A 445,387-nucleotide genomic window follows, 5' to 3' on the forward strand; every position below is an offset into this window, starting at 1 on the left:
AACGCCCCGGCGGTGCCGGACGTGATGCAGCGGCTGCGCGACGTGCTCGGCACGGACGACCCTGCCATGGCGCTCTACGACCTTGCCGGCAAGGTCGGCGCACGGCGTGCGCTCGCGGATATCGGCATGCCTGAAAGTGGCATCGAGCTTGCGACGGACAGGGCGCTGTCCAACCCCTACTGGAACCCGCGCCCCCTTGAGCGCGAAGCGCTGAAGGGGCTGATCGCCCGGGCTTACGCAGGCGAACGGCCGCGCTCCTGACGCGCGGCGACATCTGGAGGAGGACCGATCTTGGGCAAAGCAGAGGCCAGCCATGCGCGGCCGCCGAAATATCCGTATTTCGAGGAGGAGACCTCGGTCGACGTCGTCAACGCGCGCATGGGGCCGGACGTCGATCCGCGCCTGCGCGAGGTGATGAGCGTGCTGGTCAAGCACCTGCACGCCGCCGTCAAGGAGATCGAGCCGACCCATGAGGAATGGCTCAAGGGCATCACCTTCCTGACCGAAGTCGGCCAGATGTGTTCGGAGTGGCGGCAGGAATTCATCCTCCTGTCCGACACGCTCGGCGTCTCGATGCTGGTCGACGCCATCAATCACCGGCGCCCGAATGGCGCCACCGAGAACACGATTCTCGGACCGTTCTACGTGCCGGAGGCGCCGCGCTACGAGCACGGCGCCAACATCTGCCTGGACGGCAAGGGCGAGCCGCTGGTGGTGCGCGGGCGCGTGGTGGATACCGAAGGCAAGCCGGTCGCCGGCGCGCTGATCGACGTCTGGCAGACAAATGACGATGGCTTCTACGACGTCCAGCAGAAGGGGTTGCAGCCGGACTGGAACCTGCGCGGCGTGTTCACCAGCGGCGAAAACGGCGACTATTGGTACCGGGCCGTCAAGCCGCGCTACTATCCGATCCCGGACGACGGACCCGTGGGCAAGATGCTTGCCGCGCTGGGACGCCATCCCAACCGGGCCGCCCATATCCATTTCATCATCAGCGCGCCGGGCTATGACCCGGTCATCACCCATATCTTCACGCCCGATTGCCAGTATCTCGCCGAGGACGCCGTCTTCGGCGTGAAGGATTCGCTGATCGCGGATTTCAAGGAGATCACCGACCCGACAAGCGCGGCGGAGCTTGGATTCACCTCTCCCTATTGGTCGGTGAACTGGGATTTCGTGCTGGCGCGCAAATCGGCGGGCACGGCCTGAGACGACAATCCTCCGACATCGCTATAGTTTTGTCCATTTTGGACTAAATCATAGCGCCGCCCTGTTTGGCGCGACCCAGAGGAGGTCTCATGAACGACCACGAATTCCTGCGCGTCTACGATTTCGTCGACCGGCTGAGGACGCCGTTCCTCGGTGTCGCCGATGTCGAGGACGAGGCGTCGTGGCGCATGGTCCATTACATCATGCGATCGGAGCTCGAAGGCTATCCGGTGACGATGAGCAAGCTCGCGCTCGTCTCCGGCCTCAGCCATGGAACGGCGATCCGGCGCATCCAGGACATGATCGGCAAGGGGCTTGTCGAGCGCCGGCCATCGCCGGACAAGCCGAGGAGCTTCACGCTGCATCCCACGGAGGAGCTGACGACGCTCGCGGTCAACTATGCGGCGGAAACCAAGGCTCTGATCGCAGAAATACTGGGCGGGCGCGGTACGGAGGAACACGAAACCAACTACTATTTCGGCGCGCCTCGGCGCGGCAACCCGGTCATTCCGCCGATCAACCTGCTGAAGAGCCGGGTCACCGAGGGCGTCGAGCTGCAGTTCCTGCTCAACGACGACAATTATTTCGCGGCGATGCGCAACATGTGGTCGGATTTCCGCAACAACCTCGCCAGTGCCAGGAGCTTCAAGCTCGTCCACCAGAACGACCTCTACCGCGAAGGCCTGGCCAACGGCCAGCGCGCGGTGTCGGCCTATGACATCATCGCCATCGACATGCCCTGGCTGGGCGAGTTCGCGGGCAGGGGCCTGATCATGCCGATCGGCGACATGATCCGCGAATCCGGCATCAACCCAATGGATTTCCACCCGTCGATCTGGTCGACGACGACCTGGCAGAGGGTGGAGTACGGGGTGCCGATCTATTGCACCATCGAGGTGCTCGCCTGCCGCAGCGACCTTTTCGACGGTGCCGGGCTCGCGCTGCCCAGGACCTTCGAGGAGGTGATCTCGGCCGGCCGGGTCTTCCACAATCCGTCCGCGGAGCGCTACGGCATTGCCTGGAACGCGGCGCGCATGCCGCTCGCGTCAAGCTTCATGTTCTTCCTCGGCTGCTGCGGCCAGACGGTGCTGTCGATCCGGCGCACGCCGACCGGCTACTCGACGGAAAATCTCGACCGTCAGCACATGCGGCCGCAGATCGACAGCGAGGCCGCACTCACCGTGCTTGACTACATGCACCGGCTACTCGAGATCGCCCAGCCGGGCGCGCTCGATGCGCATTGGGACGATTCCTGCGCGGTGTTCCTGAAGGGCCAGAGCGCCATGGGCTATGTCTGGACCATGCGCGCGGCGCAGTTCGAGGCGGAGGTGCGCTCGGCCGTGAAGCGCCGGGTCTCCTATGTGCCGCAACCGAGCGGGCCGGGCGGCACCAACACGTCGCCGATCGGCGGCTTCCTGCTCTGCATCCCGTCCAACATCGATCCGAAAAGGCTGCCGCTGGCAACGGAGGCGCTTGCCTGGATGGCCTCACGCGAAGCGATGAAGGAGCATGTGAAGAACGGCTTTCCGGTCGCGCCGCGCTTTTCGGTGAGCGCCGATCCCGAAGCCACCGGCCGTTCGCAACTGGTGCGCTTCGTCGGCAACCTCGGCAACCGCAACCTGCTCAGGAACTGGCAGCGGCCGCCGGTTCCCTTCTACACCGACATGGAGCGCATCATCGGCGAGGAAATCCATGACGCATTGTCCGGCGGAAAATCCGACCGGGCGGCTCTGCAGGACGCGCAGAACCGCCTCGACCGGATCATCGACAGCACGATCGGCGTCTGACCATCAAGCTATGGCGCGGACCGAGCCGCCATCCACGCCCCAGACCGAGGACGTGACGAAGGACGCAAGGTCGGAGGCGAGGAAGACGATCACATTGGCGACTTCCTCGGGCTTGCCGAGCCGGCCGAGCGGAAGCTGGCGCAACGACATTTCGTGTTCGACCGCCTTCTGCGGTTCCATGTTGTGGAACTTGCCCATCGTCTCGGCAAACCCGCCCGGCTGCGTCCAGAAAGGTGTCCAGACCGGGCCCGGCGCCACGGCGTTGATGCGGATGTTGTTTGCGCCTTCGCTGCGGGCCAGCCCCTTGGTCAGCGCGAGCACCGCCGCCTTCGAGGCGGAATAGTCGATCGGCACGCCTTCGGGCTGCCGGGCAAGATCGGAAGCGTTGTTGACGATCGCACCCTTGCCCTGCTTGCGCATCACCGGCAGCACGATGCGCGTGGTGCGCACATAGCTCATGAAATTGAGCGAGAAGGTCTTGTCCCATTCGGCATCGGTCAGCTGGTCGAAGGTGCGGACCGCGCCCGAACCGACATTGTTGACCAGGACGTCGAGCCCGCCACCCAGACGGGCGATCGCCGCGCCGACCTTGTCCTCGATATCGCCGGCGGAGGAAAGGTCGGCCTTGAAGGCCGTCGCCTGTCCGCCGGCCGCCGTCACGGCCTCCACCGTTTCGCCGAGGCCAGCGGCATCGATGTCGAGCAGCGCCAGGCGGCACCCTTCGCGTCCGAAGGCGATCGCGGTTTCCCGGCCGATGCCCTTGGCGGCGCCGGTGATCAGCACCGTCTTGCCCTTGAGATTGGTATCCATCCTATCCTCCCTTATGTCCCGGCGAACTGCGCCATGGTGGTTTCGAAAGAACGCCGTGCCGCTTCCTCGAGCGGCAGGACGCGGTGTTTCCTGGAGATCACTTCGACCGAGTAGAAACCGTCGAAGCCGGTACGCTGGATCGCATCGATGAAGGCCGGCGGATCAAGCACGCCTTCGCCGCAAAGCCGCCGCTGATAGATCGTGTCTTCCCAGAGCGTGCCGACGACATCCGCATCGGCGTCGTCGAGTTCGACGGAGACGACATACTGCCGGGGGACCTTGGCCACCGCCTCATAGGGGATGCCGCCACGGCCGATATGCCAGATGTCCAGCAGCAGGCCGCCATTGCGCTGCGCCGCGCCTTCGACAATGGCGCGTGCGGTTTCCAGCGTGCCGACATTGGAGAAGGGCATCACCTCCAGGGCGATGCTGGTTCCGTAGCGTGCCGCATCCTGGCAGATCTCGGCGAAGCTGTCGGTCACATGCGCCAGGTCGATGGTCTTGGCGTCGAATTCCGGTGCGATCTTGACGTCGCGCGCGCCAAGCGCCTCGGCCGCCTCGAACAGCTCCTTGCGCACCTTGTCGGAGGCGAGCTTCAGCTCGCCGCCGGAGAACCAGTGGGTGATGAATTCCAGCTCCACATGCGGCATGCCGTTGGCATCGAGAATGCGGCGCATTTCCTCGAGGCCGATCTGCTCGCGTGTGGCCTGGAGGTCGGCGTGGATGAGACCGACGCCCTTGTAGCCGGCCTTGGCCGCCGCCTCGACGCGTTGGGCGAAAGGGAAGGGGCTGATCTCGTTGGGCGCGAAGGGATAGACATCGCCCGCGATCGTCCAGTAAGCGGCAACGAGTTCCGTGCTCTTGGTCATGGTTCGCCCCCTCAGACCGATGCGCCTTCGGACCCGGTCCGGAAGTCGAAGCTGGTCGTCAGGCCGCCATCGGCGACGATTTCGGCGCCGTTGAGCGCGGTCGAGGCGTCACAGAGCAGGAAAAGCGCCGCGCGGGCGACTTCGCCCGGATCGAGGATGCGGCCCGAAGGCTGGCGATTGGCGCGCGTGGCAAGGAAGCGGTCCGGGTCGCTGGCCGACTTCATATGCCGTTCGAACAGGCCGGCCAGCATGGGGCCGGGGCTCAGCACATTGGCGCGAATGCCCTGGCGGGCGTGGTCCATGGCCACGGTCCGCGTCAGCTGGCGCACGGCCCCCTTGGAGGCGGCGTAGATCGCGAGCTGCTGCTCGGCGAAGGTCGCGTCGATGCTGGCAACGGCGACGATCGGGCCGCCGCCGCGCGCGATCATCAGCGGCAGCAGCGCGCGGAAGGCGAGCGCCGTGCCGATGAAGTTGACGGACATGGTCTTTTCCATCGCCGCCTTGTCGAACTCCAGCACGGTGCCGACGTTCAGCATGGCGGCCGAGGTGACCAGTCCGAGCGTTCCCGGATCGATGGCGGTGACGGAGTGGGCGATGTCGCTCCAGGTCTCCTCGAGCGACACGTCGCCCCGGACATGGGTGTAGAGGTCGCTGGACAGCTCGGAAGGCGCCGGCGCGAGATCGACGCCGATGGTGCGCACGCCGCTCGCGACCAGAAGATGGGCGATCTTGGTGCCCAGACCGGAAGCCGTGCCTGAAACCACGACGAGTTCAGGCAGAACATTGGTAAACAGTGGCTCCTCGGCCATGGGGTACTCCTCGGTTCCTAAATCAGATTGGAAGGCGCGGCGGGAGGCCCGCCGCGCCCGGATGGGATCAGCGCCCGATGGCGCCGTCGCAGTCGGAAATATTGGCCTTGGTGACGATCTCGTGCGGCAGGAAGATCTCCTTCTCGACCTTCTTGCCGTCGAGGAGATCGATCACCGCCTTGGCCGCGTATTTGCCGTCATCGATCGGCGACTGCAGCACGGTCGCGTATTGCGTGCCGTCCTTGATCTGGTTGACGCCTTCGATCGAGCAGTTGGACCCGACGAGCACGAGGCTGGCCGGATCGATGCCAGCGCGCTTGGCGGCCACGATCACGCCCGACATCATGTTGTCGGCCTGGGCGTAGACGCCCTTCACGTCGGGACCGACCTGGGTGAAGAGCGCGGCGGCGGCGTCGGTGGCCTTCGTCTGGTCCCAATTGCCGTTCTGCTTGCCGGCGACGACGATGCCCTTGGCCTTCTCGGCCAGCACCTCCTCGAGGCCCTTGGAACGCGCGATCTGCGGCGGTGTTCCCGGCACGCCCTCGACGATGAAGATCTTGCCTTCCGTGCCGAACTTCTTCTCGGCGAAACCCTTGATCATGGCCTCGCCGGCGGACTGGCCGTTGCCGATATCGGAGGGGCCGGTGAAGACGTTCCAATAGTCCGCGTATTTGTCGTCGGGCTTCGAGTTGGTGATGACCAGCGGAATGCCGGCCTGGTTGATCTTGCGCAGCGAGGGCACGATGGCGCTCGCGTCCGCCGGCCACAGCACGATCGCGGCCGGGTTCTGGGCAAGCGCCTGGTCGACCTGCGATGCCTGCTCGGCGGCATCGAAGTTGGTGATCTTCACGTCGAGATCGATGCCGGCGGCGCTGGCGACTTCCTTGAAGGCGCGCTGGTGGAGGGCGCAGTATTCGCATTCCTCGCTCACCGTCAGCAGGATCACTTTCGATCCCTTGGCGCCGGCGAATGCCATGCCGGGCATGGCCAGTCCCGTGAACACGCTGGCCATCAGCGCGAGTTTGGTCAATTTCGCAGTATTCATGTCGTCGTTCCTCCCGTTTCAGGTTGCACGTCACCCATCCCCGCCGCCCAACACGGCGCAAGCAGAACTGGGTTTCGTCGGTTGCTTCCGCTAGAACATGATGCCGAAAAGTGTGAAGCGGTTTTCGGACGACATCATGCTCTATCTCTTTGATTTAGAAACGGATTCAGATTTCAGATCGATTGATCTGAAATCATCCGACTCTAAGCGGAATGCCTGGCCCGCGATGCCGCGAACCGTTCACTCATCCATGCCCCCAACTGTCCGTCGAGCAGCACGATTCCCATCAGCACGAGCCCGTTCGCGAACAGGATTCCCGTCGCGCCCATGCCCATCAAACTCAGTCCGTTGTTCATCACCGTCAGGATCAGCGAGCCGATCAGCACATGCAGCGGCGAGCCGGCCCCGCCCGACAGGGCCACGCCGCCGACGATGGCCGCCGACACCGCCTGCAGCATGAGATTGTTCCCGGTGGTCGCGGCCGCACTGGCCAGGCTCATCGACAGAAGGCTGCCTGCAAGGGCCGCGCAAAGGGCCGAGACGATGAAGACGATATAAAGCGAAAGCCCGACCTTCGCCCCGCTCGCCGCCGCCACCAGCCGCTTGCTGCCGATGACGCGGATGTCGCGGCCCATCAGCGTGTGGCGCATGAACAGTCCGGCCAGCAGGAAGGCGGCCAGCGTGATCACGCTGCGCCAGGAGAGGACCGTCAGGATCGGATTGTCGAGGGCAAAGCCCAGGTCGAAATTGTCGGTGCTGATCACCTTGCCGCCGGCAAGCCAGAAGGCAAACCCCGAAAGCGCCATCATCGACCCGACGGTGACCACCAGCGAGGATACGTTGAAGCGGTTGACGACGAAGGCGTTGGCCGCGCCGATCACCACCGCGAAGGCCAAGGCGACACCCATGCCATGGACGAGATTGCTCCCGCCCGCGACCAGCGTCAGCAGGCCGCCGACCGCGACCATGGAGCCGACGCTGAGGTCGAATTCACCGGCGATCATGGTGAGCGACAGGCCGAGCGCCACCAGGCCGAGCAGCGCGAATGACTGCGTCAGCGCATAGATGTTGCGCCCGCTGATGAAGGCCGGGTTCCACAGCGCGAAGGCAACGATCAGGGCGATCAGGAGCGCGATGCGCAGCAAGGTGGCCGTGGACATGGGATGTGACTTCCTTGGGGAGGCCATGGTCATCTCCTCCCGCCGAGCGCCAGCGCGCCGAGGATGACCGAGGCGATCACGACCAGGCCCTTCACGATCAGCTGGATTTCCAGCGACAGGCCCTTGAGCAACAGGATGTTGGTGATGATGGCCAGGAAAACCGCGCCGATAGCCGCGTCGAGGATACGGCCCTGGCCGCCCTTGATCGCCACCCCGCCGACGAGCACGGCGGCGATGGCGTCGAAATCCAGGCCGGCACCGAGCTTGAGGTTGCCCTGCGCGGCCTGCGAACCGTAGAGCGCACCGGCAAAGGCGGCGGCCGCCGCCGCCAGCACATAGGCGATCACCAGGGTTCGCCCGACGCGCAGGCCGGTGAAATGCGCGGCCTTCGGATTGAGCCCGATCAGGCGCAATTCGCGGCCGAAGCGGGTCCGCTCGACGATGAAGCTGAAGACGAGCGCCGCAAGCAGGAACAGCGCGATCTGGTTGGGGATGCCGGCCATGCGGCCGATGCCGAGCCAGCTCGCATCGCCTTGCCCGACAATGGTCAGGCCGCCCGAATAGAACGAGCCGGCGCCGGTGATGATCGAAGCCATCGCAATGGTGGTGATGATCGGGTTTGTCTTGAAGACGCCGACGGCAATGCCCTGGGCAAGTCCGAACAAGGCACCGACCAACACCACCACGACGATGCTCGGGAGGAGACCAAGATGAAGAAAGGAGGCAAACACGATCGTCGAAACGGCCGCCGTGGCGCCCATCGAAAGCATGAAGAGGTTGCCCGAGAGGGTGATGAACGCCATGCCGACGGCGGCGATGCCGACCGCCGATGTCGAATACATGATCGCTGAAATGTTGGCGCTCGACGCAAAGCCGGGCACCGCGGCACTGGCCCAGATGGCCAGAAGGATGGTGCCGATCCAGACGGCGGTCGATTGCACACGCTCGGGGCTCAGCAATGCCGCGCCCACCGACTTCATCTCGAGAGCGGCCAAGCCGGAACCTCCGCTTCCTGTCCTCGTTTCCACGCTCATGCCGCCCTCGCCATGCCTGGTCCGCGCAGGACGTCACCCAGGATCGAGTCCATGGCGGTCTCCTCGACCGGCAGATCGTTGACGATCTCGCCGCGGAAAACGGTGATCACGCGCTGCGACAGTTCGCGGATTTCCTCGAGGTCGGTCGAGAAGAACAGGACGACCAGCCCCTGGCGCGCGAGCGACTGGAGCTCGCGGTAGATTTCGGTGCGCGCCCCAACATCGACGCCGCGCGTCGGCTCGTTGAGAACAAGCACTTTCGGCTCTAGCGCGACGGACTTGGCAATGGCGACCTTCTGCTGGTTGCCGCCCGAAAGCGTCGACGCCGCCGCCGGCAGCCGCCGGCCGTCGATCTGGAAACGGCGCGCGAGATCCAATGCCCGCTTGCGGGCCTCGCCCAGGGAAAGCACGCCGGCGCGGTTCAGGCGATCGAGTATGGCCGATGTGAGGTTGACCTCGATCGGCGCGCCGAGGAACAGGCTCTTGCCGCCGCGATCTTCCGGGACATAGGCAATGCCGCAGGCCATCGCCGACGACAGCGAGGTGACGTCGATGGCGGCGCCATTCAGGAACACTGTGCCTTCGTGGCGGCTTTCCAACCCTGCCAGCGTCTCGATCAGTGCATTGGCGCCCGATCCAAGCTGGCCGATGACGCCAACGACTTCGCCGGCGCGGAAATCCAGCGTCACCGGCCGGTATTTTCCGGCCACCGCGAGCGCCTTGAGTTCAAGAACCTTGGCGGCCTGCTGGAGATCGGCCCGGTCACGCACCGAATGGGCGGATTTTATCTCCCGGCCGATCATCTCGGCGACCAATTCCTCGTTGGTCCACTGCGCCGTCGGTTTGGTGAGAACCCGCTGGCCATTGCGGAAAACGGTGACGCGGTCGGTGAGCGCGAAGATCTCGGGCAGGCGATGGCTGATATAGATGACGGCGGTGCCGTTTTCGCGCAGCCAGCGGACCGTCTTGAAGACGCGCTGGATCTCGGCGTCGGAAAGGCTCGCGGTCGGCTCGTCCAGGATCAGGATGCGGGCGCCCCGCATGACGGCACGGCAGATTTCGAGCAGCTGCTGCTCGGCGATTGCCAGGCGGCCGGCCTCGATATCGAGCGGCACTTCGGCCAGGCCGAGCTGGTCGAGGGTCTGGCGCGCGCGGGCGGCATAGCGCTTGCGGATATAGAGCTGACCGACATCGGGATCGCCGAGAAGAACGTTGTCCAGAACAGACAGATGCGGAATGATCGACAGTTCCTGGTAGACGACCGAGACCTGCCTGACGCTGGTCAGTTGGCCCGGCTTGAGCAGATTGCCATCGACGCGGATTTCTCCCTCGTCCGGGCTCATCAGCCCGGCGATCATCCGCACCAGCGTGCTCTTGCCGGCACCGTTCTCGCCACACAGCGCATGGATCTCACCGGCTTCGAGATCGAAGTCGACGCCTTTCAGAGCCTGGACACCTCCAAAAGATTTCCGCAGGCCTCTGACCGTCAGAACGGCTGGCGTCTCCATGATTTCCTCCCACAACCGTTTGAACGGCATGACGGCTACGCTACAGAATGATGATGGGTGCGATGACGGCAATTTGGTCCAGATTGGACTAACGGATTTGCAGCGTCAGCAATGGGCTGGGCTTGGTCCAAGGCGGCAGCGATCGCGCCCACCGGTCCTGCCTGCCGATGCGCGGCCGTCTCACGCGATCAGGTCGGGACCGATCTGGCTGAACGCCGGCGTGCCCGCGAGCTTCAGGCCGTTGGCGATGTCGTCCAGCAGGATGTCGAGCACCCTGGCCACGCCGGCTTCGCCGGCCGCCGCTCCGAACAGGGCGGCTCGGCCGATCGCCGAGGCGGCAGCGCCGCGCGCCCTGGCCTTGATGACGTCCATTCCGGTTCGGATGCCGGAATCGATCAGGATCGGAACCTCGGCGGCCACCGCCTGGCGGATGGCGGGCAGCGCATCGATGCTTGATATGGCGCTATCGAGCTGGCGGCCGCCATGGTTGGAGACCCAGATGCCGTCGGCGCCGGCCGCCACCAGGCCAGCGGCATCGGCGGGGTGCAGGACGCCCTTTACCAGCAGCCGGCCCTTCCACCAGTCGCGGATCCGGCAGAAATCGTCCCAGTCGAAACCGGCGTGGAGATTGCGGCCGACACGCGCGGCGATGGTCAACCCGGCGCTGGTGTCGCCAAGATAACCGCGAACGTTCTCGAACTGAGGCAGCCCGCCGCGCAGCAGGCGCAGCGACCAGCCGGGATGAAGCATGCCTTCCCAGACATGGCGAGGCGAGGGGCGCAGCGGGATCGATATGCCGTTCCTGAGATCCTTTTCGCGTTTTCCCCCGGCCTGCAGGTCGACGGTCACCACCAGCGTCGAATAGCCGAATTCTTCCGCCCGCCGCACAAGCTCGCGGTTGAAGTCGAATTCCCTGAGCACATAGAGCTGGAACCAGAGCGGTCCCTGCACGGCCCTGGCCATGCGCTCGATGCTGGTCGTCGACATGGTGGACAGCGTGTAGGGAATGCCGCGCGCGGTCGCCGCCCTGGCGATGGCGATGTCGGCCTGCGGCCAGACCAGCGCGCATGAACCCATCGGGCTGATCACCAGTGGTGTGGTGAAGGTTTGCGACCACAGCGATGTGGTCAGGTCCGGCCGCGATACGTCGGTCAGCACGCGTGGCAGCAGCCGGATACGCTCGAAATCGGCGCGGTTGGCGCGGAGCGTCAATTCCTGTCCTGCCCCGCCATCGACGAATTCGAAGATCGACTTCGGCAGGCGGCGGCGGGCAAGGGTACGGAAATCGTCGACTGAAACCTTGCGCGCGAGAGCGCCCATCTCAAACTCCGCTTGTTTCGAGCGTCGTGCCGGTCCGCTTGAGGCGGCCGGCAAGGAGGCTGAGCTCGGCATAGGCCTTGCCGGCGTCCGGATGCCATGAGCGCACCGCCGCCTCCTGTTGGGCGACGATCGCGAGATCGCCGCGCGCCGCCGGTCCGGTCAGCGCCGCGGCCGGCCCCAGCCTTCCGACATTCTCGGCCGTGGCGGCAAGCAGGCGCGCGTTCAGTTGCCCGGCGATTTCCTGTGGAACGCCGGCGCGCGCCCAGGCTTCCCGCGCTACCGCCTGCAGCACCACGGTGAAGTTGTTCGAGAACACGGCGGCCGCATGGTAGATCGCCTTGTATTGCGAGCTGAGCAGAAACGGCTGGCCGCCAATGCCGCGTATCAGCGTATCGACAGCCGTGACAGCCTCGGCATCGCCTTCGACGCCGCAAAGTGTCCCTTCGAACTGTCCGACAGCCCTTGCCGGATCGGCGAATGTCAGCACGGGATGGACGCTTGCCAGATGCCAGCCAAGGGCACGCAAGGGCTGCATCTCGGCCGCCGGCAGGAAGCCGCTGCAATGCACGGCGATGGAGGGACTGGCCGGGGCCAGTTCCGCAAGACGGGCCGCCACGTCCGCGATCCGCGTGTCCGACACGGTGAGGAACCAGAGATCGGCCGGTCGCATGTCGGCAAGCCCGGAAACGGCGGTTCCCGCGCCGATGAATTCAACCGCCCGGGAGGCAGTTTCCGCTCCGCGGCCGGCAATGTCCTGAACCTCGTGCCCGCCGGCCAGGACGATCCGGCGCATGAGGGTCTGGCCGACCTTGCCGGGCCCAATCAGATTGATCTTCAGCTTCGTCATTCCAGCCTCATTCGACGTTGGCCGAAGGCTATATGATCGGCTTTGGCAAAACAGGCGGAAACTTGTCCCGGCCAGCGGCTTTGGCGTGACACTTCACGCCGCGGCCGCGAGCCGGTCGCAGACTGAATGGGTTATCTGGCGGGTGGACGCGCTACCTTTCAGGTCGGCGCTGAGCAGGCCGCCGGCAAGGCAGGCTTCCGTCACGCTTCGGATGCGCTCGGCTGCCTGGTTGAGCTTCGCGTCGCCATGCTTGTGGCCGAGCCAGTCGAGCATGGAGGCGGCCGACAGGATGGTGCCATAGGGATTGGCGATGCCTTTGCCGGCAATGTCGGGCGCCGAGCCGTGTGCTGCCTGGAAGAAGCCGTTGGCGTCGCCGATCTCGGCCGAGGGCGCCATGCCCATGCCGCCGACCGTGGCGGCGGCAAGGTCGGACAGGATGTCGCCGAACATGTTCTCGCTGACGATGACATTGAAGTGGCCTGGCTTCAGCACGAGGTGCATGGCCATGGCGTCGACCAGCGCATATTCGGTCGCGATGTCGGGATAGTCCTTCGCTACCTCGTCGAAGACGGAGCGGAAGAAGGCATAGCTGCGCAGCACGTTGGCCTTGTCGCAGCAAGTCACCCGGCGCACGCCGTCGCGCGGCGCGCCGCCCGACTGGCGCGCCAGTTCGAAGGCCTTGCGGACGATACGTTCGATGCCGGTACGGGTCTGCACCAGCGTATCGACCGCGACCTCGCCGCGCAGCAGCGCGCCCGAGCCACGCGCGGCGTAGAGCCCTTCGCTGTTCTCGCGCAGGATGATGTAGTCGATGTCGCCTGCCTTGACGCCGCGCAAGGGGCTCTCAACACCCTCGAAGAGCCTGATCGGGCGGATGTTGGCGTAGAGGTCGAGCTCGAAGCGCAGCTTGAGCGTGAAATCCAGCCCCGCTTCGGTGCCGTCGGGATGGACGACGCCGGGCAGGCCGCCCGCGCCATGCAGGATGGCATCCGCCGCCCGGCAGGCCTGGAAGGTCGGTTCGGGAAAGCTCTGGCCGGTCTTCAGGAAGTGCTCGGCGCCGGCCGGATATTCGCTGAAGCGCAGCGGGCTGTCGGGCCCGAGTGCGGCCTTCACCACCTCGATCGTGGCGGCGCAGACTTCCGGACCGATGCCGTCGCCATGCACCACGGCGATTTCGTAGATATCCTTCATCGCCAAAACCTCACGGGCAACAGTTTTTCAGATGCACTTGCCGCCATCGACGTTGAGGTCGACGCCGGTGATCATGCTGGCCTCGTCCGAGCACAGGAAGGCGGCGGCGTTGCCCATGTCCTGAGGCGTCGACAGACGGCCGATCGGGATGGTGGCGACGACGCGGGCGCGGTTCTCCTCTCCGGAGCCGATGAAGGTCGACAGAAGCGGCGTGTCGCCGGCGACCGGGTTGATGGCGTTGACGCGGATGCCGAAGGGGGCGAGTTCCACCGCCATGGCCCGCGTTGCGGCGATCGCCCAGCCCTTGGAGGCGTTGTACCAGGTGAGGTTCGGGCGCGGCGAGACGCCGCCGGTGGAGGCGACGTTGAGGATCGCGCCCGACTTCATGGATTTGAAATGCGGAACCACGGCGCGGGCGCCGTTGTAGATCGAGCGCATGTTGACGTTGGCGATCCTGTCGAACAGGTTTTCGTCCATCGTCTCCAGCGGCAGAGGCGGCTGGGCGACGCCGGCATTGTTGACCAGTATGTCGAGGCCGCCAAAGGCCGACCGGGCGAGGTCGGCGGCCGCCTCGAAGCTTTGCAGTGTCGAGACGTCACCGGTGATCGGCCGCACCTTTTCGCCGATCTCGCCCGCGACCCTGGCCGCTGCCGCCTCGTCACGGTCCATCAGCACGACCAGCGCGCCCTCGGCGACGAATTTCCTGACGATGCCTTCGCCAAATCCCGAACCGCCACCGGTGACGATGGCGACCTTGCCAGCAAGTCTCATATCTGTTCCTCCGTTGCCGGCACCATCGGGGAAGTCGCTGTGATTGCACAGTCCGATTATCTGAACGCCCTTTTAGCTTTCCTTGTTTGAGGTCGCCGGCAGCGGGAGTAATAGTCGCCACGGAATTCGTGAGGAGGACGCGATGACGCTGAATTTCGACCCGAGGGCGAAGGCCACGACGCTCTACCATGGCGAATTCCGGCCGATGTTCATCGGCGGCAAGTGGGTCGCGGCACAGTCCGGCCAGGAAATGCAGGCGCTCAACCCGGCAACGGGCGAGGTGCTGGCGACGGTGCCGCGCGGCGGCGCGGCCGACATAGATGCCGCGGTCAAGGCGGCACGCGCTGCCTTCGAAGGACCTTGGTCAAAATTCTCGCCCTACGAGCGGCAGTGCGTGCTGTTGCGCATCGCCGATCTGTTCGAGACGCATTGGGAAGAGCTCAGCGTTTCCGACACGCTCGACATGGGCCTGCCGATCACGCGCACGCTGGCCAACCGGCGCCGCGTCATCGGCATGCTGCGCTTCTATGCCGGCATGGCGACGGCGCTGCATGGTGAATCCATCGACAATTCCATTCCCGGTGAGATCGTCTCCTTCACAAGGCGCGAGCCGGTGGGCGTCGTCGGGGCGATCATTCCCTGGAACGCGCCGACCGCCGCCTCGATCTGGAAGATCGCGCCGGCGCTCGCCACCGGCTGCACCATCGTGCTGAAGCCCTCCGAGGATGCGTCGCTGACGCCGCTTTTGATCGCCAGGCTGATGCAGGAAGCCGGCGTGCCCGATGGCGTCGTCAACATCGTCACCGGCACCGGAGCCGAGGCCGGCGCGCGGCTGGCCGAACATCCAGACGTCAACAAGATCGTCTTCACCGGCTCGACGCTGACCGGCCAAGCGATCGCGCGGGCAGGGGTCACCAATCTCAAGCGCGTTTCGCTTGAGCTCGGCGGCAAGTCGCCGATCATCGTCTGCCGCGACGCCGACATCGACAAGGCCGTTCCGGTCGCCGCGATGGCGGTGTTCGTGCATTCGGGCCAGATCTGCATCGCCGGCTCGCGGCTGTTCGTGGCGCGCGAGATCCACGACGAATTCGTGCGCCGGGTGGCCGAGTTCGCCAGCAAATTGCGCATAGGCCACGGCATCGAGGCGGAGACCGAAATCGGGCCGCTCATCAATGCCAGGCAGGCCGGCAAGGTGGAAGGCTACATCAAGGCCGGCAGCGACGAGGGCGCGGAACTGGTCGCGGGCGGATCGCGGCTGACGGGCGAGCTCTACGACGGCGGCAATTTCATCGCGCCGACGGTCTTCGGCGCGGTGTCGGACAAGATGACCATCGCGCGCGAGGAGATTTTCGGGCCGGTCATCTCCGCTATGCCTTTCGACACGCTCGACGAAGCGGTCACGCGCGCCAATGCGACGCCTTACGGGCTGGCCGCCGGTATATTCACCACCCATCTCGGCACCGCGCACAAGCTGGCGCGGCGTATCAAGGCCGGCTCGGTCTGGGTCAACATGTACCACGCCATCGACCCCGCCGTGCCGTTCGGTGGCATGAAGATGTCCGGCTACGGCCGCGAGGGTGGCATCGAGCACCTGCATGAGTATCTGGAGACCAAGGCCGTCTGGATCCAGACCGACTGAGGGTATGCCGATATTCAGGTGAGGCCGGCCTGCGAATCACAAGTGCGCGAAGCCCCCGCCTTCGTCATCCTAGGGCGAAGCAAGGAGCGAAGCGACGCGCGCAGACCCTAGGATCCATTCCGTGACGTCAGTCGAAAAATGCAGCGGTCCAGGATAGAAGGCGGTCGCTTCGACAGCTAACGTCCATCCATGACCGGTTATGTCTACATGACCTCGAGCAAGAAACGCGGCACGATCTATATCGGTGTCACCAATGATCTTGGCCGGCGCATGCCCGAACACAAATCTGGGCAAGGGTCGCAGTTCACCAGCCGCTACGGCGTGCAGCGGCTGGTCTGGTATGAGGAATATTTCGATATCACCGATGCCATTCAGCGAGAGAAATCGCTGAAGCGCTGGCCAAGGCAGTGGAAGATTGACCTCATCGAGAAAGCGAATCCAAATTGGTTCGAGCTTTTTCGCGGAACCGGGTGGTGAGCCTTCTGCACCGTTGCAACGCTTTGACGTCACGGAATGGATCCTAGGGTCTGCGCGCGTCGCTTCGCTCCTTGCTTCGCCCTAGGATGACGAAGCTACAGACGGTGCGGCAATCTCCAGCGTTGATCAATGCGCCAGTTCGCGCAGGTTGGTGCGGATGAGGTTCATCAGCTGCTCCGAGAAGCTATGGTGCACGTAGCCGCGCGCGGTGATGATGCCGACGGAGCGATGGGCGTCGCGGTGGTCGATCGGCACGACGCGCATGCGCTCGTCATTGCGCGAGATGGCGATGCCGGGCACGACGCAGACGCCCAGTCCGGAGGAGGCGAGCGCCACCGCGGTCTGCGCGCTCTCGACCTCGTATTGCGGCTTGAGTTCGATGCCTTCCGCCGCCGTCAGCCGGTCGACGAGACCGCGCACCGCCGTCTTGCGGTTGAGCAGGATCAGCGGGTAGCGCAGCAGGTCGGAGAGCAGCAGCTTCTTTTCGCCGCCGTATATTTCGGTGGGAATGCAGGCCATCAGCGGATCGTCGAGGATGGATTCGAACTGGAAGTCGGTCAGGTTCGGCAGTTCGGGGCCGATGTAGAACTCGACCTCCTGCTGCTGCAACAGGGCAAGGGCCGCCTGAGGCGGGGTCTCGATGACCTCGACGACCGAGCGGGGATAGCGCAGCTTGAAGGTGGCCAATATGTCGCCCAGCCGGCTCGCGGCAAGCGTCGGGGCACAGGCGATCTGCACCTTGCCCTTGCGCCGCGCAGCGATCTCGGTCAGCCGGTCGAGGCTGGTCTGCACCTGCGACATCGCATTGGCGATCTCCTCGAACAGGACCTGGCCTTCCGGCGTCAGGCTGGCGCGCTGCGCGGTGCGGATGAAGAGCGAGATGCCGATCTGCTCCTCGAGGTCGCGGATCTGCATGGAGACCGCCGATGGCGAGCGGTTGCTCTCTTCGGCGGCACGGCGGAAGCTGCCGTTTTCGGCGGCAAGCAGGAACGTCTGCAGAAGTTTGAGGTTGATGCTGGACATGTCCGCTCGGGCAGGTGATCTGACCTCCTGACCTATTCAGACGCGGAACCGATTGCAAGGCAATAGGCCCGGCCAGGCATTGGTCCTGGCTTAGCCAGCAAAGATATTCCCCTGCAACCGGGGCTCAGTGGACCGCGGCGAACATGACGCGTTCCTCGGTCGCTTCCGACAGCATCATCTCCTCGACCACGCGGCCGCGCTTGACGACCAGGATACGGTCGGAAACGGCAAGGATTTCAGGCAGATAGGAAGAGATGACGACGACGGCCATACCCTGGTCGGCGAGATCGCTGATGAGCTGGTGGATCTCGACGATGGCGCCGACGTCGACGCCGCGCGTCGGCTCGTCGAAGATCACCAGTTTCGGCTTCTGGATCAGCGACTTGGCGATCACGACCTTTTGCTGATTGCCGCCGGAGAGTTCGATCATCCGGGCGCGGTCGCTGGTCTGCCGCAGGCTGAGGCGCTCGCCCCATTCGCGGGCAAGCTGCCTGGCGCGCGCCAGCGAGACCATCGAGACCGGGTTGGCGCCCTCGGTGAGTTCGCCCACCTGCAGGTTCTCGCCGGCCGTCATGGTCTCGAAGAAGCCGTCGAGCTTGCGATCCTCGGTGACATAGACGATGCCGTCGCGCACCGCCGGCCTCGGCACGCGGTAGCGCACCAATTTGCCGAGCAGGCGGATTTCGCCGCCATGGAAGATGTTCCGCTTCAACAGGCCGGCAACGACCTTGGCCATTTCGGTGCGGCCGGCGCCGACGAGGCCGAACATGCCGGTGACCTGACCCGAAAAGACCGAGAAGGACGAGTTGCGCACCAGGCCGGCACAGGACAGGTTCTCCACCGACAGCACCTTGTCGCCATAGGGCCGCGCCGCGCGCTTGACCTCGCCGTGCAGCGTTTCGGTCAGGGTGCGGCCGACCATCGCCTGCACGATGGTGGCGCGGGTGAAGCCCTTGGCGTCTCCGGAAGCGACGATCTCGCCGTCGCGCATGACGGTGATGCGGTCGGCGACATCAAGCGCCTCTTCCAGCGCGTGGCTGATGAAGATGATGGCGATGCCTTCCTTGACCAGGCGCTGCAGCAGGTTGAAGAAGTGGCTCTTTTCCTCGGGCGTCAGCGTCGCGGTCGGTTCGTCGAAGATGATGACGCGGGCCTTGTGGTGGACGGCGCGCGCGATCTCCACCATCTGCTTGTGCGCCGCGCCCAGCGTGCTGACCTGCGCGGTCGGGTCGACCTGGAAGCCCATGCCGGCGAGGAACTGGCGCGCCTGGATGTAGAGGCCGCGCAGCCGGTTGAACATCTTCTCTTCGCCGAGATAGAGGTTCTGCGCCACCGTCATGGCCGGCACCAGATTGGTCTCCTGGAACACCATGGCAATGCCGGCGCGCAGCGCTTCGGCGGGCGTGGCGAAGGACACGTCCTTGCCGTCGAAGGTCATCTTGCCCTCGGTCAGCTTGAACACGCCCGCCATCACCTTGGTCAGCGTCGACTTGCCGGCGCCGTTTTCGCCGAGCAGCGCGTGGATCTCGCCCTTGCGCAGGTCGAAATTGACGTTCTTGAAGGCAGGAATGCGCGAGAAGGCCTTGGTGGCGTCCCTGAGCTCGATGATGTTATCCGACATCGCTTAACCCCGCTTGCCGCCGGCGGCGCCGGCCACGCGCACCACCCTCGAGCCGCCGCGCGAGGCGACCAGCAGGTCGTCGCCCGCCTCGCAGGCGCTCACGGTGCCGTGCACCGTGCCGTCGGCGCGCGAATGGAAACTCGACAGCGGCTTCATGTTCTGGTCGCAGTGCACCACCAGCCCGTAGGATCGGGTGACGGCGTAGGGCTTCAGCACATTCATCTGCTTGAGCTGGCTGCCCTGCATCGGTTCGCGGTAGTCGCGCCATGAACTCAGCGACGGCGCCATCCAATAGGCTTCGGGGACCTCCGCCAGCATGCGCTTGCGGTAAGCCTCCTCGCGCAGGATGAACTCCACCAGCTGGTTGCGGACGGAATAGAAGGTCAGCCAGTAGCCGGCATTGAAGGCGGGGGCGATGCGTGCGGGATAGGCCGGAAGGTGTTCCAGAACCGGCATTGTCGCCCTGGTGGCGAGGTCGATGGCCAGCACGCGATGGCGCCAGGCTTCGGTGACGTAGACGCGGTTCGAGCCGGTGGTGGCGATGCCGGCCGGCCAGGCGAGGCCGTCACGGATCAGCTCCAGCCGGCCGCTCTTGAGATCGAGACGCCAGAGCGAACCGGAAGCGTTCTTCTGCATCAGGTCGCGGCGCCAGCCGGTCGCGGGTACCGATGCCGAGCCATTGGCGATCAGCAGGCTGTTGCTGTCGAGGAAGGTGAGGGCGGTGATGCAGGAGAGCCGCCGCGCTTCGTCGCCTGTTGCTTCGCGCCCGTCATGCAGGCCGCCTCGAATGACGACACCCTTGCCGTCGATCGCCAGCGCGGTCATGCCGCGGGCATGGGCAAGTGCCGTGATCTCACCGGGGAATTCCTGCAGCACCTCCGCATGGCCGTCGGTGCCAAAACGCACCAGTGAGGCGGCACTGCTTGCCAGCACGCCCTTGTCGGTGCGCACGAGATTGTCGGCCTCGGCGAGGCTGGCGAAGGTCTCGGCTTCCTCGAGGCCCTGGTTGGGCAGCAAGGGGCCGTCAAGCGTCGGCACCGTCACCGCCCAGTCGCCACGGCCGAGAAAACGGTCGAAAAGCTGGCTCACGGCGCTCATGCCTTCTTGCCCCAGTAGGAATCCGAGCTGAACCAGTTGGGATCGACGCCCTTGAGCGGCAGCGTGCCCATGCGGTTGTTGAAGATGCCGCAGAGATAAAGCACGCCCTTGTGTTCGCGCATCGAGGTGATCATCGGATGCTTCTCGCCGACGCGGTCCCAAAGGCTTTCGAGGATCTGGCCCTTTTCGTCGAAGCGCAGCACGCAGCCGGTGTTGAGGTTGGGCATAAGCCAGGCATCTTCCGAGACGCGCCGCGCCATGCGGCGACGAAAGCCCGGCATTTCCAGCGACAGGTCGAGCGCCGGCGTGCGCATGCCCATCAAGGCCAGCCAGTAGGTGCCGTCCGAGGCGCGGTTGATGTTGTCGGGATAGCCGGGCAGGCCCTCGATGACCCGTTCGACCTTGCCCTTCTTCGGGCCGTCGAAATAGTAGCGGCTGATGCGGCAGGCCCAGCTTTCGGCGAACAGCACGGACTGGCCGTCGAAGGCCGTGCAGATGCCGTTCGGGAAGACCAGGTTCGACAGCAGCGTGCGGGTCGAGCCGGATTTCGGATCGTGGACGATGATGCGCCCATTGCCGCGGCTTTCCAGAGCATCCGCGTACCAGTCGTGCATCTCGAAGCGCACGGTGGCTTCGGAGAAGACGATGCGGCCATCGGGAAGGATGTCGCAATCGTCGGCGAGCTTCATGGTCGAGTCGTCGACGACCGATGTCAGCGAGCGGTTGGTCTCGGCCGTCAGCAGCTTCACATCGCCATTCGGGGCGACCCGGTAAAGGCCCATGCCGGCGACGCAGATGACCAGATTGTCGTCGCGGTCGAAGGCCATGCCGAGCGGCGAGCCGCCAATATGGGCGAACACTTCACTCTCGGTGTAATGCGGCGGCTTGAAGCGCAGGATGTCGCCCTGGCGGGTGCCGGTGTAGAGCCGGTCCTGGCGGTCGAAGATGACATCCTCCGCGCCGTCGAGGACGCCAAGGCCGATGACGCCGACATCCTTCAGCCGGTCGTTGACCGCTATCGGCGTGCCCGGCGCGGTCGAGATCGGCTCGCGCATCTTGGCGAAGGTCGGCGAGATGTAGACGCTGCGCAGGATCTTGTGGCGGTTCTTCACCCAGCGTACGTCGAGCAGGACCGAGAAAAGCAGCACGAGACCGAGGATCAGGTAGTTGACCGGGCCGGACACGGCCAGAGCGAGCAGGCTGTTCGACAGGACGAGCACGAAGATCGTTCCCATCAGCGCCTTGGCCACCGAGCCGCGCCCGCCGCCAAGCGAGATGCCGCCGAGCACCGTCGCGGTCAGCACCTGCAGTTCGAGCCCGGTGCCGATATCGGAAGCGGCACTGCCGATGCGGGCCGAGAAGAAGAAGCCGGAAAGCGCGACCAGCACCGAGCACAGCACGTAGGCGCTGAACAGGGTGAAGCGCACATTGATGCCGGCATTGTAGGCCGAACGGCGCGCGCCGCCGACCGCGAACAGCCGCCAGCCATAGCGGGCGCGCGAAAGCACCAGATGGATCACCAGTGCGATGACCACGAAGACGACGAAGGAGGTCGGTACGCCCCAGATCGTGCCGAAGCCGAGAAAATCATAGATCGGGGAATCCGGCCCGCTGGTGACGATCGGCGTCGAAACCTGCGGGAAGATGACGTCGAAGGTCGAGCGGTAGATGATGAGCGTCACCAGCGTTGTCAGAAAGGCCCGCATGCGCAGGAAGCCGACCAGGAAGCCGTTGATGGCGCCGCAGACGACGCCCAGCCCGAGGCAGGCCAGCAGGCCGGTGCCGAAGCTCCATTGCCCGACATTCATGCCGTAGAGCGTCACCAGGACGGCCAGGGCGAAGGTCGAACCGACCGACAGGTCGATGCCGCCCGAGACCATGACGATGGTCATGCCGAGCACGACCAGGCCGAGCTCAGCGGTCTGGCCGCTGAGATTGGTCAGCGTCGCGACGCTCCAGAAGCCCGGCACGATCGAGCCGAAGATCGCGCACAGAATGACCAGCGCCGTGAAGGGGATGACGCTGTCGATCCACTTCTTGGTCAGGATCTCCCCGACCACGTGGTCGGGGAGCAGGCGGTAGCGCCAGCGCACAAGGCTTTCGGCCATGCTCATCAGGACAGTCCGTTACTTGAGCTCGTCCAGCTTCCAGCAGTTCCTGCCGGTGGCATTGGTCTTGTCGACGCGGGTGATCGGGCCGAAGAAGATGGTCTTCTCGCTGCCCGCCTGCCGCTCGGGATGCTGCAGCAATTCCGAAATCTGCTGCGCGGCGATCTCCGCCTGGATGGGCGAGTTGAAGTTGAAGATCACATCGAGCAGGCCGTTCTTGATGCTCTCGCAGCCAGTGGCGCTGCCCGCGCCATTGGTGACGATGGTCACCTGGTCCTGCTTGCCGGCGGCCGCGACGGCGGCACCGGCGCCGACTTCGGCGTTGTCCCAGATGCCCATGATGCCGCACAGGTCCGGATGCTGCTGGAGGACCGTCTCGGTGATCTGGCGGGCCTTTTCGCTCATGTAGTCGGCCGGCTGGTCGGAGACGAGCTGCAGTTCGGGATTGGCCTTCAGCACCTCATCGATGCCGGTGCGCATGTAGATGTTGGCCGCACCCGTCTGGACGCCGGCAAGCCAGACCACCTTGTGCGAGACGGCATTCGGCCCGGTGCAGTGCTTGGCCAGTTCGCCCATTTCGAGACGGCCCATCTCGATCCAGTCATTGCCGACATAGGAGTCGGTCTGGGTGGCCGACTGCATGTTGACCTGCAGCACCTTGATGCCGGCGGCCTGCGCCTGCTTCAGCAAGCGGGCATAGGTCTGCACGTCGGGGTTCTGCACGATGATCAGGTCCGGCTTCTCGGCGATGGCGCCCTGCATGGCACGGATGCCGGCATTGGTGTCGCCGTTGGGATCGCGCACTTCGATGCTGAAACCGTAGCGGGCGGCATGGCGCTGCCATACCACCACCCAGGACTGGTTGAGGTCCATGCCTTGCGAGATCGGCACGAAGATCACCTTCTTGCCCTTGAGCGATTCCAGATAGGGCGCGCGCCCGACCTGGTCGGTTTCCTGCGCGGTGGTGACGTTCGCGGCGCTGAGCAGCGTGAGCGCCGTCAGGCCCGCGAACAGGCAGTTCTTGAACAACTTCATGGTTTCCTCCCTGATTGATGTTTCGGCTTGATGTTTTTCAGATATCGCCGCTCTGCGAGGTCTGCTCGTCGCGCGGATTGATGATGGCGTCGATCGCCAGCGCACCCAGCAGGATCACGCTCTTGATCAGGTTCTGGCTGGTGTAGCTGAAGTTGAGGATCGTCATGCCGTTGGTCAGGATGCCGACCAGGATGGTGCCGACGATGACGTTGCGCACACCGCCCTGGCCGCCGGAGAGGCCAATGCCGCCCAGCACCACGACCAAAAGCACGTCGTAGATCAGGCTGGAATTGTAGAGGCGCGTGTCGATGCCGGTGACCAGGCCCAGCATGATGATGCCGGCGGTAAAGGCGATAAGCGCGCTCAGCACATATTGCGTCACGATGATCGGGCGCGTCGGCAGGCCGGTGGTGCGGGCCGCGTTCGGATTGTCGCCCGTGGCATAGACCAGCCGTCCGAAGCGGGTCTTGCGCAGGAAGAAGCCCATCAGCGCCGCCACCGCCGCGAAGATGATCACGACCATCGGGATGCCGAGGATGGTGCCGCTGCCGATGAATTTCAGCCAGGCGATGTTTGATGGCGCATAGAGCACGTCGGAGGCAAAGACGATGCGGCCCGAACCGTAGACCGAGGAGGCGATGGCAAGCGTGGCGAAGATCGGCGGGATTTCGGCAATCGCCACCATGATGCCGGTGAACAGGCCGATGGCCGCTGCAAGAAGGGCGCCGCAGACCACGGCCAGCGTGAAGTCCACGCCCCAGGTGGAAATCCAGATCGAGAAGGCGACGCCGACCACCATCACCGCCACCATGGTGAGGTCAATGCCGCGGCCGACGACGATGAAGCCCATGCCGACCGCCAGCGTGCCGAGGATCGAGACGTTCTTGAGGATGGCAATGATGTTGCCCTGGGTCAGGAAATTGTTGAGCGTCGCGGAGAAGGCGAGGAAGAGGATGACCGAGATCGCGACGACGACGAGCTCCTGGGACATCTTGATGCCCATGCGCGCGCCGTCGGATTTGCCCGAACCAGCCAATTTCATTCCTCCCTCGCTGCCAGCGTCAAGTGGCAGCTTGCCCGAGCGGCATTGCCGCTCCGGCGTTTCCTCCACAGCCCTGAGCCGGCTGCCTCCCTGAAGACCATTGCGGCTCGGGGCGGAAGGGGCAATTTCGATTTTCTGATACGCTGTGCAGTTCGCTCCGGCGGACGGCAAATCGCGGGACAGGTAAACCGCTGCCTGGGAACCTTTGTTCGGCTGGTGATTTTGCCTATATAGGAATGCGAATGGCCAGAAGGGTGTTGCCGATGACGACGAAACGCTTTGCGATCTGCGCTCTTGCCCTGGCGATGGCCTGTGGCGTGTCCGCGCCGGCACTTGCCGGAGCCAAGCACCACCACCACCGGCATCACCACACTCAGAGCCAATACTACGGCCAGGCCGGGTCCGAACGCTACGTTCCCGCCGATGACGATCTCATCGGCTTCCTGTTCGGTGGCCCGCGCTATTACGACCAGCAGCTGTTCACGACCGCCGCCGGCGCCTGCTCCTACGACCGGGTGAGCCCGGACGCGAACGCGACGAACAAGATCAACGATCATCACTGCGGGAAATGAAGGCCGGAGAGATTCAGGCTGCTTCCCATCCCGCAAAGCGATCGGGGCGCAGCCATTCCTGGCCTGGATTGCAATCAGCGCGGCACGATGTTGCCGGCCAGTGCCGGTTCCCTGCGGTTTGTCGTGGCGCCTACGAGGCTCGCATCAGTTTGCCGTAACGCTTGATCAGCCGGTCGCGCTTCAGGCGCGTCAGCCTTTGCGTCCAGAAGACCCCGTCCAGTTGATCGATCTCATGCTGGTGGCAAACCGCCAGCAGGCCATCGGCGTCCTCGAACCGCTCGTTGCCATCCAGATCCTGATAGCGGACCCTGATGCGGGCGTGGCGCTCGATATCCTCCGTGACACCGGGCATCGAGACACTGCCTTCCGCATGACGGATCATTTCGGTCGAGGCCTGGATGATCGATGGATTTACGTAGATCCCCGGCTTTGCGGCGGAGGGAAGCTGGATCACGACCAGGCGCCTCAGAATGCCGATATGCGGGCCGGTGATGCCGATGCCCGGCGCCGCGTGCAAGGTGTCAACAAGGTCGCGGGCCAATCCGTGCAGGTCGCCGTCGAACAGCTCTACAGGTTCCGCCACGGCGCGGAGGAGGGGATTGGGGAACCTTATGATCGGCCGAACGGCCATGGACCACCTTCTCAAATCGCCAATCATTGCCTTTCAGCGGGACCGCAGGCGATCGACGGCCCCATGAGACAGGACGCGGGGGCATGAGACAGGACGCGGCCGGTCACCCCCTGTGTATGGCGCCCTTTGGTATTGCTCAAGGCGACGGTGTGTAACCCCGCTGTTTTGTCATTGAAGCACGCGCCGCTCGCATATACTTCAGGGCCATGAAAAAAATCGGTTTCCTGTCGTTCGGGCATTGGACGCCCTCGTCGCAATCGCAGGTGCGCTCGGCTTCCGACGCGCTGCTGCAGTCCATCGATCTCGCCGTCGCCGCCGAACAGCTCGGCGCGGACGGCGCCTATTTCCGCGTGCATCACTTTGCCCGCCAGCTGGCCTCGCCATTCCCGCTGCTGGCGGCTGTCGGCGCCAAGACCAGCCGCATCGAGATCGGCACCGCCGTCATCGACATGCGTTACGAGAACCCGCTCTACATGGCCGAGGATGCGGGTGCCGCCGACATCATCGCCGGCGGTCGGCTGCAGCTTGGCATCAGCCGTGGTTCGCCCGAGCAGGTGATCGATGGCTGGCGTTATTTCGGCTACCAGCCGCAGGAAGGACAGAGCGACGCCGACATGGCGCGGCATCACGCCGAGGTCTTCCTCGACACGCTGCGCGGCGAAGGCTTCGCCCAGCCCAATCCACGGCCGATGTTCCCCAACCCGCCTGGCCTGCTTCGGCTCGAGCCGCATTCGGAGGGCCTGCGCGAGCGCATCTGGTGGGGCGCCGCCACCAACGCCACCTCGGAATGGGCGGCCAAGCTCGGCATGAACCTGCAGAGCTCGACGCTCAAATTCGACGAGACCGGCAAGCCCTTCCACATCCAGCAGGCCGAGCAGATCCGCGTCTATCGCGAGGCCTGGAAGGCGGCCGGCCACAGCCACGAGCCGCGCGTCTCGGTCAGTCGCAGCATCTTCGCGCTGGTCGATGATCGCGACCGCGCCTATTTCGGGCGTGGCAATGAAAGCCGCGACCAGATCGGCTTCATCGAGGAGAATACGAGAGCGATCTTCGGCCGCAGCTATGCCGCCGAGCCTGACGTGCTGATCAAGGAATTGGCGCAGGACGAGGCGATCGCCGAGGCCGACACGCTGCTGCTCACCGTGCCCAACCAGCTCGGCGTCGACTACAACGCCCATGTCATCGAGGCGATCCTGACCCATGTCGCGCCGGCACTGGGCTGGCGCTGACGGCCACGCCGTGTAACCATCTCCCGAGGCGCGGCGCGCGGTTCGGGAGGTTCACGGCATGGCGAAGAAGGCCCTGATTGCCTGGGGCGGCTGGGAAGGCCATACGCCCGAGCGCAGCGCCGAGATTGTCCGCAAACTGCTTGAGCGCAACGGATTCGATGTCACGCTGGGCGAGGGCACGGCGATGTTCGCCGATCCGGAATTGCCTTCCTTCGATCTCATCGTGCCCGTCATCACCATGTCGACGATCGAGAAGGCCGAGCTTCAGAACCTGACGCAGGCCGTTCGCGGCGGAAGCGGGCTCGGCGGCTTCCACGGCACGATGGGCGACAGTTTTCGCAACGAGCCCGACTACCAGTTCATGACCGGCGGCCAGTGGGTCGCGCATCCCGGCAACATCATCGACTATCAGGTGGTCATCACCCGGCCGGACGATCCGATCACCAGCGGCATCGGCGACTTCGCCTACCGGTCGGAGCAGTATTACATGCATGTCGACCCGAGCAACGAGGTGCTCGCGACGACGATTTTCGGCGATGCGCATTTCCCGGGCATTGGCGGGGTTGCCATGCCGGTGGTGTGGAAGCGCAGGTATGGCGCGGGGAAGGTCTTCTACAGTTCGCTTGGGCACACGGCGGATGAGTTCGCGGTGCCGGAGATGGCGCTGATCGTGGAACGCGGTTTGGTGTGGGCTGCGCGGGGGTAACAGTAGCCGTTGGCGCTCTACGGCCCCCCCTTTGTCCTGCCGGACATCTCCCCCACCAGAGGGGAGATCGGCCGTCACCGCGGCCTTCGCGAATTTTCAAAGTTGCAGGAAAGAGCGAGGCGTCAAAGCTGCTAATCTCCCCCCTCGTGGGGGAGATGTCCGGCAGGACAGAGGGGGGCGTGACGGAACTCGACGGTGGGTGTTGGCTTTACCGCTGCTCACCCAATCCCACCCGTGACCACAAAGGCCCCGGCGGTGCGTCCATCTTCTAACCGCGCCACCGCCGTCACGATCGAGCCATACGAAGCGCGCCAGACGCTGTGGGACCTCTGATGCTCGGCGGCGAGAACGAAGGCGCTCCCGTTGAAGCGCGTGCCGCTCCGTTGCATGGCGACGGGCTCTCCGTTGACGTGCACCTTGATGCCGGCGTTCTTCGCCTCGACGGGCAGATCGAGCGTGATGACGATTTCGTCCTGATCGCCCAAGGCGCGCGTCTCGGCGGCAAGTGCGATTGCGAGCGGTGGCGCCTTGCCGCTGCCGGCTTGAGTGGATCGGCCCGAAAACACATCATCGGCCAGCTCAGGCGTGCGTGGCGGGCTCGTCCGGCGCTGGGTCGATTGTTCGAAATCGCCGGCCATGCGCAGCAGCCTTTCGTCGTCATAGGCCTTGCCGGCGAAGGTGAGGCCGACGGGCATGCCGATATCGGCCATTGTGCCCATCGGCACGGTGACGGTCGGGATGCCGAAATGGCGCCAGACCAGATTGCCGTTGGCGACCCAGGTGCCGTTGCGCCAGGCGAGGTCGGCCGACGCCTCGTTGATGTCGGCGTCGGCCGGTCCGACATCGGCGGCGGCCGGCAGCACGACGGCGTCGATGCCGTGTGTGTCCAGCCAGTCCTCGAAATCGACGCGCCTTGTTGTTTCCAGCCCCTTCAGCCCATCTGCAATCGTCGGGATGTCCTCGAAGGGCGTGACGCCGGATTTCGCGCGCTTGACATATTCAGCGACATCGAAGCCGCCTTCATAGCGGTCGGGCAGCGTGCCGGGCGGCTGCGGAAAGATCCTGGGGCCGTCGACCGAGGCGAGATCGGGAAGCGCCGGGTCGGCATTGGCGCGCAGGAAATCGTCCCAGCCCCAGATGCAGAGATCCCAGATCTCGCGTTTGGCGAAATCCGGCGGCACCAGCCCGCGCTCGGCCATGGTGCGCGCGCCGGGGCGGTCGCGTTCGTAATTGGAGACGACGGGAAAATCGACCTCCACCACCTCGGCGCCCAGTCTTTGGAGGTCGGCCGCTGCCCGTTCCCACAGCGCAAGCACCGAGGCGCGGGTTTCGATCGGCCGGTCGGCTCCGCTGTCGCGGCCGATATACATGCGGGGCACGCCGAGCCGTTTGCCCTTCAGTGAACCCGCGAGCGTCAATTCGGTGTAGCGTGGCGGCCGCGCCTCGGAGCTCCTGGGCAGCACGACCCAGGGCTGCGCGCGCCAGAAGTCGCCTCGCGTCTCAGGATCGTCGGCGACGATCACGTCGAGCAGTTCGAGCATGTCGGGCACGCTGCGCGTGTGCGGCACCACGACATCCATGGTCGGCACCAGTGGCCAGTTGCCGCGCACGGAAATCACGCCGCGCGAGGGCGTATAGGCGACCAGCGCGTTGTTGGTGGCCGGCGCCCGCCCGGACGACCAGGTTTCCTCGCCGAGCCCGAAGGCGCAGAAACTGGCCGATGTCGCCGTGCCGGAGCCATTGGACGAGCCCGAGGCGAAGGCGGCGGTCAGGTAATCGGCATTGTAGGGGCTTTCGGCGCGGCCATAGACGCCGCGCTGCATGCCGCCGTTGGCCATTGGCGGCATGTTGGTGAGACCGACCAGCACCGCGCCGCCGGCGCGCAGCCGGGCGATGGTGAAGGCGTCCTCATTGGCGACGAGATGCTCGAAGGCCGGCGAGCCGGCGGCGACCGTCAGGCCTTTGACCTTGTAGCTGTCCTTGGCGGTGTAAGGGATGCCGTCGAGCGGCCCGAGCAAGGCGCCGTCGCGCCGCCGCCGGTCGGAAGCGGCGGCCTCCTCGAACATATAAGGATTGAGCACCGGAACGGCGTTGAGGCTGATGCCGTGACGGTCGAAATGCGCGATGCGCCTGAGATACAACCCGACCAGTTCGACGCTGGTGACGAGGCCCTCGTCGAGCGCACGTCGCAATTGTTCGATGGTGGCTTCGACGATGTGCAGGCTGGCATCGGTCATCTTCTGGTCCCCGGCTCGTTTCCAAGCCATGGATGAGCGAGGCCGCCGGCTTCGGCAAGGGCCAACACGCAGTCTTTGTCGGAACGTGTTGCTCCCGCGGTCGCCAGCCAGGCGATTCTTGCGCGTCCCGCCGCATGACATGGCCCCATGTCGGCGATGCCGCTGGCATATACGTTCCATTGTGATAAAAAAAGCATCACCTGTTGCAACTTCAGGCGAGCGGTTGCGTTGACGGCTCCCGGGGACACGAGGTTTGCATTGGACCGTTTTGAGATCCTGAACGAGCCGACAGGCACGTATTCGATTTTCGACAGATTCACGGAGTTGCCGGCGACGGCGGGAGGCAAGACATTTATCGGGCTCTACCGGCACGAAGTGCCGCTGGCCCTGCTCGCCGTCATGGAGGCTTTCAGGCCTGGAGCCGGGTCACTGCTACCGTCACTCGCGGTGCTGGGCGGCTGGCGTCAACAAAATGACTTGAAAGATCATCAATCGGACGGCTTGCAAGCGTAAGTTGAATCTCGCAGAAGTTGCGCCAAGAGCATATGATTGAAGAAAACACCGCCGCTATCCCAGCATGAGAGGGGAATCATGTCTGACCAGAATGCCCTTATCCGCGCGGCCATTGGACGGCTGCTTTCGGAGAAAACCGGAGCCGCGGTCATTTCCATGAAAGAGAGTGTCGCCGAGCTGCTGGCCATGACGGGCGCGGTGCAGACCGTCGAAACCCTGCAGGACCTGCTGCTGGAAATGGCCGAGGTGCGCGGCATGACGGTCATGCTCGACGTCTAGGGCAAGCCACCGTTTCACGTTTTTCCTGGAGCAGCTTCAGCGCAATTCGAACCCAGCCGGTACCCGTTGCGCCGCGTGGCCAAGGCGTTCCGGTTGCCGCGCCGGTGCCAGCGTGCCGTCGCCGTAGATCATGCGGCCGGCGCGGAAGGTCGCACGGACGCGTGGCACAGGATGGCGGTCGGCCACCACGAGATCGGCCAGGAGGCCGGGCTCGATGGCGCCGCGATCGGTGAGCCCCAGGGCCCCGGCAGGATTGGCGCTTGTCAGCGCCGCCGCCGTCACCAGCCCTTCGCCACGCAGCTCCGCCAGGCCGAGTACGGCCGGCAGGATCGAGGCCGGGTGGTAGTCGCTGGCCAGTATGTCGAGCAGCCCGGCTTCGTAGGCCTGCCGCGCGGAGAGATTGCCGGAGTAGGATTCCCCGCGCAACGCGTTGGGTGCGCCCATGGCCGTGTACATGCCGAGCCTGCGGGCTTCGCGCGCTGCTTCGAGCGTCACCGGGAATTCGCTGAGCGCGGCGCCCAGGCCGTGGACGAGCTCCACCTTCTCCAACGTGTCGTCGTCATGCGAGGCCAGCACGACGCCATGGGCCCGCGCGCGGGCCGACAGGTCCTGCAGCGCGTTCAGCACGTCGCCCTGGCCCTGGCGGCCGGCCATGCGCTTGCCGACGACCTCGGAAGCCGCGGCAACGGACATGCCGCGCTCGTTGGCGACGCGGGCGATGTAGAGTTCGACGTCGCGGTATTGCCCTTGTCCGGGTGTGTGGTCCATCAGCGAGATCAGGTGCAGCCGGCTCGCATCCATCAGCTTCTGCAGCATGGCGATCGCGGGGGTGAAGGTCACCTCGAAGCGGGCATGGATGCGGTGGTCGACCAGCAGGTCGTCCTTCAGTTCGGCGATGGTCTCGATAATCGCCGACGTATGATCTTCCGAGCGCAGCACGCCGCTGGTGACACTGGCGCCGATGAAGGAGAGCGCGGCATAGGCCGTGGTGACGCCACATGAGGCAAGCTTCTTGTCGAGCTCGGCGATGCCGATCCGCATCGGCACGTGGACGCCGGTGCGCGGCTCGACCTCTTTCTCCACCATGTCGCCATGCATGTCGATGAAGCCCGGCAGCAGCAGGCGCCCGCCGCCCTCAATGTCGGCATGCTCGACCGGCGCGTCGCGGATCTCGGCAATCCGGCCGTCTTCGATCCTGACGGCGCCGTTCGGGACGACACGGTCGCGCAGGACGATCTCGAATTCACTCAGCCACATCTGATGTCTCTTGCAAGGAAGCTGTTTCAAGGTGGGTTTCGCGGTCGGCAAGGCCGGCGACATCATCGGGGTGATGCGTCTCGAGGACCTTGCCGAGCCCGGATCGATAGCACGAGGGACGATCAATCAGGCGAAAATTGTATGGTCATGGCAGGGCCTGTAGCTTGGCGTGAACGGGTTGCGGGGCGCGCTGACCCGAGTGGACTGGTCGGTACCTTATGTTGCACGAATCAGCCCGTCGCGCGTGACCATAAGACTGTTCGCTATCGTCTTTGTGACACCGGGGATCGTGTGAAACGAGCGGCATGTGCCGCGGCGCGCGCGCTGCGGCCCTTGCCGCCAAATCGCTCGTCGCCGCCACGTTTCTTCCGGCAGTGCTGACTCTTTTCCGAAAGCTCGAACGTCTTAGCTACAGTGAAGCAATGGAGCAGGGTCAAATGAGCCTCAAGGACAAGAAAATCGTGGTCACCGGTGGCAGCCGGGGACTTGGCCTCGGGCTGGTCGAAGCGCTGGTCGAGCGGGGCGCAGAGGTGACCGTCGTCGCGCGCGGCGCCGAAGCGCTGGAGGCGGTCGGTGCGCGGCTTGGCGTTGCAACGATCCGCGCCGACGTTACGGACGAGGACGCCGCCTATCGCATCCTCGGCGAGGTTCGCCCTGACATAGTGGTGCTGAACGCTGGTGCCGCGCCCCGGATGGGCCGGCTGGATCAGCTGAAGTGGGAGGATTTCTCCGTCGCCTGGGAAACCGACGTCAGGGCCGGCCTCTACTGGCTGCAGGCGGCGCTGAACCTGCCGCTCAAGCCGGGCAGCCGGGTGCTGGTTGGATCGAGTGGTGCCGCCGTTACCGGATCGCAGATGTCGGGCGGCTATGGCGGCTCCAAGCGCATGCTGTGGTTCATGGCCAAATATGCCAATGGCGTGGCGCAGGAGAAGAAGCTCGGCATCCGCTTCCAGGCGATCGTGCCGCGGCAGATGATCCTCGGCACGGGAATCGGGGATGCGGCAGCCGGCGCCTATGCCGGCTCCATGGGCATCACGCCAGAACAATTCGTCAGCCGTTTCGGCGCGCCGATGCCGCCCCGGGCGTTCGGCGACAGGGTGGTTTCCGTGCTGGAAGACCCGCAATATGCCGAGGGCGTCGTCTTCGGCCTCAACGGCGACGCGGGCGTAACGGTCATGGAGGGCACAGCGGCTTGAGCGAGCGGGAACCTGCCGTGGATCGCGACCGACAGGAAGGGCTGCTTGCCCTTGCGACCGCTCTGCGGCCGGAACTGCACCGCTATTGCGCGCGCCTGATGGGGTCGGTCATCGACGGCGAGGACGTGGTGCAGGACACGTTCGCGCGAGCCTTCGTCGCCCTGGACGAACTGTGCGACGTGCCGCAGCTCAGGCCCTGGCTGTTCCGGATCGCCCACAACCGCGCGCTGGACCTGCTGCGCAGTCGCGCGATCCGCGCCTCGGAGCCCATCGAGGCAGCGCTTGAAATTGCCGATGACAGCAAGGTCGATCCGGTGGAGATGCTGATGCACAGGGAGGCGGTAGAGACCGCCGTGTCGCGCTTCGCGGAGCTTCCGCTGCTTCAGCGCAGCGTCGTCATCCTCAAGGATGTGCTCGACGAGCCGCTGGCCGAAATTGCCGCCTTGCTCGGCATTTCGGTCGATGCGGTGAAGGCGCATCTGGCGCGCGGCCGCGCCCGGCTTCGGCAGATCAATGCCCAGGCCGAGCCGCTTCCCGACGCGCGCATCGCGTCGGCCGCCGTGGTGCGCTATGTGACACTGTTTAACCGGCGCGACTGGGACGGCTTGCGCGCGCTGCTTGCCGACGATGTGAGGCTTCAGCAGTCGATGCACCCGCCACGCTCGGGTGCCGCCGATGTCGGTATGTTCTTCACCATCTATGCAAAGAGCGATGGCCTGTGGCTCAAGCCGGCATGGGTCGAGGGCCGTGAGGTGATCGCCGTGTTCGAGCACCGGACCGCGCCGAAGCCAATCCACTTCATGTGGCTGGAATGGCGGGAAGGGCGGATCAGCTTCATCCGCGACTATCGCTATGTCGGCTATGTCACCGACGATGCCGAACTGGTGCTGCCAGGCGACGCCGGATCCTTCGGCCGCGGCACCGGATACTGATGAGCGGCGACCTGGCGCCGATCTCGCTTGGCGACGTTGGGCTACCGGCAGCGATGCGCGAGCATCACCGCCGGGCTGATGGCAAGGTTTAGCGGAGGTTGTTACCCGCGCTTTTCAATCACGGCGTACAGCACGTTGCGGTTCTCGCCGAAGTATACCTGCGCCTCGACGGTGTTGCGGTCGACGCTGGCATTGACGATGTTCCACATGTCGACTTCCGAGCGCAGCAGCAGCACCCAGTCCATGAACGTTTCCCGATAGCCGGCGTCGGGGGTGCCCTCGGCGTAGTTGGCGAACAGGAATGTGCCGTTCGGCTTCAGCATCTGCAGGCAGGTCTTGGTCAGCTTCACGGCGACGTTGTGCTGGAGGTAGTCGTAGAGGCCGGAGGCGTAGATGAGATCGAACTTGCCGAGCTTGTGGCCCCTGGTCAGCACCGTCCGCACCGAGCCGTCGATGGCCTCGACCGCGGTGCCGTGGAAGTCGCGCGCGATCAGCCCGACGCTCTGCGGATCCTGGTCGAGCGCGACCCAACGCTTGAGCCGGCCCTCGGCGAGCGCGACGGAGCGATTGGCTTCGCGCAAATGGCCGGCGGCGATCGCCAGCACCTCGGTTTCTGGTCCGTTCCTGGCTGCGGCCTCGTCGACATAGCGGGTCAGCAGATCGCGCCGTTCCCGCGCCGCGACGCATGACGGAACGTTCTGGGTATGGCTGTAAAGCGCCTTGCCGACCTCCGAGGCGTTGGCCACGCTCTCGGCCACGTGCGGGTCGCAATAGATGTAGTCGAGCAGTTCCGCGTCGCCGGAATACCCCCTGGGCTTGGTGAAGGACCAGTGCGTCAGCGGATCCTGGAGGAAGTAGTTCAGGATCGGGTGGTTCTGCGCCACCGGTATCAGGGCTTGCCAGACGTCGGGATGAACCTTGGCACGCAGCGCATTGAGCAGCGACAGCAGGCGGCGCACGATCTCGGCCGGAAATTTCTGCTGCTCGACCTGTTGCTGTGTCGCGTGGAGGATGAGCGCCAGTTCGGCGCGGGCGGTTTCGAACGCTTCGCCATGATGTTCAAGCGTGCCTTTACGCAGACTGCCGGCGATGATCTCTGCGGTAATCAGGCTTTGCCCATCGAACACGGTTTGCACACCAGGACTCCTTGGTTAACAGTCAGTTAACTTATTACTTAGAATGCTCCATTTGCCAACGGAGGGTCGGGAGCATTTTATTGTTATGATTAATTTCCCGCTAACCATCTCAATTTATTAGCGATCTTGCAGATAAGAATCCGGGTTCGAGTTAACGCAAACTTGTCTGGCGCCACTGCATTTTACCGCGTGGCAATCGTGTCGCGTCCCAAGGAGTCGTCCTGCGTGGGGGCAGAAGCTGGAAAAGAGTTCGGATCGCAAAGCCCCCTTCGAGAGGGGTTTGTGAACGAGCGCGCGTCATCCAGATTGGCCGATACGGTGGATGTGGAGCCGTATGATCCGCGCCACGAACTGGGGGCCGACGAACTCCGCATCCTTTACCGCAGGGAAGCCCAGGCGAAGCGAAGGGCGGAGGCCAGGCCGGGCCTGTGGATCGCCGTCGTCATCTATGTGTTGTTTTCGGTATCGGATCTGCTGCTGATACCTGACGTGGCGGCCTATACGATCACCGCGCGCTTCGCGGTTGGCCTGACCGCACTGCTGGTCCTGGAAGCACAGCTTCGCCGGGGTGCCGCGACGGAATGGCTTGACGTGACTTGCGCCGCGGCCATCATCTTTGGCTATATCGGGTGGTTGTTGCCCGCATCCATGGGCGCAAACAAGGAAAGTGTCGCCTATTACATGGTATTCGGCACGATCTTCATGATGAGTGCCAATCTATTTTTTACGTTCAGGTTCAAGGTGTCGATCATAACGTCGACAATCATATTGTGTATCTTGTATGTGGTAAATTACTTTGTTCCGGCGTCGCTGACGTACAAGATGGTATTTGGTACTTTTTACGTTTCGTGCTTCACGTTCACCTCCTATGTGAACTGGAAGCTGAACGAGGAGCGCTACAACGTCTTCCTGAACGCTCTCGAGGCCAAGATCCAGCACAAGGAGGCCACCGAACGCGGCAAGGCCCTGCTGAGGCTGTCGCGGACGGATCCGCTGACGGGCCTGGAGAACCGGCGCGCCATCGACGAGAAGCTGCGCGATTACTGGAGCGACTGGCAAAAGCTTGGCAGCAAGTTCGCGGCCATCCTCATCGACGTCGACTTCTTCAAGAAATTCAACGACTGCTACGGCCACCAGGAAGGCGACCGCTGCCTGATCCATGTCGCCAATGCGCTGAGCGATCTGATCAAGAACTACAATGGCTCGATCGGGCGCTATGGCGGCGAGGAATTCATTGTGCTCGCCCGCATGGACAAGAAGAGCCAGGTGGCGGAGCTGGCGGAAGCCATCTGCCGCACGGTGGAGAACCTGGCGCTTACCCACGAGCTCAGGCGGGACGGGATCTCGATCGTCACGGCGAGCGTGGGTGCCGCCTTCACCAGGACGCAGGCCGGCGCCAAGCTGGAGAAGATCATCCACGAGGCCGATCGCGCGCTCTATCTGGCAAAGGCCAGCGGCCGCAATTGTGCCCGGCTGTTCGACCCGACCGATCCGCAAAGCAGCGACGAGAGCGAAAACCTCGCGGCCTTGCTGAAGATCGCGATCGGCCAGAGCCTCGTTTCGCTCGTCTATCAACCTATCCAGGATGTCGTATCGGGCCGGGTCGAAGCCGTGGAGGCGCTGATGCGTCTCAAGATGCTGGACGGCACATTGGTTCCGCCGAGCCTGTTCATTCCGGTGGCGGAGCGAACCGGCGCGATCCTGGAACTGGGGCGCTGGGCGATAAGGACGGTCTGCTCCGAGCTCCTGGCGGACGATCACATCCGTCTCGTCAGCGTCAACGTCTCTCCGATCCAGCTCAAGACGCCTGGCTTCGCGGCGTCCGTCGCGACCATTCTGGGCGAGACCGGCGTGACCGGCAACAGGCTGGCCTTCGAAATCACCGAAGGGCTCGAGATGGAGATGCACTCGGACATCCTGCGCTGCATCAGCGACCTGAAGCTGCTGGGCATCAAGATCTGGCTCGATGATTTCGGGACAGGATTCGCCGGCCTTTCATGGCTGCGTCTGATCGATTTCGATACGGTGAAGATCGACCGCTCGTTTCTTCACGATTGCGGCACCCCGAAGGGCATGGCCATGCTCCAGGACATCATTGCCCTGGTCCGCAATCGCGGCCACCAGATCCTGGTCGAAGGGGTGGAAACCGACGAACAGATCGCCCTCATGCGCGAGTTCGGCATCGACAAGATCCAGGGCTTTCGCGTCGGCCGACCCGTTCCCGCCGCGAATTTCCAGGCAAAGAGGGCCATTCACAAACGCCCGTTCCTCAGGTCCGCCTGACAGGCGCGGGCGAACGCGGTTTGCGAGGCCGCGACCGGCTTGCGGCGGCGCGCGAACTCACCCCAGCAGATTGCGTGCCGTGCGCATGAAGATCCTCGAGCCGATCGGGATCAAATCGTCGGGAAAGTCATAGTCCGGATTGTGGAGCGCCGGGTGGCGCTCGCCGGCGCCCAGGAAGAACATCGCCGACCTGGCGCTGTGGCCGAACAGGCCGAAATCCTCCGAGGCGCGCATCGGCAGGGCTTCTTCACCATGCACGACGCCTTCTTCCTGAAGCGCGCGTTGCAGGTGTTCCACCGCATCCGGCGCGTTGACGCTGGCGACGAAGATCTCGTGGTAATCCCAGCGCGCGGAAAGGCGGTGCCTGCCCGCGATCTCCCTTACCAGCGCCTCGGCGGCGGCGCAGAGGTCCGCCATGCGTTCGTCGCGGCGGGTGCGCAGCGTTGCCCAGACCTGCGCATGCGCGGGCGCGATGCCGAACACGGCTTCGCCCATTTCGGCGTGGGTGACGGTGACCATGGAGAAATCGTCGTCGGCGAAGGTAGCGCGGCCGAGCGCGGGCAGCGCCGGCATCAGCTCCGAGATCGCCGGCATGGGCGAAATACCGGTCTCCGGCATGGAGGAATGCGCGGTCTTGCCTTCCAGCACGATGCGCATGCCGCGCGAGGCGCAATTGACCACGCCAGGCTTGAGCCGCACCTCGCCGAACGGCACGCCGGGCAGATTGTGCAGCGAGAAGGCGAAATCCGGCGCGATCTCGCCGTAGCGGGGGTCGGCGACGACGCCGGCCGCGCCATTGCCGGTCTCCTCCGCCGGCTGGAACATCAGCACGACGCGGCCGCTGGCCGGGCGTTCGCGGCCGAGCTGCCGGCCAAGGGCGGCCAGGATCGCGGTGTGACCGTCATGGCCGCACATATGCGACTTGCCCGGCACCTGCGAGGCATGCGGCACGCCCGACAGTTCCTCGATCGGCAGCGCGTCGAGTTCGGAGCGGAACAGCACGGTGGGACCCGCCTTGCCGCTGTCATAGACCGCCGCCACGCCGTGTCCGCCCAATCCGGTCAGCACCTTGTCGGGGCCGGTATCACCGAGGAAGGAGACGACCTCTTGCGCCGTCTTCTCTTCTTCATTGGAGATTTCCGGCTGCCGATGCAGCTTGCGCCGCCACTCGGTGATCTCGACGATATCCCGGTTGGTGAGGGTCACGCTTTTCCTCCGCCGTTTGCCCTGATCGGCGCAGTGTCGCAAACGCCGCTAGCGTACGCGATTGGGGCAGAGCGCTTTGAACTGGTCCAGCGTGACATCGTATGACGAGGCGCCGGAGCCATCGAGTACCACATTGTCATCGATCGATGTGATCAGGTAGTCGGTGGTCACTTCCGTGCCCTTGTTGCGGCCCTGGAACAGCATGTTGGCGCCGTAGAAGGTGGTGAATTTGCCGGTCTTGCAGTTGGCGGTGATCTCGAAATGCAGCGGCGACTTCATTTCCGCGTCAATGCACTCCTTGGAGAAATCATGGCCATATTCGCGGCAGTAGACGCCCGCTTTGCGCCTGTCGTGCTTGGCCAGGATGCTGGCATGCGTGGAGCCGATGCCTGACTTTTTGACGATGGTCAGTTCCATCCCCACCTTGTTGCCGTAGTAGATCGTACCCGCTTGCGCCGCTGTCGCCAGGATCAAGGCGGGCAACACAACCAACAGATGTCGCATGGAACTCCTCCCTTTGACCGGGAAAGGATTCACGCCTGTGATCGTGCGGTCAAGGCCCAATGCACAACCGCCGCCGACGGGCATGTCATCGGCGGCGGCGGCGGGCACTTTCTTGAATGGCCTTATTGATTGATCTCGGGCTCGACGAGCTTGGCCAGGTTTCGCAGCGATTCCTGCCAGCCGAGATAGCAGGCCTCGACCGGGATGACGTCGGGAATGCCGGCCTGGATGATGTCGATTTCGGTGCCGACCGACACTTTTTTCAAGGTGATGGTCACCTGGATCTCGCCGGGCAAATTGGGGTCGTCGAACCGGTCGGTGTAGCGCAGGCGCTCGCCGGGAACGAGTTCGAGATACTCGCCGCCGAAGGCATGGCTGCCGCCTGTGGTGAAGTTGCGGAAGGACATCTTGAACGTGCCGCCAACCTTGGCCTCGAGATGATCGACCGTGCAGGTGAAGCCGTTCGGCGGCAGCCACTTGGCCAGCGCGTCGGCTTCGACGAAGGCGCGATAGACCTTCTCCGGGCTGGTGGTGAGAACGCGGTGCAGACGTACGGTTCCGGGCATATCGTGTCCTTTCATGATGCGTGTTCGATGTCCCAAGGACGAACGGGGCTTGACCGATCCGACACAGGCTCGCAGATTTTTTGAGAACCGGCGTCAATGCGGCCGTGCAGGGTTGGCGTACGGCAATTCCGGTTGATTTGGGACTCGATTTTGCGGCGGCTGGACCAATCGTCGCAAATGACGAACCGGATAGCCATTATGAGGAGAGTGTTTATAACGGTCGCTGAAATCGCGATATCCAAGGGGAGACGATGCGCTACATACGTCCGCTTTCAATCGAAGATGCCGTCGGCCAACTGGCCGGAGCGGCTGGCACGGCCGCCATACTGGCCGGAGGCAGCGACCTTCTGGTGAGGATGAAGGGAGGCTTTGTCGAGCCCGACCTGATCGTCGACATCAAGTCGATCGCGTCCTTGAGCGAAATCCGCGAAACGGCTGACGGTTTCAGCATCGGTGCGGCCGTTCCCTGCGCCGTGCTGGGCGAGAACACCGCCCTGAAGAAGGCATGGCCCGGCGTGGTCGAGGCGGCCAAGCTGATCGGCTCGAAGCAGGTTCAGGGACGCTGCACAATCACGGGCAATCTGTGCAACGCCTCGCCGGCGGCGGACAGCGTGCCCGCGCTGGTGGCGGCGGGTGCGAGGGCAGTGGTTGCCGGGCCTTCGGGCAAGCGCACCATCCCCGTCGAGGCCGTGCCGACCGGGCCGGGCAAGACCTCGCTCGCCAAGGGCGAGATCATCGAGGCGATCCTGCTCGACAGCCAAGCGCCGCGTTCGGGCGATGCCTATCTGCGCTTCATCCCGCGCACCGAGATGGACATCGCCGTGGTCAGCGCCGGGGTGAACCTGACGATCGACGAACACGGCGTCATCACAGCCGCCCGCGTGGCGCTGGGCGCCGCGGCGCCGACCGTGCTGCTGGTCGAGGAGGCCGCCGAGGCGCTTATCGGCAGGAAGCTGGACGAGGCGGCGCTTGAGCGGCTGGCAAAAGTCTGCGCCGGCGCCTGCCGCCCCATCGACGACAAGCGCGGTACCATCGAATTCAGACGGAAGGTTGCGGGTGTGCTGGCCAGACGTGCCGCCACATCAGCCTACGCACGTGCAGGAGGCAAATGATGGCTGGCATAGCAGTCTCGACGACAATCAATGGCGACAATATCGAATATCTCTGCCAGCCTGACGAGCCGTTGCTCGACGTGCTGCGCGACAGGCTCGGCCTGACGGGCGCCAAGGAAGGCTGCGGCACCGGCGATTGCGGCGCCTGCTCGATCATCCTCGACGACCGGCTGGTCTGCTCCTGCCTGGTGCTAGGCGCCGAGGCGGAAGGGCGGCGCATCGAGACCGTCGAAGGCATGGCGCATGGCGACCAGCTGCACACGCTGCAGCAGAAATTCCTCGAGCATGCCGCGCTGCAATGCGGCATCTGCACGCCGGGTTTCCTGATCGCGGCCAAGGACCTGCTGGCGAAAAACCCCGACCCGAGCGAGGAGGAAATCCGCTTCGGCCTCGCCGGCAACCTCTGCCGCTGCACCGGCTATGACAAGATCGTGCGCGCCGTCCAGGACGCGGCACATGTGATGAAGGGAGCCTGAAGATGAATTTCGATCCGCGTTTTTCCGGGCGTAAATTCACATCCGTCGGCACACGCCCCATCCGTCCCGACGGCGTCGACAAGGTGACGGGCCGCGCCCGCTACGGCGCCGACTTCAACATGGCCGGCCAGTTGGTCGGCCGCGTGCTGCGCAGCCCGCACGCGCATGCGGTCATCAGGAAGATCGACACGTCGAAGGCGGAAAAGCTGAACGGCGTGAAGGCGGTCATCACGGCGAAAGACCTGCCGGACCTGACCGATGGCGATGCCGCCATGTACGACATCCTCGACAATTGCATGGCGCGCACCAAGGCGCTCTATGACGGCCATGCGGTGGCCGCTGTCGCCGCCGTCGACGCCCGCACGGCCCGGCAGGCGCTGAAGCTGATCGAGGTCGACTACGAGATCCTGCCGCATGTCACCGATGTCGACGAGGCGATGCAGCACCACGCCCCGCTGATCAACGACACGATCTTCACCGAGGGGCTGGAGGAAAAGCCGGTAAAACCCTCCAACGTCACCAAGCGCAGCCAGTTCGGCCATGGCGACGTCCACCAGGGCTTTGGCCACGCCGACTTCATCGTCGAGCGCTCCTTCAAGACCGAGCAGACGCACCAGGGCTATATCGAGCCGCATGCCTGCGTGGCGAGCGTCTCTTCCGACGGCACCGCTGACCTGTGGGTCTGCACGCAGGGCCATTTCGTCTACCGCCAGCACTGCGCCCAGCTGCTCGGCATGGAAGCCTCGAAACTGCGCGTCACCTCCTCCGAGATCGGCGGCGGCTTCGGCGGCAAGACCCATGTCTGGGCCGAGCCGGTGGCGCTTGCCTTGTCACGCAAGGCCGGACGGCCGGTGAAGCTGGTGATGACCCGCGACGAGGTGTTCCGCGCCTCGGGTCCGACCAGCGCCACCTCGATCGACGTCAAGATCGGCGCCCGCAAGGACGGCACCATCACCGCGGCGGAAGCGACGCTGCGCTATTCCTGCGGCCCCTATGCCGGCGCCTGGGCCGAGATCGGCGCCATGACGGCGTTCGCCTGCTACAAGCTCGATAACGTCAAGACGGTCGGCTACGAAGTGCTGGTCAACCGGCCGAAGACCGCGGCCTATCGCGCGCCGTCGGCGCCGATGGCGGCCTTCGCGGTGGAAAGTGCGGTCGACGAGCTCGCCAAGGAGCTCGGCATGGATCCGGTCGACTTCCGCATCAAGAACGCCGCGCAGGAAGGCACGCGCTCGTCCTACGGTCCGGTCTACGGACCGATCGGCATCGGCCCGACGCTGGAAGCGGTGAAGAACCATCCGCACATGAAGGCGCCGCTGAAGAAGAACCAGGGCAGGGGCATGGCCTGCGGCTTCTGGTTCAATTTCGGCGGACAGACCTGCGTGGACCTCAACATCGGCATGGACGGCTCGGTGTCGCTCGCCGTCGGCACGGTGGACGTGGGCGGCTCGCGCGCCTCGCTGTCGCTGGTGGCGGCGGAAGAGCTCGGCATCGACTACACCCAGCTCAAGGCGATCGTCGCCGATACGTCCTCCCTCGGTTATAACGACATGACCGACGGCAGCCGCGGCACCTTCTCCTCCTCCATGGCGACGATCTCGGCCGCCCGCAACGCTATTCTGATCCTGCGTGAGCGCGCAGCGCAGATGTGGGATATCCCGGTCGACGACGTGATCTGGGAAAAGGGCCATGCCATCGCCAAGGGCGAGAAGTACGGCAACCTCGCGGCGCTCTCGCTGAAGGAGATCGCGGCGCAGTCCGGCAAGACCGGCGGGCCGATCGCCGGCCACAGCGAGCTCGTCGCCGACGGCGCCGGCGTTTCCTTCGCCACCCATATATGCGACATCGAGGTCGACCCGGAGACCGGCTCGACCAGGGTGATCCGCTACACGGTGGTGCAGGATGCCGGCAAGGCGGTGCACCCGACCTATGTCGAGGGCCAGTACCAGGGCGGTGCGGCGCAAGGCATCGGCTGGGCGCTCAACGAGGAGTATATTTACGGCAAGGACGGAAGGCTGCAGAACGCCGGCTTCCTTGACTACCGCATCCCGGTCTGCTCCGACCTGCCGATGATCGACACGCAGATCCTGGAAATCCCCAACCCCAACCACCCCTATGGCGTGCGCGGCGTCGGCGAAACCTCGATCGTGCCGCCGCTGGCGGCGATCGCCAACGCGGTGTCGAACGCGGCGGGCGTGCGCATGACGCATATTCCAATGTCGCCGCCGCGCATCCTGGCGGCGATCGAGGCAGAACGGGGCTAGGGCGGAGTTTCGGGCCAGTGGTCGAAGTCACCCTCTGGGGCGCGCTCGGCCAGCTCGCCGGCGGCAAGAGCAAGGTCGAGGTCGAAGCCAAGGACATCAGGGAACTGTTCAGGAAACTGGCTGAACAGTATCCCGGGTTCGAGCCGTGGATCGATCGTGGGATTGCCGTGGCGATCGATGGGGTGATTTATCGGGATACTTGGGGGAAGGAATTGCCGCCGGGGGCGGAGATTTTTTTGTTGCCGCGGTTGGCTGGGGGGTGAGGGGGGCAGGCGGATCGCGCCGTCATTGATGATCCTGGCTACTGGAGATGACGGGCGCCGTTTCTTGAGAGCTCGCCCGCTGATGTGCAGTGGGTAATTTGTCTAAAGGCTAGATCTAGGGTGAAGAATCTTCGCCTCGAACTGGTCGGTGAACTGGTCTATTACTGCAGTCCCGAAAAAGTATTCGCTGTTGTACCACCGGCGATGTTTTGACACGCCGTCCAGCGCAAACCTATACGCCAGTTGGCGCTCTATGTTCGAAAAGCCGGCAGAGACCATCTCGATTGTAGGCATCCAATCGTAGAGGTAGCGACATTCGTCCAGGATCGTCATGTCCATAAACATGGGCGTATCTTTTGCTTGGTAGCGCCATCGCCGGGTCATTTCGACATTGACATGATAGGGTACTGCGATCTGCCGGAACAACAGCTCTACAATCTGGTGCCCTAGCACAAGGTCGCAGAATTGATAGTAGTCTTGAAAGTTGTGTTCATTGACCACCTTGGCGAGGGGAGCAGTCAGAAAGGCATCGGCATCCATGTGGGCTAGCATTGAAAAGGTTATTTCGCAGGTGTTCCGGATTAGCCCATCCTTTTGCCCGTCCGTCCGAAGTTGTGACAGGAAGAGATCAGCGAAGGATGCGAAATCCGCATCGAGGTTCACCAATTGGGGGTAGTTCTCGTCCTTGGCATTTGTCTTCTTATCCAAAGCGGCAAATGCCCAGAGAACTGGGTACTGGCCGGCGTCCACGACAATGTCGCCACCGCCGCCTTCTTCCGTATCCACGAAGTGAAACGCTGACTCCACGAGCGCGTTGCTTTCTGCCTCCGGCATCTTCCTGAAAAAGTTGGCGTAAATTCTGCTATTTTTGGGGAAGCGGTTATAGGGCGATATGAAACTGGCCTGATCCATCAGCACGCGTGTAACAAACTGGCCGTAGTAATCTTCAAGATCGGCAGACACGATAGCTAGCCAATCGTCGAAATCATGTCCCTGTGCAATTGGACCCTCAGGGGTGGTGCCGGCATCTCCTTCAAGAAATTCCTTGGGGTAGAGATAGCAGGCCACCAATTTTGCCAACAGGGCGCGACCAACGGCGTCACCAGCCTCCGTGGGTAGAGCGACGTTCGTGATCAGCGCCCCAGGCGAATTTAAAGCATGACGAGCCAGTACCCTCGATATCACTAGCAAAGTCTTTTGCTTTTTGTTGCGGCTGGGCAGAGGCCCGCAAAAATCCAGGTAGATGATGTCGAAGCGCATCGGCGAGGCCTCGAGAAACGTATCGATGCCGCCATTTATGATCTTGATGAAAGGGAATTCCGATGCGAGTGCCGAGGCCACTGCCTTGTCGTGAACGTCGGCATCGGATTCAAAGGCCCAAATATTTTCTGGAAGAATGCCAGCGGCGCAGAACACACGAAGATCATTTTCAGGGTTAGGGCCGCACAGGTAGGCCACTTTGAGATTCCTCGCGTCTCTCGCCTGAGTAACGGAGTCGTAGAATGCCTCCCAACGGTCGATCGTCTCGTCACTCAGCTGTGCGGCTGCACTAGCGTCATAGTCACCGCGTGAGACAAGCAAGTCTCGCACTTCGCGAACATAACTTCGGCGACATAATGTGGCGTCAGTACGGTCTTTGGTGAGTGCCGCTATTGCACTGCCGATCACCTGTTGACGAGCCAGTACCTTTTGGGGCTCCGCGTATTCAGCTGTCATACGAAATGACCAGCAGACAATGGGATTTGAAACACGGATTTTCTCCTAGTGCCGCAACCAAGAAGAGGGTCGCTGTCCTCAGATTCGGCATTTCTCGCGACAAATGGCTGGTCTGTATACTAGTGAATGAACGCTTGGTCTTCATCGATTATTATTCGTCAGAATGACTCACGAGGACAACGCGTAGCGACGTTCACGCCTCTGGAAAGCATCCGTTCCGCCTTCGAGGATTCGGCAAGTCTTCTGCCGTATGCCAGAGCCGTCTGCATTGCTGTTCTCAAGAGAGCTGGCCGCATAGCTGATGCGAGGTAGCCCGTTCTCGCCGACAACGGCTGTGGCCACCACAACCTGATCCGAATCGCCGTTCACGACGAGGTTCGGATTGTGCGTAATCAGTATGATCTGACGTCGCTTCTTCGCTGAACGGAAGTAGGTGGTGAGCAGCTCGAAGATTGACTCGTTGTCAAGATTCTCATCGGGTTGGTCTACAATCAGGGGCCTAGTATCCCGCTCGTCCAATCCTAGGTAGAGGATCAACAGCACGATGCCTTTTGTACCGGGAGATAGCTTCTCCATATCAGTTCCGCGATACTTCAGACCGTAATTCAGGCTCACATGCTGAACATCGTAAAGCCAGTTGAGCAGGTCACTGAGGGTCACACCCGTTCTTAGGTAAGCACCAGGCAACAATTGTTGCGACCGAAATGCTTGCATGAAGCTCTCGTGCGCTTCACGAATCTTGCTCGGATCCCCGGAGGCCCAAGCCGGGACAAGGACCTGACGAGCCTTCCTTGCTAACTCAGTCATGGTGCCGTACGGTAAGGTCCGGCGCTGATCCATAAGCTGGCCACCGCGTTCCAGCCATCTTGCCAAATCTACCTCCCACCTAATGGAAAACTTCAAGTCCTGCTCGTGCTCACGATCCGCAAGTTTTTGGTGAACAGGCTTGTAGAGATTTTCGAGAGTCTTTTGCTCTTCTGCGAGATTGCTGAAGTAAGATACGTAGCTATCCAGGCGACGGGTTCGAGATGCGGCTACGTCCGACTGCAGGCTATCTCGCTGCGCAATCTCAGCTTCGAGCCTTGCCATCTCCACAGCGATTGCAGCGAGACGAGTCTGAATAGCCTTGACCCGCTCGTGGCGAGCCTTGTCAGCCGATTCGAGTCTGGAAAGCCGTTCAATCTCAGCGCTCACGTACCGCACTGTATTTGATGCCGGATTAGCTTCCGCTCCATCCAATGCTGAAACCTGTGACGCCAATTGGGCATCGCGCGCCTTGAGCTTACTCTCGTACCGATCATCAAATTTGGGAATGAAGAGCTCATGGTCTGCTTCAGTAATAGAGGCGGCGTCCAGTAACGGCACGATCTCCAGGCGATATCGCTGAATGTCGCGAGCCATACCTTGGACACGCCCGCGCACGTCCACAATCTTCTGCCGCCGCTGCTTGAGAGCGCCAATCTTGTTTTGAAGGTCGCTGAGCAAAGTCCGGGCTTGTTGAAGATTCTTTTGTGTTTGCGCCTCCCCAGCGGTAGTGGGCTGCGGCATCTGCTTCATTAGTCCAACGGCTTCCACCTTCAGTTTGTCGCAGGCCTGAATCTTTTCCGGAATCTTGTTCAAAGCGGCGCGTTGGACGATCTCGTCGCGGATTAACCTGCCAATGTCCTCGCGTAGCCGATCGCCCTGAGCAGTTGTCGTTTCCGTACGGGCGTCACGAAGTTCCTGAAAGGTCGACGCGTTAAGTGTATCTGTCGGGTCAAGCGCGTTGAAGATGACGGCCTCGATTTCACGCACGAGGTCGTCACCCAAGGTATCGTCCGCGCACAACTTCTCTACAAAGCGTTGTGACAGGAACCTGACACGCCCGTTGGAGGGCACAGTGTCGGAGAGTACGACCGTTGTTTCATCTCCGTCGGCCCACTTCAGCGCGATGGACATTCCTGCCAGGTACTGACCGGCGCGACTGATGAAGCTTCCGTCTGTCGGCTCCCAGCTTCCTGCCCCGAAGGCGATCAGTTCGGCAAGCGCGGATTTTCCGGAGCCTTTCTGGCCGATGATCGATACAAGGCCACTGTTCAGCGGGATCGAATTTTTGTCGAACCAACCGCCGGCGCTAGAGAGGGTCACCGTATCGATGACGCGGGCTTGATCATGATAGATTGGTGGCGTCGGACCAATATAGACGCGTTCGCTAGGTTCAAGCAGGATTTGCCGCAACCCATCAAAGTTTGGATCGGCTTTGATCCAGCAGAATCGGTCGTCCTCAGGTTTGAACAGGTCGCTTAGCTTGTGGGCGTCTGAGCCATGGACGCACGGCTTTGGTCCCCCCAGCTTCTGCATAAACTCCACATCTTGCGGACTACCGGTTGATCCGAGCCAAAACTTTGCTTCCTTCGGGCGCCCGGAGAAGATCACGTGACTCAATCGCGTAATCTCCTCACGCATTGCGGCCCACCCACCGTCCAACAGGAAGCCGGAGAGACCATCCTTGTTGCCGGAGACCGCAACCAGCGAATTGGCAACCAGCCACGGTTCACCATTGAACCATTCGCGAAAGCTGCTGAAGTCAATTTTGAATTGCTCGACGCCCTTGGACAGCGCTTCCTTATTCGACGAGATTGTCTCGTCGATTGCTCGTCCGAGCGCCATCAACTGATCCGGCGTACACGAGTAGCGCTGTTTGTTATACTGCCAATGAAGTCGGGCGAGTGCGTTATTGATGTGCTGCTCGTGGGCGGGATCCTCCGGTGACACCAAAAGATGGATATTGACCGCGGTGTCTTTGTCGGTCGGCGGAGCAAGTCGGAACTCGATGTTCGGCAAAAGGTAGTCAACGTTATTCAGGCGACCAGCTTGCTTGTATGCGAGCATCTTTGAGTAATTCGTGAGCAGAAGATAATCCGTCAATCCAATGACGCTGACCTCTGTCTGGCTCTCAATCGCAGTGACGTACTCATCCCAGCTGCCGTACTGGTCGTTCACTGCCGTATCTGGCGTGTGAGCATGTAAATCCCAGCGTCGCCAAAGCGAACCGCGTTCAAGCATAATTGCCCCCAAATTTCGAGTAGTATGACTGCTCAAATACTTTCCGTGAAGCACAATCTAATCGGGCGGCGTACGTGGTCTGGATGCAGCAGGACGGTTTCGGGCGCTTTCCGACGCGTCCTTTTGCATCGTATGATTGGCACCCAAAATTATGAGTTTAGTGCTGCCAGTTTGTCTTCTCGCAGTTGAAGGTTTGACTAGTGATTTCCGCTAGAGAAGCAGAATGGCGGGCCACCCAGACTCGAACGTGGGCACGCTACCAAGCGTTCGTATTTGATGCAGTCACGAGATCCTACGGCACGGACTATGGCTGCCTTCAAGGTGCGACGAAGCTTAGCGCTACAAACGAGATGTGGTGCATTGTCGCTGGTCAGCTATGGGCCTGAAGCAATCGGGCGGTTTCGGCGTTCGCATGGGAACCGAAGTTAGGGTCTACACATGTCCCGTCTGCAGCGCTGCAGTTACGTTCGCTTTCCACCTCACAGCAGAAACGTCTGCCTCTCCCTTAGCGTCGCCGATAGGCGCGATCCCTTCTTCGATCTCGTCTCTGACCGCGAGCATCGCATCCCCGGCACCCCTTCCAGCATCGAGCGCAGCAGTTCCGCCTGGCCAACCAGCACCGCGTCCTTCTCCGCCAGCGTGCCGGCTTCCAGGCGGTAGCGCTGGGCCATGCGGTCGTTTTCAGGCACCGGCTGGTGGCGGATCAGGCCTTCGAGCGCGCCGGCCTCGCGGCCCGCTCGAGTGTCTGGGCGTTCGCGACCATTCCGTTTCCGCCGAAGCCAGCCGTCGAATTGTTGAAGCTTTATCGTCGCCCATAGGTTATCCCCTAACCAACACCATTCGACACGGAGTTACGACCCATTGAGCGTAGCCTTTGCCAAGGAAGAAAGTGCGGAGGCGGCATCGGAAACCGTCCTGCCGGCTCGGCCTATCTCCGATCGGATCAACCTCGTCACAGAGGCGGGCCTCAAGATGCTGCATGATGAATTGGCTCGCGCCCGGCAGGCGCTCGAGGCCGCAAGCGTGCTGGAAGATGTCAACGAGAGGCGGCGACAGTCGGCGGTTCCGGTTCGCGACGTCACCTATTATGCCGAGCGCGTCCGTACGGCTCAGCTTGTGCCTGTGCCGACGTCCAATGACGTGATCGCCTTCGGGCACACCGTTACCTTCGCGCGTGATGATGGCCGCACCCAGACCTTCCGCATCGTCGGCGAGGATGAGGCCAACCCGGCGCAAGCGTCCATCTCGCATGGTTCGCCGGTGGCGATCGCGCTGATTGGCAAGAGCGTTGGCGATGTTGTCCAGCTGGGGCCGCGCGAACTCGAGATCCTGTCCATTTCCTAGCGGACCACCCCCGCAGCCTGCGCCCGCATATACGCCAGCGCCGCAACCGCCAGATCGCCCACGGCCATCCCCCGGAACACAAACGCCGTGGCCTCACCTGCGCTCTGCCGCCCCGCAAAGTCACCGCAGACCAGGCCCGTCAGGTCGCCGGCGACCAGTGCTGCGTCGACCATGGGTTTGGGCATTTTCTTTTCCTGCTCCAGGTCGTCGACGACGATGCGGTCGAAGCGGCGCATGGTTTCGGGCAGCCAGGGCAGTGCGAGGTCGGTGATCGCGGTGAAGCTTCCCGGTTTCAGCCAGTTGGCGTCGAGGAACGGTTCGGGTTCAGGCACCAGGGTCACCGTCGTCACCACCATGTCGGCGCCGTCCACCGCTTCCCTTGCCGTGTCGCAGGGGATTGCTTCCAGGCCGCGCGAGCGCGCCATTTCGCACAGCGCGTCGCGATTGCTTTTGCCGCGACCGAAGGCGCGGATTTCGCGCAGGGGAAAGAGGTCGGCGAAGGCTTCCAAATGGCCGCGCGCTTGCACCCCGCAGCCGATGAAGGCGACGGATGATGAATCGGCCCGGGCCATGCGCCTTGCGGCGACGGCGCTCAGGCCCGCCGTGCGCTTGGCCGTCACCCAATTGCCGTCGACCAGGGCCAGCGGCAGGCCGGTCTCGGCGTCGAGCAGGCTGATCAGCGAATTGATCGTGGCCAGTCCGCGCGCGGCGTTGCGCGGGTTCACCACCAGCGACTTGGTGGCCAGCACGGATGGCACGGAGGCGACGCCGAGCGTGGCCATGAAGTAGCGGTCGTCGCCCGGCCACACGGCGGCCTTGGGCGCGCACCAGACTTCGCCGCGCCTCTGGCCGATGATCTGGCGTTCGATCTCGTCGACCACATCGGGCGTGGAGATCGCCAGGCGGTCGAGAACCGCCGACGACAGATAGGGCAGCGTTTCGGCGGCCGGGGACTGGTTGTTCATCTTGTCATGTTCCCTAGAGCATGATGCCGAAAAGTGTGAAGCGGTTTTCGGACGACATCATGCTCTATCTGTTTGATTTTAGAGACGGATTCAGATTTCAGGTCGATTCGACCTGAAATCATCCGGCTCTAGGAGATCGTCAGATTACACGATGCGCGCGCGGCCGAAAGCCTGCGCCGCGAGCGGCGTGTGCAAGGTCAGGCCGCGCTGCCGCTCTGACGCCTTGCGGCGGGGTCGAAGAGCGCTTCCGCCGCCAGCATCCGGCTGGAATGGGCCGCTTCATAGGCAAGCGCCTCGGGCGCGGGGAGGGCGGGCGAGAACAGGAAGCCTTGCGCGACCAGGCAGTCGAGCGAGCGCAGGATCAGGCGGTCGGCTTCCGTCTCGACCCCCTCGGCCATCACCTCTATGCCCAGCGTGCGGCCGAGATCGATGACCGTCCTGACCAGCGCCTGGTCCTCCACGGACTTGGCCAGGTCGCGCACGAAATGCTTGTCGATCTTGATCTTGCGGATGCGGCTGTCCTTCAGCGCGACCAGGGTCGAAAAGCCGGTGCCGAAATCGTCGAGCACGATCGATATGCCTGCGTCGGCGAGGCGGCCGATCTTCTCGTCGACCCGGTCGCGGTCTACCGGCGCTTCCTCGGTGATCTCGATCTCCAGCATCGCCGCGGGCAGGTTCCTGGCCTTCAGCATGTCCAGGATCATGTCGTCGACATTGCCCGCCTCGAGCTCGCGCGGCGACAGGTTCATCGCGACCCGGACATCGCCGCGGCCGCTCCCCGCCAGTGCCTCGATCATGGCGCAGCAATTGCCGAACACCGTTTCCGTCAGCAGCGGCAGCAGGCCGGTCTCGCGTGCCGCGGTGACGATCTCGGGCGGCGAGATCGCCCCATGGAGCGGGTGCTGCCAGCGCAGCAGCGCCTCGAAGCCGACCACCGCGCTGGTATCCAGACGCACCAGCGGCTGGAACCATGAGCAGAGCGCGCCGGCCTCGATGGCGCCGCGCAGGTCGCGCTCGATGCAGTGCTTGCGCTCCAGCGCCTGGTCGAGCCCGGCATCGAAGATGCAGTATTCGTTCCTGCCCTTGCGCTTGGCCGCATAGAGCGCGAAATCGGCCCGCAGCAGCATTTCCGTCAATCGTGGATTGTCCGAAACGTAGATGCCGACCGAGGCGCCGACGCACACCGAATTCAACGCCGGATCCGGTTGCGCGATCGCCGCGATGAGTGCGCCGGCGAGCGCCCCGGCCGCATGCGCGGATCGCGCGGCGGAAAACAGCAGCACGAACTCGTCGCCGCCGATGCGCGCGATCGTGGCGCCCTGCGGCGCATGGTCTTCGATCCTGCGCGCGACCTTGACCAGCAGGTCGTCGCCGATGTTGTGGCCATAGGTGTCGTTGACGGATTTGAAGCCGTCGAGGTCGATCAGCATGGTCACGAACGGGCCGTCGGAAGGCCCGAGCTGTCGGATTGCCTGCTCGAGCCCGTACCGGTTGAGCAGATTCGTCAGCGGATCGCGCCTGGAATTGCGGTCCATCTCGGCGGCGAATTCCCGCGCCTCGTATTTGAGGCGGCTCGTCTCGCGGAAGCTGGCCTGCCCGATCAGCGCGCTCCTGACCATTCCGCCGAGGAACAGCACGATGGTGAAGGCCAGGACGTAGTTCTCGATACCGCCCCTGGCCAGCACGCATCCGGCGGCGACCAGAAGCGGCAGCGTCATGAAATTGATCGCCGCCGGCGTGTACGAGGCCGAGTAGGTGACGGAACCGGCCGACAGGCCCGCGAGCACGATCAGATAGAGCGGCGCCTGCGCGGTGGTGTATCCGTCCGCCAGCACGGCCAGGAAAGACCAGGCAATGCCGGACGCCAGCGCCAATGCGCCGTAAAGGGAAAGCCGGGCGCTGACCGGCCTCGGGCCGCTCCCGGAAATGTCGGGCTGGGCGGCGGCAAGCGCCAGGCGCGCGCTGTTGATGATGCTGACCGCGGCGAACCACAGCACCACGGCAAGGCCGCCATGCGAAAGCATCTGCACGGCCAGGATCAGCGCCGACAGCACCGTGGCGATCGGCATGGAAATGAAGACCCCTTTCCGCAGATCAGCGAACTGATCGCGGAGGATCCCCGTTGCCACGGCTTCGCTCTGCCCCCGGGGAGAGGGGCCAGCAAACAAGCGCTCGAAATGCCCTGCCATGGCATCGTGGTTAGGGCAGTGGAATGAAAATCGTGTTAAGGATTTCAGCGGTTTACGGCGTATCTCTCAAATAAAGGCAGGCAGCGGGCCGTGGCGGAGCATCGCAGGAAGCGTCCATGACCTCGTGTCCTGCGTGCCCCGGTTTCGAGACAAAAGCCGGAGAAATTTGGCTTCGGCGCAGGTTTGACTGGCGCGCGGATGCCGAGCATCTATACTGGCAGGACCAAGCGAGTGGGGGGTCGCCATGAGCAAAGAGTTCAGTGTCGCCGACGCCTATGGCACGGGCCGCGCCGTCTTCATGGGACTTGAGCTGCTCGTCGCGCCCGGTGCGCTCGTGCCTCGGCCCGAGACGGAGTTGCTCGGCGCGACGGCGCTTGGTGTCTTGCATCAGATGAACCTGCCGGCACCGCGCATCATCGACATGTGCTGCGGCGCCGGCAACCTGGCCTGTGCCATCGCCCACCGCGTGCCAGCCGCACGCGTCTGGGCGAGCGACCTCACCGATGGATGCGTCGAGGCGACACGACGCAACGCCGCCCATCACGGCATGGCCGACCGCGTCTCGGTGCATCAGGGCGATCTGTTCGGCGCCCTCTCGGGCCAGGAACTTGACGGGACGATCGACGTGATCGTCTGCAATCCGCCCTACATTTCGGAAAAGCGGCTCGAGGGCGACCGCGCGCATCTGGTCGAGCTCGAACCGCGTGAAGCGTTCGCGGCCGGCCCTTACGGCCTCAGCATCCATATGCGGGTGGTGAAGGACGCGCCGCGATATTTACGGCCCGGCGGCGTCCTGCTCTTCGAGGTCGGCCTTGGCCAGGACCGGCAGGTGATGGCCCTGCTGGAGCGCAGCAAGGCATATGAGAACATCCGCGCCGTCTCCAATGAAGCCGGCGAGGGGCGGGTGGTGCTGGGGCAAGCCAAAGCGCAGGCGTGAGCCGTGCGGAACGCCCGAGCAATTCCAGAAAAACTCAGTAGCGGTCTGTCGCTCGAAATTGCGTGAAAACAAGGGGATAGAGCGCTTCGCGTTGAAACGGATTCATGCAATGCGCTTCAAGCCCTTGTTTTCATGCATGCCGTTTTCCCAAACCGGGGTCGCTTCCGGGCGACATGCGTCAAGGCCTACGCCGGCAATCAGTTCATCTTGCGCAGGATGTATTGCTCGATGCCCTGAATGGAATCGAGGTTTTCAGGCAAGAGCTCGCTGTCTTCGACGATGATGCCGAAGGTTTCCTCGATGAAGCCGATGATCTCGAGTACCCCCGTCGAGTCGACGATGCCCTGATCGAGCAGGGACGTGTCGTTCACCAATGCCTTCGCGTCGCTCACGTAGAAATTGGAAACCAGGAAACTGCGAATTTGCTCGCTGTATATTCCGTTGCGTTCCTTGGTAGTCAACATGACTTTGCCCTCCGTTGCGGCCTTATAAATCCAGTAACTTCGTCCCCCAAAGCGCCTCGCGTTGAAACGGATTCATGCGACGCTCTTTCCAGGTCCTTGTTTTCATTGCATGTCGTTCTCCCGAGACCGGGGTCACTTTCGAATGGCATGCGGTAGCCCGCCTCATGACAGGGCGGTCTTCTTGAGTTTGCCGGTGTCCGTCATCGGCAGGCTGGCCACGACGACGATGGACTTCGGGACCATGAAGTTCTCCAGTCGCTTCTGGCACTCCATCTGCAACTGCTTTTCGCCGATGGTTTTTCCGTTCTCCATCACGACAAATGCCTTCACCGCCTGCCCCAGAAGTTCGTCCGGAACACCGATGACGGCCGCTTCCCGCACCCCTGGAATATCCATGAGCACGTTCTCGACCTCCTTCGGCGCCACCTTCTCGCCGCGCGATTTGATGATCTCGTCGCCACGGCCGACGAAGTAGAGGTAACCCTCCGCGTCCATCCGGCAGTAGTCGCCGGTGTACAAGACCTGCTCGCCCGGCAGCGGGCCGGGCTTGAGCTTCCTGGCCGTGGCCTCGGGCTTGCCCCAATATCCCTTCATCACCGTTGCGCCGCGAATGACGAGCTGGCCGACGACGCCGGGGCCGACCCGCCTGTCATGTTCGTCGACAATCCACATTTCCGTGTTCGGGATCGCGATCCCGACGCTCAACGGCTTTCGCTCGAGGTCCTCCGGCGGCAGATAGGTGCAACGCTTGCATTCGGTGAGGCCGTACATCGAATAGATGCGTGCGCTCGAAAACAGATCCTGAAGCATGAGAATATGCTTGAGCGGCAAGGCGGCCGCTGTGTTGGTGACGTAGCGAATGCGTGAGAAATCCTGGTCCTTGAGGGACTTGAGCTCGGAGAGCGCCGCAAAGATGGTCGGCACGCCGGGAAAGCCCGTAACCCCCTCTTGCTTGATCAGTTCAAGGACCCGCGCCGGGAAGGCGAACGAGCGTTCGAGCACCAGCCGGGCGCCGGTGCGGAACGCCATGATCATCTGGTACAGGCCGTAGTCGAAAGCCAGGGGCAGGACGTTGAGGATCACCTCGTCTTTGCCAAGCTCGAGATACGAGGCGATGGACGTGCAGGCGGTCATCATGTTTCTGTGCGTCAGCATCACGCCCTTGGGTTCGCCCGTCGAACCGGAGGTGTAGATGATGGCGGCGAGATCGACATCGATGCAGCGTCGCGCCGGCGGTGCGGAGCCGTCGTTGGCGACCGCGGCGTCCCAGCGCACGGCATGCGGCAATCGGGAGAGCTCGGCGTCGTCGATCGACCCGGAAACGATCATGCGCAGAAGTGACGGGCAGCCGCGCGCCGGCTCGCGGAAGATCGCGAGCAGATGCCCGTCCGTGATCAGCGCCGTCGGCTTGCAGTCGTTGAGCAGGTAATCGAGCTTGTCGCTCTTGGTGAGCGGGTTGACGATGCACACCACCGCATTCGCCTTGAGCACCGCCCAGAAGCTCACCACCGTCTCGACGGTGTTGTCGGCGAAGATCATCACGCGGTCGCCGCGCACGACCCCTGACGCGGCCAGATCCCGGGCGATCGCATTGGCGCGCGTTTCAAGCTCGCCATAGGTGACACGCTGCTTGTTGCACACCAGCGCAACCTTGCCGCCGAGCCGGCGGGCGGAGTGGGCGAGGTAGTCGTGCAGCAGGGGTACGGCATCATGCAACATGCAAGCGTTCTTCCCGATGTTCGCGGTCGACGTCGACGCTGAGCGCATATTCGCGAGTTGCACTGGGACAGCTCGCGACAAATTGCCGATGAAGGAGTTGGGTCGACAGCACGCCGACCAGCGCCATGTTGTCGGCATTGGACAGATCGCCGTCGCCGGTCCTGGCCTGGCATTTGCCGAGCAGGCGGGTGACGGCCTTCGGATCGAAGATATTGGCCTCGCGCAGCGCCGTCTCCGAAAGCGCTTCGCGAACGTATTCCGGCGCGTCGGCGGCGACGAAGCAAAGCGCGTTGGGCGCGCGGAACGGCTGCTTCTTGCGGGTCACGATCTCGGAGGGCACGATCGGTTCGGCCACGCGTTTGAGCACGTGCTTCTCGTCGAGGACGCGCAGCTTGTAGGCGGCCGGAAGCGAATTCGCCAGCTTCACAAGCTCATCGTCCAGGAAGGGGAAACGCCCCTCGACGGAGTGGGCCATCAGCATCCTGTCGCCTTGCGAGGAGAGCAGATAGCCAGACATCAGCGTCTGGACCTCGAGATACTGGTCCTGCGCAAGGGGGCTCCAGCGCGGGAACTCCGCGGGCAGGCGGGCGAGCAACTCGGACACGGCGTCGCGGCGCTCGGTTTCAGCGCGCATGTCGGTGGAAAACAAGCGCTTGATGGCGCTGGTGGTATGCCAGCGTGTGTCATGGGCAAAGCCCGGCGCATCATAGGCCTGGATGTTGCGCCCGAAGAACTGGCGCGCCATCGCCTGCTGTTGCACCGGCGAGCGGGTGAGGTAGGGGTAAAGGCGTTCCAGGAGCCGCGAGCGCCGTGTCGATGCCGGCTGGCGGCCCCAGAACCGGCGGACCTTGGCTTCTCGGAACAGGTCGTAGCCGGCGAACATCTCGTCAGCCCCTTCGCCGGTCAGCACGACCTTGATGCCACGCTCGCGCACCAGCCGCGAGAGCAGGAACAGCGGCGCCGGGGCGGTCCGCAGTATCGGGCGCTCGGTGTGGTGGATCACCTCCGGAAAGATGGCGGCGATATCGCCGCGCGAAACCACCACCTCATGGTGCTCGCTGCCGGTCGCCTCGGCAACCAGGCGCTGGAAGCGGGTCTCGTCATATTCGGCGTCGGCGAAACGCAAGGAGAAGGTCTGGAAGCGTTCGCCGGCGAAGCGCCTTCCCAGCGCGGCCACGAGCGAACTGTCCAGTCCTCCGGAGAGATAGCACCCGACAGGTACGTCGGCGCGCACCATCCTGAGCGCCGTCGCGGCCTCAAGCGCGTCACGCACGCGGTCCACCGCGTCATCGCACGACCCGGTGAACTCGCCCTGCCGCGATCCGGAAATCTCGGGGTAGGAGGGCTGCCAAAAGGCCCGCTCGCGAACGGTACCATCCTGGTAGGTGCGGACATGCCCCGGCTCGAGCTCATTGATTCCCTGGAATACCCCTTGCGGCGGAACGACCGTCCAGAGCGTGAAAGTCTGATCGATGCCGGCGGGATCAAAGGCGCGAGGTATGGTTCGATCGGCCGCGAAAATGGCCTTCACCTCGCTGGCGAAATAGAGGCGGCCCGCGTGCTCGCAGAAATGCAGGGGGCAAATGCCGAACCGGTCGCGCGACAATACGAGACGACCCGCCATCGAGTCCCAGATGGCGATGGCCCATTGGCCGTTCATCCGCTCGAAGGCTGCTTCGCCCCACGCACGATAGGCGTGGAGCGCGACCTCGGTGTCGCTGCGGGTGCGAAAGCGGTGGCCGAGCGCAATCAGCTTTTCCCGCAGCTCGACGTAGTTGAAGATCTCGCCGTTGAACACGATCCAGGTCGTATCGCCCGTGTCCGCGAGCGGCTGCTGGCCATTGGAATGATCGACGACGGAAAGCCGCGCATGCGCCAGCCCCGCGCGTCTGTCCCGGTAAAGGCCGTGCTCGTCGGGGCCGCGATGCGCCAGCGCGCCCACCATCCGCATCAGCGCCTCACGCGAGGGAGAAGCCGCCGCGGCGTTCAGCGCCACTATTCCAGCGATGCCGCACATCCCCGGTCAATCCTCGTCAATTCCGGCGGACAGCAAGGGCCGCGCGTGAAGATAGTGGGCGGCCCGCCGTTTCGCGTCGATGTCCTTGAAGACTTTCTGAAGCTGGGGCTCGGTGAGGCCTGCCGCCGCCGCGACCTCATCGCCGGCGATCCCGTGGTTCAGACCATAGAGGCATAGATCCATCAGGTGATAGGGCAGCGCGAAATAGAATTCCTCCTGGCTTTGCGCCATGGAGAATGTGTCGGTGGTGGGTGGCCGCCGCTGGATTTCCTCGTCCACCCCGAGATAGTCCGCGAGTTGGTAAACCTGGGTCTTGTAAAGGTGGACGATCGGCATCACGTCGGCGGTTCCGTCACCCTGCTTGACGAAAAAGCCCTGGTCGTACTCAAGCCGGTTTGGCGTCCCGGCAACCGCGTATTTGAGGCGGTCGGCGTGGTAGTATTCCGTCATCTTGCGCAGGCGCTGCTTGTAGTTGGTCGCGGCGACGATCTGCAGGTAGGCGGCAGGCGACAGGCGCACCGTGTCGACCTTGCCCTCTGGATCCTGGACAGTGAGCCGGGTGATGTTGAGGCCGTTGCTCTCCAGCACCGATGCGAGCACCAGCTTGCATTTCCAGCCGTCTCCATAGTCGGGAACGACGGTCTGGATCGCCTCGATCTGCCGGCGGTAGGCGCCGGTGGCCTCCAGCGCCGGTGCTATGTCTTCCACGACGTTTTCAATGCCAAGCTGTGCCGCGACACGGCGGCCAAGTCTCAGCGAGTCGCCGGAGGAATCCCGCTCCGGCATGAACAGTCCCAGGACCCTGTCCTTGCCGAACGCGCGCGTGCACAAGGACGCGACGACGGAACTGTCGATGCCGCCGGAAAGGCCGACAACCACGCCGCGCCGATGGAGCGTGCCAAGGACCTGCGCGCGCAAGGTGTCAACGATGCGCTCGACCTCCGCGGGAGCATCGAGCAGCAGCACGTCCTTGCTGAAGTGTGAGATCACGTCGATGACAAATCCTCCCTTTTGCGAGACTCTGCCGCGGAGTAGGTCTGCACAACGGCCCTCTCGATGAGGGGACGGTTGGTGGCAAGATGAGGCTCGACGACAAGGTCGATGTGGTTGCCGTCGATCGCAACCACGTCTAGCCGTGCCAGGGCGCTATCCCAGCCCAAGGCCTGAGGCATTCCCTCCCGGCGGCATCGAAACAAGGTGCCGCCGATGGGCAGGGCCGGTTTCGGTGCGTCCAGCCACTGGAAGAAAGACCGCGCCCGCAAGACCTCCTGCAGTTCCAGTTTGGTTCTGAAGCTCGTCGGGTTGAACTCTCCCTTGGCAGAGCGGTCGAGAAACCTGGCAAGATACGCCTCGCAGCCCATTGCAACGGTGATCTTCGCAAGCGCCCGGCAAGCCATTCGGTGGGCGGATATGCGATTTGTCCGAATGCGATGGAATGTGCGGGCCAGTGTCTTCCAAGGGTCGCTCGGCTCGTTCAGAAGGCTCGTGTCGAGGATGCCCAGAAACCTGACCGGTCGACCGGCGGCCAGAAGCCGTGCGGCAACCTCGAACGCTACCGCGCCGCCAAGCGAATGGCCGAGAAGTCGCACTGGGCCGGCAGGCTGGGCGCGGTCTATCTGCTCGAGCGCGGCGGCAGCCATGGCGGAGAGGGAGTTATGTCCATCCAATATCGCGGCGAGGCCAGGATACCTGATGGGGTTGACCCGGGCGACTTTGCCCATGGCGGCCGCGAAGGCGGCCAGGCTCGGACCATAGCCGACGGATCCTGGAAACAGGAAAAGAACCGGAGGGTGATGCTTCTTCTCGCGCCGTGCGCCTGCCTGTGTGGACGCGACCGCCTCAACCATCTCGTTGAAGCTCATTCCGACGGTGAAGGCCTCAAGGCCTATTTCTTGCCCGATGGCGCTCTCGATCGCCATGACGCAATGCAGCAGCTGCAGCGAATCTCCCCCCGCGTCATCCCAGTTGCCCGCGGCAACGCCGGTGTTGAGAACCTGCATCCACGCGTGCTGCACGATTTGCCTGGCATTCAGTTCGCCTCCGGCGGGCGGCGGTCGGGCGGTGGGCGTTTGGGCGGCTGGCGCCGTCTTTCTGTCCGAACGATCCATTTGGGTGAGGCTTGCCAGGTCGACCTTCCCCCCCGGCAGGCGCGGGATTGCCGTGATGGTGTGCAGCCGCGAGGGACGCAGTGGCGCCGGCAATGTCGTTCTGACGAGCTGGCGAAGCTCCTCCGCGAATGCCGCCCCGGCCAAGCGCTTGGGAACCGCGAACGCGATGAGTTCTTTCTCCGGCGTCACGATCGCCACCGCATCCGCTACCGAAGGCGCGCCACGCAGGACCCGTTCGAGCTCGGCGGGTTCGACGCGTCGACCATTGATCTTGATCTGGCGCCCCTTGCGGCCGACGACCCACAACAGCCCATCATCGTCCAGCCGAACGAGGTCGCCCGTCGCAAAAATCCGAACATCGGGATCGTCCGGGTCCGGCCGCGCGGGAACGACGACGCCGTTCTCCCAGTAACCAAGCAGCACATAGGGGCTCCTGATCAGAAGCTCTCCACTCTCGCCTGTCCCGACACTGTGCTCCGCTTCGTCGACAATGGCGAATGCCATCCCGGGAAGCAGCTTGCCAACGGGGACCGACGTGTCTTGCTCCGGCCAGTCCGCCGGCAGGAACCATTGCGAACCGGTGGTCTCGGTCGACGAGTAGCCGATCTGGATCAGGCACTGGTCCGTAACGGCCTTGCGTAGCAACGCGATGTCGGCCCACGACACCTTTTCCCCGCCGATCCGGGCCACTCTGAGTGAGTGGAAAGCGTCGGCCGGGGCCTCGGTCAGGAGCGCCCGAAGCAGAGCCGGCACCAGATAGGCGACCGTTACGCCTTCGGCCTGCAACCGGGCGCGCACCGCGCGCAGGCCGACCGCCTCCACCTCGAGAAGATGCAACGCGGCGCCTGTCAGCAGCGCGGCAAGAATCTCCCGGCAACCGGCAATCGTGGCCGGCCCGGTCAGCGGCAGGAAAACGTCATCCGCGTTTATATGGCACGCGTCGACATATTGCCGGACCCGCCAGAGCAGGCTGCGTTGGCTGTTGACGATCCCCTTGGGACGTCCGGTGCTACCTGAGGTGTAAAGCACCATTGCAGGGGCATCGACGGAAACGGAAGCGGGCGGTGGTTGTTGTGATGCTGTTTGACCGTCCGGCGCGACGCCGGCGGCAATATCGATCCACAGCACGTCCTGTGCCAAATCGACGGGGCGACCATTTCCAGCGCCTATGATGGCGCCGAGCCGCGCGGCATTCACAATCTCAATGATCCGAGAGCCCGGATCTCTCATGTTGAGCGGGACCGAAGGTCGTCCGGCCGCCATGCTCGCCAGCATCGCCACCGGGTACCAGACCGAGTTGGCCTGAAGGATTCCGACCGCCAGTCCTTCGGGGACGACGGCAGCGACACGGTGGGACAGTGTCTCGACAGCCCGGAAAAGCTCGGAGTAAGTCAGGCGGTCGGCGCCGTCGCTGATCGCTAGCTTGTCCGGATATTGCCTTGCGACGTTTGCAAGGTGATCGAAGATGGGAATGTCCGCAAAATCGGCGCCCATCTGCTGATAGTGGCGCCAGACAGGCCCACCCTCGTCAAGAGCATACTCGGGCACGTTTGACCATCCACGGGGCGTCGTTGGCCGACAATCCGCCTGTAGATCTTGATCCACCGCTTCCGATTGCAAATACGCTGGAGACATTCAGAGCCCCACCAAGCTGAATTGTCGACCATCGCTCGCCACCGGAATCTTTTCATCAATCATTCGGATGATGCCTCGATCTTGACCGGACAGCTTTTCTCCGATCCGCCGTTGCCGGAACTACTCTATTCCTCTCCGCAATGGCCGGGCCTGCCCCAAGGCCCCGCGACCGCGAGACGCTTGCCCAGGACCAATGCCGCATGCCTCCGGCGGCAGGAACCCGTGACCCTTCCCAACGGTCCATGGGGCTGACAGTCATTCAAATGAATGTTGGTGTGGTTTGTAATCTGGCTAAGCTTTGAGTTGCAGGTGAGTGACTGCCTGCTCGGAGACGCTGGGCATTTCGGCATGATCATCGAGTTGTTTGGGCCGCCTGGTGCAGGCAAGACCACACTTCTTCGCGGCCTCTGCCAGGGGATGGCGAAGCAAGGCATCAACGTCAAGACAGTGAACGGCTATCGCCTGATTGAATACGGGTCGGCCCAGGAGGACGGCCCGGAGGTACGCCATGGCATTGGCCGTATTGGCAAAAAGATCGCCACCTCCGCTCCTGTCTTGCTATCGACCTTGCCAAAGGACGGGGTAGCGGCGCGGCTTCTGGCGTCAATTCCTCTGCGGAGCCGCACATGGTCATGGCGCATGAAGGTCGACATCGCCCTGCTATGCGAGTCCTGGCGCAAAGCGCAGGAATCCGAGGGTTACTTCATCTTCGAAGAAGGCCTGATCCAGGCTTTGTGTGCGCTGGTTCTGCTGGCGCGAACTCCAAGCATCGACGCGGTTCGTGACAGCCTGGCGTTCCTGCCGCGACCGGATGTCCTTATCCAACTCGATGCGCCGCAGGAAACCTTGCGCCGCCGACTTATGGACCGCCATGCGGGGCAACCGCTCATCGAGGTCCTCCTGTTCGAACTCGGCGTGGACAGGGGGTTGAAGCAAGCCAATATCTCGAGGGAGGTAGGCGAATGCCTGCGCCAGGACGGATGGCCCTTGATACAGGTCAACGGTGCCGACCTTCACGATTTCGACAGGATCATCGCGCGAATTCTCGGAGAGCATGTCAATGAGACCGCCGTGGCGTGACCAAGGCGATGAAAGCTAAGCTGCTGGAATAGCAGCATTTCATGCTCGCCCAGGATTTGAATAGTTGTGTGGTCGAGCCCCGGGAGCGATCCGGCAGGGCTGTATCTCGTACCAATTTACCGGCTGTCGACAGTCTTCGCGCATGGCCGCACGGACTCCCGACCGGGCTGCTCCGGCTGCTCGGGCACCTCAGCGCCCATTCGGGTCGACACATGTCTTGTCGGTCGTCAGCCCGAGCGCCCAACCTCACGACAACAACGTTTGCCTCGCGCAATGCCGCGATGGCGGCGGCGAGTCCGTTCTTGATCTCGCGTCTGCCGGCAGGGACCGCATCGGCCGTGGCGCCTTCGACGATCGATCGCGGCGGGTCTGCCTGGCCGACGAGAACCTCGGGCGGTCGGGTGACCTTGCTTAAAACCTGGTTCTTGGGCTGAATGCCTGGACATTCGCCACGTCGCCGAAACAAGTGAAACAGGGTCCGCCTCCGCGCTTCGGTCTGCCGGGCGCGACAATCATCGAAGGAGAGCATTGTGATGAACGAAGCCAGTCCAAGGCCTCTCGCGGAAATCGCCAGCTATCACGCTCACATCTACTATGACGGGCAAACCGAGCGGCAACATGCCGAATGGCTGCGTCTTCGCATCGGCGAGCGTTTCCGCGTACGCCTGGGCAATTGGCACGACGGGAAAGTCGGCCCGCATGACCAGGCCATGTACCAGGTCTCCTTCGCCAACGAGATTTTCGGCGCGCTCGTTCCCTGGCTGATGCTGAACCATGGCGGCTTAAGCATCCTCATCCACCCGAATACGGAGAACCCCAAGCGCGACCATCTCGTCGATCCGGTCTGGATCGGCCGGCCGCTGGGGGTGCATGGCGACGTGCTTCCGGACGACCATGAGGCGGAAGAGCCGCTGGAGCCGAACACCGAGCCGTCGCTGCCGGCGTAGACCGGCGTCGGTTCCACGCTGCTTCGCAGGGCATTGCGTGATGTCGTTGGGTGCGCTTCTATCCCTGCCGCGCCATGGGGGTCATCATTTGTCTGCCAGGAACCTAACGTCTACCGGTCACGAAGCGAGCGAGGCCGGTTGGCTCGATCTTCATTTCGAATCGTCGCGGCCCGAATACGAGGCGGCCTTGCTCGACGCCGGTATCCGCTCGGGCTGGAGCGTACTCGACGCCGGATGCGGCAGCGGCGGCTTCCTGCCGCTCATCGCCAGAGCGGTCGGCCCATCCGGCTTCATCGCCGCGCTTGACCTCGCGCCTGAAAACATCGGCCGGGTCGAGGCGCTCGCGGGCACGCTGCCCGAGCCGCCGGAAATTGCCACGCGTGTGGGCAGCATCCTGTCGCTGCCATTCGCCGACGCATCGTTCGATTGCGTCTGGTCCGGCAATGTCATGCAGTATCTGACGCCGGTCGAGTTCGAGCTTGCCGTCGCCGAGGCCAGGCGCGTGCTGAAGCCCGGCGGCATCTTCGCCGTCAAGGATTTCGATTCGACTATCCTGCAGATCCTGCCCATGGACCGGGCCCTGCTGGCGCGTTTCATGGCCGCCAGGCTGCAAGGGTTTCGCGATCGGGGCGTGCTCGGCACCGATTGCGGTTCGACGCTTCCGGCGCGTCTGCGGCAGGCGGGCGTGGAGGTCGTCAGTCGCAAGGGCTGGCTGGTCGAGCGCTGGGCGCCCGCGCCTCGCTTCACGCGCGACTATGTTCGCGACCTGCTGGCCTATTTTGCCAGCGTCGCGCCGGGCTACGCTCTGCCTGACGCCGACCAGGCCTATTGGCGGGAGCTGAAGCAGCAGCCGGATCGCCTGCTCGACGATCCCGACTTCTGCTACCGCGAGTTCTTCGTCATGGCGGTATGCCGGATTTAGCGCGTTTCACCGTTTCATGGAAACGGCGAACCGCTCTAACTCTTTGTTTTGACGCAATTCCGGACGGAAAACCGCTCACGCTTTTCCTGGAATTGCTCTAGTGAAGCTGCTCAAGTCGCCGGTGCACCCGCTTTATCTCGGCGGGTAGGGCTAACCTCAGCCGGCGCGCTTCCAGCAGGCGATGAAATGGCCTGCTTCGACTTCCCGGGCGACAGGTTCGGCGGCATGGCAGCCGGCGTCAGCCAGGGGGCAGCGGCCGGCGAAGGCGCATCCGCCCGGGCCGGCCTCGATGGCGGCCTGCGCTTCGGCCATGGTCGCGGCCTCGCCATCGTTGGAGGACGCCGCCAGCAGCATCTGGGTGTAAGGATGGTTGGGCCCGGCAAAGATCTGGTCGGAGGAACCGGTCTCGACCAGGCGGCCGCGATAGAGCACGCCGATGCGGTCGGCCATGTAGCGCACGACCCGCAGATCATGGCTGATGAAGAGGTAGGCCGTGTCCTTCCGCTTCTGCAGGTCGTTGAGCAGGTTGAGCACTGTTGCCTGCACCGAGACGTCGAGGGCCGAGGTTGGCTCGTCCAGCACGACCAGCCTCGGCAGGCCGGCGAAGGCGCGCGCGATGGCCGTGCGCTGGCGCTGGCCGCCCGACAGCGTGCCGGGCTTTTGTTCCGCCGTGGTGGGGGCGAGACGCACCGAGGCCAGGAGGTCGCCGACGCGCTGTGGGACCGCGCGGCGAGGCAGGCCGGCCAGCCGCCGCAGCGGGCGGCCGAGGATGCGGCTGATGCGCTGGCGCGGGTTGAGCGTCCGGTCGGGCGACTGGAACACCATCTGCACATCGCGCCGCTCGCCTAGCTGGCGCCGTTCGACCAGCGGCGCCACGGTCTTGCCGAACAGTTCGACCGTGCCTGCCGTAGGCGGCTGCAGCCCGGTGACGATGCGGGCCAGGGTCGACTTGCCGGAACCGGACTCGCCGATCAGCCCAAAGGTCTCGCCGCTGGCGATGTCGAGGTCGATGCCGTGCAGCACCGGCTGGCCGCCAAAGGATTGTCTTATCCCGCGGCATGAGACGGCGATTTCGCGCCGCGGCGCGGGCAGGGCGCTTCCCGCACGCTCTCCGGCCGGCTCATCCGAAGCCACGTCCACGGGGCTTGCATCCTCGGCCAGCCTGCCGTCGCGCTTGGTGCGGTTGAGCGTGGGAATGGCGGCGACCAGTGCCCTTGTGTAGGCATGGCGCGGGTTGTCGAACACCTCGCCGGCGGCACCGGTCTCGACAATCGAGCCTGCCTGCATCACCGAGACCCGGTCGCAGGAGCGGCGGATCAGATTGATGTCGTGGCTGATCAGAAGGATGCTGGTCCTGTGCTCGCGGCGCAGATCGTCGAGGATGGCGATGATCTCGGACTGGACGCTGGCGTCGAGCGCCGTGGTCGGCTCGTCCATCACCAGCAGCGCCGGGTCGAGCGCAATCGCAATGGCGATGTTGGCGCGCTGCTGCATGCCTCCCGACAGTTCGTGCGGATAAAGCCGCAGCACGCGTTCGGGATTGGCGACGCGGACGCGGCCAAGCAGTTGGGCGGCGCGCCCAAGCGCATCGTCATGGTGCATCGGGCGATGGCGCAGGATCGTCTCGGTAATCTGCCCGCCAATGGTCATGCTCGGGTTCAGCGCCGAGCCCGGATGCTGGTAGACGGCGGCGATGCGGTCGCCGCGCAGCCGGCGCAGCTCGTTGGTCGAGAGGTCGCGGATTTCGCGATTTTCGAAGGCCAGTTGCGCGGCCTCGACCCGGGCGTGCTTGGGCAGGTAGCGCAGCACCGCCAGCGCCACCGAGCTTTTGCCGGAACCGGATTCGCCGACCAGCCCGAGCGCCTCGCCCTGGCCGATCTCGAGCGAAATGTCATCCACCGCGCGGTGGATGCGCCTGGTTCCGCTGTAGGAAACGGAGAGGTGCTCGACATTTAGGACCGAAGACGACGATGAAGAGGACATGCCCGAAACCACTTTCTGTCCGCGCGGCGATCAGGGGCAATCGCTTCCGCTTTCACAGGGAACAATCTCTATAAAATTACTCGAATTAAGCCTGAGCGCAATCTAACTTTCGAGGACAGGAAGATTTTCGGGGCACGGCCAAGGCCGCCGCACCGGCGTTTTTCCGCATCCGCAGGGAAGGGAACCTAGATGTCGCACATGATCCTCAGCGCGTTCTTCTTCAACCCGCAGGGCGACCATCGCATGGCATGGCGCCACCCCCGCGCGCCGGGGCGCGAAGTGCTCGATTTCGACTATTATCGCGAGCTGGTGCAGGCGGCCGAACGGGCGCGCATCGACACCATCTTCGTCGCCGACCACGTGTCGATCTGGGATTCGGTGAAGAGCGGCGTCGCCCACTATGCCAATGCGCGTCTCGAGCCGCTGACGCTGCTGTCGGCGCTGGCCGGCGTGACCAAGCATATCGGCCTGATCACCACGGCGTCGAGCTCCTACAGCGAACCCTATAATGTGGCGCGCCTGTTCGCCTCGCTCGACCATATCAGCAAGGGCAGGGCGTCCTGGAACGTCGTCACCTCGGCGATGGACGAGGAAGCGCGCAATTTCGGCCGTGACGGCAATATCGAGCACGCGTTCCGCTATGAGCGGGCCGGCGAGTTCCTCGATATCGTCAAGGCGCTGTGGGACAGCTGGGAGGACGAAGCGCTCCTCATCGACAAGGAGACGGGCTATTTCGCCGACCCCGACAAGGTTCATCCGATCGACCACAAGGGCAAGCACTTCAAGGTGCGCGGGCCGCTCAACGTGTCGCGGCCGCCGCAGGGTCATCCGCTGATCGTGCAGGCCGGCTCGTCCGAGGACGGCAAGAATTTCGCCACTGCCCAGGCCGATGTGCATTTCGCCATCTACAGCACCAGGGAAGACGGCATCAAGTACCGGCAGGACATCAACGAGCGGCTGGCGCGCCATGGCAGGCGGCCGGAAAGTTTCAAGATCCTGCCCGGCATCCTGCCGATCGTCGCCGCCTCGGAGGCTGAAGGCCGCGACAAGCAGGAGTATCTGCAGACACTGCTTCCCGACCAGGTCGGCATCGATCTTCTGTCGAGCTGGAGCGGCATCGACCTCTCGGCCTATCCGCCGGATGGCCCGCTGCCGCCGCTGCCGGACGAAAGCACCTTCAATGGCGGGCGCACCTCGCTCAACCGCGTCAAGCAATGGTCGAAGCAGAACCTCAGCCTGCGCGATATCGCCCGCAAGCTCGCCAACAGCGGCTCGGTGCCAACGGTCGCCGGCACGCCGAAGCAGATCGCCGACCAGCTCGAGGACTGGTTCGTCTCGGGAGCGGCCGACGGTTTCAACCTGATGTTCCCGCTGCTGCCCGAGGACTGGGTGAATTTCGCCGAGCAAGTGGTGCCGGAACTGCAGCGCCGCGGCCTGGTGCCGACCGAATACGCGCCAGGTACGTTGCGTGACCGCTTCGGGCTTGCGCGACCGGCCAACCGCTTCGCCGAGCAGCGCGCCAATGCGCGCGCCGTATCCTGAAGGGAAGAGCGATGACCGCCGCGCCGAACCTTCAGCCTCGCGAAGCCACCGCTCCGCGTCTCGTCAATGTCCTGCACAGCCCCAAGCGCATCCGCGTCAAATTCGGCGGCCGCACCATCGCCGACAGCCGCAATGTGCTGGTGCTGCGCTCCAACCATTTCCTGCCGATCTATTTCTTCCCGCCGTCCTCGGTCGATCCGTCGGTGCTGAAACCGTCGCTGCATCGCGAGCCGCACGCCGTCGGCGGCGAGACCGCCTATTGGGACATCGACAGCGGCGACAGGCGTGCCGCCAACGCGGCGTGGTCGTTCACAGCACCCCCGGATGAAAACCTGGCGCCGCTCGCCGGCCGCATCGCCTTCACCTGGAAGGCGGTCGACCAGTGGTTCGAGGAGGAAGAGGAAGTCTTCGTCCATGCCCGCGATCCCTATGCCCGCATCGACGTGCTGCACAGCTCCAGCCATGTCCAGGTCTGGTTCGACGGCGAGATCATCGCCGACAGCCAGCGCCCGGTGCTGCTGTTCGAAACTCATCTGCCGACGCGCTTCTACCTTCCCGCGGAGGATGTCCGGCTGGACCGGCTGACGGCGTCCGTTTCCACGACGCGATGTCCCTACAAGGGCATCGCCTCCTACTGGTCGGGTCTCTTGAAGGACGGTTCGGTTCGCCCCGACATTGCCTGGAGCTACCGCGACCCGATCGATGAAGTGCCCAAGATCAAGGGTCTGATCGCCTTCTATCCGCAAGCGGTCGACCGCATCCATCTCGACGGCCAGCCCGCCTGACGGCGGCTTTCCCACCCATTCATGCCCATCATCCAATTCAAGCCCGTCTTCTCATTCAAGAAAGAGAAAAAATGACGAAACGTTCCGACATCGATTTGCTGCGCAACCAGGCTGGACGTGACCACACGGGCGACATCTGGAATGTCGCGGTCGACGAATATGCGCAAGGCTTCCTCAAGCGCCGCGACCTCCTGAAATACGCAGCACTTCTCGGCCTCACCGGCTTTGCCGCCTCGCAGGGGCTGTTCACGCCAGGCGCGGCACGCGCGGCGGGAGCCGGTGGCGGCACGGTCCGCGTCGGTCTCGGCCAGCCGACCAAGGCGATCGATCCGGTCACGGTGACCGATCCGGCCAGCATCGGGGTGATCAGCCAGGTGGGTGAATATCTGATCCTCGACGATCCCAAGGATGGGCTGCAGCCGAAGCTCGCGCTCTCGTGGGAAGCCGACGAAACGGCCAAGCGCTGGACCTTCAAGCTCAGGCCCGGCGTGAAATTCCATGACGGCCGCACCGTCACCGCCAAGGATGTGGTGGCGAGCTTCGAGCGGCTGGTCGATCCGGCCAGCGGCTCGTCCGCCTTGTCGGCCTACAAGGGCATTCTCTCAAAGGGCGGTGCCAAGGTCGTCGACGATGAGACCGTGGCCTTCGATCTCGACCAGTCGAACAGCAACTTCCCGTTCTATGTCTCCTCCGACGTCTACAATGCCGTCATCCTGCCGGCCGACTATGCCGGCGATTTCGAGAAGAACTTCAACGCCACCGGCCCGTTCAAGCTGGACTCCTTCCGTCCCAAGCAAGGTGCCAGCTTCGTGCGCAACCCCGATTATTGGGGCGACAAGGCGCTGCCCGACCGGGTCGAGATCAAGTTCTTCGACGACGAGCAGGCGCAAGTGCTGGCGCTGCAGGCGGGCCAGCTCGACGTCATCCCCTCCACCACGCGGCTGGAACTGGCGATCGAGGGCAATCCCAATTTCAAGCTGCTTAGCGTGCAGGCAAGCTCGCATGACGAAGTGCATCTGCGGACCGACCAGGCGCCGTTCACCGACAAGCGCGTGCGCCGCGCGCTGGCGCTCACCATCGACCGCGAGGCAGTGGTCAAGGGCTTGCTGAAGGGCCGCGCCATCGTCGGCAACGACACCCCGTTCGCGCCGATCTTCCCCTCGGCCGATCCGTCCGTGCCGCAGCGCAAGCAGGACATCGAGGAGGCCAAGCGGCTGCTTGGCGAGGCCGGCGTGCCCAACGGCTTCGAGGTGACGCTGACCACCGAGCGCGCCTACGACATTCCCGACTATGCCGTGCTGATCCAGAACTTTGCCAAGAAGGCCGGCATCGACATCAAGCTCAACGTGCTGCCGCAGGATGCCTATTACGGCTCGGCGACGTTCGGCAGTTCGCCATGGCTGGACTCCAATCTCGGCATCACCGATTTCGGCCATCGCGGCACGCCTGACATCTTCCTCAACGCGACGCTGAAGAGTTCGGGCGCCTGGAACGCCGCGCATTTCAACAATCCGGACTATGATGCGCTGCTGGTCGACTACGGCAAGGCGCGCGACCTGCAGGCCCAGCGCGTGGCCGCCGGAAAGATCCAGACCTTGCTGCTCGACGAGACGCCGCTGATCATCGGCTATTTCTCGCAATACAGCCGCATCGTCTCCTCGAAGGTCGAGGGCGTGCGCTTCACCGCCATCTCGCACCTGCTGCTCGACAAGGTGTCGTTCGTTTGAACGGCATCGCCTCGATGGCGATCGTCCGGCCTCTGGCGGCACGCGCGGGCTCGCTGCTGTTGACGCTGTGGCTGGTCAGCGCGCTGGTCTTCCTCGCCGGGCAGGTGCTGCCCGGCGATGTCGGTCGCGTCATGCTCGGCCCGTTCGCCGATGCGCAGGCGGTCGCCGAACTCAACCGCAAGCTCGGCACCGACCAGCCTATCCTTGCGCAATACTGGCACTGGTTCAGCCGGGCGATTTCGGGCGATTTCGGCGACTCGCTGTCGATGCGCGCGCCGGTGGCGCCGTTCGTTCTTGAAAGCATCAAGAATTCGGCGGCACTGGCCGGTGTCGTGCTGCTGTTCCTGGTGCCGATCGGCATCGGTGCCGGCGTCGTCGCCGGCTTGAGAGCCGGCAGCCTTGTCGACCGTCTGATCGTGCTGACCGGCGTCTCGCTCTCGATCGTGCCCGATTTCGTGTCCGGCCTGCTGTTGCTGATGGTCTTCGGCCTGTGGCTGGCCTGGTTTCCGATCACCGGCGCTGCGCCCGATGGGGCCGGCTTCTGGACGTCCAGCTACTACCTCATCCTGCCGGCGCTGCCGCTGGTGCTGAACCTGATCGGCTATGTCGCGCGCATGACGCGGGCAGGGGTGATCGAGGCGCGCGCGGCGGACTATACGCGCACCGCGATCCTCAAGGGCCTGAGCCCCTCGCAAGTCTTGTTCAAGCATGTGCTGCGCAACGCGCTGGTGCCGACGGTGGCCGTCATCGCCACGCAGAGCGGCTTCCTGCTCGGCGGGCTGGTGGTGATCGAAGCGCTGTTCGGCATTCAGGGCCTCGGCAATCTGGTGCTGAGCGCCGCCAAGGCGCGCGACTTTCCGATGCTCGAGGCCGGCGTGCTGGTGATGGCTGCGATTTTCGTGTCGACGGCGGCGATCGGCGATCTCCTGCAGGCGCTGCTCGATCCGCGCCAGCGCCGCCGGAACGCGCCATGACCGATCTCGCGCAGTCTCCCGTGCGTAGCGACATAGAGCTCTCCTGGATCGGCCGGCTGCGCGGTCTTCTGCCCGATGTGGCGCCGTCGACCCTGATCGGATCGGCGGTGCTTCTGTTCTGGGTCGCCTGCGCGGTGTTCGGTTCGCAATTCGTGCCGTTCGACCCCTATGCCGAGGATTTCCTGTCGATGATGACACCGCCCGACGCGGTGCACTGGTTCGGCACCGACCAGCTCGGCCGCGACGTGCTTTCGCGCATCGTCGTCGGCTCGCGCGACATCCTCCTGGTGGCGCCGCTGGCGACACTGGCGGGCGTCACGGCGGGCAGCATCATCGGGCTGGTGCTCGGCACCCTCGGCGGCCTGGTCGATGCCGTCGGCGCGCGGCTGCTCGACGCCGTCATGTCGCTGCCCTTCATCGTGCTGGTGACGATGGCGCTGGTGGCGATCGGCCCGTCCAACCTCACCGTCATCCTGGTGATCGGCCTTGCCTATGCGCCGCTGGTGGCGCGCACGGTGCGCACCGCCGCGCGCGAGCAGCGCGAGCGCGACTATGTCAGCGCCGCGCGGCTCGCCGGCGAAGGACGGCTGGCCATCATGTTCCTGGAGATCCTGCCCAATGTGCGGGAAACCATCCTGATCGAGCTCATCACCCGGCTCGGCTACGCCTTCTTCTCGATCGCGACGCTGAGCTTCCTCGGCCTCGGCATCCAGCCGCCATCGGCCGACTGGGGGCTGGCGATCGCCGATGGCTACGGCTTCCTGACCGGCGGCAAATGGTGGGTGGTGGTGTTCAATTCAGCCGCCATCATCTCGCTGGTGATGGCCACCAACCTCATCGCGCAAGGCATCGGCGCTTTCGAGAACGGCGACAAGTGAGCCGTAGTGCCTAGTCAAGCAGGCCCTGGATGGTGGCTGCAACCGCCGCGGCCGCATAGGGCTTGGGTAGAAAGACGCCGCCGCTTGGCATCGCGTCCCGCGCCGGCTGTTGCTTGCCCGAGGTGACGATGATCTTGACCGGGGGCCAGCGGTCGCGCACGGCGGCGGACAGGCGCAGCCCGTCCATGGAGCCGGGCATATCGATGTCGGTGAACAGGATGCCGATGTCCCGATGGGCCTCCAGCAGGCTGATCGCCTGGTCCGCATTGCTGGCTTCGAGCACGTCGTACCCTGCCTCGCGCAGTTCGTCGGCGATGGCGAACAGCAGAAAAGCTTCGTCTTCGACGACGAGGACGGTGGCGGGGGTCTGAATGGTCATGGCATGCCCTATGTAGTCAGTATGGTGCTGTCGGCAACTGGGGTGCCGGTGCGTTCAACACGCATTCAACGCCGTCGGGGTGGTAGTCGATCCGCACGGTTCCGCCGAAGTCGGTGCCGAAGACCCGCTCGATCAGGAAGCGGCCGAAGCCGCGCCGGCTGGGCGGCGTTACCGGCGGACCGCCGCTCTCGCGCCAGCGCCAGATCAGCCTGATGTCGCTGGGCTTGTCCTGCGATGGCTGCAGCGACCATTCGATCGCCACCTTGCCGTCCGGTGTCGACAGCGCGCCATATTTCAGCGCGTTGGTGGCGAGTTCGTTGACGGCGAGCGCCAGCGTCAGCGCCATCTTGGGATTGATCGGCAGCGCCGGGCCGGAAATCGACATCTGTTCGAGCGGGAAGGTGGCGACGGTGTTGTCGACCACCTCGCGGATCGAGGCGCTGGTCCAGCGGGTCTTGTTCAGGATGTCATGGGCGTTGGCCAGCGCGCGCAGACGCTCGTTGAAGGTGGCGCTTGCCGTGGCGATGTCGGTGTTGCGCAGCGTCTGCGAGGCGATGGCCGCGACCATCGCCAGGATGTTCTTGATGCGATGTTCGAGCTCATGGGTCAGCAGCTCCTGCCGCGCCTGTGCCTCGCGCCGGTCGGTGACGTCCTGCATGACGCCGAACATCTTGACCGGCTTGCCGGTCTCGTCGTGGACGAAATCGATGTGGCGCGACAGCCAGCGCAATTCGCCGGTGTCGGGCCGCCGGATGCGGTACTCCACCGCCGGCACGGCGGTGCCCTTCTCACGCGTTTCCGGGTTGGAGCGGACGTCCTTGTCGGCGGGAATGACGATGTTTTCCAGCACGGAGATGTGCACGCTGTCGCGCGGCGAAAGCCCCCAGAGACCCCAGAAACCCTCGGAGCCGACCACGGTTCCGCTGGCGATGTCGAGTTCGAGGGCCGCGATGCCGGCTGCGTTCTGCGACAACTGCAAGCGACGCTCGCTCTGCAGCAGGGCCTGGGCCGCCAGCTTCTGGTCGTCGATATCGGTGTTGGTGCCGATCCAGCGCAGGATGGCGCCGTCGGTATCACGTATCGGAACTGCGCGCGCGATGAACCAGCGATAGATGCCGTCATGGCGACGCAGCCGGAACTCGGTCTCGTAGAATGTGCCGGCGGCCGCTGTCTGTTGCCACTTTTCCGAGGCCGCGACGATGTCGTCGGGGTGCACGATATCGGCCCAGCCATTACCGTCAAGCTCGCCCGGTTTGGCACCGGAATAATCGTAGACACGCGGGTTGAACCAGTCGAGCAGTCCCTCCGGCGTGGCTGTCCAGACGTGGTTGGGCATTGCCTCGGCGAAGGTGCGGAACTGCGTCTCGCTCTGGCGCAGCGCCTGTTCGGCAATCAGCCGTTCGGTGACGTCGACACCTTGCACGAAGATGCCGAACACCTCGCCCGCGGGGTTGCGCACGGGCTGGTAGACAAGGTCGATGAAGCGGTCTTCGATCGCCGCGCCCGGGGTGCGCTGCAACTCCGCCTTCAAGGCGTAACCAATGAATGCCTCACCGCTGGTGAAAACCTGGTCGAGCAGTTCGAAGAAGCCCTGGCCCTCTATCTCCGGCAAGGCCTGGCGGATCGGCAGGCCGATAATGTCGCGGTGGCCGACAAGCTGCATATAGGCGGCGTTGGTCAGCTCGACGACATGCTGCGGACCGGACAGCATGGCCATGAAGCCCGGCGCCTGTTCGAACATCTGGCGCTGGCGGTCGCGCTCGCCGGCGCGCCAGCGCTCGGCGGCGACCTTGGCGGTCGTCTCGATGACGATGGCGATGACGCCGGCCGGTTCGCCGCTTTCGTCGAGCACAGGCGAATAGTCGAGATCGAGCCAGACCTGCTCGGGCTTGCCGGTGCGGTTCAGCGTCAGCACCTGTTCGCGATAGGCAAGCGTGCCGCCTTTGCCCAGGCACACCTTCATGATGTTGTCGTTGAAGTCGGCCACCTCGGGCCAGCCTTCCCGCACTTTCGAGCCGAGCAATTGCGGATGGCGGCCGCCGGCGAATTCCGAGTAGCCGTCATTGTAGATCATGACGCCGTCCTCGCCCCACAGCATGACGATCGGCACCCTGGAGCGCAGGATCAGCGAGATCGCTGTCTTCAGGCTCTGCGGCCAGCCCCCGATCGGTCCGATCGACGTCGAGGCCCAGTCGAAGGCGGCGATCAGGCGGCCAAGCTCTCCGCCGCCCGACAGGAAAGCGAGGTGGGGATTGCCTACGGTCGCTGTGCTGGTTTGCGGCATGGAGTCCTGGATCGGTCGGCGTTGCTCGAGGGTCGATTGGTGCTGGCTAACGTGTCAGATTCCGTGGATCGTTCGCTTCGTGTCGGCCCGCACGACATCGCGGCGCGGGCGCGACCGTGGCCATGAAAGATAGCATCTGGCGAGATGTGAACAGGCATTTCCTCCCCGATCGCCACAACCCCGGGACAAGCCATTCGGTTCCCGGTGCCTGTCGATTTTCCTTCGACAGGGTTGTCGGATCGAGGAGGGAAAGCCGGCTATTTGATCTAATTTCTTTGCAGGCCGTTAATTCGGCCATGCTGTTAATAAGTGCATTCTAATGCATGTCCACCGAAACCGCGTGGCGGTTTCGGGATAACGACATGCGCGAAACTGATTGGTTTGGCGCGGGGTACGCAATGACCAAGAATCTCGGCAATGCACGCTATGTGCCGCCCAAGGACACAAAAGCGTCCTTCTTCAGCAAGGCCGCGCCGGCGCTGTTCCCGCTCGTCGTGGCGGCGCTAGGCTACATGATCGGGCGGCAGTTCTTCGGCATATAGGTTCCGGCTCCTCGGCCGAGGTGTATCAGGCGCTGATTTCGGCTGCCGTCTCCTCGGCGTTGGCGTCAGCCCGCTTGACGCGTTCGCTGGCCAGAAGCACGACCGGGCAGGCGACCGCGGCCAGTACCGCTGTCGCTGTGTCGCCGAAGAACAGCTCCTCGCCCGGCCGTTGGGTGACACCCATCACCACCATGGCGGCCCCTTTGGCCACTTCCCTGGCGATCGATCTGTCCGCCGTGGCCCGGGTGCGGATCGCGGTGTCGACGGCGACGCCGTAGCGGTCCGCGAGATCGGCGACATCCTTGAGCACGGCTTCCTCCCGGCGGTGCGAAACAGAGCCGGGCCGGTTGCCCTGCCTGGCTTGCGAGACATAGAGCACCTTGACGCGGGCCCGGTGCGGCCGCGCCAGCGCCAGCGCGAAATCGGCGGCGCGGCGCGCGACCTCGGTGCCGTTGACGGGGACCAGTATCGTCGTTCCGGCGCGCAGTACGGGCATCTTTCCATTGGCTTTGGCGCCGTTCAGCACGAGGCAGAGCGGGCCGTCGAAGCCACTGCTGATGTCCTTCAGCGCGCCGCTGAAGGTACCCTTGTCGCTCAGAGTGTTCTCCAGCCCCACCAGCAGAAGCCCATAGCCCTTGCGAGCTTCCGCCGCGATTGTCTCGGCGCTGGCTTCAAGCTCGGTGCGGGCTGTGAGATGGACCTTGTCGACAGGCGTGTCCTCGGCCTTGCTAACGGCCTTCGCACTCCTGGCGGCACCCTTCTTGACTTCCCTGGACGCGCGCTCCGGACCTTTGTCGCTGACCTGCCGGGCGAGCTTGCCATCCTGGAGATGAAGCAGTGTGGTCGGCATGCCGCTGCCGCCGCCGACCAGGCCTGCGAGGTAAGCCGTGAACTTGCCGGCCGGGCTGTCGTCGACCAGCAGCAGCAGGCGCTCCAGCCTGGAGACGAAGCCGCGCTCGTCGAGCAGTTCGCGCTCGACGCGCTGCTTCTCGGCATCGTTGACGGGCAGGCGGCCGAGCGCCCAGCGCAGCATGGGCGGCATGGCGAGCGTGGTGATGACGGCCATGGTGACGATCATTGTGAACAGATTGTGGGACAGGATATTCATCGACAGGCCGATGCTTGCGACGATCACCTCGGTCGAGCCGCGCGCGTTCATGGCGCTGCCGACGGCGGTGGCTTCCTTCATAGACATGCGGGCCAGCCGGCCGCCGAGGAAGGCGCCGCCGAACTTGCCGACGCTGGCGATCGCCACGAGCGCAAGCGTCAGCAACGCCAGCGTCGGGTCGGTAAGCACTGTGAGGTCGGCTGAGAGGCCGGCCATGCCGAAGAACACGGGCATGAACAGAGCCGTGATGACGCCGCGCAGCTGGCTCTCGATGTGATCGGACAGGATCGGCGATTCCCCGACCAATATGCCGGCGACGAAGGCGCCGAGCACGGTATGGACGCCGATCAGGTTGGTGATCAGCGCCATCACGCCCATGATGATCAGGATGACCGTGATGACGGCGTATTCGCTGCGGAAATAATCATTGCTCCAGCGGATCAGCGTGAACACCAGGCGGCGGCCGATGGTGAAGGAAAACACCATGAACAGCGCCACCTCGGCCACCGTGGTGGCGAGCGGCAGTACCTGCAAGCTGCCATTGGTGGCTATGCCGAAGGTGACGGCGACGATCAGCCAGCCGATCGTGTCCTCGATAATGGCCGAGGAGATGATGACCTGGCCGAGATTGCGCCGCATGAAGTTCATCTCGCGCACCACCATGGCGACGATCTTGACCGAGGAGATCGACAGCGCCGTGCCGATGAACAGCCCGGCGACGACGCGCTGCGTCGGGTCCGGCAAGAGCGAGTCCGGCAGGAACTGCGCCAGCGTGAAGCCGAAGGCGAAGGGTACGACGACGCCCGTGATCGAGATCGAGAAGCAGGCGGCGCCCACCCGGCGCACCAGGCGCAGGTCCGTCTCCATGCCGGTCAGCAGCAGAAGGAGAAGGATGCCGAGCTGGGAGACGGCATCGATCATGCTCTTTTGCGCCGGGTCGTTGGAGAAGATCAGGTGCTGGGCGTCGGGCCATATCCAGCCGAACAGCGATGGCCCGAGCAGGATGCCGCCGATCAACTGCCCCATGATCGCCGGCTGGCCATAGCGCTGGAAGATTTCGCCCAGCCCCCGGCCGACCAGCAGGAGAAGAACGATCTCGGCGACGAACACTCCTTCGGCCGAGCCGCCCATGCCCGACGCATGTCCGGCCGGTTGCGCGGCCAACGCCTGGCTTGCCGGCGCCAGGACGACAAGGGCCGGCAGAAGGGCGGCCACGATGCCGTGTGACCTTGTAGCCGGTTGACGGTTCATGGATCCCTCAAGATGCGCTGCGGCGGGCTGACCCTCACAACGCGCGACCGGTGTTTGCGTTGCAGCCGCGTGGCCTCAGCCATCGAACTCAGACATGGACATCGCCGAACGAGAGTTCGCCGTCGTCGCCCGCCGCGAAAAGCACGATGGCGAGCAGTCCCACATAGAACGCGGCCACGATCGCGACGATGGCGACGCCTGGAATGGGACCGAGGGCGGCGCTGTCGACCGCCTCGCGCAGCGAGCCGACAAAGCCGGTCCTGACGCCGACGGTTTGAAGGCTGGGTGTCGATATTTTCAGCACCCAGGCCAGCAGCAGGATGAGGAACAGGTAGATGTAATTCCGGCGCAGGCGGCGCGCCAGGGCGGCACGCTGCGACAACAGGAACTTCGGCGCACGCAGACCCTCCCCGACAATGAGCAGCCAATCCGAGGCGAAGTCGGGCTGCGGAGAGAATATCTGCGCGAAATAGTGGCGTTCGAACTGGCGCACGCGTGCCCGGTAGAAGTCGAAGAACCGGTAACGGCGCGCCTCGATCCACAACAGCAGCAGGATCAGCAGCATGGCAAACAGCAGCACGCCATGATGGGCGCTCGCCGTCGACAGCGACACCGACAGCATGGCCGCCACGACGGTGATCGCCCAGTTCGTCGTCCTGTCCAGACGATCGCGCCATCCGGCCATGCGCGCGATCTCGGCACGGTGGAAATGCGACAGCGTGTTCACGCGCTCCGTCGATGAAAGGGCGGGGCCAGCAGGCTTTGCCGACGCGTCGTTCATGGCATCCTCCGGCAAGGACTAAAACAGTTTGCCGGCAATATCGTTCCCGGTTTCCGCGGACGGCGCGCCGATCGCCGATTCCCGATCGGCGCGACAAGGGAGCGATTCTGTCCCGGCGACAGCGCCGTGACGGCAATCGTGAGCCGGCGGACGCCCCGATGTCCTGAATTGCCCGCATCTGTCCCTAACTGCCGGTATCGACGATCGGCGCACGCCTCTAGCGTTTCGGAGGGCCACCGGCCGGTGTGCCCGAGGGGATGTGCGCGGGCCGAAGGCCGGTCCGCAGGCGATGGGGCAGGGGCGGAATGGACAATCAACCGATGGCAGGCCGTCGACCGATGGCAGGCCGGCGTGCCTCGCTTGCGCTGGGGCTGGCGGCGCTCCTGTTGTCCAGTTCGTCCCTGGCGCTGGGCGCGTCGCTGACCTGGAACGGATCAAGCTCGGGCAACTGGTTCACATCAGGCAACTGGACGCCGTCCTCGCTGCCGACCGCCAGCGACCAGCTCACCATCAACAGCGCCGGCGTCAACACGGCGACCATCAGCTCCGCCGGAGCGGCCGCCCAGACCGTCACTATCGGCAGCTCGGCCGGCTCGAACGGCGCGCTCGTCGTCACCGGTGCCGGCGCATTATCGGTGGGCGGCAACTACCTCGTCGTCGGTGACTTCGGCACCGGCACGCTGACCGTGTCGGGCGGCGGCAAGATCACCAGCTCCGGCGGTGTCGTTGCCAACAATCCGTCCTCCTCGGGCACGGTCACCATCACCGGCGCCGGTTCGCAATGGACGAACAATTTCCTGTCGATCTCGGCCGATGCCGGCGCTATTGGCCGCGTCCGGGTCGAGGCCGGCGGCAAGCTTTTGTCCACCGGCAATGTCATGATCGGCGAAAGTTCCGCGCTCGCCGACGGCCAGCTGATCGTCACCGGCAGCGGTTCCGATTTCACCATGAACAATGCCGGCGTCGCCCAGTTCATCGTCGGTGTCACCGGCAAGGGCGATTTCCAGCTGCTGGACAACGCCACCGCCACCACCAAGCTTAGCTATGTCGGCGGCAATGCGGGCTCAGTCGGCACCGCCACCGTTTCCGGCGGCGCGACATGGGCCACGGGCAATCTGTTTGTCGGTTCGGTCGGCACCGGTACGCTGACCGTCTCCGGTGGCGGCAAGCTGACAACCACGCACAGCCTGGCCACCAACACCGTCGCCATCACCAACGGCAAGGCGACAGTCACCGGCGCCGGTTCGCAATGGACCATCACCGGCGTCTACAACAATGTGCCGCTGGCGATCGGCTCCACCAGCCAGACGGCGGAACTCAATGTGCTTGCCGGCGGCACGGTGCTGATCGATTCCACCGCGTCCAACTCCATCAGCGGCGACACCAGGCTTGGCTATACGGCCAACAGCAAGGCCGCACTGACCATCGATGGCGCCGGTTCCAGCTTCACCACGCCCTACCGGCTCTATATCGGCAACGGCAACAATTCGACCGTTGCGGTGACGGTGTCGGGCGGTGGCAAGCTGAACACCGGCTATACCAATCTGGCCAGCGCCGCCGACGCCACGACGACCACCGCCGACACCGTCACGGTGACGGGCGCCGGTTCGGTCTGGACCATCAGCAACACGCTCGGGGCCGCATCGAATGAACTGCAAGGCCTGACCATTGGTGGCGCCGGCAAGGGCGTGCTGACCATCGCCGATGGCGGCACCGTCAAGGTCAACACCACGGACGCCACGGTCGGTATCGGCGCGCTGGCCGGGTCCTCGGGCACGCTCAACATTGGCGCGGCTGCCGCCAGCGCGGCCGTGGCGCCGGGCACGCTGGAAGCGGCAAGGGTCATCTTCTCCAGCAGCGCGTCAGCGCCACAGGCGATCAACTTCAACCACACGTCCGGCAATTACGAATTCGCGCCGCAGATCACCGGCAACGGGCCGGGCGCGGTCAACATCATCGCCGGCACCACCATCTTCACCAATGACAACACCTACACCGCGCCGACCACGATCAGCGCCGGTGCCACGCTGCAATTCGGCAATGGCGGCACGACGGGCAGCATCAGCGGCAATGTCACCGACGATGGCACGCTGATCCTCAACCGCTCGAACGATTTTGGCCTCGGCTATGCCGGAATCATCTCCGGCAACGGCAAGCTGATCATGAACGGCGCCGGCACAATGACGTTGACTGGCGTCAACACCTACAGCGGCGGCACCACGATCAATTCGGGCAATCTGCGCATCGGCAATTTCCTGGCCGATGGCGCGCTGACCGGCGACTATGTCAACCATGCCCAGCTGTCTGTGTTCTTCAATGGCACGCCATCCTATTCCGGTGTCATTTCGGGCGAGGGCAGCTTCGAGAAGAGCGGCAACGGCACGCTGACGCTGAACAGCGTGCAGACCTACACCGGCGGTACCAAGCTGACCTTCGGCAGCCTGATCCTGGGCGGCAACGACCGGCTGGCGACGTCAGGCGCGATCCTCGGCAATGGCGGCATCCTCGACCTCAACGGGTTCAACCAGACGGTCGGCGATCTCTCCGGCTTCGGCCGGCTCGAGATCCGCGCGGGCACCCTGACAGCGGGCGCTACGGCCAACACGACCTATCAGGGGCGGATAGAGGGCACCGGCACCTTCACCAAGCAAGGTTCGGGCACCCTGACGGTTACCAGCGGCACCAGCGGCTTTTCGGGAACAACCAACGTCAATGCCGGGACGATGCTCGTCAACGGCTCGATGGTGTCGAGCAACTTTCAGGTGAAATCCGGCGCAGCCCTGGGCGGCACCGGCACGGTCGGCGCCACCACGATCGCCAATGGCGGCACGCTTCTCGGTGTCGCCGGGCAGACGCTGACCATGGCCTCGCTCAGCCTCAACGACACTTCCAACCTCAACGTTTCGCTGGGCGCTGCCAGTACCACGCCGCTGTTCAATGTCACCGGCGCGCTGACGCTGGACGGCAAGCTGTCGGTGAGCGATGCCGGCGGCTTCGGCAACGGCACCTACCGCATCGCCAATTATGGCGGCGCCTTCACCAATAACGGCCTGGTGATCGGCAACGTGCCGCCGGGCTTCAACCCCGGCGACTGGTCGATCCAGAGCGGTGGCGGCGCGGTCAACCTTCTGGTGGCGACCGGCGCCGGCGAACAATACTGGGACGGCGCCAACATGACGCCCGGCGTTGTCGCCAACGGGCGTGGCGGCAGCGGCACCTGGGATTCCTCCAGCACCAACTGGACGAATGCGGCCGGCGACATCAACGCCGCCTGGGCAAGCCAGAAAGCGGTGTTCGCCGGCACGCCGGGCACGGTGACGGTGGTCGGTGCGCAGACCTTCACCGGCCTGCGCTTCGTCTCGCATCCGACAGACTGGACCTACACGCTGGCAGCCGGTGCGGGCGGCGCGCTGGTCACCAATTCGGCGGCCACCGAGATCATCGTCGCCGCCGACCCGGGCGCCAGCGTCAACAACGCCATCGTCAATGTCGGCATCTCCGGCACGGGCAGTATCGTCAAGCTCGGCGACGGCTCACTAACGCTGGGCGTGGCCAACGCCTACCAGGGTGGCTCGACCATCAAGGAGGGCGAACTCGTTGCGGCGGCCAATGGCGCGCTCGGCACCGGCGGGGTTTCGGTGGCCGGCGCGCCGGCGGCAACATTGAAGCCTGTTCTGCGCTTCGCCGGCCCGGTCAGCGCCGGCAGCCTGTCGATCTCGACGCAGAACGGTTCGGTCGTGTTCGACAACCAGTCGAGCGCCGGCACGTCCACGATCACCAACCAGGGTGACGGCAAGACGGTGTTCCTGGCCGGCAGCAGCGGCGGTTCGGCCGTCATCACCAACCAGGGCGGCGGCAGCACGACGTTCCGCGGCGACAATGCGTCCAATGCGGCCAGGATCGTCAACCAGGCCGGCGGCAAGGTCGATCTCTCGACCTTCGACGCGGCGGGCCTGTGCAACTGCGTTTCGCTGGGCTCGGTGTCCGGTGGCGGCGACATCCTTCTCGGTGCGCATACGCTCAAAGTTGGCGCGCTCAATCTCGACGAGACGATTTCGGGCGTGATTTCCGATGGCGGCGCGCTGGCCAAGGGCAGCTTCACCAAGGACGGCACCGGCAAGCTCATCCTGTCCGGTGCCAATACCTATCTCGGCACGACCACGGTCAATGCCGGTATCCTGCAGGTCGACGGCTCGCTGGGCTCGGCCGATCTTGTGGTGGCGAGCGGAGCCACGCTTGGCGGCAACGGCTCGATCGGAGGCGTGGCCGGCGGCACGGTGACCATCCAGGCCGGCGGCCATCATGCGCCCGGCGCCTCGATCGGCACGCAGACCATCAACGGAAATTACAGGCTGGCCGGCACGCTCGACATCGAGGTCGACACGGCCAGTGCCGACAAGGTCGTGGTGAAGGGCACTGTCGACCTGACCGGCGGCACGCTTGCGCTGCATGAGCTGACCGGCACCGGCTGGCAGCCGAGCCAGTCCTACACGATCATCGACAATCAGGGCGCCGGCGCGGTGACCGGACAGTTCGCCGCGATCAGCCATGTCTATGCCTTCCTGACGCCCGACGTGATCTACACCGGCGGCGACGGCAACAACGTCGTGCTGACGCTGACCCGCAACGCGGTCGACTTCTCGTCCGTAGCCGAAACGCCGAACCAGAGCGCGGCGGCCGGCGGCATCGAGGCGCTCGGCGCCGGCAATCCGGTCTACAATGCCGTCGCCCCGCTTTCGGCAGACGGCGCACGCTTTGCCTTCGACCAGCTGTCGGGCGAGGTGCATGCGGCCGTGTCCGGCCTGCTGCTCGACGAAAGCCGGCTGCTGCGCGACGCCGCACTTGCGCGGACGGGGGCTGCAATCGCCAATCCCGGGGCGCGGGGCTTCTGGATGCAGGGCGCCGGTCTCGCGCGCTCGCTCGACAGCGACGGCAATGCCGCCGATGTCGACGCCAGCACCGGTGCCTTCTTTGCCGGTGTCGACGCGACGGTGGCGGATGGGTGGACGCTCGGTTTCCTCGGCGGCATCAGCGTCACCTCGCTCGACGTCGACGACCGCGCCTCCTCGGCCGAAATCACCAGCGTGCATCTGGCCGCCTATGGCGGCGGCATGGTCGACAGCGTGCAGTTGAAGTTCGGCGCCGGCTACAGCCATCACGACATCGACACCACGCGCGATCCGGCCTTCTCCGGCTTCAGCGACCAGCTGAAGGCCAGCTACGGCGCCAGCACCGTGCAGGTGTTCGGCGAGGCATCGCGCGCCTTCGATGTCGGCGCGATGAAGGTCGAGCCTTTCGCGGGCCTGGCCTATGTCCATTTGTCGACCAACGGCTCTGGCGAAGAGGGCGGCGCGGCGGCCCTTGCCTCCGAGGGCATCGCCAACGATGCCACCTTCACCACGCTCGGCGCGCGCCTGTCGCGGACGTTCACGGTCGGCGGCTCGGCGCTCGAAGCGCGTGCATCGCTCGGCTGGCGGCATGCCTTCGCCGACCTGCCGGCGGCGCGGTTGTCCTTCGCCGGCGGGGACGCCTTCACGGTGACCGGCGTGCCGATCGCGAGGGACGCGCTGGCGCTGCAGGCCGGCATCGACGTCGCCATCGGCCAGGCGAGCCGGCTCGGCTTCACCTATGACGGCCAGTTCGCCTCCGGGGCCATGGAGAACGCCTTCAAGGCAAGCTTCTCGACGCGATTCTGAAGAAAGATATTGCCCTGTTATGGCGAGGGGCGCCGTTTGCTTGGGGGAATCTGGAAATTCGTGCCTAAAGGCCGTCCGGGAAAGATTCCATCAGGTTCTATTTCAGTCGTTTTTTCGCTCAAGGAAGTCAAAACGACGATCTTACTGCCTCAACTTGCACGCCGCCCCTGGTTGTTGGATAGTGACGCCAACGAACTGGGGGTTCGAGTGAAAACCAGGCGGATCGCCAGGAGACTTCTGGCCCTGGCTGCCTCATTCCCAGATCCGGCGCGCAGGCGCTGCATGTCCATTGCCCTTCGCAGGACAGGATAAAGGGCGAGCTTTGCGCAGGCTGGATATCAGCGGCGCGGTCGATTGACAGCCTGAAGCCGGCAGCGCGGCGATCGAACAGGAGTAGCACAGCAGTGTAGGTCTTGGAGGGGGCAGGAGATGGGCAGGAACATCGTCGTCTTCGCCGACGGCACCGGCAACAGCGCCGCCAAGGCGTTCAAGACCAATGTCTGGCGCCTCTACCAGGCGCTGGACCTCACCGGGGGCGACCAGATCGCCGTGTTCAGCGACGGCGTCGGCACCTCGCAGTTCAAGCCGTTCGAGATCATCGGCCTGGCGCTCGGCTTCGGCGTCAAGCGCCGCGTGCTGGCGCTCTACAAGTTCCTCTGTCTCAACTATGAGCCGGGCGACAGGATCTTCGCCTTCGGCTTCAGCCGCGGCGCCTTCACCATTCGCGTGCTGGTCGGGATGATTGCCCGCGAAGGGCTGGTCAACTTCAAGTCGGAAGAGGAACTCGACCGCAACGCGCTCGCCACCTATCGGGCATACCGCCCCCAGGCCTTCGGTTCCTCGCTGCCCTGGGTCGTGTTCGCCCGCTTCGTGCGCGACAGGGCGGTCGACCTTTGGAATGAGATCACGGGGAGCCGCCCCTACAGCGAGGTCAAACCCGGGGATGACGATGACCGGTCCGCCGCCAGGATCCGCGTCGCCTTCATTGGTGTGTGGGACACCGTCTCCGCCTATGGCCTGCCGGTCGACGAGTTGACCAAGGCGGTGGACAAATGGGTCTGGCCAATGACATTCGCCAACAGGGACCTTCTCGGTGCCGTCGATTGTGCCCGGCAGGCCTTCAGCATCGACGACGAACGGCGCACATTCTTTCCGATTCCCTGGAATGAACGCGCCGCCGCAATGGCCGATCCACGCCTGCTTCAGGTCTGGTTCGCCGGCTGCCATGCCAATGTCGGCGGCGGCTACCCGGACGACAGGCTTGCCCACATACCCCTGTGCTGGATGATCGGCGAGGCCGCGGAGCAGGGGCTGCAATTCAAGAAGGACCTGGTCGCCGACTATTGGGACTACGCGTCCGAGGCGGGGCGCATCTACGATTCGCGATCCGGCATCAGCGTCTTTTACCGCTACCACCCCCGCGACGCCCAGGATCTGATGGAGCGTGACGGCCAGCGCATCAATCATGGCGTAAAGCCGCTGGTCGATGCGAGCGTCATAATCCGGATGGCCAAGGGATGCGACGACTACGCGCCGATCGCGCTGCCCGAACATATCGACGTTCTGTCGCCGCTCGGCGCACGGATACCTTTTACCGGCCTGCCGGACAATCGCCTGGCGCCGATGAGCGAGGCCGCCCCGATCGACAAATTGCCGCTCCCGGCAGGACGCAAGCGCGATCTGGCCGACATGGAAAACAACTTCCGCGAAGCGCTGGGCAAGCTTCAGGAGAACGACATCGGCGAGGCGTCGGCGTCTGGCGAAAAGACCGCCGGCGGCCACGGTCATTCGCAGGGCCGCCTGGAACGCGCGCAGCTGATGCGCGACACCGTGTGGTGGCGCCGTGGGCTGTACTATGCGCTCTTGTCGATCGGGGTCCTGTTCCTGGCGTTTCCGCTGTTTGCCGGCTACGTCACGCTCGATGTCGGCGGTGAACTCGGGAAGTCCGCCTCCGGCCTCATCGGGCCGATCTTTGGCCTGGTCAGCGGCTTGCTGCCTGGTTTTGCCGCGCCATGGATCGATGCGGTGGTCAATCATCCGCCGGCGGCCGCGATCCTGGCCGCGCTGCTTGGCATTCTCCTGTGGGTCAACGGCGTGTTGCGCACGCGTATCAACGACCGTGCGCGGGCCGCCTGGAATGTCAACGCCGGGCGCAGCGCGACAATGTTGCAATCAAGCAGGAATGATGCGCATCGCCGCACGTCGCTGTTGGGAGCGGTCAGCTTCGGCATCGGTGCCTTGGCCGTGTGGCTTGGCGGAAATTACTACACCGGCTGGGTCTTCGCCGCAGGGGCGCTCGGCTCGTTCGCAACCTATCTCCTGCTGACCCGCAGGGGGCAGCGCCGCGGGGTCGCGCCGACCCCTGTTTCGCTCCGCTTCGCCCGCGCCGTGCGGACGAACCCGCTCGCCCAATGGGTCTACGACAAGCTGAGGGAACTTGTGCTGCCGGCGGTATTTCTTATCCTGTCGATCGGCCTCATCCTGTTTGCCGTCAACAAGGCCACATTCGAGGTCGCCGATTCGATGGGCGCCTTCTGCGCCAAACCCGGGCTTGGCGACCCGCCGGAAGGCGAAAGGCTGACGGGGACACCCTATCTCCTCCACACCGCCGACATGTGCGGCGACACCGGCAACTGGCTACAGGAAGGGGTTCGCTACGAGGTGGAGATTTCCATCATTGCCGGGGACCCATGGATCGACGGAGACGGGGACAAGGACAAAGCCTGTGCCGATACACGTGGCGTCGCCAGCGGCAGCGTCGCGCATTACCTGGGAACACTGATGAAACGCTGGTGGGCGGAGCCCTATTTCAAGCCCATCGCCCGCGTCAGCCGCTTCGGCAATGACGAATATGTCCTCAATGCCGTCGAGCCGGTGATCCCCGGCCAATGCGCGAACATGAAGCTGACCGCCGAGATCAAGCCCAAGGCATCGGGTGAGCTCTATGTCTATGTCAACGATGCCGTGTTCGGTCTGCCTTGGGTCTACGACTTCTTCTATCGTCGCAACCACGGATCGGCCGAGGTGAAGGTCCGCAAGGTGAACGTGTTTCCCTGAGCCGGCTGGCCGTCACTGCGGCCCGCCGATCCAGTCGACCAGAAGGGCGGCAAGGCCGAACGTCGTGCCGATGGCACAGACACAGGGCCACCCGCCCCAGCTCCAGGCTATGCCGGCCAGCAAGGAGCCGATGGCGCCGCCAAGGAAGAAAATGCCGACGAACAGGCCGTTGAGGCGGCCGCGCGCCCTGGGCTGCAACAGGTTGATGGCGCGGCGGCCGAGCGTCTGGTCGCCGGTGACGCCGATATCGAGCATTACGGCGCTGGCGCCCAGCAACGCCAGCGGTTGCCACGACGCTCCGGACCGGGAGGAGCCGGCCCAGGCGGCGAGCGCCATCGCGCCGATCAGCACGAGATGGCAGACGATGGTGGCGGATCGGGTCCAGCCATGGTCGCCGGCGCGACCGAACAGCGGCGTGACAACGGCGCCGCCGGCGCCGACCAATGCGAAGAGCGCGATGCCGCGCTGGCCAAGGCCGAAGGGCGGCTCTGCCAGGCGCAAGGCAACCGCCGTCCAGAACAGGCTGAACGCCGCCATCACCAGCGCCGCCGTCAACGCGCGGCGCCGCAGCATCGGTTCGTCGCGCAGCAGGTCGAACAGTGAGGCGATCAGCGCGCCGTAGGAGGACTTCGCCTCCGGGCGCCGGCGCGGCAAGGTGAAGGCGAGCACGCAGGCGAGCAGGACGAGGGCTACGGCGCTGAGGCCGTAGAAGGCTCGCCAGCCCCAGGCGCCGGCGACAAGGCTGGCCAGCGGCCGCGCCAAGAGGATGCCGATCATCAACCCGCTCATCACATCGCCGATGACCCGGCCGGCCGCGCCGGGCGGCGCCATCGAGGCGGCGATCGGCACCAGGATCTGGATCGCCGAACAGGCGGCGCCGAGGACGAACAGGACGAGCAGCAGCGAGGCGATGGTGGGCGCGAAGGCGGCGACGCCAGCCGCCAGGGCGGCCGCCACGAGCATGCGCAGGATCAGGGCGCGGTTCTCGGCGAGATCGGCCAGCGGCACCAGGAAGAACAGGCCGGCGGCATAGCCGAGCAGGGTGGCCATGGCGACGAGACCGACGCTCGCGGCACTGGCGCCGAGCGACGGGCCGATCAGCCCGACCAGCGTCTGCGGCGCGAACAGATTGGTGACGATGATGCCGGTAGAGGCGGCAAAAAGCAGCGTCTGCGGACCGGTGATGGTGCCGGCGGGCAGCCGCTCGCACAATTGGCCGTCATTGGTGTCGAGCATAAGGTCCTCAATAAGGTTGCATATTGGGCGAGGACTTTATGCCGAAGAATTATCATGCTACAATTCAATCAATTCGATAATGATTATGCGAGATACGCATGAATATCCATGATCTCGAAGCCTTCATCGCCGTCGTTGAAACCGGCTCGATCGTCGGCGCCTCGGCCAGGCTCAACCTCACCCAGCCGGGTGTCACGCGCCGCATCCAGAACCTCGAGGATGGGCTGGCGACGGCGCTGCTCGACCGCCAGTCGAAGCCGCTGAAGCCGACCGCCTCGGGGCGCCAGGCCTATGAGCATGGCCGCCGTGTGCTGCGGTCGCTGGAAGATTTGAAGGCCGGCGTGTCGCCGCAGGGCGAATTGAACGGCGAGTTCCGGCTGGGGATCATGCCCTACCTGTCGGATGCGGCGCTTGCGCTGCCGCTCGACCGGCTGCGCGCGGCGTTTCCGGACCTCACCTTGCGCATTACGTCCGGCTGGTCGCCACGGCTGGTGGAGCAGGCGGTGCGCAGCGAACTCGACGCGGTCGCGGTCTGTCTTCCCGACGGCGTCAAGCCGCCGGACGAGCTGGTCTGTGACGATCTCGGCCTGCAGTCGGTGCTGCTGGTCGCCGCACCTGGTCTCGGCGTGCCGAAGCCCGTCGATCTCGCCACGCTTTCGCGCTTTCCCTGGGTGATGAACGAGAATGGCTGCGGCTTCCGCGCCTTCATCCGCCACACGCTGGAGGCGGCACGGCTGCCTTTCCAGGTCGGGGTCGAGGCGATGAGCGCGGATCTGCGCATGTCGCTGGTCGCGCGCGGCCACGGCATCGGCCTCGTCACCCCGGCGGCCTTCGCCGACAGCCCGTGGCGCGACAAGGTCGAGATCATCGACTGCAACGATTTCAAACCGCGGGTGCGGGCGTGGATGCTGCATCGCCCGCCGGCCGGACGGCTCGGCCGCCCGATCGCGCTGTTTCGCGACGCATTGCTGGAGGGGTTGGAGGCGCCGGTGAAGTTGCTGTCGTGATCGGCGCTGCAAGGGCCGCCTCGGCTGGGCGGGTGACGCGGAAGCGCCAATTCGATCCGGGGCTCGGCGGCGAGGGCTCAATTCGATGAAAACGCCTTGTGCGCTCGCATGGGATCGCGGAGATTTGCCGCGTGGCTTGGGGGCAGCATATGCGGACGGCGGCAGGGCAGGACTTTCTCGAATTTTGCGCAGCGGAAGGCGACGTCGGCAAAGTCATCGAGCGCTTCATCGAGGCGATCGGCATTTTCGGCTTCACCGCCTCGGCGGGAGGCGCCTGGGCGGGTGCTGGAGGTTCGCGATCCTATCGCTTCTATTTCAACAATTGGCCAAAGGACTGGTTCGATTCCTACATGGCGAACGGGTTCATGGAGGTCGACCCCATGATCCTCGAGGCGCGCCGACGCATGACACCGTTCCTGTGGACCGAAATGGTGGATGCACGAAGTTTTACCGTCGAGGGTGCCGCGGTCACCGCCGGGGCGAAAGCCTATGGTTGGGCCGAGGTCATGGGCATACCGATCCACGGGCCTTCCAGCTACCAGGGACTGGTCTCGGTCGCCTCCCTGAAGCCGGTGACGATGAATGCGGCGGAGAGGGCCATCATACGCTCAATGGCGCTCGCGGTGCATGACAAGGCCTATGAAGCCGTGGGGTTTGGTCTCACCAATCGCTCACCGATCCTGCTGACGCCCAGGGAGGCGGATTGCATGCGCTGGGTCGCGGCGGGCAAGACGGATGCGGAAATCGCCATCATCCTGGGCATCGCGCCCGCCACGGTTCACTACCATATCGAGAACGTGAAGAAGAAGGCCGGCACGCGCAGCCGCAGCGAAGCCGTGGCGCTGCTGGTGTTGGCCGGATCCGTTTAACGATACGATTCAAGCCGTTGTTCTAGTTCATTTCTATCCCAGTGCGCGACCTGCCGTGGGTGGCGGTGGCTGCGTTTGCGCGCGACATGCTTTCCACCTCCGCTTTTCAGCTAGGATGCGCCCGCGTCCGAACTGCCTTAGTCATTCCCGCATCAGGACATTAAACCGCAGGGATCCCTGCGTTGGCGGGAAGTGGGGCGGTCGTCGATGGACGGAAGCAGGACTGTTTTTGTCTGTCGCACGCAGCGGCGGGCGGTCGGAGCATGGACGCCAATCCCCATCGCCTCGGCAGCAGCGAGCACGCCAGGATCGCAAACCGCCAGCATGACCATCCGTGACGATGCCGGCGTGCTGGCCATGAAAGCGCGCCACTCCAGGATCCATCCATAACCAACCCTGCACTGGGGGATCCAGTGTTCTTGTCGGGAGCCTTGTAATGAAAATCTTCTATGCCGTGATGATAGCCGCGGTCGCCCTTGTGAGTTCAAACGAAGCGTTCGCCCGCTACACCACCACGCAGGGCCCTTGCGCGGCGGATGCCAATCGCTTCTGCGGTGGCGGCGTGATCACGACGGGCGCCGCGCCCAAGTGCCTGACCGACCACAAGGACGCGCTGTCGGCGTCCTGCAAGGCGCGCCTGTTCAAGCACAAGAAAAAGTAACGGGCGAGGCTGACGGCGGGTAGCGGAATGTGCGCCTCAGGTGAGGGCCGGGCGACTGCTTCATGGACGGTTCGCCCGGCCTCGATACCACCGACGGGCGCATATGGCACCGACCCCGGGCGGGGGTCGGTGCTCTCTTGCCAGCGCGGCGCCTTGACAGATGCAACGCTATTGTGAGCCGGAGGTTACCTTGACTTCGCTTTTGACAAGGTTGTGCTGTCCCGTCACCGCTCTTGCCGGCATGGCCGCGATCGCGATGTCCGTCCCTTGCGCCCTTGCCCAATCCGCGCCGGCACCGGTCGGCATATGGGACAGCGATGCGGGCGAGACGATGGTTGTCGGGCAAACGTGCAAGATAGAGGCCAATGGCATGGTTGGCGCGATCGGATCATGCAGTTGGAACCCATCGTCGGATGGCGGCATCCTGACCATAATGAACGTCAACGCCTACCAGCCGGCACCGGTCTATTTCAGCATCGTGTGGATCGACGAGTCGGCCTTCTCGATCTCAGGAGATGTCTTCCACCGCAGGCAATGAGTCACTACCCGATGCCATTGCACCGAGGCTCCTTCAGTTCATCGATCAGTTCGGATGGGCTGCCGCGGTAGCAAGAGGTCTTTCGAAGGCAGGATCCGAATCCAATCAATCGGTTGGCCGCTATCGTTGAGACCATGATTCAAGCGCAACTCCGCCGCCATCATCCCAGAATGGCATCCGGGCCGGCGCCGCAGACGATGGCGCAAACGCGCTCGCCCTGCTTCAGCCGCACCCGGCTCTCGGCCAGTGCCGCGATGGCGGCGGCGCCGCTGAGGTCGGCGGCGAGGCCCATCTCGAACCACAGGCTTCTCGCGGCGCGCAGCATCTCGTCGTCGTCGACCAGCACGATCTCGTCGACCTTGTCGCGGACAATATCGAAGATGCGGTCGTCGGTCTTGGCGCAGGCCATGGTCGCCACCGAGGTCGTCACCTTGTCCAGCGCCACGTTGCTTCCGGCTTCGAGCGCGCGCAGCAGCACCGGCGAGCCTGTGGCCTCGATGCCGACGACGCGCACATGCGGCGCCAGCGCCTTGATCGCGGTCGCGACGCCGCTGACCAGCCCACCGCCGCCCATGGCGACCAACACTGTCGTCACATCCGGCATCTGGTCGAGGATTTCGAGGCCGACCGTGCCTTGCCCGGCGACCACGGCCGGGTCGGCGAAGGGGTGGAAATAGACAGCGCCGGTTTCGCGGACGAAGGCTTGCGCGGCCTCGTTGGATTCGTGCCAGGCCGAGCCGACGATGTGGGTGGCCGCGCCCCAGGCGCGCAGCTTCTCGATCTTGGCCGGCGAGGCGTTGGTCGGCAGGAAGATTGTTGTCGGCACGCCGGCCATGAAGCCCGCGCGGGCGGTGGCTATGCCATGGTTGCCACCCGACGCGGTGACGATGCCGTGCTCCAGCGCGGCGGGGTCGAGCGAGAGCAGCCTGTTGGTGGCGCCGCGCGCCTTGAACGATCCGGTGACCTGCAGCAGTTCCAGCTTCAGCGTCAGGTCGACGCCGCCGGCCAGCGGCGTCTTGAGGTTGCCGGCGGCGATCATCGGCGTGCGCCTGACATTGCCTTCGATGCGCGTGGCAGCGGTGCGGATGTCTTCCAGCGCGATCACGCCAGCTCTCCTTCATAGCGCGTGGCGACGGTGACGCAGCAATTGCCGACAACGACACGGCCGGGCTGGCGGCGGCCATAGACGATGCCGTCCGAGAGGTAGCGCACGGTCTCGGGCGCGCGGCCGGGGTCGGCCAGATTGTGGATGCGGCCGGCGTCCTCGCCGGCATGCACCTCGGCGCCCAGCGCGTGGAACGGTTCGAACACGCCATTGGTGGTGGCCAGCACATAGCCGTCATGGCCGGGGATGCGCAGGATGTTTTCTGGCCTCGCGGCAGGCGGCCCGCCTGTCGGCGGCAGCACGCCGAGGTGGCTCAGCACATTGCGCACGCCCTTGCGGCAGATGCCGAGCGCGTCGAGCGAGACCGTGCCGGCGCCGGCCATCTCCGTGCCGACCGTGGTCAGCCCGGCCCGCACCGACGTGGCCGTGGAGGTGCGGGGCTCGCCGAGATTGTCGATGACGACGGTGAGCGGAGCGTCGAAGGCGAGCACCGCCTCCATGTTGCGTTTGCGGTGGGCGGCGTCGGGCGCCGGCTCGATGATGGCGCTGGGCAGGATGTTGAGCGAGGAGCCGCCGGAGTGAAGATCGACATAGGCATGCCCAAGCGGCATGACGACGTCGCTGACATAGGCCGAGATCTGCTGGGTGATGGTGCCGGTCGGGTCGCCCGGGAATGTGCGGTTGAGGTTCAGCCCGTCGACGGGCGAGGTGCGGCGGCCGGCCAGCACGGCCGGCAGGTTGATCGCAGGCAGGAAGATGATGCGGCCGCTGACCATGCCCGGGTCGAGATCGCGGATGAGTTCGCCGAGCGTGATCGGCCCCTCATATTCGTCGCCATGGTTGCCGGCCTGCAGAATGACGGTCGGCCCGTTGCCGTTCCGGATCACCGCGAGCGGAATGCGGGTCGCGCCCCAGGCGTCGTCATGCGGCGAATGCGGAATGTCGACGAAACCGATCTGCTTGCCGGAACGGTCGAAATCGATGGTGGTGCGGGCGGTGGACATGCGGGCCATGTTTCTCTTTGAAACTCTGTGGGGATGAGGTGGCGAGAAGAGGCGGCGAGGGCGGAAAGGCCCCCGCCGCCAAAAAAGGTCAGATCGGCGGCAGGGTCGGCAGCGTGGTGCCGATCCACTTCTGCGACAGCGCCGAGAGCGAGCCGTCGAGCATGCCGAGATGGATGTAGGTGTCGAGCCAGCGCAGCAACTCCGGGCTGCCCTGCTGGATGCCGATGTAGCAGGGCGAGAATTGCAGGATGAATTTGGGCTTCAGCTGCACCTTGGCGTCCTTGTCCATCAAATCCTTGGCCACGACATCGGCGGTGGCCAGCAGTTGCGCCTGGCCGGAGGTGAAGGCGGCCGCGGCGGTGGCGTCGTCGTCGAAGCGCACGATCTTGGCGTTGGGCGCGGCCTTGGTAAGTTCGAGGTCCTGCGTCGTGCCGCGCGCCACGGCGATGGTCTCGTCCTTGAGTTCGGCCGGGCTCTTCACCGTGATGCTGTCGGGGCCGAAGACGCCGATCGAGAGCGCCGCATAGGGCGAGGTGAAGGCGATCTGCAGCGCGCGTTCCGGCGTCGCGCCCATGGCGGCGATGACGATGTCGAGGCGGTCGGTGACCAGATAGGGCACCCGGTTGGCGCCGGTGATCTGCTGCAGTTCGAGCTTGACGCCCAGCGCCTCGGCGATCTTCCTGGCCATGTCGACATCGAGGCCGACCGGCTCGTTCTTGGCGTCGACCGAACCGAAGGGCGGCACGTCGATCGGCACGCCGATGCGCACCGTGCCGGCGGACAGGATTTTCTGCAGGTCGGCCGCTCGAGCCGGCATTGCCGAGACGGCGCCGGCCAGGAGCACGGCTGTGACCATCCTGGTGAGATGCTTGAACATGGAACTTCCCCTTTTTCTGGTTGGACTTTCTTTTCTTAGTGAAGGACGGCGCTCAGGAAGCTCCTGAGTTCGGCCGTACGAGGCTCGAGCAAGGTCTCACGCGCTGGCCCATCCTCGTGGATGCGGCCCTCGTGCATGAAGATCACGCGGTCGGCGACGTTCTTGGCAAAGTTCATCTCATGGGTGACGAGCATCATGGTCATGCCTTCGCTGGCGACGCTTTCGAGGACGCGCAGCACTTCGCCGACCAGTTCGGGGTCGAGCGCGGAGGTGATCTCGTCGAACAGCATCAGGGTCGGCTGCATGGCCAGCGAGCGCGCGATGGCGACGCGCTGCTGCTGGCCGCCGGACAACTCGTCGGGATAGGCAAACAGCTTGTCGGCGAGGCCGACCTTGGCGACCACGGCGCGGGCGACTTCGCGGGCAGCCGGCGTGTCGAGCTTGCGCACCAGCTTCAGAGCCAGCGTGACATTGCGCTCGACATTGAGATGCGGGAACAGATTGTAGCTCTGGAACACCATGCCGGCGCGCTGGCGCAGAAGGTTGAGGTCGGCCCTGGGCGCGGTGACGTCGATGCCGTCGACGACGATGCGGCCGGCCTGCACCTTCTCCAGCCCGTTGATGCAGCGAAGCATGGTCGACTTGCCCGAGCCCGAGCGGCCGATGACGGCGACGATCTCGCCTTTTTCCACGTTGAGCGAGATGCCCTTCAGCACCTCGACCGCGCCGAAGCGCTTGCGGATATCGGCGATTTCAACGAGCGACATGAAGTCTCCTTTCCAGCATGCGGGCGAACTGGGAGAGGGAAAAGCAGATAACGAAATAGATGGCGGCGGCGATGAGGTAGACCGGCAGCGGGGCGAAGGTCGCGCCGCTGATGATCTGGCTGGCGCGGGTCAGTTCGACGAAGCCGATCAGCGCGGTGAGCGAGGTGTTCTTCACCAGCTGGACGAGGAAGCCGACGGTCGGCGCGACGGAGATGCGGATCGCCTGCGGCAGCACGACATGGCCGAGGCGCTGCACGTAGGTGAGGCCGAGCGCGGCGCCTGCCTCCCATTGCCGCTGCGACACAGATTGCAGGCTGCCGCGCCAGATCTCGCCGAAGAAGGCCGAAGCGTAGATCGACAGGGAAAGTGCCGCCGCCGTCCAGGCGTCGACCGAGAGGCCGATCAGCGGCAGGCCGAAGAAGAAGACAAAGAGCTGGCCGAGCAGCGGCGTGCCCTGGATCAGGTTGATCCAGGCGATCGCCAGCCAGTTAAGCGGCCTGAACGGGATGACCCGCAGGACGGCGACGACGATGCCGAGCAGCCCGCCGCCCACGGTGGCGGTGAGCGCCAGCAGCAGCGTCCAGCGTGCGGCCTCGATCAGGTAGACGATATCGGTGCCGCCAAATTCGCGGATCATCGGCGCGGCCTCCTGACGAAGACCATCCAGTAGACGCCGGCGAAGAAAGCCCGGAAGCCCAGCGTCAGCACGAGATAGGAAACGGTGATCAGCGTGTAGGTCTCGAAGGAGCGGTAGGTGCGCGAGTCGATGAAGGCGGCCTGGTGGAACAACTCGGTGGCGCCGATGGAGGAAACGACGCTGGTGGTCAGCATGATCAGCACGAACTGGCTGGCCAGCGCCGGGTATATGGTCTTGACCGCCTGGAACAGCACGACATGGCGGAAGGTCTGGCCGGCGGTGAGGCCGAGCGAGCGGCCGGCCTCGACCTGGCTCTGGCGCACCGACTGGAAACCGGCGCGCAGGATTTCCGCGCCATAGGCGCCCATGTTGATCGACAGCGCGATCAGCGCGGCGGTGTTGGCGCCAAGCTTGATGCCGATCGAAGGCAGGCCGAAGAAGACGATGAACAACTGCACCAGCAGCGGCGTGTTGCGCAGCGCCTCGACATAGACGCGGGCGCAGGCGCGCAGCGGCATCAGCGGGCTGATCGAGGCCATGGCGACGATCAAGCCGATGGCAAGGCCGCAGAGCATGGTGACGACCGAGAACTGCAAGGTCAGCAGCACGCCTTGCACGATCTCGGGGATATAGCGCAGCAGGACATCAAATTTGAAATTATAGCTCATGGATGCAGAGCGTCCCCCTATGCAACTCCGGGCAGATCGCTATTTTCCGCTCGGATTTGCTGGACACCACGCTATCGTCGCTTCATATGTGACGTCAAGCGTCATCTATGAAGCGGATGCAAATGACTGACGACAAGCTCAATTACAGCGCGCCGGCCCTCGAAAAGGGGCTGGATATCCTCGAATTGCTGGCCAATGCCGGCCAGCCCATGGGCACGCGCCAGATCGCCGAGGAACTGGGGCGATCGAAGAACGAGATCTTCCGCATGGTCCATGTGCTGCTTGCGCGCGGCTACATCCAGCGCGACGAGGGCGGCGAGGGGTTGATGCTGTCGAACAAGCTGTTCGGGCTGGGCATGCAGACGGCGCGCGCCCGCGACCTGGTCAGCACGGCGGCCCCGATCGTCGAGCGCTTCGCCGAGGAGGTGCACCAGGCGGCGCACCTGGTCGTCGCGCATCGCGGCGAAACCGTTATCATCGCGGCCGCGTCGGGCGGCGCGGACATGAACTTCTCGCTCAAGCTCGGCTATCGCCGGCCGCTGGCGGATGCCCATTCCGGGCTGGTGCTGATGGCGTTCCAGCCCAAGCCGGTGCGTGACCGGATGATCGCCGAATGCCTGATGCTGATGCGCGAGCCGCCGGACCCAACGACGCTCGCCGCCGAACTCGACGCGGTGCGCGAGCGCGGCGCCATCATCCATGAGAGCCGCGACATCATCGGCGTGACCGACGTCGTCTGTCCGATCATCGCCGGCGACGGGCGCGCCGTGGCCTGCGTGACGGTGGCGGCGGTCAGCCGGCGCAGTGCCGCGCCCAATTTCGAGGCCATGCTGGCGCGGCTGAAGCTCGCTTGCGCCGAGATCGCCCATGAGCTTGGAGGGTAAGGACGCTCAGCCCGCGACGATGATGTCGCGCGGCGTGCGGGACAGCACCTGCGCACCGGTCGTGGTGACAAGCACATTGTCGATGATGCGGGCGCCAAGGCCTTCGGCGCCGATATAGACCGGCGGCTCGATGGTGACCACCATGCCGGCCTTCAGCATGTGCGGGCTGTCGCCGATCATGTGCAGCGGCTCGGCCCAGCTCGGCGGAAAGCCCGGCCCCAACGCATAGCCGGATGTATGGACACGGCAGGCTTCGAGCCCGGCCTCGCCGACGACGGCGCGGGCCGCCTGGTGCGGCACGGTTGCCGGCACGCCGTCGCGAATGACAGCGATCATGGCGTCGCTGGCGCGCAGCACGATGTCGTGCAGTTCGGCCATGCGCGGAGTCGGCGTGCCCAGCGCGAAATTGCGGCCAATGGTGGCGGTATAGCGGTTGAAGGTGGCGCCGAATTCGATGTTGCCGAAATCGCCATGTTCAAGCCGGCGCGCGGTCGGCGCGCCGTGGCTGTAGGCGGAGCGCGGGCCGGAGACGAGGTTGATCGGACTGGCGGCGATGCCGCTGCCATTGCGCAGCAAGGTCTCGTGGATGCCGCCGGCCAGCGCCAGTTCCGACAGGCCCGCCGAGAGCTCGCCGGCAAAACGCTCCATGCCAAGGTCGGCAAGGGCCGCCGCGCGCCTGATATAGCCGATCTCGGCCGGCGATTTCACCAGCTTCAGCCCGGCGATCAGCTCGGTCGCCTCGGTGACCAGGGCATCGCCGATGACGGCGCGAAGGCCGAGATAATGATGCGGGTGGAGGTAATAGGCCGGCACTTCGAGACCGACGCGCCTGCCGAGCACGCCGTGGCGCCGCGCCATGCCGGCGAATGCCGCGACCGGATCCTCGTTCTCGCCGCCGCCATAGCCTTGGACCTCGCCGACAAGGGCGTCCGTCTCGAATTCATGCGCCTCGCCCTGGCGTGTCAGCACGACGAGCGGCTGGTTGTGCGCGCCGACCAGCAGGCATTGGAATTCCTGGTAGCTCTTGGCGTCGCTGCCGGTCAGCCAATGGATGGACGCCGGGTGGATGGCAACCAGCCAATCGAGATCGCGTACGGCCATGGCGGCGCGGACACGCGCCAGCCGATCGGCGAACTCGGCGGGGGTGAAGTCGTGTTTCGACATCAGTCTCGCGTCACCGCCATCGCCTCGATCTCGATCAGCAGGTTCTCGAAGGCGAAGCCGGCGACGCGGATCGCGGTCACCGCCGGACCGGGCTCGGGGTAGAATTCGCGCTGCACGCGTGCAATCACCGCGCGCGTCGCCTCGATCCCGGTCCAGCCGCCTTCGGCATGATAGTAGATATAGAGCTTGGCGACATCGCTTTCGTCGAGGCCGCCTTCGGCCAGCGTGCGGCGGATGAACTCGAAGACGTTGCGGGTCTGCGTCTCCATGTCGTCGCCGACGGCCTGCGCCTTGTTGTCGGCCGAGATCTGGCCGCCGATGAAGGCGAGCCCGCCGATCTTCCAGCCTTGCGTGAACTGGGTGTTGGGAATGCTCCAGTCCCAATGGTTGGCCGGCTGCAGGCGCTGCTTGTCGTCGCCGAGCACGCCGATGCCCTCGACCTGGATCAGTTCGTCGGCATTGCCCATGCCCTGGATGCGCAATCCGGCACCGGCCGCCGAAGGCACCGACATGTAGCGGCGGCGCACATTGGTCATCTTCTCCCAGTAGTCGGTGACCTCGCGGCCCTCGCCGAAAAAGCGGAAATAGGTGTTCTGGCGCATCAGGCTGTGGCGGTCGCCGCCGCCCGACCGCAGCATGGTGTCGAGGTTGCGGAAAGCCTCCTCGGTCTGCTCCTCGATATCGCCGAGCCCAAGCACATTGCCTTCGGCATCGAGCGAGCGCTGGCCGCCGACAAACAGCATGTCGCCGACCTTCCAGCCATGGACGAAGGGCAGCTGCTTGCGCCAGCGCCAGTGGCCCGGTGGGTCGAGCAGTTCGCGCTTGCCGCCGATCACCACCCAGGCGTCGACCATCAGCAGCGCGCCCTCGCGGTCGAGGCCACAGCGGATTTCCGTGGTGGTCGGGCCGGGGGCCGCGAAACAGCCGGCGCGAACGGCATCGAGTTCGTCGAGGAAGGCGCCGACGGCATCGGCTTCGCAACTGAAATAGATGTTGTGCTTGACCACATCGGCCATACCGGCGCCGGCCTGGGCGAGAAGGGCCGCCAGCCGGTCGAAGATGGCGCGCGCCTGACCGGTTATGCCGGTTTCGACGATATTGCCGCTGGCATCCGTCGCCATCAGCCCGCCGATGAAGACCAGGTCGCCGGCGCGGACGGCCTGCGGCGCCGATCCTTCGATATCGCTGAATGTCTGCATCCTCACCACGTATCCTCCCCGCTGATTTCAGACTTACTTACCTGCAAGTCAGTGTTCCGTCAAATGCTGGGGATGCCGCAAAGCTTCGGCGTCCAAGGCCAACGCATTTGGCTATGATGGAAGCATGGACGAGACCGACACCAGACAGGCGATCAAGGATACGGCGCTGGAGCTTCTGGTGCGCCATGGCTATCGCGGCACCAGCTTCGGCGATATTTCGGCGGCGCTCGGCACGACGCGCGCCAACATCCACTATCATTTCGGCAACAAACAGGCGCTGGTCGACGAGGTGCTTGGCGACTACATGCAGGCGACGCTGAGCGGCTTGCGCGCGGTGTGGTCGGCGCAGGGATCCAGCCTCTCGGATCAGGTCGAGGCGATGATCGCCTACAGCCGGGCGCGTTTCAGCCATTTCAATCCGACCGGTACCGAGGGGCACGGCTGGAGCCTGATCTCGCGGCTGCGCCAGGATGCCGATCTGCTGGGCGATCGCGGCCGGCAGATGCTCGGCCATTTCGGCGTCGAGCTCTCGGCTCTGTTCGCGGAGGCGCTGTCGTCGGCGGGCCGGCGTGGCGAGCTTGCGCCCAATGTGGTGCCCGCCGACGCCGCGCTGCTGTTCGCGGTGATAGCCGACAATGCCGCGCCGATCACGCTTGCCGAGGGCGGTTTCGAGCGGCTGGAGCGGACCTATCGCAGCTTGCGGCAGATGATCGAGAACCGGCCCTGAACGAATCAAGGTCCGGCTCTGTCCGCTTGTTTATCCCTGGCTAATCTCGTCCGCCTCGAGACGGGAGCGAAATTCCTCCAGCTCGGCATCGGCGATGCCGGCGATCTCGGTCTCGGCCGGGTAGCTGCCGCCGGCGACCTCCCTGCGAAAGCCTGACAGCGCCTCGATGCGGGCATTGCGGACGGCCTTGTGGAGGGCGGCCAGATTGCCCCAGGCGCGGGCGTGGCGGGGCAGGCGGGCGCTTTCGCCTGATATGTCCGAGGTGAACAGGAACATCACATCGGCTGATGGACCGGACCCCAGCGAGACCGTGACCAGCCCGGTGCGGCGGTTGATCTCGGCCATGACCTCGGCCGGAATGATCTCGCATTCGACGGCGAAGGCGCCGGCATCTTCCAGCCGGCGGAAGCGGTCCCACAATTCGAGCGCCTCGGTGGCGGTCTTGCCGACGGCGCGGATGCCGCCGACCCAGGTCGATTTGCGCGGCACGAAGCCGAGGTGGCCCATGACCGGGATCTGCTCGTTGGCGAGCATGCGCACGGTGTCGTGGCCGCGTCCGGTGATGACGGCGTCGGCGCCGGTCGTGATCGCGCTGAAAGCGGTGCGCAGGATCTCGTCCGATGTCACCGCGTCAGCGAAGCCGAGGGCGGCGGTGACGAAGACACGGCGCGAGCCTTCGCGCACGCGCGCCACATTGGCGGCGCGGCAGACGACCATCTCGATGCCGGCGGCCTCCGCCGCCGCGGCCTCGTCCGCGGTCTCGGCCGTCACCTGCGCGACATGCCGGCCGCTGCCCTTCAGCGCCCGCAGGCCGGCGACGGTCGCGCTGCGCTCGACCTCGCGGCCGCCGAAGTCGAAGATGCGGGGCATGTCAGCCCTTCAGCTTCTTGGCGTAGTAGTCGGGTGCGACAACGCCGGGCTTGGAGAACCAGGCCGGCACGTCGACGCCGGAATAGATGAGGATGTTGCCCCAGGGGTCGAAGGCGCCGGTGCGCACGATGACCTTGGCCTTTTTGGCCATCTCGCCGAGGATGGTCTCGTGTGTGGTCGTCTCGAAATCGGCGTCGGGGAACAGGCGCTTGAGCTTCGCCAGCAACGGCGCGTTGTGCACCGGCAGCGTGTCGGCATAGCCGACGCGCTCGGCGATCAGGTTCGCCGCGATCGGGCCGAGCACCGTTTCCAGGTCCGGCACGTCGGGCGAGATGGCGAGGTCGATGCGCCAAGCGCTCGACGGGATCGGAAAGCCGGCGTCGCAGACGATCATCAGATCGCCATGGCCCATCGAGGCGATGGCGTGCGACAGTTCGGCGTTGAGCAGGCGGTTCCGGTTCATCTCTTTTCCTTCCGTGTTATTTCTGGGGCCATGTTGTCTTAAGGGCTTCGGCGAACAGCGCGTCGGCCTGTGCCCGTTCGGGCAAGCCGGGAATGACGCCGAGCCTTGTGCAGGCTATGCCGCCGCAGACGACGCCGAAGCGCACGGCGTCGACAATGTCGCGGCCCTCGGCCAGTGCCACGGCAAAGCCCGAGTTGAAGGCGTCGCCGGCGCCGGTCGTGTCGACCACCTCGACCGGCACGGCCGGCACCATGATGTCGAGTTCGTCGGTGAGGATGAGCGCGCCGCTGCGGCCGAGCGTGACCACGACGTTGCGCACGCCACGGCGGCGCAGTTCGCCGGCCAGTTCGCGTGACGAGCGCGGATCGTCGGCGGGCAGGCCAAGCAGTATGCGCAATTCGCTTTCGTTCGGCGTCAGATAATCGACATTGGCGAAGATCGCGTCGGGAAGCTGGCGCGCGGGTGCTGGATTGAGGATGGTGCGGGCGCCGTGCCTGCGGCCAAGCTCCATGGCGCGGGCGGCGGCCGGTATCGGCACTTCGAGCACGGTCATCACCACATCGCTGTGCGCAATGCGCTGTTCGGCCGTGTCGACGCTAGCGGCGTCCATCAGCTCATTGGCGCCCATGTCGAGGATGATGAAATTCTCGCCCTTGTCGTTGAGGATGATGAAGCCGACGCCCGTGGCGCGTTCCGTCCGTGTCGTCACAAAGCTCGCATCGACGCCCTCGGCGGCATAGAGGTCGGTGGCGATGCCGGCGAGCTTGTCGGTGCCGATGATGGCGACCAGCGAGGAGGCGGCGCCGAGCCTGGAGGTCGCCACCGCCTGGTTCGAGCCCTTGCCGCCGGCGCCCATGTCGAAATCGGTGCCGAGCATGGTTTCGCCGAAGATCGGCAGTTTCGGCGCCCGCATGGTCAGGCCGACAGCGAAGCTGCCGACGATGGTGATCCTTGGTGCGGTCTGGGGTTTGCTCATCAATCGCCTCGTTCAGGACGCCATGGCGCGCGCCAGGATCGCTTCCTCGTTGATGCCGGCTCCGGTCAGTTCACCCGAAACGCGGCCATTGCGCAGCACCAGAACGCGTTCGGCGTTCATGATCAATTCGGGAATCTCCGACGAGATCATCACCACCGCCACGCCTTCGCCGGCGATGCCGCGCAAAATGGCGTAGATCTCGGCCTTGGCGCCGACATCGACGCCGCGCGTCGGCTCGTGCAGCACCAGCACGCGCGGATTGGTGACGAGGCTGCGGCCAAGGATGATCTTCTGCTGGTTGCCGCCGGACAGCGTGGCGAGCTTCTGGCCGAGATGTGAAATGCGCGCATCGAGCCGGGCGACCTGCGCGCGCGCCTCGCGGCGCACGGCACCACGCCGCATGAAGCCGGCCAGCGAAAAGCGCGGCAGCGAGGCCGAGACGACATTGTTGGCGACGCTCATGCTCAGCAGCGCGCCGGCGCCGCGCCGGTCGGCCGGCACCAGCGCCATGCCGTTGCGGATCGAGGCCCGCGGGTCGGCGGCGCGCAATTCCGTGCCGTCGATGGTGACGCGACCGCGCCGGGCGCAGAGGCCGAACAGGGCTTCGCCGAGCATGTCTTTGCCGGAATCGGGCAGGCCGCCAATGCCGAGGATCTCGCCGGCGCGGGCATGGAAGCTCAGCTCGTCCAGGCTCGGTGCGGTCAGCTTTTCGACGGCGAGCACGATCGGCGCCTCATGCGAGCGCGCCTCGGCCTGCAGCGACCACTGTGCCGCCGTGTCGAGTTCGCGGCCGACCATGGCGCGAATCAGCCGGCCCTCCGACAGGCCGTCATTGTCCATGGTCTCGATGGTACGGCCGTCGCGCATCACGGTGATGCGGTCGGCAAGGTCGAGCACTTCCTTCAAATGATGCGAAACGTAGATGATGGTGACGCCTTCGCTGCGCAACTGTTTGACGATCTCGAACAGGCGGTCGCTCTCGCGCTTGGAGAGCGCCGAATTGGGTTCGTCGAGCACCAGCACGCGGGCGCGCTGGCGGATGGCGCCGGCGATCTCGACCAGCTGCATCTCGGCCACCGAAAGGCGCGAGACCCTGGTGTCGGGATCGAGCGTGCCCATGCCGAGCCGGGTGAGCGCGGCGCGCGCCTCGCGCCGCATCTCGTCGCGCGGCACCAGCGACACGACGGAGCGCGTCGCCATGTCCGACATCATGATGTTTTCGGCGATGGTCAGCGTCGGGCAGAGCGCCAGTTCCTGGTAGACCACGGTGATGCCGGCGGCGCGGCTGGCGAGCGGCGAGGCGATAATTGCCGGCTTGCCGTCGATGCGGATCTCGCCGCCTTCGGGCTGCAGGTCGCCGGCCAGCATGTTCATCAGCGTCGATTTGCCGGCGCCGTTCTCGCCGATCACGGCATGCACCTCGCCGGCGCGGAAGGCGACGGAAATACGGTCGAGCGCCAGCACGCCGGGGAACCGCTTGGTCAGGCCGGAGATTTCGACGATCGGGGCAGGGGTCTGTTGTTCTGTCATCGGCTGGCTGGCCAGGCGGATCCGCCGGTCGCGAGGACCGGCGAACCCGCGGGGCTGGCTTGTTACTTCTTGGCCACCTCGGCGATGTTTTCCTTGGTGTAGATGCCGACGCCGGTATCGACATTGTCGATCGGCTCGCCCTTGAGGAACTTGGCCAGAAGGTCGACGGCGGCAAAGCCCTGCTTTTCCGGCGCCTGATCGATCGTGGCGTCGACATTGCCGTCCTGCACGAGCTGCACCGTCTGGTCGAGCAGGTCGAAGCCGACCACCTTGACCTTGTCGGCGGCCTTGTTGCGTTCCACCCAGGTGCCGGCGGCCGGCGTCGAGCAGCATTCCAGCGACAGCACGCCCGAGATCGACGGGTTGGCGAGCATGGCGTTCTCGATCGCCGAATAGATCTTCTGCGGGTCGGTGCCGGTGTTGAGCGTGTTGACAACTTCGATGCCGGGCTCGGCCTTGAGCGCTTCGCGAGCGCCTTTCTCGCGGTCGAGCGACCATTGCGCGGCGGCGTCGATGGTGGTGATCATCACCTTGCCCTTGCCGCCCAGCACCTTGGACATCAGCTTGCCCGCCTCGCGGCCGGACTGGACGAGGTCCTGGCCGGCGAAGGCGAGGCGCTTGCTCTGGGGATTGTCGGTGTTGAAGGTGACGACCGGGATGCCGGCGGCAATGACGCGGTCGATCACCGGCGCCAGCGCGTCGGTCGAGACCGAGGAGATCGCCAGGCCGTCCATCTTGCCCATCAGCGTCTCGATCTCCGAGATCTGGCCGTCGGCATCGGCGCCGACCGGGCCGATGAACTGAGCGCCGACCTTGTCCTCCTTGGCGGCGCGCTCGACGCCCGCCTTCATGAACGGCGCGAATTCGTTGGAGACGTCATGGTAGGAGACGTAGAAGTCGAGCGGCTGGCCGGCATCGATCTTGGCCTTGATGCGAGGCGCAAGCTGGAAATCGGCGAGCTTGGATTCGGCGTGGGCCGAGAGTGGAAGAAGGCCGATCGCTGCCGCGAGAATGACGTGTCTGATGTTCATGGATAGTCCTCCCTTTTTGGTTCTGGTTGCTTCTGTCTTCTGCGATTAACCGGCTCGGCGCGTGCTCCATTTGTCGATGCCGACCGCGATGATGATGACCAGGCCGATCATCAGTTCCTGCACGAAGGGCGACACGCCGAGCAGCACAAGGCCGTTGCGCATGACGCCGATGATGAGCACGCCCAGAATGGTGCCGAGGATCGTGCCTTCGCCGCCCGACAGCGAGGCGCCGCCGACAATGGTGGCGGCGATGACGTCGAGCTCGAGGCCAAGGCCGGTGCGTCCGGCCTGGCTGGAGGGCAGGAAGGCGAGGCCCAGAATGCCGGCGAAGGCGGCAAGCACGCCCATCAGGATGAAGGCTGATATCTTGACCTTGTTGACGGAGATGCCGGAAACGCGCGCCGCCTTGGCGCTGCCGCCGACGGCATAGACGCGGAAGCCGAAATTGGAGAAGGACAGGACAAGCCAGGCCAGCACCGCGACGATGACCAGGAACACCAACTGCATGGGAATGATGGTGAAGAGATAGCCCTGGCCCATGAAGGAGAAGGCCTGCAGCACATCGGGCAGCGCGCCATTGCGGGCGTTGACCGTCACCGGCTGGCCGTTGGTCAGGATCAGCGCCGCACCGCGCACGATCGAGAGCATGCCGAGCGTGGCGATCAGGGAGGGCAGGCGACCATAGGTGGAGAGCACGCCGTTGATGAGGCCGATGACGACGCCGGTGGCGAGGCCGACGCAGATCGCCGGCAGCAGCGCCCAGCCGGCGATGATCAGCATGCCGGTGGCGAGGCCCGAAAACGCATAGGTCGAGCCGACCGACAGGTCGACCTCGCCCGCGATCAGCACGAACGTCATGCCGACCGCCATGATCCCGAGCAAGGAGATCTGGCGCCCGACATTGAGCAGGTTGAGCGATGTCAGGAATCCATCGGTGGCGAAGGACAAGAACAGGCACAGCACGAGCAGGGCGATGAACACACCTGCCTCGCGCGCCCGCAAAAGCCGCGCCAGCGTGAATCGGTCCGTGGCTGGCGCGCGCGCGCCGGTCCTGACCGCATGGGCCATACAGCATCCTCCCTCAGCGTGATCGGCCGGTCCTCACCAGCGTGACCACTCTTCCATTCCATCGACCCGGGCCGAGCTCGTGCGCGGGCCGATGCATTCGTGCCGATCCCAAACTGATTCAGGGTCGGGCTCTATCTCCCTGTTCGGCCATGATCTTTCGGCAAGCCGTGCGCGGCTCCGGGGATCATGGCCAAGGCGTGGGCGTCGCCGTCCATGCCGGTATTCTCCGGCGTCAGGACGCCTGGCGGAACGAACCGGCCGGCACCTTGCGCAGCTCGTCGAAATTCCCGTATTCGCGAACCTTCTTGAACGGCGCGTTCTCGACGGCGTTGTAGGAGCAGATGTAGCCCCAGCGATAGGTGTCGGACCGGTTGGCATCGGAGCGGTGCAGCAGATTGCCGTCGAAGATCAGCGCGTCGCCGGCTTCCATCTCGACATAGATGTGCTCGTAGCGCTTCAGTGCTGCGTCCAGATGTTCCTGCTCGACATTGGTCTGGTCGTTCTCGCGGATATGATTGAGGCGACCGAGCTTGTGCGTACCCTTCAGCACCTGCAGGCAGCCATTCTCGCGGGTCGCCTTGTCGAGCGCGACATAGATGCTCATCATCTCCGGCGCCAGGCAGCCGTAATTGTACCAGTAGCCGAAATCCTGATGCCATTCCCAGGCGCCGCCCTCATTGGGCTGCTTCATCGTCATCTTGTGGCTGTAGAGGTAGATCGGCTTGCCGACGGCGTCTTCCGCCAGGTCGACCATGCGCTCGTCGCGGGCGAGCAGCCCGTATTTGTCGTCCTCGGCCTTGGTCCACATCTTCAGAAGGGTGGTCTTGCCCTCCTTGTCGCCCTTGGCCATCACGGCGCCATTCTTGTTTTCCGCTTCCAGCTGCGCGCGGGCATGGTCGCGAAAATCCTCCACTTCCGCCACGCTGAGCAGCCCCCTGCGGATAATATAGCCATCACGGGCGTAGTCTTCCGCCTCTTTCCTCGTCATCGCCAGCATCGTCTTGCCTCCCTGGACTGTCGGGCCGTCAGCGGCGCAAGGCGCCGGGAAAACCCGTGAAACTGGGGTTCTCGGTAAAAGCCCGCAGAAATCCCCGACCTCATGCGAGCAACCATAGCGACGCTGGGCGGCGAACAAAATGGACAGCAAGGCGCTTGTTTTGTATAAAACGCGCATATGAACAAGACGGATGTTTTCGAGAGTTTCCACTATGTGCCGGCCGCGGGCTGGACGCGCACGGCCTTCAGCGTGCTGCGCGCCGGCAAGGTGGCGGCGGCGCGCGATTACCGCATAGAACGGCCGGTCTACCCCGGGCAGGACATCCTCTACTGCCTGTCGGGGAGGGGCCATGTCGAGACGCTGGGGCAGCGGCTGGACGTGCGCGCCCACCAGCTGGTGTGGATGGCCAATGAGGCTCCGCATGTGCATTGCGCCGATCCGGACGAGCCGTGGACGCTGCTGTGGTTCCGGCTCGACGGTCCGGACCCGGCGATCCTGCGGCGCAAGCTGTTCGGCGAGGGCGTGTTGCGCACCGCCTTCACGGAAGCGACCAGCCCGGCGCCATGGTTCGAGCGGCTGTTTTCGGCGCTGCGCCGACGCGACGCCGGTCTCGACCTGCGGCTGAACCAACTGGTCGCCGAGTTCCTGCTTCTGGTCGACCGCGCGGTGAACGGCGCCGGCAATGACGACCTGCCGAAGCCGCTGGCCTCGGCGCTCGACGCCATGCGCGCCGAACCCGGTTTTGCGTGGGCGGCATCCGACCTTGCCGCCGTCACCGGGCTCGGCGCCTCGCAGGTGCGGCGGCTGTTCCAGAAACATCTGCGCACCAGCCCGCATCAATGGCTGATGCGCGAGCGGCTGATGCAGGCGCAATCGCTGCTGGTGCAGGGTGATCAGCCGCTGGCCGAAGTGGCGGAAGCCTGTGGCTTCTGCGACGTCTATCATTTCGGGCGCGAGTTCAAACGCTCGGTGGGCATTTCGCCGGCCGCCTGGCGGCGCAGCGAACTGAGTGCGGCGCCGGGGCGGTAGGAGGGCATGGAGGGTGGCAGCTTACCTCGGCCGTTAGCGGAAACGCCCGACACTTCGTCATCCACGGGCGGAGCAGGAGCGAAGCTCCGTCGCGAAGACCCGAGGATCCATTCCGTGACCTTGACCGAGGGCGCAGCGGAGCAGAATTCTGCACCGTGGCAGCGCATCGGAGTCCCGGCATGGATCCTCGGGTCTGCGCCGCGTCGCTTCGCTCCTTGCTCCGCCCGTGGATGACGAACGCGAGGAGGCTTTCGGCCAATTCCAATACTGTGCGCTCAGTCTTTTCAAGTGCTTGGGCGCGCCCGCTCAGATTCTGAGTCGGCGCCCGAGAAGCCCTGGCCCTTGAGAATCCCTCTGCCTTCAGCAAGATGACGAACATGAGCAAGCCGATTTCCACCGCCCCACCGCGCAAGGCGCCGATGGCGTTGACCGAAGCGCTGGTGGCGCGCACCATGCGCGTGGTCGAGGATGCCGGGCCGACGCCGGGCATGGTCCATATGACTGACGCCGACTATGCGCGATTTCGCGACGAGATCCTGGCCTCGGCGCCGCCTGGACCGCTGAAGCTGTTTGCCTATGGCTCGCTGCTGTGGAAGCCGGCCGGCGAGGTCGGGGGCGGCGAACGGGCGGTGGCGCGGGGCTGGCACCGGTCGTTCTGCTTCACGGTGCAGCGCTTTCGCGGCACGCTCGAGCAGCCCGGCCTGATGATGGCGCTCGACCGCGGCGGCCAGTGCCAGGGCATGGTGTTCGAGATCGCCGAGCCGGTCGCGGCCAATCTGGAAGCGCTGCTGCGCCGCGAGATGACCATCCTGCCCGCCGTCAACGTGCCGCGCTGGCTGCAGGTCGGTACCGAAGGCGGGGTGAGCCGGGCGCTGGGCTTCGTCGTCGATCCCGCCAATCCGCGCTATGCCGGCAAGCTCGACAAGAAGGCGGTCGCCGCGACTTTGGCGAGGGCCGTCGGCCATTGGGGCTCAGGCGCGCAATATCTGTTCGAGACGATCCGCCATCTCGACACCTGCGGGATCCGCGACCGCAATCTGTGGCAGTTGCAGGAACTGGTGGCGCAGGAGATCGGACGAGTGCATGCCGGGGTCTAGTGGCTTAGCGCGGACCCAGTCGTTCGCGCTGACGGATCGCCTGCGTTGGCGATGGGCGGAAACATCACGGCGTCGTCATCCACGGGCGGAGCAAGGAGCGAAGCGACGCGGCGCAGACCCGAGGATCCATGCCGGGACTCGGAAGCGTCGCGGCGGTGCAGAATTCTGCTCCGCTGCACCTGTCAGGAAGGTCGCGGCATGGATCCTCGGGTCTCCGCGACGCCGCTACGCGGCTGCTCCGCCCGTGGATGACGATGTTGGGAAGGCCTCGGCTAATCACCTCGGTTTCGGCTGCCGCAGGCCGCTAGAAGATCAGAACAACGGTGCAGAGACACTAGTTATCCCTCGGCACCCTGGACGCTACCCGAACCAGGAAATCTCGAAAGCTTTCCGGCGGCTTACCGGTAAGCGTGGTGAAGTCGCTGGAGGTCGTGGCATAGCGCCCCTCGGCGATCGAGGCGCACAGTGTGGCGAACGCCTCTTGCCAAGGGGCGTCGAGGCGTGCCGACGCGGAGGCCAGGTAGTCGTCCAGGGAGCAGGGACGATAGCGCAAGGGCTGTCCTGTCGCCTCACCATAACCTGCGGCGATCTCGTCAAAGTTCAGCGTCTGGTTTCCGGTGATCGTGTAAAGGGCGCGGGCGGCGCCCGGTCTGGCCGCCACAGCGGCGACGGCCGCCGCGACGTTGTCGCGCGAGACAGGCGCAACCAGGCCCTGTCCGGCAGGGAGCACCAGTTCCCCCGAGGCTGACGTCAGCCAGGTGTCGTGGATGAGATCGCTGTAGAGGCCGCAGCGCAGGATGGTCGAGGGCACGCCGCATCTGGCCAGCCGGCGCTCGGCGTCGCGGTAGGCAGGCGTGTAGTAGAAGGGCGACGCCTCGCCGACATCGACGATGCTGGTGAAGGTGATGTGGCGGACCCCAGCCGCCGTTGCCGCCGAGATGGCGTTGGCGTGGTGGCGCATGACGGCACCCGCGTCGCCATCGCTTGAAATCAGCACCAGCCGGTCAATGCCGGCGAAGGCTCTTTTCAGCGCGGCGGCATCCTCGTAATCGCCGACGCGCAGCGCTGTTTCCCGGGGCAGGCGCCCTTGCGCGGCCTCAGGCTTGCGGACAAGTGCTGCGACCTCGAGGCCTGACGACACCAGCCTCGAGACGACGGCGCGTCCGACATGGCCGGTGGCTCCGGTGACGAGGATCATTCCTGCCGCTCCAATCTCGCTCTTGACGAACATATATCTCTCTGGTTATACGTCAACCAATAGCCAACGGGTTATCGATCGACATGCCGGACGCTCATGACATGCTCTTCAGGACGCTCGCCGACCCGACCAGGCGGGCGATCTTCGAACGGCTGTGCCGCCAGGGCGAGCAGACGGTGGGGGCGCTGACGAGCCAGTCCGGCGTGTCGCAGCCGGCGGTGTCGAAACATCTCGGCGTGCTCAAGCAGGCCGGTCTGGTGCGCGACCGCCATGAAGGGCGCCAGACACATTACAGCGCGCAGCTCGGTGCGCTGGCGCCGCTGATGGACTGGACGCGTGAGATGGCCGGGTTCTGGGAAAGCCGGTTCGACGATCTCGAGGATTTGCTCAAAAGGATGGACCAGTGAACGATAGTGCCCAGGAGACCCGCACTGTCGTCGTCGAGCGGCAGATTTCCCATCCGCCGGAAAAGCTCTGGCGCGCGCTGACGCAACCGCATCTGATCGAGGAGTGGCTGATGAAGAACGATTTCAAGCCCGCTGTTGGTCACCGCTTCAACATCAGCGCCGATTGGGGCGGCGTGCTGGACTGCGAGGTGCTGGCCGTCGAACCGAACAAGACGCTGTCCTACAGCTGGAACCTCGTGCACCAGGATCCGGCGTTCGATCTCAGGAGCGTGGTGACCTTCACGCTCACCCCGACATCGACCGGAACGCATCTGCGCATGGAACAATCCGGCTTCCGGCCTGACCAGCGGCGCGCCTATGGCGGCGCAAGAACCGGTTGGCCGCAATTCTTCGAGAAGCTGGAGCAGCTTCTCGACCGGACGGACTGAACTCCACCGGCCGAACGAACCCAACACCTGACTTCACCGGGCGGCTTGGCCGCCAGCAAAACCTATGGAGGAAAACGATGAAGATCAAACTGACCAGCATCTATGTGGATGATCAGGAAAAGGCGCTTGCCTTCTACACCGGCGTGCTCGGCCTGACCAAGAAGGCCGATTTCAGCAATGGGCCGTTCCGCTGGCTGACGGTCGCCTCGCCGGATGAGCCCGAGGGCACCGAGCTGCAGCTGGCGCTCAACAACCAGCCGGCGGCCAAGGCCTACCAGCAGGCGATGTTCGAACAGGGCCAGCCGGCGGTGATGTTCTTCACCGACGACATCAAGGGCGATCATGAGCGCATCACGGCGCGCGGCGGCAATTTCGCCATGGCCCCGACCGAAGTGACCGGCTCGACCATCGCCAAGCTGAACGATGGCTGCGGCAATCTCATCCAGATCACGGAGTTGGCGCGCTGGTAGCAGCGCCCGGCTGGTTTCAAGCGTTTTTCCAAGGAGGTAAAATTGGACTGGAGCAAATGGATCAGGCAGGCGCATCGCTGGCTGTCGATCGTTTTCACGGCAACCGTCGTCGCCAATTTCGTCACCATGGCCTTTGGACAGCCGCCCGCCTGGGTGGTCTATTCGCCACTGCCGCCGCTCTTCCTTATGCTGTTCAGCGGCCTCTATATGTTCGTGCTGCCCTATATCGGGAAAGGACGCGGCGTGCAGCGGGTCAACGGATAGGAGGAAGCGTATGGCCAAGTCGACACCGGCCAAGGCTGAGCCGAAGCTGCTTTCCGGCGGCAATCCGCAGATCGCCAAGGGCTATGGCGATGCCCCGGTGCAGGCCTATATCGCGGCGATGCCGGGCTGGAAGCGCGCGATGGGCGGGCGGCTCGATGCGCTCATCGAGCGGGCCGTGCCCGGCGTGCACAAGGCGGTGAAATGGAATTCGCCGCTTTATGGCGTCGAAGGCCAGGGCTGGTTCCTCGGCCTCCACTGCTTCACCAGATACATCAAGGTGGCTTTCTTTCGCGGCATGTCGCTGGATCCGGTGCCGCCAGGCGAATCCAAGAGCCAGGACACGCGCTACCTCAACATCCACGAGGACGATCCGTTCGACGAGGCGCAATTCAGCGCTTGGGTGAAGCAGGCTAGCCAATTGCCTGGCGAGCGCATGTGAGCGCGCTATTGTTCATTTTTTTGAGGAGAACGACATGACCGGATCGCAGGAGAGCAAATCCCCCTCCGAACTGATCGACGGCAGGATCACGGAGCTGGGCGACTGGCGCGGCGAGATGCTCGGCCGGCTGCGCGCGCTCATCCATCAAGCCGATCCCGATGTGGTCGAGACATGGAAGTGGCGCGGGGTTCCGGTGTGGGAGCATGACGGCATGATCTGTACCGGCGAGACCTACAAGAGCGTCGTCAAGCTGACCTTCGCCAAGGGCGCGGCGCTGCCCGATCCGGCGGGATTGTTCAACTCGAGCCTTGAAGGCAATACGCGGCGGGCTATCGATTTTCAGAAGGGTGAGGAGGTCAACGAAGAAGCCTTCAAGGCGCTGGTGCGGGCTGCCGTGGCGCTGAACAAATCGAAGGGGCGGAAGTAACTGCGTCATGGCCCATTGCGCATAACCGTCGCCGACGCCAGAAGATTGGCAATGACTTTGACGCTGCAAGGCAGCAAGCAAGAGTGGCTCGCCGTCTGCCCCACAAAACCAGCCGCGTTTACGATCTGGGAAGCTTGATGGTGCTAGACATCTCGGAATGATGGCTGGCCACCTTGGCCGGCCCCGGATGGATTTGCCATGAACAGCCCGATGCGCATGCCGTGGGTGGACACGGCCAAAGGCCTCTCGATCATCCTCGTGGTCATGATGTATTCCGCCTACAACACCGGCGAGTACACGGGTGGTGTGGGCTTCCTGCACTATGTCATCGGCTTCGCGACGCCGTTCCGCATGCCGGAATTCTTCCTGATCTCCGGACTGTTCCTGTCGCAGGTGATCGACCGGCCGTGGCGGCGCTATGTCGACCGGCGCGTCGTCCACTATCTCTATTTCTACGTGCTGTGGGCGATCATCTCGATCGGACTGAAGATCGGCATCTTCAGCCGGGATCCGGGCGGCATGCTGCACGACCTCGCAATGGCCGTCGTCCAGCCCTATGGCGTGCTGTGGTTCATCTACATGCTGGCGGTGTTCGGCCTGGTCGCCAAGCTTTTGCGGCAATTCCGCGTGCCGGCCTGGATCGTCATCCCGGTCGCTGCCGGCCTGCAGATGTGGGCTCCGCATCCAGACAGCTACGCGCTTGAACAGTTCGCGGCCTATTTCGTGTTCTTCTATCTCGGCTTCCTCTTGGCGCCGCTGGTGTTCCGGCTCGTCGAATGGACGCAACCCCGCCCCATGCTGGCCGTCGCCGGCCTGCTCTTGTGGGCTGTCGTCAACGGCCTGCTCGTCTATTCGCCGGGTTATGCCATGCAGCCGGTCGGCATGCAGATGGGCCTGGCGGCATGGCCGCCGCTGCATCTCACTCTGGCCGTCGCCGGCGCCGTGGCGCTGTGCGTGCTTGGCGGTTTCCTGTCGGCATTCCCTGTCATGGAGTGGCTGCGCTGGCTCGGCGAGCATTCGCTGGTCGTCTATGTCGCCTTCACCATCCCGATGTCGCTCTTTCGCGGCGCCGCGCTCGCAAGCGGCCTGCTGACCGACACAGGCATGCTCAGCCTGGCGGTGCTGCTGGTCTCGATCATCAGTCCGGTCGTGCTCTACCTCATCATCCAGCGTATCGGCTTCGGCATGTTCCTGTTCGAGCGGCCGGCCTGGGCGCATGTCGACAACAGTGCGCCACAAGCGGCATCTAAGGCGGCGCTGCCCGCCACTGCCGCCCAATCAAGCCGCATATAGTCGAGCAGCGGGAGGCCAGCCTCAGCCGTCCCGCAGCCACACCAGCATCTCACTGGGCCACGGGCGGTCCGCAGCCAGTGGCCCGCTGCGACCTTGTTCCCATAGGCTCCCCGCAGTTTCCGGCTAAGCTAGCGGCCGTCAGCGAAGTTTTAAGGGCTGTGCGCCATGGTGGTCGCCCGCCAGGAGTTTCTCCATGCCCGATACATCATACACCCCGAAAGGCCCGGCCTCGCAGCCCGGCAAGCGGGTGGGGCAGGGCAGCGCAGACGAACAGCGCCGCGATGCCGCAACCATCGCCAGGCTCAAGGAGGAACTCGCCGCGCAGGCCGCGCTGATCGCCACGCAGCAGGTTTCGCTGGCCCACAGCCGCAAGATCTTCGACCGGGCGTCGGTCGCGGCGCGCATCGGCGTTTGGGAATGCAGCCTGCCCGGCGAACGGCTGACCTGGACAGATGTGATCTATGATCTGTTCGATCTGCCGCGCGGCGCCGCGCTCGATCGAAGCGAAATCATCAAGTGCTATCCGCCGGAGTCGCGCAAGGCGCTGGACAGTTTGCGCAGCCAGGCCATTGCCGAACGCAGCGGTTTTACCCTCGACGCCGAGATCACCACTTTCGCGGGACATAGCCGCTGGATCCGTATCACCGCGAGCGTCGAGTGCGAAGCCGGCGTGCCGGTGCGCATCTTCGGCATGAAGCAGGACATCACCGAGGAAAAGATCCTGTCGGACCGGATGCGCTATCTCGCCGAATTCGACGCCATGACCGGGCTTGCCAACCGCGCCCGGTTCCAGGCGCGGCTGGCGCATGCCGACGAAGCACGTCCGCTCGGCGCGCTGCTTTTGATCGACCTCGACGGCTTCAAGGCGGTCAACGACACGTTCGGCCACGTCATTGGCGACGGGTGCCTGAAGGCGGCGGCCGAGCGCCTCGCCGGCGGGTGCGGCGAGGCGGAACTGGTGGCGCGTGTCGGCGGCGACGAATTCGCGGTGCTGCTCGGGTCGCATCTCGACCGCGGTGCGGTCTCCGGCGTGGCGCGCGATATCATCGAGGCGATGAGCAGGCCGGTCGCGATCCGCGGCCAGTCGCTGAGGCTCGGCGCCTCGGTCGGCGTCGCGTTTGCCGGGACAGGCTTGCCTTGCGACCTGTTCGCGCAGGCCGACACCGCGCTCTATGCCGCCAAGGCGGCGGGCCGCAACACGTTCCGCATATTCAAGGCGGTGACCGGCGCGAAAGGCCGCAGTGCCGCTGCGTAACCACTAGGCCTTCCTGGTCTCGAGCCGCTGGATCGTTGCTTCGATCCATGCGACGACCGCTGCGATTCGGGCGAGGTGGCGCAGATCGGGATGGGTCAGCAGCCACAATTCGCGCGCCGGGAATGGGTGGCCGTCCTGCGGCATGCGCGTAAGCCCGGCGATGTGATCGGCGGCAATGCAGGGCAGCAGCGAGCGGCCAAGGCCGGCGAGGATCGCCTGCACCAGCGGTTCGGCATCGTTGACGAAAAGCGGGGCATAGCCATCCTTGCGGGCGACGCCGGCGATCCAGCGCGCCTGCGGCAGATATGCCATGCCGTCCTCGTAGGTCAGCCAGGGCAGGTCGATGCTCTGCCCGGGCAAATCGGGCGCCGAGCGATTGCTCGCCGCGTAGGCGGCATAGGCGAGCGTGCCGATGCGCCTGGCGATGATCCGGCCGCCGGTCTCCGACCCCGGCCGGGCAAGCCGCAGCGCAATGTCCGCCTCGCGACGGGTCAGGCTGACGTCGTGCGGGTCGGCGACCAGTTCCAGCCGCAATCCCGGATGGCGGGCGACAAGGTCGGGAACAGCTGGGATCAGCACCCGGTTGATCAGGATCGGCACGGCGGTGACCCGCACCGTGCCGCTGATCTCGCTGTCGGCGCCCTTGACCGCCAGCGTCAGCCCGCCGATCTCGGCCTCGATGGCTTCGGCCCGGCCGGCCGCGACCTCGCCGGCCTGCGTTGGCCGCATTTCGCCTTCCGCGCCGCGTTCGAACAGGCGCGCGCCGAGCGCCCGCTCTATCGCCCGCAGGCGCCGCGCCACCGTCGTCGGATCCAGCCCGAGCCGGCGACCGGCAGCGGCGAAGGACCCTTCACGGGTCAGCGCCAGCACGTAGCGCAGGTCATTCCAGTCGATATCGTGCATTTTTGCAGCTCAATCAGGCGATCTTTCAGCATGAAGCTGCGAGAATGCTGCGTTAAGGTCGCTGTGTCCATCATCGGAGAGACGACGTGATCCTCGCCTACGACTTCCCGCGCACAATGAAGTACAGAGCCTACGGCTCCGATCGGATATGAGCATGGCCGATCTGTCTGTCGCGGGCCACTCAGGCGGCGCGGTGCTGTTCCTGCTGGCGGTGGCTTTCATCGCCGGCCTGGCGCGCGGCTTTTCCGGCTTCGGCGCGGCGCTGATCTTCATGCCGCTGGCAAGCTCGATTATCGGGCCGAAATTGACGGCGCCGCTGCTCTTGATCATCGACGCGGTCGCCGCCCTTGGCCTGCTGCCGCGCGGCTGGCTGCTGGCGGACCGGCCGAGCGTCGGCACGATGACGCTCGGCGCGCTGGTCGGCGTGCCGCTCGGCACCTATGCGCTGGCGCGGATGGACCCGCTGGCGCTGCGCTGGGGCATCGTGGCCCTGGTGGTGCTGCTGCTCGGCGTGTTGATGTCGGGCTGGCGCTATCATGGCCGTCCTGCGACACCGCTGACGGTCGGCGTCGGCGGGCTCGCCGGCTTCTTCTCCGGTGCTGCCCAGGTCGGCGGCCCGCCGGTCGTGGCCTATTGGCTGGGCGGGGGCGGCAATGGCGAGATCGTGCGCGCCAACATCATCTTGTATTTCGCCCTGTCGAGCGCGCTGACCGCCGCCAGCTATCTCGCCGGAGGGCTGATCACGCTGCCGGTCCTTGCCCTGGCGCTGGTGACAGGCCCGTTCTATGGATTTGGTCTCTATCTCGGCTCGCATCTGTTCGGCCGCACGACCGAGCGCGGCTATCGCTGGGCCTGTTACGGGCTCATCGCCATGGCCTCGATCGTCAGCCTTCCCGTGCTGGATTCCATCCTCGGCCGCTGAGCCGGTCCACTTCCGAAAAGCGGTTCCATGACGACGCGGGGAGGCATTTTTCAACGTGCCGACAGAACGCGCTCGGCGCTTAACTTTTCCGCAAGCATTTGCCGGTTAGGTCGACCGCGATGGCCTCGTGGCGGAGCGGCGACGCTGGAGACTGCAAATCTCTGAAGCCTCGGTTCGATCCCGAGGCGAGGCCTCCAAAAATCATTTGGAAGAGACCCTGCGCCGGCCCCCTGTCGCGGCCGATTTGCGCGTTCCGGCCATGAAGGCGAGGGGCGAGCTTAAAACCATCTATTTGAATTTGGCATGCAGGGCGCTCGCCAAAAGAGTGCTATGGCAAGGGGGTGGGCATGCTTGCTCCGATTTTCCCCCGACATTCGAGGTCATTTTCGTGCGTGAACCGTCGCTGCTGCCCGTCTTTGGAAAACTCGGCACCAAGCCGTCCGTCGCCGTCACGGCGGCGCCGGCCGCTTCGGCGGGCATCGCGTCGCGCCTGCGCGAGGCTGTGGCCACGCATGGCGGCATGGCGCTGAAGCTGTCGGTGATTGCCTGGACGATACTGGTCCTGGGCACGGTGTTTTTCATGATGCAGGGCTGAGCAGCATGGCAAATCGATACGCACTGCGCATGGACTTGCCCCAGAGCTGGGCCATCATCGATGTCTTCACCGGCCAGCCGGTCGAGGTCAGGCAAAGAGTAATGGTCGGCATGAACCCGCGCGACGCCAACGCCATGCTCGATCAGATGAATGTCCGCGACATCAAGCGCCGGGAGAGGGCGGAGCGCAAGCCCTGACCCCTGGCCGTCCCGCGGCCATCCAGACCATTATAGCTTCAGCTGAAGTCGTCGGCCGTCAGCACATACATGCTTTTGCGGGTGCGGTCGTAAGCCTTCGAAGCAACGTTGCGGATAGCGCTGCTCTCGGTGTCGAATGTCGCGAGGTAGCCTGCCTCGTTGGCGGCGGTCGCCGGCTGGATCCGGGTCATCGCATCGGCGGCGACCGAAAAGGAAATCTGGAACATGCCGTCATGGCCGACGAAACGGATGCGCCTGCCGGCTTCGTCGTAGCTGCGGCTGCGATTGGGGAAGGTCAGGCTCATGTCTTGGCCTCCGTCACCTTCTTGGTCGCCCGCTTCTTCTTCGGCGTCGGGTTCAGGGCTTCGGCGACGCGGTCCGCCTCTTCCTTGGCCAGCCGCAATTCCCGCAGCCTTGCCGTCTTGATCTCCCTTGCCCTTGCCTCGGACATGTACTCGGCGGTTGCCTTGTTGCGCTCGGCCGTCTTCTTCTGCTTGTCGACAAAGCGGGCTTCAGCTTTTTCCATGATCGTCTGATTGCCGTCGGCCATCGCATAAATCTCCTTGGTACCTGGAATCGTGAAAATGAACTTGTCCGATAAATAGGCACTCGACCGGCAAAATTCAATTTTTTGAATTATTTGACCGCTTTCGGATATCACGAAACGGATAGGCGAAATAATACTTTTCAATATTTAATTGGTCCCTCGAATAATTTTTGGCACTCCTATCTATCGAGTGCCAAAGCGCCTATAGCAGAGCAGCGGCCGCCTATGCCGGCCCCAGAAAGAAGTTTTCATGAAGTTTCGGCCACTCCACGACCGCGTCGTCATCCGGCGCGCCGAAGGCGATACCAAATCAAAAGGCGGCATCATCATTCCCGACAATGCCAAGGAAAAGCCGCAGGAAGGCGAAGTCATCGCCGTCGGCCCCGGCGCGCGCGACGAAAACGGCGCGCTTGTTCCGCTCGACGTCAAGGCCGGCGACCTGATCCTGTTCGGCAAATGGTCAGGCACCGAGGTCAAGATCGACGGCGAGGACCTGCTGATCATGAAGGAAGCCGACATCATGGGCGTCATCGAAAAGAGCGTCGAAGCCAAGAAGGCCGCCTGACTGGAGCGCCGCGCGTTCCGCGCGGCGACGAATCCACTCCAAATTCGAACGGGATAAAAATATGTCTGCCAAGGAAATCAAATTCGCCACCGACGCGCGCGACCGTATGCTGCGCGGCGTCGAGATCCTCACCAATGCGGTGAAGGTCACGCTCGGCCCCAAGGGCCGCAACGTCATCATCGACAAGGCCTATGGCGCGCCGCGCATCACCAAGGACGGCGTCACCGTCGCCAAGGAGATCGAGCTTGCCGACAAGTTCGAGAACATGGGCGCGCAGATGGTGCGCGAAGTGGCCTCGAAGACCAACGACCTCGCCGGCGACGGCACCACCACCGCCACGGTGCTGGCCGCCTCGATCCTGCGCGAGGGCGCCAAGCTGGTTGCCGCCGGCATGAACCCGATGGACCTCAAGCGCGGCATCGACCAGGCCGTTGCCGCCGTCGTCGGGGAAATCAAGGCCAAGGCCAAGAAGGTCAAGTCGTCGGCCGAGATCGCGCAGGTCGGCACCATCGCCGCCAATGGCGACGCTACCGTGGGCGAGATGATCGCCAAGGCGATGGACAAGGTCGGCAATGACGGCGTCATCACCGTCGAGGAAGCCAAGACCGCCGAAACCGAGCTCGACGTCGTCGAGGGCATGCAGTTCGACCGCGGCTATCTCAGCCCGTATTTCGTCACCAATGCCGACAAGATGCGCGCTGAACTGGAGGAGCCCTACATCCTCATCCACGAGAAGAAGCTCGGCAATCTGCAGGCGATGCTGCCGATCCTCGAAGCGGTGGTGCAGAGCGGCAGGCCGCTGCTGATCATTTCGGAAGACGTCGAGGGCGAGGCGCTCGCCACGCTGGTCGTCAACAAGCTGCGCGGCGGCCTCAAGGTCGCGGCGGTCAAGGCGCCGGGCTTCGGCGATCGCCGCAAGGCCATGCTGGAAGACATCGCCGTGCTCACATCGGGCCAGATGATCTCGGAGGATCTCGGTATCAAGCTCGAGAACGTCACCATCGAGATGCTCGGCCGCGCCAAGCGCGTGCTGATCGAGAAGGACACCACCACGATCATCGACGGCGCCGGCACCAAGGCGACCATCCAGGCGCGTGTCGCCCAGATCAAGGGCCAGATCGAGGAGACCACCTCCGACTACGACAAGGAGAAGCTGCAGGAGCGGCTGGCCAAGCTGTCCGGCGGCGTTGCCGTCATCCGCGTCGGCGGCGTCACCGAGTCGGAAGTCAAGGAAAAGAAGGACCGCATCGACGACGCGCTGAACGCGACGCGCGCCGCGGTCGAGGAAGGCATCGTGCCCGGCGGCGGCGTGGCCCTGCTGCGCGCCCGGTCGGCACTTGCCGGCCTCAACGGCGCCAATGCCGATGTCACCGCCGGTATCTCCATCGTGCTGCGCGCGCTGGAAGCGCCGATCCGCCAGATCGCCGAGAACTCCGGCGTCGAGGGCTCCATCGTCGTCGGCAAGCTCTCCGACAGCAAGGACCACAATCAGGGCTTTGACGCCCAGAACGAGACCTATGTCGACATGATCAAGGCCGGCATCGTCGACCCGGCGAAAGTGGTGCGCACCGCGCTGCAGGATGCCGGCTCGATCGCGGCCTTGCTGATCACCGCCGAAGCCATGATCACCGACATTCCGGCCAAGGATGCGGCGCCGGCAGGTGGCGGCGGCGGCATGGGCGGTTACTAACTATCCAGCCGGCTGCAAGGGCGGCTTCATGGAAGCCGCCTTTCGACCCGACCTGAATCGCGCCAAGTCGGCTCTTCTCTGAGCCGGGGAAGACTACCGCCGGGGGATTCTCTCCCGGCGCACAGGCCTCTAGCCCAGGAGATCGATCCATGATCGTGTTCGCGCAGAAGCCACAGACGGTCGTCACGACCGAAACCACCGAGGAAAGCCGGTTCGACCGCATCCGCAGGATTGCCGCCGACAAGCACAAGAAATCCGATTCCGACACGGCAACGCCACAAAAGGGCGAACCGAAGCGCCCGATGTGAGCGCTGCGCCACGACGCTGCAGGCCGTTCAATTCAAACATCACATCGCGTGCCAGCGGCGCGAGTTCGATCGTCGCGGGCCGAGCGTGATCCAGCCAGACACCTTCCTGTCGGCAGTATCGGCGTATCCGGTATTGTCATTATATTAGCCTAAGCGCATATTTGTCCGGCAGTGGGCCCTTGGCCGCCAACGCGTCCAAGGGCGCCTGCGATTGTTCCGAAAAATAAATCGCTCCGTGACGCTCGAATTGTGGAGCAGCACGAGACATGACATTTGGAGGAAATACCCATGAAAGTGACTATCCTGGCAAACTATGCGCCTCATGCCGCCAAGGGATTGATGCAAGGCTCGGACAGGCAGGCCGCGGTCAAGGCGCTTTTTGAAAGTGTGGGCGGCAAGGTGACCAGCGTGATGTTCACGCGCGGCATCTATGACGTCGTTGTCAATGGCGAGGTGCCGGACCAGTCAGCGGGGATTGGCATGTCCCTTGCGGTGCGAGCGAGCGGCTCGCTGACCGAGATGGTTGTACTGGAAGAACTCGACATGAAGGCAGTGCTCGCGGCCGCCAAAAAGGCTGCCGGCGCTTACAAACCCGCCGGCTGATGGATTTGCCTTCCCGATCAAGGCAGCACGGTTCGATGGACGTGCCGTGCTGCCGAATACCGGACAGGGCATCTTCTTGCCACTTTCGCGGCGACAGGAATTCAAGCTAGTATCATGCGGTGGTCGTTTGGTGCAGAGAGCTTGCGGAAACGGAACCGCGTTCTCAGTTCGGAGACAAGCCATGTTTGCGGCCAAGCCCATCGACACCACGGACAAGGCCGCGTTCTACCGCGACCTCGCCGCTCAACTGAAGGCGCTGCTTGAAGGCGAGAATGACTCGATCGCCAATGCCGCCAACACCGCGGCGCTGATCTTCCAGATGGTGCCCGACCTCAACTGGGCCGGCTTCTATTTCCTGGCCTCGGACGAGGAACTGGTGCTGGGACCATTCCAGGGCAAGCCGGCCTGCGTGCGCATCGCGGTCGGCAAGGGCGTGTGCGGAACGGCGGTCGAACTCGGCACCTCCATGCTGATCAAGGATGTGCACGATTTCCCCGGCCACATTGCCTGTGACGCGGATTCACGCTCGGAACTGGTCGTTCTTCTGGAAGACGAAGAAGGCGTCTTCGGCGTGCTCGATCTCGACAGCCCGCTGCCCGGAAGGTTCGATCAGGCCGACCAGGCGGGTATCGAGAAGCTGGCGGCGATCTATGCGGCTGCGAGTTCGTTCGAGGACTGAGCGGTCGTCTTCAGGATAAGTGTCGGCGTTGAGTTCTACGGCGTCCCTTCTGTCCTGCCGGACATCTCCCCCACGGGTGGGGAGATTGGATGTCATCTCTGCCTTCGCCAATTTTCACCGTTGCAAGAAAAGCGCCGACCAAGCAGGTAGCCGATCTCCCCCCTAGTGGGGGAGATGTCCGGCAGGACAGAGGGGGGCGCCGTAGGGCACTTACCTGGCAAGCCTACCGCCCCGCCTTCAGCGCACCATCGAAAGCCGCCCCGGCCATCTCAATCAGCTGCGCATGGATCGCCTCGCGCGAGCGGCCACCCCCATCATCGCACAGGGGATCACCGATCTCTTCGGACACGATGATCGCGGCCGCGCCAGGCTTGCACGCGCCGAACATGCTGTAGTGGCTGGCATCCTCGATCGTCGCATAGCCTGCATTTGCAATCGCCTTTGCGATGCCGGAGGCGTCGGCGGTTGCAGGGATCTTTCCCGGCCGGCCGAGATTGACGATGGCGGCCGGAATCTTGATGCCGGCGAAGCTCTTGAGGTCAAAGACATCGACTGGAGCCGGATCGATCGCCATGGCGAAGCGGATGCGTTCGTCGCTGTTGTCGCGGCCGGCGGGCTGCAGATCCATGGCGTGGAGATCAACGCTGCTTTGCCTGATCCACTGGCAAAGCGAGGCGTTGAGCGCGTCCGTATCGCAATAGGCCGCCAGCAACTTGGGGTCGACGCGGGCACCGGCTATGGCCAGTGCGGTATTGCCCCCCATGGAAAGGCCGAGAACGCCGACTTTGCCTTGCTCGAGGTGATCGCCGAAGACCTTGCCGATCGCGTCCAGCGTCGCCGTGAGGTCGGCGGGCCGCAGCCAGAGTTTCATCGTCTCGGCGGCGGATCTGTTTTTCCCACCATTTCCTGGGTGCGTCGGTGCGGCAACGACAAAGCCCTGCCTCGCCAAGGGCGTTGCAATCCAGCTCAGCGCCTGCGGGGTCCCCGCCAGCCCGGCGCCATGCGACAGCAGGATCAGCGGAAATTTTCCACCTGACATCGGTGCATCGCGCATGGCCGACGTGCCGACGAAGAGCTCGCTGTCGCCCAGATTGACCGGCTCGCCGCCCGGCTGCGCCGGGTACCAGACCGTGACGTCGAGATCGGTGCCGCGCTCGGCTGAGCGAGCGGGAAAGTGACGAACGCCGACAGCGTCGCCGGCGTTGGCGGCATTCTGCGCCAGCATTGTCGAAACGATGATGGTGCAAAGTGTGATCCAGAACTTCATTGAACGCTCCATTGTCGAGCGCGTGCCATGGCTGGAGGCCAGGACATCGGCTCCCTGTGTCGATGGCGCGATATCGGCCGATTTGCGCGAGGTCGGCGACCTCGATCGCGATCGAGGACTGGCTGGTGGCCAACGAAGCCGAGAGCTTTCAGCCACCCACAGGGGTTGCGAGCGATTGCGCGTTGCGTTCGCGCCAGGCGAGCGGCGTCATATCCGTCACGCGGCGGAATTCGCGGTTGAAGTTCGACTTGGTCTGGAAGCCGGCCGCGAACATGATTTCGGTCACCGATTGGCCGGTCTCAGTCAGCAGCCGGCAGGCCTCGGCGATGCGGTGTTCGTTGACATATTGCGAGACGTTCTTCCCCGTCGCCCGGTTGATAACAGCCGAAATCTGCCGTGCCGGTATGCCGGCGCGCCGGGCCAGGCGGTTGAGGTTCAAATTGGCGTCCCGGTAGAGTTTTTTCTCCTGCAGCACGTCCTCGACCCTGCGAAGCGTGTCGGCGTCTTCGCTGGCGTCGATCGGGGAGGCGGCCTCGGCCTGCTCCGTGGGCGGCACATGGCTCTGGCTGGCGGCGGCCGCCGCCACGCCGACAATGACCAGGATGAAAAGATTGGCGATGCCGATCACCATCGCCGCGCGGTCGCCGCGGCCGGATGCCACCTCGAGGGACACCAGCATGTCGACCATGCCCGACAGGCACAGCGTCAATGCCGAGGCGATGATGGCGCGGTAGGCGGGGACCGCGCCGTCGAAGGGGGCAAGGCGCAGCCCGTCGGCGCCGGAGCGCAGCAGCCAGAGAATGGCGGCGGCGTAGATGCAATCGATTGCGATCAGCGCCGCGTCGACCGCGTCGCGCCAGACGATCACCAGCACGGCGACGATGGCGGCCGGCGCTGCGTGGAGTGCCAGCCGCGCCGGCCATTGGCGGTCGCTGGTGCGGGCAAGCTTCGCGACGCCGGCATAAAGCAGCGCCGGCATGATCGCGGCGGAGACGGGCGCGATATAGCCCACTTCGCTGATGCCATAACCCCAGCGCAGTCCGGTGAGCACCGATTGCAGCGCGGCGAGCAGGATCAGGGCCAGAAAAGGCAAGTTGGGCGCCGCCTCATCCTCGCGTCTGGCGACCACCCAAAGTAGGATTAGCAGCAGCAGCAGCGCGACGACGAAGGGCAGGGGAACAAACGGCATGGATCGGTTGAGGCTCGCGTGCTGACAAGCGGACCCTAGCCGATGTGTCTTGATTCCCAAACTCGCACGACGCCGGCGCCGGGCGTCATCCGTGTTTCCCCTCGAAGGCAGCGGTGAAGAAGCCGACCAGGCCGGACGGTGCGCTGTCGCCGATCAGCAACTCCAGGATCTGGTGCGCGTCCACGGCGGCCGTTTTGCTGCGCGGGAACATCGCCTGTTCGTAGGCGGTGAGGGCCGCCTCGATGTCTCCGGGATGCGCAGCGATCGCCTTGCCGAGTTCGGCGCCGTCGAACATCGCCAGGTTCGCGCCTTCGCCGGCCGGTGGCGCCAGATGTGCCGCATCGCCGAGCAGCGTTACCCCTGGCACGCGGTCCCAGCGATGGCCGGTGGGGAGTGTGTTGATCGTGCGCAGCACCGGCGGGGTTTCGCCATCGGTGATCAGCGCGGTCAGCGCCGGCGCCCAGCCGTCGAACTCGGCCGCGATCCGCGCTTTTGCCGTGGCCGCGTCAGCGAAGTCGATGCCGGCGAACCATTCGGCGGGCCGGCTGAGCGCCACATAGGTGTGAAGTACGGCTCCCGCCTCGCGATGCCCGAAGATGCCTTGGCCAGGGGCCAGCGCGAAAAGCGCGCCGCCACCCATGGCCCCGGCCGCCGCTGGATGCTGCTCGTCGGCATCGTAGAGATAGGTCTCGACAAACGACGTGCCGATATAGGCGGGCATGGCATCCGACAGCAGTGGCCGGACCTTCGACCAGGCGCCGTCTGCACCGACGAGGATGTCTGTGGTCACATCAGACCGGTCCGCGAATGTCAGCTGGTGCCGGCCGGCGCCAAGGACCGCGACGCTTGTGAGCTTCTTTCCCCACTGGATGGTCTGCGCCGGCAAGGAGTCGATGAGAATGCGCCTGAGATCGCCGCGCAACACTTCGGGGCGTCCGCCGGTGCCGTCATCGGGTTCTTCGAACAGCACCGTGCCGTGCTGGTCGAGCACGCGCGACGCCTGGCCGCCTTCATGGATGATGGCGCGGAATGCGTCGGTGAGGCCGGCCTGGGCGAGCGCGAGCTGTCCGCTGTCTGCGTGGATATCGAGTTGCCCGCCTTGCGTGCGCGCCTCTGCCGAGGGCTCCGCCTCATAGATCGTCGCTGCTATGCCATGGACGTAGAGGACGCGGGCGAGGGTGAGGCCCCCCAGGCCCGCACCGATGATGGTGACCGGTGACATTGTCATCTTTCTCTTGAAAATGAGTTGGAACACTGTTCCATTCATTTTATTTGGAACGCCGTTCCATAAATGTCAAGATGATGCCCATGGCAAAAACGACTCAACGGACCGAACGGCGCACGGACGCGCTTTCCAAGGAGCGGATCATCGCGGCCGCGATCGGCATCCTCGATGATGGCGGCGAGGAGGCCCTGACCTTCCGGGCGCTCTCGGCACGCCTGGCAACCGGGGCAGGCGCGATCTACTGGCACGTCGCCGACAAGAACGAGCTGCTCGCGGCGGCGACCGACGATGTCATCACTGGAGCCATGACCGGTGTGGCCAGCGGTGAGGAGCCGCGGCAGGCGATCCGGGCCATTGCTCTGGGCTTGTTCGACGTGATTGAAGCGCACCCCTGGTCGGGCGCGCAGCTTTCACGCGTGCCCTGGCAAGCCTGCGTGGGGGAGATCTTTGAAAGCATCGGCAGCCAGGTCGATGCGCTCGGCGTAGCCGAACAGGCGCAGCTCGATGTCGCTTCCGCTCTGGTGCACTACATACTGGGCTACGCGGGGCAGAACGCGGCGAATGCGAAGAATGCCCAGCTTCTGCCGCCGGATACGGACCGCACGGCGTTCCTGGCGACGATCGTCGTCCGATGGACGCAACGCGATCCTGCCGGGTTTCCGTTCCTGCAGCGGATGGCGACCCGGTTTGCCGAGCATGACGACCGCCAGCAATTCCTGGCCGGCATCGACCTCATCCTGGCCGGCATCGGACTATCCGATAGGAATTAGGCGAACTTCACCAGCATCAGGCTGAATCCGCCGATGAACAGGAAGGCGCAGAAGGCCAGCGCCAGCGGACGCAGGCCGCGCGAGCGCAGTTGCGAGATGTCGGCCTGCAGGCCCATGGCGGCGAGCCCCATGGTCAGCATGATGGTGGTGGCGAGCGCCACCGACGACTTCACGTCGGCGGGCACGGTGACCAGGCTGTTCAGCGCCACGACGGCGACGAAGGCGGCGACGAACCATGGCATGGGCGGGCGCGCCCCGGATTGATCGCCTGACTGGTCGCTGCTCGTCCTGCGGCGCGCCATCAGGCCGAGCGCGATGACCATCGGCGCCAGCATGGCGACGCGGGTGAGCTTGGCCACGGTGGCGATCTCGCCGGACTGGGTGCCGTTCTGGAAGCCGGCGCCGATGACCTGCGCCACCTCGTGGATGGACGCGCCGGCCCACAGGCCGAAAGCGTGCTGGTCGAGGCCGAGCAGCGGCGCCAGCAGCGGGAAGCCGAGCATGGCGACGGTGCCGAACAGCGTGATCGAGGCGACGGCGTAGGTCACGTCCTCATCGCGCGCATCGGTGACGATGTTGGTGGCGACGATGGCCGAGGCGCCGCAGATCGAGGTGCCGGCGGCGATCAGTTGCGCCAGCTTCCGGTCGACGCCGATCAGCCGGCCGAGCGTGACGGTGAAGAGGAAGGTGGCGCCAAGCGTGGCCGCCACGATGCCGACGCCGCCGGCGCCGATCGAGACGACCTGGCCGAGCGTCAGCTGGAAGCCGAGCAGCACGATGGCGAAGCGCAGCAGGCGCTTTTGCGAGAAGGCGATGCCGGCCCTGGCGTGGGCAGGCGTGCCGAGCACGTTAGAATAGACCATGCCGGCGACGACGGCCAGGATCATCGGGCTGAACAGGGCAAAGCCGGAGACATTGTGCGCCGAGAAGGCAACCGCCGTGATCATCGCCACCAGCACGATGCCGGGGATGACGCCGTTCCACATCGAATCGAGGCGCTTGCGGCCGGCGGTCAGCTCGGCCGGTATCAGGCTTTTCGGAATATCGTTCGCGATGCGGGTGGCGGAAGACAATGCAATTCTCCAGGCGGGTATGCTGGAGGAATGCCATTCCTGAACAGATCATTCCAACGAATTGTTTTGGTTAGAATGATCGATTTTTACGAACGGTCGTAGTGAAGGACCAGTCCGGCTACAACAATTCCTGCCACCGACGCGCGCCATGAACTACGCGCACGATCTCGGCACCGTCGTCGATCTGGCGATAGAGAATCAGGTAGTTTCCCGCAGGGAATGTGCGCAAGCCCGCTCGCACGTCCGGCCGGGCAACACCCATTCCCGGCATGTCGGCGATGCGCTGGCAATGGGCATGGATTTCTTCATACCAGCGCAGTGCCGCCGAGGGACTATCCTCGGCGATATAGAGCGCGATGGCTTCGATATCCGCTTCGGCTTCCGGCCGTAGGCGCAGTGTCATCGCGACGTGCGCTCGGCGATCCTGGCATCGAGCTTGCTTTTGATCCGAGCGAAGGCTTCGCCACCGTCGACGGCGTTACCGCTTGCCATGCCTTCATCCCAAAGTCGGCCCAATTCGTCGACAGCCTGATCACGCTGCATCCGGCGAAATTTCCATTCGCGCAGCGCCTCACGCATGACTTCGCTCGCCGAGGCGTATTCGCCCGCCGCAACGACCTCCCGCATCATGCTTGCCATTTCAGGGGTGAGGGCAACGCTCACTTTCTCGACATTGGCCATCTGTGTCTTCTCCTGCGACATAAGGTAGGCAAGTTTACCACCAGCTGCAAGGAGGAGACATTCATCGCACCCGAAATCAAATCTGCGCTTCGATCGCCGCCTTGTCGATGACCGACCACACGTTCCTGATCCGGTCATCCAGATACTCATAAAACACGTTCTCGCTGAACGAGACCTTTTTGCCGTTAATGGGCAAGTCGAAAAAGGTCCCCTTCGGCGTGCAGTTGAACTGAAGGCGGCTGGCGATGAACGGTGGCTCGGCAATCAGCAGCTGGACGTCGAAATAGAGGTCCGGAATTTCCCGGAAATCCCGTTCCAGCATGGCGCGGTAGCCTGACAGGCCGACTCGGTCGCCATTATAGTGCACCTCGTCATGGACGAAGCGATGCAGCCTTTGCCAATCCTGATTGTTGAGGCAGTCGATATAGCCTCGGTAGAGGTCGGTTTGGGTCACGGCATCGGCTCCGGGTTCGTCAGATCCGGCAGGAAGATAGAACGACCGTGGGGACAGTCCAGATGGAGCGGGACTATTCCCTGTACCGCAGCGCATCGACCAGCAGCGAGAAGGCCGGCGTCGCCTGGCGGCGGCTGGGGTAATAAAGGTGGTAGCCGGGGAAGGGCGGGCACCAGTCGGCCAGCGCCCGCACCAGCCGGCCGTCGGCCAATTGCGCCTTCACCTGGTCCTCCGGCAGATAGGCAAGGCCGAGGCCCGCCAGCACGGCATTCATGCGCAGCCCCGCCGTGTTGAAGATCAACTGGCCCTCGACGCGGACTTTCAGCTCGCGCCCGGCCTTTTCGAATTCCCAGGCATAGAGCCCGCCATAGGTCGGCAGGCGCAAATTGATGCAATTGTGGGTGGTCAGGTCCTGCGGCGTGCGCGGCTTGGGCCGCCGGGCGAAATAGGCCGGCGAGCCAACCACGGCCATGCGCATGTCGGGGCCGATGCGAACCGCGATCATGTCGTGCGCCACCTGTTCGCCAAGGCGCACGCCGGCATCATAGCGCTCGGCGACGATGTCGGTCAGGCCGTAGTCGACGATGATCTCGATCCTTATGTCGGGATAGTCGGGCAAAAGCCTTGATATTGCCGGCCACAGCACTGCGTCGGCCGCGTGCTCGCCGGCGGTGATGCGGATGGTGCCGGCGGGCTTTTCGCGCAAGGCGCTCAACGCAGCGAGTTCGGCCTCGATCTCGTCGAGCCTCGGGCCGACGGAGCGCACCAGGCGCTCGCCGGCCTCGGTGGGCGACACGCTGCGCGTGGTGCGGGTGAGCAACCGCACGCCCAGCCGCTCCTCCAGCGCGCGCACAGTGTGGCTGAGCGCCGATTGCGACACGCCAAGCTGTGCCGCCGCCCTGGTGAAGCTTTTTTCGCGCGCAACCGCAAGGAAGGCGGTGAGCTCGTTGAGATTGTCTCGCGGCATTGATGAGCCTGTCTCATAAGTACATGCCGGATATAGCACCTAATCCAGGCCAATCGCAGCCGCTAAATAAGCGCCATCACAATCGGCTGCCCGAGATCGGCGGCCTTGAAGGCCGCTGGCAGCGTCCTGTCCGGCGTCGAAAAGGGAAAAACCATGGATATCAAGCGAAGCGGCTCACAAGCCTCCGGCAAGGGCCCGGGCGATTGGTTCACCGGCACGGTGCGCATCGATCCGCTGTTCGCGGCCATCGCGCCGGCCCGCGCGGCCGGCAACGCCGTTACCTTCGAGCCCGGCGCACGCACCGCGTGGCACACCCATCCGCTCGGGCAGTTGCTGATCGTCACCGCCGGCTGCGGCCGCGTGCAGCGCGAAGGCGGGCCGGTCGAGGAGATCCGGCCCGGCGACGTGGTTCGCTTCGAGCCGGGTGAAAAGCACTGGCACGGCGCGGCGCCCACCACCGCCATGACCCATATCGCCATCCAGGAGGCGCTCGACGGCAAGGCCGTCGACTGGATGGAGCACGTCAGCGACGCGCAGTACCAGGCCTGAACAAAGGAGCAAGACAATGCAAAAGCGCACACTTGGAACAAGCGGCCTCGAAGTCTCGGCCATCGGGCTCGGCTGCATGGGCATCAGCCAATCCTACGGGGCACCGATGGCGACGCCGGATGCCGTTCGCCTGATCCGTTCCGCGGTCGAGCGTGGCATCACCTTCTTCGACACCGCGGAGGTCTATGGACCTTTCGCGAATGAGGAGGTCGTCGGCGAGGCGCTGCAGCCGATCCGCGACCAGGTGGTGATCGCCACCAAATTCGGCATCGACATTGCCGGCACGGCCGGACATCAAGGCATGGACAGCCGGCCGCGGCATATTCGCGACGTCGTCGAGGCCTCGCTCAAGCGGCTGAGGACAGATCGCATCGATCTCCTCTACCAGCACCGCGTCGATCCGGTCGTGCCGATCGAGGAGGTGGCGGGCACGGTCAAGGACCTGATCAGCCAAGGCAAGGTCAAGCATTTCGGCCTCTCCGAGGCGGGTGTGCGCACCATCCGGCGCGCCCATGCGGTGCAGCCGGTCGCGGCCCTGCAAAGCGAGTACTCGCTGTGGTGGCGTGAGCCCGAGGAGGCGATCCTGCCCGTGCTCGAGGAACTGGGCATCGGCTTCGTGCCCTTCAGCCCGCTGGGCAAGGGTTTCCTCACCGGCGCCATCAACGCCAACACGACGTTCGACAGCAGCGACTTCCGCAACACCGTTCCGCGCTTCGCGGAGGAGGCCCGCAAGGCCAACCAGGCGCTGGTCGACGCGATCGTCGCGATCGCGGCGAAGAAGAAGGTGACCCCGGCACAGGTCGCGCTCGCCTGGCTGCTGGCGCAAAAGCCATGGATCGTTCCGATCCCCGGCACGACGAAGCTCAATCGCCTCGAGGAGAACATCGGATCGTGCGACGTTACGCTGACGGCGGACGATCTTGCCGACATCGAGAACGCGGTCTCGGCGATCGCCGTGCAGGGCGAGCGCTATTCGCCGCAACAGGCGGCGAGGATCGATCGCTGACGCGTATCAGAAAGGAAAATCATCATGACTGAGAACATCAAGGGCAAGGTCGTCGTCATCACCGGTGCCAGCAGCGGGCTGGGCGAGGCCGCCGCGCGGCTTTTGGCGAAAGAGGGTGCGAAGCTGGTGCTGGGCGCGCGCCGCCTCGACCGGCTTGAGGCACTGGCCGGCGAGTTGTCGCTCGGCAAGGACGCCGTTCTGGCAACCGACGTGACCGATGTCGGCCAGGTCCGGCGGCTCGTCGACCATGCGGTGAAGATTCACGGCCGCGTCGACGTCATCATCAACAATGCCGGCCTGATGCCGCACTCGCCGCTGGAGCGCGGCAAGGTCGAGGACTGGGACCGGATGATCGACGTCAACATCAAGGGCGTGCTTTACGGCATAGCCGCCGCCTTGCCGCATATGAAGGCGCAGAAGAGTGGCCATATCATCAACGTGTCGTCGGTAGCGGGCCACAAGGTCGGGCCGGGCGGTGCGGTCTATGCCGCCACCAAGCACGCGGTGCGCATCATCTCCGAAGGGCTGCGGCAGGAGGTAAAACCCTACAACATCCGCACCACCATCATCTCGCCCGGTGCCGTGGCGACGGAGCTGCCCGACAGTGTCACCGAGGCGGATGTCGCGGCGGGCGTGCGCGCGCTCTACGATCGGGTGGCCATCCCCGCCGATTCCTTCGCCAGGACGGTGGTGTTCGCCATGAGCCAGCCCGACGAGGTGGATATCAACGAGATCCTGTTTCGGCCGACAGCGCAGGAGTATTGAGACCTCGGTGCGACGTTTGAGGGGGCCGTTTGCTTAGACGTGCCGTATGCCATTGGCGATTGGCTGAAGCGTCCAACACTTCGTCATCCTCGGGTCTTCGCGACGCCGCTGCGCGGCTGCTCCGCCCGTGGATGACGAAGTCGGGGGCTTGGGCCAATCCCCAAACCTTGACGCGCCGCGCTTCCTGCGCCAGCTTGGCGCCATGTTCGCCCTCGCGCCCACCAACACCAACCGACGCCGCCGCCCATCGCGGAGCGGCAAGCTGATTGCGCGACGACGAAGGCCGGCAGGATAGATCCGGTTCGTTCGTTTCCAGCCCCGCCCGCGACAACAGCCGGCGGGGTTTTTCATGCCTGGAGCTTGCCATGACAGACAATTCCATCCGGTTTCGGCCGGCCGGGCCCGCTGACGCCGTTGCGATCCGGGACATCGTTCGATCAGCCTATGCGAAGTGGGTGCCGGTGATCGGCCGCGAGCCGCTGCCCATGCGCGCCGACTACGACAAGGCCGTTGCCGAGCATCCGTTCGATCTTGCAATCGCGGACGGCCGCGTCGTCGGCATGATCGAAACCGTGCTGGCCGACGATCACCTGTGGATCGAGAATGTCTGCGTCGCGCCGGAGGCGCAGGGCAGGGGCATCGGCCGGCTGTTGCTGGAGCGGGCCGAACAGAAGGCGCTCGAAGCCGGTCGCCCGGAGCTGCGCCTGCTGACCAATGGTGCTTTCGCCGACAATGTGTCGTTGTACAAATGGCACGGCTATGTGATCGACCGGGAGGAGCCGTTCATGGGCGGCATGACGGTCTATATGAGCAAGAGGCTCGCGGGCTGATACGGGCGGCTTCGTTAGGGCGTGAACGGCTTCGAAGCAGCGCTCTACGCCAAGGAACTCGACGGCGGATATTCAGCGCTTCGGATAAGTGCTGGCTCAATCACTGGCGTGCTGGCTCAACCACTTCGGGGGTTGCGTTTGACAGCGGCGTTTGCGCATCGTTATCTCTAGCTGGATATCACGGCCGGAACGGCCTACGGCACCCCCAAGGAGAAAACCATGTCACACAATCTGCAGTTCTATATCGATGGCGCGTGGGTCGATCCTGTTGTGCCCAACACGCTCGATGTCATCGATCCCTCGAACGAGGATGCCTTCGCGCAGATCTCGCTCGGCTCCAAGGCCGATGTCGACAAGGCGGTGGCCGCCGCCAAGCGCGCCTTCAATACATTCGGCTTCACCTCGGTCGAAGAGCGGCTCGACATCCTGAACCGCGTCATCGAGGTCTACAAGAAGCGCTCCAAGGACCTGGCGCTCGCCGTATCGCGCGAGATGGGCGCGCCGCGCCAGATGGCGCTTGACAGCCAGGTCGGCATTGGCCTTGCACATCTGCAGAAGATGGCCGAGACGCTGAAGACCTTCCAGTTTCGCCACGTCAAGGGCAGCGCGCTGATCGTCAAGGAGCCGATCGGCGTCGTCGGCCTGATCACGCCGTGGAACTGGCCGCTGAACCAGATCACCTGCAAGGTCGGCCCCGCGCTCGCCGCAGGCTGCACCATGGTGCTGAAGCCTTCCGAAATCGCGCCGCTCGACGCCATCATCTTCGCCGAGATCATCGACGAGGCGGGCGTGCCGAAGGGCGTGTTCAACCTCGTCAACGGCGATGGCCCGGGCGTTGGCCAGGCGCTGTCCAGCCACCCCGACGTGGACATGATGTCGTTCACCGGTTCGACCCGGGCCGGCATATTGGTGGCCAAGGCCGCCGCCGACACGGTCAAGCGCGTGCACCAGGAGCTTGGCGGCAAGTCGGCCAACATCCTGTTCCCGGATGTCGACCTCGCCAGCGCGGTCACCAAGGGCGTCGCCGGCTGCTTCGGCAACTCAGGCCAGTCCTGCAACGCGCCGACCCGCATGTTCGTGCCGCGCGACCGTCATGACGAGGCTGCCGGTTATGCCAAGGCAGCGGCGGAAAAGTTCACCGTTGGCCCGGCCGACGGCGCCAACACCAAGCTTGGCCCTGTCGTCAGCCAGATCCAGTTCGACAAGATCCAGGACCTGATCCAGAGCGGCATCGACGAGGGTGCGACGCTGGTCGCCGGCGGCCCCGGCCGCCCGGCCGAACTGAACCGCGGCTACTATATCAGGCCGACCGTGTTCGCCGACGTCACCCACGACATGCGCATCGCGCGCGAAGAAATCTTCGGGCCGGTGCTGGCGATCCTGCCCTATGACACGGTCGAACAGGCGGTCGAGCAGGCCAACGACACCGTCTACGGCCTCGCCTCCTATATCCAGGCCAAGGACATCCAGAAGGCCCGCGACGTGGCGGCGCGCATGCGCTCCGGCAATGTCTACATCAACTACCCGACCTGGGATGCCGGGCTGCCCTTCGGCGGCTACAAGCAGTCGGGCAACGGCCGCGAATACGCCGAATACGGGCTCGACGATTTCCTCGAGATCAAGGGCATCGCGGGGTACGAAGCGGCTGAGTAATGCCGATACAGCGCGCCGCTCGTGCGGCGCGCTGATCTTGCTACATGGGTGCAGTGGAGCTGATTTCCGAAGTCGGCGCTGTCAATTTAGGTTCTCGTCACGCGTTCGAAACGCAGTGGTCGCGTGGCGCTTCTCTCTCTTATTCTTGCCAATTGGCAAATGCATGCTATATCTCTGCCAATAGCAGGGTGAGCAACATGCAGCTTCAGTCGATCGTCATAACGCCGGCCACGGTCGGCAGCGCCATCTCGGATGAGGAGGCGGGCGCCCTGGCGCGCACCACGGTCAATTTGTTCAAGGCGTGGGGCCTTACCGACCTCGAGGCCTGCATCCTGCTCGGCGGCATGTCGGCACGGACCTGGGCTCGCTGGAAGGAGGGCGGCATCGGGCGGATCGACCGCGACCTGCGCACCCGCATGGCGCATCTGATGGGCATCCACAAGGGCCTGCGCTATCTCTTCACCGAGCCGGCGCGCGGCTATGCCTGGATCCGCAAGCCCAATGCCACGTTCGGCGGCCAGTCGGCGCTCGACCTGATGCTGCGCGGCGAAATCTCCGACCTTGCCGCCATGCGCGAATGGCTCGATGCGGAGCGTGGTGCATGGTGAGTGGGCTTGGCGTCCGGCGCCGCGTCCACTGGCCCCAGACTTTTCGCATCATCCGCTCCATCCATCCGCCGATCGACCTGTTCGAGGACATTGCCGATCCGCGCGACTGGGAAGCGCTGGCTTCCGTCGAGGAGAAGACCAATCCGCGCATCAGGTTTGAGATCGGCGACCTCGGCAAGGTGGCGGCGGCAAGGCGGGTGTCCGGCCCCGGCGCCAGCTTCGTCATGGCGCCCTTCGTGCATTGTTCGACACTGCGGCCCGGGCGCTTCTCGGATGGCAGCTACGGCCTCTATTATGCCGGCGACAGCGAGGATGTGGCGCTGGCCGAAACCATCCACCACCACCAGAATTTCATGCGCGCCACCAAGGAGGATCCGGGCTGGACGGCTGACTTTCGCGTGCTGATCGGCAGCGTCGACCGCGACCTCGACGATGTCAACGCCGTGCCCGGCGTGCTCGACCCAGACGACTACACCGCCTCGCAGGCGGAAGGGCAGGCGCTGCGGGCGCAAGGCAGCGACGGGCTGGTGTGGAACAGCGTGCGCATGCCCGGGGGCCAATGCATCGGCATCTTCTGGCCCGACGTCATCCCTGTCCCGGTGCAAGGCCGGCATTACAGCTACCACTGGGACGGTGCGCGCGTCGACTTCGTGCGCCAGCACGATACCGGCAAGGTGCTGGCGGTCACCTGACCGATGGCGGCGCGTTCGCCGCGGAGGCCGGCGCCCGGCGGGCCATTTCCGGTTTCGTGCCCTGGCCGGAGATCAAGATGCTGTGATTGCCGTAAATAATGGCATGGATTTCCTGCCATATCGCCTCCGCCCGATCTATATATCGGTTGAGATCGATGCGAGGTGAAGATGGACCGCGACATCATATTGAAGGCGCTGGCGCATCCGGTTCGACGCGATGTCCTGGCGTGGCTGAAGGAGCCTGAAAAGCACTTCACCGCGCAGGAGCATCCGCTCGAAATGGGCGTCTGCGCCAGCCAGTTCGAACGTTGCGGCCTGGCGCAGTCCACCGTGTCGGCGCATCTGGCGACGCTTGCGTCGGCCGGCCTCGTTACCACGCGGCGGGTCGGCCAATGGGTGTTCTACAAGCGCAACGAAGAAACCATCGCCGCCTTTCAGGCCGCCTTGTCCGATCTCTGACGATCCTCCCCGCTTCCTCCCCCCGAATGCATGAAAGGCATTTCTCATGGCTACTCTTTTTGATCCCCTGCGGGTCGGCGACCTGGCGCTGGCGAACCGCATCGTCATGGCGCCGCTGACGCGCAATCGCTCGCCCAATGCGGTGCCCGGCGACCTGTCGGTGACCTATTACAGCCAGCGCGCCACGGCCGGGCTGATCGTGACGGAGGCCACCGCCATCAGCCATCAGGGCCAGGGCTACGCCAACGTGCCCGGCCTCTATGGCGCGGATCAGCTGGCCGGCTGGAAGCGCGTCACCGACGCCGTTCACAGGGGCGGCGGCAAGATCGTGGTCCAGCTCTGGCATGTCGGACGCATCTCGCACACCGCGTTGCAGCCCGGCGGCGGCAAGCCGGTGGCGCCGTCCGCGATCAGGGCAAACTCCAAGACTTTCCTGGTCAAGCCCGATGGCATCGGCGAGTTCGTCGAGACCTCCGAGCCGCGCGCGCTCGATGCGGCCGAACTCCCCGGCATCGTCGATGATTTTCGCCGCGCCGCCAAGGCGGCGATCGAGGTGGCGGGTTTCGACGGCGTCGAGATCCATGGCGCCAATGGCTATCTCATCGACCAGTTCCTGCGCTCCGGCACCAACCATCGCACCGATGATTATGGCGGCTCCATCGAGAACCGGACGCGCTTCCTGTTCGAGGTGGTCGACGCGGTAACGGGTGCTGTCGGTGCCGGCAGGACCGGGATCAGGCTGTCGCCGGTGACGCCCGCCAACGACACTTCGGATGCCGATCCGCAGCCGCTTTTCAACCACGCGGTGGCAGGCCTGGGCGGCCGCGGCCTGGCCTATGTCCATATCGTCGAAGGCGCGACCGGCGGCGCTCGCGATTTCAGCCAGGGCGACAAGCCGTTCGACTACGCAGAACTCAAGGCCAGCTATCGCAAGGCCGGCGGCACGGGCGCCTGGCTGGTGAACAATGGCTACGACAAGGAACTGGCCGAAAAGGCTGTCGCCGACGGCTATGCCGACCTTGTCGCGTTCGGCAAGCTGTTCATCGCCAATCCCGACCTCGTCAGCCGGCTGAAGCGCAATGCCGACCTGAACACCCCGGACAAGGCGACGTTCTATGGCGGTGATGCCAAGGGCTATACGGACTATCCGACGGCGGCCTGAGCCGTCGCCTGCCCACAAGAGAAGAGCAGCCCGCTCCCCATGGGGGCGGGCAATCGCATATGAGACTTCCCGAAGGTTTGCCCGGCACGTACCCCCACCCCTAACCCCTCCCCACAAGGGGGAGGGAGACTAGAGCGGTTCAGCGTTTCACGGAATCGCAGAACCGCTCTAACTATTTGTTTTTACGCAATTCCGGACGGAAAACCGTTTCACACTTTTCCTGGAATTGCTCTAGCGCCGGCGCTGAACTCGGCAAACTGTAGAAGTTTCGACGCCAAAGCGTAGCGCGCGGCAGCGTTCCCTCCCCCTTGTGGGGAGGGTTAGGGTGGGGGTCCTCTTCGTGAAAACTCATATGCAATAGCCCTGCCATGGGGCCGGCAGCCTCGCTGATCCGCGGCCGGATTGACATTCGGCCGGGACGACGTACAGACGCGATGCAAGGCAACGCTATTTTCGGATTGATATAACGTCTGCCGGTTCGAGGGCAGAGGTTCGCGAGATGGCGCCAGCAAGAAAACCCGTGGTGATGATCTATGCGGCCGGCAGCCTGCGTCATGTGCTGCCATCACTGGTCTCGGCTTACCAGGCGATGACTGGCGTGACGGCCGAGACGCGGCTTGGCCCGGCCGGCCTGCTGCGCGAGCGTATCGAGGCGGGGGAGCGGCCCGATATCTTTCTCTCGGCAAGCTTTGCCCATCCGGCTCGTCTCGCCGAACTGAAGCTGGCGCGGCCGGCCGTGGTCTTTGCCCGCAACACGATGGCCGCCGCCGTGCGCCGCGATGCCGGCATCACCACCCAGAATCTTGTCGACCGGCTGCTCGATCCGGCGATCGGCATTGCCACCTCGACGCCGCTGAAAGATCCTTCCGGCGACTATGCCTGGGCGATTTTCCACCGCATCGACCAGGCGCGGCCCGGCGGCTTCGCGCTGCTCGACGCCAAGGCGCAGAAGCTCGTTGGCGGCTCTGAAACGGCGAATATTCCCGGGCGCTACGACCCGATCGCGGCAGCACTCGCCGCCGGCACCGCCCATGTCTTCCTCGGCTATCGCACCGGCCTGAAAGGGTTGGCGCAGGAGACCGAGGGCGTCGATATCGTGGACATTCCGGCGGCGGTGAATGTCGTGCCGGAATACGGGCTGGCGACGCTGGAGGGCTGCTCGCCGGCGGGGCAGGCGCTGGCACTGTTTATTCTCTCATCGGTCGGGCAGGGGATCTTGCGGGATTTCGGGTTTCTGCCGGTGGCGCTGCCGCAGGGGCTGTGACGCGGCCTCTCTTCCTTCTCCCCTTGTGGGAGAAGGTGGCCTCGCGAAGCGAGGTCGGATGAGGGGTGCTCCAGGGAACACCAACGCCTCACTCCGCTGGAACACCCCTCAACCGTCTCGGCGCTGCGCGCCGATCCACCTTCTCCCACAAGGGGAGAAGGGAAGGCGCGCGATCGCCAGCCGAGATGAGCTTGCCGCGCTCAGCACCACGCTATATGCATGCGAACACATCGAATGCCCATCGAGAGGTCCCCCATGACTCTGCGCCTTGCCCGCGTGCTGGCCCTTGCCCTGATATCGTCGCTGCTGGCGCTGGCGCCTGCGATGGCCCGCACCATCACCGACCAGCTCAACCGCACGGTGACCGTGCCGGACAAGGTCGAGCGCATCGTCGTGCTGCAGCACCAGACGCTCGACATCCTGGTCGAACTTGGCGCCGCCGACAAAATCGTCGGCGTGCTGCGCACCTGGCCGAAGCTCATTCCCGGGCTCGACAAATACGCACCGCAGCTCACCGGCCTGCCGATGCCCGGCGATCTCTCGACGGCCAATGTCGAGGAAGTGCTGAAGCTGAAGCCCGATGTCGTCTTTGTCACCAATTATGCGCCGCCGGCGATGATCGAGCAGTTGTCGCAGGCCGGGCTGCCGGTGGTGGCGATCTCGCTGTCGAAAGGCGAAGGCGTCGAGGCGCCGAAACTCAATCCGACATTCGCCGATGACGATTTCGCCTATGCGGAAGGCCTGAAGATCGGCGTTCAATTGATCGGTGACATCGTCGGCAAGCGCGAGCGGGCCGATCAGCTGCTCGACTATGCCTTTGCCCAGCGCAAGCAGGTGGAAGACCGCGTCGCCTCGATCCCGGATGCCGAGCGGGTGAAGCTCTACATGGCCAACCCGGACATGAACACCTATGGCTCGGGCAAATACACCGGCGTCATCATGAAGCGCTCCGGCGGCGTCAATGTCGCTTCCGGCGTGCGCGGCGCCACCAAGGTGTCGATGGAGGATGTGCTGGCCTGGAATCCGCAAGTGATCTTCGTGCAGGATCGCTACGCGCCGGTGGCCGACGAGATCAGGGCAGGCGCTGCCTGGCAGCATGTCGACGCGGTCGAGAACAAACGCATCTACATCACGCCCGAATACGTGAAGCCCTGGGGCTATCCGCTGCCCGAAGCACTGGCGCTCGGTGAATTGTGGATGGCGAAGAAGCTTTATCCCGAGCGCTTCGCCGACATCGACATGCAGGAGCGGGCTGACGCGTATTATCAGCAGTTTTATGGGCAGGCTTATAGCGGGCCGAATTGAGAGCGAGTGGCGAGGCCAATCGTGACTGTCGCGCTGCCCCTCATTGCCCTGCCGGGCATTTCTCCCCGTATAGTGACGGGGAGAAAGACGCCCTTGTCCATGGCTTTGCCAATCACTTTCGTTGAAGGAAGGGCGCCGGCGACGGCACAGCTTCTTTCGCCCCGTTTACGGGGAGAAATGCCCGGCAGGGCAATGAGGGGCAGCGCAAACGATACACAAGGGATGCACTCCCGTACTACCAGCGGCGTGAGGCATTAATCCGTGTCCGCGCCCGAACCCCGCAAGCGCGCCCGCGGCCTCGCAGCCATCCTGCTCATCGCGCTGCCCGTCATCCTCTTTCTCCTCTCCTTCCTGCTCGGCCGCTACCCCGTCGAACCCGTCACCGTCATCAAGGTCATATCAGCGCAATTCCTGCCGATCGCGCAGGACTGGCCGCCGGTGGTCGGTTCCGTGGTGCTCGATGTCCGGCTGCCGCGCGTGCTGGCCGCCATGGTCGTCGGCGGCGGGCTGGCGATTGCCGGCGCCTGTTATCAGGGCGTGTTCCGCAACCCGCTGGTGTCACCTTTCACGCTTGGCGTTTCGGCCGGCGCCGGCTTTGGCGCGGCGGTGGCGATCCTGCTTTTCGGCGAGCGCTATGCGACGCAGGCCTGCGCCTTCGCCTTCGGTCTGCTGGCGGTGGCGATGTGCTTTGCCATGAACCGCTTCTTCCGGCTGAACTCGACCATCGCGCTGGTGCTGGGCGGCGTCATTGTCGGCTCGCTGTTCACGGCACTTCTGTCGCTGCTCAAATATGTCGCCGACCCCAACTCCAAACTGCCGGTCATCGAATTCTGGCTGCTCGGCTCGCTGTCTTCCGTGTCGACATCAGATCTCGTGCCGGTGCTGGTCGTGACCATTCCCTGCGTGCTCGGCCTGCTCGCCTTGCGCTGGCGGCTGAACCTGCTGGCAATGGGCGACGAACAGGCCCGCATCATGGGCGTCGAGGTCAACAGGCTGCGGCTGGCGATGATCCTGCTGTCGACGCTGATCGCGGCGTCCGCCGTGTCGATCAGCGGCATCATCGGCTGGGTCGGGCTGGTCATTCCGCATTTCGCCCGCATCCTGGTCGGGCCGGATTTCCGCCGCCTGCTGCCGGCGACCCTGTCGCTCGGCGCCTGCTATCTGCTCATCATCGACGATCTCGCCCGCACGGTGACGGCGGCCGAGGTGCCGCTCGGCATCCTCACCGCGCTGATCGGCGCGCCGGTGTTCATGCTGCTGCTCGGGCGCGGCAGGCTGGGCTGGGCATGATGGGCCAGCCATGATGAGCTTGCCATGATCCTGGCCGCCGACGCTCTCGGCTTCTCCTATCCCGGCCGCGTCAGTCCGGTGTTTTCCGGCATCAGCCTCGATATCGCGGCGGGCGAGGTGGTCTGCGTGCTCGGCCCCAACGGCGTCGGCAAGTCGACGCTGCTGCGCTGCCTGGCTGGGTTGTCCGCCCCGAGCACCGGCTCGGTGCTACTCGAAGGCCAGCCAATCGCATCGCTGTCGCGCGCGGCCATTGCGCGGCTGTTGGCGCTGGTGCCGCAAAGCTATGAGACGGTGTTCGCCTTCTCTGTGCGCACCGTGGTCGAGATGGGACGGGCGCCGCATCTTAGCCTGTTCGACGCGCCGGGCGACGAGGCTGCCCGGATGACACGCGAGGCGCTGACGACGCTCGGCATTGCCCATCTCATCGACGCCGCCTACAGCGAGATCAGCGGCGGCGAGCGCCAGCTGGTGCAGATCGCCCGCGTGCTGGTGCAGGCACCGAAGCTGATGATCCTCGACGAGCCGACCGCGCATCTCGACTTCGCCAACCAGGCGCGCTTCCTGGCGCTGATGCGCCGGCTGGCGGCCAGTGGCCTTGCCGTCATCTTCACCTCTCACGCGCCCGACCACGCCTACGCCCTGGCCGATCGCACGCTGGTGATGTCGCCCAGGCATCCGCCGGTGCTCGGCCCGACAGGGGAGATCCTCACCGAGTCGGTTTTGTCAGGCGCGTATGGTGTGCCGATCCGGCTGATCCGCGCGGGCGGCCACGTCGCCTGCGTGGCCGAGGTGGAGCCGGGTTGAGCGGATTTCTTTGGGCGGTGACTTGCGGCGATCAAGAATTTGCCTGATCAAGTCGGCATCGTGCCCTGTCGCATTTGGCCAAGGAAGCGCGGTTGACCCTTGTGACGAGGAAGGGAGCAATGGCGGACAACCTCGTTGGCGACTGGAAAGTCCGCCGCACCATGATCGATTTCCTGGCCGGCGCGGCCTACCGCTTCGCCGGCGACGCCGTGGTCACGGCCGATGCCTTCACCGAGCATGGAACCATGCGGATCGGATCCCAAGAAATGCCGGCAAGCCGGCGTTACCGGCTCGAGCCGGGCGAGCGCTCGGTGCGCATCCTTCATGCCGACGGCCGCGACTTCATCGAGCTTGGGCCGGAGGCGGCGCAGACCGTCCGCCATCTCTGCGGCGCCGATCTCTATGTCGGGCGATTCTTCTTTCGCGGGCGGGACGAATGGGTAGAGGTCTGGCGGGTCAAAGGACCGCGCAAGAATTATGCGAGCCTCGGGCGGTTCTTTCGCATCGACAACACCGGTCCATAGTCCTCAGGCCAGCGCCGCCGCCAGCAGTTTCGCCTGCGGCGTCAGCTGGTCGAAGCCGCGGGCGCAGAGATTGAGCTGGCGCGTCGCCCAGTCGTCGGTCAGCCGCAGGCTGCGTAGCCGGCGGGCCGAACGGCGCGCCGCGCTTTCCGGCACGATGGCGATGCCGGCGCCTTGCGCGACGAGCCGGCAGACATTGTCGAGGCCGGGCACGCGGATGCGGATGTGCAGGTGGCCGCCAAGACGGGCGGCCTGGCGGGTGATGTGCTCCTGCAGGGCATGACCGAGGCTGAGGCCGACAAAGGATTCGCCCAGGATGTCGGCGAGGTTGACGGCATGCAAGCCGGAGAGCCCCGGCCAGTCGCGCGCGACGATCACCACCAGCCGGTCGATGAAGAACGGTTTCTGTTCGAGATGCGAAAGCCCGGCCCATGTCGCGGCGATGCCGAGATCGGCCGCACCGCTGGCCACCGCCTCGGCGATCTCATGGCTGGGGCGTTCGTCGAGATCGACGTCGATGCCGGGATGCGCCACCAGGAAGGCCGGCAGGATATCGCGCAGCAGCTCGGCCGTGGCGGCGGTGTTGGCCATCAGCCGCACGCGTGCGCGCAGGCCGCCGGCATAAGCGCCGAGGTCGCCGGCCATCGCCTCGATCTGGTTCTGAACGGCGCGCGCATGATGCAGCAGCGCGTGGCCGGCGGCGGTCGGCACCACGCCGCGGCGGCGGCGCTCCAGCAGCGGCGCGCCGAGCCGCTCCTCCATGCCCTTGATGCGGGCACTGGCCGAGGCCAGCGCCAGCCCGGCGAGTTCGGCGCCATGGGTGATGCTGCCGCGCTCGGCAACCAGCAGGAACAGCCGGAGATCGGTGAGGTCGAAGCGCATCTTTTTGTTTCCTGCAGGGCATGAGGCGCCGGTCCTAAGCCTTCGTCCTGGGCGAAGGCTGGCAGCGCAACTTCCACATTGTGCGCGGTCCATGTGTCAGTCAAATCATTCACCATGGAGATGTGCGATGAGTGACAGGACCTTAGGCCGGCAAGGCATCCTTGAAAGCGCGGCGATCGTGCTGGCGGTTGCCGTTGCCTCGCTTGCCGTGGCGCAGGCGCAGTCTGGTTTGCGGGGATGCACGCCATCAGCCGCCAGCCGCGATGCCGCGCCAAGACCCGGTCCTGATGCCGACGCGACGGACATGCTGCTGCATGACTGATCCCGTGGAGAAGGTGCGGTCGTGCTGAGCGCCGGCGTCATCGCGTGGATCGGCGCCGTCTTTCTCGCCGCCGGCTTCGTCAAGGGCGTCGTCGGCATGGGGCTGCCGACCGTGGCTATGGGGCTGCTGGCGGTGACGATGCCGCCGGCCGAGGCCGCCGCCCTGCTGTTGATCCCGTCGCTGGTCACCAATCTCTGGCAGTTGTTCACCGGCCCTTCCTTCGGCGGGCTCATCAGGCGGCTGTGGACGATGATGGCTGGCATCATGCTTGGCACCGTCGCCGGGGCAGGGGTGCTCAGCGGCGCGCATTCGGGCGCGGCCTCGGCAGGGCTTGGCGCGGCCTTGGTGCTCTATGCCCTGCTCGGCCTGTTCAAGTCTGGCGTCACCACGCCGGCGCGCCACGAGGCCTTGATGTCACCGCTGGTCGGCGTGGCGACAGGGCTGGTCACCGGCGCCACCGGCGTCTTCGTCATTCCGGCGGTGCCCTATCTGCAATCGCTGCGGCTGGAGAAGGAAGACCTGATCCAGGCGCTCGGCCTGTCCTTCACCATATCGACGGTTGCGCTGGCCATCGGCCTGCTCCGGACAGGCGCCCTGGCGTCGCCGGCGGCGCAACTGACGGGGTCGGTCCTGACGCTGGCGCCGGCGCTGGCCGGCATGTTCATCGGCCAGGCACTGCGCCGGACAATGAGCGTCGAGACGTTTCGCACGGTGTTCCTGATCGGCCTGCTGGTGCTGGGAGCGTATCTTGCGGGGGAGGCGCTGTGGTGAGCGCTAGCCGGAAATCGCTTGTGCGCCCTCGATGAGTTGGCTGGCGATCTCCGGAACCTTGTCCTGTACGAGGTCGGTGACGGGCACGACGACGACCAGACTGCCCAGGATGCGCTTTTCCGAGTTGAAAATCGGCGCGGCGATGCCGGCGTTTCGGCTGTCGACCTCGCCTGCCGAGAAGGAATAGCCCTGTTGGCGGATGGCCTTCAGTGTCTTGCGGAAACTTGCCCAGTCATTGCCGAGGCCGGCGGCGGCAATCTCGGCCGCATTGGCCAGCATCAGGCTGCGCAGCCGGTGGTCGGGCAAATGCGCCAGGATCGCCTTGCCGGCGGCGCCACGCAACAGTGGCATCGGCCTGCCGCGATCGTAGCTGGTCAGCACGGTGCGGTCGGGCCAGGCCTGGGCGATGCAGACGACGTTCTTGCCATAATAGGCGCAGACCATGAGGTTGCCCTTCAGCCGGGTGATCATCTCGTCCATCACGTCGCCGGCGCGGTGCAGCAGCGGGTCGTTGAGGCGGATCTGGCGGTCGAGCTGGATGATGCGGGCGCCCAGTGTAAAGCCGCGCTGTATATCGGGCGCGATCAGGCCGGCGGAGCTCAGCGTCTTCAGGTAGCGATAGGCGGTCGGCACCGAACAGTTCAGCTCGGCGGCGATTTCCTCCACGGTCAATGCCGTGCGGTCGCCGTCAAACAGGTCGAAAATGGCGACCATGCGCGTAAGGCTGTCCATGCGAAGACCGAACTCCTGTCTGGCAATCGTGACAGTGTATGAAAGCACCGCCGCGAAGCGTCAACCATGCGGGCTAAAGCGCGTCGTGTCGAAACGGATTCATACGCCGCCCTTCAGGTCCTTGTTTTCATGCATGCCGCGATCCCAAAACCGAGGTCACTTTTGGGGGGCATGCATCAGTGGATGTGCATGCCGCCGTTGATGTCGATTGCGCTGCCGGTGATGTAGCCGGACAAAGGCGAGGCGAGAAACAGGCAGACATCGGCGACATCCTGCGGCGCGCCGAAGCGGCCGAGTGGAATACCCTCGATGAAGCGCCGCTGCGTCGGTTCGTCGAATGCTGTGGCGTTCATCTGGGTGATGATGATGCCGGGGTTGACGCAGTTGACCCTGATATTGCGGGGGCCAAGTTCGCGCGCCATGCTCTTGGCCAGCGCCAGAACGCCGCCTTTCGAGGCCGCGTAGTGCGGGCCGCCGAGCAGCCCGCCGCCGCGCTGTGCGGCGATCGACGCCAGGCAGATGATGGCGCCGCCATCCTCCATCGCGGGGATCGCCGCCTGTGCCATGTTCAGCATGCCGCGCAGATTGATGTCGAGCGTCGCCTCCCAATCCTCGTCCGAAATATCGAGCAGCTTGCGCGCCTGGGCGATGCCGGCATTGTTGACGATCATGTCGAGCCGGCCGAACAGGGTCTTGGCCTGGCCGACGATGTCACGCAGCGCCGCCTTGTCGCGAACATCGGCCGCCATGCCGATGGCGCGGGGCAGACCCTTGGCGGGCACCTCGGCGGAGATGGATGCGGCCGCCTGTTCGCAGTCGCCCTGATCGAGGTCGACGATCACGACATGGGCGCCGGAGGCGGCGAATGTCCGTGCCACCGCGAAGCCGATGCCGGCCGGATGCGCCGCGCCGGTGACGATTGCTACTTTTCCGTCGAGCATTTTATCTCCTGTAATTTATCATATTACGATAATTCCTTGAATTATGCGCTGTCAAGCGCGGGCATGCCGGCGTCGTGAAGGTCCGCGAATTGCTGCCAATTTGATTCTGATGAACTAAATAACTCACTGAAATATATAATTTCCTGTGAGCGCCGGTGAGCGCCTGTCCCTCCGGTCGCAAAGGCGAGCATTGGCGGGCTTTCATGGTGCCGCTTGACAATCGAAAAAATTATGAATTATCGTAATGTGAGAATTAATTGAAATTCTTGCAACCGGGAGGAAACCTGATGAGCGACAAGGAACTGAACATGCTTGCGACCCTGCATGCGCTGGAGGACGGCGTGGGGCGCCGCACCTTCATGAAGCTGATGGGGGCCGCCGGCATTTCGCTGGCGATGACGCCGGCGGTGACGCGCATGGCGCAAGCCGCCACCGTCATTCGCGGCAAGATAGCCAACCAGGTGTCCACGCCGTCCAACGACTACTGGTCGGTGTGGACGCGCGCCTTTGGCGCGGCGGCGGAGTCGCTCGGCCTCGAAAAGCAGGAGCTGTTCCACCAGAACGACACCGCCCGCCAGCTGTCGCAGGTACGCAGCCTGCCGGCGAGTTCCGCCAAGATGCTGATCGGCTGCGTCGAGCCGGCCGGCTCGCTGCCGACGGTGGCGAAATTCTGCCAGGACAATTCCATCCACTACGTGCCGAGCTGGGAATCGCCGGCCTGGTTCACGCCGCCCGATATCGGCGATTTCTACGTCTCCTTTGTCACGCCGAACTCGGTCGAGGGCGCCTATGAGGTGGCCAAGGCATTGTTCCAGAGCGTCGGCGGCGAGGGCAAGATCGTCCACATAGCGGGTCTGGCGACGCCGACCGATTCCTACCGCACGGCGGGCCTGATGCAGGCGGCGGCCGAATTTCCCGGCATCAAGATCGTCGGCGGGTTGCATGCCGACTGGGACCGCGAGCAGGCGCGCAAGGTGATGCTGTCCATGGTCACCGCGCATCCCGACATGAAGGGTGTGTTCGCACAGAACGACAATATGGCGCTGGGCGTGCTCTCGGTGCTGCGTGAGCGCAATCTGAAGAACGTCAAGGTGTCGGGCGTCGACGGCCTGCCGGAAGGCCTGCGCGAAGTGGCCAAGGGCGAGCAGATGGTCGCCACCCACACCTCGCTGCCGCCCTATGGCGCGGGCTTCACGGCCGTGCTTGCCTTCGACGCGCTGAATGGCTGGAAGCCGACGCTGGGCGAACGGCTGCTGTTCACCGGCTCGGCCTTGGCCACGGCCGAGAATTCGGGGCGCATCGAGAAGGCGATCTATGGCGAAGGCTCCAAGCCGTTCGACTGGGCGCTGATGAGCCGTACGCTCAACCCCGAGACCTGGGACCCGCAGAACAAGATCACGGCCATCGAGCCCGAGACCTATTGGGGTCCGTTCCCGGACGGCAAGGAGCGCCTCAACGCTGCCTATGCCGGCGCCAGGGACAAGGGCGAGTTCTCCAAGGTCGATGCGCTCTATGCCGCGCATTACAAGACCGGGCCGGTCAAGGCCTGATCGACGCCGAGATTGAAGCCAGTCATGAACACGTTTGTTCCGGCACTCGCGCTGCGCGGTGTCAGCAAGCACTATGGCCAGGTCGCGGCACTGCGCGCCGTCGACCTGACCCTGGCGCGGCACAGCGTGCTGGGGCTGGTCGGCGAGAACGGCGCCGGCAAGTCGACGCTGATCTCGATCATCAACGGAACCGTCCTCCCGACGGACGGCGAACTCAGGGTCAACGGCGCCATCGTTGTCCCGGGTTCGCCGTTGGCCGCCGCGCGTGCGGGCATCGCCACCGTGTTCCAGGAGCAGGGGCTGATCGCCAATCTGCGCGTCTACGAAAACATGCTGCTTGGGCGCGAGCGAGGTTTCGCGCGGGCGGGTGTCCTGGGTAGTGCCGCGATGTCGGCACTTGCCCGGGACGTCCTTGCCGATCTGGGCATCGCCATCGACCCGATGGCGGTGACCGGCGATCTCGCCTTCGGCGAGCGGCAATTGGTGGAGATCGCCAAGGCCTTCGCGCTTGGCCGCATCTATCCGGTGGAGCCGATCGTGCTGCTCGACGAACCGACCAGCGCGCTATCGGAAAAGGAAACGCAGATCCTGTTCAACTCCATCCGGCGTTGGCGCGACAAGGCCTCGATCATCCTGGTGTCGCACCGGCTGTCGGATGTGTTCGCCGTCTGCGACCATGTCACGGCGCTGAAGGACGGTGCGGTGAATGGCCACTGGCGGGTGGCCGAGGCGACGCCCGACATGCTGCATGAGGCGATTGTCGGTCGTCCGCGTTCGGCCGGTTACTACAAGGAGGCCGAGCAGCGTGAGGATCTTGGCGAGATCGTGCTGGATGTCCGCGCGCTCAACGTGTCCGGACAGCTTCACAATGTCTCGTTGTCGGTGCAGGCGGGCGAGATCGTCGGCATCGCCGGCGTGCTCGGCTCCGGCAAGACGGTGCTGGGCAATGCCATCACCGGCGCCATACGGCCGGCGAGCGGCGAGATCACGGTGGGGGCCAAGCGGCTGAGGCCAGGCTCCCGGGCCGATGCGCTATCGGCCGATGTCGGCTTCGTGCCGGCCGAACGCAATGTCGCCGGCGTCATCGGCATGCATTCGATCGAGTGGAACCTGACATTGCCGTCGATCCGCTCGTTCCGCATCGGCAGATGGCCGGTGCTTTCGGGACGCCGCCAGGCCGAAGTCACCGACAGCTGGATCGAAAGGCTCCGCGTGCGCACGCCCGGACGTGCCGTGCAGATCCGCAATCTGTCGGGCGGCAATGCGCAGAAGGTGGTGTTCGCCAAATGGCTGGCGCGCGGCATCAAGGTGTTCGTGCTCGACGATCCCGGCCGCGGCCTCGATGTCGGCGCCAAGGAAGAGATCTATATCCTGCTGCGCGAACTCGCCAAGCAAGGCGTTGCCATCGTGCTGATCTCCGACAATCTGCCGGAGATCATCGGCCTGTCCAACCGCATCATCACGCTGAGATCGGGTTCGATCTCGGCCGAGATCAACGCGCCCGCGCATGACAAGCCGGCCGAGACGGCCGTCGTGCCGCACATGGTGTGAACCAGATGGAAGCCAAAGTGTCCCAACCCACAATAGCGGCAGCACCGCCGGCATGGCGCCAATGGATCGCCAGGAATGCAATCGCGCTCTATCCGGTGCTGGTCATCCTGGCGCTGGTGATCTTCTTTGCCGTGCAGAATCCCAACTTCGCCACTTTCGACAATGCGGTGAATATCGGCCGCCAGTCCTCGGTGCTGCTCCTGGTGGCGCTGGCCGGAACCATGGTGATCATGATCGGCTCGATCGACCTTTCGGTCGGCTCGATCGTGACGCTGTCCGGCATTGTCGCCGCACTCACAATCGACGCCGCAGGCCCGGTGGTGGCGATCGCGGCCGGCATCGGCACCGGCGTTGTCGTCGGGCTGATCAATGGCGTGACGCTGATCTCGCTGAAAGTGCCGTCGTTCCTGGTCACGCTCGGCATGCTGTCGATCCTGTCGGGCATCGCCAACATGATCTGCGGTGGCTCGTCGATCATGTTCATGGACCTCAGCCTTACCGACTTCGTCAATTCGGAGCTCATCCCCGGCCTGCCGACCATCATCCTGGTGGCGCTGTGCAGCGCGGCGGCCCTTGCCTTCATCGCCTTCAAGACGGTGCTCGGGCGCTATCTCTTCGCCATTGGCGGCGGCGAGATGGTGGCCGCCAATTCCGGAGTGCCGGTCAACCGCTACAAGGTCTATGCCTTCATGCTGTCGGGGGCGCTGTGCGGCATGGCGGGCGTGCTGCTCACCGCCCAGGTCGGCGCCGGCACCCCGGCCGCGGGCGCCAACATGCTGCTCGATTCCATCGCGGCAATCGTCATGGGCGGCACCGCGCTGTCGGGCGGCATTGGCGGGCCGCAACGCACCATCCTGGGCGTGCTGGTCATCGCCATCCTGTCCAACGGCATGGATGTCACCGAGGTCAGCAGCTTCACGCAGGAGATCGTCAAGGGCCTCGTCATCATCCTGGCGGTGGCCTCGACCATCGACCGCAAGAAATACCCCTTCATCAAGTGATCCAACGCACCAAGATACAGGAGCAGCCATGAGCGCCAAGCTTGTCCCCGTCGTCACCCGCAAGGACCAGGAGCATGCCGGCACCGGCCAGTCAGACGGCGCGGTGCGCATTTCGGGTGTCAGTCCGCAGCATACGCCGGCGACGAAGATCTGGTTCGGCAAGGTGTCGAACAAGCCGGGCTACCGTTCCGTGCCGCACCATCACGGCGAAGCCGAGACCGGCGGCTATGTGCTGCAGGGCAAGGGCCGCATCTATTTCGGCGACGACTATGCCGAATATCTCGACATGGACGAAGGCGACTTCGTCTTCGTGCCGCCGCACATGCCGCATGTCGAGGTCAATATGAGCACGACCGAGGACCTGGTCTGGCTCACCACGCGCACGCCCGACAATATCGTGGTCAACCTGACCGACGTCGACGACGCCACCCTGGTTGGCTATAGGCGCGCCTGACAAACCCCTCGGGAGGAAATGATGACCGACATCCGTCTCTACATGCTCGATACCGGCATCCTCAAATGCAAGTATCACGACATCTATCTGAACCAGGGCGGCGACGCCGATTTCGAAATCCCGGTGCCGTTCTATTTCATCACCCATCCAAAGGGGAACGTGATCATCGACGGCGGCACGCCGGTGGAATGCGCCACCGACGCCAAGGGCCATTGGGGCAAGGTGGCGGAGTTCTTCACTCCCGTGCTGACGCCCGAGCAGGGCTGCGTGGCGCAGATCGAGAAGCTCGGCTTCTCCGTCGACAGCGTCAAGCATGTCGTGCTTTCGCACCTGCATCTCGACCATGTCGGCGCCGTCGGCCGCTTCCCAAACGCCACCCACGTCGTGCAGCGCATCGAGTATGAATATGCCTTCACGCCGGACTGGTTCGCGGTGCTTGCCTATGTGCGCAAGGATTTCGACAGGCCCGACCTGAAATGGCTGATCCTCGAGGACGCCTGGGGCGATTTCTACGACCTCTATGGCGACGGCTCGATCATCCTGATCCGCTCGCCCGGCCACACGATCGGGCACCAGTCGATCCTGGTGCGGACCTCCAATGGCCAGTCGGTTCTGCTGGCTGTCGATGCCGCCGACACGCTCGACCATTGGGAGGAGCGCGCGCTGCCCGGCGCGTTGCATTCGACCATCGATTCCGTGCGCTCGGTGAAGAAACTGCGCGCCGTGCAGGCCAAGACCGGTGCGCTGGTGGTGGCCGGTCATGACGGGCCGCAATGGGCGACGCTGAAGAAGGCGCCCGACTTCTACTGACAGGCTTTGCAGGGCGGGCCGGACGGCCCGTCCGATATCGAGGACATGACATGAAGCTTCTGCGTTTTGGCCCGGCCGGCCAGGAAAAACCGGCACTGCTCGACGGGCAGGGCCGGTTGCGCGACCTTTCCGGCGTCATCGACGACATTGCCGGCGATGCGCTGGGCGACGATGCGCTGGCACGGCTCGGCGCGATCGAGCCGGCGACGCTGCCTCTGGTGGAGGGTAATCCCCGCATCGGCGCCTGCGTCGGCAAGGTCGGCAAGATGATCTGCGTCGGGCTGAACTATGCCGATCATGCCAGGGAGACCGGCAAGGAACCGCCGGCCGAGCCGATCCTGTTCATGAAGGCGACGACGGCGCTGTGCGGTCCCGATGACGACATCGAGATTCCGAGAGGTTCGCAGAAAACCGACTGGGAAGTCGAACTCGGGGTCGTCATCGGCAAGCGGGCAAAATATGTCGATGAGGCCGAGGCGCTCGGCCATGTCGCCGGCTATTGCGTGGTCAACGATGTGTCAGAGCGCGCCTTCCAGTCGGAACGCGGCGGCCAGTGGACCAAGGGCAAAAGCCACGACACGTTCGGTCCGATCGGCCCGTGGCTGGTGACGCGCGACGAGATCGCCGATCCGCAGGCGATCGATCTGTGGCTGGAGGTGGACGGTATAAGCCGGCAGAACGGCTCGACCAAAACCATGATCTTCGGCGTCGCCCATCTCGTCAGCTATATCAGCCAGTTCATGACGCTGGAGCCCGGCGACATCATCGCCACCGGCACGCCGCCCGGCGTCGGGCTCGGGCAGAAGCCGCCGCTGTTCCTGAAGGTCGGCCAGACCATGCGGCTCGGCGTCGCCGGGCTGGGCATCCAGACGCAGCGCACCATCGCGGCGCGGGCTTGACCCGCGCCATCCCTTTTGACGCAATCCCGGTGGGAAAACCGCCTTACACCTTTCCGGGAACTGCCTCGCCCGACACCAGGAAAACACAGATGAGAAGTCTTGAAGGTCGCGTCGCCATCGTTACCGGCGCCAGCCGTGGGCAAGGGGAAGCGGAGGCGCGGCTGCTGGCGCAAGCCGGCGCCGCCGTGCTGGTCTGTGACGTGCTGCGGGCGGAAGGCGAAGCGCTGGTGCAATCGCTCGAGGCCGATGGTCACGAGGCGCGGTTCCTGGCACTTGACGTGTCCAGCAAGGACGCCTGGGCCGATGCCATCGCGGCGGTGCGCGGCTGGAAGGGCCGGCTCGACGTTCTGATCAACAATGCCGGGATCATCAACCGCAAGTCGCTCAACGACACGCCGCTGGAGGCATGGGAACGGCTGATCGGCATCAATCTCACCGGCACGTTCCTCGGCATCCAGGCGGCGGCACCGCTGATGCGCGAAAGCGGCGGCGGCAGCATCGTCAACATCTCGTCGAACAGCGCCTTCTCGGGCCATTACGACCCGGCCTATACGGCGAGCAAATGGGGCGTACGCGGCCTGACCCGCACGGCGGCGATGGAATATGTCGGCTGGGGCATCCGCGTGAACAGCGTCTGCCCAGGCCTCATCGTCACCGGGCTCAACGCCGACGCGCCGCATCTGAAGCCGATGATCGAGCTGACGCCGATGAAGCGCAGCGGCACGCCGGAAGAGGTGGCAAGGCTGGTGCTGTTCCTGGCCAGCGAGGAGTCCAGCTTCATCACCGGCGAGGATTTTCTCATCGACGGCGGCTTCACCTCGGGCGCCGCCTACAGGCGCGTCGCGGTGGAAAGCGGGCTCTACGAAAGCTGAACCGCGGCGCGCCGGCGGGCTGGTTCATATCCCAGCCGGCAATCGATCGAACGACCGGCGCCCTATCGAACCACCAGCACCGGGATTGCGGTGTAGGACAGCACTTCCGCCGTCTGGCTGCCCAGAAGCAGCTTGCCCAGTCCGCGGCGGCCATGCGAGGCCATCACGATCAGGTCGCAGCCCAGCGCCTGCGACAGTTCCAGGATCGCCTCGGCGGGCCTTTTGTCCTCGACATGGACCACCTCGGCGGACACGCCCGCCGCATCGGCCGAAGCCTTGCACTTGGCCAGAACCTCCTTGCCGTATTTGCGCGATTCTTCCTGGTAGACGGCCAGTTCGTCGCCGGCGGCATAGCCGGCCATGGCGCCGCCCCAGGCGAAGATCGGGAATTGTTCCGAGACGGTGACGAAGGTGACGGCGGCGCCGATGCCCTTGGCCAATGTGAGGCCATGGGCGACGCCCTTGTCCGCCAGTTCCGATCCGTCGGTGGCGATGAGCAGATGTTTGTACATGGTGATCTGACCTGTTGTGCAAGGGCCGATGCCCTTGGGGTGGCGGGAGCCTTGGAGCGGCTTACCCTGATATAGTTGCGCGGTGGGCCTCCTCACAGGGCCAGCTTTATGTGGATCAGGGCCAGGCGAGGAGGGTGGGACCTGAAACCAGCGTCAGGCCGGTCCGATGCAGCCTGCCATTGGCGATGCGGTCGCCTTTTTGCAAACAATGCCGGTCGCAAGCAATTGGCCGCCGGGCATGCCCGGCGGCCAATTGTGAAACCGTATGATCCCGTTCCAGGCTTAGAGCAATTCCAGGAAAAGTGTGTAACGGTTTTCCGTCCGGAATTGCGTAAAAACAAATAGTTAGAGCGGTTCTGCGATTCCGCCAAACGCTGAACCGCTCTAGAACGGCGTCGCCGGCAGCTCCTGGGTGCCTTCGAGCTTCACGGCCTGGAGTTCGTTCGCGTCATAGCCAAGGGCCCGCAGGATGGTGGGCGCCACCTGTGTCGTCTGCACCAGGGCTGGCACCGACCTCGGCTTGAGCGAAGGACCGCTGATGAGGAGCGCCACGTTGCGATCGTTCGCATTGGCGCCACCATGCTCGGCAATCTTCGAACCGGATGTGTAGACCACACCCGGATTGACCGTGGCTATGAAGTCCGGCGTACGGCTGTCGGTCGCCGGGTCCTGATAGGCGAGAGCCAGCGCATTCGGCGGTTGGATCTGGGCGATGCCTTCAGCCTTGCCCGATTTCTCGAGATAATCCTGCGCCGCCGCGAGGTTCTTCACCCTGTCTTGCGGCTTGAGCCAGATCAGCGCGGCGTCGTCGGCGATGTGGAAGGCGTAGCCCGGTGTCTTCGTGTACGGATCATCGTCCAGTGGCTGGAACGTCGCCGGGTCGATAGGCGACTGGCCATGCTTCGAGGCCAGTATGATCAGGGTCGAGTCGGCGAGATGATTGCCCTTGAGTGCGGCCATCAGTTCGCCGAGGGCGCCGTCGACATAGGCGAGCTGCCCCGCAAGACCATTGCCCGGCGCGCCGCTGGCATCCACATAGCCACCGACCAGACCGGCCTCGTCGCCAGGACCGGCCTTGGGAAGCTTCTGTCCCACGCTCACCGCCTGGAAATTCATGCCGAAAAGCGCGGGAACCGCAACATGATGCGCGCCGGTGCTGTCGAGGCCCTTGATTTCGTTGATCACCGCCTGGACCCGCGCTTCGTCGAAGTCACGTTCGGCCTTGAAGCTGCCCGTCGTCTTGACCTTCGTGCCGGGGATCAGGCTGTCCTGTTCCAACGCGTAGAGGTCGTCGACGCCTTTGCCAGAAGGTCCGTTCAGCCATTCGTAGGCCGGGTGCTTGTCGGACCAGGCCGTGCGGCCGCCATGCGCTTTCACGATCTCGAAGACGTTGTTGACCCGCACGAAATCATGCGGATAGACCACCGAGCACTTGCCTTTGATCAGCGTCATCGGCAACTTTGCCGGGTCGATCTGGCTGCGGAAATCGCCCGGCTTGCCGCCACCATCAAGGCGCGTCGAATCGACGTCGATGTTCTCGGCGAAGGCCACCTCGGCACCCGGCTCGCCCTTGCAATCCGAGGCCGGCGCGAAATAGGTGCGGTCGTAGCTGTCGTCGTAGAACACGCCCGTCGATTTGGGCGTGCCGCCGGTCACCTGTGCGACAAAGCCAGGGAACGAGTCTGACGGGGCGCTGGTCAGCGCGTTGGGATAGAAAATCCCCGTATGGGCGAGCGCGGCGAACGAGCTTGCCGGATTTGCGGCGACATAGTTTGACAGGTCGAGCGCATGAAGCCCGTCGACGCTGATAAGCAACACGTGCTTGTAGGGTGCGGCGACGGCGCTGGAAGCAGACAGCGCGCCAGCGAACGCCGCCGTCAGCGTGCCCGCCGCCAGCGCCAGAGATAGCGTTTTCATTGAAGTGTCCCTCGTCTCGCAGCCCCGCGATGGATCAAGGATAGGCGAGTGGATATGACAGGTTCATGAAAACGCGTTGGCAAGGACCTTACGGATTCGTAAGCCAGCGGTGATGGCGCTGAAGGTGCTGCGTCGCCGCCGGGTCTTTCGCTGTGTTGCGCCGACCGCTACAGCTTGGCCGACAGCAACGAAAGGCCGAGCGTATGAGCAACGCATATCCGCAAATCCATCTGGTCCGGCATGGCGAGACGGCGTGGAGCCTTTCGGGGCAGCATACCGGGCGCACCGACATGCCGCTGACGCCGGCGGGTGAAGCCGCCGCGCGGGGGGTGGCGGAGCGGCTCAAGGGCCTGTCGTTCTCGGCGGTGTGGTCGAGCCCCTCGCAGCGCGCCTACAACACCAGCGTGCTTGCCGGCTTTGGCGCGACAAGCGTCAGAAACGACGATCTGCAGGAGTGGGACTACGGCGCCTATGAGGGGCGCACCACCAAGGAGATCCTGGCCGAGCGGCCGGGCTGGACCGTGTTTCGCGACGGCTGTCCGCAAGGCGAGACGGCGGCCGATGTCGGCGCCCGGGCCGACAGGATCATCAGGCAGATTCGTGAAGCCGGCGGCTCGATCCTGATATTTTCCAGCGCGCATTTCCTGCGCGTGCTTGCCGCCCGATGGCTGGGCCTGCCGCCGGAAGGCGGGGCGCTGTTCGTGCTCGACACGGCCAGCATCAGCGTGCTCGGCTACGAGCACGATCTCAGCGAGCCGGTCGTGCGCAGGTGGAACCTGAAGTAGCCGGAAAGCAACGCTGGCTCGGCGGGAAACGCCGTGGCTTCGTCATCCACGGGCGGAGCAAGGAGCGCAGCGACGCGGCGCAGACCCGAGGATCCATGCCGCGACCTCCGAGCACTGCCGCGGTGCAGAATATTGCTCCGCTGCGTTCTCCGACAAATGTCGCGGCATGGATCCCAGGGTCTCCGCGACGGAGCTTCGCTCCTGCTTCGCCCTAGGATGACAAACGCGGGGAGGCTCCGGCTATTCCGAATGTTTGGGGAACAGCGAAACCTGCGCAACCCGCCCCCTACTTCTCGAACTTCCGGATCGCTTCCGCCGTCACGGGCGTGAAGAAGTTCACCAGATTGCCGTCGGGGTCGCGGAACAGCAGCGAGCGGTTGCCCCAGGGCATGGTGGTCGGCTGCTGCACAGTCACGTTCCTGATCAAATCGGACAGCCTGGCGAATTCGGCATCGACGTCGCCGACGCGGAATTCGAGGATGGCTGTGTGGTTGTCGGCGGGGCGGGCAATGTCGCCGCCGAACAGCATCAGGGTGCGCGTGCTGCCGATCGCCAGCGTGCAGGACGGCGTCGCCAGTTCGGCGAAATCCTCGGTGTAGACCGTCACCGGCATGCCGGTGATCTCGCCGTAGAAGCGCACGAGGCGCTGGACATCAGACGTGATGATGCGGACAGAAACGAAATTCATTGCAGGGCTCCTTGATCGTCGAAGCCGCGGCCGGGCTCCCGACCGATCTATAGGCCAGGCCTCCTGCCAGCTTTCTGTCAGGAGAGAGATGCGGGCTTCACGCTTCCGGTTCGGACCAGCTCTCCTGCACCATTGGTGGCAGGCCGAAGGCGGCGAATAGGCCGGCGCCGAGCGGGCCGACATAAACCGTCAGCGAGGCGATGGCGCCATCGGCCGGCTCGATGACGTGCAGCGATTGCGCGCGCCATTCCGGGTCCTGATGGCGCCGCGCGTAGATCGCCACGGCGGGCTGGCCGTTGGCCCGCGTGGCCGCGGCGCGGTAGCCGGCGAAATTGCTCCATACGGTCTTGAAGAAATCGTGGATCGCGGGGCGGCCCTGGTACCAGTCGTGCCATGGCGGCATGTGGTAGGTGGCGTCTTCGCGCAGCAGGTCGATGAAGCTGTCGAGATTGGCGGCCTGCCAGGCCCTGACATAGCGTTCGAGCAGCAGGCCCTCTTCGGGGTTGGGCTGCGATCGCTGCAAGGGGCGACCCTGGGGGTAACGCTGGCCAAGCGTAGCCCGCGCCCGCTGCAGGGCGCTGTTGACCGAGGCGGTCGTGCCGCCCAGCAACTGCGCGGTCTCCAGCGCCGACCAGCCCAATACATCGCACAGCAAAAGGGCCGCGCGTTGCCGGGGCGGCAGCAGCTGGATGGCGGCGACGAAGGCCAGCCGCACCGCTTCGCCGGTCTCGTAGCGCGCGTCCGGGCCGGGCTGCCATCGACAAGGTCCGGCAGCTCGCCGTCGGGGTAGGGCTCCAGCCAGGAAAGCCCGGCTGCCGGCCCGGCGACGGCGGGCCCTTCGGTCGGCGGCCGTGCGGGCTCTTCGAGAATGCGGTGCGCCGACGATCGTGCCTTGATGGCGTTGAGGCAGGCATTGGTGGCGATCGTGTAGAGCCAGCCGCGCGGCGAGCCGCGCCCGTCGAATTGCATGCGGCCGCGCCAGGCCTTGAGGAACGTTTCCTGGACGAGATCGTCGGCCTCGTGCAGCGAGCCCATCATCCGGTAGCAGTGGAGCTTGAGTTCGCGTCGGTGGGCCGTCGCCAGGCGCTCGAAGGCCGGCCGGTCGAGAACCGGCCGACCTGTTCGATCCTGGGACTCGGAAGCACCGGGAGCGTCTGTCATGTCGAGCCCGCCATGCTGGTTGCGGCCGGCATCCTGCGCGCCTCACGCGGCCGCGGCAAGGCCGCTGCCGCTCACGGTGAAGGCGGTGCCCGGCATCTTGCCGCCAGCCATCGCGACCACCGCGCGCCCGACATCGGCGGGTGTCTGCACGTCGCTCATGCTGGCCAGGAAATCCGCCGGGCTGATGCCGAGATAGGCGGAGACGCCCGCTATGCCGCGCTCGCCGACGCCAGTGCCGGCCATGATGCGCATCGGCGCCAGCGCCATGAAGCGCAGGCCAAGGCCAAGCCGGTCGGCTTCCTTCTGGCTGTGGGCGGCAAGGATCATCTGCATGCGCTTGGCGCCGGAATAGCCGCCGGAGTTCGGCGGTCCGCCGCTCAGCGCCGCGCCGCTGGAGATCAGCACCACGCGGCTGCCGGGCTTCAGCCGGCCCCGCAGGGCGGCCCTGCAGAACAGGAACGAGGCCCTGACGTCCGTCTCCCAATTCGCCGAGAAGTCTTCCCAGCTCTGGTCCTGGATGGGGGCCGATGGAGCGAAGGCACCGGCTGACATTACCAGCACATCCGGCTCCAGCACGGCGAACACCCTATCGGGCGCGGTGTCCTGCGTGGCGTCGGCGGCCAGCGTCCTGACTCCGGACGCTTCCCAGGAAAGCTCCTTCAAGGCTTCCGCGCCGCGGGCGACGGCAAGCACGGTTGCGCCTTCGCCGAGTGCAGCTTCCACGATCGAGCGGCCGACACCCCGGCTGCCTCCGACCACGACGACATTTTGACCTTGCAACGATCCCATGGATCACCTCGCTTTTCCGGCCCGGACAATTCCGGCGCCTGTAGTTGAAGACAGCGCGGGCGGGCGGAAATCATCGGTGGGACGAGAATTTTTCCAAGGCGATGCCGAGGTGGGGAGGCTCCGGCCAATCTCTTGCGGTCAGCGGCAGGCCAGGCAAAAAGCGGTCCGCCGTTCAGCTGGCCAGCCTTTGGCGGCAGGCGGTGTCCGATCGCGTGTTATTCGCAGATCTCTGGCGAATATCCGGCACGCAAGTGGCCTCTCCATTGTTTCGCAAGGCGCCCTGTTCTTGGCTCGGATGACCTTTTACGACTCTTTTCAAGCGATCTTGCGACTGTATCTTCCTGTCCCGTGCAGACTGAATATTGAAAGTCGAAGCCACGGGAGCGTGTCTCGATTCTGTGCTGATAACCATGAATTGATGGATGCGACTGCTTCCGTGATTGGCCGCTTTCCTGCGGCTGTCATAAAACCGTCGGTGGGAGAGTTCACGGGTTGGGGGAGCTGGCATGAATTGCCGCGCGACAAGTGTCATTACGGGGCTTGCGCTTCTGGGATTTACGGCCTTTCCGGCCGCTGCCTACACCCGCTCATCCACCTACCAGAAGACTGCGCTTTCGGGCCAGGAGATCTATGTCTTCGGTGGTACGACCCTGAACCCGGACTGTTCCAGCGCCGGCAAGGATGACGTGCGAGTGGTCTCCGGCCCGAGCCATGGAAATGTGAAACTCGTTCACGGCAAGGTGCATCCGACTTATTCCAAATCCAACGAGCGTTCAAAATGCAATGCCCGCATGGTGGATGGCGTCAAGGCGCTTTACCGGTCGAAATCCGGGTTCACGGGTTGGGACCAGGTCACGTTCTCGGTCCACACCTATGAGGGCAATGCCTTCAGATTTGTCGCCAACATCAAGGTCGAGTAGCGGGAAAGCGATGCCGCAATCGCCCGCCTCTCGGCCGGGAGGAGACTTCATGCAGCCAGGAGATCGCTGAAAAATGGTGCATAAAACCGCAGGTTTCGTCGCGGCATTGACGGTTCTGGGATTGGCGGCCTGGCCGGCGGCCGCGGGAACGGAGAGCTATCGAAAGACGGCGCTGTCCGGACAGGAGATCTATATCCTGAGGGATGTAAGCCTCAATGAGGACTGTTCGAGCGCGGGCGCCAACGATGTCAGGGTCATCGCCGGCCCAAGCCACGGCAAGGTCAGGCTTGTGCACGCAAAGCTCTATTCCGGTTTCCCCAAATCGAATGAGCGCTGGAAATGCAACTCGCACAAGGTCAACGGCATCAAGGGCTCTACCGCTCGAATCCCGGGTTCAAGGGACATGACGAGGTCACGTTTTCGACCCATACCTATATGGGAAATGCCCACAAGACGGTCGTGAGCATCGACGTCGACTAGCGCTGCGCGCAAACATCGCCGCTCACCCGCCCACCAGCGCCAGCTCCTCCGCCGTCAAATGCCGCGCCGTGCCCTTGGCGAGGTCGCCGAGCGGCAGCCGGCCGATGGCGGTGCGGATAAGGCGCTTGACCTCGATGCCGTGGGCGGCGAGCAGGCGGCGTATGTGGCGGTTTCGGCCCTCGTCGAGGACGAGATTCTATAGAATTGGTAGGTATGGGATGGCCAAGATGATCTGCCGAGCGACTGGTATCATAGGGATGGTTGCCCTTCTGGGGCTCGCTGTCTGTCCAGCGGCCGCGATGGCGCGCTGGTCAAGCCTTGAAAAGACGGCACCCTCTGGAAAAGAGGTTTCTGTCATCAAGGGCTCAAGTCTGAACCCAGACTGTTCAACTAAGGGTAGACAAGATGTAAGGGCAATCGCTGGGCCGAGTCACGGAAAGATAAGGATCGTATTTGGAAAGGTTTACCCTGTCTATTCCAAGGGGAGTGACTTTTATAAATGTGACTCTCGAAAGGTTGACGGAGTAAGTGGTCTTTACAGGTCGAATCCTGGGTTTAAAGGGCGGGATCAGATAACGTTTTCGATCCATACAATTACGGGAGATTCTTATACGGTTGTCATAAATATTACCGTTAAATGACGGCCTGGCACTCACCAACTCACCAACTCACCAACTCACCCGCCCACCAGCGCCAGCTCCTCCGCCGTCAAATGCCGCGCCGTGCCCTTGGCGAGGTCGCCTAGAGGCAGCCGGCCGATGGCAATGCGGATGAGGCGCTTGACCTCGATGCCGTGGGCGGCGAGCAGGCGGCGGATGTGGCGGTTGCGGCCCTCGTCGAGGACGATCTCCAGCCAGGCGGTGCGGCCGCCGCTGCGCAAAAGCGCGATCGAATTGGCGGTCAGGGTCTCGCCGTCGACGGTGACGCCGGCGCGCAACGTCTCGAGCATCGCTTCATCGGGCACCGCGCCGATCTGCACATGATAGGTCTTGGGCAAATGCGAGGCCGGGTCCATCAGCCGGTTGGCGAAATGTGTGTCGTTGGTCATCAGGAGCAGGCCTTCGCTGGCCTTGTCGAGGCGGCCGACCGGCGAGACGAAGGGCAAATCGAGCCCTTCCAGGCAGGCATAAACGGTGTCGCGCTGCTGCGGGTCGTCGCGGGTGGTGACCAGCCCGCGCGGCTTGTTGAGCATGACATAGACCTTGCGCTCGGCGACCAGCTTTTCGCCATCGACGACGATGCGGTCGCGGTTGAGGTCGACGCGCAGGGCGGCATCGCGCACCACCTTGCCGCCGACGCGCACGCGGCCCGCGGCGATCAGCACCTCGGCCTGCGTGCGCGAGCACAGGCCGAGCTTGGAGAGCGCGCGGTTCAGGCTGACGCCGGCTTTGGCCGGCCTGCCGGTGGGTGGTGGTCTTGATGCCATGCTGATCCGGATATGTCGGTTGCATCAGACAGATGGCACGGGCCGCGATGGCTCCGCAAGCCGCACACCGGCCGCGCCGAAGGGGCCGGTCGCTCAATCGCGCCCGTTGAAAAATGCGGTCAGCACCGGCGCGTGCGCGGCTGACTTCAGCATATGGTTCTGGCCTGCCAGTGTCTGGTGACGGGCATTGGGCAGGGCCTGCGCCAACGCCTTGTTGCCATGGCGCATCCAAAGCGGGCTTTTTCCGCCATCGGTCACCAGTGCCGGCACGCTGAGCGAAGTCCAGCGGGCGGGGTCCAGCGGCTTGCCGAGCTGGTCGCCGGCGACGATGGCGCCGTCATAAGGCAAGGTATGCGCCACCGCCTTGAGCTTGCGCCAGATCGGCGTCAGCTTCATGACCGCGATCAGCAAGCCGGGCATGCCGACCGATTTGAGGAAGGCGCCCACAGCGTCGCCACGCCTGTCATCCGCGATGGCTTGCCTGATCGTTGTCCAGTCGCCCTGCGTGGCCGCGCGGCTGTCGTCGACGATCAGCGGCGCTTCGTAGAGCGCCAGCTTCCTGATGCCGGGCAAGCGGGCCGCCGCCATCAGGGCCAGCATGGCGCCTGAGGACATGCCCCAGACATAGGCTTCACCACCGGCCGCCCGCAGCACGGCCTCGATGTCGTCGACCTCACGCTCGACCGCGTAGGGCAAGGTGTCGCCGCTGTCGCCGCGACCACGGCGGTCGTAGCGGAAAACGGTGAAATCGCCTTCCAGCGCCTTGGCCAGAGGGCCGCTCGGGCCCATGGCGCGGGAGCAGAGCGCGCCATCGACGAGGATGAGCGGATGACCCTGGCCCCGGCGCTCGCAGGCGATCGGCGTTCCATCCCGCGACAAGGCGGCTTGCGTGGTCGGTTTCGCGTTCTCAGCCAGCATGGTTGGTTCCCTTGCCTATCAGCTGTTCCAGCCGGTCGAAGCTCTGCGTCCAGCCGCCGCGCATGCCGAGCGCCAGCAGTCGTTCGCGGTCGGCGACGCTGGCCAAGGTGACTTCGAAATGGACATGGGTGCGCGCGCCGTCCGGTGTGAAGGTGACGGTGTGGCGGCTGTGGCCCGGCGGCTTGCCGGCCCATTCGCGGATTTCAGGATCCGGTTCGTCGCTGTAACTCAGCCTGACGTTCTCGATGACTTCGAGATAGCTGCCCCGGTTGCGGTAGAGCGTCCCGCCGGCGGTGAGCATGTCGATGCGCCAGCGGCCGCCGGCGCGCACGTCGAGCACGCAATGGGGGATGGTGCAGTCGCTGATGCCCCACCATTGCGCCACCAGAAGCGGATCGGTCCATAGCCGGAAGACGCGCTCGACCGGAGCGCTGAAAATCCGCTCGATGGCAAAGCTGCGGTCGGCGGTAGCGGGCGCGCTCATTCCGGCCTGTCCGCGCCGCGCCGCAACAGGTCCTCCATGCGATCGAAACGGTCTTCCCACAGCTTGCGATAGTCGTCGAGCCAGCGGTCGATGTCGCGCAGCGGTTTGAGTTCGATGCGGCTGAGATGTTTTTGGGCCGCCCGGCTGCGGGTAACGAGGCCGGCCTGTTCCAGCACGCCGACATGCTTGGAGACGGCGCGCACGGTGAGCGCGAAGGGTTGCGCCAGTTCGGCGACCGAGGCTTCGCCATCGAGCAGCCGGGCCAGGATCGCCCGGCGCGTCGGATCGGCCAGCGCCGCGAATGTGTCGTCGAGGGAGGATTCAACAGCCATTACGGAACCAATCAGTTCTGGAACTAATTGGTTCTATAAACGGTTCCAGCCGCGCCGTCAACGCGCTTACGGAGTGGTGTGGGCGCTTGTGGAAGCATCCGCCGGGGAGGGCGTTTCCGCCCCGGCTGGACGTTTCAGGCCGCTTGCCCGACCTCGTTCGCGATGCCGTTCAGCACCTCGACCGCGTCGGCCGGCAGCTTCAGTTCCGCCGCCGCCAGGTTTTCCCTGAGATGGCCGACCGACGACGTGCCGGGGATGAGCAGGATGTTGGGCGAGCGCTGCAGCAGCCAGGCGAGCGCCACCTGCATGGGGGTCGCGCCAAGTTTGCGGGCGACATTGGCCAGCGTGTCCGACTGCAGCGGCGTGAAGCCGCCGAGCGGGAAGAAGGGCACATAGGCGATGCCGTCGGCGGCCAGCTCGTCGATCAGCGCGTCATCCTCGCGATGCGCGATGTTGTACTGGTTCTGGACGCAGACGATGTCGGCGATGCCGCGACCCTGAGCGATCTGGGCGCGGGTGACGTTGCTCATGCCGATATGGCGCACCAGGCCCTGGCGCTGCAATTCGGCGAGCGTGTTCAATTGCGGCTCGAGCGATCCTTCCGCGGGGCCGTGGATGCCATGCATGGAGCGCAGGTTCACGACCTCCATCACGTCCAGGCCAAGATTGCGCAGATTGTCATGCACGGCCTGCGTCAGTTCCGGCGGCGACATTGCGGGAAGCCACGATGCGTCGGCGCCGCGCCGGGCACTGATCTTGGTGACGATGGTGAGGCTGGCGGGGTAGGGGTGCAGCGCCTCGCGGATGATCTGGTTGGTGACGTGCGGGCCATAGAAATCCGACGTGTCGATGTGGTCGACGCCGCTGGCGATCGCCTCGCGCAGCACGGCGAGGGCGCCATCATGGTCTTTCGGCGGACCGAAGACGCCCGGCCCCGCCAGTTGCATGGCGCCGTAGCCGAGGCGCTTCACGGTGCGGTCGCCGAGTTTGAAGGTTCCGGCCTTGCTGATGTCGGTCATGGTCTCATCTCCTTTGGATCGGCCCAATGTAGACAAAGCGCGCTTGCACGATAATATGGTGCAATCGGCACACCCTGTGCGGAAAGGCGAACAATGGCGACGGATCTCGGCGACCTCCAGGCGTTCATGGCGGTGGCGCGCGCCGGCGGCTTTCGCGAAGCGGCACGGGTGGGCGGCGTCAGCGCCTCCAGCCTCAGCGAAACGGTGCGGCGGCTGGAGAACGGGCTCGGCGTACGGCTGTTCAACCGCACCACGCGCAGCGTGGCGCCCACCGAGGCCGGGGCCCGGCTGCTCGAGCGGCTCGGCCCCGCGCTCGGCGAGGTCGAGGCGGCGCTCGACGTGGTCAATGGCTTTCGCGGCCGCCCGGCCGGCACGCTGCGGCTCAACGTGCCCGTCGTCGCGGCGAAACTGGTGCTGCCGCGCCTGTTGCCGCCGTTCCTCGCCGCCTATCCCGAGATCCGCATGGAAGTGACCGCCGAGGACAGTTTCGTCGACATACTGGCGAGCGGCTGCGATGCCGGCATCCGCTATGACGAGCGGCTGGAGCAGGACATGATCGCCGTGCCGATCGGTCCGCGCCGGCAGCGCTTCGCCACCGCCGCCGCTCCGGCCTATCTCGACAGGCACGGCAGGCCCGGGCACCCGCGCGACCTGCTCGACCACGCCTGCCTGCGCGGCCGCTTCGCCAGCGGCCTGACGCCGGCCTGGGAATTCGAACGCGACGGCGAGGTGGTGAGCGTCGAACCGACCGGCCCGCTGCTGGTCAGCACCGGCACGGCAATGGCCCTTGCGCTCGAAGTGTCGGTCGCCGGCGGCGGCATCGTCTCGCTGTTCGAGGACTGGCTGCGGCCCTATTTCGACGATGGCCGGCTGGAGCCGGTGCTGGAACCCTGGTGGCAGGAATTTTCCGGGCCGTTCCTCTACTATCCCGGCCGCCGCCTCACGCCGGCACCGCTGCGCGCCTTCATCGATTTTGTCGGCACGATGCGCTGGGGGTGATTTCGGGAAGACATCGCGCCGCCAGCTGTCCTGCCTGTTGCACGATGGTTCGCCGGCCGCATGCGACCCCTTCAACCGAGGCAACCGATGGAGGAAAGCGGGTCTTTCTCATGTTTTCATGTCCGACCTGTCGAACGGACCTTACGAATATTTATTCCAGCGGCAATGTGTGCGAAATTTCAATGGTTCATCGTTTCCGGCGGTAATGGGTCGTTTCAATGAACAGGGTCGCTGAAACCTTTCGAATTGCGTCCGCGCTGGTTTTAGGCGGCACGCTCGCAATCGTCCTGATACCGATCGTTGCGATCGTTTGTTTTTCAATACTCGCGCTTCTTGTGGCCATGCGGGGGCTTCGTCGGCAACATCGTCATGGCGGTGACAATCGAAAAGCCCCGGCCGCACAGTCCCCCGTTCCTCCCACCATTGAGACGACCTATACCGTCGTCCATCCGTCGTAGTGCTGTCGTCGTAATGCCGTAAGTGCCTGGGCAAACGCCGTCATAGACATTGCAGCCGGCGCTGGGGACACAAAAGCAACAAGAACGTTAGGCGAGGAAGCCAGGAAGCGCCCGTTGTGCCATGGGCTCTCGGGATTTGACGGATACGGGGATGGTCTCGCCGTCGAAGGCGGGCCTGGCCAGCAAACTCGTCTGGCCCCCAGCGAGCATCAATCTTGAAACCCTTTATTGGCGTGGGCAGCCGCCAGCTCCGACAAGACCAAGGAACTTTTTGAGCAATATGATTCCGAAGCCTGAATTTCCCAATCCGAGCCACCTGGATCCCATAGCCGATCCGGTGACCACACGCGATGCGCGGCTGCAGATGTTCGGCTTCTGGGGACGCTACCAGCATTTTGCCATGCCAGTCGCGGGCGTGGCCATCGCGGTAATCACCGTGGTGGTGCTGCAGCGATTCCTGAATGACCTTTCGCTCGACCACGTGTTGGAATCGGCGCGCAACATCCCCGGCAGGCACCTTCTGGTCGCGCTTGCACTTACACTTTTGAGTTTTGCCGCCGTCGCCTTCTACGATGTCGTGGCTGTGGAGACGATCGCGCCGGGCCGCGTCCCCAAGCTGTTGTCGGCATGCGTCGGCGCTGCCGGCTACGCCATCTCCAATGCGCTCGGCTTTTCGCTGCTGACAGGCGGGATGCTGCGTTATCGCATCTATGCAGGCGAAGGCATTGCCTTGTCCGATATCGGTCGAATCATCGCCACTTCGTGGCTGTCGATCTGGTTCGCCTTCACCGTGATGATCGCCCTTGCCCTGGTCCTCGACCCGGCTCGTACACCGTTTGTCGACCAGCTTGATCCTCGCCTGGGCTTGACGCTCGGCGTCGCGATGATTGTTTCGGTTGGTTTGCTGGTCGTATGGCTGTCGCGCGGCGAACGTACGCTGACGGTGGGAAGGTTTTCCATCAAATTGCCCGGGTCGCGCGGCGCCCTGACGCAGATCGTGGCCGGCCTGGTCGACGTCTGCGCCGCCGCCGGAACGCTCTACGTCTTGATGCCTGAGACGGTCACAACCAGTCCGGCGGTCTTCGCGCTTGTCTTTGTCGTGGCGACCATCATCGGCATCGCCAGCCACGCTCCCGGCGGTCTCGGCGCCTTCGAGGCATCGATGATCGCCGGCCTTGGCCTGGGCAACAATCCGGATGCCATCGCAGCCCTGCTTGCCTTCCGGATCATCTTTACGCTTTTGCCCTTCCTGGTTGCCGTCATCGGTGTCCTGACATTCGAGATCTACGCACGGCACGCCGAAGTGTCGCAGCGGGTGCTCTATGCAGGCCGCGTCCTGGAGCCCCTTGTCCCACCGATTGCCGCCGGCGCGACCTTCCTGGGCGGGATAATGTTGTTGTTCTCGAGTTCCATTCCAGGTGCTGCCGAACGCCTCGACCTTCTCTCCGACATGCTGCCGCTGCCATTCATAGAGGTCTCGCACCTGGCGGCCGCCTTCGCGGGCATTGCAATGCTGATCCTTGCGCGGGGGCTGGCGCGGCGGCTTCAGCAGGCATGGGCGGCGTCGCTCATCCTGTTCGTCCTGGGAGCCGCCTTTTCGATCGGCAGGGGTCTTGATTGGGAGGACGCGGGCGTCCTCCTGACCCTGTCGACGGTCCTGATAGGCTTCCGCAAGGCTTTCTATCGCCGCCCGATCGAGGGAATCGGAACGCTGTCATGGGGTTGGCTCGCCAGCGTCATCAGCATCGTCGCCATCTCGATCTGGCTTGGATTCTTCAGCTATCGCGACATCGACTATTCCAATCAACTGTTCTGGCAATTTGCCATTGATGGCGACGCGCCACGCTTCCTGCGCGCCAGCATCGTGATCCTGATCGCCACGGCAGCGGCGGCGCTTCACACGGCCATCAATCGAAAGGCCATCGACCGCAAGCAACGCGCCGAAATCCCTCCGGCCGTCAGCGCGATCGTCGCCTCCTCGAACGTGACCCATGCGGCTCTGGCAATGCTCGGCGACAAGCAATTCCTGATGTCGCCGGACGGCCGGGGCTTCATCATGTATGCGCGCTCGGGCGGCAGCCTTATCGCGCTCGGCGGGCCGATCGGGCCTGTCGAGGGCGACAGCAAGCTCGCCTGGGCCTTTCACGACCTGGCCGACCGCTCCGCGGTCCGTACAGCCTTTTACGGCGTGCAACCCGACCAATTGCCCATGTACCTGGACATGGGCCTGGTCGCGCTGAAGCTCGGCGAGGTCGCGCGCGTCGACTTGACGGCCTTCAACCTCGACGGCCCACGCCGGCAGCCGTTGCGCTACGCCGATCGGCGCGCCGAGAAGGATGGTCTGGTTTTCGAGATCGTCGAGGCCGCCAATGTGAGACCGCTTCTAGGCGAATTGCGAGAGGTGTCGGATGCCTGGCTCCAGATGAAGGCGAGCTCCGAGAAAGGGTTTTCGTTGGGCTATTTCGACGATGACTATGTCAGCAGATTCGATATGGCCGTCATGCGTTGGCAGGGCCGCATCATCGCTTTCGCCAATTTGTGGGGGAGCGCCGACAAAAGCGAGCTGACCGTCGACCTGATGCGCCATGGGCCCGACGCGCCCAAGATCGCCATGGACGCGCTGCTGACCAAACTGCTTCTTCATGGCAAGTCGCAAGGTTATCGCTGGTTCAATCTGGGCGCGGCGCCGCTTTCGGGATTGTCCGCGGGCCGGCTGGCTTCCCGGTGGAATCGGTTCGGGTCCTTTCTCTACCGGCGTGGCCAGACCTTCTATCGCTTCGACGGGCTCAAGGCTTTCAAGGACAAGTTCGATCCCGTCTGGACCCCGCATTATTTCATATGCCCGCCCGGACTGGACACCATACGATCCCTGTTCGACGTCACCACCCTGATCGGCGGCGGTCCGCTGGAACTCGTTCGGAAATGATTGCTTCCTTTGCGCGGATGACCAGAAGCCGCGCGACGTTGGTTCTGGCGGCTCTGGTCATCGCTGCCGGCCTTGGCCTCGCGCTGCATTTCAACCGGACGCGGGCCGTCCAACGCGAGATCCGCGTTTCCGCCGAGCGTCTGGTCGATATTCCTGTTCAGCTACCGCAACAGGAACCGGCGGGGCTGGTCATCCTGTTCTCGCAAAAAGGCGGCATCGGTCAGCGCGACCTCGATCTGGCGGCGGCCCTGGTCAGCAAGGGCTTGATCGTGCTGCCGGTCGACCTCGAAAAATATCGCAGCAAGCTCAATGCGGCCGATGGCGCGTGCATGTATCTCGGGTCCGATCTGGAGGCGCTGTCCAAGGCGGCCATCCGCGCTGCCGGCGGCGGCAGCTACTTTCATCCGGTGGTGGCTGGTATCGGCGAAGGAGGCACGCTGGCTTATGCGGCGTTGGCCGATGCACCGGTGACGACATTGGCCGGTGCGGTCGCGCTCGAACCGACGCGCGGCGTGGCGACGCGGCTGCCAACATGCCCGGGCGGCGCAACGCCGACGGTGGATCCGGCGGGCGGCTTCAACTATGCCCTCGACGCGGAATTACCTTCACCCGCAACACTGGTTTCGGCCGCGCCGCTTGCGGGTATTTCCACGCAATCGTCCGACAATGCGATGCGGGCAAAGGCGGTTGTTGTCGACAGCGTGTCCGGCCGCCTCGACGCGGCGGTTGATGCCGTGGTGTCAATCGCCGCGAGCGATGCATCGTCAAATGACCTGCCGACCATCGATATCCCCGCCAGTTCGACGCCAGATTCCCTTGTGCTGTTCTTTTCGGGCGACGGCGGCTGGCGCGACCTCGACAAGGTGATTGGCGATGAGATGAGCAAGCACGGCGTTCATGTGGTGGGCATCGATTCGCTTCGTTACTTCTGGGCGGAACGCACGCCACGGCAAATCGCAAATGACACCGTATCCATCATCGACCGCGCCGATCCGTCGGGCAAAATGCCTGTCGCGGTCTACGGTTATTCATTTGGCGCCGATGTCTTTCCGTTTGCCTGGACCTTGCTGCCGAAGCGGATAAAGGATCGCATCCGGTTTGTCGGACTCCTCGCCACCCAGAAAACGATTACCTTCCAGGTGACCGTCGGTAGCTGGCTCGGTGGTGGAGGCGATCATTTCGTCGCGCCGGCGATTGCCACCATTCCGCGCGAGCGCCTGCTGTGCGTCTATGGCGAGGACGAGGATGACACGGCCTGCACCGATCCCGCGCTGGCGGGAATCCAGACGCTGAAGATGAAGGGCGGACATCACTTCGACGAAGACTACCCCGCGCTCGCCAAGATTCTTCTCGCCCGCATGAAACCGCGAATGTCGTAGCACCGCGATCACGGGAGCGCTGTCAGTGCTTCCGTCGCAAGGCTCGATGCAAGCCGCCGGATTTTGCCCGCCACGGTTCTCTTCGGCCAAACGACCGCCTCCCAGAGAAAGGCGTCAGCCCTGGCTGTCACGGCCCTGTCATGGTCCGCTGCCATTAATCCATAAATCTGGATGAATGGATTGATGGACAAGATTTCGGCATTGCTGGCGCTCGCCGCGCTCGGCCAGGAGACCCGGCTGGAGGTGTTCCGGCTGCTGGTCCGGGCCGGGGCCGAGGGTGTGCCGGCAGGCGAGATCGGCATACGGCTGGGCACGGTGCAGAACACCATGTCGGCGCATTTGAAGATCCTCGGTCGGGCCGGGCTGGTGCGTGCCGAACGCGAGGGCCGCAGCATCCGCTACACGGCCGACATGACCGGGTTTCGCGATCTGCTCGCCTATCTGATGGAGGATTGCTGCAACGGCGCGCCGGAGCTTTGCCAGCCGATCATCCAGGCCGTGACCTGCAAATGTTGAGGCGGGAGTCATGACCGACATTCGACGCCGTCTCGCGGCCGAAGCGCTGGGCACCGCCATGCTGGTTGCCACGGTGGTCGGCTCGGGCATCATGGCCAGCCGGCTGACCGGCGATGTCGCACTTTCGCTGCTCGGCAACACCATTCCGACCGGCGCCATGCTGGTGGTGCTGATCACCACGCTGGGGCCGGTTTCCGGTGCCCATTTCAACCCGGCCGTCACGCTGGTTTTCGGGCTGCGGCGCGAGATCGGCTGGCCGGCGGCGCTGGGCTACATCACTGTCCAGATTGTTGGCGGCCTCGCCGGCACGCTGGTCGCCCATGCCATGTTCGACCTGCCCTTGCTCGAGGTGTCGGCGACGGTACGCAGCGGGCAGGGGCAGTGGCTGGCCGAACTGGTCGCGAGTTTCGGCCTGGTCTTCACCATCCTTGCCGGCTTGCGCTTTCGGAGCGACGCTATTCCGTGGCTGGTCGGGCTCTACATCACATCGGCCTACTGGTTCACGGCCTCGACCTCGTTCGCCAATCCGGCGGTGGCCATTGCCCGCGCCTTCTCGAACACCTTTGCCGGGATCCGGCCTTCCGATGTGCCGGCCTTCATAGCCGCGGAACTGGCGGGCGCGCTGCTGGCGCTGGCGCTTGCCGGCTGGCTGCTGGCCGAACCCCAGACCCTTACCGACAAGACTGCAACCCAGATGAAAGCCGCGCAATGACCATCACCATCTATCACAACCCGGCCTGTGGCACGTCGCGCAACACGCTGGCGATCATCCGCCAGTCCGGCGAGGAACCGGAGGTCATCGAATATCTGAAGACGCCGCCGTCGCGCGAAAAGCTTGTCGAGCTGATCGCGGCAATGGGGATAACGCCGCGCGCGCTGTTGCGCGAGAAGGGCACGCCCTATGCGGAGCTCGGCCTTGGCGACCCCAAATGGAGCGACGACGAGATCCTCGATTTCATGCTGGCGCATCCGATCCTGATCAACCGGCCGATCGTGGTGACCCCGCTCGGCGTCGTGCTGGCCCGGCCGTCAGAAGCGGTGCTCGATTTCCTGCCCAATCCCGACATCGGCCCGTTCACCAAGGAGGACGGCGAGGTCGTCGTCGATGCCGCCGGCAAGCGGGTCGCCTGACTGCTATTTCGATATTCTTCGAAATAGTCCTTGACGAGTCCTGTCGCCGGCCGCATGCTATTTCCATGAAACTCGAACAAGCAGCGAAGCAGCTGGAAGCGCTCGGCAATCCGACGCGGCTGAACCTCTATCGTATCCTGGTGAGGGCCGGCGAGGCGGGCCGGCCAGTCGGCTTCCTGCAGGACAGCCTCGGCATCGCCGCCTCAACGTTGTCGCACCATCTGCACCGCCTGATCCTGACCGGGCTGGTCAGCCAGGAGCGGCAGGCGACGACGCTGATCTGCCGCGCCAACTACCCCATGATGAACGATCTCATCGGCTTCCTGGCCGATGAATGCTGCGCCGATGCGGCTTGCAATCCGGCGGCGGATGACGCGGCCGCCTGATTTTTTGCCTCTTATTTCGATAATGCCGGAAGGATGGAAATTATGGCCACGCGAAACGATCCGCCAATCGCCGTCATCGGCGCCGGTCCGGTTGGGCTGGCGGCCGCCGTTCATCTCATGGCCCGGGGCCTGCCGGTAAAACTCTACGAGGCCGGCAGCGGCGTCGCGGCCAGCCTGCGCGATTGGGGTCATGTCCGGGTGTTCACGCCATGGCGCTACTGCATCGACCAGGCGGCCGGCCGGCTGCTCGAAAGCCAGGGATGGCGGATGCCGGACCCGGAAACCTTTCCCACCGCCGGTGAACTCGTCGCGCACTATCTCGAGCCGCTTGCCAGACTGCCGGAACTTGCGCCGGCGATCGAGACCAATGCGCGTGTCGTGGCCATATCGCGCTGGGGCGCCGACAAGGTGCGCGGCAGCGAGCGCGGGACGCGGCCCTTCATGCTCGTCGTCGAGACAGCCGACGGCATCAGGCGCGACAGCGCGCGGGCCGTCATCGACGCCTCCGGAACATGGCGCACGCCCAATCCTCTCGGCGCCGGCGGCATCGCGGCGGAGGGCGAGGCGGAGTTCGCCGACCGCATCGCCTACGGCATCCCCGATATTCTTGGCCGCGACCGTGCGCGCTATGCCGGCCGCACGACGCTGGTCGCCGGTTCGGGTCACTCGGCCGCCAACGCCTTGCTCGACCTTGCCAGGCTGGCGGATGACGAACCCGGCACGGCTTTCATCTGGGCGGTGCGCGGAACCGACCTCGTGCGCATCTATGGCGGCGGCGACGCCGACCAACTGCCGGCGCGCGGCGAGCTCGGCGCCGATGTGCGCGACCTCGCCGAAAGCGGCCGCGTCCGGCTGGTGACGGGCTTTGCGACGCTTGCGATCCGCGAGCACAACGGCCGGCTGATCGTCGAGGGGCAGGGCGAGGAGGGCCTGATGCAACTGGGGCCTGTCGACCGCATCATCGCCGCGACCGGCCAGCGTCCGGACCTGTCGCTGACCAGGGAGCTCAGGCTCGATCTCGATCCGTGGCTGGAGAGCGTCAAGGCGCTCGGTCCGCTCATCGATCCCAACGAGCATTCCTGCGGCGACGTGCCGCCGCACGGCCACCGCGAGCTCAGCCATCCGGAGCCCGGCTTCTACACGGTCGGCATCAAGAGCTATGGCCGGGCGCCGACCTTCCTGCTGTTGACCGGCTACGAACAGGTTCGCTCGGTCGCGGCGGCGATCGCCGGCGACATGGCGGCGGCCGACGCGGTGCAGCTGGTGCTGCCCGAAACCGGCGTCTGCACGGTGCCGGCGGGCGGGGCCTCGCAGGGCTGTTGCGGCGGACCGGCGCCGGCCGAAGTCGAAGCCTGCTGCGTGGCCGATGCCGACGCCAAGGCCGCCGGCAAAGGCGGCTGCGGCTGCACAGGCACTGGCAAGATGGAAGCCGCCGAGTGAGCGACGGCAAGATCCCCGCTTCCGCCATTTGGGCGCTGGGCGCCACCCAGATCATCGGCTATGGCACGCTCTATTACAGCTACAGCATCCTGGCGCCGGCGGTGGCGGTGGAACTCGCCTGGTCGCAGCAATGGGTGTTCGCCGTGCTGTCGGTGTCGCTGCTGGCGAGCGCCATCCTGGCGCCGTTCGCGGGCAGCCTCGCGGACCGGGTCGGGGCAGGGCGCCTGATGGTGCCGGGATCGCTGGCGGCGGCGGGCGCGTTGCTGTTGTGCGCGCTGGCGCCGGGGCGTGCCGGCTTTGCCCTTGGCGTGCTGGCCATGGAGCTTGCCTCCTGCTTCGTGCTCTACAGCACGGCCTTCGTCGCCGTCGTGCAGCTCGGCGGCGCGCGGCGCGCCATCACCCATCTCACCTTGATCGCCGGCTTCGCCTCGACCCTGTTCTGGCCCTTGACGACGCTGCTGCACCAGCATCTCGGCTGGCGCGAGGTGCTGGTGCTCTTTGCCGCGCTCAACGCCTTTGTCTGCCTGCCGATCCATTGGTGGCTGGCCCGGCTTCCGGGCGGTGCCGGCAAGGCGCGGGAGAGGATCATCCCGGTGACGTCAGGCCTGTCTGGTCCGGCGTCCGACTGGCGATGGTCGCCTCTGTTCATCCTGGTGCTGGCCGGATTTGCCATAGAAGGGTTCGTGCTTTCGGCTGTTCTCGTGCAGATGGTGCCACTGCTCACACTGGTCGGCCTCGGCGGCGCCTCGGTGCTGGTCGCCAGCCTGTTTGGCCCGTCGCAAGTGGCGAGCCGGCTGGTCAACATGCTGTTCGGCCGGGGCCTGTCGCAGACATCGCTGGCGCTCGGCGCGACCGCAGCCCTTGCCGGCGGCCTCGCGGTGCTGCTGGTGGTGGCGCCCTCCGTTCCCGGCGCCATGCTGTTTGCCGTGCTCTTCGGATTCGGCTCGGGCCTGATGAGCATTGTCGGCGGCACGCTGCCGCTCGAATTGTTCGGCCAGGAGCGCTACGGTTCCTATGTCGGCTGGATCACAGCGGCGCGCCAGTTCAGTTCCGCCTTCGCCCCATTCGGCCTGACGCTGATGATATCAGGCCTCGGCGTCCTGCCGGCCTTGTGGCTCAATGTCGTGGTCGGCCTGTTCGGCATCGCGGCCTTCGCCGCCATCGCGCTGATCAGCCGGCAATCGCGCAAGGGTGCGGAGAGCGGCACGGCCGCGGTCGCGCCGTACGCGGCTGGATGATTGTCGCCGGTGCCCCAGCCATCGGAATTTATGCGGGGGCGCTGCCTTTGGTGCCGGGGCCACAAGGACTCGGCCGGATTTCGCTGACCGCCATCAGTTCGAACCGCCGTCGGCAACGGAAGCGTTGCCTTTGGCTGCGTGCCGGTCAAAGCTGCCGCCCATGACTGGAATGTTTCCCGCCACCTCCATGCCTGACCGCGATTGGTGGGCGGCGCTTTGGCCAGACCCGTCGGGCCTCTTGCTGTCGTTGGGCGTCGAGCCAGGCATGACGGCCCTGGACCTGTGCTGCGGCGATGGCTATTTCACCGCTCCGCTTGCGAAAATCGTCGGTGGCCGCGTCTATGCGCTCGATCTCGACCCGGCCATGATCGAGGCGGCCAAGGCCGAGGTGAAGCGGCTCGGCGTTTCGGTCCTGAATTGGATTGTCGCGGATGCCGGCGAAGTCGCGGAACTCATCCCTGAAAAGATCGACTTCGTGCTGATCGCCAACACCTTCCACGGAGTGCCCGACCAGCCGGCTCTCGTCAAATCCGTCGCCCGTACGCTCAAGCCGCGCGGCCTGTTCGCGCTCGTCAATTGGCATCGGCTGCCGCGAGAGAGCACGACCGTGCTTGGTCAGCCGCGCGGCCCCAGGACGGAAATGCGCATGTCACCCGAAGCGGTGGCGGCGGTTCTGGAGGCTGCTGGTTTCCGGCTTCTGCGAATGGTCGATCTGCCGCCGTATCATTACGGGGCGGTGTTCGAACACAAGGCCGCTACCCCAGGGTGAACGCGCCGATGCTCCGGTAGAGGACATAGCCTGCGACGACAAAGATCAGGGCGGCGAAGATGCGGTTGAGCACGTTCTTGTAGGATGCCAGGCGGGTTGCCGCCAACATGCCGATCAAGCCCCCGCCAATACCGCCAACGATGAATTCGCCGGCCAACTGCCAGTCGACCATTCCCGATAGCGCGTAGTTGAAGGCCGTGGCGAGACCGAAGGCCGCGACGGCAAGCAGGGACGTGCCTATCGCATTGATCGTCGGCATTCCGGTGGCCAGGATCAGCCCGGGCACGATGAGGAAGCCGCCACCTATGCCGAAGAAGCCGGAGGCCGCGCCGGCGACGATGGCGACCGCGGCGGTCATCGCGCACATCTTGGCGTCGACGGGCCGGGCCGTGGTCGAGGCGCCGCGCCTGGGAAGGACCATCAAGCCGCCAACCACCAGCATCAGCAGGCCGAACAGGAAAAGCAGATGCGCCCCGTCGATCGACTTTCCAAGCGTCGATCCCGCCAGGGCCCCCACGGAACCCAGTGCGGCGAAGACAAGCGCGCAGCGCCACCAGACGTGACCCTTCAAAGCATGGCTGCCAAAATTCGCGAACGCGTTGGCCGCTACCGCAAGCGCGCCCGTGCCGATGGCGATGTGGGGTTGGGAGACGCCGACGACATAAAGCAGCAGTGGCGTGGCAAGGATCGATCCGCCGCCGCCGACAAGGCCAAGGGTGAAGCCGACCAGGCCGCCGGAGCCGACGGCGGCAAACAATGTACCGGTCATGATGGTCTCCTGGGAAAGAAGCGGTCATGGACAACCATCCCCGCCAGCATGAAGGCCACGAAGACCAGGGTTGGCATCAGCCCAAGCGACAGCGAAGCCAGGGCCGGGCCGGGGCAAAACCCGCCCAGGCCCCAGCCAAGGCCGAAGATCGCCGAGCCGATGACCAGAGGGGCGTCGATCCGCGCGTTCATCGGCCAATGAAAGCGATCCGCCAGCAGCGGTCGCGACATCCGCCGGATCCAGGCCATGCCCGCCATCGCAACCGCGACGGCACCGCCCAGAACGAAGGCCAGGCTCGGATCCCACGCGCCAAAGACGTCGAGAAAGCCCTGGACGCGGACAGGGTCGAGCATGCCCGACAGTGCCAGGCCGAACCCGAAAAGCGTGCCCGCGGCCAAGGCGGCGACAGGCTGCAGTTTGGTGTGTTTCACAAGACTGCTCCGCGCAGAACCGCGACAGCCGCGATGCCGCTCGCAAGGAACGTCACGACCGCGACGATCGAACGTGGCGACAGCCGGGCCAGCCCCATGACGCCATGACCGCTGGTGCAACCCGAGCCCATCCGGGACCCAAAGCCGACCAGCAATCCCGCAAGCATCACCAATGGCAGCGACGCCGTCACGGTCACGGCCGGCCAGTGACGGAAAGCCGTGAAGTACACCACCGGGCCAAGCAGCAATCCGGCGACGAAGGCGGCGTTTGTCCGGATATCGATGCCCTGGACCGCCCTGCCGACAATCCCGCTGACGCCGGCGATCCTGCCGTTCAGCATCAGCAGGATGGCCGATGAAAGACCGATGAGGGCTCCGCCGACAAGTGATACCAGATAGGAGGTCATGGCCGGCCTTCCGAACAGAAGATCGTGTAAAGTGCTGCAACCAGTCGAGCGGCCTTTTCGGCGGTCAGCCGGTAGAAGATCTGTTTGCCGTCTCGCCGCGTTTCCACAATGTTGGCGTCGCGCAACACGGTCAGTTGCTGGGAAAGGTTCGGCTGATGGATGTCGAGCCTTTCTTCCAGCTGGCTGACCGAATACTCGCCTTCGACAAGGGTGCAGACGAGCATCAGCCGCATTGGATGCGCCAGTGTCTTCAGCAAGGCCGCCACTTCGCCGGCGCGCGATTCCATGGCGGCGGGCGACATGTTCACCGTATCGGGCTGGATCTCGCTCACCAGACTGCTCCCGGCAATGCATCAAGGGGAAATTTCAGATAGCGCGTACCGTTTGCTTCCGGCTCCGGCAGACGCCCGGCCTGAACGTTGACCTGCAGGGCATGCAGGATGAGTTTGGGCATCGGAAGCGTCCGGTCACGCGCCATGCGCAACCCGGCAAACGCCTCTTCATTCATGCCCGCCAGGTGCGCATTGGCACGCTTCTGTTCGCCGACCGTGCTTTCCCACTTCGGCTCGCGTCCGCCCGGCTGGTAATCATGGCCTGTGAACAGGCGGGTTTCATCCGGAAGCTCCAGGATCCTCTGGATCGATCTCCACAGGATGCGAGCGTCCCCACCGGGGAAATCGGCACGAGCCGTGCCGCTGTCAGGCATGAAGACGGTGTCGTGGACAAAGGCCGCATTGCCGATCAGATAGGTGATCGACGCGAGGGTGTGACCGGGCGAGAACATCGCGCGCGCCTCGATGGAACCGACCTTGAAAGTGTCGCCGTCCGAGAACAGCCTATCCCACTGCGAACCGTCGATACGAAGTTCCGGCCAGTTGTAGATGCCCCGCCATAGACTCTGGACATCGACCACCCGCGCTCCGATCGCGGTCGGGGCGCCCGTCTTCTGCTTCAGATACTGGGCGGCCGAAAGGTGGTCGGCATGAGGATGGGTGTCGAGAATCCATTCGATGCTCAACCCGTTCTCGGCGACATAGGCAAGCATAGCGTCGGCGTTGCGCGTCGCGGTCGCTCCGGACTTCTCGTCGAAATCAAGAACCGGATCGACAATAGCGCATTTCCGGGTGTCCGGGTCCGAAACCACATATTGCACGCTTCCTGTGCGGGGATCGTAGAACCCTTTCACGTCCGGTCGCAGCCGCCTGTGCGCTTCGAGCCATCGCGACGCCGCCGACAGGTCCAAGCCGAGTTTCGAACCAAGAGCCTCGATATGCCGGGGCGACATGCGGCCATCGAGTGCCTCGCCCAGCACATAGAGGGTCAGGGCACGGGTGCCGGATTTGCAATGAGCAAAGACCGGGCCGCCGGCATCGGCCATGGCCGCCTGGAAGGCCCGCACGTCCGCCTCCGTGATGGTCGGCATGGTGACGGGTATGAAGGTGTAGGAAATATCGGCGTGAGCAGCCGCTTCCCGCTCGGCGGCGTCTCCGGGCTGGGAGGCCTCCTCGCCGTCAGGTCGAGAGTTGATCATTCCCGCAAACCCGTGGCCCGCAAGCGACCGGACTTCGGGAATCGAGGGTTGGGGACCGACGCTCAGCACGTCATTTACACGGATGATGGTCATGTTCGAGCACCTGGTTCGTTCAATATACAATTGCACATAATGTATAATGATGATCGGTGCAAGAGGTCCGCGTGGAAATGTGCGGCGGGTCGCCGAAGGTGGTCCGCAAACGACCTTCAGGGAGGGGGCGGGCGGCGGCCCGCCTCAGAACTTGCGCGGGTCGATGCCCTTGGTGCCCGGGCCGTACGGGCTTGGATAGATCTCGCCGATGGTCATCAGTTCGATCTCGCCGTCGAGCGTCGAACCGATGATCTTCACCTCGGGATCGTCGCAGCAGAACTCCCAGATCACTTGCCGGCATTCGGCGCAGGGCACGCCCGAATAGGGACCGTGGCAGACGATGGCCTCGATCTGGCGCTCGCCCGCCGCCGCCATCTGCATCACGGCGTTGCGCTCGGCATGGACCGATTGCTGGAGGGTGACGACCTCGACATTGCAGGCGGCGAAAAGCCGGCCCGATGCGGTGCGCACGGCCGAGCCGACCTTGTGGTTGGAGTAGGGCGTGTAGGCCTTGTCGCGCGCTTGCGCCGCGGCGGTGACGAGCGCCTGGTCGGCACTCGAAAGCCTGTCGAAAGTGGTCTTCAGCATTGGTTTCTCCGCATCGGGGCTCCATCCCGCACTGATTCAGGATGGAGCCTTATCTTATTGCTTTTCCCGGTCTTTCGCTGGCTCAGGCCGGCTGCCGTTCCGATCGCGTGACAAGTCCCGCGACGAAGGGAACGACCGAGAGGATGAAGCCGACCAGCGAGGCTGGAATGCCGCCCGGCTCGCCCAGCAGCACCAGGATCGCGGTCGAGCCGGAGCCGATGACGATGGTCGCCAGCATCGACCAGGACGGAATGCGCCAGCCGAAGGTGGCCGACAGCACCGGCAGCAGCAGGCCCGGCACATAGACCGAGAAGCCGAGCATCAGGATGGTGACGATGCCGGGCACGCTGAGCGCCACGACCAGGGCGACGAGGCCGAGCACGAGCAGCAGGATGCGGCTGGTCCACAGCCTTTCCCGGTCGCTGGCGTCGGGGCGCAGCCGCGAGATCACGTCGCGCTGCAGCGTGGTGGCTGTCACCAGCAGGGTCGTGCTCGCCGTCGACATCGCCACCGCCAGGAAGGCGGCGACCAGCACGCCGATGACGCCATGCGGCAGAAGCTGCACCATCAGGTCGGGCATGGCGTTGACCGGGTTGGTGTCGGCCGGCAGCAGCGCCTTGGCGGCGACGCCGAGGAAGGTGAGGATGACGCCGAACACGGCCATGATGAGAAAGCCGTTGATCATGCCCCGGCGCGCCGTGTCGGGCGAGTTGGCGGAAAAGACACGCTGGAAGCCGATCGTGTCGATGAAGCCGGCGGGCAGGAGCAGGAACCAGACGAACAGCGTCGCCGGCGGCACGTTGGCGAACAAATTGTAGAAGCCGGGAATGTCCTTGGTCGCTTCATAGATGTGCGGCACGCCAGGCCCGAAGATGACGAACAACGGCGCCACCACGCCGATGACGATGAGGAAGATGACGGCCTGCAGCACGTCGGTCGCCACCACGGCGAGGAAGCCGCCGAGCATGGTGTAGACGATGACGACGAGGAAGGCGACGATGGCGCCGGTCTTCGGATCCATGCCAGAGAAGAGGGTGAACACCATGGAGATGCCGAACACCTGGGCCGCCGCCCAGGCGAGATAGTTCCAGCTCGTCACCAGAGAGGCGGCGACGCGCACTGAATCGGGATATTCCTGGGCGACGATGTCGGGCGTCGTCACATGCATGCGCTGGCGCACGATCTTGGCCAGGAAGATGCCCATCAACAGCAGGCCGATCGGGAAGGTGAACCACCACCAGGTTCCCGATATGCCGTAGCGCACGACCATTTCGGGCGTGCCGAACAGGCCGGCGAGGCCCGTCCAGGAGGCGAAGGCGGAGATGGTCAGCCATAGCGGCCCCATGCGCCGGCCGGCGACGATGTAGTCTTCCTCGGTCTTGATCGAGCGGGCGAAGAACAGCCCGATGCCGGTGACCGCCACGAGATAGATGGCGACGACAGCTATATCCAGATTTCCCATTTCGTACCCCTTCACATGCAAAGCCGATGGCACGCGTACGCCTTGGGGCGCGCCGCGCTGCTGTCCGTTGCCCCTTCTCGTGGGGGCTTGACGACCCTCTACAAGATTTGTCACATGCAAAAAACTTTTTTGCAAGTGCTTAATCTGGATCGTGATCGGAGACTTCGAATGACCCAAGCCCAGGCCAATCCGGCGACCCCCGAACTGGTCGAGCGCGGTGGCGCCCGCATCGCCTGGATCCGTTCGCGCATGGCGTTGCTGGCCGGGCTGCGCGGGGAATTCCGCCGCACGCGGCCTTTTGCTGGCCGGCGCATCGGCGTGTCGCTGCATGTCGAGCCCAAGACGGCGGTGCTGCTCGAGGTGCTGGCCGAAGGCGGCGCCGAGATCGTCGGCACCGGCAATCACGGTTCGACCCAGGATGATGTCGTCGCCTTCCTGCAGAGCCAGGGCATCGGCATTTTCGGCCGCCGCGCCGACTCACTCGCCGACCATCACGCCAATCTGGCGCGGGTGCTGGACGCTGAGCCCGACATGCTGCTCGACAATGGCGCCGACCTTGCCGCCGGCATCGTCGAGCGGGGCAGGGCGGCGTCCATACTGGGCGGCACCGAGGAGACGACCTCGGGCGGCGACCGGCTGCGCGGCGAACTGGCCGGCAAGGTGCCGTTCCCCTCCATCGTCATCAACGACAGCCCGCTGAAGGCGATCGGCGAGAACAAGCACGCGGTCGGCCAGTCGGTGGTGGAAAGCTTCATGCGCATCACCAACCTGATGATCCCCGGCCGGCGCTTCTGCGTCATCGGCTACGGCTGGTGCGGGCGCGGCATCGCGCAATATTTGCGGGCGCTGGGCGGCCGGGTGGCCATCGTCGAAATCGACGAGATCAAGGCGCTGGAGGCGGCACTCGACGGCTACCGCGTGGCGCCGCTCGCCGACCTCGCGCCGTGGGCGGAAGTGTTCGTCACCGCCACCGGCCGCGCTGGCGTGCTGCCGGCGCAAGCGATCGCCGTCATGCAGGATGGCGCGGTGCTGGCCAATTCCGGGCATTTCCCGTGGGAGATCGACACCGAAGGTCTCAACGCCATGACCGTGTCCGCCACCGACCTGGACGGCACGCTTCGGCGCCTCGACCTTGCCAATGGACGCCATGTCATCCTCGTTGCCGAGGGGCGCATGTTCAACCTTGCCGGCGTCGAGCCGAAGGGCAATTCGATCGAATCCATGGATATCGGCTTCATGCTGCAGGCGCTGTCGCTGGAGCGGGTGGCCAGCAGGGGCGAGGGATTGGTGGGGGGCGCGCAGCCCGTGCCCGACGACATCAACAGGCGCATCGCCCGGCTGATGACGGCTACGATGGGGGCCGCCTTGTAACTATAGTAAGCCCTTGATTCTGGTTCTGAAGGATTGTGGGGCATGGCTGGCAAGACCGCGGAAGCGCCGGATTATTCGGTACCGGCCCTGGAAAAGGCGTTCGACATCATCGAACTGCTGGCCGAGCAGAAGGACGGGCTGAACCAGGGCCAGATTTCCGAAGCGGTCGGCCGCTCCATCCACCAGATCTACCGCGTGCTGCAGGCGCTGGAGCGGCGCGGCTACATCTTCCGCGACCGCCCGGCCGGGCTCTATTTCCTGTCGCCGCGCCTCTTCGAACTGGCCCACCGGCACGAGCCGTTGCGTGGCCTCGTCCAGGCGGCGCTGCCGTCGATGCGGCGGCTTTCCGACGCCATCCAGCAATCCTGCAATCTCGGCGTCCACAATGCCGGAAGGGTGCTGATCCTGGCGCAGGTGGAAAGCCCGGCGGCGTTCGGCTTCCGTGTCCGCGTCGGCGCCGAGTTTCCGCTGTTCGGCACCGCGACAGGCCGAACGCTGATGGCGTTCCAGCCGCAGGACAGAGTCAGCCAATGGCTGCAAGCCGCTGGTATTCCTGATGAAAAGGCCGAAATGCGCGATGCGCTTGCCCGCATCCGCGCCGCCGGCCATGAGGAAGTGGCGGACGGGCTGCAGCCGGGCGTCATCGATCTTGCCTTTCCGGTCATCGGGCCGTTCGGCCAGTCGGTCGCCGCACTCACCGTGCCCTATGTGGCGACCACCTACAGCATGCTCGACCTTGCCACCGTGCGCCGCCACGCGGCGGAGGCGGCGCGGGAGATCGCGCTGGTGCTGGCGCCCGAGCCGGCGCAATGACACTGCCGGGGACGTCACCGGCAAGCGGTTCCCTGTCATGCCCAACTGAGGACGATCCAGCCCAGCACCGCGTATCGCGCCGTTTTGCCGATCGTGACCAGAACAAGGAAGCTCCAGAACGGTTCGCGCAACACGCCAGCGACGACCGTGAGCGGGTCGCCGACAATCGGCAGCCAACTGGCCAGCAACGACCATCTGCCGTAGCGATGGTACCATTTAGAGGCGGATTGAAGGGCGGCCGGCGTGACCGGAAACCAGCGGCGACCCGAGAAGCGCAGGATTTCCCGGCCAAGGAACCAGTTGATCACGGCGCCCAGGACATTTCCCGCGCTGGCGACTGCGAGCAGCAGCAGGGCCGAATAGGCCTTGCTGGCCAGCATGACGGCCAGAACGGCCTCCGACTGGGCAGGAAGGATCGTGGCCGCGACCAGGGCGCTCAGGAACAGGCCGGCATAGGCGCAAAACGCAGTCAGCTGTCTACCTGTGCGGATGGGTGCAGGATGGTGCCTCGCTACCCTCCAGGGCCGGATCTTGCAAGTGTGGTCTGCCGGATGATGCGGCGCGCGAACGAGGTCCCTTTGACGGCCGGCCACGCCTGGCGTGGTCCCGGCCGCGCCGCTGCCGCGACCGCGCGGCCCCTGCGCCCGTGAACGGTTCCACCGGCGCCGCGCCGATCGTCAAGGCGATCGCCATCGATGCCGGCCCGGCTGAGGTCTGGCGGGTGCTGACGACGCCCGGGATGATTCCGCAATGGATGTCGGACGAGGACCTGACCGTCAGCCTGGAGGGACATCAAGGCGGTACGATCGTGATACGCGGCGTGCTGCATGGAATGCCGTTCGAAAGCCACGGCACCGTGCGGGTGTTCGAGCCGGAGAGGCGGTTCGCCTACAGCTACTGGAGCACGCTGTCGGCCTCGCGCCTGGCGGACCTGCCTGAGAACCACACGGTTGTCAGCTTCGCCCTGGCGCCGGCGAATGGCGGAACGCTGCTGACGCTGACGCTCAGCGATTTCGCCGAACCGGCGATCCGCCCGCATGCCAATCTCTATTGGGGGCCGACCTTGCAGATCCTGAAGGCGGTCTGCGAAGGGCACTCATGACGACAGTCAGTCAGCCGGGATGAAGCGCAGGGTGCCTGCTCGACGCGTCGGCCTACCGGTGTCGTTCGTATGATTGACGCCATCCATGACAGGCACCTCCGGGAAATCGAATGGGCTTACCCCGTCCAGGCAAGCCACGTTCACGGCATACAGGTTCTGGTTCGAGCGCCGTTGATGGTGTGTGTATATTCCGCAGCGGGAACAGAAGAAGTGCTGCGCCGATCCGGTATGGAAGCGATATGTCGTCAGGGCATCCTCCCCCTGCAGGATCCTGACCCCGCCCATTTCAGCCATGGCGACGACGGCGCCTCGCATCCGGCAGTAAGAACAGGTGCAGCGCCGGATCGAATCGAAGCCGTCGCTGAGCGTCGCCTCGAAACGCACCGCGCCGCAATGGCACTGGCCAGCCCGAAGGTTCGTGTCGCCCACCATGTTGCCTGTGTCTCCTGTTCGGTCACTTCTACGTCGGGTCCTGGCAAGAGGACAAGAACGTCTCGGCGCCGTTAGCCGGCCAGCTGGTCGTTGCCGGCAGTGTCGTCGCCGCGGGTGATTGCCCAACGGCCTTGCACCAGAGCGCGTCGTGTCGCGCAAAATCTCTTGACTGACTGGTCACTCTTTTATAAACCGCGCTGCAAATCCAGGAGAAAACCGTGGCCAGACCGAAAAGCGAGGACAAGCGCAGCGCCATTCTGGCGGCGGCTACGCGTGTCATCGCGTCCCAGGGGCTGAGTGCGCCAACGGCTGTTGTCGCGAAGGAGGCGGGTGTCTCCAATGGCTCGCTGTTCACCTATTTCGAGACCAAGGCCGACCTGCTCAACCAGCTCTATGTCGAGCTGAAGACGGAGATGGCCGCCGCTTCCCTCGATGGACTTCCGACTGAAAGCGACATCCGCACGCAGATGCGCCATGTGTGGTTCGGCTCGCTGCAATGGGCGACATCTTGGCCGCAAAAGCGCCGGACGCTCGCGCATCTGGCGGTCTCGGACGACATCACGCCGCAAAGCCGTGAGATCGGGCACCGGACCATGGCCGGCGTGGCGAAATTGTTGGAGCAGAGCCGCGCGGAAGGCCCCATGCGCGATGTTCCGATCGCTCTTGTCGCCACGCTGATGACAGGGGTGGCCGACGCCGTCGTCGATTTCATCATCCGGGATCCTGCCAATGCGCAGAAGCATTGCGCGGACTCGTTCGACGCGATGTGGCGCATGATCGCCTAAAAAATTTCACCGATTAATGACTGACTAGACAGACAATTATAAAGGAGACGCAGATGACCGGACGACCGGCTTTCGTCATCACAGGCCCGACCTCGGGCATAGGCCGCTTCACGGCACTCGAACTGGCCAAGCACGGCACCGTGGTGCTGGTTGGCCGCGACCAGCGCAAGCTCGACGATGTGCGCAAGATCATCGCGGGACGAAGTCAGCATGCCGTGTCGGTGGTGTGCGACCTGGCCGATCCCCAGAGTGTGAGCAGGGCCGTGGCCGAGATCGTCGCACTGGATCTTCCCATGGCCGGCCTGCTCAACAATGCCGGCATCATGCCACTGGGCGCGCGGCAGAATGCGCTTGGCTGGGATCTGGCGTTCGCCACAAACCATCTCGGTCCGTTCGCGCTGACCGAAGCGCTCGCGCCGCATCTTCCCGACGGCGCCAATGTCGTATTCATCGTCTCGGGGGCCGAAGACCCCGAACGCAGGCCGGCCCGGATTGCCGGTTTTCGCGGCGGCCGCTTCGTCAGCGTGGAAGCCAGCGCGCGCGGGGAGTGGCTGCGGGGCGGCTCGACGATGCCAGGTGCGGATGCCTACGCCACGTCGAAGCTGTGCATTCTCGCATCGGCCATGGCGTTCGCGCGCGAGACGCCGCGTCTGCGCTTCAATGCCGTCGAACCGGGATTCGCACCGGCGACCGGACTCGGACGCGATGCCAATGTGTTGCTGCGCTACCTGCTGCTGCCTGTCCTGTCGCTGGTCGCCCCTTATATCAAATACTGGAGCACGCCAAAGCGCGCGGCCCGCGTCATAACCAAGGCCTTGCTCAATCCATCAGGGGCGACCGGCGTCTATTACGACGAGGTCGGTGAGCCTATGCTCGCCTCGACGCTTGCCCGTGACCCGCAATTCCAGGATCGCGTGGTTGCCGAGACCCGGGATTTTCTTGCCAAGGTAATAGCTTAGGCGATGAAGTTGGAGCTTCAAGCCGCTTTGGGGTGCCGGGCCAGCGCGCGGATGCGGTCCGCGACCTTGCTGTCGATCGGGTTGTAGACGGTCAGGTTCAAATCCGGCCTGCCGTCGACCGCGAAGGACGAGTATTCCAGCTCGATGTCCCCCAGTTCCGGGTGCTTCAGGCGCTTTGTTCCGTCGCCATGGGCGAGCACGTCGTTCTCCCGCCACAGGACGGCGAATTCGGGGCTGCCGTTGCACAGTTCGTCCACCAGCTGGGTTACCTCGGAGACCGCGCCGGCGCGCGCGGCGTCGGCGCGGAAGGCGCCGACCACGAAACGGGCGAGGTTTTGCCAATCGTGCTGCTTGGCGCGGATGTGGGGCGTAAGGAACATGAAGCGCAGGACGTTGCGCCGGCCGGCGGGGATGGTGCTGTAGTCGGTCAGCACGACCTCAGCGGCGCGGTTCCAGGCAACGACGTCCCAGGTCGCGGTCTTGACCAGAGCCGGGCTGGCATCGAGCGTGTCGATGAGGCGTTGCAGCCGGGGGCTGACGCCTTCGTCGCCCCGGTAGCGAACCTCGGGCGGGCGGCCGAGCCCGAGCATGAAGAGATGTTCGCGCTCCGCCTCGGTCAAAAGCAGCCCCTTGGCGATGCGGTTCAGCACATCGGCCGAAGGCGCGCCGCCGCGGCCCTGTTCCAGCCATGTGTACCAGGTCGGGCTGATATTGGCGCGCTGGGCGACCTCTTCGCGGCGCAGCCCCGGCGTGCGCCTGCGGCCGGAAAAGCCGAACGAGGCGGGGTCGAGCCGGGTGCGCCGGTCTTTCAGGAAGGCTGCGAGTGAACCGGGGGAAGGCATTCTGTCAGGCACCCTGTTAAAGATTATACCATGATAAGGTCACTACTTTAATGGAATAATAGACCGTCGATATTACGCAGGCAACCGCAGGAGATTTTGCATGCGTATCTTTTTGACCGGCGCGACCGGCTTCATCGGCTCGGCGATCGTTCCCGAACTCATCAAGGCCGGCCATCAGGTGGTCGGCGTCACCCGCTCCGAGGCAGGCGCCGAGGCACTCGCTGCGGCAGGCGCCGAGGTGCATCGCGGGACCCTTGAAGAGCCGGAGGGCCTGCGCGACGGCGCGGCGAAGGCGGACGCCGTGATCCACACGGCGTTCGACCATGACTTTTCGCGCTTTGCCGAGAATTGCGAAAAGGACAAGCGCGTTATCGCGGCCCTTGGTGCGGCGCTGGCCGGCTCAGACCGGCCGCTGGTGATCACGTCGGGCGTTGGCATGGGCAGCCCGGGACATGGCCAGCTGGCGGTCGAGGATGTCTTCAATCCCAGCCATCCCAACCCGCGCATCGCCTCGGAACTCGCCGGCAATGCCTTGCTGGAGGCCGGTGTCAATGTGTCGGTGGTGCGCCTGCCGCAGGTGCACAATCCGGTCAAGCAGGGGCTCATCTCGCCGCTCATCGAGATCGCGCGGCAGAAAGGCGTTTCGGCCTATGTCGGCGAAGGCCGCAACCGCTTCTCCGCCGGCCATGTCCTGGACGCGGCGCGGCTCTACAGGTTGGCCGTGGAAAAGCGGCAGCCGGGCGCGCGCTATCACGCGGTCGGCGAGGAAGGCGTCGAAGTGCGCGCGATCGCCGAGGCGCTTGGCCGGGGCCTCAACCTGCCGGTCGTCTCGATCGCGCCGGAAAAGGCGGCGGAGCATTTCGGCTGGATGGCGATGTTCGCCCCCATGGACCTGCCTGCCTCCAGCGCGCTGACCCAGGCACGGCTCGGCTGGCACCCGACCGGCCCGACGCTGATCGCCGATCTGGATGCGATGCGGTACTGAGGGGCATAGCACCGTTCGAGGTTGGCGGAAGCCTCCCCGACTTCGTCATCCACGGGCGAAGCAGGAGCGAAGCTCCGTCGCGGAGACCCGAGGATCCATGCCGTGACGTTGAACGAATGTGCAGCGGAGCAGAATTCTGCACCGTGGCGGGGCTCAGGAGTCCCGGCATGGATCCTATGGTCTGCGCTGCGTCGCTTCGCTCCTTGCTCCGCCATAGGATGACGAATGATGGAGGCCTGCGGTTCGTCAATGCAGCACACCCGGCCCATGAGACTTCCGCGCCAGGCAACAGCCTCCAAACTTCGTCATCCCTAGGCGAAGCAGGAGCGAAGCTCCGTCGCGGAGACCCTGGGATCCATGCCGTGACCGTGCTGACGGGTGCAGCGGAGCAGAATTCTGCACCGTGGTGACACGTTGGAGTCCCGGCATGGATCCTCGGGTCTGCGCCGCGTCGCTTCGCTCCTTGCTCCGCCCGTGGATGACGACACGATGGGGGTTGGACGGAAAACCGGTTCCACCTTTTCAGGATCAGCCAGGGCTGACGGCATAGCGCAGATGGATCACCCCATGCGCCAGCGTTTCGCAAGATGTCAGCGACAGCTGCATCTTCCCGGCGAGGCCGCTTTCGCCGAACTCGACAAAGCCCTGGTTTGCCGCCCGCGCATCGAGCGCGGGGGCGACCAGCAGGCTCAACTCATCGACAAGCCCGGCCGCGAAGAAGGAGCCGTTGATGCCGGCGCCGCCTTCGAGTAGCAGCCGGCGGATGCCGAGTTCGCGCCCGAGCACATCGAGCATTGCGGCAAGATCGAGCTCGGCCGTTTCCGACACGATGTAGGACACGCCGTCGCCGGTAAGTTCCGCCAGATGGCTGTCGGAGACGCCGTGCCCGAGCAGCACCACGACATGGTCGCCGCCGACATCCGGCTCGGCGAAGTGCAGTTTGCCGGAGGCATCGAGTGCAACCGCATAGGGTCCCGCATTGCGTTGCGCGAAATGATGCGGCCGCTCGACCTTGCCGGCATGTGCCGGCGGGTGCGCGCCGGCCTTGCTCATCTCGGCCATGGTGACGCGGCCGACGATCCAGGCGTCGCCTTCGAGGTCGCCGTGGATCTGTTCATACAGGCCTGACCACTCGGCCCGGGTCCCGTCCGGGCTGGCGGTGTAGCGGCTGGGGTGAAGGCCGCCGTCGAGCGAGGCGAGCATATGGCAGATGATGTGCGGCTTCATGCGGGTTCTCCGAGTGGTGTCCAAACAAAAAGCCCGCCACCTCCTGGGCAACGGGCTTCCCGCGAAGCGCGATAGTGTCTGGCTACCACCATCAATTGGTGCGGTGAGGCACCCTGTCAACCGGCCACGGGCCGTGTGACGGCGGCCAAAGGAATCGCAATCAATCAATCTGCGGCGGCGGTGAGAGTGGTACCGGCTCGGCGGCAAGCAAACCAAGTTTACCGCGCCTGACTATCCGCGGCGGCTCATAAGTCTTTTTCATGCTGGGAATCCCCGTTGGCCCTCAAACCGCGCTAAACTGCCGGGCCGATGGCGATTGTCAACCCGCCTGACAGAAGTTGCCCGGTTGGTTTGCCTCTGTTGCCCAAACGCAATAGTGCGGTATCCCGGAGCACCGTCAGCCATGCATTTTCATGGCGGATTGCGCTCTGGCCGGTGTGTTCCAGATGATGCAAGGTCGGCCCGCCCTTGCCTGCCGGGAATCCAAAAATCCGACAATTCCGATAATTCGTCGTCCGGCACTGTTATATCGATGTTGCACAAATGGTTGACCCTGGGTTAGCATCCCTTTGCTGATGCCGATGGGAGGCAGTTTTTTGCAACGGCGATCAGCTGGAGCGGCATGCGCCATCGGGCGCAAGGAGGATGCTCCAACACTTTGAACCGACGCATGATCCCTTCCTGAAACCGTCCCGGTTTCCGGGGCCGTGCGTTCTTGTGGAGGAGGATCAACCATGAACAGACGTGAATTCCTGATGACGTCCGTGGCCGCGGGCGCAATGGTGCTGGCCGCACGTTCGGCGTTCGCCGAGGACAAGCTCACCATCCTGGGCTCGGTGCCCAATCTCGGCTTTCCGTTCTTCGTGCACATGCTGAACGAGATCAAGGCGGAAGCGCAGGCGCAGGGCGTCAACCTGACCGAGAGCGACGGCCAGAATTCGGCCACCAAGCAGACAGCGGACATCGAGGCGGCCCTGGTGCAGAAGGTCAACGCCATCGTGATTTCGCCGCTCGACGTCAACGCGCTGGCGCCGGCCATCGAGGAAGCGGTCAAGGCCGGCGTTCCCGTGGTGACGATCGACCGTCGCGTCGACGGTGTCCAGGGCATACTGGCCCATGTCGGCGCCGACAATGTGAAGGGCGGCGAGGCGGAAGCGCAGGCGGTCGTGGCGGCGTTCCCCAATGGCGCCAAGCTGTTCCACCTGCAGGGCCAGCCGGGTGCCGGTCCGGCCATCGATCGCAACAAGGGCGTCCACAATGTGCTCGATCCCCTGAAGGACAAGTACCAGATCATTTTCGAGCAGACCGCCAACTTCGCCCGCGCCGAAGCGCTGTCGGTGACGGAAGCCGGGCTTGCCGCCAACGGCAAGCCGGACGCCATCATCTGCGCCAATGACGACATGGCGCTCGGCGCGCTCGAGGCGTGCGCGGCGCGCAACTTCACCGACGTCAAGATCTACGGCTTCGACGCGCTGCCGGAAGCGCTGGTCGCGGTCCGCGACGGCAAGCTCGCCGGCACGGTCGAACAGTTCCCCGGCCAGCAGTCGCGCACCGCTGTGCAGATCGCGGTCGCCTACGCCAAGAACAAGACCGAGCCGAAGGAGAAGCTGGTGCTGTTGACGCCGATCGTCATCGGCAAGGACAATCTCGACAAGGCCGAGAGGCTGAACGAGACGAAGTAGAACTTGGCGGGGAAAGGCTCATTGGCAAGGTTGGCGGTACAGCGCCCCCCTCTGTCCTGCCGGACATCTCCCCCACTTGGGGGGAGATCGGCAACTTATTCGACCGCGCCTTTCTTGCGACGTTTGAGATTGGCGAAAGCCGGCGTGACATCCAATCTCCCCCCTCGTGGGGGAGATGTCCGGCAGGACAGAGGGGGGCGCTGTCCCGCTGCCTGCTGTAATCCGGGAGCAACCCTTGCCAGCTGAAGCCGCACCTGTCCTGCTTGCCGTCGAAGGGGTCACCAAGCATTTCGCCGGTGTCACCGCGCTGAGCGACGTCTCCCTCGATGTTCGACCCGGCGAAATCCTCGGCCTGCTTGGCGAGAATGGTGCCGGCAAATCGACGCTGCTGAAAATCCTGTCCGGCGTCATGCCGCCATCCAGCGGGCGCATCACTTTCGACGGCGCCGACTATGCGCCTTCCAGCCCGCAGGATGCCAAGCGGCTCGGCATCGTCACCATCTACCAGGAACTCAGCCTGATCCCGACGCTGACGGTGGCGGAGAACATTTTCATCGGCCGCGCGCCGGTCGGGCCGCTCGGGCTGGTGAGCTGGCGCAAGATGGAGGATGACTCTCGCGCGATCATCGCCCGCGTCGGGCTCTCCATCGATCCGATGACGCCGGTCTCGGCGCTGTCGGTGGCCGAGCAGCAGCTGGTCGAGATTGCCCGCGCGCTGTCGCTGAAAAGCCGGCTGATCATCATGGACGAACCGACCTCGGCGCTGACCGAGACCGAGGTGCAGCGGCTTTTGTCGATCATGGACCGGCTGCGCCAGGACAAGGTCGCCATCATGTTCGTCACCCACCGGCTGGAGGAGGCGTCCGCCATCTGCGACCGCATGACGGTGCTGCGCGACGGCCGGCTGGCCGGGCATCTCGACCGCGACCAGGGACGGCCGATCCAGTTGCCGCGGATCATCGAAAAGATGGTCGGCCGCGCGGCTTCCGAACTTTACGCAAGGCCGGCGCAGCGCGCGGTGGCCGGCGATGTCGTGTTGTCTGTGCGCGGCCTGCGCACCGTGCGCGACCCGGAGGCGCCGCATGCCATCGTGCTCGATGGCGTCGACATCGACCTCAAGGCGGGCGAGATCCTCGGCGTCGCCGGGCTTGTCGGTTCCGGCCGCACGGAGCTGGCGCGCGCCATCTTCGGGGCCGATCGCATCGCGGCGGGCACGATCACGCTTGAGGGCAAATCCATCGCACCGGCCTCGCCGGCCGACGCCATTGCGCTCGGCATCGGCCTGGTGCCGGAGGACCGCAAGCACCAAGCGATCTTTGCAGCCCTCGGCATCTTGCCGAATTTCTCCGTCGCCTCGCTCGGCGCATTCAGCAACGGTTTCGGTTTCATGGCCGAGCGGCGCGAGCGCGATGCGCTTTCGGGTTTCAGGAAAATGCTGTCGATCCGCATGGCCTCCGCCGAACAGGCGATCGAGGGCCTGTCGGGCGGCAACCAGCAGAAGGTGATCCTGGCGCGCTGGCTGGCGCGCGATCCCAAAGTGCTGATCGTCGACGAGCCGACACGCGGCGTCGATGTCGGCGCCAAGGCGGAGGTGCACCAGATCCTGGTGCAATTGGCGGCGCGCGGCATCGCGGTGATGATGATCTCGTCCGAACTGCCCGAGGTTCTGGCGGTGTCGGACCGCATCGTCACCATGCGGCGGGGGCGCATCACCGGCGAAATGCCTGGCGTCGAGGCAAACGAGGAAAAACTGATGGAACTGATGGCGCTCGACAGCCAAGATGCGCTGAGCCAGGACGCGCAGGAACAGCCAGCGGAGGGGCAGGCACGATGAGCATCGCCGAAGAGCAGAGCCAGCGCGGCGGCGTGACGATCGCGCGGCTGTTGATGAGTTTCGGGCCGCTGCTGTTCCTCGCGGCGCTGGTCATCGTGTTCACCGTGCTGAAGCCGAGCTTCATCGATCCGATCAACCTGTTCAACATCACCAGGCAGATCTCGATCACCGGGCTGATCGCGCTCGGCATGACCTTCGTCATCCTCACCGCCGGCATCGACCTGTCGGTCGGCTCGCTGCTGGCCTTCTGCGGCATGGTGGCCGCCGTCGTCGCCAAGGGCGGGGCGGCCAACACGCTGTCGCTGTCGACATCAGGCACGCAGGGCTATGGCTGGTTCGCCGCGCTGCTCGCCGCCGTCATCGTCGGTGCCGCCGCCGGCGGCGTGCAGGGGCTTGCCATCACCCGGCTGAAAGTACCGCCTTTCGTCGTCACGCTGGGCGGGCTGACGGTGTTTCGCGGGCTGACGCTGACCATCTCCAATGGCGGCCCGATCTCCGGCTTCGACGCCTCGATGCGCTGGTTCGGTACGGGCCTGATCGGGCCGGTGCCGGTGCCGGCGATCATCTTCGCCATCGCCGCCATCCTGTGCCACATCGTGCTGCGCTACACACGCTATGGCCGCGCCGTCTATGCCGTTGGCGGCAATGCGGAGGCGGCACGCCTGTCCGGCCTGCGCGTCGACCGCATCCTGGTCTCGGTCTATGTCATCGTCGGCTTCTTCGCCGGCCTTGCCGCCTTCGTGCTGTCGGCCAGGCTGAACTCTTCCGAAGCGGTGGCAGGCATCGGCTATGAGCTGACGGTCATCTCCGCCGTCGTCATCGGCGGCACCTCGCTGTTCGGCGGCATCGGCTCGGTGGGCGGCACAGTGGTGGGCGCGGCGTTGATCGGCGTGCTGCAGAACGGGCTGCAGTTCAACAATGTGTCGTCCTACACGCAGAGCATCGTGATCGGGCTGATCCTGATCCTGGCGGTGGCGTTCGACAGGTGGCTGAAATCGAGGGTGAGGCGGTAGGGACGAGAGGTCTGCGCGAGGCGCCCCCCTCTGTCCTGCCGGACATCTCCCCCACCAGGGGGGAGATCGGATGCCATGACGGCCTTCGCCAATTTTCAGCGCTGAAGAAAAAGCGATGCCGACGAAACTGCCAATCTCCCCCCTTGTGGGGGAGATGTCCGGCAGGACAGAGGGGGGCGCCTCGCACCAGCCGAAATCCATTTCACCCCGGCAGCTTCTCCTCGATGATCCGCGCCGACCCCGGGACCAGCTGCCCGGCGTGATCAAAGCGCAACACCACCACCCAGTTGAAGACATCGCCGGGCCATTTGCCGTTCGGCAGCAGCGCCTTGGGGTCGGCGCCGAAGGCCTTGATGAGTTTTCCCAGCTCGCCGTGATGCCAGGCGATCAGGATCGACTTGCCGTGGGTTTCGGTGGCGAGCGCCGCGACGAGGGCTTTGACGTCCTTGTCGGCGAAGCGCTGGTCGATGGGCAGTTTCAAGGCTTCGGAGAGCGGCGTCAGCGTCAGCCGTTCGCGCGCACTGTTTTTGGAATCGGTACTGGCCACCAGCATATTGGGCCGGAACGGCGTGCCGTCGAGCATGAAGGGCTGGAAATAGCCGACATAGGCCTGCGCGCGGGCTTCGCCTTTGGGCGACAGGCCGGTGCCGCCGTCGGGCTTTTCGCCATGGCGCACGATCAGCACGGTGGCGTCGGCAAGCCCTGATGCGCTGTCGCCGCCGGCATGGGCGGACAGGGCAAGCGCCAGCATCCACAGGGCGGCGAGAACAGTGCGTGTCATGGCGGGTCCCTCGGGCGCATTTCGAGGCTACCAATCAGCGCAGCAATCCGACGGAATCAGGGCCGGTGCGGTGCCAAGCCAGCCGGGTGGTCAAGACGCCCGGGCCTCAAGCCGCTTCGAGCGCCCACAGGCGGTGGCCGTAGCGGCGGAAGAAGCGCGCCAGGAGACGCTGCTGTCTGGCCCTGACGAGGTCGGGCAGGCGCCGCTCCTGGCGCCAGCGCGGCATGGCGCGCCAGAAGGAGATGAAGCGGGTGGTGTCCTCGATGGCCTCGTCGGCCGACAGCGCCGGGCCGATCGCGGCCAGGAACAGCGGCTCGGATTGTTTCAGTTCGTCAATAAGGGCTTTGCGCCGGAAATGGTCCTGGCGAGCCTGCGCGATGCCGCTGCGGCGGATCGCCTCGAAGGCTTCGAGCAAAGCAGGGCTGTCGCCGGTGTAACCGCAGGCGCGGGCGAAATCGGCGGCATCCATCGTTGCTCCCGGGTCTGTGCGGCAGGCGACTCACATTTATCTGGATATATAAGCATAACTCAAAAAACTATAGAAGAGAAACTTTTGGCCAAGTGTGAAAACTGCGACTCGACTCCGGGCTCAAAAGGCAGGAATATACGAACAAATCAGGAACAAATGGGGTGGAGAGGCAATGGCATTGCCGGGCAGGAAACCAGTTATCGCGCATGTCGTCTCGATATCGGTCGAGTGCGCCGATTGCGGCCGCAACAGGTGGTGGAAACCCGATGAACTCCGGCGCTTCGGGGTGACGGGCAGCACGCCGCTGGCGGAGCTTTCGGGACGCATCGTCTGCTCGGCCTGCCGCGCCGACGGGCTGCCGGGCACGGCGGTGTCGATCCAGGCGGCGTTCATCGACGAGCGCCAGCGCGTGCGCAGCGAAGCGCAGATGCTGAGCGAGCGCGAGGTGCTGGTGGAGGCGAGGCGGGCTTGAGGGCGGGGCGAGTATCGGACGGAACCGCGCTGGCTGGATTCGTTCTGCTGCGCGGTGCCCTTTGTCCTTGTCGCGGCATGGATCCTAGGGTCTGCGCGACGCCGCTGCGCGGCTGCTTCGCCCTAGGATTGTTTGAGAAGGATCGGGTAGTCTGGCGGCCGGGACTGCGGCCCATCACAACCGGCAGTCCCGGCGGCAGGCGACCGTCCCTGGGATCGGGCAACACCCGACGTCATCATGGTCCCTGCCGTCTTTGTCCGCCATCGCTTGGAGAGTTGATTGGCCGCTGGCTGGCGCCACGCCCGCAAACAATCCGAAGCCTGACAAGGATACCACCAGCATGGCCTTCTTGCACCAACAACCGAAACTGTGCCTCGGCCTCGATATCGCCAAGGACACCATCACCGCCGCCGATGGCACCACCACCCATGTCATCGACAACCAGCGACGCACGATCCGCGCCTTCCTCAAGAGCCACAAGCAGGCAGACCTTGTGGTCTGTGAACCGACCGGTGGCCATGAAGGCCTGCTGCTCGAAGAGTGCCTGCGTGCCGGCATCGCCTGCCATCGCGCCGACACGCTCAAGGTCAAGAGCTTCATCCGCTCCTACGGCACCCACGGTAAGAGCGATGCCATCGATGCCGCGATGTTGAGGGCCTACGGCCGCGAACGCTGGGAAAAGCTGACCCTTTGGCAGGCTCCGGACCCCGACGAGACCCGCTTGCGCGCCTTGGTGCGCCGCCGCCAGGAGCTCATCGCCATCAAGATCGCCGAGAAGAACCGCGCCAAGGCACCTAGTGCTCGAGACCTCGCCGCCTCCTTCGAGGCCGTGATCAAAGTCGTCGAGCGTCAGATCCAGGCGATCGATGCAGCCATGCGCGAGCTGATCGCCAACAGCAGCGCCCTCAAGCATCGAGCCGCCATCTGCACGGCCATGGACAGTCTCGGCCCAATCGTGGCCGCCAAGCTGCTGGCCATCTTGCCCGAACTCGGCACCATGACACGTCGAAAGGCTGCCGCGCTTGCAGGGCTCGCGCCTCATCCAAACGACAGCGGACAAAAGCAAGGCTACCGCAAAATCCGTGGCGGACGACCGGAGATCAGGAGCATGCTCTACATGCCCGCATTGCACGCCGCTGCCGGAAGGGGCGAGTTCGCAACTTTCTACAAACGCCTCATCGCCAACGGCAAAAAGCCAATGGTGGCCATCGCTGCAGTCATGCGAAAGATCGTCGTTACCCTAAACGCCAGGCTCAGAGACGCCACCATTCCTCAGAGTTGATGACGAGGGGAAGGAGGCTTCGGCTAATCTGCGAAGTCGCGCTTTCCATCTGCTGCAGCTCAGTGGGTTGCGCGTTATCGTGGACAGCGGTCTCAGGTCTTTGTGGTTGGCTTCCAGCCTCCCCGATTTCGTCATCCTAGGGCGGAGCAAGGAGCGAAGCGACGCGGCGCAGACCCTAGGATCCATGCCGTGACTCCTGAGAGATTCAGCAGTGCAAAGCCAAGTGCGGATTGGCGCGCCGGACGGTAGGAATCCTCAATACCCCAGCAATTCCTTCAGCGGGATAACCCGCCAGACATGCTTGATCGCGTAGCGGTTGAAGGTGATTGTCTTGGGTGGATTGTACTGCTCGACCACCAGCTCGCCCGCCGTGCGCTTGACCAGCTTCTTGATGAAGGCCTTGCCGTTGCGCTCGTTTTCTTCCGGAAACGTCTCGATCACCACATGATCGCCAGGTACTGCGTCGCGGCCGCCGCAGTAGATGAGGTCGCCGGGCTCGTAGCGCGGCACCATGGAATCGGAGAGCACATGCAGCGCGAAGACCTTCGGCAGGTTGCGCACGCCCGGCGGGCGCTGCACGTAGCCGGCAGGCTCGCCGTTGAAGGTGAAGTCGCCGTCATCGCCGCCAACAGCGGCGCCCAGCACCTCGATATCCATTGATCCGGCGGGCATCGGGCCGGCATCGGTGACGATCTCGGCGTCGGCCACCGGGCCGGCATCGTCGAGGAAGACGACATGCCCCTGGCCCAGCGCGACCGGGTCGACGCGCAGGAAGGCGGCGGTCTTCAACAGGTTCTCGGTCTTGGGCAGGTTGCGCCCGGTTTCCCAATTGCCGACGGCGGCGACATCGGTGTCGTTGTGCTCGGCTATGTGGCGCATGACCAGGCCGCGCTGCTTGCGTGCCTGGCGTATCGCCGCCCCGACCTTGATCGACAGTTCCGTTTTTGCCATGGCGCCCATGTGAGCGATGAAAGCGGCTCTCGTCTATGAAAGAATGGCTTGCATCTATTTTTGAGTTATGCTTATATCTGGCCATGCAAAACCTGTCCAGCTTTCATGGCGCGGTAGCGCCGGCCTCCCGCGAGGCGCATCCGGCGACCGAAGTCGCCAGCCATTCCCTTCCGTCCCGGCCGTCCTCCTCCCCGGCCGGGGCGAAGCCCGAGCGCTTTGATGCCTCGGGTCCGGCCCGCCCGTCACCGGCGGCCGGAACGGCCGGAGCCGCCGCTCCCCTCGGCTCCGGCCCCCCATTCGACCGGCACGCCGCCGGTCCCTATGCGCGCTCCTGCATCCACACGCAGGACGGCACCGTGATCCTGTTCGAGCCGATGACGGGCAGGGCGGTTTCCGCCCCCGACAGAAAGACAGCGGAGGCGCGGCTGACGCGCCTGAGCGCCGGGCACTCGATCCGCTCCGGCTGATTGCGGCCCGCAGGCCGGCTTCCGAACCGAACACCCCTGACCGTGGCCCGAACCGGGCCCGAACCCTGACGCCTGGCCGACGGCGCGCTCCCGAGTGCTGCCGAAGGCGGAGCCTTGGATGGAGCCTGGACATGGCAAGCTACAGCGACGCCGAATTGCAAGAGATCGCCCGCTGGCTGAAGGATGGGCTTTCGGCCTCGCGGATCGCGACGGCATTCAGCGCGCTGCGCGGCAGTCCGGTCTCGCGCAACGCCATCATCGGCATCGTGCACCGCAACGCCATGCTGGGCGCGATCGGCTTTGCCAATGGGCGAGGGATGCCGCCGGGTGCCGAACGGGCAATGCGCAAGCCGGCGGCTGCAAAGCCGGCGAAGGGCAAAGCCGATGGCAAGGCGGCCGCCGGGGCGGTGACCGAGGCGCACGCCGCCAAGGCCGCCGTCGCGCGCAAGAACAAAGTCCGGGCCAGGCACGATTCGTCGCCGGCCTGGCTGCCGCCGCGCCTGTTCGTGCGCGAGGTGGGCGTTCTGATCGCCGATGGCGAAGCTTACCGTTTCAAGGTGCCGGCGCCGCAGCGCGGACCCGTCGGCCGCCAGCCGCATGGGGTGGCGATGCGCTTCATCGACTGCCTGTTCTCCCGCTGCCGGGCGCCGCTCGACCTGACATTGGAGGAGGATCCGCAAAACGATGCGCCGGGCGGACGGCCGGGCGCCGAGATGCTGTGCTGCGGCATGCGCACGAAGGCATTGAAGAGCTATTGCAGCTACCACCAAGCCCGATTTCAGCGCCGGGTCTGCACGTGAGCCTATTTCGGCATCTGGCGGCCCTGTTTGGGCATGCGGCTCTGCACCGTGCGTGCCTCCAGCCTCATGGCCGGGCCGCTGTCGGCAACCAGAATGCCGGTAACGCGGGCGAAGCCGGTGAACACTTTTATCGCGTCGGATTCGGATATCTGCGCCGCGATCGCGGCGCTGCAGGCGTTGAGCGCGCTGCGGTAGACATGGCCGCGCCGCTCGATCGGCCAGCGCTGCAGGAAATCGGCGGCGTCGCTGACGCTGTCGATCTCCTCGACATGTCCGTCCATCGACACTTTAAGCGGCACTCCGGTTTTCATCGTACCCACGGCATTCACCTTCGCTCTGGGCGCGGCTTTCAAGCCTGCGCTTATAAACGCGCGAGACCGTCAGGCGGTTGCATCGCCTTCGTGCCTGCTTCAGGGGTTGGCGGCGGCGTCGAGCCAGTCATGCGCTCGGCTTCGCGGCTTGACCACCAATATGCCTTGTTGCCCGGCGGCGCCGGTGAAGGCTTCGAAGGCGGTGCGCGGGCAGCAGTTGCCCTCGATCGCCTGCCTGACCAGCCGCGCGGCGTCGAGAAAGGCGGGTGCTGTCTTGTCTGGCCACTGGTGCTGCAACGCCGTTTCGGCTTCGGCCACCGACCCCACCAGCATGGTCTTGTTGTCGCAAAAGCGCAGCGTAACCGGTATGAAAGCTGTCATCGGCAAACCTCCCCTTGGCGTGGACGCGTCATAACGTGCGGGCCGGCGGCTGGTTCCATCAGCATGCGTGCAGATATGGGGCCGGCATGAGCGAGCGGCCCTTCATGCAGCTCTATGTCTCCGATTTCGTCGGCGACACGCTGCAGCTCTCCACCGAGCAGATCGGCGCCTACATGCTCATCCTGATGGCGATGTGGAACGCCGGCGGCCGGCTGCCCGATGACGACGCCAAGCTGGCGCGCGTGGCGCGCCTGTCGCTCAGGAGATGGCGCGCCATCAGCGCTGATCTGTTGACCTTCTTCGAGCGCGAGGCGGGCGAGATCGGCCACAAGAGGCTGACGAAGGAGCTGCACAAGGCACTGGTCAAAAGCGAGGCGAGGGCCGCCGCCGGCGCACGCGGCGGGGCCGTTACCGCCTTGAAAACAAAGGCGCACGCGGGACCAAATGCCGGCGCGTTGCCGCGGCATTCTCCAGACTCCAGAAACCAGAATGAAAAAGCTACCGCTTTTTCCCCTGAAAATGCGGAAGCTTTTTCGGCTCGTGGAGAACAGGACGCGGCGGTGTTCTCCCGGGAGAAGGCGGAGCCTTTATCCCGCGCGGGCAAGACAGCTCCCGTTTTTCCGGGGAAGAAACCAGGCTGGCACCGGCCGAAAACCCACACCGACGCCGCCAACGCCATCATCGAGGAGATCCGCAGCCATGACAGCAGCCGAACTGCAGCAGGCGACGAAGGCGCTGGCCGCGATGTTCTCATGCTTCCCGCAATCCGCCCTGACTGATGTCGAGATGCAGATGCGCGGCTATCTCGGCGCGGTGCGCGACGCCGAGCTTGCCGATCTGCAGGCCGCCATCCAGCGCTTCGTGCGCGGTGAGGTGAGGAGCGGCAACGCCCAGTTCTGCCCGTCGAGCGCCCAGCTCTGCATCGAAGTGCGGGAGAGGAAAACGATGCGCGAGCTGATGGCGAGAAGGGCGGTGCAGGCGCCCGTGAAGCAAGTAACGGAATGATCAGGCAGGTCGGCGGGACAGCGCCCCCCCTCTGCCCTGCCGGGCATCTCCCCCACTAGGGGGGAGATCGGCAGCGTCGCCCGCGGCGCTCTCCTTGCAACGCTGGCGATTGGCGAAGGCCGCGACACATCTGATCTCCCCCCTAGTGGGGGAGATGGCCGGCAGGCCAGAGGGGGGCGCTGTCCCGCCAACCTATCCAACCAAAAACACCACACCCCAACCCCAAGGAGCCTCCCCATGCCCAGGAAAACCAAAGCCGCCAAACCGCAGGCGCCGAAACTGCCGAAGGGTGAGGCCGAGCAGGTGCGCATCCGCCGCGAGATCGGCCATGATTTCGCGCTGAGCGACGACGCCTTCGGCCGCAAGCGGCTCGCGGCCGGCACGGCTGAAGCACGGCGCGTCTACGAGGTGTCGAATGACGGTCACACCTCGACCGGCGGCATCGTGCGGGTCCGCACGGTCGATCCGCTCATCGGCATCACCTCGCTGTCGCGCCAGCAGCGCGAGGCCGGCCAGCGCTACCGCGAGGATTTCCAGTGCAGCCAGCAGGCCGGTGTGAAACCGATGCGCTGGAGCGAACGCGTCGACGGCGGCCGCAAGGGCGGCGGCATCGCCGACAGCGTGCTCGACGCCGGCCGTGCGCATGCCGCCGCCACCCGCGCGCTCGGCCATTGGGAGGTGGCCGCCGTGGTGCAAAAAGTCTGCTGCGCGGGGGAGTCGGTGAAAGGCGTGGCGGAGCAGACCGGCGAGGGCCGCGACGTGGTGACGAAGCTGCTGAAGGTCGGGCTCGACCTGCTGGCGGTGCATTACGGGATGATGATGGAGCGGCGCGCGGGCTGAGAGAGCCGCGCGACAATCCGGCCGGCGATGCCGGCCGGATCCGCTTCACCAGGATCGGGTCATCCGCAGACGCGGATTTCCTCGACTATCCGGTGGTGGTGGCGCCAATGGCTGACCAGTTCGAGGTGGCAGCGGTGGTGCCGGTGGAAATAACGCGGCCTGTACCTGTAGCCGTCGTCATAAGGGTCGTAGGGGCCATAGACGTAGCGGCCGCCATAGTCCCCATCGTAATAGTCATTGCCGTAGTCGTTGCCGTAATAATTGTCGTAGCCGCCGATGCCGATAAAGACGTGGCTGCGGGCCTCGGCGGGGGCGATCATCGCCGCGACCGAGGCAATGGCGATAAGCGAGGCAAACAGGAGCTTCTTCATGGCTACCTCCTTTTCAAGGCTTATCTAATATAACCCGCCAGGCGCGACCTCGTTCCATGGATTCGCAAGGCAAACCATGCGGGCGCCGGGGCGCGAGACGCCCGGCTTCACTTTACCGAAGCGGCCGCGTCCTCGATGACCGCGGTGACTTCCGACGGATGCGATATCGGGAGCAAGTGGCCGCCGTGGATCTCCACGACCTTGGCGCCCGAGCGTTTGGACATCCGCCGCTGCAGCTCCGGCGCAATGGTGCGGTCTTCCGTGGCAATGGCCGCCCAGCTTGGCGTATTGTGCCATGCCGCGGCTTCGGCCTTGTAGCCGAAAATCGCCGTGTTCGCCGGCGTCTGGAACATGGCGGTATAGCGTGCCTCGGCCTCGGGCAGGCCGTTCGCCACATCGGCGATCCAGGCGTCGGGCTTTACAAGGTAGAAGCCGTCCTTGAACACGGTAAGCGCGTCCGCCGGCAGCTTGCCGGGGATGGAGGCGTTGAGGAAGCCCAGGCTTTCGCCGATCTCGGGCTGGAACGCAGCCACGTAGACGAGGGCACGCACCTGCGGCTCGGTGCCGGCCTGGCTGATCACCATGCCGCCATAGGAGTGGCCGACCAGCACGACGGGACCATCCTGCACGTCGACCGCGCGGCGGGTGGCGGCGATATCGTCCTGAATGGAGGTCATCGGCAGCTGCACCACGGTGACACGGTACTTGTCGGCTGTCAGGCGGTCGTAGACGCCGCGCCAGGCGCCGCCATCCATGTTCATTCCGTGCACGAGCACGATATTGCCGGCTTTCGCCGCGGCGGGCGCGGGCAGTGTCGCCGTTGCGGCGGCAATCGTAAGCGAGGCGAGAAGGGTGCTGATCCTGTCCATTTTGGAGCTCCGGTTGGTTGGAGCCAGAGACCTAAGGCGAATTGCATTTCGCCATTAGAGTGATTTATATGAATGGGTCTATCACACTGGCTGATAAATGGATCGTCGCGATATTGCCGACCTGCTCGTGTTCCAGGCCATTGTGGAGGCGGGCAGCTTCACACGGGCCGCTTCCGTCATGGGGCGTGCGCAGTCCGGCCTGAGCCAGACCATCAGTGCCTTGGAGGCGCGGCTTGGCGTGCCCTTGCTGGCGCGATCCACCCGCAGCGTACGGCCAACCGAGGCGGGCCGCCGCCTGCTCGATCGGATCACGCCTTCGCTGCGCCAGATCGAAAGCGGGCTGCTGGAGTTGCGGGACAGCCGCGACCAGCCGTCCGGCACGTTGCGGCTGACCGTGATGGAATATCCGGCGCGCGCCATTCTGGTGCCGGCGCTGAGTGAATTCCTGGCCAGCCATCCGGGTGTTCGGGTCGACATCCACGTCAGCGATCGGTTCGTCGACATCGTCCAGGGAGGGTTCGATGCCGGCATACGCTTCGGAGCGCATCTGGAGAAGGACATGGTGGCTGTTCCGGTGGGGCCGGATGTCAGCGCGGCCATTGTCGCGGCGCCGGCGTACTACCTCAGGAGAGGCCGGCCCGTCCGGCTCGAGGATCTTGCGGCGCATGACTGCATCAACTTTCGCACGGCAAGCCATGGCGACGTCTACCGCTGGATGTTCAGGGACGGCGCGCGCACGGTCGACGTGCCGGTCGAGGGCGCCGTCATCGTCAATGATGCGCCCGTGATGATCGAAGCCGCCTTGGCTGGCCTGGGGCTGGCCTACATCTTCGAACCGCACGTTGCCGGGCATCTCGCCTCGGGACGTTTGGAAACGTGTCTGGAAACGTTCTGCCCCGTCTGGTCGGGCTACCATCTCTACTATCCGAGCAGGCACCAGAAATCGGCCGCGCTTGCGGCCCTCGTCGAGCATTTGCGCTACAGGCGGCATGCGTGAACGGTTTTCCCGGGAAAGCGCGGTGCGCTTTGTCGGGCGTCAAAACAAAGAGCTGCAGCGTTTCGCCGTTTCCGTGAAACGGTGAAATGCCCTAGCGCCCCAGCCTCCCCATCCGCAGCGCCAGAAACTCCACGAACAGCCTTGCCCGCACCGGCACCTGCCGTCCGAAGGCATGTACGATGTGCACCGTCTCATGCAGCCGCTAACCACCCCTTCGCGTAAAGCGTCTCGAAGGCAATCCTAACCTGCCGCCGCGAGAAGTGTTTCTTGCGTTCGCTCCAAGCATGGACCTTATCAGCAGCATCCTCGGCGCTTGCTGCTTTTTCGTTCCTCACGACCCAATGAACGGTCGCAAGCAGTTCAAGGCCGAAAGGCGTCTCGAAACCTTCTACAAGGTCTCCGACACGATCGAAGCGGGCGACCGTTTCGCGTTGTTTGGCAAGAAATAACTCGGCGTCCTTCACAGCACCTGGAACCAACTCAATCTGCTTGTCGGGCGCATCGCCGCCATCGGCGTAGCCGGAAACGAGGTGGCCCTCGACCGAACGCAAGACGTGCCGCAGATTCTCGGCGTATGGACCGTAAGGAGCCTTGGTGTACTGCAGGCGCAGGGGTTCGCCTGCTTCCTGCATGAAATACATGAGTTTGTGGACTTCGAGCAACGTCACGAATGGGTCCATCAGCCCGCTCAGATACCTATGCATCAGCACGACGAGCGCAGCGCGACCTGCCGTCATGTTCGGCACCTCACGCGACTTTGTAGTTACGGGCGCGCTGGTTGGCTCATAGACGATTACATTCAGATTGGTGATGCCGCGTAGCGCATCTTCGATGCGCGGCCGCACGTCGCCCCACTTCAACCCGCCGAGGCCGCTGCCGAGTGGTGGGATGGCGATAGAACGGATGCCGCGCTCGCGAATCTCTTTGACAAGCGCCTTGAGGCCGGACTCGATATCCTCCATCCGGCTCTTGCCGCGCCAGTGGCGCTTCGTCGGGAAATTGATGATGAACTTCGGATTGGTCAGGGTTCGGGTTTCGAAGACGAACATCTTGCCTGGCTGCACTTCTTCGCGCACGCAGGCGGCCTCGTAGGCCCTGAAGTTCTCCGGAAAATCATTCTTGAACTGAAGGGCAATACCGCGGCCCATGATACCGACGCAGTTAACCGTATTGACGAGCGCTTCCACGTCCGCCCTCAAGATGTCGCCAGTCCTGAATTCGATCATCGCCATCTCGTTCTCAATAGTACCATTCTCGTTTTACCCTGACCGGCGGACGATGTGTGTTCGCACCGAATGCGGCCATGGCTCGGGCGCCGATCTTTTCCGATTGTACACCGATCCCACGGATCAGTTTCCACGGAAAGCCTTCATGCATGAGAAATTCCGCCATCTTGTGGTCGCGGCAAGACATCCATTGCCTCGTGGTAATCGCATCCCAATTCAATTGATCGAGCCGCGCCAAATCGTCATAGAAGTCAGCAGCTCGATTGGCGGCATTGATATCTGTAAAGGCCCATTTCCTCTCGATCCTCGACGCCCATTCCACCACTTCGCGCATGTCCGCCATCAGGTGCACGACCGGCCCTTGCCCATCGCGGTAAGGAACGTTGGGATTATTACGCTTGGAAATCACATAGAGCATCACCGAACGCGGGCAGAGGTAGAAGGGGACGTAATCGCCAACGCATGTTCCCGGATGGCAGTCCACCGGAAGGTGAAGCCGGTCCATCTTGATTTCATTGTTGCCGATGACAGCCGCGCCTTGCCGTTTCACCATCACCGCGTCTGGCCAGAGAAACCCGTCCTTCACGATCGACGCAAGATTATCGACGTGAACGATGTGATAGATCTTGGGCTGCGTGGGAATGGGCATCGTCAGGTGCCGCCCCCCTTATTCGGAATCCAATTGATGTCGTCGCGACTCATACCAACCGTTCTTTATCGCTTCGCGACAAGCCTAACGCTCAGCATCCATAGATGCAGAGGTCGAATTGCCCGCTTCGTGAAGCCGTTTGTATTCTTCGATGGCCAGCACGACTACGACCGGGCGACCATGCTTTTCAACCACGACTGGTTCCGCCCGCGCGAGATCGATCAATCGCCCGAAACCATACTTGGCTTCCTTGGCGGACATGCTCTGCATGGCTAGCTCTCTATCCGAATCATAGTGCACTTTTGGCCATTTTGGCCTATTTATCAATTGAACCTGCATGAGGTTCGCACAGATGTCGTAAAGGCAGTCTGTCGACATGGAATGGGAACCAGCTTGCGGTCCCCAATTAGTCACCCATCAGGAATTCTTCTCAAAACAGCGCCTTCTCCAGCGGTCCTTCCAGCGTCTCGGCGAAGGCGGTTGCGAGATGGTGCCTGTCGCGAAACGCCAGTTTGCCGCCGATGAAGACGTGGCACTCGGTCGGGCCGCAGAAGCGGTCGGTGAGGTCGACATAGAGCGTGTCGGGTACGCTTTTCACCACGGCGCGCTCTTGCGCCGCGGTGCCGTCATTGGCGGCCTGCGCCCTCGGCGTGTCGCAGCGCGAGGGGGCTTCGCGCCACCACAGTGCGCGGGCCACGCAGGAATCGGCGAAGCTGTCGCCGATCGGCGTGTCGCGGATGACCGCCGTCTCGACACCGGCCTGGCTGAAGGCCTGCAAGGTGGAGCGCAGGCCGGCCTGCCAGCGCGCGGTTTCTTGTTTGCGTCCGGCGGCGGTCATGTCGCGCGTCAGATTGCCGATCGAGAATTCCGAAATCACCACCAGGCGCGGCTTGCGGCGGATGATTTCCGCTATCGCCTGTTCGCGCCAGGCGTCGCATTCGGTGTAGTCGCGCTTCAGCACCGTGTTGAAGGTCGAGAGCCGTGAGGCGCGGCACGAGGATTTGAGATAGGTGACCACCTTGGTGTCGTTGCGGCTCGCCGCCTCGACCAGCGGCGTCGACCAGTGGTCGGCATGCGAGTCGCCGAACAGCACGATGGTGTGGGCGGCGTCGGCCGGCCCGAACGTGCAGGGTTTGGGCTTCACCGTGTGGAAGTCCAGCAGGCAGTTCTTGTCGGTGGCGCGCGCGATGGAGGGCTGTTCGGCGGCCTCTTCGATGCCGCGCTGGGCCGGGTCGATGTTGCGCGTGGCCAGGTGCGCGTTTGCATAGGCCACGGCCACGCCGACGCCGGTCAGCGCCAGCGCGGGGGCCAGCGCCCGAGAGCCTGCCATCAGCCCGCCACCAAGGCGCGCCGGGTTCTCGATCAGGTGGTAGGTCAGGAATGCCAGCACCAGCGCCAGCGCGGCGCAACCGAGGCGCTGGAAGACGGTGAGGTCCGGCACCAGCATGCCGGCATAGACGATGACAGGCCAATGCCAGAGATAGAGCGAATAGGAGAGCGTGCCGATCCATTGCAGGGGCGGCAGCGAAAGCATGGAAGCGGGCGCAAGAACCTGCCAGCCGGTCGGGCTGGCTGCCGCCGCCTCGCGTTCTTCGCCCGCGCCGCTCAGCAGCACCAGCACCGTGCCGGCAACCGGGAGAACCGCGTACCAGCCGGGGAAGGGCAGGTCTTCGCTCAAGGTCAGATAGGCCGCCGCGATCAGCGCCAGGCCGATCCATCCCTGCGCCGCGCGCAGCCACGGCCGGCGCTGCCACAAGGCCGCCGGCGCCAGTGTTGCCAGGCCGCCGGCGGCGAACTCCCAGGCGCGCAATGGCGAGAAGTAGAAGGCCCAGGCCGGTGAGAGGCTGGTGAGCCACAGGCAGGCGGCGAAGGAGGCGAGGCCGACGACGCCGATCACCACCACCGCCATGCGCTTGCCCCCGTGCAGCCAGGCGGCGAAGAGCAGCAGCGCCGGCCAGACGAGATAGAACTGCTCCTCCACCGACAGCGACCAGAAATGGATGAAGGGATTGCCCAGGGCATCGGCGGCGAAATAGTCGAACGACCAGCGCAGCAGCCACAAATTGATGGTGTAGGCCGAGGCGAACATGGCGCCGCGCGAATAGAGCGCCTGCTCCTGCGGCGCGAGGATGAAATAGCCCGCGCCAAGCGTCGCCAGGATGACGAACAGGGCCGCCGGCAGAAGCCGCCGGGCGCGCCGGGCATAAAAGCGCCAGAGGTCGAGCCGGCCGGTCCTGGTGATCTCGCCCATCAGATGCGTCGTGATCAGCCAGCCGGAAATGACGAAGAAGATGTCGACGCCGGCAAAGCCGCCGGGCAGGCCAGAGAGGCCGAAATGATATGCAACGACGCCGCCGACCGCCAGCGCGCGCAACCCCTGTATGTCCGACCGGAACGATGCCGCCACGAGGCCTCCTTCGTGCCCCCCAAGCCCAACAACCCTGCCCAAGCCCAATGCTCGCCAATCGCGGCCGGACAGGCCGCTATCGCAATGCAGCAAGTTTTTCGCAGTGCAACATGGCCAGAACAAGGAGACGGGCGCAGAGACTCAAGGCGCGCGACGGCCGCACGGTCGGCGATCCCGGAACAGTGTCTGGCCATTGCTTGGCAAGGCAGGGCTTCCGAGGCGAAATCCCGGGCAATGGGGCATTCCATGAAGAAGACGTACGAAAGATCGGTGCTCGTGAAACGCGAGAAGCTGGCCAGCATCGTTGCGATCGTGGGGTCGGGTCGATTCTGAACGGGCGCGGCCGGGCATTCCAGCCGGTATGCATTCCAGATGCACCGTGGTGACAATGCAACAGGGCGGCGTTTCCGGTCGCGGCAGTCGGGCTGACATGCTGGTCGGTGCTTGACGCGATGCGGCGGCGATGCGATGTCGGCCCGTCACTTGGGCAAGGGGATATCATGAAGAAGACCTACGAGAAGCCGGTGCTCGTGAAGCGCGAGCAACTTTCCCGCGTCACCGCGATGGCCGTGCCATCGGGAAAGCCCGTCTAAGCCGGCTGGCCCTGCCGATCGCAGGCGGGCGGCGAGGCGGACCGTTGTCGGGCACCTCGACTATTCGGCATGCCGCCATCACAAAACAGCCCCGCGAACGGGGCTGTTTTTCTATGGAGGGCAAGCGCTATCAGCTGCCGCCGTTCAATTTCACGCTGCTGCAGAATTCCGGATGGGAATTGGCGGGAGTGGCGTTCTTGGCCTCGTCCGCACAAGCCGTCTTCATCGACGCCTGATCGTCCGGCGTCAGCGCCTTCCAGGCTTTGACGAAATCGTCATTGCCGCGCAGCGTCTTCATGCTGGAATCCGTGTAGAAAGGCTGCATCTTGGCCGGGTCGTCGAGAGCTGACGTACCGCTGCCGCCGCCCGCGAGGGCAGAGCCGGCGGCCATTGAAAGCGCCATGGCGCCAAGACAGATCATCTTGATATTCATGATAGGATCCTTCCCTGTTGCTTTGTGACCGTCGAAGCAACGATCAAGGTCATAACGGAAGAATTCGGGTAAAAGTTCCGGTTTCCGGCGTGAAATGCGCTTGATTTCCCAAAAATATATCCGAAAAACTTGAAACTTTGCTGGCTTTTTGCCGTATGCAAGCATGAGAGATCTCTGTCTCCATGGCGACCGCGCAACAACACCGCTGCCGACGCGGAGCGCGGGCGGCGCTGGAGAGACCGGACGCAGCAGCATCCGGCCAATTTCAGAATTTCCCGGCCCCGTGATTGTTCCGTGCCGGCCGGGCGGTTCTAGGTGTTTTTGGCAATCTCCACAGTTGGCGCCGCCTCGATCTCCTGGAGATAGAACGTCTTGCTCGGCTGCAGATGGTCGACGCAGAGCTGCGCCAGCACCCAATTGTCCCTGCGCTTCAGCGCCTCGATCATCATCAAGTGGTGTTGCCGGGAGATGTCGAGTTTTTCCCTGTCGGCCAGGGAATTGGCCCGCACCGGCAGGCTGAGGCGCATGTAATGTTCGATCGACGAAACCAGATAGGCATTGCCGCAGGCCGAGAACATTGTGAGGTGGAAGCGGTCATTGGCCTCGTGGATGCCCCTGAGGTAGCCTGCGTCGACATGGCCGCTGTAGATGGCGTGAATCCCGGTCAGTTCGGCAATCAGCGCGTCGCTGGCCGGCAGGGGGATCATCAGTGCCGCCTGGCGCTGCAGCATTTCGCGCACTTCATAGATCTGCCGCACCTCCTCGGGCGAGAGCCGGCGCACCATGGCGCCCTTGTTGCGCTCGCGTGTGACGATACCCAGCCTCTCCAGCTGGTAGAGCGCCTGGCGGATCGAGTGGCGCGAAACCGGAAAGCGGGCCAAGAGCACATCCTCGACCAGGCGCGTGCCGGGCGCCAACCGGCCGAAGATGATGTCCTCCTCCAGCGCGTGCACGGTGTCGGCTTCCTTGCCGCCATAGTCGAAACTGCTGAGCATCGCGAACCCTTGTTGCTCCCGGCCAATTCCATTGACCCGGGACAGCACTCTAGAGCATTTCACCGTTTCGCGGAAACGGCGAACTGCTCTAACTCTTTGTTTTGACGCAATTCCCAAGGGCAAGCGCTACGCGCTTGTCCCGGGAAAACCGCTCATACTTTTCCTGGAATTGCTCTAGCCCTCGCGCACAAGGCTTGCCACAAGCTGGTCGAGGCGCGGGTCGTCGAGGCTGACGACGCCGGACATGCGCAGCGCCTGCCGCAGGCTGATCCTGCGGACCTCCTGGCGCATGATGACCTTTACACAGACCGGTCCAACCGCGGTCAGGATGAAGGCGTTGCCGACCAGAACCGGTTCAGAGTAAGGCGCCCACTGCACGGCCACGATCGATGGTTCGCCGGTCTGGCGGCGGTTGATGCCGGCGAAATAGATCCAGTTCAGCCGCGAGATCGCCACGCCATAGTGCCAGCCCGGCGCCCGCGCTCCGCCCTGGCGGTGGCCTTCGGCCCATCGGGTCACGCGCCTGAAAGTCACGCGCTCGGCCTCGCGCCGCACGAAGGTGACCGACCGCATCACAAGGTCGGGCCGGTCCGGAACCGCGAAGTAGGTGAAATAGATGCCGCCTGCGATGGCGGGGGACGGGCCGCGCACCATGTTCTCGTAAAGCGTCTGGTGGATCGGTGACAGGCCGGCGTCCGCGGGCGCGGGCGCGTCCGGCGCGCGATACAATTCATCCTCGTCGATCCGGAAATAGTCGCAGATCAGCTTGGCCGTCGCCCGGTTGGGCACGCTCTTGCCTTGCAGATAGCGCTCGAACTGCGTGCGGTTCATGTTCAGTCCGCGGCATACGGCGGCCACCGACGCATGGCTGCTCACCAGCCGTCGGAGATTCTCGGCAAGATTCCTGCGGATGGGCACGACACCGCCTCTCGACAGCCGTCCGGACCACTATTCAAGCAATTGCTTATACTTCTTCAATCTCTCACACCACCGCGCCGACGCGAATGGGACCTTTGGCCAATAGGCCGTTTGCACTGTTCGACGGCTGCACCGGCCCGGCCACTGTCCAAAGGCATGGGGCCCGCGTCGTGCCCTCGGGGATCGCGCGCGGCACCTATCTCTTTGACGCCGCCGCCCGTTCGAGGACGGCAATGCGCCTGTCGGTCTCCACCTGCGCGACCTGCATCAGCGTATCGATCTCGATCATGGCTTCGACATGGTGCGCATCGATGACCGCCTTTCGCGCGAGGGTCAGAAATCCCCTGACGATCCGTAGGGTCTCGACAACGCTGGGTTGGTTTGACACGGGCAGCCCTCCTCAGGCTACAACCACCAAGTGCTTGCAACGTTCCCCATGATGAATTGACTCGCCATTACCGTATGGAGGCGTACAGTCGCGCCGGTCGTCCGCCTTTCACGGCATCCGGACGCCTGGAAGCCAACTCAGGTGCTCCTGCCACCAACGCGGAGGCTAAAATGGCTGACGACCATTCAAGCAAGACTATATCCGCCCTGGACTGCGAGATTATTCGCGGCGCCTTCAGGAAATCGGTCGTGGAAAATCGCATTGCCGAACAGCAATGGCGAATGCACGCCGAGGAACTGGCGCTCGAATTGACCGACATTGACGAGCTCGACCAGGACGTTCTGGACTGGATTGTGGCCAAGTAGGCTTTGCCGTCCGCCGAAGAGACCCCCGCACGGCGTCAGTCGTCGTCGATGATTTTTTGTGGAGATTTGCGGGAGCGTTCAATCCGGTTTTTGTCCCGTGGCAGTCGGCCCAAGGGAATTCTCCTTCGATGGCAGCCAGAGTGCGCGCCAGGAGAAAATGTTCCGACGGGGATGGGACGAAAACGAACTCATTGCCCGGAACCGGGGGTCGACGGGGAAGTTGTGGCAAAGCTCCCTCCAACCCTTTCGAAAGCCCCTGCATGGAAAAAACGTTCAACCGCATGGCCGGCGCGGTCGCCCGTGCCACCGGCAGACCTTGGGCCTTCGCCCTGTGCCTGGCGTCGGTTTTGGTTTGGGCGGCGACCGGTCCGGTCTTCCACTACTCCGAAACCTGGCAGCTGATCATCAACACCGGAACCACCATCATCACCTTCCTGATGGTCTTTCTCATTCAGAACACCCAGAACAGGGACGGCGCGGCGATCCAGGTCAAGCTGGATGAACTGATCCGGTCTGGCCTGGGCAAGAACGACTTCATCGGCATAGAGCACCTCACCGAGAGGGAGGTGGAGGAATTCCGCGCCATCTGCGAGAAGGCCAAGCAAGCCAAGGAAGTGGCGAAACCGAAGGCAGCGAAGAAGAGCTAGTGGATTGAGCCGGACGCCTGGATGGAACGCCGGGTCGCCAGGGGCCGCCACTGGCCGAGCATCATGGAGAGCCAGATGTTTCCGGATGGTGCCGGGAGAACTCCCTCACCGACATCAAAACAGGCATCAGACCCCGACCGGAATTCGTCAGTCCGTACTCGACACGCGGCGGCTGCTCGTCGAAATCGTGCCTCGCGACAAGTCCATCATTCTCCAACTCCCTGAGATGCTGCGTCAGCATCTTTTGAGAGATGTCGGGTATATCTCGCATGAACTGTGAAGATCGCATCGAAGTTTCCGCGAACAATCGGAACAGGATCGGCAGCTTCCATCGTCCACTGATCATGCGGAGCACTCTGGTAACGTGCTCGACAGATCCATTCGGGCCGAGGCAAACATCTCTCTGCTCTCGTTTGACAGGCACTTTTAAGTGCGTAATTGCCTCGTTCACCGCCGTGTCCTCTTATGCATTCCCGATATTAACATGGGAATTGCACGATGGATTTGAAACTCGACGGCAAGGTGGCGCTGGTCACAGGCAGCAGCAAGGGCATCGGCGAAGGGGTGGCCAGAGGGCTTGCGCGGGAGGGGGCCATCGTCATCGTCCATGGTCGCAAAAAGACCAAGACCGAGGAAGTCGCTCACGACATCGTCGTTGAGGGCGGGCGGGCCTACGCCGTCATCGGCGACCTGACAAACGACGAACAGGTGCAACGCCTCGTCGAGGATGCGCAGGCTTTCGTCAAACCGTCGAGATTTTGGTAAACAATGCAGGCGGCTCCGGCGAAACGGAAGACTGGTCCACGACACGACCCGAGACATGGGCTGCAAGCTACGACCGGAACGTCCTTGCGGCTGTGAGGGTCACCTCTCGCCTCCTGCCAGCCATGCGCAAGGCGAAATGGGGGAGGATCATCAACATCTCAAGCCTGGCAGCGTTGATGCCACCGTCGAAAAGACCGGACTATGCGGCAGCCAAGGTGGCCATGATCGCGATGACTGCCTCGCTCGCAAAGGCAGTGGCGATCGATGGAATCACTGCAAATACCGTTTCACCTGGAACGATCCACAGCGTCAGCCTCGACGAGGCGTTCCGAAAGGTGGCTTCGAACCAGGGCATCGCGGCCGATGCCTCGTGGACCCAGATCGAGCAGAAAGTACTGCCAATGTTCGCTGATGTTCCCATCGGCCGGGTCGGAACAACCGAGGAGATCGCCGATGCCATCGCATTCCTTGTCAGTCCGCGCGCCAGCTACATAACGGGTGTGAACCTGAGACTTGACGGAGGGATGTGGTCGGGGCTTTAGCCCTTTTGGGGATGTCCGGTCTGCGTATGGCCAGCACGATCCGGGCGCCGCAAAACATGTTTCCGAAGCTTACGATCTGTTGGGCTCGGATGGACGACCACGCCACGTATGCATCAAGTATCAAGCAGACGAGGTACCAATCCGCGTCGCCTCGCGTGAGGGCGCGGCCGAGGCCCGGCTCTCTGTGTTTTTCAGCTCCGCATCGATGGCCGCGGGCGAAGCATGCTCAAGCCCCACCACCTCGTTGCGGGCGGCGTCCAGGGCGACGATTATCTCGTTGAGTTTCGCCTGTATGGCCGAGGTGTCGCGGTAGTTCTGGATCAGGACCACGCCTGTCAGGCACATGGCTGAAATGGAGATGATGTAGGTTCCGAGCGTCGCGCTGGTTAGCAGTGCGCAGACAAGGGCCGCGCCCAGCATCACATAGAAGCCCGGCGGCTTGGAGAAGAACTCGGCGAGGGCATAGAGAGGTCTGTCCACCCAAATCTCCGCCTGAGGATGCAAGCAGCCCGCCATCCCGATGAGGGCGGCGGGCTCCTTCCCGATCGGCATCCATCCGATCGGACTGACTGATGTAATGTCCGAGAAAGAAGCCGGTTCCAGCGGATGGTCGCTAAAGATCGGCTTCAGCCCAGCTTCACCTTCGGTTCGCGCGCCCACAAGCGCAGGTCGCCGAGACTGGTGACGAAGCCGGCGACGTCCTTGGGCGATGCAAGCGGGATCACCGCCTCGTCCTCGGCCACGCCCGCCTTCGCCAGCAGTGGTGCCGCCGCTTCGACGAAACCGATGAACTTGCAGTGCGCGAAGGCGTCGGCGACAAAGTCGCGGGCGGTCGATTCCTTCAGCAGGTCGGCCATTGCGGGCTTTGCCGGCAGGAGCGCGATGGCGTCGTAGAGAACCGACGGTGCGCCTGCGATCATCTGCTGCGCGTCGATCCAGCTGCCGTCGCTCGCCTTGGCGCCGCCGACCTTCGGCGCGATGATCTCGAACTTGGCGCCGGCTTTGGTCAGCGCCTGCTTCAAGGCATTCAGCAAACCGGCATCCGTTCCCTCGGTCACCAGGATGCCGAGCTTGCGGCCTTCGAAACGGCCGGGGCCGTTCTTGAGGATGCTGAGTGCATCCGAGGCGGGAAGATCCCTGCGCGTCGGCACCGCCGCATCGGCGGGCTTCGGCATGGCTTTCAGGCCGAGCGCATCCGCCACCTTGCCGGCCAGCCCGTCATCGATGTTGAGAAGGTGGGAAACGACGCGCTCGCGGATGACAGGCGTCTGCACCTTGCTCAGTTCGAAGGTCAGTGCGGCGGCGATATGGCCTTGCTCCACGGGGTCCTGGCTGATGTAGAACTGGCGCGCCTGGCTGTAATGGTCGGCGAAGGTTTCCGACCGCAGCCGTGCCTTCGGTCCGGCTTCGACCTCGGCAAAGGAACGGAAACCCTTTTGCGGGGATTCGCGCGGGCCTTCGTCCCATGAGTTGGGCTGGTAGTTGGCGCGCCCGACCGGGTTGCGCATCGCCATGTGGCCGTCCTGCTGGAAATTGTGGAAGGGGCATTTCGGCGCGTTGATCGGGATGTGGGTGAAGTTGGTGCTGCCCAGCCGTTTGATCTGGGTGTCGAGATAGGAGAAATTCCGGCCCTGCAGCAGGGGATCGTTGGAGAAGTCGACGCCGGGCGGCACGTTCTGCGTCATGAACGCGACCTGCTCGGTCTCGGCGAAGAAATTGTCGGGCATGCGATCGAGCACCAGGCGGCCGACCGCGATCGGCGGCAGCACCTCCTCGGGGATGAGCTTTGTCGGATCGAGGATGTCGAAGTCGAAACTGTCGGCGAAAGCCTGGTCGAAGAGCTGCAGCTGCAGCTCCCATTCCGGGAAATTGCCGGCATGGATGGCGTCCCACAGGTCGCGGCGATGGAAGTCGGGGTCGGCGCCGTTGATCTTGACCGCCTCGTTCCATGCGACCGACTGGAGGCCGAGCTTCGGCTTCCAGAGGAATTTCACGAAGGTCGATTCATCCTTGGCGTTGAGCAGCCGGAAGGTGTGGACGCCGAACCCTTCCATGAAGCGCAGCGAGCGCGGGATGGCGCGGTCGGACATCGCCCACATGATCATGTGCATGCTTTCGGGCGTGAGCGAGATGAAGTCCCAGAAATTGTCGTGCGCGGTCTGCGCCTGCGGGAAATCGCTGTTGGGCTCTGCCTTCGCGGCATGGATCAGGTCGGGAAACTTGATCGCGTCCTGGATGAAGAACACCGGCATGTTGTTGCCGACAATGTCCCAGTTGCCTTCCCTGGTGTAGAGCTTGACGGCGAAGCCGCGCACGTCGCGGGCAAGGTCGGCCGAACCCTTGTTGCCGGCGACCGTGGAGAAGCGCACGAAAGCCGGTGTCTTCTCGCCGGCGCGCTGGAAGATGTCGGCGCGGGTGTATTTGGCCAGTGATTCATAGGTTTCGAAATAACCGTGGGCGCCATAGCCGCGCGCATGGACGACGCGCTCGGGGATGCGCTCGTGATCGAAATGGAAGATCTTTTCGCGGAAATGGAAGTCTTCGAGCACCGTCGGGCCACGGGCGCCGATCTTGAGCGAGTTCTGGTCGTCCGAGACCGGCCCGCCTTGCGCGGTGGTCAGCACCGGCGTCGCGCCGGACGCGGTCTGGTGCAGTTCGCCGCCTTCGCCACGCTGCAGTTTCTGATCGTGAATGGTCGCCGCCGTTCCGGCCGGCTTGGATGCTTGCTTGGCCATGACTGAAATCCTCGAGGGGTCAATGCGCGGGCTGCGCTGGTCCCTCAATCTCTGGCAGGGCAATGCGTTCCCTGCCGATTTCAAATCCGGACGTGAAGAAGGCCGCCGTTTGGCGCGGCGGCCTTCAAGAGCGAAGAAGCCCTCAGAGGTTCTTGTTGATCGCGGCGGCGGTCTTGTTGGTCGCGTCCTTGACGGCGGACTTGGCGTCGCCGACAGCCTTCTGGACCTTGCCCTTGGCTTCCTGCGCCGCGCCTTCGGCGCGCAGGCGATCATTGCCGACGGCCTTGCCGACGCCTTCCTTGGCCTTGCCTACAGCCTGATTGGCGAGACCCGAGGCCTTGTCACTGGTGCTTCCCATGGAATGTTCCTTTTTTGCGAATTGTCTGCCTGACCGGCGAGGACCAACGTCGCTTTGTCGGGAAGGTTCCGCACGCCATGGAGAGCGCGGCAAACGAAAAGGCCCGCCACCGACGCGACTGGTGACGGGCCTCTGGAGTAGACCGGGCGTCCCACCGCCCGGCCGGTTGCAAAACCTGTCAGCGGGGCGATCGTTCCATCACGACAAGAAGCCTGCGGTTCTTCCGGCCTCGCGGATCATTCCGGGTTTTCCGGCCGCGACGTCGCTGGACCTCGCCCATGTCTCCAGCTTCGGCGCTGCTACGAGCCTTCGATTCACACAGATCGAGGTGCATGTGTCTGTTGTAACCGCCGAGAGTTTCTCACGCTTAAAGCGTCGGCTTGGCGTAGGTTTAGTCCACGCACTGTGAGACCGGACAAGCTTGAGCTGTGACTGAAGATAGCTTCTGGCGCTTCAGAAGCGTCGGCTTCACATAGTTCTTCTTCATTTTATTCCCCCTTGCCTCAACATTGACCAGCACAGGTGACGCGGGGGAAAGGTTGATGTCAAATTTTTCGGTCCCTGAAACCGCTGGCATCAGATGATTTGGGTCATGCTGATGCCAAAACCCCACAAAAGGCGCGAAATGCCGGGCACCAGAAGACGGGGGCCAACAGGGCCTCTTCGCTGCGAACGGCGCAAAAAAAGCCCCGCCGGCCGAAGCCTGGCGGGGTATTGATTGGAGGAGTGGATCGAATGGGAGACGATCCGGATGGGAAACGCAAAAGCCGCGAAAGGGTTCCTCTCTTTCGGGAAAGGGATCACCCCAGTCCCTGGGCTGCGCGCAGGATGGTTGCGCGCGCCTCGCGGCCTTCCGGTGTCGGCAGCCCGGCATAGTTGTGGGGCTGGCCCTTCCGCAGGTGAAGCTCGACGGGCACGCCCGCCGCCCGTGCCTTCGCGGCGAGTTCGATGCTATCGGGGTAGAGCAGGTCGCGAGTGCCGGAGAGAACGAGCATCCGCGCCAGGCCGTGGAAGCCGCCATTCAATGGGCTGACATAGGGATGGGCGGGGTCGAGATCGCCGGCATAGAGACGGGCACCCTCGAGCGTTCCGGGAATATCCAGCAGGGGATCGACGGCGGCGATTGCCTTCCGCTCGGGACTATCCAGCAACGCATTGACGCCGGGCGAGATCAGCACCAGGCCGCTTGGTTGCGGGTATCCCTGATCGCGCAGCCATTGCGCGGCTGCCAGCGCCAGCCCGGCCCCCGCCGAATTGCCGATCACCGTGACCTGTGCAGGCCCGGCCTGTTCCAGAACCTTGCGCAGCAGCGCGCCTGTCGCCGGCACGACGTCGCTCGCCGTGGCGCGTGGCGCCAGCGGATAGATCGGCACCACGCAGCGCACGCCGGCTTCGCGGGTCAGCATGCCAACGATGCGCCAATGGGCGCGGACGATCTCGTTGATATAGCCGCCGCCATGCAGGAAGACGACGATGTTGCCGGTGCTGAATCCAGTGGATGGCGCGGTGTAGTAGACCGGCCATCCCGCCACATGCGTCGATGTCACCGCGACGCCACGGCCGAGCCCTGTCGGTTCATGGGAGGCCGGCCGCAAGGCAAGCCTGCGCGCGTGCCGCCGCACCGAAGCGGCGGACGCCAGCCGCTTCTTGAAGGGCAGAAATCCAAGCAGAGCGTTGATGCAGCGGCTCTGCCAACTCGGTCCGGCATCGTCCGGAGACGCCTGCGGCGGTCTTCCGTCCTCCTGGATGTCGTGCGCCAAAACTATCTTCGCGATGTTCATGTCCATGTCCTGTCCGAATTCGGTTGGTTGCCCTCCCGACGCTCCATGGCGTCTGGCCATTCGCCGGCGCCCGGAGCTATAATACGAGTGATTGCTCGCATTCTCCTACTCGCATTCGGACCGGAGGCCATGGCGCGAAAACCGCTCACCAAACCCAGGAAGACCGCCACTCAGGAGCGCGCGCGCGTGACGGTCGACGCGCTGGTCGAGGCGACCGCTCGCATTCTGGTCAAGGAGGGTTTCGACAAGGCCAGCACCAACCGGATCGCAGAGGAAGCGGGTGTCAGCGTCGGTTCGCTCTACCAATATTATCCGAGCAAGGAGGCGCTCGTGGCAGCCGTCATCGATCGCCACAATCGGGCGATCATGCGGGTGGTGACCGCCGCCTTCGCGGAGGTCGCTTCACTGCCGGTCGACAAGGCTGTCCACCGACTGGTCGCGGTGGCGATCGAGGCACACCAGATCGACCCGAGGCTGCACCGCGTGCTTGCCGAACAGATCCCACGCACTGGACGCCTTGCGGATGTCGAAGCCTTCGGCCGCCAGACCTATGCCTTGTTCAGGGCCTATCTCGAAGCGCATGGCGATGAGCTGCGCACGACCGATCTCGACATGGCCGCCTTCGTGTCGGTGACATCGATCGAGGCACTGGCCCACACGGCGGTCCTGCATGGGCCGCAAAAGCTCAGCGGCGAAACAGTGCGGGCACTGGTCGACGAGGCCACGCGGCTGGTGGCGGGATACCTACGTTAGAGCCGGCAAGACGCCGGAAATCGCGGGGCGTACAAACGCTCTCCGCTCTTCCGTCAGTTCCTGTCCACCGGCTTCGAGCGCATCCTCGACACCGTCTCGCGCTCCGCCCGCTTGGAGCGCAGCGGCGGCAGGCCGCGGTCGATCAGGTCCATGTCCTCCAGCACCATGTCGCCCATGCGCTTGAAGGCGATGTCGAGCGCGCCGGCGCGGTGGGCCGAGCGCAGGAAGCCGGGCAGGGTGCGCACGGGATGGTCCGGCGCCAGCGGTTCTTCCGGAAAGACATCGCTGGCGGCGACGATGTGGCCGCTTCTCACCGCCGCCATCAAAGCGGGGAAATCGACCACGCCGGCGCGGCTGAGCAGGATGAAGGCAGCGCCCTTGCGCATTTTCGCAAAGGCATCGGCACCGAGAAAGCCCTGGTTCTCGGAGGTCACCGAGGCGACGACGAAGACGAAGTCGCTGCGCGACAGCACCTCGTCGAGCGAGGCCGGCTCGACGCCATTGTCGATCAGGATCGATGGCGGCAGCCAGGGGTCGAAGACCCTTGTGTGGGTGCGGAAGCCCGACAGCAGGCGGTTCAGCGCGCGGCCGAGATCGCCGAAGCCGACGATGCCGACATCGGCGCCCGACAAGAGCCGTGCCGTCAAATTGCCGTCGCCGCCCCACAACTCCTTGCCTTGCCGGAAGGCAAGGTCGGCGTCGACGATGCCGCGGGCAAGGTTCAGCGCCATGGCAAGGCCAAGCTCGGCCACCGGCTCGGCGAAGACGAGGCCGGTGGTGACGACATGGATGCCGCGCGCGAACAGCGCCTCGTAAGGCATGTTGTTGAGGAGGTTGCTCTCGACGTTGAAGACGCAGCGCAGCGCCTGCATGGCGTCCAGTGTTTCGGGCGCGATCGGCGGCTGGCCGACGATGTAGCGGGCCTGCGCCAGCACATTGGCCGGCAGGCCGGCGACGCCATCGGCAGTGGTTTCGACGACACGGTATTTCGCCTTGAAGCGCGCCAGCTGCGGCGGCGTGAAGATCAGCTCGAGCGTGCGTGGTTCCGGCGCGCTGATCACCAGCGGCAAATCCTTGTTCGACATGATGATTCCTCCCGGCGCGACCCGCGCTCTCGCGGCAATAATCACCTCGCGTGAACCGATTTACAACTCGGAAAAATCGATTATTCATGTCCCCGGCGGACAAGAAAATTGCCTCTGGCCGCGCCTCGGGAGGAGGAGCCATGGCACATAGGCAGGACCAGCCGCGGCGTCCGTCGATCCACGACGTGGCGAGCCGGGCCGGCGTGTCGGCCGCCACCGTCTCCAAGGTCATGGCCGGCGTCACCACGGTGAAGCGCGAGAATGCGCAACGCGTCTTCGATGCCGTCGAGCAATTGGGCTACCGCGTGGATCCGCTGGCCTCCGACATGCGCCGGGCCAGGCGCCGCATCATCGGCGCCATCATGCCGGAATTCGAAAGCGAGTTCTTCGGCCAGATGCTCACCCAGCTCGAGAGCCTCGCCGAGCAGCGCGGCTACACGCTGGTGGCGGCGTCGAGCCGCGAATCCGAAGCGCGCGAAACGGAGATCCTGGCCCGCATGCATGACTGGCGCGTCGCCGGCGTGGTGCTGGCGCCGGTGCGCAACGAGCATGGCCCGGCGGCCGCATTCATGAAGGCCAACGGCATGACCGGCGTGCTGATCGACCGCGTGCTGTCGGACGATGCCTTCGACACGGTGTCTGCCGACAGTGCCTCGGCCAGCGCCGAAGGGGCGCGCGAGCTGCTCGGCAAGGGCCACCGCCACGTACTGGTGGTCGGCCTCGGCGAGCAGGCGGCGACGGTGCGCGCCCGCCTCGACGGGTTTCGCGCCGCCGCGCTGCGACTGGCGCCGGATGCGCGCATCGACGTCGTGCTTGCCGAAACCGATGTCGAGCCGCTCAGGGCACGGTTGCGCGACTATTTTGCAAAAGGCGAGCGGCCGACGGCGGTCTATTCGCTGTTCCTCAAGGGCACGCTGGTGGCGCTGTCGGAATTCCGCCGGCGCGGCTGGCACTGCCCCGACGACATTTCGCTGGTCGGTTTCGACGACGCCGAATGGATGCAGGCGACATGGCCGGCCATCGCCGCCGTGGTGCAGCCGGTGCGCCAGATCGCCGGCCACGCCATGGACGTCCTGTTTGCCAGGATCGAAGGCAAGCAGGGGCCGCCGACGGCGCGGCTCGAGCCTTGCCGGGTCTTGATGCGGGAATCCGTTGGCTCGCCAGGCAGCGGCCCGCATTCCAGGGAAGGGGACCGGCAATAGTCCGGCATGCGTGGAAGCCGGCGGGCACGCTCGGGAGATGCAGCCGCACGGGATCGTTCAGGCAGGTTGTGAAAGCCTGGCACAATTGACACTGCGTGCCGAAGCGGTTCTTTATGGCGCGGTATCCAACGCGGAGGCCCTACCCGATGAAGAAATACGAGAAGCCAAGCTGGCAGAAGCGTGAGCGGCTTTCGGCCGTCACGGCCCAGGCGGTCCCATCATCAGGTTCGACGCCGCCGCCGCCGCCCTGAGCGGGCCGGAACGACGCTTTCGCCCGATGGGGCGAGGTGCAAGGCGCGGTCGCTCGATCGCGCCTTTTTGCTTTTGGCGGGAAAGGGGAAGTCCCTCACGCTATGCCGGGCGCCCGCCGCGGTCCCAGATGGCGCACCTTGCGGCTGATGATCATCAGCCGGCGCGCCGTGTTGTTGCGCAGGCGCCGCGCGCGCCATTCCAGTCCGGTTTCGGTGGTGATCCGCTTGGCATAGATGCTCGCACGCATGCCGCCCTCGTCGGACGCCACCTTGACCGGGTCGTCATAGAAAGTGCTGATCTTGTCGGCCGCCATGCCCGGTGTTTCCAGCCAGCGCGGAATGTGAACCGAATGGAGCTGGTCGACATCGATCATGACCCGCCCGATGCCGACGCCCGGCGTCGGGCAGGTCGTCCAGAACGCGTCGCCAATGAAGACGACCCCGTCGCGGCGATGGCCCGCCGTGGTCGTCAGGTTGACCTGCCTGACCTCGACCGGGCTCGCCACTTCGAAGTTGCCGCACCGCGCTGAAATTTCGGGCATCAGCTCGCAAAGCATCTTCTGCGGATTGGCGCGAAAGTCCCTCGTCCATTGTTCGGCGACGGTGCGATAGACGAACATGTTCGCCCGCATCTTGTTGCCGATCGGAAAGATGGTGATGTAGGCGACACGGTCCTTGGCGCGCTTGCCGAAGCAGTTGATGGACTGATACGCGAATTCACGCGGCGAAATGGCGAGATCGAATCCCATCGAGAGCGAATGCGCCTTCGACAGCTCGATGCGCTCGACGCCGATGGCGCGCCGCACCGCCTCGCTGTAGCCGGTGGCCACCACCAGCAGGCGGGCATTGATGACGGAGCCGTCGGCCAGCACCAGCCGCTGCCGGTCCGGTCCGGTCGAGACCTCGGTTACCTTGCCGACCGTCAGCGGCACCTGCGGCGGCAAGGCGTCGCGCAGGCCATTGATCAGCGCACCGTAGGAAAATGCGTATTCCCACTTCTTTTCACATGCGAAGAATTGGCCGAGGCGGAAGACGTGAATGTCGGTAAACGGGGTGACGAGAGGCATGAGCATCTTGTCGAGGCCGAGTTTCTTGAACAACTGCATCTGTTGCATGCCGATCTTCTCGGCTCGGAACTCGTCGTGATGAACGCGGTGCGGATCGATCAACGCCACCTTGCGGCCGGCATTTCCCAACAGCGTTGCCAGGGTGGTGCCGGCCATTCCGGCGCCAATGATCGCCACGTCGACTTCGGCCGGGGCAGCCTCGGCGGTGGTCATGTCGTTGCCCTTCTGCTGGTCATCTTCCGTGTCCGCAATCTGTGGTGGAAATATCTTCCGGGCCCATATCAACCTCAAGCAACCAGCGCGGGTGGCTGGTAGTACCCAATGTTCAGGTTAATGGTGGGCGCCTCTCCTGTTTCCAGCGCGGCGCGATCGCCGAGCCATCGATGAATTCCAGGCCGCCCGCCTCGTTGAGCGAGTGCAGCTTGCGCCCATTCCATAGCGCACCAGGGGTTAAAATGGTCTCGACAACCTGCTCCATGCCGTTCACATCAAGGTGAGCGACGCGTGCGATGCCAAGGGCCGCGCCGTAACTCCTGCGGCAATCCTGCACCGGGCGCAGCAGGTCGTTGCCGCGCCTGACCATGCGGCCGGCCGGCCGCGCCGAGGCGATGTCGACCAATACGGGATTCTTGGGGTGCGGCGTCCACGGCCCGCGAAAGTCCGGCGCCGACCACAGGTGCAGCGCATCGGAGAAAGCGCCGCCGCCGTCGCGGACGGTGGCGAACAGCCACCAGAGGCCGCCATGCTCGACCAGCGTGGCGTCGCTGGCGACGATATCGGACAAGAGCGTCGCTTCCTTGACCCAGCCACCGGGGAAGGCGGTGGCGCGGTAGAGGTCGACCGTGCGGTTGGCGCAGCTTTCCGGCACCATCCAGACTTCGCCGTCACGCTCGAAGACGAAGGGGTAGGAGAGGTGGTAGGGCAGGTCGAGTACCGGCTCGGGACGTCCGATCGGCCCCGATGGGCCAAACGGCACGGCGGAGATGATGGCCTTGCCGAGGCGGTGGATATAGTCCTCGACGAACAGGGTTACCTGTCCCTGATGGAGGATCGGAAACGGGTCGGCGTAGAAGCGGCTGCCGTCGTCAGGCAGCACCTGCCAGCCTGTTGCCGGATGGGCGCGCAGGTCGAACAGGTCGCGGCCATTGGTCTGGCGCCAGCCGACCTTCCAGTGCGGGGCATTGTAGCAGAGGTGATAGATCTTCTGGACGACGCGCCGCGCCAGCGCCTTGCCCGCCCTGATGCCAAGCTTGGTGGTGGAGGGCATCTGCGGCGAGGCGCCGGCCTGCGCCGGTTCAGGCAGGATGGGCACGGTGCGCGCCGTGCCGGCCATGGCGGCGACGATCAGGCTTGCCGTGCGCGCCAGCATGTCCTGGAACGAGGCAAGCGCGATGCCGCCATATTCGGTGCCCAGGCGTCCTTCGGCAACAGTGGTGCCGTTCTCCTCGATGCGGGCGATCGGCGTGCGGCCGTCGAGGATCAGCGCCAGCAGGGCCGCTTCGCCGGCAGCGCCGTCATAGGTCACGCGCCAGACCCGCGTTCCTTCCAGGCGAACGTCGCCGCAGAGGTCGATCACCAGATCAGGGGAGGCGGGCTGCTGCGTCCGGTAGGGCGCCAAAGCCGAAAGCGGCAGGCGCTTGGCCAGCCCGTCCGCCGGCAGGCCATGGATGGCCGTCTCAAGCTGAAACAGCGCCGTGGCGCTGCCTGGAATGCCGCCCCCGGCCGGCCTGGCGTCGACGGAAACCTCGACAGGGGCCAGTTCGGCCAGACGCTGCAGGAGCAGCAGGTGAAAAGCACGGACGCGCTCGCTGTCCAGGCGCAGGCTCACCCGCATGTCGCACCCCTAGCATCCTGACGTTCGGCATCTGGCCGGTGTTCGAAAATTGGACACGCCAGAGGCCCGGACGGATGGGTCGAAGTGAAGTGTTGCCCCATTTCCGTCCGTCTCCTGCTCGCCCGCGCCCGCGTCACTACGCTCGTGCCTTTATTAGGCAAACTCCGTGCCAAAAATCAGAAGAGCTCCCAACATAATTAACAGTGTTTTAACAGTTGGAGGAATAGCTAGGCTGAGGCCGCAATTAATCTTTTGGGGCATATGGAGTGTTGTCGGAGCGACCTTTGCAATCATCCCTGCTCTCGTTGCCGCAACAACACGCTCCAGAGGTGATCCAATACGCACCGGAGCCAGCGCCGACGGCATCCTATGCATCCTCGACCGTCGAGCTGGGTGACCTGAAGCGCATATTGGTGCGCCGCCGTTTTCTGATCTTGTTTACCGCCGCGCTGCTGACCCTTGGGGCTCTGCTCTATGGGCTGTTCACGCCGGCGCTCTACAGTTCGGTGGCCGAGATCATCATCGATCCGCAAGACCTGCAGGTGGTCACCAACGACGTCAATCCGAGCCGCGTTCCGCCCGATGGCGGCATCACCATGGTGGAAAGCCAGGTCAGCGTCGTCCAGTCGACGGGCGTTCTGCTCAGGGCCATCGAGGCAACCAACCTGACCGAGGATCCGGAATTCAACGGGCAGGGCGGGTTGGTGAGCCGTCTGCTCGGCGGCTTGCTGGGTTCGGGGTCGGCCGAAACCGACAGGACCGGAAAGACGCTCGATGCGCTGCGCCGGCGGCTGGCGGTGAAGCGGGCCGACAAGGTGCTGGTCCTCGACGTGATCGTCACCGCCAAGAGCCCCGACAAGGCGGCGAAGCTCGCCAATGCCATCGCGCAGGCCTACCTCGCCGACCAGGCGAGCGCGCGCGCGAAGATGGCCACCGATGCTTCCGATTCCATCACCGCGCGGCTGGACGAACAGCGCAAGCGCGTGCAGCAGGCCGAGAACGCGGTGGAGGCCTACAAGTCCGCCCACAACATGGTGATGGCGGCGGGCAATCTGGTCAGCGACCAGGAACTGACCGAGATCAACACGCAGCTTTCCGCCGCGCAGAGCCGCACCGCGACGCTGAAGGCGCAGGTCGACCAGCTGCGCCGGTCCGGCGGCGCGCCGGACGCGACCTCGGAAGCGATGCGCTCGTCGGTGATATCGAGCCTGCGGGCGCAGGAGGCGACGCTTGTCGACCAGGTCTCGCAGCTTGGCACCGAACTCGGGCCGCGCCACCCCTCGATGATCGCCGCGCAGCAGCAGCTGCGCGACACGCGCGCCCTCATCGCGCGCGAACTCGGCCGCATCGGCGCCGCCGCCGAGACCGACTACGAACGGGCGCTGGCCAACCAGCAGGCGCTGGAGGCCAAGGTCGCCGGCATGAAGAGCAAGTCGCTCGACACCGACCAGGCCTCGGTCAAGCTGCGTGAATTGCAGCGCGACCTCGAGGCGGTGCGCTCGGTCTACGCCACCTATCTGCAGCGGGCGCAGGAAACGCGCGAGCAGATCAATGTCGACAGCACCAATGCGCGCATCATCTCGCAGGCCATGCCCGCCTTGAAGAAGAGCTGGCCGCCCCTGCCGCTGCTGCTTTTCGGCGCGCTCTTCGGCGGGCTGGGGCTGGGCACCGCGCTCGCGCTGATCGCGGAATATTCCTCGCCGACCGTGCTTTCCAGCGCGCAGATGCAATCGGCTATCGACGCGCCGGTGTTTGGCGTCCTGCCGGCGAAATCAACGCGCCGCCGCTGGTGGCCTTTCGGCGGCGCGGCCGCCTCGGCCGGGCAGAAGACGGATGCGGTCGCGGGCCTGGCGCTGAGGCGCCTGTTCGCCTCCAGCCGGCGTCCGCCGAACTGGCCGCTGGTGCCGTCCATCCTGCTGACATCGCCGCCCGAGGACGCCGCGCAACGGGGCAGGGTGGCGCGCCTGCTCGCCAATGCGGCGGCGGCCAGGGGCAGCCGTGTCCTGTTCATCGACACCAACAATGCCGGCGGCGGCAAGAAGGAGCCGCAGCCCGGTCTCCTCGACGTGCTGCGCGGCGAATATGCCTTCGAGTCGCTGAGCCAGTACACGGCCGGCAGCAATGTCGCTGTTCTGGGCAGGGGCAGGCAAAAGGCCGTCTTTTCCGAGGCGCAGGGCGTCTACTTCACGCAGCACATGCTGGCGCAGGCGGGCCGCAATTTCGATCTCGTCGTCGTTGACGGCGGCGCGCTGGCCGACAATCTCAACGCCTCGCCGCTGGTCGCCATGGTCGACGAGATCGTGATGGTCGCGACACTGAACTCGACGCCGATGCGCGATGTCACGACGGCCTCGCAGGCCATTTCCGTCATGGGGCGGTTGCCGACCGGCGCCTTGCTGGTCGACGAGGCGGCCTGACATGGTTGCGATCCGGACCGCCAACCCGGCAGCCGGCTGGGCCGGTTCGGGTCAGGCCAGCGCCGGCAGCTCCGTCGATTGGCTGACGAGCTTCGGCCTGGTCACCGTCGTGGCGCTGCTGTTCGCCATCTCCGGCGGCATGCTGTGGCTGGTGGGCTATAATTACGACGGCCTGACCGGCAACCCCGCGACCAAGATCCATCCTTCGACCTATCTGCTGATACTCGTGTTTGCCTGGCGCGCCTGCACCTTCGGCAATCCGGTCGGCTACATGGTTGCCGTCGCCGACCGGCGGCCGGCCAGCACGCTGCTGGCGGTCATGTCGATCGTGCTCCTGGTCGTCGTCATCGCGCGCCAGCGCCCCGGCATGGCCGGCATGATCGACACGTTCGTGGCGCCGGCGCTGCTGGTGATGATGCTGGGCGAGCAGGACGAGAAGACCTTCGCCCGGATGCAGACCGTGGTTCACGCCATCATGACCGTGAACGCACTGCTGGCGCTGTTCGAGTTCGCCACCAAGACGCTGATCTTTCCCTATCGCCTCGACGGCGAAGCGTTCATGACCGACCTGCGCTCGACGGCGCTTCAGGGCCATCCGCTGTCCAACGCCACGGTCACCTCGATCTATGTGCTGGCGCTGCTCTCCGGCTCGAAATCGCTGTCCATGCCGCTGCGGCTCGGGATGATCGGCCTGCAATGCGCGGCGCTCGTCGCCTTCGGCGGCCGGTCCGCGATGGTGCTGACGATCGTGCTCGGCGGTTGCTACCTCCTCATCCTGGGCCTGCGCGGCTTGCGCACGGGGCGCGTCAACCTGCTTGGCGCGGCGCTGGGCCTCATCCTTGCCGCGCTGGTCCCAGTGGTCATCGCGGTGGCGGCGTCCTACGGCTTTTTCGACGCGCTGCTCGAGCGCTTCGTGTCGGACTCCGGCAGCGCCAATGCCCGCGTCGAGATGTTCGACCTGTTCAATCATCTGGAATTGCGCGACGTGATCGTGGGGCCGGATATCGACCTCATCGAGAGCCTGCGCCGCATCAGCGGCCTCGAGCAGGGCATCGAGAACCCCATCATCCGCATGGTCCTCTACCAGGGCGCCTTCTTCACCTTGCTGCTGTTCGTCGGCTTCGCGCTGTTCATGCACGAAGTGGCGCGCCGCTGCCATGCCGGCATCTGGCTGCTGATGCTGGGCTGGCTGATCCTGCTCAACACTTCCGAAAGCCTGGCGTCGAAGACCACGCTCATGACCAAATTCGTGGTGATCGCGCTGGTGCTGTATCGGCCGGCAAGGGGTGTGGGGCGACGGCCCCAGATGCACCCACGCGTTTCGTGATCCTAGGGCGGAGCAAGGAGCGAAGCGACGCGGCGCAGACCCTAGGATCCATGCCGTGACTTTGGCTGTAGAATGCAGCGGTCCCTGAACCCACCCCGAGCTCAAGTCACGCATGACCGGATATGTTTACATGACTGCAATCCAGAAGCGCGGCACGATCTATATCGGCGTCACCAATGACCTCGGCCGCCGCATGCCTGAGCACAAGTCTGGACAAGGCGCGGGCTTCACCCGTCGCTACGGCGTGCAGCGCCTTGTCTGGTACGAGGAGTATTTCGACATCACTGACGCGATATAGCGCGAGAAGTCGCTGAAGCGCTGGTCGCGCCAATGGAAGATCTACTTGATCGAAAAGACAAATCCGGAGTGGTTCGAACTTTTTCGCGGCACGGGATGGTGAGTTTTTCTGCACCGCTGCGGCGCTTCAAGGTCCCGGCATGGATCCTAGGGTCTGCGCCGCGTCGCTTCGCTCCTTGCTCCGCCCTAGGATGACGAAGAGAGGGAGGCGTTCTGTCAATCGGGACGGTCGGCGCTTACCCCGGCATCCTCAACCCAAGCGCCTCGACCATCGCCGGGTCCAGCGCGCGGGTTTTGTCGTCCATCATGCCCATGCCGTCGAAGAGGTCCCAGAAGGCCCAGGGAAATCCGGCGGCTTCTGCACTCTGCCGGACATCGGCGATGTAGCGGGCGCGGTCGGGGTTCGGGGCGGCGACGTAGCGGGCGTCGGTGCGCAGCGCGCCGAATTCGCCCATGATGACGCGCGCCGGCGCGATGCCGTTTCTGTCGGCCCAGTCGCGCGCCTGGCTGAGATATTTGTCGATGAACCAGCGGTCGGGCCGGGCGTCGAAATAGACTTTCAGCACGCGCTCGGTCTCGGCATAAGCGGCCTTCTTGTCCGCTTCGGAGGTCTCGGTATCCGCGGCCATGCGCGCCCTGACGGAGGCCAGCGTCTTTTCGAGCGAGCCGGCGGAGGCCGGCCACGGCACATTGTTCAGTGCGCGGTAGACGGGCTCGCGCATCCACGGCGCGCCCTGGTGGCTGAACAGATAGGGCTCGTAGAAGTGGAAGGTGAACAGGATCGGCTCGAAGGCCGCCAGCGGCGCCGGATCGAGCGCGGCCAGCCCGCTCACCATCGAGCCGCAGCCGCCGGTGACGACCAGCGGCAAGGCCCGGGATGACGCTCTCGCCGCCGTCAGCAGCGATGCCTGGACCTGCGACCAGACGTTTGAATCGCAGGATTGCGCCGGTTCGTTGACCGGCTCCAGCGCCACCATTCCGGGCGTGAACCGGTCCAGCCTGCCGGCAAGCTCGCCGACCAGCGCCCGATAGGCCGCGAATTCGGGTGCCGCGGTGCTGGAGACCATGCGGTCGGGGTTCCAGTAATGGGTGGCGCCGTTGGCCTGGACGTTGACGATGATGCCGAGACCGGCGTCGATCGTGGCGGCGACGGCCGCGTCCAGCATATCCAGCAACTTGCCGCGCGTGGTGGCGTCGGCGGCCAGGAACGGGCCGGGATCGACGGGCAAGCGGATGAAATCGAGCCCGGTGGCACGTAGCCGGCGGAGGTCGTCGGGGGTTGGCACCGGCCGCTGCGCCTGGAAGGGCGGCCAGTCATAGTCGGTGCGCGGGGCGGGAAATTCGCGTGTCAGTGCAAACCAGGGCCAGGCGTTGACGCCGCGGCGGAAACGCCATTCGCCGCTGGCGGCAAGCGCGGACCGCGCGGGAAGCTGCGCCAGCGCCGCGGGCACCAGCGCCGTCGACAGCGCGGTGCACAGCAACCGCCGCCGCGACCAGCCCGTCATACGGCGCCGGGCGAGGGGCGGTCGATCGCGGCTGTCCGCTCCGATGTCACGCCGAGAAGCCGGTAGGCTTCATCCTCATAGGCAAGCAGCACATCCTCCCAGCGGAAGGCTTCGCGGGCGCGTGTCCTGGCGGCTTCACCGCAGGCCTTGACCAGCGCGTCATCCTCCATCGCCTGCCGCATCCGCTCGGCGCAGCTCTGCGTGTTGGTGAAGTGGACGGCGGCGGCCCCGGCGACCCATCTGTTGTAGGGATTGTCGTGCGCGATCACCATGTTGCCGGCGGCCAGCGCCTCGACCAGCGACGGGTTTGTGCCGCCGACGGTGTGGCCATGCATATAGGCGCGCGCGTGATATCTCAGCGCCTTCACCGCCGCCTGGTCGTAGATGGCGCCCGGCAGGACCACCGAGGCGTTCGCCGCCTTGCGGATGGCGACATGATAGGGATTCTGGTCGGACAGCGTGCCCAGCACCACCAGCTTCATGTCGCGTTTCTGGCTGCAGAAGGCTTCGACGATCGGCAGGATGTTGTTGTCGGGCTCGATGCGCGCGATCGAGATCAGGTATTTTCCAGGTTCGAGCCCGAGCGCGCGTACCGGCGCCTCGGGTGCCGATGTCACCGGGTCGGCGCCATAGGTGATGGTGGCGATGGCGCTGCGCGGCCGCCGCGTCGCCAGGTGATCGGCGATGACCGGATGGTCGGCGACCAGGCGGTGCGAAGCCCAGGCACCGATCCATTCATTGAGCCAGAACCAGGTGCGTGCAGCTGCTCCCCATTTCGGGCGGCGCCACTCGATACCGTCCATATTGGTGATGATCTTGCGCCGCATCAGCCTGAGCCAGGTCAGGAATACCGCGCCATTATAGCCGAGCACCAGGCAGACGCCCGGACGCCGGGCGGCATCGAGCACGCACTGCCAGTCGAATTCCAGCGTCGCGCGCGGGCCTTTCGAGGCGACCTGGATGTGGATCAGGTCGATGCCGCGCCAGCTGTCGAGACGCACCCGCTGGTCGACCCGCTCGACCTCTTCCTGGCAGTAGACGCCGACCTTCCAGCCGCGCGCGACCAGGAAAAGGGCCAGCTTCTCGGCGAAGGTCTCGAAGCCGCCATGGGCCGCGGGAATGCCGCGCGTTCCCAGGATCAGGATGGAAGGCTGTTCCGATTTCATGGCTACTGGTACTTTCAGGTCCGCTCGATCCGTGATGCGAGGCTGTGTCATCTCAGAACCGCAGCCTAGCGATATCCATGCCAGACTCAGTTCCGGCCATCATCGCACTGGGGTTGTAAAATATTTCTTCCAACCGCCGGAGTTGTTTCACTATCGGTCAACTTTCCGCACGTATGTGTACCGAAACGAGGCAATGCCGGGGCCAGTCGGCCCGCAGATGGGTATATTAGCCCGGTATGATCCTTGCTGATGGACTTCTGCGCGCCGGAATCGGCGGAGGGCGTGCAGCATTGGTGTGGTGATCCCCGTTCATGACCACACTCGCAACCAGTGAAGTCCAAAGGGGTGTTTCCGGTCGCCGGTACCGTCAGGCGGCGGGATCGTCACACCACCCCTGACAGAAAGATGCATGTGAAGATGCGGATTGCCTGCATCCACCAGGGCTACGAACTCTACGGCTCCGACCGCAGCTTCGCGGAGAGCGTGGCGGCGCTGCGCGCCGCGTTTCCGTCCGCCGACATCGAAGTGGTGCTGCCGCGCAGCGGGCCGATCCTTGAGATCCTGGAGCCTCATGCCAGCCGGATCGTCTTCGAACCGCTCTGGGTGCTGCGGCGTCAGGCGATGCTGAGGCTGGCGACCATCGAGATGGCGCGGCTGCCGGTCGCGCTGTGGCGGGCATGGCGGCGGCTGCGCGATTGCGACCTCGTCTACGTCAACACCTCGATCGTCGCCGACTATGCGCTGGCCTCGCGCCTGCTGCCGACGAAAGCCCTGCTGCACATCCACGAGATTCCCGAAGGCGTGCTGCGCCGGATCCTGGTCGGGTTGATGCACTGGAGCCGTGCCGATCTCATCTTCAACTCACGCGCCACGCGCGCCGCGTTCGGCGATCCCAAATCCGCGCGCTCATATGTCGTCTACAATGGCGTCGCCGGCCCGGCGGCGGCCGAGGCGATGACCTATGACGGCAAGCGCCCGCTGCGGGTGCTGCTGCTTGGCCGCATCAACCGGATCAAGGGCCAGGAAGTGCTTCTGGAGGCGATCGCCTCGATGCCGGCGGAGCTGAAGTCGAGGATCGAGGTGCGGCTGGTCGGCGGCGCTTTCGAAAGCGTCGAGCGCGAGCGCGCCCTGGCCGAACTCGTCGGCACCATGGGGCTGGCCGACCAGGTCAGCACCTTGCCTTTCATCTCCGACCCTTCCGAGCATTATCGCTGGGCCGATATCGTCACCGTGCCGTCGCGGCGCCCGGAATCGCTCGGCCGCGTCGCCATCGAGGCCATGGCCTATGGCCGGCCGCCGCTGGTGTCGGCGATCGGCGGACTGGTCGAGGTGGTCAGCGACGGCGAGACCGGCTGGCATGTTCCGCCTGACAACGCTGCCGCGCTTGCCGCGAAATTGCAGGAGATCGTGCTTGCCCCTGAAGCCTGGCGCGGGTTCGTCGCCGCCGGGCGCAAGCGCTACGAGACGATGTTCAGCGAGCCGGTCGCGGCCGCGGCGATCGCGGCGATCGCCGCCGACAAGCTGAAGGCGGCCATGGCAAGGCCAGGCAAGGCGGCAACCACCCGCCAGGCGGAGACACAGCCGTGAAGTTCCCCGTCCATCTGGTGCGGCGCCTCGTGCTGATGATCGGCGGCGAGGCAATGCAGAGCGGCTTTCACTTCGCCCTCAACCTCGCGCTGCTGCACATGCTGTCGGCGCAAGGCTACGGCCTCTTCGCCCTCGCCATGGTGATGGGCGGCGTCGGCCTGTCCTACATCAGGTCGCTCACCGCCGTCCCCGCCTCGATCTGGATGAGCAAGAGCAGCAACAGGGCCGGCGTCGATGCCCATGACGTGGCCTTCGGAACGGCGGCGCTGGTCGTGGCGCTGCTGATGGCCGCCGGCACGGCTATTCTGATGCATCTGCTGGGCGACCCAAGCGGCATTGCCGCCGGCTGCTTCGTTGGCGCCTGGTCGCTGCGCAGCCATATGCGCACGGCATTCTTCACGCGCCGCCAGCAGGTGGTCGTCTCCATCAGCGACGCCGCCTTCACGATCGCCGGCATCGTGCTCGCCGGGCTGGCGATCTGGTTCGCCAGGGACATGCTGCAGACCGTGTTCTACGCCCTTGCGGCGGCAAATCTATTTGGCATCTTCGTCCTGGTCCGGCTGGCGGGCCGCAGGGTTCGCGTCAGTTTCCGCATGCCGACGCGCCGGCGCTACACCAAGCTCTGGCGCCAGCTGTGCTGGTCGGCCTTCAGCGCGACCACCACCAACATCCAGGGTCAATGCCTGGCGCTGCTGGTCGCGGGCATTGCCGGACCGGCCGCCTACGCGCCGCTGGCGGCGGTCCTCGTGCTGTTCGCTCCGCTGCGCATCATCAGCCTTGCCTTCGTCAACATGACGCAGCCGGAACTCGCGAAGCTGATGCAGGCCAACGAAACGCGCCGCGTCTGGGCGCAGGCGAAGATCTGGTCGCTCGTCATGGGGCTCGGCGGCCTGGCCTATGGATGCGCCATCATGTTCGTCCTGCCGATGATAAAATCCCAGGCTCTGCAGGATGCCTCGGTCGGGTTCATCGGGCTTTTCGTGATCGCGAATTTCGTGCCGATCATGCTCTACATCATGCCCCGCATCGTGCTCGAGATCTTCGGCGATTTCCGGATCGTCGCGTTCATCACGATGGGTGGCGCGATCGTCGGGCTGGCGCTGATCGCGATCCTGCTGGCCGTCGCGTCGCCGCCATGGGCGCTGCTGGGCTCGGCGGTCTCCGAGACCTTCGTGCTCGTGGCATCATGGTATTTCGCGCATCACCGCATGTGGAACATCGAGCATCCGGACCAGCAGCGGCACAGCCGCCTCGGCTCCTGGCGGCGGGCGGTCACGTTCGCCGCGGCGAAGCGATAGGAGAGAGATGTGGCAGAGCAGGCAGTACAGATTGCCGCGGTGACCGACTTGCCCGACGGGCAGGCCTCTCATTCCGCCATCGTCGCCGCGAACGACGCCTACACGGCGCGATTGCACACCAGCCTCGAAGCGGTCAAGCCGCTCTGGCTGCGCTTCCAGACGGATGGCGTCTGCACCGCCCACCAGCATTTCGCGTGGGTGGAGGGGATCGTGGCGCGGCTGATGCCGGCAGGCGCGGAGCCGCTCATCGTTGAAGTGAACAACGCGGTGACGGGCGCGCCCCTGATGCTGGTGCCGCTGATGCTGCGGCCGGCCTTCCACCATCGGGTGATCGAATGGCTGAGCTGTGGCGTCTGCGACTATTCGGCACCGCTGCTGGCCGATGCGAGCGCGTGGACGGCACAATCCGCGCAGGCCGCGTGGGCGGCGGTGCGCTCCGTGCTGCCGGCGGCGGACCGCGTCAACATCCTGGGAATTCCGCGGCGGATCGACGGCGTCGCCAACCCGCTGGCGCTGCTTCCGGCGACGCGCGATTCCCTCCAGACCACCTTCGGCCTGGCCATCGACGGCGACCCGGAAACCGTCCTCAAGCGCCTGTGCAGGCCATCCTTCGTCAAGGAATTCGGCAAGGACTGGCGCCGGCTTGAACGGCTCGGCGGCGTGGAGCTGGTCGAGGCCGGCACGCAGGCCGAGGTGGAGCAACTCTTCGGCGAACTGATCCGGATGCGGCTCAGCCGTTTTCGCGAGCTTGGCCGCTTCGACCTGCTGACGCAGGAGGCGGTTGTCGATTTCTACCGCAACGCCGCCCTGCAGGGTCTGCCGGACGGATCGGTGCGGCTCTTCGGGCTGCGCGTCGGCGATGCCCTGATCGCCGTCCAATATGCGGTGGTCCATCAAGGGACTGTTCATGCTCTGCTGATAGCTATGGACCAGGGCGTGGTGCCCAATGTCTCACCGGGCCTCTTGATCATGGGCCGGCTGATAGGCTGGGCGCGCGAGCGGCGGTTCGATTATTTCGACCTGTCGGTTGGCGACCAGAGCTACAAGGAACGTATGGGCGCCAAGGCTTCGGTGCTGGCCGAACTACGCCAGGGGTTGACGGTGCGGGGCCGTGTCGCGAGCGCTGCCATCGAGCTCCGCAACCGGACCGAAGCCTTCGTGCGTTCCAACCCCCGGCTGCGCACCGCGGCTCAGGGGATGATGCGAGGTTTGCGGCGTCTTCGTGGGGGATGACGAGGGCGGGCCTGAACGACGGGAGAAGGACGTGGCAGGCCAGGCAATGCGAATAGAAGCGGTAGCGGATGCAGCGGGCCAGCTGGCCTCCCCCGATGTCGCCGGTCTGGGCGCCGTCGCGCACTATACGGCGCGGCTGCACACCAGCTTCGACAGCGTAAGGCCGCTGTGGCAGCGCCTTGAGGCGACCGGCCTATGCACCGGTCATCAGGGCCTTGCCTGGGTGGAAGGGATCGCCAAACGGCTGATGCCCGCAAGTGCCGAGCTGCTGGTCGTCGAGGTCAACGACGCCGTCACGGGCGCGCCGGTCATGCTGCTGCCGCTGATGCGGCGCCGGGCGCTTGGACACCATGTCATCGAATGGCTGAGCTGTGGCGTGTGCGATTATTCGGCGCCGCTGCTGGCCGATGCGAGACCCTGGACCAGGCAAGGTGCCGATGCCGCGTGGGCAGCGGTCCGCGCCGTGCTGCCGCCGGCGGACCGCATCCACATCGCGGGCATTCCGCAACAGATCCATGGCGTCGCCAATCCGCTGGCGCTGCTTTCGGCGACGCGCGATTCCATCCAGATCGCCTCGGGCCTCGCCATGCATGGCGAGCCGGCGACGCTGATCAAGCGCATCTGCAAACCGTCCTTCGCCAAGAACTTCCACAAGCACTGCCGCCGCTTCGAACAGATGGGCAAGCTCGACCTGGCCGAGGCCGAGACACCGGATATGGTGGAAAAGCAGTTCGCGACGCTGCTGGAGCTCAGGCTCAATCGCTTTCGCGAGCTCGGGCGTTTCGACCTCCTGACGCAGGCACCGGTCGTCGAGTTCTATCGCAACGCCGCCCTGCAAGGCCTGTCCGACGGCTCGGTACGGCTGTTCGGGCTGCGTGTCGGGCAAACCTATCTCGCCGTCATCTACGTGCTGATCATGAAGGGCACCTTGCACGCCCTTCTGCTCGGGATCGACCAGGACGCGGTGGCCAACGCCTCGCCGGGCCTGACGACAATCGGCAAGCTGATGATGTGGGGGGTGACGCAAGGGCTCGGCTATTTCGACCTGTCGGTCGGCAGCCAGGGCTACAAGCAGCATATCGGCGCTTCAAGCTCGGTGCTGGCGGAGCTGTGCGAGCCGATCACGCTGCGGGGCAGCGGGGCGACCGCCTATATCAAGCTGCGCGGCAGGATCGAGCTTTTCGTGCGCTCCAGGCCGGAACTGTACAAGACCGTGCAGGGTGTGATGCGCCGGTTGAGGCGATTGAAGAACTGAGGCTGCTCGTCAAGGCGACTTCGTTCTGGGAGGGACGGGTGGATTGACAAGCTCCCGCCAACGTCATCAGGCTCCCGAAAGAGCAATGATTTCGGGAGGCAATGATGGCAAGCCTGGTGGTGATGTACGGCACGCCTGCGGATCCGTCGGCGTTCGATGCCTATTATCGCGAAAAGCACATTCCGCTGGCCAAGACCATCCCGGGATTGCGGCGCTATGAAATCAGCCGCGGCCCGGTGATGACGCCGGCCGGACCAGCGAAGGTCCACCTGGTCGCCACCTTGCGGTTTGACGATCTGGCCGCCATCCAGAATGCATTCGCCAGCGCCGAAGGGCAGGCTGCTGCAGCCGACCTCCAGCTCTTCGCGACCGGCGGCGCCGACATGCTGATCTTCGACGGTGAAGATGTGTGACGGCTCACAGCGGCTCGGTGTCGAAGAGCAGCATCGTCACCAGATCATCATCGCCGGCGAACTTTCGCCGGTCCTCCGCGCAGGCCCGGCCGATCTCGCTGGCAAAGGCCGTGCGAATGGCCTCCGGACTGTCGAAATAGAGGATGGCGACCCTGTAGGGCGTCTCGCCCGGCAGGACATTCATGATCGGCGACCGGCTGATCTCGTAGCGCCGCAGTCCGGGCAATTGCTTTGCCAGCGGCACGTGAATGTCGTGATAATGGCGCTCGAACGCCGCCGGATCGGCGGGGGTTTTGTAGATGACGAGCATCTTGGCCATGGTGGTGCTTCCTTTCGTTTGAGGTGATCGCGCCGCGCCGGCGCCGCATCAATGTCGCTTGCAGGCACCGGATTTCGACATGGGAGCGGAGTTTTTTCGCATGACCAATGCGCGGGCCGGCGCCGCAAAATTGACAGGACTGCTTGTCTCCGTCATCCTTGAGCCCAGTCGCCCGATGTGTCAGGGCGACCGAGGGCAGCGTCATGTTCAGTCCCGTAACCAGCCAGAATGCCAAACGCGCCGCGGTGCGCAAGGCGCTCGACGCCCACAAGGTCTACATCACCGCGCAGAGCTTTTCGGACGGTGCCTACAGGGCACGCGTGCTGGTCGACGGCGAGGCCTACTGGGTGGATGAGTTCCGGCTCGAGCAACTTCGGCAGGGGCTATCGCCGGCCGACCTCGAACTGACGCCGGCCGCCGACGATTGAGAGCGTGACTTCCATCGGCTCCGGAACGCGGCGGTTGCTCCTGCTTCCCAAACGCTTCTGGCGCTGACCCATGCCGGCTCCCTCCAAACTCAAAACCTATCGCGCCCGGCGCGAGTTCTCCAAGACGCCAGAGCCGGCGGGCGGCCTCACTACCGGCGACGGCAACCGCTTTGTCGTCCACAAGCATCATGCCACCGCCGATCATTATGATCTGCGCCTGCAGGTCGGCGATGTGCTGAAGAGTTGGGCGGTGCCACGCGGGCCCTCGCTCAACCCGGCCGACAAGAGGCTGGCGGTCGAGACCGAGGACCATCCGCTCGAATATATCGACTTCGAGGGCGTCATCCCCGAGGGCGAGTATGGCGGCGGGCCGATGATCGTCTGGGACACCGGCACATGGGCGCCGATGGACGACGTCGAAAAGAGCCTGAGGACCGGGGCGTTCAAGTTCCGGCTGGCTGGCGACAAGCTCAATGGCGGCTGGATGCTGACGCGCCTGAAGCCCAAGCCCGGCGAGGACGCGGAAAAGAAAAACTGGCTGCTGTTCAAGGAGCGCGACCTTGCCGCCGACACGACGCTGAACATCCTCGAAACGCGGCCGGAAAGCGTGAAATCGGGATTGCGCATCGAGGAACTGGCGGCAGCGGCGAAGCCGGCCGCGAGATCCGCGCCCAAGCCGGGTTCCCTGAAACCAAGCACGCTGCCTGGCGCCGTCAAGGCACAGGCGCTCAGCCGCATCGAGCCGCAGCTGGCGACGCAGGTGCCGAAGCCGCCGGGCGGCGAAGGCGTTGCCGAGAACACGAACGAGCTCTGGCTGCACGAGATCAAGTTCGACGGCTACCGCACCATGGCGCATGTTTCCGACGGGCAGGTGCGGTTGATCACCCGTGGCGGCATCGACTGGACAAGACGCTATGGCGACCTGCCGCACGCCTTTGCCAAATTGCCATGCCGCGAGGCCATCATCGACGGCGAGATTATGGTGCTCGATGCCAAGGGCATCAGCCGCTTCGCGCTGCTGCAGGACGCGCTGGCCGAGGGCGCCGGCAGCAAGCTGCATTTCTATGCCTTCGATCTGCTGCATCTCGACGGCTGGGACCTGATGAAGGCGCCGCTCATCCGGCGCAAGGCGCTGCTGGCGGAACTGCTCGCCGGCCTCGGCGCCAATTCCGCCATCCAGTTCTCCGACCATGTCGAAGGCTCGGGGCAGGGGCTCTACGACCAGGCGACGGAGCTCGGGCTGGAAGGCGTCGTGTCCAAACGCGCCAACGCCATCTACCAGAGCGGCCGCAGTAAGAGCTGGACCAAGACCAAGGCGCTGCAAAGCGGCGACTTCGTCATTGCCGGATACACTGTCTCCGAGGCGGCGGAAGGACTGGCAGCCCTTGGCATGGGCGAGTTCGTGGACGGCGAGCTGCACTATCGCGGCAAGGTCGGCACCGGCTTCGACCGCGATACGGCGGAGGATCTGCTTGCCCGGCTGGAGCCTCTGACATCAGGCGCGACGCCGCCCGAAGGCGTGCCGCGCGAGATCATGCGCGAGATGCACTGGGTGAAGCCGCTGTTTTCGGCGCGCATCCACTATGCCAACCGAACGGCGGACAATTCGTTGCGCCATGGCGTGTTTCGCGGTCTCAGGGATGTCGGGCTGTCGACACCGGTCTCGGCCAAGCGCAAACGGCTGATATCCGAGGCGGACCTCGCCACCATCTGGGTGACCAATCCGGAGCGGCGGCTGTTTGGCAAGACCGGACCGACCAAGCTCGACATCGCCGTCTATTACGCGCTGGTCGGCGACTTCATGCTGCCGCACATCCTTGGCCGCCCGGTGTCGCTGGTGCGCTGCCCGACCGGCCTGCCCAAGGATTGCTTCTTCCAGCGCCACGCCTTCACCGGCATGCCGCCCTCGGTGGTGACGTTCCAGGCGACCAATTCAGAAGGCGAGACAAAATCCTATCTCTCGGTCGAAGGCGCCAAGGGCTATCTGGCGCTGGCGCAGTTCGGCGTCGTCGAATTCCACACCTGGGGCACACACCGCGCCAGTCTCGACAAGCCCGACCAGATCGTCTTCGACCTCGACCCGGGCGAGGGGATTTCGTGGCGCGAGGTGGTGGAGGCGGCCGTCCACATCAAGGGCGAGTTGGAGGGGCTGGGGCTGGTGCCTTTCGCCAAGACGTCCGGCGGCAGCGGCATCCACATCACCGTGCCGGTTACATCAAGGCAGGACTGGAAGAAGCTGCATCAGGCGACCAGCGCGATCGCCACGCATCTGACGGCAACCGCGCCCGACACCTTCACCACCACCATGGGCAAGGAAAACCGCAAGAAGCGCATCTTCATCGACTATCACCGCAACGCGCGCGGCCACACCTCCGCCGCCCCCTATTCGCTGCGCGCCCGCACCAATCTGCCGGCCTCGACGCCGGTGAGCTGGAGCGACCTGGAAGCGATCGATGCGCCGCAGGATCTGAACTATTCGTCGCTGCCGGGCTTGCTGGAAACGTCGGGCGATCCCTGGGCGGATATCGACGAGTTCGCGCGGGATTTGCCGACCCTTCTTTCGTCATCCTAGCGCGGAGCAAGGAGCGAAGCGACGCGCGCAGACCCTAGGATGGCGAAGCTTAAAGGCATTCGGCCAATCACCAGCCCTTCGCCCGCCATCGACGCTTCATACAATTTGAATTATCCTCCGCCCGCGACCCCTCCGGCGCCCTAAACCATTTCGTCAGGGATTTGCCGGTATCATGCGGGGTCGGTGTAGGATTTCCATGGCGCCAATCGTCCTTCGGACGAAAGCGCTGCAGAGAGCATGATCCCAAAAAGCGGGAACCGGTTTTCGGACAAGACCATGCTCAAGCTAAAATGTCAGTGCATGGCCGCGTAGGAGTATATCATGGCGCCCAGGGCAAGTTGGAAAGGTTACCTCAAGCTCAGCCTCGTCAGCTGTCCGGTGCGGCTATACCCCGCAACGACGACCAGCGAGCGCATCTCGTTCAACCAGCTGCACAAGAAGACCCACAACCGCATCAACATGAAGCCGGTCGATCCCGAACTCGGGCTGGTCGAGCGCTCGGACCTGATCAAGGGTTACGAGTATGAGGACAAGCAGTACATCATCATCGATGATGCCGACCTCGACGCGGTGCGCATCGAATCCAACCATACGATGAACATCGAGGCCTTCGTCGACGAAGGCGAGGTCGATGTCATCTACCAGGACGCGCCCTATTACCTGGCGCCGGATGGGGCGATGGCGGAGGAGACGTTCGCCGTGCTGCGCGAGGCGATGCGCAAATCCGGCAAGCTGGCGATCGCGCGGCTGGTTCTGTCCAGCCGCGAGCGGGTGGTGACGATCGGCGCGCGCGAGAACGGCATGTTCGTGTGCACCTTGAGAAACCCCAACGAAGTGCGCGGCACGGCTGAATATTTCGGCAACATCCCGGCCGGCAAGCCCGACCAGGAAATGCTTGAACTCGCCGAAGCGCTGATCAAGCAGAAGGAAACCACCTTCGATCCGAAGAATTACGAGGACCGCTACGAGATCGCGCTGATGGCGATGATCCGCGAGAAGCTCAAGGGTCACAAGCCGATCATCGCGGCAGCGCCCGAGCGCGGCAATGTCATCAACCTGATGGATGCGCTCAAGGCGAGCCTGTCGCAGTCGAAGCCGCCGGCCAAGTCGAAGAGCAAGGCCGACGAGGTCGCGGCAAAACCCGCCGCCAAGAAGGCGGCAGCGGGTGGGGCTCCTGAAAATCCGCTGAAGGCCAGTCTGCTCAAGGCGGTCGGCAAGAGCAAGAAATGACGGCATCGGCCGTCGCGGGCGCCGTCTTCGGCACCATCGGCGCGCTGGCGGCGTTTCCGCTCAGGCTCGCCGCCCGCGAGGTCGAGCGCCAGCATGGCCAGCTCAGGCGCGGTATCACCCGGCGCACCACGCATGTCGTGTTCGGCCGTACGCTTCTCGCCAAGGCTGGCCTCGCCAAGAACGGCGATGCCGAGATCGAGCGCCGCGTCGCCGCCGAACGTGCGGCAGGGCGCATCCTGATCAGCGAGAACGGCTTTTTGCGCCTGCTCGGCTTGATGAAGGCGCCGGAGGCGTCCTCACTGTCCCGGCAGTCGCTGATCGACCAGTCTCGGCTGCCCGGCGCCGACCTCGATCTGCTGTCGCTCTTCGATGCGTTCGAACATGACGCGGAGCCCTATTCCTTCCGCGACCTGATCCTGGCGCGCAAATATGCGGGGCTGGTGGCGGGCGGCGCCAGTTGGGGCGCGATCGCGCGCTCCGTGCACCGCTCCGGCCCGGTGGCGTCACTCACCGCCAAGTCGCTCGCTGTCGGCTCGCAGCATGGCCGCGCCGACGCGATCTATCTCGAAGGCGGCCAGAGCGAACTCGACGGGCAGTTGCTGTTTGACCTGGGCAGCGCCGCCCAGGGCGACGACACGCTGGAAGACCTGTTCGCCGAGGCCGAAGCGGCGGAGGAGGGCGGCGACCATGACGGTGCCGCCACGCTTTACCAGCGCTGCCTCGCCATCGACCCGACCGACGCCATCGCCGCCTTCAACCGCGCCAACTGCCTGCGCGCCGGCGGCCACGCGGCTGAGGCCGCGCATGACTATGCCAGGGCGATAAAACTAGACCCCGCCTTCGTCGAAGCCTGGTTCAACCTTGCCGGCCTGATGAGCGAGCAAGGCCGCGACGCCTCGGCGCGAAAGCACCTGCAGAAGGCGATCGCGCTCGACAAGGCCTATGCCGACCCGGTGTTCAACCTGGCGCGGCTGGAATTCGACGCCGGCAATCTGCCCGAGGCACGGCGGCTGTGGGTGCGATATCTGGAACTCGACACGGATAGCGAATGGGCCGGGGTGGCGGCCAAAGGGGTGCAGTTCGTGGATATGCAGCTGGCGCGGACGGCGGGGTGAGGGAAAGTCTTCTGTTCGGCGACCTGTTCGACGTTACTGTTGACGGGCAGTCAAAGCTGGCCGCGGTGTCTTGAAATCGTCCCAATGCTCCAGATATGCTGCGCCCGGGTGGGTCGATAGCAGTTTGCGTGGGCAGCAATATGCGTTTGAGGGGTGTTCTGCTGGCGCCGTTTTTGGCGCTGTGCTGGGTGTGTGCGTCGCAGGCTCAAAGCGATGCGATCGAAGATTTTTCGACGCCCTCCGGTTCGGATGTTTTCTACAAGCGTTACCTGGAGGCATTGGATAAGCCGGCTTCCGCCGCCGACGCGATCACGTTGTTCGTGCGCGGTGAGGTCGCTGCCGGAAAATGGATGCCGCCAGACGAGGGCGCACAGCAGGAGCCGGGCGCCGCCAGCCCTGAAGACGTGGATGCGGAACTGGGCTCGGCAGGGCCTTTCGTCACCCATTCCTGGGAGCAGGTCAGCGTCGCCGACATCGCCACTCTCACCCGCGTTGCCACGCTGGCCGGGCGTTATGAGGCAGGGATGCAGGCGTTGCGGCCCGCCCCGCCGGCGTTGCAGGTCGCCGTGGCGGAACGCTTGCTCGAGGGGACGATCGATGGCCGCAATGCCGTCGCTGCAGCCAGCCTTTTCGAAATGGCGGCGGAGGCCGGCAGTCCCCTGGCGCAATCGCGCCTGGCTTTCCTGTATCTGGAGGGCCTCGGTGTCGAGAAGGACAAGGCGGCGGCCAGGCGGTGGGCGCAACGTGCCGCCGATGCCGGCGATGGTTTCGCCATCTACCAGCTGGCGCGCATGGCCGAGACGGACGAGACGCCTGCGGGCGCTTCCATGGCGCTCTCCCTCTATCAGCGGTTCCTGTCCGAGCCCGGGCGGTTTCGTGCCTCCGAGGGACCGACGGCGGCGGCGCTGCTTTTGGCCAACCGGATGATGTCGCCCGGTGCGGCGCTGTCATCGGAGGCGGCGGCCACCGCGATCATGAACGTGGCGGAGGTGGCGCCCGACTTCGCGCTCGCCCTGGCGCGGGTCAATCTGTGCACCGGATGCGGCGGCGTCATAGACGTCAACAAGGCCGCTGAATGGCTTCGCCTGGCGCATGATTTCGGCAATCAGGACGCCGGCTATGAGCTCTACCTCCTGTTGCGTGCCCGGCCCGATCTTGCGCAGCAGCCCAATGAAGGACTGGAGCGCCTGCGCGCGGGTGGGACGGAGCACATCGATTCCTTCGTCGCCGCGGCTCTCGAGGAGGCCCGCCAGAAGGACGGTGAAAAGGCGGTGCCGGTCGCGGCCGCGGCATTGCTCAAGCGTGTCTGCAAGGACGACCCGTATGCCTGCGAAAGCTCCGCGCGGGCCATGGCTTCGGGGCGGCTCGACCTAGCAGCGGTGGCGCCGGGGCTCGCCAAGCTGACCGAGCTCGATTCGATCGAGCTGGTCGACATTCTGGCCGCGTATGGCGACTTCGACGGCGCGCTGGCGCGGGCCCGCCGGATCCAATCGACAAGCTTTGAAATGTCGCAGGTCACCGGTCCCAGCGAGCAGCACGCCCGGACGCCCACCTTCCGGCGCCTCGTCGCTTCCCGCGACGCCACCAACCTGAAGGCGCTGCCGGAAGGCTTCGTACCGCTTCTGACCTTCCTGGCGGACAATGGCGACGAAGAGGCGAGGGGCTTCCTCGAGACGCTGATGCAGCGCGGTTCGGCTGGCAAGCCCGAGCCGACGGCGCCTCCGCTTGACGATGCCCGCGCGGCTTTCGGCCATGTTGCCGCCAGGGGCGGCCTGTCGCGCGCCTTCGTCAACGCCGCACGCGATCTGTCGGGTGCGCTCAAGCAGGCAGAGCAGCCGAAAGAGGCGCTGCGCATGGAACTGACGGCGCTTTCGGCCGAACTTCAGCTCAACGAGATCGCTGGGCTTTCCGAGGGAGCCCTGCAGCGCGGCCTGACGCGCGTCTGCCTGCTCTCCAAGGCCAGTGAACGGACGCTGGCCCTGGGCTCGAATGACGTGGCGATGGTGCTGGCCAAGGACGCCGTCAACACGCTGCAGACGGTGCGCTCGGCGCTGTCGAGCCTGCCCGAACATCTGCAGACATGTTTCAGCGACCTGGTCGCGGACAATTATCGCTGGCTTGCCGACTTCTTCGTGCGCCAGAACCGTCTCGCCGAGGCCGAGTCCGTGCTTGCCATGTTGAAGGATTTCGAGGCCTTCCAGTTCGTCGACCGCGATGCCGATTTCCGGGGCCGTTCCTATGACACGCTGCCGCTGTCCGAGCCGGAGCGCGGGCTGAAGGCGGCGATCGATACGTTGCGTCCGCCGACGACGCAAGATGCAAGGCGCTCCGAGGAACTGATCGTCAAGCGCGGCCAGGGCGGTCTCGACGACGCGGAGACGAAAGAGCTCGATACGCTCCAGGCAAGGCTCGCCGAGGCGGACGCCGCCTATGACAAGGCGCTCGATGCCATCGTGGAAAAGGCCGAGGCGCTGGGACGCGGCGAGGAGGTCGCGCGGATCGACGCGCTCGGATCGCTGCAGGGTTATCTCAGGGATGAACCGGAGCAGCCGGCGGTGCTGCACTATCTCGTTCTTCCCGACAGGCTGAACATCATCCTGACGACCGCCTATGACCGCAAAAGCGTGACGATCGACCAATGGGACGGCCAGCCCTTCTCGGAGGCGCATCTCAATGAAGAAATCCAGAAGCTGCACCTCGCGATGACGTCGCGGTCGCGCGACCCGAAGCCACAGGCGCGCAAGCTCTACGATTTGCTTATCGCCCCCTTCAGGGCCGATCTGGACGCGGTCCAGACCAAGCTTGTGCTGCTGTCGCCGGACCGCCGCCTGCGCTACATCCCCTTCGCCGCGCTCCATGACGGCACGGGCTATGCCGTGGAGCATTTCGAGTTCGCCATGCTGTCCGACGCCGGCTACGAGATCGCCGGCAGGAAGACGACCGGCATTCCGTTCGCCGCGCTCGGAATGACGCGCGCCGCCGACGGGTTCAAGGCGCTGCCGGGCGTCAAGGCCGAGATCGACGGCATCATCAAGGGCAAGGATGGATACGGCCTTTTCGAGGGCCGCGCCGTCTTCGATGCGGCGTTCAACAAGGACGCGCTGACCGATGCGCTGCGTATCGGCGCGCGCTCGCCGGCCGGCCTCGGCGTCGTGCATATCTCCTCGCATTTCAACCTGGCGGGAAGCGATGGGTCGTCTTTCCTGCTGCTCGGCACGGGCGAGAAACTGTCGCTGCGCGATATCAAGAAGGATCGGCGCGCCTTCGATTTCGGCCGCGTCGACCTTTTGACGCTGTCCGCCTGCGAGACCGGCTATGTCGATCCGGGTCTCGACGGGCGCGAGCTCGAAAGCCTTTCCATGCTGACCGGCAGCCGTGGCGCGCGCGCCATCCTGGCCAGCCTGTGGCCGGTCGACGATGCCTCGACGGCACTCAGCATGCAGCGCTTCTACGAGATCCGCGAGCGGGGCAATATGTCGAAGGCCATGGCGCTGGCGCTGACGCAGCGCGAGTTCATCGCCGGCAAGATCGGGTCGACGGATATCGCGGCGGGGCCGAGCATCGTGACCGAGACCGCGGCGCGGGGCGCCATTTCGCTGGTGCCGCCGGATGCGCAGGGCGGGCTTTCGCACCCTTACTACTGGGCTCCCTTCCTGCTCACCGGCAATTGGCGTTGAGAGATGAGCATGACGCGTATCTTTTCCATGATGCTTGCGATGGTCTTGCTGGGATTGGTTCCGGAAATCGCGCGGGCGGCGGACAAGTTCGAGTCCGGGCAATGCATGACGCTGCACAATGACCGCAAGGACGGGCCTGTGAAGGACATGGCCGTGCAGCTGCAAGACGACATCATCAGGATCTCGTTCACCGAGTGGGATGTGCCCAACACCGAGTTCGAGACCAGCGCCAAGTGCTATCTCGTCAAGGGCAAGCTGGAATGCCAGATCGATTGCGACGGGGGCCACGTCACGGTTTCGTCGACGCCTGACGGGGCGTGGGACCTGGACAGCACGCTGCTCTATTCGATGACCGGTTCGGAAAGTCTGTTCACGGTGCAGCCAGGGCCCGACATCGCCTCGCTGGTGGGCAAATTCAGGGTCTCCAGGGATGAGGGAAACAAGCAGTGCAAGGTCTTGCCCGACCATGTGTTCGCGGCGCTCCAGCCCGGCGACATCTCGCCGCGCGTCAAGCGGGCCGAACGGCTGCTCAGCCGGCTGGGGCTGCTGCTCGAATTTCCCGACACGGTCTATGACGAGGTCACGGCCGAGGCCGTTCGCCGCTTCCAGCGGCAATATGGGCTGACGCAGAGCGGGACCATCGACGAGGCGACATCGGCCGCGCTGGTTTCGGCGGGCTTCGTCGGCACGGGCTGCTGAAATTTTGCAAGGGGGAAGTGCTTCATGAAACTGCCGCGACTGTCCGTTCTGCTTGCCATGGTCATGGCGCCTGGTTTGGCCTGGGCCGATCCAATCGAAGGGGAGTGGGTAACGATGGATGGCATATCCATCGCCGCGATCCATGGCTGTAGCGACCGCTTCTGCATCGTCATGAAGACCGGCGATTGGCCGGGCAAGGAGATCGGCCGGCTCAAGGCGTCGGGCAAGGGCATCTATTCCGGCACGGTTACCGATCCGCGCGACGAGCGGGAATATTCGGGTCGTGCGACGCTGAAGGGCAATTCCCTGAAACTCACCGGCTGCGCGCTCAAGATCTTCTGCCAGACGGAAATCTGGTCGCGGCGCTGAAGCGGGAAGGCGCGCGATGCCATCCACCGAGCCAGGGAGACGATTTTTTCGTCATCGCGGCGCAACCGCGGCGGGCAAAAGCGAGGCCATGTGATAGAAAGCCTGTCGAAGCGGATTGTCTCTTCTTTTCCGGGAGTTCGCGCCTGATGCCCACCAGCTTCCTCTTCGACGGCTTCGACACCGCCCCCGTCACCATCCTGCTCGCCCATGGCGCCGGCGCGTCGATGGATTCGCCCTCGATGACCGCCACCGCCAAGGCGCTGGCCGCCGCCGGCTTCCAGGTGGCGCGCTTCGAATTCCACTATATGGCGGCGCGCCGCTACGGCCAGCGCAAGCCGCCGCCACGTGCCGAGACGGTGAACCCGGAATACGTCAAGGCGATCGCCGATCTGCGCGCCAGGGGCGTGACCGGGAAGCTCATCATCGGCGGCAAGTCGATGGGCGGGCGCGTCGCTTCCATGGTCGCGGACGAGATGTTCGCCAATGGTGAAATTGCCGGGTTGGTGTGCCTCGGCTATCCCTTTCATCCGCCCGGCAAGCCTGACCAGTTGCGCACGAAGCATCTGATAGGGCTGAGGACGCCGACGCTGATCTTCCAAGGCACGCGCGACGAGTTCGGCACGCGCGACGAGGTCGCGGGGTATGGGCTGTCCGATGCGATCGAGGTGATCTGGCTCGAGGATGGCGACCATGATTTGAAGCCGCGCAAGAGCATTTCGGGATTTTCGGCGGCCGATCATCTGAAGACGCTGGCGGAAACGGTGAAGGGTTGGGCGGAGCGGATTTAGAGCGCGCGTTGGGTTTTCGCACTTTCTGAAACGTCTGCGCCGCCCCTCATTGTCCTGCCGGACATTTCTCCCCGCATAGTGGCGGGGAGAAAGACGCGGTCATCGCTGCTTTCGCCCATCGCTTATGTAACAGAAATGGCTGCGGCTTTGCCACCCGCTCCCTTCGCCCCGTTTACGGGGAGAAGGTGCCGGCAGGCGGATGAGGGGCAGCGCAGACATTGGCTATTGCCTTGGCGCAGCGCGCCGCATCCTCTCTTGCTCCCCGCTTCGCCTTCCTGCTTTCATGCGCCCCATGAAAATCGCCACCTTCAACATCAACAACATCAACAGCCGGCTGGACAATTTGCTGGCCTGGCTGGCGGCGGCGAAGCCCGATGTCGTCTGCCTGCAGGAACTCAAGGCGCGCGATATGCAGTTTCCGCGCACCGCGCTGGCCGATGCCGGATACGGCGCGGTGTGGAAGGGTGAGCCGACCTGGAATGGTGTCGCCATCCTCGCGCGCGGCGCGGAACCGGTGCTGACCCGTGACGTGCTGCCCGGCGACGATGCCGACCGGCAGAGCCGCTATATCGAGGCGGCGGTCAACGGCATCGTCATCGCTTGCCTCTATGCGCCGAACGGCAACCCGCAGCCGGGGCCGAAATTCCAGTACAAGCTTGCCTGGCACAAGCGGCTGGAAGCGCATGCCGAGCAGCTTCTCGACACCGGCCTGCCTGTCGTGCTGGCCGGCGACTACAACATCGTGCCTGAGCCGCGCGACATCTACGCCACGCGCTCCTATGACGACAATGCGCTGGTGCAGCCGGAAAGCCGCGCCGCCTTCGCGGCCCTCATCGAGCAGGGCTGGGTCGACGCGCTGCGAAAGGTCTATCCGAAGGAGACGCTCTATACTTTCTGGGATTACCGCCGGAACCGCTGGCCGCGCGATGCGGGTTTGCGGCTCGACCACATATTGCTGTCGAAGACGCTCGCCCGCCGGCTGAAGGGGGCAGGCATCGACCGGGACGTGCGCGGGCAGGATGGCGCCAGCGACCATGCGCCGGTCTGGGCGGAGTTGAAGTAGGTCGCGCCTGGACGACTTCGAGCAAGCGGCGACGTCTGCTGGCGGTGGTCATCCAACCCTTGGCGGCGTCCCGGAGTATTCGCGCTTCAGCAGGCCCATGATGTGGGCATCAACAGCTTCGCCATCCCAGATCAAGGCCTCGCGCCGCGTGCCTTCGAGCCGGAAGCCGAGCTTTTCGTAGACCCGTCTGGCGCGCGGGTTGAACGCGTAGACCTCCAGTTCGATGCGGTTCAGCCCCAGCGCCTCGAAGCCGTGATGAAGGAGCAGCGCGGCGGCCTCGGTGCCGTAGCCTTTGTCGCGGACGGCTGCCGCCCAGATGGCGATGCGAAACGATGCTGCCTTGTTTGGCCAATCGATGCCGTTCAGCACGGCTTCGCCGATCAAAGCGCCGCCGGCGATGATGCCATAGTCACAGCGGTCGCTTGCCGTTTCGGCCCTTGCGTAATGGGCCTCCACCTCTGCCAGTGTGTGCTCTGCGTGCGTGCCGGTCAGCCGCTTCGATTCCGGTTCTTCCAGCCCCGCGTGGATCGCCGGTGCGTCGAGCCGGGTCAGCGGCCTCAGCGTTACCCTGCTGCCGGTCAGCACGGGTTTGGTCGCCTGTGTCATGGATGCTCCCCTGATTGACCCGGCCTTCTTTCGCACGAGGCAAGGAATGTCCAGGCCGCGCGGTCCTTTTACGCAGGCGACATCTCGCGCTAGTCTGGCGATGATCAGCATCGGGGGGCGTTTGATGCATTGCATGCCTGACAGCCACGAGCGGCGGCAAACGAAGTTCGCCGACCATGCATGATTTCGGCCCCGTCGAAATCCTGCTCGCGGCCGCTGTCATCCTTGTCGTCGCGGCATGCGTCGTCTGGCTGTCGCGCAAGGCGCGCATCCGGCGCCGCGCCCGACGCCGGACGGATCCGGCCAACGACTATGCCGTTCGCACCGACTGGGAGCACAGCACCGGCACCGTCAACTACTCGTCTTTCGTCTATCTGGATGTCGACCGCGACGGGACATATGGCGTCGGTGACCGGCCGATGGCCGGCATCATGGTGCGGCTGTTCGACGGACAGGGCGGCTTCGTCGCTTCAACCAGGACAAACAATGGCGGCTTTGCCAACTTCGCCATGTCGATGTCTTCGGCCAATGCCATGATCCGCTCGCCGGGCACCTACCGGTTCGCGGTTTCAGTGCCGCCGGGCTGGCGCTCGCCCAGCGCCAATGAGACGCAATCGCAGGATTTCCGCCTGGCCTCCGGCTCGCCGGCGGGGCTGGTGTCGCAGGACCTGCCGCAGCCGGTCGGCCTGGCGCCTGCGCGCAGCCTGGCCGGCCGGATGGCGGCGGATGGCACCGCGACACTGTCGGTGAAGGCAAATGGGCGGGTGCTGGAGAGCCGGGTGCTGGCGCCGGGCTCACCCTTCCGGCTCGACCTCGCCGCCGAGGCCGACATGGTGGCGATCGCCGGCGGCGGACTTGACCGGCAGTTCGCGCTTTCACCCTATCCAACCGATCTCGGACTGCTGTCGCAGCAGGCGCTGCCGAACGAGGCCTCGCTGCGGACGATCGGCTTCGACGACGTCACTGGACGCGGCTTCCGCAAGATCCCGTGCGGCCATGCCGGGTTGCAATGGCGCAACCTCAACGCCATGGCGCAGGACCACACCAAGGGCAGCGAAGGCTATGTCAACGGCAATGTCTCGGGCGATCACGTCGCCTATACCAGCAGCGGCTACCCGGCCGAGTTCAGCCGCGAGACCCCGTTCGGGTTTCACTCGGTGCTGTTGAGCGCGGCGTGGCTGAAGTCTGAAGGGGAGATGGCACTGATCGAGTGCTGGCTGGGCGAGCAACTGGTCGCCAGCGACCAGTTGGCGCTATCGGCGCTGACGCCGCTGCACTACGCGCCGATGCTCAAGGCAATTACCCGTGTCCGTCTTTCGACGAAACACTCTTGGCAAATGGTGCTGGACGACCTGACGCTGACGGGCTGACCTATTGCGGTGTCGGACCCGAGGTCACGATCGGGCCGTTGGTCGCAGCCGTGATCAATTTCAGATTGCCCTTCTTGATCAGCGCGGGCCGCTCATAAATCTTCTTCATAATGCAAGCTCTCCACTATATCCCGTGAGGACAGTGACACAGTGCCGACTGGTGTCAATATTTCGCTGGGGATAGTCCAGCGCGTATCAGTGATGACTGTGGTAAATTAACACCGGTTCTTTTTGCGGCGCCTGATCAAGCCGAAAACACATTTTTTGCGCCGCGACGCAGGCGATCGCGATCAGCTTCGAACTGATTTCTTGATCGAGGTCATTGACCGATCTTCTTCAAGATCTCAGACGCATCCATCCGTCGCGTGCAGGCACCGGATGCGTTTTGCGATAGACGGTTGACGCTGATAGTCTGGCCCGAGAGCCCGGCGAGGGGGGAGCGCGATGAACAGATTGGCTGACAGGTTGGCTGCGCTTGTCCTTGCCGTGGTTGCGCTCGCCTGCCTGGCGCTGATCTTTCCGCTGATCAGCACTGTTGTCTTGCACGGCTTTTCCGGGCCGGGCGCGAATTTGTCCCGGCTGGCGGCTTTCTCCGTGGCGGCACTTGCCTGCCTGGTCGGCGCCTTGCTGTTCTGGGCCGGGCTTTTGCCGGGGCGGCCGGCGCATCTGGCTGGAGCACCACTGTTCGGTCGCGCGGCCGAAGTGCGGGAGACCGGCAGGCCCGGCCTGCGCAAGGTGTTCTTCGCCTTGCCGTTGATCGTGCTGGCGGCGCTGGCCGCCGACCGGTTCGGCCCGTGGCATGATGGCGGCGGCGAGGTTGCCAGCCAGCCGAGCGAACCCAAGCTCAGTGAGCCCAAGGCGGCCGAGCCCAAACCAGATCAACCCAAACTTGCCGAGCCCAAACCCGGTGAACCAAAAGGCCAGGATGTGGCCAGCGCGCCACCGGCCCCCGAACCGGACCCCGCGCCAGCCCCGCAACCAGCTCCGCCGCCGGTAGCCGCCAATCCGCCGCCAGCATCCGCGCCGCCAGCGCCGCCCGTGGCCGAGCCGGCGCCTGCGCCCGTCGCGCCGGCGCCGCCGGAGGTCGCGGTCATTCCGCCGCCCACCGTGGCGCCGTTGCCGCCACCGCCCCCGGCGGCTCCAACGCAGCCCGATGGCCATCGCGACGCGGTCGTGTGGCTTTCGGTGGCGCCCGACGGCCAATCGATCATGAGCGCCAGCACCGACCATGTGATCAAGCTGTGGGACATTGGCGGCAAGCACCTGATCCGCAACCTCGGCGTCCACAAGGACATGGCGCGCACCGCGCTCTACATGCCCGACGGCGTCAGCGCGCTGACCGGGGGCGACGACGGCGAGATCGTGCTGCGCAAACTTGCCGACGGCGCCGTGCTGCATGTCTTCCAGGCCGGCCAGAATGGCGGCGTCAACAAGCTGGCGATCAGCCCGGACGGCAAGCGCGCCGTCAGCGGACACGATACCGGCAACGTCATCGTCTGGGATCTCGTCAGCAATTCGGTGCTGCATGTGCTGACCGGGCACGACTGGTCGATCAGCGCTGTTGCCGTCTCACCCGACGGCAAACAGGCGCTGAGCGGCAGCATCGACGGCACGCTGAAGCTCTGGGACGTCGAAAGCGGCAAGCAACTGCGCAGCTGGCACGGCCACGAGCAAGGCACCTATGGCGCCGTGTTCACCGCCGACGGGCACCATCTGATCACCGGCAGCGGCGACCTGACGATCAAGGTCTGGGATCTTGACAGCGGCCGCGAGGTGAAGCGCTTCGAGGGCCATGAGGGCACGGTCTACACGCTCGCGCTGTCGGCGGACGGCAAGCGCCTGCTGTCGGGATCGCTCGATGGCACGGCGCGGCTGTGGGACATGGAAACCGGCAACCAGATCGCGATGTTCGACAGCCAGACCGGCCCGATCTACGCGGTGGCCTTCGCTCCCGACGGCACGGTGCTGACCGGCGGCTACGACCGCACCATCAGGGATTGGCCGGTGGCTGGCGGCGACGGCGTGGTGCTGTTTGCCGGCGCGCCGCAGTGAGGTAGCCGCAGAGGTCTGCCGTGGCCGACGCGGGCGAGGGGGCGCATTGTTGGGGTGTGCTTGGGCGCCCGCGTCAACCAGGGCGGCTCGTACCGCCGCGACAGTATCATTGCATATCGCGGGGCTCGCCGAAACTTCCGCGAAAGCGGAATAGGCAGGAGCTGCGATGTGATTCCCGGTTCGCCGTGCGTGAAACAGTTTCTCGACTTTGCCGCATTGACCCGCGGCGGGCGGGCGGCGAGGACTGGCGCTTTCAACAGGAATAGCACCGGTGAGAGAACAGACGATTTTCCGCAACGCGAAACTGGCCGATGGGTCGCTGGCGGATCTCTCCGTCACCGACGGCCGCTTCAGTGCCATCGCGCCGGCCGGCAAGGCGCCGCCGGGCGGTCCTGCCGCCACCGATCCCATCATGGTCGACCTTGGCGGCCAGCTTGTCGTGCCGGCCTTCGTCGAGGGACATATCCATCTCGACACATCGTTCCATGGCGACGCCTGGCGGCCGCATATTCCTTGCACCAACGGTTTCGACGTGCGCGAGCGCGTTGCCTTCCAGGCGCAAAACCTTGCCGCCGCCGCGCCGATGGCCGAGCGCGCCAGGAACCAGCTCGAACTCTGTGTCGGCCATGGCAGCCTGGCCATGCGCAGCCATGTCATGGTCGATGGTTCGGTCGGGCTCAGCCATGTCGAGACCGTTCTCGCCGTGCGCGAGACGTATCGCGACCTCATCGACATCCAGCTCGTCGCCTTCCCGCAAAGCGGCATTCTGTCCTCGCCCGGCACGGCGGAGCTTCTGGACGAGGCGCTGAAGCTCGGCTGCGACCTGATCGGCGGGCTCGACCCCGCCAGTTTCGACCGCGATGTGAAGGGGCATCTCGATGTGGTGTTCGGGCTGGCGCAAAAGCATGGCGCCGGCGTCGATATCCATTTGCATGATGGCGGCACGCTCGGCCTGTTCCAGGTCGAGGAGATCGCCGCGCGGACCCAGGCGCTCGGCATGGCAGGCCATGTCGCGGTCAGCCACGCCTATGGTCTTGGCGATATTCCGGCCGACGCGCTGGCGAAGGCCGGCGAGATGCTGGCGGCGGCCGGCGTGGCGATCATGACCAATGCGCCCGGCAACCATGCCTTCCCGCCGGTGGCGGCTCTGCGGCAGGCGGGCGTCACCGTGTTCAGCGGCTCCGACAACATCCGCGATTCCTGGTGGCCCTATGGCGATGGCGACATGCTTTCGCGCGCCAACATGATCGGCTACCGCTCCGGCTTCTATGAGGACCGCGAACTGGCCGACGCCTTCGATGTGGTGACCCATGCCGGCGCCAAGGCGCTCAGGTTGGCGGATTACGGCATCATGGTTGGCGCCAAGGCCGATTTTGTCGCGATGCGGGCGCTGCATGTGCCCGAGGCGGTGGTGGCCGTGCCTAAGGACCGCACGGTCTATCGCCGGGGCAAGGCGGTGGCCAGGGACGGGACGATATTGGCGCGCTAGGCGGCGTCCTTGCCATAAGGCGATGGAATGCTCCGGAGCGCGGATCGATCAATTCGCCGCTCCGCGATCAGCTTGCTGAAACGACCGCGCCGGCACCGAATTCAGGGCGTGTGAGTCCGAAGACGCCTCGCCGAAATAGAGCGCGCCGCCAAGGACGAGGAACACAATCCCCACCGCCACCAGCCCGACCATCAACACGGCGATCGCCGTGCCGGGGCCGTGGCCTGTCCTGGTGATGATGGACCGATGTGACATCGCTTTTCCTCCGAAATGATCCGGTCTGGGGACCTTGCGGCAAACGATGGCAGAGGCGGGATGTTCCCGATGAAGAACCTCATCGGCCCTTTGCGTTTCCTTGCAGGACCAAGGTCTTAGGTGGTTCTGGCAAAGGTCCGGGAGGCCCCGTTCGGTTCCGGCAATGTCCATTGGACGTTCCGATACATTAGCTAAAAGAGATGTATTCAGGCGGCCACCCGGGCGGTCATATTGCCGCCAGATATGCCCGCCTGACGTGGCCGTTGCCTGGTGTCTCGGCTGCCTGGAAGGCCTACCAGCCCATCCATTCGCGCGTGCGCCAGGCAAGGCCGGCAAAGGGCGCCATCAGCGCGATGACGACAAGCATCAGCGTGAAGGGATGCTTGGTCACGGGAGGGCGGGGAGCCATGGCGCGATATCCTTGCTGGGATTTCATCGAATGCGTGCACAACGTCGTCAGGGCGCCATGGTTGCATCGGGGCAGGGACATACGGCCGTGGCTGGAACCGGATGCCGGCGCTGGCGTTTTCCTGATGTGACCGGTGAGGCTGCCACCTCCGCCGGCATCGTCTAGGGCTCGTTCTGCTCCCGGCAGAGCGGGCCTTTTTCGTCGCACTGCGCAACGGCATCCGGAACGACATCGTGCGCTTTACGTTAGCTATCGCTAAGACAGTTGTCGGACATGTTTCCCGGAAGAGGCAACCAGACGCGCCTTTCCGTGGCAGATTTATTTTATATTCTCTCAAAATACCAAGATTGATCACGGATTTTTGAAGCACACTTTGAGTGTTATCGCCCGATTGCAAAAATAATAAAAATTGGCATTTGTTGGGCGCGCCGTATTTATTCCACAAAAGGCGATGGAACCTCATTGTGTCGACCGAGTTTTCCTCCCGGGCGGCAATCGGATACCTAAAATGGAGGTTACCATGAAACATTATCTTTCGAGTGCAGCGGCCGCGATCGTCCTGATGGGCGGCATGGGTGTGGCCATGGCGGACACAATCGTCGTCCAGCCCGAGCAGGAGACGGTCGTTCGTGAATACGTCAAGAAGCAGCCGCTGGCGTCGGTGAATCTGCTCGGCCTCGAGCTCAAGCTCGGCTCTCCGGTGCCCGACAAGGTCGAATTGCGCGAGGTGCCGAACGTCAAGTACCGCGTCGCCGTGATCAACGACCAGACCGTCCTGGTCGATCCCGATACGCGTCAGATCGTCGAGGTGCTGCACTGATCCATGGCTCGGCCATGACAGTGGGTGCGACACCAGTCTAGCCTTGGGAAAAGCCCGCCACGGGTTCGTGGCGGGCTTTCTTGTTAAGTTCGCCTTGCCGCTATCTATTCGGCGGCGAGCTTGTCCTGCGTCTTGGTGTCGAAATCGCCGGCGTCGTGGCGCTCGTGCAGTTGCAGAGCCGGCTCGCCGAAGGCGCGGTTGACCATGCGCCCGCGCTTGACCGCGGGGCGGGCGTCGATCGCCTTCGCCCAGCGCTGTACGTGGCTGTAGTCCTGCACCGACAGGAACTCGCCGGAATCATTGTACATGCGGCCGAGCGCCAGCCCGCCATACCAGGGCCATACCGCCATGTCGGCGATCGAATAATCCTTGCCGCCGAGATATTCCGTTTCGGCGAGCCGGCGGTCGAGCACGTCCATCTGCCGCTTCACCTCCATCGAGAAACGGTCGATGGCATATTCGAATTTCTGCGGCGCATAGGCGTAGAAATGGCCGAAGCCGCCGCCCAGATACGGCGCCGAGCCCATCTGCCAGAACAGCCAGGACAGGACCTCGGCGCGCGCCGGCTGCTCGGTGGGCAGGAATTCGCCGAACTTTTCGGCGAGATAGACCAGGATCGAGCCGGATTCGAAGATGCGTACCGGCGTGGCGCCGCTGCGATCCATCAGAGCCGGGATCTTGGAGTTGGGATTGACCTCGACAAAGCCGCTGCCGAACTGGTCGCCATCGTTGATCCTGATGAGCCAGGCGTCATATTCGGCGCCCTTGTGGCCAAGCGCCAGCAACTCCTCCAGCATCACCGTCACCTTGACGCCGTTCGGCGTCGCCAGCGAGTACAGCTGCAACGGGTGCTTGCCGACCGGCAATTCCTTGTCATGCGTCGGCCCGGCGATCGGCCGGTTGATGCTGGCAAAGGCGCCGCCATTTGCCTTGTTCCAGGTCCATACTTTCGGCGGGGTGTACTCTGTCATGTCGGGCCTCGTGTCGTGGGGGCTTGGGGGAGGATGGGCGGTCGATCTACAACTAGGGCTGTGGTGGCGGAAGTTCAACTTGCATTGAACTATTGTCAATGTCGGCGCTGCCGGGCGATCCACCGCCCGGGGCGAGTCGCGGGCCTCGCCCGCCCTACGGGCCCCACAAGGGGAGAAGGAAGAACCGGCAATTCGCACCTTGCACCATCCCCTCCGAGGCATACCTATAGAAGAAGCCGCCAGGGCATTTGCATCGCAGGACAAAATCATGGCCATCAATCCCAATCCGCGTTCCGTCGTTGCCGTGCGGGCGACCGTTCCGGACGATGCCTTCACGGCCGGCGCGCTGGGCACGCTCAGGGAAGGCAGCGGCGTCGTCATCAGGGATGACGGGCTGGTGCTGACCATCGGCTATCTCATCACCGAGGCCGAGGAGGTCTGGCTGACCGCGCATGACGGCCGTGTCATCCCGGCGCATGCGCTGGCCTATGACCAGGAATCGGGCTTCGGCCTGGTCCAGGCACTGGCGCCGACCGGCCTGCCGGCCGTGGCGCTGGGCGATGCCGGCAAGGCCAGGATCGGCGACGCGGTGGTGCTTGCCGACGGCATCGGCCGGGCGGTCGAGGCCAAGATCGTCACCAAGCAGGAATTCGCCGGCTATTGGGAGTATCTGCTCGACGAGGCGATCTTCATCGCGCCCGCGCACCCCTCCTGGGGCGGTGCGCCGCTGTTTAGCGCCGATGGCACGCTGCTCGGCATCGGCTCGCTTCGCCTGCAGATGAGCCGCGCCGGCGAGGTCGCCGATATCAACATGGTGGTGCCGATCGATCTGTTGCCGCCGATCCTCGACGATCTCCTGACGCGCGGCCAGGTGGCCAGGCCGCCGCGTCCATGGCTTGGCGCCCTGTCGGCCGAGAGCGACGGCAAGGTGGTTGTGATGAGCGTGACCGAAGGCGGCCCGGCGGCAAAAGCCGGCCTGCGTCAAGGCGACGTCATCTCCGAGGTCCGCGACGGCGCGGTCGACGGGCTCGCCGATTTCTATCGCAAGCTCTGGGACAGCGGCTCGGCCGGTGCCGAAATCCCGATGCGCGTGGTGCGCGACGGCCGCGAGACCTGGCTGCGCGTCAAGTCCGCCGACCGCGGCAGTTTTTTGAAGAAGCCGCAGCTGCAGTAGGCGCGCCGGCCGGGCGATGCATCCAAGACTGCTCAAGACCTTTCTCGCGGTGGCGCGCAGCCGCAACATCACGCGCGCGGCCGAGGCGGTCCACCTCGCGCAATCGAGTGTCAGCGACCAGATCCAGACCCTCGAGGCCGAGCTTGGCGCTGCCTTGTTCACGCGCTCGAAGTCGGGCCTGGAGCTGACGCCGGCGGGACTGGCGCTGAAGCCGATGGCCGAGGAGTTGCTGCGGCTCGACGGCGAGGCGCGCGCGGCGGTGCTGCTGGCCGCCGGGCAGACAAGCGGGGCGCTGACCATCGGCGCGCTGGAAACAATCGCCTCGGCCCGGCTGGCGCCCTGGCTGCCGGGCTTCCAGGCCAGCCATCCCGACATCACCGTGCGGATGAAGGTGGCCGACAGCGGCACGCTGCGGCATCTGCTGGAGGATGGCGATATCGATGTCGCCTTCTGCTTCGAGCGGCGCGACGGCGCGGGGGGCGCCGCGGATGAACGCCTTGCCAGCCGCACCATAGGAGCCGAACCGCTGGTGCTGGTCGCGGCTCCCGGGCAGGGCACCGCGCCACGCGCGCTGGAAGACCTTGCCGCGCTGCGTTTCGTGGCGACGGAGCCTGGGTGCATCTACCGTCATATGGTCGACACTGCCTTTGCCGAGGCGGGCATGGCGGCACCGAGGCTTGCCGCCGAAGCCGGCAGCATTGGCGCCATTGTCCGGCTGGTGGCGGCGGGCGCTGGCCTGGGCCTTGTTCCACGCCTTGCCGCCAGCGACGCGCTTGCGCGTGGCGATCTTGTCGAGCTGCCATGGCCCGGCCGAATACGCGCGGCGCCGTTGGCGATGATCTGGCGGCGCCGGCGCGTCCAGCCGCCGGCGCTCAGGCAGTTACTCGCTGCCGCGCGAGACATGCTGGTGCCGGAACGCTCCGGAGATCGTTCAGGTCTTGAATCGGCCGATGGATCCAAGGTCTTGTTTCCAAACAACTCCGCGGGGATGAGCGTCACCAGCTAAACCAGCCGGTGCCCGCCTTCGACATGCAAAGTCGTTCCGGTGGTAAAACCATTGCCGATCAGGAAGGCGATGGCGTCGGCGATGTCCTCTGGTCGGCCGACCCTGCCGACGGGCAGCCGCTCGGCCATCGCGGCAAGCGTCTCGGCCTTGCGGTCGCCGGCGACCTGCGCCCAGATCTCGGTATCGACCCAGCCGGGCGAAACGGCGTTGACGCGGATCGGCGCGAGTTCGACGGCAAGCGCCCGCACCAGCCCTTCGAGCGCGGCATTGACCGCGGCGACGACCGAGCCGCGCGCGGCCGGCCGGTAGGCGGCGATGCCTGAAACGAAGCTCATCGAGCCGGCTCTGGCCAGCCGTGGCGCGCCGTGCTTGGCGAGCAGCAACGGGCCATAGAGCTTGCTCTCGACCACGCGTTGCGCCGCCTTGAGGTCAAGGTCCGGCAGCAGCCTGTAGGCGCCCTCGATGTCGGCCGCCGTGCTGACGATATGGTCGACGCTGCCGATGCGCGCGAACAGGTCCGCGACTTGATCTTCCCGGGCGATGTCGACCACGGCCACCTCCAGGTTCGCTGGATTACCTAGCGCCTCGCGCGCCTGTTGCAGCCTCTGCTCACCACGTCCGGCGATGGTGACCGTCGCACCGGCCTCGACGCAACGCCTGGCCAGCGCCAGCCCCATGCCGGAGCCGCCGCCGACGATCAGGATCTTCTGGTTCGAAATGCTCATTTCGCTCTGCCTTTGTCTGAATGGACACAGGCAAGGGATTGGCAGTTCGGCGCGGGCCAGGGGAAACGGAAGAAACCGATGGCGCCATCGGAAATGCCGATGATGGTGTCCGCCCGGCGGGGCCGCCTCGTTCAACGCACCAGCGGGCTGTCCCAGACAGCGAACAGCAGCGCCTTCAACTGGGCGAAGCGCTCCGGCCCAAGCTCGGTGCGCCACTCCTCCTCGATGTCGCGCAATATGTCGACCATTTTCCAGAAAGCAGCGTGGCCGCGTTCGGTGGAGTGCACCACGCGCGTGCCGCCTTCGCCGTCGGAGCGGACGAGATAGCCATAGCCTTCGAGGCTGCTGAGCAGCTGGTTGATCGCCTGCTTGCTCATGCCGGCACGCTCGGCGATGGTGCCGGGGCGCTCGCCGTCCGGGCCGGGAAACTGCAGCACCGCCATATGCGGCAGGCGCAATTCGTCGAAACCGGCGGCGTTGAGCTCCTTGATCAGCCGGCGCTGGATGGCCTGCGCCGGAACGCGCAGCAGGGCGCCGATCAAAAGGTCCTCGGTCTTGGTCTGCAGAACTTCCGTGGAGGTGGCCATTGACGATCCGGTAAATTGAGTTTACTGATGGTCAGTAAATGTAATTTACCGGAGGGGTTTGCGCAATGTCAGCCATGAATCTTCAGGTCAACCCATCCAATGAGACCATCGGCACCAAGGGGCTGTCGGTCCGCTTCCTCGTATCGGGCGAAAATTCGAACGGCAGTGTCGCCGCTTTCGAGTTGACGGTGCCAGGCGCACAGCGCTTGCCCGCGCCGGCGCACAGCCACGATCACTATGAGGAGACGATCTACGGCATTGAAGGGGTTCTCACCTGGACCGTGAACGGCAAGCCGATCGAGGTTGGGCCGGGGGAGGCACTGTGCATTCCACGCGGCGCCGTCCACCGGTTCGACAACAATGGCACCCAAGATGCGAAGGCGCTGTGCGTCATCACGCCGGCGGCGATCGGTCCGGACTATTTCCGCGAGGCGTGCGGGCGAAATGGCGTCCCGCGCGCGCGGTTCGCCGCTCCTACTCGCGTTCCGCGCTCGCGAACACCACCAGGTTCCCGTCGGGATCGCGCATGCGCATGATCCAGAAATGGTCGGCCTCCTCGATCGGGCCGGGTTGGAGGCCGGCCGCCACCAGCCGCTGCCGTTCGGGTGCCAGGGGCAGGACGCCGAGCGTCAGCGTCGAGGTGCCGGCCTTGTCCTTGTCCTCGAACAGCTGCAACTCGGCGCTCTCGGTGAAGTGCCATTCGGCCAGCCCCGGCATCGGCCGGCGCAGCGGCGGCTTGCCGAAGAGTTTTTCGTACCAGCCGATGCTCGCTTCGAGATCGGAACAGCTGACATGGGCGAAAATGGTCTCTATCGCCATCGGGACCTCCATCGGGCGGTTGCACTGAAGCCGCAACGCAGCGATGGATGGGCCGTTCCCTTGCTTCGCGGCGGAGTGCCCCACTGCTGCCTAAAACTGACAGTGGACTGTGCCATGATGGGGCAATCGCACCATGACGGAGGCAAGATGAAAGCGACGCCAGCGACGATGATACCGAACCGGCGGGCTGGCTGATGGCGCCGGTCAAGGTCGATCCCGCCAAGGTCCGGGAATTCCCCGACGCGGCCAGTTTCCATGCCTGGCTCGGCCAGCACCACGCCACCGAAACCGAGGTGTGGATCAAGGTGCACAAGGTCGGCTCGGGGCTGAAGTCGATCACGCCGAAGGAGGCCATCGATGTCGTGCTGTGCTTCGGCTGGATCGACGCCGTGCGCAAGGGGCTGGACGAGAACAGTTTCCTGCAGCGCTACACGCCGCGCGGCAGGAAGAGCATCTGGAGCAAGATCAACATCGACAATGTCGCGCGGCTGGTCGAGGAGGGCCGCATGACCGCGCATGGGCTGAGCCAGGTTGAGGCCGCCAAGGCCGACGGGCGCTGGGCGCGCGCCTATGGCAGCGGCAAGGACATGAAAATCCCCGATGATCTGCAGGCGGCGATCGATGCCGAGCCGGCGGCGAAGGCGATGCTGGACAAACTCAGCGCGCAGAACCGCTTCTCGCTCGCCTTCCGTACCCACAACATGAAGACCGAGGCCGGACGCAAGAAGAAGATCGAGACCTTCGTGGCGATGCTGAAGCGCGGCGAGACGATTTATCCGCAGGGGAAGAAGTAGGCTCAGGAGCCGGAGTGCCGATCGATTGAGTGCGGATCGATGCTGTAGGGATGGACGGGGTAGCCGGGACCGATGGCATCGCGCACGCGGTGGGTCCATGCCAGGAATGCCCGATGGTCCGCGAGGGTGAAGCCGCAATCCCCGGCGCGGTGGCTGTAGGCATAGACGGCGATGTCGGCGATGGTGAGGTCGTTTCCGGTCAGGAACGGCGTCCCGGCAAGGCTGCGGTTCAGGGCGGCGAGAGTTCGCGCGCCGGCTTCGCGCTTGCCGGCAACCATGGCTTGGTTGCGCTCGAGCCGCCCGCTCAAGGTCCAGAAACGCAGCGAGCCGATGACGGGCTCGACATTGTATTGCTCGAAGAACAGCCACTGCATGATCTTGGCGCGTTGATACCGATCCGCCGGCAGCAAGGGCGTGCCTTCGGCGAGATAGGTGAGGATCGCGTTGGATTCGGCGATGGCGCTGCCGTCCTCGAGCTCGAGCGCGGGAACCGCGCCGGCCGGGTTGAGCGCCAGGAAGGCGTCGGTGTGGCTTTCGCCCTCGAAAATCGAGACGATGCGCGTGTTGTGAGGGATCTTCAGCAGCCCGAGCAGGACCCTGATTTTCCAGCCATTTTGCGATGGCAGATAATCGTGAAGCGTGAGCATGGCCGATCCTCGTGACGGATCGACGATCGCATGGCGCGATGCCGGCCGACACCCGATTCCTGCGGACGGCGTGGCTCTTGCCGTGGCGCCGCTTGTGCCGCGCGGCTTGTTCGCGCCTTCAGCACCGTCATGTGGACGACGCTGCGATCGCAGGCGCATCGCGCCGGCAACAGGATCGGCATTGCGCTCGCCGGTGATGACGCCGGGGCTGTTGCCATCGCGGCGCGGCTGGTGGGCGGTGCCGGCCTCGATCCGGTTGGGGCCGGGCCGCTGTCGCAGGCCCGCCGCTTCGATCCCGGCACTGTCGTCTTTGACAGCGGCATGAGCGGTCCGCAGGTTCGGGCCGCACTCGGCATTGCCTGATGGGGGTTCAACAGGTGAATCGCGAAATTGCGCTAACTGCCTGTTTTTGTTTGAATCGGCGCCGAGTTATCATGTCCCGCTTCCTGGCCGGCGCCAACATCGCGGGTGGACGAAGGGCGGCGTGACGGCTACCTTTTCGAACGCCGCGACGATCGCGCGGCGGAACTGGTTGCGGGAGTCCCTGCCGTTGAGAAGAGTTGCTTCGTGGGCGATGACGTTGTTCCTCGTCGCCGCCGTCGCGTGTGCCGCAACCGGCGCCACCGCGCAGACCGATCAGTCCTCGTCCCTGTCGGCCAAGGAGATAGCGGTCGGGATCAAGGCCGCGCCGCCCTTCGCCTTCAAGCTGCAGGACGGCACCTGGTCGGGGTTGAGCATCGATCTCTGGCAGAAAATAGCCGGGCGGCTCAACCTTCGCTTCCGCTATGTCGAAGTGCCAAGCGTGCAGGACCAGATCGATGGCGTCGTCAGCGGCAAGTTCGATGCGGCGATGGCAGCGATAACGGTCACCGCCGACCGCGAAAAGGTCGTCGACTTCACGCAGCCCTTTTTCTCGACCGGGCTCGGCATCGCAACGCCGCTCAACAGCCAGCCCTCCTGGCGGCCGGTGCTGCGCGCGCTGACCTCGTTCGGATTCCTGCAGGCGGTGCTCGGGCTGATCGTCATATCGGTGGTGGTCGGCGTGCTGATCTGGATGTTCGAACGCCGTCACAATGATGATTTCGGCGGTGGCGTCGCCAAGGGCCTGTTTTCCAGCATGTGGTGGTCGACCATCGCCGCGACACAGGCCAGCACCGGCGATTTCGGGCCGCGGACCGTGCCCGGACGCGTGCTCGCCGCGATCTGGATGATGGGCTCGATCATCGCAATCGCGGTGTTCACCGCCGGCGTCACATCGGTGCTGACGGTGACGCAGATGGAAGGCATGGTGCAGGGCGAAAGCGATCTCGCCAAGGTCAGGGTCGGCGCCGTGCAGAATTCGTCGACCGCGTCCTATCTGGATTCGACCCATACCCGTCATCAGGACTTCGCCACGGTCGAGCAAGGCCTCGACACGCTGCGCGCCGGCAAGATCGACGCGCTGGTCCACGACAAGCCGCTGCTAGGCTGGCTGGTCGGGCAGAACTACGCGACCAGCCTGCAGGTTCTCGACGCGAGCTTCGACCAGCAGCAATACGCCATCGCGCTGCCGCTCGGCAGCCCGCTGCGCAAACCGCTCGATGTCGCCCTGCTGCAGGCGATGGAGAGCGACTGGTGGAAGCAGGCCGTTTTCCAGTATCTGGGCGAGAAATAGCTCGGGCAAAGGGCAGGGCGCGAACCCTGGCACAAGAAAAAGCCGCCCCCGCTTCATGCGCGTGGCGGCCTTTTCCCGGGAGGAAGTCAGAGGGAAGTCAGGGCAGCTCAAGCAGCCTTGGCGTGCTTGTGGCCATGCTTCTTGTGGGTACGGATGTGGTGGTGCTTCCTGGCGACGTGCCGGTGGCCGTGCTTCTTGCCCGCGTGCCGGTGAGCGTGCTTGCGCGCATGCCTGTGGTGCTTCCTGTGGTGGCGGTGACGCTTGTGCGCGGCCGCCTTGACCGGCGTCTTCGCCGCGTCAGCCGCGGCAGGGGCCGCCGGAGCGGTCGCCGGGGCAGTCGTCGTTGCGGGGGCGGTGGTCGTTGCCGGAGCGGTCGTGGTGGTGGTCGTGTCCGCATTGGCGGTGCCGACGAGCGGCATTGCCAGACCGAGAGCGATGGCCAGGCTGAGCGCGGAGAGGAGGGGCTTGTTCATGATAGGCTTTCCTTCACATGTTGTAGGTTGCTGTCACTGGTCGAGGTCGACCGGCGTCACGCCCAAGAGCTTCAAGGCGTTGGCGTAGGTGCGGATGCCTTGCGCCTGCTTGCGCTCGGCACAGAACCGGCTCGCCTTGTCCTGGAGGGCCGTTGCCTCTGCGATCTCGCTCGCACCGGCGCCGGGTTTGGCCTTGGTCTGGATGGCTCCGTCGAGTTGAAGACCGAGCCGGCTGCAGTATTCGCTCCGGGTAACCGCCGCTTCCGCGCCCGACGATGCGACCGCGAGCATGGCGAGCGAAATGCCGGCGAGGGCAGCCATCCATCCGGTCGAACGTCGTTGCATTGTCGGGACCATCCCTTTGCGTTGATGTGGCGGTCTCTGTTCGGCCGCCGCGAGGATGGTTATCGCAGACGATGTTTTCCTCAGTTTTTCCCGGATATTGAATCTTGTTTCTGAAGTGTGTCTGGGGGCCGATCGATGCCGATCGCAGGGCGGCGCCGGGCAGGGCCGGCGCCGCCTCGGACAATGTCGGGGCTGGGCAAAGCGGTGGAGCGAGCAGGATCTCAGGCGGCGGCACTCGGTCGTGCCGAGATGGCGCCATGCCACAGCCGCAAGGCGTCCAATCCCTCGGGGATCGGCGTCTTCATCACTGCGGCGGCGAAATCGAGGGCGACCAGCGCGGTGATGTCGGCGGCCGAAAAATGATCGCCGGCAATGAAAGCCACGCGTTGCAGCCGCATGTCGAGGTCGGCATGGAAATGGGCGATGCGCGCCATGGCGCGGTCGACCAGCGCCGGGATCTGCTCATAGGCGTAGGGGCCGGACAGAGCCCGGCCTTTCAGCCCTTCGGCCTTGTTGCGAATGCCTTCCAGTGCCGGGGCAAGACCGTCCAGTTCGGCGCGCCGCTCCCACATGGCGACCAGGCCCTTGTCGATCGAGTTGGAGCCGAGCAGCGGCACGGCCGGGAATTCCTCCTCCAGGTAGCGAAAGATCGCGGGCACTTCGGCGATGGTGGTGCCGTCCGCGACAAGCGCCGGCACCTGCTGGCGCGGGTTGATGGCCGTGAACCAGTCCGAGAACTGCTCGCGCTTGCCGAGATCGACCGCCACCGACGGGATGGAAATGCCTTTCTCGGCGATGAAAATGCGCACCCTCCTGGCATTGGGCGAGCCGGTGGAATGATAGAGCTTGATGGCGTGCGACATGGTCTTTGCTTTCCGTGAATTGAGTTATGGGGCGGGTCAGGCCGCGCCCTTGCCGCCGTCGACGCCGAGCACCTGGCCGGTGATGAAGGAGGCCTTGCCCGAGGCGAGAAAGAGGATGGCGTTGGCGATCTCCTCCGGCCTGCCGCCGCGCTTCATCGGCACGCCGGCAAGCAATCCTGCCTTGTTTTGCGCATTGCCGGTGAAACGGTTGAGCATCTCGGTCTCGATCGGACCGGGAGCGACGGCGTTGACGCGCACGCCGGCCGCGGCGGCTTCCAGCGCGGCCGATCTGGTCAGCCCTTCCACGGCGTGCTTGCTCGCCGCATAGATGGATGCGTTGGCGCCGCCGCGATGGCCATATGTCGACGAGATATTGACGATGGCGCCATGACCCTGCGGGACCATCACGCGCAGTTCGTGCTTGAGGCCAAGCACCGTGCCCAGCACGTTGGTGTCGAAGGTGGCGGCAAGGCTTGCCGCCGTCTGCGAGGTCAGCGGGCCTGGCTGGCCCTCGGTGCCGGCATTGTTGACGGCGACGTCGAGGCGGCCGAAGCGAGCGACGGTCCGGTCGACGAGGGCCGCGACCTGATCGTCTTCGCGGACATCGGCCTTGATGAATTCGGCCTCGGCGCCAAGGCCGCGCAACTCCTCGACAAGGGCTGCACCGGCTTCCTTGCGGCGGCCGGAAACGACAAGCCGCGCACCGTCCCTGGCAAAGGCCAGCGCGGTGGCGCGGCCAATGCCGGTCAGCGCGCCAGTGATCAAGACAATCTTGGTATCCATCTTCGTTCTCCTTGAAAGGGCGTGCGACCTGCACCGCCAATGGATGCGAAGATGGGGGAGTGATGACTTGGCGACCAAGACTTTGTATGCTTCAGCCATACTTTCAAAGCATGGCTGAAGATCATGGAACTGCGCCATCTCCGCTACTTCATCGCCGTCGCGGAAGAGGGCAGCCTGACGCTCGCGGCCGAAAAGCGGCTGCACACCGCGCAGCCTTCACTGAGCCGGCAGATGCGCGACCTGGAACTGGAGGTCGGCACCAGGCTTCTTGTGCGCGGCGCGCGCGGCATCGAACTGACGGCGGCTGGCAGGACATTCCTCGACCATGCCAGGCTGGCGCTGATGCAGGTGGAGGCGGCAGGCATTGCCGCACGCCGCGCCGCGCAGCCGGCCAAGGCCGCCTTCGCGCTGGGCTTCCTGACCGGACAGGAAGTGACGTGGCTGCCCCAGGCGTTGCGCATCCTGGGCAGCGAACTGCCCAATCTCGACGTGACGGTGTCCAGCCAGTCTTCTCCGGAACTGGCAGGCGGGCTGCTGCGCGGCGCGATCGACGTTGCCTTCCTTCGCCGCGAGGACTGGGTGTCGGGCCTGGCGTTCAAGCTTTTGGCGCGCGAGCCGCTGGTGGCGATCCTGCCGGCGGGCCATCCGCTGGCAACGCTCGATGCCGTGCGCATCGAGGATCTGGCCGCCGAAACCTTCATCATGCCGACAAGGGCAGCACCGGCGCTGAAGATCGTCATCGACGATTATGCGCGGCGGGTCGGCGTCACGCTGCGGGCCGCCCATGAAGCCGGGAACCTGTCGATGGCGATCTCGCTGGTAAGTTCGACCGGTGGCGTCAGCCTGCTGCCGGTCTATGCGGAACATCTTTTGCCGCGCTCGGTGGTGAGCCGGCCGCTGGCCGGGCCGGTGCCGACCATCGACCTCGTGCTCGGCTATGCCAAGTCCAACACCTCGCCGCTGCTGAAGCTGTTCCTGGCGCGGCTGGACGGTCTGGCCGCCGGCACCGGCCTGACGTCCTGAGACGCCTGGCGCCGGACTCGGGACGGCCTTCGACGCGCCGGACAATTTGCGCGCTTCCACCGGAGCGGCCGATCGCGTAAAGGCCCGGGAAATTCCTTCAATTTCCAGGCGTCCCTCGGAACATCATGATCAGACTTGAAAGCATCAGCAAGCAGAACGGCCGTCAGCTTGTCTTCATCGAGGCATCCGCCGCCCTGCAGAAGGGCGAGAAGGTCGGCCTTGTCGGGCCGAACGGCGCCGGCAAGACGACCTTGTTTCGCATGATCACCGGCCAGGAGCAGCCCGACGAGGGGCAGGTGCAGGTCGATCGCGGCGTCACCATCGGCTATTTCAGCCAGGATGTCGGCGACATGTCGGGGCATAGCGCTGTCGCCGAAGTGATGAACGGCGCCGGGCCGGTGAGCGAGGTGGCGGCCGAAATGGCGGAACTCGAGGCCGCCATGGCCGATCCCGACCAGGCCGACCGCATGGACGAGATCATCGAGAAATATGGCGAGGCGCAGCATCGCTTCGAGGAACTCGACGGCTATGCGCTGGACGGCCGGGCGCGCGAGGTGCTCGATGGCCTGGGCTTTTCCCAGGAAATGATGGACGGCGACGTCGGCAAGCTCTCCGGCGGCTGGAAGATGCGCGTGGCGCTGGCGCGCATCCTGTTGATGCGGCCCGACGTCATGCTGCTCGACGAGCCGTCCAACCATCTGGACCTGGAAAGCCTGATCTGGCTGGAGCAGTTCCTGAAAGGCTATGACGGCGCGCTCTTGATGACCTCTCACGACCGCGAGTTCATGAACCGCATCGTCAACAAGATCGTCGAGATCGATGCCGGTTCGCTGACCGCCTATTCCGGCGATTACGAGTTCTACCAGCAGCAGCGGGCGATCGCCGACAAGCAGCAGCAGGCGCAGTTCGAGCGCCAGCAGGCGATGCTGGCCAAGGAGATCGCCTTCATCGAGCGCTTCAAGGCGCGTGCTTCGCATGCGGCGCAGGTGCAGAGCCGGGTGAAGAAGCTCGACAAGATCGACCGCGTCGAGCCGCCCAAGCGCCGCCAGATCGTGAATTTCGAGTTCCAGCCGGCGCCGCGCTGCGGCGAGGATGTCGTGACCTTGAAGAACGTCCACAAGGCCTATGGCAGCCGCACCATCTATGAAGGGCTCGACTTCCAGGTCCGCCGCCGCGAGCGCTGGTGCATCATGGGCGTCAACGGCGCCGGCAAGTCGACGCTGCTCAAGCTGGTGGCCGGCGCTTCCGACCCCGACACCGGGACGGTGGCGCGGGGGCCGAGCGTGAAGATGGGCTATTTCGCCCAGCACGCCATGGAGCTGCTTGAGGGCGAGCGCACCGTGTTCCAGACGCTGGAAGACAATTTCCCGCAGGCCGGCCAGGCGCCGCTTCGCGCGCTTGCCGGCTGCTTCGGCTTTTCCGGCGACGAGATCGAGAAGAAATGCCGGGTGCTGTCAGGCGGCGAGAAGGCGCGGCTGGTGATGGCGTTGATGCTGTTCGATCCGCCCAACCTGCTGGTGCTGGACGAGCCGACCAACCACCTCGATATCACCACCAAGCAGATGCTGATCGAGGCGCTCTCGCAATATGAGGGCACCATGCTGTTCGTCTCGCACGACCGGCATTTTCTGGCAGCGCTCTCCAACCGCGTGCTGGAGCTGACGCCCGAAGGCATCCACACCTATGGCGGCGGCTATACGGAATATGTCGAGAGGACCGGGCAGGAAGCACCGGGCTTGCGGAGCTGACAATAAGGGCGGCTGTCGAGCCGACGCCGCCCTTGGAACCAGCTTGCGTGTGAAAGGGGCGGAACGACCGCCCTTACCGCAGCGAGATGGCCATGCCGCTGAGATCGGCGTTGACCTGCAGCCCGACCTGCTTGCCGGTAAGTTCGAGCTGGGCGCCCTTGTCATTGGTCATGACGATCACCTGGGCACCTTTGCCGAGCGTGCCGCCGCCACCCGCCGCGCCATAGACCCCCGTCACATCGCGCGCGCGCCTGATGTGGCGCACAGTGCCGTGGAAATAGGTCTTGGAAACGCCGAAGGCGAGGCCGCCCGAGACGCCGCCGATCGAGATGGGATAGGTCTTGCCGTGGAAGGTGAACGTGCCTTCGCCGCCGGAGCCGCCGACGAAGAAGGCAGCCTTGTAGACAGCAAAGCGGATCGTGCCGCTGTCGGCATGCGCGGCGCTGGCGAGGCTGACTGCCGCCGTGGCGATGGCTGCAACCGCGATAGACCGAAATCCGGACGAAATCTTCATGATGAAAGCTCCTTAAGATCGCCGCTTGCCCGACCGGCCGGGCGCGTCAGCGCTGTGTCAAAGTTACAACTGAACAGTCTCGCCGGTCATTTGGTTCCAGCCACTTGGCCCGAATCTGGCCGCGGGAAGATCGACATGAAGCGAGGCCTGTGGCAAGCGCTGGGGCGGGACATCGCGGATACGTGATGTCGCGGCCGGAATGTCCGCGGAAAGCGGAACGGCAAACAGCAGAGGCTTCGGGGATGAGACTTGCGATACGCATTGCAATGTCCGCATTGGCCGCGACGATGGCTGGATGCGCGACCTCTCCCGTAGACTATGGCGCGTCGCTTTCGCCGCAAGACCCGAAATGGGCGTCGCCGGGATGCCAGCAGGCCCGCACGGCGGCCGCCGACTATGCGGTTCGCGAAAAACAGCACCCGGGCTGGGAATTCGCGGCGCTTGGCCCGTACGGCCTGGGCATCATCGCGGCAACCAAGGAGGCCGAGCACAAGCAGCGAAAGCTGTTCGCCCGCAACGTGCACCTGCAATGCTCGAGCCTGCCCTTGCCGAAGGAATTGCAGGGCGATCTGAGCCCGGCGGCCGCACCGGCGAAATATCCGTAGCCATGTCCTGCCTGGGCAGGCCGGCGGCTGTTGCCAGCGTCGGGTCCACCCGTTGCGGACATCCGGTCAACCTGCCAGCATATCATCATGGAACAACTTGCCGCGCCCTGGCCTTTGCTGCAAATCGCGATCGAGGCGAAGTCGAGAGCCGATGAGGAGAAGCTGCGTATCGCCTTGTCGAGGCTGGCGGACGAGGATCCTTGGCTCCACATCAAGTGGGATGAGGAATCCGGTCAGACGATCATCGCCTTCATGGACGAGCCTGCACTCGACAGCATCATTGAGCGTCTGCGCCGCGAGTTCATGATCAACGTGAATGTCGGCGCTCCGCAGGTGGCCTATCGCGAGACGATCACCCGGGCTCATCAACAGGACTACACCCACAAGAGGCATTTCGGCGGCACCGGCCAGTTCGCCCGCGTCAAGATTATGTTCGAGCCGAACGCGTACAATCCGGACTTCGTGTTTGCGTCCAGGACCGCTGGAAGTGCAATCCCGGACGAATATGTGACGGAGGTCGAAAATGGGCTGCGCGGCGCCCTGTCGGCGGGGCCGTTCGCGGGCTTTCCGATGATCGGCGTCAAGGCGACGCTGGTGGACGGCGCCTTGCACGAGACCGACTCCTCAGCCCTGGCTTTCGAGGTTGCTGGCCGTGCCTGCTTTCGCGAAGCAGCGCCGCGCCTTGGCGTGCAACTGCTCGAGCCGATCATGAAGGTCGAGGCGATGACGCCGGCGGACTATGTCGGCAGCATCGTCGGTGAGTTGAAGAGCCGCCGTGGCCGTATCGGGGACCAGGAAACCCGCGATGTCGCGGTCGTCATTCATGCCACGGTGCCGCTCGCAACCATGTTCAAACTGGAGGACACACTGAGGTCGCGTTCGAACGGGCAGGCGCGCTTGAGCGTCAGCTATGCCGGATACGAACTCGTGCCGACGCCTGACGACCGCGACCCGCCGCCCGCAGCGGCCATGTTCGCCTGACCTCCGCTCGCCGCCGCTGTGGTCGCACCATAGCAAGCGAAATTGTGTCAGCTGGCTGATGGGGCGTTGACCGCAAATTGCGCGGCGAAGGCCCTGGCATAAGCAGGGCGAGCTTCGCCGCGTGCGACATAGGCAGCCAGGTTCCGATATTCGTCCAGAATGCCGGACATGCGCAGTCGCAGCAGCACCGATACCATCAACAGATCGCCGGCGCTGAATGCACCATCGAGCCATTCGGCGGCGCCCAGATAGGCCGAGAGCCTGTCCAGCACTGCCCGAATCCGGTCTTTCACCAATGGCAGGCGCTCCTCGGCCCAGGGCCTGTCGGCTTCGAAGATCCTTGCCGTCGTCAAGTCGAGGATGGGCGGCTCGACGGTGTTGAGTGCGGCAAACATCCAGGTGATGGCACGGGCGCGGGCATTTCGATCCCCGGGGAGCAGGCCCGCATGCTGCTCGGCAAGATGAAAGACGATCGAGCCGGTCTCGAAGAGGCACAGAGATCCTTCCTCATAGGTGGGGATCTGGCCGAAGGGATGGAGGGCCAGATGGCCAGGCGCCTTCATTCCGGCGAAGGAGACGAGACGAACCTCATAGGGCTGCCCCACCTCTTCGAGCGCCCAGCGAACGCGCGTATCGCGCGCCAGTCCCTTGCCGCCATCGGGCGATCGTTCAAAGGCTGTGATGGTTGGGATCATTGGGAGGCTCCGGTGTTTGGTTCGGTGTCCGGTTCTTGGCGGCACCCAGAGGACGAACGGCCGACGTCATTGCCGACACGCCATCTTGTTTTTCGGCCATTGGATTTCGCGGCCCGAACCGGAGGAGGGCGTCCTCGGTCCTAGCGCAGCAGGCCTTCCGCCTCGAATGTGTCCCAACCTTCCAGCCGTGGAGCATCATCCTTTCCCGAATTCTTGGCACTGCGCGCCTTGCGCTGCCGTTTTCCAGCTCGCGTCAGAGCGGCCTTGCCGGCGCCGCGCCGTCTGTTTTCAGACGCTTCCCGCGCATCTTCCTCCCGCCAGGCGCTCGCCAGGTCACGATCGAGAATGTCCTCGATATGGCGGGGATCGAAAACATGGAAGGTCACCGCCTTGGATCGCCCGCGCATCTTGACGGTGCGGGTGCCGATGCTCTTCAGGCGACCGTCCTTCAGCCATTTATGGCGCTCGCGGGCGGAGATGGTGAGAATGTCCTCTGCCTCGCGCGGCAGCACGGCCAGCGTCTCGATGCCCTCCAGCGTCCTGGAGATGGTTTCAGAGGCGGCCTGGAACGCATCCGCGTCGGTTTTCAACATGCGCAATACGATGCGGCCGGTATCGGCCTTGGCGAACGTCCTCACTGCCCACGGCAGGCGGGCTCGAACTTCGCGTTCGATCCCCTTCAGGCGCAAGGAGGAGCCAAGCGTCGCCGATGGCGGCAGCGGCCATTCGGCGACCACTGACGCCTTGGCGGTGCTCGCGCCTTGCTCGGATGTGCGATCAGGCGCGGCGGTAATCGCCGCGACGATGCCGCTCAGGACCTTCCGCAGGGAGTCGCGCTTCTTGGCTGCCATGCTTCATGTTCGCTCATCAGGGGCCTTCGTGGAACGACAGTTCCCACAGCAGACAACCGAAACCATGCTCAAACGGTTCCTCTATCACATATGGGCAGCTAGTCGCCTTCGCCAAACCATCGTGACGCGGCCTGGGCGGCGTGCTCGAGGTCAGGCCCATCATCGGCAGCCCAGGCGACGAAGCCATCGGGGCGCACGAGCAGGGCGCTCAGGCCCAGCCGCTCCCTGGCATCCTCCGCGACATAGGTGATCCGCCCGTTCCAGCGGCTTGCAAGCGCTTGCAGGGCAGGGTGGGCATCGAAGTCCAGCAGCAGGCCTTGCCCGCTCCTCAGGCGCTCGCCGAGCCTCGTCCCGTCGGCCAGTTCGAAGTCGGGCGCGCCGCGGCCCACCAGCCTGTGGCTGCCGCCGAGATCGTAGCGCAGGGAAACGCCCCAGACGCGCTCGGCGAAGTAGGTCGCGCCGTCGCGCGTGGCGATGAGATCGCGGATGATGGCTTCGAGCGCGCGCGAACTGGGGCTTGGCCGCATCAGCGCGACCTGGGCGCGCGACCAGTCGAGAATTTGCGCGCCGACCGGATGCCGTTCATCGAAATAGCTGTCGAGCAGACCGGCCGGCGCGTCGCCGCGGATGGTGGCGGCGAGCTTCCAGCCGAGGTTCATCGCATCGCCGAGCCCGAGATTGAGCCCCTGGCCACCCAAAGGCGAATGGATGTGCGCGGCATCGCCGGCAAGCAGCACCCGGCCGTTGCGGTAGGTCGTCGCCTGGTAAGCGCGATCGGTCCAGGTCGTGGCGAGGTGCAGATCCGCGACCGTGACGCCCGTGCCGGACACGCGGCGCAACACGGCCTGCACATGCTCCAGCGTGATCGGCTCTGTCCGATGGAAAGCGGCGCCGTCGAACTCGACCATCGCGATCGTGCCGGGCCGTGCGTAAGTGTACATGCCCGTCGCCGTGTAGTGGCGGCCGAGGCTCAGCGTGTCCGGATCGGCCAGCTCGACTTCGACGGAATAGCCGGTGAACTCGGCATCGGTGCCGGTGAAGGCAAAGCCGCCAAGCTTGCGGACCGTGCTGCGGCCGCCATCGCAACCGACGAGCCAGCGGGCGCGAAAAATCTCGCTTCCGGCGCTAATGGTCACGTCCTCGTCCGACTGGCTGAAGCCGTCGACGCCGAGGCCGCGCCTGATCTCGGCGCCCATGGCGCCCGCGCGGGCGGCAAGCACGGTTTCGAGATGCTCCATCTCGACCGCCATGCTGGTGCCGGCCGGGCCGGGCAGGCGATAGGGCCATTGCGAGCTGTCGATGGCATCGAGATAGAACTGGATGCCGGCGAAATGGCCGCCCGGGCGGCGCGGCTGCTGCATCCAATGCGCGGCGGCCGCTTTGCCGCCGGCGGGGCCATCCTTCGCGGGCGACGCAACGTCGTCCAGCAGGCCGCGCCGGTGGAAGGCCTCGATGGTGGGTGCCGACAGGCCGCGCATGCCGAAGGGAAGCCGCTTCAGCGGCGAGTACGGGTCTTCGGCCTGCTCCAGCACCAGTACGGAGAGGCCCGCCAGGCGCAGCTCGCAGGCGAGAAACAGGCCGACCGGACCGGCGCCGGCAATCAAGACATCATATGGCACGACATCATGGGGAATCGGGTTGTGCATGAAACTACTCCTTGGTCGATGTGTTCGACCGGAGCGTTCCTCGAGTTTGAGAGTCACACGGACGAACGATTGGACGCTCAAACAGCGTCCGATGTTCGTCGTGGGGATCTCGTGCACGAAGCCAAAGACCAGAGCTCTCGTTACCGAGAGGAGTTGGGCTTACCAAACCAACCCTGCCTTTTCCGACAGCGGCTATATAAGGGTAGAGCGATTGATCCGCAACGGGGGTGACCGCCATGGTGTTCTGGATAGCGAGCGTGGCCGGACTGGCGATCGCCTATCTCTTCGGTTCGATCCCCACGGGCTATCTGGCGGGGAGACTGCTGGGCGGCATCGACATCCGGGAGCATGGCTCCAGATCCACCGGCGCCACCAACGTGTTGCGGACGCTGGGCAAAGGGCCTGCCTTGGCGGTGCTGCTGGTCGACGTGCTGAAGGGCGTGGCGGCGATCGTGTTTGCCCGCTGGTTTTATGCGCTGCCATTCCTTACGCACCCGACAGGGCTCGATGCGCAAAGTCTCGTGCCCTGGGCCGTCTGCCTCGCCGGACTTGCCGTGCTGCTTGGGCATGGCCGTTCGATCTGGCTGAATTTCACCGGCGGCAAATCCGCGGCGACGGGGCTCGGCGTGCTTCTGGCGCTGTCATGGCCGATCGGCATGGGTGCCGCGGCGGTTTTCTGTGTGGTGCTGGCTCTTTCCCGAATTGTCTCCCTGAGCTCAATGCTGGCGGCGTTGACCGCGATCGCTCTGGCCTGCGCCCTGGAGCAGCCCTTGCCCTCCCGGCTGCTGGTGATCGCCGGCGGGCTCTACGTGGTCGCGCGCCATCGCGCCAACATCCGGCGGCTCTTGGCCGGAACGGAGCCGCGCCTGGGGCAGAGCGGCCCGCATCACGAAATGCGCTGACCATCCTCGTCGAGCAGAACGCAGCCCTCGGGATCGAATCCGAGGTCGATGGCCTCGCCTTCGCGAAGGACCCGGCCACTGATCGTTGCGTTGGCCCGGACGCTGGTCTTGCCGCCGATATCGATCTCGTAGATGGCGCTGCCGCCCAGGTATGACGCCGAGACGACGCGGCCGGACAGATGGTTGGCGCCCGCCGCCGCGCCGACCGTCAGTTTCTGCGGCCGCACCACCACGGTGACCTTGCTGCCGTCGGCAAGCTGCCTTGGACAGGCCACGTTGACCGTCTGGCCGCTGGCAAGCACCACAGCCGTTGCCTTGCCGGATCCGCTCACCGTGCCGGGCAGCATGTTGGCCTTGCCGAGGAAGTCGGCGACGAAGGCGGTGGCGGGCCGCTCGTAGACTTCCTCGGGCGTGCCGATCTGCTCGGCCGATCCCGCGTTCATCACCACGATGCGGTCCGACATGGAGAGCGCTTCTTCCTGGTCGTGGGTGACGAAGATGGCGGTGATGCCGGTTTCCTTCTGGATCTTCTTGATCTCGACACGCATCTCCTCGCGCATATTGGCATCCAGGGCCGATAGCGGCTCGTCGAGCAAAAGCACCTGCGGCTCGAAGACGATGGCGCGGGCGAGCGCGATGCGCTGCTGCTGGCCGCCCGACAATTGCGAGGGCAGTTTCTTCTCGCTGCCCGGCAGCCGCACCATCTCGAGCGCCTTGCCGACCCTGCGCACGATTTCGGGCTTCGGCACGTTGCGGTATTTCAGGCCGAAGGCGACGTTGTCGAACACGGTCTTGTGCGGGAACAGCGCGTAGCTCTGGAAGACAAGGCCGATATTGCGCTTGTAGATCGGCACGTCGTCGACCCGGCGCCCATCGATCATGATCTGGCCGCCCGAAATGTCGACCAGGCCGGCGATCGAGCGCAGGATCGTGGTCTTGCCGCAGCCCGAAGGTCCGAGCAGCGTGACGAAGGAGCCCTTGCGGATCGACAGCGAGAAATCGCGCACGGCGACGAACTTGCCATAAGCGATGTCGATGTTGCGGAACTCGACCGCCGGCTGGCTCGCCTCGGCGCTGTCCGATGCGGCCTTGCCCGCGCCGGACAGCGTCGCCCCGGCCGCTTCCGGCCGGGGCAATTCTGAGAGGTCGTTTCTGTCAGGCACCTTTCGAGATCCTGTTCCACTGCTTGGTCCAGGCGTCCTCATTGGTCGCCCAGTAGACCGGGTCGGCGAAGGTCAGCGACTTCATCGTGCCGGTCTTGTCGAAGGCCGGCAACTTCTCGATCTTCTCGGTGAGCTTGACCTTGGTCGGGTCGAGCGATGGCGGATAGCTCTGGCCCTCGGCCACCGCGATGGAGGTCGCCGGGTCGAGCATGAAGTTGATCAGCTCCTCGCACTCGGCCATCGGCGAGCCCTTCAGGATCAGCATGTCCTCCATCCAGGCGTAGGAGCCGGCCGGATCGAGATAGCCGATCGGATGGCCCTGGTCCTGCAAGGCGGCGACGCGGCCCGACCAGGCGTCGGTCACCACGATCTCGCCCTTGGAAAGCAGGTCCATCAGCTCGGCGCCGGAGCTCCAGAACTTCTTGGCGAGGTCGCGCGTCTCGCGCACCTTGGCCCAGATCGTGTCCATGTCCTTGATGTTGTTGGGGTCCTGCCCGGTGGCGAGCGCGGCGTACCAGACGCGCGTGGTCATGTCGTCATAGCCGCCGACCTTGCCGGCATATTTCTTGTCGAGCAAAAGGGCGGCGCCCTTTTCCTTGGCTTCCTCGGGCGAGATCACCTTGGTGTTGTAGGCGATGCCTGTCGTGCCGTAATCGTAAGGCACGGCCGAGAGTTTCGGCGTCAGCTTGCGGAACGGGTCGATCATCGGCTGCAGCACATTCGCCATGTTGGGAATGTTGGCCTCGTTGATCTCCGAGGTCAGGCCGCCATTGACGTATTTGATGTAGTAGTTGACGCCGGAGGAATGGATGACCTGGTAGTCGCCGGGCTTCGAGGTCTTGATCTTGGTGATGATCTCGTCCTCGTCGCCGAACGTGCCCTGGACGACCTTGATCTTGGTTTTGGTCGTGTAGGGCTGGAAGGCGTATTTGTCGATCGCGTCCTGCACCGTGCCGCCCCAGCCGTCGAAGCGAACCTCCTGGACCGCGGCGAGCGCCTGCCGCATCCAGGGCATGTCGAGACCCGCCGCGGCAGCCGCGGCGGCTGTCAGCGTCAGGAAAGTGCGGCGGCTGAGATCACCGTTGCGATATCTATCATGCAGCCGTTCAAGCCGCTTGCCGTTGGACAGTTTCATCGTGCTTCCTCCTTTGGTTCGCCACGTCTTTTCAATCTGGTCAGGCTTTGCAGGATCAGGCCGCCGAGCAGCGGGATGCCTACGGTCACCAGGATCATCACGGTGCCGAGCGCGTTGATCTCGGGGCTGATCGAGATCTTGAGCATCGAAAGGATCTGGGTGGGCATGGTCTCGACGCCAGCCGGGCGCCAGAACAGGCTGGCCGACGTGTTGTCGAACGAGATGGTGAAGGCGAGCAGCGCGCCGCCGACGACGGCGGGGATGAGCAGCGGCAGCGTGATCTCGCGGAAGGACGAGAAGCGCGAGGCGCCCAGCGAGAGCGCCGCCTCCTCGTAGACGCGGCGGATGCCGACCATGCGCGCCTGCGCGATCAGCACCACATAGGGCACGGCAAGCAGGATATGGCCGAGCACCAGCAGCAGCATGGTCCTTGGCTGGTCGATCGCCTTGATCAGCACCAGAAGGCCGACGCCGAGGATGGTCTCCGGCACCAGCGCCGGCAGGATCACCAGCGTGCTCAGCGCCTGCTTGCCGGGGAATTCGAAGCGCACCAGCGCAAACGCTGTCACCACGCCTATCGCCGTGGTGACGGCGGCGGTGACGAGCGCGATCCACAGCGAGGTGCGGAAGGCGGCCAGCACCTGCTCGTTGGTCATCAGCTTGGCGTACCATTGCAGGGAAAAGCCGGTCATCGGGAAGCCGCCGAACATCGAGGCGTTGAACGACAGGATGACGGTCGCCACGATCGGCGCGAACATGAAGATGTAGACGCAGAGCGTGACGAAGCCGGTCAGCCGCCAGGCCCATCTGCCTTCTTCCTTGCGCCGCGCCTTCATCCGCCCAATCCCGTCATCCGCCCAATCCTTTGACGATCTGCGACATGCCCATGTAGCGGGTGTAGATGGCGGCGAAGAAGCCAAGCACGAGGAACAGCACGATCGAAAGCGTGGCGCCCATCGGCCAGTTCAGCTCGCCCATGATGGTGTCGTAGATCAGATTGCCGAACAGCGCGTCGCGCCCCGAACCCAGAAGCTGCGGCGTCACATAGCTGCCGGCGGCCAGCACGAAGCAGAGCAGCAGGCCCGCCGCGAGGCCCGGCAGGGACAGCGGCAGCGTGACCTCGCGGAACGCCTGCGCGCTGGTGCAGCCCATGGAGCGGGCGGCCGAGATCAGCGTGCGGTCTATGCCCTCGAGGCTGACATAGACGTTGAGGATCATGTAGGGCAGCAGGAAGTGCAGGAGCCCCAGGATCACCGCGCCCTCATTGTAGAGCATTGGCAGCGGATCGCTGATGATCCCCATCCTCAGCAGCGCGACGTTGATGACCCCCTGTTCGCCCAGGATGTTGATCCAGGAGAAGGTGCGGATGGTGAAGGAGATCCAGAACGGCACGATGAGCAAAAGCAGGAGCAGCCATTTGTGCTTGAAGCTGGTGGCCCAGATGAAATAGGCCGGAAAATAGCCGAGCACGCCGCAGAGCAGCGCCGTCATCGCGCCGACGCGCAGCGTCTTCAGGAGGAAGCCGTGATAGTAGCTGTCGGTGAGGAATTCGTGCCAGTTGGCGGTCGTCAGCGCGCTCGTCTCCACACCGGCGGTGACGAAGGTGAAAAAGGTGTAGGCGCCCATCACGGCGATCGGCAGCACCAGGAAGAAGATCAGCAGCAAGAGCACCGGCGCGACCAACATCCAGGCCAGCCGCGGATCATACAATGTCCATCGTCGTTTCATGACCACCCGGTGCGCTTTCTTTGAAGCGCCTGTTTTGTTCCCGGTACCAAGATTGGGTGATTAAAGGCCCGATGTCTACAGTGGGCGATTGAGCCAGTGGATATCAGCACGCCGCCGGCTGCGATCGACGGCGAAACTTGACCGGCGGACGGCATGGCGACAGGGGGCCATGGCCGTTCGACCTGGTTGAACTTTACCCTACGGCAATCGCCTTCTATGCCGGCAACCCTGCTGTTCGCATGGCGTCGCTGACGTCGTCGATGATGTCAGGCGCAAGTCCGACGGCGGCGGACCAACGGCCGATGGTGAAGCGGGGATCAAGCGATAACAGCCGTGCGGCCGAAGCCTTGGCCTCCTCGATCCGGCCGAGCCGGGCAAGGGGAGCGGCCAGCCATCCGTGCAGGATGCTGAAGCCGGGGTTCATCTCCACCGCCCGTCGGCCGGCCGCGATCGCCTGCTCATGCCGGCCGTTGAGAAAATTGCCGAAGCCGATCATGCCTTGCGGCACGCAGTTCATGGCGTCCAGCGGGTTCAGCCGCAACGCCTGCTCGCCCCAGTCGATGGCCCGTGTCGCATCGCCGCCATAGGCGACCGGCACGCAGCCAAAGGCGTAGACGAAGGCACATGAGGCGCTGAGCGCGAGCGCCTGCGAAAACGCCTGGTCGGCGAGCCTGCGGTCATGCTCGACCAGCCCGATGGTGAAGCCGGCCAGAGCCAGCGCCATGGCGTCCCCCGAGCCGTGCTCGATCGCCGCATGGGCATGGCGGGACGCCTTCTGGCTATGCTCCGCCTCCATGCCGCCACGGATAAAAAGGGTTTGGTGCGCCCATGCGGCAAAGCCATGGACGAGCGCATAGGTCGGCTCGATGGCCAGCGCCTGGTCGAGCAGCGGCAGGCCCTTGGCGGCGCCCTGCGGCATGAAGGTATAGACGTCGGGCAACGCGCGCAGAAAAAGATCGTAGGCGTCGAGACTGTCGGGGCGCTGGCGTTTGACGCGTTCGATCTCGGCCCTGCGCAAATTGGGCTCCATGGCCGCGACGACGCTGATGGTGATCTCGTCCTGCAGTGCGAAGACGTCGGTCAGTTCGCGGTCGTAGCGTTCGGCCCACAGATGGCCGCCATCCTCGGCATCGATCAACTGGCCGGTGATGCGCACGCGGCTGCCGACCTTGCGCACGCTGCCTTCCAGCACATAGCGCACGCCGAGTTCGCGCCCGACCTGCTTCACATCGACCGCGCGGCCCTTGTAGGTGAACGAAGAATTCCGCGCGATCACGAACAGCCAGCGGATGCGCGACAGGCCGGCGATGATGTCCTCGACCATGCCGTCGGCAAAATAGTCCTGATCGGCGTCGCCGCTCAGGTTGACGAAGGGCAGCACGGCGATGGAGGGGCGGGCGGGAATGCCAAGGCCGGGCTTCGCCTGCTCGACCGGGGCGATCGCCTCTGCGCCTGCCTCCTCGCGCACGATGCCGACGAACCGAAAGCCCCTGCGCAGGATGGTGCGGACGAGGCGCTGCTGCTCGCCATTGTCCTGAAGGGCGCTGCGGGCGGCGTTGACGCGGCTGGCCAGCGTGGCGTCGGAGACGATGCGCCCCTGCCAGACAGCGTCGACCAGGTCGTCCTTGCTCACCACCCGCTCGCGATTGCGGATCAGGTATTGCAAGAGGTCGAACACTTGCGGCTCGACGGGGACCAGATCATTGCCACGGCGCAGTTCGCGCCGCTCGCCGTCCAGAGCGAAATCCTCGAAGAGATACGGCAAATTGCTGGCTCCGGATGGGGCGGAAATCGCGAGTCTGGACACTGTAGCCATGTCGCGGCCGCAAAATCAAAGCCATCTCAAGGGAAAATCAAGAGGTCCTGAAGGTCGTCTCAAAGCGAGCGCGGCGACCGCGTCGCATAGTCCTCCTGCAACCAACGCAAACAACACTTTGAAAAGGAGAACTCAAATGTCGAACAATGCAGCAAATTCCGTCGTCCTCGTTCATGGCGGCTTCGTCGATGGCTCCGGCTGGGAAGGCGTCTACCACCAGCTCAAGAAGGACGGCTACGACGTCACCATCGTCCAGAACCCGACCACCTCGCTTGCCGACGATGTCGAGGTGACCAAGCGCGCCATCGCTGCCGCCCCGGGCAATGTCATCCTGGTCGGCCACTCCTATGGCGGCGTGGTGGTGTCGGAAGCCGGCACCGATCCCAAGGTGGCTGGTGTCGTCTACATCGCGGCCTTCGCGGCGGATGCCGGCGAGTCGGTCTCGACCCTGATCGCCAACCCGCCTCCCGGCGCTTCGGTGCCGCCGATCCTGCCCCCCGTCGATGGCTTCCTGATGCTCGACAAGGCCAAGTTCGCCGCTGCCTTCGCCGCCGATGTGCGCCCCTCGCTCGCCTCCTTCATGGCGGACTCGCAGGTGCCGTGGGGTATCCCGGCGCTCGAAGGCAAGGTCACCAAGCCGGCCTGGAGAGTGAAGCCGAGCTGGTATCTCGTCGCCACCGACGACCACATGATCCCGCCGCCGGCACAGCGCCAGATGGCGACCCGGGCCGGAGCGACGACGGTGGAAGTGCCCGGCAGCCACGCGGTCTATGTCTCCGATCCGGCGGCTGTCGCCAGCCTCATCAAGCAAGCGGCCGCCAGCGTCGGCAAGAACTGAGCCCGCAAAATCCCTGAAGCAAGGCCCGGGCGTCTGGCGCCCGGGCCTTTTTGTCCATCCCGTGTCCGGCCGACTGTGGGCCTGATATCCGCCTCTTCCCGGGTCGTCGATCTCATCTCCGACATCTAGCGGCCGCTCCTGGGGATCGCGGGGCTTGACGCCTGTGCCAAACAATACGCATCGGTGATAACAGGCTTCAGCACGGGCGAGGGGACGGTTCCGGACACACAATGGCAAGGCGGTTTGCGTTTCTGTTGGTGCGCGACTTCACGCTGTCGCCGCTGTCGCTGTTCATCGACACGCTGCGGCTCGCGGGCGACGAGGGCGACCGCAGCCGCAGGATCGAGTTCGATTGGGAGATCGTCGGCGAACGCGGCCTGCCGATCCGGGCGAGTTGCGGCGTGGAACTGCTGCCGACCAAGGGGATCGGCAATCCGGAGGATTTCGACAATGTCGTGGTGGTCGGCGGCCTGCTCGACACCAACCGCAGCCTCAGCTCGGACAAGGAAACGTTCCTGCTGCGCGCCGCCGAGAAGGGGGTGCCGCTGACGGCGCTCTGCACGGGAAGCTTCGTGCTGGCGCGCTACGGCCTGCTCGATGGCTACGCCGCGGCCGTCAGCTGGTTCCACATCAAGGACTTTCGCAGCCAATTCCCTGACGTCAACGCCCATGCCGACAGTCTGTTTTCCGTCGACCGTGGGCGTTCGACATGCGCCGGCGGCACGGGCGCCGCCGACCTTGCCGGCCATTTCGTGTCCCAGTTCATCGGCCAGAAGGCGGCGGAGAAGGCCGCCAAGATCCTGGTGCTCGACCGGATCAGAAGCAGCCGGGACGTGCAGCCCGTTGGCGACCTGTTTCCAGCGGCATCGAGCCGCGCGGTGAAGCGCGCTCTCCTCCTGATGGAGAGCAACCTTCAGGAGACGCTCTCGGTGGCTGAGATCGCAAGCCGCCTGAACTGCTCGCGGCGCCAGCTCGAGCGGCTTTTCCAGGCCGAGCTCGGTATTGGTCCGATGGCGGCCTACCTGGCGCTCAGGGTGCATCATGCCAAGTCGCTGCTCGAAGGCAGCGACCTGCAGATCGGCGACATCGCCTATCGCTGCGGCTTCACCAATGCCGGCCATTTCAGCCGGGTGTTCCGCCAGCAGACCGGCATCACGCCGACCCATCTCAGGCATCCCAACCGGATGCCGGCCATTGCCGCGGGGCAATGAGGCCCGGCCGCTAAGCGGCGCTGAGACTTTGTTTGGCGCAATTCCTGTAAGAAAAGCGCTGCGCGCTTTTCCCGGGGAAAACCGTCCACACTTTTCCTGGAATTGCTCAGCCCTTCGAGATGCCGCGCGCGAGCAGCCTTGCGAGCCGTTCCGAGAACGCCCTGGCGTCGGCCGGCTTGTCGCCGTCGAGCACGCGCGCCTCGTCGTAGAGGAGGTGGGCGGCATCGTCCTTGAAGGCCTGCTCGTCCTCGCCGAGGCCGGCGAGCGCCAGCACGCGCTCATGCTTCGGGTTGATTTCGAGGATGGGCTTGGCCGCCTTGTCGAGGCGGCCGGCGGCGTTCATCAGCCGCTCGAACTGACGGTCGGGGCCGTGTTCGGGGGCGACAAGGCAGACCGCGCTTTCGGTCAGGCGATCCGATGCCTTCACGTCCGAGACGGCATCGCCAAGGGCGGACTTGACGAAGGCCAGGAAGCCGTCGACCTCCGGCGTCGCCGCTGTCTCGGGCTTCTTGGCGTCGTCGAGCAGCGGGATGTCGGACAGCTCGGCCACGCCCTGCGTGACCGACTTGAACGGCTTGCCGTCGAATTCGGGCGCCATCGTCACCCAGAAACTGTCGACCGGATCGGTGAGCAGCAGCACTTCGATGCCGCGCGCCTTGAACCCTTCGAGCTGCGGCGAGGCTTCGAGCCGGGCGCGGTCGTCGCCGGCCATGAAGAAGATCGCCTTCTGGCCTTCCTTCATGGCGGCGACATAGTCGGCAAGGCCGCGCCAGCCGTCGCCAGAGGCGGTCGAGCGGAAGCGGGCGAGCTTCAGCAATTGCTCGCGCCGCTCATAGTCCTCGTAGAGCCCTTCCTTGAGGACGACGCCGAAATTGTCCCAGATCTTCGCATAGGCGTCGGCCTCGTTTTCGGCCAGCTTGGCAAGGTCGCCGAGCACGCGGTTGGTCAGGCCCTTGCGGATGGAGGCGAGCAGCGGGCTTTCCTGGATCATCTCGCGCGAGACGTTGAGCGGCAGGTCGGCGGAATCGACCAGCCCGCGCACGAAGCGCAGGTAGCGCGGCAGAAGGTCGGCATCGTCGGTGATGAAGACGCGGCGCACATAGAGCTTCATGCGGCCCTTGCGATCCTGGTCGAACAGATCGAACGGACGTGATCCCGGCACGAAGGCGAGCACTGAATATTCCTGCCGGCCCTCGGCGCGGAAATGGATGGTGGCGGCCGGCTCGTCATACTGGCCGGCGACGCCGCGGTAGAAATCAGTGTATTCCTTCGGCGTGATCTCGCTCTTCGGCCTGACCCAGAGTGCCGTGCCGTCGGCGATGTCGCGCGCCTCGGCGCCGGGTTTTTCGATGAGCGTGATCGGCACCGGCACATGGCCCGACTGCGACTTGGCCAGCTGCTCGAGCTGGTAGGATCCGGTATAGGAGACGGCATCGTCCATCAGATGCAGCACGACGCGGGTGCCGCGCTTCGGCGCGGCTTCGAGCGGGGCGGGCGCGATCTCATAGGACCCCTTGCCGTCGGACGACCAGCGCCAGGCTTCCTCGCTTCCCGCCTGGCGGCTGATGACATCGACCCGGTCGGCCACCATGAAGGCGGAATAGAAGCCGACACCGAACTGGCCTATGAGTTGCGTGTCCTCGGTGCCGGAGCCGACGCGCTCGATGAAGGCGCGGGTGCCCGAGCGGGCGATCGTGCCCAGCGCCTCGGCCATGTCGTCGCGGCTCATGCCGATGCCGTTATCCTCGACGGTGATCTGCTTGTTGTCCGCGTCAGCCGAGATCGAGATGCGCGGCTTGGGATCGTCGGCCAGAAGTTCCGGGCGGCTGACGGCCTCGAAGCGCAGCTTCTCGCAGGCGTCAGCCGCGTTGGAAATCAGCTCGCGCAGGAAGACATCCTTATCGGAATAGACCGAATGCACCATCATGTGCAGCAGCCGCGAGACATCCGCCTCGAACGCCCTGGTTTCCGTCGCTTTCGTATCCGTCGTCATTCAGATTTTCCCACGCTGTTCATCCGCCCGCCGCGCCGGGGCGCGTGCGGGACTTCCTTTCAACCATTTTTAGCGGTGCTGGCAACTGAGTTCAGCAAGGCCAGCGCGCCGACGATATGGTGGTGGGGTGCGGGGGCAACAAGAGGGCGCCGGCGGCGAAGCTGCCAATCCCCCCACAGGTGGGGAGATTGGCAGCTTCGCCGTCGCGCCTGGCTTGCGGCCCTACTTCCCCGCCATGTGATCGGCAAGCGCCTGCGCCTGGGCAAGCAGCGCGGGATAGGCCGGGGTGTCAGGCAGGTTCTTGCCCATGCAGGCGCGGAAGTCGTTGTCGCCTTTGGTCCAGGCGGCGTTGGCGGCGTCGGATGTGTTTTCGTCGCTGTCGTCGGTGGCCTGCTTGGCCAGTTTCTGGGCGGCGGCGTCGGCGGCGGTCCAGGCGGCGTCGCAGGCCGCGATCTTCGGGACCGGCGGTGCCGCGGGGGCTTCGGCGATCAGGACGCTGTTGCCCTTGACGACCGTGACGATGACCTCCTGGTCGTAGTTCGGCCCGATATCCTGTGCCCAGCCGCCGAGCCGCGCGATCGCCATGTCGGCGCCCTCAGGCGTCTTCAGCGCGAAGTCGAGCGTGCCGGTGAAGGCGGCGTCGCTGCCGATGGCCTGGGTGTAGAAGGCGTCGAGCTTCAGCGCCGCGTCGAAGCCGGTGGGCAGTTTGAGATCGGCGTCCGTCTCGGCGGCGCGCGACTTGAGCCAACGCTCGACCAGCCCGCGTGTCGAGGCCACGATGCTGGGGCCGTCCTCGGTGCCATGACGCAGGCCGTCGAGCATGCCGAAGCCGACATCGGAGGAAGAGAGGCTTTCAATATTGATGGTGCCGGCAGCCGGGAAATCCTTGACCGTGAAGGGGCCGAGCAGGGCGGTGAGACGCGTCTCGAGATCGGCGCGGGCCTTTTCATTGGCCGCGTCGAGCGTTTCCACGGCTGTGTTCGTGCTCTCCATCGCCGCGATCTCGGCAATCGCCTTGTCGCGCGCGGCGATATAATCGTCCTCGGGCGAGGCGGCGAAGGCAGCACTGCTGGCGAGTGCAAACATGACCGTCCAGACCAACCGCATGACAGAACCTTTCTTCGTGGCGATCAACAGGCCTGGCAGCCATCGGGCAGCTTTGCGGCTATTGCGCGGCAGGAAACGTCGAGGCGAAACATCCTGGTCGGTGCGGGATGGCAAGCGCTGCCATTAACCATCGATTAACTATCCGGTCGCCTTTGAATCAAATCTGACGGATACTGTTTGCGGGCCAGACGAGGCGGCTCGAGGGACCTGGAGAAGACAGCATTATCAGCCTGGCGCGCAGCCTTCGGTCGCGCGGCAGTCTGAAATCAAAAAGAAGCGACGGACCACCGTCGCCTTGCGGGGAGGCGTCAGCATCATTCTTGATGAGGAGCGCCAGAATGAAGATCGAAGATGCAGTGACCGCTGTAACAGCCGAGGCCAACGCGCTGCTGTCGTGCCTCGGGCAGCCCGTGGTCGCCTACCACGTGACGGCTATCATGCGGGAGGCCGACCTGGAGCACGCCAGGCGGATGCAGCTCGCCCTGATGCGACGGAGCATCGAGGCGCTCGTCGATGACGGCCTGGAGGATGTGGCCGCGAAGCACTTTGCCTCGCAGTTCGATGGGCGCGTTGGCTCGACGTGGCGGCTGCTGCACGCTTCGGATGGCGTGGCGCACTGACCGCGGCCAGGCGGACCTCGATCGGACACCTGGCTGATCAGCGTCGTGAGGACGGCGCGCCTTGCCAAAGACCGAACAGGAAGCCTGCCAAAGTTCCATGGCGGGCGTATGAAATCCAGGGAGCAGAAAGGCGGAGAGGACGTCGTTGGCCAGGTCGGTCGCGGTTTTGACGGATCGGGCAGGGAACCGTCCCGACCTGATATCTTCTTTCAGCACCCCGTGGCGATCTGTCCCTGCCATGAAATCGCCGGATCGCATTGCTCTCGGCCGCCTTTGAAACCCTGTCCGCGATATCGTCGGCGATTATGGAATCGTCGCAGAAATGGTATCTCGCGACACAAGACGCCAAAAATAGAGCACGGCCCGTGCGATCTCCGGCCTTTGCGGGTTTCATTCCCATCTCTCACGAAACGGTTTCTGTCGTTCGGATGGCTGCAATTTTCGGTGGGCGGTCATGGTGTCGATCTCGACGATGACGCGAGCGCTGATCTTGACTGTTACCTTGCCCGCCTCGTCATCGACGCGCGTCACGTGGCCCGTTATCGCCACCTTGTCGCCGGGCTTCGCTTTCCGCGGCGGCTCAATGGCAAATGGGAGGCTGTGGCTTGGGATGCTCACGCACGCCCGGCCACTCCGACGCACCATCAAGATAGTCGCCGTCATCGCCACCTCATCGCCGATGTCTATGTTCCGTTCCATACTCAGATTCCGGCGCCGATGATGAGTTGATCAGTCACTTGAACCCTGTTCCGCGTCAGGCGGGCGGGCGTCGAGAAGCGCCGAAGACCATTACGATGGCAGGCGCTATATCCATCTGCTTATGTGAGTGCCCGCCTGCTGGAACTCATGAACGATCTTGCGCTCCACCGCGGCGGTCTTTCGCCCCTCCGGGTTCCTCATGTAGAGGGAATGGAACTCGACATATGTCGCATGGAGATCGCGATGGAGCCCCGAGCGGATTATATCGTCCAGGATCTCGTACTCTGCTCCCTCGACATCGAGTTTGAGAACAACCACTTCGTACAGGCCACGCCTGTCCCGGATCATCTGTGACAGCGAAAACGTTTCGACAAGCTCCGGCGCAAATCGCTGCGGCTGATACAAGCCTCCATTGTGGCCTGGGATTATGGAGCAACCTTCGTAGGTAGGGTCCGACCGCCCCGGGGGACCAAGCAATTCGGCATAGCCATCTTTCGCGCTCGCAGCCTTGGCCACGACCTCAATGGCTACGTTTTCCGAGCGCAAACCATGAAGGTGCTCCAAACAATTCTTGTTGGGCTCTACAAGAACGTAGTCATAGTAATCGGGCGTGTAATATCGGGAAAAGAACCTATACGCCTGGCCGACGTTTGATCCGCAATCGATGAACAATCCGCGAGGTCGCTTTGCCGCCTCGAGCCTGGACAATGCCCGTCGTGCATCGCTGGCGACGCGACGCCGGAGCCTTTGCGACCTGATTGGTTCGCTTAGCGATAGCGTCGACAACTGGAGGAGCCGACCGAGCCCCCTGGTTCTTAGCACATGCGCTATCTGGTTGATCTTCCTGATAGCCTTATGGCCGTCGGGTGCTGTCCGCTCCGACGGCGGACGGGGCAGCCCAAGACGCTTGCGCTGGGTGTCCGCGAAGGCGATCGCATCGCGCTCACGCCTGAATTGATGGAAAATTTCCTGGTCGTTCTCGCATACGCGGACAAACCAGCCACCAAAACCCTCCGACAGATCCACGGAGGTTTTGGGGCAACCACTATCATACTGAGGGTGAACGGGCATGGCGCTTCCTGCATCGCAGCTGAAAACGACTTCCCGCCAAAAGTATCCGTCAACAATGAATGTGCTGTGACAGGGCAACGCTCGGACGGCAGAGAGCCATGAAGCGGGTGGCCACGCGAAGGGCCAAACGGGAGATCTTCACCCCGGGCGAGATTTCAACCTGAGCTGGCTTGTATGTGTCAAAAAGTTGCACGATTGTCGGTTGCTCGATGATGTGGGTATCCGATGAAGCGCAAGGACAAGGCACGGCCTTTCGTGCCAACTGAAATCCACGTCAGCACCGTCGAGGATGAAAGCGGTACGCTCGGTATCCTCTCGATCCAGACGACCGAGGGCATGGTTGAGATCGCGCTTGATCGCGAAGCCGCCGACGCGATCGTGAATGCGATCGGCGCAATCCGGACGAAGCTTGACCAGAGCTGAGAAGGCCAGGCCCGCGTCAGGTCGGGGGGAAGAACATCGTGTCCTTGCCCCCTCATTGGAAATAGATGGGATGGTGTCCTTGGTCGGCGTCCGGGAAATGCTGGGACTAGCCGCCGCGAGGCGCTACCAGAGCGTTTCACTGAAACGGCGAAACGCTCTATCTCTTTGTTTTTGAAGCAATTCCCAAGGGAAAGCGCTACGCGCTTTTCCCGGGAAAACCGCTCAGGCTTTTCCCGGAATTGCTCTAGCGGTGATGGCTACGATCAGATCGGCAACCGCGTTCAAACGGCCCTGGATTTCGCATGCAAGTCGGCGAGGCGGCGTATTGCAAGTTCATATCCGAGCACCCCAAGACCTGCGATGACACCGTCGGCGCGGCGCGACACGTAGGAATGGTGACGAAACTCCTCACGCTTGTGGATGTTTGAAATGTGCACTTCGATGACCTTGCCGTCGAAAGTGTTCAGCGCGTCAAGGATGGCGATCGATGTGTGGGTGAACGCGCCGGGGTTGATCACGATGCCGAACGCCTGTTCCCTCGCTTCGTGGATCCAGTCGATGAGTTCGTACTCACGATTGCTCTGATGGAACCGCAGGTCGTGGCCCAGTTCCCCGCACAGTCTCCGGCATGATTTCTCGACGTCCTCCAGCGTTTCATGACCGTAGATTTCGGGCTGTCGTTTGCCCAAAAGGTTAAGATTGGGGCCGTTCAACAAGACGATCAAACTCATGGTTTCTTCTCCCTGGCGATAGAAGCCTGATGCCCGTCGTCATGGTCCAACGTGGGCTGTTTTCATCCGCGCGGAATTCCGATCGGCTGCAGACGCTTCCGCAGAGCTGCAATACGAAAAATTGCATTCGGAGCGCCATAGCCTTTATATCCGGCGCGTTGCACGATCTCGAAGAAGAAGCCTTCGGCGGAGGTCGGGCTGTATATCTGGAAATACTCTCCGTCGTCATCCCGGTCGTAGAGTATATCGTTTGCTTTCAGCCGTTCCGTCAGCACGGGGTCCAGGCCGAACCTGGCTTCCAGATCCTCATAGTAGTTCGGCGATATGGCCAGGAATGGGAAGCCATTCCGGGAGAGCTGTTCTGCCGTCGAGAATATGTCTTCGGTTTGAAGGGCGATATGTTGGATGCCGGAGCCGAAATTCTCGGCAACGAAGCGGCCTGCAAGGGTATTATGGTTCTCGGCGCCGTTCATTGTTATGCGCAGGGAACCATCGCTGTTTTCGACGACCTGGCTGCGCACGATGCCCGAGGGGTCGACAACGTCGACGACGGGAGATTTATGCGCCTCCACGAGCGACATGTAGAAAAGCAGGCATGTCGGCAGATCCTCGTAGCGCATTGTCTGGGCAACATGGTCCACCTCCGTCAGCCCGGTCGAGGCCGGGGTCGCCTGCTCGTCCACGCAGACAAATTCATCCGCCCAGGCGCGATCAAGTCCCGATTTCTTGTCCAGGAAATACAGAAGGCCGCCACCGGCGCCGTGAACGGCAGGTATGGTGGCCTCATGCGACCCCACAGCTTGCGAAAACGGGTCGGCGCCGAGCGCCACCGCACGCTTCACGACCGCGGCCGCATCATCGACAAGCAGCCCCATGGCGTAGGCGGAGGTGCCATGGACCGCATAGGAGGCGCCAGCGAAGCCCTCTCTGCCGGTATCGATCACGATGTTGATCAGGCCCAGCCGGAAAAGCGCGGCTGACCTGGTCTTGTGTTTTCCGACCTTGTCGAAGCCCAGGCTGGAGAGGAGTTCTTCCAGCCTGGAACCGTTTGCCTCGTCGGCCGCGAACTCGATGAACGCCACGCCCTCGACAGCGCCTCGCGCCGGCATTGGAGGCACGGACAAGACGGTTTTCGGCTCATCGCGTTTGACCTGGTCACCGAGACAGATCAAGGATCTCCAGCCGTCCCTGGCGATCGTGACGGCGGAGCCGCCACGGAACTGATCGTTGAATATCTCCAGCGAGAAATAGCCGTCATAGCCGGTCGACACGACGGCCTGCATGAAATCGGGCACGGGCAGATCGCCTTCGCCCGGCATGTTGCGGAAATGGCGGCTCCAGTAGAGCGGATCCATGTCGAGCAGTGGCGCATCGGCGAGTTGGACGATGAAGATCTTTTCCTTCGGGATGGAACGGATCGAGTTGATCTCGGTCTTTCGCGCCAGCGTGTGAAAACTGTCGAGGATGAGACCGACACTCGGGTGATCGGCGCGGCGCACGATCTCCCATGCGTCGCGATGGTCGCTTATGTGACGGCCCCATGCCAAAGCCTCGTAGCCGACGCGAAGTCCGCGTCTTGCCGCCCTATCGCCGAGTTCGTGAAAGTCGGCAGCCGCTCGCTCCAGGCCGCCGAGTGCCGCCGGGGACACGTTGGAGCACACGAGGACAAGATCGGTGCCGATCTCCTGCATGAGATCGAATTTTCGTTCCGCGCGGTCGAACGTCCGGGACCGCAATATGTCGGGCATACCTTCGAAATCGCGAAACGGCTGGAACAACGTGACCTCCAATCCCAGGTCGCGAGCCATCCTGCCCACCTGACGCGGGCTCTCATCCGAGGTCAGGAAGTCATTCTCGAATATCTCGACGCCATCGAAGCCGGCCTTGGCTATGACCTTGAGTTTCTCGCTCAGGTCACCGCTGATGGACACGGTCGCCATCGACGTTTTCATTCGGACCAACCCCTTTCGCTTCGCAGTCCGTGGAGCCGTTTCGGGTATGCAGAGAGACTGTTCGGGCGCGACTATGTCGCGAACTGCCTGGCTGTTCCCGCGAAGGCCTCGGCGCAGAGCGCCAGGGCGTGTTCGTCATGTCTGGCCGAGACATAATGGCGGCCATAGAGGCTATGCATCGACATCACGCCGTTGCGCCTGAGTTCCACATGGAGCCGCGAGGTGAAGCCGGGATCCGAAATTGCGATGGCCTCGCGATAGTTTGTCGGCTCCTTGTTTCCGCGCCAGACGGTGAAGACCGTTCCGTAGCCGCTGGTGCAAATGGATATGCCCTCGCTGGCGAAGGCGCTTACGGCGCGCTCCCGCAATTGGTTGCCGGCTTGCAGAATGGCTGGATAGTCGACGGTGTCGACGACGCTCATGGCGGCTTTTACGGCGGCACAGGCCAGCGGATTGCCGTTATAGGTTCCGGCCCTGTTGACCCTGTTGTCGTCGAAAGCAGTGGCGAACTCGGGAGAGCAGAGCAGGGCCGCGACGGCAACCCCGTTTCCGATTGCCTTTCCGACGGTTGCCATGTCGGGTTCGACACCGAGCAGGTGGCTCGCCAGTCCAGCGTGGAGCCGAAACCCCATGAGGACCTCGTCCATGATGACCAGCGCCCCGTGCTTTCTGGCAAGCGAGGCCACGTACTGGAGGTAGCCTGCTTCGGCCAGGATACACCCCGCATTCGCCATCATGGGTTCGAGAATGATCGCGGCGATGTCGGTGCATTCGGCGAAGAGGAGATCGGCATCTTCCCTGTCGTTGAAGCGCAGAAGCAGCGTATCGTCCTTCGACGGCCTTTCGTTCGAAGACATGGCGGCCTCGTGTGATCCGGCATTGCCGAATGCCACGTCGTCGAACCAGCCGTCATAGCCGGCCGCCATCTTGACGATCTTGCGGCGCCCCGTAACCGCTCTCGCGGCGCGGCATGCCAGGTGCACGGCCTCGCTGCCCGAGTTCAGAAACACCACCTTGGCGAGATTGCGGGTGTGGGATGCCAGGCTGGCCGCCGCCTCCTCCTCGAGGGCGTGGGCGTAGGCCGGCATGGAGCCCTTGTCGATCGCCTGGTGGATCGCTTGCGCAACCTCCGGATCGGTATGCCCCAGGAACGTTGCCCCGAAGCCCAAGGCCGTATCGACATAGCGTCTGCCCTGGTCGTCCCAGACATAGGGACCCTGTGCCTTAGACACCAGGAAACGTCGCCCATTCAGATCGGGCACTGTTCGCCCGGCGCTCGAAATACCGCCAACCAGATGCTGCATGACCTAAACTCCAAACAGGCGGGGCAGCCACTCGGTCAGCGAAGGGAACGCGACCAACACGGCGACGCAGACAATGCTCGCGATCCAGTACGGCACCAGCCAGACCGAAACGGACCACATGTCGATCTTCGCCACCTTGCAGACAACGAAGATATTGGTTCCGATCGGCGGCGTGAACAGGCCGATGCCCAATGTCATGGTGAACACGATGCCCGTCTGGTAGGGCGTGAGCCCTGCTGCGAGGGCGATCGGCACAAGGATGGGCGCGAGGATGATGAGCGCGGGGCCGAGGTCCAGCCAGAAGCCCACGACCTTCAGCAAGGCCAGGACCAGGATGATGGTGATCAACGGCGAGGTGTGCAGTCCGGTAATCCACGCGGCTGCATTCGCCGGCACTTGCTCCACGGTCAAAATCCACCCGAATGGCGTGGCCAGAGCCATGATCATCATGATCACGCCCGTCGTTGCGACGGCCGCGGCCGCGGCCGAGTAGAGCGAACTGATCGGAAGTTCCCGGTAGACCAGGATGCCGACGAGGAATGAGTAGACGACCGCAAGGGCAGACGCTTCCGTTGCCGTGGCAATGCCGCCGATTATGGACCCCAGAACCAGCACCGGCATCAAAAGCGCCGGCAATGCGCCGATGGCGTCGCGGCCGATTTCTCCCCATGAGGAGGGCGTATCGTTGCGCGGGAAATTGTTGCGCCGCGCGACGATGTAGGAGGTCACCATGAAAGTCGCCGCGATAAAAGCGCCGGGAACCAGTGCGGCGACGAGCAGGCCGCCGATCGAAGTGCCCGTCAGAACGCCATACAGGATCAGGATGACGCTCTGCGGCCCGATGATGCCGAGCGTGCCGGATGCCGCGGTCACCGCCGCTGCGAACGCTTTGGGATAGCCACGTTCAGCCATTGCCGGGATCATGATCGCCCCGACCGCGCCCGTATCGGCGGTGGCCGACCCGCTTATCCCGCCATAGACCAGGGCGGTGGCGACGTTCACCAATCCCAGGCCACCCCTGATGCGCCCGAAAACATGTTCCGCCATCCGCATGATCCGGGCGGTCAATCCGCCGCGGTTCATCAATTCGCCGGCAAACAGGAACAGCGGAATCGCCGCGAGCGTTATCGCATCCGCCCCCCGGATCGTTTGCTGGGCGAACCAGGCGAAAGGCAGGCCAAGATTGCCGAAATAGATCGTCAGCAGGCTGGCTATGCCCATGCACCAAGCGATCGGGACACCGATCAGGAGCAGGAACGAGAAGCTTCCGATGAGGATCGCGATCGTCATTGCGCTTCGCCTTTTCCGGGTGCCGAAAACAGCGATCCAAGGTTCCGTCGAACACGCGAAGCGGCGATGCAAACCGCTGACACGCCCAGGATCAGCACGGTGGCGGTGATCACGCCGGTGGGCATCCGCAGCACCGAAGTCGGCACTGCCCAGGAGCGTTGCCAAACCGCCCAGCCACTGACCATGAAGGCAATGCCGATTGCCAGCAGCGCGATCGTTGCGATGATGTCGAAGACCGCCCTCAGGCGGGCGGGAGCGGCGTGGTTCAGCGCCTCGAATGCGACGTTTTCGCCCCGCAGCTCGGCATTGATCACGCCGATGAAGGTGATCCAGATAAACGCAATGCCAGCGATCTCGAACGACCACTCGACACCGCCAAATTCGAAATAGCGCGCGATGACGCCGAGCAGCGTCGAGCCGAACATGACGACGAACGCGACCACGCCGACGAATTCGAATGCGAGCGCCAGCCACCCCCGCCCAGCCGGCGGGGGAGTCAAGGAATCGGACTCCATCAAGATCACCTCAGTTGGAGGTCGCGGCTTGCCTGACCGCCGAAACCAGATCGGCGCCCCATTCGCTGGAAAACTTGTCGTAAACCGGCTTGACGAGCGCCACGAAGGGCGCCGTATCCACGGTGGTCACCGTGACGCCTTTCTCCTCAAGCTTCTTCTGGGTTTCGGCATATGTTGCCGTCAGTTCGCTGCGGTACCAGGCAACGGTGTCGGAAGCGGATTTTTTCAGCGCGGCCTGTTCGTCTGGCGTCAGGGTCTCGAACTTGTCCTTGTTCATGTACCACCAGTTGGCGGTCCAGATATAGTTCGAGATCGAAAGGTTCTTGACGACCTCATACCATTTGGAGTCGTAGTAATCGCGCATCTCGGGCTCGACGGCCGCAACGACGTGCGACTGCAGCGCGGTATAGACCTGACCGAAAGGGATGGATTCGGCGAGCGCGCCCAGTTCTTTCATCGTGGCCAGAATGACCGGGTTTGGCGGTGTCCTGATCTTGACACCAGCGAGGTCGGCCGGCGTCACGATCGCCTTGCTTGTGGCAAACTGGCGAAAACCTGAATCCAGAACGCCGAGCATGAGGTAGCCGCGATCTTCGCCGAGGCGCTGCACCTTCTGTCCCTGGTCGCTGTCGAGGAATTTGTGGACGTTGTCGGCGTCGCGAAACAGGAACGGCAATGAAAGCACGTTCAAACGCGGGTCGATTGCATCGACCGCTCCGCCAAGGCCGATGTCGATGGAACCGGCGCCGACACCATCGGCGATCGGGCCTTCATCGCCCAGCTGCGCGTTTGGAAAGATCTGAATTTTCACCGATCCCTTCGTGGTATCGGCAACTTCGGCTGCAAACTTCTCGATCGCCTTGTTGATAAGGCTATCTGGAGACGAAGCATGAGCAAGCCGCAAGGTCGTTTCGGCGCTTGCTTCCGTCACCCACAGGCCTAAGCCGCAGATTACGCCGCCGACGAGCGAGGCGAGAATCTGGCGAGGTTTCGTGGTCCTGGTCATTGGTTCCCCTTTGCGATCTTGTTTGTTGCCGCAATTCTAAAATAGCCACACCAGCGGACCTGAAAACCGCAGATTTATTATTGCAGCATAAGCGCCGCTGATACCTGGCGTGCTGCTCATCGGAGTCCTGCAAGGCGCGCATTGCAGCACGGCGCCAAAGGGCCAAAGTCAGATTTAGTGTGCCGCAAGCGTCATCATCTGACATAATCAATCCTCGAAACCTTGGATCCGGATGAATGCGCAATCTCGACAGCGATGCACTGGCAGCCTTTGTTGCGGTCGCGGAAACGGGCAGCTTCACCGCGGCCGCGGAGCGGCTCGGCCGAACCCAGGCCGCTGCCAGCATGGCGGTCGGCAGGTTGGAGGAGCGCCTCGACCTGCGGCTGTTCGATCGAGGTCACCGCCGCGTAACGCTAACGCCGGTTGGTGAGCGGCTCCTGGGCTACGCGCGCAGGATTCGCGCGATTGAAGACGAGGCGCTAGCGACGCTTCTCGAGGGCAGGAATGAAAGCCGGGTGCGGTTGGGCATGCCGGATGACTATCTGACTCTGTTCGGCACCGCTCTTATGCAACGGTTCGTTCCGCAGCACCCGACCGTCAGTCTCGATCTCCAGTACGATTTTTCGCACCGTCTTGAATACATGGTCGACAATCGTGAACTGGATCTGGCGATCATCACACAGAATGCAGGAGACCCAAAAGGCGAGGTCATTCGATTGGAAAAGCAGGTCTGGTGTTCCGCGCCCAACAGACGCCCCGAGGCCGCAAGCTGTGTCCAACTGGCGCTTTTTCCGGATGGCTGCCGGGCTCGACCGCAAATTCTGTCCGCACTGGAACAGGCGGATCGACGCTGGCGCATGGTCTATTCGTCTTCCGATATCGCCGGCATTCAGCTGGCGGTTGCTTCCGGCGATCTCTTGACGGTCCTGCCGGAAGCCGCGGTGCCAGCGGAGTGGCGCAAGCTGGAGCCCGAAGATGGGATGCCGGACCTCCCGCTCTTGCGCCTGGCGATGGTTCTTCCACAACAACCGCGCTTGCCGGTCAGGCAACTCGCGAACTTCCTGAGAACAGAGTTTCAAAGCACGGTGCTCGCACCGTTTTCCGATCGGGTGTCGAAGCTCCAAAGCTTGCCCCACTAGAGTTCATGCTACTCAGAGTTCATCCGGCAGCTCTGCCCGAGCAGGCTGACGCTCGGACAGGACGGCGCCAAGTCGCTCGTTTCAACCAGGTGGTCCGGACAAAAGCTGGCTCACGCCTTCTGCCTCACCAGCCGCTCCAGCGCATCGACGATCAGGTCGCAGAATTTCGGGTGGTCGAGCTTCATCGCCACGGTGTGGCGGAAGTCGGTCTGCTCGCTCGCTGTGCCGCCGAAATGGTGCATGCCGCCCATCTTCTCGAAGTTGCAGACCGTCATGCCCTTGGTCCAGCGGCCGGCGGTTTCGACGCGGATGTCGGCCTTCTCGGTGGTGAAGACGCTTCCGTCGATGATCGCGGCCACGCAGCACGCGTCATGGATGGCGGGATATTCGATCTGCAGCAGGCCGCCATGCGTGGTCGCTATGAACTCCCAGATATCGAGGATGAACTTGGCCATCGGGCCGCCGACGGCGCGCACCCTGTCCTGCAGGTCCGGGGTGGCCAGCGCCTGGTGGGTGAGGTCGAGCCCCACCATGGTGACGTCCCAAGCGGCGCGGAAAACCACGGCGGCGGCCTCCGGGTCGCCATAGACGTTGAACTCCGCCGCGGGCGTGATGTTGCCGCGCGTGTAGCTGCCGCCCATCGCGACGACCCGCTTCACGCGGCTGACGATGCGCGGGTCCTTGCGCACGGCAAGCGCGATGTTGGTGTAGGGGCCGACCGGCACCAGCGTGACCGTCTTCGGCTCATGCGCCATGACGGTGTCGATGATGAAGTCGACGGCATGCCGCTTGTCGAGTTCGAACGAGGCGGGCGGCAGCACGGGGCCGTCGAGCCCGGTATCGCCGTGGATCTCGACGGCCAGCACCTGGTCGATGATCAGCGGACCGGGAGAGCCCTTCGCCACCGGCACCTTGACGCCATAGGCGGTGCATACGGAAAGCGCATTGCGCGTCGTGTTCTCGACATTGTGGTTGCCCGAAACCGTTGTGATGCCGAGGAGATCGATCTTCGGATTGCCGGCCGCCAGCAGGATGGCGATGGCGTCATCATGTCCGGGGTCGCAGTCCAGGATGATCTTTTCCATGGTGGGCACCTCCCTTGCCGTCCGCGTTGGGACAAGAGACTGCCGTGCCTGCGCAGTCAAGGCTCCGATGCGCGACCGATCTGGCCCGCGTAAGTCTGGTCGTGTGCCGGCCGCGCATGCTCGGCATGGCTGATCCGAACAGAGCCGTCTCAGGGGAAAAGTTTCGTTCGTTCGAATGACAACAAGCGGGGAAATAGAAGATAGCGTCGAGGTGACACGGCATCCAGCGCCGTGGCTCGAAATAAGTGGAGAATACGATCGCGGTGAGGGTCGCGCCAGGTGAGGTCAAGTGATGAATCATTTGCAAGGTACCAGGTCCAAATATCCGCTCTTTGACTTCACCCTTATTAAGCGACGCGCTTTTGTTCTACTTCACAGGATACGTGGCAGCGGATCCGGCGCCATGCTGTCCTTTGTTTCGTCCATCCTCATCCTGCTGTCGGCGTCCGCGGCAAACAGTCAGCTGGCACCCGATGCGTCCGCGACGGCTGAGCTCAATGGCCGTTCGTCGGTCGCGGTTGCGGACCATACGGATATCGCGAAAGAACCGGACACCGTGCGATCCGGCGCGGCCGGAACCGATATATTCGATCCGGCGCCCGGCGAAGCGGAAGCTCTCGCACAAACGCCGCCCGGCGAGGAGGCCTTGCGCCGCGAATTGGCCGCTGCACGGGCTGAGCTGGCCAAGCAAGCTCTGGCCCTGAAAGAGCAGCAGCAAACGGACGAAGCGCTCACGGCCAATCTGGAGACCGCGCTGCGTGCCATCGAAGATTTCAGGACGGAAGCCAGTCTCTGGGACAGCAAGAAAGGCGCGATGCCTGAAACGCATCCCTCCACGGATGCTTCCCGGGCCGCCGCGAACCAGGCGCTTGATGAGGAGCGCCATAAGGCCGAGCTCCTGGAACAGGAACTCGCCACGGCTCGTCAAACGATCGAAGCTCTCAAGACAGGCGCAAACCTGGCCGCGGCCGAGCAGGCCAAGGCCGCGACGAAGGACCGGCAAGTGGCCGATGCCGCCGCGACGCAGGCGCTGGATGAGGAGCGCCACAAGGTCGAGCTTCTGGAACAGGAACTCGCCACGGCTCGTCAAACAATCGATGCTCTCAAGACGGGCGCAAACCTGGCCGCGGCGGAGCAGGCCAAGGCCGTGAAGGACCGGCAGGTAGCCGTTGCCGCCTCAAACCATGCTGTAGAAGCGCTCGAACTGGAACGTCAACGGGCAGATTCAGCCATGCGTGACCTCGACAGTGCCCGCAAGGAACGGGACGCCCTGAAGCAGAGCTCGACAGGCTTGAGCGCGGCGCTGGACCAGGAGCGTGAAAGGGCCAACGGCTTGGCCCGCAGCCTCAGTGCCGCGCGGGCGGAAATCGACGCCATCAAGGACAAGCGTCGGCCCGCGGCCGAGATGCGCGCGCCCAAGGCAGGTACCTCCAAGAGCGCGCTCGCAGGTTCACCGTCGCGTTCGCTCGCAGCCCGTAAACCGGACCTGCCGAAAAAACGGAAAGTGAAGGGCCCAAAGTCGCCGCAACCTGTCCTGCTGGCAACCATCGCTCTTCCTCCCGCATTGCTCCCGGTGCGACCACCTGTGCAGTGAAGGACAGGTGAGCGAAATGCATGGCGCAGGGAGGATGACAATGAAGAGATACTTCGCGGCTGCGTTGGCGATGGGTATCGCAATCGGGCCTGCCTCGGCTCTCGAAGCAGGTATAGGCGGCAAGGCCGGCGGGGTCGGCGTCGGTGCCGGCGTGAGCGCCGGTTCGCAAGGCGGATCCGTGGGGGTGGGCGCGAGCGTCGGTGGCGTTGGCGGTGCAAACGTCGGAGCTTCGGTCGGCGCAGGCAGCGGGTCGGTCAGTGCCAGCGGCAATGTCGGCAATGCAGGCGTCAGTGCCAGCGGCAACGTCGGCACCTCAGGCGCAGGCGTGTCGACCAGCGTCGGCCTGGGCGCCGATTCGTCCGCCCAAAACGGATCGGCGGCCGCTCCTGGTGGTCAGGCCGCCGCCACCACCGGCTCTGCCCCGACAGCCACGGCCACTGCCACGACAGCGACAACCTTTGCCAAGGCCGCAAGGCAATCGATCGTCCTGCCATCCGTCCTCAGGCCTTCCAAAGCCGGTCAGGGCGGCCTCACCGTGGGATATCCCTTCGGACCCCTGGAGGCCCTGACAGCGAAACCCGGTACGCCGGCCGCGGTCGTACAGGCCTGCCGCGCGGCGATCATGTCCGCTGCCAAGCCGCTTGGCGCTGTCCGTGTCCGTGCGGTCAGCGCGGGTGCCTTGCGTCAATTCGGGGGTGCGCGCACGGCGCCGATCAAGGTGCGAATAGACTATGCCAGACGAGGCGGCATCGAAGTCCGGCAAGCGCAAGTCGGCTGTCGCCTCGACAAGGCAGGCAGGGTCCGTGCGGTAATCTAGAACCAATCTGCAAGAGGGGAGGCGGTGCTCCGCCGCCGTCGCTCGAGTTGGTCGAGGCGGCAATATTTTTCGGAGAACGGAGGTTCCAATCTCATGTGAGCTGCTTCAAGCTCGGTCCCGGATCGCGGCAGGGGACGTGAGATGACGGATCATGATCGGATCGACGGGCTGATCGCGGCGGTGCCCGCAGCCCTGGCGCTTCGCGCCGGGCTGGACCTTGGCATCTTCACCCGGCTCGGTGGCGATGTGGCGACCGCCGACAGCCTTGGGGCCGCGCTCAACGTCCCGCCCGATCGTCTGTCGCGGCTCCTCTATGCGCTCGCCAGCATCGGTCTCCTCGAAGTCAGGGATGGCCGCTTTCGCAACGGAGCCGAAGCGTCGGCCTTCCTCGACGCGTCCAAGCCGACCTATCGCGGCGGCGATCATGCGCTGCTGCGCGAGCTCTGGGGAGCCGACCTTTTGACCGCGGACTCGCTGCGGCAGAACCGGCCGGCCGCGCTGCACGACTTTTCCGAAGCGGACCCCGAAGCCGCGGCGGCCTTCAGCCGCATGCTCGCACCGGGCGGGGTGATTTTCGGCAGAAACCTGGCCCGTGAGTTGGACCTCTCGGCGATCCGTTCGGTGATCGATATCGGCGGCGGTGCCGGGACCATTCTGGTCGGACTTCGCGAGCGGTGGCCACGGATCGCGGCGACGCTGATGGAACTCCCGACGGTCGCGGCGGTCGCGCCTTCTATCCTGTCCGAATACGGTGCCCACGACGTGACTGTCGAAGAGGGGGACATAACCGTCGCGCCATCGATCGGCCGGCACGATCTGGCGATCCTGAAGGCCGTCGTCCAGGTTCTTCCGCCGGACCAGGCGCGCAGTGCGATCCTGAACGCGGCGCGTTGCCTCACGCAAGGCGGCGAGATCGCAATCGCGGGCTGGGGTGTCTTCGATGACGACCGCCTCGGTCCGCCCGAGGGCGTCTTTCTCAATCTCACCTTCCTGAACCTCTATCGCCACGGCGAATCCTACACGGAAGGCCAGTACCGCGCGTGGATGACCGAGGCTGGATTGCGCGATATCTCCAGGTCGCGCCTGGCGGACGGCTCCACCTTGTTTCGTGCGCGCCTCGGCTGAAGATCGGATTGGAGTTCGTGGCCTGATCGCGGAGAAAGCTGAAAGTTTGGCTTCTAGTCCGGCCGGCCTGCTTCCACCCATTCGCGCATCGCGGCAACGACCTGAACTGTAGGATAGGCTTTGATGTCGTCGTCTGAAGCACCGCGCGCTGTCTCGCGTTCCCAATACCACTCTTGAAAGGTCAGATAGTCACCTTGGATCTTGGCAGGACCGACTGGGTCGGCGCCTGCCTGGCGGATGAGCCAGCTTGAGACGATTCGGACCACCTTGATGTAGTCTGCGTCGTGGGGATAGATGTCCCATCCCGAAATGTCTGAGAGGCCTTTCTGGTAGTCGTAGCGAGTCTCTTCGAGAATCAGGATGGTCTTCTCGCTCATCTGACCGCTACCAAATCGTGCGCAGCCGTGATCGAGTCCCAGTTCGAAGGGCATGTTTAGCCGCGCGTATTCTGCGACTGCGGTCGACTTGCACCGACTTAGGTCGTGTATGCCGTACTTCGATCCGCGAATCAGTTCGAGAATGCGGTCAAGCCGATTAGCGGCATTGTCCGCATTCTCAGGGGCCAGCCGGGGGAAAAAATCAAGGTCGGTGATACAAAAAGCGATCGCCTGGAGAATTGGGGCGAAGGCCTCGTCAAAAGGACAGTTGACGAAAACCGACCGCTCGAATGGCGGCGCGATCATCCCTTTGGGGGATGGGAATCGTTGCCATAGGAATTGCGCTCACGGATGCGTCCGTCGCGCCCGTGAATGTAAAGCTCAGTCCGCTGGTTGCGGGCAATCTGCGTTGCCGCGGCGATAGCCTCCTGCTGAGTGGCGTGGGTGCTCGATGCGCGCGATGCACCAGCTTTCTTAACACTCCATCCGCTCGCAGCCGGAACGACGTGCTGACCTTTTCTGGACATCCTCAACCCCTCGCTTCGACCCCAATATATGTGCTTGAGGGCAATTCGGCTAGAGCAGTGTGTTTGGGATTCAGCCTAATATTCTGTTTTCGTTCCAATCCAAACGTTGGCCTAACGTCGCCCGCGTCTTGGCAGCCAACGCCTGAGTTATTCCGAGGCTTGGACGATGACTTGCCGTCTTCGGCGCAAAGCGAAGTTTCTGCCTTGTGACCCTCTCACCCCTTCCGCTTCTCCACCTCCGCCTTCCGCAGCAGGAACCGCTGGATCTTGCCGCTTGGCGTCTTCGGCAGTTCGGCGACGAAGTCGATCTCGCGCGGATAGGCGTGCGCGGAGAGGCGCTTGCGGACGTGCTGGGCGAGTTCCTCGGCCAGTTCCGGGCTGCCTTGATAGGCTGGCGCCAGGATGACGAAGGCCTTGACGATTTCGGTGCGCTGCGGGTCGGGCACGCCGACCACGGCCGCCTCATTGACGGCGGGATGTTCGATGAGCGCGCTCTCGACATCGAAGGGGCCGATGCGGTAGCCCGACGAGGTGATGACATCGTCGGCGCGGCCGATGAAGGAGACCGAGCCGTCCGGTTCGTATTCCACCGTGTCGCCGGTGCGGTAATAGCCGCCCGCGACCGCCGGCGTCTCGGCCTGGTGATAGCCGTCGAACCAGCGCAGCGGCGAGTTGGCGATGTCGACGGCGAGAATGCCGGGCTGGTTGGGGCCAAGCTCGTTGCCGGCCTCGTCCAGCACCACCATGCGATAGCCCGGCATGGCGAAGCCGGCCGAGCCCGCGCGAACCGTATGCGCAAGGCCGTGGTGGTTGTTGACCATCATGCCGTTCTCGGTCTGGCCGTAATGGTCGTGGATGGGGGCGGCGAGGTGGGTGTCGAACCAGCGGATCACTTCCGGGTTGAGCGGCTCGCCGGCACTGCTCACGACACGCAAATGGCCCTTGATGCCGGCGGCGGCCTCCGGCCCTTCGGCAAGCAGCAGGCGAAAGGCGGTGGGCGAGCCGGCGAGGCTGGTCACACCGAGCCGCTCGATGATTTCGTAGGTACTCCTGGCCGTGAAGGCGCCCTCGTTGAAGGTGGTGGCGATGCCGAGCAGCAGCGGGCCTGTGATGGCGTAATAGAGGCCGTAGGCCCAGCCCGGATCGGCGATGTTCCAGAAGACGTCGTCGGGGCGCAGCCCGATCGCGTCGCGCGTATACGCGCCGAAGGCGAGCAGGGCGCTGAGCGGCACCGGCACGCCCTTGGGCAGGCCCGTCGTGCCTGATGTCGACATCATCATGAACAGATCGTCGCCCTTGCGCATGACGGGTTCGCAATCGGGGGAGGCGGCGGCAAGCGCGGCGCGGAAATCGATGTCGCCTTGGGGCAAGGCATCACCGGGGCCAAGAATGGTGGCGATCGGCGGGCGGTTCTCGATCTCGTCGAGCTTGCCGCGATTGGCCGGATTGGTCACCACCAGTTTCGCGCCGCTGTAGCCCAGGCGATGCTCGATCGCCTTCGGTCCGAAAGCGGTGAACAGCGGCTGGTAGACGGCGCCGATGCGCCATGTGCCGAGGATGAGCGCCACCAGTTCGGGAATGCGCGGCAGCATGCCGGCCACGACATCGCCCGGGCCGACGCCCTGTTCCTTGAGCAAATTGGCGACGCGGCCCGACATATCAGCGAGGTCATCGAAGCTGAACAGCCGGAGTTCGCCGGCGGCGGAGATCGCGCGCAGCGCCAGCCGGTTCCGCCCGGTATGGCGGCCGCAGCATTCGACATAGGCATTGAGGCCGGTCGCCGGATCGCCGTCGAGCCCGGCGATCTCATCCTCGATGCGAAAGCGCGAAACGGCATCCTCGTAGCGCGGCAAGCCGGCTTGTGTGCTGGTCATGTCAGTCCTCCCTGGCGGCGCCCCATCTCCCCATGGCGCGCTGTCGGGTCAACAATGCCATCGGATGCGGCCAAAGGGCAACGGCGGAGCCGCTGCTACAAGTTCGCCTCGGCGAAGATGCGGGCCGCCCAGTCGAGGAAGACGCGCAGGCGCGGCGAGAGCTGCCGGTTTTGCGGGTAGAGCGCGGAGAGCGGCGTCGGCGAGGGCGGGTAGCCGGCCAGCACCTCGACCAGCGTGCCGTCGGCAAGATCCTTCTCGAAGCGATAGCGCGGCGCCTGGATGAGGCCGAGACCAAGCCGCGCCAGATCGGCGGCGGTGTCGGAATTGTTGGCGGCGACGCGCCCCGGCAGCCGGACCTCGCGGGTCCTGCCGCCGACGGTGAACTCGAAGGGCAGCACCTCGCCGGTGCGCGACGAGACGAAGCCCACCGCCTGGTGGCCGTCGAGCGCATCGGGGGTAGCTGGTGTGCCGTGGCGAGAGAGATAGGCGGGACTGGCGCAGGTCATCTCGCGGATCATCCCCAGCCGTCGCATGATCATGCCGCTGTCGGGCGGCTCGCCGACGCGGATGACGCAATCGACGCCCTCGCGCACGAGATCGACCAGCCGGTCGCTCTGGCCGATCTGCAGGTCGATCCTGACATAACGGGCGAGGAATTCGGGCAGGCGCGGCAACAGGAAGGTGCGGGTGAGCAGCGTGCTGGCGTCGATGCGCAGCAGGCCGAACGGCTCGGCCTTGCGGAAGGCGGCCTCGGCATCCTCGATCTCGGCCAGGATCGACAGGCAACGTTGATAGTAGGCCTCGCCGTCCTGCGTGGCGTTCACTTGCCGTGTCGTCCGCTCCAGCAGGCGCGCGCCGAGATGTTCCTCGAGCCGCCGGATCGCTTCCGTCGCGGTTGACCTGGGAAGGCCGAGATCGGCGGCGGCAGCGGTGAAGCTGCGCCTCTCCAGCACGCGAACGAAGAGCCGCATCGTGTCCAGCCGATCCATCGCCTTTGTTCGCAGTTTCCGAATAGTGATGTCAAGTGTCGGCTGATTATCCGGAAGTTGGCCCGGTCTATATCCGTGTCACCAACAAACGGAGAGACTTCCATGACAAATCCAACCAGAACCGCGATCGTGACCGGCGCCTCTAAGGGCATTGGTGCGGCGATCGCGCAGCGGCTCGCCCGCGACGGCGTTGCCGTCGTCGTCAACTACGCACGAGGCCGCGCCGAGGCCGAAGCGCTTGTCGGCGCGATCGAGGCCGATGGCGGCAAGGCGATCGCCGTGCAGGCCGACATCGCCGACCCGGTCGGCATCGCAACACTTTTCGATGCCGGCGAGAAGGCCTTCGGCGGCGTCGATATCCTCGTCAACAATGCCGGCATCATGAAGCTGTCGCCGATCGCTACGACCGACGATGCCTCGTTCGACACGCAGGTCGCGATCAATCTCGGCGGTGTGTTCCGCGGCATGCGCGAAGGCGCGAAACGCCTGAGGGATGGCGGCCGCATCGTCAATTTTTCGAGCAGCGTCGTTGGCCTCTACCAACCGGGCTACGGCGTCTACGCCGCTACCAAGGCGGCCGTCGAGGCGATGACGCATATCCTCGCCAAGGAGCTTGGCGCGCGCCGCGTCACCGTCAACGCGGTGGCGCCCGGACCGGTCGAGACGGCGCTGTTCACGGACGGCAAGAGCGCGGCGCAGATCGAGGCCATTGGCAAGATGATCCCGCTCGGCCGGCTCGGCCAGCCCGACGACATTGCCGGCGTGGTCGCGTTCCTCGCCGGGTCGGACAGCGGCTGGGTCAACGGGCAAATCATCCGCGCCAATGGCGGCGTGATCTGAGGAGGCGATGATGCAAAAGATAATCCTGATCACCGGCGCCTCCAGCGGCTTCGGCGCGATGACGGCGAGGGCGCTCGCAAGAGCCGGTCACACGGTCTATGCCTCGATGCGCGACCCCTCGGCGCGTGTAGCTGCGGTCGCCGAGATGGAAAACTTCGCTCGTGACGAGGGCGTGGCGCTGAAGACCATCGCGCTCGACGTCACCTCCGATACCTCGGCGCAAGCGGCGATCCGGCAGATCGTCGGTGAGGCCGGCCGGCTCGACGTGCTGATCCACAATGCCGGGCATATGGGGTTCGGGCCGGCCGAGGCGTTCTCGCCCGAACAGCTGGCGCAGCTCTATGACGTCAACGTCGTCGGCACGCAGCGCGTCAACCGTGCGGCCCTGCCGCATATGCGGTCTCTCGGTCGGGGCCAGATGATCTGGGTCGGCTCGAGCAGCACGCGCGGCGGCACGCCGCCGTTCCTGGCGCCCTATTTCGCGGCCAAGGCCGGCATGGACGCGCTGGCGCAGAGCTATGCGCTGGAGCTCGCCCGCTTCGGCATCGAAACGACGATCGTGGTGCCGGGCGCCTTTACCAAGGGCACGGAGCATTTCCACCATGCCGCGGCACCCGCCGACACCGAGCGCGCCGGCCTCTATTGGTCCGGTCCCTATGCCGATGTCGACCAGAAGGTGTTGAAGGGGCTGGCGGCGCTGGAGCCGGCGGATGCCGACCCGACCGAGGTCGCGACGGCAATCGTTGATCTCGTGGCGATGTCGCACGGCAGCCGCCCGCTGCGCGTGCATATCGACCCTTCCGATGATGGCGCGGCAATCGTCAACGGTGTTGCCGACCGCGTGCGCGCGCAACTCATGGAACGGATCGGCCTTGCCGACCTGCTCCATCCCAAAGCCTGAAACCCAACCTCAAGAAGCTAAGGAAACGATCATGCCATTCGCTAACATCAAGGTGCCGCAGGCCGCACTCTCCAGGGCACAGAAGGAAGACCTCATCCACCGGACCACAGCCATGTTCGTCGACTTTTTCGGCGAAGTCGCCAGGCCGACCACGATGGTGCTGGTGGAAGAGGTCGCCGACGGCGGCTATGGCCGGGCCGACGAAGTGTTCGTCGTGCCGGAAGCCTATCGCGCCAAGGAGTAGCGGGAGCGGCCCTTGCCGCGCTCGACAGTCGTCATATGACGACTGGTCGCCGCGGACGCCAGCGTCCACTCTGTCGGCGGGGCCTGCATGTCGGTTCCCTGAAAACCGATGCCCCCTTTGGGGCGACATGCACCAGGCGGGGGCCAGGTGGACAGCCCCGAGCTGTCCACCTGTCTCGCTCGCTCTTGTTTCAGAGAAATCAGAACTCCCGCGGCCAAGTCGCGTTCAGGGTTACTCGGGCGCCTGGGAGTCGTTCGAATTGGTCGTCTGTGCCGTTACGGCCGAGAGTTTCTGGTGCTTTGTCAGCTCCGGCCTGACGTAGGTTTTTTTCATCGAAGGTCCCCGCCTGAAATGCGGGGATATTGGCATGCGAATCCGCGCCGGAGTCAACAGCTTGGCTCAATTCGTGCCCGCGTTGTCCTGTGCTTCGTTTCGATCTTTCCCGGTCATCCCAACCCAGTCCGCCGCCACTTCGGCGAGCAGCCAGTCGCGGCCATGTCGCCCAGTCGATGCGAAAAGCGTAAGCAATCGCTGCGGCATTTGAGCAACACGTGCGGGCAAATGCCGCCGCGCCATGGCGCGGCAGGGCAAGGCTGCGCCGTCGCCCAAAAAGCGCTATCACCGTGAAAAACATGATTAAAATAGTCATCTATTTAGCCGTGGCCGTGTCCTGATTCGAAAAATCATTCTAACCTGTTGCCATTGCAGGAGAATTTCAGAAGCCGTAGGGATGGCGATCAACGGCTTGCTTGGGTGACAGGATGCGAGCCAACTCACAGTTGTTGTATTCGTCCAATGGCTACTGATCGTCATTTCCATAGCCGCTCGCGGCTCTCGTGCAGACGCAAGCGATCATTGTTGACCGACGCGTCGGGGCCGCCTCGGTTCGCGGAGGCCGCGTGAGGTGGGATCTGCACGGGCTGTTCGTCAGGCATGCGCGCGAGATCGACCGGTTCCTGCGCCGTCGTGGCCATACGCCTGAGACCGCCGCCGACCTGACGCAGGACACGTTCGTGCGGGTGATGACGGCGACGCCGAACGGCGAGGGCGAAAACCCGCGCGCGTATCTGTGGCGCGTCGCCCGCAACCTTTCGATCGACCTCAAGCGGCGCGAACGCGTCGTCGAGCATGTGCATCTGGCCGATGACGACTTTCAGCGCATCGCCGACAGCGCGCCATCGGCCGAGACCGTCGTCTATGACCGGCAGCGGCTGGCGATCGTCGAGAAGGCGCTGCTGGAACTGCCGCAGCGGACACGCATGGCCTTCGAGATGCACCGCCTGGGCGAGAAGACGATGAGCGAAGTCGCCGTCGAGCTCGGGCTTTCGACGTCGCGGACCTGGACGCTGATCCGCCGCGCCTACCAGCATCTGCGCGCGCGCCTCAACGAGGATGTGCCGCGATGAATGCGAGTAGCATGTCGCGGCAGGAAATTGCCGCCGTTCATTCGTTTCAATGGCTGGAGGGTGGATTTGGCCTTCGGAAGCAGGGCGCCGGCGGGTTTGCAGAGGCATGATTGAGGACATCAGCGACGACGACAGGCTTTTCGAGGAGGCGGCCGACCTCGTCATCCGCCTGCAGAACGAGCCGGCCAATCCGGTCGCGCGCGAGCTGATCCAGAACTGGCGCGCCCGCGGCCCGGCGCATGAGGCGGCCTGGGCGGAGGTTGCCGAAATCCACGGCATGGCAGGCAAGGTGTTCGAGGACCGCCGCAAGGCCGCGAGCATCGGGGAAGGCGTGTCGCGGCGCAAGGTCATCCTGACGGGTCTTGCCGGGCTGGCCGCGCTCGGCAGCGGCGCGCTCTTCGGGCCGGACCTGTTGATCCGCCTCAAGGCCGACCAGATCACGTCGACGGCGGAGCTGCGCCGCGTCACCCTGTCCGACGGCAGCGTCGTCACGCTCGGCCCCGACAGCGCCATGCGCAGCGCCTTCATGCCCGATCTGAGGCGGGTCGAGCTGCTGGCCGGCATGGCCTTCTTCGAGGTCGCGGCCGATGCCGCCAGGCCCTTCCAGGTGCAGGTGGAGACGCTGACGTCGACCGCGCTCGGCACCGCCTTCGATGTCAGCCGTGATGCCGGGCTGCTGACGGTGTCGGTGGCGCATGGGCTGGTCGAGGTGGCGATGCCCGCTTCGCCCCTGGCGCAGGCGCAAAGGCTTTCCGGCGGCGAATGGCTGGCGCTCGACGACAGCACGCTCGCCGTCGAGCGTGGAACCCGTGACGCCGGCCAGATTGCGGCCTGGCGCGACGGGCTGATCGTCGCCGAACGCGAGACGGTGGCTTCGGTCGTGGCCAGGATCGCACGCTGGCAGGCCGGCCGCGTGGTGATTGCCGATTCCGGGCTTGGCGCGGGGCGCATCAGCGGCGTGTTCGACCTCGGCAATCCACTCGCCGCGCTGGAAGCGGTCGTGCAGCCGCATAACGGCAAGGTACGGCGGATATCGCCGTGGCTGACCGTTATTTCATCGATCTGAAAAAAATCGAGCCGAGGGGAGAAAATCCGAAACCCCCGTTCGTTTGATCTCACAGGGGTTGCCGTCAGCCGCTGCCAAACAGGCCTCCCTTCCACAAAATGAAAATGGAGCGGCTGGGCCATGGGGCTGGGGCAGAAGACTGATGCGACAAGAGGATTTGGACGAAGGCTGCTGATCGCGGCGCTGCTGTCATCGACGGTGGGCGCGGCAATGGTTGCCGTGCAAGGGGAGGCGCATGGGCAATCCGCGCAGCAGGCGACCTTCAACATTCCGCCCGGCTCGCTTTCGGGCGCGCTGGCGGCGTTCGGCAGGCAGGCCAGGCTGCAGGTCACCTATCTGCCCGAGATCGCCGCGGGCAAGCGGTCGCCCGGCGTCTCCGGGGCGGCGGCACCCGGCGCGGCGCTGGCGCGGATCCTGCAGGGCACGGGCCTGACCCATGCCTTCACCGGCGCCAACACGGTGACGATCAGCGACAGGGTCGCCGCCGCGCACGCGCCGTCGGCGGGCGCGGCGGACGGTTTGACGCTCGACCCGATAACCGTCGTCGCCGGCGGCGGCAGTCCGGGCGAGGAGCCGTACAGAACAGCGGCTCCCACCGCCTACATTTCAGGCGAAACCATCGAACGGTTCCGCGGCTCGAGCCCGGCCGAAATTTTTCGCGGCACGCCGGGTGTTATGTCGGGCGAGGCGCGCAACGGCGCCGGTTCCATCGACGTCAACGTGCGCGGCATGCAAGGCATGGGCCGCGTCAACGTCACCGTCGATGGGGCGGAAAACTCGCTGCAGGTCTATCAGGGCTACCAGGGCATCTCGAACCGCACCTTTGTCGATCCGGACCTTCTGGGCGGTGTCGACATCACCAAGGGCTCCGACGTCGCGTCCTACGGCATTGCCGGGACCGTCGCCATGAGGACGTTGAACCCGTCCGACATCGTCGAGGACGGCAAGACATTCGGGGTGCGGCTGAAGGGCGGCTTTGGCTCGAACACGAGCACGCCCCAGCCTGGCGACAAGGCCGGCTATCTCATCAGCAACCCCCTTGGCTCCACGAATGATCCGAATTCGGGTTATGGCGTGATCACACCCTCCGGAACCGGACTGGATCGGCCAGGCTTGCTGAAGCCCACGCAGGGCTCGGTCAGCATCGTCGCGGCGGTCAAGCAGGAGGACTTCGACTTTCTCGTCGGCTATGCCTATCGTGACCAGGGCAACTACCACGCCGGCAAGTACGGCCCCCACGCCAATCCCGTCAGAACAGGTCCCCAGCCTTACTGTTATGCGAGCGGTGAATGCCCATCCTATCTTCTCTACAGGGACTATGTCGTAAACACCGGCATCGCCAATTATCGCCCCGGCGAGGAAGTGCTCAACACGCAGCTTGAATCCCAGTCCTGGATCACCAAGGGCACCTGGCGTTTCGGTGACGGACAGAGCCTGCAATTTGGCTATACCGGCTTCCGCAGCGAGGCCGGCGACCGGCTGGCTTCAGCGCTCGGCAACGCTACCGGACAGGCGGTCCAGCAGACACAGACAACCGGCACCAAGGTCGACACCGGCACGCTGCGCTATCGCCTCAATCCGGAAGGCAACGACCTGCTCGATCTCACCGCCAATCTGTGGATGACCAATCTCGAGCTGCGCAACCCGCCGCGCAACGCCTATGGCCAGCGGCCCCCGGGTGTGCCGGCGGACTACCGCACGGGCTCCGATACAGTCATGTGGGGCGGCGAGGTCTCCAACAAGTCCAAATTCGTCACCGACTATGGCGCGCTCGATTTCACCTACGGCCTGACCTACCGCAACGAGGACACCAAGCCGAGCGGATTGACCGACACGATCGAAGGCTGGCTCAACCTGCGCGACGCCGAGCGGCAGGAGGCGGCGGGCTATGCCAAGCTGGCCTACAAGCCGGTGGACTGGCTGACGCTGAATGCCGGCCTGCGCTATTCGCAGTTCTGGTCGCATGACCGGCGCACGCAGGCCAACTCACCTGATCAGTTGAATGCCAAGCCCGACCGCAGCGACGGCGGCTTCAGCCCGTCGGTCGGCGTGACGGTCGAGCCGTTCGACGGCACGCAGTTCTATGTCAACTATTCCAATGCCTTGCGCTTCCCCAGCCTGTTCGAGTCGGTCTCGGCCTTCACCATCATCCCCAATCCGAACCTCGGCCCGGAGCGCTCCAGCAATTGGGAGCTTGGCATGAATGTCCACAGGAATGGCCTGTTCACCGATACCGATACCGGCATGCTCAAGCTCGGCTACTTCAACTGGAACGTGAAGGATTATATCGCGCGCTCGTTCCGGTCGTTCCCGGGCGACGGCTACACCTGGTACGGCATGCAGGTCTACAATATCGACCGTGCCAGATTCTCCGGCGTGGAATTGTCCGGCCGCTACGAGATCGGCGACTTCGCGGCGGATTTCGCGGCCAACTACTATCTCAATGTCGAGTTCTGTCAGCTGAACGGCGCCTGCGACACAAAGACGATGTATGGCGACTACGCCACCAACCAGGTGCCGCCAAAATATTCGCTCGACCTGACGCTGACGCAGAAATTCTTCGAGGACAGGCTGACGCTGGGCGGCAGGGCTTCCTATGTCGGGCCGCGCGCCATCGGCCACGGCCAGGTGACCAGCCAGGGGCTCAGCCAGTTCATTTCGCTGGTCAAATGGGATCCCTACACGCTGGTCGATGTCTTTGCCGAATACAAGCTGACGGAGAACCTGACGGCGACAGCGCGGATCGAGAACCTGTTCGACAGATACTATGTCGATCCGCTTGGGCTGGTGACCGAGCCGGGACCGGGGCGGACGTTTTATGGGTCGTTGACGGCGAAGTTCTGAGGGCATCGCACAAAGGTCGCGGAGTGGGGCGGGCGTCGTTGGCTTCCGTGGCGGTTGACCGCGCCGCCCATCCGGCCGATAGGTCCGCGCGAACAGCCGAGACCTGCAATGACCGACCTCAAAGATGCGACCCGCGAACCGGACGCCGCCTGGCAGGACGATGTCCGCCAGGGTGTGCGCCATGTGCGCGACCTTGCCTCCCTGCCGCTTTCGCCCGCCGAGCGCCAAGCCGCGCAGGAGGCCGCCGGCCGGCACAAGGTGCGTGCGCCGAAAGCCTATCTCGACCTGATCGACTGGAACGACCCGGCCGACCCGGTCCGCGCGCAGGTCATCCCGTCACCGGGCGAACTGGTGGAAACGGAGGGCGAGCTTGGCGATCCGATCGCCGACCATGATTTCAGCCCGGTGCCCAGGCTGACGCATCGCCATGCCGACCGGGTGCTGTTGTTCCCGACCTATCAGTGCGCGGTCTATTGCCGATTCTGCTTCCGCAAGGAATCGCTGACCTCGATCGGCCGCGGCTACACGCGCGAGGCGCTGGAGCCGGCGCTGGCCTATATCGCCGAGCATCCAGAAATCCGCGAAGTGATCCTGACCGGCGGCGATCCGCTGTCGCTGCCGGACAAGGCGCTGGCCGAAATCCGCGCCCGCATCGAGGCCATTCCGCATGTGCGGCTGCTGCGCGTCCACACACGCGTGCCGGTGGCGCTGCCGGCGCGCATCACAGCGGGGCTGGTCGAGGCGCTGCAGGGCCGGCTGATGGTCACCGTCGTCACCCATTTCAACCACGCGCGGGAGATAACCGACGCCACCGAGGCGGCCTGCCGGACGATGCGGCAGGCAGGCTTCGTGCTGCTCAACCAGAGTGTTCTCTTGAAAGGCGTCAATGACAGCGTCGAGGTGCTGGAAGAGCTCTGCCGCGAGCTGATGTACCGGCTCGGGGTAAAACCCTATTACCTCCATCATGGCGATCTCGCGCGCGGGATGGCCCACCGCCGCACCACGATCGCGCAGGGCCAGGCGCTGGTGGAAGCGCTCAGGGCGCGCCTGTCCGGCATCTGCAATCCCATCTATGTGCTCGACCTGCCGGAAGGCGGCGGCAAGGTGCCGCTCGGGCCGTGCCCTGTCGAGGGCCGCGACGGGGAGAGCTGGCGCATACGCGGGCTGGATGGGAAGGTGAGAGACTATCGGGAGATTGTCGCTAAGTAGCTGTGCAGGGTCTTAGTGGCAGACATTGTACTGGATGCCCGGGTCGCATTTGCGGCCTTCATAGTACCCGAAAGTATCTTCGCGCGGCCTGAACCACAACAGCTCCAGCGGCTTGCTCTGCCGCTCGCTTCCATCGGCGAATTTCGCCCTGATACGGAATTTGTGGATGGACGAACGGTCGGCGTGAAACTTGAACCGGGCGATGAGGCGCGCGACGTTGCGATTGCCACGCATGGGCACGCCGATGCTGTAGTTCTTCCGGTTGAGCGGCAGGTAGACGTCCTGATACCGCGTCGCTTCGGGCGAACTGTCCATGCCGGAGCCACATTCGGCGACGGATTCGGGCACCTCCAGCGCGGCAAGAGATATGGGAACAGTGAAAGGCTGTTCCTCGGTGTGAATCCTGTCTGCTGGGTCCCTCCACTTGTATTTCATCTTGCCGACCAGATTCGTCAGCATCACGCCTTCGTTCCTATAGATCGACCTTCCGATCACGCCGAGTTCGGTGGCGGCAAGGAACTGCCGCGAGCACGCTTCCAACTCCTCGATCGACCCGCATTTGAAATGCCGCTTCGCGAGGGCATCCACGTCAGCGCCGGCCTGCCGGATTGAGTTCAGCACGTCGATATTCCCCGACGAATCGAAACCATCGATGCCCTGTATGTCGAACGGTGTGGAGGCGTGGCTCTGATCGTCGGAGAAGACGAAATGGAATTCCGGCTCCAATACCTTGCCCCAACCCTCGTTTGTGATAGCGAATTGTGGACTGAACCCAACGCACCCCACATCGGGGTAGAGGGAGAGCATCGGCTTGTTGAAGGCTTGGCTCTCGGAAAAATCCAGCGACATGCTGGCAACCTTACCTTTCTGGTTGTTTGCCGAAGACAGTTCCACCTTGAGGAAAGCAAAGACCTGGTCCCACGCCACCATGCTCAAGGCGTGGTCCTGGACGTCGATCCGGGTTTCGCTGTTCCAGAATTTCATCAAGTAATCTGATCTGGGATAGAGCTCTATTTTGTCGCCCGACGCTGCTGTTTCATATTGAAGCAATGGACCGGATTCCAGATTGATGCGCTCGTCGATCGCCGCCGATATGGAAAATCCGGCTGCCTGGCCCGACTTGCTACCGGCTTTCAGCAGTCCGCCCATTCGTGCGTCGGCGAAAAGATCCGGCCGTTTCGCGCCCACTTCGCGGCCATCCTGCCAGACGGATTGATAGGTCGTCCCGCCTGGGAGTTGCGTCGTTCCTGTCCCGTCGCGGACACCGTTGCGGAAAGTGCCTGTGAAGATTTCGCCGTTCGTCGAGATATAGCGTGCCGGCCCATCGGCAACACCATGCCGCATGCGGCCCTGATAGCGGTTGCCGGCTTCATCCACCCACAGCACCGTCCCGTCGGGGGCGCCATCGAGCCAGTCGCCGTCGAGATATTCGCCAGAGCGCAGCTCCAGCCGGCCATGCCCGGACGGCTTGCCTTGGGATAAAGACCCGACATAGGTGCTGAAGACGGCGGACGGATCGTAGGAAGGCGAGGCGCCCACTCGCCATTGCAACCGCCCCTGTCCGGAAGGAATGCCTTCAGGCGACAGCCCGCCGACGGGGAGCTTCGGATCGGGGTCCCAGACGAAGTCCAGCCCTTTTTCGGGGCTTGGATCCCACACGCGCACCGTCTTTCGCGAAACCGACCTGGTCTTGGCGTCATAGATGGCTTGAACGCGCGCATCCCAGTCCGGATGTGGCGATGGATGAAGGTAGTCGCCGCAAACCGCCTTTACTGTTGCGAACATCACAACAAGCGCGGCCAACAGACCTGTCCTGGCAACCATCCGCTATTCTCCCCACCCGACGATGATTGCTAAGGCAACATTGTGCCAAGTCAATAGAGAAGTCCGGCGTCAACGATATGGTCGAAGTATTGGGGAGATTATGCCGCGAGCCGATTTATTGGCCGTGCTCCATCGAGGGCCGTGACGGGGAGAGCTGGCGCATAAGCGGGCTGGACGGGAAGGTGAGGGACTATCGGGAGATCGTGGGCGAATAGGGCCGCTTGCTATTCCCTAACAAACGCCAACACGGCTACACGCGGGGCGACGCAATATGCGAGGCCGACCCCGCGGCCGGTCTTCGTCGTCGCGCGGCCTGCGTCGAGATCCACCGCGATATCCTCGTAGCCCAGCACCTCGCGATCGAGCGGATAGGCTGCCTTGTAGACCGCTTCCTTGGCGGCAAAGAGGATGCGGCCGGCAAGCCGCGGGTCGGTCGCGCCTGTCCGGTCCGCGGCGGTTACAACGATTCCGAAAATATCATCGGGCAGGGGCAGCGCGGGCTCGACGTCGATACCGAGCGAGAGGATCCGGCCGACCGTCGCGACCGTCGCGACCGCCGCGACGGCCATGTCGTCGTCATGGGCGAGCGAACCAATTATCCCGTCCGGCCAGGCGGGTGCGCCGGATGGCGCACGCGGGAGAGCGACGTCGTCGAAGCCGATATCCGCCAGCAGCCGGTGCGCGATCCAGCGGGCCGCACCGCTCGCCCGCCGCATGGCCGGCTGGCGCGCCGGAATGGAGCGCGCCTCCTCGGGCAAAAGATGGGTCTCGTCGCCTTCGCGTATGAGCCGGCATCCGGTGCGGACCCCATACGGGGCGAGGGCGGCCAGCGCTTGGGCCAAGGAGGTTTCCTCGGGCAGATCCGGAGGCGAAGGATTTGCGGCAGGCGTCATCGATCGCCCATCGATGCCGGCAAGGCGAGGTCGGCGATCATTTCGCCATCCTCGTCGAGCCCTTCTTCCACGAAACCGGCGGCGCGGTAGAGCTGGCGTGCCGCCTCATTCTCCGGCTCGTAGCAGATGGAAACGTGCCTGATGTGATCGAGCCCGCCGATTTCGCGCAGCACCTCGCGCAGCGCGGCCTTGCCGTAGCCTTTGCCCTGGCTGGCGCGGTCGATCATGAACCGGTAGATGCGCGCCTCGTCATCATCGCGCGGCGCCTCGTACATCAGGAACCCGACAACACGATCCCCGGCCATGATCGCGCGCGGCCGCGCGTCGTGATCGGACCTGGCTTCGCGCAGCGAGGCCGCGTTGCCCGCGACGAAATCCATCTGCTCCGGCGCCAGCCGCAGTGCTGTCACAAGCGCGCGATTGGCCGGGGTAACCGGCGCGATCCGGATGTCCGGCGTGCTTCCGGATCGCTCTGTCACGTGACCTCCGATGCTATCGGGATCGAGCGTCAGGATGACGCCGTGGAGCCGTCATCCATGATCGGCTCGACGAAACGATGCAGCTTGGCCGGGTTGCCGCGCCAGATCGAGTTGGGCTCCAGCACCTCGCCCTTCATCACGAAGGAGTCCGCATCGACCATCGATCCCTTGCCCATGACGACGCCGTAATGGACAAAGGCGGACGGTCCGAGCGTGCAACCGTCACCGATGCGGATGAAGTCCGACTTGAACGCACCTTCTTCCAGCGAATGGGCCTGGATGACGCAGCCCTCGTTGAGCGTGACGTCATCGCCGATCTCCACCAGGGAACGCTCGGTCAGGTTGCTGCCGCCGTCATAGACCCGCTTGCCGACCTTGACGCCCAGCATGCGCAGGATGATCGGCCGGAACGGCGTGCCGCCGAACAGGCGCACGATCGGTGTATCGGCAAGCTTCCAATGGCGTTCGTGGCGCCAGAAGTCGACATCGTAGATCGTCGTCATCCGCGGCTTCAGCCGCCCAAAGCCAAGGCTTGCCCGCTCGACAAAAATGTAGAACGGAATGGTGATCGCCGATGTCAGGAGCACGGCGACGAAGAGGGCGACCTCGTTCCATTCGGTGTAGTAGTTCAGCGCGCGGTCCCAGATCGCCAGCGTGGCGAACAGCATGACCCATTGCGTTGCCATGAACAGAAGGATCGTCACCAGATTGTGGCGGTTCTTGAACGGGATGCGCTGGCGCCGGTCGGCCTCGTCGACGCCGGCGATGAGTTCCTTGTCGCGGTTCACCATGCGCGGGATTTCAAAGGCAGGCGAACCCAGGAGCCCGACATTCTCGCGCACCGGGCCATCGATGGGGATCATCACCTTGGTGCCGAGCAGGACGTTGTCGCCCGTGCGGCCATCCGGCGGATAGTAGATGTTGTTGCCGAGATAGTTGCGCTCGCCAATGCGTGTCGGCTCGAGCCGGAAAGCCGAGGCGGATTTGTGCACATTGATCATGAACAGCCCGTCGGACACCATGGTCTCGGTGCCGATCTCGCACAGAAGCGGGTTTTCGTGCTGCTGGTTGGAGCCGAAATTGGAGCCGGTCTGCACCACCTTGTTGAGGTTCCAGCCGATGGCGCTCATATAGTGGACGATGGCCGAGCTGTCGCCGAACAGCAGCCCCAGCACGCGCGAGTTGCTCGAGAATTCGGAGACGGTCTGCAGCCAGTAGCGGAAGCCGTAGAGCGTGTAGGTGCGGCCCGGCTTCAGGATCAGGCTGAAAACGCGCGGCACCACCGTGGCGGCGAGAAAGGCCACGGCGATATAGCCGAACAGCGTGACCGTGGTGCCGATCGCGACAAGGCCGATCGTCTCCTGATAGTCGTCGCCGACATATTCCCAATAGCTGTGGAACAGGAGCGGCAGCGGGGTGATGACAGCGAACAGCAGCACCAGCTGAACGGCTTCATAGAGGAAACGCCGAACCTCGTAAGGGTTGGCATTGCGCACCTTGCAATAGTCCGCCGTGGTCGGCACGGCCGGCGATCCGTGCCAGTGCTCGCCGTCGGGAATGCTTTGCCCGCTCTGCAGCGAGGACGAATGGCCGAGCTGGCCGCCATCGCCGATCGAGGTGTCGATGTCGAGCGTGGAGCCGACGCCGACGAAGGCGTCGCGACCGATGGTCAGCGGACCGGTATGGATATAGCCGGACTGGGCGCGATAGCCGAGGATCATCGATTCCTTGCGCAGGATCGTGTTGGCGCCGATCGAGATCAGGTCCGTGCAGACCGGCACGGATTTGGATTCGATGACGGCGTTGTGGCCGAGCTTGGTGCCGAGAAGCCTGAGATAGATGCTGTAGAGCGGGCTGCCGCGGAACAGCACGACGGGCGCCGTGCGGATCAGCGTCTTGACGACCCAGAAGCGATAGTAGCGCAGGCCCCAGATGGGAAACGCTTCCGCCTTCCAGCGGCCGACGAGCAGCCATTTCGCGGCAACGGCAAAGCCGGACATGCCGAAGAACACGCCGGCGGAGAGCGCCACGCACCTGATGTAAAGCTGCAGCGGCTCGTCGAGCGCGTCATAGACCCAGTCGAGGCCGTGGTCGAGAACCCACAGCGCGGCATAGCTGTAGACAAGGTAGAACATGAGCTGCGCCATTCCGCAGGTCCAATAGACAAGGTTTGATGCCTGGCGGGTGAGGACAGGCTCATTGGTGGCCGTTGTCATCTCTTCCGCTACGCTCAGATGCTTGGCCAGGCGCGCCACGGTCGGATAGAGATAGATGTCGCGCATGGACGTCGTCGCCCATTCCTTGCGGGTGCGAACGCGGGCGCAGAAATGCGCCATCAGCAGCGAGTTGGCGCCGAGGTCGTCGAAGAAATTGTCCTCGACCGAGACCGCGTCGAATTTCAGCACGGCGGCCAGCGCGTCCGCCAGGAAGCGCTCGTCGTCATTGCCGGGCGCGACCATCTCGCGGTCGGCGGAAAGCCGCACGCTGGTCGGCTTCGGCAACTGGCGAAGATCCACCTTGTTGGAGACGGTCATCGGGATCGCCGGCAGTTCCTCCAGATAGGAGGGCACCATGTAGTCCGGCAGGCGCCGCTTCATCGTCTGGGCGAGATCGGCGCGCGAGATCGCCGGCGCACCGGCCTTGGGCGCGTAGTAGGCGACGAGCTCGACACGGCCGGGCTCGATCTCCCAGGTGGTGACGGCGGCCTGCGCGATGGCGGGCTGGTCCAGCAGCACCGCCTCGATCTCGCCGAGCTCGATGCGATAGCCGCGGATCTTCACCTGGGTGTCGATGCGCCCAGCATACTCGATCTCGCCATCGCCGTTGATCCGGCCAAGGTCGCCCGTGCGGTAGATGCGCTTCGACGGGTTGTTCGGCAGGCCGACGAAATCGGGGATGAACTTCTGTTCGGTGAGGTCTTGCCTGTTGAGATAACCGACCGCGAGCCCGATGCCGGCGATGCCGATCTCGCCCAGTTCACCAGGCTCGGCGAGTTCCGGCAGCGAAGGGTCGAGAATGACGATGGAGTAGGTGGGCAGCGGCGCGCCGATGGTGACGGGCTTGTCCGGCGTCAGTGCGCCCATGGTTGCCGTGACGGTCGCCTCTGTCGGGCCGTAGGTGTTGAGGATCTGCCGCCCGGGCTTCGACCAGCGCACCACCAGATTGTGCGGGCAGGCCTCGCCGCCGACCAGCAGCGTGCGCAGGCTGGGCACGTCGCTCGCCATGGACGACAGCAAGGTCGGGCTGCAGGCCATGCAGGTGATGTCGTGATGGCGCAGGAAATCGGCGAGTTCCTCGCCGACGAGCGGCATCTGGCCGGGGGCAGGCACCACGGTCGCACCGGCGACGAACGGCACCCAGATCTCCTCGGAGGAGAAGTCGAAGGCGATGGTCATGCCCTGGTAGACGCGGTCGCCCGGCCGGTAGCCATAGGATGCGGCGGCGACCCGGATGAAGTTGACGAAGCTCTGGTGCCGGACGGCCACGCCCTTCGGCCTGCCTGTCGTGCCCGAAGTGTAGAGGATGTAGCAGATGTCTTCGACCGCGACGGAGGCCGGCGCCTTGTGCAGCTTCAGCGGCGCGTCGGACTGTTTGGAGATCTCGGCGGCGGCGCTGTCGATCAGCACGTGGGGAACCGGCAACTGGTCGGCGCGCGACGCATAGGTGGCGATGGTGACGATCAGGCTGACGCTGGCGTCGTCGATGATCAGCGCCATGCGCTCTTGCGGGAACGCGGTGGCCAGCGGCACGAAGGCGGCACCCGCCTTCACCACGGCGAGCACCGCGACATAGGTCTCCGCCGACCGGTCGAGGATAAGCCCGACCCGGTCGCCCGGCCGCACGCCGCGCTTGACCAGCAGGCGGGCGAACTGGTTGGCGCGCTTGTCGAGCTCCTGATATGTCCAGACACGTCCCTCGGAGATCACCGCCGGCAGCGTGGCGAATGTCTCGGCGAGCTGCTCGAAAACCGTATCCAGCCGCTCATCGGGCCTGCCTGCCCGGGCGAAGTCCGCGCCGGTCAGAACCTGGCCGTGCGCGGCCGCGGACCGCTGGGCAACTCTTATGAGTGCATCGAAGCTTGCGACGCTGGTTTCGGGCTCTCCGTCCCGTCTTGCCGTGTCCCTGTCGAGTGCGGCGATATCGACACCGTGATCCATTTCCAAACTTTCTCGTCCTGGCCGCGCATTCGCCCGGCTGTTCATGCCGCTGTTCGAGCCGGCATTTTCGGCTGTGCCGCCGCTGCGATTTGACCCTTGTTGATGGCGGACCCGAAGCTTCCGAAAAGGAATCCCGGCAGTCCCCCGCGGGATGGTTATGGCATCCGATCTTTTCGCCAGTTTTTCTGAACTGTTGAAACTTGTTTCTGAATTGTGTCTGAGCCGGACATCAAACAGGGGAAGGGCCGGAGAAGCCGGCCTGCACTTGCCCTGCAATCCCGGTGTTGTCGCGGCCCGCCATCCATGCCTATGCTGGGTGGTTCGCGGCTTTCAGGATCGTGGCGGATGACAGTGGGAGGTAACGGTCAGGACGTGGTGCCGGGAAGTGCCCCCGTGGGTCGCGGGGTGCCGCGTTCGGTGCTGGACACGGCCGGCCTGGCGCCCAGGGACGCGGTCGCGCTCTGGCAGGAGAACATGGGTTTCTTCTATGACGTTCGGCTGCGCAATGGCGGTGACGACCGGTTCCATGTCCGTGCCGAAGCGTTTCATTTCGGCGAGATCGCGCTCAGTTCGTACCGATGTGTCGCGCAGAATTTCGACCGCTCGCGCGCCCGCATCGGACGCGACGGTCTCGATCAGATCACCGTGCAGGTCTGCCTGCGGGGCAGCCACGGCCGCCGCGATGGCGGGCCGGATGAAAAGGCCTGCCCGGGCGACCTGATCGTCTCCGACCTGGCGCAGGTCCAGTCGACGGGGACGTCCGGCATCGACAGCCTCAACCTGACCATGCCGCGCCGCCTGCTGGCGCCGCTTCTGAAGGCGCCGGACGAGCACAATCTGCGCGTCATCCCGGGCAATGCCCCTTTGACGGCGCTGTTGCGCGGCCATCTCCTCGGCCTCTACGAGGCAGCACCCGCCATGAGCGGCCAGGACGCCGAGGCGGTGACCAGGCCGACGCTGGACCTCGCCGCCGCGGCTATCAATTCGGCAGTGACGGTGGCAAACGCCGCTTCGGTGCAATTGGCGCTGGCCGGCGAAATCCGCCGCCACATCGACAGGCATGTCGGCAGTCGGGATCTCGCTGCCGCAACGATAGCCGCGCTGTTCGGCATTTCGACACGCAAGCTCTATTACCTGTTCGAGCCGTATGGCGGCCTTTCCAGATATATCCAGGAGGAAAGGCTGCGCCGCTGCCGCGCCGAGCTCGTCGATCCCGCCCGCCGGCACGAAGCCATCGGCGAGATCGCCGACCGCTACGGCTTCGGCCACCGCAAGAGTTTTGTCCGTGCCTTCCGGCGTTGCTTCGACATGACGCCACGCGAGATGCGGGCGCTCGCCGCGCAGGGGCGCGGCCTGCCAGCCGGACATGGCCCGGACCGCACCCTGTGGCGCTGGATCCGCGACCTCCGCTAGGGCCATTCTTGAGGCCGCGCCAGCCAGCGATCCGATGCCAGTTTTTGCGCCCACGGCCACATTCCTTGCGCCTGCCGCCACATTTGCGCGGAGCGTTCACACAGGCCTTGAATTGCCGCCGCCGCCCGCACGAAAACCAATTGGAAGAACGGGGGGGCGGACGCAGGTGGCCAGCCAGGACAATGTCATCGTCCTGTCCACGGACGAGATCGCGGACCGCGAGCGCGAAGCGGCCGTGCGCGAATTCTACGGCCGCATCTGCATGCGGCTGGACCTTGCTCCGCTCGATCGCGGCGCGCTGCATCTGAGCGCCTCCACCCTCCTATTGCCCGGCGTGAGCGTGGCCGAGGGCAAGGTTTCGCCGATGGCCTGGGAACGCACGGCGGCCTTGCGGCAGGACGCCAATGACGATCTCGTCGTGTCCTGGATCGCGGGCGGCTGGGGCTTCGACACGCCAGGCCAGGGAACCGTCGAGACGCCGGCCGGCGCGCCCTGCATCATGCCGATGGACGGACGCTGGCGCGCCAGGGCGCCAGGCGGGGACTGGACCATCTGCGCCCGCTTCGACAGGTCGACGCTCGAGCCGCTGGTGCGCCATGTCGGCGATCTCAGGCCCGACGCGATCAACCCCGGCACGCCGGAGGCGCGCCTTCTCCTGGCCTATGTCACGGCGGTGGCGCGCGGCGGGATGAGCCCCAAGCTGGCGCCTCTGGCCGCCCAGCACATTGCCGATCTGTTCGCCGCGGCGGTCGGAACCAGCCGCGAGGTGGGCGAGGTGATCGCCGGGCGCGGCGTCCGCGCCGCGCGCATCGAGGCGATCAAGCGCTATATCGAGGACAACTTGCACAGAGCTCGGCTGTCGGCGGAGATGGCGGGAAGGGGCCTCGGGCTCAGCCCACGCTACATCAGGCGTCTTTTCGCCGAGGAAGGGCAGGGCTTTTCCGACTATGTCATGCAAAGGCGGCTGGAGCGGATCCACCGGCAGCTCGCCAGCCCGCTTTTCGCCGCAAGGCCGATCGCCGATCTCGCCTTCGAGGCGGGGCTGGTCGAGCCGTCGACCTTCTACCGGCAGTTCCGGTCGCGTTATCGCATGACGCCTTCCGAGGTGCGCGCCGGCCTGGCGCAGTGAGGCGGCTGTTCCGTCGGTGCCATCCACCTGTGCCATCCCTGCGATACGCCCATGGCCTCACATCAGCATAGTCGCACCCGCGGACGCGGTGCCGGAGGCACGCGCGGGAACGGAGGCTGGGCGGCCGGGCCTCCGCGACATCAGGAAAACTGGCCACAGGAGGCAACAATGCGTGCGGCGAAAAGGTGGATTCTCGGCATCTCGGTTTTCTGCGCCCTTCTTCCAACCGAGGTCTTCGCGGCCTACAAATGCATGAACCCGGCGATCTGCAGGGCTGTCTGCGGCAGCGAGACATGCGGCAAGATCAGCGCCAGCAATCGCGACATGAAGGCGCTGGACCTCGGCGCGTCCGGACAACTCGCCGCCTCCAGCGGCGGTGCTTCATCGGGCACCAGTTCCAAGAAGACCTACACCTGCTCCAACGAGGCGATCTGCATCGCGGTCTGCGGCAAGAAGACCTGCCCGTAAGCGGCGCTGATCTGCGCATTATCGGAGGCGTCGGCGCGCTGCGCCGGCGCCTTTGTGCGTCCATGCGATGGTCCTGGCGGAAAGTGCCTAGCTTGGCCGCGTCCCCCTGAAATCATCTCTTTCAAAAAAATCTCACCGCCTCCGGGAATAAAGCGCCGCCCCGCCGGGTCTTCACTACAGCGGGGCCAATACGGCCCGCGACCCGAAGAAACGAAACAAGGATTTTTGGAAATGACCAAGCTCGCTCTCAGCGTGGCTGCGATGTTGCTTGCCTCGAGTGCTGCCTTTGCCGGCAGCGACCATTTCGAAGGCGGCAACCAGCCTTCCGTCGACACCACCGTCACGGCCTCGATCTCCTACACGGCACCCCAGAACGGCGCCGATGCACAGCTCAGGACCGGACAGGACCGGACCTCGGTTCAGGACATCGTCGCCCAGCACGATCGCGACAGCCTCTGGGGCCGCTAGGCGCACCGCCGGCCTTCAACCCGTCTCTCAACAAACAGGTATCATCGACATGAAAAACCTCGCTCTTACCGCCGTGGCCATTCTGTTGGCCACCACCAGCGCCTTTGCCGGCAGCGACCATTTCAACGCCGACACGGCAAACCAGCCGCTTGCCGCCGTCGACAGCAACGCCACCGCGTCAATCCCCTACAAGGCGCGCCAGAACAAGGTCGACACCAAGGTGACGACCGGTCCCAGCCAGACCGCTCCCCAGACTGATGCGGGCGAATTCGTCGGCCCGCCTGTGCCGGGCAACTGAGTTCGGGGGCGGGACCCCTCCTCGAGGTCCCGACCCGGTCCGCACTCAGGACGGAGGGCCATGTGGCGTGGCCCTCCGTCACACCTTCCGCGATTTCTTGCCGCCACTGCAACCCACAGGAGACCACAATGTTCAGCATGACACGCCGCACAGTGCTTCAATCCGCCGCCGCCGCTGCCGCTTTCGGCCTTGCCGGCAAGCTCGAGTTCACGCGTCCCGCTTTCGCGGAGCTGCTGGTCGAGCCGACCATCGGCTTCTACAAATACACGGTCGGCGATATCGAGGTGACCGCCATCTATGACGGCATCTGGAAGAAGCCGCACGACCCGGCCTTCATCAAGGATGTCTCGGTCGACGAGACCAAGGCAGCGCTCGCCAAGGCGGGGCTGACCACCGACTTCATGCCCATCCCGCTCACCGTCGTCGTGCTCAAGATGGGCGGCAAGCTCATCATGATGGATGCCGGCTCAGGCGTCGGCCAGTGGCAGGCCAATGCCACGCATCTGCCGGCCAACATGGCCGCCGCCGGCATCGACTACAAGGCGATCGACACCATCATGATCTCGCATTTCCACCCCGACCATGTCTGGGGCCTGATGGAGAAGGGCACCAACACGCCGGTGTTCCCCAATGCCGAGCTGATCGTCAACGCCACCGAATACAATTGGTGGACCGATCCGAGCCGGCTGGCCAAGCTGCCCGAGGGCCGCAAGCCGGCGGGCAAGCGCATCGCCGAAAATTTTCCGAAATGGAAGAACTGGAAGCTGGTTCAGGACGGCGCGGAAGTGGCGCCCGGCATCCAGATCATCGCCGCACCCGGCCATACGCCCGGACATTCCGTCTACCTCGCCAATTCCGGCAAGGAACAGCTGATGATCTCGGCCGACACCATGTATGTGCCCGCCCTTCTGGCGCCGCATCCGGAATGGCAGGGCAGCTACGACCAGGACGGGCCCACCGCCATCACCACGCGCCACAAGATCATCGACCGGGTGATCGCGGACAACATCCGCATTTCCGGTTCGCACTTCCCGTTCCCGGGCACCGGCGTCTTCGTGAAAGACGGCAATGCCTATGGCTTCACACCGGTTCAGATTTGAGCACGGCAACTCAAACCAAGCGAGAAAGACAATGAAACAATCCTACCTGGGCAAGCACGCCCTCTACGGCCTGCTCGGCGCCATTGCCGTGCTGACCGTGGTTCCCGTCGCGACGATCATGCCGGCCTATGCGGTGGACGATATCGAGGGCGCCGACGCGCCCGACCTCACCGCCGTCCAGGCCAAGATCGCCGCCAAGGACTACAAGGGCGCGCTGGCCGATCTGCGCGACCTCGCGCAGGACAACCAGCAGGCCGACGTCTACAACCTGCTCGGCTTTACGTTGCGCAAGACCGGCGACTTCACCACCGCGCTGACCTATTACAACAAGGCGCTGGAGCTGAAGCCCGACCACAAGGCCGCCCGCGAATATCTGGGCGAGCTCTATGTCGAGACCGGCGACATGGCCAAGGCCAAGGAGCAGCTGGCCTCGCTGCAGAAACTCTGCCCCGCCGGCTGCGACGAGCTTTCCGACCTGCAAAAGGCCATCGACACCAAGGTGACGCAGTAAAACCGCGACCCATTTCCTTTCCCTCCGCGGGGGCGGGGGAGAGGTGGCCGCGAAGCGGCCGGCGTGGGGGACTGGGACTGACCGCTCCAGTCCCCCACCACAAGTTCGGGCGCTCGTGGCTGGCGCCCATTGCCGGAGCCGGCGCCTCTCCCTCGAGCCGGCTCCGGCCTTTTCGAACATCACATCCGGCAGGCGCCGCTTTTCGCGCGTCCCACGGCGGGGCGGCGCTTGCCTGTGTCCAAAAATTGGAGGCTGACCATGACACCCAATGACATCGCCGCGAAGCTCACCGGCCTCGCCACGAAATACCACATCAGGGACGTGACCCTGCTCGCCGGCCGCCTGCTCATGTCCTTCATCTTCCTGCATGAGGGCGTGACGCTGGCCACCCATTTCGACGGCGCCGCCAAGGCGATGGCCGCGCAAGGCGTCGGGCTGCCGCTGTTCGTCGCCACCATCGCGCTGCAACTGGGGGCAGGGCTCTCGGTGGCGACAGGCCTGCTGACGCGGCTGGGCGGCATCGGGCTCGGCCTGTTCTGCCTGTCCACGGCCTTGCTGTTCCACGTCAATTTCGCCAGCCAGAACGAGCTGCTGCATTTCGAAAAGGACCTGGCCATATCGGGCGGCATGTTCGTGCTGGCCGCCGTCGGCGCCGGCACGCTGTCGCTGGACTGGCTGCTGGCCCGCTATCTGCAAAAGCGCCGGCGCGACAAGGAAATGGTCAACGCGTTGCTGGCCGTGGAGAACCAGTTCTCGTTGGAGGTGCGGCTGCCGGTTTGAGCCATGCGGGGAGGATTGCGGCCCGGGCGCGCGGCACTCGCGGCCGCATTCCACGCAAAATTCCACTGTGGCGGCGGGTTTTACCACGCCGCCTACCACGCCCGCACAAACACCAGGCCCTTATTGAAGCGGCCAACAGCGCAACAACGAACCGACACGGTCGTGCGCTGACAGCCGGACATCGCAAGACCCAGTGAGGGTCGCGGTTGGCCGGTTTCGCCTGAAGAGCAGCAAACACGGTCCCATGAAACGCGGGCGGGCGGCGCGTCGGGGCCAGATGTCAACTTCAAGAAGATGGAAAACTGAAATGAAGAAGATCGTATTGACCATTGCCTCACTGCTGTTTGCCTCCGGCATGGCCTTTGCCGGCAGCGACCACTTCGGCTCGGACTTCGTCCCTGCCGCCGGCGGCTATCCGGCCACCCATGCGATGATGTCCGGCGCCAAGGCGGTCGACCCGCGCGTCACCCACAGCATCACCGACAGCGCGGCGGCAGGACAGTCGCACCTCGACATGCCGGCCGATTCCGGCCAGGGCATCTGGGGCCACTGACACCAAGGCCGTCCACAACGGCCGGCATCCAGGCGGCGGGCTTGCCCCGCCGCCTGGATCATTTTTGCGCTAAGGCTCCGCCCGGCGCCTCGCTTCATCCCAGCCGTCCAGCAATTTCCACCCGGCCAGCGATCACGCAAAATTTTTGGATCATTCGTGCGGGCGCGGCGTTCATCCCGAACACCAAGGGAGAACGACGATGACCGACGACCGCAGCGACAAGATCCGAGACCGCGCCTACGCCATCTGGCAACGCGAAGGCGGCGCCCATGGCGACCATGAGCGGCACTGGCACCAGGCCGAAATGGAGATCGACAGGGAAGCAGCCCTGCCGCTGACAGCCGATGATGCCCTGCCGCAAACCCGCGAAATCGCCAGCACCGACGTGCTGGAGGTCGAGCAACTGGCCGTGCGCACCGGCATATCGGGCGACGAGGCGCAGGCCCTGATCGACCGCCTGGGCACCGACCGCGCCGCGATCGAGCAGGCAGCGCTCGGCCTGAAGGCCAAAAGGAGATCCTGATCGATCCTAGCGAGGGAGAGCGAGATGATCCGCAAACTCAAGGACGGCAAATACCGGCTTTATTCCCGCAAGAAGGACGAGAAGACGGGGAAGAGGCGGAATCTGGGGACGTTCGAGACGCGGGAAGCGGCGGAGAAGCATGAGAAGGAGGTGCAGTATTTCAAACGCCATTGAGGCTTGCCTCTGCAGTGCCGCAACTCATCCCTCGGTCGGCTCTTCGTAGATGCCGATGATGAGCAGCCATGCGCCTGAAATCAGGAAGGCGAATAGGACGATGGTTCCAAGGGCCGCGATGTAAAGGCCCACGCCGCGCCCGAGAATAAGGAAGATCGCGCCTGCAACCTCGGCCAGGTAACAGATCGTGCCCCCCGCCAGCCGGGGCCCGGTCAACCCAATCGAACTCATCCCCGCCATGATGGCGACGACATACCCTCTGACGAATATGAATGTTGCTACGCCCCAAAGAAAAAGCCATTCGAAGCCGAGCGCCGGAAGGTATTGACCTCCGAGAAGCGCAAGGCTGCATGCCATGAAAATCGCGCTGAAGCCCGACAGCATGTTGATTGCCCGGTTCTTGTGCGTCGTGTTGCGGACAATGCGTTCGGGATTGATCGAGATCGCGACGAAGATCAACCCGGCAAGCCCCGCCGCGCCGCCGCCCACCATGACGAAGAAATCAGTCCATTGATCCAACATGACTTGCCCCTCAGGTCCGAGCTTCAGACGGCTCGATGGACGTGCACGCTAGCATGGCTGCGTTCTCGAACTCCACGGGGCGAGACAGCCGATCGGCAGGGCGTCGTTTGGGCGACGGTATTGAGCTACTGCGCCGGGCCCGGTTCCATTTGGATATCCGAAGGCGTGACGCCAAACCTCCGTTTGAATGACCTGTGAAAGTACGACAGGTCGTTGAAGCCGACCGTAAAGGCGATATCGCTGATCTTGCGATGACGAGCGGACTCACGAAGCAGTAACTGGCGAGCAAACAGCAGCCGCTGCTCGAGAACAAATTCCGTGAACGTGGTGCCCGAGGACGCGAACATGCGCTGCGCTTGTCGCGGGCTGAGGCTGTTCGCCTTGGCGACGGTCTCGATGGTCAGATGACTCTTGTCCAGACTTTTGAGAACGTCGGCTTTCATCAGGTTCAACCGTGCGATCGAACCATCGCGTTGCCCGGCCAGGTTCTTCCGCTCGGCACTTGTCCCGATGAAGTGACCGACCAGATCCGCCAGGTGGTGCGCCGCCGCCTTCTGGCCGGACGGATCGAGCTCTCCACCGATTTCGCTACAGAGCGCTGAATAACGGTCGATCATGGCGCCCAAGGCCCGATCATGTCCAAGCGTCCGCGCCAGTTGCGTCTCCGCCGACGGCGCGACCTGCAAAAGCAGACGTCTCGGGAACCTTGTGGTTGTAAATCCGCCGGTCTGTTTCAGGTCCACGGCGCCGTCAATGTTCATTTCGGTCAGGCACATTTGTCCCGCCGTCAGATCGATGGTGTTGCTTCCCTGGGTCACGCTTACCTTGCCGCGCGTGGCGGAGATCAGTACCAGATCGTCGCAGCCATCAACCAGCAGGTCGCGTGTCCGTGCAAAACGCGCCGATCGGCCTTTCGGCGTGGCGATGGCGATCGCGTCGAGCAACACGAACTCATTGTGGCAATCGATGTAGTCGTCTTCGGCGGGTCCGACGTCGAGCCGGCAAAACCCGCGGCAAATGCCTTCACGCCACGCTTCGTAGGCTGATCCCTTGGCGAGGCCGTGGTGAAAGATCGAAAGGCGATTTGGCGGCTGCGCTTGGCGCATGACCCGTACCGTGAAAGGTGAATTATCCGAGTTTTAAACGAGCGCCAATCGTCTTTTCTCAGGCAGGCGCATGTCACCCCAGTCCACACGCTTGGCGCGATAGTCCACGACTGCGGTCGGGCCGCTTGTTACCACTCCGCCGGTTTCAGGTAAAGCTATCCGCGAGACGATACGCTATGACGACCCATGACAGGACTGGCCATGACAAGGCTGGCGAAGAGCGCGCGCGCCGGTTTCGAGACGCAACCCTGCCTTGCCTCGATGATGCCTACAGGCTTGCTTATTTCCTGCTTAGAAATCGCGCGGACGCGGAGGATGTTGTGCAGGAATGCTATCGGTGTGCTCTGCATCACTTCGAAAGCCGGCCTGGCGGCGCCATCAGGCCGTGGTTGCTCTCCATTCTCAGGAACCTTTGCTATTCTGAATTCGCCCGGCGTGGTCCACAAGAGACGCCGGTTGATCCGGCCGATGGCGAACACGCGAGCGCACCCCACTTTTGGCAAAAGCCGCCACCGCAGCCAGACTCCCCCCAGGTGCTCGACCGACAGGAAGACGCGGCCATCCGGCAGCTTGTCTATTCGTTACCCGCGCCTTTGCGTGAAGCCATGGTGATGCGCGAGCTTATCGGTATGTCCTACCGTGAAATCGCGGAAGTGGTTGGAGTACCACTCGGCACCGTGATGTCGCGTCTCGTGCGGGCCCGCGAACTGCTCTTGACCCGGTGGCAACCGAGCGACAAAGCCGCATAAAAGTGCCCTGAATTCCTTGACGCGATACCCCCGAAGGTTTCGGCCAAGGCCGAAGAAATCGCAAGCGTGGGACGATCTCATCTGTGGCGCCAACGGTTGCTGTCCGCTCGTAACGGGCATCGCCAGATATTGCCCTGGCTCTCGAGTGGCGCTTGCCGATCCGGCCGACAAGGAAGCCGCCCTGCCGCCGACGGCGGACGACGCGCCGACGGCGACAAGCGGGTCATGCTGGACATCGCATAGATAGCCTCAGGTCCTGAGGCCGATCGAGTAACATGTCAGTCCGCCTTGTCGCCGGAAGGCATCGCGGAAACGTCCATCCACATCGCGCCCACGGCATGGCCATCGGGATCAGCGAGGTCGCGGGTATACATGAACCCATGATCTTCGATCGGATTGATGTCGGCGACGCCACCGTTCGCGGCAGCAGCCGTGGCCATCGCATCGACCGCCTCGCGGCTGTCCAGGGACAGCGCCAGCATAACCTCGCCGGACGTCGATGGCGGGATGGGGCGAGTGGTCATGGTCTGCCATTTTTCACGGCTGAGCAGCATGAAATTGATGTCGTCGCTCCACACCATCCCCGCGGCCGTCTCACTGGTAAAGCTGGGATTGTTCTTGAACCCGAGAGCTTCATAGAACGCCATGGATGCCCTTACGTTGGTCACCGGCAGGCTCACGAAAATCTTCTTGCTCATCGATCATTCCTTTGGTTGTCGAGATGTCAGTCCAGGCGCCTGCTGTAAGACGGTTGACCACCCGCTGATCCGACACCGCATTTCAATTTTTTTCACCAGCGCAGCGGCACGGATGCCGAGGCACGCGTTCACTTTGGTGTCGGGTGCCCGCTTCTCGCGAGGGCCACTGGGCCGCGATGGAGATCGACCGGGAAGCAGCACTTCCGCTGACGGCCGACGACGCGCTGCCGCAAACCCGCGAAATCGCCAGCACCGGCGTGCTGGAGTTCGAGGAATTGGCCGTGCGCACCGGCCTGTCAGGCGATGAGGCGCAGGCGCTGATCGATCGCCCGGGCACCCGCGCGGATATCGAGCAAGCCGCCCGCAGCCTTAAGGCCAAGCGCGCCTAATCCTAACTGGGGAGAGCGAGATGATCCGCAAACTCAAGGACGGAAAATACCGGCTCTATTCCCGCATGAAGGATGAGAAGACCGGGAAACGGCGGAATTTGGGGACGTTCGAGATGCGGGAGGCGGCGGAGAAGCATGAGCGGGAGGTGCAGTATTTCAAGCGGCGGTGAGGGGGCATTATAGCAGTCTGACATTCCCAAACCGCTGCTCAAGTAGCCCGACCGACTGGGCTACTCTATTTGAGTTGACCCAATTTGTATGCGACCCTAATCTCATACTGGGCCGGGTCAGTTGATTGTGTCAAAGTTAGTTTCATTCGTTTCCATCTGTCTGAGCGTGTTGCTGTCATCTGCCGCAAACGCTCGAGCAGATAGCGAACAAGATTTCTATAACCGCTTGTCGAAAGAAGAGATCGGCCTCATCGCATCCGATGCCACTTCCGGCAACGTTGACGCAAAATATCTTTACGCAAACTACTTGGCCAGCATGAACCCAAAGGGTAACGCCGAGGCCGAAGCCATGAGGGCAGAGGCTGCAGCGGCAGGTCATCCGTCAGCCGAATTTGACATGTGCGTGACCGAGTCTCTCACCCAAGACAAACCGCCGTCGATGTCATCATGCCTCCGTGCTGCACTCGACGGAAATCCGAACGCCCAAACTTGGATGGGTCTTGCGCTTTCGGCTGGAATGTTTGGCCTCAAGGAGGATGCCTCGGCCGCTCTCGGCTGGTACAGGATGGCCGCATTCCAGGGTGACACTCTCGCTCTGTCGACAGTTGGGGACCAGTACTCGTCAGGAACTGGGGTGCAGAAGGATGATGCCCTGGCGATCCATTATTGGGAGAGAGCGGCATCTCAGGACAATGCGCTCGCGCTGCGGCAGCTTGGTCGAGCCTACGCTCTCGGGTGGGGTGTCCCGGTCGATTTGGAGAAGTCCAAGTTCTACTTCACGAGAGCGTCTGATTTCGGCGATGGCCCTTCACAATATTATCTAGGATTGCTCTACCGCGTGACCGGGAACTTCCAAAGCGCTTATGTCATGCAAACGCTTGCCCTCAAGACGGTCGAAGCCGGCGAGATACGTGACGGAGTTGTGAAGCAAAGGATTGAACTTCAGGCGATGCTTTTGCCGGAGCAGGTGCGGAAATCGGTAAAAATCGCGAAGAGTTGGCGGAAGAAAACGCCCAAGCCGACGCCGTTTATTGGAGGTACAGACTTTATAAAACGTCTCCAGAGAGAACTTAACAAACGTGGCTTCAGTGCTGGCGATGAGGATGGCATCGCGGGCGGCACGACCGTTAAGGCCTATCGTCAGTACTCGGACGTACTTCACATTCCAAACGCGCCGTTCGACCGACCGGCAATCTATTACATAGCCTATCGTTTGAATCTTTATGGCAAAGCCCAGCCCTCACAGCCGGGGGGGGCGGCCCCAGTTGTGGCGTCTCAGGAAGTGCCGAGCCAGCCGGCCCCAGATGTATCCGACAAGCAGGCGCCGAAGTCGGATGTAGTTTCCACAGGCTCCGGGTTTGTGGTCGATCACAAGGGGCATGTGGTCACGAACGCCCATGTCGCGAAGGGGTGCAGCTCAATTGGGATCATAGACCAGCAAGGGAACAAGATCGCGGCCAAGACCATCAAGGTGTCCGAGTTCAGCGATCTTGCGTTGCTTCAATCGGATGGCCTCAAAGATAGCGCGTCGGTCGCGTTCAGAGGCGGTGATCCTGTCAAACTGGGCGAAAGCGTCGTGGTGTTTGGCTTTCCGCTCACCGGCACGCTTTCGGACCATGGAAACCTTACAGTTGGTAATCTGGCTGCTTTGTCTGGGCTTCGAGATGATCCCGGCATGCTGCAAATTTCCGCCCCGGTCCAACCGGGCAATAGCGGTGGCCCCGTCTTGGACAGCCATGGTCGGCTTATGGGTGTCGTTGTCGCAAAGCTGAATGCCATAGCCGTGGCCAACGTAACCGACGACATTCCTCAGAATGTGAATTTCGCTATCAAATCGTCGGTTTTGGAGAACTTCCTACAGGCTAGCGCTATTGAGTACGAGGCAAATGGCCAAGCAACGAAGGAACTGCCGATTACGGACTTGGCCAGTTTGGCTCAGCATGTAACGGTTCGGATCGAGTGCCGTGGGTCATCTTAGATTGAGGACGCATTGCCAAATCTGTCTATGAAGTATAGTGTCTAGTTTGTACTTAAGGAAGATTTGTTAATATTAATTGAGATGAATGAGTTGTGTTGAAAGAATATTATCTTCAATAATATCATTGAAGTAGAGGAAAAATATGGCGACGATTCAGATCGATACGTTTGAGGTCCAGCTTGGAGCCGCTATGCTCCTACAATTCAGCACGTCTGATGGAATCGTAAGAGTGCTTGCAGACGCTGGGGTCAGCAAGCAAGCTCGGGGCTATACTCAGGATCACGTGTACAAGAAGCTACTTGGTCTTATGGATGGCTGGCAAGAGCGGCGCATCGATCTGATTATCGGCACACACTATGACGAAGATCACCTGCGTGGCCTAGTCCCAATCATTGATGACTCTTCAATTGCTATAGGCGAAATCTGGCTGCCTCCAGTGGCTAATGACAAGTTGCGATATGCCGTGGACACGTCGATAGATCCGAACTCACTGCTCGCACACCAGTTCAAAGGGGATGGCGGCAAGAACGCGTTGCGTCAGTATCTTGATGCAAAGCGATCTGACGTTGAATTGCTCGCCGACCTCGAAAGACGGCTCCTAGGATATGGCGAATCATCACCGCTCGACAACCGGATCTGGGTTGATCCGAATGAACGCGAACAGTTCTTTCGCGAACAATTGCCAGAGAACGGACATGACGATTCTCATGACCACGGACTCGAAGGCGAAATCGAGCCAGATGCCCGAGTCGAGAAGATGCTCTCAGACCTATCGAGCGGTCATCCTTCTTGGTGGTGGTGGGATGAATTGTCGACTGACAACCTAGTAGACACCACGCTACGTCCGAGATCCACCGCCGTGGTGGAGGCACAAGCAGCTTCGCTCGGGAATCTGCGGATTCGAACCGCCAAAGAAGCTATCAATGGAAGCTCACTCTTTGAAGTCGTCCAGGCCGTTAGCCGACGAGCCGGGTCTTTGCCCATTCGTACTGAGATAATTGATGATGGCATGCCGCGCCATTACCGATGGAACAACAGCAGCAAGCGTTTTGTGCTCAGTCCACCCGGCACCGATGGATTGCGGTTTGCTCTTTTGGGCCCGTCAAAATCCCTTGTGCGCAAGCACCGCGACCGGCTTCCTGTCATCGAATTAGCCAAGATCGCCCTCACCTTCACCGGCGAGATCAGGTCCATTACCCCCAGCAACCAACTGAGCTATATCGGTCGATTTGCTTATGCAAAGCAGGGAATATTGGTATCTGGAGATGCAGGCTGTGTCGATTTTAAGAGTGAGCGAAGCTCTACATACTATCAACCGCTGATTGAGGCGCTTTTGCCTTTGCATGTCATTCAAGTCGCTCACCATGCAGGCAGCAACGCGCATTTTTATCGTGTGCTCGCGGATGCTAAGTATCCTGAGCAGACTGCCCCATCCTTTCTTCTGCTCTCGCATGCGTATCATGATAGGACGCGGCCATCAGACGTGTTTCATGATTTTTTGCTGGCCACGGTAGGCCTGGGCGACGATGTTAGTTTACTTTTCACAAGTGAACCAACTCGGGACAAGGTGGAGGATTACCTATCGTCTATCAGTCCCCGCATAGGCGGGCCGAAATCCGACGTTGGAGATATTCAGTTGGAATTCGAAAAGGGTCGTTGGGACGTCCGCAGACATTTGATCGAGATCAAGTAGTTTGCCTCCAGCAGCAGGCTTAGCGGCAGGTGCTCTCGGGTGCGTTGAAATGCGCTAGCGCCAACCCCACCCCTCGTTAACCATTCGTTAACCATTATCTCGCTAGCGTTTACCTCTCAGTAAGGATTCGCCAGCCGTGACCTTTGCCGCTCCCCTCGAGGCCAAATCCATTCGCTTTCGTGCCCGTTCTTTCGTCGCTTTCACATTGACGCCCGAGGCGCCGCTTTCGGAATGGTTGCAGGGGCTGGATCACTGGATCGGCAATTCGCCGGGCTATTTTGCCGGGCGGCCGGTGCTGCTCGATCTGAACACGCTGAAGCCCGAGGCGGGCGAGATCGCGGCACTTGTGGCGGAGCTGGGGACGCGCGGCATCCGCATCTATGCCATCGAGCTTGAAGGGGCTTCGCTCGGGCCTGACCTGCCACCCTTGCTGGTCGGCGCCAAGGAGGCGACGACGGATGGGCTGCTGCCTGGCCGCAAGGGCGCCGACAAGGCGAGGGCGGAGGTTTCCGACAAGGCCGAGCAGCCCGAAGGCAGCGCCGGCAAGGGCAAGGCGGACAACGGCAAGGCCGACAGCGGCAAGATTGGCGAGGGCAAGGCTGGCGCAAGCAAGGCGGGCGAGAGCGAGCCGCAGGTTTCGCATTATGATTCGGGCACGCTGATGATCAAGGCGCCGATCCGGTCCGGCCAGGCGATCATGCATCCGCATGGCGATGTCATCGTGCTCGGCTCGGTCGCGTCCGGTTCGGAGATCGTCGCCGCCGGCTCGATCCATGTCTACGGCACGCTGCGCGGGCGCGCTTCGGCGGGTGCGCTGGGCAACACGAGCGCGCGCATCTTCTGCCGCCGCAACGAGGCCGAGCTTCTGTCCGTCGACGGCTGGTACATCACCGCCGAGGAGATGGAAGGGGTTTCGCGCGGCAAGCCGGTGCAGGCCTTCCTCGACGGCGACAAGCTGCGGGTCGAGACGCTGAGTTGAGAACGGCCGTCAGGGCGGTCGACTGAGAAAACAGGCCGGTACGGCCGACGACAGGCCGGCACGCCGGCCCGGAAATAAACGAATAACAACGGAGGCATTTTTCATGGGCAAGGTAGTGGTGGTCACTTCGGGCAAGGGGGGCGTCGGCAAGACCACCTCGACGGCGGCGCTCGGTGCCGCCGTGGCCAAGACCGGCAAGAAGGTGGCCCTGGTCGATTTCGACGTCGGCCTGCGGAATCTCGACCTGATCATGGGCGCCGAACGCCGCGTCGTGTTCGACCTCGTCAACGTCATCCAGGGCACGGCAAAGCTGTCGCAGGCGCTGATCCGCGACAAGCGGGTCGAGACGCTGTTCCTGCTGCCGGCCTCGCAGACGCGCGACAAGGACGCGCTGACGGAAGAGGGCGTCGGCGAAGTCATCGACAAGCTGCGCTCGGTGTTCGACTACGTGTTCTGCGACAGCCCGGCCGGCATCGAGCGCGGCGCGCAACTCGCCATGCGCTTTGCCGACGAGGCGGTCATCGTCACCAATCCGGAAGTGTCGTCGGTGCGCGATTCCGACCGCATCATCGGCCTGCTCGACGCCCGCACCATGCGCGCCGAACAGGGCGAGCAGATCGCCAAGCACGTGCTGGTCACCCGCTATGACGCGGCGCGGGCCGCGCGGGGTGAAATGCTCAGCATCGACGATGTGCTCGAAATCCTGTCGGTGCCGCTGCTCGGCATCATCCCCGAGAGCCAGGATGTGCTGCGCGCCTCCAACCTCGGCGCGCCGGTAACGCTGTCGGAGCCGCTCAACACCGCGGCCAAGGCTTATCTCGACGCCGCAAGGCGGCTGGAAGGCGAGGACCTGCCGGTCGTCGTTCCCTTCGAGCGCAAAGGCTTCCTCGACCGGCTGTTGGGAAGGAGGGCGGCATGAACGTGTTCGACCTTTTCCGTCGGCGCTCCAGCGCGCCGGTGGCGCGCGAGCGGCTGCAGGTGCTGCTCGCCTATGAGCGCCGCAACCGCAGCCAGCCCGACCTGGTCTCCATCCTGCGCGAGGAGATCATGGCCGTCATCGCCAAGCACGTGCAGATCGACCAGGATTACCTGCAGGTCTCGATGGATCGCGGCGAGACCATGTCGACGCTGGAGATCGATATCCAGATCCCCAACAAGAGCGCTGTGCCGATGGCGATCGCGGGATGACTTTTCACCCTCCCCCTTGGGGGCAGGGCAATCGCACATGAAATTTCCCGAAGGTTTGCCCGGCACGTACCCCCACCCCTAACCCCTCCCCACAAGGGGGAGGGAGACTCGCGCCGGCGCTGAACTCGGCAAACTTTAGAAGTTTCGACGCCAGAGCGTAGCGCGCGGCAGCGTTCCCTCCCCCTTGTGGGGAGGGTTAGGGTGGGGGTCCTCTTCGTAAAAACTCATATGCGATTGCCCTGCCCTTGGGGGAGGTCGATCCGCAAGGCGGATCGGGTGGGGGGCTGCGCCGCACCCCTCACACAGCCTTGAACACCACCGTCTGCGCCAGCCCGCCGCCCTCGCGGTTCTCCAGCGTCACCGTCCCGCCGTAGCGCTCGATGATTTCCTTGGCGATGGCCAGGCCCAGCCCCGCGCCCGGAATGAATTGCTGGCGGCCGGGGTCGACGCGGAAGAAGGGCTCGAAGGCCTTGTTGATGAGGTCCGGTGGAATGCCCGGGCCGTTGTCGGAAATGGTCAGCACCGCACGCCTGTCGGCGAGCGCGAGGTCGATGCCGCAGGCCTTGCCGTGCGTGGCGGCGTTGACGATCAGGTTGCGCAGCGCCCGGCGCAGGCCGAGCGCGCCGGCGCGCACCGAAACCTTGTCCAGATGGCCGATCGAGACGTGATGGCCGAGCGTGACCATTTCGGCCGAGATGTCGCGCACCATCCTTTCCAGGTCGAGCGGCTCGACGGCATCCTGGTTCACCTCCTCGCGCACCAGGCGGATGGCGCTGTCGGCGATGCGGTCGAGCTCGTCGAGGTCGTGAAGCCATTTGTCGCGTTCCTCGTCGAGGAATTCGGCGCGCAGCCGCATGCGCGTCATCGGCGTGCGCAGGTCGTGGCCGGCGGCGGCGACGAGGCGCATGCGGCTTTCCATGGCCACTCTCAGCCGCGACGACAGCTGGTTCAGCGCATGGGCCGTCGCCTTGACCTCGGCCGAACCCACTTCCGGCACCGCTGCCAGCACACCATCGCTGCCGATCTTGGAAACGGCGGCTTCCAGCATTTCCAGCGGCCGGATCAGCACCGAGGTGAAATAGACCGAGACGGCGGTGGCGCCGGCGACGATCAGCGAGATCCAGCCGGCGAGCACCAGCCATTCGCGCCCTGGCGGCTTGAGGTGCGGCACGTCCATGATCGCCCAGCGCCTGTCGGGCAGTTGCACCGAGGCGGTCTGGCCGGGTTCACCGGGCTTTTCGCTGATGATCGCCAGGAGGTCGAGGCCGCGGCGTTGCAGGATGTCGTTGAGCATCTCCGTTTCCGCGCGGGCGACCTTGCCGGCGGCCGGATGGTCTGAGAATTGCACCCGCAGCACATCCGGTATCGGCCCCGGCAGCAGCCGCGCCACGAGTTCCATCTGCTGGGCGATCCAGGGCACGGTCAGCTCCGGCGGCGGCCCGCCGCCGCGCACGCTGATGACGGCGGCGGTCGCCAGGCCGACGACGCCGACGATCGAAATGACCAAAAGCAGGATGAGGCGGCGGCGCAGCGAGTTCACGCCTGCGCCTCCACCGTCTCGACACGGGCGGTGAGCTGATAGCCGCCGTTGCGCACGGTCTTGAACAGCGGCCCTTCGCCGGTGTCGGAGAATTTGCGGCGCAGCCGGCTCATCAGCACGTCGACCGAGCGTTCGAGCGGGTCGCGCTCGCGACCCTGCGTGAGATCAAGCAGCTGGTCGCGCGACAGAAGCCGGCCGGGGCGGTCGAGGAACACCTGCAACAGGTCGAACTCGGCGCCGGTGAGATCGATGTTCGCGCCTTGCGTGTCCGTCACCTTGCGGGTGTCGGGTTCCAGCCGGTAGCTGGCGAAGCGGTAGACGCGGGCGCGGGGAGCGGGCGCTTCCTCCGGTGCGGCGCGCCGCAGCACGGCGCGGATGCGGGCGGTGAGCTCGCGCGGGTTGAAGGGCTTGCCGAGATAGTCGTCGGCGCCGAGTTCCAGTCCGATGATGCGGTCGACATCCTCCTTCAGCGCCGTCAGCAGGATGACCGGGACGTGGGGCTTGCGGTCCCGCAAGCCCCGGCAGATGTCGAGGCCCGAGCCGTCCGGCAGCATGACGTCGAGCACGACGAGGTCGAACTGGCCGGAGGCCAGCTTCTGCTCGCATTCGCGCCGGTCGGCGGCCACCGAGACGCGAAAGCCCTGGCCGTCGAGGTAGCGGCCGAGAAGCGTCCTGATCTCGCGGTCGTCGTCCACGACGAGGATATGGGGTTGTGACTGCATGATGCGTGCCCTCGCCCGTGATTATTGGGGCTCGAGGCTGATTATAGGGAGCGCGCGCGCCGGCGGCATGGAAAATTGCAACGCAATGTTTCTGGCCGGGGGCGGGAAACATTGGGAAACAAATCGCCGCTTTGCGGAAACCTTCGGCAACATGCCGACGCGAAGCGGACAAACAGGCTTCCTATCCTCATGGCCGTCCGATGCATGAGAGAAAGGAACACAATCATGCGAAGCAGACTTCTTGCGCTCGGCCTGTTTTCCGTCGCCGCGATTCATCCCGCGCTGGCGGCGCAGCCCGATGTCGGCCCCGCTCCCGGCGAGCCGCCGCCCGCCATGGCCATGCAGGACGGCCCGATGCCCGGACCGCAGGGCTTTGGCCCGCATGGCCCGGTGCGGCACGGTCCGCCAGGCTGGGGTCCGCAAGGCTGGGGCCCGCAGGGTTGGGGTCCGCATGGCCCTGAAGGCTTTGGTCCCCGCCGCATGGGACCGCCGCCGGAATTCATGCTGGCCACCCGGCTGGCGGCGCTTGAGACGCGCGTCGGCATCCGCAGCGAGCAGCTCGACGCCTGGCGCGACTATACCAGTGCGCTGCAGGCGGTGCTTTCGCCACCCCGGCCTGATCGCGGCCCCGGCGAAGCCGAGGCGAAGGGACCCGATGCGGCTCCGGGCGGCAAGCCCGATGCCTTCGCCTTCCAGGAAAGGCTGGCCGACGACATCACGGCGCGCGCGGCTTCGGCCGCCAAGCTCAAGGATGCGATCGCCGCGCTGCGCGCCAAGCTTACGCCCGAACAGCTCGAAATCCTCGCTTCGGCGGAACGCCCCCACGGACCACCCCCCGGCCCCTGGGGCGGCCCGCCGAATGATGCAGCCGCACCTGGAGGTCCGCCCGACCAGGGCGGGCAGCTTCCGCCACCCCAGCCCGGGAACGGCTGATCACTCCAGCCGGCTGCGCCGGCCGGCCCGGCGCCCAACCCGTTCTCGGGCCGGCCGGTCCCGTGGGATGGCTGGCAGATCCAGCCATCCCACCCTTCAAATCACGCACAACGGAAGCACGGCAATGTGGGAAGCCTTGATGATGCTGCGGCTGATCGCGTCGGTCAGGCCGATCGGCGCGCTCGGCCAGCGCGCCGGCCATGCCGCCACGCCGGCGGTGCCGCCGCTCGACACGCCGCAGGGCGCGATCCGTTTGCATTTTGCCGCCTGGCGCCTGTCGCTGCCGGTTTCGCGGCAGCCCGATGGCCACCGAAATCATGACCGCAAGATCGCGTAAGACATATCTCGTCCTGGCGGCCGTGCTGACCGTCCTGGTAGCTATGGCGGCGCTCAGGGCCTATGGGCGCGCGACCGTGGAACCCGCCGCGCCGGCGGCGGCCGCGCCGCGGGCCAGCCTCACGGTTGCGGTCGAGAAGGTGCGTTCCGAGGCGATCGCGTCTTCGATCAGTGCCACTGGCACCGTTGCCGCCTGGCAGGAAGCGAGTGTCGGCGCCGAGGCCTCCGGCCTCAAATTGACAGAAGTGTTTGTCTGCGAAGGCGATCATGTGCGGGCCGGCGACGTCGTGGCCCGGCTCGACGCCTCGGTGCTCAAGGCGCAGCTGGCGGAGCAGAAGGCCGCGGTCGACCAGGCCCAGGCAACGCTGGACACGGCTATCTCCGCCGCCGGCCGCGCCGACAGGCTGCTGGCCAGCAAGGCGATCAGCGCCGAGACGGCGGAAGACAAGGCGACCGCCGTCAAGACCGGCCGGGCGCAGCTCGAGCAGGCGCGGGCCGCCGCCGAGAGGCTGCAGGCGGAGCTCGACCAGGCAACCATCCGCGCCCCCTTCGACGGCATAGTCTCCAGCCGACCGGCGGTTGCCGGCTCGATCGTCCAGGCCGGCACCGAACTGATGAAGATCATCCGCGACGGCAGGCTGGAGGTCGGCGTGCTTGTCCCCGAAAAGGACCTTCCTTCGGTCTCGGTCGGGCAGGCGGCGACTATCGTCGATGCTTCCGGCCGGACCTTCACCGGCAGCGTGTCATCGATCGCCGAGACCGTCAGTTCGACGACGCGGCTGGCCACAGTCTATGTCGCGCTCGGCGAGGGCTCGGGCCTGAAGCCCGGCATGTTCGCCCGCGTGTCGATCGCCGGAGCCGCCTCGCAAAGTCTCAGCGTCGCCGAGACCGCCCTTGTATGGAAGGACGGCAAGCCCATGGTCTTCCTGGTCGACGCCGCCGGCAAGGCCGCCGCGCGCACCGTCACCAACGGCGCGCACAAGAACGGCCGCGTCGCCATAGAGAGCGGGCTGTCGGAAGAAGAGAGCGTCGTTGTCGCCGGCGCAGGCTTCCTCAGCGACGGCAATCTGGTGCGTGTCGCCGATGCGCAAGCGGGCGCGAACGTTGCCGGAAATACGACGGAGGCGGCGCGATGAACGCCATTTCCTCCTGGTCGATCCGCAATCCGGTGCCGACCATCGTGCTGTTCCTGTCGCTGACCATTGCCGGCCTCTATGGCTTCATGCAGCTGCGCACCAACAACATGCCCGACATCGACCTGCCGACGGTCACCGTCACCGTCTCGCAGTCGGGCGCGGCACCGAGCGAAATGGAAGTGCAGGTGGCCCGCGTGATCGAGAACGCCGTGGCGACGCTCGAAGGCGTCGACGACGTCTCGACCTCGATCAGCGAGGGCTCCTCCGTCACCACGGTCGAGTTCACGCTGGGCACCGATCCCGAGACCGCAGCCAACGACGTCCGCAACGCGGTGTCGGAGGTGCAGTCGAGCCTGCCGGCGGCGGCGCAGTCGCCGGTCGTGGCCAAGATCAACGCGACCGGCAATTCGGTGCTGACCTATGTCGTCGAGGCGCCGTCAATGTCGCCGGATGCGCTGAGCTGGTACATCGACAATGATGTGGCCAAGGCGCTACTCGGCGTCGACGGCGTCTCCAAGATCACCCGTTCGGGCGGCGTCGACCGCGTCATCCGTGTCGAACTCGATCCGGACCGGCTTGCCGCACTCGGCATCAGCGCCGGCGATGTCAGCCAGACGCTTGCCTCCAACAACGTCAACCAGCCGGGCGGCCGCACCAGCGTCGGCGGCCAGGAGCAGTCGGTGCGCACGCTGGCCAGTGCGGGCACCGTCGAGGCGCTGGCCGACACGCGCATCGCGCTCAATGGCGCCGGCGGCGTCAAGCTCTCCGATCTCGGCAGCGTGGTCGACAGCTGGGAAAAGCCGCGCCAGGCCGCCTATCTCGACGGCAGGCAGGTCGTCGCCTTCAATGTCTACCGCTCGGTCGGATCGAGCGAGATCGACGTGGTCAAGTCTGCGCGCGCCGCGATCGCAGGCATCGCGTCGAAGACCGACATTGCGAAATTCACCGAAGTCACCTCGTCCTCCGGCTTCGTGCAGGAGAGCTATGATGCCGCGTTCGAGGCGCTGTGGCTCGGCGCGCTGCTCGCCATCGGCGTCGTCTGGCTGTTCCTGCGCGACATCAGGGCGACACTGGTCTCGGCGGTCGCCATGCCGCTGTCGCTGATCCCGACCTTCGCTGTCATGGCGGTGTTCGACATCTCGCTCAACAACATCACCTTGCTCGCCTTGTCGCTGGTGGTCGGGATCCTCGTCGACGACGCCATCGTCGAGATCGAGAACATCGTGCGCCATATGCGCCAGACCGGGGCCAGCGCCTATCAGGCGGCAATCGAGGCCGCCGACGAGATCGGACTTGCCGTGGTGGCGACCACGGCGACCATCGTGGCGGTCTTCCTGCCGGTTGCCTTCATGCCCGGTATTCCGGGAAAGTTCTTCTTCTCCTTCGCCGTCGCCGTCTGCGTGTCGGTGCTGTTCTCGCTGCTGGTCGCGCGCATGCTGACGCCGCTGATGGGCGCCTATCTGGTGCGCGCCGGAGGCCATAGCGAGGACGACATGCCGGGCTGGGTGCCGACCTATCTCTGGCTGCTGCGCAAGGCGCTCGACCATCGCTGGATCACGCTTGTCGCCGGCATCGCCTTCTTCGCCGGCTCGATCGGGCTGGCAACGAAACTGCCGACCGAATTCATGGCGGCGACCGATCGCGGCCGCTCCATGATCTCCGTCGAGCTGCAGCCGGGCTCGACGATCGAGCAGACGACGAATGTCGTCCAGGACATCACAAGGCGGCTCAAGGACGAGCCGGCCGTCGACAGCATCTTTGCCACCATCGGCACCGCGGCCACCTCGGGCGGCGGTCCGAACCGCGGATCGACTTCCGCCGAGGTGCGCAGCGCCAACGTCACCGTCAACCTGAAGCCGCGCGGCGAGCGCAGCGTGAGCCAGCAGCAATTTGAGGCCGAGGCGTCACCGAAGCTCAACGATATTCCCGGCGCGCGCATCCAGTTCGGCGCCGACGGCTTTGCCGGTGCCAAGGTGGCGATCACGCTGGTCGGCGACGATGGCGAGGCGCTTCAGAAGGCCAGCGATGCGCTGATCGAGGGCATGAAGCCGGTGCCCGGCCTCATCAATCCGACCTCGACGGCGGCAACGACCAAGCCCGAGCTGATCGTGCGTCCAGACAGCGCCAGGGCGGCAGAACTTGGCGTCACGCCGACCGAGATCGCGGCGACGGTGAAGATTGCCACCATCGGCGACACCGACACCAGCCTGGCCAAATTCAATCTCGGCGACCGCCAGGTGGCGATCGTCGTGACCTTGCCCGACGGCGCCATCGACGACCCTGCGAAACTGGCGGTCCTGCCGCTGATCGGCAGCAAGGGCACGGTGCCGCTCGGCGCGGTCGTCGATATCGGCTTCAATGCCGGGCCAAACAGCATCACCCGGGTGGGGCGCAGCCGCAGCGCAACGATAGAGGCTGACCTCTCCGGCCTGACGCTCGGCCAGGCGACAACGGCCATCCACGCCTTGCCAGCGATGCGCAACCTGCCCGCCGGCGTCCAGGAACTGGCGCGCGGCGATGCGGCGCGCATGCAGGAGCTGTTTTCGGGCTTCACCACCGCGATCGCCGCCGGCATCCTGCTGATGTACCTGACGCTGGTCCTGCTGTTCCGAGGCTTCGTGCAGCCGGTGACCATCCTGGTCGCGCTGCCGCTGTCGATCGGCGGCGCGCTCGGTTTCATACTGATCACCGGCAAGGCGCTTGGCATATCGCCGCTGATAGGGATATTGATGCTGATGGGCATCGCGGCCAAGAACTCGATCCTGCTTGTCGAATACGCCCTGGTCGCGGAGAAGGAGCGTGGTATGAGCCGCTTCGACGCGCTGCTCGACGCCGCCCGCAAGCGGGCACGGCCCATCGTCATGACATCGATCGCCATGGGCGCGGGCATGATGCCGATCGCGCTCGGCATCGGCGCCGACGCCGAGACGCGGGCGCCGATGGCGATCGCCGTGATCGGCGGGCTTATCTCCTCGACCGTGCTCAGCCTCGTCTATGTCCCGGTCGTCTATACCTTCATGGACGACATCCAGCGCTTTCTCGGCCGGCATCTCGCCCGGCTTCTGGTGGAACGATCCGATTCCGACAGCCAGACGGCGACCGCAACTCCAGCGAAAGATCATTCAAGCCATGTCTATCCAGTCTAGACAGTCTTCCTTGTCGGCCCGCCGGCTCGCGCCGTGGACGGCGGCGCTCGCTGCCGCCCTTCTGCTGGCTGCCTGTTCGCAGGAGCAGAGCAAGACCCCGGCCGGCATGGGCGGGGTCGCAAAACCGGAAGTCGGCGTCGTCACGCTGCATCCGCAGTCGGTGGCGATAACAGCCGAACTGCCGGGACGCACTTCAGCCTCGCTCACCGCCGATGTGCGCCCGCAGGTCAACGGCATCATCCAGGCGCGCCTTTTCAAGGAGGGCAGCGAGGTGGTGGTCGGGCAACCGCTCTACCTCATCGATCCGGCGAGCTACCAGGCCGCCTATGACAGCGCGCAGGCGGCCCAACAGAAGGCCGAGGCGGCGGTGCCGACGGCGCAGGCCAAGTTCGACCGTTATGCCGGCTTGCTCAAGCAGAACGTTGTTTCCAAACAGGATTATGACGATGCCGCCGCAACGCTGGCCCAGGCCAATGCGGATGTCGCGTCCGCCAAGGCCAGTGTCGAAACCGCGCGCATCAATCTCGACTACACCAAGATCACCGCGCCGATCGCCGGCCGCATCGACAAGTCGTCGCTGACGCCGGGCGCCCTGGTCACCGCCAATCAGGACACCTTGCTCACCACCATCCGTTCACTCGATCCGATCAATGTCGACGTCACGCAGTCGAGCACCAATCTGCTCAACCTGCGCCAGGCCATCAATGAGGGCCGGCTGAAGTTCAGCGGTCCCAATGTCAGCGTCAAGCTGAAGCTCGAGAACGGCACCATCTACAACCAGACCGGCAAGCTGGAATTCGCCGGCGCCAATGTCGACCAGACCACCGGCACCTTTGCGCTGCGGGCCGAGTTCCCCAATCCCGACCGCCTGCTTCTGCCGGGCATGTATGTGCGCGCGCTGGTCGAAGAGGGCGTCGCCCAGAACAGTTTCCTGGTGCCGCAGCGCGGCGTCACCCGCAACACCAAGGGCGAGGCCACCGCCATGGTCATCAACGCGCAGGGCAAGGTCGAGACGCGCGTGCTCGCCGTGCGCAACAGCGTCGGCAACAACTGGCTGGTGGATTCGGGCGTCGGCGATGGCGATCGTGTCATCGTCGAGGGCCTGCAGCTGGTGCGCCCCGGCGGCGACGCGACGGGCGTCGAGGTGACGATCGACGAGACGACCGGCGAGGTGAAGGACCGGGCGCAGACCTCTTCGGCCGCACCTTCCACGTCCAAGATGGCCGATAGCAGCCAGTCGACCGGGAACTGAGGCGATGTCAGCATTCTTCATCAACCGGCCGATCTTCGCCTGGGTGATCGCCATCGTGATCATGCTGGGCGGCCTGCTCGCGCTCACCACGCTGCCGATCTCGCAATATCCGCAGATCGCGCCGACCACGGTCAACATCAGCGCCAACTATCCGGGCGCCGACGCGCAAACGGTCGAGAACTCGGTGACCAAGGTCATCGAGCAAGGCATGACCGGCATCGACAATCTCGACTACATGACGGCGACCTCGACCTCGACCGGCCAGGCCACGATAACGCTGACCTTCACCAGCGCGGCCGATCCCGACACCGCCCAGGTGCAGACGCAGAACAAGCTGCAGCTGGTGCAGTCGCAGCTGCCGCAGGTGGTGCAGAGCAACGGCATCACCGTCTCCAAATCCTCGACCGGCTTCCTGATGGTCATCGGCTTCGTCTCCAGCGATGGCAAGATGAACTCGACCGATCTTGCCGACTATGTCGACTCGACCATCAACGACACGCTGAAGCGCGTCGAAGGCGTCGGCTCGACGCAGCTGTTCGGCTCCAGCTATGCCATGCGCATCTGGCTCGATCCCGACAAGCTCGCCAAATACACGCTGATGCCGAGCGACGTGGCCTCGGCGATCCAGGCGCAGAACACGCAGGTCTCGGCCGGCCAGCTCGGCGGCATGCCGCAACGCAAGGGCCAGCAGCTCAACGCCACGGTGACGGCCAAGAGCCGGCTGCAGACAGCCGAACAGTTCCGCAACATCATCCTGAAGAGCCAGACCGACGGTTCGCTCGTTCGCCTCAACGACGTCGCCACCGTCGAGCTCGGCGCCGAGAGCTATACGACGCAAGCCAGATACAATGGCCAGCCGGCGGCCGGCGTCGCCGTCAACCTCGCAACCGGCGCCAACGCCATCAGCACGGCGGAAGCGGTGCGCACGACGATCAACCGGCTGAGCTCGACCTTCCCGCAAGGCGTCGAGGTCGTCTACCCCTACGACACCTCGCCCTTCGTGCGGCTGTCGATCGAGGAGGTGGTCAAGACGCTGGCCGAGGCGATCGTGCTGGTGTTCCTGGTGATGTTCATCTTCCTGCAGAATCTGCGGGCGACGATCATCCCGACCATCGCCGTGCCGGTGGTGCTGCTCGGCACGTTCGGCGTGCTGTCGCTGTTCGGGTATTCGGTCAACACGCTGACCATGTTCGCCATGGTGCTGGCCATCGGCCTGCTGGTCGACGACGCCATCGTCGTGGTCGAGAATGTCGAACGCGTCATGGCGGAGGAAGATCTGTCGCCGAAAGAGGCGACGCGAAAATCGATGAACGAGATCACCGGCGCGCTGGTCGGCATCGCCACCGTGCTGTCGGCAGTGTTCGTGCCGATGGCCTTCTTCGGTGGCTCGACCGGCATCATCTACCGGCAGTTCTCGGTGACCATCGTCTCGGCCATGGTGCTGTCGGTGCTGGTCGCGCTGGTGCTGACGCCAGCGCTCTGCGCCACGATCCTGAAGCGGCCCAAGGACCATGCGACGCAGACCGGCCCGTTCGGCTGGTTCAACCGCGTCTTCGATCGCGGCACGACAGCCTATCGCGACGGCTCGCACGGCATCATCAAGCGGTCCTGGCGCTTCCTGGCCGTGTTCCTTGCCATTGTCGTGGCCATGGGCTGGATGTTTGCCCGGCTGCCGAGCTCGTTCCTGCCGGAAGAGGATCAGGGCATCCTGATCACCAGCGTGTCGCTGCCGGTCGGTGCGACGCAGGACCGGACCGAGCGTGTCCTGGCTGAGGTGACCGACCACTATCTCAAGCAGGAAAAGGACGCTGTCCAGGGCGTCTTTACGGCCTCCGGCTTCGGCTTCGGCGGCGCCGGGCAGAATGTCGGCATCGCTTTCGTGCCGATGAAGGATTTCAGCCTGCGCAAATCGCCGGCCTTGTCGGCGCAAGCGGTTGCCGGTCGGGCCATGGGCGCCTTCTCCAAGATCCGGGATGCGCAGGTTTTCGCGCTTGCCCCGCCCGCCATCCAGGGTTTCGGCAACACCAACGGCTTCGATTTCTACCTGCAGGACGTCAACGGCGCCGGCCATGACGCGCTGATCCAGACGCGCAACCAGCTGCTGGGTCTTGCCGCGCAGAGCAAGCTGCTCGCCAACACGCGGCCCAATGGCCAGGAGGACCAGCCGCAATTCTCGATCGATATCGACCAGGAGAAGGCCAGCGCGCTCGGCGTCAGCCTCGCTGACATCAACAACACGCTGTCGAGCGCCTGGGGCAGCGACTACGTCAACGACTTCATCGACCGCGGGCGGGTGAAGCCGGTCTATATGCAGTCGGACGCGAACTTCCGCATGCAGCCGGAAGACCTGGACAAATGGCAGGTGCGCAATGCCAGCGGCGCCATGGTGCCGTTCTCGGCCTTTGCCTCCAGCCACTGGACATTCGGTTCGCCGCGGCTGGAACGCTACAATGGCTCGGCGGCGGTCGAGATCCAGGGCGCGGCGGCAGCCGGCGTGAGCTCCGGTGCGGCGATGGACGAGATCGACAGGCTGGTGGCGCAGCTGCCGCCCGGATATTCCCACGAATGGACCGGGCTGTCGCATCAGGAACGGCTTTCCGGCAACCAGGCGCTGTCGCTCTATGCGATTTCGGCGCTGGTCGTGTTCCTTTGCCTTGCCGCGCTTTATGAGAGCTGGTCGATCCCGTTCGCGGTCATGCTGTCGGTGCCGATCGGCATTTTTGGCGCGCTCGCGGCGGCAACGCTTTTCGGCCAGACCAACGACGTCTATTTCAAGGTCGGCCTGCTGACCACGATAGGCCTGGCCGCCAAGAACGCCATCCTGATCGTCGAGTTCGCCATCGAGCGGCAGGCGGCCGGCATGGGGCTGGTCGAAGCGACGCTGGAAGCGGCGCGACAACGATTGCGGCCGATCCTGATGACGTCGCTGGCCTTCATCCTCGGCGTCACGCCGCTCGCGATCGCCAGCGGTGCGGGCTCGGGCGCGCAGAACTCGGTCGGCATCGGCGTGATGGGCGGCATGATCGCTGCGACGGTGATCGGCGTGTTCCTGGTGCCGCTGCTGTTCGTCACGGTGCGACGCATCTTCAAGGGCAGGGTGGCCAAACAGGATACCGGGCCGGATCTCGGGCAAGGCACGGACGAGAAGCCGGCGACGGCCAACCAGCAGTAAGGAACTTCCCATGACAGGTTTGGAACGTGGCCCGGTGGCCGCGGGGCGGCTCATTGCGCCCATGATCACGGCTGTTCTGCTTGCCGGATGCGTCGTCGGCCCGGACTACCGGACGCCGATCCTGCCGATGCCGGCGAACTGGAGCGGTGAGAAGCCGACGAAATCCGCCCAGCCGGCGCAGCTGTCGCAATGGTGGCAGCGCCTGCGCGATCCGCAGCTCAACACGCTCGTCGCGGAAGCCGTCGCCGGCAATCTCGACGTCGCCACCGCCAAGGCCAAGATCCGCGAGGCGCGCGCCAGCTATCGCCAGAGCGCGGGAACGCTGCTGCCGTCCGTGGACGGCTCCGGCTCGGTGACGCGCAACAAGTCGTCCGCGACCACGGCGGGGACCAATTCGATCTACAGCGAATACCAGGCCGGTTTCGACGCCAGCTGGGAGCTCGACCTGTTCGGCGCCAACCGCAGGGGCGTCGAGGCCGCGCGCTACGGCGTGGACGCGGCGCAAGAGGAATTGCGCTCGACGCTGCTGACGCTGGTCGGCGATGTCGCGTCCTATTACACCCAGGCGCGCGGCTACCAGGCCCGCATCGCGCTCGCCCGGCGTTCGGCGGTGTCGCAGAGGCAGACCGCCGAACTCACCCGCACCATGGCGTTGGCGGGGTCGGCGACGGCCGCCGACGTCGCCAAGGCGATGGGGCAGGCGGCCAGCACGGAGGCCGAGGTGCCGACGCTGGAAGCAAGCTATGCCGAGGCGGTGCATCGCCTGTCGGTGCTCACCGGCCGGCCGCCGGCCGCGCTCAGCGAGCGGCTGAAGCGCGGCAAGCCGATCCCGTCGCCGCGCCTGCCGATGCCCACCGGCATTCCCGCCGACATCCTTTTGTCGCGCCCGGACGTGCGCATGGCGGAGCGGCAATACGCGCAATACACCGCCAAGGTCGGCCAGGCCGAGGCGGCGCGTTATCCCTCGGTCAGCCTGACGGGAAACATCAGCACGGCGGCCCTCAATCTCGGCGATCTCGGCAAGAATTCGTCGATCGGCTGGTCGTTCGGGCCTTCGCTCAGCGTGCCGCTGTTCAACGCCGGCCAGTTGCAGGCCGCGGCCGACGTCGCCCGGGCGCAGCGCGACCAGTATTTCATCGCCTATCGCGCCTCGGTGCTGACCGCGCTCGAGGATGTCGAGAACGCGCTGGTGCTGATGGCGCAGGAGCGCATCCGGATCGGCAAGCTTGCCTCGTCGGCGAAATCCTATGGTGAAGCGGCAAATCTCGAAGGCACGCTCTACAAGGCCGGCGAGACCAGCCTGCTCGATGTGCTCGACGCGCAGCGCTCGCTCTACACGGCCGAGGATTCCCTGCTGCAAAGCCGCGTGCTGCTGGCGACCAACTACATCGCCCTCAACAAGGCGCTCGGCGGCGGCTGGGACGGCGCGGTCGACAGCGCGAAGCCCGAGATCATCGACGTCAAGGCCGGGCCAAGGCTGGCGTCGACGATGACGGCGCAGTGAACAAGATGTGTAAACAAAACCGGGGGCCATCCGTTTATAATCGCGTGGAGGCAATGCGATGTCCCGTACCTACGATCTTGCATCCGATGTGATCCGGCGTGTCTATGAAAGGCGGATAGAGGCGCCGGCGATCCTCGATACCGATACCGAATTTCCCAACGCGGCGAAATTCATCGACGCCTGGCGTGAAATCCGCGACGAAGCGTTGGGCGTACATCTGGGCAAGGTTCCGCGTTTCCACGACATCATGCCCGAGCAGGCCGATATCTCGGCCAATGACGGCCTCGACTGGCGCATGTTCGTGCTCAAGGCCTATGACATGGCGGTTCCGGAGAACCTTGCGCGCATGCCGGTTCTCAGCCGCTTGCTTGCCGAATGCGCGGAAGTCAAATCGGCGGCTATCTCGTTCCTCGCACCGCGCAAGCACATTCCCAGCCATCGCGGACCCTTTCGCGGCATCATGCGGTTCCACCTCGGCCTGGTCATCCCGCGGCAAGTCGATGGCCGCCCGGCGACCGTCATGATGATCGACCATCAGGAGAAACGGATCACCGACGGCGAAGGCATGCTGTGGGACGATACCTATCCGCACGAGGTGATGAACAATGCCGATGAAACCCGCATAGCCCTGCTCCTGGATGTCTGGCGTCCGGGCATGCCCTGGGACATGGAGGTCCTGTCCAGACTGATCGTGCGCGGCGTGCAGGCGGGAATGCGCCGCAGAGGCGTGTCGTTCGGCGGCTGAACCGGCGGCGGCGACAGCGCGCCTGACGCGAACGGCATTGCCGATCACGTCAGCGGGGCGTTTCTCGCCTAGGTCCGGGGCATTCTTACCTCGGCAACAGATAGCGGATTGTGAGCGATGCACCCTTACCCTTTAAAGGGGCACAAACGACCTCATCCGCATCGCGTTTCTCAAAATACATAGCGTCGCAGCACAGTGGCATTCTGTGTCCCGTGCCGGGGTAGCCTCCAACTTTACGATGCAGTTCGCCGGAATTGATTTCAACATGAGGTGCGCCATGCTTCTGAGCGCGCTTAATTTGGGCGCATAGCTCATCATGGAAATCGCGAGCAGTAGCGGCTAACGACTTCCTTGTCACCCATTGATCGGACAAATCTCGGTATTGAAGGCTCATGGCAACTCCCATGCTTTGCGCTAAGCATATGGGAGTTCGGCTCGGTTCGCGACAGGCGCGGCATCAGATTTCAAACTGAGACATTACCTCTGGGGGCGGTTGCTTGCGTTGACGAGTTGCATACGCCGCAGCTTCTCCAACGTCGTCATCAACTCTGAGGAATGGTGGCGTCTCTGAGCCTGGCGTTTAGGGTAACGACGATCTTTCGCATGACTGCAGCGATGGCCACCATTGGCTTTTTGCCGTTGGCGATGAGGCGTTTGTAGAAAGTTGCGAACTCGCCCCTTCCGGCAGCGGCGTGCAATGCGGGCATGTAGAGCATGCTCCTGATCTCCGGTCGTCCGCCACGGATTTTGCGGTAGCCTTGCTTTTGTCCGCTGTCGTTTGGATGAGGCGCGAGCCCTGCAAGCGCGGCAGCCTTTCGACGTGTCATGGTGCCGAGTTCGGGCAAGATGGCCAGCAGCTTGGCGGCCACGATTGGGCCGAGACTGTCCATGGCCGTGCAGATGGCGGCTCGATGCTTGAGGGCGCTGCTGTTGGCGATCAGCTCGCGCATGGCTGCATCGATCGCCTGGATCTGACGCTCGACGACTTTGATCACGGCCTCGAAGGAGGCGGCGAGGTCTCGAGCACCAGGTGCCTTGGCGCGGTTCTTCTCGGCGATCTTGATGGCGATGAGCTCCTGGCGGCGGCGCACCAGGGCGCGCAAGCGGGTCTCGTGGGGGTCCGGAGCCTGCCAAAGGGTCAGCTTTTCCCAGCGTTCGCGGCCGTAGGCCCTCAACATCGCGGCATCGATGGCATCGCTCTTACCGTGGGTGCCGTAGGAGCGGATGAAGCTCTTGACCTTGAGCGTGTCGGCGCGATGGCAGGCGATGCCGGCACGCAGGCACTCTTCGAGCAGCAGGCCTTCATGGCCACCGGTCGGTTCACAGACCACAAGGTCTGCCTGCTTGTGGCTCTTGAGGAAGGCGCGGATCGTGCGTCGCTGGTTGTCGATGACATGGGTGGTGGTGCCATCGGCGGCGGTGATGGTGTCCTTGGCGATATCGAGGCCGAGGCACAGTTTCGGTTGTTGGTGCAAGAAGGCCATGCTGGTGGTATCCTTGTCAGGCTTCGGATTGTTTGCGGGCGTGGCGCCAGCCAGCGGCCAATCAACTCTCCAAGCGATGGCGGACAAAGACGGCAGGGACCATGATGACGTCGGGTGTTGCCCGATCCCAGGGACGGTCGCCTGCCGCCGGGACTGCCGGTTGTGATGGGCCGCAGTCCCGGCCGCCAGACTACCCGATCCTTCTCAAACAATCCTAGGGCGGAGCAGGAGCGAAGAGACGTCGCGGAGACCCTGGGATCCATTCCGTGACCTTAGACGTGTAGTGCAGCGGTGCAGAATTCTGGACCGTAGTGACGCTTTGGAGTCCCGGCATGGATCCTCGGGTCTGCGCCGCGTCGCTGCGCTCCTTGCTCCGCCCGTGGATGACGAAGTGATTGATCTCTCTGCCAAACGTCAACGCATTTGGCCCGTCAACGCGCGCGATCCGCCGACAAATCAATTTCTAAGCGCTTGCCCCATCAAGACGCCGCTGCTGTCTCACGACAAGCCCGCCGGGTCGGCCTATTTCCATGCCGCTAGGCGATTTGTGCCCCGGAAGGATGAAACCAAAGTGACATCGATGCCGGTTGCCAGTCGCGAAGCGGCGCCCTTGCCCGTCGCGGCGCTGATGGGCGCGATGGTGTCGATCCAGATCGGCGCCACTTTCGCAAAAACCCTGTTTCCGGTGATCGGCGCGCAAGGCACGACGACGCTGCGGCTGGTCGTCGGCGCGCTGATGCTGATCGCGGTGTTGCGTCCCTGGCAGATGCGGCCGACACGCGCCACCTTGCCCTGGCTCGTCGCCTATGGAGTGACGCTCTGCGCGCTCAATCTGCTGTTTTACGCGGCTCTTGCCAGGATCCCGCTCGGTGTCGCCGTGGCGCTCGAATTTTCCGGGCCGCTGCTGGTCGCGACGCTGACGTCGCGGCGCGCCAGCGACTTTGCCTGGATCGCGCTGGCGGTGGCAGGCATCATCCTTTTGTCGCCCTTCACCCGCTCTCAGCAGCCGCTTGACCCGACCGGGGTGATGCTGGCGCTGGCGGCCGGCGGCTTCTGGGCGCTCTATATCGTGCTCGCCCAGAAAACGGGCGCCGAGCTTGGCACACGCACCACCGCCTATGGCATGGCGATCGCCGCCGTGCTGGTGCTGCCCTTCGGCATCGCCGAGGCCGGAACGGGGCTGCTGGCGCCGTCGATCCTGGTCAGCGCCTTGCTCGTCGGCCTGTTTTACAGCGCGCTGCCGTTCTTCCTGGAGATGGTCGCGCTGACCCGGATGCCGGCCCGCATCTACGGCACGCTGACCTGCCTGGAGCCGGGGCTCGGCGCGCTCGCCGGCTTCCTGTTCCTGCACGAAAGCCTGAGCCTGCCGCAGCTGGCCGGCATCGCCGCTGTCATCGCGGCGGCCGCTGGCACGGCGCTGACCTCGAAGCCACCGGTCCCGTCGCCGGAGTAGGTGCCGCACCGCGCCGTCCTCGCCGGTGCCTTCGTGTCACAGCGGCCGCGTTCGCATCGATCGACTGCGGCTGAATGGTCACACCGATCGGGAAAGCGGCGTCCCGCTTTCCCGGACAATTCCGGTGCGACCCAGCCCAAGACGCAGCCGACGGACAATGCAACACCGGGGCCTCGACCACAGCTGGATCGCCACGGAGTATTTTCGTGGCGAGGACCACAACATATTGGGGCGGCAGACAAACAATGAAAATCATTCTTCTCGCGACGGCCTTCATCCTGGCGCCTGTCGGCATGGCGTGCGCGGCCGACATCAATGAGGTCTCGCCCGTCGCCGGCTACGACTGGTCCGGCCTCTATGCCGGCGTCGACGCCGGCTACGCAGCCGGAAAATCCAATCTCTTCATCGCCGGCGGCGGCTTCGGCGGCGGATCCGACCTCAGCGTGCCGCTTGATCCGGACGGTTTTGTCGGCGGCATCCATATCGGCGCCAACTACCAGATGGCGAACAGCTTCGTGATCGGCGCCGAGGCCGACATCGCCTACAGCAATGCCGACGGACTGACACCTGTCGACACCGGCGGCGGTGGCGTCACCACATTGCTCAAGAGCGAACTCAAATGGCAGGGATCGGCGCGGCTGCGGGCGGGCTATGCGTTCGACCGGACCTTGCCCTACATCACCGCCGGCGTGGCCGCGGCCAAATATGAAGTGACCGCGGTCAGCGCCGGCCCCGGCGGTGAAATACCGTTCCACGACGAGAGCCATGTCGGCTGGACGGTTGGCGCCGGCATCGAGCATGCCTTCACCGACAGATGGATCGCGCGGGCCGAATACCGCTACTCCGATTTCGGCAACCAGGATCTGTCGATAGCAGCCGGCCTACCTACCGAGACGAACGTCGACCTGCAGACGCACGATATCCGGGTCGGGCTCAGCTACAAGTTCTGATCCGCAGACCGAACAATATCCCGCGCCGACCCTTTCGGCGCGGGTCCGCAATCCGTCATCGCTTCGGCCTTCGCCGGTCGCCGACTTCGGCTCCTCTTGGACTCGCCAAAATACAACCCATATTGAGTCCATGGAGCTTTGAGCGTGACCTTCGCGCGGGTGGCCCTTCTTGCCGCGGCCTTCGTCGCCGTGGCTGTTTTTTCTCCCTTCTCTTCAGCCGGGAGCGAGAGGGTCGCGCTGAGCGTCGCCATCGACGGCGCCATCGGGCCGGCAAGCAGCAGGCAGCTCGAGGAAGCGCTCGATGCCGCCGCCAAGCGGGACGCGACGGTCCTCATCCTTCAACTCGACACGCCGGGCGGGCTGGTCACCTCGATGCGCGAGATGATCGCCGCTATCCTGGCTTCGCCGGTGCCCGTCATCGGCTATGTCGCGCCGGCCGGCGGCCATGCGGCGAGTGCCGGCACCTACATCCTCTACGCCACCCATGTCGCGGCGATGGCGCCGGGAACCAATCTCGGCGCCGCGACGCCGGTCGAGATCGGCGGGCTGCCGTCGCTTCCGGGCGGCGAGAAGGACGACCAGAAGGACAAGAGCGACCAGAAGAGCCAGGGCGGGCGGCCGGCAGGCGACGCGATGATGGCCAAGGTGACCAATGACGCGGTCGCCCTGATCCGGTCGCTTGCCGAATTGCGCGGGCGCAATGGCGACTGGGGCGAGAAGGCGGTGCGCGAGGCGGCGAGCCTGTCGGCCAATGCGGCGCTGCAGGAACATGTCATCGACTTTGTCGCCCGCGACACAACCGAACTCCTGCAACTGGCCGACGGGCGCACCGTCGATGTCGCCGGCAAGAAGATGGTGCTGGCGACCAAGGGGCTGCCGGTCGAGACGCTGGAGCCCGGCTGGTTCATCCGGCTGCTCGGCGTCATCACCGATCCGAACGTCGCCGTGATACTAATGCTGGTCGGCGTCTATGGCATCGTCTTCGAGTTCACCAGTCCCGGGGCGGTCGCGCCCGGCGTCATCGGCACGCTCTGCCTCGTGCTCGGCCTCTATGCGCTCGACCTGCTGCCGATCAACTATACCGGCCTTGCCCTGATGCTGCTCGGCCTCGCCTTCCTCGTCATCGAGGCGTTCAATCCCACCGTCGTGCTCGGGCTCGGCGGCGTGGCCGCCTTTCTGTTCGGCGCCGCCATGCTGCTGCGGGTAGAGGGGCCGGGCTTTGCCATGTCGTGGGCCGTCATCGGTCCCGCCGCGGCGCTGACGCTCGGGCTGGCGCTGCTGACCGGCACCTATGTCTGGGCGGCGCGCAAGAACCCGCCGCGTGTCGGCGGCGAGGCCATGCGCGGCCTACCCGTCGAGATCCTCGACTGGCAAGGCGCGGAGGGCCATGTCCTGGCCCTGGGCGAGCGCTGGCGGGCGAAGGCCGACGAGCCGATCGCGGCCGGCGACAGCGTCGAGATCACCGATATCAGCGACCTCGTGCTGACGGTGCGGCGGCGCGACGCGGCAAGGAATGGAGCACCACAATGATGATTGGTTATATCGCCTATCTGGTCGTCGCACTGGTCGTGATCATGTTCCTGTCCTCGGCCATCCGCATCCTCAGGGAATATCAGCGCGGCGTGGTCTTCACGCTCGGCCGCTTCACCGGGGTCAAGGGGCCCGGCCTCATCATCCTCGTTCCCTTCGTGCAGCAGATGGTGAAGGTCGACCTGCGGGTGGTGGTGCAGGACGTGCCGCCGCAGGACGTGATTTCGCGCGACAATGTCTCGGTCAAGGTCAACGCGGTGCTCTATTTCCGCATCGTCGACGCCGAGCGGGCGGTCATCCAGGTCGAGGACTACATGGCCGCCACCAACCAGCTGGCGCAGACCACGCTGCGCTCTGTGCTCGGCAAGCATGAACTGGACGAGATGCTGGCCGAGCGCGACAAGCTCAACAGCGATATCCAGGAGATCCTCGACCAGCGCACCGATGCGTGGGGCATCAAGGTGTCCAATGTCGAGATCAAGCATGTCGACCTCAACGAGAACATGATCCGCGCCATCGCCAAGCAGGCCGAGGCCGAGCGGCTGCGGCGCGCCAAGGTGATCAACGCCGAGGGCGAGCAGCAGGCGGCGGCGAAACTGGTCGAGGCGGGCCGCATGCTGGCGGCCGAGCCGCAGGCCATGCAGCTGCGCTATTTCGAGGCTTTGCACGACATCGCCGGCGAACGCTCGTCGACGGTGGTGTTCCCGCTGCCGGTGGATCTGCTCAGCCAGTTCATGAAGGGGCAGGGGAAGTGATGGTGTGCGCGTAATCTCCCCCTCGAGGGGGGAGATCAGCAACCTCACCGCCGCCAGGGCGGCTCCGGCGCGAAGCGCTTGCCGATCCAGTCGGCGAAGGCGCGGGTCTTGGCGGCTTGGCCCTTGGCCGAGGGCATGACAACATAGACCGCGCCTTCGTCGGCCAGCGTCCACTCCTCCAGCACAGGCACCAGCCGTCCGTCGGCGAGTTCGCGGCCGACCAGCCAGTCGGTGCTCATCATCAGGCCGACGCCTTGCACGGCGGCCTCGACCAGCACCTCGGCATCGTCGCTGACCAGCGGCCCGGAAACCTCGACGCGCGCGCGCCGGCCCTCGCTGTCGGTCATCTCCCAGGCCGGAAAGGTCTGGAAGCCGCTGAAGCCCAGGCAGGAATGTCCGAGCAGCGCCTGCGGTGTCTCCGGGTGGCCCTTTCGGGCGAGGTAGGAGGGGGCCGCGCAGAGCAGCCGGCGTCGCGTCGCCACCTTGCGCGCCACCAGGCGTGAATCCTCCAGCGCGCCGAGCCGCACGGCGACGTCGAAATTCTCCGCGACCAGATCGGCGAAGCGGTTGGAGAATTCGGCCTCGATGCGGACATCGGGAAATTCGGCAAGGAATTGCGGCAGCAGCGGACCGATCCACATGCGCCCGAACGTGCCGGGCAGCGCTAGCCTGAGCAGGCCGCGCGGACCGCCGCCGGCATGCGCCGACGCGGCGGCCTCGGCCTCGTCGACGGAAGCGAGGATGGCGCGCACGCGCACCAGGAATTCGGCGCCCGCCTCTGTCAGCGAGACGCTGCGCGTCGTGCGGGCGAGCAGCCTGACCCCCAGCCGCTCCTCCAGCGATTGCAGGCGCCGCGACAGGATGGTCGCGTCGCGCCCGACGCGCGCCGCCGCCCGGGTGAAGGAGTGCGCCTCGGCAATGGCCGCGAAAGCCGCCATTTCGGCAAGGGCCGCTGGTTCATGGGATTGCTGCATGATTTGCAATACTCAAATGTAGAAGATCGGAATTATCCAGAAATAACGCAGCAACTAGGTTCACTCAACCCATCAATCGTCCCAACGGAGTGAAACCATGAAAGCCATCGAACTCAGCCAACCCAGGCTGGACGCATTCCGCGCCGCCACCGTTGCAACCCCTGAGCCGCAACGCGGCGAGGTGCTGATCCGCCAGCGCGCGGCGAGCCTCAATTTCGTCGATGTCGCGGTGGCGAGCGGCAATTATCCCGGGCCGGTCTTTCCGCTGATCCCCGTCGCCGACGGTGCCGGCGAGATCGTCGCGGTGGGTGAGGACGTCACGAGATTCAGCATCGGCGATCGCGTCGTCGCCCATGCCAAGCCACGCTGGATCGGCGGCCCGCCGCGACCCTACGAGATGAGGCAGATGCGCGGCGTTTCGCTGCCGGGGTCGCTGGCCGAATATGTCGCGCTGCCGGCCAATTCGCTGGTGCCGGTCCCGGCGCATCTTTCCTTCGAGGCGGCATCGACGCTGCCGATCGCCGGCACCACCGCCTGGAACGCCGTCCGTGCCGCCAATGTCGGGCCGGGCTCGGTCGTGGTGCTGCTTGGCACCGGCGGCGTCTCGATCTTCACCCTGCAGCTTGCGAAGGCCGCCGGCGCCACCGTCATCATCACCTCGTCGTCGGACGAGAAGCTGGAGCGGGCGAAGGCACTCGGCGCCGATCATCTCATTAATTACCGTGCGGCGCCTGACTGGGACGGCAAGGTGCTGGAGCTGACCGATGGCCTCGGCGCCGACCTCGTGGTCGAGACCGGCGGCACCGCCACCTTCGCCCGCGCCATCAACGCCACCGCGCCCGGCGGCACGCTGTTCACCATCGGTTTCGTCACCGGCGCCGAGGCCACGGTCAACCTGCTGCCGATCATCATCAAGGCGCTGAAGGTGATCGGCAACAACACAGGATCGGTATCGGATCTTCGCGACGCCGCCCGCGCCATCGGCGCGGCAGGGATCGAGCCGGTCGTCGACAAGGTGTTTTCACCTGGCGATGCGGCCGAAGCCTACGCCCACATGGCCGCCGGCGGCCTGCATTTCGGCAAGCTGGTGTTCGGCCTGGAGTGGTGAGGAGCGTGATCTCCCCCCTTGAGGGCAGGGCAATCGCATATGAAACTTCCCGAAGGTTTGCCCGGCACGTACCCCCACCCCTAACCCCTCCCCACAAGGGGGAGGGAGACTCGCGCCGGCGCTGAACTCGGCAAACTGTAGAAGTTTCGACGCCAAAGCGTAGCGCGCGGCAGCGTTCCCTCCCCCTTGTGGGGAGGGTTAGGGTGGGGGTCCTCTTCGTAAAAACTCATATGCAATTGCCCTGCCCTTGAGGGGGAGATTACGCGCTCAGATCAGCTTCTCCAGCGTAATCGGCAGGTCCCTGATCCTCTTCCCCGTCGCATGGAACACCGCGTTGGCGATCGCCGGCGCGACGCCGACGATGGCGAGCTCTCCGACGCCCTTGCCGCCGAGCACCGAGGAATGCAGGTCGGGGATGCCGACCGAGATCACCTCGATGTCGGGAATGTCGGCATTGGTCGGCACCAGATAGTCGGCGAGGTTGTTGTTGACGATGCGGCCATGGCGGCGGTCGACTATGCCTTCCTCGAGCAGGGCCTGGCCGATGCCCATGATGATGCCGCCCTTCCACTGGCTCTCGGCGAGCTTCGGGTTGTAGAGCCGGCCGGAATCGAGCGCCGACACCACGCGTGATACACGTACCGTGCCGAAATCCTCGTCGACGCGCACCTCGACGAAATGCGCGCACCAGGAGTGGCGGGAATAGTCGCCCTCGGTGTGCGGCAGCGCCATGGCGATGGTGGTGTAGTTCTTGTAGCGGTCCTCGGCGGTCGAGTTGGCCGGCATGGTGTCGCCGGTCGCCTCGATGCGGTCGCGCCCCACGCTCTTGAGCAGGTCGGCGATCGAGACATCGGGGCCGTCGCCGCGCGGCGAGCCGATGCGGCCATTGGCGACGACCAAGGTGTTCGCCTGCAGCGTGTGGAAGGGCGAGCGCGGGTCGCTGATCGCCAAGCCCACCAGCTGGTCGAGCGCCGAGGTGGCCGCCTTGTAGACGGCACCCGTCATCACGCCGGCCAGGCGCGAGCCGCCGGTGACGCCGGCGCGGGGAAAGCGGGAGTCGCCGAGCTTCACCACCACGTCGTCGGCGCTCACGCCGACCGTTTCGGCGGCGGTCTGCGCCAGGATGGTGTAGGTGCCCTGGCCCATGTCGATCGAGGAGCTTTCGACCTCGACCGAACCGTCGGCCAGGATGCGCACGACCGCCTCGCCATAGGCGCGTCGCACCGGATAGGTGCCGGCGGCGACGCCCCAGCCGATCAAATGATTGCCGTCGCGCATCGAGCGCGGCGCCGGCGTGCGCCTGGCCCAGCCGAAGCGCTCGGCACCCGCTGCAAAAGCCTCTCGCAACTGCCTGGTCGACCAGGCTTTTCTGGCGTGCGGGTCCTGTTCGGCATAGTTGCGCAGCCGGATTTCCAGCGGATCGATGCCGACCTCGTGGGCGAGCTCGTCGATGGCGCTCTCGATGCCGAAGGCGCTAGGGTTTTCGCCCGGCGCGCGCATGGCGCCCGGCACCACGGAATTGACCCGCACGACATTCTGCTTCGAGGAGAAATTCGGCGTCGCGTACATGATCGAGGTGACCGATCCCAGCGGCTCGACCCACATGCCGTCGATGGATGTTTCATTGACACCGCGATGCACGATCGACCGGATCACGCCGTCATGGTCGGCGCCGATCGTCACCGTCTGCCGTGTCGCGGCGCGGCCGCCATAGCCGGTAAAAGTCTGCGGCCGTGTCATCACCAGCTTCACCGGCCGGCCCAGCATTTTGGCGGCACTGGCGGCAATCGCGCCGTGGCTGAGCGCCAGTGCCTTGGAGCCGAAGCCGCCGCCGATATAGGGCGAGACCAGCCGCACATTCCCGAACGGCACTTCGAACCATTCGGCATAGGTGCGGGCCATGCCGTCCAGCCATTGGCTGGGCTCCCACACGGTCAGACGATCGCCTTCCCAGCGCGCGATCAGGCCATGCGGCTCCATCGGCGCCTGGTATTCGCGCGGCGTGTTGTAGGCGGCGCAGATCCGCACCGGCGCCGAGGCGAAGGCGGTGGCCGCGTCACCCCATTCCTTGGTCATGGCGTCGATCGGGATACCGTCGCCGGCCTTGCCGTCGCTGAGGTCGACGATGGAAGGCGTCTCGTCATAGCTGACCTTGACCAGCGCCGCCGCGGCGACCGCCTGCTCGAAGGTCTCCGCCACGACGGCGGCGACATGCTGGCCTGAAAAGGTGATGTCGCGCGCCAGCGGGCAGTAAGGCTTGTCCGGCGGCGGCGTGCCGAACCAGTCCGACGCGGTTCTCAGGCTGATGATGGTGTCCGGTGTCAGCACCTTGAGCACGCCCGGCGCTGCCTCCGCCTGCGCGGTGTCGATCGCGCGTACCTTGCCGGAGGCAATCGTGCTTTCGACCAGCACGGCATGGGCGAGGCCTTCGAGCTGCTGCTCGACGGCATATTTGGCGGCACCGGTGATCTTGGCCGGGCCGTCGACGCGCGACAGCCGGCCGCCTACGGCTTCCGCCAGCGCGCCATCCGAGGCGTCGCCATGTCTTGTGTGAACAGTCATGCCGTCTCTCCCAATTTGAGGATGGCCCGCGCGACAACGCGCGGTGCGAGTTCGATCTTGTAGTGGTTGGCGCCATGGTCGACAGCGCCCTCGACGGCAAGCAGGCTGGCCGCGCGGACAGCGTCCGGTTCCAGCACCTTGCCTATCAAGGCGGCCTCCACGGCCCGCGCCCGCCACGGTTTCGTCGCGACGCCGCCGAGCGCCACGCGCAGGTCGCGGATGGTGCGCCCATCGGCTTCCAGCTCGAGCCCTACGGCAGCACTGGCCGCCGCGAATTCGTAGGATTGCCGGTCCCGGATCTTGAGGTAGGTCGAACGGCGGGCAGCAGCGGATGAGGGGATCTCGATGGCGGTGATCATCTCGCCCGGCTCGATCGCGTGTTCCCTGCCGGGCGTGGTGCCGGGCAGCAGGAAGAAGTCGTCGACCAGAAGCCTGCGCTCGCCCAGATGAACGATCGCGTCGAAGGCGACCAAGGCGGTGGCGAGGTCGCCGGGGTACATGGCGATGCAGGCTTCGCTGGTGCCGAGCACGGCGTGGCCCCTGGTGACGCCGCCGATCGCCGAACAGCCGGAGCCTGGCTCACGCTTGTTGCAGGCGGAAAAGTTCGAGGGATCGCGGAAATAGGGGCAGCGCGTGCGCTGCATCAGATTGCCGCCGATGGTCGCCATGTTGCGGATCTGCGCCGAGGCCGCCTGCCACAACGCTTCGGAGATGGCGGGGAAGCGGCTCTTGATGTCGGCATGGTCGGCGACATGGCCCATTCGGGCGAGCGCGCCGATGATGGCGCGGTGTTCGCCCACTTCGATCCGGTCGAGGCCCTTGAGGTGGGTGATGTCGACCAGCGTGTCGGGTTCGGCGACGCCGCATTTGGCGAGGTCGATCAGCGTCGTGCCGCCGGCAAGCAGCATGGCGCCGGGCAGGGCAGCGGCCTGTCGTGCGGCATCAACCGAAGTGGCGCGCAGATAGAAAAAATCCCTCATGATGCGACCTCCAGGGCTGCCTGGCGCACGGCGGCGACGATGTGCGGATAGGCGCCGCAACGGCAGAGATTGCCGGCCATGTATTCACGGATCTCCTCATCCGAGCCGGCATGGCCCTCGCGGATACAGGCGACCGCCGACATGATCTGGCCCGGCGTGCAATAGCCGCACTGGAAAGCGTCCTGCTCGAGGAAGGCAGCCTGCACGGGATGCAGTTCGCCCTCCCGTGCAAGCCCCTCTATGGTGGTGATGGCGCGGCCCTCGGCCTGCGCCGCCAGCGTCAGACAAGCCAGCACGCGCTCGCCGTCGACATGCACGGTGCAGGCGCCGCACTGGCCGTGGTCGCAGCCCTTCTTGGTGCCGGTCAGGCCGAGCCGTTCGCGCAAGGCATCGAGCAGCGTCACGCGCGGCTCCAGCTGCAATTCGTGATGATGGCCGTTGATATCGAGATGGACGGGGATTTTCGTCATGGGCGTCTGGCTCCAGTTGCTTGACGCGAGGTCGGTTGATCATGTTGCGCGGGCGGGGCTGCCGGCGGGTCTAGCTCCAGCGGTCCGGCCCTTGGCTGTCGCTTCGAACGTTCGTCTTTCGGGAAGCCAGGCAATTGGCTTCCCGTCCATTCTGCGGACCACTCCTCACCCCAGCAGGTCCTCGATGCGGATCGGAAAGCGGCGAGGCCGCACGCCTGTTGCATGCCAGACCGCGTTGGCAACCGCGCCGGCGGTGCCGGTGATGCCGATTTCGCCGACGCCCTTGATGCCGAGCGCGTTGACGTGGGGGTCGTCCTCATGGACCAGGATCGCCTCCACCGACGGCACGTCGGCATTCACCGGGACATGGTATTCGGCGAGGTTGGCGTTCTGTATCCGGCCCGAGCGCCGGTCGGTGCTGGCTTCTTCATGCAGCGCGAAGGAGACGCCCCAGATCATGCCGCCATAGTACTGGCTGCGCACCAGCCTGGGGTTGATGACCCGTCCGGCGGCGAAAGCGCCGACCAGCCTGGTGACGCGGATTTGCCCGAAATCCGGATCGACCTTGACCTCGGCGAACACGGCACCGTGGGCATGCTTGGCATAGGTCTCCTGGTACGCCGGGTCCGGGGCGGCCTTGCCACGGCCTTCGATCTCCGTGAGGCCTGCGCGCGTGAGGATCTCGGCATAGCTTTCACCGCGGCTTTCATCGTCGCGCCGGTACAGCCGGCCGCCGCGCGCCAGCACGCCTTCATTGCCGGCGCCGAACAATGGCGAGGCCTCGTTGCCGGTGGCGAGATCGGCGAGCCTGGCGATGACGGCGGCGCCGGCATTGTGGATCGCCATGCCGGCCGTCGCCGTGTGGCCGGAGCCGCCGGCAATGCCCGCATTGGGCAAGTCGGAGCTGCCGGCCCTGAAATCGACCTGGCCGATGTCGAGCCCGAGCCCGTCGGCGGCGATCTGGGCGAAGGCGGTCCAGGCGCCTTGCCCCATGTCCTGCGCGCCGGTCTCCATCAGGCCGCTGCCATCGGCCCTCAGCACCGCACGCGCCTCGGCCTGGAACATCAGGGCCGGGAACGTCGCCGTACCCATGCCCCAGCCGGTGAGGAAACCGTCGGCGTCGCGCATCTGCCGCGGACGAAGCGGGCGGCTCGCCCAGCCGAACGCCCCGGCCGCCTGTGCGTAGCATTCGCGCAGGGCCTTTGAAGAGAACGGCTTGCCGGTCATCGGCTCGACTTCGGCATAGTTCCGCAGCCGGAATTCCAGCGGGTCGATGCCGCAGGCATGAGCCGCCTCGTCGATGGCGCTCTCCAGGGCTATCGAGCCGGTGGCTTCACCGGGTGCGCGCATGAAAAGCGGCGTACCGGTGTCGAGCCGCACCGCCTCGTGCGAGGTGGCGATCGCCGGGCTGGCATAGAGTGTGTGCGAGGCATCCGCCGCCGGTTCGAAGAAATCGTCGAATGTGCTCGACGCGGTCTTGGCGTGATGGTCGATCGCCGTCAGCCGGCCCTCGCCATCCATGCCCATGCGCAAGGTCTGGCGCGTCGGAGCACGGTGGCCGACCGGCCCGTACATCTGCTCGCGCCGCAGCACCAGCTTGACCGGACGGCCGACGAGACGCGCCGCCAGGACGCCCAGCACCTGCGGCCCCGAAATCATGCCCTTCGAACCGAAGCCGCCGCCGAGGAAGGGGCTGCGGATGTGGATGTCCTGCGGCGCGATGCCGAACAGGCCGGCGATACGGCCCTGCGCCATGGCAAGACCCTGGCTCGGCGTGTCGATCGACAGCCTGCCGCCATCCCAGGCGGCGACGATCGCATGCGGTTCCATGGCGTTGTGGTACTGGGCCGGCGTCTCGTAGGTGGCTTCGATCCGCGTCTTCGCCGATTCGAGGCCGGCCTCGACATCGCCCTTGTGCTGCACGGCCGGATTGCCGACGCCGACACCACGCGGCACGAAGCTTTCGGCGCCGTCGAGACCGACGCGCGCCGGCAGCGCCTCATAGCGCGGCGAGAGCAGCGCCGCCCCTTCGGTCGCCGCCTCCAGCGTTTCGGCGATCACCACGGCGATGGTCTGGTTCGGGTAGCGGACCTGATCGTTCTGCAACAGGTCGAGCCGGAACATGAAGGGATTGTCCTTGGCATCCGGATCGATGGCGAGCGCCGGCCGGTTGTCGGGCGTCATCACCTCGACCACGCCCTTGTGCGCCTTGGCCGCTTCGATATCCAGCGCGGCGACGCGACCGCGCGCGATGCTGGAGACGGCGAGCACGGCATAGAGCATGCCGGGCGGATGGTTATCGGCCGCGTAGCGCGCGGCTCCGGTGACTTTCAGAAAGCCGTCGCGGCGGGTCAGCGGCTGGCCGATGCTGGAGCCTTGCCGCGCATGGGCGGGTTGCTGGTTGAGGCTGAGTTCAAGCGTCATGGCGCACTCCGGGAATGGAGGAAAAGGGAGAAGCCGGAAGGGCCGGTATCCGCTCGGGCGTCCCCGCCATGGCCAATATCAGCGCCCTGACCACGATGCGGCGGGCAAGCTCGATCTTGAACGCATTGTCGCCGGAGGGGCTGGCATCGGCCAGGGCCGCGTCCGCCGCGCTGGCGAAGGTCGCCTCGTTGGCATCCGCGCCAAGCAGAATGGCTTCCGCCGAGCGCGCCCGCCACGGTTTGGCCGCGACGCCGCCCAGTGCCAGCCTCGCGGCGCGGATCTTGCCGCTGTCGACGACAAGTGCCGCGGCGGCCGAGACGACGGCGAAGGCGTAGGAGGTGCGTTCGCGCACTTTCAGGTAGCGGGCGTTGGCAGCGAAGGAGGCTGCCTCTGCCGGCAGGCGCACCGCCACGATCAGGTCGCCGGGCTCCAGCACATTCTCCCGCTGCGGCGTATCGCCGGGAAGCCGGTGGAATTCCTCCAGCGTCACGTGGCGCCGGCCCTGCTTGCCTTCGATCTCGACCACGGCGTCGAGCGCCACCAGCGGCACGCAGAAGTCCGACGGATGGGTGGCGATGCAGGCATCGCTCCAGCCGAGCACTGCGTGCAGGCGGTTCTCGCCTCCAATCGCGTCGCAGCCGGTGCCGGGCTCGCGCCTGTTGCAGGCGCTGGCGGTGTCGTAAAAATAGCTGCAGCGCGTGCGCTGCAGGAGATTGCCGCCGACGGTGGCGGCGTTGCGAAGCTGCGCGGAGGCGCCCGACAACAGCGCCTCGGCCACCGCCGGATAGGCCTTGGCGAATGCCGTGTCGTGGGCGAGATCGGCGTTGCGGACCAGCGCGCCGATGCGCAGGCTGCCATCGTCCAGCTGTTCGATGCGGTTGAGCTCCGGCAGCCGCGAGATGTCGACGATGCGCTCGGGGCTGGTGATGCCGCCCTTCATCAGGTCGAGCAGATTGGTGCCGCCGGCGAGATAGGCCGAACCCGGCTGCGCGGCGGCCGCGATGGCGTCCGGGATCGTGGCCGGCCTGACGTAATCGAAGTCCCTCATGCCGCGGTCCTCCGGTCGGCCTTGGCAAGTTGCTCCTGAGCTTCCAGGACGGCCTCGACGATGCCGCCATAGGCCGCGCAGCGGCATATGTTGCCGCTCAGGCCCTCGCGGATGCGTTCGGGATCGTCGCCGGCCTGTCCTTCGGCGATCAGGCCGAGCGTGCTCATGATCTGGCCCGGTGTGCAGAAACCGCACTGGAAACCGTCATGGGCGATGAAGGCGGCCTGCACCGGGTGCAGGTCCTCGCCACGGGCGACGCCCTCAATGGTCAAGACGTTGGCGCCGTCATGGCTGACCGCCAGCGCCAGGCAGGAGTTGATGCGATTGCCGTCGACCAGCACCGTGCAGGCGCCGCACTGGCCGCGATCGCAGCCCTTCTTGGTACCGGTGAGGTCAAGCCGCTCGCGAAGGAGATCGAGCAGGGTTACGCGTGGATCGACTTCCAGTTCGTGTCGGTGTCCGTTGATGGTAAGCGTGATGGGAAGACTGGTCATGGGCGTCTGGCTCCAGTTTGCTTGACGCGGATCGGGAGTGAACTGGTGCCTTGCCGGAGAACGGCAAGGTAACCTTTTGGTCAGGTGTTGGCGGGAGTGACAGCGGATCTCCCGGGAGATGGGCGGGCAGGGGAGATGTCAGCTTGCAGGTTCGAAAGGCGTGACATAAGCGTTCCCCTTCTTATATGATGAAAGCACTCCACTAAAACGGAGGCGCCTCCGTTTATTACGTGGGGGCTGGCCCGGCCGGGTTCAAGCCCCCATATTTCGACCGTGGAGAAAAAATTGGCCGTTGAGCCGTCCGTCATCGCTGAAACGAACACCGCCGCGGAAACCAAGCCGCTGCGCGCGGACGCGCAACGCAACCGCGACCGGCTGGTCGAGGTGGCGGCATCGGTCTTTGCCGAACGCGGCATCGATGCCTCGCTGGAGGATATTGCGCGCCGCGCCGGTGTCGGCATCGGCACGCTCTACCGGCATTTTCCGACCCGCGAGCATCTGGTCGAGGTGGTCTACCGCCGCGAGGTGGAGGCGCTGTGCGCGGCGGCCGGCGAGCTTGCGGCAAAGCATCCGTCCGATGTCGCGCTGGAAGAGTGGATGCGGCGCTTCGTCGACTACATCGCCACCAAGCGCGGCCTGGCAACCAGCCTGCGCATCCTGCTCACCACCAATTCGACGCTGTTTTCCGACACGTCGGGCAGGGTCTCCCAGGCCTTGCGGCAATTGGTCGAGGCAGCGGTGGCCGACGGCACGATCCGGGGCGATGTCGATGCCTCCGACGTGCTGCATGCACTGTCCGGCATCTACTCCGCACCCGATACGCCGGAGTGGCGCGACCGCTCGCGCCGGCTGGTCAAGCTGTTGATGGACGGCTTGCGGTTCGGGGCAAACAGCGCGCGTTGAGGGGCTGGATACCGGCCGCGTGACAACCATGCCTGTCCACGATCTTTGAGGGGGGATCCGATGTATGTAGGCCGTTCCTACAAGCTGATCGACTTCGCGCTCTGGTCGCGGCGCAGCGTCATCTACATGGTGGTGGTGAGCGGACTGGCGGTCGCGGCCTATCGTCTTCCGGGCCTTGCTGGGTTCTCGGTGCCGTGGTCGGTGGTGCTGGTGCTCGGCACCACCGTGTCGCTCGTTGCCGGCTTCAAGAATTCGCAGGTGTTCACCCGCAGCGGTGAGGCGCTGCAGGCGTTCACGCAAATCACCGCCAGCAGCCGGGTGTGGTCGAATTTCTGCCGGGACTTCCTCGATGCGCCGACGGCCAGGCAACTGATCTACCGCCATATCGCCTGGATGACGGCACTGCGCTTTTCGCTGCGGCGGCCGATGCCCTGGGAATCCATGGGGAAGGCCGCCAATATCGAATACCGGCGGCGCTACCGCATCCAGGAGGATACCGGCTCGCTCGCCGGCGACTTGCAGCCGTTGCTGGCCGAACAGGCCGGCAAGGTGCTGGAATCGCCGCAGCCGGCGATCGCCCTGCTCGAAATGCAATCGGTCCAGGTCAATGCACTGCTCAAGGACGCCAAGATCCCCCCGCAGATCTATGGCGAACTGACGAAGCTGATCCGCGATTTCCACGATCAGCAGGCGCGCTGCGACCGCATCAAGAACAATCCCTATCCGCGCCAGTACGCCATCGTCAGTTCCATGTTCGTCATGATCTTCTGCACGCTGTTGCCGTTCGGTGTCGTTCCGGTCTTTGCCGACATGGGCAAACTTGGCGGCGTGCTCGGCACGATCGGCATCTGGCTGACGATCCCGTTCAGCACGCTGCTGGGCTGGGCCTACATGTCTCTCGACCAGGTCGGCGAGAGCAGCGCCAACCCGTTCGAGGGCAACGCCAACGACGTTCCGATCTCGCAGATCTGCCGCGACATCGAGATCGAGTTGCGCGCCGGGCTCGGCGAGACTGACCTCCCCAAGCCATTGCTGCCGGTCAACGATATAGCGACCTGAAGGGCCGGACCTGGCGCGGTTACGCCTTCGCCTCGACCAGGATCACCAGCGATTCCGGCACCACGCCATCGTGCACCATCGCGTCGGCGGCTTTCTGGCTCTTCATCATTTCCGCCAGCGCATCCATGTCAGGAACGTCCATCATCAAAGCCACCCGTTTCGGGTTCTGGGGATCGACGAAGGTGCGGATGTTGGTGATCCCCAGCGAGCCGAAAAGCTCCTTGCGCTTGGGTGAACTGAGCCAGTGCTTGCTGTCTTTCGTGATGTCGTGATGGCCGATTACGGTTGGCATGGCATCCTCCCCAGGGTGACGCCGGCGGTCGAAATCGCCCGCCTGATGCTGCGATCCACCTGTACAAGGCACTGAGCGCCGTTTCCTGCAGGCTGTCAATTAGCTGTTGCTGATGGAATGGATCAAAGCTCCAGGCAAACCTTGCCGAAGTGCTTTCGCGCTCCGTAATGCGTGAAGGCGGCGGCGATGTCGCGCAGCGGAAAGCGGCGGTCGATGACGGGCTTCAGCCTGTTGACCTCTATCGCGCGGATCATGTCCTCCTGGTCCGCCCGGCTGCCGATCGAAATGCCGCTGATGCGGATCTGGTTCGAAAACACGGTCGGGATCGAAACTTCAGCGGCAAAACCGGTCAGGACGCCGATCAGGGCGATGTGGCCGCCTGTCCGGCAAGCGACCAGGGATTGCGCCAGCGTGGCGGGGCCGCCGACCTCGACCACGTGATCGACGCCGCGCCCGTCGGTCAACTCCCGGGCCTTGCGGCCCCAATCCGGAACGGCCCGGTAGTTGATGGTGGCGTCGGCACCGAGGCTTGCGAGCCGTTCCAGCTTTTCCTCGTCGGACGAGGTGGCGATGACCCGGGCGCCGGCGGCCTTGGCGAATTGCAGCGCGAACAGCGACACACTGCCGGTGCCGAGCACCAGCACCGTGTCGCCGGGCTTCACCTTGCCGCACACCACCAGGCCTCGCCAGGCGGTGACGCCGGTGCAGGTGAGCGCCGCCGCCTCCAAATGGCTATGGCCCGCCGGGGCTTTCGTGAAGGCATGCGCCGGCATGCACACATATTCGCTGGCGAAGCCGTCGAAGCTTTCTCCCGGAATGTCGCGCCTGGTGGCGGGCGTCATGTCGCCGTCCAGCCACCAGGGATAGAAAACGCCGACCACGCTGTCGCCCGGCCGGAGCGCATCGACATCGCCGCCGACGGCGATCACTTCACCGGCGCCGTCGGACAGCGGCACGCGGCCGTCGGCGAGCGGTGTCTTGCCCTGCACCGCGAAATCGTCGCGCATGTTCAACGAGCAGGCGCGGATCCTGACCAGCACGTCACCCGGCCCCGGCCGCGGCGGATCTTCCTCGACCAGTTCGAGCCTGTCCAGGCCACCCGGCGCTCTCAGCCTGACCAGCTTCATTGTCTTCTCCGATGTGTGGATGTCTTGATATGGCGACAGCGAACCGGCGCTATCGGATCTGGCGGCCGGAAATCACCCGCAGCCAGGGTGCGAGATGGAAGGCGCTCATCAGCAGGTACATGGCAGCCATGCCGGTCAGCGGCGAGCCGCCCATGCACAGCATGGCCGCGTCGCCACCTTGAAGACACGAGAACAGGGCCATTAGAGCGAAGGTCGGTGCCGCCGCGAGACACAGCCAGTCGGCGACGCCAAGGGGGGCGGTATTTTCGGGGGTCGCGCCGCCGATGCCGGAATGGATGTCGGTCATGGTCCTTTTCCCTAATGATCACGCCAGTGACGAGGCCTGCGCTTGGGTTCCTCGCCCCCAAGGTGGGGCAGGAGGAACCCAAGCGGGATGGCGTCGATCCACCGTCCTATTGTTCGCCCTTGTCGCGGAAGGCGGCTTCGCCGGCGGCGGCCACTTCGGCCCACTTCTTGTCGGCACCGGCTTCGTAATTGTCGTGCCAGTTCCACCAGCTGTAGAGCGGGGTCTGGGGATAGCCTTCGGGCGAGTCCTCCCAGACCTCCTGGCGGCCGAGCGGGGTGGCGTCGAGATAGCTCCAGACCGTGCCCATCGCCTCGTCGCCGCGGCTGTTGATGAAATAGGTGCGGAAGACGCGGTCGCCGTCATGGATGAAGACGTTGTGGCCATGCCATTCGTCGACCCCGAAGTCTTTGTCGAAGCTGTCGGTGATGGTGTACCAGGGCATTTCCCAGCCCATCCGCGTCTTCAGCCGCGCAATATCGGCCTGCGGGGCGCGCGAGGCGTAGGCGAGCGTGGTGTTGCGGGCGTTGAGATGGGCGAGATGGCCGACCTGGTCGGCGCCGAGCGAGCAACCGCGGCAGGCGTGATCGGGCCAGCCATAGACACCGGGCTCGAAGAAGGCGCGGTAGACGATCAGCTGGCGGCGGCCTTCGAACAGGTCGAGCAGGCTTGCCTTGCCGTTGGGGCCCTCGAACACGTAGGCCTTGTCCACTTCCACCCACGGCATGCGCCGGCGTTCGGCGGCGAGCGCGTCCTTGGCGCGTAGCGTCGCCTTCTCCTTCACCAGCATCTTTTCGTGCGCGGCGTCCCATTCCTGCCTCGAAACGATCGGCGGGGTCTTCATCGTCATGTGCTTGGTCATTGGTCTTCTCCTTTGCCAGTCATGGGGCCGTCGCGGCCTGTGGTCGCCCGGGGATCCTGAGCCAGGGTGGGGCGGTGAGGGAGGGGTGTTGCATCATCCGGTCCGGCGCAGCAGGGGTGACGCCGGGCAGGCCCGGTGGCATCGTTCGGTGCGTCGAGAGCAAGGTCGGTTGAGACAGTCATCGCGTTCTCCTTGGTGCGCCGCCCGTTGCCGATGCGGCTTGCTGCTTGGCTGCGGTGACTTAAGTTAGGGCGGTGCTTTTCGAGGTGGGAGTTACAAGTGTGACGGGATTTGAATGGACTCGCTGATCACGGCGGCGGCACTGGCGCTGGCGTCTGGCGATCCGCTCGGCGCGCTCGACCGCGTCGCGCTGCGTGAGGACGCGCCGGCCTTGGCGCTGCGCGGCATTGCCATGGCGCAGCTCGGCGACTTCGACCGCGCCAAGCTGTTGTTGCGGCGCGCGGCCCGCGCGTTCAGCCCGAAAGAGGCCGTCGCGCGCGCCAGATGCGTCGTCGCCGAGGCCGAGATCGCGCTGGTCTCACGCGATCTGGGCTGGCCCGCCAAGGCGCTCGACGCGGCGCGGACCGCGCTGGAAAAGCATGGCGACCGGCTGAACGCGGCGCATGCGGGCCAACTCAAGGTCCGGCGCCTGTTGCTGATCGGCCGCCTCGACGAGGCCGAACATGTGCTGGCTGGGCTCGACCCGACGCCGCTGCCGCCGGCCGCGAGGGCGGCGCACGAGCTCGCTGTCGCCGGCATCGCCATGCGGCGCCTCAGGATCCGTCCGGCGCGCGCGGCGCTGGAATGGGCAAGCAACGCCGCCCGCCAGGCCGGTATTCCCGGCCTCATGGCGGAGGTCGTCAGCGCATCCCTGGCGCTCGAAACACCGGCGGCGCGGCTGATCACGCAAGGTGCGGAGCGGCCGCTGCTGCTCGAAGAGGTCGAGGCGCTGCAGGCATCGCCGGCGCTGGTCATCGACGCCATTCGCTATGTCGTGCGCGCCGGCGACAGCACCGTCTCGTTGGCGAGCCGGCCGGTGCTGTTCGCGCTGGCGCGTGCGCTTGGCCAGGCTTGGCCCGGGGATGTATCACGCGAGGATCTCGTGGCGCGGGCCTTCGGCGGCAAGCACGCCGATGAATCGCACCGCGCGCGCCTGCGCGTCGAGATCGGCCGGCTGCGCGCCGAGCTTGCCGCGCTGACGGATATCAGCGCCACAAAGCGCGGCTTCACGCTGGCGCCGCGCGAGGGGCGCGCGGTGATGGTGCTGGCGCGGCCGATCGAGGAACGGCACGCGGCGGTCCTGGCCTTGCTCGCCGACGGCGAAGCCTGGTCGAGCTCGGCCCTGGCGCTGGCGCTCGGCACTGGCCAGCGCAGCGTACAGCGGGCGCTCGAGCCGCTTGCCGAGGCCGGCAAGGTGCAGTTTTTCGGCCATGGCCGGGCGCGCCGCTGGATGACGCCGCCAGTGGCCGGATTCACGACCACCTTGTTACTCCCGGCGCCGCTGCCGAACGGCTAAGGTGTGGCGATATCCGGATGAGGCCGGCCTGCAAATGGCGGCCTGCCCCGGATTTCGACACCTTGGATGACGACCATGAGGATCAAGACATGAAGCATTCAGCGGCCGAAATCCTGCGCGAATACGGACCCTTTCCGGGGGTGGAGCGGGTGCATGGGGTGAGTTTCGACGGCGAGAACGTCTGGTTCGCCTCGGGTGACAGGCTGAACGCCTTCGATCCGCAAAGCGGGCAGGCGCTGCGTTCGATCGATGTCGCGGCGCATGCAGGCACCGCCTATGACGGCCGGCATTTCTTCCAGCTCGCCAATGATCGCATCCAGAAGATCGATCCCGATACCGGCAAGGTGCTCGCCACGATCCCGGCGCCCGGCGGCGGCCGCGATTCCGGGCTGACCTGGGCCGAAGGCACGCTTTGGGTAGGGCAGTACCGGGAACGCAAGATCCACCAGATCGACCCCGAGACCGGACAAATCCTGCGCACGATCGAATCCAACCGCTTCGTCACCGGGGTGACTTGGGTGGACGGCGAGCTGTGGCACGCCACCTGGGAGGGCGACGAGAGCGACCTGCGCCGCGTCGACCCGCAAACGGGCAAGGTTCTGGAGAGGCTCGACATGCCGGACGGCATCGGCGTTTCGGGGCTGGAATCCGATGGCGGCGACCGCCTTTTCTGCGGCAGTACGTCCTCCGGGGTGGTGCGGGCGGTGCGCCGGCCGAAATGAGACGGTTCTCCTGACAGGGACATCAGGGCTGCCGGTCCGCGTTTGCGAATTTGTCCACCGGTGACTGGCCGTCGCCTTAGTGCGTGCCTAGATAGGCTGCGTTGGGCGACCGCCCGGACATCTCTTCGCAAAGGAACCGACCATGCCCGAACAGATCACGCTGAACGACGGCGCCACCATTCCCCAGCTTGGCCTTGGCGTCTGGCAGGTCGATCACGACATCACCGCTGATGTGGTGGGCTGGGCGATCAAGGCCGGCTACCGGCTGATCGACACTGCGCAGGGCTACCAGAACGAGGAGGGCGTCGGCGAGGCGATCCGTGCCGCCGATGTGCCGAGAAGCGAGCTATTCATCACCTCGAAACTGCGCAACGGCGCGCACCAGCGCGATGCGGCCCTGCGCGCTTTCGACGATACGATGAAGAAGCTCGGCATCGAGCAGCTCGACCTGTTCCTGATCCACTGGCCGGTACCCAGCCAGGACAAATATGTCGAGGCCTGGAAGGCCCTGATCGAGCTGAAGCAGGCCGGCCGCATCAAGTCGATCGGCGTCTCGAATTTCAACAGGGATCACCTAGAGCGCATCATCGGCGAGACCGGCGTGGTCCCGGTGGCCAACCAGATCGAACTGCATCCGCGCTTCCAGCAGCGTGCGCTCAGGGATTTCCATGCCCTGCATAACATCCATACCGAAAGCTGGAGCCCGCTCGGCAGCGGCCGGCTGCTCAGCGACCCGACGATAGCGGGCATCGCCGGCAAGCACGGCAAGTCCGCCGCGCAAACGATCATCCGCTGGCACCTCCAGCAAGGGCTGATCGTCATCCCGAAGTCGATCCATCAGGACCGCATCGCGGCCAATTTCGATGTCTTCGATTTCGAACTGGACGAGCAGGACCTGAAGACGATCGCGGGCATGGATTCGGCCGACGGCCGCGACGGACCGAATCCGGCTACGGCGGCGTTCTTGTTCTGAGGGTTGGACCTGAAGGAGGCGGCGACGAAGCTGCCAATCTCCCCCCAAGTGGGGGAGATGCCCGGCAGGGCAGAGGGGGGCGCTGTCCCGCCGACCACTCGGTCCGCGTCGCCCAACCCCGCAACTATGACAATATGCTGGCAGACATTGCCAATGTCTCGGATGACATGGTCATTCCAGAACCGCAGCACAGTCCAGCCGTCCTCTTCCAAGCGCTTCGTCCTGGCCTGTTCGGCTATCACCAGATTTTCGTCGCCATGCTGAGAGCCATCGACCTCAACGATGAGCTTTTTCTCCGGGCAAGCGAAGTCGACGATGTAGCCGGCGATTGGAAATTGCCTGCGAAAACCCAAGCCCATCAGCCGATGCCCGCGAAGTTCGTTCCAAAGCTTTAACTCGGCGCCCGTCATCACCTTGCGCATCGATTTGGCATTGGCACGTTGTCTTGGCGGCAGGGGCGTGTGGGTCGTTTTCAGAGGTTGGTCGAGGTCGGGATGTCGACGTTTCTACTCTACGGCGCCCCCCTCTGTCCTGCCGGACATCTCCCCCACGAGGGGGGAGATCGGCGGCTTCACCGTCCGCGCTGGTCAAATCCCGGAACCGTCCAGCTGTTGCGCATCGTCGCCTTCCCAGGGAGCGGGCATCGAGCCGCCCCGACTGAGATTGGCCGAGGGCAGGGGCATCCAGCATTTCAGCTCCGGCTCGGCATATTCGACGACGCGGCCGGGCGAGGAGTCCGACGCCCGCCAGCCTTCCCCGGCGAACTGGTCGCCGCGCGACCAATAGGCGAGGTCGACTTCCGCCGGCCCCTGTTCGGAGGGGCGCACCGTGACCAGGATCCGGCTGCCGTCCATGGGCGCTGTCGACATGTGGCGCCACCGTTCGGGCTCGTCCATCGTATTTCCTCCTGCTTTTGGTGCGAGAGGAAGTGTCGCCTCGCCATCGGAGCCGGTCAACCCAAACTTTGTCGGATTGCACCGTCCACTTTCGTCCTTGGTCTGGCGATGTTGGCCAGGACAAGGAGAGGCATTCATGAGTGACAGGGTCGAGCCGGTGCCGGCAGCGGGCGAAATGAAACTGTATTTCAGCCGCAACCCCAATCCGCGCCTGGCGGTCGCGGTGGCGCGTTACCTCGAGGCGGGGGTGACCTTCGAATTCGCGTCGCCCTTCGCGCCGGGGCAAGCGCAACGATTTCGGCCGCTCAATCCCAACCTTTCCCTCCCCATACTGGCCTGGCCGGGCGGCAGCCTGTGGGAGACCGACGCCATAGCCTGCCGGCTGTCGCGCGACATGCGCTCGATTTCTGGCGCTCCGGCGATGACGAACCGGAGATGATCCGCTGGCTGAGCTGGGGCAAGGAGAATTTCGCCAGGGCCTGCGACATGGTGCATTTCGAGCGTGGCACCAAGCAGCGCTATCATCTGGGCCCGATCGATCATCAGCTGGTCGAGGAGGGGTTGGGCCTGTTCCACAAGATGGCGGCGATCCTTCAGGCCGCACTTGCGGGCCGGCAATGGCTGGTCGGGGATAGGGTCTCCTATGCCGACTTCCGCATGGCAACGTTCCTGCCTTTCAACGATGTCGGGAGGCTGCCGCTCGGTGATTATCCCGTGCTTGCCGAGTGGTATCGCCGGCTTGAAGGCATCGAGGCCTGGCGTGATCCGTTCAATGGGCTCGACGCGCCCGAATTGCCGCCGGTGCCGGGGCAAGGCGCGGAAGTGAAAACGTAAAGGTGAAACCGACGGCCGGCGCATACAGAGAGGGAACTTGAAGACGCCGGCCGTCATCTGGGGCGTTGGGTGCATCCCGTTGGGGCGCGATGCAGGGTCAGGCTAGGCGGATGAACGGCATCTTCAATCGGAACGCCTGCCCATGGTGAATGAGGGGTTACTATCCACAGGCCGGCCGGGCGATGACCACTCTTCGCCCGGCCTTCACCGTCTCTCGCAACTGTGTGCAACACCGGGCAGTAGGCCATCAGTGCTCGACGGGCAGCGCCTGGGTTGGTAAGCCCCATGCCGCGCAGGAGACCTTATTGAGTCGAGACATGACCGTTGCGATCGAGATGGGACACACCACGGCGGGCGCCCCAGCTAACCTCGATCTCGAGGAACTGCTGGCGACCCGCCTTCTGGTGCAGGGCAATTCCGGCTCCGGCAAGTCGCATCTCTTGCGCCGCCTCCTGGAACAGAGCGCGCCCTGGGTGCAGCAGACCATCATCGATCCCGAAGGCGACTTCGTCTCGCTCGGCGAGCGCTATGGCCATCTGGTGATCGATGCCGAGGAGCATACCGAGCGCGGCCTGCAGGCGGCCGGCGAGCGGGCGCGCATCCACCGCGTCTCCACCGTGCTGAACCTCGAAGGGCTCGACGCGGAAAACCAGATGCGGCGCGCCGCCGCCTTCCTCGGCGGCTTGTTCGAGGTCGCCCGCGACCACTGGTATCCGATGCTGGTGGTGGTCGACGAGGCACAGCTGTTCGCGCCGGCGGTGGCCGGCGAGGTTTCCGACGAGGCGCGCAAGCTTTCGCTTGGCGCCATGACCAATCTGATGTGCCGCGGCCGCAAACGCGGGCTGGCCGGCATCATCGCCACGCAGCGTCTGGCCAAGCTCGCCAAGAACGTCGCGGCGGAAGCATCTAACTTCCTCATGGGCCGCACCTTCCTCGACATCGACATGGCGCGCGCCGCCGATCTGCTCGGCATGGAGCGGCGCCAGGCGGAAGCCTTTCGCGATCTGGAGCGCGGGCAGTTCATGGCGCTGGGGCCCGCGCTGTCGCGCCGGCCGCTCGGCCTGCGTATCGGGCCGACCGATACCAGCCCGCGCAACGGCACGCCGCGGCTGATGGCGATGCCGGAGGCGACCCTGGAGGATGCCCGCGCGATCATCCTGGCGGCACCGCCGCCCGAGGCGGTACGCGCCCCGCGCCGGGTGGCGTCGCCGGACCTGCTCGACCAACTTATGGCGGCGAAGTCGGCGGCGTTGGAAATCCGCCCCGAACCGGCCGAGCCGCAAATCAGCGCCGAGGACCTGGCCGATCGGCGCGAACGGGTCGACCGCGTGCTGAGCGCCATTCTTGCGCAACCCGACGCGGGTTTCCGCGTCATTGGCGTGCTCTACCAGGAATTCGTGGTGCGCTGCCGCATCGAGGGCCTCGCCTCGGTGGTGCCGGATCTGCCGGAGTTCCGCCGCATGCTGACGCGCGCGCGCGCCGGCCTCGGCTCCGAGACGACGCAGGATGACGCGTGGCGGGACGTTTCCGTCCGCGCCTCGCTGCTGCCCGACGACATGCAGGGCGTGTTCATGATGATCGCGCGTGCGGCGAAGGAGGGCTGGCCGTGCCCGAGCGATGCCGCGATCGCGCGCGCCTATGGTTCGCACTCGCTGCGCCGCGCCCGGCGCCTCCTGACCTATATCGAGGAGCAAGGCCTCATCGTCTGCCAGCTCGACGGCACGGGAAAGCGCACCGTGACGCTGGTCGAACTCGCCTGGGCCACGGCGCCCGGCGATCCCAATGCCGAGGAGGCGGAGCAGGGGAGCCTGGCACTGTGAGACGGCCATGACGCGTTCAGCCCACGATGGATCCCAGACGCAGCATGACGGCAATGCCGCCCGGGTGCGCATCATGGGGACGCCGAGATCCGGCACGAATCTCGCCAAGCACCTTGTCGAAACCCATCTTGGCGTGCCCGTCGTCTTCGACCAGGGCTTTTGGAAGCATGGGATCTTTCCGGCGCTGATGAGCGGGCGCGACCTCGGATATGGCGGCTTGCCCATCATCGTGATGAGCAAGGACCCCATTACCCAGCTTCTGTCATGGTTCCGTTTCACCAGGAACCGCAGCATTTTCAGGCCGGCCAGACATCTCGGTCCGTTCCTGAACGGGCCTTTGGAAATCAGGCAGGATTTTACGCAACCGAAGCAGATGGAGTACAGGTTCCGCACGCCTGCCGACTACTGGAACCAGTTCTATTTCGCCATGGAAGCCCTGCGCCGCACCGGCGCGCCGGTGCATTTCACATGTTATGAGCAGCTCGTTTCCACGCCGGCCCTCTGCCTGAGTTCGATGTCCCGTTTTCTCGATCTGGCCTCGCCTTTCGACGCCGGCGCCTCTGTGACGGTCCCCCGCTACGCGATGGGGGCAAGCAACGACATCGACCGGCCCGCCGATCCGGCCGCCAATCAGGGGCCGTTCGATCCCGCGCGCGCGGATCTGGCATCGGCGCTTGCCAGGATCGGATGGCGCAATGCGCGCCGCATCCTGCGCGACATCGACGATGATGTGCTCGATGCGACGGGCCGGGCCGGATTTCGCAAAACCTGCCGGAAAGCGATTGGTCCCGCGGCGATACTGAGGTCGCTGGTGGGTTTCTGGTGAGAGGTGGCGGACGCCGGCAAGCTTGACGTCACCGGCCCGTCAACCCGCGGAGAGCGCCGCAATGCCGGCGTGATGGCTGCCCAATTGCCAGAAGGGCAGGGGGAAACGCCCGTGCTGCTGCTCGGTGAGGCTGAAGCCGGCGGCGCGGATCAGGCCGAGCGGATCGCGGTTGAGATGGCAGCCGCCGGCGAGGCGGCCCCATAGCCCGTTGAGGCGCTGTTGCCAGCGGCGGCACCACTTTCCCTCGGCCTGGCCGTGCTCGATGAAGATCAGCTGGCCCGTGGGCTTCAGGATGCGCCGGATTTCGCCGAGCGCCGCCTCCGGGTCGGGAATGGTGCAGAAGGCATAGGTGACGACGACCGTGTCGGCGAGGCCATCGGCCAATGGCAGGCTTTCGCCGCTCGCCCGCAGGCACTCGACACGGAATGGCAAGGCACGGCTCCTGGGTCCGGCGAGGCCGAGCATCGTGCCGTCGGGATCGACGCCGATCAGCCACTCCACCTTGGCGGGGTCGTAATAGGGAAGGTTGAGGCCGGACCCGAAGCCGACTTCGACGACAATCCCCTTTGCGCGCGGGATCACACGCCCGCGCATCCGCGCGAAGGCGCCGGCCGAACAGCCGGCGTGGACGAGGTAGGGGGCAACGCAGCGCGCGTACCAGGAGAGGCAGGTCTGGCACATGGCTCAGCCTCCGTGCCCGGTGTTGGCAGGGGCGGCAGGGGCGGCACCGCCGGCAAGCGGTTCCGACATGCGATGGCTTGATGTATTGACCGGTGACATTTCTCGCTCCAAGGGAGTCTCCTGATCGGGCCCCATTGGCCCGACGTCGCGGGGATGGATAGATGGCCGGCGTCCCCTCAACGTCCTCTCTGCATCCTTGCGCGGCCGCGTGCGGATCGATGGAGCTGATACAACTCAGACTGCTGGGGTTTCCGGAGTTCCGGCTCGACGGCCGGCGGGTGGAACTCGCCTTGCGCAAGGCGGCCGCGCTCGTCATCTACCTCGCCGAGACCGGTGGGCCGGTGGCGCGCGACGTCGCCGCCACGCTGCTTTGGCCCGAGGCCGACGCGGAAGCCGCCCGCGCCCGCCTGCGGCGCACGCTCTACAAGATCCGCGTCGCCTTCGGCGAGGAGGTCATCGTCGCCAACGCGGCATCGCTGAGCCTGCGCCCGGCGCTGTCGGTCGAGGCCGATTCCCGGGCCTTCGACCGTGCCTGCGATGCCGGACTGCTCGACGCGGCCGCCGGTCTCTACACCAGCGACTACCTCGCCGGCTTCTCGCTGCCGGATTGCCCCGAATTCGAGGAATGGGTGTTCTTCAGGCGCGAGGCCTTGCGCAGCCGGCTGGTGCAGGCGCTGGAGCGGCTGGTGGAAGCCAAGATCGCCGGCGGCGATGCGCGCGGCGCTGTGCTGCACGCCACGCGGCTTGCCGCGCTCGACCCGCTGAGCGAAAGCGCGCACCGACACCTGATCCGCGCCCATCTGGCGGCCGGCGACAGGGCGGCGGCCGAGCGCCAGGGCGAGACATGCACGCGGCTGCTGCGCGACGAACTCGGTGTGGCGCCGGACCCCGCCACGCTCGCCCTGCTGCGCGCGCCGACGCCCGACCCCGAACTGGAGATGCCCAGGACCCGCTATGTCGAGGTGGACGGCATCCATATCGCCTACCAGACCATCGGCAACGGCCCGGCCGACATCGTGCTGGTGCCGGGCTTCATCTCGCATGTCGAGCGGATCTGGGAAGACAGGAGCTGCCGCGCCTGGCTCGGCGCGGTGTCGCGCCTCGGCCGCCTGATCCTGTTCGACCGGCGCGGCATGGGCCTGTCCGACCGCGTCGGCGCCCGCCCGACCGTCGAGGCGACCGCGCGCGACATTCTGGCGGTGATGAACGCGGCCGGCAGCCGCAAGGCCTTGCTGGTCGGCGCCTCGGAGGGCGGGCCGGGCTGCATCCGCTTTGCCGTCGACCATCCCGACCGGCTGACCGGCCTGGTACTGTGGGGCTCGCTCGCCAAGGGCAGCCACGCGCCCGACTATCCCTTCGCGCTGACATCGGCGCAATACGATCTCTGGCAGCGGCGCCTGCTCGCCGGCTGGGGCGGCCCGGCGGAAATCGAGACCTTCGCGCCGAGTGTCGCCCAGGACCGTCAGGCGCGCGCCTGGTGGGCCGGGCTGCTCAGGGCGGCCTCCAGCCCCGGCGCGGTGGCGGGCCTGCTGCAGGCGCTGCGCGATGCCGATGTGCGGCCGCTGCTGCCAAAGGTCTCGGCCAGGACGCTGGTCCTGCACCGCACCGGCGACCACGCCGTGCGCATCGAGGCCGGGCGATACCTGGCGGCGCGGATCGCCGGGGCCCGGTTTGTCGAGGTGGAGGGGGAGGATCACTGGTTCTGGGTGGGGGAGCAGCGGGCGCTGCTGGAGGCGATCGCGGCAATGGCGGGCGGACGGTGAGGGCAGGCACGCTTCCGCGCGTGTCGGCCATATCAGGCATTGGTCAGGGCCGAGCTTGCGAGACAGGCCGCCGCGACGTCAATTACACGTCGTCGCGGTCCTCAGTGCCTCCGCACGGGAAGGCTGGGGCAAGGCCGCGATGCGCCGAACGGACGCATAGAACCTTGGATAATCGCCGGAGCACAAATCATACAGGCGAAGGAACGCCGGGACCTGCTCGCCATAGACGGACGTCGCGGCGAGCTTTGCGTTGTTGATGGGGCTGTTGAACCAGGCATCGTATCCGCTGTATCCGGCCCAGCGCTTGTCGCGCATCTGCCGGTAGCGCACCCGCAGCCTGTCGATCGTGGCTGTCTTGGCGGCAGCCATCTGTTGCGGGGCGCGGGGACTTCCGTAGACCTGCCGCAACTCTTCACGCGTTTGCGCGATCAGTCCGAGAAAATCCGCGCTGCGCTTGCGGCCGGCCTCGTAGCGGCGCAATCCGGCGCGATCGCCGGTGACCCGGAGCCATTTCCTCACGCCGCTGGTTTCGACGGCGACCGCGAACGCCTCGTTGAACGCGGAGTCGTTGTTCACATAGATTTTCTGATGCGCCAGCTCATGGAAGATGAGGCCCGCAATATAGGCGTCGTCCTGACGCAGCATGGTGCTGAGCAGCGGGTCGCTGAACCAGCCCAGCGTGGAATAGGCGGTGACGCCCGAGACGTAAACGTCCAGCCCCTTCCGCTGCAGGTCGCCAGCGCTTTCAGCCGCTGATTTCTGGGAAAAATAACCCCGGTACGGAACGCAGCCGAAGACCGGAAAGCACCATGTTATGGGTGTGAGCGAGAATTGCGGCGCGGCAAAAACGGCAAAGGTCACATTGTCCCGGCCGATGTCGACATAGCTTCGATAGCTGCTGTTGTCGGGGAGCGACAGTTCGTCCGTGGCAAAGCGACGTATGGCGCTCGCCGACGTCAACTTGGCGCGCAATGCCTCCGGCGTCGAGGGATCGTGGATGAGCCTTCCGACATTTTTGCGCGCCGCCATGATCCGCACATGGCCTTCCAGCGACTGCGCGTAGTAGGAAACGCTGGTGCACCCAGCCACGCAGGACGCCATCACCACAGCGGCAAGCAATCGAAAAAAGCGCTTCACAGCTTGCCCTGCTCATCTCCCCATGGAGCGATTGCCCCATTTGCCCTAGTGTCTCAAACAGGCGCATCGATTTTCGTCAAGAGCTGGCTGGGCCGGCGGCCTTGGTTGCGCCAGGGAATGAACCGGATATAGGCGCCACCTATCCCTTGCTTCCGATCGGTCGCCTTGGCCATGCCGTGAAATAGCTGTACGCAGAAATCAGAAACGGAACAGACCATTCGGAAGCCGGGACGGACGCCAAATGGCGCGAATCAAGATTGTCCATACGACCGAGTACACCTACCGCAATCCGGTCGGTCTTCTGCGTCACCGGCTGATGGTGCGGCCCGACGACAGCCACGATTTGAGACTGCATCAAGCCGATCTCAAGATTGAGCCGGAGCCAGCCTCCATCCACTGGAAGCACGACACATTCGACAATTCCATCTGTTTCGTCGAATGGCCCGAAACGCTCAGGACCAAGCGCCTGAGCATCGTCTCGACGCTGGACTTGACGCATCATCCCGAAGGCCCGCCGCTCCCGCAATACAGCCTTGAGCCCGCGGCCGAAAAATTCCCGCTGTCCTACGACCAGAGCGAAACCGCTGATCTGGGGCGTCTGACCGAACTGCAAATGCCGGACACGGACCGCAAGGTCGAGGCCTGGGCGCGACGCGTGGTCGCCGAGGCCGGCAGCACGGACACGTTGAAGGTATTGGAGGCGATGACCCGCGCCATCCAGCAGCAATTCCGCTACGGCGCCCGCCATGAGGAAGGCACGCAGACAGCCGCCCAGACAATCGAGCTCGGCACCGGTACCTGCCGCGACTTCGCTGTCCTGATGATGGAGGCGCTGCGAAGCTTCGGCCTGGCCACCCGCTTCGTCACCGGGTACCTCTACGACGACACCTCCGGCACGACGCGCGGAGGCGGTAGCACGCACGCCTGGTGCGGTGTCTATCTTCCGGGCGCCGGCTGGGTCGAGTACGACCCGACCAACGGGCTGGTCGCGGGCGCCAACCTGATCCGCGTGGGGGTGACCCGCGAAGCCTCGCAGGCCCTTCCAATCTCGGGAGGCTTTGTCGGCAGCGCCGGAGATCCGACCGGCATGCATGTCGACGTATCGGTCTCCGCGGTTCCGATACGCTGAAGCATCTGCCGTCGAAGGCAGTCTTCCCCTGGTGTCGGTGCATAAGCCTTGCTGGCGGGAATCCCGACTCTCGGATAGCCTTCCACTTGAACGAACGCCTTCCATTCCGCCGCCGACCGCCAACGACGAGCCAAGATACCTTCAATCGAGGACATCGCCCGCGCGGGTTGGCTGCCATTGAACAGGGACGCAAGATGAATGCAGAACTCGGGCTTGTCCTTGCCCTGCTGGTCTCCGCGATTGTCATGTTCGCGGTCAACAAGCCAAGGTTGGACGCCGTCGCGCTTATCATGCTGGTGGCGCTGCCTTTTACCGGCGTGCTGTCGATGGGAGAGGCGCTGGCGGGCTTCAGCGATCCGAACATCGTCCTCATCGCGGCTCTTTTTGTCATCGGCGACGGATTGGTGCGCACAGGTGTCGCTCAGCAGCTCGGCGACTGGCTCATTGCAAGAGCGGGATCAAACGAGCTCCGGCTGACCGTGCTCCTCATGCTGGTCGTCTGCTCGCTGGGGGCGACGATGAGTTCGACGGCGGTAACCGCGATTTTCATTCCCGTCGTACTGCGTATTTCGCAAAGCACCGGCATAGGCCCGGGACGGCTGATGATGCCGCTCAGCTTCGCTGCCCTCATCAGCGGCATGATGACCCTGGTGGCCACCGCGCCCAACCTCGTCGTCAACAGCGAGCTCGAGCGGCACGGCGTGCCGGGCTTTGCCTTCTTCAGTTTCACGCCGTTCGGCCTTCCGGTTCTTGGTCTTGCGGTTCTGTACATGATCTTTGCCCGACGCTGGCTGCCTGGTGAAAACGAGCCGAAAGCGTCCCAGCAGGCGACGTTCGGGGCGTGGGTGGAGGAATACAGGCTTGCTCACCGAGAGCGGCGGGTGAAAATTTCCGACCAGTCTCCCCTGGTCGGAAAGAACCTGGAGCAGTTGGACCTGCCAAGCACATCGGGCGCCAACATCCTGGCGATCGAGCGCAGCCACAAATTCCGCAAGGAAATTCTCAGGCCTACCGTCAACACGGAATTGCAGGCCGGCGACATTCTCCTGATCGACCTGACGGCTCCCGGCGGTCAATTCGACGAGCTCCAGGCGCGGATGGCCCTGGAAGACCTGCCATTGAGCGGCGGCTATTTCGCGGATCGATCGCAAGAGATCGGCATGGCGGAGACCATCGTGCCGCCGACGTCGGAACTCATCGGCAAGACGGTGGTGGAGGCCGATCTGCGGACGCGGTTCGGGTTGACCGCCGTCGGCCTGAACCGCGGCGATGGCCCGCATACGGACAATCTCCTGGCCGAGAGACTTCAGACCGGCGATACGTTGCTGGTGATCGGATCCTGGAAGGAAATCGAGCGGTATCGGACCGATACGAAAGATCTTGTCGTCATCAAATTGCCCGTCGAGATCGAGGAACGGCTTCCAGTCCCCGGAAAATCATTGCACGCGGTGATTTGTCTGCTTTTCGTCATCGGCCTGATGGTCAGCGGCATCGTGCCGAATGTGCAGGCGGCACTCATCGGCTGCCTTCTCATGGGCGTGCTCGGCTGCATCGACTTCGCGAGCGCCTATCGATCGATCGACTGGAAAACGATCATCCTGATCGTCGGCATGTTGCCGTTTTCCGTCGCCCTGGAGCGAACGGGTGGCGTCGACCTGGCGGCGGAAGGCCTGAAGACGCTCACCGCCGGGGCCGGAAACAGCATTGTCCTTGCCATGCTGTTCGCCATCACGGCCGCCCTGGGCATGTTCATCTCGAACACGGCAACGGCGGTGCTGATGGCTCCGGTCGCCCTTGCCGTGGCCCACGAACTGGGTGTGTCCCCCTATCCATTCGCCATGACCGTCGCGCTGGCGGCCTCGACAGCCTTCATGACGCCGGTTTCCTCGCCTGTGAACACGCTGGTGGTTGCGCCGGGACGCTACTCCTTCGGGGATTTCGTCCGCATCGGGGTTCCCTTCTCCTTCATCGTCCTGATCGTGAGCGTGATCCTGGTTCCGCTGCTGCTGCCTTTTTGAGGTGGAGCGGGGCAGGATCTGGAAGCGGGTTCGTTCCGCGGGCCATTGCGGCCAGTCAACTCAGTCACGCCCTACCTTTCCTCCACGATCCGCAAATAGGCCGCCGTCACGAACAGCACGATCCGACCGAACAATATCCGCCGTGCCCCTCCGGCATCTGCAAAATCGTCAGCAGCGTCGTCAGCAGGGTCAGGATGAACGCGCCGAGATGGTGCCGGTGTAGCCGCCGCGGCCGCCGAAGATGGAGGTGCCGCCGAAGACGGCGGCGGCGACCGAGGGTAGTACCAGCGGCTCGGAGAGTGAGAGCTTTCTCACTGCACGATATTTTTCGCGGGCGGTTCAGCCACAGGCGGCATGCCAGTTCCAGTGACGATGTAGCCCGGATCATCGGAGTACGAGAAGACTTTTGTAATGACACCTGATTTCAGTGCTTCAGCGCTTTGGACATTGTAGAGGCCGTAAGGGGTGGCCAGCCCCATCATAGCGAACACATCGTGGCTGCTGACGCCCATGTCTTCCAGGTAGGAGGAAAGCACCTGTTTCAACTCAGGATCGGATTGCGTCGAAATGGCATCGAGGTCTCTTCTCCCAGTCTGCTCGGATCCTCTGTAGCCATTGATCGTTATTTGGTGGAGGCCGATGCGGGCGTTGGCAGCTGCGGCGCGGACCTTGCCACCCATGAAGGCTAACGGGCAAGCCGAGAAGCAGTAGGCGCCTCCTGAATGGACTTCGCCTTGCGACCAACCGTTCTCGACGATTTGTTCTGGACAGCGCGGCACAAGCGTCGGGCAGCCGTTCAACTTCGTTCTTCCTACTGCGGTCTCCAGGCCCGCGGTCCGGATCATGCGTCCAACCGCAAGCGCGGCTCTCACATCCCCGCCTGGAGACTGAAACACTACAGGTAGTTTCTTGCCCTTAAGGCGTTTCAGAAACTTCTTGAACCGCCTGTCGGTGTCGCCTGTTATGGCGCCTTCGGCTGATATCCATTGGACGCAGGTTTGGGTGCAGTCGCCGTTGCGAACCAGAGTGAAATTCATCGGCCACTCGTCGGGCGATTGCTGTTTCTCGGCGGCTGACGCCATCGCAACCAAGGATATAAGAGATGCGGCAATGCTTACGCAAAAGGCCGACAGCAAGGCAATGCGAACCATGATGGCGGCTCAGTTGACCTTCATGGTCATGGTGACTGTGGACTGCCCGTGATTGACTTGGCTTTTGCCGTTGGCGACGAAAACAAAGGTGTCGGTGCCCTTGAAGCCGTTTTCTGCCTGATAGGCGATGGTCGAACGGTTGGGGAGGGTGACCACACCATGCTTAGGGCGGGAAACGATTTTAAGACTGAGGGTACCGCTGGCGTGCATCGGAAATACGCATTTTTGCCCGCCGTGGACCATGGCGCTGCCATTGGCGTCCACGCCGAGCCAGAAACGCAATTGCCATGGACATTCGAGCGCATGGGCGGGCGCTGCAAGGCCCAGGGCGAGAAGGCTCGCGAGGGCAAGGGCTGAAAGTCTGGTGGGAACCATGGAATGGCGCTCTCTTGCTAAAGAAGGGCGGATGCAGCAGCTTTTCGAAATCGCCAGTCTAAATATGGTGGCAGCGTCCGACGAAACTCCTCGGGCTGCGGAATTGTCTTGGCCGTCAAAAAATAGCGCCAGCTTTTTCTCGGAGTTTTCGACATACTAATCAGCCCCCGCTTCTAAATGTGGATTTCTGCATATTGGCGCTATGTCGTGCAATAGATTTATTCAGTATTTGAAATTGGGGTCGTGAATTGGATGCGCTTGACGCTATCTTGTGGGCCTTGTTTGTTGTCTCCACACGCCGCCATCTTGACTCTTCTCGTATTACCGCTCCTCCACAATCCGCAAATAAAACCGCCGTCACGAACAGCACGATCAGTCCGAACAAGATCCGCCGTGCCCCCTCCGGCATCTGCAGCGTCGTCAGCACGGTCAGGATCAGGGCGCCGATGAGGGTGCCGGTGTAGCCGCCGCGGGCGCCGAAGATGGAGGTGCCGCCGATGACGGCGGCGGCCACCGAGGGCAGCATCAGGAAGCAAGCCGCAGGGTCGGACCTGAATAAGTGTGTCGTAGGCCGAGGCGTTGCGCCCACGCCATTCAAGGTCCGCTTAGCGCCTCATTTAGATTGCTGGAGTCGGATTTTGGACGAAGATGATTGTCGCAGACAACCCGGATTTACCTATCCCGTCGCTTTTGGCGCGGCAAAATAAGCTACCACCAGCGTCAGTACGGTCAGAATCCCGGCAACGACGCTGGCCGCTGTAATGCCACCAGCGTAGAGGGCGGCTGTGCCTGCCCAACCCACCGACGAAAACCCTTCGGCGAATGTAGCGATCCGCGAGGAGGTCTGGCGACGATGAAACTGGGCACGCCGCGCCTGCGCGCGGAACCAAAGCTGGATCATCGTCGCCGAGATCGCAGCCAGTGCCGAGCCGGCTGCCAGAACCAGCGCGTGTCGCGTCGAAACCATTGCGAAAGCCAGGACGAATGGCGCGATGACGACTATGATTGCGCGCAAAACCGCCTCGACCTTTGCGCGTATGATGCTTGTCGCGGTGACCGGCGCGGTTGCCACCAGATCGGGTGCATCCTCACCGGAAATGGCAAGCCAGGCAAGGCCGCCGGCCAACTGCCCGGATGCCATCACCAGCACGGGGATGATCAGAACCAGAGCGTCCGTGCCGTGGCCATAACTCTTCCACAGCAATATCGCGGGTGGCAGCATGTAAAGCAGCTGCATCAGGCTTTGCGATATGAGCCAAGGATCGCGAAGCAACAATGTCCATTCCTTTGAACGCAAGGCGTGTCCCGGCGACATCAGACGAAACGACGCCGCCTTGCCTTGGCGGATCAAACCGCTCTCGCCAATGTTGGCGGTGAGCGCCGTGTAGCGCACGAAACGCCATGAGAAAACTGCAATGGCGGCGGCGGCCAAAGCCACCGCACAGCCAAGCACCCAGGCCAGCCTCACGCCGTCGCCAAGCGCGGCCCGCGCCGGCCACCACACCAGGCTGTCCTCGGGCGGCGAAAGCGCGATTACCCACTCGTCCCGCAAGACCGCCAGTTGCGAGAGCGTGTCGGTCGTGAAGATAGCGATGACCTGCAGAGATATGACGAACAGCGCGCCGACGATCGCGGCCACAAACTGGGCGGCAAATCGCGTGCGCCGTGGGCCGACGACGTTGAATAAAAACGCCGTTAGCGTGATGGCCAAAGTAGCTGCAACGCACCCCGTCGCGAACACCACGCCATAGGCGGCCAGCCATTGAGCTCCCTGGCGCCAAGCCAAGACGTTGATGAAAGGCGATGCGATCAGCATCGCCATTGTGGCGATCGAAATCGCGATCATCGTCAGGCGCACGACAAAGACCCGCCGCAGCGCCACCGGGGATGAATGCAGCAATTCCAGATCGGCGCGGGCATACAGCACACGGGTCGCCGCCTCCATCGCCTGCGAGGTCATCAGGAAGAAATAGAGCAGAACACCGCTGGTCAGCAGTAGATAGTTGGCGCGCGAAACGGGAAAATCGGCGGCGGTGAAACGTCCAACCACAAACAGCGCAAAGGCATGCGCGAGCAGCACGCCGACTATCAAGAATATACCTAACTTGCGCGAACGCCCCTTCTTGCCCGCAGTGAAGAGATAAAACCAGTCGCGCCACGAGAGCCGCAATTCATGTGCCGCCAGCCAACCGATCGTTGCGGGACGGGCGATCGTTGCGGGATGGGCGCTCATGCCGCTTCGGCCACCAGAGCCAGGAAGGTATCTTCTAGGGTTCCCACCCCATGGCCGGCCTGCCGCCGCAGTTGCTCGAAAGTGCCCTCGGCGATCAGCCTACCCTTGGCAATGACTCCGATGCGCTCGGCCATGCGTTCGGCCACTTCCAGAATGTGCGTCGTCATTATGACCGTTGCGCCGGCATCGACGCGTTCGCGCAACACCCGCTTGACCTGACGCGCCGAGCCGGCATCAAGGCCGGTCAGCGGCTCGTCGAGGATGATGATTTCCGGGTCATGGACCAATGCTCCGGCCAACGCCACCTTCTGTCGCATGCCCTTCGAAAAGCCGCTGCAATGCGTGTGTGCATACGGTGTCAGGTCCAGCAGATCGAACAGCTGCCTTGCCCGTTCCTGTGCCGTGCTTGCCTTGACGCTCCACAGACCGGCGACGAATTCGAGATATTCGAATGGCGTGAGCTTGTCGTAGATCATCGGTTCGTCCGATATCCAGGCAATGATGCGTTTGGCTTCGATGGGGCTTCGGAGCGCGTCGCGACCTGCAATGGTGATCGTTCCCGCATCCGGTTGCAGCAGCCCTGCTACCATGCGCAGCGTCGTTGTCTTTCCGGCGCCATTTGGGCCAAGAAGGCCGTAAAACTCGCCCGCCCTGACGGTCAGGTCGAGGCCAGCCACCGCAGGCTTGTCGAAGCTTTTGTAGAGCCCACGAATTTCGAGCGCGTTCGCAGTCGTCGTCTCAGCGGCCATGGCAATCTCCAATGGATGGAGTTGGTAGCCCGGCAACGGTTTCCCAGGGGTGAAGGCCGCACCTGCGCGTGAGCCACCGTGTCCCATTGGTTAACGAATGGTAATCGGATCCTGTGCACGCCAGGGGCGGTCACAGAGCCAGTGCCGCGGCGACCCGTTCCTGGAAATACTGCACTCCCCGCTCATGCCGCCCCGAAAGCGGGCCGGAGCTATAGGCCCCTGCGGCATAGTTGCGATGCGTATCGGCGCAGATGGTGTAGTCCTCGCGTACCACGGCCAGGGTGCCTTGCACGGATTTCGCCCTGCTCTCGGATGCTTCCGCGGAGGTGTCGGCAAAGAAGAAATGGTAGTGCTGGTCTGTGTGATGCGGTGAGGTCGGGTTGATCCGGCTGACGTTCATGCCGCCGTCGAAAAGCGACAGCGTCCAGTTCGGCCACATCCAAAGCCATTTGCCGCGATAGAACAGACCGTCTTTCGGCGGTGCGGTCATCCGGACATAACCGGGATGGGCGGTGGTCTGGAAAGCTTCGAAGTCGATGGCAGCGTAGAACGAGGGATGCGTGCCAGGGATGTGGTAGCCTTCGACGAAATTGTCGGTGTAGATCTTCCAGTTCGCCGCAAAGCTGACGGTGGCCTGATCGGTGGCGGCATAGGTTTCCAACGGCTCGTCCGCCAGTTCGGCGGGCAGAGAGCCAAGTTGATCCAGAAGACTTTCCTTCGGGTCGAGTGCCGCGAAGAGCAGCCCGCGCCATTCGGACAACTGCACCGTCTCCAGCGGCCAGTCCTCGGCGATGATCGCGGGATCCTTGCCATACCATGGGGCCTGCACCAGCCGTCCGGTGTCGGCAAAGGACCATTTGTGATAGGGACAAACGATCAGCCCACATTTGCCCGCGCCATCGGCCAGAAGTTTCGCCCCCCGGTGGCGGCAGACGTTCTTAAATCCGCGCAAGGTCCCGTCCCGGCCCCGGATGGCGAAGACCGGCGTGCCGGCGATGTCGATCGCAAGGTATTGACCTGATGTCGCGACCGAGGCGACAGGCCCCATGAACTGCCAGGTGCGCGCGAAGATGTCGCGCCGTTCCTGCTGCCAGATATCATCGCGGACATAAAGCGACGGGTCCAGGTTCAGGTATTGCACGGGCGGAGTGTCTGATGGCGTGTGGTCGAGTCGCAAGGTGTCTGGCGTCATAGGCTAACCTCCAGTTGCGGCAATCCTGTCGTAAGCGGGGTGACATCGCAAGGGACCTGGCTCTGCTGCGCACAGCCTGTAAGCCGGCGTGCAATTTTGCTTTGGCGCGGATTTGCTGGAGTTGCGGTTCATTTCCAATTCGCCGACCTGGTTGTCGACCGCGATCATCAGGTCGGATGCCTTAACCGCGGCACAGGTTCCAGGCCGACTTCGAGCCCAGTTCGTTGTCCGCCTGATGAACGGCGGGTATCAGAATGGTGCGGTTCGCTCGCGAACGACAAGGATGGGTCGGTTGCCGGATGGCAGCTATCCGCCGAGCGCGACCGAAACCCGACAGTCAGCAGCCGGCCCAGCTGCGGCCATTAACTCATCCTCCCTACCGCTCCTCCACAATCCGCAGATACGCCGCCGTCACGAACAGCACGATCAGCCCGAACAAGATCCGCCGTGCCCCCTCAGGCATCTGCAAAATCGTGAGCAGCGTCGTCAGCACGGTCAGGATCAGGGCGCCGATGATGGTGCCGGTGTAGCCGCCGCGGCCGCCGAAGATGGAGGTGCCGCCGATGACGGCGGCGGCGACCGAGGGCAGCACCAGGGGTTCGGCGAGCGAGAGCGATGGGGCCTTGATCAGGCCGATATAGAGCAGGCCGGTGATGCCGGCGAGCACGCTGGACGTGATGTAGAGCGCGGTGATGACCTGCCAGTATTGCACGCCCGAGAGACGGGTTGCGCGCTCATTGTCGCCGACGGCGTAGAGCAGGCGGCCGAAACCGGTGCGGGCCAGCGTGAAGACGATCAGCGCTGCCAGCGGCACGTAGAGCAGCAGCGCGTTGGGGAAGCTGAAACCGATGCCTGCGTCGGTCAGCCACTGGCGCGCCGCCTCCGATGGCACCCATGCATCCGGCAGGCGGGTGACGCCGGTGCCGAGCCAGGCCAGGAAGTCGGGGATCTTGGCGCCCGACGCGATCACCGTGCGCTGGTAGACCTGCAGGCAGCCGGTGCCGATCAGGCTGGTGCCCAGCGTCATGATCAGCGGGTGGACGCGGAAGACGCCGACGCCGATGCCGTTGACGAGGCCGATCAGTACCGCTGGCATCATCGCCAGCAGGAAGGCGATGGCCGGATCCTGGTTGACGATCTGCGTCGCCATGATGAAGGCGCTCATCGTCGCCACCGTGCCGACCGACAGGTCGATGCCGCCGGTGAGCATGGTCATGGTCTGGCAGCCGGCCAGGATCGCCAGCGGGATGGCGAACTTGATGGTGTTGGCGATCCAGCGCTCGTTGACGATGCCGGGGCGCAGGATCTGCAGGATCACCACCAGGATGACGAGCAGGATGATCAGCGGCACCAGCGGCCGGTCGGCCATGAAGCGTTTTATCCGGCGGCCGAAGGGGACGGGGGTGATCGCGGTGGTGCTCATGGGATTTGCCCGATGTTCTGGGAGGGTAGCGCTCTACGCTCTATATTTCTCTCTCCCATCACTGCCGCCCCCGCATGGTGATGAACGCGCCGAACATCACGACGGCGACCATGATCAGGCCCTCGATGATGGCGGTGACGTTGGGGTCGATGGCGAGCAGCGTGAGATCGGTGCGCACCAGGCGCAGCACGAAGACGGCGATGATCGGGCCAAGCAGGCCGCCCTTGCCGCCGCCGAGCGCCACGCCTCCCAACACCACCGCCGCGACGCTGGCCAGGAGATAGGGGCCGGGGATGGGCGCGCCGATGCCGGTGCTCATGGTCAGCGCCAGCCCGCCGAAGGCGGCGAACAGGCCCGACAGCGCATAGGCGATGATGCGGGTGCGCTTGACCGGCACGCCTGAGCGGAACGCGGCCAGTTCGCTGGAGCCGATGGCGTAGATGGAGAGGCCGAGGCGCGAGCGCCGCAGCGGTATCCAGATGATGGCGAGGCAGACGACGAGCACCAGCAGCGCCTTGGGCAGCCAGGCGTCGATGGCGTCGGGCAGGCCGGGGATCGGCACGGTGCCGGAGATCAACGCCTTCAGCCATTCGGCCGCGGCACCGCCCGGCGCGTCGAGCACCAGAAGGGCCGCGCCCTGCAGTACGAACAGCATGGCGAGCGTGACGACGATGTCGGGCACGCGGGTGACGACGATCAACAGGCCGTTGAGCGCGCCCAGCACGAAACCCATGGCGAGCACGAAGGGCACGACGAAAAGCGCGTATTCTTCCGACGCGCCCGCCATCATCGAGGCGGCGGTGACGCTGGTCAGCGCCATCATGGCGGCGACCGACAGGTCGATGCCGCCGGCGATGACCACCACCGTCTGCGCGGCGACGGCGAAAGCGTAGGGCAGCACGGCCCGCGCCAGCGAGCCGAAATCGCCGCTGCCATAGCCGGGCTGGATAAGCTTGGTGGCGATGAACAGGACGACGAGGAGAGCGAACAGGCCGATGACCCAGCCCTGGCGGCGCAGGAAATGGTTCATGGCGCCGTCCCCGAAGACGGGGACTGGGGATCCGCCAGGATGCCGACATCGGCTTTGGCGCCGCGCGGCAGGCCGTAGGCGGCCCGCATCAGCGCCGGCTCGTCGGCCTCCTCGACCGGGAAGATGTCGACCAGGCGGCCGCCGAAGATGACAATCACGCGGTCGCAGACGCGCTGCACCTCTTCCAGTTCCGAGGTGTAGAACAGCACTGACTTGCCGTGGCCGGCGAGCTCGCGCAGCAGCTTGTAGATCTCCTGCTTGGTGCCGACATCGATGCCGCGCGTCGGGTCGAAGCACAGGATGGTGCGGGCGTCGGCCGCTATCCAGCGGGCAATGGTCACCTTCTGCTGGTTGCCGCCGGACAGGCGCTGCACCTCGCCTTGCGCGCGGGTGTCGATCTGCAGCCGCTCGATGGCGCTGAGCACCTTGGCGCGCTCGCGGCGCATGGGAATTGGCCCCCAGTTGCGCAGCGCGGCGCTGAAGGGCAGGGCGATGTTCTCACGCACCGAGCGCTGCATGGCGAGCGCCTCGGACCGGTCGCCCGGCACATAGGCGATGCCCGATCGGATGGCGTCGATCGGATGCGAGAATTTCACCTGTTGGCCATCGACCTCGATCGTGCCGCCGGAGGGCCGGATCGAGCCGGCAAGGGCGGAAAACAGTTCGTCCTGGCCCTGGCCTTCCAGCGCCACCACGCCGGCGACCTCGCCATCCCGGAGTTCGAAGGACACGTCGTTGAGCTTGGTGCCGACGCGCAGGTTTTTCACGGCGATGCGCGGCCGGGCAGGGGCGGGCGCGGCCTTCTCGGCGGCACTGCGGGCGGCGACATGGGTCTTGACGATGCGGGTGCCGAGCATCAGCTCGACGATCTTTTCCTCGACGCCGGGCACGATGTCGACGACGCCGACGGTCTCGCCGTCGCGCAGCACCGTGGCGCGGTCGCAGAGCGCCGATATCTCGACGAAGCGGTGCGAGATGAAGATCACGGCGCGGCCGGCGTCGCCCTGGCGGCGCACCACTTCGAGCACCTTTTCGGCGAGGTTGGCCGGGAGTGCGGCCGTCATCTCGTCGAGCAGCAGCACATCGGGCTCGACGGCCAGCGCGCGGGCAAGGTCAAGCACGCGCAGCACGGCCAGCGGAATGTCGCGCGCGGTGTCGCGCAAATCGAGGTCAGCTATGCCGAGCTCGCGCACCCAGGCGCGGAACGGCTCGACCGGCGTGCCGGTGAGCCGCAGATTGGACAGAACGTCGAGATCGGGGATCAGCGACGGCTCCTGGTAGACCGGCAGCAGCCCGGCGCGGCGGGCGGCGGCGGGCGAGCGTATGTCGCGCGCCTCGCCCCGGATCAGGATGCGCCCGGCATTGGCCGAGATCGCCCCGGTCAGGATCTTCACCAGCGTCGACTTGCCGGCGCCATTGGCGCCCATCAGCGCATGCACCTCGCCCGGCAGCACGGAGAGCGACGCGTTGCGCAGTGCCGCGACCGCGCCGTAATTCTTGGCGACGCCTGACGCGTCGAGGAGGGGGCTGGTGGTCAAATGGTTTGGGTCTCGATTTATGTGGTCTGTTCAATGCACCAGTACGCCAGGCTTGTGCGCGGCGTACTGCTGAAAAGCTCCTCCTTCTCCCCTTGTGGGAGAAGGTGTCGCCGAAGGCGACGGATGAGGGGTGTTCCAGCGGAGTGAGGCGTCGGCGTTCCCTGGAACACCCCTCATCCGTCTCGGCGCTAGCGCGCCGATCCACCTTCTCCCACAAGGGGAGAAGGCAGAGGCGCAGCGCTTACTCCCCCGGGCCCTTGCAGGCCACGATCTGGTCCTTCGTATACGTCGTCCAGTCCGGGATCGAGATCGAGACCGGCCATTCGGGGCTGAGCGACGGGTCGGCGGCGGCCTTCAGCTTGGCCTTGCCTTCCTCGGTGGCGTTTTCCCACAGCTGCGGGTCGACCAGCACGGTCTGCTGTGCCGGCTTCTTGCCGTCGAGGATCTGCAGGGCCAGCGTCACGCCCGCGCCGCCGATCGAACCGGGGTTGGTGACGGCCGCGCCGACGAGGCCCTTGACCGAGCTCAACTGGCCGACGAAGCCGGCATTGTCGGCGCCGACCACCGGCACCAAAGGCGCCTGCGATTCAACCAGCGCGTCGACGATGACGTTGTCGATGCCCGACGTCCAGACGCCGTTGAACGGCGTGCCGGTGGCGAGGAACGACAGCATCTGCTGCTTGGCCTGGTCCTGCTGCCAGCCGGTGAAGACTTCCTGCGCGACCTTCACATCGGGGAATTCGGCCAGCGCCTTCTTGAAGCCTTTGTCACGATCGCTGTCGGCGGAAGCGCCGGCGGCGCCGCGCATGTAGAACACCTCGCCCTTGCCGCCCATCTGCTGGAACAGCCACTTGGCGCCGAGATAGGCATACTGCTCCTGGTTGTTGGAGATGATGTAGGCCGACGGTTCGGTGACCGCCTGGTCGACGGCGACGACGACGATGCCGGCCTTGGTGGCTTCTTCCAGGCCTGCCTTGATGCCGGCCGGATCGGCGGGGTTGACGACGATGGCGTCGACCTTGGCGCTGATCAGGTTGCGGATGTCTTCCAACTGGCCGGCGGCATCGGTGTTGCGGTGGGCGATGTTGAGCTTGGTGACTTCGCCCGAAGCCAGCGCCTGAGCCTTCATGGCGCAGACCATCTCCTCGCGCCAGCCATTGCCCTGCACGGTGTTGGAAATGCCGATCGTGTATTTGCCGGCGGCCGACGAGACGCCCACCGAGGCCAGCAAGGCCGCGCCCGCAAGCAGCGGGACCATGGTCAGGATTTTCTTCATTTCAGTACTCCTCCACATTGTTTTTCAGTTTCAGTTCAACCTGTTAAAACGCGCCGCTGACAAAGTGAGTCATGCGGCGCGCGCTCATTCATTTGACGAAGGGACGCAGCACGTCGCGGGCGAGCAGGAAACCGCGCTTCACCTGGTCGTCGCTGCCTTCAAATCGCCTGTCCTCGTGTTCGATGATGACGGATCCATCATAGCCGGCGCGGTAAAGGCCGGAGAAGAAGCCGCTCCAGTCGACATCGCCCAGCCCCGGCATGCGCGGCACCTGCCAGCCTATGCCAGCCGAAAGGATTCCGCGCTCGTACAAACCATCATGATCAATCATCAGGTCCTTGGCGTGGACATGCAGCATGTAGGGACCGAACTCCCTGATGAAGCGGGCTTGGTCGATCATCTGCCAGACGAGGTGCGAGGGATCGAAATTCATGCCGACATCGCCGCCCCAGGTCTCCAGGATGCGGCGCCAGACCTGCGGCGAATAGGCGATGTTGTGCCCGCCCGGCCACTCGTCATGGCTGAAGATCATCGGGCAGTTCTCGAAAGCGAGTTTCACCCCGTGCCCACGCGCATAGGCGACGATCTCGGGCCAGATCTTCAGCGCGTCCTGCCAGTTGACGTCGACGGTCTTGGACGCATCGCCGCCGCAGAAGGTGTTGACGACCGGCACGCCCATATTGGCGGCCAGCACGATCACCTTCTTCAGATGGCCGATGACGGCCTCGCGGTGCGCGGCATCCGGGTGCAGCGGGTTGGGATAGTAGCCGAGGCCTGAGACAGCGAGGTTCTTCTGCGCCAGCGAGGCAACGATTTCCTTGGCCTGCGCGGGGGAGGTGCCATCCGCATCGATATGGCTGGTGCCGGCATAGCGGCGGGTCGCGCCAGATGTTTTCGGCCAGCAGGCGATTTCCAACGCCTCGAAGCCGACGGAACTCGCCCAGCCGGCAACCTCGCCAAGCGGCGTCTGCGCGAACGGTGCCGTAAGCACACCAAGTTTCATCATGCCTCCCTAAAGCCAGTGCCTATAATGCCGATTGTTTGGATCGCTTCAACCTCGCGACCTCATCTTGTTCAAGACTGTGCCTGACAGCCGCCATCGGGTCGTCCGAGAGCAGCTCGCCAAGCGCCGCGGTCACGGCCTCGCGGAACATGGCGTTCGCGGCCAGGCCAGGGTCGAAAATCGTGTCGATCGCGAGAATGGCGGAGGCCAGCGCCGGCGCATCGCGCCCGGTCATGTCCGCGATCTCGGCGACCTTGCCGGCATAGGGGTCCGACACCGGCCAGCGTTTGCCGAAGCGGGCCGAGGCCTGGATGAGGTAAGCCATCCATCCGGCGACCGGCACCGACAGAAGGCCGATGCCCTGGCCCTGCCGCAAGCGGTCGCGGATCGGGTTGAGCAGGCGCTGCACGATCTTCTGCGAGCCGTCGGTGGCGATCTGGTGGTTGCGGTGGCGGATGGCCGTGTTCTTCAGCCGGCCAAGGCTTTGCTCGACGTAAGCCAGCGGCTCCATGCCGGGCACCGGCATCAGCGTCGGCAGCGTTTCCTCGACGAGCATGCGGTGCACGAACACCGACAGCAGCGGGTCGGCGATGGCATCGAATGTGTGTTCAAGTCCGGCCAGCACGCCGAGGGTCGCGAGCGTCGTCTGGGCGCCGTTCAACACCCGCATCTTGAGATGCTCGAACGGCGTCACGTCTTCGACGAAGGTCGCGCCGGCCAGATCCCAGCGCGGCATGCGGCCGGCGAATTTCTTCTCGATCACCCATTGCCGGAACGGTTCGCCGACGGCAACGGCCGCATCGCGGTAGCCGAACCATTGTTCGACGCTGTCGAGATCGTCCTGCGTCACCGCCGGTGCGATGCGGTCGACCATGGCCGAAGGGAAGGCGGCATTGGCCGCGATCCAGTCGGCCAGGCCATCGCCGCGCCGTTCGGCAAACGTCCGCACGACATTTTCGAGGATGATGCCGTTGGTCGGGATGTTGTCGCAGGAGAGCAGCGTCAGCGCCCGGCCATGCGTGGCCCGGCGCAATTCCAGCGCCCGTGTCAACAGGCCGGGCACGCTGCGCGGTGCTTGCGGGTTGGCGAGGTCGTGGACGATGTCAGGATGGCCGAGATCCAGCGCGCCGCTGGACGGGATGTGGCAATAGCCTTTTTCCGTCACCGTCATCGTCACCAGTTCGATGTCGGGCGAGGCGAGCACGCCGAGCGCCGGCGCCGCACTTTCCTGGCTGTCGACCACTTCGACGATGCTGCCGATGACACGTGCCTCGACATGGCTGTTCTCGCGGATCAGCCGCGTATAGAGCCCGCCCTGACGGCCGAGCGTGTCGGCAAGGCGAGGCGGGCGGATGTTGATGCCGACAATGCCCCAGCGGTCGAACTGGAGCGAGAGCAGATCATCCGTGTATTCGGCCTGGTGGCAACGGTGGAAGGCACCGACGCCGAGATGCGCCATGCCGGGGGCCAACGCCGCGCGGTCATAGGACGGTGTCTGGACAGCGGAAGGAAGCCGGTCAAGCAAGGCCGGCCCGAGTGTTTCCGCCGATTTGGGAGCAGCGTTCACCGGTTCGCCCCGATCACCGACTGCTCCTGATCGATGACGGCACCGGTCATCGGCCCGGCCGCGGCGGAAAGCAGGAAGACGGCAAGGCTGGCGATATCGCCTGGCTCGAGCAGCCTGCCGAAAGGCTGTGCGGCGTTGGCTGCGTCGAGCCAGCCGGGGCCATGGCCGAGCGTTTCGGACTGCATGGTGCGTTCGGCCGGTGTGTCGGTCCAGCCGACATTGATGCCGTTGACGCGGATGCGGTCGAAACGATGGGCGTTGGCGGCGTTCTTGGTCAGCGTCGCCAGAGCGCCCTTGGTTGCGGAATAGACGGCAAGCTCTGGCGAGCCGCAATGGGCGTTGATCGACAGGATGTTGACGATGGCGCCGCGCTCGCCGCGCTTCTTCATGTCGGCGATGGCCGCCTGCATCAGGAAGAAGGGCGCGCGCGCGTTGACGGCGAACAGCGAGGCCCAATCGTCGAGGCTGGCATCGAGGAAGGAGGCGCGGTCGGTCAGCCCCGCCGCGTTGACCAGGCCGTCGATGCGGCCGAATCGCTCGATGCAGGCCTGCGCCAAAAGGGCGGGAGTTGCCGGGTCTCCGAGATCGGCTGCGACGAAGATGGTCGGTGTACCGATGGCGGAAAGCTCCGCCGCCACCGCATCGCCACGCGTCTTCTCGCGGCCGGTGACCAGCAGCCCGGCCGCGCCGGAGCGCGCCAGCGTCTCGGCGATGGCACGGCCGATGCCTTGCGTCGACCCGGTGACCAATATCACCTTGCCGTCGAGCCTGATCTCCATTCCTCCTCCCGGAACAAAGTTTCTATTTTTCAAAATATGGAACGATAATTCCCGATAGTCAATTGTGCCAGCATCACCTCATGTGCCGCGCTTCGCCGCGACGCCTTGGACCAGGGCCATGCCGACCGCCAGCGACGCAGCCAGCGAGCGGAAGCCGCCGAAGTCGGATTCCACCACCTCCAGCCAGCTGTCCGACAGCCGGATCAGCGGGCTGAAGGTGCTGTCGGTGATGGTGACGATGCGGGCCTTGCGCTCATGCGCCACCGCGACGAGGTCGGGCGTGATCGAATTGTAAGGGCTGAAGGACACCGCCAGCACGGCATCTCGGCCGCCGATGCAGCCGACCTGGTCGAGCGCGGTGGAGCCGACATTGTCGACCAGCACGTTGCGCACGCCCTGCTGGGAGAGCGTCAGCGACAGATAGGTGGTGACCGGGAAGGCGCGCTTGGAGCCGATGACATAGATCAGGTCGGCGGCCGCCAGCACCTCCACCATCTTCTCGAAACTCCCGACGTCGAAGCCCGCCTCGATGCGGCCAAGCGAGGCTTGCGAGGCGCCGACCATGCCATGCAGGAAATGCAGGAGGGCATTGGGTTCGGCCTCGGTCCGCTGCTCGCCGCGCCCGTCCGGCCACGACCCCTTGATGTGCTCCTTGAACAGGCCCTGGAAATCGGAAAAACCGGAATAGCCGAAGATCTGCGCGAAGCGCACCAGGGTCGAGGGCTGCACGCCGGCCTGTGCCGCCACCTGGGCGATGGTGCCGAGCGCGACATCGCTCGGATGCTGCCACAGGAAGATCGCCACCTGGCGCAGGCGCTTGGGGAAATGCACGGTGCCCGACGACAGCACGGCGCGCAGTTCCTCATAGGTCTGCGGCTGGATATAGCCCAATGCCGCCAGCGAGCGACCGCGCTTGCGTGTCGCCGCCTCGTCGCTGAGAGACCGTCCCGATGATTTGCCCGCCCCACTCATGATGGTCAGGCTAGCGCGGCACAATCGTATTACAATAAGGAAATTGGAAATTATGTTCGAAAGTGGTAGGGGCTCACTGTCGTCATCCCAGGACGAAGCAGGAGCGAAGCTCCGTCGCGGAGCCCCTCGGATCCATGCCCATGACGGTTGTCGAAGAATGCGGCGGAAGGAAAAATCCTGCACCGTTGCAACGCTTTGAAGTCGCGGCATGGATCTTGGGGTCTGCGCCGCGTCGCTGCGCTCCTTGCTCCGCCCCAGGATGACAAAGTGATCGGTGGAGGAGGAGAAAACATGGTCTACGCAACATCGGATGGGTCGGCGGGCAAGCGCCTGAGGGTCGGCATGGTCGGCGGCGGCCGCAATGCCTTTATCGGTGCGGTGCACCGGTTGGCGATGCGCCTCGACGACCAGATCGCGCTGGTGGCCGGCGCGCTGTCGTCCGACCCGGAGAACGCCGCCGCTTCGGCCGCCGAGATCGGCATCGCGCCGGAACGCAGCTACGCCGACTACCATGCCATGGCCAAGGCCGAAGCCGCGCGGCCTGATGGCATCGAGGCGGTGGTCATCGTCACGCCCAACCATCTGCACGCGCCGATCGCCACCGCCTTCCTCGAGGCCGGCATCGACGTCATCTGCGACAAGCCGCTGTCGACGACACTCGATGATGCCGAAGCACTGGTGGCGCTGGCACGAGCAAGAAAACGCCGCTTCGTCGTCACGCTCAACAACACAGGCTACGCCATGGTGCGCCAGGCGCGCGAAATGGTGATGGCGGGCGAGCTCGGACGGATCGTATCGGTGCATGGCGCCTATATCCAGGACTGGCTGACCAAGCCGATCGACGCCGAGGGCCAGAAGCAGGCGGAGTGGCGCACCGATCCGGCAAGGGCAGGGCAGTCGGCTGTCCTGGCCGATATCGGCGTGCATGCCTTCAACCTGGCGAGCTTCATCTCCGGCCGCGAGGCCGAGGCGGTCTCGGCCGACCTGTTCACCGCCGTGCCCGGGCGCCGGCTCGACGACAACGCGCATGTGCTGGTGCGCTGGACGGAGGGCGCGCGCGGCACGATCCTGGCCAGCCAGACCTCGCCTGGCCACTACAATGATCTCTCCGTGCGCATCTATGGCGACAAAGCCGGGCTCGAATGGTCGGGTGGGCGGCCGGAGGAACTGCGCTTTTCGCCCTATGGCGAGGAAACCCGCACGCTGGTGCGCGGCGGCCACGGATCGACGGCCGAGGCGCGGCGCGTGTCGCGCATGCCGGCGGCGCACCCGGAAGGCTATATCGAGGCCTTCGCCAATTTCTATCGTGATGCCGCGGATATTATTCGTGCGCATCGCTCGGGCGGGGTGGTCGATCCGGCGCGCGCGGCGCAGGTGCCGGATGTGGTGGATGGTGCGCGCGGCGTGAAGTTTGTCGCCGCGGCGGTGGAGTCGAATGCGGCGGGCGGGGCTTGGACGGCGGCGCGGTTTGGAGGATGACAGCGGATCTCTCGACAGGCGGGGAGATCACTCAGCCCCCAGTTGCTTCGCCAGATCAGCCAGCATCGGGCGCTGCCCGACAAGGATTTTCACCTCGGCCTCGGGCAGGCTGAACCAAGCGGCTCTGTCGACCTCGGGAAATTCCTTCATCGACCCGGATCGCGGCGGCCATTCCATGGTGAAGGTGTTGCTGCTGATGGCGGCGACATCGATCTCGGTTGTGGTCTCGACGGACCAGGCGATGACGATCTTGCCGCCCGGCTGCCTGTAGTCGCCGAGGCGCGCGAAAGGGCCGCCGACCTTGATGCCGAGCTCTTCGGCGGTCTCGCGTTGCGCCGCGGCGAGTTCGTCCTCGTCCTCGCCGACGAGCCCCTTCGGGATCGACCAGGCGCCATCGTCCTTCTTCGCCCAGAACGGGCCGCCGGGATGAACCAGAAGCACCCTGACATCGCCACCGCTTCGCCGATAAATCAGCAGGCCTGCACTGCGTTTTGCCATTTTTGTATGTCCGTTTGCGGCGCCGGTGCGAAGTCGGCGGTCACCTGATTGCGCGTGGATCATGGGCGCCGGTCTTGCGCCGGGACATTGCGACGTTATGTCAGGTGCATCCGCATTGCACCCCATTGCGGGGGCCTGCAATCTGACAGCATCGTTTGGGTTGCGTCGAAGTCAGGTGGGACGTCCGAAATGCAACTGGGTCTGATCGGCTACTACAGCGATTTCGTGGTCTATCCGCTGGTGATCGCCGTACTGGGGATCGCCGGGCTGATCGAGGCAGGCGAAGAGAGCGCCCCGGACTGGCTCGGCACAATGCTTGTCTGTCTGGGCCTGTGGACGCTGATCGAATACGTCCTGCACCGCTTCGTCCTTCATCACATTCCCTACATCAGGGATCTGCACGATCGTCATCATGTCGAGGAGCGCAGTTCGGTGGGCACGCCGACCTGGCTCAGTCTCGGCGTGCATGCGTTGATCGTACTGCCCGTTTGGATGCTCTCGGATTTCGCGACCGCCAGCGCGGTCGGTTGCGGGCTGATGCTGGGCTATCTCTGGTACATCAGCGTTCATCACATGATCCATCACTGGCACCCCTCGCATCCCAGCTACCTCTACACGCTCAAGCGCCGCCATGCTGTGCACCACCATGTCGACGACACCGCCAATTTCGGTGTGACGTCGATTTTCTGGGACAGGGTTTTCGGCACGGCCCGGCTTTGAGACAAGCGGCGCCAAGCACCTTGACAAGCCATGCTTGCCGGGTGTTGTTTTGCCGCCAACCTCTTGGACGTTGGGGATTGCCGTGAAGAAGACCTATCAAAAGCCTGTGCTGGTGAAGCGCGAATTGCTGTCCGTCGTGACCGCGGCGCCTGTTACTTCCGGGCGTTGATCCGGAAGCCTGAGCGCGAGGGCTCTCGCGCTTACAGCTCCTTTTCCGCCAGTTCCCTGAATTCGTCGGGCACGGAGCGCGCCGCTTCGAGCGCTACCGTGCCGTAGCCTACGGCCTGTTTGCCGAAGCGTTCGCGGATCTTGTCGATGGCGCGGTCGGCGCCGAATCGGGCCAGGCCTTTTTGACTGCCGGGGCGGCGCTTCTCGTCGGCGAGGCCAAGCGGCAGGTCGAGCTGCAGTTCGGCACTTTCCTCGAGATGCGAGACCGAAATCGCCAGCAGCGAGATCGTTTTCTCCTGGCGATGGTCGGCGAGCACGCCGCGCACCAGGTCGCCGGCGATCTCGGCCAGCATGGTGGTCGCGGAGATGGGCTGATCCAGCGTGATCGAGCGCGTGACGGCGCTGAGATCGGCAAAGCGCACGCGCACCGTCACCGTGCGGCCGGGCCGCGCCTTGGCGCGTAGGCGGCTGGCGACCCGGTCGGCCAGGTGCAGCAGCGCGGGCACGATCACCCGCGCCACGGCCGGCTTCAGGCCAAGCGCCGATTGCGCGCCTGCCGAGTGCGCCCGGCGCTTGGTTTCCAGTTTCCTCGGGTCGCGGTTCCACGACAGGGCGGCAAGCTTTTCGCCGGCGGCGGGGCCGAGCAGTCGCGTCAGCGCGCCGCTATGCGTTCGGGCGAGCTCGCCGATGGTCTCGACGCCGATCTCGGCCAACCGCGCCTTTGTCGCCGGGCCGACGCCCCACATCAGCGAGACCGGCAAATCGTGCAGGAAGGCGAGCTCGGTGCCGGGATCGACCACCACCAGCCCGTCGGGCTTGGCGACCTGCGAGGCGATCTTGGCCAGATGCTTGGTGCGGGCCACGCCGATCGAGATCGGCAGGCCAAGTTCCGTGCGCACGCGGCGCCGGATCGCCGTGGCGATCTCTGCCGGTTGCCCGAACAGATGCGTGCAGCCGGCGACATCGGCGAAGGCCTCGTCGATGGAAATGCGCTCGACCACCGGCGTGAAATCGTCGAGGACCTTGATCGCCGCGTCGCCCAGCCGCTGGTAGTGGCTGAAATTGCCGCCGACGAAGATCAGCTGCGGGCAAAGCTCGCGCGCCTTGCGCCCCGGCATGCCGCCGCGCACGCCGAAGGCGCGCGCTTCATAGGAGGCGGCGAGCACCACACCGCCGCCCACCGCGATCGGCTTGCCGCGCAGCGACGGATCGAGCAGCTGCTCGACCGAGGCGTAGAACGCGTCGAGATCGGCATGCAGGATGGTGGCTGTCGTTTCCATCCGGCTGCATATCCGAGGTTGCTGATGGACTTGAACAAATAGAGAACAAAAGGTGATAATTGTCAAGCCGGGCGTGGAAGCGCCGTCTTTTCAAACAACATGCTCCGCCCGCAGCGCGGCCTTCATCCGTTCCAGCGCCGGCTCGCCGCCGGCCGCCAGTTCGTCGGCAATCCGGGCCAGGTGATCGTCGGCCTTGCGATGCTTGCTGCCCCAGGCGCCGAGCGTGGCCAGCACCGGCAAAAGGTCGATGCCGGCCTCTGTCAGCCGGTAGATCGCCTTCAGCCCATGGCTCGGGTCGTCGCTGCGGGTGAGGATGCCTTGGTCCTGCAGCGTCTGCAGCCGCTCCGCCAGCGTGCGTGAGGAGATGCCTTCATCGGACTGCAGGAACTCGCGAAAATGCTTTTTCCCGGCGAAGACCAGGTCGCGGATGATGAGCAGCGTCCAGCGGTCGCCCAGCAGTTCCAGCGACAGGCTGATCGGACAGCCGGATCTTTCACGCGTCGACATTTCTATGCTTCCATTTTTAAATCACTTTACTATTGACATCATTTTTGGCTTTCGTCAATGGTTCCAAAAGTAAAGCAATTGCCTTTTGATCCCGCAGGGAGACGACGATGAAGAAGCTCATCCTTCAGATGCAGATGTCGGTCGACGGTTTCGTCGGCGCCTATGAGGATCATGGCTGGCAGCTCTGGGAGTGGGGCGACGACAACGCCTGGGACGAGGAGCTGAAGCGGGACTTCAACGCCGTTTTCGCCGGCATCGACACAATCCTGCTCAGCCGCAAGATGGCCGAGGAGGGGTATCTGACTCATTGGGGCAATGCGGCGAAGAGGTTTCCGGCCGATCCGTTCTACGCCTTCGCCCAGCGCATCGTGGAGGCACGGAAGGTGGTGCCGAGCGGCAGACTGAAAGCCTCGCGCTGGGAGCGCACGACGGTGGTCAGCGGCGACCTGCCGCGCGAAGTCGAGGCGCTGAAGGCGGGCGAGGGCGGCGACATGGCCGTCTTCGGTGGCGCCGGCTTTGCGTCGGCGCTGATCGCGGCCGGGCTGGTCGACGAGTTCCAGCTGTTCATCAACCCGGCGGTGCTGGGCGCGGGACGCCGTATCTTCGAGCAGGGCGGTTTCCAGGACCTGCTTCTGCTCGGCTCGAAGGCCTATGCCTGCGGCATGGTGGTCAATCGCTACGCGCCGGCGCGGTGAGGAGAGAAAAATCCGGGTCCGACGTATCTTTTCCACCCGCCCGTCCGTCCTTGGCTTTGGAAGGTCGCGCAGCCCGCGATCCGCAACCCTGGGAGATTATCATGGCGAGCACTGAGAGTGAGGCAAACAGGAACCACTATGCGGCGATCGTCGCCAATGCCGGCACGTTCAACAGCCCACAGGCGATGATCGATTTCAACGACACCAACTGGACCGCGCTGACCGGCGAACCCGGCGGCGTCGACTTTATAGAGGTCGATGCCGGCGGCGTGCCGGCGCTATGGATCGTGCCGAAGGGCGCCGACGAGCGGCGCGTGCTGTTCTACGCCCATGGCGGCGGCTTCCTCGGCGGTTCGATCTATACGCACCGCAAGCTGGTCGGCCATCTGGCCAAGGCCGTCGGCTGCCGGGCCTTGCTCTATGACTATCCGCTGGCGCATCAGGCCAAGCATCCGGCCCAGATCGAGGCGGCGATGGCCGCCTGGAACTGGCTCATCGACCAGGGCGTCGACACCAGGCATGTCGCGCTTGCCGGCGATTCCTGCGGCGCGGTGCTGACCTATGGCGTTCTGCAGCGGCTGCGTGCCCAGGGGCGGCCTCTGCCCGCCGCCACGCTGATCATCTCCGGCTGGTTCGACATGGCGCTGACCGGCGCCAGCTACGCGACCAACCGCGAGAAGGATCCGGCCTTCGCCAGGGAGTCCGTCGACTGGCTGGTGACCAATTTCATCGGCGACCGCGACCGGCTCGATCCGGAGGTCAGCGCGCTCTACGCCGACCTCTCCGGCTTTCCGCCTGTGTTCCTGCAGGCCGGCGCCGACGAGGCGCTGGTCGACGAAAGCCGCATGTTCGCCGAGCGGGCGCGGCAGGCGGGCGTCGAGACGCGTCTCGATGTCTTCGACGGCATGCTGCACTCCTTCCAGATGATGGCCGGCCGGGCGCCGGAGGCCGATGACGCGATCGGCCGCTTCGCCGCCTGGGTGCGGCCGAGGCTCGGCCTGCCGGATGCCGTCAGCGAGAAGATCGCCAGCGGCAAGGCGGCATAAGCATGGGCGGGCCGATCGGGTCGCACTTCGTGCTTGTGGATGCACGGCGCCTGCGCGATGCTGCCGTGACGTTAGAGCAATTCACCGTTTCACGGAAACGGCGAACTGCTCTAACTCTTTGTTTTGACGCAATTCCGAACGGAAAACCGCTACACACTTTTCCTGGAATTGCTCCAAGCGACGTGCCGCGATGAACCAGCAGATCCGCACATCCCGTGAAACGAGGCAAGGCATCGAGCCGCGCCTCGATCCCGAAGGCCTGTTCGACCTGCGCTACAGGGCATTCCTGGAGACGGTCTCGCATTTGCGTGTCCGTCTGCACCGCTACTGCGCGCGCATGACCGGCTCGGCTCTCGACGGCGAGGACATCATGCAGGAGGCGCTGTTCGAGGCCTACCGCAAGATCGCGCTGCTCGACGATGCACAGGCATTGCGGCCATGGCTGTTCCGTATCGCCCATAACAGGTGCATCGACTTCATCCGCAACCGCCGCACGCGGCTCAAGGCCGAAGCCTCCTATGCCAGCGATGAGATCGTGCTGCCTGTCGAGCCCGCCGGCGCGGGCGCCGGCCGCGCCATCGAGCGGCTGGTGGTGCACCTGCCGCCGAAGGAGCGCGCCTGCGTGCTGCTCAAGGATGTCCTCGACCACTCGCTCGAAGAGATCGCCGACCTGGTCGGCTCGACATCGGGCGGCGTCAAGTCGGCGCTCAATCGTGGCCGCGCCAAGCTCGCCGCTCTTCCGGCGCAACCGGTCGCGGCACCCGCGCACGACCCCGAACTGGAGCGGCTGCTCGGCCGCTATGTCGAGCTCTTCAATGCCAGGGACTGGGACGGGGTGCGGGCGCTGACCAGCGCCGATGCCCGGCTGCGGGTTTCGGACTGCTACAATGGCCTGCTCTCCCGCTCGCCCTATTTCGTCGAATACGAGCGCGGCGAGCCCTGGCGCATGCGGCAAGATGCGATCGAAGGGGAGGCCGTGCTGGTCGTCGACAGGCTGCAGGGCGAGGCGTGGCGGCCGGCCTATCTGGTGCGCATCCATGCCGATGGCGGCGTCATCGATCGCATCGCCGACTATTATGCCTGCCCCTGGATCCTGGAGATGGTCTTCGCGGACGAGTGACGGGCCGATCCGGCCCGCGTCCTATTTCACCGAGTCGGCGGCAGCCAGAATGACATCGGCCACCTCGCGCGGTTTGGACAGCATAGGAACGTGGCTGGTCGCAAGCTCGGTCACCTTGGCGCCGATCGCCTTGGCCATCGCGGCTTCAGCCGCTGGCGGTATCATGCCGTCGTGGCTGGCGACAATGTAGAAGCTCGGCTTGGTCTCGTAGGCGGCGGCCGTGAGCTTCTCATCGAAGATACCGGCAAAGGGCGGACCTTGCGTGGCTGCGATCAGGCTGATTTCCTGCGGCGGTAGGTCCTGCGCGAAATGTTTGGCGACGCCTTCAGCGCTTAGCCTGACATAGCCGCCGCTGTCGGCTTCCAGCGCGCTTGCCCAGGGCAGCGGCGGCTGCCCCTTGCCAAGATCGTTCACCGACACGCCCTTTGGCGGTGCGAAGGCGGCGACATAGACCAGCGCCTTGACCTTGTCGTTCACGCCCGCCTGACTGATGACGACACCGCCCCAGGAATGGCCGACCAGGATGACCGGCCCCGGCTGGGCATCGATGACCCGCCTGGTTGCGTCGACATCGGCGGCCAGCGAGCTCAACGGATTCTGCACCGCCACCACATTGAGCCCCCTGGCCTCCAGCAAGGGGATGACCTTGCTCCAGCTCGAGCCGTCGGCAAAGGCACCATGCACCAGCACGACCGTTTTCTTCGGCGCGCCGGCGGCCGAAGCCGGCGCGGCCATCGCCATGAGGACGGCGGTTCCCGACAAGAGAAGATGCGACAACGACATCGAATGGCTCCATTTTTGTCGTGACGGGCCGCCTTGCGGGCGACAACCCATCGGCTTCGTTTCACAAGATCGATTTCAGCAAGCCCGAAGCAGTCGCGTCGAGCGGTTGTTACCTGGCGAGGAAATCGGTGATCAGCTTGACCGTGGCATCCGGGTTTTCTTCCATGATCCAATGGCCGGATGCGGGCACGATGGCGCCCGTCACGTCCGACGCGACGAACCGCAGGATGTCGGCCTGTGACGTGCCCGCCGATTTCTCCGCGCCGGCCGCGAGCACCGGCATGGGCAGCTTGCCGCCGGCGGAAAGCATCGCCTGGTTGTCGACGGCGTCCTGGTCGAATGCCTTGAACTGCTCGAAGGCGTCATGCATGGCATGCGGCCGCGCATAGAGTTTTGCGTAGTGGGCGCGCGTCGCCTCATCGATCTTCTTCGGGTCGGCCGACAGTTCGTTGTAGAAGCGGTCGAGGTAGATGCGCTCGCGGCCCGCCACCAGCCGCTCCATGTCGGGGCCGCGGAAGTTGAAGTGCCATAGCAGCGGGCTTTGCTTGATCTTGTCCCAGTCACCTATGCCCGGCAGTGGTGCGTCGATGACAACCCATTTCGTGATGCGCTTCGGATATTGCGCGGCCAGTGCATAGCCGACCATGTTGCCGATGTCGTGCGTCACCAGGTCGGCCTTGTCGATCTTCAGCGCATCCATCACACCGGCGATGTCGACCGCCTGGTTCTTCTTGGCGTAGCCGCTGTCCGGATGCGCCGAAAGGCCCATGCCGCGCAGGTCCGGCACGATCACCGTGTGATCCTTCATCAGCTTTATCGCCGCCGGTGCCCACATGTCGCCTGTATCGCCGAAGCCGTGCAGCAGAATGACCGCAGGCCCTTGTCCGCCGACGCGCACATGCAGGCTGGTGCCGTTGGTCTCGATCGACTGGGTCTTGAAGCCCGCCGGAAACGGGATCACGCGCGCCGAGGCCGGAGCGGCGAGTGACAGCAGGCCAAGCACGATAACCAAAGGACGAAACATGATGCATTACCCCGAGCTTTTGTGGCCGCCGTATCGCGGTCCTTCCAACTATGGCACCATGCCCTTGATTTCGTTAGGCGTCGGTCGCCTGATTGTGAATTCGGGAACGCCGAACAATGCTAAAGCTTGAAGCCGCCGCCGCGTTTGTCGCCGTCGCGGAATCCGGTTCGATCAGCGAGGCGGCCAGGCGCATGAGCCTGTCCAAGTCCGTCATCAGCGAGCGGCTGTCGGAGCTCGAGCGCAGCCTCGGCACAAAGCTTCTGGACCGCACCACCCGCAAACTCTCGATCACCGAAGCGGGGCGAGGTTTTTACGAACGCGCCAAGCGCATCATGCAAGAGGTGGCCGATGCCAGCGCCGAAATCGCCGAACATCGCGGCGAACTGGCCGGGCCGCTCAGGATATCGGCGCCGACCAGTTTCGGCATCCTCCATCTCGGCCCGGCGCTGTATGGCTTCCTGGCCAGGCACCCGGGGATCGAACTGACGCTCGATCTCGACGATCGTTTCGTCAGCATGGTGGCCGATGGCTACGATGCCATCGTGCGTCACGGACCGGTCGTCGATGACGGACCTGTCATCGTCAAGAAGCTGGCTTCCAGCGAGCGCTTCCTGGTGGCCTCGCCGGACTATATCAAGCGGTTCGGACGGCCCGCGGCCACCGACGACCTGAAACGCCATAAGGGCATCATCTATTCCATCCGGGGCGCCGCCGACTGGCGGTTCAAGATTTCGCGGCGGCTGGTGACGATCCGCCCGCAAACGGCGCTGCGCGTCAACAACGGAATCCTGATGCGCGACGCCGCTCTTGCCGGCCTCGGCCTGGCATTACTCCCCGCCTACTTCATCCAGACCGAGATCGCCGACAAGCGATTGACGGTCGTCGATGTCGGCGCCGAGCCCCAGGGAGCCACGATCTATATCGCCTATCCCGAGGATAGGCGCGGATCCGCCAAACTGCGCGCGCTCACCACATGGCTGCGCGATGCCTTTGGCGATCCGCCCTATTGGGAGGCTTGAGCGGCGCTCACTTGGCATCATGAAAAATGATGCCGGCCGTGTGGCGCATGCCCGAGCGCAGCCGGCTGACGCCGTGGCGCAGGTTGACGCGGTAGTTGCCCTTGGTCCCCTGCACCGGCCGGTTGTGGACGGCGAAGGCCACCGCATCGCCCTGGCGCAACGGCACCACTTCGACCCGGCTCTGCATGCGCGGCCGCTGCTCGGTCAGCGCGAATTCGCCGCCGGTGAAATCCTCGCCCGGTTCGGAGAGCAGGATCGCCACCTGCAGAGGGAAGGCGAGGTCGCCATAGAGGTCCTGATGCAGGCAGTTGAAGTCGCCGGGCACATATTGCAGCAGAAGCGGCGTCGGCCGCTCCTGGCCGGCGGCATGGCACTGGTCCAGAAACTCGGCATGCGTGCGGGGATAGCGCAGGGCGATCCCCATGCGTTCGTTCCACCGGTTGGCGACCTCGGCCAGCCTTGGATAGAGTGCGCTGCGCAGGCCGCCGATGAGGTCGGGCAAGGGATAGCGGAAGTAGCGGTATTCGCCCTTGCCGAAACCGTGCCTGGCCATGTGGACATGGCTGCGGAAATGCTGCTCCTGGGGGTAGAGGCCGGCGATCCCCCGGCACTCCTCGGGTGAGAGCAGCTTTTGCATCACCGCGCAGCCGAAGCCGTCGAGTTCGGCGGCAAGGGCCGGCCAGTCGTAGCCGGTGATGCGGGTCTCCGCTGCTTCGACCACGGATGTGGCAACCTTGGCATGGGCGTTCATATCGCGGCCTCCTTGTCCAGCAGCGCGCGCTTGCGCTCGATGCCCCAGCGGTAGCCCGACGGCGTGCCGTCGGCTCTGACAACACGATGGCAGGGAATGCCGAGCGCGATCGCGTTGGCGGCACAGGCGATCGCCACGGCGCGCGCGCCGTTCGGCTGGCCAAGGCGCCGGGCAAGCGCGGTGTAGGTGATGGTGGCGCCGCACGGTATGGTGCGCAGCACTTCCCACACCCGTTGCTGGAACGGCGTGCCGTGGCGCATGTCGAGCGGCAGGTCGAGACCGGCGGCGGGCGTTTCGATGAAGCGCGCTATCGCCGCAAGATCGTCACGCAAGGCGGCCTCGCCCTCGGCCAAGGCCGTGCCGGGGAAGTAGCTGGCGAGATCCTGCTTCAATGCATCGGCGTCGGAGCCGATCAGGATGGCGCAGACGCCGAAGGGGCTGCGGGCGGCCAGGATATGGCCGATCGCGGATTGGCCGGTGGCATAGGTTATGGTGTCGTGCGCCGTCGATGCGGTCACTTGAGTTTGCATGGGGTTCATTGCCTTCACTCCTTTGTCTATGGCCGAACCCTAGCCAGGTGCCTTGCGTTCCTCACTCCGATGCTTGCTTTCAAATTCAAATCTTGGCGTTTGAGTGTGCCTATGCCACACGCGTGACGGACACCTCGCCCAGCACGAACACTTCGCCTGATGACAGGCGCAGCTCGATCTCACCTGTCGCGGTGCTGCTCAATTCGGCCTTGCCGGCATCGACCAGGCCGCCGATGGCGGCCAACACCCGTGACTTCGCGTCGATGGCTGCGCCGTTGGCGATCTGGCTGTTCGCGCCGGTGGTGGAAGACCTGGCCATCGCGCGCATCGCCGATCCTCGTCAGGTCCGCGAAGGCCGGTCGGCGGCGGTCGCCGTCCCGTCCGCCTCGCGGTCGAGAAGCGCGCGCCGGCGCTCGGCACCCCAGGCATAGCCTGAGAGGGCGCCGTCCTTGCGGATCACGCGGTGGCAGGGAATCGCGACCGCATGGGCGTTTGCGGCGCAGGCGCCGGCGACGGCGCGGGTTGCCCTGGGCGAGCCGATGCGTTCGGCGATCTCGGCGTAGGAAACCGTGCTGCCGACCGGGATATCCCGCAAGGCCCGCCAGACGCGCTGCTGGAACGCGGTGCCGCGCACGTCGAGCGGCAGGTCGAGACCGAACCGTGGGGCCTCGACGAAGCCAACGACGCGGGCGACCAGCGCCTCGTAGTCGCGGTCGCCGCCGATCAGCCGCGCCCTGGGGAAACGGTCCTGCAGGTCGCGCACCAGTGCATCCGGATCGTCGCCGAGCAGGATCGAGGCGACGCCCTTGCGGCTCGACGCCACCAGTATGGTGCCGAGCGAGGTCTCGCCGACGGCGAAGCGGATATCCTCGTTGGCGCCGCCGGCGCGGTAGCGCGTCGGCGTCATGCCGAGCATGCCGGTTGATTTTTCGTAGAAGCGGCCGCTCGAATTGAAACCGGCGTCGTAGATCGCGGCCGTCACGCTGGCGCCGTCCTCCAGACCCTGGCGGACCCGGGCGGCGCGGTGCGCGGCGGCATAGTCCTTCGGCGTCAGCCCGGTGGTCGCCTTGAAGACGCGGTGGAAATAGCCGGCGCTGCGGCCGGCGGCGTCGGCCAGTTCAGCAAGCGATGGTTCTTCCTCGCCCTGTTCGATCCTGCGGCAGGCGTCGGCGACCATCGCGGCATTGCCGGCGTCGAGCGAGGGACCATCCGGGTTGCAGCGCCGGCAGGCGCGAAAGCCGGTCGCCTTCGCCTGGGCCAGCGTGTCGTGCAGTTGCACATTGGCAGGGTTGGCCTGCCGCGACGGGCAGGAGGGCCGGCAATAGACGCCGGTCGTCGCCACCGAATACCAGAATTCTCCGTCCGCCGATTTGTCACGCGCGACGATGCGCGCCCAGCGCGGATCGTCGCTGACCGGCAGCGGTGTGGATTTGAGGTCTCTTTGGAGCGTAACGAACATGGCAGCATTGAAGCCGCCGAAAGCCGCCGCCGCCACCCGTTTCCTGACAAATGTCAGGATGGCGCAAGCGTATGCGAGGGGTGAGGTTCTCTTACGCCGCGCGTTTGGGCTCCACCGCGAACGGGCTGAGTCCCAGCCAGGTCTGCATCTTCCTGCCGATGGCCTGGTCGCCGGTCAGGGAAACCTTGGCGCCGGCCTTCTCGACGGTCAGCAACCCCATCCAGATCGCCGTCATCGTGTGCAGGTCGGTCGAGACGTAGAGATCGACATCGAAGCCCGGATCGTACCAGCAAAGGTCGACCTCGCCGTGCTTTTCGACGATCAGCCACCACGAGCGTTTGGATGCCGGCAGATCCTGATACAGGAATTGTATCACCGTGCGCCCTTCAGGGAGCGGCGATGGGTTCAGATTGCGCCGCATGTCCCACATTAGCAGCGACGGATCGAGGTTCTTGAGCGACAGCCGCGACTCGACCCATTTCTGCCCCCAGAAGCCCATCGCCTCGACGACCGGGCGCAGATCGCGGCCAGCCTCGGTCAGCCGGTAATCGAAGATCCCTTTCTCGCCCTGGACCTCCCTGCGCTCGACGATCCCCGCCAGCTCGAGCTCTTTCAGCCGTTGCGACAGAAGGGTCGGCGACATTTTTGGGACGCCGCGGCGCAGGTCGTTGAAGCGGGTCGAACCGGCCACCAATTCGCGCATCAGCACCATCGTCCAGCGGGTGCACAGCACCTCGGCGGCCATCGATAGCGGGCAGAACTGCTTGTATCCGTGCTGGGCCATGATTGGTGTCCTTCCCTCGAAGCAAGGCCGAACATTAGTCCTTCATGATTGAGGCGGCGAGTACAGAAACTGTACCGGCCCGGTACAGATCGCGGACTGGTTGGCGAGGGCCCCGCCATGCGAGCCCTTTGGCCGGTGACACGGGATACCCCTGTGCGCCGCAACCAGGAGACGACCATGACTGCTTATCTTATCGCGGACATCAAGATGAAAGACCCGAAATGGGTGCCGGACTATGCCGCCTCGGTGCACGACCTCGTCCACAAGCATGGCGGCAAGTATCTGTCGCGCAGCGGCAATGTGAAGACGCTCGAAGGCAAGCCGCTCGACACCACGCTGATCGCCCTGATGGCGTTCCCGTCGGAGGCGGCGGCGCGCGCCTTTACCAACGATCCGGCCTACGCGCCTTTCGTTTCGGCCCGTCAAGGCGGCAGCGACAGCCGTTTCCAGCTTATCGACGACACCGATCTGGCCGGAACGATCCCGTATCTGCCGAAGGGATGACCGGCATTCGCCGCATCGTTTTCGGGATCTCCAAGCAACAACAGCCACGGCGCTTGCCTGTCGCGCCGCCGTATTTCCGGCGGCCGGCCAGCCGTGCTTTTTCAAGAAGAATGGAATAGACATGATATCAGATTTCCACAACAGGCTTGTCATGGCGGGGGCCATGCTGGCCGTCTGCACCACCTTGGCGCAGGCGCATCAGGAAGCGGTTGAAGCCGCGTCCGGCCCCAATCCGCTGGCCGACAAGGTGCGGGCCGCCAACAGCCGGTTTCTCGACGTGAAAGCGGCGACGGCCGAGGGCTATGCGCCCATTCCCTGCGCCAGCGGCATCACCGGCGGCGCCATGGGCATCCACTACGTCAACGGCCAGTACCTGAAGGACGACAAGATCGACATTGCCCGTCCCGAGGCCGTCATGTACGAGCCGATGGCCGACGGCACGTTGAAGCTGGTGGCGGTCGAATACATCACCTCGAAGGGGCCGGCGTCGCTGGACGGACAGCTGTTCAACTTCAACAGCGCGCCCAACCGCTATGGCCTTGGTGAATTCTACGAGCTGCATGTCTGGGCCTGGAAGGGCAACCCGACCGGCACCTTCGCCGACATGAACCCGAAAGTGTCTTGCGAACACACGATGGCGCCGAGCCAGTAGCGGGCAAGGCCAGGCGGCGCCAAGGCCGCCTGGCCGAAAAGGCAAAGGGGTGGTTTGCCGGCCTCAGCCGGGCCCGGTCATTGCGACACCGGTTCGGGCAGCGGCAGATCCGTCCCGACGGTATCCCGGCTCGCTTGCGGCAGGACGAAACGCCCCGTCAGATACCAGATCGCGGACACGACAAGGATCGAAAGGTAGCCGTCCACGGCATAGTGCCAGCCGGTATAGACCGAGCCGAACAGGATGAGTGCTGCAAAAGACCAGCCGGCAACGGCCCAGCGGCGGCCGAAACCGGTGAGGAAGAAAGCGTTGAGCGTGACGAAGGCGACATGCATGCTTGGCATGGCGGATATGCCGCCACCCAGTTCAGGGCGGCCGCTTGTATAGGCTGTGAGCAGATAGCTGGCATACATATGGACCGGCGCGGCGTAGCTGTTCCGCGCCAGCGCGGTCTGCAAGGCGGCAAACCGGTCGCCGCCATAGAACTGGTCATGAAATATCGGGCCGGTGGAGGACAGCGCCATGGCCAGAACGGTGCCACACAGGATCGTGGTCAGCGCGAGCGCCCACAGATAACGCAAACGCGCTGCCGGGTTGTTCCAGAAGGCGACGAACAGCAAGGTGCCGAACCATTGCAGGTGCCAGCCATATCCGTAGCCGATGAAGATGACAGCCGAAATGCGTTCGGGAACGACGCGGTGCGCCCATGTCCAGGGATCGGCGCCATGCAGTCCAAGATCAAGCTCCGCCAGCATGCGGTCGGCATAGAATGGCACGATCTCCGGGATGGCGATCTTAAAGGTGGTGAAGGCGGTAATGCAGAGAAAGGACAGGAGGATCACCGGTGCCGCGCCTAGCCAGCGCTGCCTGAGCATGTCGAGCATGAACCGCGTCGGGCTATGCCTGGCAAATGTCAGCGCCATCACGCCGAGGCCGGCGGCAAGAAGCGTAGGCAGGAAGAAGACGAATGGCTCTGTGTAGGATTGCGCCAGATGCAGATAGCGGTCCGGCTGCAGGCTAAGCGCGGTAAGGGCATAGGCCAGGCACAGGGCGGTCAGCAGCCAACCGCTCCTGGTCACCGCGATGTCCAGGTCGATAACGGCAAGAGACCGGCGATCGCGGTCCCGCTGCCCGGTGTGCGCATTCATTGAAGGACGTCCCGCCAGCTGCCCAAAGCATTATTGATGGGTATTTTTGCATATTGTGTATTACTATTCAGTTACACTTGGAAAAGGATAAAAATTGAAAATATTAGACGTCTATAATTATTCTTTTTTCATCAAGGAATCGTTGACGAAGATGTCGTCGTGAAATGTACAAGTATTGACGATTTCGCGGGCCGCTTCCGAACGCCCCGAACGGCTGCCGGCTTCGACCAAGGGGCCGCCGCCTGGAGCAGTTCACCATTTCACGGAAACGGCGAACTGCTCTAACTGTTTGTTTTTACGCAATTCCTGTGGGAAAACCGTTTCACATTTTTCCTGGAATTGCCCTGGCGGCGATGGCTCTGCCGATCAGGCGGCCTTGATCAGGCCGAGCTGGGTCAGCGCCGCGACGCCGTCGTCGAGACCGATCTCCTCGACGATCCTGCCGTCGATCACCTTCAGCACCGTGGTGCCGGTGAAGCGCATGGCGCGGCCGGTGGCGGCGGGCAGCGAACCGGCGAGGAAATCGCCGAAGGCCGGCCCGGTATGCGTGCCGCCGCCCTCCCACTGGCCGACGACGTAGTCGCCCTCGGCGATGAGATCGGCGGTGGCCCAGAAGTTGAGATCCGGGAAGGCGGCGCGGAAATCGGTCATGAAGGCCTTGATGTCGTCGCGGCCCCGGCGCGGCTCATGCAAGGAATATTTGAGCAGCATGTCGGGCGCGGCGATGTCGTCGACGACGCTGAGATCGCAGGTTTCACCCCAGAAATCGGTGAACCATCTGACGACGACGGCCTTGTTGTCTTCCTGTTTGGTCATGGGAGGGTCCTCTTTGTTGTCGTGCATGCCGTTTTCCCCAAGGCGTGGGCGCATTCGACCCGATGGCTGCTGGGCGGCTGCTTCTCTCGAGATCGCCGGGATGGGCGGCCTCGTGCGATCACTAGGACCATTGGCCGGCGGCAAAACTCCGCTTCTTGTCGGCCAATCGAAAGACCGGGAGGCGTCGGTATTTGGGACCTGGACAGGGCCGCCCAGGCCAAACTCTGTTCCGCCGGGCCCAGGCCTGGCCCCGGATGGACTTGAGCGGCGAAAGGGCACTGGAGAAGGAACTGGCGATGACGAAGACCTACGAAGAGCCGAGGCTCGAAAAGCGCGAAAAGCTATCCAGCGTGACGGCGGCCAGCGGCGTGTCAACGGTCGAGGAAAGTTGACGGGCGCCCCTTGCGGCAAGCAGCGTGGGCGCCTTGATGGGCCGCTGACCTTCCAGACATGGCATTCCGCCGCTCCGGTAACTGTTTCTTCTCTGGTCTTGCCGCAGATTGCCCGTCGGTGGGGCAAGCGAAACAGACTATGGCGCGTCAGGGCAAGAAAAGTCGCAATGGAGCGTTCTGGGCCAAGGCCCTGGAACGCGCCCATCTTGGCGTCTGGGACTGGGATCTTCGCAGCGGCGACTGCTTCTATTCGGCGACCTGGGCACGAATGCTGGGTTACGGGGAAGATGAACTCGCCAACGCCAGCGACCTATGGCTGCGACTCACCCATCCCGAAGATCGCGAGCGGGCGCTGGCCAGTGGCGACCGCCACATCGCCGGGCTGACCGATACCATCGAGACCGAACTCAGGCTGAAGCACAAGCAGGGGCACTGGGTGTGGGTGCTCGATCGCGGCGGTATCGTCGAGCGAGGCACGGACGGGCGGCCGGTGCGGCTGATGGGCGTGCAGACCGACATCTCGAAGCAGAAGGCTGCCGAAGCCGCGCTCGAACAGGTCACCATGCGCTTCCGCATGGCGCTCGCCGCCAGCGGCACCGGCATCTGGCACTACGACATCGCCACCCACAAGAGCTATTGGGACGCCCGCACCAGGGCCATATTCGGTGTCGCCGCCGACGCCGACGAGGTGCCCGCCGATCTCTGGCACAGCTATCTGCACCCCGACGACAAGGAAGCCACCGAGCGCGCGCACCAGCCGGCACCCGGCTCGGACGGCGTCACCGCCTCGCAATACCGCATCATCAAGCGCGACGGCGAGATCCGCCATATCGAATCGCTGGTGCGTTTCGTCGCCGCCGCGGGCGCTGCCGGCCAGGTCCTCGGCACGGTGCGCGACATCACCGAGGACAAGCTGCGCGAGCAGGAGCTTGCCTTCGCCGCGCGTCACGATGCGCTGACCGGCCTGTGGAACCGCGCCGCCTTCGACAGGCTGCTTGCCGACCATATCGCCACGGGCATGCCGCTGGCGGTGTTCTATGTCGATCTCGACTACTTCAAGGCGCTCAACGACTTCGCCGGCCACGCCGCCGGCGATCTCGCGCTGAAGAGCGTGGCGGCGGGCATCGGCCGCTGCCTGCCGCCATCGGCGCATGCGGCGCGGCTGGGCGGCGACGAGTTCGCCCTGCTGGTGCCCCATTGCGACGCCGCACAGGCCGAGCGGCTGGCCGGCGCGATCCTGGCGGCCGTGCGCGGCGCCGATCTCGGCCTCGCCGTGACCTCGCGCCGGCTCGCGGCGAGTATCGGCATCGCGATCGTCGATGACCGAGCCACCACGGTTGCCGACGCGCTGGCCTGCGCCGACGATGCCTGCTACGCGGCCAAGGCCGCCGGGCGCGACCGTTTCGCGGTGTTTTCGGCCGAGGCCGCTTCGGGCGGCCTCAACGCGGCACGGCTCGCCGCCGATACGGTCGACGCCATGGAGGACGGCCGGCTGAAACTGTTCGGCCAGGAGATCCACCGGTTGGGCCGGCCCTGGCAGGAAAGCCGCCATGTCGAGGTGCTGGCGCGGCTTGCCGGGCGCGCCGGCAAGCTGATCCCCCCCAGCGAATTCATACCGGCGGCCGAGCGCTTCGGCATTGCCGCCAGGCTCGATCGCTGGATCATCCGCACCGCGCTCTCGCAGCACGGCGCGGCCATGAAGTCCGGCGCGATCACGCTCGGCTTCAACCTGTCGGCGCAGACGCTGAGCGATCCGGGGCTGTGGGACTTCGTCGACAGCATCATCGAGCAAACCGGAGCGCCGCATTCCGGCATCGGATTCGAGATCACCGAAACCGCCGCCGTCACCAATTTCGACGCCGCCGAGGCGTTCGTGCGCAAGGCGCGCGAGCGCCGCTGCAAGGTCAGCCTCGACGATTTCGGCGCCGGCATGAGTTCGTTCGAATATCTCAGGCGTTTTCCGGTCGATGCCATCAAGATCGATGGGTCCTTCATCGAGCACATCGCCGAGAGCCGCTTCGACCGCGAGATCGTCTCGGCCATATCAGGCATTGCCCGCAGCGTCGGCTGCGCCGTCGTGGCCGAGAAGATCGAGCAGGCCGAGACGCTCGGCATCCTGCAGGCAATGGGCGTCGATTTCGGCCAGGGCTTCCTGCTGCACCGGCCCGAACCGCTGGAGCAGATCGTGGCACGTGCGGCCGGGCCGGCAAGCGGAGCCCGCAAGGCGTCCTGATGCCTGTCGCTTACATCAGCTGGGGTGCCGCATCGTCGCCTGAGGAAAGTCCAGCACTCCGGTCTCGGGCCGCCTGTGCTGGGCTTCCGCCACCGTCTCGATGAGGAGGTCGAGGGCCTCGCATGTCGAGCGGCTCGTCTCGTCATTGCCGCGCAGATAGTGATAGGCGCGTTCGAGATGGATGCGGGCGGCTGAAAAATCGCTGGTCAATGGTCCCTCCATGATCCCGCCCTAATTTATCTTGGCTTGCCCGCCGGAACGCTGGGTAAATATCCACAGGCGTTTTTTATTCAAATGCCGCCGGACCTTGCCGCGCTGTCAGGAGAGACACCGCGCAACTCTTTGCCCTGCCTGCCCGCACGGCTAGACTGAGACTTCTTTTCCCGAGGTGACATTCATGATCGTCCAGGCCTGCATCAACGGCGCGCGTCGGCTCGATTTCCATCCGAAGCTGCCGCTGACCGTCGAGACGATGGCAAGCGATGCCGCAGCCTGCGTCGCCGTCGGCGCCGGCGAACTGCACATCCATCCGCGCGGCGCCGACGGGCGCGAAAGCCTGGCCGCCGTCGATGCGACGGTGCTGGCGGTGCGCCGGGCTTGCCCGGGCACGCTTGTCGGCGTGTCGACCGGCGCCTGGATCGAAAACGATGTCGGTCGGACCCGGGCGGCGATCGCCGGCTGGCGCGAGCTGCCCGACTATGCCTCTGTCAATCTGTCGGAGGCCGACGCGCCCGCCGTGATGGAGCTGTTGCGCCAGCGCGGCGTCGGCATCGAGGCCGGGCTTGCCACGACAGAGGATGCCGAGCGCTTCGTGGCGCTTGCCGACCGTAGCCGGGTGCTGCGCATCCTGATCGAGATCGACATACAGGACCTGGCGGCAGCGCTCGACGAGGCTCGAGGCATCGGCGCCGTGCTCGAACGCGCCGAGATGCGGCGGCCGATCCTGCTGCATGGCGTCGACGCCACGGTCTGGCCGTTCGTGAAATTGGCGCGCCAAAGGCGCTGGTCGACGCGGGTCGGGCTGGAAGACGGCAAGACGCTGGCCGACGGAACGGTGGCGAAGGACAATCCCGAAATCGTTGCGGCGGCGGTGGCGATCTTCTCGTCGCGGGGCTGATCTACTGCCTCGTCTCGTCCGGCGCCGCGACCCGCAGCACCAGCGCGGCCAGCGCGATCACCGGCGGGATGACGAAGCACCAGACGTTGACGAAGGCGAAGCCGAGTGCGGCTGCCGCGCAGCCGGCGGCGAACACGGCGACCGCCGCCGCCATGCGCCGCAGGCGGGCAACAAGCGCCGGGCGGGCCTCCGGCGCCAGCCCGCCGATGAGGTCGGCGAGGTCGATCATGATCTGGGTGGTGGTGCCGGTCATCAGCGTCGAGGGCGGGGCTGCCGCCAGATGGACCCGGTGCACCGCGTTCTGGATCGCCATGGCGGCGACCAGCACCATGCCGGTGAGGATCGCGGCCGCGCTGTCGCCGCTGGCGAAGGGGCCAAAGCGGATCGCCAGGGCGGCGCCGATGACAAGCAGCGCCAGTTTGGTTCCCAATAGCGGCCCGAGCGCCGGCCGGCCATGCCGGCGCAGATGTTCGCCGGCCAGCCGGGTCAGGATGACGACGATGCAGAACACCGGCAGCGCCAGGAGCTTTGCCAGCACACCAGAAATGCCCAGCACCAGCGAGGCGCCCAGGGTGACGAAGTTCCCCGTCACATGCGCGGTGAACAGGCCCTGCAGCGCCAGGAAGCCCGCCGTGTCGACATAACCGCCATTGAGGCTCAACAGCAGCGGCAGAGTGGGCTTCATGGCGGCATCTCGCGTCCGGGGATCAGGCAGCGTCTCATATCCCCGCGCGCGGCAATCCATCATTTCGGCACGCCGCGTAGCGCAAAGTTTCTGAAACAGGGTCGAGTGTTATTTCAGAAACATACACTGAAAATGAAACAGCTGTTGGAAGTTGGTCGAATCTGACATATGGATTCTCTTATTGCAGAAATCGAGGATGTTTCTGAAATATGGATTTGTCAGCCTACAAAGCGGGACGCTACGAAAAGCGGCTGGAATATCGTAGTTTCGCGCCGACCCCGGTCAATCATCCCTGGATCATCTCCGACCCCGAAGTCATCGACGTACTTGGTCGCGCCGACCGCGCATTGGGCGAATTGAATGCATTCGCACAACTCGTCCCCGACATCGATTTCTTCATTAGCATGTATGTCGCGAAGGAAGCCACGCAGTCGAGCCGTATTGAGGGCACCCAGACCAATATCGAAGACGCCTTCAAACAGATCGAAGACCTATCTCCCGAAGCGCGCGACGACTGGGGAGAGGTACAGAACTACATCCAGGCGATCAATAGCGCCATTGCCAGCTTGGAGCGGCTGCCTTTCTCCAACAGATTGCTGAAGGAAACACACGCCATCCTCATGCAGGGCGTACGTGGCGAAACTAAGCAACCCGGCGAATTTCGAACCAGTCAGAACTGGATTGGCGTTAGTCTAAGAAACGCGGTGTTCGTGCCCCCGCATCATGAGCATGTGTCCGAGCTCATGAGCGATATGGAAAAGTTCATCCATGACGACAGCCTGCGCGTGCCGCCGCTCATCCGAATTGCGATCGCCCACTATCAATTCGAAACCATCCATCCGTTCCTGGATGGCAATGGGCGGTTGGGTCGCCTTATGATCTCGCTTTACCTCGCCTCGCAGGGCCTTCTTATCAAACCCGCGCTCTACCTGTCCGACTATTTCGAGCGCAACAAGACCGCCTACATCGATCACCTTATGGCCGTGCGCGAGGGCAACCATATGCGCGACTGGTTGATCTTCTTTCTCCACGGAGTTGAGGAAACAGCGCGCGCGTCCGCCGACGTGTTCCGCAAGATTCTGGTGCTCAAAGAGCGGATAGAGCGCGAGACGCTGCCGCGCTTCAGCCATCGCCGTCAAGGAAACGCACAACAGCTTGTAAGACATCTTTACAGGCGACCATTGGTCGATGTGAAAGGCGTCACCATTCTGCTGAACACGACGACGAATACGGCCACGTCGTTGATTGCCGATCTCATAAGCCACGGGCTTCTAGTCGAAGTGACCGGTCAAAGGCGCAATCGGCTTTTCGTGTTCGAACGATACCTCCAGCTCTTCGAAAGGCGCAGAGGTGGCTGACGTCCGCGCGCCGCGTTGCGTGAGACCTCCGAAGGTCGCGGTTCGGTGTCCGGTCCCTTTCCGAAGATTATAGCCCCAGGATTGTCCGGACCGCCTGATCGACCACCGGATGCAGGCCGCTGGCCTGGAAGGAGAGGCGGTTGCCGGAGCCGACATTGCTGGTCATGGCGATGGTGAGATCCGTTTCCGGGTCATGCAGCATGACGGCGACATAGCCAGGAATGCTGCCCTGGTGGCCGTAGAAGGCGCGGTCGGCATAGGTGCTCTGGAACATGCCGGCGCCGGTTTCGCGCATTCGTGTGCCGGGGAAGCTCGCCGGCACGCGGTGTTCGAACATCTCTGCGAAGAAGGGCGGCGACAGCAGCCCGCCGGAAAACAGGCCGCGCATGAAGCCCACCATGTCGGATGGGGTCGACACCATGTCGCCGCAGCCATAGGCGGCGCCGAAGGGGAAGGAATCGGAGGAATCCTGCAAGGCGTCGGAATAGGGCAGCACGCCGTCCATGCGCCACATCTCGCCGCCCGAGGCGATGTCGGTGGGCGCGTTCGGCGCCGGCGGCGGCCGGTGGTAATAGCCGCGCACCATCGATTTTTCCGGAAAGGCTTCGGTCGCCGGCGACCAGGTGTTTTTCAGGCCGAGCGGCTGCAGGATCGCGCTTCTGACATAGGCGCCCAGCGACTGGCCGGTGACGGCCTCGATCACCATGCCGGCCAGCACATAGCCGGTGTTGTTGTAGACGGCCGGACCGCCCGGGGCCTTCTGCTTGTCGGAGGCGAAGGCGATGTCGACCAGCTGCTGCGGCGTCCACCGCCGGCTCGGGTCCATCGGAATGTAGTATTCGAATTCCGGCAGCCCGTTGCGATGGTTGATCAGCTGGCGCACCGAAATATCCCGGGCGCCTGGCAGGTCCGGAAACCAGGCGGAGATCGGCGCGCCGAGATCGAGCTTGCCGGTCTCGGCGAGCTTGACCAGTGCCGCCGCGACGAAGGTCTTGGTGCAACTGCCGATCTTGAACAGTTGGTCTGGGGTGACTGGGGTGCCGTGCTTGCGGTCGGCGAGGCCAGCGGTGAGGGCGGTTGGCGTGGCGCCTGTCGAGTAAGCGAGCGAGGCGCCGACCGCACCGTCGGCGAGGTAGGTGGCGAGGAGGGAGGTCAGATCTTTTGTCATGATGGTCTCGCTTTCTTTTTCCCTTCTCCCCTTGTGGGAGAAGGTGGATCGGCGGTTAGCGCCGAGACGGATGAGGGGTGTTCCAGCGGAGTGAGACGTTGGCGTTCCCTGGAGCCCCCCTCATCCGTCGCCTTCGCGACACCTTCTCCCACAAGGGGAGAAGGGAAGCAGAGCCGGGCCTCACTCCGCTATGTCGACCGCGGCAAAATTCTGCCGGCCGAAGGGGTCGAGCACGTAGTTGAGCACGCTCTTGCGGATCGGGATCGCGACCATGGAATGGGCGATCGGGGCCACCGGCACTTCCGCCTTCAGGATGGCCTGCGCCTTGCCGTAGATCGCGGCGCGTTCCTTCGGATCGGCGGCGACGCGGCCTTCGTTCAGCAGCTTCTCGAAATCCTTGTCGCACCAGCGCGAGCGGTTGGAGCCGCCCTTCACGCCGTCACAGGACAGGAGATAGCTCAGCATGTTGTCGGGATCGCCATTGTCGCTGCTGCCGCCGAGCAGGAAGGTGTCCTGCTCGCCCGCCGCGGTGCGCTTGAGGTATTCGCCCCATTCGAAGCTGACGATCTCCGACTGGACACCCACCTTGGCCCAGTCGGCCTGGATCATCTCGGCCATGCGCTTGGCGTTGGGATTGTAGGGGCGCGACACCGGCATCGCCCACAGGCTGATCTTCAGCCCGTTTTCGTGGCCGGCTTCCTTCAGCAGCTTCTTGGCGCCATCGGGATCATAGTCGATGCCCGCATCGGTGACGGCACCGAGCTGCGCCGGCGGCACGACGCTGCCGGCCACCGTGCCCGCGCCGGCATAGACGGCCTCGACGATCGCCTTGCGGTCGATGGCCTTGGCCAGCGCGGTGCGCACGCGCACATCGCCCAGCGGCTGGTGTTCGACATTGAAGCCGAGGATGCCGATGTTCTGGCCCTTGAGGTCGAGCACCGTGATGTCGGGATCGGTGCGCAGGTCGGCCACCGCGCTTGGCGGCGGCGGGGCGGCGACCTGGCATTCATTGGCCTTGATGCGCTCGACGCGGGTGGTCGGCTCGGGCGTGATGGCGAAGACCAGCGTGTCGATCTTCGGCGCGCCGCGCCAGTAATCCTTGTTGGCGGTGTAGCGGACCTGGCTGTCGGGCACATAGGCCTCGAGCATGAACGGGCCGGTGCCGACCGGCTGGCTGTCGATCAACTCCGGCGTGCCGGCCGCCACCATCTTTTCGGTCTGCTCCAGTGACAGGATCGAGAGATAGTCGAGCGCCAGCCCGGCCAGGAAGGTGACGTTGGCAGCAGTCAGCGTGAAGCGCACGGTGTAGTCGTCGACCTTGTCGATCTTGTCGATGAGCGTGCCCATGCCGAGCGCATTGAAGTACTCGTAAGTGCCGCCGCCGAGCTTGTGGTAGGGATTGTTGGCATCGCGCTGGCGGTTGAAGGTGTAGAGCACGTCGTCGGCGTCGAAATCACGCGTCGGGGTGAAATGCTCGTTCGACTGGAATTTCACGCCGTGGCGCAGGTGGAAGGTGTAGGTCTTGCCGTCCGGTGAGACATCCCAGCTTTCGGCCAGCGCCGGCCCGACCTCCGTCGTGCCCGGCTTGAATTCGACCAGCCGGTTGAAGATCGTCTTGGCGGCGGCGTCCATGGTGGAATCGGCGATGCCGATCGCCGGGTTGAAGGTCTCCGGATTGGCTTCGGAACAATAGACCAGCGTCTTGGCGTAGGCCTGCCCGCCGAGAAGGACGGACGAGGCCAGAAGGGTCGAGGCAAGCACTGCGCGCAGAACGGGGGATTTCATCGCAAACGCTCCTGATGACACTTTCGGGGTTGGGGGAAGGGCATGAACTTCATGGCGTTGCCGCCGGGACGAGGAAACGGTCGGGCGCCAGCGCCGCGGCGGTGACGCCGAGTGCGGTGACATCCGCAGGCAGGGGCTCGCCGCGCATTAGCGCCGAGCTCAGCCTGGCCAGCGTCAGCGACACCTGGAAGCCGTAGCCGCCCTGGCCGCCGAGCCAGAAGAAGCCGGGCAGGCGCGGATCGAAGCCGGCGACCGGGGTGCGGTCGGGCGCGAAGGTGCGCAGGCCCGCCCACGGCGTCGAGGGCCGGCCGATGCGCATCGACGTCGCCTGCTCGATGCGGTCGACAGCGATGGCGACATCGATGTCTTCGGGCCAGGCGTCACAAGGCGCGGAGTCCGTTTCGTCGGCGAGCGAGCCGATCAGCCTGCCGGCATCGGGCTTGAAGTAGAATTGTTCGTGCAAATCGACCACCAGCGGCCAGCCGGCAATGTCGGTGCCCGCGGGAGGGTCGAACAGGAAGGCGGTGCGCCGTTTCGGCTGGAAGCCAAGCCCGGAGAGCCCGGCAAGGCCGGCGACGACATCGACCCAGGCGCCGGCGGCATTGACGACGATGTCGGCCCGATGCTCGCCGGCACTGGTGATGATATGGAAACCGTCTCCGGCATGGCCGATCTCGCGGACTTCCTCGCCGGTGCGGATGATACCGCCGCCGGCCTTCAGCGCCGAGGCGCTTGACCCCAGCATGTTGCCCGTGTCGACATCCACCGCGTCCGGCTCATAGACGCCGCCGCAGGTGGCCTCCGTGGCAATGACCGGAACCAGGGCGTGGAGTTCGGCCGCGGAGAGGCGGCGCACGCTCGGCACCAGCGCCTGCAATTCTCCGGCCAGCCGGTCTATCGCCGCGTCGTCGCCGCGCCAGCCGACATGCAGGGCCCCACGCCGGTGGGCGACGAACCCGCCCTCGACGATGGCCTGTCGGCTGGCCAGCGTCAGCCCGCGCACCAACCGGTTGCCATAGGTCTCGGTGAACAGAGCGGCGGAGCGGCCGCTGGCGTGGTAGCCCAGGTGTGGCTCACGCTCGATGACGATGACTTCAGCCCAGTCCCGCACGGCCGCGGCCAGCGACAGGCCGGCAATGCCACCACCGATGACGACGATTTTTTTGGGAGACTTCGACTGCATCCACCAGTCGTAAAAATGTTTTCGTATCCAGTCAATATTTAGCGTATAAGAAAATTGTTGGTGTTGTTGATGGCGACCGGGAGTTCGACTACCTAGAGCAAACGGGCGACGGATGGCCGCGCCATGGAGCTGACAATGTCGGAGCAACCGAACCTCGGTGATTGTCTGCGGGCGCTGAGAAAGACGCATGGCTGGACCTTGCAGGAGGTCAGCACGCTCACCGGCGTCGCGGTGTCGACGCTGTCCAAGGTCGAGAACGACCAGATGTCGCTGAGCTACGACAAGCTCTTGCAGATCTGCGAGGGGCTCGGCATCCATGTGACGGAGCTGCTCAGCGGCGACCGCAAGCAGCCGGCGTCGCGCACGCGCCGCTCGGTGACCTCGCCGGCCAACACGCTGCGCCAACTGACCCGCAACTACGACTACCGGTATCTGGCCACCGACCTGGTGCGCAAACGCATGGTGCCGATCCGCGCCTATGCGCGCGCCCGCACGCCGGAGGAGTTCGGCCCGCTGACCCGGCATGCCGGCGAGGAATTCCTGATCGTGCTCAAGGGCGAGATCGAACTCCACACCGACCAGTACGCGCCGGTGCGGCTCAAGGAGGGCGACAGCGTCTACATCGATTCCACCATGGGCCACGCCTACCTCTCGGTGGGCGAGGGTGACGCCGAGATGCTGTGCGTGTGTTCCGGCGACGAGCCCGATATGGAAGGCACTCTGCTGAGCGTACTGGAGACTGTGGAGGGGTAGGGGGGCTGCTGCGCACGTTCCAATGCGGAGCCCAACGCCCTTGTTGATCTACACGGGCGGCCTTTCCCCCGCATCCAGCAGCCATTGCCGGACGGCCTGCGTCGGTTCGGGATGGCGCTGTTTTCTTGGCATCACGACATAAAAATCCTGCGTGCCGCGCATCTCGCCACGCACCGGCTGGATCAGCCGGCCGGCGGCGAGGTCGGCGGCGACGAGGAAGCGGCTGGCCAGCGCTATGCCCTGGCCGGCGAGGGCCGCGTCGATGGCGAGCCCGGTCTGGTTGAAGCGCATGCGTTTCAACTCGGTCGTCATCTTCAGGCCGACCGCCTTTTCCATGAATTCCGGCCACAGATTGTGCGCGTCGTGCAGCAGGACGTGATGCTGGATTTCGGTCGCCGCGATTTCGGTTGTGCCGGCCGGCAGCAGGGCCGGACTGCAGACGGCGATGATCTGCTGGGGAAACAACAGGTCGACGATCAGGCCGGGGCCGAAGGGGGCGCGGCCTTGCCGCACTGCGATGTCGACGCCGTCGGCCTGGAAGCTCGACAGGCTTTCGCTGGCCAGCACGCGCAGGTCGACCAGCGGATTGTCGGCCATGAAGTCCTGCAGCCTGGGGATCAGCCATTTGGTGGCGAAGCTCGGGGTCACGCTGATCGTCAGCCGCGCCGGTTCGGGGCGCAACAGCAGGGTCGCCTCCGAGATCAGGTCGAAGGCGCGGCGGATGTTGGGCACATAGGCGCGGCCCTCATCGGTCAGCGCCAGGCCGCGTGGCAACCGCTCGAACAGTTTCGTGCCGAGATCGGCCTCCAGCCCGCGAATGTGCTGGGCGACCGCCCCTTGGGTGACGTTGAGCTCCTCGGCGGCGATGCGGAAGTTGAGATGGCGCGCCGAGGCCTCGAAGGCGCGCAGCGCATTCAGTGGCGGCAGGCTCAGGAAGGCTTCGGGCATGCAGCAGTTTTTCTACTGGTTGATTTCAGGCATTCTGGTTCGAACCGAGCGGAAAAACCAGCTATATCGGCGCTCGGATCCCGAAAACACCGTTTGCGGCTCTCGCCAACCCGAAGAGGAAAATCCAATGAGTGTAGAAAAAGTAGCTGTGGTCGTGGCCGGCGGCAGCGGCATGGGGGCGGCGGCGGCCAAGCGCTTGGCGGCGGACGGGTTCAAGGTCGCCATCCTGTCCTCGTCGGGCAAGGGCGAGGCGCTGGCCAAGGAATTGGGCGGGCTCGGCGTCACCGGCTCCAACCAGTCGAATGACGATCTGCAGCGCCTCGTCGACCTGACGCTGGAGCGTTTTGGCCGCATCGACGTGCTGGTCAACAGCGGCGGCCACGGCCCGCGCGCGCCGATCCTGGAGATCACGGACGAGCAATGGCACACCGGCATGGATGTCTATCTGCTCAACGTGATCAGGCCGGTGCGCATCGTGGCGCCGCAAATGGTCAAGCAGAAGGGCGGCGCCATCATCAACATCTCGACGGCCTGGGTCGCCGAGCCGAATGCGATGTTCCCGACCTCGGCCGTGTTCCGGGCCGGTCTTGCCGCCTACACCAAGATCTTCGCCAACACCTATGCCGCCGACAATGTGCGCATGAACAATGTGCTGCCCGGCTGGATCGACAGCCTGCCGGCCACCGAGGAGCGCCGCGACAACGTGCCGATGCAGCGCTACGGCACATCGGAGGAGATCGCCGCGACCATCGCCTTCCTGGCATCGGAAGGGGCGGGCTATATCACCGGTCAGAACATTCGTGTCGATGGGGGTGTCATCCGGGCGCTGTGAGGCGCCGGCCTGGGGCCAGGCGCCGCCAGTCTCGCGGCCCGTGCGCAGTACTTTCAATCATTTCTTGAAACCGACAGCGATCGTTTCATGGTTTGATGGTGCCGGCCAAGAGGGGAGGCGTCATTGACCGACTTCATCGGACTGCCGAAAGCCGAAGTGCACATCCATATCGAGGGCTGCTTCGAGGCCGACGATGTGGTCAGGAACTGCGAGGAAGCCGGCATTCCGCTGCGCGCGCCGCGCGACAGGCTGTTCGAAGCCCATGACCTCAAGAGTTTTCTCGAGATGCTCGACTGGTTGTGCGGGACTTTTCGCACGCGCGAGCAACTCGCGACCACGGCCTACAAGTTCGCGCAGCGCATGGGTCGAAGCGGCGTGCGCTACGCCGACGTCATCGTCAACCCGACGCACTGGCCGCATTGGCACAAAGACATTCCGGGGATGATCGACGCGTTCGATGCGGGTTTCGCGGCCGCCGAACAGGATGGGCACCCGCCGGTCGGGCTTTGCGTCAGCCTGCTTCGCACCCAGTCGGCGGCGGAAGCGATCGAGCTGGTGGAGCTGCTGAGCGACATCAGGCACGGCCGTGTCGTTGCCTTGTCGATCGACGGAAACGAAGCGGCCGCCGGGCGCACCGGCCCACGCTTCGCCGAGGCGTTTCGCCGTGCCGGCGCGGCCGGTTTGCGGCGCACCGTTCACGCCGGCGAGTCGAGCGGCCCGGAAGGCGTTCGCGACGCAATCGAGCTGCTCGGTGCCGACCGCATCGACCACGGCGTGCGGGCGATCGAGGATCCGGACCTTGTCGACTTGCTGGCACAAAGACGGATTCCGCTCGGCATCTGTCCGGTCTCCAATCTGGCGCTCGGCGTCTATCCCTCGCTGGCGCAACATCCGCTCGACGCCCTGCGCAAGGCCGGTGTCCCGGTCTCGATCAACACCGACGATCCGGCACTGCTCGACACCACGCTTGAGGCATCCTACGCCGCTTGCGCGGAGGCCTTCGCCTGGGACGACGAAACCATCCGCCAGCTCGCCGCGACATCGGTGCAGGCGAGCTACGCCGACCCCGCGCTGAAGGCATGGATCCTGGCCGATCTGGCGGCCTGGCGAAGCTAGCGGGGTTCAGTTCGCAGGCACCGTCCCGGCCTGCTGATCCGCGTCCGTCAGCGTCTGCAGGAACGCGACAATGTCGTCGATCTCGGCGTCGTTGAGCGCCGGCTTGTCGCCGGGCTTTTTGCCGTTGAAGGGCGGGTCCTGATTCAAGTTCGGCCAGTAAGCCTTTGGCAGATCATCATATTGCCGGACCGTACCATCGGCATTTCTGGGGTACCAATGGCCGGGATCGGTATCGCGGCTGGCGTAGAAGGCGACAGCGTCGCGCAGCGTGTGGAAGGTGCCGTTGTGGAAGAAGCTCTTGCGCAGCGCGACGTTGCGCAGGGTCGGTGTCTTGAACAGGCCGCAAAACTCGGCCCGGCCCTTGAAGTCGGTGCGCAGCGGGCCGCAGAGGCCGAGATCGACATAGGCGGGATCGGCATTGGCGGGAATTGCCGCGTTGCGCGGCACGGCGATGGCGATCAGGCCAAAATCGGTGAATTGCGGCGGCTCGCCGTCATTGGCCGGTTCGCTGAGATGGCAGCTGGCGCAATTGCCCTTGGCCTCGTCCTCGAACAGCGCGCGGCCGCGCAATTCCCGCGCCGTCAGCTCGGCCTTGCCGGCAAGGAAGGCGTCGTAGCGGCTGGAATAGGGATAGAAATCAGGCGCACTCTGCTCGAATGTGCCGAGCGCCTCGGCGGCGGCGTCGAAGGCATCGCCCGGGTGGTCGAACACGTCGTCGCCGAAGGCGGCCTTGAACTCACCGGCATAGGCTGATTTGCGCAAGGCCGATGTGACGGCGGCCCCGTCCTTGTTGGCCATCTCGAAGGGCGAGAGCAGGGGGATTTTCGCCTGGTCCTTGCCATGGTCGGCCCGGCCGTCCCAGGTCAGGCCGCCGGTCGGGCCATTGTCGACGCTCTCATCGCCCTCGTCCTCGGAATCGTAGAAATGCTCGGTGAAGGCGGGCGCGGCCTGGAGATAGCGCAGCGACGGCACGGCGCGTACGCCTGGTTGGTCGAGATTCGGACCGCCCATCTCGACCGGCGCGGCCGAGGCCGGGCCGAAGGCACGGTGCGGGTCATGGCAGGACGAACAGGCCTGCTTGCCCGAGGCGGACAGCGCCGGATCGAAGAACATTTTTCGGCCAAGCGCGGTCAGCGCCTGCGCCCGCGCGAAGGCATCGGCGCGCGATAGCGGGCCGGGGTGGACGCTGCCGGATCCGGCATGGACAAGGGTTTGCGGCCAGGCGAGGGCAAGGCCGAACAAGGATGCGGCAGCGGCCGCGATCATCAGGCGTCTGCCTCGTCCCGTCGTCATCGCTTCCCAGTCCATTTCGCTCCGCAGTTAGGGTCGCACTGCAACGGATTGATGACTGCTCCCGTTCTTCACGAAACCGTGTTCGCGGGCGAGGCAAGTGTCACAAAGGTGACAAGGCATCGACGTAGCTCTTTGCGTGCGCGGCCTCCTGCCATGCACGACGCCTCTAGCCATCCCCCTTAGCCATGAGGACTCCTTGATGCGGCCCTTCAGTTCGCTTTTCCTGGCCTCCACCGCCCTGGCATCGTTCGCCAGCGCTGCCAGCGCCGCCCCTCCCGGCTACGACAAGATCGACACTGTCGTCGTCATCTATGCCGAGAACCGCAGCTTCGATAATCTCTATGGCGGCTTCCCCGGCGCCAACGGGCTGGCCAATGTCTCGGCCGACCAGGCGCGCCAGCTCGACCGCGACGGCAAGCCGCTTGCCGAATTGCCGCCGGCCTGGGGCGGGCTGACCGCCAAGGGCGTGACGCCTGTGGTGACCGAGGCGCAGTCGGCGCATCTCGCCAATGCCAGCTTCGCCATCGACGACGCCAGCGGCTTCAACGAGAAGACCTCCGTCGTCACCCGCGACCTCTGGCACCGCTTCTACCAGGAGCAGATGCAGATCGATGGCGGCCGGAACGACAAGTTCGCCGCCTGGGCCGATTCAGGCGGTCTGGTCATGGGCCATTATGACGGCTCCGGCCTGCCGATGTGGGCGGTGGCGAAGAAATACGTGCTGGCCGACAATTTCTTCCAGGGCGCCTTTGGCGGCTCCTTCCTCAACCATTTCCAGCTCGCCTGCGCCTGCGCCCCGGTCTATCCAAACGCCGATACCAGCCCGGTGAAGGGCCAGATCGCCGTCGTCGAGGCCGATGGCAAGACGCTGAAGGTGGCCGACAACTCGCCACCCTCCGCCCTTGGCGGCGTGCCGAAATTCGTCAATGACGGCGCCATCACGCCCGACTTCTATGCCGTCAACACCATGCAGCCGCCTTACCAGCCGAGCGCCAACAAGCCCGTCGAAGGCGGCGACAAGGCGCTGGCCGACCCGGCGCAGCCGACGACGCTGCCGCCGCAGCACGACATCACCATCGGCGACCTGCTGTCGCTGAAGGGGATCGACTGGGCCTGGTATGCCGGCGCCTGGCAGGCAACGCTCGACGGCAAGAACGCGACGCCGGTGCCGAACTTCCAGTACCACCACCAGCCGTTCAACTATTTCGCCGCCTATGCGCCGGGCACCGCCGCGCGCACCGCGCATCTCAGGGATGGCGGTCTCGACGGTTCCGAATTCATCAAGGCGATCGATGACGGCAAGCTGCCTTCTGTCAGCTTCTACAAGCCGCAAGGCAATCTCAACGAACACAGCGGCTATGCCGATGTGACATCGGGCGACCAGCATCTGGCCGACCTCGTCGCGCATCTGGAGAAGAGCCCACAATGGAGCCACATGCTGGTCGTCGTGACCTATGACGAGAATGGCGGCTTCTGGGATCATGTCGCGCCGCCCAAGGCCGACCGCTGGGGCCCGGGCAACCGCGTCCCGGCCTTCATCATCTCGCCCTACGCGAAGATGGGCACGGTCGACCACACGCAATACGACACGACGTCGATCCTGCGCTTCATCACCGCGCGCTACGACCTGCCGGTGCTTTCAGGCATCGTCGCCCGCGACAAGGCGCTGCGCAACAACGACCAGCCGCCGATGGGCGATTTGAGCGCCGCGCTTGATCTGAGCCGGTAGGCAGAGCCAGGTCAAAAATCGGCGGCCGCGTCGTCAAGGCGCTGCGGTTCGTTTCAGGGACCGCTCACCAAGGCTAGCACCAGCTTCTGCAGATTGCCGCCCTGGCCGAACTCGACGCGGTCGAAATCGCGGCTGCCCTGTATCCTCGCCTTCGAGATCGCGTCGAGCCGGCGGACCACCTCGGCCCTGGTCTTGCTGCATTTGGGATCATCAGTGATGGTCAGGCCGTCTGTCGCGGCTTCGATGTCATGGACCATCTGTATCATGCTGGCGCCATGCACCTTCTCATGGGCGCTGACGCCGGCGATGAACACTTCCCAGTTCTTCTGGACGGCCGGCGGCAGCGGCGCGGAAGGGCTTGGCAAGGTGTAGGTGATGACCAGTTTCGGCTTCCCCGCCGTCAGCACGCAGTCCTTGCCCCTGGGCTTGTAGTCCCTGACCCCCCAGGTCAGCTTGAAGTTGGTGTAGGCGATGGCGCGGGTAATGCCGACATTCGGCCCGTTCTCGCCGATCGACCGGTAGAGCTCGATCCCGGACTGGCCCGAAATGGCGTAGGTCTCGACCTTCTCGACCGGCTTCCACTCAGCATGGGCGGTGATCGGCAAGGCCAGCATGGCGGCCAGCAAAACACAAGGACGAACTCTCGACACAAACTCTCTCCAGGCCGGGACCGGGCGGCGGTGCCGAACAGGCGATGCCACCGGGCCACTTTTCCTATATGTTGCTGGTGGGGGCTGCAAATGTCGCGGCTGAGTCATTGGGGGAAATCATGAAAGCGGGATATCTCGTCGTCGCCGGTGCCGTGGCCGCATTGCAGGCCGCGCAGCCGGCTTTTGCCGCGTCTTGCGGCGGCTGGAGTGCCAAGATGGAGGAAGACGAGGGGGGCAGTGTGCTGACCGCCTCGGTCTGCGGCGGGCCGAAAGGCGACGCGCATCTGATGCTGGCCTGTTTCGACACGCCGGTGCTGAGCTATGACCTCGGCACGGCCGGCCAGCAACCGGAATCCGGCGCCAGCGGCGCGTTCGACTTCAAGGCCGACGGCAAAACGGTGACCAGGACGCTGCAGCTGGAGGAAATGTACGGTTATTTCACGGTGGATTTGGCCAAGGTCGATCCGCTGCTCGACCTGCTGCGCGGCAAGGGCGATGTGTCGGTCAGTTCGGCCAAATATGGCGATGTCAGTTTTTCGCTGAAGGGCTCGAGCGGGGCCATCGGCAAGGTGCTGGCGCAGTGCGGGAAGGCGAAGCCTGCCGGTGACGGGGATTGAGGGGCGGTACCCGCGCCTTCGTCATCCTAGGGCGAAGCAAGGAGCGAAGCGACGCGGCGTAGACCCTAGGATCCATGCCGTGAGCTTTGCCGGAAAATGCAACGGAATCAGGATTTTATCCCGACGTATTACTGTTGTTCTGCGTCGAATTACAGTGCTCTATCCTGATCCGCTTTGGCCCATCACAGATGTCGCGGCATGGATCCTAGGGTCTCCGCGACAGAGCTTCGCTCCTGCTTCGCCCTAGGATGACGAAGGGTGGAGGGCTTCGGCTAATCTCCGAGGCTTGCGCTGCTCCAAACCAACACAACAACTACCAATTACGACCCCATCACCGCACCCAGCCGCACCGTCGCTCCCATCAACGCCTCATCCGAAAACCCTGAGAACCCCAGCACCAGCCCTTGCCTCGGCGCCCCGTCGATGAACATCGCCGACAGCGCCCGCGCGCCGACGCCTGCCGCTTTTGCCGCCTCGACGATCGCGGTGTCCGGGCCGGCGCCCCGCAGCATCGCCATCAGATGCAGTCCCTGTTCGGGCACCGTCACATCGAGCGCATCGCCGCAATGTGCCTCGAGGCCAGCCACCAGCACGTCGCGCGCGGCTTGCACCCGGCGGCGCACGCGTCTGAGATGGGCGGCGAAGTGGCCTTCGTTCAAGAGGTCGGTCAGCGCGCCTTCGGCCAGTGTCGAGGGGTAGCGGTCGGAGCGCGCCCTGACCGCCATCACGGCATCGAGCAGCGGCTCCGGCACCACGACATAGCCAATGCGCAGGCCGGGGAAGAGCACTTTGGAGAAGGTGCCGAGATATGCGACGCGGTTGGCGCCATCCATGCCTTGCAGCGAGGTCAGCGGCGGGCCGGCATAGCGGAACTCGCTGTCATAATCGTCCTCGATGATCCAGGCGTCGTTGCGTCGCGCCCAATCGAGCAGGGCAAGGCGGCGGGGCATCGTCATCGTCACGCCGAGCGGATATTGGTGCGAGGGCGTGACATAGGCCGCGCGTGCCTGTGGGCAGAGGCTTTCGCCGATCCCGGGATCGAGCCCTTCGCTGTCCACCGGCACGGCGACAATCCTGGCGCCGCTGCCGGCCAGCACGGCGTGCGCCATGGGATAGCAGGGGTTTTCCAGCCAGACGGCGTCGCCGGGGCGAAGTGCGGCGCGCGCCAGCAGGTCGAGCCCCTGCTGCGTGCCCGAGGTCAGCACGATCTGGCCGGCGTCGCAGCGCACGCCGCGCGCGGTCCTCAGATACGTGGCAATCGCGGTGCGCAGCGCGATGCCGCCGCGCGGATCGCCGTAGCGGAAATGTTCGGGGCCGGGGCGGGCGAGGTGGCGCGACAGCAGGATGCGGAACAGGTCGAGCGTGCGCGGGTCGGACACCGCGACGCCAAGGCCGCAAGGCAACGACGTGGCGGCATCGATCTCGGGCGGACGCGCCTTGGCCAGTGTTGTCGGCAGATACGGTACATCGCGCGCGACGAAAGTGCCGGCGCCGACCTTGGCGACGGCAAAGCCTTCCGAGATCAGCATTTCGAAACAGGCGACCGCCGCCGAGCGCGACAGGCCGAAGCGCCGGGCGAGGTCTCGGGTGGTCGGCAGCTTGGCGCCGGCGGCCAGCGCGCCGGTCTCGATCAGCCGCCTGAGCGCGGCGTAAAGTTCGCGGCTGCGCGGGCCGTCGCCGGGCAGAACCGGGATCAGCGTCGACCAGTCCGGCGGATTGGTCTGAATTTTATTGCCTTGATTGGTTCTTTTGTCGACCAATGCCATGGCGCATGGTTGGCAGACAATAATTGAGGATGCAAGCCGTGAACGATGTCGCCGCCAGCTTTCCGACCACCAGCCGCAACCGGCTCAAGCGCCTGCATGAGCGCGGCAGCTACGACCATGCGGCCGTTTTCGCGGTGCTGGATGCCGGGCTGCTCTGCCATGTCGCCTATACGTTCGACGGCCAGCCCTATTGCACGCCGACCATCCACTGGCGCGAGGGGGACATGCTCTACTGGCACGGTTCGTCGGCCAGCCGCATGCTGCGCCAGCTGCGCGGCGGCACGCCTGCCTGTCTCACCGTGTCGCATCTCGACGGGCTGGTGCTGGCACGCACCGGCTTCAACCATTCCGCCAACTACCGCTCGGCCATGTGCTTCGGCACCGCACGCATCGTCGACGAGCCGGAAGAGAAGATGAAGGCGCTGGCCGGCGTCGTCGACCGCTTCTATCCGGGCCGCAGCGAAACCTTGCGGCCGATCTCGGCGCAGGAGGCCAAGGCGACGATGGTGATCGGCATGCGCATCGAGGAGGCATCGGCCAAGGTGCGCGCCAAGGGTGTCGGCGATGACGAGGAGGATTACGGCCATCCCGTCTGGGCGGGCGTCATCCCGGTGCGGATGGTGATCGGTGCGGCTGAGCCGTGTCCAAGGCTGCTGCCTGGTATCGAGCGGCCGGGGAATCTGGCTGGCTATGCCGAGGGCGAGAGGCTGGACGCGGCGTTGACACAGGCGCAGAGGGTGTATGAGGGCGAGGTGTAGTTAGCACCTCTTCCTTCCCCCCTTTGTGGGGGAAGGTGGATCGGCGCGCAGCGCCGAGACGGATGAGGGGTGTTCCAGCGGAGTGAGACGTTGGCGTTCCCTGGAACACCCCTCATCCGTCGCCTGCGGCGACACCTTCTCCCACAAGGGGAGAAGGGAGAGCTCACTTGCCGCCACCGCCGCCTCGCGCTATCCCGGCGCCATGATCACCTTCCGCAAGGCGCAAGCCTCCGATCTTCCCGCCATCGTCGCCATGCTCGCCGACGATCCGCTGGGCGCTGCCCGTGAGGATGCCTCCTTGCCGTTGGCGCAAGGCTATGTCGATGCCTTCAAGGCCATCGACGCCGACCCCAACCAGTTGCTGGCGGTGGCCGTGGATGGCGGCGAGGTGATCGGCACGTTGCAGATCACCTTTCTTGCCGGACTTTCACGCAAGGGCGCCTGGCGCGGGCAGATCGAGGCGGTGCGGATCGCCGGCCATCGCCGCTCGGGCGGCATCGGCCGGCGGATGTTCGAATGGGCGATCGATCAATGCCGGGCGCGCGGCTGCGGTCTTGTGCAACTGACCACCGACAAGGGGCGGGCGGACGCACACCGTTTCTATGAAGGCCTCGGCTTCACCGGCAGCCATATTGGCTACAAGAAGAGCCTTTAGGGGCAATTGTCCGCTGAGCTGACGAAGCGATTGATGTTTCCGCCCCGGCCGCGACTGGCGTATACCGCAAGAGCTTCAGGCACTATTCAAATTGCCTGGCAAAGCGGATATAGGTCAGTCAAGTTGACCTATATTCGAACGTCCGGGGAGGCGTGACTTGACCCTTTTGAACCTCTTGGCCTCGCGCTCGTCGCGCATGAAGGCCTCCGAAATCCGCGAGCTGCTGAAGCTGCTCGACCAGCCTGATATCATCTCGTTCGCCGGTGGCATTCCCGATCCGGCGCTGTTTCCGGCCGACGCCATCCGCGATGCCTATGCCGAGGTGCTGGGTGGCGCGGAGGCGGGGGCAGCGCTGCAATACCAGGTCTCGGAAGGCTATCTGCCGCTGCGGCGCTGGATCGCCGGGCAGATGGGCAAGCTGGGCGTCGCCTGCGACGAGGCCAATATCTTCATCACCTCCGGCTCGCAGCAGGCGCTGGACTATCTCGGCAAACTGTTCCTGTCGCCCGGCGACACCGCGCTGGTGACATGGCCGACCTATCTCGGCGCGCTGCAGGCCTTCAACGCCTATGAGCCGCGCTATGACCGGCTGCGGCCGGAAGGCGGCAACATGACGCCGGCGGCCTATCACAGTGCGGCGGCTTCAAATGGCGGCAAGGTCAAGTTCGCCTATCTGGTTCCTGATTTCGCCAACCCGACCGGCAACACGCTGGACCGGCAGCAGCGCGAGGCGGTGCTCGACCTTGCCGGCGAACTCGACATCGCCGTCATCGAGGACGCCGCCTATCGCGCGCTGCGCTATGACGGCGAGGGTGTGCCGCCGATCCTAGCGCTCGACTGCGCGCGGTCCGGCGGCATCGACAAGGCGCGCACGCTCTATTGCGGTTCGTTCTCGAAAATCCTGTCGCCCGGCATGCGCGTCGGCTGGGTGTGCGCGCCGCGCCATGTGGTGGAAAAACTGGTGCTGATGAAGCAGGCCTCCGACCTGCACAGCCCCTCGATCAACCAACTCGTCATGCACCGCGTCGCCGAGGCCGTGTTCGACGGCCAGGTCGAAAAACTCATCGGCGCCTATCGCGAGCGCCGCGACGGCTTGCTCGGCGCGCTGGAAGCCAACATGCCCAAGGGCGTGACCTGGAGCCGCCCGGAAGGCGGCATGTTCGTCTGGGCGACGCTGCCGGAGGGGGTCGATGCAACCGAACTGCTGGCGCGGTCGGTGAAGGACGCGCGCGTCGCCTTCGTGCCGGGCAACGCCTTTTATGCCGACGGCACCGGGCGCAACACGCTGCGGCTGTCCTTCACCCTGGCCG

The 445,387-nt window shown here is 64.7% G+C and carries 432 protein-coding genes, 1 tRNA gene and 9 pseudogenes (2 of these 442 only partly in view); 225 read left to right on the forward strand and 217 right to left on the reverse strand.

Translation table 11 applies throughout. The annotated features are described in order from the left end of the window. The 3 genes from AC07UC_RS14440 to AC07UC_RS14450 all read left to right on the forward strand — a co-directional run. Window positions 1-261: the 3' end of a maleylacetate reductase gene (locus AC07UC_RS14440; RefSeq protein WP_494906457.1), read on the forward strand. 801 nt of this gene lie to the left of the window's left edge; only the last 261 of its 1,062 coding nucleotides appear in the window; the start codon falls outside the window, past its left edge; it ends in the stop codon at window positions 259-261. Window positions 262-291: 30 nt separating this feature from the next. After that, entirely contained in the window at window positions 292-1,209 is a 918-nt protein-coding gene (locus AC07UC_RS14445) for an intradiol ring-cleavage dioxygenase (RefSeq protein ID WP_494906458.1), read from the forward strand. An 89-nt stretch (window positions 1,210-1,298) separates the two neighbouring features. Continuing rightward, a complete protein-coding gene (locus AC07UC_RS14450) occupies window positions 1,299-2,996 on the forward strand; it encodes an extracellular solute-binding protein (protein ID WP_494906459.1) in 1,698 nt (565 codons plus the stop codon). Between the two features lie 3 nt (window positions 2,997-2,999). On the opposite strand, the gene AC07UC_RS14455 is transcribed toward AC07UC_RS14450, so the two are convergent. The 11 genes from AC07UC_RS14455 to AC07UC_RS14505 all read right to left on the reverse strand — a co-directional run bounded on the left by AC07UC_RS14455 (window position 3,000) and on the right by AC07UC_RS14505 (window position 14,360). Then, window positions 3,000-3,806 carry an SDR family NAD(P)-dependent oxidoreductase gene (locus AC07UC_RS14455; protein ID WP_494906460.1) on the reverse strand — a complete coding sequence of 269 codons (807 nt, stop codon included), beginning with the start codon at window positions 3,804-3,806 and terminating at the stop codon, window positions 3,000-3,002. 11 nt (window positions 3,807-3,817) lie between these two features. Further along, window positions 3,818-4,675, reverse strand: coding sequence for a sugar phosphate isomerase/epimerase family protein (locus AC07UC_RS14460; protein ID WP_494906462.1), 858 nt, complete (start codon window positions 4,673-4,675; stop codon window positions 3,818-3,820). Between the two features lie 11 nt (window positions 4,676-4,686). Next, on the reverse strand, window positions 4,687-5,484 hold the full coding sequence (locus AC07UC_RS14465) for an SDR family NAD(P)-dependent oxidoreductase (RefSeq protein WP_494906463.1): 798 nt from the start codon (window positions 5,482-5,484) through the stop codon (window positions 4,687-4,689). A gap of 67 nt (window positions 5,485-5,551) precedes the next feature. Next, entirely contained in the window at window positions 5,552-6,529 is a 978-nt protein-coding gene (locus AC07UC_RS14470) for a sugar ABC transporter substrate-binding protein (RefSeq protein ID WP_244735428.1), read from the reverse strand. Window positions 6,530-6,732: 203 nt separating this feature from the next. Beyond that, on the reverse strand, window positions 6,733-7,689 hold the full coding sequence (locus AC07UC_RS14475; protein ID WP_494906464.1) for an ABC transporter permease: 957 nt from the start codon (window positions 7,687-7,689) through the stop codon (window positions 6,733-6,735). Between the two features lie 29 nt (window positions 7,690-7,718). After that, a complete protein-coding gene (locus AC07UC_RS14480) occupies window positions 7,719-8,684 on the reverse strand; it encodes an ABC transporter permease (protein WP_494906466.1) in 966 nt (321 codons plus the stop codon). Between the two features lie 35 nt (window positions 8,685-8,719). Further along, complete coding sequence (locus AC07UC_RS14485) at window positions 8,720-10,231, reverse strand: sugar ABC transporter ATP-binding protein (RefSeq protein ID WP_494906468.1); 1,512 nt, start codon at window positions 10,229-10,231, stop codon at window positions 8,720-8,722. 180 nt (window positions 10,232-10,411) lie between these two features. Then, complete coding sequence (locus AC07UC_RS14490) at window positions 10,412-11,551, reverse strand: alpha-hydroxy acid oxidase (protein WP_494906470.1); 1,140 nt, start codon at window positions 11,549-11,551, stop codon at window positions 10,412-10,414. Window position 11,552: 1 nt separating this feature from the next. Then, entirely contained in the window at window positions 11,553-12,473 is a 921-nt protein-coding gene (locus tag AC07UC_RS14495; RefSeq protein ID WP_494908939.1) for a Rossmann-like and DUF2520 domain-containing protein, read from the reverse strand. Window positions 12,474-12,491: 18 nt separating this feature from the next. Next, window positions 12,492-13,589, reverse strand: a complete 1,098-nt coding sequence (locus AC07UC_RS14500) for an isocitrate/isopropylmalate dehydrogenase family protein (protein ID WP_494906472.1) — start codon at window positions 13,587-13,589, stop codon at window positions 12,492-12,494. 27 nt (window positions 13,590-13,616) lie between these two features. Next, window positions 13,617-14,360: a glucose 1-dehydrogenase gene (locus AC07UC_RS14505; protein ID WP_140774249.1), complete on the reverse strand. Its 744-nt coding sequence runs from the start codon at window positions 14,358-14,360 to the stop codon at window positions 13,617-13,619. 142 nt (window positions 14,361-14,502) lie between these two features. Here AC07UC_RS14505 and AC07UC_RS14510 point away from each other — a divergent pair, with 142 nt between their 5' ends. Both AC07UC_RS14510 and AC07UC_RS14515 read left to right on the forward strand, forming a co-directional pair. Further along, on the forward strand, window positions 14,503-15,999 hold the full coding sequence (locus AC07UC_RS14510; RefSeq protein WP_494906474.1) for an aldehyde dehydrogenase family protein: 1,497 nt from the start codon (window positions 14,503-14,505) through the stop codon (window positions 15,997-15,999). A gap of 189 nt (window positions 16,000-16,188) precedes the next feature. After that, window positions 16,189-16,476 carry a GIY-YIG nuclease family protein gene (locus tag AC07UC_RS14515; protein ID WP_494906476.1) on the forward strand — a complete coding sequence of 96 codons (288 nt, stop codon included), beginning with the start codon at window positions 16,189-16,191 and terminating at the stop codon, window positions 16,474-16,476. Between the two features lie 126 nt (window positions 16,477-16,602). On the opposite strand, the gene AC07UC_RS14520 is transcribed toward AC07UC_RS14515, so the two are convergent. From AC07UC_RS14520 to AC07UC_RS14545, 6 genes are all read right to left on the reverse strand, one after another. Further along, a complete protein-coding gene (locus AC07UC_RS14520) occupies window positions 16,603-17,499 on the reverse strand; it encodes a LysR family transcriptional regulator (protein ID WP_140774246.1) in 897 nt (298 codons plus the stop codon). A 124-nt stretch (window positions 17,500-17,623) separates the two neighbouring features. Next, the gene (locus AC07UC_RS14525; protein ID WP_494906478.1) at window positions 17,624-19,120 is read right to left on the reverse strand and encodes a sugar ABC transporter ATP-binding protein; all 1,497 of its coding nucleotides are present in this window, start codon (window positions 19,118-19,120) and stop codon (window positions 17,624-17,626) included. A 3-nt stretch (window positions 19,121-19,123) separates the two neighbouring features. Further along, window positions 19,124-20,218 carry an NHL repeat-containing protein gene (locus AC07UC_RS14530; RefSeq protein WP_494906480.1) on the reverse strand — a complete coding sequence of 365 codons (1,095 nt, stop codon included), beginning with the start codon at window positions 20,216-20,218 and terminating at the stop codon, window positions 19,124-19,126. Further along, window positions 20,215-22,332: an ABC transporter permease gene (locus AC07UC_RS14535; protein WP_494906482.1), complete on the reverse strand. Its 2,118-nt coding sequence runs from the start codon at window positions 22,330-22,332 to the stop codon at window positions 20,215-20,217. The genes AC07UC_RS14530 and AC07UC_RS14535 overlap by 4 nt, the downstream gene beginning before the upstream one ends. 12 nt (window positions 22,333-22,344) lie before the next feature. After that, window positions 22,345-23,361: a sugar ABC transporter substrate-binding protein gene (locus AC07UC_RS14540; RefSeq protein ID WP_056570822.1), complete on the reverse strand. Its 1,017-nt coding sequence runs from the start codon at window positions 23,359-23,361 to the stop codon at window positions 22,345-22,347. 37 nt (window positions 23,362-23,398) lie between these two features. Beyond that, a complete protein-coding gene (locus AC07UC_RS14545; RefSeq protein ID WP_181180002.1) occupies window positions 23,399-24,403 on the reverse strand; it encodes an ABC transporter permease in 1,005 nt (334 codons plus the stop codon). Between the two features lie 263 nt (window positions 24,404-24,666). Between AC07UC_RS14545 and AC07UC_RS14550 the strand changes: the two genes are divergently transcribed. Further along, window positions 24,667-24,975, forward strand: coding sequence for a hypothetical protein (locus AC07UC_RS14550; protein WP_140774242.1), 309 nt, complete (start codon window positions 24,667-24,669; stop codon window positions 24,973-24,975). A gap of 130 nt (window positions 24,976-25,105) precedes the next feature. On the opposite strand, the gene AC07UC_RS14555 is transcribed toward AC07UC_RS14550, so the two are convergent. After that, on the reverse strand, window positions 25,106-25,606 hold the full coding sequence (locus AC07UC_RS14555; RefSeq protein ID WP_494906485.1) for a peptide deformylase: 501 nt from the start codon (window positions 25,604-25,606) through the stop codon (window positions 25,106-25,108). Window positions 25,607-25,812: 206 nt separating this feature from the next. Here AC07UC_RS14555 and AC07UC_RS14560 point away from each other — a divergent pair, with 206 nt between their 5' ends. Together AC07UC_RS14560 and AC07UC_RS14565 are read left to right on the forward strand one after the other, a co-directional pair. Further along, window positions 25,813-26,835 (forward strand): LLM class flavin-dependent oxidoreductase, encoded by a 1,023-nt coding sequence (locus AC07UC_RS14560; protein ID WP_494906487.1) that lies wholly within the window; start codon window positions 25,813-25,815, stop codon window positions 26,833-26,835. 58 nt (window positions 26,836-26,893) lie between these two features. Then, complete coding sequence (locus AC07UC_RS14565) at window positions 26,894-27,541, forward strand: ThuA domain-containing protein (protein WP_494906489.1); 648 nt, start codon at window positions 26,894-26,896, stop codon at window positions 27,539-27,541. Between the two features lie 218 nt (window positions 27,542-27,759). Here the strand turns inward: AC07UC_RS14565 and AC07UC_RS14570 are convergent, their stop codons facing one another. Continuing rightward, window positions 27,760-29,778: an amidase gene (locus tag AC07UC_RS14570; protein WP_494906491.1), complete on the reverse strand. Its 2,019-nt coding sequence runs from the start codon at window positions 29,776-29,778 to the stop codon at window positions 27,760-27,762. 258 nt (window positions 29,779-30,036) lie between these two features. Between AC07UC_RS14570 and AC07UC_RS14575 the strand changes: the two genes are divergently transcribed. Next, window positions 30,037-30,291 carry a hypothetical protein gene (locus AC07UC_RS14575; RefSeq protein ID WP_140774236.1) on the forward strand — a complete coding sequence of 85 codons (255 nt, stop codon included), beginning with the start codon at window positions 30,037-30,039 and terminating at the stop codon, window positions 30,289-30,291. 78 nt (window positions 30,292-30,369) lie between these two features. Beyond that, window positions 30,370-30,570, forward strand: a complete 201-nt coding sequence (locus AC07UC_RS14580; protein ID WP_202326507.1) for a hypothetical protein — start codon at window positions 30,370-30,372, stop codon at window positions 30,568-30,570. A gap of 36 nt (window positions 30,571-30,606) precedes the next feature. Here AC07UC_RS14580 and AC07UC_RS14585 read toward each other — a convergent pair whose 3' ends face one another. After that, on the reverse strand, window positions 30,607-31,827 hold the full coding sequence (locus AC07UC_RS14585; RefSeq protein ID WP_494906494.1) for an alpha-D-ribose 1-methylphosphonate 5-triphosphate diphosphatase: 1,221 nt from the start codon (window positions 31,825-31,827) through the stop codon (window positions 30,607-30,609). 437 nt (window positions 31,828-32,264) lie between these two features. Between AC07UC_RS14585 and AC07UC_RS14590 the strand changes: the two genes are divergently transcribed. Continuing rightward, complete coding sequence (locus tag AC07UC_RS14590) at window positions 32,265-33,023, forward strand: SDR family NAD(P)-dependent oxidoreductase (RefSeq protein WP_494906496.1); 759 nt, start codon at window positions 32,265-32,267, stop codon at window positions 33,021-33,023. After that, entirely contained in the window at window positions 33,020-33,955 is a 936-nt protein-coding gene (locus tag AC07UC_RS14595) for a sigma-70 family RNA polymerase sigma factor (RefSeq protein ID WP_202326510.1), read from the forward strand. The genes AC07UC_RS14590 and AC07UC_RS14595 overlap by 4 nt, the downstream gene beginning before the upstream one ends. Window positions 33,956-34,056: 101 nt before the next feature. On the opposite strand, the gene AC07UC_RS14600 is transcribed toward AC07UC_RS14595, so the two are convergent. Then, a complete protein-coding gene (locus AC07UC_RS14600; protein WP_202326511.1) occupies window positions 34,057-35,091 on the reverse strand; it encodes a class I SAM-dependent methyltransferase in 1,035 nt (344 codons plus the stop codon). A 282-nt stretch (window positions 35,092-35,373) separates the two neighbouring features. Between AC07UC_RS14600 and AC07UC_RS14605 the strand changes: the two genes are divergently transcribed. Further along, complete coding sequence (locus AC07UC_RS14605) at window positions 35,374-37,374, forward strand: putative bifunctional diguanylate cyclase/phosphodiesterase (protein ID WP_140774230.1); 2,001 nt, start codon at window positions 35,374-35,376, stop codon at window positions 37,372-37,374. Window positions 37,375-37,431: 57 nt separating this feature from the next. On the opposite strand, the gene AC07UC_RS14610 is transcribed toward AC07UC_RS14605, so the two are convergent. The 3 genes from AC07UC_RS14610 to AC07UC_RS14620 all read right to left on the reverse strand — a co-directional run bounded on the left by AC07UC_RS14610 (window position 37,432) and on the right by AC07UC_RS14620 (window position 39,650). After that, entirely contained in the window at window positions 37,432-38,580 is a 1,149-nt protein-coding gene (locus tag AC07UC_RS14610) for an amidohydrolase (protein ID WP_494906499.1), read from the reverse strand. Between the two features lie 48 nt (window positions 38,581-38,628). Beyond that, on the reverse strand, window positions 38,629-39,084 hold the full coding sequence (locus AC07UC_RS14615) for a hypothetical protein (RefSeq protein ID WP_494906500.1): 456 nt from the start codon (window positions 39,082-39,084) through the stop codon (window positions 38,629-38,631). A gap of 122 nt (window positions 39,085-39,206) precedes the next feature. Beyond that, window positions 39,207-39,650, reverse strand: coding sequence for an SRPBCC family protein (locus AC07UC_RS14620; RefSeq protein ID WP_494906501.1), 444 nt, complete (start codon window positions 39,648-39,650; stop codon window positions 39,207-39,209). Window positions 39,651-39,901: 251 nt separating this feature from the next. Here AC07UC_RS14620 and AC07UC_RS14625 point away from each other — a divergent pair, with 251 nt between their 5' ends. The 4 genes from AC07UC_RS14625 to AC07UC_RS14640 are packed head-to-tail and all read left to right on the forward strand — an operon-like array spanning window position 39,902 to window position 43,765. Then, window positions 39,902-40,762: an FAD binding domain-containing protein gene (locus AC07UC_RS14625; protein WP_494906502.1), complete on the forward strand. Its 861-nt coding sequence runs from the start codon at window positions 39,902-39,904 to the stop codon at window positions 40,760-40,762. Further along, complete coding sequence (locus tag AC07UC_RS14630) at window positions 40,762-41,238, forward strand: (2Fe-2S)-binding protein (RefSeq protein ID WP_140774225.1); 477 nt, start codon at window positions 40,762-40,764, stop codon at window positions 41,236-41,238. Before AC07UC_RS14625 ends, AC07UC_RS14630 begins: the two co-directional genes overlap by 1 nt. Before the next feature lie 2 nt (window positions 41,239-41,240). Beyond that, window positions 41,241-43,502, forward strand: a complete 2,262-nt coding sequence (locus tag AC07UC_RS14635) for a xanthine dehydrogenase family protein molybdopterin-binding subunit (protein WP_494906503.1) — start codon at window positions 41,241-41,243, stop codon at window positions 43,500-43,502. A gap of 17 nt (window positions 43,503-43,519) precedes the next feature. Then, a complete protein-coding gene (locus tag AC07UC_RS14640; protein WP_140613542.1) occupies window positions 43,520-43,765 on the forward strand; it encodes a MoaD/ThiS family protein in 246 nt (81 codons plus the stop codon). 102 nt (window positions 43,766-43,867) lie between these two features. Here the strand turns inward: AC07UC_RS14640 and AC07UC_RS14645 are convergent, their stop codons facing one another. From AC07UC_RS14645 to AC07UC_RS14655, 3 genes are all read right to left on the reverse strand, one after another. After that, the gene (locus AC07UC_RS14645; RefSeq protein WP_494906504.1) at window positions 43,868-45,481 is read right to left on the reverse strand and encodes a hypothetical protein; all 1,614 of its coding nucleotides are present in this window, start codon (window positions 45,479-45,481) and stop codon (window positions 43,868-43,870) included. Between the two features lie 168 nt (window positions 45,482-45,649). Continuing rightward, window positions 45,650-48,526 carry a TrlF family AAA-like ATPase gene (locus AC07UC_RS14650; RefSeq protein ID WP_494906505.1) on the reverse strand — a complete coding sequence of 959 codons (2,877 nt, stop codon included), beginning with the start codon at window positions 48,524-48,526 and terminating at the stop codon, window positions 45,650-45,652. A gap of 479 nt (window positions 48,527-49,005) precedes the next feature. Then, window positions 49,006-49,197: a hypothetical protein gene (locus AC07UC_RS14655; RefSeq protein WP_494906506.1), complete on the reverse strand. Its 192-nt coding sequence runs from the start codon at window positions 49,195-49,197 to the stop codon at window positions 49,006-49,008. Between the two features lie 190 nt (window positions 49,198-49,387). Between AC07UC_RS14655 and greA the strand changes: the two genes are divergently transcribed. Beyond that, window positions 49,388-49,870 carry a transcription elongation factor GreA gene (greA, locus tag AC07UC_RS14660; protein ID WP_494906507.1) on the forward strand — a complete coding sequence of 161 codons (483 nt, stop codon included), beginning with the start codon at window positions 49,388-49,390 and terminating at the stop codon, window positions 49,868-49,870. Here greA and AC07UC_RS14665 read toward each other — a convergent pair. Together AC07UC_RS14665 and AC07UC_RS14670 are read right to left on the reverse strand one after the other, a co-directional pair. Beyond that, entirely contained in the window at window positions 49,867-50,835 is a 969-nt protein-coding gene (locus AC07UC_RS14665; RefSeq protein ID WP_494906508.1) for an ornithine cyclodeaminase family protein, read from the reverse strand. The genes greA and AC07UC_RS14665 overlap by 4 nt on opposite strands. A 197-nt stretch (window positions 50,836-51,032) precedes the next feature. Further along, a complete protein-coding gene (locus tag AC07UC_RS14670) occupies window positions 51,033-52,904 on the reverse strand; it encodes a putative bifunctional diguanylate cyclase/phosphodiesterase (RefSeq protein ID WP_494906509.1) in 1,872 nt (623 codons plus the stop codon). A gap of 364 nt (window positions 52,905-53,268) precedes the next feature. Here AC07UC_RS14670 and AC07UC_RS14675 point away from each other — a divergent pair, with 364 nt between their 5' ends. Next, entirely contained in the window at window positions 53,269-53,961 is a 693-nt protein-coding gene (locus tag AC07UC_RS14675; protein WP_494906510.1) for a N5-glutamine methyltransferase family protein, read from the forward strand. 197 nt (window positions 53,962-54,158) lie between these two features. Here AC07UC_RS14675 and AC07UC_RS14680 read toward each other — a convergent pair whose 3' ends face one another. From AC07UC_RS14680 to AC07UC_RS14700, 5 genes are all read right to left on the reverse strand, one after another. Further along, the gene (locus AC07UC_RS14680) at window positions 54,159-54,425 is read right to left on the reverse strand and encodes an acyl carrier protein (RefSeq protein WP_140774214.1); all 267 of its coding nucleotides are present in this window, start codon (window positions 54,423-54,425) and stop codon (window positions 54,159-54,161) included. Window positions 54,426-54,587: 162 nt separating this feature from the next. Then, window positions 54,588-56,144 (reverse strand): class I adenylate-forming enzyme family protein, encoded by a 1,557-nt coding sequence (locus AC07UC_RS14685; RefSeq protein WP_494906511.1) that lies wholly within the window; start codon window positions 56,142-56,144, stop codon window positions 54,588-54,590. Further along, window positions 56,134-58,161: an asparagine synthase (glutamine-hydrolyzing) gene (asnB, locus tag AC07UC_RS14690; protein ID WP_494906512.1), complete on the reverse strand. Its 2,028-nt coding sequence runs from the start codon at window positions 58,159-58,161 to the stop codon at window positions 56,134-56,136. The genes AC07UC_RS14685 and asnB overlap by 11 nt, the downstream gene beginning before the upstream one ends. Window positions 58,162-58,167: 6 nt before the next feature. Then, entirely contained in the window at window positions 58,168-59,151 is a 984-nt protein-coding gene (gene nadE / locus AC07UC_RS14695; protein ID WP_494906513.1) for an NAD(+) synthase, read from the reverse strand. Continuing rightward, window positions 59,148-61,904, reverse strand: a complete 2,757-nt coding sequence (locus AC07UC_RS14700) for an AMP-binding protein (protein WP_494906514.1) — start codon at window positions 61,902-61,904, stop codon at window positions 59,148-59,150. Before AC07UC_RS14700 ends, nadE begins: the two co-directional genes overlap by 4 nt. 348 nt (window positions 61,905-62,252) lie before the next feature. Here AC07UC_RS14700 and AC07UC_RS14705 point away from each other — a divergent pair, with 348 nt between their 5' ends. The 3 genes from AC07UC_RS14705 (at window position 62,253) to AC07UC_RS14715 (ending at window position 64,853) form a co-directional block, all read left to right on the forward strand. After that, window positions 62,253-62,984: an AAA family ATPase gene (locus tag AC07UC_RS14705; RefSeq protein ID WP_494906515.1), complete on the forward strand. Its 732-nt coding sequence runs from the start codon at window positions 62,253-62,255 to the stop codon at window positions 62,982-62,984. 533 nt (window positions 62,985-63,517) lie between these two features. Then, window positions 63,518-63,931, forward strand: a complete 414-nt coding sequence (locus AC07UC_RS14710) for a DOPA 4,5-dioxygenase family protein (protein ID WP_494906516.1) — start codon at window positions 63,518-63,520, stop codon at window positions 63,929-63,931. An 88-nt stretch (window positions 63,932-64,019) separates the two neighbouring features. Then, complete coding sequence (locus tag AC07UC_RS14715; RefSeq protein WP_494906517.1) at window positions 64,020-64,853, forward strand: class I SAM-dependent methyltransferase; 834 nt, start codon at window positions 64,020-64,022, stop codon at window positions 64,851-64,853. Between the two features lie 156 nt (window positions 64,854-65,009). Here AC07UC_RS14715 and AC07UC_RS14720 read toward each other — a convergent pair whose 3' ends face one another. Continuing rightward, the gene (locus tag AC07UC_RS14720; protein ID WP_494906518.1) at window positions 65,010-66,836 is read right to left on the reverse strand and encodes a dipeptide ABC transporter ATP-binding protein; all 1,827 of its coding nucleotides are present in this window, start codon (window positions 66,834-66,836) and stop codon (window positions 65,010-65,012) included. Between the two features lie 189 nt (window positions 66,837-67,025). Here AC07UC_RS14720 and AC07UC_RS14725 point away from each other — a divergent pair, with 189 nt between their 5' ends. From AC07UC_RS14725 to AC07UC_RS14745, 5 genes are all read left to right on the forward strand, one after another. Next, on the forward strand, window positions 67,026-68,378 hold the full coding sequence (locus AC07UC_RS14725; RefSeq protein WP_494906519.1) for an LLM class flavin-dependent oxidoreductase: 1,353 nt from the start codon (window positions 67,026-67,028) through the stop codon (window positions 68,376-68,378). Between the two features lie 11 nt (window positions 68,379-68,389). Further along, window positions 68,390-69,163, forward strand: a complete 774-nt coding sequence (locus tag AC07UC_RS14730) for a DUF427 domain-containing protein (RefSeq protein ID WP_494906520.1) — start codon at window positions 68,390-68,392, stop codon at window positions 69,161-69,163. A 71-nt stretch (window positions 69,164-69,234) separates the two neighbouring features. Further along, the gene (locus AC07UC_RS14735; RefSeq protein WP_494906521.1) at window positions 69,235-70,890 is read left to right on the forward strand and encodes an ABC transporter substrate-binding protein; all 1,656 of its coding nucleotides are present in this window, start codon (window positions 69,235-69,237) and stop codon (window positions 70,888-70,890) included. A 20-nt stretch (window positions 70,891-70,910) separates the two neighbouring features. Continuing rightward, the gene (locus AC07UC_RS14740) at window positions 70,911-71,864 is read left to right on the forward strand and encodes an ABC transporter permease (RefSeq protein WP_494908940.1); all 954 of its coding nucleotides are present in this window, start codon (window positions 70,911-70,913) and stop codon (window positions 71,862-71,864) included. Beyond that, on the forward strand, window positions 71,861-72,742 hold the full coding sequence (locus AC07UC_RS14745; RefSeq protein WP_494906522.1) for an ABC transporter permease: 882 nt from the start codon (window positions 71,861-71,863) through the stop codon (window positions 72,740-72,742). The genes AC07UC_RS14740 and AC07UC_RS14745 overlap by 4 nt, the downstream gene beginning before the upstream one ends. A 10-nt stretch (window positions 72,743-72,752) precedes the next feature. Here the strand turns inward: AC07UC_RS14745 and AC07UC_RS14750 are convergent, their stop codons facing one another. Together AC07UC_RS14750 and AC07UC_RS14755 are read right to left on the reverse strand one after the other, a co-directional pair. Continuing rightward, the gene (locus AC07UC_RS14750; RefSeq protein ID WP_202326535.1) at window positions 72,753-73,121 is read right to left on the reverse strand and encodes a response regulator; all 369 of its coding nucleotides are present in this window, start codon (window positions 73,119-73,121) and stop codon (window positions 72,753-72,755) included. A 16-nt stretch (window positions 73,122-73,137) separates the two neighbouring features. Further along, on the reverse strand, window positions 73,138-75,405 hold the full coding sequence (locus tag AC07UC_RS14755; protein WP_494906523.1) for a PAS domain S-box protein: 2,268 nt from the start codon (window positions 75,403-75,405) through the stop codon (window positions 73,138-73,140). A 398-nt stretch (window positions 75,406-75,803) separates the two neighbouring features. Between AC07UC_RS14755 and AC07UC_RS14760 the strand changes: the two genes are divergently transcribed. Continuing rightward, on the forward strand, window positions 75,804-75,947 hold the full coding sequence (locus AC07UC_RS14760; RefSeq protein WP_140774202.1) for a hypothetical protein: 144 nt from the start codon (window positions 75,804-75,806) through the stop codon (window positions 75,945-75,947). 25 nt (window positions 75,948-75,972) lie between these two features. On the opposite strand, the gene AC07UC_RS14765 is transcribed toward AC07UC_RS14760, so the two are convergent. Continuing rightward, window positions 75,973-78,306: a cation:proton antiporter domain-containing protein gene (locus tag AC07UC_RS14765; RefSeq protein ID WP_494906524.1), complete on the reverse strand. Its 2,334-nt coding sequence runs from the start codon at window positions 78,304-78,306 to the stop codon at window positions 75,973-75,975. 88 nt (window positions 78,307-78,394) lie between these two features. Then, the gene (locus AC07UC_RS14770; protein WP_140774201.1) at window positions 78,395-79,087 is read right to left on the reverse strand and encodes a DUF2270 domain-containing protein; all 693 of its coding nucleotides are present in this window, start codon (window positions 79,085-79,087) and stop codon (window positions 78,395-78,397) included. A 338-nt stretch (window positions 79,088-79,425) separates the two neighbouring features. Between AC07UC_RS14770 and AC07UC_RS14775 the strand changes: the two genes are divergently transcribed. Continuing rightward, the gene (locus AC07UC_RS14775) at window positions 79,426-84,783 is read left to right on the forward strand and encodes an autotransporter domain-containing protein (protein ID WP_494906525.1); all 5,358 of its coding nucleotides are present in this window, start codon (window positions 79,426-79,428) and stop codon (window positions 84,781-84,783) included. Window positions 84,784-85,212: 429 nt separating this feature from the next. After that, window positions 85,213-87,840 (forward strand): T6SS phospholipase effector Tle1-like catalytic domain-containing protein, encoded by a 2,628-nt coding sequence (locus AC07UC_RS14780; protein WP_494906526.1) that lies wholly within the window; start codon window positions 85,213-85,215, stop codon window positions 87,838-87,840. Between the two features lie 12 nt (window positions 87,841-87,852). Here AC07UC_RS14780 and AC07UC_RS14785 read toward each other — a convergent pair whose 3' ends face one another. Next, window positions 87,853-89,076, reverse strand: a complete 1,224-nt coding sequence (locus AC07UC_RS14785) for an MFS transporter (protein WP_494906527.1) — start codon at window positions 89,074-89,076, stop codon at window positions 87,853-87,855. A 98-nt stretch (window positions 89,077-89,174) separates the two neighbouring features. Here AC07UC_RS14785 and AC07UC_RS14790 point away from each other — a divergent pair, with 98 nt between their 5' ends. The 4 genes from AC07UC_RS14790 to AC07UC_RS14805 all read left to right on the forward strand — a co-directional run bounded on the left by AC07UC_RS14790 (window position 89,175) and on the right by AC07UC_RS14805 (window position 92,151). Next, window positions 89,175-90,083, forward strand: coding sequence for a LysR family transcriptional regulator (locus AC07UC_RS14790; protein ID WP_202326540.1), 909 nt, complete (start codon window positions 89,175-89,177; stop codon window positions 90,081-90,083). A gap of 149 nt (window positions 90,084-90,232) precedes the next feature. Beyond that, window positions 90,233-90,952, forward strand: a complete 720-nt coding sequence (locus tag AC07UC_RS14795; protein ID WP_494906528.1) for a helix-turn-helix transcriptional regulator — start codon at window positions 90,233-90,235, stop codon at window positions 90,950-90,952. A 436-nt stretch (window positions 90,953-91,388) separates the two neighbouring features. Further along, window positions 91,389-91,613 (forward strand): hypothetical protein, encoded by a 225-nt coding sequence (locus tag AC07UC_RS14800; RefSeq protein WP_140774195.1) that lies wholly within the window; start codon window positions 91,389-91,391, stop codon window positions 91,611-91,613. 190 nt (window positions 91,614-91,803) lie between these two features. Further along, window positions 91,804-92,151, forward strand: coding sequence for a hypothetical protein (locus AC07UC_RS14805; protein ID WP_494906529.1), 348 nt, complete (start codon window positions 91,804-91,806; stop codon window positions 92,149-92,151). A 160-nt stretch (window positions 92,152-92,311) separates the two neighbouring features. Here AC07UC_RS14805 and AC07UC_RS14810 read toward each other — a convergent pair whose 3' ends face one another. The 6 genes from AC07UC_RS14810 to AC07UC_RS14835 form a co-directional block, all read right to left on the reverse strand. Further along, window positions 92,312-93,256 carry a threonine ammonia-lyase gene (locus tag AC07UC_RS14810; protein ID WP_140774193.1) on the reverse strand — a complete coding sequence of 315 codons (945 nt, stop codon included), beginning with the start codon at window positions 93,254-93,256 and terminating at the stop codon, window positions 92,312-92,314. Beyond that, window positions 93,253-94,269 (reverse strand): succinylglutamate desuccinylase/aspartoacylase family protein, encoded by a 1,017-nt coding sequence (locus tag AC07UC_RS14815; protein ID WP_065005258.1) that lies wholly within the window; start codon window positions 94,267-94,269, stop codon window positions 93,253-93,255. Before AC07UC_RS14815 ends, AC07UC_RS14810 begins: the two co-directional genes overlap by 4 nt. A gap of 79 nt (window positions 94,270-94,348) precedes the next feature. Then, on the reverse strand, window positions 94,349-95,137 hold the full coding sequence (locus tag AC07UC_RS14820; protein ID WP_494906530.1) for a transporter substrate-binding domain-containing protein: 789 nt from the start codon (window positions 95,135-95,137) through the stop codon (window positions 94,349-94,351). Between the two features lie 35 nt (window positions 95,138-95,172). Further along, a complete protein-coding gene (locus AC07UC_RS14825; RefSeq protein WP_494906531.1) occupies window positions 95,173-95,904 on the reverse strand; it encodes an amino acid ABC transporter ATP-binding protein in 732 nt (243 codons plus the stop codon). Next, on the reverse strand, window positions 95,891-96,541 hold the full coding sequence (locus AC07UC_RS14830) for an amino acid ABC transporter permease (protein WP_494906532.1): 651 nt from the start codon (window positions 96,539-96,541) through the stop codon (window positions 95,891-95,893). The genes AC07UC_RS14825 and AC07UC_RS14830 overlap by 14 nt, the downstream gene beginning before the upstream one ends. Beyond that, entirely contained in the window at window positions 96,538-97,209 is a 672-nt protein-coding gene (locus AC07UC_RS14835) for an amino acid ABC transporter permease (protein WP_140774189.1), read from the reverse strand. Before AC07UC_RS14835 ends, AC07UC_RS14830 begins: the two co-directional genes overlap by 4 nt. 122 nt (window positions 97,210-97,331) lie before the next feature. Between AC07UC_RS14835 and AC07UC_RS14840 the strand changes: the two genes are divergently transcribed. Next, window positions 97,332-98,093, forward strand: coding sequence for an IclR family transcriptional regulator (locus tag AC07UC_RS14840; RefSeq protein WP_172349324.1), 762 nt, complete (start codon window positions 97,332-97,334; stop codon window positions 98,091-98,093). A gap of 6 nt (window positions 98,094-98,099) precedes the next feature. On the opposite strand, the gene AC07UC_RS14845 is transcribed toward AC07UC_RS14840, so the two are convergent. After that, window positions 98,100-99,257 carry a M24 family metallopeptidase gene (locus AC07UC_RS14845; RefSeq protein ID WP_494906533.1) on the reverse strand — a complete coding sequence of 386 codons (1,158 nt, stop codon included), beginning with the start codon at window positions 99,255-99,257 and terminating at the stop codon, window positions 98,100-98,102. Then, the gene (locus tag AC07UC_RS14850; RefSeq protein WP_494906534.1) at window positions 99,257-100,456 is read right to left on the reverse strand and encodes a RidA family protein; all 1,200 of its coding nucleotides are present in this window, start codon (window positions 100,454-100,456) and stop codon (window positions 99,257-99,259) included. Before AC07UC_RS14850 ends, AC07UC_RS14845 begins: the two co-directional genes overlap by 1 nt. Window positions 100,457-100,580: 124 nt before the next feature. Here AC07UC_RS14850 and AC07UC_RS14855 point away from each other — a divergent pair, with 124 nt between their 5' ends. Beyond that, window positions 100,581-101,183: a TetR/AcrR family transcriptional regulator gene (locus AC07UC_RS14855; RefSeq protein ID WP_140774186.1), complete on the forward strand. Its 603-nt coding sequence runs from the start codon at window positions 100,581-100,583 to the stop codon at window positions 101,181-101,183. A 30-nt stretch (window positions 101,184-101,213) separates the two neighbouring features. Here the strand turns inward: AC07UC_RS14855 and AC07UC_RS14860 are convergent, their stop codons facing one another. From AC07UC_RS14860 to AC07UC_RS14890, 7 genes are all read right to left on the reverse strand, one after another. Beyond that, window positions 101,214-102,053, reverse strand: a complete 840-nt coding sequence (locus AC07UC_RS14860; RefSeq protein ID WP_494906535.1) for a 3-methyl-2-oxobutanoate hydroxymethyltransferase — start codon at window positions 102,051-102,053, stop codon at window positions 101,214-101,216. A 1-nt stretch (window position 102,054) separates the two neighbouring features. Beyond that, entirely contained in the window at window positions 102,055-102,516 is a 462-nt protein-coding gene (gene rbsD / locus AC07UC_RS14865) for a D-ribose pyranase (RefSeq protein WP_202326552.1), read from the reverse strand. A gap of 16 nt (window positions 102,517-102,532) precedes the next feature. Continuing rightward, window positions 102,533-103,492, reverse strand: coding sequence for a ribokinase (locus tag AC07UC_RS14870; RefSeq protein WP_494906536.1), 960 nt, complete (start codon window positions 103,490-103,492; stop codon window positions 102,533-102,535). Between the two features lie 12 nt (window positions 103,493-103,504). Then, the gene (locus AC07UC_RS14875) at window positions 103,505-105,022 is read right to left on the reverse strand and encodes a sugar ABC transporter ATP-binding protein (RefSeq protein WP_494906537.1); all 1,518 of its coding nucleotides are present in this window, start codon (window positions 105,020-105,022) and stop codon (window positions 103,505-103,507) included. A 62-nt stretch (window positions 105,023-105,084) separates the two neighbouring features. After that, window positions 105,085-106,053, reverse strand: a complete 969-nt coding sequence (locus AC07UC_RS14880; RefSeq protein WP_494906538.1) for a sugar ABC transporter substrate-binding protein — start codon at window positions 106,051-106,053, stop codon at window positions 105,085-105,087. A gap of 45 nt (window positions 106,054-106,098) precedes the next feature. Further along, complete coding sequence (locus AC07UC_RS14885; RefSeq protein WP_172349331.1) at window positions 106,099-107,121, reverse strand: ABC transporter permease; 1,023 nt, start codon at window positions 107,119-107,121, stop codon at window positions 106,099-106,101. 232 nt (window positions 107,122-107,353) lie between these two features. Further along, entirely contained in the window at window positions 107,354-108,118 is a 765-nt protein-coding gene (locus AC07UC_RS14890; RefSeq protein ID WP_140774179.1) for a phytanoyl-CoA dioxygenase family protein, read from the reverse strand. Window positions 108,119-108,295: 177 nt separating this feature from the next. Here AC07UC_RS14890 and AC07UC_RS14895 point away from each other — a divergent pair, with 177 nt between their 5' ends. Further along, on the forward strand, window positions 108,296-109,147 hold the full coding sequence (locus tag AC07UC_RS14895; protein ID WP_494906539.1) for a helix-turn-helix domain-containing protein: 852 nt from the start codon (window positions 108,296-108,298) through the stop codon (window positions 109,145-109,147). A 377-nt stretch (window positions 109,148-109,524) separates the two neighbouring features. Further along, window positions 109,525-110,244 (forward strand): gamma-glutamylcyclotransferase, encoded by a 720-nt coding sequence (locus tag AC07UC_RS14900; RefSeq protein ID WP_494906540.1) that lies wholly within the window; start codon window positions 109,525-109,527, stop codon window positions 110,242-110,244. Between the two features lie 334 nt (window positions 110,245-110,578). On the opposite strand, the gene AC07UC_RS14905 is transcribed toward AC07UC_RS14900, so the two are convergent. Next, on the reverse strand, window positions 110,579-111,442 hold the full coding sequence (locus AC07UC_RS14905) for an NAD(P)H-binding protein (protein WP_494906541.1): 864 nt from the start codon (window positions 111,440-111,442) through the stop codon (window positions 110,579-110,581). An 83-nt stretch (window positions 111,443-111,525) separates the two neighbouring features. Here AC07UC_RS14905 and AC07UC_RS14910 point away from each other — a divergent pair, with 83 nt between their 5' ends. The 8 genes from AC07UC_RS14910 to AC07UC_RS14945 all read left to right on the forward strand — a co-directional run bounded on the left by AC07UC_RS14910 (window position 111,526) and on the right by AC07UC_RS14945 (window position 116,425). Continuing rightward, window positions 111,526-111,849: an ArsR/SmtB family transcription factor gene (locus AC07UC_RS14910; RefSeq protein ID WP_056570925.1), complete on the forward strand. Its 324-nt coding sequence runs from the start codon at window positions 111,526-111,528 to the stop codon at window positions 111,847-111,849. Beyond that, on the forward strand, window positions 111,846-112,277 hold the full coding sequence (locus tag AC07UC_RS14915) for an SRPBCC family protein (RefSeq protein ID WP_494906542.1): 432 nt from the start codon (window positions 111,846-111,848) through the stop codon (window positions 112,275-112,277). Before AC07UC_RS14910 ends, AC07UC_RS14915 begins: the two co-directional genes overlap by 4 nt. Window positions 112,278-112,354: 77 nt before the next feature. After that, window positions 112,355-112,747, forward strand: a complete 393-nt coding sequence (locus AC07UC_RS14920) for a VOC family protein (RefSeq protein WP_140774174.1) — start codon at window positions 112,355-112,357, stop codon at window positions 112,745-112,747. A 42-nt stretch (window positions 112,748-112,789) separates the two neighbouring features. Beyond that, window positions 112,790-113,011 carry a hypothetical protein gene (locus AC07UC_RS14925; RefSeq protein WP_202326558.1) on the forward strand — a complete coding sequence of 74 codons (222 nt, stop codon included), beginning with the start codon at window positions 112,790-112,792 and terminating at the stop codon, window positions 113,009-113,011. A 10-nt stretch (window positions 113,012-113,021) separates the two neighbouring features. Continuing rightward, window positions 113,022-113,450, forward strand: a complete 429-nt coding sequence (locus AC07UC_RS14930) for a DUF1801 domain-containing protein (protein ID WP_140774172.1) — start codon at window positions 113,022-113,024, stop codon at window positions 113,448-113,450. Window positions 113,451-113,484: 34 nt separating this feature from the next. Next, window positions 113,485-113,877: a DUF1801 domain-containing protein gene (locus AC07UC_RS14935; RefSeq protein WP_494906543.1), complete on the forward strand. Its 393-nt coding sequence runs from the start codon at window positions 113,485-113,487 to the stop codon at window positions 113,875-113,877. Window positions 113,878-114,075: 198 nt separating this feature from the next. Continuing rightward, on the forward strand, window positions 114,076-115,170 hold the full coding sequence (locus AC07UC_RS14940; RefSeq protein ID WP_494906544.1) for an acyltransferase family protein: 1,095 nt from the start codon (window positions 114,076-114,078) through the stop codon (window positions 115,168-115,170). 193 nt (window positions 115,171-115,363) lie between these two features. Continuing rightward, a complete protein-coding gene (locus tag AC07UC_RS14945; protein WP_494906545.1) occupies window positions 115,364-116,425 on the forward strand; it encodes a diguanylate cyclase domain-containing protein in 1,062 nt (353 codons plus the stop codon). A 3-nt stretch (window positions 116,426-116,428) separates the two neighbouring features. Here AC07UC_RS14945 and AC07UC_RS14950 read toward each other — a convergent pair whose 3' ends face one another. After that, window positions 116,429-117,328, reverse strand: a complete 900-nt coding sequence (locus tag AC07UC_RS14950; protein WP_494906546.1) for a LysR family transcriptional regulator — start codon at window positions 117,326-117,328, stop codon at window positions 116,429-116,431. A gap of 154 nt (window positions 117,329-117,482) precedes the next feature. On the opposite strand from AC07UC_RS14950, the gene AC07UC_RS14955 reads away from it, so the two are divergent. The 4 genes from AC07UC_RS14955 to AC07UC_RS14970 all read left to right on the forward strand — a co-directional run bounded on the left by AC07UC_RS14955 (window position 117,483) and on the right by AC07UC_RS14970 (window position 119,042). After that, a complete protein-coding gene (locus AC07UC_RS14955; RefSeq protein ID WP_494906547.1) occupies window positions 117,483-118,250 on the forward strand; it encodes a sulfite exporter TauE/SafE family protein in 768 nt (255 codons plus the stop codon). 121 nt (window positions 118,251-118,371) lie between these two features. Beyond that, a tRNA-Cys gene (locus tag AC07UC_RS14960) sits at window positions 118,372-118,447 on the forward strand. Between the two features lie 191 nt (window positions 118,448-118,638). Then, window positions 118,639-118,845, forward strand: coding sequence for a hypothetical protein (locus AC07UC_RS14965; protein ID WP_202326564.1), 207 nt, complete (start codon window positions 118,639-118,641; stop codon window positions 118,843-118,845). A gap of 5 nt (window positions 118,846-118,850) precedes the next feature. Beyond that, window positions 118,851-119,042 carry a hypothetical protein gene (locus AC07UC_RS14970; protein ID WP_202326565.1) on the forward strand — a complete coding sequence of 64 codons (192 nt, stop codon included), beginning with the start codon at window positions 118,851-118,853 and terminating at the stop codon, window positions 119,040-119,042. A 38-nt stretch (window positions 119,043-119,080) separates the two neighbouring features. On the opposite strand, the gene AC07UC_RS14975 is transcribed toward AC07UC_RS14970, so the two are convergent. Further along, complete coding sequence (locus tag AC07UC_RS14975) at window positions 119,081-119,347, reverse strand: DUF1488 family protein (protein WP_140774164.1); 267 nt, start codon at window positions 119,345-119,347, stop codon at window positions 119,081-119,083. After that, window positions 119,344-119,592, reverse strand: coding sequence for a hypothetical protein (locus AC07UC_RS14980; RefSeq protein ID WP_140774163.1), 249 nt, complete (start codon window positions 119,590-119,592; stop codon window positions 119,344-119,346). The genes AC07UC_RS14975 and AC07UC_RS14980 overlap by 4 nt, the downstream gene beginning before the upstream one ends. A gap of 247 nt (window positions 119,593-119,839) precedes the next feature. Between AC07UC_RS14980 and AC07UC_RS14985 the strand changes: the two genes are divergently transcribed. The 5 genes from AC07UC_RS14985 (at window position 119,840) to AC07UC_RS15005 (ending at window position 123,434) form a co-directional block, all read left to right on the forward strand. Next, window positions 119,840-120,154, forward strand: coding sequence for a co-chaperone GroES (locus tag AC07UC_RS14985; protein WP_019859661.1), 315 nt, complete (start codon window positions 119,840-119,842; stop codon window positions 120,152-120,154). Window positions 120,155-120,215: 61 nt separating this feature from the next. Then, window positions 120,216-121,844 carry a chaperonin GroEL gene (groL, locus tag AC07UC_RS14990; protein WP_202326566.1) on the forward strand — a complete coding sequence of 543 codons (1,629 nt, stop codon included), beginning with the start codon at window positions 120,216-120,218 and terminating at the stop codon, window positions 121,842-121,844. Between the two features lie 149 nt (window positions 121,845-121,993). Next, window positions 121,994-122,152 (forward strand): hypothetical protein, encoded by a 159-nt coding sequence (locus AC07UC_RS14995; protein ID WP_019859659.1) that lies wholly within the window; start codon window positions 121,994-121,996, stop codon window positions 122,150-122,152. Between the two features lie 288 nt (window positions 122,153-122,440). Continuing rightward, window positions 122,441-122,755, forward strand: coding sequence for a GYD domain-containing protein (locus tag AC07UC_RS15000; protein WP_056570949.1), 315 nt, complete (start codon window positions 122,441-122,443; stop codon window positions 122,753-122,755). Window positions 122,756-122,936: 181 nt separating this feature from the next. Further along, complete coding sequence (locus tag AC07UC_RS15005) at window positions 122,937-123,434, forward strand: GAF domain-containing protein (RefSeq protein WP_494906548.1); 498 nt, start codon at window positions 122,937-122,939, stop codon at window positions 123,432-123,434. A gap of 223 nt (window positions 123,435-123,657) precedes the next feature. On the opposite strand, the gene AC07UC_RS15010 is transcribed toward AC07UC_RS15005, so the two are convergent. The 3 genes from AC07UC_RS15010 to AC07UC_RS15020 all read right to left on the reverse strand — a co-directional run bounded on the left by AC07UC_RS15010 (window position 123,658) and on the right by AC07UC_RS15020 (window position 127,118). Beyond that, entirely contained in the window at window positions 123,658-124,701 is a 1,044-nt protein-coding gene (locus AC07UC_RS15010; RefSeq protein ID WP_494906549.1) for an alpha/beta hydrolase family protein, read from the reverse strand. A gap of 148 nt (window positions 124,702-124,849) precedes the next feature. Next, window positions 124,850-125,890 (reverse strand): helix-turn-helix domain-containing protein, encoded by a 1,041-nt coding sequence (locus AC07UC_RS15015; protein WP_494906550.1) that lies wholly within the window; start codon window positions 125,888-125,890, stop codon window positions 124,850-124,852. A gap of 85 nt (window positions 125,891-125,975) precedes the next feature. Then, complete coding sequence (locus tag AC07UC_RS15020; protein WP_494906551.1) at window positions 125,976-127,118, reverse strand: FAD-dependent oxidoreductase; 1,143 nt, start codon at window positions 127,116-127,118, stop codon at window positions 125,976-125,978. A 71-nt stretch (window positions 127,119-127,189) separates the two neighbouring features. On the opposite strand from AC07UC_RS15020, the gene AC07UC_RS15025 reads away from it, so the two are divergent. Then, on the forward strand, window positions 127,190-127,885 hold the full coding sequence (locus tag AC07UC_RS15025; protein WP_494906552.1) for a TetR/AcrR family transcriptional regulator: 696 nt from the start codon (window positions 127,190-127,192) through the stop codon (window positions 127,883-127,885). On the opposite strand, the gene AC07UC_RS15030 is transcribed toward AC07UC_RS15025, so the two are convergent. The 5 genes from AC07UC_RS15030 to AC07UC_RS15050 all read right to left on the reverse strand — a co-directional run bounded on the left by AC07UC_RS15030 (window position 127,882) and on the right by AC07UC_RS15050 (window position 131,060). Continuing rightward, on the reverse strand, window positions 127,882-128,958 hold the full coding sequence (locus AC07UC_RS15030) for a YeiH family protein (protein ID WP_494906553.1): 1,077 nt from the start codon (window positions 128,956-128,958) through the stop codon (window positions 127,882-127,884). The genes AC07UC_RS15025 and AC07UC_RS15030 overlap by 4 nt on opposite strands. Window positions 128,959-129,076: 118 nt before the next feature. After that, a complete protein-coding gene (locus AC07UC_RS15035; RefSeq protein ID WP_494906554.1) occupies window positions 129,077-129,361 on the reverse strand; it encodes a type II toxin-antitoxin system RelE/ParE family toxin in 285 nt (94 codons plus the stop codon). Then, on the reverse strand, window positions 129,358-129,639 hold the full coding sequence (locus AC07UC_RS15040) for a type II toxin-antitoxin system ParD family antitoxin (protein ID WP_172349353.1): 282 nt from the start codon (window positions 129,637-129,639) through the stop codon (window positions 129,358-129,360). The genes AC07UC_RS15035 and AC07UC_RS15040 overlap by 4 nt, the downstream gene beginning before the upstream one ends. A gap of 76 nt (window positions 129,640-129,715) precedes the next feature. Beyond that, a complete protein-coding gene (locus tag AC07UC_RS15045; RefSeq protein ID WP_494906555.1) occupies window positions 129,716-130,093 on the reverse strand; it encodes an ester cyclase in 378 nt (125 codons plus the stop codon). Between the two features lie 73 nt (window positions 130,094-130,166). Further along, complete coding sequence (locus AC07UC_RS15050; protein ID WP_202326574.1) at window positions 130,167-131,060, reverse strand: LysR family transcriptional regulator; 894 nt, start codon at window positions 131,058-131,060, stop codon at window positions 130,167-130,169. A gap of 153 nt (window positions 131,061-131,213) precedes the next feature. On the opposite strand from AC07UC_RS15050, the gene AC07UC_RS15055 reads away from it, so the two are divergent. From AC07UC_RS15055 to AC07UC_RS15120, 14 genes are all read left to right on the forward strand, one after another. Further along, the gene (locus AC07UC_RS15055) at window positions 131,214-131,609 is read left to right on the forward strand and encodes a (R)-mandelonitrile lyase (protein WP_115142549.1); all 396 of its coding nucleotides are present in this window, start codon (window positions 131,214-131,216) and stop codon (window positions 131,607-131,609) included. A gap of 16 nt (window positions 131,610-131,625) precedes the next feature. After that, on the forward strand, window positions 131,626-132,615 hold the full coding sequence (locus AC07UC_RS15060) for an aldo/keto reductase (protein WP_494906556.1): 990 nt from the start codon (window positions 131,626-131,628) through the stop codon (window positions 132,613-132,615). 24 nt (window positions 132,616-132,639) lie between these two features. Then, complete coding sequence (locus AC07UC_RS15065; protein WP_494906557.1) at window positions 132,640-133,380, forward strand: SDR family oxidoreductase; 741 nt, start codon at window positions 132,640-132,642, stop codon at window positions 133,378-133,380. A gap of 365 nt (window positions 133,381-133,745) precedes the next feature. Continuing rightward, window positions 133,746-134,210, forward strand: coding sequence for a GNAT family N-acetyltransferase (locus AC07UC_RS15070; RefSeq protein ID WP_494906558.1), 465 nt, complete (start codon window positions 133,746-133,748; stop codon window positions 134,208-134,210). Window positions 134,211-134,429: 219 nt separating this feature from the next. Continuing rightward, entirely contained in the window at window positions 134,430-135,863 is a 1,434-nt protein-coding gene (locus AC07UC_RS15075) for an aldehyde dehydrogenase family protein (RefSeq protein WP_494906559.1), read from the forward strand. Between the two features lie 197 nt (window positions 135,864-136,060). Continuing rightward, a complete protein-coding gene (locus AC07UC_RS15080; protein ID WP_202326579.1) occupies window positions 136,061-136,471 on the forward strand; it encodes an MbcA/ParS/Xre antitoxin family protein in 411 nt (136 codons plus the stop codon). Continuing rightward, window positions 136,465-137,163: an RES family NAD+ phosphorylase gene (locus AC07UC_RS15085; RefSeq protein WP_494906560.1), complete on the forward strand. Its 699-nt coding sequence runs from the start codon at window positions 136,465-136,467 to the stop codon at window positions 137,161-137,163. Before AC07UC_RS15080 ends, AC07UC_RS15085 begins: the two co-directional genes overlap by 7 nt. A gap of 168 nt (window positions 137,164-137,331) precedes the next feature. Beyond that, complete coding sequence (locus AC07UC_RS15090) at window positions 137,332-137,622, forward strand: ArsR/SmtB family transcription factor (protein ID WP_140774151.1); 291 nt, start codon at window positions 137,332-137,334, stop codon at window positions 137,620-137,622. Between the two features lie 46 nt (window positions 137,623-137,668). After that, entirely contained in the window at window positions 137,669-138,784 is a 1,116-nt protein-coding gene (locus AC07UC_RS15095) for an alkene reductase (RefSeq protein ID WP_494906561.1), read from the forward strand. A 499-nt stretch (window positions 138,785-139,283) separates the two neighbouring features. Then, window positions 139,284-140,048, forward strand: coding sequence for a substrate-binding domain-containing protein (locus tag AC07UC_RS15100; RefSeq protein ID WP_494906562.1), 765 nt, complete (start codon window positions 139,284-139,286; stop codon window positions 140,046-140,048). A gap of 255 nt (window positions 140,049-140,303) precedes the next feature. Further along, on the forward strand, window positions 140,304-141,353 hold the full coding sequence (locus tag AC07UC_RS15105) for an ABC transporter substrate-binding protein (protein ID WP_494906563.1): 1,050 nt from the start codon (window positions 140,304-140,306) through the stop codon (window positions 141,351-141,353). Window positions 141,354-141,614: 261 nt separating this feature from the next. Beyond that, window positions 141,615-142,643 (forward strand): FecCD family ABC transporter permease, encoded by a 1,029-nt coding sequence (locus tag AC07UC_RS15110; RefSeq protein ID WP_494906564.1) that lies wholly within the window; start codon window positions 141,615-141,617, stop codon window positions 142,641-142,643. 24 nt (window positions 142,644-142,667) lie between these two features. Beyond that, window positions 142,668-143,447: an ABC transporter ATP-binding protein gene (locus AC07UC_RS15115; RefSeq protein ID WP_494906565.1), complete on the forward strand. Its 780-nt coding sequence runs from the start codon at window positions 142,668-142,670 to the stop codon at window positions 143,445-143,447. Window positions 143,448-143,566: 119 nt separating this feature from the next. After that, window positions 143,567-143,971, forward strand: a complete 405-nt coding sequence (locus AC07UC_RS15120) for a DUF6314 family protein (RefSeq protein WP_140774144.1) — start codon at window positions 143,567-143,569, stop codon at window positions 143,969-143,971. A gap of 3 nt (window positions 143,972-143,974) precedes the next feature. Here AC07UC_RS15120 and AC07UC_RS15125 read toward each other — a convergent pair whose 3' ends face one another. Continuing rightward, window positions 143,975-144,850 (reverse strand): LysR substrate-binding domain-containing protein, encoded by an 876-nt coding sequence (locus tag AC07UC_RS15125; protein WP_494906566.1) that lies wholly within the window; start codon window positions 144,848-144,850, stop codon window positions 143,975-143,977. Between the two features lie 127 nt (window positions 144,851-144,977). Here AC07UC_RS15125 and AC07UC_RS15130 point away from each other — a divergent pair, with 127 nt between their 5' ends. Further along, window positions 144,978-145,172 carry a hypothetical protein gene (locus AC07UC_RS15130; protein WP_494906567.1) on the forward strand — a complete coding sequence of 65 codons (195 nt, stop codon included), beginning with the start codon at window positions 144,978-144,980 and terminating at the stop codon, window positions 145,170-145,172. 21 nt (window positions 145,173-145,193) lie between these two features. Further along, window positions 145,194-145,943, forward strand: a complete 750-nt coding sequence (locus tag AC07UC_RS15135) for a sulfite exporter TauE/SafE family protein (RefSeq protein WP_494906568.1) — start codon at window positions 145,194-145,196, stop codon at window positions 145,941-145,943. A 3-nt stretch (window positions 145,944-145,946) separates the two neighbouring features. Here the strand turns inward: AC07UC_RS15135 and AC07UC_RS15140 are convergent, their stop codons facing one another. Next, on the reverse strand, window positions 145,947-146,675 hold the full coding sequence (locus tag AC07UC_RS15140; protein WP_202326589.1) for an IclR family transcriptional regulator: 729 nt from the start codon (window positions 146,673-146,675) through the stop codon (window positions 145,947-145,949). A 176-nt stretch (window positions 146,676-146,851) separates the two neighbouring features. Then, window positions 146,852-147,616, reverse strand: a complete 765-nt coding sequence (locus tag AC07UC_RS15145; RefSeq protein WP_494906569.1) for an SDR family NAD(P)-dependent oxidoreductase — start codon at window positions 147,614-147,616, stop codon at window positions 146,852-146,854. 287 nt (window positions 147,617-147,903) lie between these two features. On the opposite strand from AC07UC_RS15145, the gene AC07UC_RS15150 reads away from it, so the two are divergent. From AC07UC_RS15150 to AC07UC_RS15180, 7 genes are all read left to right on the forward strand, one after another. Further along, window positions 147,904-149,166 (forward strand): sugar ABC transporter substrate-binding protein, encoded by a 1,263-nt coding sequence (locus AC07UC_RS15150; RefSeq protein ID WP_494906570.1) that lies wholly within the window; start codon window positions 147,904-147,906, stop codon window positions 149,164-149,166. A gap of 24 nt (window positions 149,167-149,190) precedes the next feature. After that, entirely contained in the window at window positions 149,191-150,717 is a 1,527-nt protein-coding gene (locus AC07UC_RS15155) for a sugar ABC transporter ATP-binding protein (RefSeq protein WP_494906571.1), read from the forward strand. 17 nt (window positions 150,718-150,734) lie between these two features. After that, window positions 150,735-151,718, forward strand: coding sequence for an ABC transporter permease (locus AC07UC_RS15160; RefSeq protein ID WP_494906572.1), 984 nt, complete (start codon window positions 150,735-150,737; stop codon window positions 151,716-151,718). 28 nt (window positions 151,719-151,746) lie between these two features. Beyond that, entirely contained in the window at window positions 151,747-152,172 is a 426-nt protein-coding gene (locus AC07UC_RS15165) for a cupin domain-containing protein (RefSeq protein ID WP_494906573.1), read from the forward strand. Between the two features lie 21 nt (window positions 152,173-152,193). After that, entirely contained in the window at window positions 152,194-152,982 is a 789-nt protein-coding gene (gene attM, locus AC07UC_RS15170) for an AttM family quorum-quenching N-acyl homoserine lactonase (RefSeq protein ID WP_494906574.1), read from the forward strand. 50 nt (window positions 152,983-153,032) lie between these two features. Further along, the gene (locus AC07UC_RS15175) at window positions 153,033-153,881 is read left to right on the forward strand and encodes a fumarylacetoacetate hydrolase family protein (RefSeq protein ID WP_202326596.1); all 849 of its coding nucleotides are present in this window, start codon (window positions 153,033-153,035) and stop codon (window positions 153,879-153,881) included. Window positions 153,882-153,970: 89 nt separating this feature from the next. Then, window positions 153,971-154,753: an SDR family NAD(P)-dependent oxidoreductase gene (locus tag AC07UC_RS15180; protein WP_494906575.1), complete on the forward strand. Its 783-nt coding sequence runs from the start codon at window positions 153,971-153,973 to the stop codon at window positions 154,751-154,753. A 62-nt stretch (window positions 154,754-154,815) separates the two neighbouring features. On the opposite strand, the gene AC07UC_RS15185 is transcribed toward AC07UC_RS15180, so the two are convergent. Together AC07UC_RS15185 and AC07UC_RS15190 are read right to left on the reverse strand one after the other, a co-directional pair. Continuing rightward, window positions 154,816-155,265 (reverse strand): universal stress protein, encoded by a 450-nt coding sequence (locus AC07UC_RS15185; protein WP_140774137.1) that lies wholly within the window; start codon window positions 155,263-155,265, stop codon window positions 154,816-154,818. A 384-nt stretch (window positions 155,266-155,649) separates the two neighbouring features. Further along, a complete protein-coding gene (locus AC07UC_RS15190) occupies window positions 155,650-157,182 on the reverse strand; it encodes an alkaline phosphatase family protein (RefSeq protein ID WP_494906576.1) in 1,533 nt (510 codons plus the stop codon). Window positions 157,183-157,385: 203 nt separating this feature from the next. Between AC07UC_RS15190 and AC07UC_RS15195 the strand changes: the two genes are divergently transcribed. Beyond that, a complete protein-coding gene (locus AC07UC_RS15195) occupies window positions 157,386-157,967 on the forward strand; it encodes a histidine phosphatase family protein (RefSeq protein WP_140774135.1) in 582 nt (193 codons plus the stop codon). Window positions 157,968-158,253: 286 nt separating this feature from the next. Here the strand turns inward: AC07UC_RS15195 and AC07UC_RS15200 are convergent, their stop codons facing one another. The 4 genes and pseudogenes from AC07UC_RS15200 to AC07UC_RS15215 all read right to left on the reverse strand — a co-directional run bounded on the left by AC07UC_RS15200 (window position 158,254) and on the right by AC07UC_RS15215 (window position 160,605). After that, window positions 158,254-158,655, reverse strand: coding sequence for a VOC family protein (locus AC07UC_RS15200; protein WP_494906577.1), 402 nt, complete (start codon window positions 158,653-158,655; stop codon window positions 158,254-158,256). A gap of 97 nt (window positions 158,656-158,752) precedes the next feature. Continuing rightward, window positions 158,753-159,370 (reverse strand): sigma factor-like helix-turn-helix DNA-binding protein, encoded by a 618-nt coding sequence (locus AC07UC_RS15205; RefSeq protein WP_494906578.1) that lies wholly within the window; start codon window positions 159,368-159,370, stop codon window positions 158,753-158,755. A gap of 215 nt (window positions 159,371-159,585) precedes the next feature. Then, window positions 159,586-159,816, reverse strand: a pseudogene (locus tag AC07UC_RS15210) (sigma factor); the annotation flags it as partial. 42 nt (window positions 159,817-159,858) lie between these two features. Beyond that, the gene (locus AC07UC_RS15215) at window positions 159,859-160,605 is read right to left on the reverse strand and encodes an SDR family NAD(P)-dependent oxidoreductase (RefSeq protein ID WP_494906579.1); all 747 of its coding nucleotides are present in this window, start codon (window positions 160,603-160,605) and stop codon (window positions 159,859-159,861) included. 506 nt (window positions 160,606-161,111) lie between these two features. Between AC07UC_RS15215 and AC07UC_RS15220 the strand changes: the two genes are divergently transcribed. After that, window positions 161,112-161,525: a hypothetical protein gene (locus AC07UC_RS15220; RefSeq protein ID WP_140774132.1), complete on the forward strand. Its 414-nt coding sequence runs from the start codon at window positions 161,112-161,114 to the stop codon at window positions 161,523-161,525. A gap of 73 nt (window positions 161,526-161,598) precedes the next feature. Beyond that, entirely contained in the window at window positions 161,599-161,988 is a 390-nt protein-coding gene (locus AC07UC_RS15225) for a hypothetical protein (RefSeq protein WP_494906580.1), read from the forward strand. A 39-nt stretch (window positions 161,989-162,027) separates the two neighbouring features. Here AC07UC_RS15225 and AC07UC_RS15230 read toward each other — a convergent pair. Further along, a pseudogene (locus AC07UC_RS15230) lies at window positions 162,028-162,198 on the reverse strand (pseudouridine synthase); the annotation flags it as partial. A gap of 25 nt (window positions 162,199-162,223) precedes the next feature. Between AC07UC_RS15230 and AC07UC_RS15235 the strand changes: the two are divergent. Next, entirely contained in the window at window positions 162,224-162,646 is a 423-nt protein-coding gene (locus tag AC07UC_RS15235; protein WP_494906581.1) for a hypothetical protein, read from the forward strand. A gap of 35 nt (window positions 162,647-162,681) precedes the next feature. Here the strand turns inward: AC07UC_RS15235 and AC07UC_RS15240 are convergent, their stop codons facing one another. The 5 genes from AC07UC_RS15240 to AC07UC_RS15260 all read right to left on the reverse strand — a co-directional run bounded on the left by AC07UC_RS15240 (window position 162,682) and on the right by AC07UC_RS15260 (window position 166,184). Next, a complete protein-coding gene (locus AC07UC_RS15240) occupies window positions 162,682-163,431 on the reverse strand; it encodes a pseudouridine synthase (RefSeq protein ID WP_494906582.1) in 750 nt (249 codons plus the stop codon). 93 nt (window positions 163,432-163,524) lie between these two features. Beyond that, window positions 163,525-164,349: an alpha/beta fold hydrolase gene (locus tag AC07UC_RS15245; protein ID WP_494906583.1), complete on the reverse strand. Its 825-nt coding sequence runs from the start codon at window positions 164,347-164,349 to the stop codon at window positions 163,525-163,527. Further along, on the reverse strand, window positions 164,339-164,833 hold the full coding sequence (locus AC07UC_RS15250) for an SRPBCC family protein (RefSeq protein ID WP_494906584.1): 495 nt from the start codon (window positions 164,831-164,833) through the stop codon (window positions 164,339-164,341). The genes AC07UC_RS15245 and AC07UC_RS15250 overlap by 11 nt, the downstream gene beginning before the upstream one ends. Beyond that, window positions 164,830-165,165, reverse strand: a complete 336-nt coding sequence (locus tag AC07UC_RS15255) for an ArsR/SmtB family transcription factor (protein WP_494906585.1) — start codon at window positions 165,163-165,165, stop codon at window positions 164,830-164,832. The genes AC07UC_RS15250 and AC07UC_RS15255 overlap by 4 nt, the downstream gene beginning before the upstream one ends. A 134-nt stretch (window positions 165,166-165,299) precedes the next feature. Further along, window positions 165,300-166,184: an aldo/keto reductase family oxidoreductase gene (locus AC07UC_RS15260; RefSeq protein ID WP_140774126.1), complete on the reverse strand. Its 885-nt coding sequence runs from the start codon at window positions 166,182-166,184 to the stop codon at window positions 165,300-165,302. 93 nt (window positions 166,185-166,277) lie between these two features. Here AC07UC_RS15260 and AC07UC_RS15265 point away from each other — a divergent pair, with 93 nt between their 5' ends. The 10 genes from AC07UC_RS15265 to AC07UC_RS15310 all read left to right on the forward strand — a co-directional run bounded on the left by AC07UC_RS15265 (window position 166,278) and on the right by AC07UC_RS15310 (window position 177,426). Continuing rightward, window positions 166,278-167,183, forward strand: a complete 906-nt coding sequence (locus tag AC07UC_RS15265; RefSeq protein ID WP_140774125.1) for a LysR family transcriptional regulator — start codon at window positions 166,278-166,280, stop codon at window positions 167,181-167,183. Between the two features lie 822 nt (window positions 167,184-168,005). After that, window positions 168,006-170,567 carry a bifunctional lysylphosphatidylglycerol flippase/synthetase MprF gene (gene mprF / locus AC07UC_RS15270; protein WP_494908941.1) on the forward strand — a complete coding sequence of 854 codons (2,562 nt, stop codon included), beginning with the start codon at window positions 168,006-168,008 and terminating at the stop codon, window positions 170,565-170,567. Continuing rightward, entirely contained in the window at window positions 170,480-171,946 is a 1,467-nt protein-coding gene (locus AC07UC_RS15275) for a virulence factor family protein (protein WP_494906586.1), read from the forward strand. Before mprF ends, AC07UC_RS15275 begins: the two co-directional genes overlap by 88 nt. Window positions 171,947-172,129: 183 nt before the next feature. Further along, complete coding sequence (locus AC07UC_RS15280) at window positions 172,130-172,462, forward strand: ArsR/SmtB family transcription factor (RefSeq protein ID WP_140774123.1); 333 nt, start codon at window positions 172,130-172,132, stop codon at window positions 172,460-172,462. 10 nt (window positions 172,463-172,472) lie between these two features. Next, window positions 172,473-173,174, forward strand: a complete 702-nt coding sequence (locus AC07UC_RS15285; RefSeq protein ID WP_494906587.1) for an aquaporin — start codon at window positions 172,473-172,475, stop codon at window positions 173,172-173,174. Then, a complete protein-coding gene (gene arsC, locus AC07UC_RS15290) occupies window positions 173,171-173,593 on the forward strand; it encodes an arsenate reductase (glutaredoxin) (RefSeq protein ID WP_494906588.1) in 423 nt (140 codons plus the stop codon). Before AC07UC_RS15285 ends, arsC begins: the two co-directional genes overlap by 4 nt. 65 nt (window positions 173,594-173,658) lie before the next feature. Beyond that, window positions 173,659-173,979, forward strand: a complete 321-nt coding sequence (locus AC07UC_RS15295) for an ArsR/SmtB family transcription factor (RefSeq protein WP_494906589.1) — start codon at window positions 173,659-173,661, stop codon at window positions 173,977-173,979. A gap of 42 nt (window positions 173,980-174,021) precedes the next feature. After that, the gene (locus AC07UC_RS15300; protein WP_494906590.1) at window positions 174,022-175,419 is read left to right on the forward strand and encodes an FAD-dependent oxidoreductase; all 1,398 of its coding nucleotides are present in this window, start codon (window positions 174,022-174,024) and stop codon (window positions 175,417-175,419) included. After that, a complete protein-coding gene (arsK, locus tag AC07UC_RS15305; RefSeq protein WP_494906591.1) occupies window positions 175,416-176,657 on the forward strand; it encodes an arsenite efflux MFS transporter ArsK in 1,242 nt (413 codons plus the stop codon). The genes AC07UC_RS15300 and arsK overlap by 4 nt, the downstream gene beginning before the upstream one ends. A gap of 160 nt (window positions 176,658-176,817) precedes the next feature. Next, a complete protein-coding gene (locus AC07UC_RS15310) occupies window positions 176,818-177,426 on the forward strand; it encodes a class I SAM-dependent methyltransferase (protein ID WP_494906592.1) in 609 nt (202 codons plus the stop codon). On the opposite strand, the gene AC07UC_RS15315 is transcribed toward AC07UC_RS15310, so the two are convergent. The 7 genes from AC07UC_RS15315 to AC07UC_RS15345 form a co-directional block, all read right to left on the reverse strand. Next, on the reverse strand, window positions 177,413-178,195 hold the full coding sequence (locus tag AC07UC_RS15315) for a sulfite exporter TauE/SafE family protein (protein WP_494906593.1): 783 nt from the start codon (window positions 178,193-178,195) through the stop codon (window positions 177,413-177,415). The two genes, AC07UC_RS15310 and AC07UC_RS15315, sit on opposite strands and share 14 nt — an antisense overlap. Then, complete coding sequence (locus tag AC07UC_RS15320) at window positions 178,192-178,626, reverse strand: DUF6691 family protein (protein ID WP_494906594.1); 435 nt, start codon at window positions 178,624-178,626, stop codon at window positions 178,192-178,194. The genes AC07UC_RS15315 and AC07UC_RS15320 overlap by 4 nt, the downstream gene beginning before the upstream one ends. Beyond that, a complete protein-coding gene (locus tag AC07UC_RS15325; protein ID WP_494906595.1) occupies window positions 178,623-179,033 on the reverse strand; it encodes a YeeE/YedE family protein in 411 nt (136 codons plus the stop codon). The genes AC07UC_RS15320 and AC07UC_RS15325 overlap by 4 nt, the downstream gene beginning before the upstream one ends. Next, on the reverse strand, window positions 179,030-179,335 hold the full coding sequence (bigR, locus tag AC07UC_RS15330; RefSeq protein WP_494908942.1) for a sulfite-sensing transcriptional repressor BigR: 306 nt from the start codon (window positions 179,333-179,335) through the stop codon (window positions 179,030-179,032). The genes AC07UC_RS15325 and bigR overlap by 4 nt, the downstream gene beginning before the upstream one ends. A 26-nt stretch (window positions 179,336-179,361) precedes the next feature. Then, window positions 179,362-180,657 (reverse strand): bifunctional sulfur transferase/dioxygenase Blh, encoded by a 1,296-nt coding sequence (gene blh / locus AC07UC_RS15335; protein ID WP_494906596.1) that lies wholly within the window; start codon window positions 180,655-180,657, stop codon window positions 179,362-179,364. A gap of 144 nt (window positions 180,658-180,801) precedes the next feature. Next, window positions 180,802-181,245, reverse strand: a complete 444-nt coding sequence (locus tag AC07UC_RS15340; protein ID WP_056571043.1) for a cytidine deaminase — start codon at window positions 181,243-181,245, stop codon at window positions 180,802-180,804. Window positions 181,246-181,327: 82 nt separating this feature from the next. Next, a complete protein-coding gene (locus AC07UC_RS15345) occupies window positions 181,328-182,707 on the reverse strand; it encodes a sodium:solute symporter family protein (protein WP_140774110.1) in 1,380 nt (459 codons plus the stop codon). A 168-nt stretch (window positions 182,708-182,875) separates the two neighbouring features. Here AC07UC_RS15345 and AC07UC_RS15350 point away from each other — a divergent pair, with 168 nt between their 5' ends. Further along, window positions 182,876-184,078, forward strand: coding sequence for an adenosylhomocysteinase (locus tag AC07UC_RS15350; protein WP_494906597.1), 1,203 nt, complete (start codon window positions 182,876-182,878; stop codon window positions 184,076-184,078). Window positions 184,079-184,120: 42 nt separating this feature from the next. Then, window positions 184,121-184,891 (forward strand): IclR family transcriptional regulator, encoded by a 771-nt coding sequence (locus AC07UC_RS15355; RefSeq protein ID WP_202326621.1) that lies wholly within the window; start codon window positions 184,121-184,123, stop codon window positions 184,889-184,891. A gap of 35 nt (window positions 184,892-184,926) precedes the next feature. On the opposite strand, the gene AC07UC_RS15360 is transcribed toward AC07UC_RS15355, so the two are convergent. After that, the gene (locus AC07UC_RS15360) at window positions 184,927-185,364 is read right to left on the reverse strand and encodes a YqaA family protein (RefSeq protein ID WP_494908943.1); all 438 of its coding nucleotides are present in this window, start codon (window positions 185,362-185,364) and stop codon (window positions 184,927-184,929) included. Window positions 185,365-185,537: 173 nt separating this feature from the next. Here AC07UC_RS15360 and AC07UC_RS15365 point away from each other — a divergent pair, with 173 nt between their 5' ends. Next, on the forward strand, window positions 185,538-185,993 hold the full coding sequence (locus AC07UC_RS15365) for an SRPBCC family protein (RefSeq protein ID WP_494906598.1): 456 nt from the start codon (window positions 185,538-185,540) through the stop codon (window positions 185,991-185,993). A gap of 6 nt (window positions 185,994-185,999) precedes the next feature. On the opposite strand, the gene AC07UC_RS15370 is transcribed toward AC07UC_RS15365, so the two are convergent. Continuing rightward, entirely contained in the window at window positions 186,000-186,425 is a 426-nt protein-coding gene (locus tag AC07UC_RS15370; RefSeq protein ID WP_494906599.1) for a GFA family protein, read from the reverse strand. A 218-nt stretch (window positions 186,426-186,643) separates the two neighbouring features. On the opposite strand from AC07UC_RS15370, the gene AC07UC_RS15375 reads away from it, so the two are divergent. Continuing rightward, complete coding sequence (locus AC07UC_RS15375; protein WP_494906600.1) at window positions 186,644-187,210, forward strand: TetR/AcrR family transcriptional regulator; 567 nt, start codon at window positions 186,644-186,646, stop codon at window positions 187,208-187,210. Window positions 187,211-187,263: 53 nt separating this feature from the next. Beyond that, window positions 187,264-188,169, forward strand: a complete 906-nt coding sequence (locus AC07UC_RS15380) for an SDR family NAD(P)-dependent oxidoreductase (RefSeq protein ID WP_494906601.1) — start codon at window positions 187,264-187,266, stop codon at window positions 188,167-188,169. A 17-nt stretch (window positions 188,170-188,186) separates the two neighbouring features. Here AC07UC_RS15380 and AC07UC_RS15385 read toward each other — a convergent pair whose 3' ends face one another. Next, window positions 188,187-189,011 carry a helix-turn-helix transcriptional regulator gene (locus tag AC07UC_RS15385; RefSeq protein WP_494906602.1) on the reverse strand — a complete coding sequence of 275 codons (825 nt, stop codon included), beginning with the start codon at window positions 189,009-189,011 and terminating at the stop codon, window positions 188,187-188,189. Between the two features lie 100 nt (window positions 189,012-189,111). Between AC07UC_RS15385 and AC07UC_RS15390 the strand changes: the two genes are divergently transcribed. Then, window positions 189,112-189,996 carry an SDR family oxidoreductase gene (locus AC07UC_RS15390; RefSeq protein ID WP_140774102.1) on the forward strand — a complete coding sequence of 295 codons (885 nt, stop codon included), beginning with the start codon at window positions 189,112-189,114 and terminating at the stop codon, window positions 189,994-189,996. Between the two features lie 528 nt (window positions 189,997-190,524). Here AC07UC_RS15390 and AC07UC_RS15395 read toward each other — a convergent pair. After that, window positions 190,525-191,223 (reverse strand): RibD family protein, encoded by a 699-nt coding sequence (locus AC07UC_RS15395; protein ID WP_494906603.1) that lies wholly within the window; start codon window positions 191,221-191,223, stop codon window positions 190,525-190,527. Window positions 191,224-191,957: 734 nt separating this feature from the next. Here AC07UC_RS15395 and AC07UC_RS15400 point away from each other — a divergent pair. The 3 genes from AC07UC_RS15400 (at window position 191,958) to AC07UC_RS15410 (ending at window position 195,752) form a co-directional block, all read left to right on the forward strand. Continuing rightward, complete coding sequence (locus tag AC07UC_RS15400) at window positions 191,958-192,905, forward strand: substrate-binding domain-containing protein (protein ID WP_140774100.1); 948 nt, start codon at window positions 191,958-191,960, stop codon at window positions 192,903-192,905. A 235-nt stretch (window positions 192,906-193,140) separates the two neighbouring features. Further along, the gene (locus AC07UC_RS15405) at window positions 193,141-194,739 is read left to right on the forward strand and encodes a sugar ABC transporter ATP-binding protein (protein WP_494906604.1); all 1,599 of its coding nucleotides are present in this window, start codon (window positions 193,141-193,143) and stop codon (window positions 194,737-194,739) included. Next, window positions 194,736-195,752: an ABC transporter permease gene (locus AC07UC_RS15410; RefSeq protein ID WP_140774098.1), complete on the forward strand. Its 1,017-nt coding sequence runs from the start codon at window positions 194,736-194,738 to the stop codon at window positions 195,750-195,752. Before AC07UC_RS15405 ends, AC07UC_RS15410 begins: the two co-directional genes overlap by 4 nt. Before the next feature lie 202 nt (window positions 195,753-195,954). Here AC07UC_RS15410 and AC07UC_RS15415 read toward each other — a convergent pair whose 3' ends face one another. Together AC07UC_RS15415 and AC07UC_RS15420 are read right to left on the reverse strand one after the other, a co-directional pair. Next, the gene (locus AC07UC_RS15415; protein WP_494906605.1) at window positions 195,955-196,533 is read right to left on the reverse strand and encodes a flagellar basal body-associated protein FliL; all 579 of its coding nucleotides are present in this window, start codon (window positions 196,531-196,533) and stop codon (window positions 195,955-195,957) included. Between the two features lie 106 nt (window positions 196,534-196,639). Further along, window positions 196,640-197,002, reverse strand: coding sequence for a hypothetical protein (locus AC07UC_RS15420; RefSeq protein ID WP_494906606.1), 363 nt, complete (start codon window positions 197,000-197,002; stop codon window positions 196,640-196,642). Window positions 197,003-197,174: 172 nt separating this feature from the next. On the opposite strand from AC07UC_RS15420, the gene AC07UC_RS15425 reads away from it, so the two are divergent. Together AC07UC_RS15425 and AC07UC_RS15430 are read left to right on the forward strand one after the other, a co-directional pair. Continuing rightward, complete coding sequence (locus tag AC07UC_RS15425; RefSeq protein WP_140774096.1) at window positions 197,175-197,474, forward strand: hypothetical protein; 300 nt, start codon at window positions 197,175-197,177, stop codon at window positions 197,472-197,474. A 340-nt stretch (window positions 197,475-197,814) separates the two neighbouring features. Beyond that, window positions 197,815-198,756, forward strand: coding sequence for an IS110 family transposase (locus AC07UC_RS15430; RefSeq protein ID WP_494906607.1), 942 nt, complete (start codon window positions 197,815-197,817; stop codon window positions 198,754-198,756). A 255-nt stretch (window positions 198,757-199,011) separates the two neighbouring features. Here the strand turns inward: AC07UC_RS15430 and AC07UC_RS15435 are convergent, their stop codons facing one another. Beyond that, the gene (locus AC07UC_RS15435) at window positions 199,012-199,716 is read right to left on the reverse strand and encodes an XRE family transcriptional regulator (RefSeq protein WP_494906608.1); all 705 of its coding nucleotides are present in this window, start codon (window positions 199,714-199,716) and stop codon (window positions 199,012-199,014) included. Between the two features lie 74 nt (window positions 199,717-199,790). On the opposite strand from AC07UC_RS15435, the gene AC07UC_RS15440 reads away from it, so the two are divergent. Both AC07UC_RS15440 and AC07UC_RS15445 read left to right on the forward strand, forming a co-directional pair. Further along, the gene (locus AC07UC_RS15440; protein WP_202326632.1) at window positions 199,791-200,174 is read left to right on the forward strand and encodes a hypothetical protein; all 384 of its coding nucleotides are present in this window, start codon (window positions 199,791-199,793) and stop codon (window positions 200,172-200,174) included. Between the two features lie 131 nt (window positions 200,175-200,305). Then, window positions 200,306-200,974 (forward strand): GcrA cell cycle regulator, encoded by a 669-nt coding sequence (locus tag AC07UC_RS15445; RefSeq protein ID WP_494906609.1) that lies wholly within the window; start codon window positions 200,306-200,308, stop codon window positions 200,972-200,974. A 2-nt stretch (window positions 200,975-200,976) separates the two neighbouring features. Here AC07UC_RS15445 and AC07UC_RS15450 read toward each other — a convergent pair whose 3' ends face one another. Continuing rightward, the gene (locus AC07UC_RS15450) at window positions 200,977-201,285 is read right to left on the reverse strand and encodes a DUF982 domain-containing protein (protein ID WP_056572073.1); all 309 of its coding nucleotides are present in this window, start codon (window positions 201,283-201,285) and stop codon (window positions 200,977-200,979) included. Between the two features lie 99 nt (window positions 201,286-201,384). Then, window positions 201,385-201,666 (reverse strand): DUF982 domain-containing protein, encoded by a 282-nt coding sequence (locus AC07UC_RS15455; RefSeq protein ID WP_140774091.1) that lies wholly within the window; start codon window positions 201,664-201,666, stop codon window positions 201,385-201,387. Window positions 201,667-201,770: 104 nt separating this feature from the next. On the opposite strand from AC07UC_RS15455, the gene AC07UC_RS15460 reads away from it, so the two are divergent. The 3 genes from AC07UC_RS15460 to AC07UC_RS15470 all read left to right on the forward strand — a co-directional run bounded on the left by AC07UC_RS15460 (window position 201,771) and on the right by AC07UC_RS15470 (window position 203,511). Further along, window positions 201,771-202,445 carry a YdaU family protein gene (locus AC07UC_RS15460; RefSeq protein ID WP_494906610.1) on the forward strand — a complete coding sequence of 225 codons (675 nt, stop codon included), beginning with the start codon at window positions 201,771-201,773 and terminating at the stop codon, window positions 202,443-202,445. A 13-nt stretch (window positions 202,446-202,458) separates the two neighbouring features. Then, entirely contained in the window at window positions 202,459-202,671 is a 213-nt protein-coding gene (locus AC07UC_RS15465; RefSeq protein WP_494906611.1) for a hypothetical protein, read from the forward strand. A 237-nt stretch (window positions 202,672-202,908) separates the two neighbouring features. Continuing rightward, window positions 202,909-203,511 carry a DUF6456 domain-containing protein gene (locus tag AC07UC_RS15470; RefSeq protein WP_494906612.1) on the forward strand — a complete coding sequence of 201 codons (603 nt, stop codon included), beginning with the start codon at window positions 202,909-202,911 and terminating at the stop codon, window positions 203,509-203,511. Window positions 203,512-203,570: 59 nt separating this feature from the next. On the opposite strand, the gene AC07UC_RS15475 is transcribed toward AC07UC_RS15470, so the two are convergent. After that, a complete protein-coding gene (locus tag AC07UC_RS15475; protein WP_494906613.1) occupies window positions 203,571-203,882 on the reverse strand; it encodes a hypothetical protein in 312 nt (103 codons plus the stop codon). A gap of 107 nt (window positions 203,883-203,989) precedes the next feature. Continuing rightward, window positions 203,990-204,751 carry an alpha/beta fold hydrolase gene (locus tag AC07UC_RS15480; RefSeq protein ID WP_494906614.1) on the reverse strand — a complete coding sequence of 254 codons (762 nt, stop codon included), beginning with the start codon at window positions 204,749-204,751 and terminating at the stop codon, window positions 203,990-203,992. A gap of 97 nt (window positions 204,752-204,848) precedes the next feature. Here AC07UC_RS15480 and AC07UC_RS15485 point away from each other — a divergent pair, with 97 nt between their 5' ends. Beyond that, a complete protein-coding gene (locus AC07UC_RS15485; RefSeq protein ID WP_140774085.1) occupies window positions 204,849-205,748 on the forward strand; it encodes a LysR family transcriptional regulator in 900 nt (299 codons plus the stop codon). A 191-nt stretch (window positions 205,749-205,939) separates the two neighbouring features. Here the strand turns inward: AC07UC_RS15485 and darG are convergent, their stop codons facing one another. The 4 genes from darG to AC07UC_RS15505 form a co-directional block, all read right to left on the reverse strand. Next, the gene (gene darG, locus AC07UC_RS15490; protein WP_494906615.1) at window positions 205,940-206,980 is read right to left on the reverse strand and encodes a type II toxin-antitoxin system antitoxin DNA ADP-ribosyl glycohydrolase DarG; all 1,041 of its coding nucleotides are present in this window, start codon (window positions 206,978-206,980) and stop codon (window positions 205,940-205,942) included. A gap of 7 nt (window positions 206,981-206,987) precedes the next feature. Continuing rightward, a complete protein-coding gene (gene darT, locus AC07UC_RS15495) occupies window positions 206,988-207,623 on the reverse strand; it encodes a type II toxin-antitoxin system toxin DNA ADP-ribosyl transferase DarT (protein WP_494906616.1) in 636 nt (211 codons plus the stop codon). Between the two features lie 84 nt (window positions 207,624-207,707). After that, window positions 207,708-207,893: a type II toxin-antitoxin system Phd/YefM family antitoxin gene (locus tag AC07UC_RS15500; RefSeq protein ID WP_494906617.1), complete on the reverse strand. Its 186-nt coding sequence runs from the start codon at window positions 207,891-207,893 to the stop codon at window positions 207,708-207,710. A gap of 160 nt (window positions 207,894-208,053) precedes the next feature. Next, complete coding sequence (locus AC07UC_RS15505) at window positions 208,054-210,030, reverse strand: acyltransferase family protein (protein ID WP_494906618.1); 1,977 nt, start codon at window positions 210,028-210,030, stop codon at window positions 208,054-208,056. Window positions 210,031-210,530: 500 nt separating this feature from the next. Between AC07UC_RS15505 and AC07UC_RS15510 the strand changes: the two genes are divergently transcribed. Further along, window positions 210,531-210,623, forward strand: coding sequence for a putative RiPP precursor (locus AC07UC_RS15510; RefSeq protein ID WP_202326640.1), 93 nt, complete (start codon window positions 210,531-210,533; stop codon window positions 210,621-210,623). A gap of 130 nt (window positions 210,624-210,753) precedes the next feature. Here the strand turns inward: AC07UC_RS15510 and AC07UC_RS15515 are convergent, their stop codons facing one another. The 4 genes from AC07UC_RS15515 to AC07UC_RS15530 all read right to left on the reverse strand — a co-directional run bounded on the left by AC07UC_RS15515 (window position 210,754) and on the right by AC07UC_RS15530 (window position 213,357). Then, window positions 210,754-211,056 (reverse strand): hypothetical protein, encoded by a 303-nt coding sequence (locus AC07UC_RS15515; RefSeq protein ID WP_202326641.1) that lies wholly within the window; start codon window positions 211,054-211,056, stop codon window positions 210,754-210,756. A 311-nt stretch (window positions 211,057-211,367) separates the two neighbouring features. Then, a complete protein-coding gene (locus tag AC07UC_RS15520) occupies window positions 211,368-212,051 on the reverse strand; it encodes a GntR family transcriptional regulator (protein WP_494906619.1) in 684 nt (227 codons plus the stop codon). 174 nt (window positions 212,052-212,225) lie between these two features. Further along, the gene (locus tag AC07UC_RS15525) at window positions 212,226-212,969 is read right to left on the reverse strand and encodes a helix-turn-helix domain-containing protein (protein ID WP_140774076.1); all 744 of its coding nucleotides are present in this window, start codon (window positions 212,967-212,969) and stop codon (window positions 212,226-212,228) included. 196 nt (window positions 212,970-213,165) lie between these two features. After that, window positions 213,166-213,357 (reverse strand): hypothetical protein, encoded by a 192-nt coding sequence (locus AC07UC_RS15530; RefSeq protein ID WP_140774075.1) that lies wholly within the window; start codon window positions 213,355-213,357, stop codon window positions 213,166-213,168. Between the two features lie 170 nt (window positions 213,358-213,527). Here AC07UC_RS15530 and AC07UC_RS15535 point away from each other — a divergent pair, with 170 nt between their 5' ends. Continuing rightward, on the forward strand, window positions 213,528-213,722 hold the full coding sequence (locus AC07UC_RS15535; RefSeq protein WP_494906620.1) for a hypothetical protein: 195 nt from the start codon (window positions 213,528-213,530) through the stop codon (window positions 213,720-213,722). 260 nt (window positions 213,723-213,982) lie between these two features. Then, complete coding sequence (locus AC07UC_RS15540) at window positions 213,983-214,369, forward strand: low affinity iron permease family protein (RefSeq protein WP_140774073.1); 387 nt, start codon at window positions 213,983-213,985, stop codon at window positions 214,367-214,369. Between the two features lie 61 nt (window positions 214,370-214,430). On the opposite strand, the gene AC07UC_RS15545 is transcribed toward AC07UC_RS15540, so the two are convergent. Beyond that, window positions 214,431-214,820 (reverse strand): winged helix-turn-helix transcriptional regulator, encoded by a 390-nt coding sequence (locus AC07UC_RS15545; RefSeq protein ID WP_202326651.1) that lies wholly within the window; start codon window positions 214,818-214,820, stop codon window positions 214,431-214,433. Between the two features lie 47 nt (window positions 214,821-214,867). Between AC07UC_RS15545 and AC07UC_RS15550 the strand changes: the two are divergent. Next, window positions 214,868-215,676, forward strand: a pseudogene (locus AC07UC_RS15550) (SDR family NAD(P)-dependent oxidoreductase). Between the two features lie 120 nt (window positions 215,677-215,796). On the opposite strand, the gene AC07UC_RS15555 reads toward AC07UC_RS15550, so the two are convergent. The 4 genes from AC07UC_RS15555 to AC07UC_RS15570 all read right to left on the reverse strand — a co-directional run bounded on the left by AC07UC_RS15555 (window position 215,797) and on the right by AC07UC_RS15570 (window position 220,550). Then, on the reverse strand, window positions 215,797-216,336 hold the full coding sequence (locus AC07UC_RS15555; protein ID WP_494906621.1) for a low affinity iron permease family protein: 540 nt from the start codon (window positions 216,334-216,336) through the stop codon (window positions 215,797-215,799). Then, complete coding sequence (gene katE, locus AC07UC_RS15560) at window positions 216,303-218,411, reverse strand: catalase (protein WP_494906622.1); 2,109 nt, start codon at window positions 218,409-218,411, stop codon at window positions 216,303-216,305. Before katE ends, AC07UC_RS15555 begins: the two co-directional genes overlap by 34 nt. Window positions 218,412-218,553: 142 nt before the next feature. Then, complete coding sequence (locus AC07UC_RS15565) at window positions 218,554-218,769, reverse strand: CsbD family protein (RefSeq protein ID WP_019859538.1); 216 nt, start codon at window positions 218,767-218,769, stop codon at window positions 218,554-218,556. An 800-nt stretch (window positions 218,770-219,569) separates the two neighbouring features. Continuing rightward, window positions 219,570-220,550 (reverse strand): alpha/beta fold hydrolase, encoded by a 981-nt coding sequence (locus AC07UC_RS15570; RefSeq protein ID WP_494906623.1) that lies wholly within the window; start codon window positions 220,548-220,550, stop codon window positions 219,570-219,572. A gap of 129 nt (window positions 220,551-220,679) precedes the next feature. Here AC07UC_RS15570 and AC07UC_RS15575 point away from each other — a divergent pair, with 129 nt between their 5' ends. Then, window positions 220,680-221,303, forward strand: a complete 624-nt coding sequence (locus AC07UC_RS15575) for a TetR/AcrR family transcriptional regulator (RefSeq protein WP_494906624.1) — start codon at window positions 220,680-220,682, stop codon at window positions 221,301-221,303. Between the two features lie 53 nt (window positions 221,304-221,356). On the opposite strand, the gene AC07UC_RS15580 is transcribed toward AC07UC_RS15575, so the two are convergent. Next, window positions 221,357-222,388, reverse strand: a complete 1,032-nt coding sequence (locus tag AC07UC_RS15580) for a hydroxyacid dehydrogenase (RefSeq protein ID WP_140774066.1) — start codon at window positions 222,386-222,388, stop codon at window positions 221,357-221,359. A gap of 140 nt (window positions 222,389-222,528) precedes the next feature. On the opposite strand from AC07UC_RS15580, the gene AC07UC_RS15585 reads away from it, so the two are divergent. Then, window positions 222,529-223,590, forward strand: coding sequence for a LacI family DNA-binding transcriptional regulator (locus tag AC07UC_RS15585; RefSeq protein ID WP_494906625.1), 1,062 nt, complete (start codon window positions 222,529-222,531; stop codon window positions 223,588-223,590). Between the two features lie 346 nt (window positions 223,591-223,936). On the opposite strand, the gene AC07UC_RS15590 is transcribed toward AC07UC_RS15585, so the two are convergent. Both AC07UC_RS15590 and AC07UC_RS15595 read right to left on the reverse strand, forming a co-directional pair. Further along, window positions 223,937-225,121: an FAD-dependent oxidoreductase gene (locus AC07UC_RS15590; protein ID WP_202326658.1), complete on the reverse strand. Its 1,185-nt coding sequence runs from the start codon at window positions 225,119-225,121 to the stop codon at window positions 223,937-223,939. Window positions 225,122-225,233: 112 nt separating this feature from the next. Continuing rightward, complete coding sequence (locus AC07UC_RS15595; protein ID WP_494906626.1) at window positions 225,234-226,742, reverse strand: glucosamine inositolphosphorylceramide transferase family protein; 1,509 nt, start codon at window positions 226,740-226,742, stop codon at window positions 225,234-225,236. 284 nt (window positions 226,743-227,026) lie between these two features. Between AC07UC_RS15595 and AC07UC_RS15600 the strand changes: the two genes are divergently transcribed. From AC07UC_RS15600 to AC07UC_RS15610, 3 genes and pseudogenes are all read left to right on the forward strand, one after another. Further along, a complete protein-coding gene (locus tag AC07UC_RS15600) occupies window positions 227,027-229,159 on the forward strand; it encodes a GumC family protein (protein ID WP_494906627.1) in 2,133 nt (710 codons plus the stop codon). Window position 229,160: 1 nt separating this feature from the next. Further along, entirely contained in the window at window positions 229,161-230,486 is a 1,326-nt protein-coding gene (locus tag AC07UC_RS15605; protein WP_494906628.1) for a VpsF family polysaccharide biosynthesis protein, read from the forward strand. A gap of 112 nt (window positions 230,487-230,598) precedes the next feature. Further along, a pseudogene (locus AC07UC_RS15610) lies at window positions 230,599-230,886 on the forward strand (GIY-YIG nuclease family protein). A gap of 133 nt (window positions 230,887-231,019) precedes the next feature. Here AC07UC_RS15610 and AC07UC_RS15615 read toward each other — a convergent pair. After that, window positions 231,020-232,288 (reverse strand): glycoside hydrolase family 5 protein, encoded by a 1,269-nt coding sequence (locus AC07UC_RS15615; RefSeq protein ID WP_494906629.1) that lies wholly within the window; start codon window positions 232,286-232,288, stop codon window positions 231,020-231,022. Further along, window positions 232,285-233,454: a DUF1972 domain-containing protein gene (locus tag AC07UC_RS15620; RefSeq protein ID WP_494906630.1), complete on the reverse strand. Its 1,170-nt coding sequence runs from the start codon at window positions 233,452-233,454 to the stop codon at window positions 232,285-232,287. Before AC07UC_RS15620 ends, AC07UC_RS15615 begins: the two co-directional genes overlap by 4 nt. A 417-nt stretch (window positions 233,455-233,871) precedes the next feature. On the opposite strand from AC07UC_RS15620, the gene AC07UC_RS15625 reads away from it, so the two are divergent. The 5 genes from AC07UC_RS15625 (at window position 233,872) to AC07UC_RS15645 (ending at window position 239,240) form a co-directional block, all read left to right on the forward strand. Continuing rightward, window positions 233,872-235,041, forward strand: coding sequence for a glycosyltransferase family 4 protein (locus tag AC07UC_RS15625; RefSeq protein ID WP_140774720.1), 1,170 nt, complete (start codon window positions 233,872-233,874; stop codon window positions 235,039-235,041). Beyond that, on the forward strand, window positions 235,038-236,339 hold the full coding sequence (locus AC07UC_RS15630; protein WP_494906631.1) for an MATE family efflux transporter: 1,302 nt from the start codon (window positions 235,038-235,040) through the stop codon (window positions 236,337-236,339). Before AC07UC_RS15625 ends, AC07UC_RS15630 begins: the two co-directional genes overlap by 4 nt. Before the next feature lie 9 nt (window positions 236,340-236,348). Further along, window positions 236,349-237,572 (forward strand): GNAT family N-acetyltransferase, encoded by a 1,224-nt coding sequence (locus AC07UC_RS15635; RefSeq protein ID WP_494906632.1) that lies wholly within the window; start codon window positions 236,349-236,351, stop codon window positions 237,570-237,572. Window positions 237,573-237,603: 31 nt separating this feature from the next. Next, window positions 237,604-238,827 (forward strand): GNAT family N-acetyltransferase, encoded by a 1,224-nt coding sequence (locus tag AC07UC_RS15640; protein WP_494906633.1) that lies wholly within the window; start codon window positions 237,604-237,606, stop codon window positions 238,825-238,827. Window positions 238,828-238,931: 104 nt separating this feature from the next. Continuing rightward, entirely contained in the window at window positions 238,932-239,240 is a 309-nt protein-coding gene (locus tag AC07UC_RS15645) for an EthD family reductase (protein ID WP_494906634.1), read from the forward strand. A 4-nt stretch (window positions 239,241-239,244) separates the two neighbouring features. Here AC07UC_RS15645 and AC07UC_RS15650 read toward each other — a convergent pair whose 3' ends face one another. Continuing rightward, window positions 239,245-239,559 (reverse strand): EthD family reductase, encoded by a 315-nt coding sequence (locus AC07UC_RS15650; protein ID WP_202326667.1) that lies wholly within the window; start codon window positions 239,557-239,559, stop codon window positions 239,245-239,247. 203 nt (window positions 239,560-239,762) lie between these two features. Between AC07UC_RS15650 and AC07UC_RS15655 the strand changes: the two genes are divergently transcribed. The 9 genes from AC07UC_RS15655 to xth all read left to right on the forward strand — a co-directional run bounded on the left by AC07UC_RS15655 (window position 239,763) and on the right by xth (window position 251,500). Further along, window positions 239,763-239,987 (forward strand): hypothetical protein, encoded by a 225-nt coding sequence (locus tag AC07UC_RS15655; RefSeq protein ID WP_494906635.1) that lies wholly within the window; start codon window positions 239,763-239,765, stop codon window positions 239,985-239,987. A 70-nt stretch (window positions 239,988-240,057) separates the two neighbouring features. Then, window positions 240,058-242,559, forward strand: a complete 2,502-nt coding sequence (gene ligD / locus AC07UC_RS15660; protein WP_494906636.1) for a DNA ligase D — start codon at window positions 240,058-240,060, stop codon at window positions 242,557-242,559. Between the two features lie 321 nt (window positions 242,560-242,880). Beyond that, window positions 242,881-243,789 carry a non-homologous end joining protein Ku gene (gene ku, locus AC07UC_RS15665; RefSeq protein WP_494906637.1) on the forward strand — a complete coding sequence of 303 codons (909 nt, stop codon included), beginning with the start codon at window positions 242,881-242,883 and terminating at the stop codon, window positions 243,787-243,789. Continuing rightward, window positions 243,786-244,904 (forward strand): tetratricopeptide repeat protein, encoded by a 1,119-nt coding sequence (locus tag AC07UC_RS15670; protein WP_494906638.1) that lies wholly within the window; start codon window positions 243,786-243,788, stop codon window positions 244,902-244,904. Before ku ends, AC07UC_RS15670 begins: the two co-directional genes overlap by 4 nt. A gap of 278 nt (window positions 244,905-245,182) precedes the next feature. Next, window positions 245,183-248,581: a CHAT domain-containing protein gene (locus tag AC07UC_RS15675; protein ID WP_494906639.1), complete on the forward strand. Its 3,399-nt coding sequence runs from the start codon at window positions 245,183-245,185 to the stop codon at window positions 248,579-248,581. 9 nt (window positions 248,582-248,590) lie between these two features. Next, window positions 248,591-249,280, forward strand: coding sequence for a peptidoglycan-binding domain-containing protein (locus tag AC07UC_RS15680; RefSeq protein ID WP_494906640.1), 690 nt, complete (start codon window positions 248,591-248,593; stop codon window positions 249,278-249,280). 24 nt (window positions 249,281-249,304) lie between these two features. Continuing rightward, the gene (locus AC07UC_RS15685) at window positions 249,305-249,649 is read left to right on the forward strand and encodes a DUF2147 domain-containing protein (protein ID WP_494906641.1); all 345 of its coding nucleotides are present in this window, start codon (window positions 249,305-249,307) and stop codon (window positions 249,647-249,649) included. Window positions 249,650-249,795: 146 nt separating this feature from the next. Continuing rightward, a complete protein-coding gene (locus AC07UC_RS15690; RefSeq protein WP_494906642.1) occupies window positions 249,796-250,437 on the forward strand; it encodes an alpha/beta hydrolase family protein in 642 nt (213 codons plus the stop codon). Window positions 250,438-250,729: 292 nt separating this feature from the next. Next, window positions 250,730-251,500, forward strand: a complete 771-nt coding sequence (gene xth / locus AC07UC_RS15695) for an exodeoxyribonuclease III (RefSeq protein WP_494906643.1) — start codon at window positions 250,730-250,732, stop codon at window positions 251,498-251,500. A gap of 48 nt (window positions 251,501-251,548) precedes the next feature. Here xth and AC07UC_RS15700 read toward each other — a convergent pair whose 3' ends face one another. Then, on the reverse strand, window positions 251,549-252,106 hold the full coding sequence (locus tag AC07UC_RS15700; RefSeq protein ID WP_494906644.1) for a GNAT family N-acetyltransferase: 558 nt from the start codon (window positions 252,104-252,106) through the stop codon (window positions 251,549-251,551). A 176-nt stretch (window positions 252,107-252,282) separates the two neighbouring features. Between AC07UC_RS15700 and AC07UC_RS15705 the strand changes: the two genes are divergently transcribed. Next, window positions 252,283-253,476: a hypothetical protein gene (locus AC07UC_RS15705; RefSeq protein ID WP_494906645.1), complete on the forward strand. Its 1,194-nt coding sequence runs from the start codon at window positions 252,283-252,285 to the stop codon at window positions 253,474-253,476. Window position 253,477: 1 nt separating this feature from the next. Here AC07UC_RS15705 and AC07UC_RS15710 read toward each other — a convergent pair whose 3' ends face one another. Beyond that, entirely contained in the window at window positions 253,478-253,585 is a 108-nt protein-coding gene (locus tag AC07UC_RS15710; RefSeq protein WP_202326678.1) for a putative RiPP precursor, read from the reverse strand. A gap of 335 nt (window positions 253,586-253,920) precedes the next feature. On the opposite strand from AC07UC_RS15710, the gene AC07UC_RS15715 reads away from it, so the two are divergent. Together AC07UC_RS15715 and AC07UC_RS15720 are read left to right on the forward strand one after the other, a co-directional pair. After that, window positions 253,921-255,528, forward strand: coding sequence for a WD40 repeat domain-containing protein (locus AC07UC_RS15715; RefSeq protein WP_494906646.1), 1,608 nt, complete (start codon window positions 253,921-253,923; stop codon window positions 255,526-255,528). A gap of 271 nt (window positions 255,529-255,799) precedes the next feature. Then, window positions 255,800-257,017, forward strand: coding sequence for an amidohydrolase family protein (locus AC07UC_RS15720; RefSeq protein WP_494906647.1), 1,218 nt, complete (start codon window positions 255,800-255,802; stop codon window positions 257,015-257,017). Between the two features lie 48 nt (window positions 257,018-257,065). Here AC07UC_RS15720 and AC07UC_RS15725 read toward each other — a convergent pair whose 3' ends face one another. Then, on the reverse strand, window positions 257,066-257,272 hold the full coding sequence (locus AC07UC_RS15725) for a hypothetical protein (protein ID WP_202326681.1): 207 nt from the start codon (window positions 257,270-257,272) through the stop codon (window positions 257,066-257,068). 929 nt (window positions 257,273-258,201) lie between these two features. Here AC07UC_RS15725 and AC07UC_RS15730 point away from each other — a divergent pair. Then, the gene (locus AC07UC_RS15730; RefSeq protein ID WP_172349448.1) at window positions 258,202-258,501 is read left to right on the forward strand and encodes a DUF1236 domain-containing protein; all 300 of its coding nucleotides are present in this window, start codon (window positions 258,202-258,204) and stop codon (window positions 258,499-258,501) included. A gap of 104 nt (window positions 258,502-258,605) precedes the next feature. On the opposite strand, the gene yghU is transcribed toward AC07UC_RS15730, so the two are convergent. Beyond that, complete coding sequence (gene yghU / locus AC07UC_RS15735) at window positions 258,606-259,472, reverse strand: glutathione-dependent disulfide-bond oxidoreductase (RefSeq protein WP_056571150.1); 867 nt, start codon at window positions 259,470-259,472, stop codon at window positions 258,606-258,608. A 268-nt stretch (window positions 259,473-259,740) separates the two neighbouring features. Between yghU and AC07UC_RS15740 the strand changes: the two genes are divergently transcribed. Together AC07UC_RS15740 and AC07UC_RS15745 are read left to right on the forward strand one after the other, a co-directional pair. Then, window positions 259,741-260,646, forward strand: coding sequence for a S1C family serine protease (locus AC07UC_RS15740; RefSeq protein ID WP_140774041.1), 906 nt, complete (start codon window positions 259,741-259,743; stop codon window positions 260,644-260,646). A gap of 16 nt (window positions 260,647-260,662) precedes the next feature. Then, window positions 260,663-261,652, forward strand: a complete 990-nt coding sequence (locus AC07UC_RS15745; protein WP_494906648.1) for a LysR family transcriptional regulator — start codon at window positions 260,663-260,665, stop codon at window positions 261,650-261,652. Here AC07UC_RS15745 and AC07UC_RS15750 read toward each other — a convergent pair. Next, window positions 261,649-262,377 carry an SDR family oxidoreductase gene (locus AC07UC_RS15750; RefSeq protein ID WP_494906649.1) on the reverse strand — a complete coding sequence of 243 codons (729 nt, stop codon included), beginning with the start codon at window positions 262,375-262,377 and terminating at the stop codon, window positions 261,649-261,651. The genes AC07UC_RS15745 and AC07UC_RS15750 overlap by 4 nt on opposite strands. A 131-nt stretch (window positions 262,378-262,508) precedes the next feature. Beyond that, the gene (locus AC07UC_RS15755) at window positions 262,509-262,964 is read right to left on the reverse strand and encodes a MarR family winged helix-turn-helix transcriptional regulator (protein ID WP_494906650.1); all 456 of its coding nucleotides are present in this window, start codon (window positions 262,962-262,964) and stop codon (window positions 262,509-262,511) included. A 65-nt stretch (window positions 262,965-263,029) separates the two neighbouring features. On the opposite strand from AC07UC_RS15755, the gene AC07UC_RS15760 reads away from it, so the two are divergent. After that, the gene (locus AC07UC_RS15760) at window positions 263,030-263,500 is read left to right on the forward strand and encodes a cupin domain-containing protein (RefSeq protein WP_494906651.1); all 471 of its coding nucleotides are present in this window, start codon (window positions 263,030-263,032) and stop codon (window positions 263,498-263,500) included. Here the strand turns inward: AC07UC_RS15760 and AC07UC_RS15765 are convergent. After that, window positions 263,439-263,783 (reverse strand): VOC family protein, encoded by a 345-nt coding sequence (locus tag AC07UC_RS15765; protein WP_065005370.1) that lies wholly within the window; start codon window positions 263,781-263,783, stop codon window positions 263,439-263,441. The genes AC07UC_RS15760 and AC07UC_RS15765 overlap by 62 nt on opposite strands. A 194-nt stretch (window positions 263,784-263,977) precedes the next feature. Here AC07UC_RS15765 and AC07UC_RS15770 point away from each other — a divergent pair, with 194 nt between their 5' ends. After that, entirely contained in the window at window positions 263,978-264,577 is a 600-nt protein-coding gene (locus tag AC07UC_RS15770; protein ID WP_494906652.1) for a YdeI/OmpD-associated family protein, read from the forward strand. Window positions 264,578-264,579: 2 nt separating this feature from the next. On the opposite strand, the gene AC07UC_RS15775 is transcribed toward AC07UC_RS15770, so the two are convergent. Next, window positions 264,580-265,224: a glutathione S-transferase family protein gene (locus AC07UC_RS15775; RefSeq protein ID WP_494906653.1), complete on the reverse strand. Its 645-nt coding sequence runs from the start codon at window positions 265,222-265,224 to the stop codon at window positions 264,580-264,582. 129 nt (window positions 265,225-265,353) lie between these two features. On the opposite strand from AC07UC_RS15775, the gene AC07UC_RS15780 reads away from it, so the two are divergent. Further along, window positions 265,354-265,587: an NAD(P)-binding domain-containing protein gene (locus tag AC07UC_RS15780; RefSeq protein WP_494906654.1), complete on the forward strand. Its 234-nt coding sequence runs from the start codon at window positions 265,354-265,356 to the stop codon at window positions 265,585-265,587. A 187-nt stretch (window positions 265,588-265,774) separates the two neighbouring features. Beyond that, complete coding sequence (locus AC07UC_RS15785) at window positions 265,775-266,878, forward strand: transporter substrate-binding domain-containing protein (RefSeq protein WP_494906655.1); 1,104 nt, start codon at window positions 265,775-265,777, stop codon at window positions 266,876-266,878. A gap of 107 nt (window positions 266,879-266,985) precedes the next feature. Here AC07UC_RS15785 and AC07UC_RS15790 read toward each other — a convergent pair whose 3' ends face one another. The 4 genes from AC07UC_RS15790 to AC07UC_RS15805 form a co-directional block, all read right to left on the reverse strand. Then, a complete protein-coding gene (locus tag AC07UC_RS15790) occupies window positions 266,986-267,351 on the reverse strand; it encodes a hypothetical protein (RefSeq protein ID WP_494906656.1) in 366 nt (121 codons plus the stop codon). 33 nt (window positions 267,352-267,384) lie between these two features. Then, window positions 267,385-267,696 carry a hypothetical protein gene (locus tag AC07UC_RS15795; protein WP_494906657.1) on the reverse strand — a complete coding sequence of 104 codons (312 nt, stop codon included), beginning with the start codon at window positions 267,694-267,696 and terminating at the stop codon, window positions 267,385-267,387. 221 nt (window positions 267,697-267,917) lie between these two features. Continuing rightward, window positions 267,918-268,559, reverse strand: coding sequence for a glutathione S-transferase family protein (locus AC07UC_RS15800; protein WP_494906658.1), 642 nt, complete (start codon window positions 268,557-268,559; stop codon window positions 267,918-267,920). A 36-nt stretch (window positions 268,560-268,595) separates the two neighbouring features. Further along, a complete protein-coding gene (locus AC07UC_RS15805; protein ID WP_494906659.1) occupies window positions 268,596-269,342 on the reverse strand; it encodes an SDR family NAD(P)-dependent oxidoreductase in 747 nt (248 codons plus the stop codon). A gap of 123 nt (window positions 269,343-269,465) precedes the next feature. Here AC07UC_RS15805 and AC07UC_RS15810 point away from each other — a divergent pair, with 123 nt between their 5' ends. Both AC07UC_RS15810 and AC07UC_RS15815 read left to right on the forward strand, forming a co-directional pair. Continuing rightward, window positions 269,466-270,365, forward strand: a complete 900-nt coding sequence (locus tag AC07UC_RS15810; protein WP_494906660.1) for a LysR family transcriptional regulator — start codon at window positions 269,466-269,468, stop codon at window positions 270,363-270,365. A gap of 125 nt (window positions 270,366-270,490) precedes the next feature. After that, on the forward strand, window positions 270,491-272,113 hold the full coding sequence (locus AC07UC_RS15815) for an ABC-F family ATP-binding cassette domain-containing protein (RefSeq protein WP_494906661.1): 1,623 nt from the start codon (window positions 270,491-270,493) through the stop codon (window positions 272,111-272,113). 73 nt (window positions 272,114-272,186) lie between these two features. Here AC07UC_RS15815 and AC07UC_RS15820 read toward each other — a convergent pair whose 3' ends face one another. Continuing rightward, on the reverse strand, window positions 272,187-272,627 hold the full coding sequence (locus AC07UC_RS15820) for a hypothetical protein (protein WP_494906662.1): 441 nt from the start codon (window positions 272,625-272,627) through the stop codon (window positions 272,187-272,189). A 242-nt stretch (window positions 272,628-272,869) separates the two neighbouring features. Between AC07UC_RS15820 and AC07UC_RS15825 the strand changes: the two genes are divergently transcribed. Both AC07UC_RS15825 and AC07UC_RS15830 read left to right on the forward strand, forming a co-directional pair. After that, window positions 272,870-273,232 carry a hypothetical protein gene (locus AC07UC_RS15825; protein ID WP_494906663.1) on the forward strand — a complete coding sequence of 121 codons (363 nt, stop codon included), beginning with the start codon at window positions 272,870-272,872 and terminating at the stop codon, window positions 273,230-273,232. An 87-nt stretch (window positions 273,233-273,319) separates the two neighbouring features. Continuing rightward, a complete protein-coding gene (locus AC07UC_RS15830) occupies window positions 273,320-274,213 on the forward strand; it encodes a translation factor GTPase family protein (protein ID WP_494906664.1) in 894 nt (297 codons plus the stop codon). A gap of 47 nt (window positions 274,214-274,260) precedes the next feature. Here the strand turns inward: AC07UC_RS15830 and AC07UC_RS15835 are convergent, their stop codons facing one another. From AC07UC_RS15835 to AC07UC_RS15845, 3 genes are all read right to left on the reverse strand, one after another. Further along, a complete protein-coding gene (locus tag AC07UC_RS15835; RefSeq protein ID WP_494906665.1) occupies window positions 274,261-274,908 on the reverse strand; it encodes a glutathione S-transferase family protein in 648 nt (215 codons plus the stop codon). A gap of 140 nt (window positions 274,909-275,048) precedes the next feature. Then, entirely contained in the window at window positions 275,049-275,759 is a 711-nt protein-coding gene (locus AC07UC_RS15840; protein ID WP_494906666.1) for a hypothetical protein, read from the reverse strand. A gap of 98 nt (window positions 275,760-275,857) precedes the next feature. Continuing rightward, the gene (locus tag AC07UC_RS15845; protein ID WP_494906667.1) at window positions 275,858-277,405 is read right to left on the reverse strand and encodes an FAD-dependent monooxygenase; all 1,548 of its coding nucleotides are present in this window, start codon (window positions 277,403-277,405) and stop codon (window positions 275,858-275,860) included. A gap of 236 nt (window positions 277,406-277,641) precedes the next feature. On the opposite strand from AC07UC_RS15845, the gene plsY reads away from it, so the two are divergent. Continuing rightward, a complete protein-coding gene (gene plsY / locus AC07UC_RS15850; RefSeq protein WP_494906668.1) occupies window positions 277,642-278,307 on the forward strand; it encodes a glycerol-3-phosphate 1-O-acyltransferase PlsY in 666 nt (221 codons plus the stop codon). On the opposite strand, the gene AC07UC_RS15855 is transcribed toward plsY, so the two are convergent. The 5 genes from AC07UC_RS15855 to AC07UC_RS15875 form a co-directional block, all read right to left on the reverse strand. Continuing rightward, window positions 278,292-279,470 (reverse strand): ABC transporter ATP-binding protein, encoded by a 1,179-nt coding sequence (locus AC07UC_RS15855; protein ID WP_494906669.1) that lies wholly within the window; start codon window positions 279,468-279,470, stop codon window positions 278,292-278,294. The two genes, plsY and AC07UC_RS15855, sit on opposite strands and share 16 nt — an antisense overlap. Beyond that, on the reverse strand, window positions 279,463-280,605 hold the full coding sequence (locus tag AC07UC_RS15860; RefSeq protein ID WP_140774020.1) for an ABC transporter substrate-binding protein: 1,143 nt from the start codon (window positions 280,603-280,605) through the stop codon (window positions 279,463-279,465). The genes AC07UC_RS15855 and AC07UC_RS15860 overlap by 8 nt, the downstream gene beginning before the upstream one ends. After that, window positions 280,602-281,441 (reverse strand): ABC transporter permease, encoded by an 840-nt coding sequence (locus AC07UC_RS15865; RefSeq protein WP_140774019.1) that lies wholly within the window; start codon window positions 281,439-281,441, stop codon window positions 280,602-280,604. Before AC07UC_RS15865 ends, AC07UC_RS15860 begins: the two co-directional genes overlap by 4 nt. A gap of 13 nt (window positions 281,442-281,454) precedes the next feature. Further along, window positions 281,455-282,333, reverse strand: coding sequence for an ABC transporter permease (locus AC07UC_RS15870; protein WP_494906670.1), 879 nt, complete (start codon window positions 282,331-282,333; stop codon window positions 281,455-281,457). Between the two features lie 214 nt (window positions 282,334-282,547). Then, window positions 282,548-284,098 (reverse strand): winged helix-turn-helix domain-containing protein, encoded by a 1,551-nt coding sequence (locus AC07UC_RS15875; RefSeq protein ID WP_494906671.1) that lies wholly within the window; start codon window positions 284,096-284,098, stop codon window positions 282,548-282,550. A 187-nt stretch (window positions 284,099-284,285) separates the two neighbouring features. On the opposite strand from AC07UC_RS15875, the gene AC07UC_RS15880 reads away from it, so the two are divergent. Together AC07UC_RS15880 and AC07UC_RS15885 are read left to right on the forward strand one after the other, a co-directional pair. After that, on the forward strand, window positions 284,286-284,987 hold the full coding sequence (locus AC07UC_RS15880; RefSeq protein ID WP_494906672.1) for an alpha/beta hydrolase: 702 nt from the start codon (window positions 284,286-284,288) through the stop codon (window positions 284,985-284,987). A gap of 230 nt (window positions 284,988-285,217) precedes the next feature. Continuing rightward, window positions 285,218-286,198 (forward strand): GlxA family transcriptional regulator, encoded by a 981-nt coding sequence (locus tag AC07UC_RS15885; RefSeq protein ID WP_140774017.1) that lies wholly within the window; start codon window positions 285,218-285,220, stop codon window positions 286,196-286,198. Between the two features lie 106 nt (window positions 286,199-286,304). On the opposite strand, the gene htpG is transcribed toward AC07UC_RS15885, so the two are convergent. Both htpG and AC07UC_RS15895 read right to left on the reverse strand, forming a co-directional pair. After that, window positions 286,305-288,191, reverse strand: coding sequence for a molecular chaperone HtpG (htpG, locus tag AC07UC_RS15890; protein ID WP_494906673.1), 1,887 nt, complete (start codon window positions 288,189-288,191; stop codon window positions 286,305-286,307). A gap of 222 nt (window positions 288,192-288,413) precedes the next feature. Continuing rightward, window positions 288,414-289,298, reverse strand: a complete 885-nt coding sequence (locus AC07UC_RS15895; RefSeq protein ID WP_494906674.1) for a hypothetical protein — start codon at window positions 289,296-289,298, stop codon at window positions 288,414-288,416. A 338-nt stretch (window positions 289,299-289,636) separates the two neighbouring features. On the opposite strand from AC07UC_RS15895, the gene AC07UC_RS15900 reads away from it, so the two are divergent. Beyond that, window positions 289,637-289,918 carry a hypothetical protein gene (locus tag AC07UC_RS15900; RefSeq protein ID WP_244735456.1) on the forward strand — a complete coding sequence of 94 codons (282 nt, stop codon included), beginning with the start codon at window positions 289,637-289,639 and terminating at the stop codon, window positions 289,916-289,918. 390 nt (window positions 289,919-290,308) lie between these two features. Here the strand turns inward: AC07UC_RS15900 and AC07UC_RS15905 are convergent, their stop codons facing one another. After that, the gene (locus AC07UC_RS15905; protein WP_202326704.1) at window positions 290,309-290,617 is read right to left on the reverse strand and encodes a hypothetical protein; all 309 of its coding nucleotides are present in this window, start codon (window positions 290,615-290,617) and stop codon (window positions 290,309-290,311) included. 105 nt (window positions 290,618-290,722) lie between these two features. Further along, the gene (locus AC07UC_RS15910; protein ID WP_494906675.1) at window positions 290,723-291,688 is read right to left on the reverse strand and encodes an FkbM family methyltransferase; all 966 of its coding nucleotides are present in this window, start codon (window positions 291,686-291,688) and stop codon (window positions 290,723-290,725) included. A gap of 225 nt (window positions 291,689-291,913) precedes the next feature. Between AC07UC_RS15910 and AC07UC_RS15915 the strand changes: the two genes are divergently transcribed. Continuing rightward, entirely contained in the window at window positions 291,914-292,111 is a 198-nt protein-coding gene (locus AC07UC_RS15915; RefSeq protein ID WP_202326705.1) for a hypothetical protein, read from the forward strand. A 281-nt stretch (window positions 292,112-292,392) separates the two neighbouring features. On the opposite strand, the gene aroQ is transcribed toward AC07UC_RS15915, so the two are convergent. From aroQ to AC07UC_RS15945, 6 genes are all read right to left on the reverse strand, one after another. Then, the gene (aroQ, locus tag AC07UC_RS15920) at window positions 292,393-292,842 is read right to left on the reverse strand and encodes a type II 3-dehydroquinate dehydratase (RefSeq protein WP_202326706.1); all 450 of its coding nucleotides are present in this window, start codon (window positions 292,840-292,842) and stop codon (window positions 292,393-292,395) included. A 62-nt stretch (window positions 292,843-292,904) separates the two neighbouring features. Beyond that, the gene (locus AC07UC_RS15925) at window positions 292,905-294,794 is read right to left on the reverse strand and encodes a bifunctional sugar phosphate isomerase/epimerase/4-hydroxyphenylpyruvate dioxygenase family protein (protein WP_494906676.1); all 1,890 of its coding nucleotides are present in this window, start codon (window positions 294,792-294,794) and stop codon (window positions 292,905-292,907) included. A 71-nt stretch (window positions 294,795-294,865) separates the two neighbouring features. Further along, the gene (locus AC07UC_RS15930) at window positions 294,866-296,098 is read right to left on the reverse strand and encodes an aminotransferase class III-fold pyridoxal phosphate-dependent enzyme (protein WP_494906677.1); all 1,233 of its coding nucleotides are present in this window, start codon (window positions 296,096-296,098) and stop codon (window positions 294,866-294,868) included. Window positions 296,099-296,101: 3 nt separating this feature from the next. Continuing rightward, window positions 296,102-297,388 (reverse strand): TRAP transporter large permease, encoded by a 1,287-nt coding sequence (locus tag AC07UC_RS15935; protein WP_202326709.1) that lies wholly within the window; start codon window positions 297,386-297,388, stop codon window positions 296,102-296,104. Continuing rightward, entirely contained in the window at window positions 297,385-297,903 is a 519-nt protein-coding gene (locus AC07UC_RS15940) for a TRAP transporter small permease (RefSeq protein ID WP_494906678.1), read from the reverse strand. Before AC07UC_RS15940 ends, AC07UC_RS15935 begins: the two co-directional genes overlap by 4 nt. 10 nt (window positions 297,904-297,913) lie before the next feature. After that, window positions 297,914-298,909 (reverse strand): TRAP transporter substrate-binding protein, encoded by a 996-nt coding sequence (locus AC07UC_RS15945; RefSeq protein ID WP_202326711.1) that lies wholly within the window; start codon window positions 298,907-298,909, stop codon window positions 297,914-297,916. Window positions 298,910-299,145: 236 nt separating this feature from the next. Between AC07UC_RS15945 and AC07UC_RS15950 the strand changes: the two genes are divergently transcribed. Further along, the gene (locus AC07UC_RS15950) at window positions 299,146-300,048 is read left to right on the forward strand and encodes a LysR family transcriptional regulator (protein WP_494906679.1); all 903 of its coding nucleotides are present in this window, start codon (window positions 299,146-299,148) and stop codon (window positions 300,046-300,048) included. Window positions 300,049-300,158: 110 nt separating this feature from the next. Here the strand turns inward: AC07UC_RS15950 and AC07UC_RS15955 are convergent, their stop codons facing one another. Continuing rightward, complete coding sequence (locus tag AC07UC_RS15955) at window positions 300,159-301,133, reverse strand: nucleoside hydrolase (RefSeq protein ID WP_494906680.1); 975 nt, start codon at window positions 301,131-301,133, stop codon at window positions 300,159-300,161. A 403-nt stretch (window positions 301,134-301,536) separates the two neighbouring features. Between AC07UC_RS15955 and AC07UC_RS15960 the strand changes: the two genes are divergently transcribed. From AC07UC_RS15960 to AC07UC_RS15970, 3 genes are all read left to right on the forward strand, one after another. Continuing rightward, window positions 301,537-302,727 (forward strand): hypothetical protein, encoded by a 1,191-nt coding sequence (locus AC07UC_RS15960; protein ID WP_494906681.1) that lies wholly within the window; start codon window positions 301,537-301,539, stop codon window positions 302,725-302,727. 40 nt (window positions 302,728-302,767) lie between these two features. Continuing rightward, the gene (locus tag AC07UC_RS15965; protein WP_494906682.1) at window positions 302,768-303,544 is read left to right on the forward strand and encodes a hypothetical protein; all 777 of its coding nucleotides are present in this window, start codon (window positions 302,768-302,770) and stop codon (window positions 303,542-303,544) included. Window positions 303,545-303,685: 141 nt separating this feature from the next. Continuing rightward, a complete protein-coding gene (locus AC07UC_RS15970; protein ID WP_494906683.1) occupies window positions 303,686-304,669 on the forward strand; it encodes a methyltransferase in 984 nt (327 codons plus the stop codon). Between the two features lie 53 nt (window positions 304,670-304,722). Here AC07UC_RS15970 and AC07UC_RS15975 read toward each other — a convergent pair whose 3' ends face one another. The 4 genes from AC07UC_RS15975 to AC07UC_RS15990 all read right to left on the reverse strand — a co-directional run bounded on the left by AC07UC_RS15975 (window position 304,723) and on the right by AC07UC_RS15990 (window position 308,436). Then, window positions 304,723-305,352 (reverse strand): hypothetical protein, encoded by a 630-nt coding sequence (locus tag AC07UC_RS15975; protein WP_494906684.1) that lies wholly within the window; start codon window positions 305,350-305,352, stop codon window positions 304,723-304,725. Then, complete coding sequence (locus tag AC07UC_RS15980) at window positions 305,349-305,573, reverse strand: DUF2188 domain-containing protein (RefSeq protein ID WP_494906685.1); 225 nt, start codon at window positions 305,571-305,573, stop codon at window positions 305,349-305,351. Before AC07UC_RS15980 ends, AC07UC_RS15975 begins: the two co-directional genes overlap by 4 nt. A gap of 215 nt (window positions 305,574-305,788) precedes the next feature. Next, complete coding sequence (locus tag AC07UC_RS15985) at window positions 305,789-307,447, reverse strand: acyl-CoA synthetase (protein WP_494906686.1); 1,659 nt, start codon at window positions 307,445-307,447, stop codon at window positions 305,789-305,791. A gap of 95 nt (window positions 307,448-307,542) precedes the next feature. Beyond that, window positions 307,543-308,436, reverse strand: a complete 894-nt coding sequence (locus tag AC07UC_RS15990; protein ID WP_494906687.1) for a LysR family transcriptional regulator — start codon at window positions 308,434-308,436, stop codon at window positions 307,543-307,545. A gap of 102 nt (window positions 308,437-308,538) precedes the next feature. On the opposite strand from AC07UC_RS15990, the gene AC07UC_RS15995 reads away from it, so the two are divergent. From AC07UC_RS15995 to AC07UC_RS16005, 3 genes are read left to right on the forward strand one after another with little or no spacing between them, the layout of a single operon-like run. Then, on the forward strand, window positions 308,539-309,276 hold the full coding sequence (locus AC07UC_RS15995; RefSeq protein ID WP_494906688.1) for an SDR family oxidoreductase: 738 nt from the start codon (window positions 308,539-308,541) through the stop codon (window positions 309,274-309,276). Window positions 309,277-309,283: 7 nt separating this feature from the next. After that, the gene (locus AC07UC_RS16000) at window positions 309,284-310,177 is read left to right on the forward strand and encodes an SDR family oxidoreductase (RefSeq protein ID WP_494906689.1); all 894 of its coding nucleotides are present in this window, start codon (window positions 309,284-309,286) and stop codon (window positions 310,175-310,177) included. Window positions 310,178-310,208: 31 nt separating this feature from the next. After that, on the forward strand, window positions 310,209-310,421 hold the full coding sequence (locus AC07UC_RS16005; protein ID WP_056571206.1) for a tautomerase family protein: 213 nt from the start codon (window positions 310,209-310,211) through the stop codon (window positions 310,419-310,421). A 199-nt stretch (window positions 310,422-310,620) separates the two neighbouring features. Here AC07UC_RS16005 and AC07UC_RS16010 read toward each other — a convergent pair whose 3' ends face one another. Then, complete coding sequence (locus tag AC07UC_RS16010) at window positions 310,621-311,070, reverse strand: hypothetical protein (protein ID WP_494906690.1); 450 nt, start codon at window positions 311,068-311,070, stop codon at window positions 310,621-310,623. Between the two features lie 250 nt (window positions 311,071-311,320). Here AC07UC_RS16010 and AC07UC_RS16015 point away from each other — a divergent pair, with 250 nt between their 5' ends. From AC07UC_RS16015 to AC07UC_RS16030, 4 genes are all read left to right on the forward strand, one after another. Then, window positions 311,321-311,827 (forward strand): RNA polymerase sigma factor, encoded by a 507-nt coding sequence (locus AC07UC_RS16015; RefSeq protein ID WP_202326722.1) that lies wholly within the window; start codon window positions 311,321-311,323, stop codon window positions 311,825-311,827. Between the two features lie 106 nt (window positions 311,828-311,933). Next, window positions 311,934-312,893 carry a FecR family protein gene (locus AC07UC_RS16020; RefSeq protein ID WP_494906691.1) on the forward strand — a complete coding sequence of 320 codons (960 nt, stop codon included), beginning with the start codon at window positions 311,934-311,936 and terminating at the stop codon, window positions 312,891-312,893. A 120-nt stretch (window positions 312,894-313,013) separates the two neighbouring features. Beyond that, window positions 313,014-315,737, forward strand: a complete 2,724-nt coding sequence (locus AC07UC_RS16025) for a TonB-dependent receptor (RefSeq protein WP_494906692.1) — start codon at window positions 313,014-313,016, stop codon at window positions 315,735-315,737. 108 nt (window positions 315,738-315,845) lie between these two features. Next, window positions 315,846-316,946 (forward strand): KamA family radical SAM protein, encoded by a 1,101-nt coding sequence (locus AC07UC_RS16030; RefSeq protein ID WP_494906693.1) that lies wholly within the window; start codon window positions 315,846-315,848, stop codon window positions 316,944-316,946. A gap of 12 nt (window positions 316,947-316,958) precedes the next feature. On the opposite strand, the gene AC07UC_RS16035 is transcribed toward AC07UC_RS16030, so the two are convergent. The 4 genes from AC07UC_RS16035 to AC07UC_RS16050 all read right to left on the reverse strand — a co-directional run bounded on the left by AC07UC_RS16035 (window position 316,959) and on the right by AC07UC_RS16050 (window position 324,299). Beyond that, a complete protein-coding gene (locus tag AC07UC_RS16035) occupies window positions 316,959-318,770 on the reverse strand; it encodes an MORN repeat-containing protein (protein WP_494906694.1) in 1,812 nt (603 codons plus the stop codon). A 224-nt stretch (window positions 318,771-318,994) separates the two neighbouring features. Further along, window positions 318,995-319,612: a 4'-phosphopantetheinyl transferase family protein gene (locus AC07UC_RS16040; protein ID WP_494906695.1), complete on the reverse strand. Its 618-nt coding sequence runs from the start codon at window positions 319,610-319,612 to the stop codon at window positions 318,995-318,997. Between the two features lie 47 nt (window positions 319,613-319,659). Then, window positions 319,660-320,142 (reverse strand): GNAT family N-acetyltransferase, encoded by a 483-nt coding sequence (locus tag AC07UC_RS16045; protein WP_140773995.1) that lies wholly within the window; start codon window positions 320,140-320,142, stop codon window positions 319,660-319,662. A gap of 29 nt (window positions 320,143-320,171) precedes the next feature. Further along, on the reverse strand, window positions 320,172-324,299 hold the full coding sequence (locus tag AC07UC_RS16050; protein WP_494906696.1) for a Pls/PosA family non-ribosomal peptide synthetase: 4,128 nt from the start codon (window positions 324,297-324,299) through the stop codon (window positions 320,172-320,174). Between the two features lie 345 nt (window positions 324,300-324,644). Between AC07UC_RS16050 and AC07UC_RS16055 the strand changes: the two genes are divergently transcribed. The 11 genes from AC07UC_RS16055 (at window position 324,645) to AC07UC_RS16105 (ending at window position 331,716) form a co-directional block, all read left to right on the forward strand. Next, complete coding sequence (locus AC07UC_RS16055) at window positions 324,645-325,712, forward strand: helix-turn-helix domain-containing protein (protein WP_494906697.1); 1,068 nt, start codon at window positions 324,645-324,647, stop codon at window positions 325,710-325,712. A gap of 166 nt (window positions 325,713-325,878) precedes the next feature. Next, complete coding sequence (locus AC07UC_RS16060; RefSeq protein ID WP_494906698.1) at window positions 325,879-326,841, forward strand: AraC family transcriptional regulator; 963 nt, start codon at window positions 325,879-325,881, stop codon at window positions 326,839-326,841. 168 nt (window positions 326,842-327,009) lie between these two features. After that, window positions 327,010-327,309, forward strand: a complete 300-nt coding sequence (locus AC07UC_RS16065; protein WP_140773991.1) for a hypothetical protein — start codon at window positions 327,010-327,012, stop codon at window positions 327,307-327,309. Between the two features lie 231 nt (window positions 327,310-327,540). Further along, window positions 327,541-327,777 carry a DUF680 domain-containing protein gene (locus AC07UC_RS16070; protein ID WP_140773990.1) on the forward strand — a complete coding sequence of 79 codons (237 nt, stop codon included), beginning with the start codon at window positions 327,541-327,543 and terminating at the stop codon, window positions 327,775-327,777. 49 nt (window positions 327,778-327,826) lie between these two features. Further along, complete coding sequence (locus AC07UC_RS16075) at window positions 327,827-328,075, forward strand: DUF680 domain-containing protein (protein ID WP_494906699.1); 249 nt, start codon at window positions 327,827-327,829, stop codon at window positions 328,073-328,075. A gap of 128 nt (window positions 328,076-328,203) precedes the next feature. Then, on the forward strand, window positions 328,204-329,175 hold the full coding sequence (locus AC07UC_RS16080; RefSeq protein WP_140773988.1) for an MBL fold metallo-hydrolase: 972 nt from the start codon (window positions 328,204-328,206) through the stop codon (window positions 329,173-329,175). 31 nt (window positions 329,176-329,206) lie between these two features. Then, window positions 329,207-329,686, forward strand: coding sequence for a tetratricopeptide repeat protein (locus tag AC07UC_RS16085; protein ID WP_140773987.1), 480 nt, complete (start codon window positions 329,207-329,209; stop codon window positions 329,684-329,686). A 258-nt stretch (window positions 329,687-329,944) separates the two neighbouring features. Continuing rightward, complete coding sequence (locus tag AC07UC_RS16090) at window positions 329,945-330,466, forward strand: DoxX family protein (RefSeq protein ID WP_140773986.1); 522 nt, start codon at window positions 329,945-329,947, stop codon at window positions 330,464-330,466. Between the two features lie 307 nt (window positions 330,467-330,773). Further along, window positions 330,774-331,019 (forward strand): hypothetical protein, encoded by a 246-nt coding sequence (locus tag AC07UC_RS16095; protein ID WP_494906700.1) that lies wholly within the window; start codon window positions 330,774-330,776, stop codon window positions 331,017-331,019. Window positions 331,020-331,218: 199 nt separating this feature from the next. After that, window positions 331,219-331,542, forward strand: a complete 324-nt coding sequence (locus AC07UC_RS16100; protein ID WP_494906701.1) for a DUF2934 domain-containing protein — start codon at window positions 331,219-331,221, stop codon at window positions 331,540-331,542. Between the two features lie 24 nt (window positions 331,543-331,566). Further along, window positions 331,567-331,716, forward strand: a complete 150-nt coding sequence (locus AC07UC_RS16105; protein WP_140773983.1) for a hypothetical protein — start codon at window positions 331,567-331,569, stop codon at window positions 331,714-331,716. Between the two features lie 24 nt (window positions 331,717-331,740). On the opposite strand, the gene AC07UC_RS16110 is transcribed toward AC07UC_RS16105, so the two are convergent. After that, complete coding sequence (locus tag AC07UC_RS16110; protein ID WP_494906702.1) at window positions 331,741-332,238, reverse strand: hypothetical protein; 498 nt, start codon at window positions 332,236-332,238, stop codon at window positions 331,741-331,743. Between the two features lie 125 nt (window positions 332,239-332,363). Then, on the reverse strand, window positions 332,364-333,344 hold the full coding sequence (locus AC07UC_RS16115) for an AraC family transcriptional regulator (RefSeq protein WP_494906703.1): 981 nt from the start codon (window positions 333,342-333,344) through the stop codon (window positions 332,364-332,366). A 176-nt stretch (window positions 333,345-333,520) separates the two neighbouring features. On the opposite strand from AC07UC_RS16115, the gene AC07UC_RS16120 reads away from it, so the two are divergent. Continuing rightward, the gene (locus tag AC07UC_RS16120) at window positions 333,521-334,093 is read left to right on the forward strand and encodes a sigma-70 family RNA polymerase sigma factor (RefSeq protein WP_494906704.1); all 573 of its coding nucleotides are present in this window, start codon (window positions 333,521-333,523) and stop codon (window positions 334,091-334,093) included. Window positions 334,094-334,371: 278 nt separating this feature from the next. Here the strand turns inward: AC07UC_RS16120 and AC07UC_RS16125 are convergent, their stop codons facing one another. Further along, window positions 334,372-334,791, reverse strand: coding sequence for a VOC family protein (locus AC07UC_RS16125; protein WP_494906705.1), 420 nt, complete (start codon window positions 334,789-334,791; stop codon window positions 334,372-334,374). 158 nt (window positions 334,792-334,949) lie between these two features. Between AC07UC_RS16125 and AC07UC_RS16130 the strand changes: the two are divergent. From AC07UC_RS16130 to minE, 7 genes and pseudogenes are all read left to right on the forward strand, one after another. Then, a pseudogene (locus AC07UC_RS16130) lies at window positions 334,950-335,180 on the forward strand (DUF2934 domain-containing protein); the annotation flags it as partial. A gap of 20 nt (window positions 335,181-335,200) precedes the next feature. Further along, window positions 335,201-335,350, forward strand: a complete 150-nt coding sequence (locus AC07UC_RS16135) for a hypothetical protein (protein WP_494906706.1) — start codon at window positions 335,201-335,203, stop codon at window positions 335,348-335,350. 127 nt (window positions 335,351-335,477) lie between these two features. Then, window positions 335,478-337,328, forward strand: a complete 1,851-nt coding sequence (locus AC07UC_RS16140; protein ID WP_494908944.1) for a trypsin-like peptidase domain-containing protein — start codon at window positions 335,478-335,480, stop codon at window positions 337,326-337,328. A gap of 142 nt (window positions 337,329-337,470) precedes the next feature. Next, window positions 337,471-339,021, forward strand: coding sequence for a hypothetical protein (locus tag AC07UC_RS16145; RefSeq protein ID WP_494906707.1), 1,551 nt, complete (start codon window positions 337,471-337,473; stop codon window positions 339,019-339,021). Between the two features lie 136 nt (window positions 339,022-339,157). Then, entirely contained in the window at window positions 339,158-340,000 is an 843-nt protein-coding gene (minC, locus tag AC07UC_RS16150) for a septum site-determining protein MinC (protein WP_494906708.1), read from the forward strand. A 103-nt stretch (window positions 340,001-340,103) separates the two neighbouring features. Further along, complete coding sequence (minD, locus tag AC07UC_RS16155) at window positions 340,104-340,919, forward strand: septum site-determining protein MinD (RefSeq protein WP_056571258.1); 816 nt, start codon at window positions 340,104-340,106, stop codon at window positions 340,917-340,919. Beyond that, window positions 340,916-341,188 (forward strand): cell division topological specificity factor MinE, encoded by a 273-nt coding sequence (minE, locus tag AC07UC_RS16160; protein ID WP_056571260.1) that lies wholly within the window; start codon window positions 340,916-340,918, stop codon window positions 341,186-341,188. Before minD ends, minE begins: the two co-directional genes overlap by 4 nt. 298 nt (window positions 341,189-341,486) lie before the next feature. On the opposite strand, the gene AC07UC_RS16165 is transcribed toward minE, so the two are convergent. Both AC07UC_RS16165 and AC07UC_RS16170 read right to left on the reverse strand, forming a co-directional pair. Beyond that, a complete protein-coding gene (locus AC07UC_RS16165) occupies window positions 341,487-342,728 on the reverse strand; it encodes an ATP-binding protein (RefSeq protein ID WP_494906709.1) in 1,242 nt (413 codons plus the stop codon). After that, window positions 342,725-343,450: a response regulator gene (locus tag AC07UC_RS16170; protein ID WP_494906710.1), complete on the reverse strand. Its 726-nt coding sequence runs from the start codon at window positions 343,448-343,450 to the stop codon at window positions 342,725-342,727. Before AC07UC_RS16170 ends, AC07UC_RS16165 begins: the two co-directional genes overlap by 4 nt. Before the next feature lie 225 nt (window positions 343,451-343,675). Between AC07UC_RS16170 and AC07UC_RS16175 the strand changes: the two genes are divergently transcribed. The 8 genes from AC07UC_RS16175 to AC07UC_RS16210 all read left to right on the forward strand — a co-directional run bounded on the left by AC07UC_RS16175 (window position 343,676) and on the right by AC07UC_RS16210 (window position 355,674). Next, window positions 343,676-344,383, forward strand: a complete 708-nt coding sequence (locus AC07UC_RS16175; RefSeq protein ID WP_494906711.1) for a hypothetical protein — start codon at window positions 343,676-343,678, stop codon at window positions 344,381-344,383. Window positions 344,384-344,507: 124 nt separating this feature from the next. Next, window positions 344,508-344,720: a hypothetical protein gene (locus AC07UC_RS16180; protein ID WP_494906712.1), complete on the forward strand. Its 213-nt coding sequence runs from the start codon at window positions 344,508-344,510 to the stop codon at window positions 344,718-344,720. After that, entirely contained in the window at window positions 344,701-345,855 is a 1,155-nt protein-coding gene (locus AC07UC_RS16185) for an efflux RND transporter periplasmic adaptor subunit (protein ID WP_494906713.1), read from the forward strand. Before AC07UC_RS16180 ends, AC07UC_RS16185 begins: the two co-directional genes overlap by 20 nt. Then, window positions 345,852-349,001 (forward strand): efflux RND transporter permease subunit, encoded by a 3,150-nt coding sequence (locus AC07UC_RS16190; RefSeq protein ID WP_494906714.1) that lies wholly within the window; start codon window positions 345,852-345,854, stop codon window positions 348,999-349,001. The genes AC07UC_RS16185 and AC07UC_RS16190 overlap by 4 nt, the downstream gene beginning before the upstream one ends. Beyond that, complete coding sequence (locus tag AC07UC_RS16195) at window positions 348,985-350,253, forward strand: efflux RND transporter periplasmic adaptor subunit (RefSeq protein WP_494906715.1); 1,269 nt, start codon at window positions 348,985-348,987, stop codon at window positions 350,251-350,253. Before AC07UC_RS16190 ends, AC07UC_RS16195 begins: the two co-directional genes overlap by 17 nt. A 4-nt stretch (window positions 350,254-350,257) precedes the next feature. Beyond that, entirely contained in the window at window positions 350,258-353,425 is a 3,168-nt protein-coding gene (locus AC07UC_RS16200) for an efflux RND transporter permease subunit (RefSeq protein WP_494906716.1), read from the forward strand. 10 nt (window positions 353,426-353,435) lie between these two features. Continuing rightward, window positions 353,436-354,929, forward strand: a complete 1,494-nt coding sequence (locus AC07UC_RS16205; RefSeq protein ID WP_494906717.1) for an efflux transporter outer membrane subunit — start codon at window positions 353,436-353,438, stop codon at window positions 354,927-354,929. Between the two features lie 58 nt (window positions 354,930-354,987). Further along, complete coding sequence (locus AC07UC_RS16210) at window positions 354,988-355,674, forward strand: aspartyl/asparaginyl beta-hydroxylase domain-containing protein (RefSeq protein ID WP_494906718.1); 687 nt, start codon at window positions 354,988-354,990, stop codon at window positions 355,672-355,674. A 542-nt stretch (window positions 355,675-356,216) separates the two neighbouring features. Here AC07UC_RS16210 and AC07UC_RS16215 read toward each other — a convergent pair. Further along, window positions 356,217-357,158, reverse strand: a complete 942-nt coding sequence (locus tag AC07UC_RS16215) for an IS110 family RNA-guided transposase (RefSeq protein WP_494906719.1) — start codon at window positions 357,156-357,158, stop codon at window positions 356,217-356,219. A 571-nt stretch (window positions 357,159-357,729) separates the two neighbouring features. Between AC07UC_RS16215 and AC07UC_RS16220 the strand changes: the two genes are divergently transcribed. From AC07UC_RS16220 to AC07UC_RS16235, 4 genes are all read left to right on the forward strand, one after another. Further along, entirely contained in the window at window positions 357,730-358,611 is an 882-nt protein-coding gene (locus AC07UC_RS16220) for an EamA family transporter (protein ID WP_494906720.1), read from the forward strand. Between the two features lie 245 nt (window positions 358,612-358,856). Continuing rightward, window positions 358,857-359,561 carry an outer membrane protein gene (locus AC07UC_RS16225; RefSeq protein WP_494906721.1) on the forward strand — a complete coding sequence of 235 codons (705 nt, stop codon included), beginning with the start codon at window positions 358,857-358,859 and terminating at the stop codon, window positions 359,559-359,561. Between the two features lie 144 nt (window positions 359,562-359,705). Then, window positions 359,706-361,091, forward strand: a complete 1,386-nt coding sequence (locus AC07UC_RS16230) for an NfeD family protein (RefSeq protein WP_494906722.1) — start codon at window positions 359,706-359,708, stop codon at window positions 361,089-361,091. Then, complete coding sequence (locus tag AC07UC_RS16235; RefSeq protein ID WP_202326749.1) at window positions 361,088-361,846, forward strand: slipin family protein; 759 nt, start codon at window positions 361,088-361,090, stop codon at window positions 361,844-361,846. Before AC07UC_RS16230 ends, AC07UC_RS16235 begins: the two co-directional genes overlap by 4 nt. Before the next feature lie 44 nt (window positions 361,847-361,890). Here the strand turns inward: AC07UC_RS16235 and AC07UC_RS16240 are convergent, their stop codons facing one another. Continuing rightward, window positions 361,891-362,820, reverse strand: coding sequence for a LysR family transcriptional regulator (locus tag AC07UC_RS16240; protein ID WP_494906723.1), 930 nt, complete (start codon window positions 362,818-362,820; stop codon window positions 361,891-361,893). Between the two features lie 97 nt (window positions 362,821-362,917). On the opposite strand from AC07UC_RS16240, the gene AC07UC_RS16245 reads away from it, so the two are divergent. Next, window positions 362,918-363,928 carry a zinc-dependent alcohol dehydrogenase family protein gene (locus AC07UC_RS16245; protein WP_494906724.1) on the forward strand — a complete coding sequence of 337 codons (1,011 nt, stop codon included), beginning with the start codon at window positions 362,918-362,920 and terminating at the stop codon, window positions 363,926-363,928. Between the two features lie 267 nt (window positions 363,929-364,195). On the opposite strand, the gene AC07UC_RS16250 is transcribed toward AC07UC_RS16245, so the two are convergent. From AC07UC_RS16250 to AC07UC_RS16275, 6 genes are all read right to left on the reverse strand, one after another. After that, window positions 364,196-366,490, reverse strand: coding sequence for a xanthine dehydrogenase family protein molybdopterin-binding subunit (locus AC07UC_RS16250; RefSeq protein WP_494906725.1), 2,295 nt, complete (start codon window positions 366,488-366,490; stop codon window positions 364,196-364,198). After that, window positions 366,487-367,470, reverse strand: coding sequence for an FAD binding domain-containing protein (locus AC07UC_RS16255; protein ID WP_494906726.1), 984 nt, complete (start codon window positions 367,468-367,470; stop codon window positions 366,487-366,489). Before AC07UC_RS16255 ends, AC07UC_RS16250 begins: the two co-directional genes overlap by 4 nt. Beyond that, the gene (locus AC07UC_RS16260; protein WP_140771124.1) at window positions 367,467-367,940 is read right to left on the reverse strand and encodes a (2Fe-2S)-binding protein; all 474 of its coding nucleotides are present in this window, start codon (window positions 367,938-367,940) and stop codon (window positions 367,467-367,469) included. Before AC07UC_RS16260 ends, AC07UC_RS16255 begins: the two co-directional genes overlap by 4 nt. Window positions 367,941-368,105: 165 nt before the next feature. Then, a complete protein-coding gene (locus AC07UC_RS16265) occupies window positions 368,106-370,364 on the reverse strand; it encodes a xanthine dehydrogenase family protein molybdopterin-binding subunit (RefSeq protein WP_494906727.1) in 2,259 nt (752 codons plus the stop codon). Then, entirely contained in the window at window positions 370,354-371,412 is a 1,059-nt protein-coding gene (locus AC07UC_RS16270; RefSeq protein ID WP_494906728.1) for an FAD binding domain-containing protein, read from the reverse strand. Before AC07UC_RS16270 ends, AC07UC_RS16265 begins: the two co-directional genes overlap by 11 nt. Then, window positions 371,409-371,906: a (2Fe-2S)-binding protein gene (locus AC07UC_RS16275; protein ID WP_140771130.1), complete on the reverse strand. Its 498-nt coding sequence runs from the start codon at window positions 371,904-371,906 to the stop codon at window positions 371,409-371,411. The genes AC07UC_RS16270 and AC07UC_RS16275 overlap by 4 nt, the downstream gene beginning before the upstream one ends. A 285-nt stretch (window positions 371,907-372,191) precedes the next feature. Between AC07UC_RS16275 and AC07UC_RS16280 the strand changes: the two genes are divergently transcribed. Both AC07UC_RS16280 and AC07UC_RS16285 read left to right on the forward strand, forming a co-directional pair. Then, window positions 372,192-372,809 (forward strand): TetR/AcrR family transcriptional regulator, encoded by a 618-nt coding sequence (locus AC07UC_RS16280; RefSeq protein WP_202326757.1) that lies wholly within the window; start codon window positions 372,192-372,194, stop codon window positions 372,807-372,809. A gap of 60 nt (window positions 372,810-372,869) precedes the next feature. Next, window positions 372,870-373,868, forward strand: coding sequence for a bestrophin family protein (locus tag AC07UC_RS16285; protein WP_494906729.1), 999 nt, complete (start codon window positions 372,870-372,872; stop codon window positions 373,866-373,868). 19 nt (window positions 373,869-373,887) lie between these two features. Here the strand turns inward: AC07UC_RS16285 and AC07UC_RS16290 are convergent, their stop codons facing one another. The 4 genes from AC07UC_RS16290 to AC07UC_RS16305 form a co-directional block, all read right to left on the reverse strand. After that, window positions 373,888-374,160: a hypothetical protein gene (locus tag AC07UC_RS16290; protein WP_202326759.1), complete on the reverse strand. Its 273-nt coding sequence runs from the start codon at window positions 374,158-374,160 to the stop codon at window positions 373,888-373,890. 122 nt (window positions 374,161-374,282) lie between these two features. After that, a complete protein-coding gene (locus AC07UC_RS16295) occupies window positions 374,283-375,287 on the reverse strand; it encodes a zinc-dependent alcohol dehydrogenase family protein (protein ID WP_494906730.1) in 1,005 nt (334 codons plus the stop codon). Window positions 375,288-375,336: 49 nt separating this feature from the next. Continuing rightward, complete coding sequence (locus tag AC07UC_RS16300; RefSeq protein WP_494906731.1) at window positions 375,337-375,594, reverse strand: hypothetical protein; 258 nt, start codon at window positions 375,592-375,594, stop codon at window positions 375,337-375,339. Between the two features lie 106 nt (window positions 375,595-375,700). Further along, window positions 375,701-376,453 carry a DUF899 domain-containing protein gene (locus tag AC07UC_RS16305; RefSeq protein WP_494906732.1) on the reverse strand — a complete coding sequence of 251 codons (753 nt, stop codon included), beginning with the start codon at window positions 376,451-376,453 and terminating at the stop codon, window positions 375,701-375,703. 295 nt (window positions 376,454-376,748) lie between these two features. Between AC07UC_RS16305 and AC07UC_RS16310 the strand changes: the two genes are divergently transcribed. From AC07UC_RS16310 to AC07UC_RS16320, 3 genes are all read left to right on the forward strand, one after another. Beyond that, window positions 376,749-377,969 (forward strand): helix-turn-helix domain-containing protein, encoded by a 1,221-nt coding sequence (locus AC07UC_RS16310; protein WP_494906733.1) that lies wholly within the window; start codon window positions 376,749-376,751, stop codon window positions 377,967-377,969. Between the two features lie 89 nt (window positions 377,970-378,058). Beyond that, the gene (locus AC07UC_RS16315) at window positions 378,059-378,691 is read left to right on the forward strand and encodes a Vgb family protein (protein WP_202326764.1); all 633 of its coding nucleotides are present in this window, start codon (window positions 378,059-378,061) and stop codon (window positions 378,689-378,691) included. A gap of 142 nt (window positions 378,692-378,833) precedes the next feature. Further along, window positions 378,834-379,664: an aldo/keto reductase gene (locus AC07UC_RS16320; protein ID WP_494906734.1), complete on the forward strand. Its 831-nt coding sequence runs from the start codon at window positions 378,834-378,836 to the stop codon at window positions 379,662-379,664. A 104-nt stretch (window positions 379,665-379,768) separates the two neighbouring features. Here AC07UC_RS16320 and AC07UC_RS16325 read toward each other — a convergent pair. Both AC07UC_RS16325 and AC07UC_RS16330 read right to left on the reverse strand, forming a co-directional pair. Beyond that, a pseudogene (locus AC07UC_RS16325) lies at window positions 379,769-380,086 on the reverse strand (endonuclease domain-containing protein); the annotation flags it as partial. A gap of 165 nt (window positions 380,087-380,251) precedes the next feature. Next, window positions 380,252-380,560 carry a hypothetical protein gene (locus AC07UC_RS16330; RefSeq protein WP_140771158.1) on the reverse strand — a complete coding sequence of 103 codons (309 nt, stop codon included), beginning with the start codon at window positions 380,558-380,560 and terminating at the stop codon, window positions 380,252-380,254. Window positions 380,561-380,735: 175 nt separating this feature from the next. Here AC07UC_RS16330 and AC07UC_RS16335 point away from each other — a divergent pair. The 3 genes and pseudogenes from AC07UC_RS16335 to AC07UC_RS16345 all read left to right on the forward strand — a co-directional run bounded on the left by AC07UC_RS16335 (window position 380,736) and on the right by AC07UC_RS16345 (window position 384,040). Then, window positions 380,736-381,394: pseudogene (locus AC07UC_RS16335) on the forward strand (glutathione S-transferase family protein). 317 nt (window positions 381,395-381,711) lie between these two features. Further along, window positions 381,712-383,214, forward strand: a complete 1,503-nt coding sequence (locus AC07UC_RS16340) for a helicase HerA domain-containing protein (protein WP_202326766.1) — start codon at window positions 381,712-381,714, stop codon at window positions 383,212-383,214. A 7-nt stretch (window positions 383,215-383,221) separates the two neighbouring features. Then, window positions 383,222-384,040 (forward strand): hypothetical protein, encoded by an 819-nt coding sequence (locus AC07UC_RS16345; RefSeq protein WP_494906735.1) that lies wholly within the window; start codon window positions 383,222-383,224, stop codon window positions 384,038-384,040. 39 nt (window positions 384,041-384,079) lie between these two features. Here the strand turns inward: AC07UC_RS16345 and AC07UC_RS16350 are convergent, their stop codons facing one another. Further along, on the reverse strand, window positions 384,080-384,721 hold the full coding sequence (locus AC07UC_RS16350; protein WP_494906736.1) for a class I SAM-dependent methyltransferase: 642 nt from the start codon (window positions 384,719-384,721) through the stop codon (window positions 384,080-384,082). A 218-nt stretch (window positions 384,722-384,939) separates the two neighbouring features. Between AC07UC_RS16350 and AC07UC_RS16355 the strand changes: the two genes are divergently transcribed. Further along, the gene (locus AC07UC_RS16355) at window positions 384,940-386,484 is read left to right on the forward strand and encodes a bifunctional AfsR/SARP family transcriptional regulator/alpha/beta hydrolase (RefSeq protein ID WP_494906737.1); all 1,545 of its coding nucleotides are present in this window, start codon (window positions 384,940-384,942) and stop codon (window positions 386,482-386,484) included. Window positions 386,485-386,562: 78 nt separating this feature from the next. On the opposite strand, the gene AC07UC_RS16360 is transcribed toward AC07UC_RS16355, so the two are convergent. Beyond that, the gene (locus tag AC07UC_RS16360) at window positions 386,563-387,585 is read right to left on the reverse strand and encodes an aminopeptidase (RefSeq protein ID WP_494908945.1); all 1,023 of its coding nucleotides are present in this window, start codon (window positions 387,583-387,585) and stop codon (window positions 386,563-386,565) included. Window positions 387,586-387,862: 277 nt separating this feature from the next. Here AC07UC_RS16360 and AC07UC_RS16365 point away from each other — a divergent pair, with 277 nt between their 5' ends. Together AC07UC_RS16365 and AC07UC_RS16370 are read left to right on the forward strand one after the other, a co-directional pair. After that, on the forward strand, window positions 387,863-388,750 hold the full coding sequence (locus AC07UC_RS16365) for a transglutaminase family protein (RefSeq protein WP_494906738.1): 888 nt from the start codon (window positions 387,863-387,865) through the stop codon (window positions 388,748-388,750). A 194-nt stretch (window positions 388,751-388,944) separates the two neighbouring features. Beyond that, window positions 388,945-390,768 carry an SLC13 family permease gene (locus AC07UC_RS16370; RefSeq protein WP_494906739.1) on the forward strand — a complete coding sequence of 608 codons (1,824 nt, stop codon included), beginning with the start codon at window positions 388,945-388,947 and terminating at the stop codon, window positions 390,766-390,768. A 71-nt stretch (window positions 390,769-390,839) separates the two neighbouring features. Here the strand turns inward: AC07UC_RS16370 and AC07UC_RS16375 are convergent. The 15 genes and pseudogenes from AC07UC_RS16375 to AC07UC_RS16445 all read right to left on the reverse strand — a co-directional run. Continuing rightward, a pseudogene (locus AC07UC_RS16375) lies at window positions 390,840-391,074 on the reverse strand (ABC transporter permease); the annotation flags it as partial. 5 nt (window positions 391,075-391,079) lie between these two features. Beyond that, window positions 391,080-391,919 (reverse strand): COG3904 family protein, encoded by an 840-nt coding sequence (locus tag AC07UC_RS16380; protein ID WP_494906740.1) that lies wholly within the window; start codon window positions 391,917-391,919, stop codon window positions 391,080-391,082. A gap of 9 nt (window positions 391,920-391,928) precedes the next feature. Continuing rightward, entirely contained in the window at window positions 391,929-392,294 is a 366-nt protein-coding gene (locus tag AC07UC_RS16385; RefSeq protein ID WP_202326773.1) for an Ig-like domain-containing protein, read from the reverse strand. 321 nt (window positions 392,295-392,615) lie between these two features. After that, window positions 392,616-392,823 (reverse strand): annotated as a pseudogene (locus AC07UC_RS16390) (ABC transporter permease); the annotation flags it as partial. 147 nt (window positions 392,824-392,970) lie between these two features. Further along, a complete protein-coding gene (locus tag AC07UC_RS16395) occupies window positions 392,971-394,527 on the reverse strand; it encodes a permease (protein ID WP_494906741.1) in 1,557 nt (518 codons plus the stop codon). Beyond that, on the reverse strand, window positions 394,524-395,276 hold the full coding sequence (locus AC07UC_RS16400) for an ABC transporter ATP-binding protein (protein ID WP_172349563.1): 753 nt from the start codon (window positions 395,274-395,276) through the stop codon (window positions 394,524-394,526). Before AC07UC_RS16400 ends, AC07UC_RS16395 begins: the two co-directional genes overlap by 4 nt. A 130-nt stretch (window positions 395,277-395,406) precedes the next feature. Continuing rightward, entirely contained in the window at window positions 395,407-396,468 is a 1,062-nt protein-coding gene (locus tag AC07UC_RS16405; RefSeq protein WP_202326776.1) for an aromatic ring-hydroxylating oxygenase subunit alpha, read from the reverse strand. Window positions 396,469-396,844: 376 nt separating this feature from the next. Further along, window positions 396,845-397,891: an ABC transporter permease gene (locus tag AC07UC_RS16410; protein WP_202326777.1), complete on the reverse strand. Its 1,047-nt coding sequence runs from the start codon at window positions 397,889-397,891 to the stop codon at window positions 396,845-396,847. 58 nt (window positions 397,892-397,949) lie between these two features. Beyond that, window positions 397,950-398,921 carry an ABC transporter permease gene (locus tag AC07UC_RS16415; RefSeq protein ID WP_202326778.1) on the reverse strand — a complete coding sequence of 324 codons (972 nt, stop codon included), beginning with the start codon at window positions 398,919-398,921 and terminating at the stop codon, window positions 397,950-397,952. Beyond that, window positions 398,918-400,459 (reverse strand): sugar ABC transporter ATP-binding protein, encoded by a 1,542-nt coding sequence (locus AC07UC_RS16420; protein ID WP_494906742.1) that lies wholly within the window; start codon window positions 400,457-400,459, stop codon window positions 398,918-398,920. Before AC07UC_RS16420 ends, AC07UC_RS16415 begins: the two co-directional genes overlap by 4 nt. Window positions 400,460-400,700: 241 nt before the next feature. Next, a complete protein-coding gene (locus AC07UC_RS16425; protein ID WP_140771181.1) occupies window positions 400,701-401,735 on the reverse strand; it encodes an ABC transporter substrate-binding protein in 1,035 nt (344 codons plus the stop codon). A gap of 88 nt (window positions 401,736-401,823) precedes the next feature. Beyond that, window positions 401,824-402,738: a sugar phosphate isomerase/epimerase family protein gene (locus tag AC07UC_RS16430; protein WP_202326780.1), complete on the reverse strand. Its 915-nt coding sequence runs from the start codon at window positions 402,736-402,738 to the stop codon at window positions 401,824-401,826. 22 nt (window positions 402,739-402,760) lie between these two features. Then, window positions 402,761-404,305: a mannitol dehydrogenase family protein gene (locus tag AC07UC_RS16435; protein WP_494906743.1), complete on the reverse strand. Its 1,545-nt coding sequence runs from the start codon at window positions 404,303-404,305 to the stop codon at window positions 402,761-402,763. Then, on the reverse strand, window positions 404,302-405,084 hold the full coding sequence (locus AC07UC_RS16440) for an SDR family oxidoreductase (RefSeq protein ID WP_494906744.1): 783 nt from the start codon (window positions 405,082-405,084) through the stop codon (window positions 404,302-404,304). The genes AC07UC_RS16435 and AC07UC_RS16440 overlap by 4 nt, the downstream gene beginning before the upstream one ends. Before the next feature lie 78 nt (window positions 405,085-405,162). After that, a complete protein-coding gene (locus AC07UC_RS16445; RefSeq protein WP_494906745.1) occupies window positions 405,163-406,056 on the reverse strand; it encodes a MurR/RpiR family transcriptional regulator in 894 nt (297 codons plus the stop codon). A gap of 291 nt (window positions 406,057-406,347) precedes the next feature. Here AC07UC_RS16445 and AC07UC_RS16450 point away from each other — a divergent pair, with 291 nt between their 5' ends. Beyond that, complete coding sequence (locus AC07UC_RS16450) at window positions 406,348-407,535, forward strand: Gfo/Idh/MocA family protein (RefSeq protein ID WP_494906746.1); 1,188 nt, start codon at window positions 406,348-406,350, stop codon at window positions 407,533-407,535. Between the two features lie 27 nt (window positions 407,536-407,562). On the opposite strand, the gene AC07UC_RS16455 is transcribed toward AC07UC_RS16450, so the two are convergent. Further along, window positions 407,563-408,033, reverse strand: coding sequence for an NUDIX hydrolase (locus AC07UC_RS16455; protein ID WP_494906747.1), 471 nt, complete (start codon window positions 408,031-408,033; stop codon window positions 407,563-407,565). 189 nt (window positions 408,034-408,222) lie between these two features. On the opposite strand from AC07UC_RS16455, the gene AC07UC_RS16460 reads away from it, so the two are divergent. After that, window positions 408,223-408,753 carry a sterol desaturase family protein gene (locus AC07UC_RS16460; protein ID WP_494906748.1) on the forward strand — a complete coding sequence of 177 codons (531 nt, stop codon included), beginning with the start codon at window positions 408,223-408,225 and terminating at the stop codon, window positions 408,751-408,753. 200 nt (window positions 408,754-408,953) lie between these two features. Here the strand turns inward: AC07UC_RS16460 and dinB are convergent, their stop codons facing one another. Together dinB and AC07UC_RS16470 are read right to left on the reverse strand one after the other, a co-directional pair. Continuing rightward, window positions 408,954-410,201: a DNA polymerase IV gene (dinB, locus tag AC07UC_RS16465; RefSeq protein WP_494906749.1), complete on the reverse strand. Its 1,248-nt coding sequence runs from the start codon at window positions 410,199-410,201 to the stop codon at window positions 408,954-408,956. Between the two features lie 90 nt (window positions 410,202-410,291). After that, on the reverse strand, window positions 410,292-410,708 hold the full coding sequence (locus AC07UC_RS16470) for a winged helix-turn-helix transcriptional regulator (protein ID WP_494906750.1): 417 nt from the start codon (window positions 410,706-410,708) through the stop codon (window positions 410,292-410,294). Window positions 410,709-410,815: 107 nt separating this feature from the next. On the opposite strand from AC07UC_RS16470, the gene AC07UC_RS16475 reads away from it, so the two are divergent. From AC07UC_RS16475 to AC07UC_RS16485, 3 genes are all read left to right on the forward strand, one after another. After that, the gene (locus AC07UC_RS16475) at window positions 410,816-411,403 is read left to right on the forward strand and encodes a dihydrofolate reductase family protein (RefSeq protein WP_494906751.1); all 588 of its coding nucleotides are present in this window, start codon (window positions 410,816-410,818) and stop codon (window positions 411,401-411,403) included. Between the two features lie 101 nt (window positions 411,404-411,504). After that, window positions 411,505-412,449: an alpha/beta hydrolase gene (locus AC07UC_RS16480; RefSeq protein WP_494906752.1), complete on the forward strand. Its 945-nt coding sequence runs from the start codon at window positions 411,505-411,507 to the stop codon at window positions 412,447-412,449. Between the two features lie 190 nt (window positions 412,450-412,639). Next, window positions 412,640-413,569 (forward strand): sigma-70 family RNA polymerase sigma factor, encoded by a 930-nt coding sequence (locus tag AC07UC_RS16485; RefSeq protein ID WP_494906753.1) that lies wholly within the window; start codon window positions 412,640-412,642, stop codon window positions 413,567-413,569. 21 nt (window positions 413,570-413,590) lie between these two features. On the opposite strand, the gene AC07UC_RS16490 is transcribed toward AC07UC_RS16485, so the two are convergent. Together AC07UC_RS16490 and AC07UC_RS16495 are read right to left on the reverse strand one after the other, a co-directional pair. Beyond that, entirely contained in the window at window positions 413,591-414,352 is a 762-nt protein-coding gene (locus tag AC07UC_RS16490) for an alpha/beta fold hydrolase (protein ID WP_494906754.1), read from the reverse strand. A gap of 109 nt (window positions 414,353-414,461) precedes the next feature. Next, a complete protein-coding gene (locus tag AC07UC_RS16495) occupies window positions 414,462-415,376 on the reverse strand; it encodes an alpha/beta fold hydrolase (RefSeq protein WP_202326797.1) in 915 nt (304 codons plus the stop codon). 116 nt (window positions 415,377-415,492) lie between these two features. Here AC07UC_RS16495 and AC07UC_RS16500 point away from each other — a divergent pair, with 116 nt between their 5' ends. Further along, a complete protein-coding gene (locus tag AC07UC_RS16500) occupies window positions 415,493-416,395 on the forward strand; it encodes a LysR family transcriptional regulator (RefSeq protein ID WP_494906755.1) in 903 nt (300 codons plus the stop codon). A 7-nt stretch (window positions 416,396-416,402) separates the two neighbouring features. Here AC07UC_RS16500 and AC07UC_RS16505 read toward each other — a convergent pair whose 3' ends face one another. The 5 genes from AC07UC_RS16505 to AC07UC_RS16525 form a co-directional block, all read right to left on the reverse strand. Then, window positions 416,403-417,146: a 2OG-Fe(II) oxygenase gene (locus AC07UC_RS16505; RefSeq protein ID WP_494906756.1), complete on the reverse strand. Its 744-nt coding sequence runs from the start codon at window positions 417,144-417,146 to the stop codon at window positions 416,403-416,405. Continuing rightward, window positions 417,143-417,685, reverse strand: coding sequence for a methylated-DNA--[protein]-cysteine S-methyltransferase (locus AC07UC_RS16510; RefSeq protein ID WP_202326800.1), 543 nt, complete (start codon window positions 417,683-417,685; stop codon window positions 417,143-417,145). Before AC07UC_RS16510 ends, AC07UC_RS16505 begins: the two co-directional genes overlap by 4 nt. 100 nt (window positions 417,686-417,785) lie before the next feature. Then, window positions 417,786-417,995: a hypothetical protein gene (locus AC07UC_RS16515; RefSeq protein ID WP_244735460.1), complete on the reverse strand. Its 210-nt coding sequence runs from the start codon at window positions 417,993-417,995 to the stop codon at window positions 417,786-417,788. A gap of 21 nt (window positions 417,996-418,016) precedes the next feature. After that, complete coding sequence (gene ada / locus AC07UC_RS16520) at window positions 418,017-419,135, reverse strand: bifunctional DNA-binding transcriptional regulator/O6-methylguanine-DNA methyltransferase Ada (RefSeq protein WP_494906757.1); 1,119 nt, start codon at window positions 419,133-419,135, stop codon at window positions 418,017-418,019. Window positions 419,136-419,226: 91 nt separating this feature from the next. After that, window positions 419,227-419,919, reverse strand: a complete 693-nt coding sequence (locus AC07UC_RS16525; RefSeq protein ID WP_140771229.1) for a winged helix-turn-helix transcriptional regulator — start codon at window positions 419,917-419,919, stop codon at window positions 419,227-419,229. A 177-nt stretch (window positions 419,920-420,096) separates the two neighbouring features. Between AC07UC_RS16525 and AC07UC_RS16530 the strand changes: the two genes are divergently transcribed. Continuing rightward, window positions 420,097-420,423 carry a DUF1330 domain-containing protein gene (locus tag AC07UC_RS16530; protein ID WP_013894455.1) on the forward strand — a complete coding sequence of 109 codons (327 nt, stop codon included), beginning with the start codon at window positions 420,097-420,099 and terminating at the stop codon, window positions 420,421-420,423. Window positions 420,424-420,574: 151 nt separating this feature from the next. After that, entirely contained in the window at window positions 420,575-421,075 is a 501-nt protein-coding gene (locus tag AC07UC_RS16535) for a hypothetical protein (RefSeq protein ID WP_494908946.1), read from the forward strand. A 77-nt stretch (window positions 421,076-421,152) separates the two neighbouring features. Here AC07UC_RS16535 and AC07UC_RS16540 read toward each other — a convergent pair whose 3' ends face one another. Together AC07UC_RS16540 and AC07UC_RS16545 are read right to left on the reverse strand one after the other, a co-directional pair. Beyond that, entirely contained in the window at window positions 421,153-422,223 is a 1,071-nt protein-coding gene (locus AC07UC_RS16540) for a phosphatase PAP2 family protein (RefSeq protein ID WP_202326803.1), read from the reverse strand. 366 nt (window positions 422,224-422,589) lie between these two features. Continuing rightward, window positions 422,590-423,039: an ester cyclase gene (locus AC07UC_RS16545; protein ID WP_454580770.1), complete on the reverse strand. Its 450-nt coding sequence runs from the start codon at window positions 423,037-423,039 to the stop codon at window positions 422,590-422,592. Window positions 423,040-423,570: 531 nt separating this feature from the next. On the opposite strand from AC07UC_RS16545, the gene AC07UC_RS16550 reads away from it, so the two are divergent. Further along, on the forward strand, window positions 423,571-425,664 hold the full coding sequence (locus AC07UC_RS16550) for an EAL domain-containing protein (RefSeq protein ID WP_494906758.1): 2,094 nt from the start codon (window positions 423,571-423,573) through the stop codon (window positions 425,662-425,664). Between the two features lie 15 nt (window positions 425,665-425,679). Here AC07UC_RS16550 and AC07UC_RS16555 read toward each other — a convergent pair whose 3' ends face one another. Next, the gene (locus tag AC07UC_RS16555) at window positions 425,680-425,874 is read right to left on the reverse strand and encodes a hypothetical protein (RefSeq protein WP_494906759.1); all 195 of its coding nucleotides are present in this window, start codon (window positions 425,872-425,874) and stop codon (window positions 425,680-425,682) included. Between the two features lie 187 nt (window positions 425,875-426,061). Between AC07UC_RS16555 and AC07UC_RS16560 the strand changes: the two genes are divergently transcribed. Next, the gene (locus AC07UC_RS16560; RefSeq protein ID WP_494906760.1) at window positions 426,062-426,781 is read left to right on the forward strand and encodes a 3-keto-5-aminohexanoate cleavage protein; all 720 of its coding nucleotides are present in this window, start codon (window positions 426,062-426,064) and stop codon (window positions 426,779-426,781) included. Between the two features lies 1 nt (window position 426,782). Here the strand turns inward: AC07UC_RS16560 and AC07UC_RS16565 are convergent, their stop codons facing one another. Further along, window positions 426,783-427,466, reverse strand: a complete 684-nt coding sequence (locus tag AC07UC_RS16565; protein ID WP_494906761.1) for a YoaK family protein — start codon at window positions 427,464-427,466, stop codon at window positions 426,783-426,785. Window positions 427,467-427,675: 209 nt separating this feature from the next. On the opposite strand from AC07UC_RS16565, the gene AC07UC_RS16570 reads away from it, so the two are divergent. After that, complete coding sequence (locus AC07UC_RS16570) at window positions 427,676-428,824, forward strand: Fic family protein (protein ID WP_494906762.1); 1,149 nt, start codon at window positions 427,676-427,678, stop codon at window positions 428,822-428,824. 67 nt (window positions 428,825-428,891) lie between these two features. Here AC07UC_RS16570 and AC07UC_RS16575 read toward each other — a convergent pair whose 3' ends face one another. The 3 genes from AC07UC_RS16575 to AC07UC_RS16585 form a co-directional block, all read right to left on the reverse strand. Next, the gene (locus AC07UC_RS16575; RefSeq protein WP_494906763.1) at window positions 428,892-429,992 is read right to left on the reverse strand and encodes a serine hydrolase domain-containing protein; all 1,101 of its coding nucleotides are present in this window, start codon (window positions 429,990-429,992) and stop codon (window positions 428,892-428,894) included. Between the two features lie 180 nt (window positions 429,993-430,172). Next, window positions 430,173-431,777 carry an ABC transporter substrate-binding protein gene (locus AC07UC_RS16580; RefSeq protein WP_202326810.1) on the reverse strand — a complete coding sequence of 535 codons (1,605 nt, stop codon included), beginning with the start codon at window positions 431,775-431,777 and terminating at the stop codon, window positions 430,173-430,175. Between the two features lie 49 nt (window positions 431,778-431,826). Further along, on the reverse strand, window positions 431,827-432,960 hold the full coding sequence (locus AC07UC_RS16585; protein WP_494906764.1) for an NAD(P)/FAD-dependent oxidoreductase: 1,134 nt from the start codon (window positions 432,958-432,960) through the stop codon (window positions 431,827-431,829). A 135-nt stretch (window positions 432,961-433,095) separates the two neighbouring features. Here AC07UC_RS16585 and AC07UC_RS16590 point away from each other — a divergent pair, with 135 nt between their 5' ends. Continuing rightward, window positions 433,096-433,713, forward strand: coding sequence for a helix-turn-helix domain-containing protein (locus tag AC07UC_RS16590; RefSeq protein ID WP_140771245.1), 618 nt, complete (start codon window positions 433,096-433,098; stop codon window positions 433,711-433,713). Between the two features lie 48 nt (window positions 433,714-433,761). On the opposite strand, the gene gcvA is transcribed toward AC07UC_RS16590, so the two are convergent. Further along, window positions 433,762-434,661 (reverse strand): transcriptional regulator GcvA, encoded by a 900-nt coding sequence (gcvA, locus tag AC07UC_RS16595; RefSeq protein ID WP_494906765.1) that lies wholly within the window; start codon window positions 434,659-434,661, stop codon window positions 433,762-433,764. A gap of 127 nt (window positions 434,662-434,788) precedes the next feature. Between gcvA and AC07UC_RS16600 the strand changes: the two genes are divergently transcribed. Together AC07UC_RS16600 and add are read left to right on the forward strand one after the other, a co-directional pair. After that, entirely contained in the window at window positions 434,789-435,493 is a 705-nt protein-coding gene (locus tag AC07UC_RS16600; RefSeq protein ID WP_140771248.1) for an SDR family oxidoreductase, read from the forward strand. Between the two features lie 123 nt (window positions 435,494-435,616). Next, window positions 435,617-436,609 (forward strand): adenosine deaminase, encoded by a 993-nt coding sequence (gene add / locus AC07UC_RS16605; RefSeq protein WP_494906766.1) that lies wholly within the window; start codon window positions 435,617-435,619, stop codon window positions 436,607-436,609. A gap of 6 nt (window positions 436,610-436,615) precedes the next feature. On the opposite strand, the gene AC07UC_RS16610 is transcribed toward add, so the two are convergent. Further along, the gene (locus tag AC07UC_RS16610) at window positions 436,616-437,902 is read right to left on the reverse strand and encodes a cytochrome-c peroxidase (RefSeq protein WP_494906767.1); all 1,287 of its coding nucleotides are present in this window, start codon (window positions 437,900-437,902) and stop codon (window positions 436,616-436,618) included. A gap of 199 nt (window positions 437,903-438,101) precedes the next feature. On the opposite strand from AC07UC_RS16610, the gene AC07UC_RS16615 reads away from it, so the two are divergent. Then, on the forward strand, window positions 438,102-439,631 hold the full coding sequence (locus tag AC07UC_RS16615) for an acid phosphatase (protein WP_494906768.1): 1,530 nt from the start codon (window positions 438,102-438,104) through the stop codon (window positions 439,629-439,631). Between the two features lie 53 nt (window positions 439,632-439,684). Here AC07UC_RS16615 and AC07UC_RS16620 read toward each other — a convergent pair whose 3' ends face one another. After that, window positions 439,685-440,245: a DUF922 domain-containing Zn-dependent protease gene (locus tag AC07UC_RS16620; RefSeq protein ID WP_494908947.1), complete on the reverse strand. Its 561-nt coding sequence runs from the start codon at window positions 440,243-440,245 to the stop codon at window positions 439,685-439,687. A 155-nt stretch (window positions 440,246-440,400) separates the two neighbouring features. Between AC07UC_RS16620 and AC07UC_RS16625 the strand changes: the two genes are divergently transcribed. Continuing rightward, the gene (locus tag AC07UC_RS16625; RefSeq protein WP_494906769.1) at window positions 440,401-440,898 is read left to right on the forward strand and encodes a hypothetical protein; all 498 of its coding nucleotides are present in this window, start codon (window positions 440,401-440,403) and stop codon (window positions 440,896-440,898) included. A gap of 320 nt (window positions 440,899-441,218) precedes the next feature. Here the strand turns inward: AC07UC_RS16625 and pdxR are convergent, their stop codons facing one another. Further along, window positions 441,219-442,664 (reverse strand): MocR-like pyridoxine biosynthesis transcription factor PdxR, encoded by a 1,446-nt coding sequence (gene pdxR / locus AC07UC_RS16630; RefSeq protein WP_494906770.1) that lies wholly within the window; start codon window positions 442,662-442,664, stop codon window positions 441,219-441,221. Between the two features lie 29 nt (window positions 442,665-442,693). Between pdxR and AC07UC_RS16635 the strand changes: the two genes are divergently transcribed. The 3 genes from AC07UC_RS16635 to AC07UC_RS16645 form a co-directional block, all read left to right on the forward strand. Then, window positions 442,694-443,422 (forward strand): pyridoxamine 5'-phosphate oxidase family protein, encoded by a 729-nt coding sequence (locus tag AC07UC_RS16635; protein ID WP_494906771.1) that lies wholly within the window; start codon window positions 442,694-442,696, stop codon window positions 443,420-443,422. 202 nt (window positions 443,423-443,624) lie between these two features. Next, window positions 443,625-444,077: a GNAT family N-acetyltransferase gene (locus tag AC07UC_RS16640; RefSeq protein WP_494908948.1), complete on the forward strand. Its 453-nt coding sequence runs from the start codon at window positions 443,625-443,627 to the stop codon at window positions 444,075-444,077. 196 nt (window positions 444,078-444,273) lie between these two features. Next, on the forward strand, window positions 444,274-445,387 hold the 5' portion of the coding sequence (locus AC07UC_RS16645) for an aminotransferase-like domain-containing protein (RefSeq protein ID WP_494908949.1). 56 nt of this gene lie beyond the right edge of the window; the window shows 1,114 of its 1,170 coding nt (coding positions 1-1,114); it begins with the start codon at window positions 444,274-444,276; the stop codon falls past the right edge of the window.

The organism is Mesorhizobium sp. GW821-FHT04C10 (genome assembly GCF_059420305.1).

Coding starts and splice junctions, on each gene's coding strand:
- AC07UC_RS16380 (WP_494906740.1), bottom strand. CDS start 391,919: ATGGTTCGCATTGCCTTGCTGTCGGCCTTTTGCGTAAGCATTGCCGCA.
- AC07UC_RS14650 (WP_494906505.1), bottom strand. CDS start 48,526: ATGCTTGAACGCGGTTCGCTTTGGCGACGCTGGGATTTACATGCTCAC.
- AC07UC_RS15195 (WP_140774135.1), top strand. CDS start 157,386: ATGAGCAACGCATATCCGCAAATCCATCTGGTCCGGCATGGCGAGACG.
- AC07UC_RS15480 (WP_494906614.1), bottom strand. CDS start 204,751: ATGGACAGGATCAGCACCCTTCTCGCCTCGCTTACGATTGCCGCCGCA.
- AC07UC_RS14685 (WP_494906511.1), bottom strand. CDS start 56,144: ATGTTGCATGATGCCGTACCCCTGCTGCACGACTACCTCGCCCACTCC.
- AC07UC_RS14760 (WP_140774202.1), top strand. CDS start 75,804: ATGACCAAGAATCTCGGCAATGCACGCTATGTGCCGCCCAAGGACACA.
- AC07UC_RS14830 (WP_494906532.1), bottom strand. CDS start 96,541: ATGATCCGCGAATTTGGCGGCACCGATATCGTCTACCTGATCGAGGCC.
- AC07UC_RS16030 (WP_494906693.1), top strand. CDS start 315,846: ATGACCGACCTCAAAGATGCGACCCGCGAACCGGACGCCGCCTGGCAG.
- AC07UC_RS15315 (WP_494906593.1), bottom strand. CDS start 178,195: ATGACCGGTACATTGTTTGCCGCCGTCGGCTCCGGCGGCCTGGTCGGC.
- AC07UC_RS15985 (WP_494906686.1), bottom strand. CDS start 307,447: ATGACCAGCACACAAGCCGGCTTGCCGCGCTACGAGGATGCCGTTTCG.
- AC07UC_RS15215 (WP_494906579.1), bottom strand. CDS start 160,605: ATGGGATCGTTGCAAGGTCAAAATGTCGTCGTGGTCGGAGGCAGCCGG.
- AC07UC_RS16350 (WP_494906736.1), bottom strand. CDS start 384,721: ATGTGCCAGACCTGCCTCTCCTGGTACGCGCGCTGCGTTGCCCCCTAC.
- AC07UC_RS14935 (WP_494906543.1), top strand. CDS start 113,485: ATGACCGGATCGCAGGAGAGCAAATCCCCCTCCGAACTGATCGACGGC.
- AC07UC_RS14745 (WP_494906522.1), top strand. CDS start 71,861: ATGACCGATCTCGCGCAGTCTCCCGTGCGTAGCGACATAGAGCTCTCC.
- AC07UC_RS15885 (WP_140774017.1), top strand. CDS start 285,218: ATGGCAAGGCGGTTTGCGTTTCTGTTGGTGCGCGACTTCACGCTGTCG.
- AC07UC_RS16565 (WP_494906761.1), bottom strand. CDS start 427,466: ATGAAGCCCACTCTGCCGCTGCTGTTGAGCCTCAATGGCGGTTATGTC.
- AC07UC_RS14795 (WP_494906528.1), top strand. CDS start 90,233: ATGCGGACGGCGGCAGGGCAGGACTTTCTCGAATTTTGCGCAGCGGAA.
- AC07UC_RS16100 (WP_494906701.1), top strand. CDS start 331,219: ATGACCGACGACCGCAGCGACAAGATCCGAGACCGCGCCTACGCCATC.
- AC07UC_RS15680 (WP_494906640.1), top strand. CDS start 248,591: ATGACGCGTATCTTTTCCATGATGCTTGCGATGGTCTTGCTGGGATTG.
- AC07UC_RS14710 (WP_494906516.1), top strand. CDS start 63,518: ATGAACGAAGCCAGTCCAAGGCCTCTCGCGGAAATCGCCAGCTATCAC.
- AC07UC_RS15240 (WP_494906582.1), bottom strand. CDS start 163,431: ATGGCATCAAGACCACCACCCACCGGCAGGCCGGCCAAAGCCGGCGTC.
- AC07UC_RS14490 (WP_494906470.1), bottom strand. CDS start 11,551: ATGGGCGCTCTCGCGCGCAAGGTTTCAGTCGACGATTTCCGTACCCTT.
- AC07UC_RS16270 (WP_494906728.1), bottom strand. CDS start 371,412: ATGAGGGACTTCGATTACGTCAGGCCGGCCACGATCCCGGACGCCATC.
- AC07UC_RS15350 (WP_494906597.1), top strand. CDS start 182,876: ATGACCCAAGCCCAGGCCAATCCGGCGACCCCCGAACTGGTCGAGCGC.
- AC07UC_RS15000 (WP_056570949.1), top strand. CDS start 122,441: ATGAAAGTGACTATCCTGGCAAACTATGCGCCTCATGCCGCCAAGGGA.
- AC07UC_RS15995 (WP_494906688.1), top strand. CDS start 308,539: ATGACAAATCCAACCAGAACCGCGATCGTGACCGGCGCCTCTAAGGGC.
- AC07UC_RS16455 (WP_494906747.1), bottom strand. CDS start 408,033: ATGGCAAAACGCAGTGCAGGCCTGCTGATTTATCGGCGAAGCGGTGGC.
- AC07UC_RS16430 (WP_202326780.1), bottom strand. CDS start 402,738: ATGAAACTTGGTGTGCTTACGGCACCGTTCGCGCAGACGCCGCTTGGC.
- AC07UC_RS15100 (WP_494906562.1), top strand. CDS start 139,284: ATGGCGCCAGCAAGAAAACCCGTGGTGATGATCTATGCGGCCGGCAGC.
- AC07UC_RS16505 (WP_494906756.1), bottom strand. CDS start 417,146: ATGAACGCCCATGCCAAGGTTGCCACATCCGTGGTCGAAGCAGCGGAG.
- AC07UC_RS14985 (WP_019859661.1), top strand. CDS start 119,840: ATGAAGTTTCGGCCACTCCACGACCGCGTCGTCATCCGGCGCGCCGAA.
- minE (WP_056571260.1), top strand. CDS start 340,916: ATGAACGTGTTCGACCTTTTCCGTCGGCGCTCCAGCGCGCCGGTGGCG.
- AC07UC_RS16295 (WP_494906730.1), bottom strand. CDS start 375,287: ATGAAGCTGGTCAGGCTGAGAGCGCCGGGTGGCCTGGACAGGCTCGAA.
- AC07UC_RS15080 (WP_202326579.1), top strand. CDS start 136,061: ATGCAGCTTCAGTCGATCGTCATAACGCCGGCCACGGTCGGCAGCGCC.
- darG (WP_494906615.1), bottom strand. CDS start 206,980: ATGGCGATGATCGAATTCAGGACTGGCGACATCTTGAGGGCGGACGTG.
- AC07UC_RS15325 (WP_494906595.1), bottom strand. CDS start 179,033: ATGACCTCCTATCTGGTATCACTTGTCGGCGGAGCCCTCATCGGTCTT.
- AC07UC_RS16385 (WP_202326773.1), bottom strand. CDS start 392,294: ATGGTTCCCACCAGACTTTCAGCCCTTGCCCTCGCGAGCCTTCTCGCC.
- AC07UC_RS14560 (WP_494906487.1), top strand. CDS start 25,813: ATGAAAAAAATCGGTTTCCTGTCGTTCGGGCATTGGACGCCCTCGTCG.
- AC07UC_RS16500 (WP_494906755.1), top strand. CDS start 415,493: ATGCTAAAGCTTGAAGCCGCCGCCGCGTTTGTCGCCGTCGCGGAATCC.
- AC07UC_RS15450 (WP_056572073.1), bottom strand. CDS start 201,285: ATGAAAACCGGAGTGCCGCTTAAAGTGTCGATGGACGGACATGTCGAG.
- AC07UC_RS16540 (WP_202326803.1), bottom strand. CDS start 422,223: ATGAATGCGCACACCGGGCAGCGGGACCGCGATCGCCGGTCTCTTGCC.
- AC07UC_RS16210 (WP_494906718.1), top strand. CDS start 354,988: ATGTCCCGTACCTACGATCTTGCATCCGATGTGATCCGGCGTGTCTAT.
- AC07UC_RS15710 (WP_202326678.1), bottom strand. CDS start 253,585: ATGAAGAAGATTTATGAGCGGCCCGCGCTGATCAAGAAGGGCAATCTG.
- AC07UC_RS15425 (WP_140774096.1), top strand. CDS start 197,175: ATGGCATTGCCGGGCAGGAAACCAGTTATCGCGCATGTCGTCTCGATA.
- AC07UC_RS16085 (WP_140773987.1), top strand. CDS start 329,207: ATGAAACAATCCTACCTGGGCAAGCACGCCCTCTACGGCCTGCTCGGC.
- AC07UC_RS16450 (WP_494906746.1), top strand. CDS start 406,348: ATGGTCTACGCAACATCGGATGGGTCGGCGGGCAAGCGCCTGAGGGTC.
- AC07UC_RS14875 (WP_494906537.1), bottom strand. CDS start 105,022: ATGACAGAACAACAGACCCCTGCCCCGATCGTCGAAATCTCCGGCCTG.
- AC07UC_RS15915 (WP_202326705.1), top strand. CDS start 291,914: ATGAAGCGCAAGGACAAGGCACGGCCTTTCGTGCCAACTGAAATCCAC.
- AC07UC_RS14910 (WP_056570925.1), top strand. CDS start 111,526: ATGCCGGACGCTCATGACATGCTCTTCAGGACGCTCGCCGACCCGACC.
- AC07UC_RS16035 (WP_494906694.1), bottom strand. CDS start 318,770: ATGGTTGCCAGGACAGGTCTGTTGGCCGCGCTTGTTGTGATGTTCGCA.
- AC07UC_RS15040 (WP_172349353.1), bottom strand. CDS start 129,639: ATGGCCAATGTCGAGAAAGTGAGCGTTGCCCTCACCCCTGAAATGGCA.
- AC07UC_RS15930 (WP_494906677.1), bottom strand. CDS start 296,098: ATGCAGCATCTGGTTGGCGGTATTTCGAGCGCCGGGCGAACAGTGCCC.
- AC07UC_RS15860 (WP_140774020.1), bottom strand. CDS start 280,605: ATGAAACTGTCCAACGGCAAGCGGCTTGAACGGCTGCATGATAGATAT.
- AC07UC_RS16570 (WP_494906762.1), top strand. CDS start 427,676: ATGGATTTGTCAGCCTACAAAGCGGGACGCTACGAAAAGCGGCTGGAA.
- AC07UC_RS15355 (WP_202326621.1), top strand. CDS start 184,121: ATGGCTGGCAAGACCGCGGAAGCGCCGGATTATTCGGTACCGGCCCTG.
- AC07UC_RS15370 (WP_494906599.1), bottom strand. CDS start 186,425: ATGGTGGGCGACACGAACCTTCGGGCTGGCCAGTGCCATTGCGGCGCG.
- AC07UC_RS16145 (WP_494906707.1), top strand. CDS start 337,471: ATGGCGACGATTCAGATCGATACGTTTGAGGTCCAGCTTGGAGCCGCT.
- AC07UC_RS16115 (WP_494906703.1), bottom strand. CDS start 333,344: ATGCGCCAAGCGCAGCCGCCAAATCGCCTTTCGATCTTTCACCACGGC.
- pdxR (WP_494906770.1), bottom strand. CDS start 442,664: ATGGCATTGGTCGACAAAAGAACCAATCAAGGCAATAAAATTCAGACC.
- AC07UC_RS16400 (WP_172349563.1), bottom strand. CDS start 395,276: ATGGCCGCTGAGACGACGACTGCGAACGCGCTCGAAATTCGTGGGCTC.
- AC07UC_RS16475 (WP_494906751.1), top strand. CDS start 410,816: ATGAAGAAGCTCATCCTTCAGATGCAGATGTCGGTCGACGGTTTCGTC.
- AC07UC_RS15125 (WP_494906566.1), bottom strand. CDS start 144,850: ATGCGCTTCGACCTCACCGATCTCCGGCTGTTCCTGCTGGTTGCCGAG.
- AC07UC_RS16105 (WP_140773983.1), top strand. CDS start 331,567: ATGATCCGCAAACTCAAGGACGGCAAATACCGGCTTTATTCCCGCAAG.
- AC07UC_RS15025 (WP_494906552.1), top strand. CDS start 127,190: ATGATGCCCATGGCAAAAACGACTCAACGGACCGAACGGCGCACGGAC.
- AC07UC_RS15300 (WP_494906590.1), top strand. CDS start 174,022: ATGGCCACGCGAAACGATCCGCCAATCGCCGTCATCGGCGCCGGTCCG.
- AC07UC_RS15755 (WP_494906650.1), bottom strand. CDS start 262,964: ATGGCCACCTCCACGGAAGTTCTGCAGACCAAGACCGAGGACCTTTTG.
- AC07UC_RS16310 (WP_494906733.1), top strand. CDS start 376,749: ATGGACTCGCTGATCACGGCGGCGGCACTGGCGCTGGCGTCTGGCGAT.
- AC07UC_RS16180 (WP_494906712.1), top strand. CDS start 344,508: ATGTGGGAAGCCTTGATGATGCTGCGGCTGATCGCGTCGGTCAGGCCG.
- AC07UC_RS16125 (WP_494906705.1), bottom strand. CDS start 334,791: ATGAGCAAGAAGATTTTCGTGAGCCTGCCGGTGACCAACGTAAGGGCA.
- AC07UC_RS15175 (WP_202326596.1), top strand. CDS start 153,033: ATGAAGCTTCTGCGTTTTGGCCCGGCCGGCCAGGAAAAACCGGCACTG.
- AC07UC_RS15095 (WP_494906561.1), top strand. CDS start 137,669: ATGGCTACTCTTTTTGATCCCCTGCGGGTCGGCGACCTGGCGCTGGCG.
- AC07UC_RS14475 (WP_494906464.1), bottom strand. CDS start 7,689: ATGTCCACGGCCACCTTGCTGCGCATCGCGCTCCTGATCGCCCTGATC.
- AC07UC_RS15085 (WP_494906560.1), top strand. CDS start 136,465: ATGGTGAGTGGGCTTGGCGTCCGGCGCCGCGTCCACTGGCCCCAGACT.
- AC07UC_RS16590 (WP_140771245.1), top strand. CDS start 433,096: ATGTCGGAGCAACCGAACCTCGGTGATTGTCTGCGGGCGCTGAGAAAG.
- AC07UC_RS15250 (WP_494906584.1), bottom strand. CDS start 164,833: ATGAGCGCGCCCGCTACCGCCGACCGCAGCTTTGCCATCGAGCGGATT.
- AC07UC_RS15445 (WP_494906609.1), top strand. CDS start 200,306: ATGGCAAGCTACAGCGACGCCGAATTGCAAGAGATCGCCCGCTGGCTG.
- AC07UC_RS16405 (WP_202326776.1), bottom strand. CDS start 396,468: ATGACGCCAGACACCTTGCGACTCGACCACACGCCATCAGACACTCCG.
- rbsD (WP_202326552.1), bottom strand. CDS start 102,516: ATGAACCGGAACCGCCTGCTCAACGCCGAACTGTCGCACGCCATCGCC.
- AC07UC_RS16055 (WP_494906697.1), top strand. CDS start 324,645: ATGACAGTGGGAGGTAACGGTCAGGACGTGGTGCCGGGAAGTGCCCCC.
- AC07UC_RS15955 (WP_494906680.1), bottom strand. CDS start 301,133: ATGGAAAAGATCATCCTGGACTGCGACCCCGGACATGATGACGCCATC.
- AC07UC_RS15620 (WP_494906630.1), bottom strand. CDS start 233,454: ATGAAATCGGAACAGCCTTCCATCCTGATCCTGGGAACGCGCGGCATT.
- AC07UC_RS14785 (WP_494906527.1), bottom strand. CDS start 89,076: ATGCTCGACACCAATGACGGCCAATTGTGCGAGCGGCTGCCCGCCGGC.
- AC07UC_RS14670 (WP_494906509.1), bottom strand. CDS start 52,904: ATGCCGATCGCCACGGTGCTGTCGGCGCTGATCCTGGCCGTGCAGATG.
- AC07UC_RS15285 (WP_494906587.1), top strand. CDS start 172,473: ATGACCGACATTCGACGCCGTCTCGCGGCCGAAGCGCTGGGCACCGCC.
- AC07UC_RS14535 (WP_494906482.1), bottom strand. CDS start 22,332: ATGAGCATGGCCGAAAGCCTTGTGCGCTGGCGCTACCGCCTGCTCCCC.
- AC07UC_RS14950 (WP_494906546.1), bottom strand. CDS start 117,328: ATGCACGATATCGACTGGAATGACCTGCGCTACGTGCTGGCGCTGACC.
- AC07UC_RS15410 (WP_140774098.1), top strand. CDS start 194,736: ATGAGCATCGCCGAAGAGCAGAGCCAGCGCGGCGGCGTGACGATCGCG.
- AC07UC_RS14880 (WP_494906538.1), bottom strand. CDS start 106,053: ATGAACATCAGACACGTCATTCTCGCGGCAGCGATCGGCCTTCTTCCA.
- AC07UC_RS15420 (WP_494906606.1), bottom strand. CDS start 197,002: ATGGATGCCGCCGATTTCGCCCGCGCCTGCGGTTACACCGGCGACAGC.
- AC07UC_RS14725 (WP_494906519.1), top strand. CDS start 67,026: ATGTCGCACATGATCCTCAGCGCGTTCTTCTTCAACCCGCAGGGCGAC.
- AC07UC_RS16620 (WP_494908947.1), bottom strand. CDS start 440,245: ATGCTGGCCTTGCCGATCACCGCCCATGCTGAGTGGAAGCCGGTCGAG.
- AC07UC_RS14460 (WP_494906462.1), bottom strand. CDS start 4,675: ATGACCAAGAGCACGGAACTCGTTGCCGCTTACTGGACGATCGCGGGC.
- AC07UC_RS15845 (WP_494906667.1), bottom strand. CDS start 277,405: ATGCACAACCCGATTCCCCATGATGTCGTGCCATATGATGTCTTGATT.
- AC07UC_RS16470 (WP_494906750.1), bottom strand. CDS start 410,708: ATGTCGACGCGTGAAAGATCCGGCTGTCCGATCAGCCTGTCGCTGGAA.
- AC07UC_RS15740 (WP_140774041.1), top strand. CDS start 259,741: ATGGCCATCAATCCCAATCCGCGTTCCGTCGTTGCCGTGCGGGCGACC.
- minD (WP_056571258.1), top strand. CDS start 340,104: ATGGGCAAGGTAGTGGTGGTCACTTCGGGCAAGGGGGGCGTCGGCAAG.
- AC07UC_RS16255 (WP_494906726.1), bottom strand. CDS start 367,470: ATGAGGGATTTTTTCTATCTGCGCGCCACTTCGGTTGATGCCGCACGA.
- AC07UC_RS16460 (WP_494906748.1), top strand. CDS start 408,223: ATGCAACTGGGTCTGATCGGCTACTACAGCGATTTCGTGGTCTATCCG.
- AC07UC_RS14855 (WP_140774186.1), top strand. CDS start 100,581: ATGGACGAGACCGACACCAGACAGGCGATCAAGGATACGGCGCTGGAG.
- AC07UC_RS16610 (WP_494906767.1), bottom strand. CDS start 437,902: ATGACGACGGGACGAGGCAGACGCCTGATGATCGCGGCCGCTGCCGCA.
- AC07UC_RS15590 (WP_202326658.1), bottom strand. CDS start 225,121: ATGACCACCGCCGAGGCTGCCCCGGCCGAAGTCGACGTGGCGATCATT.
- AC07UC_RS14450 (WP_494906459.1), top strand. CDS start 1,299: ATGAACGACCACGAATTCCTGCGCGTCTACGATTTCGTCGACCGGCTG.
- AC07UC_RS14465 (WP_494906463.1), bottom strand. CDS start 5,484: ATGGCCGAGGAGCCACTGTTTACCAATGTTCTGCCTGAACTCGTCGTG.
- AC07UC_RS14470 (WP_244735428.1), bottom strand. CDS start 6,529: ATGAATACTGCGAAATTGACCAAACTCGCGCTGATGGCCAGCGTGTTC.
- AC07UC_RS14675 (WP_494906510.1), top strand. CDS start 53,269: ATGAGCAAAGAGTTCAGTGTCGCCGACGCCTATGGCACGGGCCGCGCC.
- AC07UC_RS16560 (WP_494906760.1), top strand. CDS start 426,062: ATGATCGTCCAGGCCTGCATCAACGGCGCGCGTCGGCTCGATTTCCAT.
- AC07UC_RS14555 (WP_494906485.1), bottom strand. CDS start 25,606: ATGGCCGTTCGGCCGATCATAAGGTTCCCCAATCCCCTCCTCCGCGCC.
- AC07UC_RS15970 (WP_494906683.1), top strand. CDS start 303,686: ATGACGGATCATGATCGGATCGACGGGCTGATCGCGGCGGTGCCCGCA.
- AC07UC_RS15260 (WP_140774126.1), bottom strand. CDS start 166,184: ATGACCGACATCAGCAAGGCCGGAACCTTCAAACTCGGCGACCGCACC.
- AC07UC_RS16240 (WP_494906723.1), bottom strand. CDS start 362,820: ATGCAGCAATCCCATGAACCAGCGGCCCTTGCCGAAATGGCGGCTTTC.
- AC07UC_RS14790 (WP_202326540.1), top strand. CDS start 89,175: ATGAATATCCATGATCTCGAAGCCTTCATCGCCGTCGTTGAAACCGGC.
- AC07UC_RS16185 (WP_494906713.1), top strand. CDS start 344,701: ATGACCGCAAGATCGCGTAAGACATATCTCGTCCTGGCGGCCGTGCTG.
- AC07UC_RS15060 (WP_494906556.1), top strand. CDS start 131,626: ATGCAAAAGCGCACACTTGGAACAAGCGGCCTCGAAGTCTCGGCCATC.
- AC07UC_RS15815 (WP_494906661.1), top strand. CDS start 270,491: ATGATCAGACTTGAAAGCATCAGCAAGCAGAACGGCCGTCAGCTTGTC.
- AC07UC_RS15440 (WP_202326632.1), top strand. CDS start 199,791: ATGCAAAACCTGTCCAGCTTTCATGGCGCGGTAGCGCCGGCCTCCCGC.
- AC07UC_RS14815 (WP_065005258.1), bottom strand. CDS start 94,269: ATGGCCCGCATGTCCACCGCCCGCACCACCATCGATTTCGACCGTTCC.
- AC07UC_RS14820 (WP_494906530.1), bottom strand. CDS start 95,137: ATGTTCAAGCATCTCACCAGGATGGTCACAGCCGTGCTCCTGGCCGGC.
- AC07UC_RS15935 (WP_202326709.1), bottom strand. CDS start 297,388: ATGACGATCGCGATCCTCATCGGAAGCTTCTCGTTCCTGCTCCTGATC.
- AC07UC_RS16025 (WP_494906692.1), top strand. CDS start 313,014: ATGGGGCTGGGGCAGAAGACTGATGCGACAAGAGGATTTGGACGAAGG.
- AC07UC_RS16625 (WP_494906769.1), top strand. CDS start 440,401: ATGAAAGCGGGATATCTCGTCGTCGCCGGTGCCGTGGCCGCATTGCAG.
- AC07UC_RS14625 (WP_494906502.1), top strand. CDS start 39,902: ATGCGCTACATACGTCCGCTTTCAATCGAAGATGCCGTCGGCCAACTG.
- AC07UC_RS15120 (WP_140774144.1), top strand. CDS start 143,567: ATGGCGGACAACCTCGTTGGCGACTGGAAAGTCCGCCGCACCATGATC.
- AC07UC_RS14870 (WP_494906536.1), bottom strand. CDS start 103,492: ATGAGCAAACCCCAGACCGCACCAAGGATCACCATCGTCGGCAGCTTC.
- AC07UC_RS15745 (WP_494906648.1), top strand. CDS start 260,663: ATGCATCCAAGACTGCTCAAGACCTTTCTCGCGGTGGCGCGCAGCCGC.
- AC07UC_RS16370 (WP_494906739.1), top strand. CDS start 388,945: ATGAATGCAGAACTCGGGCTTGTCCTTGCCCTGCTGGTCTCCGCGATT.
- AC07UC_RS15760 (WP_494906651.1), top strand. CDS start 263,030: ATGTCAGCCATGAATCTTCAGGTCAACCCATCCAATGAGACCATCGGC.
- arsC (WP_494906588.1), top strand. CDS start 173,171: ATGACCATCACCATCTATCACAACCCGGCCTGTGGCACGTCGCGCAAC.
- AC07UC_RS14545 (WP_181180002.1), bottom strand. CDS start 24,403: ATGAAATTGGCTGGTTCGGGCAAATCCGACGGCGCGCGCATGGGCATC.
- AC07UC_RS15750 (WP_494906649.1), bottom strand. CDS start 262,377: ATGAGCATTTCGAACCAGAAGATCCTGATCGTCGGCGGCGGCTCCGGC.
- mprF (WP_494908941.1), top strand. CDS start 168,006: ATGTTCGGCTTCTGGGGACGCTACCAGCATTTTGCCATGCCAGTCGCG.
- AC07UC_RS15245 (WP_494906583.1), bottom strand. CDS start 164,349: ATGCTGGCTGAGAACGCGAAACCGACCACGCAAGCCGCCTTGTCGCGG.
- gcvA (WP_494906765.1), bottom strand. CDS start 434,661: ATGCCCGAAGCCTTCCTGAGCCTGCCGCCACTGAATGCGCTGCGCGCC.
- AC07UC_RS15650 (WP_202326667.1), bottom strand. CDS start 239,559: ATGGCCAAGATGCTCGTCATCTACAAAACCCCCGCCGATCCGGCGGCG.
- AC07UC_RS16485 (WP_494906753.1), top strand. CDS start 412,640: ATGAACCAGCAGATCCGCACATCCCGTGAAACGAGGCAAGGCATCGAG.
- AC07UC_RS15690 (WP_494906642.1), top strand. CDS start 249,796: ATGCCCACCAGCTTCCTCTTCGACGGCTTCGACACCGCCCCCGTCACC.
- AC07UC_RS14995 (WP_019859659.1), top strand. CDS start 121,994: ATGATCGTGTTCGCGCAGAAGCCACAGACGGTCGTCACGACCGAAACC.
- AC07UC_RS14570 (WP_494906491.1), bottom strand. CDS start 29,778: ATGACCGATGCCAGCCTGCACATCGTCGAAGCCACCATCGAACAATTG.
- AC07UC_RS16135 (WP_494906706.1), top strand. CDS start 335,201: ATGATCCGCAAACTCAAGGACGGAAAATACCGGCTCTATTCCCGCATG.
- AC07UC_RS14900 (WP_494906540.1), top strand. CDS start 109,525: ATGAGCAAGCCGATTTCCACCGCCCCACCGCGCAAGGCGCCGATGGCG.
- AC07UC_RS14455 (WP_494906460.1), bottom strand. CDS start 3,806: ATGGATACCAATCTCAAGGGCAAGACGGTGCTGATCACCGGCGCCGCC.
- AC07UC_RS15145 (WP_494906569.1), bottom strand. CDS start 147,616: ATGCTCGACGGAAAAGTAGCAATCGTCACCGGCGCGGCGCATCCGGCC.
- AC07UC_RS16525 (WP_140771229.1), bottom strand. CDS start 419,919: ATGGCCCAGCACGGATACAAGCAGTTCTGCCCGCTATCGATGGCCGCC.
- AC07UC_RS15275 (WP_494906586.1), top strand. CDS start 170,480: ATGCCCGCCCGGACTGGACACCATACGATCCCTGTTCGACGTCACCAC.
- AC07UC_RS16330 (WP_140771158.1), bottom strand. CDS start 380,560: ATGGACGAGCCCGAACGGTGGCGCCACATGTCGACAGCGCCCATGGAC.
- AC07UC_RS16510 (WP_202326800.1), bottom strand. CDS start 417,685: ATGAACCCCATGCAAACTCAAGTGACCGCATCGACGGCGCACGACACC.
- AC07UC_RS14515 (WP_494906476.1), top strand. CDS start 16,189: ATGACCGGTTATGTCTACATGACCTCGAGCAAGAAACGCGGCACGATC.
- AC07UC_RS15070 (WP_494906558.1), top strand. CDS start 133,746: ATGACAGACAATTCCATCCGGTTTCGGCCGGCCGGGCCCGCTGACGCC.
- AC07UC_RS16170 (WP_494906710.1), bottom strand. CDS start 343,450: ATGCAGTCACAACCCCATATCCTCGTCGTGGACGACGACCGCGAGATC.
- AC07UC_RS15830 (WP_494906664.1), top strand. CDS start 273,320: ATGGAACAACTTGCCGCGCCCTGGCCTTTGCTGCAAATCGCGATCGAG.
- AC07UC_RS16490 (WP_494906754.1), bottom strand. CDS start 414,352: ATGTCGTTGTCGCATCTTCTCTTGTCGGGAACCGCCGTCCTCATGGCG.
- AC07UC_RS16340 (WP_202326766.1), top strand. CDS start 381,712: ATGACCGTTGCGATCGAGATGGGACACACCACGGCGGGCGCCCCAGCT.
- AC07UC_RS15575 (WP_494906624.1), top strand. CDS start 220,680: ATGGCGCGAAAACCGCTCACCAAACCCAGGAAGACCGCCACTCAGGAG.
- AC07UC_RS15340 (WP_056571043.1), bottom strand. CDS start 181,245: ATGCTGAAGACCACTTTCGACAGGCTTTCGAGTGCCGACCAGGCGCTC.
- AC07UC_RS16195 (WP_494906715.1), top strand. CDS start 348,985: ATGTCTATCCAGTCTAGACAGTCTTCCTTGTCGGCCCGCCGGCTCGCG.
- AC07UC_RS15765 (WP_065005370.1), bottom strand. CDS start 263,783: ATGGCGATAGAGACCATTTTCGCCCATGTCAGCTGTTCCGATCTCGAA.
- AC07UC_RS16265 (WP_494906727.1), bottom strand. CDS start 370,364: ATGACGCTTGAACTCAGCCTCAACCAGCAACCCGCCCATGCGCGGCAA.
- AC07UC_RS15035 (WP_494906554.1), bottom strand. CDS start 129,361: ATGACACTGCGCCTACGGCCGGAAGCCGAAGCGGATATCGAAGCCATC.
- AC07UC_RS15730 (WP_172349448.1), top strand. CDS start 258,202: ATGAAACATTATCTTTCGAGTGCAGCGGCCGCGATCGTCCTGATGGGC.
- AC07UC_RS16090 (WP_140773986.1), top strand. CDS start 329,945: ATGACACCCAATGACATCGCCGCGAAGCTCACCGGCCTCGCCACGAAA.
- AC07UC_RS14665 (WP_494906508.1), bottom strand. CDS start 50,835: ATGAACAACCAGTCCCCGGCCGCCGAAACGCTGCCCTATCTGTCGTCG.
- AC07UC_RS15065 (WP_494906557.1), top strand. CDS start 132,640: ATGACTGAGAACATCAAGGGCAAGGTCGTCGTCATCACCGGTGCCAGC.
- AC07UC_RS14730 (WP_494906520.1), top strand. CDS start 68,390: ATGACCGCCGCGCCGAACCTTCAGCCTCGCGAAGCCACCGCTCCGCGT.
- AC07UC_RS16425 (WP_140771181.1), bottom strand. CDS start 401,735: ATGAAGAAAATCCTGACCATGGTCCCGCTGCTTGCGGGCGCGGCCTTG.
- AC07UC_RS15535 (WP_494906620.1), top strand. CDS start 213,528: ATGGCTGACGACCATTCAAGCAAGACTATATCCGCCCTGGACTGCGAG.
- AC07UC_RS15605 (WP_494906628.1), top strand. CDS start 229,161: ATGGTTGCGATCCGGACCGCCAACCCGGCAGCCGGCTGGGCCGGTTCG.
- AC07UC_RS15980 (WP_494906685.1), bottom strand. CDS start 305,573: ATGTCCAGAAAAGGTCAGCACGTCGTTCCGGCTGCGAGCGGATGGAGT.
- AC07UC_RS15810 (WP_494906660.1), top strand. CDS start 269,466: ATGGAACTGCGCCATCTCCGCTACTTCATCGCCGTCGCGGAAGAGGGC.
- AC07UC_RS15580 (WP_140774066.1), bottom strand. CDS start 222,388: ATGTCGAACAAGGATTTGCCGCTGGTGATCAGCGCGCCGGAACCACGC.
- AC07UC_RS15900 (WP_244735456.1), top strand. CDS start 289,637: ATGAAGATCGAAGATGCAGTGACCGCTGTAACAGCCGAGGCCAACGCG.
- AC07UC_RS16535 (WP_494908946.1), top strand. CDS start 420,575: ATGGCGGGGGCCATGCTGGCCGTCTGCACCACCTTGGCGCAGGCGCAT.
- AC07UC_RS14680 (WP_140774214.1), bottom strand. CDS start 54,425: ATGTTGACTACCAAGGAACGCAACGGAATATACAGCGAGCAAATTCGC.
- htpG (WP_494906673.1), bottom strand. CDS start 288,191: ATGACGACGGATACGAAAGCGACGGAAACCAGGGCGTTCGAGGCGGAT.
- AC07UC_RS15510 (WP_202326640.1), top strand. CDS start 210,531: ATGAAGAAGACCTACGAGAAGCCGGTGCTCGTGAAGCGCGAGCAACTT.
- AC07UC_RS15685 (WP_494906641.1), top strand. CDS start 249,305: ATGAAACTGCCGCGACTGTCCGTTCTGCTTGCCATGGTCATGGCGCCT.
- AC07UC_RS16315 (WP_202326764.1), top strand. CDS start 378,059: ATGAAGCATTCAGCGGCCGAAATCCTGCGCGAATACGGACCCTTTCCG.
- AC07UC_RS15055 (WP_115142549.1), top strand. CDS start 131,214: ATGGATATCAAGCGAAGCGGCTCACAAGCCTCCGGCAAGGGCCCGGGC.
- AC07UC_RS15460 (WP_494906610.1), top strand. CDS start 201,771: ATGCAGCTCTATGTCTCCGATTTCGTCGGCGACACGCTGCAGCTCTCC.
- AC07UC_RS14500 (WP_494906472.1), bottom strand. CDS start 13,589: ATGAAGGATATCTACGAAATCGCCGTGGTGCATGGCGACGGCATCGGT.
- AC07UC_RS14700 (WP_494906514.1), bottom strand. CDS start 61,904: ATGTCTCCAGCGTATTTGCAATCGGAAGCGGTGGATCAAGATCTACAG.
- AC07UC_RS16000 (WP_494906689.1), top strand. CDS start 309,284: ATGATGCAAAAGATAATCCTGATCACCGGCGCCTCCAGCGGCTTCGGC.
- AC07UC_RS14705 (WP_494906515.1), top strand. CDS start 62,253: ATGATCATCGAGTTGTTTGGGCCGCCTGGTGCAGGCAAGACCACACTT.
- AC07UC_RS15105 (WP_494906563.1), top strand. CDS start 140,304: ATGACTCTGCGCCTTGCCCGCGTGCTGGCCCTTGCCCTGATATCGTCG.
- AC07UC_RS15380 (WP_494906601.1), top strand. CDS start 187,264: ATGACCGGACGACCGGCTTTCGTCATCACAGGCCCGACCTCGGGCATA.
- AC07UC_RS16190 (WP_494906714.1), top strand. CDS start 345,852: ATGAACGCCATTTCCTCCTGGTCGATCCGCAATCCGGTGCCGACCATC.
- AC07UC_RS15595 (WP_494906626.1), bottom strand. CDS start 226,742: ATGCGGGTGAGCCTGCGCCTGGACAGCGAGCGCGTCCGTGCTTTTCAC.
- AC07UC_RS16640 (WP_494908948.1), top strand. CDS start 443,625: ATGATCACCTTCCGCAAGGCGCAAGCCTCCGATCTTCCCGCCATCGTC.
- AC07UC_RS15265 (WP_140774125.1), top strand. CDS start 166,278: ATGGCGACGGATCTCGGCGACCTCCAGGCGTTCATGGCGGTGGCGCGC.
- AC07UC_RS14615 (WP_494906500.1), bottom strand. CDS start 39,084: ATGCGACATCTGTTGGTTGTGTTGCCCGCCTTGATCCTGGCGACAGCG.
- AC07UC_RS14930 (WP_140774172.1), top strand. CDS start 113,022: ATGGCCAAGTCGACACCGGCCAAGGCTGAGCCGAAGCTGCTTTCCGGC.
- ada (WP_494906757.1), bottom strand. CDS start 419,135: ATGTTCGTTACGCTCCAAAGAGACCTCAAATCCACACCGCTGCCGGTC.
- AC07UC_RS15925 (WP_494906676.1), bottom strand. CDS start 294,794: ATGAAAACGTCGATGGCGACCGTGTCCATCAGCGGTGACCTGAGCGAG.
- AC07UC_RS15945 (WP_202326711.1), bottom strand. CDS start 298,909: ATGACCAGGACCACGAAACCTCGCCAGATTCTCGCCTCGCTCGTCGGC.
- AC07UC_RS16365 (WP_494906738.1), top strand. CDS start 387,863: ATGGCGCGAATCAAGATTGTCCATACGACCGAGTACACCTACCGCAAT.
- AC07UC_RS15820 (WP_494906662.1), bottom strand. CDS start 272,627: ATGAAGATTTCGTCCGGATTTCGGTCTATCGCGGTTGCAGCCATCGCC.
- AC07UC_RS15835 (WP_494906665.1), bottom strand. CDS start 274,908: ATGATCCCAACCATCACAGCCTTTGAACGATCGCCCGATGGCGGCAAG.
- AC07UC_RS14655 (WP_494906506.1), bottom strand. CDS start 49,197: ATGGCCCAGCGCTACCGCCTGGAAGCCGGCACGCTGGCGGAGAAGGAC.
- AC07UC_RS14845 (WP_494906533.1), bottom strand. CDS start 99,257: ATGTCGAAACACGACTTCACCCCCGCCGAGTTCGCCGATCGGCTGGCG.
- AC07UC_RS15615 (WP_494906629.1), bottom strand. CDS start 232,288: ATGACGGGCTGGTCGCGGCGGCGGTTGCTGTGCACCGCGCTGTCGACG.
- AC07UC_RS15960 (WP_494906681.1), top strand. CDS start 301,537: ATGCTGTCCTTTGTTTCGTCCATCCTCATCCTGCTGTCGGCGTCCGCG.
- AC07UC_RS16360 (WP_494908945.1), bottom strand. CDS start 387,585: ATGGCGTCCTGCGTGGCTGGGTGCACCAGCGTTTCCTACTACGCGCAG.
- AC07UC_RS14630 (WP_140774225.1), top strand. CDS start 40,762: ATGGCTGGCATAGCAGTCTCGACGACAATCAATGGCGACAATATCGAA.
- AC07UC_RS14850 (WP_494906534.1), bottom strand. CDS start 100,456: ATGCAGACATTCAGCGATATCGAAGGATCGGCGCCGCAGGCCGTCCGC.
- AC07UC_RS15780 (WP_494906654.1), top strand. CDS start 265,354: ATGTGGACGACGCTGCGATCGCAGGCGCATCGCGCCGGCAACAGGATC.
- yghU (WP_056571150.1), bottom strand. CDS start 259,472: ATGACAGAGTACACCCCGCCGAAAGTATGGACCTGGAACAAGGCAAAT.
- AC07UC_RS15140 (WP_202326589.1), bottom strand. CDS start 146,675: ATGGACAGCCTTACGCGCATGGTCGCCATTTTCGACCTGTTTGACGGC.
- ligD (WP_494906636.1), top strand. CDS start 240,058: ATGCCGGCTCCCTCCAAACTCAAAACCTATCGCGCCCGGCGCGAGTTC.
- AC07UC_RS16495 (WP_202326797.1), bottom strand. CDS start 415,376: ATGTTTCGTCCTTTGGTTATCGTGCTTGGCCTGCTGTCACTCGCCGCT.
- AC07UC_RS15645 (WP_494906634.1), top strand. CDS start 238,932: ATGGCAAGCCTGGTGGTGATGTACGGCACGCCTGCGGATCCGTCGGCG.
- AC07UC_RS14775 (WP_494906525.1), top strand. CDS start 79,426: ATGGCAGGCCGGCGTGCCTCGCTTGCGCTGGGGCTGGCGGCGCTCCTG.
- AC07UC_RS16320 (WP_494906734.1), top strand. CDS start 378,834: ATGCCCGAACAGATCACGCTGAACGACGGCGCCACCATTCCCCAGCTT.
- AC07UC_RS14825 (WP_494906531.1), bottom strand. CDS start 95,904: ATGTCGCTCGTTGAAATCGCCGATATCCGCAAGCGCTTCGGCGCGGTC.
- AC07UC_RS14840 (WP_172349324.1), top strand. CDS start 97,332: ATGACTGACGACAAGCTCAATTACAGCGCGCCGGCCCTCGAAAAGGGG.
- AC07UC_RS16110 (WP_494906702.1), bottom strand. CDS start 332,238: ATGTTGGATCAATGGACTGATTTCTTCGTCATGGTGGGCGGCGGCGCG.
- AC07UC_RS15200 (WP_494906577.1), bottom strand. CDS start 158,655: ATGAATTTCGTTTCTGTCCGCATCATCACGTCTGATGTCCAGCGCCTC.
- AC07UC_RS15155 (WP_494906571.1), top strand. CDS start 149,191: ATGAACACGTTTGTTCCGGCACTCGCGCTGCGCGGTGTCAGCAAGCAC.
- AC07UC_RS15185 (WP_140774137.1), bottom strand. CDS start 155,265: ATGTACAAACATCTGCTCATCGCCACCGACGGATCGGAACTGGCGGAC.
- AC07UC_RS14890 (WP_140774179.1), bottom strand. CDS start 108,118: ATGCTGGCGATGACGAGGAAAGAGGCGGAAGACTACGCCCGTGATGGC.
- AC07UC_RS14590 (WP_494906496.1), top strand. CDS start 32,265: ATGAGCCTCAAGGACAAGAAAATCGTGGTCACCGGTGGCAGCCGGGGA.
- AC07UC_RS16080 (WP_140773988.1), top strand. CDS start 328,204: ATGTTCAGCATGACACGCCGCACAGTGCTTCAATCCGCCGCCGCCGCT.
- AC07UC_RS15485 (WP_140774085.1), top strand. CDS start 204,849: ATGGATCGTCGCGATATTGCCGACCTGCTCGTGTTCCAGGCCATTGTG.
- AC07UC_RS15800 (WP_494906658.1), bottom strand. CDS start 268,559: ATGTCGCACGCCATCAAGCTCTATCATTCCACCGGCTCGCCCAATGCC.
- attM (WP_494906574.1), top strand. CDS start 152,194: ATGACCGACATCCGTCTCTACATGCTCGATACCGGCATCCTCAAATGC.
- AC07UC_RS14980 (WP_140774163.1), bottom strand. CDS start 119,592: ATGGCCGACGGCAATCAGACGATCATGGAAAAAGCTGAAGCCCGCTTT.
- plsY (WP_494906668.1), top strand. CDS start 277,642: ATGGTGTTCTGGATAGCGAGCGTGGCCGGACTGGCGATCGCCTATCTC.
- AC07UC_RS16095 (WP_494906700.1), top strand. CDS start 330,774: ATGAAGAAGATCGTATTGACCATTGCCTCACTGCTGTTTGCCTCCGGC.
- AC07UC_RS15700 (WP_494906644.1), bottom strand. CDS start 252,106: ATGACACAGGCGACCAAACCCGTGCTGACCGGCAGCAGGGTAACGCTG.
- katE (WP_494906622.1), bottom strand. CDS start 218,411: ATGGCCAAGCAAGCATCCAAGCCGGCCGGAACGGCGGCGACCATTCAC.
- AC07UC_RS14645 (WP_494906504.1), bottom strand. CDS start 45,481: ATGACAGCTGAATACGCGGAGCCCCAAAAGGTACTGGCTCGTCAACAG.
- AC07UC_RS15865 (WP_140774019.1), bottom strand. CDS start 281,441: ATGAAGGCGCGGCGCAAGGAAGAAGGCAGATGGGCCTGGCGGCTGACC.
- AC07UC_RS15225 (WP_494906580.1), top strand. CDS start 161,599: ATGGTGCATAAAACCGCAGGTTTCGTCGCGGCATTGACGGTTCTGGGA.
- AC07UC_RS16355 (WP_494906737.1), top strand. CDS start 384,940: ATGGAGCTGATACAACTCAGACTGCTGGGGTTTCCGGAGTTCCGGCTC.
- AC07UC_RS15940 (WP_494906678.1), bottom strand. CDS start 297,903: ATGGAGTCCGATTCCTTGACTCCCCCGCCGGCTGGGCGGGGGTGGCTG.
- AC07UC_RS14975 (WP_140774164.1), bottom strand. CDS start 119,347: ATGAGCCTGACCTTCCCCAATCGCAGCCGCAGCTACGACGAAGCCGGC.
- AC07UC_RS14485 (WP_494906468.1), bottom strand. CDS start 10,231: ATGGAGACGCCAGCCGTTCTGACGGTCAGAGGCCTGCGGAAATCTTTT.
- AC07UC_RS15130 (WP_494906567.1), top strand. CDS start 144,978: ATGAGTGACAGGACCTTAGGCCGGCAAGGCATCCTTGAAAGCGCGGCG.
- AC07UC_RS14765 (WP_494906524.1), bottom strand. CDS start 78,306: ATGAACCGTCAACCGGCTACAAGGTCACACGGCATCGTGGCCGCCCTT.
- darT (WP_494906616.1), bottom strand. CDS start 207,623: ATGCCCATTCCCACGCAGCCCAAGATCTATCACATCGTTCACGTCGAT.
- AC07UC_RS15775 (WP_494906653.1), bottom strand. CDS start 265,224: ATGCTCACGCTTCACGATTATCTGCCATCGCAAAATGGCTGGAAAATC.
- AC07UC_RS15950 (WP_494906679.1), top strand. CDS start 299,146: ATGCGCAATCTCGACAGCGATGCACTGGCAGCCTTTGTTGCGGTCGCG.
- AC07UC_RS15990 (WP_494906687.1), bottom strand. CDS start 308,436: ATGGATCGGCTGGACACGATGCGGCTCTTCGTTCGCGTGCTGGAGAGG.
- AC07UC_RS16635 (WP_494906771.1), top strand. CDS start 442,694: ATGCAAGCCGTGAACGATGTCGCCGCCAGCTTTCCGACCACCAGCCGC.
- AC07UC_RS15220 (WP_140774132.1), top strand. CDS start 161,112: ATGAATTGCCGCGCGACAAGTGTCATTACGGGGCTTGCGCTTCTGGGA.
- AC07UC_RS15965 (WP_494906682.1), top strand. CDS start 302,768: ATGAAGAGATACTTCGCGGCTGCGTTGGCGATGGGTATCGCAATCGGG.
- dinB (WP_494906749.1), bottom strand. CDS start 410,201: ATGGAAACGACAGCCACCATCCTGCATGCCGATCTCGACGCGTTCTAC.
- AC07UC_RS15400 (WP_140774100.1), top strand. CDS start 191,958: ATGAACAGACGTGAATTCCTGATGACGTCCGTGGCCGCGGGCGCAATG.
- AC07UC_RS15165 (WP_494906573.1), top strand. CDS start 151,747: ATGAGCGCCAAGCTTGTCCCCGTCGTCACCCGCAAGGACCAGGAGCAT.
- AC07UC_RS16440 (WP_494906744.1), bottom strand. CDS start 405,084: ATGGAGATCAGGCTCGACGGCAAGGTGATATTGGTCACCGGGTCGACG.
- AC07UC_RS14940 (WP_494906544.1), top strand. CDS start 114,076: ATGAACAGCCCGATGCGCATGCCGTGGGTGGACACGGCCAAAGGCCTC.
- AC07UC_RS14770 (WP_140774201.1), bottom strand. CDS start 79,087: ATGAACGACGCGTCGGCAAAGCCTGCTGGCCCCGCCCTTTCATCGACG.
- AC07UC_RS16200 (WP_494906716.1), top strand. CDS start 350,258: ATGTCAGCATTCTTCATCAACCGGCCGATCTTCGCCTGGGTGATCGCC.
- AC07UC_RS14955 (WP_494906547.1), top strand. CDS start 117,483: ATGGCCGATCTGTCTGTCGCGGGCCACTCAGGCGGCGCGGTGCTGTTC.
- AC07UC_RS15475 (WP_494906613.1), bottom strand. CDS start 203,882: ATGAAGAAGCTCCTGTTTGCCTCGCTTATCGCCATTGCCTCGGTCGCG.
- AC07UC_RS15075 (WP_494906559.1), top strand. CDS start 134,430: ATGTCACACAATCTGCAGTTCTATATCGATGGCGCGTGGGTCGATCCT.
- AC07UC_RS15790 (WP_494906656.1), bottom strand. CDS start 267,351: ATGAACAAGCCCCTCCTCTCCGCGCTCAGCCTGGCCATCGCTCTCGGT.
- AC07UC_RS14580 (WP_202326507.1), top strand. CDS start 30,370: ATGTCTGACCAGAATGCCCTTATCCGCGCGGCCATTGGACGGCTGCTT.
- AC07UC_RS16395 (WP_494906741.1), bottom strand. CDS start 394,527: ATGAGCGCCCATCCCGCAACGATCGCCCGTCCCGCAACGATCGGTTGG.
- asnB (WP_494906512.1), bottom strand. CDS start 58,161: ATGTGCGGCATCGCTGGAATAGTGGCGCTGAACGCCGCGGCGGCTTCT.
- AC07UC_RS16445 (WP_494906745.1), bottom strand. CDS start 406,056: ATGAGTGGGGCGGGCAAATCATCGGGACGGTCTCTCAGCGACGAGGCG.
- AC07UC_RS15470 (WP_494906612.1), top strand. CDS start 202,909: ATGCCCAGGAAAACCAAAGCCGCCAAACCGCAGGCGCCGAAACTGCCG.
- AC07UC_RS16290 (WP_202326759.1), bottom strand. CDS start 374,160: ATGCCAACCGTAATCGGCCATCACGACATCACGAAAGACAGCAAGCAC.
- AC07UC_RS14780 (WP_494906526.1), top strand. CDS start 85,213: ATGGGCAGGAACATCGTCGTCTTCGCCGACGGCACCGGCAACAGCGCC.
- AC07UC_RS15670 (WP_494906638.1), top strand. CDS start 243,786: ATGACGGCATCGGCCGTCGCGGGCGCCGTCTTCGGCACCATCGGCGCG.
- AC07UC_RS15625 (WP_140774720.1), top strand. CDS start 233,872: ATGCGGATTGCCTGCATCCACCAGGGCTACGAACTCTACGGCTCCGAC.
- AC07UC_RS15430 (WP_494906607.1), top strand. CDS start 197,815: ATGGCCTTCTTGCACCAACAACCGAAACTGTGCCTCGGCCTCGATATC.
- blh (WP_494906596.1), bottom strand. CDS start 180,657: ATGACCATCATCCGTGTAAATGACGTGCTGAGCGTCGGTCCCCAACCC.
- AC07UC_RS16010 (WP_494906690.1), bottom strand. CDS start 311,070: ATGACTATTTTAATCATGTTTTTCACGGTGATAGCGCTTTTTGGGCGA.
- AC07UC_RS15880 (WP_494906672.1), top strand. CDS start 284,286: ATGTCGAACAATGCAGCAAATTCCGTCGTCCTCGTTCATGGCGGCTTC.
- AC07UC_RS16020 (WP_494906691.1), top strand. CDS start 311,934: ATGATTGAGGACATCAGCGACGACGACAGGCTTTTCGAGGAGGCGGCC.
- AC07UC_RS16075 (WP_494906699.1), top strand. CDS start 327,827: ATGAAAAACCTCGCTCTTACCGCCGTGGCCATTCTGTTGGCCACCACC.
- AC07UC_RS15805 (WP_494906659.1), bottom strand. CDS start 269,342: ATGGATACCAAGATTGTCTTGATCACTGGCGCGCTGACCGGCATTGGC.
- AC07UC_RS14585 (WP_494906494.1), bottom strand. CDS start 31,827: ATGTGGCTGAGTGAATTCGAGATCGTCCTGCGCGACCGTGTCGTCCCG.
- AC07UC_RS16550 (WP_494906758.1), top strand. CDS start 423,571: ATGGCGCGTCAGGGCAAGAAAAGTCGCAATGGAGCGTTCTGGGCCAAG.
- AC07UC_RS16305 (WP_494906732.1), bottom strand. CDS start 376,453: ATGACCAAGCACATGACGATGAAGACCCCGCCGATCGTTTCGAGGCAG.
- AC07UC_RS15345 (WP_140774110.1), bottom strand. CDS start 182,707: ATGGGAAATCTGGATATAGCTGTCGTCGCCATCTATCTCGTGGCGGTC.
- AC07UC_RS16410 (WP_202326777.1), bottom strand. CDS start 397,891: ATGAGCACCACCGCGATCACCCCCGTCCCCTTCGGCCGCCGGATAAAA.
- AC07UC_RS16070 (WP_140773990.1), top strand. CDS start 327,541: ATGACCAAGCTCGCTCTCAGCGTGGCTGCGATGTTGCTTGCCTCGAGT.
- ku (WP_494906637.1), top strand. CDS start 242,881: ATGGCGCCCAGGGCAAGTTGGAAAGGTTACCTCAAGCTCAGCCTCGTC.
- AC07UC_RS14860 (WP_494906535.1), bottom strand. CDS start 102,053: ATGCCCCGCATCTTCGACTTCGGCGGCCGCGAGGTCGAGCGCAGCGCG.
- AC07UC_RS14565 (WP_494906489.1), top strand. CDS start 26,894: ATGGCGAAGAAGGCCCTGATTGCCTGGGGCGGCTGGGAAGGCCATACG.
- AC07UC_RS15015 (WP_494906550.1), bottom strand. CDS start 125,890: ATGCCGTTTGTTCCCCTGCCCTTCGTCGTCGCGCTGCTGCTGCTGCTA.
- AC07UC_RS15385 (WP_494906602.1), bottom strand. CDS start 189,011: ATGCCTTCCCCCGGTTCACTCGCAGCCTTCCTGAAAGACCGGCGCACC.
- AC07UC_RS14920 (WP_140774174.1), top strand. CDS start 112,355: ATGAAGATCAAACTGACCAGCATCTATGTGGATGATCAGGAAAAGGCG.
- AC07UC_RS15895 (WP_494906674.1), bottom strand. CDS start 289,298: ATGCGGTTGGTCTGGACGGTCATGTTTGCACTCGCCAGCAGTGCTGCC.
- AC07UC_RS15870 (WP_494906670.1), bottom strand. CDS start 282,333: ATGAAACGACGATGGACATTGTATGATCCGCGGCTGGCCTGGATGTTG.
- AC07UC_RS16260 (WP_140771124.1), bottom strand. CDS start 367,940: ATGACGAAAATCCCCGTCCATCTCGATATCAACGGCCATCATCACGAA.
- AC07UC_RS14520 (WP_140774246.1), bottom strand. CDS start 17,499: ATGTCCAGCATCAACCTCAAACTTCTGCAGACGTTCCTGCTTGCCGCC.
- AC07UC_RS16120 (WP_494906704.1), top strand. CDS start 333,521: ATGACGACCCATGACAGGACTGGCCATGACAAGGCTGGCGAAGAGCGC.
- AC07UC_RS15050 (WP_202326574.1), bottom strand. CDS start 131,060: ATGCCGCGAGACAATCTCAACGAGCTCACCGCCTTCCTTGCGGTTGCG.
- AC07UC_RS16250 (WP_494906725.1), bottom strand. CDS start 366,490: ATGACTGTTCACACAAGACATGGCGACGCCTCGGATGGCGCGCTGGCG.
- AC07UC_RS15840 (WP_494906666.1), bottom strand. CDS start 275,759: ATGGCAGCCAAGAAGCGCGACTCCCTGCGGAAGGTCCTGAGCGGCATC.
- AC07UC_RS15310 (WP_494906592.1), top strand. CDS start 176,818: ATGACTGGAATGTTTCCCGCCACCTCCATGCCTGACCGCGATTGGTGG.
- AC07UC_RS15725 (WP_202326681.1), bottom strand. CDS start 257,272: ATGTCACATCGGTCCATCATCACCAGGACAGGCCACGGCCCCGGCACG.
- AC07UC_RS16285 (WP_494906729.1), top strand. CDS start 372,870: ATGTATGTAGGCCGTTCCTACAAGCTGATCGACTTCGCGCTCTGGTCG.
- AC07UC_RS15515 (WP_202326641.1), bottom strand. CDS start 211,056: ATGAATATCAAGATGATCTGTCTTGGCGCCATGGCGCTTTCAATGGCC.
- AC07UC_RS15020 (WP_494906551.1), bottom strand. CDS start 127,118: ATGACAATGTCACCGGTCACCATCATCGGTGCGGGCCTGGGGGGCCTC.
- AC07UC_RS15465 (WP_494906611.1), top strand. CDS start 202,459: ATGCGCGGCTATCTCGGCGCGGTGCGCGACGCCGAGCTTGCCGATCTG.
- AC07UC_RS16205 (WP_494906717.1), top strand. CDS start 353,436: ATGACAGGTTTGGAACGTGGCCCGGTGGCCGCGGGGCGGCTCATTGCG.
- AC07UC_RS15435 (WP_494906608.1), bottom strand. CDS start 199,716: ATGGGCGCCATGGCAAAAACGGAACTGTCGATCAAGGTCGGGGCGGCG.
- AC07UC_RS15975 (WP_494906684.1), bottom strand. CDS start 305,352: ATGATCGCGCCGCCATTCGAGCGGTCGGTTTTCGTCAACTGTCCTTTT.
- AC07UC_RS15585 (WP_494906625.1), top strand. CDS start 222,529: ATGGCACATAGGCAGGACCAGCCGCGGCGTCCGTCGATCCACGACGTG.
- AC07UC_RS16480 (WP_494906752.1), top strand. CDS start 411,505: ATGGCGAGCACTGAGAGTGAGGCAAACAGGAACCACTATGCGGCGATC.
- AC07UC_RS16235 (WP_202326749.1), top strand. CDS start 361,088: ATGATGATTGGTTATATCGCCTATCTGGTCGTCGCACTGGTCGTGATC.
- AC07UC_RS15905 (WP_202326704.1), bottom strand. CDS start 290,617: ATGGAACGGAACATAGACATCGGCGATGAGGTGGCGATGACGGCGACT.
- AC07UC_RS15190 (WP_494906576.1), bottom strand. CDS start 157,182: ATGAAAACGCTATCTCTGGCGCTGGCGGCGGGCACGCTGACGGCGGCG.
- AC07UC_RS14720 (WP_494906518.1), bottom strand. CDS start 66,836: ATGTCCTCTTCATCGTCGTCTTCGGTCCTAAATGTCGAGCACCTCTCC.
- AC07UC_RS14755 (WP_494906523.1), bottom strand. CDS start 75,405: ATGCCGCAAACCAGCACAGCGACCGTAGGCAATCCCCACCTCGCTTTC.
- AC07UC_RS16245 (WP_494906724.1), top strand. CDS start 362,918: ATGAAAGCCATCGAACTCAGCCAACCCAGGCTGGACGCATTCCGCGCC.
- AC07UC_RS16005 (WP_056571206.1), top strand. CDS start 310,209: ATGCCATTCGCTAACATCAAGGTGCCGCAGGCCGCACTCTCCAGGGCA.
- AC07UC_RS16050 (WP_494906696.1), bottom strand. CDS start 324,299: ATGGATCACGGTGTCGATATCGCCGCACTCGACAGGGACACGGCAAGA.
- AC07UC_RS14905 (WP_494906541.1), bottom strand. CDS start 111,442: ATGATCCTCGTCACCGGAGCCACCGGCCATGTCGGACGCGCCGTCGTC.
- AC07UC_RS16175 (WP_494906711.1), top strand. CDS start 343,676: ATGCGAAGCAGACTTCTTGCGCTCGGCCTGTTTTCCGTCGCCGCGATT.
- AC07UC_RS14620 (WP_494906501.1), bottom strand. CDS start 39,650: ATGCCCGGAACCGTACGTCTGCACCGCGTTCTCACCACCAGCCCGGAG.
- AC07UC_RS15570 (WP_494906623.1), bottom strand. CDS start 220,550: ATGAACATCGCGAAGATAGTTTTGGCGCACGACATCCAGGAGGACGGA.
- AC07UC_RS16600 (WP_140771248.1), top strand. CDS start 434,789: ATGAGTGTAGAAAAAGTAGCTGTGGTCGTGGCCGGCGGCAGCGGCATG.
- AC07UC_RS15795 (WP_494906657.1), bottom strand. CDS start 267,696: ATGCAACGACGTTCGACCGGATGGATGGCTGCCCTCGCCGGCATTTCG.
- AC07UC_RS14550 (WP_140774242.1), top strand. CDS start 24,667: ATGACGACGAAACGCTTTGCGATCTGCGCTCTTGCCCTGGCGATGGCC.
- AC07UC_RS14835 (WP_140774189.1), bottom strand. CDS start 97,209: ATGAGCTATAATTTCAAATTTGATGTCCTGCTGCGCTATATCCCCGAG.
- AC07UC_RS16225 (WP_494906721.1), top strand. CDS start 358,857: ATGAAAATCATTCTTCTCGCGACGGCCTTCATCCTGGCGCCTGTCGGC.
- AC07UC_RS15715 (WP_494906646.1), top strand. CDS start 253,921: ATGAACAGATTGGCTGACAGGTTGGCTGCGCTTGTCCTTGCCGTGGTT.
- AC07UC_RS15565 (WP_019859538.1), bottom strand. CDS start 218,769: ATGGGAAGCACCAGTGACAAGGCCTCGGGTCTCGCCAATCAGGCTGTA.
- AC07UC_RS14525 (WP_494906478.1), bottom strand. CDS start 19,120: ATGTCGGATAACATCATCGAGCTCAGGGACGCCACCAAGGCCTTCTCG.
- AC07UC_RS16585 (WP_494906764.1), bottom strand. CDS start 432,960: ATGCAGTCGAAGTCTCCCAAAAAAATCGTCGTCATCGGTGGTGGCATT.
- AC07UC_RS14530 (WP_494906480.1), bottom strand. CDS start 20,218: ATGAGCGCCGTGAGCCAGCTTTTCGACCGTTTTCTCGGCCGTGGCGAC.
- AC07UC_RS14945 (WP_494906545.1), top strand. CDS start 115,364: ATGCCCGATACATCATACACCCCGAAAGGCCCGGCCTCGCAGCCCGGC.
- AC07UC_RS15010 (WP_494906549.1), bottom strand. CDS start 124,701: ATGAAGTTCTGGATCACACTTTGCACCATCATCGTTTCGACAATGCTG.
- AC07UC_RS15255 (WP_494906585.1), bottom strand. CDS start 165,165: ATGGCTGTTGAATCCTCCCTCGACGACACATTCGCGGCGCTGGCCGAT.
- AC07UC_RS15115 (WP_494906565.1), top strand. CDS start 142,668: ATGATCCTGGCCGCCGACGCTCTCGGCTTCTCCTATCCCGGCCGCGTC.
- AC07UC_RS16300 (WP_494906731.1), bottom strand. CDS start 375,594: ATGACCGACATCCATTCCGGCATCGGCGGCGCGACCCCCGAAAATACC.
- AC07UC_RS16345 (WP_494906735.1), top strand. CDS start 383,222: ATGACGCGTTCAGCCCACGATGGATCCCAGACGCAGCATGACGGCAAT.
- xth (WP_494906643.1), top strand. CDS start 250,730: ATGAAAATCGCCACCTTCAACATCAACAACATCAACAGCCGGCTGGAC.
- AC07UC_RS15295 (WP_494906589.1), top strand. CDS start 173,659: ATGAAACTCGAACAAGCAGCGAAGCAGCTGGAAGCGCTCGGCAATCCG.
- AC07UC_RS16515 (WP_244735460.1), bottom strand. CDS start 417,995: ATGGCCAGGTCTTCCACCACCGGCGCGAACAGCCAGATCGCCAACGGC.
- AC07UC_RS16580 (WP_202326810.1), bottom strand. CDS start 431,777: ATGAAATCCCCCGTTCTGCGCGCAGTGCTTGCCTCGACCCTTCTGGCC.
- AC07UC_RS15415 (WP_494906605.1), bottom strand. CDS start 196,533: ATGACACGCACTGTTCTCGCCGCCCTGTGGATGCTGGCGCTTGCCCTG.
- AC07UC_RS14540 (WP_056570822.1), bottom strand. CDS start 23,361: ATGAAGTTGTTCAAGAACTGCCTGTTCGCGGGCCTGACGGCGCTCACG.
- AC07UC_RS15705 (WP_494906645.1), top strand. CDS start 252,283: ATGCATGATTTCGGCCCCGTCGAAATCCTGCTCGCGGCCGCTGTCATC.
- AC07UC_RS16065 (WP_140773991.1), top strand. CDS start 327,010: ATGCGTGCGGCGAAAAGGTGGATTCTCGGCATCTCGGTTTTCTGCGCC.
- AC07UC_RS15520 (WP_494906619.1), bottom strand. CDS start 212,051: ATGCTCAGCAGTTTCGACTATGGCGGCAAGGAAGCCGACACCGTGCAC.
- AC07UC_RS16575 (WP_494906763.1), bottom strand. CDS start 429,992: ATGACAAAAGATCTGACCTCCCTCCTCGCCACCTACCTCGCCGACGGT.
- AC07UC_RS16215 (WP_494906719.1), bottom strand. CDS start 357,158: ATGGCCTTCTTGCACCAACAACCGAAACTGTGCCTCGGCCTCGATATC.
- AC07UC_RS15500 (WP_494906617.1), bottom strand. CDS start 207,893: ATGCAGAGCATGTCCGCCAAGGAAGCCAAGTATGGTTTCGGGCGATTG.
- AC07UC_RS15910 (WP_494906675.1), bottom strand. CDS start 291,688: ATGCCCGTTCACCCTCAGTATGATAGTGGTTGCCCCAAAACCTCCGTG.
- AC07UC_RS15540 (WP_140774073.1), top strand. CDS start 213,983: ATGGAAAAAACGTTCAACCGCATGGCCGGCGCGGTCGCCCGTGCCACC.
- AC07UC_RS15655 (WP_494906635.1), top strand. CDS start 239,763: ATGTTCAGTCCCGTAACCAGCCAGAATGCCAAACGCGCCGCGGTGCGC.
- AC07UC_RS14895 (WP_494906539.1), top strand. CDS start 108,296: ATGAACAAGACGGATGTTTTCGAGAGTTTCCACTATGTGCCGGCCGCG.
- AC07UC_RS14750 (WP_202326535.1), bottom strand. CDS start 73,121: ATGACCATTCAGACCCCCGCCACCGTCCTCGTCGTCGAAGACGAAGCT.
- groL (WP_202326566.1), top strand. CDS start 120,216: ATGTCTGCCAAGGAAATCAAATTCGCCACCGACGCGCGCGACCGTATG.
- AC07UC_RS16615 (WP_494906768.1), top strand. CDS start 438,102: ATGCGGCCCTTCAGTTCGCTTTTCCTGGCCTCCACCGCCCTGGCATCG.
- AC07UC_RS15150 (WP_494906570.1), top strand. CDS start 147,904: ATGAGCGACAAGGAACTGAACATGCTTGCGACCCTGCATGCGCTGGAG.
- AC07UC_RS15090 (WP_140774151.1), top strand. CDS start 137,332: ATGGACCGCGACATCATATTGAAGGCGCTGGCGCATCCGGTTCGACGC.
- AC07UC_RS15825 (WP_494906663.1), top strand. CDS start 272,870: ATGAGACTTGCGATACGCATTGCAATGTCCGCATTGGCCGCGACGATG.
- AC07UC_RS15770 (WP_494906652.1), top strand. CDS start 263,978: ATGGCGCCGGTCAAGGTCGATCCCGCCAAGGTCCGGGAATTCCCCGAC.
- AC07UC_RS14505 (WP_140774249.1), bottom strand. CDS start 14,360: ATGAGACTTGCTGGCAAGGTCGCCATCGTCACCGGTGGCGGTTCGGGA.
- AC07UC_RS15280 (WP_140774123.1), top strand. CDS start 172,130: ATGGACAAGATTTCGGCATTGCTGGCGCTCGCCGCGCTCGGCCAGGAG.
- AC07UC_RS15390 (WP_140774102.1), top strand. CDS start 189,112: ATGCGTATCTTTTTGACCGGCGCGACCGGCTTCATCGGCTCGGCGATC.
- AC07UC_RS15235 (WP_494906581.1), top strand. CDS start 162,224: ATGGCCAAGATGATCTGCCGAGCGACTGGTATCATAGGGATGGTTGCC.
- AC07UC_RS14970 (WP_202326565.1), top strand. CDS start 118,851: ATGGCAAATCGATACGCACTGCGCATGGACTTGCCCCAGAGCTGGGCC.
- AC07UC_RS15455 (WP_140774091.1), bottom strand. CDS start 201,666: ATGACAGCTTTCATACCGGTTACGCTGCGCTTTTGCGACAACAAGACC.
- AC07UC_RS16275 (WP_140771130.1), bottom strand. CDS start 371,906: ATGACCAGTCTTCCCATCACGCTTACCATCAACGGACACCGACACGAA.
- AC07UC_RS15005 (WP_494906548.1), top strand. CDS start 122,937: ATGTTTGCGGCCAAGCCCATCGACACCACGGACAAGGCCGCGTTCTAC.
- AC07UC_RS14735 (WP_494906521.1), top strand. CDS start 69,235: ATGACGAAACGTTCCGACATCGATTTGCTGCGCAACCAGGCTGGACGT.
- AC07UC_RS14510 (WP_494906474.1), top strand. CDS start 14,503: ATGACGCTGAATTTCGACCCGAGGGCGAAGGCCACGACGCTCTACCAT.
- AC07UC_RS16530 (WP_013894455.1), top strand. CDS start 420,097: ATGACTGCTTATCTTATCGCGGACATCAAGATGAAAGACCCGAAATGG.
- aroQ (WP_202326706.1), bottom strand. CDS start 292,842: ATGAGTTTGATCGTCTTGTTGAACGGCCCCAATCTTAACCTTTTGGGC.
- AC07UC_RS16545 (WP_454580770.1), bottom strand. CDS start 423,039: ATGACCAAACAGGAAGACAACAAGGCCGTCGTCGTCAGATGGTTCACC.
- AC07UC_RS14800 (WP_140774195.1), top strand. CDS start 91,389: ATGAAAATCTTCTATGCCGTGATGATAGCCGCGGTCGCCCTTGTGAGT.
- AC07UC_RS15395 (WP_494906603.1), bottom strand. CDS start 191,223: ATGAAGCCGCACATCATCTGCCATATGCTCGCCTCGCTCGACGGCGGC.
- AC07UC_RS14885 (WP_172349331.1), bottom strand. CDS start 107,121: ATGGCCCATGCGGTCAGGACCGGCGCGCGCGCGCCAGCCACGGACCGA.
- AC07UC_RS14635 (WP_494906503.1), top strand. CDS start 41,241: ATGAATTTCGATCCGCGTTTTTCCGGGCGTAAATTCACATCCGTCGGC.
- AC07UC_RS15180 (WP_494906575.1), top strand. CDS start 153,971: ATGAGAAGTCTTGAAGGTCGCGTCGCCATCGTTACCGGCGCCAGCCGT.
- AC07UC_RS16415 (WP_202326778.1), bottom strand. CDS start 398,921: ATGAACCATTTCCTGCGCCGCCAGGGCTGGGTCATCGGCCTGTTCGCT.
- bigR (WP_494908942.1), bottom strand. CDS start 179,335: ATGTCGCCCGCCGCCATGGAATCGCGCGCCGGCGAAGTGGCGGCCTTG.